The organism is Rhodococcus koreensis (assembly GCF_900105905.1).
Lineage (GTDB): Bacteria > Actinomycetota > Actinomycetes > Mycobacteriales > Mycobacteriaceae > Rhodococcus_F > Rhodococcus_F koreensis.
The window spans coordinates 56,099-515,964 of record NZ_FNSV01000005.1 but is presented as its reverse complement, the minus strand read 5'-3'; the positions used below and the strand labels follow the sequence as shown (position 1 = coordinate 515,964).

The window sequence follows — 459,866 nt, the reverse complement described above, 5'->3', positions numbered from 1 at the left end:
CGAAGCCGCCTACGTGGAAGTCGGTGACAACCGCTCCTGTCCCGCGGCTTCGTCGTTGTCGGACAGATCTTGCTGGTAGGTCTCCCGCATGGCGATCACGCAGACGACGGAGATGGCGCACATTGCGACCATGAACAGCGCGACGGCGCCGTAGGATCCGGTGCGATCCAGCAGGTACGTGGCGACGATTGGCGCGGGAGCGCTCGAGGCAAGGGTGCCGATCGTGTATCCGAAGGAGATTCCGGTGTAGCGGATGCGGGTGTCGAAGGCTTCGGCGAAGAAGGCTGCGAGCGGGCCGTAGGAGGTCGAGAAGGCGAGACAGAACGACACGAACCCGACCATCGCCAGCAGGAAGGATCCGCTGTTCACCAGCCAGAACCACGGAAAGGTGAACAGCAGCATTGCGACGACTCCTGCCAGGAACACCGGCTTCCTGCCGTAGGAGTCAGACAGTTTGCCGAAGAACGGCAGCGCGACGAACGTGACCGCCATGGCGACGAGGACGAGTGTCAGCATCTGGTTCCGCGTGTAGCCGACCTGCGCGACGCCGTAGCTGAGACCGAATACCGTGGTGCCGTAGAAGGTGACCCCGATGGCGAAGTAAGCACCACAGGTCAGGAGGACCTGCTTGGGGTAGTGGCGAAGGACCACCCCGATGGGCAGCTTCTCCAACTTTGCGTTCTTCTTGACGCGATCGAAGTTCGGGCTTTCGCCGACGTGCAGTCGGACGAAGAGGCCGATCGCGACGAACGCACCCCCGATCAGGAAGGGAATTCGCCAACCCCAGGATTCGAACGCTTCGGGGGAAAGTCCGGCCATAAACAGGAAGACTGTGTTGCCCAACATCAATCCCGCCGGCACCCCCATCTGCACCCAGCTGCCGTAGTAGCCGCGTTTGCCGGCGGGCGCGTGTTCGACGGCCATGAGAATCGCCCCGCCGATCTCGCCACCGAGCGCGAGGCCCTGCACGAAGCGCAGGGTCACGAGAATGATCGGCGCGGCGACGCCGATGGACTGGTAGCTCGGGAGCAGCCCGACTCCGAGGGTGGTGAAGCCCATGATGGTCAGGGTGATGACGAGCATCGACTTCCGTCCGATCCGGTCACCGAAGTGGCCGAACACCACTCCGCCGATCGGACGCGCAACGAAGGCGGCGGAGAACGTGGCGAAGGCGAGCAAAGTGCCGATCAGGGAGTCGAACTCGGGGAAGAAGATCTTGTTGAACACGAGTCCGGCCGCGGTGCCGTAGATGAAGAAGTCGTACCATTCGACTGTCGTACCGACACCGCTGGCAAATCCGACTTTCGAGGTTTGGGACATTGTGAACATGTATGGCCTCCGTTGCCACGATTGCGGAATGATTCCTGTGGCTCGAATGTATGGGTGATCCAGGACACACAACATCTCCAGGTGGAGAGGTGGGGATATGTTGCCTGGTGAACGAATTACGTTCAGAGCAAGCGAAGTTCGTGGGCACGCGCAATGGCTTCGACGCGATTGCGCGCGTTCAGTTTCTGCATGGCGCTCTGCAAATAGGTTTTTACGGTGTTCCGCGCAAGGGACAGTTCCTGAGCGATTTCGGGGTTGCTGTTACCCATTGCCGCGAAACGCAGCACCTCGTACTCGCGGCGAGTCAGGCCGGCCCGGTACAGAGCTTCGGATGTCACGACTCTTCGCGATCCGGCCAGTCTTGGGTCGACAACCCGGATTCCGCCGGACACGCGGTGAATGGCCGTGGCGAAGTCCTGCCCGCTGATGTCCTTGACGAGGCATCCGTCCGCACCCGCCTCCATCAACAGATCGATGGCGCCGTGATCGGCGAATGCGGTGAACAGCAGTATCCGCGCGTGCGGCGCGACCCGCCGTAGTCGCGGAATGAGTTCGGGTGCAGGGATATCGGGAAGTCGCAGATCGAGGAGGATGACGTCGACGGGGAGGGTGCGGGCCAGCTCGACCGCCGCGGCGCCGGTCAGTGCACCTCCTACGACTTCGAGGTTCTCGTCCTCTCGCGCGAGAAGTTCGACCCCCCGCGCACGATCGGATGATCGTCGACGACGAGGATGCGGATCGTCTTCGACGGCTCGGTCATGCACCCGACCCGTCGATTGCGTCTACCCAGCCGCGCACGGTGGTGCCGTTTTCGTCGTCGCTGACTACGGACATGCCGCCACCGAGCCGCTCGAGCCGTCCTGCGGCCAGCCCGAGCCCCAATTGGCTTCCTCTCGCCGGGTCGTCGGCCCCGTCCACGCCCCGGCCGTCGTCGCTGATGACGACCGTCACTCTGCCCGACCGAACCGACAGGCTGACCACCACGGTGGATGCGTCGGCGTGCTTTTCGACGTTGACGAGCGCCTCCCGGACCAGTCGCTGGAGGGCCTCGACGCGGCTCGCGTCGAGATCCGGAGATTCGGTCAGCGGTACGAAACGGGCCGGGATACCGGTCCGAAGCGCGAACGACTGGCAGTCCTCCTCGATGCCGACTGGGAGTTCCCGCTCGGGGGGTCGCGCGCTGAGGTCGGTCAGCGACCTGCGAATCGACGCATTGACGGCGTGTACCTGATCAGTGATCTCCTGCAGCCGATCGTGGATCGCCTGAGCGTCGCCCAGTGCACGCAGACTCTGCAGTTCGGCACCGATCCGGAAGAGGACCGGGCTCACGGAATCGTGCAGGGATTCGGCAAGCCGATTCCGTTCGGCCTCGATCGCGAGCTCCGTCTGGGCTGCGGCCCTCTGCGCGCTGACGAGAGTGACGGCGGCAGTCGCGGCGGTCGATTGGATCTCCGCGATGACTCGATCACCGAATGACGAATATTCGCGGGTGCCGACGTACACGGCACCGAGGACACGACCTTCGTACACCATGGGCACTGCGAGCATTCCTCGCAGTGACTCCTGCGCCACGAGCGCGTCGAAGTCGTGAGTGATTCCGGCGTCGGACAGGTAGTCCCGGACCCAAACAGGTTTCTGCAGCATGATGCTCTTTCCGCCGAGTCCGACCCCCTCCGGCACCACCAGTCGGTGCAGAGCGTTGCTCTGCGTCCCCTGCCAACTGCGGTGAACCATCGCGCCGTCGACCTCGATGCGCCCGACGAGCGACATGTCGAAGGCGTCGATCTCCCGGATGCGCTGACCTGCCGTGGTCATGGCCGATGCTTCGTCGGTCAGGACGAGCAGTTCGGCACGCGAGAGCGCGAGGTCGTCGAGGATGGACGTCCTGACGTCCGAGTGTTTGAACTCGTGAGCTGCGGTATGCGTACTTTCCGACACCGGCTTTCCTCGATCTTTCTTCCCCCCGGCGTTGGACAACCCGTTCATGTCGGCTGGGTCACAGTGTCAGAGTATCGGACCGGCCGTCCAGGCTGATCAGGCACTCGAGCAGGAAGTAGTCGCCCCAGATCAACTCGTTCCGGGTAGCGAAGTCCCGGCGTTTGTCGAAGCAACCGTCCATGAGGATCCCTGCCAGTCTGCTGTCGTGCGGTCCGGTCGGGGTGAGGTGGTCGAGGAGCGCATTCACGTGGGCGACGGCCCTGTCCCGGAAGTCGGTCCGGTCGGGAACCAGTCGGGCGAGCTTGAGCAGCGCGGCAGCGGCGATGGCAGTGGCGGACGTGTCGATCGGGACGTGCGGTCCGGTGCCGGCGTCGAAGTCCCATGACACGATTCCGGCAGTCGGCGTGCGGTCCAGCCACCAGTCGGCCAGCCGGACGGCGGTCGGCAGGAAGGACGGCGACGCCCACTGCGCGGCCTGGGCGTACGCCACCATCGCCCACGCCTGCGCCCGACCCCAGGTGGTGTCGTCGTTCATGCCCTTGTGGGTGTAGCGGCGCAAGAGTGCACCGTTGGTCGTGTCGAACAGTGCCGACTGACAGACCGAACCATCCGCCCGGATGCAGAGCTCGATGTGCCGCTCCGCGTGGCGGATCGCGGCGTCGAGGAACCGCGGGTCGCTGGTCTGCGCCGACGCCCACGACAGCAGGGCGACGGTGCCCGGGACGGCGTCGATGTTCGCGGCGCCCTCGCCGACCGCTTCCGCTTCCTCCGCTTCCGCGCCGAGCGGGATCACGCCCGCTCGATCGTTGAAGCTGGCGAGCAGCCCGCGGGCACCCGCCAGCGCGATCTCGGATGCGCTCGCGCTTCCGGTGACGAGGTGGTTGACCGCCGCGCCATACCAGAAGAGGAAGCCGCGGAAGGCGGTATCGGAGCTCTCCCGGGGCAGGACCTGCTCGGTGATCTCGTCGGCGAGTCGCGACAGGCGGTCCTCACCGGACGCCACGAAGCCGAGTGCGGCCAGTCCGCCCCAGAATCCGCCCGTCCAGTTTCCATCGGCAGTGGTGGTCCATTCGCCGGATTCAGGGTCACCGTAGTGCGGGAACTTGCCGCTGCTCTGCTTGGCGGTCGAGTCGATACGCTCGAGCATCGATTCGATGGCGGCGGTGTACCGGGAGCCGGTCACGACTGACCTCCGGTCACCAGAACCGACTTGAGCGAGCGCCCGTCCCGCATGTCACCCATAGCCTCTTCCGCCTTCCCGAGCGGGTACTCGGTGACCATCGAGGCGAGGTCGAACCGTGCTGCGAGTCGGGGTAGCGATTCGACGTATTCGAGGTGGTTGTGCGGGGAGAACGCCCAGCTTCCCAGCACCTGCAGCTGCTTCTTCGTGATGTAGTGGGGGTTGATCGGCGTGGTGCCGTGGTCCGTGTACTGGCCGACGACGAGGTACTTGCCGCCGCGCCGGGCGATGTCGATTCCCTCGGACACCGCCGTCGGTACACCGGCGGCCTCGATGACGACGTCGGCACCGCGCCCGCCCGTCGTTTCCGCGAGAATTCGATCCAGGCGGGCCGCTCGATCCGTCTCAGCGAAGATGTCGATGTGGATGTCGCCGATGCCGGCCGTCCGCGCGACCTCCAGACGGTTGGCCGGTCCGCCGACGATGATCACCTTCGCCGCCCCGGCGAGCGTGGCGTACATGGCGCACGCCAGTCCGACCGGTCCGCTGCCCTGTACCACGACGACATTGCCTGCGTCAGGCTTGGCGATCCTGTTCACCGCGTGGACGGCAGTCGGTCCGGCACAGCCGAGAGCGATCACCTGCTGCGGTGTCACCGAGGACGGGATGCGGACGATCGTCGAGCCGGGCTGGAGGTAGATCTGCTCGGACCACCCACCCGACAGGTGGGGCCAGTCAGCCGAAGACTGATTGATGCCGTACACCTTGCGGGTCTCACACAGTGACGGTTCCTGCTGATCCTCGCAGTAGTAGCAGTGCCCGCACGGGATGTTGGATGCCCACGACACCGCATCTCCGACGCGAAGCTCCTCGCCACGCGCGTCCGTCGTGACACCCTCGCCGAGGGCGTGCACTCGACCGACCGCCTCGTGCCCCAGGATGACCGGCACCGGAATGGCCAGGCGACCCTGTTGCAGGTGGATGTCCGTTCCACAGATTCCCGCGTGCGTCACGTCGACGACGACCGCGCCGGCGTCGGGATCCACGCGTGGGAACGTCCTCGGCGCCATGGCCCGCCCGAACCCTTCGAGCACCATCGCTGTGGCCGTGCCGGTGGTCCGGCTCGCCGGGTCCGTCTGCGTCGCATTACTCATCGGATCACTTCCTTGCTGCGCAATGTCTGGACACGTGACTCGGATACCCCGAGCTCGTGAAGGATTTCGTCGGAATGTTCACCCACCGAGGGCACCCCTCGGCGTACCTGTGCGGGCGTACGGGACAAAGTGACGGGACTGCCGATCAGGCGGGTCGTCCGCACACCCTCGACCTCGACGTCGACGAGCGTGCCGTTGTGGCGCGTCTGGGGATGATCGAGCGCCTCCTGCAGGGTGAGCAGCGGTGCGCACAGCAGGTCGACCCCGTCGAACTGTTCCGCCGCCCCGGTGGTGCTCAGCCGCGCGATCAGTGGACGCAGGACCGCGTTGGCGGCCTCCTTGTTCTCAGCCTGGAGCTGTGGCGACGCGAAGGACGGCTGGACGGACAGATCGTCGATGCCGAGTGCTTTGCACGCCAGCTGCAGGGGGTTGTCGCGGAACAGGCCGAGCACCAGCAGCAGACCATCCGTCGTCTCGAAGATGCCGCTGTACCAATCCGTCACCCAGTTGGTCTCACGCCGGTCCATGAGCAGCGAGGCACTTTCGAGGGTCTGCAGCGACAGTGCCGTATCGAAGAGGTTGACGCTGACCTTCTGGCCACGGCCGGAACGCTCGCGTTCGAACAGTGCGGCCAAAATCCCTTGCGCCAGAGCCATACCCGATGCATAATCGACCGTCGGTACCGGATGCACGTACGCCGAGATCGACGGGTCGCCGCACGACCTCGCCATCCCGCTGAGCGCCTGCGCGAGCATGTCCTGGCCGGCCTTGTGGGCATACGGTCCGGTTTCCCCGAATCCGGTCGCGGTACCGTAGACAAGCCTGGGGTAACGCTCCTGCAGGTCGTCGTATGTCAACCCGAGCCGTTCGACCGCCGCGGTCCGGTAGCTGTGGATGAGAACATCCGTCTCCGCGAGCAGCTGATGCAGAATATCTTTCCCCTCAGCAGATTTCAGATTGAGTGCGATGCTGCGCTTGTTGCGGTTGACCGCGGCGAAGTAGGCGCCTGGGCGACCTGCCTCGAGTGAATCGCGATCCAGGCCCCTCAGCATGTCTCCATTGACACCTCGCTCGACCTTGATCACTTCGGCGCCAAGGTCGCCGAGAACCTGTGCCGCAATGGGGGCCTGCATGATCTCGCCGAGATCGAGTACTCGGATGCCGCTCAGCGCTTGCTGTTGAATGTGTTGCACGACGCCCTACTTTCCGTAAACCGATTTGGCGATGAGAAGTCGCTGAATCTGATTGGTGCCCTCATAGATCTGAGTGATCTTGGCGTCGCGCATCATCCGCTCCACCGGATAGTCACGAACATAGCCGTAGCCGCCGTGCAGTTGTAGCGCATCGGTGGCCACCGACATGGCATTGTCGCTGCACAGCAGCTTCGCCATGGCCACCTTCGCACGCGCCGCCGGATCCCCGTCCTGAATGAGATGGACCGCGTCGTAAAGCAGCGAACGAGCCGACTCGATCTTGACGGCCATATCGGCGACCATGCCCCGCAGAAGCTGGAAGCGCGAAATGGGCTGGCCGAACTGGTCGCGGTTCGTCGTGTACGAGACGGCGGCATCGAAAGCGCCTTGCGCAATTCCGAGGGCCTGCGCCGCGATGAGTGCGCGGCTGACGTTCAGTTCCGCGGAGATGTACCGGAACCCCCTATAGGGATCATTGACGACACGAACGGCGGGGAGCCGACATCCGTCGAGGACGACATCGGCCGTCGGACTGCCGCGCATTCCCATCTTCTTCTCGGGCGCACCGAAGCTGACGCCGTCATCGTCCTTGTGCACGATGAAGACACCGAGCGACTTGTCGCCGGTCTTCGCCAGGACCGCGTACCAGTCGGCCCACGGCGCATTACTGATAAATCGCTTCTGCCCATTCAGAATCCAGTCGGAACCATCCTGTACTGCGGTCGTCGCGATGGCCGACAGGTCCGAACCCACGCGCGGCTCGGTCATGCACCACGCAGCGCCGGCGGAGCCCGACGCGACACCCGGTACCACCAGTTGCTTCAACTCGTTGGAGCCCTGACTCAGCACTGTGGACGTGCCCGCCCAGTTGACCAGCATCACCAGCGCCGAGCTTGCGCAGGATGCTGCGACTTCCTCCACTGCGATGACCTGGGAGAGGAGATCGGCTCCACTCCCACCGAGGCTCTCGGGATGTGCAAGTCCGGGAAGGTCGTTGCTGCACAGGGCCGCCCACGATTCCGACGGGAATCGCTCCTTGTCATCCACGTCGGCGGCATGCGGTGCGATCTTGGTCTGCGCGAGTTTGCGGACGCTCGCGCGGAACTCGCGGTGTTCGATACTCATGAATTGCTCCTGGTTTCTGCGGGGAATGTGATGATTCGGGGGTCGGCGGTCACAGTGGTGGCCAGCTCAGACCCGTCACGGAGGGTGGGACGCCGTCCGCGGCGGCACGGCCGGCGACATCTTCGGGAAGTCCGGCGCGGCGCAGGACTTCTTCGGTCTTGATGCGGGTGTCGGTGATGCGCCGTTTCGGTCCGCCGGAGAACACTGGGACCACCGGGACCGAATCCAGTGCGAATCCCGGATCCCTGGCCACGATCTGGTCGAACGTGGACAGCTCGTGCGGTTCGAGCACCGGTGTTACGCACGCATCCACGTCGGCGAACACCGCGGTCCACTCCACCATCGTCTTCTTCTCGAACTCGGCGGTCAGCGACTTCTCGATGAGGTCCCAGGTGGACTCGTCGAAATGATTCGGTACGGCTCCGAGGTTGAGGGTGGTCCACAACCGCTCGAAAAATGCCACCTCCAGGGCGCCGACCGCGACGTATCGACCGTCGGAACAGCGATAGCACCGATAGAACGGCATCGACCCGACCAGTACGCCACGTCCACGGCCGGGCAGCGTCGGCGTCTGCCAATCGACGAAGTTCATTCCCATCATCGACAGGACGCCGTCGACCATGGCGGAATCGATATACCGGCCCTTACCTGTTCGAGTCCTGTCGTACAACGCGCCCAGAATGCCGAAAGCCGACAGCAACCCACCCCCCGCGAAGTCGGCGACCAGGTTCAAAGGCGGGACCGGCGGCTGATCCGATGGGCCGAAGACCCCGAGGGCGCCTCCGATCGCGAGGTAGTTGATGTCGTGACCGGCGCGTTGCGCCATCGGTCCGCCCTGGCCGTAGCCCGTTACGCTGCAGTAGACGAGTCCCGGATTGAGGGCCGACAGTTCCGCGTAGCCGGCGCCCAGCCTGTCCGCAACACCGGGCCGGAATCCCTCCATGAAAACGTCAGCTTCCGAGACGAGCGTTCGCAGGGCCTGGCGGCCGTCCTCGGTCTTGAGATCCAGCGATATGAATTCCTTGCCTCGGGACAGTGCCGGCACCGGAAGCCCGGAACGACCACCACCGATCGCGATCACGTCTGCACCGAGATCCGCGAGCAGCATGCTCGCGTACGGTCCGGGTGCCAGACGTGTCATGTCCAGTACCCGAACCCCCGCAAGTGGGCCCGTCGTTGCGGTCATCGTCGTCCTCCAAAGTCATTCGGTACCTCGTGTGATGTCAATCCTGGCGTCGTGACTGCACTCACACCATCTCCATGTGGAGGTATGGCGTCACACCCGTTCTCCCGCACACTGAAGCCCACATCCTCAGCACGGGACGCTCCGAACTCGACAGGAATAGCAATGGAAACCACTGCGATAGAGACCCTTCCAGACACCACCACAGAGGATTACGAGCGGATTCTCTCGGCCGCGGAGACCGCCGCGACGTCACTCGCCCGAACGGACCCGAGCCGACGGGCACAGATTCTGCGGTCGATGGCCGACACACTCGACGCAAACGGCGCGGAATTGGTGCCGCTGGCGGCCGCCGACAGTTCGCTCCCCGAGGCTCGCCTTCGCGGCGAAGTCTCGCGAACCACGATGCAGCTTCGAATGTTCGCCGATGTCGTCGAAGAGGGCTCCTGGCTGGAGGCCATCATCGACACAGCCGATCCGGACGCGCATCCCGCTCCGCGCCCCGATCTGCGGCGGATGCTTGTACCCACCGGACCCGCCGCGGTGTTCGGTGCGAGTAACTTTCCGTTCGCGTTCGGGCTCGGGGGCGGAGATACCGCGTCCGCATTGGCCGCCGGCTGTCCCGTCGTCGCGAAAGCGCATCCCGCTCAGCCGCGATTGACCGCCGCCTACGCGCGGGCGATCGACGAGGGACTTCGTGCGGGCGGCGCCCCGGACGGCACGTTCGGGGTAGTGCAGGGCGCGGACGTCGGACGTCTGCTCGTTCAGGATCCGCGCATCACGGCCGTCGGATTCACCGGTTCGACATCGGGTGGCCGGGCTCTTGCAGACCTGGCAGCCGGTCGGCCGTACCCTATCCCGTTTTACGGCGAGCTCGGCAGTATCAACCCGGTGTTCGTGACACCTGCTGCGGCTGCGGAACGGTCGGGAAAGATTGCGGGCCAATTCCTCGAATCATTACTCCTCGGCGCCGGTCAGTTCTGTACCAAACCGGGGATTCTGTTCGTCCCCGACCAGAGTTCGATCGAGTGGCTCGTCCGAACTGCGGTCGCGGACGATTCTTTCCGTCTGCTGCACAGAGGAATTCGCCAATCGTTCCTCGATGTGTCCCGGGAGATCCTCGAGCACCCGGACGTCCGGCCGGTGTCATCGCCCGAGCAGAGCGATCTGGACGATCTGTCGGTCCGCCCGGTGATCGGCGTGACCGACGCTCGGGCGTTGCATCGAAACTCACAGGCCCTGATCAAAGAGTGCTTCGGTCCATTCGGATTGATCGTGACTTACACATCGGTCGCGGAACTTCACGCGACGATGGCTGTCCTGCCGGGCACGCTGACGGCGACCGTCCACGGCACCGACGATGACCACGATGCCGCAGCACTGCTCGACGCGCTTGCGCGCTACGCGGGGCGCGTCATCTGGAACGGATGGCCCACCGGTGTCGCCGTCAGTTGGGCCCAGCACCACGGTGGTCCGTACCCCGCCACCAACTCTGTTCACACGTCAGTCGGAGCTACCGCAATTCGGAGGTTCCTGCGGCCGGTCGCATACCAATCGGTGCACGAAGCGCATCTGCCTCCCGCACTCGTCGACGCGAACCCGTGGGGTATCCCACGCCGGGTGAACGGCCATCTGTCGTAGGGCCCACGGCCCGTGCATTTTCTGGGTGCACCAAGCTGCCCCCAAGAGAGAGCTCTGCCGATTCACCGCTGCCATCTGACGGCCCGGCCACGGCGAGGAAGCCCCTTCCGGAATGCGAGGATGCAGCGGCGGGGTGGTCAGGTCCGGGCGCGATGTCGGTGAGCCGCTGCTGGGGGACATGTCGTTCCCACTGCTCAACACGGGTAATGGTTGCAGTATTTCGAAGGTTCCAAAGTTGGAGCAGTGCGGCGCGCAGCTGGCGGAGACGATTTCGTGATCGGTGGTGACTCGGGGATTGGGGTGCGCGAGGTCGGCGAGCTGGTGCTCGGCGTCCGCAACGAAATCGGCTGTATGTCTGTTCGGGCTAGCCGGAGGTGGCCGAAGGTTCTGTGGGTATGGGGGATCGCGATGGCGTCTGAGTCCACGTCTGCCGGCGGGTAGACCCACGTTGTCGGCGGCGGTGTCAGGATCATCGGTGATGACCACGGCCTCATCGGCGATGGTCGAGCCGTGGGAAGCATTCGCGGAGCCGATGACCGACCGCTTACTGGTGGCGATCACGTCTGTGTGCAGGTTCGGCGACGATAGGACCCGGACACCGGCCTAGACATAGTACGCGAGCGCAATCGGCGAGGTCACGTGCGCGCACCGCGTCGCGGAAGGTGTACACGACGAGGGTGTCACCTGCACGCCTCGGCAGCAGAGTGGGTGCATCCTCGCCAGGTAGGTGATCGCGGCGTTCGGCCGTGGACCGCGGGTGCGTTGGCGCATCGTCGAGGCTTGCCGCAGCAGGGTCGCATTCCACACGCTGACGTCGTCCGGCATGCGCAGCGAGGTGCGGCGATCGAACGCATGGGCGGTGTCGATGTCGTTGCTGCCAGGATCGGGCGGTCCCGCTCCGCTGCGTCCCGATACCGGTCCGGGGAGACGAACGAGTTGGGGGCCGAAGCCAGCAAGAAGCTCGAGAACGTCACGGCCCAGGACATCATGAAGCGCGCGGGCGTGCTGCGTCCGGACGGAACACCGAAGACAGCGGTCGTCCGGGACTTGGGCGGAGTCATGTTCCGCAACACGCCGACGAGGGATATGACTACCGGGTCCGCACCTTGGATTTCGCGAAACTCGGACACACCGTCACCAGCGACGAGTCCCGCGAACTTGCCGCCGCGCTGGCTAACGACGATCACGCCCGAGTGCGCTGCAACCAACAATACGACGGCCTCCCTCGGGAGTCCTTCGTGTCGTTGGGAAGTGGGTATCAGTGTGTGGTGGTGTCGGGAGGTTCCGGTGCCGGGTCGGCGACCGTGATCCTTCCGCCGTCCTCGTCGACGAAGTACAGGACGACTGCGCCGATCATCGGTCCGACGGCGAGGGCGGAGAACGCCGCCAGGAACGAGCCGGTGGCGGAGAAGACCGCGCCGATCGCGAGAGGGACGAGAGTGCTGGCGATCTGCCAGAAGGCGTTGGAGGCGCCGGCGGCGGTACCGTGACCCCGCTCGAAACCAGACGCGGAATCATCGCGACGATCAGCGGCAGGTATCCGTATCCGACCAGGCCGAGGACGGGTGCCGCAATCAGGAGCGCCGGGACGTTGTCCAGGGTGCCGAAGAAGATCAGGATCACGGCGAACAGCGCGAGGATGACGATTGCGGGCTTTCGGGCGCTGCCGACTTTGTCGCCGAGCATTCCGATGAGGGGCTTGCTGAACACCGCCACGCCCGCGAAGATGGCCACGATGAATCCGGCGGTGGTGCTGGAGACTCCATGTCCTTTGATGAGGAGGGCGTCAGACCAGGTGACGAATCCGTATGTGCCCCAGAAGCCGCCGAACCCCGCGAGTGAGAGCAGCATCAGGTCACGGTTGGTGGTCAGTGTCTTCCAGGCGGAGGGGCGTTTGCCGTCACGGTTCGTGGCGCGTTGGTTGACGACCGGTCCCGGTCGGATGATTACATAGCAGGCGACTGCGGTCACGACCGAGATGGCACCGAAAAGATGGTAGGAGGCGTGCCAGCTGTAGTGGTTGATCATCCATGGGACGACGGTGTTGGCGATGACGGTGCCGAGTGAGGTGGCGGAGGTGAACAGTCCCATGACTTTGCCGAGTTATTTGGGCTTGAACCAACTTGCAAAATTGCCTGCTGACAGCGACCTCGCGCGGTCGATCGCGGTCCTCGCGCGCGCCGCCCAGGATGCGATCTGGCGGCGAACCAAGGCCACGCAGGAGCTGCGGGCACTCCTGCGCGAGTACTACCCGGGCTTCCTGGCGGCATTCGCCGGCAGCGGGCACACCAACCTCGCAACGCCCGACGCCCGCGCGATACTCGCCATCACACCGACCCCGGCGCAGGGCGCACGGTTGACCAAGGCCCGCATCGTCACCGCGCTGCGTCGGGCGGGCCGACGCCGTCGGCTCGACGACACCGCCACCCGCATCCTTCGGCGCGCTCCGCCGCCCGCAGTTGCGGCAACCGGCACTGGTCGAGCAGGCACTCGGCCGGCAGGCTCGGGCCCTGCTCGGCACCTTGAATACTGAATGCGCGAACGCCGACGACCTCAATGGGGCGGCGTCCGAGGCGTTTCGGCAAGAGCCGGACCACCGGGTCAGCACCAGCTTCCCGGGACTGGGGGAGGCGACCGGCGCCCGGGTACTGGCCGAGATCGGTGACGACCGCGGCCGGTTCGCCGATGCCCGTGGGCTCAAGGCCTTCGCCGGCTCTGCACCGGTGACCAGGGCGTCTGGGCGCAGCATCTGCGTGATTCACCGGCACGTGAAGAACAACAGGCTCGCTGCCGTGGGCTTCGTATGGGCTTTCGCTGCGATCCCGCGACCAGGCCCGATCAACGACCATTACGACCGACGCCGAACGCAGGGCGATCGGCACGCCGCCGCACTGCGCAATCTCTTCAACCGACTTCTGGGCCAGCTCTACCACTGTCTTCGAACCGGCCAAACTTACGAGGAATCGAAGGCGTTCCCCGGCTCGGCCCACCCAGTCGAACCCACCGCCGCTTGACTCCTACGCTGATCGGATCCCTATCAGCGGTCCATCGACGCCACCAGGTTCGGCGACACCACCCCCGGATCATTCGAGAGACAGGGGCAAGAAGTCATACGGAACATGGCGACCGCAGTCCCGCGGAACGGGACCACGAAGACGGTAACGGGTCGGACGTCCTCGGCGACGTCTGGTGGCAGTGTGCAGCCCCGGTGTACGAGGTCGGCGGTGTTCTCGACGAGCCGGACCGTTCGCATGAGGAGCGGTTTCGGCAGCCGGACGGTGGGGAGGTCGCCGTCGTGGTCTCGGGTCAGGACATCGAGGGTGGAGAACAGTGCCATCGCTGGTGCCGGCTTGTCGGGACCGTTGTTGGTGCCGGCGAGGGCGGCGATCGTCGCACCGAGGTGGGCAGGGGCATGGCGATGGTGCGGGGCAGGGTCAGCAGGTCGGCGCCGGGTGCCTCTTCCTTGATGCACAGGGCCAGTTCGCGGGCGAGGGTGCGCAGTGCGTGAGGATCGAAGTACCGGCGGGCGGTGCGTTCGGTGATGTGCATCTGCTCGGCTACGGCGGCGGCGACTCGGTCGGTGAGCAGGTCCTCGAGTCGGTCGGTGGGGACGGTCAGACCGATGCGTGCCAGCTCCTCACCGAGGGCGGAGGCCGTCGTCCTCACCCATGATGATGGTCGTGGCATCGGGGTCTCCTGATCCGAGCGTTCCGCCACACCTGGTTTTTCTACCTGGGCCCTCGGTGTGGCGGCGGCAGGCGGCTGGAAATGTCACGACCCGGAGCCGGGCACGCACATATCGTCCTGGATTTACGGGGGCGCCGTTGCAAGTGCCGCCAGTATCGAGCCTCATGTTCAGTTTCCGGCCTGAGCGTGTTCCGGCCTGAGCGTGCGCGCGACGGGCCGCCTCGATCAGAGCTTCTGCGGCACGCTCAGCGCGCTTCGATTCGGTACGGCTCGTCGGCGCGTATCGGCGTAACCGGATCGGGTCTTGAGCCCGCGCAGTGTCAGCACACTGAGGTGCTTCGCCGTGGCAACAGATGACCTCCGATGCTGCGATGCCCGCGTGCACCCATAACGTCACGATCGCATCATCCCCACCGTCCGGCTGGCCAGTGTGGGGTGTTCACGGGACTGGGGCATCGACCCATTCCCGGTAGAACGGCGGCATCTCGGATGCCTTTCCACGGAAGCTGGGTGGGCGCTTGTCGAGGAAGGCGCGCACGCCGTCGGCCCCGTCGGCGATGCTGGTGTAGAACATGGCCAGGGAATCGACGCGATGAGCTTCTACCGGGTGCGGCGCTGCGGAATTGCGCAGCATCATCTGGCGCATGAGTGCCACCGACACCGGCGACCGGTCGCGTGTCCACGCGTCCGCCAGCGCTCGTGCCGCACCGAGCAGCGCATCGGGTTCGTAAACGGCCTGCGCCAGCCCGACTGCGTGTGCGGCGTCGGCGTCGAGGATGTCGGCCCGGTACACCAGATCGAGTGCCGCGGGCATGCCGACGAGCCGGGGCAGAAACCACGTCGAGCACGCTTCCGGCACGATCCCGAGTTTGCCGAACACCAGCCCGAACCGCGCCCTGTTCGACAACAGGCGCGCGTCCATCGCCAACGTCATGGTCGCTCCGATCCCGACGGCCGCACCGTTGATCGCGGCGATCACCGGTTTCCGGCAGGCGTGGATCGCAAGAGTGACACGGCCACCGGTATCGCGGATTCGGTGCAGCCCCGGGTCGCCGAGATCGTGCATGTCGGCGAGGGACGGCGTCTTCGACTCGTCGAGACCGAACACGTTTCCTTCGCTCGACAGGTCCATGCCGGCGCAGAACGCGCGTCCCTCCCCGGTGACAATCACCGCTCGGACCTCGTCGTTATCGTTCACCGACACGAAGGTGTGCTCGAGTTCGTCGGCCATCTCGACGGTGAATGCGTTGAGGTGGTCGGAACGGTCGAGCACGACAGTGAGGATGCCGTCCTCGATCTCGTGGCGGATGGTGGTGTATTCCATGATTGTTCCTTGCCTACATGTCAGGTGAGGTCGGCGGCGATCCTGCGGATGGCGGCTTCGGCGTCGCTCACGATGTCCGAGATGATCGTCTTACAGGGCAGGACGGTCTCGATGAGGCCCTGGGACTGGCCAGCCCACCACATTCCGCCGTCCATGTCGCCGTTCTGCAACACCTCGGTGCGTCCGCGTACCCCGGATGCGAGGTGCGCGACATCGGCGAATTCTGCGCCCGGCCGGGCCGAAAGGGTTGCGATCTCCTCGGAAATCGAATTCCGGGCCACACGAGCGGTGTTGCGGAACTCCCGGAACACGAGGATGGTCTGGCGTTCGTCGTTGGCGACGATCTGGGCCTTGACGTTCGGATGCACGGGCGCTTCGTCGCTCGCGACGAACCGGGTGCCCATATTGATCGCGGAAGCCCCGAGGGCGAGTGCTGCTACGAGCCCGTCCCCGGTGGCGAACCCGCCGCTGGCGATGATCGGGATGTCGAGGACGCGGGCCGCGGCGGGGATGAGGATGAGCCCCGGGATGTCCTCGTTGCCGGGGTGGCCGGCGCACTCGAACCCGTCGATGCTCACCGCGTCGGCGCCCATTGATTGGGCCTTCACGGCGTGCCGAACTGCCACCGCCTTGTGGATGACCTTGATTCCTGCGGCCTTGAACGCGGCGACGTGCTCCTGGGGATTGCTGCCGGCGGTCTCGACGATAGTTATGCCGCTGTCGATAATTGCAGCGCGGTACTCGTCGTAGGGGACGGGATTGACCGTCGGGAGAAGAGTGAGGTTGACGCCGAACGACTTGTCGGTCATCTCGCGGCACCGGGCGATCTCGGCGGTGAGTGCTTCGGGTGTGGGTTGGGTCAATGCGGTGAGGAACCCGAGTCCGCCGGCCTCGGCGACGGCGGAGATCAGCTCCGCGGTGCCCACGCCGGTCATACCCCCGCACACAACGGGGTGTTCGACACCGAAAATCTCGGTGAAACGTGTATTCAGCATGGTCACGGCCTTCCTGCGTGCGGAACGTCGACGGTCGTCGAGAAGACCTTGGCCTCCCGTGCGGCACTGCGCTTGGCCTCGTCGAAATCCGGTGCGACGGAGAGGAACAGGGTTCGTCCGTCGTCTCCGCCGAGGGCGACCGCGAACACGCCGAGCGGTGCGGTGCTCACCTCGTCGAGGACGACTCCGCCCTCACCCAATCGGACCGCGCGTTGGTTGACGCAGTCGGCGATCCAGATAGCGCCCTCGGCGTCGAGGGCCTGGCCGTCGGGGGCGATCGTGCATGCCGCGAGCCGCTTCTCGACGTTCGGTTCGTCGCCGAGGTCTCCGAAGGAGGCGAAATCTTCTCGGTGGCCGAGTGTTCCGCCACTTGCGATGTCGAACCTGGAGATGCGGTTGCCGAACAGTTCGTTGACGTAGAGCGTCTTTCCGTCCGGGGAGATGCACATGCCGTTCGGGAAGGACAGCCCGTCGGCGGCCACGCGGGAGGTGCCGTCGGTGTCGACGAGGACGACGACGCCGTGCTCGTGGTCGGCGCCGCCCATGAGGTCGAACCCGAATTCGCCGACGTATGCCTGTCCGTTCGCGGCGACCACCATGTCGTTGGCGTAGCCGCGGCAGTGGACGGAGATGTCGGCGTGTTCGACGAGCGAGCCGTCGGGTTCTCTGCGGAGGATTTTGCGGTCCTTCATCGAGACGACGAGCATGCGTCCGTCGGGGAGCCAGCCGAGACCGGAGGGCTGGTGGTCGACGGTACAGACCCGTTCGATGGATCCGTCGGCGTTCACGACGTTGACCGAGTGGGTGTAGAAGTCCACGAACCACAGCCGGCCTCATGCCAGCGGGGTCCCTCGGTGTAGGTGAAGCCCGCCGCGATCTCGGTGAGCTGAGGATCGGACATGTCGGTACCTCTTTCCTGGGTTCTGCTCGTGCCACGTGCCGTGCCATCCGTCGAAGGTCGATTGACACGTACGGGTGGTGTGAGCCCAGTCTCGCGACGTGCGCTGTGGTGTGGGTGTCCCACAACGCAACAGTGCGTTGCAGAGCGGCGTGTGGATCCGGGTGCTGTCGCGAATTCGGACGGTCTGCAGGGCGGTTCGGCATGGACGCTGGTCGCACGCTCACCCACCGGATCCGGAGGAATACCGCCATGCTCGCCACGATGATGGATCGTCCACTGCTGATCAGCTCGCTGCTGTGGCACGCCGAGAACGTCTTCGCCGACCGGGTCGGGGTTTCATGCGACGCCGGCCGCGGCGACCGGGAGTTCACCTACCGCGATCTCGGCGCGGCCACCCGCCGGTTCGCCGGTGCGTTCGACGACCTGGGAATCGGGTTCGGGACGAGGGTTGCGACGCTGGCGTGGAACACCTTCGGACACCTGGTTGCCTACTATGCCGTTCCGGCGTCCGGGGCGATCCTGCACACTGTCAACCACCGGGTGTCGCCCGACCACATCGCCTATACGATGGACAAGGCCGAGGACGAGGTGGTCCTGATCGACGCCGACCTGCTGCCGGTGCTCACCGAAGTCCTCCCGCGCCTGCCGCGCATCCGGCACGTGGTCGTTTTCGGCACTCTCGACGGCATCGATCGCGCACTGTCTGCGACGGTGACGTGGTGGTCGTTTGATCGGCTCCTGCACGATGCCGAACCGATCGAGGAGTTTCCGGAGTTCGACGAGACCACCGCTGCGTCGATCTGCTTCACTTCCGGTACCACCGGGTTGCCCAAGGGAGTGGTGTACAGCCACCGCAGCACCGTGCTGCATGCCCTGGCGATCAGTGCGTCCGGTGGTGTCGCGATCGAGGGGTCACGCTCGTATCTGCTGGCCACGCAGATGTCCCACGTCCACAGCTGGGGTGTTCCACACGCGGGGGTGCTGCAGGGCGCCCGTCTCGTCCTTCCCGGGCCGCACCCCTCGCCGGCCGAGCTGCTGCGGATCACGACGGAGCAGACCCCGGACGTGGTCGTCGGTGCACCGGCCGTTGCCGCGCTCATGCGCGAGCGGTTCGACGCCGAGCCCGCCCGCTACGACCTCGGGAGCGTGCACACCCTGTGGCTGGGCGGTCAGGTACCGCCGTCGGGGCTGGTGAACTGGTGGGCCGCGCACGGAGTCTCGACCGTCAACGGGTGGGGTATGACCGAGACCTCGCCGATGGGGACCTTCAGTCACGTCCCGGCGAGCCAGGGGCGGCCCCTGCCGCTGTTCCAGGTGCGCATCGTCGACGAGGACGGGCGAAGTCTACCGTGGAACGGGTTCACCACCGGTGAGCTCGAAGCTCGCTCACCGTGGGTGACCGGCACGTACCTCGACGACGACCGTACCGGCGACGCGTTCGACGACGGTTGGTTGCGGACCGGCGACGTCGCGGTGATCCACCCCGACGGTCAGGTCGAGATCCGCGATCGGGTCAAGGACCTCATCAAGAGCGGCGGGGAGTGGATCTCCTCCGTCGAGTTGGAGAACACGCTGCTGCTGCACCCGGCCGTGCTCGAGGCCGCTGTCATCGCGGTGCCGCACGAGACGTGGCAGGAACGCCCCGTCGCGTGGGTCCGGCTGACCGACGACGTCTCCGACGACGGACTGCGGGCGCATCTGGCGGCGACCCTGCCGAAATTCTGGCTTCCGGACACGTTCGTGCGGGTGGACGAGGTCCCCAAGACGTCGGTGGGCAAGCTCGACAAGGCGCGGATGCGGCAGCGGTGGCGCGCGGGCGTCGAGGTGTAGCGTTCTGGGACACTCACAGCTGATGTGACCTCGGTTACATAATGGGGGTACTGGCTGCGATGTGTTCCGAGATGGTGATGTGTGGTGACCGACTGGATCCGCGCGCTGGTGGATGATCGTGACATCGACGCGCACGAGGGTGCTCCATTGGGGTTGCGGCCGGAGATCGAGCAGTCGTGGCGCCGGTGCCGTGCGATCGGGGCGGCGGCGGACGGCTCTCGGTTGCGGTTCGTCGACGACACGCGCACCGACTCGAAGCTCGTCCGTGCTGCACGCCCCGTGGTGGATCGGTTGGCCGAGCAGCTCGCGGATGTGCCGGTGACGATTCTGTTGGCCGATCAGGACGCCACCATCGTCGACCGGCGCACGGGGGGTGAGATCCCTGCTCGGGCGTCTCGACCGCGCCCAGGTCGCGCCGGGTTTCATGTTCTCCGAACAGTACGCGGGTACCAACGGCATCGGCACCGCGCTCGAGGAACGCAAAGCCTTCCGGGTGCGCGGCGACGAGCACATGCTCGAGTCCCTGCAGTCGCTAGTGTGCGTCGGCTCGCCGATCGTCGACCCGGTCTCACGCATGGTAACGGGCATCCTCGACATCACGTGCAACATCGACCAGGTCAGCGACCTGATGGCCCCGCTGATCCTCTCCGCTGTCCGGGACGTCGAAGAGCGGCTCTTCGCTCAGTCCGCGAGAAGCGAGCAGGTTCTGCTGCGCGAATACATGCGCAGCAAGCGCCGCGGCAACGCCGCGGTGGTGGCGATGGCCGCGACACCGTGATCGCGACTCCGACGGCGTCGCGGCTGATGAACTCGACCGACCAGATGATGATCTGGGACTGGATCAGCAGCCACCTGGGCACCAGGCAGGAATGGGAGGGCCCACTGCGCTTCGCTGAGGGCATCGACGTGCGGGTTCATGCCCGTCGGGTAGGCGAATCGGGAGATTCGCTCAGTGCGATTCTCGAACTGCGTCCGATGGCTTCCTCCGCGCACTTCCGCCCTCGGACGGCCGTAGCTCCCGCGTCGCATCGGGGTCCTTCCGTCGAGCCCGTGGGGCGGATCGTCGGCCGTAGTCTGGCCACGTACCGGCTGCAAAGCCGCATCGGCGAGATCGCGGGCACGGTGGGTCCGGTCCTGGTGACCGGCGAGTCCGGGGTCGGCAAGTCGCATGTCGCCCGGCACATCCAGCAGCGGTAGGGGCGCGGTGGCGATGTCTTCGTGATCGACGGTTCCACGTTGACTCCGACCGCTGTCGCGGACCTGCGCGCACGCCTGTCAAACAATGCCCCGTGGATCGTCGAGCACGTGGACGAGGTATCGGGCGACGCGGTCGCTCCCACGCGCCGGCTGCTGGACGCCGCCGCCGAGATGGCCGCGCCGCTGGTCGCGACTGCGACCGCGACCGCACCGGGCGGTGGCCACCAGCTCGACACCCACGTGCGCCGGAGCGTGTCCGTGCTGCCATTGCGGCAGCGGATCGAGGACCTCGACGACCTCGCGCGGGAGCTCCTCACCGCCCAGCTCCCAGAGCGTCCCACGCCGCAACTGCAGCCGGCCGCGCATCGAGCGCTGATCGCCCACCACTGGCCGGGCAACGTCCGCGAGCTCGATGCCGTGCTGTCGACGGCTGTCTCGAGGTCGATGGGGTTCGACATCAGACTCGAGCACCTCCCTGACGACTATCGCGCACTCGGGTCGGGTCGACAGCTCACCTCCCTCGAACGCAGCGAGCGGGAAACGATCGTGCGTGCCCTCGACGAAGCCGACGGCAACAAGTCCCTCGCCGCAGATCGGCTCGGGGTCGCGCGGTCGACGCTGTACCGCGAGATTCGCGCGCTCGGTCTGGAGAACGAACGCTTCGGATCCTGACCTCGGGAGCCCCTGTCGCATATCGGGACATCCCAGTCCGGCTCGGAGCGGACACGATGGGCGCAGGACGGGCGACCCTCGGTTACCCGGCTCCTCGCGCCACCTCATCAGGCGGTGACGTCGGACCGACCCGAAGGGATGATCAACGATGAAACGCACAGTCTACGGCGACGACCACGAGGCCTACCGGGACTCCGTCCGTCAGTTCCTGGTGCGGTATTTCGAACCGCGCGCCGAGCACATCCGGGCCGATAAAGCGCTGCCCCGGGACTTCTGGCTCGAAGCCGGCAAACACGATCTGCTCGGTCTCGAAGTCCCGGCCGAGTACACAGGTGGCGACGCGGGCGACTACCGCTTCAACGCGGTGCTCATCGAGGAGTTGGCCAAGGTCAACGCAGCTCTGGCGTCGAGTGTCAGTATCCACTGTGACGTCGTGGCGCCATATCTGGTGCAGCTGACCACCGACGAGCAGAAGGTTCGGTGGCTGCCGGGAGTGTGCTCGGGTGAGGTGCTCACTGCAATCGGCATGACCGAGCCCGCCGGAGGTTCGGACCTGGCTGCGCTCAAGACCACTGCAGTTCGCGACGGCGACGGCTGGTTGCTGTCGGGTGCGAAGACGTTCATCACCAATGGGTATTCGGCGGATCTGGTGGTGATCGCGGCGCGGACCTCGCCGGAGAAGAAGGCCAAGGGCATCACTCTCTTCGGCGTTGAGACGTCCCTGCCCGGATTCGAGCGTGGCCGTAAACTCGACAAGGTCGGCCAGGACGAAGCGGACACCGCAGAATTGTTCCTCGACAACGTGCGGGTCACCGACGCCCACGTGATCGGTGAGCTCGATCGCGGGTTCATTCACATGATGTCGTTCCTACCCCAGGAACGATTGGGATGTGCCGTCTCCAACCTCGCACATGCTGCGCAGATCCTCGTCGAGACCGTCGACTACTGCCGGGAGAGAACGGCGTTCGGCCAATCGATTGGAACCTTCCAGCACAACAAGTTCCTGATCGCCGACCTGGTGACGCAGATCGAGGTCACGCAGGCGTATGTCGATCAGTGCGTCGCGGCGCACGCGGCCGGTGAGCTCACCTCCGTCGATGCGGCGAAGGCGAAGTGGTGGACCGCCGACGTGCAGAACCGGGTGATTGACCACTGCGTGCAGCTGCACGGTGGCTATGGCTACATGAATGAGTACCGGGTGGCGCGGGCGTGGCGGGATGCGCGCGTCTCGAGGATCTGGGCGGGTTCGAACGAGATCATGAAGGAACTGATCGGCCGCGATCTCGGATTCTGAACCCGGATAACGTTCTGGCACTGAATATGTGGATGCAACCTGGCGTGTGTCCGTGATTCGATTTCGGACACTTCACATCACACGATCGCTTCTAACGTCTTAAGTGTCCGGGCGGGAATACACGTCCCGGGAAATCTCGAGGAGGAACGACATGACGGCATCCCAGGCCGACACGGCCACCCGCACCGGCAAACACTCGAACAACGACGTGCTCGACGTCCTGATCATCGGTGGAGGCTTCTCCGGCCTGTATGCGCTGGACCGGATTCGCGACCTCGGCTTCACCGCCAAGGTCTGGGACGCCGCTGGCGGACTCGGCGGAATCTGGTGGTGGAACTGCTATCCCGGCGCGCGCACCGACAGCACAGGGCAGATCTACCAGTTCTCGCACAAAGACCTGTGGAAGAAGTACGACTTCGCTGAACTGTATCCAGGGCACGACGGAGTCCGAAATTACTTCGAATATGTCGACTCACAACTGGATCTCACCCGCGACGTCGTGTTCGACACCTTCGCCGAGTCCTGCACATGGGACGAGGAGACCCGGCAGTGGACCGCGCGGTCCGCGGACGGCAAGGTGCAGAATGCGCGTCAGGTGATCGTCGCGACCGGATTCGGTGCCAAGCCGCTGTATCCGAACCTCGAGGGGCTCGACTTGTTCGCCGGCGACTGCTACCACACCGCTCGCTGGCCGCAGGAAGGCGTCGACATGACGGGCCGCAAGGTCGTCGTCATGGGCACCGGGTCCAGCGGCGTGCAGGTCGTCCAGGAAGCCGGTCACGTCGCCGAACACGTCACGGTGTTCCAACGCACCCCGAACCTGGCGATTCCTATGCAACAACGTGCACTCACGCACGACGACAACGAACAGTTCCGGAAGGGACTGCCCGAGCGGTTCGAGGCACGTTACAAGGCCTTTGCTGGATTCGACTTCGACTTTCTGCCGCAGAACGCCGCCGACCTGAGCATGGAGGAACGCGACGCGATCTACGAGAAGATGTGGGCGGAGGGTGGTTTCGAGATGTGGCTCGGAAACTTCCAGGACATCCTCGTCGACGAGGACGCCAACCGCACGTTCTACGACTTCTGGCGCAACAAGGTCCTCGAGCGGGTCACCGATCCGAAGAAGGCCGCGATCGTGGCGCCCGAGACACCGCCGCACCCCTACGGCGTCAAGCGCCCCTCCCTCGAGCAGGACTACTTCGACGTCATCAACCAGAGCAACGTCGAGGTAATCGACTCCAACCTGACCCCGATCCGCCGGGTGCTGCCCCACGGGATCGAGACCGACGACGGCGTCATCGAATGCGACCTGCTCGTACTGGCCACGGGCTTCGACAACAACAGCGGCGGCATCATGGCCATCGACATCACCGGCGTCGACGGATTGAGTATCCAGGACAAGTGGAAGTCCGGCGTCGACACCTGCATGGGCCTGTCCACCCGCGGGTTCCCGAACATGATGTTCCTCTACGGCCCCCAGAGTCCATCCGGCTTCTGCAACGGCCCGACCTCCGCCGAGTACCAAGGTGAGATCGTCGTCGAGTTCCTCCAGCACCTGCGCGACAACGGCATTACACGATTCGAGAACACCGAAGAATCGGAGAAGCAGTGGCGTGCACACGTCGACGAACTGTTCGTCAACTCGATGTTCACGAAAGCCCGCTCGTGGTACTGGGGCGCGAATGTGCCCGGTAAGCCTGCGCAGATGCTCAACTACTCGGGCGGTGTTCCCCAGTACTTCGCGCGGTGGGACAAGATCAAGGCCAACGGCTACGCCGCCTTCGAGACGAACTGACCGAAGTGTGGGCGCGTGGGTCACGGTGCATCTCCGTGGCTCACGCGGCGTCGTCCCGACCGTGCGTTGGGAGCGGCGGGTCGACGAGGATCGCCGCGGCCTCTGCCGGGTGTCGGACCGATGCCGAACCGGTCCGCTCCGGAAGATTCTGGGGATTGTCCCCGAAGGCGACCACACGATAGTCGAGCTGCCGGCCGTCGCGGACGGACGTGACCACGAGTCGACGATGGGGGACCGCCCTTGTCCACGGCGAGTAGGTAATGCGCATCGGAAGCGAGGGAGGTTGTCCAGGGCTCGGAAATCCAGGCCTGTTCTTCACCTTCGACGATGTCGAAGAACAGTTCGGCGATGTCGTGGAAGCGATCCAATTCCACTAGTTTGCCGGCAGGCCGGTTCGGGATGTAGCCGACCACATGCGGGACCCGGCGTGCCTTCCCAGTAGGACTTTGTTAGACGGTGGTGTGCCACAGGAATATCCGAGTGATCGCGGTGGGGAGAAAATCGGGTCAATGCGAACGCGGCCACTGACCCCGCGTCGGGTGGCGCGGACCAGTGCGCGAGGTCCGGTCTGCGGTTGCCGTGGCTGCGTTCGGTGGCGGTCAGGCCGCATTTCAGACGAAGCTTCCTGCCGCAGCACCCTTCATGGCAGGCCTACCGTGGGCAGCCTCCGGGTGAGGAATTGTCGGAAGTAGTCGACTTTCGGGGTGGTCACCAGCACCGGGAGCAGCAGATCCCACGCCATCGCCGTCCGCGTCGGCAGGGCGGCGGGGTTGTCGGTGGCCGTCGCCAGGAGGCGTGCCCCGGGCGAAGAGTTCCACCAGGAGCTGACCGACAGCGTCCGGATCAGTGTCCTCGCGCAGGTCACCCTCGTCGATTGCTCGGCGGGCCAGGAGTTGGTAGGTGGATATCCAGGTCGCGAAGGTGTCCGTCTCGGAACTGCGGTAGTCGCCCATTTCGGTGATGAGGCGGAAGGTTGCCCCCATCACCGCGTCGTTGAGGGCGGCGTCGACCGTGACGAAGGAGATCCCGAGCATGGCCTCGAATGCCGGCGTGGCGGAGTCGAGATACGGGGTGCACACGGCAGTGAACCGCCTCGTGCCTTCCTCGATGACGGCGCGGGCCAGTTCTTCCTTGGAGGCGTAGTGAAAGTACAGCGCCCCCTTGGTGGCCACGGCCTGGGTGAGGATCTCGCTCAGCTTCGTGTCTGCGTAGCCGTGGCGGGTGAACACCTCGGCCGCGGCGTACAGCAATGCGCGACGAGTGACTTCCGCCCGCTTCTGGGTGGCCATTCGCCTGCCCTTCGAGTACCGAGATCATCGACGGGACGGCTGTCGTGAACCGTCCTGAATGGGATTGAACGACGCCCTGCATATGCATACCCGATGTGGAGGTTCGTCGCATGATGTTCGGCGTGGCCCCCTCTGAGGCCGACTGGCCCCAGGACGTCGTCCCCAGCGCACCCCAGGAACGGGGGATTCAGGCGCAAGGTGTCGGCGCCCCGACATCGGAGGGCTCACCGATGACCCGCCCCGCTAGTTCCGGGAGACGCGAGGGCCGGGAGTGGGACTTCATCACACTGCTCGCCGACTACGACGAACACGACACCCTCGCCTTGACAGAGTTTGAGCAGTGGTCGCCCGACTCCCGATGGATTGATGAACGGGACTTCAGGTCTCGGCCGTTGCTGAGGGGTGGTTGTCAGTCGGCCCAACTGAAAACCGTTGTGTGCTCGGCGGGCGTGACAGTTCGACAGACCGCGCGCGTGTCCCGTACCCGTTCGAGCGCACAGGCCTGGTCGGCGTTCATCGACGGCGCGGCAACTGCTCCTGCGCGTTTCCGACGGCCGACATGAGGTCGCGACCCAGGCGCTGATAGGTGCGCAGCCACGCTGCGTCGACCGGCTCGTGTTGGAGGTGCGCCATCAGCGTTTCGCTGTTGTTGTCGGTTTCCAACCATCGGCGCATCTCGGTGGTGCGGTCCTGTACGGCGTGCAGCAACTGGTCTGGAACGGTCGAGTTCGTCATCGGGTTCCGTCCTCCCTTGCCGTTCACCTCAACGTTTTTCGTCGCTCATTGTGGGTGGGTGTGTTGGCTATCAGGCGTTCCATCGTCGGTTGTCGCCACCGTCAGGCGTATTCGAGTGAGTCGGCCTCGTCGAGCGAGTCCCAGGCGATCTCGTAGCGCTTGCGGGTCATGTCGTCGGCGTCGGTGAGGAGCGCCTCGAACAGCGACCGGGGGTCGGCGTGCCATGACCGGGCCAGGGCCTCGATCTCCTGCGGGGAGAAGAGGCCGGACTGGGCGGTGGCGGAAATCCAGTCGTCGAATTCGCGCTCTCGGATCCGTTCGACTGCGTCGAGGTCGACCTTCCCGTCGTCGAGGTCGAACGAGAACATTGCCGCGACAACGTCTCGGGGCGACTGGCTGGCGATATCGGCGGTGACCCGGCCCGTGACGATGGGGTTGCGGACCAGCTGTTCTGTGGTCATGGCGACCGCACCTCATCGAGTGGGCGCGGGTTCCGACTCACTCTGTGTGTCGATTCTTGGGGAAGCCTTATGGGGTGTGTGTTTCTCAGCAGGGTAAGGCATCTCCGCAACGCTAGCTGTGGCATACGTCACATTACTGGGCGGTAGTGATCGAACCCGCAGGATGGCCTCGTCGGATGCGCCAATGGTTGCACTGTTGGAGTGTTCCCGGATGGCATGCGACCCAGCGTAACTGGACGGTTGACCTAATAGCGTTTGCGCTCAATGTATTCCACACTGTCCCCGGAGCCGACCCGGTTCCGGGGTGCTCGGGTAGTGGTGTCGGCACGAATGTTCGGGCCGTGGAGGCAGGGCAGGGAGCGGCAGGATGCGGGCATATCGACAGATGAGGTGGGCGGCCGCGGGTGTCGGGTTGGCCGCGGGCCTTCTTTGGGCGCCGGTCGCGGCGGCGGAGGAGGTTCCGGACCTACCCGGGGCGAGCTCGGTATGGCAGGTCCCGGACCGAGCCGGTCCCGCCCAGAGCGAGCATCCCGATGCCGCCCGGTACGCGCGGCAGCACCCGGGATCGGTGCCGCCCGGCGTCAACGACTTCACCTGTATCCCCACCGACGACCATCCGAGGCCGGTGGTGCTGGTGCACGGCACGGACTCGAACGCGTACTCGGACTGGGCAGCTCTCGGTCCGCGACTGGCCGCCGCGGGGTACTGCGTGTTCGCGCTCAATTACGGCGGCGAGCCCGGGGGCGACAACTACGGAACCGAGGACATGACGGTCAGCGCCGGCCAGCTGGCACAGTTCGTGGCTGCCGTCCGCGCCGCGACCGCCGCCGCCGAGGTCAATATCGTCGGCTACTCGCAAGGAGCGACGGTGGCCCGCTATTACGTCAACCGGCTCGGTGGTGCAGCCATAGTCGATCAGTGGATCGGTCTCGCCTCACCGACATACGGGGGCACCCTGTTCGGTCTCGTTCCGGTCCTCGAGCAGACGCCCGGCGGCATGCACCGGGCGAGAAGGGCAATCCCCCCGGACTTGGTGTCGCCCGCGTTGGAGCAGCAGGCCCAGGGATCATCGTTCCTGGCCGACCTCAACGGCGGGGGTGACACCGTGCCGGGGACCCGGTACACGACGATCGGCTCGCGGCTCGACGAGGTCATTCAGCCGGCGACCAATATCGCGTTGCGCGACGGGTCGGCGACGAACATGATGATCGGGGACCTGTGCCCGTCCAATCAGTCCGGGCATTTCCGGATGCCCTACGACGAGTACACCCTGCAACTGGTGATGGGTGTGCTCGATCCCGCACAGGCGGCGACACCGCCGCCCTGCACCGTGGTCCCGGCGGGCACGGGGGTATTGGAGATGATCCTCACCGAGAAGTTCTGATGGGGACGGTGTCAGGGCTGACGGGTCGCCGCACCACGGCGACGCGGCTGGTGAGCGTTGGCATGAAGCGGGATGCGGAAACCTGCACGCGGGTGTTCGCTAGGCCCTGTCGCTGAGGTCGCCGCGGATCGAGCCGGTAACGGTGCGGGTGCCCGCGCGGATACAGTCACCGTGTCCTGACGAGGGGGCGCAGAGGGAGCAGGACGTGGTGCGGCGAGGTTTCAGGGTCTTGATGGCGGCGGTGCTCGGTGTCCTCTTCCTCGCAATGATGGTTCCGGTGCCGGCGAGCGCGGAACCGCTGTATCCGTGGCCGGACCCGGATCCGTTCTACCTCGCTCCCGCCGATCTCGGGGCCACGGCGCCGGGTGATGTGGTGCGGACGCGGCGGATCGACACCTGGATGTACGCCAACTCCGACGGGTGGCAGGTCGCGTTCCGGTCGACGAACTCGGCCGGCAACCCGATTCTGGCGGTCACCACGGTGCTCCTGCCCCGGGGTGTGGCGAATCCGCCGTTGGTGTCGTATCAGGCGATCGTGAACTCGTTGGGAACCAAGTGCGCGCCCTCGCGGGCGCTGTTCAACCTGGAGATGCAGGAATCGCCGGGAATGTTGCTGGGTCTGCAGCGGGGGTGGGCGGTCTCGGTGCCCGATCACCTCGGCCCGACCGGTGCGTACGGTGCCGCCAAGCTCGGCGGCATGATCACCCTGGACAGTGTCCGTGCGGTGCAGCGGGTGACCGAACTGGGCCTGACGAACAGTCCCGTCGCCCTGGCGGGTTACTCGGGTGGGGGAATGGCCAGTGCCTGGGCGGCGGCGCTCGCCCCGACCTACGCGCCGGAGCTGACGCTGGCGGCGGTGGTGCAGGGCGGAGTTCCGGCCGATCTCGAGCAGATGGCCGAGGGGCTGGGGTTCAACCCGCACCCGGGGTTCGGGCTGGCCTTCGCGGCGGCGATCGGCCTCGAGCGGGAGTACCCGGATCGGTTGCCGGTGTCCTCGCAACTCAACGAGACCGGTCTGTGGTTGCGGGACTGGATGAGCAACGAGTGCCGGCGGTTCCTGCTGTTCCACGGCGCGTTCCGCAACGCCGGGCAGTTGGCCGCGTCGAGGAGTCTGATGGCGAGTTCGGCGGCGCGTCAGGTGTTGCGGGAGAACAGCCTCCGCTATTTCGAGGGGGTGCCCACGGCGCCGGTGTACATGTGGCACGGCACGCTCGATGGGCTCACCCCGTTCGATTCGGTGGCGGAGGTGGCGCACCGGTACTGCGCGGCGGGTGCGAGGCTGACGTTCGTGCCGTACGACATCTCCGAGCACATGACCACCGCGGTGGTCGGTTTCCCGGATGCGTACGAGTTCATCGCGGCACGATTCCGGGGTGAGCCCGCCCCGACACGGTGCTGACCCCGATCCCGGCGCGGCCGAGTCCCCCTGTGAACGAATGTCGCTAGCAGCAAGGCGATTCCAGGTCTGATCCGGACCGTTCAGGTGAGGACCTCGTCGACGTCGATGCCCGCCTTCTCACACAGTGCCCGGAGTAGTTTGTTGTTCTGCTCGGCCAGGGCGTGAGTGGACAGGATGTGGCCGAACTGATCGTCCTTGCGGTCCGCCGGCACCGGGCGGCCTTCGAGACCGAGGTTGGTGACCTCCTTCCATAAGATCTCGGCGATGGCCTCTCGCAGATCGAGCTTGCGGCCGGATCCGTCGTAGAGGGCGACCGGGTGGTCGTCCCGGAACGCGGCGGCGACTTCGCGTGCACTCATGTGTTCGTCCTCCTCGATCGGTACTGCGGGTTGTACCTGTACCCGAAACTGCATGGCCCGGTACGGCCATCCGGATTCGGCCCATTCGGACACGATGATGTGAAAGTTGTCGAATGTGCTGTCCGGGTGCACGTATCCGCCGTACAGGCGGGCCACGACGTCCGGGCCGCCATTCCCCGACGGTCCCCTCACCGGCCGGAACGTGGGAGCGGTGTGCCAGTTGTCGGTGATCTGCCCGACGACGCGGATGGTGATGTTGTATTCGGCTTCATTGAAGTAGCTGAGCACCCAGTTGTTCTGCATTCGGCGCAGGCACAGCTCCCCGACCTTGGAGCCGACCGGCAGGATCGGGGTGGGTGGATTGCCCCATGCCCAGGCACCGTTGCGAAATCCCCAGGGCTCGTAGAAGTCTCGGTTCAGCAGCTGGTCCTCGGGGCAGCGGAATAGCAGCACGTTCTTGTCACGTTCGAGGCCGCCGGTGGTCATTACGTAGACGAACCCGTCCCCGCCGCGTTCCCAGGTCAGCATCCGGCGGTGACCGCCGAATTCCCATCCTTCCCACCGGGCCTTGGGTCCGCCGTGGGTCCAGGTCTCGCCGTTGTCGTCGGAGTATTGGATCTCGGTCCACCGCGTGTCGGGCAGGCCCCGGACCACGAGGACGTGCAGGTAGATCCGGGTGCCGATCACGATCGCGTCGGTGGGGAGCACGGTGCTGAACTCCGGGTTGTTGTGCGGGTAGTCCCAGAGCTGTTTCGCGGGGTTGCCCCCGGCGGCGCGGTGAAACCGCACCCCGTCATCGAGGTCGTGGGTGTGGCTGTAGAGCAGTACCGGGCTGCGCCAGCCGGGGCCGCCGACCCGGTTCTCGGCGAAGGTGTCACCGAAAAAGAATCCGATCTCTCCCGTGGGCACCCGGACCGGGATGCCCAGGTCGGTCCCGCCGACACCGAACTGCGGCACCGGAGTGAGATCCCTGATTTTCATGACCGCACCAGTGTCATCGGCCGAGAACCTCCCCGGCGATGTAGTCCCACAGCGCCGCGTCGTCGATCGGGAACGGTTCCGGAACCGAAGGCGGGGGCGGGGGGCTTTGCCCCAGGCCGAGCATCGCGTCGAGTTCGTCGGTACTCAGGTGGGTGTAGTTGAGGTCGCAGCGGCCGAACGGTGGGCACGGGCCGTTGTCGGTGTACTGGTGCGCGAAATAGCCGTCCGGCTTGATCTTCGGCGATCCGGGCTCCCGGCCGTAGCTGGGGGTGACCAACCGGAGACCTGGTGGGCGGGTGCGCCACAGGTCCGCGTTCGACACCGGGTTCCAGTAGCCGATCACCCGCCGCTCGCCGAGCCATTCGCGTGCCCGCCGGATCTCGTCGTTGACCTCCGCCGACTGGTCCCCGGTGATCGCCCCGGCCGCGTCCTCGACGTCGGCCATGACGACCATCCGCGGATGCGGCCCGCCCTGCTCGGTGACCATCTGCATCAGCAAGTCGATGTTCGCCTGACCGGGCCGGAAGAACCAGTACACGATGAAGAACCGCAGCCGGCCGTCCTGACACGCACGCACCGCCCAGTCGTGGTTCGCCGCGAACTTCGTATCCCGCATGTTCCCGCTGTTGGACCGGAAACAGAAGATGTCGTACGGGTACGCGTCGGTGACCGGGGTGATCTGATACTGCGACACATCCGCCCAGGTCTTGCCGCGCACCACCGGCGGTGTCGGCGGGGTGACCGGTCCGCCGAGATCCGGGCGTTGCCCGTGGCGGATCACGACATTCCATTCGCCCTCGAACACATAGCCGGTCACCGGCCATCCGTTCGCGATCTGCAGCGCCGTTGCCGCGCGGGCGGTGCCGGTGTCCCAGATTCCGGTTTCCGGTATGCCGCAGGTTTTCTGCCAGCGCCTGAGGCCGTCCTTCCAGGATTGCGGGTCGGTGGGGAACAGGCCGCTGATCGATTCGGCGGGTCCGTCGAGCGGGCCGTAGTAGTACCCCGCCGGGAGGGGGAACGCGTCCAGGTCGGGTGGCCCATACACCCAGAGGTAGCCGTTTTCGAGCCGGGTCGCGAAGGCATCCAGGCGGGTGTCACCCTCGGGGAGGTTGATCTGGGTGTGCATCGGGTCCTTGGTGGCCCAGTCCTCACCCCAAAATACCGTGCCCTCGAACTCGGTGAGCATCTGCCGGACCGCGGCGATCTTGTCGGCCGGCATGTTCACCGACGCCCGCACCTTCCAGGGCAACCGGGTGGCGTTGAGATCCACGGCCGTCCCGCTCAGGTGGTTGCTGTTGGCTATATCGTTGTCCCAGCTGAATCCCCAGTAGTCGCGGGGCCGGTAGCTGTCGATTCGCCAGACCCGCCGGTGCCAGAGCGCCGCCCAGGCAATCAGGATCGTCGCCGCCGCGCCCCGGCGCACCTCCGGCCGCACGTTGTCGGTGCCGGGCACCAGCGGCTTGACGATTTCGCCGGTATCGCAGATGCGCCAGCCGTTCTCGGAGATTGTGTTCCCCTTGTAGCTGCGAAATCCCATCGCGCTCACCCTCCGTCGTTACCACGGTCCTGGCTGCACTGCTTCCGCTTCCGCCGCGGCTGTGTGTCGCTTCGTGCATCCCGGACGATAGGACCACATACCGACACCAACGCCTCGCCCGGTTCTGCCGAGTTTCAGTGTGACGCCCGAGCCGGGAAAATTTGGCGAGGCGTGCCGTACGCGTTCCCCGGGGCCCGGTCGGAGTCGGTCGGCGCGTTGCCCCGGCGGGCCGAGCCGGATGACCGCGGTGCTGTGGAACGCCTCTGAGGGTCGGCGTAGCAGTGAGCAGGGGGGATCGAGATCGATGGGGACGGGACCCCGGCGCGGGGCTGCTCCGTGTTCCCCAATCGGTTACGACGGGGGATTGCGCGAGGAGAAGTAGTAGCCGATCGCGCTGCCGGTCAGGCCCACCATCGCGGTGAAGACCACCTGGAATGGGCTGCTGGCGCGATCCCACTTGTCGGCGCCGGCCCACAGCGGCACCAGCAGGTAGATCAGGCCGACGAGGAAGGTGGCCACGGACAGGCCGATCGCCAGGGCCTTACGGGTGTCCTCCTGGCGTTCGTCGAGGCGCCGGATGGTGACCTCGGGCTGTTCGGTCACCTGGGGGTCGGTGCTGCCGACGTTGACCTCGTCGACGGTCGTGGCGTCCCGGGCGGTGACATCGTCCTCAGCGGGCACGGTGGGCCCGTCGGGTTCGGTCACTTGAAGACGACCTCCCGTTTGGTGCCGTCGGGCTCTTCGATGAAGACCTTGGCACCGTTGGCGGCGGCCTCGTCGATGTAGGCGGTGGTGCGGATGGCCCGGACCAGGGCGCTGGTCTTGGTCGAGGCGTGCCGCTTGGCGATCTCGTCGAGCGTCTTGATGTCGTCGTTGGGCAGGTTCGCGGTGACCTTGGAAACGTCGTCCTTACTCATGATGTCCTCCTGAGGGTGATCTCGGCCCGTTCAGTCTACCTCGAAAGCCGTACCAGGTACGGCTCAGATACGCATCGGTCTCCGGGTAGGGCTGAGAACCGGTCAGGACGGGCGGCAACACGTCCGCACCCTCGATGCCGACTGCGATGGGCCCGCGCTCCGGACCGGCCGAGCCGCTGCGCGACCGGTAATCAGCGATGTACATCAGGTATGCACGAGTGTCCACCGATCACCAAGGCCTGACCGCACAGCACGCTCAGCTCGGGCTCGAGCTCGGGGTGTCACCGGAACGGATCTGCGTTGATCACGGCTGACCGGTACCGATCGTCAGCGGCCCGGTCTGCTGAACCCCTTGCAGCGTGCCGGAACTGGCGAATGGGCGTGAGATCAGGGTAAGGATGGTCCATCGTGGTCGTGGCCGGTCCCTGGCCTGGAAGCGTCGCGACACCGCCGTACGCCGGTTCGTCACCAGCCGTGCCGATACAGGGGGCACAGTTCCTCACGCGCACGGTTCCAGAACGGGAACAGTTCCGGACTGCCGGCGTCGGGGTGGGCGGGTTGGCTGACGTCGACGAATTCGAGGAACGTTCTTCCGGAGGTCCGAGCCAGCACACAGGCCCGCAGGGAGAGCTTCGCCGAGGCGGCGACTCCGATCCGGTCGGCGTACGGGCCCAAGTCCGCGGTGTGCACGAAACCCTCGAGTCGCCCGCCGACGTCGTTGTAGACGGTCTGGAGGTCGAAACCGCAGGCCTGGCCACCAGCCGACTGCAGGTGGTCATCGGCGCCCGATGACGAACACTCGGTCCTTGACGGGGCGGGGCGCCGACTCGGACGGGGTGTCGCGGGGAGGGGGAGTCGTTCGTCCTCGAGGTCCGCACGGGCGCCGGGCAGGTCGTCGATGCCCGACAGTTGCCTGCGCGGCAAAGCCGGGTGGCGCGGTCGGTGCTTCCCTGCTGGCCGGTGATCCCGGCGCCGCCCGGGGTGCACCTGAGTGCCCGCCGAACGTGAACCTGACTCCGAGGTGCGGGTCACCGCCCTCATCGAGGCGCTGACCTGGCCCAACTCGTTGGTCGACGCTCCCACCCCGGAGTTCCCCGATCCGCGACCGGAATAGGGTCCCCGATCCGTCATGGACTCGGGTTCGGGGTCGGGCTCTCGGGTATTCCGTTCAGTGGCTCTCTGATGTGTACAGCTTTTGAGTGAGACAGAGGGTTTCGGCGATGCCGCACAGCCTGCCCAACGTGGTTCCCTGTTCGCCACCCCGGTCCAGGCAGCGGTCCTGCTCATGGGTGCGGTGTTCCTGATGGTCGGGGTGCTCGGGTTCATCCCCGCGGTGACCACCGACCAGGACAGCTGCGCGAATTTTGTGCCGGTCAACACTGCGGACAACTGGCTGCACTTCGCCCTCGGGCTGGGGATGGTTGTCCTCGGCCTCCTGCTGCCGCGGCTGCGGGACGGGCCAGGAGCCGGGTCGAATCCGGTGGCCTTCTCGGCCTTCTCGTAGGCGCGCAGGGCGTCGATGGCCCTCTGGTCGAGCCGGGACACCGCCTCGTCGTCGGTGGGGATGACGACTTCGCCCCCGATGCCGGCGAAGGAGGCGGGACGCAGCACCGTGCCGCATTCTCGGGGAGGACTATTCGACCGACCGGCGCCTACCGCGGGCGAACGGCATGACACGGAAGGCACCTCGACCCGTGACCGGATCGGGGTGCCCTTTGGATGCGAAGGCGGTGTGCAACCGCTGTACGGTTCTGCTGATTCGGTTAGGGGATCGGCGCGCGTTCAGGGCACTGCCAGGGCGTGGTCACGATGTCGGTGTGGGCTTCGGCGATGTCCTTGAAATCGGTCGACCGGGACAGGCTGACGAGCGAGGAGTCGGCGGGAAGAATCACCGCGTATCCGTTGTCAGTTGACCACTTTGCTGGAACAAGGACCCACAGATCGCTTCGTGCAACGAGAGTTCGGAAACACTCATACCGGAAGAGAGGTGGTTGCCCTGGCGGGGTCTCGACCAGAGTCTCCGCGATCAGATTCGCTGGCACATCCAAGCGTTCTGCTCTGACGACGGAGACCACGGATTCCTTCGCCCAGAGGTTGTGGGCGATGGTCTGCGCGTCGTTGTCGCCGAGCCAGGACGCGAAGGAGTGCATGACGGAGAAGAGTGCCAGCACTATCACCGAAATCACGAGGACTTGGCTGACTCGTGCGGTCGGAGTGGTGTCGTGCGTGCTCGGTGTGGTGGTGGAGATGGTCAGTGCCCAGTAACCTCCCACCGCGAGAAGACCACCCACCCCGAGCGCGATCGGCGAGAACACCCAGGAGATGAGTGCGAGAGAGGCCGTGTATCCGGCCGCCACGACGCCGACGATCCCGGTGAGCATGAAAGCTGTCCCGACGGCGAGTGCGGTTCGTCCGATGGTGCGAACAAGGTGCGGCCGCTGTCCGGTTCTGATCGAGCGGCGCGCGTAGTCCCCGACCCAGACCGCCGCGAACCACCCGACGAGGAGAAAAAGGAGCGGCGCGTACAGCACAGTGACGCTGCCTCGCACGTAATCGCTGGAGGTGAATCCGAGAGCATCGCAGTCGACGCCGAAGAAGGCGAGCTTCTTGCGGGTGTAGATGTATCCGAAGTAGTAGCACAGCGCCGTGATCAGGGTGGTCGGGGCGAGAATCGTGGTGACGACACCGATCCAGGTGTGGATCGGTGTCGTTGGCGTCGAGTTCTCACTCATCGGGCGGTGTGCCGCCGTCGGTGGGCGGCGCGGTCGTCGGGACCGGAGGCGACGGTACGGGAGTATCGGTATCCGGGTTGGTACCGGGTGGTGGGCCGGGCAGCGTCGGTTGTGTTGGTGCGCTCGGAACACCGAGCTTGTTCTCCGGTGTCGTCGGTTGGGTCCCTACCGGCCGGGTGCGGTGCTGTTCGACGGTAGGGAAGAACATGCTCGTCGGGGCCGACGCAGTGGGTGTTGGAGCGGGCGCCGCAGGTGGGGCCGGTTGGCTCGGCGGGTGTGCGGGGTCGGATCTGCAGGCGCCGAGTGTTGCCACCGCCACGGCGAGCGCCGCGGCGATCGCAGCGAACGGAATCGGCCTTGCGGTTCCTGCCGGAACGTGACTTGTCGCTCGCATCGGAACTCCCAACCCCGGAACTCTCCGCTCATGTATCGCTCTTGTATTCCGACGCTGCCGCCGACGAGTCCCTCGATCACGCGTAGGCCACTACCTGTCTTCGGTTGTCGCGCTGTCTGTTGGCTCGCCCTTGCCGAGCACGTCGGGGCTCGGTCGGACCTCGCGCCGCGGCCCGATGGCCCGCTCGGCCTGAGCCCTGGAACCGCACGCGGTGCCCGCCGCTCGTAGTGAGGAATCGGCCGCGGTACGCCGGTGTCGGATTCCGAGGCTGCGGGTGCTTCGGATTCGCGGCCAAGGACACACCATGTCGGTGCGCCAGCTTCTGGGAGATGTCGTGACACGGGCGTGGGTCAGCGCGATCGGAGTACGTCGCGCAGGGCTTGTGCGACGGCGTGGTTGGCGACGTCGCCGTGGTCGGTGATCGTCGCGTCGGCCTTCAGGTTGAAGACCTTGCCGGGCACGAACGTGTACTGGTGGGTGGGGGTCACCTTCCGCAGGAGTTGTTCGGTGGGGTCGGTTTCGGGTGTGTGTTGGGCGCCGTTGCGGCCCATGCCGCCGTAGGGGTCGTTGTGGTCGCCGAGCGCGGCGGCGTTGTCGTGGGCGATGCGGGAGGCGAGGGGGTAGGCGACGCCGACGGCGAGGTCGTTCTTGGTGTGTGTGACGAGGACGGGCCCGTTGACGTGGTGTTCGGCGAGGACGGCACGGAACGCGCCGTCGTGTTGTCCGTCGAATCGTTGGGCGAGTCCGTTGTGGGAGAAGGCGGCCTGCAACAGGGCGAGGCTGAGAAGGTGTTTTGAAAGTGTCACGCTGCGCGGGTCGACTGCCAGGGTCGTCGTCCGCGTGCGGGGGCGACTCGTCGGGTCATCAATCCGATCATTGCCCATTTGATCATCGCTTCCGAGTGCGCCGGGAGGCGTTCGTAGTCGTGGTCGAGTCGACGGCAACGCACGATCCACGCCAGGGTCCGTTCGATCAGCCAGCGGTGTGGAAGTACACTGAATCCTTGTTGCCCCTTCGGTTTCCGAACGATATCGAGCGTCATCCGGCAATGCTCCGCGACCCACGCGACGAGGCGTCCGGCGTAGCCGCCGTCTGCCCACACCATCACCATCGACGGCATTTCTGTCTTCGCCCGGGACAACGCCAGGCGCCCGCCGTCGCGGTCTTGCACGCTCGCCGCGGTGACCAGCACGACCACCAACAGGCCCAGCGAGTCCGTGACCACGTGTCGCTTCCTGCCGTTGACCCGTTTCGCGCCGTCCCATCCGCGGGTTTCTGTGCCGACCGTGTCGGCGCCCTTGACCGCCTGCGCGTCGACCATCCCCGCTGACGCCATCGGATCCCGGCCGCTGCGGTCACGGAGCTTTGCCCGCAGCGCGTCGTGGATGCGGTCGGTTACCCCGGACTCGTTCCATCGTTGGAAGTACCCGAAAACGGTCTGCCAGGGCGGGAAGTCGTGCGGGAGCTGCCGCCACGAGCAACCGGTGCGGTTGACGTAGAGGATCGCTTCCACGATCCGCCGGCGATCGTGGATCGCCGGGCGACCGCCCGGCAGCGCCGTGGGCACCATCGGTGCGACCAACTCCCATTGGGCGTCGGTCAGATCGGATTGATATGGCGTCGGCTTGCGACGTTTCTTGCGAGCAACCACAAACCCATCATGCCGCCACCGGCCGGTCCGCCGCACCGAATCGAACACTTTCAAAACACTCTCTCAGCTTGACTTTTAACCTTTGCCGTCGCGTGGGGCAGTTGGTGATGATGTTGTTCGGCGTGTCGCCGCGGCATGGGGCGACGACCGCCTGATCATCTTGAGGTTCCTCTCACAGAACTTTCGAGACAAAGGCAAGCGGTGGTCGTGAGTGTCAGTGTGCCCTACACGCAGGTGGTCGGGGAAGGGTCGTACGCGGATGACCGGGTCGAGCTGGTGTCGTTCCGCGAAGAGTTCTACCGGTGTTTGTCGGCGCGCAGCGATGCGGTGTTCGAGCTGACCGATGCGTTGCTGTGTTCCGGGGACCCGGTCACCACACTGGTCGACTTGTCGCTGACCCCTGAGCATCGGCGCGGTCACGGCGCCTTGTACGACGGATTGAACTGCGGCCGGGTTGATATCGATCGACTGCGACGCGCAGTCGGAGCACTTCCCCTGCCGCGAAGCGGCGATGGCCGGATCGTCCTGGCCATCGATATCAGCCCGTGGCTGCGCCCGGATGCGCCAACCAGCTCCCAGCGAGCGTTCTGTCACGTCTACGGTCGCGGTAGGAATCAAGCACAGTTGATCCCCGGGTGGCCGTATTCCTTCGTCGCCGCGCTGGAGGTGGGACGCACGTCGTGGACGGCGGTACTCGATGCGGTGCGCCTGCGGCCCGACGACGACGAAACTACGGTCACCACGACACAAGTCCGCGAAGTAGTCGGGCGATTGCAATCGGCCGGGCACTGGAGAGACGGCGACCCGGACATCGTGCTCGTCTTCGATGCCGGGTACGAACTGGCACGGGTGGCGTTCCTACTCGCTGATCTACCGGTTCAGGTGTTGGGTCGGATGCGTTCGGATCGGGTGCTGCACTTCCCCGCGCCGCCGCCGGGTCGAACCGGGCGCCCGCCCCGGCACGGTGCCGAATTCAAATTCGCCGACCCCCTGACCTGGCCCGAACCCGACAGCGCCGCCGATACCGACACCGACCGCTACGGAACAGCCGTCACTGCGGCGTGGAATCGGTTGCACCCGAGGATCACTCACCGTGGATCGTGGGCGGACCACCCGGGTCCGCCGCCGATCGTCGAAGGCACGGTGATCCGACTGACGGTCGATCACCTGCCCGGCAACCGGCACCCCAAACCGGTGTGGCTCTGGTACTCGGACCCGGACGTCGGCGCCGACGACGTCGACCGATTGTGGCAGATGTTTCTGCGGCGCTTCGACATCGAGCACACGTTCCGGCTCTTCAAGCAGACGTTGGGTTGGACCGCCCCGAAGATCCGCAACCCCGAGGCGGCCGACCGATGGACGTGGATCGTCCTGATTGCGCACACCCAACTCCGACTCGCCCGGCCGCTCGCCGAAGACCTACGCCGACCGTGGGAACGACCCGCCCCACCGCGACGGTTGACGCCGGCCCGGGTCCGTCGGGGGTTTCGGCGCATCCGCGCGACCATGCCCAATCCGGCCGGCGCACCGAAACCCGTTCGACCCGGTCCCGGACGCCCACCCGGCACGAGGAACCGCCGCCCCGCCCAGCACCATCACGTCGGGAAACGCACCAAAATCGACATGACGGAGCCAGAAAGTGAAACCCAACCAGGTTAAACAACAAGCTCAGATGCTGGACATATCCCGCCCGACACTGATGAAGCTGATCGGCGAGGGGGAGATCCTCGCCTACAAAGTCGGCACCCACACCCGTTTGAAGAGTAGTGATGTGATTGTGTACCAAGAGCGGCTGCGTGCCGAACAGCGAGCAGCGTTCGACGACCTTCGCGCTTTCGAAGACGCAGAAGGCATGACGTACCGACCGGTGCTCGGAGTCCACAAGGACCCTGCGTCTTTCCTCGTCGGGTGAGCGCAGGGGTTCTGACGGACGCAAACATCCTCTATTCGAGGACACTTCGAGACTGGATATGCCTACTCGCCTTGCAGAAAGCGCACGGACTTCAGATTCCGGTGCCGCGCCGTAAGTCCGTGCCGACCGCGCCATGCTCGAGCCGCTGTCGGCGCCACAGTGGCGCCTGCCCGCGACCGGTTACCGTGCGGGCGTGGAACCTACCCCAGGTACCGGGCAGGTGTTGTGCCCGGCGTCGGTCACCTGAGCCCGAATCAGGTGGCGCTGCGTTCGGCGGATCCCACCGCATCGAGCACGGCGGCACGCGCCGAAGCGTCGGGGGTGAGGGCCTTCTCGACGGTTCCGATGTTGAGCAGTTGCCGCCAGCGGGCCTCGTTGAACGGCGATGGGCGCGTAGCGGACAGGAACTTCTCGACGGTGTGGACAAAGCGCATGGGGTCGTCCCGGAAGGGGAAGTGACCGGCGCCCTCGAAGATCTCCAGCCGCGAATCCGGCATTGCCGCGTGCGCGGTGTGGGCGTGGCTGACGGGGATGACCGTATCCCGATCTCCCCAGATGAGTTGAACAGGGAGACTTGCCGTCAGATAGCAGCGGTCGAGCATGGTCACCGTCTGTCCGCGCCAGTCGACCACCGCCCGCAGGGTGCGTAGGTAGGCCTCGTACGCGGTGGGCTCGGGAAGTTCGGTCAAGATCCGCACCAGATCCGGTGTGTCGTGCAGCGCCGCACCGGGGCGCAGGGCGGTGCCGTGCAGCCGAGTCAACACCGTTCCCACCCAGCGCACCGCGGGCACCGCTCCGGGCAGGCGCAGCAATTTCAGTGCCTCGTTGACGCTCGGTGTCGCCGCGAGGCGCAGGAGTGGGTGAACGTCGGTGGTGATACCGCCGGCGGAAACCAGGATGAGCCGATCCACCATCTGCGGGAACTGGTAGGCGAACTGCATCGCGATGCCGCCGCCGAGCGAATGTCCGATCACGGTGGCGTGGTCGATTCCCAGGGTCGAGAGTAGATCGCGCATGCCGTTGGCGTAGGCGGCGACGGAATAGTCGGCACGGGGTTTGTCGGAGCGACCGTGGCCGAGTAGATCGGGTGCGATCACCGTGTAGTTCTCGGCGAGGTGCGGGATGATCTCGGTCCATGTCGACGAGTTGTCGCCGATGCCGTGCAACAGCAGCAGCGCGGGGCCGTCACCGGCCATGCGGAAGGCGCGCCGGTACCCGTGGATGGTGCGAAACATCATCTGCGGCTCGGCGTCGGGCACCGGCCTGAGTTTGCGCATGCGACTGGGGTTCATCGCACCCTCCTCGACTGTCGCGTTCCTCGTCGATTCTTCGCTGCGCACCGTCGACACACGTGGCGACACGCCCCACCCGAGGGTGTCGACATCTGGAGGGTTGTTGCCTCCTCCCGTGCCCCGTAGTAGGTGCGAGAACGTTCGCTGGTTATTCGCGGTGGAGGCCGCGGCGTTACACCCCGGTCGGCGCGATTCGGGTCGAGTGTTGTTTGCTCCCAGACGGGGACCGGATCAGTCCTTGGCTGTGATATGGATTGGCTACCGTGGGGGTTTGTGGCAGCAGGTAGTGCGCGGCGTGCTCGCAAGATGACGCCCAGCCCCGAGGTTGCGCTCGACTTCGCTCGGGAATGGGTCGAGTTCCTCGATCCCGACAACGGCGAGCATCTCATCGCCGCGGACATGACGTGGCTGCTCTCGCACTGGACCTGCGTGTTCGGCACCCCGGCCTGCCAGGGCATCATCGCGGGCCGACCCGACGACGGCTGCTGCTCGCACGGTGCGTTCTTCACCGACGAGGAGGATGTGGAGAGGTTGCACGAGTCGGTCAAGCTGCTGACACCCGAGCACTGGCAGTTCAGGAAGCAGGGTCTCGGGAAAAAGGGGTACATCGAGGAGGACGAGCTCGACGGCGAGCCGGCGCTGCGGACCCGCCGCTACAAGGGCGCGTGCATCTTCCTCAACCGTCCCGGCTTCGAGGGTGGCATCGGGTGCGCGTTGCATTCGATGGCGCTGCGGCGTGGGATTGAGCCGCTCGAGGTGAAGCCGGACGTGTGCTGGCAGCTGCCGATCCGGCGCACCCAGGAATGGGTGGAGCGACCCGACGGCGAGCAGGTCCTGAGGACGACGATCACCGAGTACGACCGCCGTGGTTGGGGTGAGGGCGGCGCGGACCTGGACTGGTACTGCTCTGGCTCGCCGGATGCGCATGTCGGCGATAAGGCGGTGTGGCAGTCGTATGCCCCGGAGCTGACGGAGTTGCTCGGTGAGGCCGCGTATCGGGAGCTGGCGCGGTTGTGTAAGCGACGCGAAGGTCTCGGTCTGATCGCCGTGCATCCGGCGACCGCGGTCGCCGAGAAGAAGTCCCGGTGACGGAGCAGCGGTCCCTGAACGTCGACCCCGGTGACAGCGTTATGGGCGGTTACGGCGCCCGGGGGTGGTACGGAGGTAACGAGCTGACGCTCGCCGAGCGGTGGGAGCCACCGTTGGCGCAGGCGCGAGCAGCGGAGGTCGGTCGGTTCGTTGTCGATCGCCAGGCCCGGGCGGCGTCGAGGATGAGGTTTCGTCGGCGAGGTGCTTATGATCCGGGCGTGTAGCCGATCGGAAGGCGCAGACCGATGCCCGAGAAGAAGGATCACAGTCCGAGGCCTGAACCCGGTCCGCTCGGCGCGGGCGCGCGGGTGCTGGTGCGCCGGCCGTCCGAGCCGGCGCAGACCGGTCGGATCGTCGAGGATTACGCCGAGCTGACCGACCCCGGGGAGCGTGGGCATGCCTGGGCTCCGGTGCATCGGTGGGCTGTCGCCCTTGACTGCGGGCGGCTGGTGTTCGCCGACACCGACGACCTCACTGCCGACCCGAGCACGGAAGGATCCGCCGGGTAGACCGACCCTGGCCGGTGGGAGAACCAGTCAGGGGCCGCACCCCCGAGGGGCGACCAAGGTTGCAAGGTTCTCGCCATCGTGGCAGGACTGACCCGGTGTTGAACTGATCCGCCTCCTGACGGTACTGAGCCCAGGAGGGCGACGGGGGAGTTCGTCGCTGGTCCTGGGCGTATCGGGTTGCCGAGTCGGGGGGCGTGCACCCTGACACCGCCTGGGGAGAGTGTCGGCTTGTCGTCGAGTGCCGAATGGGCGGGCCACGGTCGCGGGCGGCGGCGACGGTCTCGTAGTGGGTTGTGTTGGGGGACAGCCAAGCGCAGCCCCCGCCAACGATGAATATCAGCTGGCAGGGGCGCTACACGGTCAACCTGCACGTAGTGACGAGCGGCGCATGAGTGATCTTCGTGAGCCGCGCCGGGGAAGTCCAGGGATTGCGATCCACACCATCACACTATTTTCGAACTCGGAGACAACGTGTGATGGGTTTGCCCCATTTCCCATGGCAGTGGTTTCCGTCCGAACGCGGTGGAGACCGCGGCTAAGCACATCGATTGAACTGCGACGATGACATGTCCCCGGAAGGGGGTCACGCGCCTCGCCGTAAAGGCCGTTCCGCCGCCGATGAGGGTGTGCCGGGCCTACCGTGAAAGGACAGGTCTGCGACCGGCGTGGGCTCACGCGGAGGAGGGGCGATGACTGCGAAGTTCGAGCTTTTCAAGGACGCGGCCGGCAAGTTCCGGTTTCACCTGAAGGCAGCCAACGGGGAGATCATCGCGGCCAGCCAGGGGTATACCTCGAAGGCGGCGGCCCAGAACGGGATTGTGTCGATCAAGGACAATGCCGCGTCCGCTCCCACCGAGGATTTGACCTGACCCGAGGTGCAGCCGGCGGGGTGGAATGCGGCTTCGGGGGCGTCTTCGTGGCGCAGGGGGTGGCCGCACGACAACCGTGATTGAAGTTGGAGATCCGAAAGGTCTTCGTTCGCAGGCATTCCCGTTTGTCTCCAGCTGACCTTGTGCGTCGAGTGGGGTTGGCGCCGTGGCGTCCGGCTTCTACGGCGGGGTCAGGCCGTGGCGGTGACGGTGATCTCGGCTCTGCCGTCGAGGCCAGGTAGGAGGTAGTGCGGGCAGGTGACCAGCTGCCGTGGCGCGGGTGTGGGCTGCCGGTCGGTGCCGAGGTAGAGCCGGTAGGCGAGTTGCCCGCGCCGGTGGGTGCCGGTGTTCGGGTCGATGGCGCCGAGGAAGTAGCCGTGTACGGCGCCGACGGTGGAGAAGATCGCCCGCGCCCACTCGGTGGGTTCGGCGGGCGCCAGATACCGGAGTCCGCCGGTCCCCGCGTCGACGGTGTGCACGAGGACCGTGACCACGAAGCCGGCCGCGGCAGGGAACCACTGTTCGGCGGCAACGTCGAACGGGGTGATGGAGGTGTGAATCCGCAGTTCGATGTCCGTTCCGGTGCGGGCCGCCGCCGCGAGGATGTGGGGAGCCGCTGAGGCATCGTCGGTGGCCAGGGACGGCAGCACGGCGTCGGTGCCGAGGTTGCTACCGGGACCGGCGGACATGGGGCACACAGTACGGGCCGCCGACACCCTGCCGGCAGGACGGCCGGTGATTCGTCCGGTCGAGGACTGGGGCATCTGACCGGCGGTGACGGCATGTCCCTTTGAATCGGAGTGTTGGCCGACGAAGGCCGTGCTGCCGGAGTTCTTCTCGGCGCCATCCGGGCTGCACGATTCTGATCGCAACGGTTCGGGGCAGGAGGGGTTCGTGAGCGAACGCACCGCAGCCGACCTCGAACGTGAACTCGCCATGCTCGCCGACGTGCGCGACCGCCTCCGGGCGTCAGAGATGTCGGCGGGTACCGCTCCGGTCACCAACCGGTCAGATTTCCCGCATTGGTGTTACAATTTGGGACACGAGTTCGGGAAAGGGGCAGGGTATGACCGTCACCGATACCAGAAGTGCTCTCGCTGCCAATTCCGCGCGAGAACACCTCCTGCGGCTGGACCGGCTGCGGCTGATCGACAGGGCGCAGAACGAGGGTTTCACGCTGCGCCAGATCGCTGATCTCCTGGAAATCTCGGCCACGCAGGTCCACCGGCTCGCGCAACGGGTCCTGCAGCAGCCCGGCGAACTCGAGCGAACCCCGCAGGAGGTGATTTACCAGCGTTCGGCCGGGGTGATCACCGATGACGAGATGATGGACACGCTGGTGCACTGGGACTACACCTACGGCTATGTACCCACCGAAGGCGACCAGCAGGTGGACGCGTACGCCAAGGGCAGTTGGGATGAGGTGCGGCGGGCGTATCGGCGGGGTTTGCTCACCGACGACGAGTGGGACATCCTGTTCGAGGGCACCCGCACCGCACGGCAGGCGCAGCGCGCTGCGGCCCGGCGGTGAGCGTGGCGGGAGAACCACTGCGCGAGGCAGTGTCTCGGCAATTGGTGCACCTGGGTCAACACGGGCAGCCGCTGCACCCGGACAGTGGCCGGAGCACCCTCGACCTGTACGCGAATGATCGTCGGCGAGACCGGACGCTGCAGGAGGTCATCGAGTGGTATCTCGACCTCGCCGAGCCCGATCGAGGGCGGGCACTGCGCCGCGATAATTTCTGCGGGGCCACCGGGGGCAGGCAAGTCGACGGCGCTGCGTGAGCGTCACCTGGTCGATACCAGCTACCGATATCTGGACGCGGACATCGTCAAGGACGAACTCCTGCGCCGCGCCATCGCGGACGGCCACTACGCGGACCTGCTGTCGACGACGCTCGCCGATGCGCACCCGATAGCCCCCCCGGGAACTCGCGGCCCTGGTCCACGCCGAATCCACCGAAGTCATCGACGACGTCCGCGAGGTGTGCCTGCAACGACGCGAGAACGTCGTCATCGAAGGCACCCTGCAATGGGGTCCGCAAGGTGGCATCCTCATGGCCCAGCTCAGTGCGCGCGACTACACCGACGTGCGCATCGTCGACGTCGAAGTACCGGCGTCGATCGCCCATGAGCAGGCGGTGCGCCGGTGGTGGGAGGGCCGGATCCGGGGGATCAGCGGGCAGGACCGGATGGGTGGCAGGTTCACACCGCCCGCGGCGGTCGCACGGCTCTATGAGCAGGGTTCGGTGAGCCGGTGTGCAGCCCACGCCCGCGCGGCGTTCGAAAGTACGCTCGCAGCGGCGATCACACAGGTCACCCTCATCCACGTCGACCGCAGACTCGGCGCCGAGCCGTTGGTCTCGCGGCGTGTCGACGGCAAACTGGTCGAAGGACGATAACCACCGGCCCACACCGCAAGGCCGGGCATGCGCCGAGGCGCCGAGCGCGCGCGAGGAAAGCCCAGGCACAGGCCGTTGCCGAGTGGTGGGGTGACGTCTCCGGTTCGGACTGCAGTCGTCGGTGTGGCCGACTCGCAGGGTCGTCGCGACGCCGCGGGATGGGTCTGATTCGCCGTGTGGGCTTCCGCGCGGGGATGGCTGACCCTGTGAGAGGCGATGACGCTTCCCTGGCGTTTCGGGAACGCTCAGACAGGCGTCGACGTACGTCGGTGACCAGCCGGGCATTCGGTTCAGTGCAGGGAAACCAGAACTACAACGGCTGCCACCACGACGGCGGTGAGTTCGATGGCACCAAGGATCAGAGCGGCAACGGCGAGACCGGATCCGGTTTCATCCTCGCGTCCGCCGGTCACGACGCCGCTCGATGCCGACGGACGGACCCGAGAGATGGTGCTCGCCTCGCTCCTTCACGATTTTCGATCTGACATTGGGATAACGCGGCGACGTACGGGCTGACGCCAACTGATCGGAGTGAGCACCCGCGGTTTCTCGCCCGGCCGCGCCCCACAGTCGTCGCGAGGGGGTGGCTGTCCCGGTGCCTGTTGCTCCTCGCGGTGGTGTGTCGAGTTGTCTCCACACGTGTGTACGGTGCCGCAGTCGGTTTCGGGTGAACCCTGTGTGAGTGCGGTGCGGAGGAGAATGATGCCGGCTGGGGGTGACCACACTCCGAATGCGGTCGCACGGCCACGACGGTGTTCTCCGGGCTGCCGGGAATGTGGCCGGCGCGCGGCCTTCGCGACGTAAAGGTTCGGAGCCGCTGTGACCCGAGTCCGGGAGAAGCTGCACCGCCGGAATTGCGGCACAGGATTCGGTGAGCAGGTGGTGGGCCGTCAGGCGCCCACCCTGCTCGGCACCGTGAACACCGAATTCGTCAATGTCAACCACTCGGATGCCGCAGCTGCCGAGACAATTTCGGGATTTCGGCGGAGAATAGTCCCTGTCGGGGTGCGTCGTGCTCGTCCTGCATGAAGCTCGGCGCGATGTGATATTGAGCTCGAAGAGGATCGTGTGTGGTCTGCCCACATGGACAATGTCTTAAAGACGTTGAATTGTTAGTTCGGTGAGCTCCTCATTTCCGGGACGAGCCTGCCGTTACTGTGTGCGTTCGACGATTGCCCTGACGTAGAAGGAGAGCACGATGGCGGTATCACCGAGGATATCCGAAGGTTCGGCGAAGGGGACGACCAAGGAGATCCGCGAGTGGGCGATCGGCGAGGGCCGCGAAGTGTCTCCCCGCGGCCGGATTTCGGCCGAAATCGTGCAAGCTTTCCATGACGCTCAGGCGACGAAGGTTCAGGCAAAAGCGGTGCCGGCGAAGAAGGCGGCCGCGAAGAAGACGGCCGCGAAGAAGTCTCCGGCGAAGACGACCGGGCCGAAGAAGGCGTCTGAGAAGAAGGCGTCTGAGAAGAAGGCGTCTGCGAGGAAGTCTCCGGCGAAAGCGGCAGGCGCGAAGTCGACGACTGCGGAGAAGATTGTCGCCACGAAGGTACCGGCGATGAGCAAGTCTCCGGCGAAGACGACGACCAAGGATATTCGAGAGTGGGCGATCGGAGAGGGTCGCGAAGTGTCTCCCCGCGGCCGGATTTCGGCCGAGATCGAGCAAGCTTTCCATGACGCTCAGGCGACGAAGACTCAGGCAAAAGCGGCGCCGGTGAAGAAGGCAGTCGCAGAGAAGATAGTCGGGGAGAAGGCTCCCGCGAAGAAGACGGCTGAGAAGAAGGCTCCGGCGAAGAAGACGGCTGAGAAGAAGGCTCCGGCGAAGAAGACGGCTGAGAAGAAGGCTCCGGCGAAGAAGACGGCTGAGAAGAAGGCGTCTGCGAGGAAGTCTCCGGCGAAAGCGGCAGGGGCGAAGTCGACGACTGCGGAGAAGATTGTCGCCACGAAGGTACCGGCGGTGAGCAAGTCTCCGGCGAAGACGACGACCAAGGATATTCGAGAGTGGGCGATCGGAGAGGGTCGCGAAGTGTCTCCCCGCGGCCAGATTTCGGCCGAGATCGTGCAAGCTTTCCATGACGCTCAGGCGACGAAGGTTCAGGCAAAAGCGGCGCCGGTGAAGAAGGCGGCCGCGAAGAAGGTAGTCGCGAAGAAGATAGTCGCGGGGAAGGCTCCCGCGAAGAAAACGGCCGCGAAGAAGTCTCCGGTGAAGACGACAGGGCCGAACAAGACGACTGCGAAGAAGACGGCCGTGGAGAAGGTCGTCGAGAAGGAGGCTCCGGTGGAGGGAGCGGCGGCGGGTACGGCTCCGGCGAAGAAGATGGCAGCGGGGAAGACAGCAGCGGGGAAGACTGCCGGGGAGATGAAGGCCGCGGAGAAGGTTGTCGAGAAGGAGGCTCCGGTGGAGGGAGCGGCGGCGGGCACGGCTCCGGCGAAGAAGACGGCCAAGGAGATTCGAGAGTGGGCGATCAAGGAGGGCCGTCAAGTGTCCTTGCGCGGTCGGATTTCGGCCGCAATCGTGCGTGCCTTCCATGACGCTGCGGCAAAGTTGCCGGCTGTGGGCGGCTGAACCGAGTGGTGTCCGCTCTTGAGCGTGACCCACTTGCCTGTCTCTTCGAAGCCAGACTCACCGGAGATGAGCGCGCCTGTGTCACAGCCATGAACGCGGGCGAACGGTCGGTGCGACTGGCACCGGAGTTCGCATTCACGAGCGCTGGTCGACAGTGTGCACCGAGGGGCCGATGGGAGTTCCGCTGGCACCTGCTGGGTGAGTGTCGGTGCCAAGAACTGTCGCCCCGTACCAAATGAGGTCCTGAGGGTTACGTCGATCTCACCGCACGATCTGCCGGGGTATTGCTGGGTCGCGTGCCGCACCGGACGTGTTTTGTGCTGTGGTGTTGTTCGGAACTGACGGTTTTCTGGCTTACCGTGTCCGGTATGGCAGGTGATGAGGCTCGCGTGGTCCGGGACTTCGCGGAATGGTTGTCATCTCAGGGCTGGGTAGTCCGGACCGATGAGGATGTCGTCGACATCGTCGCCGAGAAGGACTGCCACCTGCTCTACGTCGAGGTCAAGGCTGCGACCGTCGCGCCGGATTTGGATGTCGATACCGCCATCGGTCAGCTGGTGCGGCGGATGCCGAGCGAGGCGGATCAGTCGGTGTCGTTTGCGCTGGTCGTGAGGGACGAGCCGCGATCGGTGGACGCCGCGGTGCGGGCACCGCAGCGGATTCTGGATCTGTTGGGGATGGCGTTGTACGCGGTCGACGAGGACGGTGGGGTGCGGCAGCTCTTCGGGCGCGCGTGAAGCCCGTCCCCCGGGCATGAGCGGGACGGTCAGTGGTCTGGAGATACCATCGCCAGGTCCCGCGAGAGCGGGGTAATGCGGTGATGGCGCGGTAGCTCAGTCGGTGAGAGCCGTGGACTCGTAATCGGTTGGTCGCGGATACGAGCCCCGCCCGCCCCCCGACGTGTCGCCTCGGGCCCGCAGGGAGGCCCTTTGAAGGGCGAACTAGATCGTGGCGTCGGTATCGAGGGTGTGCGATGGCCGACCAATCCGAGGGCGGCCGCGCTTCTCGGTGGGTCCGAGGTGTTCAGGCGCAGTCGCGGCAGAGTTGTTGCCCAGCGTTGGCGAGGCGGCTGCGGTGGTGGACCAGGAAGCAACTGGTGCAGGTGAATTCGTCAACCTGCTTGGGGATGACGCGGACGGTGAGTTCTTCACCGGACAGGTCCGCGCCGGGCAGCTCGAATGATTCGGCGGTGTCGGTGTCTTCGACGTCGACGGCGGGGGACTGGGTGTCTTTGCGGCTGGCGGTCAGCTGTTCGAGGGAGGTGTCCGGCTCGTCGGATTCGGTGACTCGTGGTGCGTCGTAGTCGGTGGCCATGACTGATCTTTCCTTATGTTTCGGGTGTTCGGATCCGTCAGACTAGAGGAGCCGATGGCGGCTCACGCTTGCGGGGCGCCGCGTGCGGTGGACACAAGCTCCTGGCGCGGTGGGGATCGTGAGCACCCGCCGGGGTGGTCCGCGGTGACCGGGTAACCCATTAAACGGCGGCAGGTCAGCCGCACCCCAACGCGTCTCCGGTCCTGTCAGGTTGTGTCTGCTCGCCGGCTTTTGGCCGCCGATGTCCTTCGTGCACATGACAGTGGTGGGTCCCTACCGGGCGACAGCGCGGCGGTGGAGTGGGGTGGAGACGTGGCCGTCGCCAGCCCGGAGCAGGGCTGTGGGTGACTCGTTCGGCGATTTCGGGCTTGCGCTTTTCATTGCCTAGAGGTAAAACAAAATCTATATTCTTCGACACAGATAAACTCGTTGCGGCGAGTCAGGCACGCTAGGAGAACCGATGACCGACATTCCGCGGAACGCTCCCCACGACAACGAGGTCTTGGTTCTCGGTGCAGGCAGTGGCGGAGCCATCGCCGGCGGTTTGATCGTCACCCTGACCCTGAGCGCACTGACTGTTCTCTCCTCTCTGCCCACCTGACCGGCGGTGGCGCACACCGCCCTGTCATGCCGCCATGTTCGGCCCCGGCCCCGGCCCCGGCCGCGCCGGTCCCGGGTGGCGGTCCGGTAGACGTGGCTCACATTCACGGCCGCTCGGGATGGTTGCCGGCACCCCGGCACGTCCCGGTCGGTGCACGAGAGCAAAGGACGCATCACATGATCGAGGACACCGCAGCATCACCCCTGACCGCGGTTCCGGCCCCGACGCGCCTGGTTCCCCGCCGGCGCCCGGATGGTCGCGAACTTCTCGCGACCGCGAAGGGCATCCTGATGGCCGCCCGCGGTTGCAGCGACGCCCAGGCGTTCGACGAACTCCTCGACGTCTCCCGCCGTCATCACCTGACCGTGGTCGGGGCGGCCCGGAATCTGGTCGACCTCGCCGCCGGATCCCCGAACCGCCGGCGGACTCCGGACGCCGTGCGGTTCGATGAGTGGGCGCAGCTGCTCGCCCAGCTGCCGCGCCGACACGCGCACGCGAGCTGAAACGGACCGTGCAGACTCGGTCAGGGTGCCTGCTACCGGCGGGCCCGGTGAACTGTGCGGTGGTGGCGTGTGCGGCGCCGGTGCGGGGTACCCGCCGACCATGTCTTCGACTTCCGCCGCGCGTGTTCTTCCCCGAGTGCTGGGTGTCCTGACCGCCGCGTACAGTGCCGCGATCATCGTCTCCCTGAAGCTTCTGGCGAAGCCCTGCAAGCTCACCCGTGCCGATGGCGGTGTCCCACCCGAGGTTGCCACGGTGGTCCGGGCGGTGGGGGTGCGCGATGTGGCCAGTGGACTTGCCCTCGCCGCGGCGCCGTCCGGGGCGGCGCTGCGCGTCGCCGTCGCGGTCCGGGTGGTCTCCGATTTCGGTGACGCCGTGGTCTTCGGGATCGAGCTGCCTGATGCTGCGGCCAAGGCCAAGGTCGCCGGGTTCGCCGCAGGGTGGGGAGCGTTGTGCGCCTACAGCGGACGACACACCGGATAGCAGCAACGGGCACGACGCCAGGGACCGTCCGCCGACAGGGCGATGGGTGTACCGGCCGGGGTCTACTCGCAATGTGCCCGGCGAGTGCCACCTCGATGTGCCGGGTTACCCCTTGGCCTGCTCGCGACCAAGATCGGTCCACCCGTCACCACGACCGCGACGAGCGTCTTCATGCGCTGAAGCGTGCTGACCCGTCAACGTGCGCAGTGGACCTGCGACGCGTCTTGATCGGCGCGCGCGTAGGCACGCCCCTTCTCACGGCCTTGGCGTCGAGCGTTGAGTCTGATTGGTCTAACTGGCGTGCGGTCGGCGATTACTGGTGTGGGAGTTTCTCGATGCGGGTGGGCGCACCGGCCGGGTTCCCGGTTCCCGGGACCGGCGGAGGCTTTCGGACATCACCCGTTGCCACCACAGGTCCAACGGACTGGGATCGGGCCAGAGGATCGGATCGTGGTCGGATCCGAAATCGGCGCCCAGGGTGCTATCGGGGTCTTCGTCGGTACAAGGCACGATTCTGTCCACCCTCTCGGTCCGGCGCATCCGGTCGGATGCACCGCAATTCAATCTGTTGAGTCACTTCGACGTCGCCCCGCCGACATCGGTCACTCCGCGTTGTCATTCGCCGTCCGGTTACCCGAAACGGTGGTGCGCTACCCACATGTCAACGGACACGAGGAAGCCCGGGCCGACGGACATGAATCTCCGGATCTGTGGACGTCAACAGACCGGGATGTGGGGTCGTTGCAGACCGATGGCGGTCGGTGGCGGGTGTCCACGTCGCTGGTCGAGTCAGTGCACGCCCTTGTCAGCGAGGGCGTCGGCGAGGCGGTGTGAATCGCCCTCGATGGCGGTCGGGCACAATGACGGTGTCACGCACCGAAAAACACTGGGAGGGAACGATGTGGGAGTTGCCGATCGAGGGCGGCATACCGTGGCTGGTCTGGCTGTTGGATCTGGTGATCAACGGCTCCTGACACAGCTGTAGGTCGCCCACGTAGGTCGCCGACCCCGACGGGGTGCTCCGAGGGAGTTCCACTCCGTCCGTCGGGCTCAGGGGCGTCGGGCAATCCATACGGTCCGGCTGTCCCGCACCGTCAGATCCCCGCGGTGCAGAACTGTGCTCCTCGACGTCCACGAAACCGGCCCGGTCCACGAGATCCGTGGGTTCCGGGCTGGTGGGTGCCCGCCACCGTTGTTGCGCTCTACGACTCTGGTGCGACAGCCCGGGCCCCTTCCCGGTGCAGGCGTGGCGTCGGGATGTCTGGGGGGCCGGTGGCTAGGGTCGAGGAGGTGAGCGGACGCGAGCGGGTGGTGATGTTCGACCTCGACGGCGGTGTGGCGGACCTGTCGGCCTTCGCTCACCTGCTGACCGTCGGTGACTCGGGTCGAAGCCACCGACAAGCGTGGCAGCAATTCTTCGCCCATCTCGGGCAGGCGGCCGTCGTCGAACCGGGCCGGGACGTGGTGGAGGCGGTGGCCGGGTTGGGGTTCGTGGTGGTGTAATCGACGACCCGGCCGGTCTCCTATGCGGGGCAGACCCGGTTGTGGCTGAGCGCGAACGGTTTTCCGCTGGGCCGGGCGTTGCTGTGCGGAATCGCGGTGATCACCGTGCCGCCGCCGAGGTCAAGGCCGGTCACTGTCGGGCCGTCGGTGCGTGGTTGTCGGCGTTCGTCGACGTCGAATCCGAGGCCGTGGCCGTCCTGCGGTGCCGGGGTGTCCGCGCCTACTCCTTCGACGGGTTGTCCGGACTCGGCGTGCGAAAGTTGCGGGCGACCCTGACCGGAGGGGCGGGTGGTGGGGGTGGGGCGCACCGTTGTCTCGGTCACGGTCGGCGTGCGGCGCCCTCCCGCGGCCGTGGCACGGTGGCACACGGAGTGGGCCGAACCGGTCCGCCCACACAGCGGACCCCGCACCGGATAATGGTGACCGGACCGCATCCGGACCGTCACTGGGCGCGGAGTCTGCACCACGCCAAGCAGGTCCACGGCGGCCGCATCCAACCGGGTGGGGTCATGGGCCGAGGTTGACCATCTTGGTGCTCGGCGGAGTCGCTTCGCGACGAATCAGGTGGAATAACAGGCTGTCCGGGTTCGTGGGGTAGCGGAAGCACAGCCGGTGATCGTCGAACCAGGCGAACCAGTCCGCCCACGAGATGTGTTCGAAATAGTGACCCGATCGGGCGCCGATGAAGTCCACCAGGAGAACCTCGGCCGCGCTCGCCGTGGCCGGGTCCGGTTTCCGGGCGGGCGCACCGTGGTGGCGTTGGATCCACTGGCGGATCTCGTCGTGATCGATGGTGTCGTGCACCTGCAGACTCATCCTCGTGTGCCTTCGCATTCGGTCCCCGCAGGCCCGGTGAAGGTGATGCCGGTTCCCTGGGGAGTTGCTTTCGCCGATAGTGGTGGGGTGCCCCGCGCGACGAGCCGGAAACGTTCGTCCGCTGCCCGGGAAACGTCGGGTCCGCTGTGGTGGAACACGGCATCGCACCTGCGGTGGACTGATGGCTATGTCCCTGATCTCGGTCTGGTGAGTGCAGTGGGCCAGCAGTTGCCGGTGCTCATGCGCGATCGCCCGGGCACTGGAGTGGTCATCGGCGGGTGTCAGGTTGACTGCGGGGTCGGTGATTGCGGTGAACTCGTCGACGAAGTGGGCGAAGTCCAGATGGCGCCGGGAGGCGACGTCGAGCAGTTCGTCGAACGCCTGCTCCTCGGTGCAGCGGTGGGCGGTCATCACGACGCGTTGTGCTGCCTCGAGTCGTGCGCGAAACCTCGTCGCATCCGGAGGGCGGGTTGAGTGCTTCAGCGTCATCGTCGTCACCGTGTTCGGGTCCAGGAGTGCGGCCCCTTACCGGCCGTTTTCGTCCCGGAAGGGTGAGCGCCGGCGCCGGTTCCGGTGTCGTCGTGAACCGATCTGCCGCGGGCACCCGGCGGTACCACATTGGTTTTCGCGATCTCAGTGGTTGCGGAGTGCGTCGATCAACTCACCCTTCCTTTTGGATGAGTATCCGGACAGGCCGACCTCTTTCGCCTTCTTCTTCAGCTCGTCCACGGTCCAGTCCTCGTACGAGGACGACTTGCCGCCCTTGCGGCCGGTGCCGGATCGGCCGCGGTTGGCGGCCGAGTTCGCGATCCGTGCCGCTTTCTCCTTGGATGCACCATCCTTGCGCACCTCCTGGTACACCTTCTCGTCCTTGATCGACGCCCGGGGCATGATTCCTCCTCGCTTCACTGGTGTGTCTGCACATCGGGTACCCCGAAGTTGCCGGCCTGTACCCGCTGCGGGCCGGCGGAGCGCCGAAAAGCATTCACGTCTCGGCGAGGGTGGTCCGGCCGATCATGTCGATCAGGTCATGTGGGGTGCCGGTAGTGAGGGTGCGGCGTTGCTGGGTGGCGCCGTTGCCGCGGGCGAGGACCGTGTGCAGGGCTTGGTGCGCTTGTTGGTAATCGCCGGTGTGTTCGAGGGCGGGGCGGATGTGGTCGAGCAGTCGCAGGATCAGGTCGGGAGCGGGGACCAGGTGGCCGGTGACCGGGTCGATGCCGTGCCCGTCGAGTCCGTCGCGGGCGGCCCGCCAGTACGCCGCCCGCAGGCGGTGGGGGTCGACCGGGGTGACGGTGCGGACCTGGTGAACGGCGGTGTGGGCGGTGACGACCAGTGCGCGGATCAGTGCCGCGATCAGCACGGCGTCGTCGGCGGTGGCGGGCACGTCGGCGACCCGGATTTCGATGGTGGGCAGGTGCGCGGACAGGCGCACGTCCCAGTAGAGCATGGCGGTGTCGAGGATGGTTTCGTGGTCGAGCATCTCGGTCACGGTGGCGTCGTAGTGGGCGGCGGACCGCAAGTGTGGGGGCGGTCCGGCGCTGGGCCAGCGTGACCAGAGCATGTGTCGCCAGCTGGCGTAGCCGGTGTCGCGGCCGTCGGTGATGGGGGAGTTCGCGGCGAGGGCCAGCAGGGCGGGCAGCCACGGCCTCAGATGGTTGCAGACCGCGGCGGCGGTGTCGCGGTCGGGGATGCCGACGTGGACGTGGCATCCGCAGATCACTTGGTCGCCGAGCTGCCGGTAGTGCTCGGCCAGCCGCCGGTAGCGGGGCACGTCGGTGATGGACCGCGGTATCGGTCCGAGGGGTGGGACGCCGGTGGCCAGCAGGCGGGCACCGGCGGTGGTGGCGGCGGCGGCCGCGAGTCGGCGGGTGCGGAGCAGTTCGGTCCGCAGCTCGGAGGTGCTGGTGCAGGGCGGGGTCGCGGTCTCGATCTGGCAGGTCGACAGTTCCAGTTGCAGGTCGATGCCGAGCGTTTTCCCGACCTGGGCGACGGCGGTGTTGCCGGGAAACGGGGCACCGGTGGCCGGGTCGACGAGGACGAATTCCTCTTCGACGCCGACGCTGGGACACAGGTCACGGTCGTCGAGGCGAAAAGGTTCGGGATCACCGGGGTCGGTCGAGACCATGATCTCCTCCTCCCGCCGAGAACCACCCCAAGGACAGGGAGCGGGTGCTTGCCGTGTACCCCGAAGCAGACCGGTCGATGCAGACCGTGATCCGGACTCACTCAGCCCACCGACACCGAGCCTCCGGTACCCGTGCCGCGCACGCCGGCGTGAGTGAGGCGGACCGATCGCGGTTGCCGGCGCCGCCGCCTCCGGCCGCGTACCGCCCTGGTCGGCGCCGGGACAGGGTGGTCGCGCTCGCGGCGATCGCACCGATACGCCGCGATGCGCCCACACTCGGTGACGGTCTGCTCGGCCGCGCGCTGCCCCTCGTCGTCTTGTCCGCCGCCGCGGGGGCCGCCACTCTGGTTCTCGTCCTTCGTCGCAACTACGGCGTCGCGCGAACACCGTGGATCCTCGTCGACCAGGTTCTGATCGACGACGCCGCTGGGGCTCCGGCCACTCTCGTCGGGCTGCTCGTCGTCGTGGGCCTGGCCGCGGTCACGGTCGTACCCGCGCTGGCCTACCTGTACTGGCTGACACAAACCGAGACCTGGAGCCGCGACGACACCTCCCAGCCCTGACCTACCGATCACCGATACGGCCGAACCGCATGCCGGGTCGTTTGTGGCGTTTCAGGCTTGCTGGCCTACCCCGGTTGCGAACTCCCGCAACCGATTAGCGGTGGTGTCCGGGTGCAGGGGCGGTGTAGGTAACCCTGCTCCGTCATGAACTCCGAGCAGGAACTCGTCGAGGGTCTCCTGGGGTGAATGTCGAGGTGTCCAGCTCAACTCGTCGCGAGCTCGGGAGCAGTCCATCAATGGAATCTGCAGGACCGTCTCGAACAGTCCCGGCGAGGCGGGGATGAGGTGCAGGTGCCAGCCCACCGCCACGGCGGAGCGGACGATGAAGGGGGCGACCCGCACACCGCGGGCACCGAAGGCTTGTGCGAGGAACGCACCGTCCACGGGTGGCTCGGCGGCCAGATTGAACGCACCGTGTACCGGGTTCACCACCGCTGCCGCGTATGCGGCGGCTGCGTCCTCGGTGTGGAGCACCTGCACCCGAAGATCGTTCACGAAGGGCACCAGTGGGATTCGGTCCGGGCGTACGAGTCGGCGGGGGAGCAGCGGGCCGAGGAACAGTCGGCGTTGCGAGGTCGCTGATTCTCGTTTGAAGATGAATCCGGGGCGCATCCGCACGACGCGGATGCTCGGATGCCGGGTTTCGTACGTATCGAGCCACCGCTCGAGGTACGCCTTTTCCCGGGGGTAGGCGGCTGCGGGCCAGCCATGGGTCGGCCACTTTTCGTCGACCTTCCTATCCGAGGGGCCGGGGGAGTACGCGGCCACCGAGGATGCGTAGACGACGGCGGGGACCGACTCCGCCGCCGCTGCTTCGAAGACCCGGATCGCGCCGAGGACATTGTTGGTCCACGTGTGCTGCGGGCGGTGGGTGGGCTGGAACAACCACGCGAGATGGACCACGACATCCGCGCCGCGCACCACCTCGTTCATGTCGTCGTGTGCTGCGTCCGCGGTGAGGAACGTGGTGTGTGAGGGGTTCCAGTTGCTCGGGCGTCGCGCGACGCCGATGATCTCGGCGATCGCGGATTCGCGGCTGAGTGCGTCGATGACGCTGGTCCCCACATTGCCGGTCGCGCCGATCACCACGACCTTCAGGCCAGGAGAGCTGTTCATGTCGACCCGATTACCCTTCACGCAGGTAGGTAACCGTCACATTTTCGCCAGACCTTTCCCCGGGTCGAATCGGCCGCTGTTTCGGTGTGGCGCCTGTTTCGGTCGGGCGATCCGACGATTCGAATTGGGATTGGGTGTGTTCGATGCGGGGGTGTCGGGTAAGCGGGTTGTAATGAGCACAATCACCGAAGCCATCGATGTCGATGTTCCTATCCGGGTCGCGTACGACCAATGGACTCAGTTCGAGGCGTTTCCGCAGTTCATGGAGGGGGTTCGGGAGATCCGCCAACTCGACGACACGCATGTGCACTGGGTGATCGATGTGGCGGGCCAGGTCCGTGAGTTCGATGCAACCATCACCGAGCAGCATCCGGACGAACGGGTGGCCTGGACCTCGGATTCGGGCCCGAACCACGCCGGGGTCATCACCCTCCACCGTCTTGACGATGACAAGACCTGGGTGACCGCCCAGATGGATGTCGACCCGGAAGGGTTCGTGGAGAACGCTGCCGACAAGCTCGGCGTTCTCGGTCACCGAGTCAAGGCCGACATGAAGAAGTTCAAGGAGTTCATCGAGCACCGCGGGAACGAGACCGGCGGATGGCGCGGCGAAGTCGACCCACCCGCCCCGTGACTCGACCGGTGAGGTGGTGTGATTGCGGTACAGAAACTTCCGCCATCTCTGTAGTCCTGCCGCGGGGAGCTGAAGATGCAGCGTTCGACGTTTCCCGCTCGATGGAACGATTAGCAGCCGCGGCGGTAACCATGATAGAGCACCGAATCGGCGACCAACACTGAGTTGCGGATTGACGCCGCCTAAGAACAGCTGCCGATAGTTCGGGCAGTGGCGCGCACGGTAACCCGCCGGGTAGCGTTCCCGCTCAACGAGATCGTGGTTATCTCCCACGCGATCGACGACGTCCCACAGGTGAGCTCGGCGGCGCCGGTGGTGCGTCGGCCGCGATCTAGTGGTGTGTCTCGCAAATAATTCTTGATCGATTCGATAGAATCCGTACATGAGGAACCCGGTACCAGCTTTGGAGATTTCCGATGGGCAGCGCGTTGTACTCGAGTCGTTGGCGCGGTCGCAGACGGGTGCACACCGGGAGGTGGTGCGGGCCAAGGCGCTCTTGATGGCGTCCGAGGGCATGGCCAACACGGCCATCGCGCAGGCATTGTCGGTATCGCCGGGATCGGTGGCGAACTGGCGGGCGCGGTTCGCCGAGGACGGCATGGCGCGGTTGGGTGAGGTGCGCAAGGGTCGTGGTCGCAAGCCCTCGATCCCGCAGGAGAAGATCGATGAGATCGTGGACCTGACGCAGAACTACCGCCCGAAAGGCGAGACTCATTGGAGTTGCCGGACGATCGCAGAGTATGTCGGGGTCTCCAAGGACACCGTCCAGCGCGTGTGGTCCGCTCGCGGACTCAAGCCACACCGGGTCGAGACGTTCAAACTGTCGAATGATCCGCGATTCGAGGACAAGCTCGTCGACGTCGTCGGTCTGTATCTGAACCCGCCCGAGCGGGCGATCGTGTTGTGCGCGGACGAGAAGTCGTCGGTGCAAGCCCTCGACCGGACCCAGGCCTCGCTCCCGATGATCAAGGGCCGCGGCGAGACGATGACCCACGACTACAAGCGTCACGGCACCACCACCTTGTTTGCCGCGCTCGACGTCCTTACCGGCAAGGTGATCGGCCAGTGCCTGCCGCGCCACCGTCACCAGGAGTTCTTGAGATTTCTGCGCACCATCGACCGTGAGGTGCCCAAGGACTTGGAGATCCATCTGATCCTGGACAACTACGCCACCCACAAGCACGAGAAGGTCCGGGCTTGGCTCGATAAGCATCCACGGTTCCACCTGCACTTCACTCCCACCTCCTCCTCGTGGCTTAATCTCGTCGAACGTTGGTTCCGAGAGCTGACTGATAAAGCTCTGCGGCGCGGGGTCTTTCACTCCGTACCGCACCTCATCGCCTCCATTGAGGAATACCTCGATGCCCACAATGAAAGCCCCCGACCGTACGAATGGACCGCGACCGCCGAATCCATCCTCGCCAAGGTTGCGCGCGGCCGCGTCGCACTGGAAAAGATCAGCTAAATCAGAGACACACCACTAGATCTGGTGGGAATCCGATCGGTGAAGGCGGGCTTCGTCGCGTCAAATCCAAGCACCGACCGGTCGCTGGGCGGTCGCGTCCGCTTAGGATTCGTCCCGTGGGAGGCGAGTGGATTCAGATCGATCAGGATTGTGTGACGTGCGGTCAGGCCGCATTCCGGCACTACATCTATGCCAGCCTGGGCGGCGTGCTGATCGAGACCGACCTGTACGAGTGCGCCACCCCGGGTTGCCCCGGACCTGTTGCGATCGGCGAACCGATCAACGGCTGATCGCGTCTCCGTCGGCTTCGCCTGCCGTTGCTCGGGGTTACGCAGTAGCCTGCGGTCATGAAGTCCGCCGGTGTGATCGGTGTCGCCGCGGCCACGGTCGGTGCGGTGGTGTCCTGCAGCTCCGACACCCATCCCGACGCAACCACGGCCACCTCCGAGACCACCGGCGCCGTGGAGGAAATGGACCGGGCCGCGGTGATGGACCGCTACCATGCCGACCTCAACGCATCGTCGCCGTGTTGCGCGGCCGGTACCCGGACCTGGCGATTCATCGCAACGACGCGTTGATCAAACACATCGCCATCGAACCCTGCATCGACCTCGCCAACGGCGTCGACGAGCAGACCGTCATCGCGGCGATCGGAGAGCTGGCCGAGAACTGGGGCACCGCACCCAGACGCAGCAGATCTACACCCTGGTCGGACCCGTTTGTCCCTGATCCCTCGAGGACTGCGGTCACTCTGCGTGCTCGGCACCGTCGGAGACACTGCAGTCCTCGTTCTTCCGGCGGCGGTGGTAGTGGTCGACCAGCGAGGAGGGTCTTCTGCAGGCGGGAGAGGACGTGTCGGTGCGTCGCTGGGTGTGCTGTTCGGTGAAGACCTGCTGCTCCCAGGACCGGTACCGGACGTTGAAGAACCATGACAATCCGACGGCGGTCGACTATCCACTCCCGGGGTCCACACCCATGGTGCGTGAGCATCCCACCGCTGTCGCCCGGCTGGATCTCTCCCATCGGTGCGCGGTGGTGCGGTGTAGTTGCAGTTCGGAGTTCGGCGACGATCGAGAGGCGGGCACGCGGTTGCGGTGCATTCGGCGGTCCTGGCTGCCGGGTGTCACAGATACGCCTCGGTGAGGGTACGGACGGTCTCCCAGTGCGCGGGCCCGGGCCGGGTCAGGACCCGGGGAGGTCACGGTGAACGTGCGGGCCAGCCTGCCGACCAGGTCGGGAAAGCGGGCCTCGGTGTCGGAAGCGGGGGTTCGGTCGAGCGGGCGGTAGATGGCGAGTTGGGCGCCCGGATCGAGGTGTTGCCCGAGCCGGGTGAAGTGGGTGATGTTCTCCTCGAGTCCGCGGGTGATCGGGGAGGTCGCCGGAGGTGGATGATGTAGCGGCGGTGCCGGCGGCGCTGGACTGCCCGGTCAGCGGCAGCCGGTAGAGGTGGGTCAGGACGGCGTTGCAGAGGGGCAGGTCGCTGCCGTCGACGACGAGTCCGGCCGTCTCCGGGCACACGGTCTGGAAGGGGGCATCGTCATCACGGTCAACTAGTTCGTCCCGTCCGGCCCCCGACGCCGTCGACGGGCTCGCACGCCAACCGGGCCGGGGCGGCCGTCGTCGAAGACGACCGGCAGCACGGCCTCGTCGAGGAAGGACATCGGGGCCCGGACGATCTCGTACTGCACCCGCAACAGGGTGCGGGCGGCGCCGAGCACTCCCATCGGGTGTCCTCCCGATCCTCAGCCGCCGGGGTGGAACGGGACCGCGCGGCCGCGGCCGCGGCGTCGACCGGCGGGACGCGTGAGGGCAGCCTGGACGGCGGGTGTGCCGCCGATTCCGCCGGCGAGAACGAGCAGCAGCAGGGCGACGTTGGTGTTCACGAGAACAGGTTCCTCCTCGGGCTGCGGCCGGGTCGGTGGCCGGTACGGAAATGCTTGGTTTGTCGGTCAATTCGGGGTGCCGCGCATCGTCGGGGATCCCGGATCCGGATCGTCGGTGGGTTCGTCGGCGAACATGGCGGCGATCCGGGCCTTGATCTCGGCGGTGCTGAGGGCGGCGGTGCGGACACCGACGGTGGATGTTCGATGGGCGGTGACACTCATGACGGGTGTCCTACCTTCCTGGGTCCGGCGAATTGTTCTCGGTATCAGTGGTGTTCAGCTCGTGAGGGTGTTCAGATCATGAGGGCGGCGGCGGTGACCGCGGCGAGGGTGGCGGCGGCGATGACGGCGCCCGCGACGAGCGATCCGGTGACGATCCAGGCTGGGCCGGTCACACACGCCGCGGCGACGGCGCCGATTACCGCGCCGGCGCGCAGCCGCCCGGCCGGGCGCGTGCGGTCCAGGTCGGCGGTGCGGTGGCCGGTCAGGGTGGTGGTGGGGTGCATGGACGGTGTCCCTTCTCCCGGATCTGGTGCGGTGAATCGGTCGATCGGTGGTTCGTCGCCGCTGTAGTGCCGGGGTCAGAGGCCGACGACGGTGTCGAGGGCGTCGAGTTCGGTGTGTAGGTGGTCGAGCATCGGGTGCAGGTTCGGCACGGCCTTCCGGCAGCCGGTGAGGCCGAAGACGAGCTGGTCGTCGGTGCTGGTGCAGGTGATGTTGAGTGCTTGTCCGGTGACCGGGATGGACAGCGGATACAGGGCGTCGAGCCGGGCGCCGTTCCAGTACAGCGGGGTGGACGGTCCGGCGACGTTGGAGATCACCAGGTTGAACGGCGGCCGCTGCGGACCGCGGCGGCCGGTGAGCAGCTCCAATCCCATCGGGGCGGCGCCGAGGGCGCTCAGGGCCAGCACCTGGGCTTGGCTCATGCTTCGCAGCACCGCCTTGCCCTCGCGCATGCAGGCGCGGATGGTCTCGAGCCGGTGGGCGGGGTCGGGCAGGTGGGTGGCCAGGTTGCACATCAGCATCCCGACCCGGTTCCCGGCCCGATCCGCCCCGTCGCGGTCCGCCTCCGACGTCGGGCCGCGGAGGTTGACCGGGACCATCGCGATCAGCGGATCGGCCGGCAGCGCGCCCAGCCCGTCGAGGAAGCGGCGCAGCGCTCCGGCGCACAGGGCGAGGACGATGTCGTTGACGGTGGCGTCGGCGTGTTTGGCGAGCAGACGGACCCGTTCGAGCGGCCAGGAGCGGGCGGCGAAGTGCCGGGCCCCGCCGATCGGGACGTTGAGCACGGTGTGCGGGGCGTTCAGGGCCCATGGGCCGCCCTGGGTGCGGCGGGCCCGCTCCACTGCCGCTGCCACCGCTGGTGCCAGGCCGGCGATCTCGGCGGCCATGTCGCGGGCGGTCCGCAGCGCCTGTCGGGGCAGGGCCAGTGGATTCGGGATGGACGTCAGGGCGCCGGGCGCCGCGGGGTTTCCGGTGGCGGGGGTGCTCAGCCGGGCGCGGGCGTCCTCGCCGCGGGTGGGTTGCCAGGGGGCGGGCATGCCGCGGCGGTCCGGATCCTCACTCATGCTGCGTTGCAGCAGGGTCATCGCGGACGCGCCGTCGGCGAGGGCGTGGTGGATCTTGGTGTAGACCGCGTACCGGCCGTCGGCCAGGCCCTCGATCAGGTGCATCTCCCACAGCGGGCGGGACCGATCCAGCAGGGTCGCGTGCAGCCGGGAGACCAGGGTCAACAGCTCCTCGGTGCCCCCGGGGCGGGGCAGCGCGTCCCGGCGGACGTGATGACCGAGATCGACGTCCCCGGCGGTGTCCCATCCCCACTGACCCAGTGAGGTCAGCGACCGGCGGGCACGTTGGCGGAACAACGGTGCGACCTGCTCGTCGTCGACGGCGGCCTCGAACATCTCCCGCACCGTCCCGGCGTCGGCGCCCTCGGGCGGGGTGAACACCGCCAGCCCACCCACGTGCATCGGATGTTCGCGGGATTCCCCCAGCAGAAACAATGAATCGGTCGGCGACATCGGCAACAGCATCGGTGCGAAACCCTTTTCTCCCCGGTGCGGCCGTCGGCGGGGTCCGGGCCGGCGGTTGCACAACAAACGTCCGCGACACCACATCACAAAGATGTGTGAAATACATCACAGCAAGGTGTCGTTGGCATCATTTGTACAGCAGGTCGCCCGGGTTGTGCTATATGGACGTTCGTCCAGCACTGTTTTGACACCCGGTGTCACCAGCAGGAATGTCGAACCTGCGCCGCGCCGCGGGTGCTCGCGAACCGTTCGCCTGCTCGGCTCGTCGCGCAACTCGGACGGCGCGGTGCGCAACATCACATGCCCGGATTCGGCTGGTTTGTCCGATTCCGGCGGCACGTCGCGTGGGCTGCCGCACCCCCGCATCGGGGCAGAGTGGGCCGGACCCGGAGGGCCCGCCATACACCACCCGATCATGAGGAGGCAGGCACGGTATCGACTACGCCGCACGCTCTACCCGGGCCTGTTCGCGGCGCCCGAGAGGAAGCAGGTACAGCATCGACTACGACGTACCCCGCACCATCGGACCGGGCACGGTTCCTCGCGTATGACGTTGGGGCGCAGGTGTTGTGGCGGCACCGGATCGCGCCGATCGGCGGCCGACCCGGTGCGGAACCGGCCCACGGATGCGACCCGGATTCGATGCGCCGATGCCCCGGGAAAGGCGTGTGTACGCGGTGGGGATGGGTACACGACGCGCATGGGGTCCGATCTCGAGGGGCGTTTCCGCCCGGAGGCGGAGGTGGCCGGGCGCCTGCTCGCGCTGGCGTCCGAACACCGGTACGCGACGCTGGGCCGGGAACTGTCCTCGCTGGCGGCGCCGCCCGACATCGTCCCGGGGCCCGGGAGCTTTTACGGCGGTGTGCTGACCTGGCTGACGGGTGCGATCGCCGACGTGGCGGTGGCCCGGCTGGGCCGCGCCGCGGAGGGGGAGGCGTTCGTCCTCGAGGTCCGCACCGGCGGCGGGCAGGTCGTCGATGCCCGGCAGCTTCCCCCGCGGCAGGCCCGGGTGGCGCGGTCGGTGCTGGCCCTGCTGGCCGGTGACCCCGCCGCCGCCCGGGTGCACCTGGGCGCCGCCGCACGTGAACCCGACTCCGAGGTGCGGGTCACCGCCCTCATCGAGGCGCTGACCTGGCTCAACTCGTTGCTCGACGCTCCCACCCCGGCGTTGCCCGACCCACCGCCGGAATAGGGTCCCTCGGCTGGATGGTCGTCCTCGGACTGCTGCTCCCGCGGCTGCGCACCACCGGGACGACCACGGCGACACCGTAATCGAAGACCCTCAACCTCTACCGGCGGCCGGGCCAGGTGGTGCGGGGGTCGAATCCGGCGGCCTTCTCGGCCTTCTCGTAGGCGCGCAGGGCATCGATGGCCCTCTGGTTGAGCCCGGCGGGCACCGCCACCTGCACGGTCACCCGCAGATCGCCCGGCGCCCGGCCGCGGAGGGGGACGCCGCGACCTTGTAACCGGAAGGTCCGACCGGACGGGGTACCGGCGGGGATCTTCACGCTGACCCGACCGTCGAGGGTGGGCACCGAGATCGTGGTGCCGAGCGCGAGTTCGGCGAAGCCGACCGGCACGGTGACCGTGAGATCGTCGCCGTCGCGGCCGAAGACCGGATCCGGGTCCACCCCGACGGTGACGTACAGGTCCCCCGACGGGGCGCCGCGCAGCCCGGGCTCGCCGTGCGCGGGCAGCCGGATGCGTTGGCCGTCGGTCACTCCGGGTGGGATGCGGACGTTGATGGTGCGGGTGCGGTGCCCGACCCCGGTGCCCTGGCAGTCCGTGCAGGGGGAGTCGACGATCACCCCGGTGCCGCGGCAGTCGTCGCAGGATTCGCTGAACCCGAAGCCGCCCTGATTGCGGGTGAGGGTTCCGGCGCCGCCGCACGAGGGGCACCGCCGCGGCTGGGTTCCGGGCCGGGCGCCGCTACCGTGACAGCTGGTGCACACCGTGGGCCCGCTGACCTGCAGCGGCAACACCACCCCGGTGACGGCCTGCCGGAACGGGAGCCGGGTCTGCGCCTCGACGTCGCTGCCCCGCCGCGGGCGGGACGCGGTTGTGCGGGTGCCGCTGCGGCGGAACAGATCCCCGAACACGTCACCGAACCCGGCCTCGCCGGAGGTGAATGAGGAACTCTCGCCGCCGAACAGGTCGGAGAGGTCGAACCCGCCCATTCCGCCGGCCGGCCCGCCGCCGCCGGCGCCGGAGCGGGTGCCGGCCCGCCGGAACGCCCCGGACCGGTACAGCTGCCGGGTCCGGTCGTACTCGGCGCGGGTGGCCGGGTCCGAGAGCGCCGCGTGCGCCTCGCTGACCGCCTTGAATCGTTCCCCGGCCGCCTGGTCGTGCGGGTTGGCGTCCGGGTGCAGTTGCCGGGCCAGCTTGCGGTAGGCCCGTTTGATGTCCTCCGCCGACGCCGTCGACGGCACACCCAGGTCGGCGTAGAAGTCGCGTTCGATCCACTCCTGCTGCGTCACAGCGAATCTCCTCCCTCCCTCATCCGTGGTGCATCACCGTCCACCCCCATCCGGGCCAGGCCGGGCGGACCGATGGTGTGGAGCTGCGCCCGGTCTCGGTGGACCTCACCCGCAGCGGTAGGGGTTCGGGTCCGGACCCCGGTTCTCGGGCCCGGCGTCGCGGCCCCCATCCGCCGCGGCCTCCGACCAGGGGTCGGTGCCCGCCGGCGGGTTCGGGACGACCGGCGGGGCCGAACCGGTGTCCGGCGGTGAAGCTGAACCGGTGTCCGCCGGTGGCGGATCCGGGTCGGCCGGCGGTTCAGGGTCGGCCGAACTGGGGTCGGACCGGCTCGTGCCGGGTGCCTCCTGGGGTTCTGGTGGATCGTCGGGGTCGTTGTTCTCGTACTGGTCGCGGTCGATCACGGTGACCAACGCGGTCCGCAGCACCTTGTGCACACCGAAGGTGTAGCCGCGGCGCAGCACGGTGTCGACCACCAGGTCGGTGCCGTGGCCTTCGTGGCTGGCGGCCTCGTGCAGGGTGGGATCGAAGCGGTCCCCGGGTTCGCCGAACGCGGCCACCCCCATCCGGGCCAGGATGGTCCGGATCTTGCGGTACAGGCTGTGCAGGGGCTCGCGGGCGGTGTCGCCGTGCTTGCGGGCCCAGTCCAGGTCGTCGAGAACACCGAGGAACGCGGTGGCGACCGTCGCTTTCGCGTTCTCGGCGACCGCGGCCCGGTCCCGCTCGACCCGGTGGCGGTAGTTGGCGTACTCGGCCTGCAGACGCTGCAGATCGGCGGTCAGTTCCGCCACCCGGTCGGCGTCGGTCTGCCGGGACTCCGGCCGCGGGGCTCCCGGTACCCGGGGCGCGGTGCCCGCCTTCTCGCCCAGCGTCGGTTTCGCTCCTCGGTCCGTGTGCCGGGGCCGGGATCCGGGAGTGTCCTCGCGGACCCGGCCGGTGACCGGGTCGATACGGCGTCGGTCGGTGATCGCGATCGGTTCGCGGGGCGGCTGCCGCCCGTTTCCCCTGCCGCGACCGGCCTGTTCGGATCGTTGCTGCTCGTCGTGTGGTGTGTTCATCGGTGTCCCTCCCGGGGTTCGTCCACCACCTCGGCGTCGACGACCTCGTCGTCGGCGCCCTGCCCGTTCCCCGACGCACCCGCTCCGGCGGCCGCGCTGGCGCCGGCGCCGCCGTCGCCCCCGCCGCCGTCGCCCCCGCCCGTCCCGCCTTCCGAGGCGGCCTGGGCGGCATAGATGGCCTGGCCGAGGGCCTGGGACTCGGTGCCCAGTTTCTCCACTGCGGTCTTCACCGCGCCGATGTCGGTGCCGGCCAACGCGTCCTGGACGTTCTTGATCGCGGACTGGACCTTGTCCTTGACGTCGGCGGGCACCTTGTCCTCGTTGTCCTTGATGAACTTCTCGGTCTGGTACACCAGCGACTCGGCCTGGTTGCGGGTCTCGGCCTCCTCCCGGCGGCGGCTGTCCTCGGCGGCGTGCGCCTCGGCGTCGCGGATCATCCGGTCGATATCCTCCTTCGACAGCGCCGACCCTTCCTGGATCCGGATCGTGTTCTCCTTCCCGGTGCCCTTGTCCTTCGCGGTCACGTGCACGATGCCGTTGGCGTCGATGTCGAAGGTGACCTCGATCTGCGGCACCCCCCGCGGGGCCGGCGCGATCCCGGTCAGCTCGAACGAGCCGAGCAGCTTGTTGTGCGAGGCGATCTCACGCTCACCCTGATACACCTGGATCTGCACCGACGGCTGATTGTCGTCCGCGGTGGTGAAGGTCTCCGACCGCTTGGTCGGGATGGTGGTGTTGCGCTCGATCAGCTTGGTCATCACCCCACCCTTGGTCTCGATACCGAGCGAGAGCGGGGTGACGTCGAGGAGCAACACGTCCTTGACCTCACCGCCGAGGACACCGGCCTGCAGCGCGGCACCGACGGCGACGACCTCGTCCGGGTTGACACCCTTGTTCGGTTCCTTCCCGCCGGTCAACTCGCGCACCAGATTCGTCACCGCGGGCATCCGGGTGGAACCACCGACGAGCACCACGTGGTCGATGTCGCCCACGGAGATCTTCGCGTCCTTGATCACCGATTGGAACGGGGCCCGGGTGCGGTCCAACAGGTCGGAGGTGATCTTCTCGAACTCGCTGCGGGAGAGCTGCTCGTCGAGGAACAGCGGGTTCTTGTCCGCGTCGACGGTGATGTAGGGCAGGTTGATCGACGTGCTCTGCGAGGAGGACAGTTCGATCTTGGCCTTCTCCGCGGCCTCCCGCAGTCGCTGCATCGCCATCTTGTCCTTGGTCAGATCGAATCCGCTGCTCGCCTTGAATTTGTCGGCCAGCCACTTCACGATCCGGTCGTCCCAGTCGTCACCACCGAGGTGGTTGTCACCGGAGGTGGCCCGGACTTCGACGACGCCCTCGCCGATTTCGAGCAGCGAGACGTCGAAGGTGCCGCCACCGAGGTCGAAGACCAGGATGGTCTGTTCCTTTTCGCCCTTGTCGAGGCCGTAGGCCAGGGCGGCCGCGGTGGGCTCGTTGATGATCCGCAGCACGTTCAGCCCGGCGATCTGGCCGGCTTCTTTCGTGGCCTGACGCTGGGCGTCGTTGAAGTAGGCGGGGACGGTGATCACGGCGTCGGTGATGTCCTCACCCAGATACGATTCCGCGTCCCGCTTGAGTTTCATCAGCACCCGGGCGCTGATCTCCTGCGCGGTGTAGTTCTTGTCGTCGATCTTGACATGCCAGTCGGTGCCGATTTCCCGTTTCACCGACCGCACCGTCCGGTCGACGTTCGTCACCGCCTGGTTTTTGGCGGGCTGGCCGACCAGCACCTCCCCGTTCTTGGCGAATGCCACCACCGACGGGGTGGTGCGTGAGCCCTCGGAGTTGGCGACCACCACCGGGTCGCCGCCCTCGAGCACGCACACCACCGAGTTCGTGGTGCCCAGGTCGATTCCCACCGCCCGTGCCATGACGTTCCCTCCTCACACCCCGGGCGCACCGTCGGCGCACCCGCCGAGCCCTTCCGTTGACAGTTCAATTTTCTCTCCTTACAACAACCTAGGTCAAGAAAATATGCCGCAAACACAGTATGTTTTCTCCAGCAAATTCAGGGACCGGGGGAGCGTCTTGCCGGCGGTACCGTGTCAGGCGGTCGCGGCGGTGCGGGGGTGGCGGGCGGTGCGGGTGAGGAAGTCGTCGATCAGGGCGCCGGTGGCCTCGGGCCATTCGAACTGCGGCAGGTGCCCGCAGTCCGGCAGGGTCACCGACCGCACCTGCGGGGCGGTGGCGGTGAGGTGGTCGGCGAAGCGCGCCGGGACGAGGGGGTCGTCGGCGCCCCACACGCACAGGGTCGGCACCGCCAGCTGCGCCACTCGGTTCCACAGCCCCGGTCGCCGAACGGTTCGTCCAGGTAGAGGCCGAGGGTGGCCGACCACAGGGCCCGCCGGTGGCCGGTGTCGCGCAGGGTGAGCTCCCATTCGTCGGCGGCGGCGTCGAACCAGTGCCGGGGCACCCGGTCCGGGTCGGCGAACAGGGTCCGGTAGGCGCCTCGGGTGCCCTCGTGCAGCAGCCGGTGCGGAAACGCGATCGGCAGCCGGGCGAGATCGGCGGGGATCCGGCGGGCGAGTGCGGTGAGTTGCCGCCGCCGGAAGGCCAGCGCCGGGCACAGCAGCACCAGGGAACGGACCTTGTCGGGGTTGCGCAGGGCGAGTTCGAGGGCGAACCGGCCGCCGAGCGAGTGCCCGATCACCGCACTCGCGGGTGCGTCGACGGTGTCGAGGAACGCGCGCAGCCAGCGCTGCAACTGCACCGGGTCGTAGTCCCAGTTCGGTGCCGCCGACGACCCGAATCCGGGCAGGTCTGGGGCCAGTACCCGATGCTCGGTGGCCAGGTCGGCGAGCACCGGCAGCATTGACGCGTTGGTGGCACCCAGGCCGTGCAGCAGCACCACCGGCGGCCCGCCGGGGGGACCGGCGTCGAGGTAGCCGGTGCGCACCCCGAACACGGAGGTCTCCCGGACCCGGGCCCGGGTCGGCAGGTCCGCCGCTGGGGCCAGGACGCCGCCGAGGGCGAGCACCGTGCTCATGCTTCCCCGCACCCGCAGTGCCCCGGTCAGGAACGCGGACACCAGGCTGCACCGCCCGGCCAGCAGCGCCGTCACCGCGGCCGGGTCGGCGGTGATCGTGGCCGTCGGCCGCGCCGGAATTCTGGTGTCCACGCTGACCGTGCCGAACCGGGTGCGCACCACCCACCGGCCACGGCCGACGACGTCGAACACCACGCTCACCTGCCGGTATGCCAGCACACCGTCATGCACCGCGGTCGGCAGTGCCGCCGCCAGGGCCCGGCCCACCGCGTCATCCCACCGCTGCAGCGAACCTTGCGTCCGTGTCACCCCACCGGGTCATCTCCTCTCCTAAGTAAACGGTGATTTTCTCGTACAACAACGATCGGCACCGAAATCCTTCCCTCCCTGTGGGGCAAAAGTGGGTGCGGTAAGGCACTTTGGCGCCGATCTGATATCGCAGCTTCCCGACAAATGTGATCAGTGAATCCCACTGCATAGGTGCCCGTCCGGGCCGGCCGCATCGATGTCGTGGTGCACCCGCGTTCAGACCGGGAGCCGGCTGGTGGTGCCCGGTCCTGGCGGCCCACGGCAGCCGTCGAGTGCTCACCGCATGTGGCCGCGGGGCAGGCGGGTGCAGCCGAATCCGCGGACATTCTCCACCTACCTACTCGGAGGCAGCCGCTTCGATATGGTGAGATTTTCTCCTTCATTTGCGGTAGATCTAGTGGCATAATGGAACCGCCCTGGCAGGGTCGGGCGGACGGCGCCCGCACCACACGGAGTCGGGGGTGGTGGCGATGATGACGGACGAAACCCTGGTGGCACTGAAGAACTACGAATACCTGATCCTCGCGCACGGCTGTGAGAACGTCAGCCTGGTCTGGCACACCGATTCGGTGGTGTTCGGCGACGACGGGTGGGCGGACATCGACATGCTCACCCGGCCGGGATTCACCCCGGCCACCGAATGCTTCGCCCGCCGCGACGAGGACTGACCGTCCTCGCAGCGCATCCGGAACGACACAGGAGCGCCGCGGGTGTGGGCATCAGCATCTTGGCCGGGTGTGGCGGTTCCCGGTGTTCGAGGAACCGCCCAGGCCCGGTGCGCCCCCCCGGCTTGGGCGGGCGCCCTGGGGGCGCTCGCCCGGGATTTGCGGTGCTGCCACCGCCGGGGAACGGTGCGCTGGGACGGGGTGTGCTGGGAGCTGGCGATACACCAGGACGGGGTGCTCCTCGCGTGGGATCCCGCCCCACCCGGCAGCGCACGGCCCGGTGATCGGCTCGGCGAGATCGGCGGGGGTCGGCAGGTCCTCGGTCGCGGCCTGGCCCCGCAACTGCCGGCGGTCGAGGCGACCGTATGGGTGGCCAACACCGTGCAGGCGGCGCTGCTGCGGCAACTGCGGGTGCCTTGGCCCTGCCGCGACCAGGCCGCGGTGTGGGTGCCCCGGATCCGGGATCGCCACCCCTGCTGGGTCGATCCGCACACCGGTCGCACCGTCGCGGAAATCGGCGAACTCACCGCGGTCGGCACCGACACCCGCTGACGCCGGCGGTGTTTGCAGGCGGCAGCGGGTCTTCCTCGGCCTGTTCGCGGACCTGTCGATCACCGCGGACTCGGTCTGCACCCGGTCGCCGCGGACCCCACATCCCCGCCGCCGACACCGGACGGCCGGGGCCACCCCGGCCGTCCGAGCCTCCGCCGCCCGCCGAATTTCGCCACCGATAGGGCGGTTTCGGAGATCTGGGGTTCGGGTACCAATCATGGTGCAGCAGAACCACCCCCGGGCGGTCCATGCTCGCCGGGGGAGGAACAACACACAGCGGTAAGTGGGAGGTGTCGCGGCATGGCTGCACCTGCGAATCGCGGCGGTGGAGAGTCCGGGCGGTGGGACCCGGTCGCCGAACGTCCCTTGCGGGACTCGATGTCGGGAGCCCCGTTCGGCGGCGGGCAGACCTGGCGGCCGCTGGCGGATGTGTCCGAGACCGACGACGGCTACGTGGTGGAGGTGGAGGTGCCCGGCGTCGCACGCGAGGACCTCGACATCACCCTGTCGGCCAACGAACTCGAGATCAGCGGCGAGTTCGTGGAGAAGAAGAGGGCGGGGTGGTTGCGGACCCGCAGCCGCACCCGCCGCACCGGCAGCTTCGAATTCCGCACCCTGTTGGCCCGCGACGTCGATGCCGACAAGATCACTGCCACACTGGCCGACGGTGTTCTCACCGTCACCATCCCGAAGACCGCAAGCGTCCGATCGCGGCGCATCGAGGTCACCACCGACTGACCTTCCGCCGCCGTTCCCGTCGCCCACCCGGACACCGGGAACGGTGGCACCCCCGACACGGACCCTCCGGGGACGGCCGGTCGAGGGTGCCGAGGCGGTCGGCATCGCCCCGGGAGTGCTGTTCCTCCTGGCGCTGAGCCCGCCGGGCACCTCCGGCTGCGCGGCGCTGACCAACGGCCCCTGTCGGTGCGAGGAGGCGGCGGGGGTGGATCGGCCGACGTGCGAGCAGCACCTCGAGACCGAGACGAGAAGAACACACAAGAAGAACAAAGGAGAGCACAGAAAGGACACTGGTGATGGACGACACCGAATTCCTGTCACGGGTCCGCGAATACGGAGAATACGACAGCCTGGGGGAGGCCACTCGGGTGACGACGGTAGTGCTCCGGAAGCTCGGGGCGCGGCTGTCCCCCGGAAAGGTGCGAGCCCTGGGCGCGCAGCTTTCGCCCCTGGCGCGCGACGCGCTCGGCCCCATCGAGGACGGACGGGCCGCACCCGACTACGGGATCGAGGAGTTCCGGCACCGGATCGCCCAAGCCCTCGACGCCCACCCCACCACCGCCGAATGGGACACCAGCGCGGTGCTGGCCACGGTGGCCCAGGCCGTCGACGACAACTGCCTGCACACCGTCCTGGGGTCACTGCCCGAGGGTTTCGCGCCACTGTTCGGCCGCCCCCGAAACGGTGTGAGCACCCCACCACCCCCAGAGATGGGGTGAGCACCCGTCCCCGGGGGCGCTGGATGACCTCGGGCTCGTCCGGGTGACATCGTCACTCGGCGGGATCCCCTGTGCCTGTCACCACCGGGCAGGCTGGCGAGCCGAGGACGACCGTGCCCGTGGGGCGGGTGGGCTGGACTGGGTGAGCCGGGTCCCGAGCCAGTCGCGCCTGTCGCTCCGGGAGGTGACGTGCAGCCCGGCGAGGTCGGCGGCCTCGATCACCTCCGCCGGGTCCACGTGCTCGGCTCGGGCGGGCTTCGGTGTCATCAACCACACGAAACCGGTGCCGGACAACGCCGTGCGGGCGGTGATCAGCTCGTCGGTGAGGTCACCGTCGCCGCTGCGCCACCACAGCAGCACCGCGTCGACCCTCTCGCCGAAGTTGTCGTCGACCAATGCGCCCCCGAGGATGTCCTCGATGCGTCGACGCAGGTCCTCGTCGACGTCGTCGTCCCATCCCAGTTCCTGCACCATCATCTCCGCGGTCAGGCACAGGTCGGTGGACCGACCGCCGGCGTGCCCCGCCGTCGACATCGCCCAACTCCTTCATCTCGTGTGGTCGTCGACTCCCGGCGCACGCTTGCCGGGGTCGTGGTTGTCCCGGTGGGCTGGGTGGCCCATCAACCGGAGTGAGCGCCCTATCGGTCACTGCGACTGGTGGGCCCTACCGCGAATCACGATGTGTCCGAACGAACCCCGACGGCAGTGCCCGTAGAGTATCCGCCTACCCGATCACCGAAACCCGCGAGATGCGGATCCGGGGACCAGGTGGCCGAGCGCACAACTCCACACGGTGCTTCCCGGGGTTCAGGGCCGCAACAGTGCGCCCCATTCGGTCCGGGCTGCGCGGGCGGCGGCAGGCTGGGGTGCCTCGTTTCCGCTGGCGAGCGCGACCAGGGCCTCGGCGAGGGTGAAGACGGACACGCCGTGGCGGCGGGCGGCGCTCACCAGTTCGTCGAAGGCGTCCGCGGCCGGGATCCGGCGGATCCCGATCAGCACCCCCTCGGCGGTGTCGAGGGCGCGGGTACGCGATCCCGTGCCCCGGGGATGGGTGAGGGTGTGACTGTGCAATGCCGCCATCGAGGACACCTCCGTCGAAGTCTGGGAGCGGATGTGTGTGGGTCGTGCCCGATTGGGCCCGATCCCAAACATCGCCCTGCTCCCTCCACGGGCGGACCGAGGGCCTGCGGTCGTACGGTTTATCTGCCCTGACCAGTGTCGAGGGGTAGTTTCGAGCTCACCGTGGACGGGTACGTGTTCCGCGACGGAGGAAGTGTTCACGATAAGCAGCGGCGTCGGTGCCGGCGACAACCCCGACAGCAACGCGTACGTGTTCGCGGTCGCACGGGCATTGAACGCCGAGACGATCCGCAGGTGGGACGCGGTCACCTTCGATGCTGTGGTCGTGCTGTCGAAACAGTTCCGGTACTACAGCGGCCGCCACGTCCTGATCGCCTGGAACCGGTATTTCGGGTGGTCTTTGGGAATCGAGGGTCAGCGCGCCGATCGGGTCCTGATCATCGGCGGGCTCGGGATCGGCCGCCGCCCGGCACCGGAGGCCATCGCCGACCGCACCGACGAGCTCGTCGCGGACCTGCTGCACCTCGAATACCGTGACCGGGAGGCCTTTCCGGTCCCGGCACTCATCCACAGGCTCGACAGCGACACCGGACCAGTCGATCGCGGGGCGCCCGGTTGGTGACGAACGTATCCGGTCGCCGACGGTTCCCCAGACGATCGACGGCGATATCGCCGGGGCATGGGACGCAAAGAAGAGGAGGCTGGAAACATGACGACGATTCCGCCGCGTCCCGGCCCCGAGGCGGCGCTGGCGCTGCTCCGCCCTGGCCGACCGTGCGGCCCGCGACGAGTGCGCGGGCATCCTGAGCGCCTGGGAGCGATCCGGAACCACCGCCGACCACGACGAGCTGGTCCTCGAACGCGCTACCCGCGACCTCGACCGGACGGCGGGTGCCGGTGACCGTGCCGCGGCCCGGGTGCAGGCGGTGGTCGACGGCGCCGCGCACGGACGCTCCGACCCGGAGTGGCCGTAACCGGCCGCGACGGGTCATGGCCCGGACGTGGTCCTGTGGGACCAGCGCAGTGCCTGATGATCAGGGGTGCGGGGCTTGTTGTCCGGGTGCGGTGTCGTCGACGCCGGTCAGGTCCGCCGGTGCCAGCGAGCCGGTGGTGATGTGCTGGGCGAGGGCGCGTAGCGGGGTGTGGTGGGTGCTGGCGTGGTGTTCGAGCAGCGTCCGGGCCGCGGCCGGGGTGATGTGCAGGGTGCGGCGGTGAGTCCGACCGCCTGGTCGACGTGCACACGGTCGTGGATCAGGCCCAGGGTGCGTTCGGTGAGTTTGGCACGGCGGTGGGCGGCGTCGTCGCGGATCAGGTGCATCACGGCCGAGGCCGCGAGGACCGCGGCCAGTCGCCGGTCGTAGTCGGTGAACTCGCGGACGGTGGTGCGGAGCAGGTTGAGTCCCCCCGATGGCGTGGCCGTCGAGGAGCATCGGGATCGCCAGTACCGCACGGTAGCCCAGGGTGGTGGCGACGTCGGTGAAGTCGGGCCAGCGCCGGTGGGATTCGGACAGGTCCGGGACCTCGAGCGGGGTGCCGGCGGCGACGGCGTCCAGGCACGGGCCGTGCTCGCCCTGGGTTTGCAGCAGTTCCACGATCCGGGCGCGTTCGTCGGACGCGGCGACGACTGCGACACCGCCCCGGGGGTCGACGACCAGGACGCCGGCGGCGGCGAGCAGATCCGCGCTGGCCGCCGTGATGTCGGCGATGGCGGCGGCCGTGGGGTCGGTCGCGGTGTCGGCGAGGTGCGTCGTGATCGCGGACAGCACCTCGACCAGGTGGGCCTGGGTGTCCGGGATGTCCTCGATCATGCGTGATCTCCTTCTCCCCGCGGCGGGGTGGTCATTCGTTGAGCTCGTCGACGTCGATCCGGTCGGACAGAATGTCCCCGGCCAGGTCGAGGATCGGGCGACCCAGCCGGAAGGCGTGGGCGCGCAGCCGCAGGAGCGCCTCGTCGAGGCTGATCGACAGGCGGGCGGCGAGTATCCCGGTGGCCACGTTCACGTCCTGGTAGGAGCCAGTTTCCCGGATCCAGTCGATTCCGGTCCGCTCGGCGTGCTCGGCCTGCTCGACCAGGGCCAGGGTGATCAGGTCGACCAGCACGGTGGCATCGGCGACGGCGCGGGCGGCCAGGGAGCCGGTCCGCCGCCGGTAGAAGGTCATGGTGCCGAGCCGGATGGCGCCGATCCGCAGCGCGAATGCGAACACCGCCGCCGCCCCCACCGCATGAGCGGTGTCGGCGAATCCGGGCCACCGCTCCTCGTGGTGGCTCAGATCGTCGACCAGGATGGGGCTGCCGTCCTCGAACGCCTGCACCCCGGGGCCCTCGCCGAGGGTGTACTGCTGCTCGTCGAGCCGCCCGGCCCAGTCGTCGCTGGCGCCGAGCAGGTCCTGCGCCCGGCCGGTCGCGCGGAGGGTGAGCGCCGCGGCGTCGATACCGGCCAGTTCGGTCACGCACAGCCGGCACACCTGCTGCGCCCACCGGTGTTGTCCGGGCGTGCCCGCCTCGTCGGCGATCGCACGCCACAACGACTGCCGTCGCCGTTCCTCCACGACCACCCTCACCACCTCGACCGCTGTCACCTTTCACCCTAAATCCCGTCCGGTGACCGCGGAGCCGACGGGAGAACCGGCAATGGGCCGGGTGGGGTCAGGGGTGCCGGTCAGCGGGGGTATCCGGTTTCCCAGGGGGCCGGGATGGGGTAGTAGCGGTCGAGGAACTCGGTCACCGTCGCGGTGCGCACCGCAAGGTCGACCTCCGGGGTGCTGCCGTCGTTGAGGCAGAACATGTCCTTGTTCCGCTTCGCCAGCAGCGGACCGAGTGCGCGCAGGCCCGCAACGGTGGTGGTGTCGACGTAGCGGACCTTGGCGGCGGTATGCGGCACGGCGCGGCCGGTGAGCAGGGCGTAGTAGTGGTAGAGCGAGTTCGTCACCGAGATGTTCTCCGCTGCCCGGAACGGGCTGGCCGCGGTCGCGGCGAACTCGCGGGGGAACTGCTCTTCCATCTCGGCCATGACCGATCGGCGCAGCGGCACCGGGGTGTGTTCGAGATGACGGGTGATCGTCACCCCGAAACGTTGTTGCAGCAGCACCCGGTTGACGCGGGCGGCGTTTTCGAATCCGCTGCGCCGGGGACAGTTACGGCCGAGCCCGATGCGGGTGCCGGACTCGATGAACCGGCTCACCGAGCCGGCGGTGAAGAACAGCTGCGGGGCGACCGCCCGTCCGAAGAACATGTCGTCGTTGGCGTAGAGGAAGTGTTCGGCGAGACCGGGAATTCGGTGCAGCTGCGATTCGACGGCGTGGGAATTGTGGGTGGGCAGCACCGACGGATCGGTGAAGAATTCCTCACTGCGCACCACGATGACCCGAGTGTGGTCGGCCAGCCATGCCGGTCGCGGGGAATCGGTGGCGACGAAGATTCGCCGAATCCACGGCGCGTACATGTGCACCGACCGCAGCGCATACTTCAGTTCGTTGATCTGCCGGTACCTGGCCGGGGAGTCGTCCCCGTCGCCGACGACGTAATTGCGCATCCGCCGTGCCCGCTGCACCTGCCACCGGGTGTCGCTCCCGTCCACCCAGGAGAACACCAGGTCGATCGGAAACGGTACATCCGCCGGATGCAGGTCGAACATGCCGGCCACCGTCGGCCAACTCCGACCGTCCCGCTCGATCACCGCGGGGACGGCCTCCCGGCGCGCCATGACGGGGCGGGTCAGCGCGTTCGCGGCCGGCGCGGCGATCTCGTCGTCGGTATACGACCACAACTCGACCTGCACCGCCCCCTCGGCCCCGTACCGCAGCCCGCTGACCGGTTCGAGCCGCGGCCGGAACAGCCGCAGAATCCGCGCCGCCGGGGTGTGCGACAGGGTCCCGTCCGCGATCAACCCCGGCGCCCGGCCAGTCCCAACGGCCTTGACGTAAAACGGCTGATCCGCGCTGGCTGCCACCAGCGCCGTCCGCAGCGCCTGACGGTCGGCCCAGTTCACCGCCAGCACCGGGCGGGTGTGGTTGCCGCGGACGAGGAGGTAGCCGATTCCGGCGTCGTCGAGCACCGATCGGACGAACAGCAGATCCTCGGCCGTCGCCTCGTGCGGCGTGGTCGTCGAGATCCTCAGACCGTAGCGGCCGCCGAACTCCACCACCTCCGACCGGTTGTGCAGCCGGCAGGCCGCCGGCACCGCCGGCACCGGTGGCCCGGTCAGCTCCCCGCCGCGGCCGAGGAGCGTGTGAGTACCGGCCGGCCGGGTGTCCCCACCGCGCGGGCCGGGCGGGGTGTCGGCGGTGCCGGTGCGGGACGGTGATCGGGTCGGCGTGCTCATCGGACCGAACCGGCGGCGGTTCGGGCGCGCGGGACGAATTCGAACCAGGCACTGGTGCCGCCGCGAACATGCGGTTCGGGATAGCACAGGGCCAGACCCCGCTCGTCGAAGGCGGTGAACCACTCATTCCACTGCAGATGCTTCAGTTCCGTGGCGACACCGAGGAAGTCGATCCGCAATGCGCCGGACCCGTCCCGTGCCGGGGCGCCGTGATGCGCCTGAATCCATCGGCGGATCTCGTCGTGATCGGTGGTGATATGCGGTGACGTTGTCATCGACTTCGCCCCTTCCTCGCGTCCCGGGAACAAGTTGCCACGAAATACCCTCCGCTCCGGCACTGTGAGCGGCAACGCACACACCGAGATGCGGAAAAATCCGGCTGCCCAACGACTCCGGCCGGTCTTGCGGGTGTGCAGCGCCCGTGAGATGACCGATCGCCCGCGACTGCTCGGTGTCGGGGCGTGTTTCGGCGACCGCCGCGGCACGCAGGGCGCGTCGAGCCCGAGGCCGAGAATGTCGTCCCGGGTTCGACGCCGCTGAACGTGCACCGGCGGCGGGAAACATCCCGCGGTGGGTCCAGTTTTCGCGGCGCCGCCCTCGTCTTTTCGGGGACGGCAGAATCCGATCATAACGAGAACGGCGCTGCGCTGGCCAGGGCAGAAGGTCCTCGAACAGGCACTTCCGAGCGACCCGACCGCGCAGACGCCGAACTGCTCTCCGGCACCGTCGAACTCGCGGCAGGCACCCGATATCCTCGGGCAGGCAGGCGATGTCGGGAACCGGCTCGGTGTGCCACACCACCGTGTGCTGCGTTTCGAACCCGGTTGCGGCTGGGTACCCTACCCGGTATCGCCCCGGACCCCGGCGAGGATCCCGCTGGGTGCCCCGCCGCTCCGGGAAGGACGATTGGCTCCGGTCCGGATCCCACCCCACACCCCGTGCCCTACCCCGGGCGCTGCGCCGCGCTTGGTGCCCGAGTTGAGGAAGAACCGAGATGACTGTGCACAATCTGACCACCCGCACCGGGAGCATCGTGCTGCTGGGCGCCTTCACCGATCCCGCCGACCGGGACCGCTGGTCCACCGTCACCGGATGGGCCCGCGGGCACGACGTGGAACTGGTCGACACCTGCAGTGAGGACGCCCTGGTCGTCATCGCCACCGATGACGTCCTCGACGGCCTGTGCACCCCGGACGAGGCGCAGACCCTGCAGGAAGTGCGCCGCCGCGGGATCCCCTGCGTCGGCCTCGACGACGCCGCCCGGGAACTGTCCTGCCTGCACCGACCCACCCGATAGCGCAGTCGTCACCGCCCCAGATGCCTCGGCGCGGCTGTCAGGGCGCCGTCACAGGTTGTAGTCGAGCAGGTCGTCGAGCCAGAGCAGGGCATCGACGAGCATCCGGACCCGCTCCGGGGCGGCGGGGCTCTGCGGCGCCCACGGCGGCGGCGCGTGGTCCGCAGCGAGTGCGGCCAGCACCCGGATCCGGAGGCTGCGGGCCTGCGCGGACAGCGACGTCGGCTCGGACCACAGGTCGGCGCCGGTGAGCAACTCGAACACGAACGACTCCCCGTCGCCCTCGACTCCGACCCGGTCACGCAGCGGAACGCCGAGCTGGGCGATCAGCCAGAGCATCACCGGATGGAACAGGGCGGCGTGCCGGCCGTGCGGGCAGGCCACCGCGCAGATCTGGGTACGCGCCGCCGGAACGTTCCGTTCGCCGACCGCCTGCAGCAGCTGCCCGGCGATCCGGGATTGCGGGGTGGTGGCGTGGGCGTGGTCCGCGGTCACGGCCCTGTGGTGCCCGTCCCCGGACGCGGGCGTTCGGTCGCCGCAGGGGGAGGCCCAGAGGTGCGCAGGGCCGCGACGAGGGTACCGAGAATCCCCACCCCGGTCGGTGGGGACAGGGCGGGCGGTGCGGGGGTGGGCCGGTTCAGGTCGAACGAGAATGCGGTCGCAGGAAACCACATGACGAATTCTCCCAACACTGTTCGCAGGCTCAGGAATCCGGCTGCGCGGCGGCGGGTCTGGGGGACGGGCGACCGTCCCCGCGCGAGCACGGGCGAGTCGAGGTCGGGCGGTTCCGCGAGCTCGCTGTTGAACCCGCGGAACCTGAAAGCGGCACCGTACCGGTCCGCTGCCGCTCCTGACTTCGAGGTTGCCCGCCGGACCTGCCCGCAAACACCGCGCATGTTCCGGTATCCCAACGATTCTCAGGAGGATGGGGTGTCTCGAGGCAGGGTCAGCGGAACCGGGGCGGCGGTGTGCCCGGGGGTGCGGTGGTGTGCTCGAGGTAATGCTGCAGTGCGCGCGATGCGGCGAGCCCGGGGACGATCACCAGGATCAGCAGGGCGATGTTGGTCATCGATGGGTCCTCTCACGGGGTCGGGAATGGTAGGTGTCGTGGTCACGTCGGTGCGGGCGAGGATCGGCGCCTCTCACGGCGGCGGCCGCGGCGGCGGTGGCGGGTCCGATCGGCCTCGCTCATGCCACCCCAGATCCCGTAGGGCTCACCGGCGGTGAGCGCGTGATCGCGGCAGACGGTGCGCACCAGGCGCTGCGCGCACAGTTGCCGCGCCTGCTGTTCGCGGTGGACGCGAGCGGAGCTGCGTTCGCCGTCGCCGCGCCTGCTGTTCGCGGTGGACGCGAGCGGAGCTGCGCTCGCCGTCGGGGGAGAAGAACATCGCCGTGCCGGCGCCGTGGCAGGACCCGTGGCGCTGCCAGTCCCAGTCGGCGGGGCGGGGCCGGGTGTGACGGTGCGGGGAGGTCATGGATCCTTATCTGTGATGCGGACCCCCGTAAAGGTGGGATCCGTTGGTTATTTGGGGACGTTTCCGGTGTTTGCCCTCGCCGTCGCCCGTGCCTGGCCGCGGGGGACCGCAGCCGGGGATCAAGGTGGAGCGCCCGCAGCGCAGCGAGGACGAACGACCTTGATGTCGACTGAGATCCGCCGCATGCTGAGAGCCCGGGTCGACGAGGGCAAACACGTGTGGTTCAGGCCTTGGGCGCCTCCCGGTGTTCTGGTCGGGGATCCGCCGTGTGTGGTGGCGCGTGCCGGCGCCCAGCCTTATCTGGGTCCACGGGCGACGAGCCCGGTGACATGATGATCGATGGGGTGCCCGGCATGCCGGGCCGACAAGGGTGCGGCCGCTCATTCTTTCCGGGACGCCGCACCCCGGGCGGGGTGGCGTCAGGATCCTGGCGGGAGCCGACCGCAGGCATCAGGTGAATCATGGGCAGGGCACGCGCACAGGCCATGTCAGGCGACCTCCCGTTCGATGACCGGCGCCATCGCGACCTCGCCCAGCTCACGCAGGGTGTGGTAGCAGCGGCGCAGCAGTTTCCGTTCCACCGCCAACGCGGGCCGTTTGCCGTCCAGCACGGCGGCCACCTTGTGGTAGTAGGCGTAGTCGGGGGATCCGCGGCGGGCGGCACACCGGGCGGCCTCGAACGCCGCCCACCGCAGCTCCGGCGAGCCCTGCCGGGACAGGTGCCCGGGTGAGCGTTTGCCGTCCGAGGAGTACACGGTGATGTCGAGTCCGGCGAAGCGCACCACCTGGTCGGAACTGCGGAACCGGCGGGCGTCGCCGATCTCGGCCCAGATGATCACCGCGCAGAGCCACCCCACTCCGTAGTGGTCGGCCTGCAGCGCCCGGCAGCCCGGCTGACGGTGCGCGAACGCCATCAATTGTGTTCGCAGCGAGTCGATCTCGACGGTGAGCGAGTCGATCGTGCGTAGTGCGGTGTCCACGTACTGCCGGCCCGCGAACGACAACTCGGCCCGGGCGAGCCCGTCGCGGCCGGCCCCGGTCAACAGTCCGGTGATCGGCGGGCAGCCCTGATGGAACAGCTGCGCGTGGATGCGCTGCTGCCAGGCCCGGCGCTCGTCCATCAACGCGCAGTACAACCGGCCCAACGTCCGGGCCTCGAGGACCTGCTCGGGCGGGATCCACGACCGCGGCAACCGGTCCTCCAGCAGCAGCGTGCGCAGCAGCCGGGCGTCGGCGCGGTCGGTCTTCGCGCGTTTCTTCGGGCCGCGCAACCCCGCGGTCTCGGCCGGGTCGGCCAGCTGTGCCGTCGCCCCGGCGGCGGTCAGCTCCTCCACCACGTACCGCCACCCGGTGCAGCCCTCCACCGCGATCTCGGCGTCCCCGCCGGGGCAGTGCTCGGCCAGCCAGGCCCGCAGCGTGTGCCGCGTCGCCGGACGGATCTGCCCCCACCGCACCCGACCGGTGTCGGTGTCCACATAGTCGAAGGTGATCTGCTGCCGGTGCACGTCGAACCCGCCTACGATAGTCATTGGGACCTCCTCAAGCTCCCGAAAAACTCTGACGCCACTATCGTGCGTCCGAGCTGAGGGGGTCCTCATCACATGTCATCTTTCGGGTGCTCGGGTGCTCGGGTGCTCGGGTGCTCGAGTGCACGCGACGGCCGGTGCGCCGACTTGGGGTCGAAACGTGGTGTGCGAGGCGACCCCTCGACGCAGCGCACACCACGACATCGGTCGAGGTGTGCGTGTCGGGACAGCGAAAGAACACGCAGAGATCGATCCCCGAGTTCGGGGCGTCAGGGGGCGCGTGTCGCCGACTCACCAACCATGTGCGGCGGACGATGCCGGTGCGCCGACACCTGGCTCGAGTTCGGCGGGCATGGGACGACATCGCGGACGCGAAGGACGGCCCACACTCTCGGGGCCTGTTCCGCGTCGCTCGCCACCGGGGTCCGGGGTAACGAGGTTCCGTTCGTCACCGGGGTCCGGGGTAACGAGACGTGCTCCACATGATAACGACACGCTGGTCGGTTTCTCCAGACCCGAACCCGTATTCGTTCCCGGTGACCCCGGCGGACCTGGTTGAATCCGTGTCGGTGTGGGTATCTCGGGGACGAGAAGAGACGGACGATCTCGGCTTCGGTCCTGCGGTGGAGAAATGGGTGGGCAGACCGGGGAGGAGGTGGGGGCCGTGTATGAACCGGCAGCGTATGTGGCAGCCCTGAGCCGGATCTTGCAGATGCTCGAGGAGCCGTCGCCGATCGGGGCGATCGTCTCCGAGCTGACCGAATCGGTGCGGTCGGTGTTCGGTCTGGCCGGGGCCGCGGTGCTACTACCCACGGACGGCGAGTTGACCGTGACCGCGGCCGCGGCGCCGGTGCAGGGACTCGAACGTGCCCAGCAACGATCCCAGCGCGGCCCGGCCTGCGAGGCGCAGCGCCGGGGTGCGGTGGTGGCGGTGGCGGACCTGGCGCAGGCGCGGGGGCGGTGGCCCGAATTCGTCGCCGCCGCGCAGCGGATGGGGATCGCCGCCACCGCGGCGGTGCCGTTGCGGTGGGACCGGCAGACGCTGGGATGTGTGGATCTGCATGCGGTCACCCCACGCCCGTGGTGCCCCGGCGATTTGACCGCGGCCGCGGTCCTGGCCCGGGTGGTCGCCGGGCATCTGGCGACCGATGGGGGTTCCCCCTCGAGTGTGGACATCGTGAACACTGGATCGTGAAGGTCCAGAGGAAGAGATTCACTGATGGTCATGAAGGCGTACTCGGCTGAGTTCAAGGCCGATGCAGTCGCGTTGTACCTGTCCGATCCGAGCCACACGTTCGAGGGCATCGGCAACGACCTGGGAGTCAGCCGCGAGACCCTGCGCAACTGGGTGCGGGCCGAACGCAAACGCACCGGTACCTCCACGGCCGAGCTCCGGTCCAGCGGGGCGGAGCGGGCGGTATCGCCGGGCGAGGTATCGTCCGAGTCCGTGTTGGAGGAAGAGAACAGGCAGCTCAAGGCCCAAATCCGGAAGCTCGAAACCGAGCGGGAGATCCTGCGGAGGGCAGCAAAGTATTTCGCGGGCGAGACGTCTTGGTGAGCAGCCACTTCCAATTCGTCGACGACCACTGCGACACCTTTCCGGTGAAGTGGCTGTGCCAGATTCTCGAGGTCTCCCGCTCGGGTTTCTACCGGTGGCGGGCCTCCGCGCCGGCCCGGGCCGCCCGCGCCCACTCCGATCAGGAGCTGGCCGAGCGGATCCGCGCCATCCATGCCGAATCCGACGGCACCTACGGTGCCCCGCGGGTGACCGCTGAACTGCGCGATGCCGGGATCGAGGTCAATCACAAGCGGGTCGAGCGGGTGATGCGTGAGCACGGGATCGTCGGGGTGCATCTGCGCAAACCGGTCCGCACCACTATCCCCGCCCCGGATGCGGCCCCGGTTCCGGACCTGATCCGGCGGGATTTCACCGCGAGCGCCCCGAACACCAAGTACGTCGGCGACATCACCTACCTCCCGGTGGGTGACGGTGAATTTCTGTATCTGGCGACGGTGATGGACCTGGGCTCGCGCCGGTTGGCGGGGTGGTCGATCGCCGATCACATGCGTACCGAGTTGGTCACCGATGCGTTGCGGGCGGCGGCGGCCTGTCGCGGCGCCGCAGGGCTCGACGGGTCAATTTTCCACTCCGACAACGGATCTCAGTATGCATCGGCCGAGTTCGCCGACCTCTGTCGCGAGTTGGGGGTGACGACATCGCGGGGCGCGGTCGGAACGTCGGCGGACAACGCGGCTGCCGAGTCGCTGAACGCGACGCTGAAACGGGAGACGCTGCAGGGCCGGAAGCGCTGGAACAGTGCGGGTGAGGCACGCGCCGCGGTCTTCCGTTGGATCACGCGATACAACACCAGAAGGAGGCATTCGAGCCTGGGCCAAATCTGCCCGGTCGAGTTCGAACGGCGATCGGCTACGCTGGCCACCGCCGCATAAAAATGGGTGTCCACATCTCGGGGGGAACGCCCGATGCCACCCTGCGGAAGCGGCAACAGTTGACCGAGCAACTCGAGAATGCGCTGGCATCCCGGGTGGTGATCGAGCAGGCCAAGGGCATCATCGCCGCCGAGGGCGCCATCACCGTGGACGAGGCGTTCGACCGTCTACGCCGCCATGCCCGCCGGCACCGCACCAGCGTGCACGAGGTCGCGGGGGCGGTGGTCGACGGCCACCTGCACATGACGCCCGCGCCGCCGGGGCAGGCGCCTCGCTGACCCATCCCGCCGGCCGGCCGGTTTTCAGGTGCGACCTGGGTGAACGGTGCTGTCCACCGCCGCAGGTGCGGCGTATTCTCGACGGTGCTCCTCGAAAACCCTCCACCGAGTCCTGGGTTCGAGGAATTTCGGCCCCGACGTAACCCCCCGACGCCGGGGCCGGATCATGCAACCGTGATCCACCGGTGGGCACGGTCAGTGGTGGTCGCCGGTGGCGCGTTGTCGGGACGGGCCGTCCCGCAGTCGCGTTCGCTGCCCGGCGGCCGGACGCCGCCGGCGCCCGGGCCGGCCGGTCTCCGGTTGCGATGCCGCCTCACCGGTGGGGCCGGTGTTCGCGGTGTCGTCCTCGGCGCCGGATGCGGTGTTTTCGGCACGTAGTTGGGCGTTGTCCGCTTCCAGGCGGCGGTTGTCGCGCTCGAGGTCGCCGGTGCGGGTCTCGAGGTCGAGGACCCGGCCGATGCCGACGAGGTTGACGCCGGCCTCGATGAGTTCGGCGATGCGTTTGAGCCGGGCCAGGTCGTAGTCGCTGTAGCGGCGGGTGCCCCCGCCGGTGCGGCCCGGGGTGATCAGCCCGTACTCCTCGTACAGGCGCAGCGCCGCAACCCCGAACCCGGACAGCTCTGCGGCCACCGAAATGCCGTAAACACCACGCACCGACGGTGATTCGGCCTCGGGCTGCTCGGACTTCTCGGACATTTTCGTGCTCCGATCGGGAATTTTCTCGCACAGTCTCTTGTCATAGTCTACGACAGATGCTATAACGAACCTACAGCATCTGCTGGAAGTTTACCTGATGGGATGAAAGGATTTCTGGAGGTAGGTGGACATGATGTTGATGCGCACGGATCCGTTCCGCGACCTCGACCGTCTGACGCAGCAGATCCTCGGCACCGCGGCCCGACCGGCAGTGATGCCGATGGACGCCTGGCGCGAAGAGGACCGGTTCGTGGTGGAGTTCGATTTACCCGGTGTGAATGCCGACTCCCTGGATCTGGACGTCGACAAGAACACGCTGACGGTGCGCGCCGAACGGGCCGCACTCGACGAGAACCAGGAAATGGTCGCCGCCGAGCGCCCACGCGGGGTGTTCAGCCGGCAGCTGTTCCTCGGTGAGAATCTCGACGCGGACAAGATCGAGGCGAACTACGACGCCGGAGTGCTGCGGTTGACGATCCCGGTCGCGGAGAAGGCCAAGCCCCGCAAGATCGAGATCAGCAGCGGACATTCCGAGAGGAAGGCCGTCAACGCCTGACACGAGGTGAACAAGGTTCGGGAGGGGGTGAGCAGAAGATGACATCGGCGAACATGGTCGCAGAGGTGAACGCCACCGACACAGAACAGCGCCCCGAACGCGAGATGATCTGGCCGTGGCACGAACTCGAATACGCACAGCTCGTGGCCGATTCGGACCGCATCCTCGCCGACGCGCTGACGCCGCAGGCCGTCGTCCTGCTCCACCGGGTGGCCACCGCACCGGCCGGCCCGCCGCGCCCATCCCCTCCCACATCGCCGGGGTGGACGGTGACGGCCCCGCCGGCTCCCGGAATCCGGGCCACGCAGCGCTCACCTCCGAGACCGAGAAATCCGATTTGTCCACAGTCGAGCACAGTTGGTCGTCGAGCACGAAAGGGGTGATGAACTCAGACGAGTGCATCCGCTGACCGGGTTCGCCCGCCGCCTCTGTCACCTGTCATTGCCTTTCCGCGCGGCGCGGCGAACCCCGCTTTCGAGCACACCGCCCGGCCCCGCCGACCCGCCGAGTGAGAAACCGGACGGCGCCGACCGCCGATCCGGCAAACCCATGCTCGGGGTGTCGGATTCGACCGGGGCGCACCGCCATTGACTGGCAGACGGTAACCATCGGCCGTGCCGGGCGGGCAGTGCCCACCCGATAGGCGTGACAAGCGGGGGCGGGCCCTTCGTGCGGGTCGGGCCCGCCCCGCCTTGGTGGTTCCGGCATCCCGAGCCCGGGACCACCTTTCTCGTGCACCCGGCACTCGAAGGGGACGAGGGTGATGGCCACCGAGCAGGATCCGTATCGGGTGCTGGGACTGTCCTCTGCGGCGTCGCAGTCCGAGATCGCCAGCGCCTACCGGCGACTGCTGCGCGAACACCACCCCGACACCCGCCCCTGCGACCAGCCCGCCGACCCGGCCGCGGACGAGCAGCTCCAGCACATCCTGACCGCGTACGCCCTGCTGCGTGACCCGCAGGCCCGGGCCGCCCACGACCGGGAAGCGACCGACCGGGAAGCCGCCCGCCGGGCGGCGGCCGAGCGATTGGTCGCCGAACGATCGGCCGAGCGATTGGCAGCCGAGCGGGCGGCCGAACCCCGGGCCCGCCCCGGGCGAGCGCCGCGGGTCCCGGTCCCGCCGGGGATCCGCGTGATCGTTGTGGGCGATACCCCACCCCCGCCGCGGCCACCGGCGACCGGCCTGTGGATCGGACCGGTCCGGCGTCACCGCTGAGATCAGTTGATGCCGGCGACTTCCTGGGCGATGGCGGCCAGGCGGGTCTGGGCGGCGGAGACGACTCCGTGCCGGTTCTTGTGGGCTTCCTCGTACGCCACAGCGGCACGGATATCGGCGGGATCGGTCAGGTCCTTGACCGCGGCGACGGCCTGCGGGACGGTGAGGTCGTCGTAGTCGCCGATCGGCAGCTCACCCGGTTCGAAGACACCGGCGGTGGTGCGGGCGGAGTGGATCGCCTCGGCCACCGCGGTGGCGCCTTCGCGGCGGGTGATTTCTTCGGCGGTCTCGAGCGCGGCGTCGCGGGAGGCGGTTAGGGTTTTGACGGCGACGTCGCCGGCGTGCGCGCCCCGGCCGAGCAGTGCCTCGAGGCGGGGGCGGGCGGCACGGGCGGTGTCGATCGCCCGGTCCAGACCCCGGGTGGACCAGGACACCGGGGTGTTGATCCACCGGACCGCGGTGCCGGCCGCGGCCTGCATCGGGGTGCGCCGCAACGCCGCGGGACCGCCGAGGGCGTCCTCGGCGAGCACGATGGTCAGCCAGTCCACGGTGGCCGAATGCGCGGTGATCAGCCGGAACGCCAGGTTCTCGATCTCGGTGCGTTTGGTGGCGGCGGCGAGGGCCTTGAGGTACCGGGCCCGGTCGAGGAGCTGGTGTTCGAGCGCGAGGTCCCCGAGCAGGGCCTCGTCGAACGGCTGGGCCTGGTCGGTCACCGCCTTCACCGCCGCGGCCGCCCGCCCGACCAGCGGACCGACCACGTCGGGGAGCCCGCCGAGGTTGCGGATCGCCGCCTCGATCGCCACCGCCCGGGCGCGGGCGTTGTCGGCGTTCTCGGTCAGCTCGCGGCGCACCGCGTCGGTGCGGGCCTGGGCGATACGGGTCTCGGCGATCTGGATCTCGGTGTTGGTCAGCTCGTGGATCGCGCGCAGCTGCGCCAGCAGGGTGGCGGCGGTATTCGGGGTCGAAGCCATCAGGGCATCACTCCTTCACGAAGAATGGTTCGGATCGGGATCTTCGGTACGCGGTGCCCGCACTGGCACCGCTGGCAGGACTACCCCACCCGGCGCGGGTGTAACCCGCAGCAGGAGGAAGCGCGCGTGTAATGCGCCGGACACGTGCGGACACTGCGTGGCCGGGAAACTGCCACTCACCATCCGGGACGTGCAGCCGGCCCCGGATAACCGGAACCGATCATCCCCAAGATGGACGAAAGTCCTCGAACCGCAGCAACATTCGGACGGTGTGCGCCTCCACCAGGGTGGTGTAGAAGTCGACTCGACGGACCTGCTCGTCGGTCGCGGTGGCCAGATCCACCCCGAGGAACCTTGCGACGGCGTATCGCACGTGCCTGTTCACGGGTTCTCCGCCTCACCGTCGGTCGGCGGTGGCAGGTTATGCCGGCTGCTGGGTCGGCGCCACCAGGCCGGATCCGCCGACTTCGTCGATCGTTGTCCCTCCGGTACAACACCGGCGCGGGCGATGGTCTTCCACACCGGGCGGGCGGCGAGCACGGGAGGGGCGTGCGGATCCGGGTGGAGGTGGCCGGGGCGGCGAACCCGGTGCGACCATGGGATATGGCGCGGAACCGATGGCCCGGGATCGCCCCACCTGCCTCCGGTGGTATGGCGGTGCGCGGCCGCTGACCGGAGTGACCGCCTACCCGGCCGGGGTGGCACTGTGCCTGGTCCTGGTGGCCACCGGCATCCCCGCCGAACTCGCCCGCCACGAGACCCGCCCGCTGACCGACCCTCACGACCGGTCCGCGCACTGGTCGTATCTGCGGGTGCGGGTGAGGATGGACGATCAGCCCGGGGACGCCGACCCGTACGAACCGGCGTCGTGTACCTCGTCCCCCGGACCGCCGGACCAGTACCGCACCCTGCTACTGGATCCCCGGCTGCCCGCGCACCGGGGCCCTCACCCTGACCACCAGCTGGCACCAGATCGGACTGCCCGTCTCCGTCGACGTCCTCGACCTCGGGGTCAGCCCATTCTCCACCGAATCCGGCTGACCACCGAGACGAGGTAATCACCGAACACAACGGATGCGCACTGTGGGGCCGAGACGGCGACCGTCGCCGAAAAATTTGGATCTGTCGACTCCACACCGTTCCACAGTGCTCCTTTGATCGCACGGGAGTCGCCCTCTCACCTGCTGGTGAAACTGGTTGTGCACGCGGGCCGTCGCTGCGTCGCGCACCCTTGTCGCGGACGCCGGTTTTGCCGGACACCGGTCCGGGGTACGTGGGGACTGGGGTTTCTCGAGGTGGTGATTGCGGTGCCCGATTCCTACGCCGACGTCGTCGAGCGGTTGTGCGGCGAGTTCGACGGCCGGGTACCGCTGCCGATGGTCACGCAGATCGTGCGGCAGTGCTGCCGCGAAGCGAGCAGCGCCGACTCCCACTTCCCGGCCGATCCGACTCCGCGCGGACTCGAAGGCCTCGCGCGGCAACGTTTGCAGGCCGCGGCGACCCGCGGCGGGACGACCGGCAGCGGAGACGAAACCTCCTGAGGCACTCACTCCCCGCCGCGTCCTGGTTCGGCGGCACCGCCGCCACACCAGTCCCCGCTGATTCGGCGGTTCGCCTTCACCTACCGGCCCCCACCCCGAGTCCCCGAGTACATCAGCTACGTGAATCTGTGTCGCGGCTCGGTCCCACCGAACGGGCTCCTCACCCGCACTGGCGGTGGCCGGCCCACGACACCATCCCTGCGGCTGCTCACCGCGGTCGCGGTAGCGCGATCCTCGTGACCGGACCCAACTGGAACACCGCGATTACCCCGCACGTTCCGAATGTTCCTGCGCCCGTGCCGAACACTCGCGACGATCACCGGTACCACTGGAGGGGGCGGCAGGTCATGGTGACGCCAATCATCGTTGTCCCGGGGAGAACAGCCACTGCATTCGGGGAGAACATCCGGTGCCGTGTGCGGCTGGGCCGCACGGGCAGGAAGATCGGTCGATGATCGAGGCTCACCAGTGTCCGAGGTTTCCCTGCCACAGCGCCGAGATGACGGACAGGACGATGACCAGCGGATAGTACAAATTGAGCACCGTACTCACCTCCGGGAAAAGGGGGACGGACGAGCGGTTGTCGCCCTTGCCGGAGTGCGGGTACCCGCTGGGCCGACGAGTACGCGGGCCCGTGTCCGCGAATGAGTCGATGGCTCCACCGCCCGACAGGGTGACCGGTGACGGCGGAGCACGGCGGTGTCACCACCCCTTCGTTATCTTGCACAGAAGCAATAGATTTACTCCTCTGGTCGTCGTAGAATATGTCCAGAATTTCGTTGGATATCCGGGAGCGCAATGTCCCGGTTTCGAGCGGAAAGGGTGAGCGCCATGAACGATCCGTTGCACACCGTGCCCGAGGCCGATCGCCTCGAACAAGACCTGTCCGCCGATCCCGCCCTCGGTGCGGCCGGCCCCGCCGACTGGGAGGCAGACGCCACCTGGGATGCGCCGGAGGCCGACCGATTCGAGCAGACCCAACCGGTCAGCTCTGCCGAGGACCCGTGGCGTGCCGGGGGTCTCGAGACGGAATGGGATGTGCCCGAAGCCGACCGGCTCGAGCAGGCCACCACCGTCGCCTTCGACGACGAGGATCGAGACGAACCCGCCGGCGGGGCGGTGGGGTACGAGGTGGTGGAGGAATAGCTGTAACCACGCCGGCCCCGCCGGACGGCACCGGCCGGGCCGCGGAAAGGGGTGCGAGATGAGCGAGATCAGGACCGCGCCGCTGTCGCGGTCCGAGGCGGCGCACGCCCTCGACACCGTCACACAGGCACTGGCGGTGCTGCGGGACGAGACCGCCGCGCAGGAGCCGCTCGAGGAGGTGCTCGGGCGGCTGGCCCAAACGGCGGCCACCGCGGTGCCCGACGCGGACGCGGTCAGCGTCACCCATCTCGACGACGCCGGCCCGCGCACCGTGGCCCTGACCGACGACACCCTCGCCGCCATCGACGGGGACCAGTACGCCGCCGGCCGCGGACCGTGCCTGCAGGCCGCGACCTCACGGCACCCGGTGCGGGCGGTCGTCGGCGAACACGCCGACCGGTGGCCGGAATTCACCGCCGCCGCTCGGACCGCCGGAATCCGGGCGTATCTGTCGGTGCCGTTGATCGTCGACACCCCCGGCGAGGATCCGGGAGAGCTGGCGGGCTCGTTCAACGTCTACGCCCGCACCGCGGCGGCGTTCGACCCATTCGACGAGAAACTGATGCAGCTGCTGACCACCGCCGCCTCGGCCGCGATCAGCAACGCCCGCCGGTGGCGACGCGCGCAGAGGCAGGTCGAGCACCTCACCGAGGCGCTGACCTCCCGGGCGGACATCGACCAGGCCAAGGGGGTGATGATGGCAATGCACCGGATCGGCGCCGACGAGGCCTTCACCCGGCTGTCCGAGATCTCCCAACGCACCAACACCAAGGTCCATGCCGTCGCCCGCCACCTGATGGCCGAGTTCGCCAACCCCGAACACTCATCGCCGCTGTGAGATCCGGCAACGACTGCGTCGAGGCCACCGGGTGAGGGCGATCGCAGGATTGGGTGGTTCGGACCGAACGCCGAAGGCGCAGAGAGTTATTCGAAAGGGCAGCATCATGGCGGGGCGGGCACCGGATCCGGTGCGGTGGTGGCGGTTGCAGCCGTGCAGCCGTAACCCGTTGATGCGGGGCACCGATCGGGTCGAGGCGGTGGTGGTGACACTGGTGGTCACGGTGGTGTTGTTGCTGGTGCCGGTGTGCGCGGCGGTGGGGACAGAAACCTTCACCTCGCTGCAGCAGCAGAGCCGGGCGCTGGCGGCGCAGGCGCGGCCGGTCCCCGCGGTCCTGCTCGTCGACGCCGGTATCGATCCGCAGGCCGAACCGGCGGTGCGGATCATCGACACCGGCGCCTCGTCCTGGGCGCGGTGGACGGTGGACGGGCGTGAGCACACCGGACAGGTTCCGGCGCCACCGCAGGCGCGGGCCGGAGACACCGTCACCGTGCCGGTGGGACCGGACGGGGAACTCCTCGACCCGCGCGGTGGCACCGAGAATGCGGTGCTGGCGATCGCGGCGGCCTGCGGGTTGTGGGCGGCCCTCGCCGGCGCCGGCGGGCTGATGATCTGCGGGGTGCACCGGATGCTGGTCCGGTCCCGGCTGCGCGTGTGGGATCAAGCGTTAAAGAAGTTCGCGGAACCACCCCGCTGAGCTGCCGCTTCCCCGGTGTCCGGATACAGCCCCCAGGGGCTCACAAAGCCGTATCCGGACCGGATCGGAGAATGCACACCGACCCCACCTCCCGACGCTACGCCCCACCGTGTCGTGGCCGAACTCATCTCTCCCACCAGATGCGGTCATCCGACGGATGGGGTGGGCCGGCGCGCGCCGAACGGTCGGCGGCGCGGTGCGGCCGGACGGCCCGGCCTCGGCCGCACCAACTCCACCACGGACGCAGACCCGGTGTGGGCGGCGGTGAACGCGTCGGTGAGGGTGCCGAAGCACTGCACCGCATCGAGCCCGGCGTCGTCGAGGATGTGCCGCAGGGGTCCGAATGCGGCGACGGTCAGCCGGCTGCGTTGCTCACGGAGCCGGGTGCCGGCGTCGGCGAGGACGGCCAGTGCGGCGCAGCCGACGAACCCGGCGGGCAGCAGGTCGACGACGGCGCAGCGCCCGCGCAACACGACCTCGTCGAGGCAGGCGGCCAGAATCGGTGCGGTGACCGCGTCGAGGTCGCCGCTCACCCGGAGCACGATCGGGCCGCCGACGGGTTCGTCGACCTCGAGGGCGAAACCGCCTTCGTCGGGATCGGCCTGGTCGAAGAACGCGGTCTGCGACAGGGCAAGCCGCAGATGCTGCGGGCTGTCGATGACGGAACGAAGATAGACCATGGAAGGTGCTCCCCCGGGTGAGCGGGCGGGAGCGGAACCTGGTGGGGAGAGCTCCCCCCGCCGAGGTGGGCGGGCACCCGTCCGCGATGGTGGGTGGACTGCCGGGCTGGTGTCTGAACCTGCGCCCTTGACGGTAACCGGATCGGGGCGGTCACGAAACCCCCAACCGCAGCCTGATCGCACGAGCTGCTCCTGCGACGGACACGACCGCCCCGGTCTCCTCGTCAGTCCAGGGCGCTGCCGGCCTGCCACTGGGCCCCCGGCAGCGACCAGTCGCCGTTCTGCCACAGCTCGAGCGGTGCGCCGCCGGTGCCCCGGACCTCGACGACGTCGCCGGGGACGGAGAAGTCGTAGAACCAGCGGGCGTTGTCGGGGCTGAGGTTCAGGCAGCCGTGTGAGACGTTGGTGTTGCCCTGGGCCCAGATGGTGTCGGCGAGTTCGTGGAGGTAGATGCCGTCGTTGCTGATGCGGGTGGCGTAGTTGATCGTTTCCTTGTATCCGAGGCGGGAGTTCACCGGCAACCCGTAGGTTGAGGAATCCATGATGACCGGGTTGGCCTTGTCGATGACGGTGTAGATGCCGGGTTGGGTCCAGAACGAGAGGGTTTGACCGCCTACGACTTCGGTGCCGCCTCGGCCCATCGACGTCGGCATCGTGCGGACCACTTGGCCGTTGTCGGTGACGGTGACCTGTTTGGTGGTGTCGTCGGCGACGGAGATGTGGGCGTCGCCGATGGTGAACGAGGTCTGCGCATCCTCCTGGCCGAACAGGCCTTCGCCGAGCGCGAGGCCGTAGACGTCGGCACGAACGGTGACCTGGGTGCCGGGTGTCCAGTAGTTCTGGGGCCGCCAGTGCACGTTCTGGTCGTCGGCCCAGTACCAGGAGCCGGCGACCGGGGGTGTGGTCTCCACGTGCAGGGCTTTCTCGGCGGCGGCGCGGTCGGTGATCGGTTCGTCGAAGTGGGTGACGATGACGATGCCGACGCCGAAGGTGCCGCCGTCGGCGAGCAGGTTGCCGCCGGTGGTGACGAAGGACGGCATGGTTTGGTTGCCGGGGGTGACCGTCGAGAACGTGCTGGTCTTCTCGCTCCGGACGCCCTGGTCACCGACGGCGGTGACCGCGACGGTGTAGGTGCGGCCGTAGCCGAGGGGTACTCCCGGTTTCCAGGACAGGCGGTCGGGAGTGAAGATGCCCTCGACCACCCGGCCTTCGTCGTTGGTCATGGTGACCGTCGCGAGGGTGCCACCGATGGTGTTCACCGATACGGGTTCGAGCGGGTTGACCGCGGCGACGCCGTCGGCCGGTGACACGGTGATCTCCGGTCCCGGCGGCGGTGTGGCCGGTCCGGCGGGTTGGTCGGTGGAGGGTGCGCAGGCCGCGGCCACGACAGCGAGCAGTAGGACTGCGAGGACGTGGACGAGGTAACCGGGACGGCGACGGGCGGGCATGGCACTGATTCTCCCGTGCGGACGGGTCCGCGCGGGTGCAGTCGCACTGCGACGGCGGTCACCAGAGCAGCAACGGGGGCGTGCTCGCTGGTCGAACTGCACCGCGAGCATTGCGCCGAGGTGAGCACGGCGATCGAGGCTGCGGCGACCCCCGCATCCGGCCGCATCTGAAGGCGCAGCCCCCGCCGCTACACCGCCACCGGAAAGCCCATCACGTCTGTGCGGGCCGGAGGACGGGAGGCCCGGTCCCCGCTCCACCGCACCACCTCCGGGCTGCTCTGTGTCAGCGCCGACGACGTCATCGACACTGACCTCCGAGGTGTTTCTCGGCATCGGCCGCGACCACCCCGAAAGGGCGTCGTGTGCCGATGATTAAGCGCCTCTGGCTGGGGTACGCACGGCTTACGCACCCCCGGCGAGCACGGTCCACGACGCACCTCGCCGCCCGCCGACACACTGAGGTGCGCGGACGACAACTCGGCGACTGTGGGTGAGCGCGATGAAAACCAGAGGTCGATTGGTCGCGGCCGTCGGGGCGGGATATTTACTCAGGGGCTGGACCGCGAAGCTTGCCCGGTCCCCGGAGGTCGCCAAGCTCGGCGAGACCATTCGGGGCGAGCTGATGACCTCCGTGAAATCCGCGGCGGTCACCGCGGTCAGCTCGGGTATCGATTCGCTGCACAGCCGGCTCCTGCCCGGCGGCGAGAACCTCGCGGAGAGTGAGAGCAAGGAGGCCGGCACCACGCGGAGGTCGAGCGTGAACCGCGACCAACCCGTCGCCGCGGCGGACGAGCGCGAGGACGAGCCTGCCGGTGACGAGTCCACCGAAAACGAGAACGTGTCGGACGACGGAGAGCTACCGGAGGACGAAGGGGAGACGCAGGCCGCGGAGACCGGCGAGACCGATAAGCCCGAAACGACCGAGAAGTCCGGGAAGCCCGAGCAGGGGGAACGGCCACGGCGCCGTTCCGGTATCCGACGGCCCCGGGACGCAGGCACGGCCAAGGAAATCCGGGAATGGGCCCTCCAGCACGGCTACGACATCTCCTCGCGCGGCCGTATACCCGCGAACATCGAGCACGCCTTCCGGGACGCCCACTGACGACCGAGCCGTGGCCGACGAATGGCGCGCGGGCGCGGCGCCCTCCGCTGAGCGAAGAACGCCACCACCACAAGGCGACTCGGATTGACGTACAGGCGGCAGCCGGGAACACCGCCTCGGCGTCCCTTCACCACGGAAATCGCGGGAACGGCCGGGCACCGAGCATGCCCGCACTCCGCTGGCGGCCCCGCGAACGTGCCAGTCTGACACCGCATTCAGCGGCCTGGTCGGTGGTGGTCGCAGATCCGGGGTGAGGCCCTGGTGAACAGTTGCCGAACTCCCGCTGTTCCAGCGGCGTGGGCGGCTTACCGCACGGCGCGGCGGGGTAGTCGCGGAAGCGGTGCATGGTGCACCGACCCGATGCCGTCACATGCCGAAGGGGCGAAAATCCGTATGAGCACATCGAATACATCGACGACCATGACCTTGCTGGCGCAGCTGCGCACAGTCCTCGACCTGACCCACACCGAGATTCAGCTCGCCGAAACCCGCACCGTGCAGGCCCGGACCGAGGCCGTGCGCCGGGAGCTGTCCGAGAACGTCGACCACGCCCGGGCCCGCGCCGAGGCGATCGAGTCCGCCATCCGCGAACTCGGTGGCGTTCCGGAATTGGTCGGCCCGTTCCTCGGGCGGGCCGCCGCCGCGGTCAAGGCGATGGTCGAGCAGGCTCAGCCGTTCGACGAGGCCCTGCTCGGCGATCTCACGCTCGAACACCAACTCCTCGACCGCGCCCGCTATATCAAGGCCCTCGCCGTCGCGGCCCAGAAGAAGGATGTCGAGAACCTGGCGTTCCGGCTGATCGCCGCGCACTCGGCGACCGTGGACTGGCTGACCACCGTCCTCGCCGAGGATGCCTTGGGCGGGCCGGCGGCACTGCGCCGCACCCCGCTGCAGGCGGCCGCCGGGACCGCGGTGCGGCTGGTCAACGCGCCGGTCTCCTGGTCGGCGCGCGGCCTGGACCGGGCCCTCGACACCGTCCGCGCCACCCCACCGGCGCTCAGCGAGCTGCTCAGCCGGGGTGCGCAGGCGGGCGATGTCGCCGTGAAAACCCTGGCCGGGTCCCGCGACGCCGCCCTCGAGACCGCGGAGCAGGTCACCCGCCGCGAAGGGGCCGACGGGGTCGCGGACGTGCTGCATTCAGCCCGAACCGCGGCCGGGGTCCTCGAACCGGGGGAGCTGCCCATCGACGGGTACGACGACCTCACCGTCGCGGAGGCGGTCGCTGCAGTCAAGGAATTGGCCGAGCCGGCGGAGGTGCGCGCCATCGTTGCCTATGAGGAGGCGCACAAGAACCGGCAGGGTGTCGTCTCGGCCGCGCAGACTCGCCGGGCCGCGATCGCCCAGGAAGTCGCCGGCCTCAGCTGACCGGGGCCGTTGTCGTCGCCGGCCCGAGCAGGGGTCGCTCGCGTCGCGTGTGTCACCCACCGGATCTTCCCGGGGGATCCGGCAGCGGGCGACGATCAACGGCACCGTCCGCCGACGGTGAGCATCCGGCCAACGGTGAGCATCCGGCCAACGGTGAGCATCGCAATGGTGCGGTCGGCAAAGGGCAAGGGCAGAAGGGGGACGAGACTGCACCGGGCGACGTGGAACGGGTGGGCGTGGGCTGCGGTAACGGCACATCGGGGATCGCGAACGGGTTCAGGTTTCCGGCATGTGTTTCCGTGCGGCGGTAGTGCGAATGGGACCCCGACGGGGCGGTGCCAGCGGGGTGGGGACCCCGATTTCGGGTCTGGAGGCGGATTTCGGGTCTGGAGGTGGTGGGTACCCGCACCCGTATGGATCAGTCACATGCACCGTTGTTGGAGGCGCTGGCCGACTACCACCGCCGTGACCGGTACGGGTTCACCCCGCCCGGGCACCGGCAGGGCCGCAGCGCCGACGAACGGGTCACGGAGGTGCTCGGGATCGACCCGTTCCGCTCCGATGTGCTTGCCGCCTCCGGTCTGGATGACCGCACCTCGAGTAATCGCTATCTCGCCGACGCCGAAGACCTCATGGCCGAGGCGGTGGGCGCCGATCGGGCGTTCTTCTCGACCTGCGGAAGTTCGCTGTCGGTGAAAGCGGCGATGATGGCGGTGGCCGGTAACGATCCGGGCGGGCTGCTCGTGGGCCGTGATTCGCACAAGTCGATCGTCGCGGGCCTGATCTTCAGCAGGGTCACACCGCGGTGGATCACCCCGCGGTGGGACGAAGAGTTGCATTTCTCCCACGCGCCGTCCCCGGAGCAGGTGCGCGCCGCCTGGGAGGAGCATCCCGATGCCGCCGGTGCCATCGTCGTCAGTCCCAGCCCGTACGGCACCTGCGCCGACATCGCCGCGATCGCCGATGTGTGTCATCAGCGGGGCAAACCGTTGATCATCGACGAGGCCTGGGGAGCGCACCTGCCGTTCCACGACGACCTGCCGACCTGGGCGATGGACGCGGGCGCGGACGTCTGCGTCGTGAGCGTCCACAAGATGGGTGCCGGATTCGAGCAGGGATCGGTCTTCCACGTCCAAGGGAATCTCGTGGACGGTGCCCACCTGTCCGCGTGCGCCGACCTGCTGATGACCACCAGCCCCAATGTGATGATCTACTCCGCCCTGGACGGGTGGCGAAGGCAGATGGTCGAGCGCGGCGCGGAGCTGCTGGGATCTGCCCTGTCCCTAGCCCGCCGGACCCGCGGGCGCATCGACGACATCGATCGGCTCGACGTCCTCGAGGACCGCCTGTTGGGCAAGGAGGCCTGCCACGACCTGGACCGTCTGCAGATCCTGATCGACGTGAGCGCGACCGGTGCCACCGGCTACCAGTGCGGCGACTGGCTGCGCGCCCATTGCCGGGTGGACGTCGGCATGTCCGATCACCGGCGCATCCTCGCCACCATGTCCATGGCCGACGACGAGGACACCACCGACCGACTTATCCGCGCCCTCACGGAGATGAGTGCCGCTTCCGCCTCCTTCGAGCCGGCACCGCACATCGATCTGCCCCGCCCCGACGACCTGCAGCTCGAATCCGTCCTGGCGCCGGGTGATGCGTTCTTCGGGCCGTCGGAGATGATCGCCGCCGACGATGCGGCCGGGCGGATCGCCGCCGAACAACTCACCCCGTACCCGCCGGGGATCCCGGCGGTCGTGCCCGGCGAGCGACTCGACACCGCCGTCATCGACTATCTGCGCACAGGACACGCCGCGGGCATGGCCGTGCCGGACGCCACCGATTCGACCCTGAAGACGGTGAGGGTCGTCGCGCACCGGTGACATCGGGTACCGCGAAGACGGATGAGCCGTCAGCGGACTGGGGCATCGGCCTCTTGCCCGGCCGCGGGCTCCCCGATTTGCCTTCCGATGGGTCGGGTACCCGACCGGGTGACCGTTCACCGGATCGGAGAGGTGCATGAGCGAACACACCCCACACACCATCGACTACCCCGGTCGCACCTCGGAGATGGCCGAGGAACCGCAGGACGAGATGCGCGCGTACCGGGGCAACGACTTACTGAAGGGCAAACGGGCGCTGGTCACCGGCGGTGACTCGGGGATCGGCCGCGCCGTGGCGGTGGCGTTCGCGAAAGAGGGCGCCGACGTGGCCATCGCCTACCTCGAGGAGAGCGACGACGCGGCCCACACGGCCGAGTTGGTCGACAAGCAGGGGCGACGCTGCCGCACCTTCGCCGGCGATCTGGCCTCGCCGGAGCACTGCCGTGACGTGGTGGCCCGCACGGTCTCGGAACTGGGTGGGCTCGACATCGTCGTCAACAATGTCGCCTACCAACAGCCGGTCGACGACTTCCTGGAGCTGTCCGAGGAGCAGTGGCGGCGCACGTTCTCGGTGAACATCGACAGCTATTTCCACGTGAGCAAGGCGGCGGTGCCGCATCTCGGCCGGGGCTCGGCCATCATCAACACCGGCTCGGTCAACGGGTTGCGCGGGAACAAGTCGCTGATCGACTATTCCGCGACCAAGGGTGCGGTGACGGCATTGACGTACTCGTTGGCGCAGACCCTGCTCGGCCGCGGAATCCGTGTCAACTGTGTGGCACCCGGGCCGGTCTGGACCCCCTTGATCCCGGCGACCATGGACGAGGAGAAGGTCGCGGACTTCGGGAACCAGGCCCCCTATGGGCGGGCCGCCCAGCCCGACGAGATCGCCCCGTCCTACGTGTTCTTCGCGTCCGGTCTGCTGTCGTCGTACTACTCCGGGGAGGTGCTCGCCCCGTTGGGTGGGGAGACACTGCCGGGTTGATGTGGGGGACACTGCCGGGTTGACGCCAGTGGCAAAGGTGACGGCTTCGACGGACAGTTGGGCTAGTGCGTTGGCCATGAACGTTCACCGGTCAGGCCGCTGCTGTACACGCCCGTGGTCGGCCCCAGCGTTGTTGGCGTTCGCTGCGGACGCGGGCGCGTTCTTGGCGTTGTGCTGCGAGGATGTCAGGGTGGCGGGCGTTGACGTTGCGCCAGCGCAGGTAGTCCTGCAGGCGCCGGGCCAGAACGGTGTGGTTAGACATCCCAGGGCTGTAACTTGTCAAGCAGCCCGGATGGTGCGGTGGTCCCACCCGATGTGTTCGTCGTAGCGGGTGCGGTGTCGGAGGCAGCCGTGGAGGATGCCGACGAGGCGGTTGCCGAGGGCGCGGAGGGCTTGGTGGTGCAGGTCGCCGGCGTCGCGTCGCTGGTCGTAGAACTCGCGGGCGCCGGGACTGGACGACAGTGCGCAGAACGCCCATTGGTCGATGGCGTCGTAGAGACGCCGGTTGCGGACGTGGCGGGCGAGCACCGCGCGTTTCTTGCCGGACGCGACCGTCAAGGGTGAGGTTCCGGCGTAGTTTCTGCGAGACTTGGCGGTGGTGTAGCGGTCGGGGTCGTCCCCGAACTCACCGAGCACCCGGGCGCCGAGCACATAACCAAGTCCTGGCAGGGAGCGGTAGATGTCGGCGTCCGGGTGTGCCTCAAAATGTGTTGCCAGTTCGGCCTCGAGTTCGGTGATCTGCCGGTTCAACTCGACGATGAGACCGACCGCCGCCCTGGTGGTGGCGGCGAACGCGGCGACGACCGGCGCCGGCGCGGCGAGTTGCTCGACCCTCAGCCCGGCCTGGATTTCGCGGGCCCTGGTGTCGAGGTTGCGTTGCCGACCAGCTTTTTTGAGGGCGGATCGGATCGCCGGCAGGGTCAGGTGCGCGGCCTCGGCGGGTGTCGGGGCGCGACCGAGCACGGCAAGGGTGTCGCGGTCGTGCAGGTCGTCGAATACCTCCAGCGCGGCCGGGTAGTACTCGCGCAGCGCCGAGCGCAGCATGTTGGTCTGCCGGGTGCGGGCCCAGATCAGATTCTGGTGTCCGCGGGCGAGGACCTTGATCGCCTCCGCGTCCGGGCTGTCGCCCGCGATCGGGCGGTGGTTGTGCCGGTCCGTGCGCACCAGATCCGCGAGCAGTTTGGCGTCACCGGCGTCGGACTTCGCGCCCGAGACGTGGTGGCGGTCGCGGTAGCGGGCGGCCGCGAGGGGGTTGACCGGGTACACCTGGTACCCGGCGGCGGTCAGCGCCTGCACCCACAGGCCGCGGTCGGTTTCGATGCCGACCACGACCTGACCTGGGTCTGCGGCGTGCTCGGCTATCAGTTCGTGCAGCGCGCGGATGCCGGCCAGCCCTTCCGGTAGCCGACGCGCCGACAGCCGCCTTCCCGTGTCATCCATCAGGTGCACGTCGTGATGTTGTTCGGCCCAATCGTCTCCAACGAAGATCATCGATCGCCTCCTTCGGTTCACTTATTCTGGTGAAACCTGTTCGAGCCCAGAGGCACCCGGCGGCTACCTAATGGATCAGTGCTCGCGGCACGACACCCCATCAGCGCTATAGGTGACCTCACCGACCGGCCGGGGCACGATCTAACCCTAGGAATCGACCCTCACTCCCGGGTCTCGCGGTGCTCACCGGCCGGCGGCTCGGTGATCAGCTTCCCCTTCCGGATCCGTTACCTGTCGAAGGCTCGCTGATCGACTCCCATTAGCCACCTATCCTCCCGGGGACGCCTCGCAGGCGCGAAAATGGGATCGGGTCGCCTGCCGACGCCGACTTTCCCTTGAGCCTGAGCTCGTTCATTAGCCTGGCGCCGCGGCCCCGACCTGGAAGGGTCACGCATTGTTGCTCCGAGCACGCCGGTCAGAATTTCGGTTCCCTTGACCGAGGCCCCCAGGCGGCCCGCCGTTGTGTATGCGTGTGGGATGCGGAAGGAGGACAACAGAAGTGAATTCATTGCCGGAACAGATTCCCGATGCTGAGCACGAACTGGTGGTCGAGTGTGTGTGCGCCATCGACGTGGCCAAGGCCTCGGGCAAGGTGTGCACCCGGACACCGGATCCGAGACGACCAGGCCGGCGCGGCAGCACGGTGTGGGACGTCTCGGCCACGACTGCCGCGATTACGGATCTCGGCGAGCAGCTGGTGGCGGCGGGGATCGAGAGGATCACCGTTGAATCGACCTCGGACTACTGGCGGATCTGGTTCTATCTGCTCGAATCGGCCGGGTTGACGGTGCAGCTGGTCAACGCCCGCGATGTGAAGAACGTGCCGGGACGCCCGAAAACGGACAAGCTCGACGCCGTGTGGCTCGCCAAACTCACCGAGAAAGGTCTACTGCGGCCGAGTTTCGTCCCGCCGCAACCGATCCGGCAGTTGCGCGACTACACCCGGCTGCGGATCGATCTGACCCGTGATCGCACCCGCTATTGGCAACGACTCGAGAAACTGCTGGAGGACGCGCTGATCAAGGTGTCGTCGGTGGCTTCCAGTCTGGGTACCCTGTCGGTGCGCGACATGCTGGAGGCGCTGATCGCGGGCGAGCGTGACCCGCGGCGGCTCGCCGGTCTGGCCCGCGGCGCGATGAAAGCCAAGCACAACGCCCTCGTCGAGGCCCTCACCGGCCGGTTCGACGATCATCACGCCGAGCTGGCCCGGATGCTGCTCGACCAGATCGACACCCTCAACGCACAGATCGCGAGGCTCACCACCCGCATCGACGACCTGCTGGTCACCAGCATCGACGAGCCCGGTGACACGGTGCCGGCCGACGGCCACGACGCGGCGCGCGGCGGGTCTGGACTCACTGTGATCGAGCGGCTCGACGAAATTCCCGGCGTCGGGCGTGGCGCCGCGCAGATCATTCTCGCCGAAGTCGGACCGGACATGACAGTGTTTCCCACGGCTGCGCACCTGGTGTCGTGGGCGAAACTGTGCCCGCGCACCATCCAGTCCGGGCCGATCCAGCGCGGCGGTCGAACCGGCAAGGGCAATCCCTATCTCAAGGGAGTGCTCGGCGAGGCCGCCGCCGCAGCCGCCAAAACAAACACCTTCCTCGGCGAACGCTACCGGCGAATCGTCAAACGTCGCGGCAAGCTCAAAGCCCTCGTCGCCGTCGCCCGCTCCATCCTCGTCGTGGTCTGGCATCTGCTCATCGACACAAACGTCCGGTTCCACGACCTCGGCGCCGACTATCACACCCGCCACATCAACACCGAACGCAAGCTTCGCAGCCACCTCGCCCAGCTCGCCGCCCTCGGCTACCGGGTCACCGTCACGCCCGCTGCCTAACCCAAACACATACCTTCACAAACTGATCCGGCTCCGCAAGCTACGCCGGATGCTATCGCCTGCCACCCACCTTCGGCATTTTCCGGTCAGGGTGGTTCGAATCGCCCATCACGAATGTGCGCAACGGTCCGAACTGGGCCTCGATCGGGTTCGCCCAGGACGCGTTGGTCGGCGTGAAACACCGTTCGACGTTGTTTTCCGCCGCCCAAGAACGGATTTTGGGTGTCTTGTTCGCCGAAAGGTTGTCCAGGATCACATAAACCGGCTCGCCGTCGGGGCGCGCGGCCCTGATCGACTTGAACGCGGCCAGGCTGTGATCGCCGCCCTTGCGGCGGCGAGTCACACCCCACAGCTGGTCGTCACCGAGGCTGTAGCAGCCGTGGAAGTACCGGATTCCGTGGGTACGGCGGTAGGTTGCGGGCAGCCGATGCGGCTTGGACTGCGGTGCCCACGCCGATCCGTGGCAGGGCCGGATCGACAACGGACCGAACTGGTCGAACGCGAAAGCACCGGTCCGGGTGCTCGGTGGTGACCTGCTCGATCCGGTCCAGTTTCGCCTCCTTGTCCGGGTCGGTGGACTCTTTCCACGTGCGGGTGCGCTGGAACGTGATCCCACGCTCACGCAGGATCTGTCGCAGCCGCTCGCGCCCGATCCCAACGACCCGGGCCGGGTTGTCGGCCAGGTAGGCGGCGAGTTTGCGCAGGCTCCAGTGCGTGAACGGCTGTCCGAGCTTGGCCGGGCGCGTGGTGGCCGTCGTGACGACGAAGGCGATGTCGTCATCGGTGATCAGGCGGGGACGACCTCCCGCCCACCGAGGGTCCAGCGCGGCCAGGCCTTTGTCGTTGAACGCGTGGATCACATCCCGCACGGTGTCCTCAGCGGCGGCCACCAGCCGCGCGATTGCCGGCACCGGTGTCCCGGACGCCGATGCCATGATGATCATGGCCCGGCGCACCCGGATCGCCGACCCCTTGCCGCGACGCACAATCTGTTGCAGCCGCATGCCTTCCGCATCGGTCAATCGACGCGCTCGAACCGGTTCCGCCACAAACCACCCCACACTCTCGACAGCTACTACTGCCCTCGAGAGTGCAACAATCCCCGGACATACCGCCGGATTCTCAGCGGTGTGTCACCCACCCCGGCCAACGTTCGTGGTCAACGCACTAGTGATTGCGCAGTTCGTCGATGAGATCCTTTTTGTTCAGCTTCGAATAGCCTTCCAAGCCCAGTTCTTTCGCCCGTTTCTTCAGCTCGTTCACCGTCCAGTCCTCGTAGGATGGGGATTTCCCGCCCGTCTTTCCGACATTCTGCGGCCGCGATTGGCTGCCGCATTGGAGATGCGGGCCGCCTTCTCCTTGGAATCACCCTTCTTCCGCAATTCCTCGTACATGTCCTGGTCTTTGAGCTGGGGCTGCGAATCTTTGCGGGCCATCTGGTGTTCCTCCCATCGAATAGCCCGTGGCTACTTGTCCTGTTCGGCGCGCTCGCGTTGTTCGTGGACACCGGCCTCGGCGCGCGCCTTCTCGGCCGCTGCTTCCTTGTCCGCTGCCTCTCGTTGGGCGGCAGCCTTGTCCTGCTGTGCCTGTCCCTCCCGGGTCAGGTCGTCCTGGCCGGTGGCCGCGCCGGCGGCCTCCTTGGCTTTTCCCTTCACGTCTTCGACCACACCTTTGACGGCTTCGGCGGGACCGGACTTGTCGTCAACCATGGGTTTTGCCTCCTCGTCGGTGAGTAACGTGCCTTCGTTTCCGACGCCTACCCGCGTGCCCGGCACATCAAACGACGAAGTCACGGCACGACGTCGAGGACAGTGACCCGTTGCGCCGCGATCCGGGGTAACCCGTATGAAAGAACATTTCGAGGCGTGTCAGGTGGCCAGCCACAGACGTCGCCGCGCGACGGCCTTCATGCGCTCGAGCAGGTCGGGGCGCAGGGGAGCGGGCGGGGGACAGTTCCAGATACTCGGCCAGGTGCGAAGAAGAACGCGGCGGCGTCCATGCCGAAGTCGGCCCACCGCACCGGAGGATTGGTGCCGATACGCTCCGCGACGGTCGTCACCGGCAGCGGCCCGATGGTCGCGGTCGCCGACGTCGGCGCATGCGCCCTGTCGGTGGGTATCAAATACTGGTGAACCCGGGCTCGGCACCTTCCCTGCCCCGTAGAGCAGGTGAGGCATGTTCTATTCAGGCAGTCCGATCTCGCGAGCGACTCGGTCGATTATCGGGTCGTCGTCGGCTGCTTCTGCCACCTGCCGGTGGAATTCTTGGAAGCGTTCGTGACGCTCCTTTGGTTCACCGCTCTCTGCTGGGGGCGCGAAGTCCGGATTGGTCGGGTTGATCATCAGTTCTAACTGGGTGAGTACCTTCTGTTTCTTCGTTGCGCTCACAGTTGTCCTCCCTGTCCCGTGGATCTGAGGGTACCTGCGATGCAACCGCGCGACTGGTGTCGAAGGGTGGAGCGAGGGGGCGGGATTTTCAGTGGGTGATCAACCGTTTGCCCGAGTGCTGATCTCGCAGTGTGGGTGTGGTCGTCGTTCGGCCGCCCCCCACTTTCCATTCCGTCGCGCCCGAGCCAAGGATCGGAGGCCTGGCTGGGTTGGGACACCCCTGGTCGACTTCTGCGGAGATCGAGCAAGCCTTCCGTGCCGCTCATGACATGCCTCGTCTTCGTCTATTCACGGTACGCAGGTCATCATGCCTGATGAGGTCGGCCTGTTCCTCACGTGAGACGTGTGGGAGGGGTTCGTGAGGTTGCGGAAGGGCCGCACGCGGCCGGGGCGGGGTGGGCGAACACTCGGCCTCGGCGCGTACGACGTCGGGCGCCCCGCGGCCGAAGGGGTTAGCGACCGAAACCGGGGCTGGCTGCCCCGGTAGGTCTGGGCGAGCCCGGGACAACGTACTGTGCGGGTACCCAGATCTGGGTAGGCTACGCCGGATTCGCCGCAGGCCGCCGACGCGGCGAACCGGCTCGCGATCGGCAGCGAACCGGAGGGCCTGACCGACCTTGTCTCCGACGTCAAGGGCAGCGGCAGCACCAAATCCAAGACCACGGGTGTCCTCGAGGGCGAGTCACTCGGTGAGCTGCTCGGCGGCTCGGACAGCGAACGCGAACACGCACGCCGCCGGAAAGAGACATGACTCCCGCCGGCGACACGGCAGCGGCGAAGTGGGAGGCGGACACCCGCACCACCGTCGAGGCACTGTCCCCGCTGACCGACACCGTCACCGTCCGTGACCCACCCACGACGAGGGCGCCGTGCAGATCGCGGTCTTGCTCGAGGTGGCCCGGCAGGACGAACTCGAACAGGCCGTCGGGGGGGGGGGGGGGGGGGGGGGGGGGGGGGGGGGGCTGTTCGAACGCTGGGACAACCGGGTCACCCTGCGCCTCCTCGGGCCGATGGCGCCCGACGACTTCATCGTCGCCCGCACATAGCCTCCCGCCCGATCTACCAGACGTAGGTGCGTCACCCGGGTCCCTGTGCGCGATTGCGACCCCGATGCTCCCCGGTACCACGATCGGCACCGGCACACGCCCGTCGTCGCACGCAGGATCCACCGACCGGTCGGGTCGTTTCGCGGCCGAACTGCGGTGTTGCGTGGGGCGGCCGATTGAGTGGCCCCGCCCCGGGGTAGTCGGCGGAATGCGCCCCCCACCGCGCAGGATCCGCTCACAGACCGACGTCGGCGCCGAGGTGCACCACCACATCCACTCGACGAAGGGGTTGGGCGATGACAAGCAAGGGCCAGATGGTTATGGCCGTGGGTGCCGGGTACATGTTGGGCCGCACGCACAAGATGAAGCTGGCGCTGATGCTCGCCGGGTTCGGGGCCAGCAGACGGTTTCCCGGCGGGTCGCTGGGTGTTCTCAACGAGGGCCGCAAGCTGCTCGCCGATTCCCCCGAGGTCGCCAAGCTCGGTGCGACGGTCCGCAAGGAATTGATGAATGCCGCGAAGGCGGCCGCGGTGACCGCGGCCAGCCAGCGCATCGACTCGCTCAACACCCGGCTGCAGTCGGGTGAGGACGTCCTCGGCGGCCTCGGCGAGGCTGCGGGCGGGAAGAAGAAGTCGAAGCGGGCCCGGGACGAGGAACCCGAGTACGAGGACGACGAGGAGTACGCGGACGACGAGGAGTACGCGGACGACGAGGACGAGGGCGACGACGAGACCGGTGACGACGATTCCGAACAGACGTCCCGCGCCCGCAGGCGGCCGGCCCCGCGGCGCCGGTCCACGGGTAGCGGAAGTTCCCGGCCCACCCGATCCCGGTCGCGGTCGACGAAGGATGACGATGACGATGACGATGACGAGTTGTCCCGGGCCCGCAGGACGCGGGCGAAGGCGACGACCGATTCCATACCCGTACGACGACGCACCCGGAAGTGATCAGCGATGACCTCGAATCTCGACAGTGCAGCGAAGAAGCTGCGCCAGAACGTCTCCGGTGCGTCCGGTGAGGCCGCATCGGTGTCACCGCTGAAGAAGGCGGCGCAGGGCCTGCTCGGCACCGTGACCGACAAGGCGATGTCCACCGTGTCCGACAAGGTGCAGGGTGCCGCCGGCCGACTCACCGACTACGCCGAGGGCGGCGGCGGAAGCCTGCTGTCCGCGGTCACCGGCAAAGGCAACGGCAACGGCAACGGTGACGATGACGGTGACGGGGACGGGAAGGGCGACGGCAAGTCACTGTTCTCCGGGCTGACCGACAAGGTGAAGGAGACGGCGTCGGATGTGAAGGACGCGGTCACCGGCGGCGGTGGTGGCGGTAAGGGCAAGAAGCTCAAGTTGACCAACATCGTCGAAACGATCGATGTCGGTGTCCCGGTCCAACTTGCCTATAACCAGTGGACCCAGTTCGCCGACTTCCCCTCGTTCATGAAGAAGGTCGAACGAGTCGAGCAGGAAGCGGACGAAAAGCTGGAGTGGAAGGCGCAGATCTTCCTCTCGCACCGAACCTGGGAAGCGTCGATCATCGAGCAGGTCCCGGATGAACGGATCGTGTGGCGCTCGAAGGGTGCCAAGGGGTACATCGACGGTGCGGTGACGTTCCACGAGGTGACCCCGGATCTCACCCGCATCGTTCTGATTCTCGAGTATCACCCGAAGGGGTTGTTCGAGAGGACGGGAAACCTGTGGCGTGCGCAGGGTCGGCGAGCGCGCTTGGAGTTGAAGCACTTCGGTCGTCACGTCATGACGCAGTCCGTTCTCCATCCTGACGAGATAGAGGGGTGGCGCGGAGAGATTCGGGACGGCAAGGTTGTCGAACCCGAGGAGGCCGAGAACAACAACGAGGAACCGGCCGACGACGAAGAGCCGCAGGACCAGGACGACGAGACCGGCGAGTACGAGGAGGAAGAACCGGACGAAGAGCCGGAGGAAGAGACGGACGAGGAGCCGGAAGAGGAGACCGGCGAGTACGAGGACGAGGAGCCCGAGGAGGAGCCGGAGGACGAGTCCGGCGAGTACGAGGAGGAAGAACCCGAGGAGGAGCCGGAGGACGAGTCCGGCGAGTACGAGGAGGAAGAACCCGAGGAGGAGCCCGAGGACGAGTCCGGCGAGTACGAGGACGAGGAACCGGAGGAAGAGCCGGAGGACGAGTCCGGCGAATACGAGGAGGAACCCGAGGAAGAGACCGCTGAGGACGAGGCGGAGGAGGAGGAACCCGAGGAGGACACCGCTGAGGAGGAGACGGAGGAGGAAGAGCCTGAGAAGGAGGAGCCCAAGCCGCGCCGCCGTCGTCCCGAGCCGCGCCGGCGTCGTCCCCAGAAGACCGCTGCAAAGAAGACCCCCGCGAAGAAGGCCGCAGCAAAGAAGACCCCCGCGAAGAAGGCCCCCGCGAAGAAGGCCCCCGTGAAAAGGGCCGCAGCTAAGAAGACCCCCGCAAAGAAGGCCCCCGCGAAGAAAACTGCCGCGAAGAAGGCAACACCGCGGCGGAGGACAGGAGCACGCGCATGACCACGGCAGGTGGACCCAGCTCGAGCAGTCTCGCCGACGTCATCGACACCATCCTCGACAAGGGCCTCGTGATCGACGCGTACGTGCGGGTCTCGCTGGTCGGCATCGAATTGCTGACCATCGACGCCCGGGTCGTGGTCGCGAGCGTGGACACCTATCTGCGGTTCGCGGAGGCGGTGAACCGGCTCGAGATCGGCAGCGAACCGAAGGGGCTGTCCGAGATCGTCTCCGGCGCCACCGAGGGCGGTGCCAAGCACAAGACGAAGGGTGCGCTCGAATCGGCGGGCGACAAGCTCGGCGGCCTTTTCGGGGGCGGGGAGGAAGAGGAAGAACCGGAGCGGGAACGAGTCTCGCGCAAATCGACTCGAGGTGACCGGTGATGGCCACCTCGGAGCAGACGAAGCAGACGACCGGTGTGTATGTCTACGGCATCGTCCCGGCCGACGTCGAGGTCGCCGAGGATGCGACCGGGGTCGCGGACGGCACCGTGGAGGTGGTCACTCATGGTGACATTGCCGCCCTGGTGAGCGGACTGTCGGTGGACCGGGCGCTCGGCAAACCCGGGGACCTGCGGGCGCATGCGGACCTGCTGGACGGGGTGGCCGGGGTGGCGCCGGTGCTGCCCCTGCGGTTCGGCGCGGTGCTCAGCGACGCCGACGCCGTGCAGGAGGAACTGCTCTCGGCGCACGCGGACGAGTTCGGTACTGCTCTCGAGAAATTGGAGGGCAAGGCCCAGTACATCGTGAAGGGCCGGTACGTGGAGAAGGCGATCCTGCGGGAGATCCTCGACGAGGACGATCAGGCGTCGGCGCTGCGCGAGGAGATCCGCGACAAGTCGGAGGACGCGGGACGGCAGGCGCGGATGGCCTTGGGAGAACTGGTGAGCAACGCGATCGTCGCCAAGCGGGAACAGGACACCCGCAGGGTCGTTGAGGCGCTCGATGACCTCGCCGCTTCCGTGAACGTGCGCGAACCCACGCATGAGGAGGAGGCCGTGCAGGTGGCGATCCTCGCCGACGTCGAGCGGCAGGACGAGCTCGAACAGGTGCTCAGCGAGCTGGCCCAGGACTGGGACGGGCGGGTGGAGATGCGCCTGCTCGGACCGCAGGCGGCGTACGACTTCGTGGTCGCCCCGAAACCGGAGGGGCAGAGCTGAGGCATGGGTCTGCTCTCGTTCATCGTCACCTTGCCACTGCAACCGGTCAAAGGAATGTTCATCGCGCACCTCGGTGCGGACGCTTCCCCCGGCGGCGACTTACGGCTAGGGCGCAGCTGAGGAGCTGCGGTGCATCAGATTGGCGGCGTCGACGTTTCGTCGCGCTTGGCTCAACCAATCTGATGCACACGGAACGGCGTCCTGTTGTCGCAATCCTCCAGGTAAAGCAGCACGCGCCATCGGCGCCCTGATCCGGGAGCCCGCATCAGATTTGCTGCGTCGTGCATCAGATTGACCGCCGACGGCATCAGCTCCAACCGAGCGTATTGGATTCTGCGCGACGGGAACATCGACGTGTCGGCATATACGCGCCAATCGCGGGACCAACCAAGTGAGCGCATCGTTCTCGAGTACGTGGGCACTTACGCCCAGGAGGGAGCGCTCGGTCAACTCACACCAGCGTTCACACGCCAGTTGGCTGCGGTACTGAATGCCGCGGCCGACGCGGCCGAGACCAGCAAAATACCGACCGCATCAACGGATCCTGGCAAGTCACCGATGACGAGTGCGTCGGTGCAGGTCGGCCAAGTACGGGCCGACAACAATCCCCGCGTGAACGCACGGTGAAGGTCGAAGCTATCGACGGAGATAAGGCACTGTGCCGCGTCCTTGCCGCACCTTTGGACTATCCGGAGAGTAGAACGGGCCACACCACAAGGATTTCCGTTCGACGATTCAAGCCCACGAGTATCGGCTACCGCCTTATCCGCGACGCGGATGGGCCCCTTCTCGAGGAAGTGTGACGTTCCGGTGATTGGGATGTGTCCGGGCCGACGTAGCTCGATGCGCGGTTGCTCACCGCATGCGTGCTGACTTGGTGCGCCGCGGTGGCGTGCATCGAACGAACTGGCGGGAAGCGGCGCACGTGCTCGATTCGGCCGGCACGGTTTCGATCCTCCTCGGCCGGTGGCACGGCAGGGAGCGGTGCGCTGTCATCGGTCCACACGAAGCCGATCGAATCGAGTTGCGTAATGCGTTGCGGCGGTAGGGTGCCGAGCATGCGGGCCACTCGCAGGCGGTCCTGCCAGCGTCCCAGTCGGCCGCATTCGGTGACGTAGTCGGCGGGCATCACGATTGCGGGGTGACGGCGGTGAAACTCGGCGTAGAGCTGCAGAGGTGAGGCCGCGGACCGGTGTGCTCGCATCGAGATCACATCCTGAGGAATGCCGTCCCGTATTGCCCGGTAGTCGTGAAGTCAACTTATGCCCGCCTCTGTGACGATCTGTCACGGAAGTCGACGCGTGTTGGATGGCACCTTGTGCACAGGTCGTGACAACTGGTGGAACCAGAAGCTGATCGACAGCTCGAAGGACCATTCCGCGGTCGCGCACGCGCACCGGCCCGCCGGGATCGGTGGCTGCCCCCGGTGCAGGGAAGCGCCCGCCCCGTTCTGGTGTTGGCCTGATCACTCCAGCCTGTGCCCGCAGCGATCTCGGTGCGCCGTCGCCGCCGGGCGGTCATGTCGTAGTCACGGGGTCGAGCCGGGAATCGTGCGGATCGGGTCACAGGTTCCAGAGTCGGAGCCGCGCGGCCCGCAGGCTGGCGGAGACGATGCGGTGGTCGGTGCGCAGCCGGGGACCCGGGTGCTCGAGGTCGGCGAGCAGTACTTCCGCGTCGGTCACCGCGATCGGCTCCAGGTCGACTCGGGTCCGCAGGTGGTACGCGACCGCTGTGCGGGTGTGGGGATCGCGACCGGGTCGGAGTACACGACCGCGGGCGGGTGAAGCCATTTCGTTGTCGGCGGTGACCTGGAGCAGGACGTCGCCTTGCTGGAGCGACGGTATCCGACCGTCCGTCTCGTCGCTTAACCCTGCCCGTTCGTGGGCATTCGGACGGCATGGCTACCTATCGAGTACTCGATCCCACCGGCACCGTCGTCGAGATCAAGGACATCGAGAGCGCGGATCACGCGCATGCCTGGTTCGTCGACGTCCGTGCCGACAACAGTGAACTCGGCTGGCGGATGGAAGTGCAGCACACCGACGGGTGGTCGTTCTTTGACGACACCGAGGGCGCCTCCTAGCGTGATCGTCCTGCGGCAGAACAATTCCGGCGCTGCGGACGGTCCCGGCACCGGATGCCAGGGCCGCTGTCTTCGAGTGGCCCATGTGATTTCCTAACAGACCGAGAAAGGGTACGAGAATGGCCGACCAGTACGCGCGCCAGGATCCCACCACCCAGTACCCTGCTCCCGATCGTGAAAATCAGCCCGAATTGCAGCACCCGGGACTGACCTCCCAGATGGTGACCGTCCCGGATCACGGCGAGAAAACCTATCGAGGAAGCGGCCGCCTCGACTGCCGCCGGGCACTGATCACCGGCGCGGATTCGGGCATCGGACGTGCAGTGGCACTTGCGTTCGCGCGTGAGGGCGCCGATGTCGTCGTCAGTTGTCTCGACGCCGAGGAGCCGGATGCACAGCAGACGAAGCGATTGGTGGAAGCAGCCGGCCGGCGCGGCGTCGTCGTAACCGGGGACATCACCTCGGAGGAGCATTGCCAGACTCTCGTGGACCTGACGGTCCGTGAACTCGGCGGTCTGGACATCCTCGTGAACAACGCGGCCTTCCAAATGGTCCAGACGGGCGGCATCGCGGACATCACCACCGAGCAGTTCGACCGCGTCCTGCGCACGAACCTCTACGCGCTGTTCTGGTTGTGCAAGAAGTCCCTGGCGGTCATGGAGCCCGGATCGACCATCGTGAACACGTCGTCGATCCAGGGGATGAACCCTTCACCCGGCCTCCTCGACTACGCCACCACGAAGGCGGGGATCATCGATTTCACCAAGGGACTGGCCGCCGATGTCGCCAACCGCGGTATCAGGGTCAATGCCGTGGCGCCGGGGCCCATCTGGACGCCGTTGATTCCCGCGACCATGCCGGCCGACGGTTACCGGCACTTCGGGGACGACGTGCCGCTGGGAAGGCCCGGCCAGCCGGCGGAGCTCGCGTCCGCCTACGTCTTCCTCGCATCCAACGAATCCAGCTACATCACCGGAGAAGTGCTCGGCGTCACCGGAGGGACGCCCTTCACCTGAGGCCTGTGCACCGGACGGCCGAGACGAGATCGCCATCGGTACAGGCTGGGTAGAAGTAGGTCGTTCTCCGTCGCAATCGGTTTCCGGCCCCCGAGGTGAGCTGGCATTCGCGGTGGCGCTGAAAGTCTCGACCAGTCGATCCGGTGATCGACGTCGTTTCCTCGCGTCCCTCTGACCAGCCGAAGTCGTTCGTGGCGGGTCCTCGGACGCGGCCGGGACTCGACTTCGTCGGTGCGGCGAGCGGGGTGCCCGGCCTCGGTGGGCGTGGTCATCAGGCCGCGGGTGGCTCGCCTCACAATGTCGGCACCGTCGGTGCCCTTGGGCGGCGTCGAGGGAAAGTAGCCAGTCGATCGAGCGCTGGTCGCGGGCGCCCGATGCCGGGCACCGCACCACGCGGCGCCGCGAGTCCGGTGTCTCCGCCAGCATTTGTCGTAGCCCTTGGCTGCATGTACTTGCGCACGCAGATGGTGGCGGCGCCTCGGTGTTCCATCCACGCGTCCTGGTCGCCACCGGGCACATCGAGTTGCACACCTATGGTGGACTCGGGTGCCGGAGCGAACCCGTGCGAGGTGAGCATACGGAGGTGAGCATATGACGGTCGCCTTCGGTGGTGACCAGAGGAACCTCATGGGCATGGCAGACGTTGTCGGATTCGGGCCGATCGGTTCAACTTGCGTGCGGGGGGAGATCCCGATTCCGGGGGCGCTTGGTCTCGGGCGGAACCGGCGGCCGGGTCAGTGATTCCCGGGACCGGCGCAGGGTTTCGGACATCACTCGTTGCCACCACAGATCCAGCGGACTCGGATCCGGCCACCGGATCGGGTCGTCGTCGACTCCGATATCGGGGCCGCGGCCGTGGTCGGGGTCTTCGTTGATGTCAGGCACGCTCTGTATTTCCTCTCGGTCGGACGCATCCGGGTCGACTGCGCCGCGAATCTCACGCGGGCTCGACGTCGACCCCGGCTACTCTCGTCGTCCGCCCACGGTCGAGTACCCGAAGCAGCGTCCGATTACCCACCCCGTCGCGCAAAGGCCCGGTCGACGCCGCCCGGCGGCGTGTTAACCCCGACCACGGCAGAGATGCACGGTGCGACCCCCCGGGCCGGCGCGCGCGGTCTGGCCGGGGCGAGCATCTCGGTCTACGGGTGCAAATGCGTCTCGGGTGGGTGGTCGCGGACCGAGAGGTCTGTGCGGGAGCAGGTGGTCGCGGGTGGGCGGATCAGGTAGGGGAACGGGGGACTTGCTGTGGGTGACGAGGCGTGTGCGGTGGGGGTGCGGGCGGCGCGGAAGGCGTCGGTGACGGTGGAGTAGCACCCGATGGTGGCATCGACCCGGGTGCGATGGAGCAGGCGTCGGTGTGCTTCGTCGGCCGCGACGGTCAGGGCGCGGTGGTCTCGACAGAGCTCATTGGCGGCGGCGGTGAGGACGGCGAGGGCGGGGCAGCCGAGGAAGGGTACGTCGAACAAGTCCACCACGACTCCGGGGCCGGGGTGGTGGGTGGCTTGGTGCAGACAGGCGGCCAGTATCGGGGCGCTGACGATGTCGATGTCGCCGCACACGGTGAGCATTGCCGGGCCGTCGCCGGTCTCGTCGATCAGGATCTGCACATCCGCGTGGCGGTGCGCGACGTCTCCGTTGCCAGCTTCTGTCACCATCGTCTCACCGACAGCGCTTGTGGCGGAGGATGGTTCGGTTGTGGAAAGCGGGTGAGTGGTCATGGTGTCCTCCCGGGCTGGGGGCCGTCCGGGGGAACCGGTACTCGGGTGCGAGACGGGTGAGGGATGCGAGACCGAGTGGGGTTGTTGTCCCGGTGTTGGCTGGGGCCGGTGCTTTTTCCGGGGCTGCTAGCTCAACCTCTGCAAATGACGATAGCCCGGTTTGGTGAGAACGCAACCAGCCGCGGACGCCGATGGCAGGCCACCCCGCCACCTGCCACCCATTCCCTCCGGTTGCAGTCGGCAACGTCCGGGCCTGACGACGGGAAGGTGGTGTTACCTAGCCCGCGGGTGACGGCTACGACAAGATGCTGTCAGGTAGGTCCTCGTGTATGCATTGGCCGGACGCGGTTGCCGGGGCGAAAAGTGCTGATGCACTGACAGTTTGGTTCCGCACCGTCGGGGCGAAGTGCCTCGCGACACTGGGACTCTGCGGCGGCAAACGCGCGCCAGCGGGAGGAGGTGAGTGCGTGGCAGATCGCCTCGTGGCGGATCCGCCCGCCGACGGCCGCGACAATCGCAACGGCAGGAACGGGACGGCCGGTGACCGAACGCCGCTGTCGGAATGCGGGCCCCGCTCCCGAGGACCCTGGAGGCGTCCGAGGTACCCGGCGGGGTCCGGCATTCGGTCAGGCGCAGTCCCGGCAGATCAGCTGCGCGGGGTCGGCGAGGCGGCTGCGGTGGTGGACGAGGAAGCAACTGGTGCAGGTGAATTCGTCCGCCTGCTTCGGGAGGACGCGGACGGTCAGTTCTTCACCGGACAGGTCGGCGCCGGGCAGTTCGAAGGATTCGGCGGAGTCGGTATCCTCGACGTCCACGACGGGGGACTGGGTGTCGTTCCGGCTGGCGGTCAGCTGTTCGAGGGACGTGTCCGTCGACTCGTCGGATTCGGTGACTCTCGGGGCGTCGTAGTCGGTGGCCATGGCTGTGTCGTCCTCATGCTGGGGGTGTTCGGATCCGTCAGGTTAGAGGGTGCGGTGGGGCGACGCGCGTGCGGGTCGGGTGGCGGGTGCGTCGGGTGCGCCGGGTGTGGCGGGCGCGTTCGGTTTCGGACATGCCGCCCCAGATGCCGTAGGCCTCGGTGGTGGTGAAGGCGTGGTCGCGGCATTCGGCGAGGACGGGGCAGTTGTCGCAGATCTGTTTGGCGGCCTGCTCGCGTCGGGCGCGGACCCTCCCGCGTTCTCCTTCGGGGGAGAAGAAGATGTCGGTGTCGGCGCCGCGGCAGGAGGCGCGGTGCTGCCAGTCCTGGTCGATGGGGTGGTGCGAATGGTCGAGCATGGTGGAGTGGGTCGCTTTCGAAAGTCGAACGGGTGGCGATCTGCTCGGAAGGTGCGGGCAACCAATCGGGGCGGCGGTCGGGCGGACGGTCGCCAGTGGTACACGGCGCATCGATGAAATGGGCGGCCTGAGTTGGTGGAGCCTCCTGACAAGCGCAGGGAATGGTCGGTTTACACACCCCGCCTGCTGCGGTCCGCAAAAGTGCTGTGTGGCATGACCCCTCGACACATCGCGTGCACACTCGCACGGCCCGGGGACGTGGTCGCCGGTAGGAACAGCGACAGACCGGATCCGGGACTGCAGGACGGTGCGCCGCCGCGTCCACAGCAGTGGGCGTATGGGTGCGTTGATGCCTGGGCTCGACATCGGTGAGACCGGGAGTAACCCCGGATGCTCTACCCCCCCTATGTCGCCTGGAAAGGGCGGGTGCAGGGTGTGCTGTCAAGGGTAACGACGCGGCGCGTGTCGATGGAAGGAATCGCTGGAAAGTAATTGCGATCACATTCGGTGCTACGTCGTGTAGCGGCCGCTGTCGGCTTGCCGGTCTCCATGATGTGTGTCCGGATCGGGGATGAGTCGGCCTTCCCGTAGGTGGCGAACAGGCGGTGGAGGGCTTCGTCCCAGTGGCGTTGGCGGTGCCGGTCGAGTTTTCGGGCAGGCCTTGTTGCGGGAGGGTCGAGGAGGATGTCGGTCTGGGTGTGGTGGAGGGCCTCGCCGGAAAGTCGATGGTGTCGGTCCGGGGCCGCCGGAGATCGCCGAGGAGCGTGCGCCGTGGACAGCTCATCGACGCGGCCCGGGCGATCACCGCGCAACACAGTGCCGCCGCGCTGACCGTCCGGGGTGTGGCCGAGGCGGCCGGGATCTGCCTCAATCGAACCTCACGGCTGAGTGGTGAGTGCGCGTTGCCGGTTCGCGGCGTGGCGGAGCTGCAGGATCCGCACGCCACCGGCGAACGCGATGACGATCGCGCCGGCGATCGCGGCGAACAGCAACGCCACGCCCAGCGGCAGGGAGAAGTCCCACCCGAACAGCTCCAGGGTGATGCTGTCGAGGTTCTGCAGGATGAACACCAGTAGCAGCACCAGAATGAGCACCCCGACGACGAGGCCAGTCCACAGCGCGCCGGTCCGGGTGCGGGTGATGCCCTTGCGGCGGGCGAGGTCGGGATGGAGTTGCCCGGCCGCATCCGGGTCCGGTGTCGTGCCCGGGGGAACACCGCTGCGCCCCGGATCCGGCGAGGTGTCGGTGGTCGGGTCGGTGGGGTTCGTGGGTGACATGTGTGGTCGAGTACCCAGCCGCGGTTTCGGCTACCCGGGCAAGTCGGCTCGTGGCTCGCGGTCGTGCGGAGTCCCTCGAATCGCTGAGCCGGGTCACCCGTGGTCGGTGCGGTGGCCGTCGAGTGGGGAGGGCGCCTGCGGCGGCGCCGAGCCGATCCCGCGCAGCGGCGTCCGATCGGTCACTGGTGGCGCCGCGGGATGGTGGGGTGTCGACTTCCGCCGCGCGTGCCTTTCCCCGAGTGCTGGGTGTCTGACCGCCGCGTATAGCGACGCGACCCATCGTCTCACCGCGCATCCTCGCCAAACCCTGCAATTTCACCCGCGCCGACGGGGGTGTCCCGCCTGAGATTGCCGCGGTGATTCGGGCGGTGGGGTACCAGGGCGAGCGGACTCCTCCTCGCCCTGGCACCCCACGGAGCGGCTTTGCGCGGCGCCGTCGCGGTCCGGGTCGTGGCCGACCTCGGGATCGTCGCCGTCTTCGGCATCGCCCTGCCCGATCCCGGGACCAAGGCCAAGGTCGCGGTGTCGCCGCGGCGTGGGAATGCTGAGCGCCTACAGTGGTCGCCGCAGCGGGTAGCGGCCGCGTCACCTGCTCGGGGTCGGTCCCGAACCGTCGGATTGGCCTCCCGGGAACCACTTCCCGCGGCGGTGCTGGCATGCGGTACAACAGTTCCTGTCAGTACTTGCGGGTACAGATCGGCCGGAAGCGGACAGTGTCCGAGTAGGCGGGTGATCGGGACACCGTCGTTCTCCACCAGTCCGAGCCGCGACGCTCACCCCCTGGTCCAGCTGTCGGGTCCACCCTCCGCGCCGACTCTCGTGGTTGGAGACCTCGGGCCCGAATACCACAAATCCCGGATCAAAAAGCACCGCCGCGCCCGCGCCTCGCCGCCCAGCTCCAGACACTCACCAGCCAGCACATCGCCATCCGCGACGGAAAGCCCTCACTTCGGAGCAGCGCGGCCCGCAGGCTGGTGGAGACGATGGGGACTGTCAGAGTCTCGGTGGATCTAGCTCTAGCACAGCGGTTTAGCCCTTACTCGGGTGATTCGGTCTTCGAACGTGAGGGTAGACGCTCGCAGGACTGGGTTGTCAGTGGTGCTTGCCGGTCGGGATGGTCTCTGTTCCCGGTGGTCGGGTGTCGGCCCGGGCGAGTTCGGCTACCCGGTCGGCCAGCTCTGTGGTCAGTGTCGTGTCGGGTTCGGTGCTCGCCGCACCCGCGAGTGCGGTGATGACGGTGGCGGCGGCCGGGTCGGCGGTGCCGGTGGGCGTGGACTGCCCGCGCCGGTGTGTCGGTTCGATGTCTTCGAGGTGCTCGGCGAGCAAGTCGGTGTCGAGTTGCTGTGCCGCCTTCTGGCTCAGTTCGGTGTTTTCGACGTTCGCGGACCGGGGGACCTTTTCAACATCAGTGGCAGCGATACTCGATGCGGAGACATCGTTGTCCCTATCGCATGCCCTGCCGGAGGTTGGGGATATCCGGGGTGCGGTATCAGCGGCCCGGTGAGCGCGGTCCTGGTGGGCCAAAACGGTGCCAGCGACACTATCGAGCAGGCCGAGGCCGCCCCGATACAGCTGCCGGGCCGGTGAGACGGGGGCAAGGTGTGCGATCACGTGGTCGTCGATCAGGTGGAGGGGGTAGCGCACGATCGTGTATTGCACGCGCAGCATGGCCAGGGGTAGTGCGGTCAGGATGTTCATGAGGCCTCGATGTCGGGTGAAGTGTCAGGACTAGGGGTGTCGCGGCTGCGGGCTTCGGCGGCACGTCGGATCAGGTGGGCCTCGCGCGGCGCCACCCACCCGCCGACGGGTGGCCAGATCAATCCCGCTCCGCGAATCGCTTTCTCCCGCGTTTCTTGTACAGCACGAAGGCGATGACACCGACCAGAATGAGAATTCCGATGATTTCCACAGGAGGCGGATACCCGATCGGTGTGTTCTCCACGCGGCGCCACCGGCAGCAGCCGTGCGGCTTTCCCGTATCGTTTGTGAAGGTCTAACCCCGATCTATATCAGTGCTGGCGGAAGGTCGGTCAACCACACCGGTCGGCCCGCTGGGCAGTGAACTACCGCCTGAAGAGGTCGTCATGGACCGCCGGGGCCCTGATCGAGGGGCAGAAGCACTGGGCAACGTCGGCACCGACCTGCTCGCCGAGGACCCTGATATTCGCCCGGTCGGCGTCGTTGCCGGCCAGTAGGTCCCGATCCCCGCGCCGTCCGGAGCGGGTTTACCACCCGCCCCCGTCGGGCACCCGAACCACACATCGACCGACGAGAGGTTTGGTTCCCAGTGCGCGCAGTCACGTGGCAAGGCAAACGAAAGGTCAGCGTCGATACCGTCGCCGATCCGAAGATCGAACAACCGACGGACGCCGTCATCAAGGTGACCACGACGAACATTTGCGGGTCCGATCTCCACCTGTACGAAACTCTCGGCCCCTTCATGACAGAAGGAGATGTCCTCGGCCACGAACCGATGGGGATCGTCGAAGAAGTCGGCGCGGAGGCGGGAGACCTGAAGGTCGGTGACCGGGTGGTGATTCCGTTCCAAATCTCGTGTGGCGCCTGTTTCATGTGCAACATGCAGCTGTACACGCAGTGTGAGACGACGCAGGTCCGCGAGCAGGGGATGGGAGCGGCGTTGTTCGGTTTCTCTAAGCTCTACGGTCAGGTTCCGGGAGGACAGGCCGAGTACCTGCGCGTCCCCCAAGCCCAGTTCACCCACATGAAAGTCCCCGAGGGGCCGCCGGATTCCCGATTCGTCTATCTGTCCGATGTGCTGCCCACGGCATGGCAGTCGGTGGAGTACGCCGCACTCCCCGCGGGCGGGTCGGTCACCGTACTCGGCCTCGGCCCGATCGGAGACATGGCAGCGCGCATCGCTCATCACAAGGGCGCACGGGTCATCGCGGTCGACAACGTCCCCGAACGCCTTGCTCGCGCCAAGGCCCGGGGCATCGAAACCCTCGACCTGGACGAGCACGGCGGCGATCTCGCCGACGTGATCCGGGACGCGACCGACGGTCGGGGTACCGACTCGGTGATCGACGCGGTCGGTATGGAGGCGCACGGTTCACCGATCGGTAAGCTCGCCCAGCAGATCGTGGGGTACCTTCCGGACGCGGTTGCGGCGCCGCTCATGCAGAGGGCGGGTGTCGACCGTCTCGGTGCGTTGTACTCGGCGATCGACATCGTTCGCCGCGGAGGAACCATTTCCATCATCGGGGTCTACGGCGGCATGGCCGACCCGATCCCCATGCTCACCCTGTTCGACAAGCAGATTCAGCTGCGCATGGGCCAGGCCAACATCAAGAAGTGGGTGGACGACATCATGCCGCTCCTCGGCGACGACGACCCCCTCGGTGTCGACACCTTCGCCACTCACAAACTTCCCCTCGAACAGGCGCCCCACGCCTACGAGATTTTCCAGAAGAAGCAGGACGGGGCGGTCAAGATCCAGCTCACACCCTGAAAACGGACTCGCGCAGCCGAATCGGCCGCACAGAGGGCGGGTCGGTTCGGTCAAAATCTTCCAGTGCCGCAGCGCCGGGCACATCCTTTCGTCGGAGTGTTCGAGGTGACCATAGATGATGTCGGCTTGGTGACGGTGACGGTGTGCCGTCGGCACTGCGGCATCCCGGTGCCGGGCGGGGGATCGCAGGCCCAACCCGTCGAAGCGACCAGGCGCTGGCTCGACCGTGTCAGTGCTGCGCGCTGTAGTCGGCGGTGGTGGCACAGCCCGGGCACAAGGTGAGGTCGTTGATGGCCCAGCCGTTGATCCGTGCCGTACCGGTAGCTACGGCCCGATCGTCGGTAGCGGTGCGGTACCCGTGATCGCACCGATCGCAACGCACCTCCCACCCGGCCTCCGCGCGAATCATCACCGATCGTCCCTTTCTCGTCGACGTCGTTGGATGCGGGAATCTCCGGGGATCCTCGATCCGCGCACGCTGCTCACGCATAGCCGAATACCCCTTACCGACAACGGTAACCGTCACATCGACCGGCCCCGTTCTTCTCAGTCCGGTCCCCGACAGGTATGGGAACCACCACAGCGGTGCTTATTGGCGGCAGCGCCCGCCGAGGGGCAGTTGAGGTGGGCATCGGATGATCGAAACAGTCCTAGTCCCCGGTGTTCTTTGTGTCGGCTTATTCCCGGGTTGCGGGGGAGGTGCGTAAGAACGTAGTTCGCGGGGTAATCGTGTGATCAGCCCGGTTTGCCCTGCCCGGCGGCCGGGCGCGGCTCCACGGCCGGCGCTGGCCCGTGGAGCCGACCACTGTCACGAGAGCGGGGTTGCGCTGGCAGTGGCGTTGTGTGCCTGCCGATTCGGCGTGGGGCCCGGGCGTCGGACGCGGGCATGTCGGGTAAGCGGTGCCGAGGGCACCGTTTGCCGAGGGCACCGAGATCGATGTACCGCCCAGGGTGGCATACCGGGGCGCCGGGGCTTGGATGTACCACTCGGTGAAACGCGCGACGGCAGGAAACTGTGGTGGAGATCGGGAGCGGCGAACCACGGACCATTACTGCGCTGCGGGTCGAGCCGGTCCTGGAGCATGTGTCGATAATTCGGGCAGTGGCGCGGATGTTGGCCGACCGGTGTGGATTCGCGCTGGACGAGATTGCGGAGGTCACGGACGCCATCGACGAGGTGGGCGCGATGTTGATCGATGTGGCGTCGTTTGGATCCCCGCTGCACTGTTCGTTCGTCGAAATGGGATCCGCTCTCTTCGTGACGAGTACGGTGACGTCGCATCGAGGTATTGCTCGGCATCCCGGTGCGAGGTGGCGGGTGCTCGAGGCGCTGACCGATCGCCTGCTGATCACTGATCTGCTGGGGGAGTCGGAGGGCGAGCGCGAGGTCGTGGTGGGGTTCGTCAAACACCGCCATGGGTTCATCTGAGGCCGCAGCCCGCCAGCGCTACCATGTTTTCGACTGGCCGCTCACCCAGAGCAGTGGCCAGCCAGCCAGCCAGAAAGCAACCAGGGGCTTATAGTGTTCCGGCTCGGGGCGCGGTCGCTGCGGTGTTGCGGGAGAGCAGGAATCCGAGCGCCACCATGCCCACACCGAGCACGAAGTGCAGCCAGTTGTCGGCAGTGTTGACGGGCACGAAGTTCACGTCACTGGCCTGGTCGATGAGCAGACCGTAGATCCACAGCACGAGGTAGATGATCCCGCCGCCGATGAGGAACAGCTTCGCGGTGTCGGCGTGCCGGGACATCGCGATACCGGCGACACCGAACAACAGGTGCACGATGTTGTGCAGGATCGACACCGCGAATACGCCCAGCAGCATGGCCTGGGAGTGGTGGCCGGCGAAGGTGAGCATGTCGTAGTCGGTGGTGATACCGGGGATGAAGCCGAGGACGCCGACCAGGAGGAACACTGCCCCGACGATCAGGGCGGCGAGTTGCAGGGGTGAGCGCGTCGTCGGTGACGCGGCCGGTCGAGTCATGGGAGTGCCTTTCTCGACGGGAAGGAATTCGAATGTCTGTTCCCCAGTGGTACCCCGGCATCCCGCCGTGAAACAGCCACCGGCGCTGCGCGCCCGTCACGGTGCCGGGTCCGCTCGGCGCCGGGACAATCAGATGCCGAGCGGTGGCCGGTGTCGGTGGTAGGCACGAGAGCGACGCCGTAGGGCACTCGTGCGCGAGGACCCTCAACGTCGTCAACGTCGATATCTGCGCATCGAACTCGCAACCGCACGCCTCGCCGGGAATGACTCTGTGGCCGGTCGTCGTCATTGTTCGGTGACTCCCGAGATCAGCCATGCCGTGTTCAACCGGTCGACAGTCTTTCGGCGGTGCGCACCACGGTCTCGAGGTGTCTGTCGGCTGCGTTCAGGTCCAACCGGGCGTCGCTGAGGCTGTCGATCACCTCCGCGACCGTAGCGCCCTCGGTTCTGTGGTCGAGCAGGTCGAAGTCATCGGTCAATTCCTTGATCCGGTCTTCGAGCGCGTGCAGATCGGTTCGCACCTGAGCGGCGCGTGTGATGAGATCACCGACGTTCACAGCTGCCCCATTCGTCTCGCACTCACACTCGGCCCGAGACTGAGGCTCGCATGTTCGAGATCCATGCCGTGCCGTTTACGGCAGTTTCGTCTCGTGACGGGTCCCGAGGGGGTGAATATTCGCGGCCGCTGCCGGTGAGCGACCGCCGCGGACGGCACTCGTGCGGCGCCGGCGGTCCCATCTTTCTGTAGTGAGTCGAGAATCACCGATTCGGTGTGGTGGTATGGGCCCCAGCCCAGCTCGACGTCACGCAGCGAATGCCCGCTCGGTCTCGTCGAGACGTCTTTTCGACTCTGCGGGGAGCGTGCACTAATGGTCCACCGGTTAGCGCCATCGCCCTCGCGGGTATGCAAAAGCTCAGTAGTCCGCGGCGGCGACGAGGAGCATGTGTGTTGGAAGATCAGTCGGTTCCCATGATGCCCTCCATCCGGCCGAACGGCCATTCCTTCATCTCCCCGCCGGTGTCGGACGGCCCGTCTACGACTCCGTGCCGCAGCGAGGTGCTCGAGGCACTGTTCACGGTGCTACCGCAGCCGTTGTGTGTCTTCGACAGTCAGCGCCGGTTGCTGTTCGCCAACCCCGCGTCCGCCGACCTTCTCGGATATCGCGTGGAGCAGCTGGTCGGTCACTACGAGTGGTTGTTGTTGCCGTCCGACACTCCCCGATGGCGCCGCTTCCTGCGCGGCATTAGCGGCGGCGCGGCCTCTCGCACCACGTTCTTCCGGCTTCGGCACCGCGGCGGGGACTGGTTATGGGTCCATGCCGCGGCGTCGGTGTTCACCGTCGGCGGGGTGGATCTGATCGCGGTGATGTGGAATGACTGCGGTGGAGGACTCTGCGAGGACCCGCGGACGATCTCGGCCGATACCTGAGGGGTTCGCACGCCCGATCGTCACGGGTATTCGCCGGCGTTTGATCCCCGGGTCGGGTCCCGGCAGGAAGGCGATGTGTCTCAGGCGGGCTCGGCGAGCGGGAGCGCCGGCGCGACTGCCACGCACCTGCCGAGTGGGGTTCTCCGCGGATGCGGCGGACCCGTGTTAGTGATGGTGGTGAGTGGGTAAATCGTTGTGACGACGACCTGGCGCCGGCGATGCGCACGTCACCCCGAACCTAGTAGGAGGTACCCATGTCGACTGATGCGATCGTGCTCCTGAAGAGCGACCACAAACAGATCAGGAAGCTGTTCCGTGACTTCCGCGGTGCCGGATCGGACGCCGAGGTGGAGAAGGGCCGGATCGTGAACAAGATCATCGAGGCGCTGACGGTGCACACCTACATCGAGAACGAGGGCATGTACCCGAAGGTCCGTGAGCTCGCCCCGGACCTCGAGGACGACATCCTCGAATCCTACGAAGAGCACCATGTCGCGGACGTGCTGGTCGTCGAACTCGCCGCGATGACACCGGACGATGAACGCTTCGACGCGAAGACCACCGTCCTGATCGAGAACGTCGAGCACCACATCGACGAAGAAGAGCAGGAGTGGTTCCCCAAGGTGCGAGAAGAGCTGGGACGTAAGAAGCTTCAGGAGATCGGGGAGCGGTTGCTCGAATTGAAGGGGAAGGCGCCCACCTCGCCCGCCCAACCGTCGGCGCTGAAGAAGACGGTCGACGCCGTACTCGAGTAGGGATCGAGCGGATGGAACAGCGGGAAGGAACGCGAGCTGTGGAACTGGCAGAGCAGACCCGAAAGACGGTTCGGACGGTGCTGGTGGGTCTGCCGTTCCGGATCGCCGCCGCGGTACGCGGCGGCGCCCGGGTCTTCCACCCGCGCGGCCTGGTCGCCACCGGACACCTCGAGTTGCACACCCGGTGGTGGACGCTGCCGACGGGAACACCGATCAATGTGGTGGCGAGGCTGTCCGGGGGAGTGGGAACCCCGTCGCGAGTACCGGACGTGCTCGGGCTCGCGCTGAAGATTCCGCTCGACCCGGTCGAGACCGAGTGGGATCTGCTGCTGGCCAGCTCGGGCACCTCCGCGGCGACCCGGGTCCTCCCGCTCCCCGCGGCGAGTTGGGGCGCCGCCCGGTACAGCAGCCTGATGCCCTATTCGTCGAACGGTGCGGACACCAGGTGGGTGCTGGCCGTCCCGGTCGGCCCGCATCCGGCGTCGACGCCGCTGGACGCGCTGCGCGAATCGATCGCGGTAGCGCCACTGAGGTTTCGGCTCGAGCTCGTCTCGATGACCGGTTCGCCCGTCCCGGCCGGGCAGGTGACGCTGACACAGGTGCGGGAACTGCCGGACGACGAACAACCCACCTTCGACCCGGTACTGAACTGCCCACCGGGGTTGGCGATGCGCCCCGCCTGGCTCGCCGGGGTGCGGGTCGGCGCATACCGGGGAAGCCGCCGCGGCCGCGGTGACCCGTCACCGTAGACCCGTCGCCGGGAGCGTCTATGCGTGCTGACGGCCGCGGATCACCACAATCTCTTCGTTGCGCTGACCGGCGGTGATGATCCCGCGGGCTGCGAGCATGCGGCGACGTCCGGTCAGGACGGGGCCGAAGGGAATCTCCCGCCGGGCGACGACATCGACCTGCAAGCCCTGTTCTTCGAGCATCACCTGGGTCTTGCCCACGCCGCTCAGCGCCGACTGGGCGAGAAGCAGTGTTCCCCCCGGCGCGAGGACATCCGGTGCCTGCGCGCAGATCCGGTCGAGGAGCGCTCGCCCGTCGGTGCCGGCATCCCACGCGCGCGCCATGCCGATGCCGGGAATCCGGTCGTCCTCGGCGGGCACGTAGGGCACGTAGGGCGGGTTGGAGATCACCAGATCGAAGTGTTCCCCGCGGACGGGTGCAGTGAGGTTGCCCTGCAGCACCCGGATCGTGCATCCGCGTATGCGAGCGTTGAGCCGGGCGGTGAGCACGGCGCGGCGGGAGATGGCGATCGCGGTGACCGTGCCGGCCCCGAGTTCGGCCACCCGTAGGGCGAGCGCTCCGGTGCCGGTGCAGATGTCGAGGACCCGTGTGCGTGCATCGAAAGGCTGCTCGGCCAACGCGTCGGCGAGCAGCCGCGTATCGTCCTGTGGTGGATAGACACCCGGGATCCGTAGCAACATCGACCACTCCTCACGGCTTCCGAACCGACACCACTGCGCGCCCTACCGGCGGAGCGCGTCTTCGAGCAGGAACAGGGCATGGGCAGTGGTCGCCGCCACCACGTCGGCGGGTTCACCGTCGAAGTGCCGCAGTTCGGTGCGTACGACGCCGCCACTGAAGACCCCGAACCACACCGTGCCCGGTGGTTGTCCGTCCTGCGGCCCCGGTCCGCCGGCCCCGGTGACCGCCACCGCCAGATCCGCGCCGAGCAACTCCGCAACCGTCGTCGCCATCGCCCGCGCACTGGGTTCGCTGACCACCGGGCCGTCGGGAACTCGCAGCAGCCCATGTTTCACCGAACTGGCATAGGCGACGATGCTGCCCCGATACCACTCGGATGACGACGGTGCGGCACCGAGAACGGACGAGATTCTCCCGCCGGTCAGTGATTCCGCGGTAGCGAGGGTGAGTCGCCGACCGCGCGCTGTCGCCGAGATCCATTCCGCACGCTCGTCGCAGCCACTCATGCGTGGTCCTCTACGCTACCCCGGTCCTCTACGGTGCACTCCGGTACGCCTGGGGTGCACTCCGGCGACTGATACGGTGAAGCGCGGAGACACCCGCCATGCCTGCTGCGAGCACGATCACCAACAACACCACGTTGAGCATCTGTCCTCCACCATCTCTCCCGCGCAACATCTCTGGTGCGCTCCCTCGGACTGTAATAACCCTTGTGGCAGCCCCGCTGGTCTTCGGCTCAGACGCGCCGAGACCGTGCCTCCGGTACTGCGTGGGGCGGCCCCGCCGGCTATTGGCTGAACCGGGGGAGCCTCGCCGGTCACCGCGTCCGGACACGGGTGACGACGTGTATCCGAGGTACCCAGCTGCGACCGGAAACAATCCTGCGCGGCCGCAAGGCCGACCGGCGGCCGCGCCGCGGCTGTTTCACCGCAGCGGATCATCGGCGAGACGGCCATGTTCTGTGATCGGCGGCCAGGACCGCACATGCTGGTTGGTCAGCGTTGCCCGTTGGCTGCCGTCTCGGTGCGGCGCTTGGCCTTTTCCGCTTCGGCCAGTTTCTCCACCCGGTCGGCGCGAGCGCGTTTGTCGGCTGCCTCGTCCTGTTTGTTCGCGGCGTCCTTCAGCTGGGCCTTGGCCGGCGCTGCCGCCGCCTTCTCCGCTTCCCGGAGTGTGGTCTGCTCGGCGCGATGCTCGGCCTCCGCAGTTCGGGTGCGTTGGGCGGCAAGTTGATCGGCGTTCTTTTTCGCGACCTGTGTGCGTTGCTCGGCGTCCCGCTCGGCGGCTTGTTTGCGCTCGTCCTCACGCCGGTGGGCCTGTTCGACGTCGCGCTGCTTGGCCTCCCGCGCCGCCTCCTGCTCCTGGTGGACCTGCTTGCGCTTGGTCTCCAGCTCCGTGTCGGCCTCGGCCTCGGTACGCGCCGCCTCCTGTTCGAGTTCGGCCGCCCGGGCCAGTGCGTCGCTGCGCTCGGTGAGTGCCTCACCGCGCCGCTCGGTGTCACGGTCGCCGAGTGCACCACCGACGGCGCCGTCGAGTACGCCGAGGGTGCGTTCGTACATCAGCCGGGCCGGTGATTCGGTGGCCAGCCGGGACATCAACTGGTCTTCGACGAGTTGCAGAGGAATCCGCAGGATCGTGTACTGCAACCGCAAGATGGTGACGGGGACGGTGAGGATGTTCATGACAATCTCCGATGATTCGTGGGGAGTGGATCAGGACAGGCCGGCGTCGCCGGTGAGGCCCTCGGCGGCGCGCCGAACTCGTTCCGCCTCGTCGCGGGCGGCGTTCGCCTCACGGACAGCCCGCCGGTGTTCGTCGGTGGCGTCGACGGCTTCTTCGGCGGCGGCGGCCGTCTTCGCTCGTTCGGCGGTTTCCGCGCGGGCCGCCTCGTCGCGGGCGTCGGCCGCCGCGCGGGACTGCTCCTGCGCGACGTGGCGGTGCTGGTTCTGCTCCGCGGCCTGGTGCTCGGCGTGCTGCCGGTTGCGGGCAGCGTCTTCGGCGGCCGCCGTCTCCGCACCGATCGCAGCGCGTTCCTCGGCACTGGCGCGGCGCACCTGGCCGAGTTCCTCTGCGGCCTGCGAGGTTTCCGCGCGGGCCACGGCCTCGGCGCTGTTCGCCTCTTTGCGTTGCTGGGCCTGCGCCTGTTGCAGCTGCCCCTCGGTGGTCAGAGAGTCGTTGCCGGTCACGGCCCCGGCCACTTCCTTCACCTTGCCCTTGACCGAGTCGAGGAGGCCCTTGCGCGCTTGTCCGGACGTGTTCTGCTCATTCATGAGAATGTTCTCCTGGTATTCGGGCGGGCGACGGTTCCGCCACCCGCGTGTGGGGTGGCGCCAGACGGCCCTCATCGCGTCGACGCGGTTCGGCCTGCGGGCGCCCACGTCTGATCAGTTGATGCCGACGACTTCCTGCGCGATGGCGGCGAGGCGGGTCTGCGCTGCCGATACCACCCCGTGGCGGTTCTTGTTCGCCTCTTCGTGGGCGATGATGATGCGAATATCGCCAGGTACGGTGAGTTCCGTCACCGCGGCCACCGCACCGGAGACGTTGAGTTCGGTGTAGTCGGAGATCGGGAGCTCTTCGTCCTCGAGAGAACCATTGACGGTTCGGGCATTGCGGATGGCATCCGCGACACCGGATGCGCCTTCTCGGCGGGTCACCTCTTCGGCCGACTCGAGTGCCGCGTCGCGGCTGGCGACGAGCGTCTTGGTGGCCACGTCACCGGCGTGGGCGCCGCGGCTCAGAAGCGCACCGATCCGGTCCGGGGTGGCCCGGACGGTGTCGATGGCGCGATCGATTCCGCGCGCCGACCACGTCGCCGGGACGTTGATCAACCGGATCGCGGTCCCGATCGCGGCCTGCATCGGGGTGCGTCGCAATGCCGCCGGGCCCCCGAGGGCGTCCTCCGCCAGCACCGTCGTCAACCATTCGACCGTGGCGGTGTGGGCGGTGATCAATCGTGCGGCCAGTGTAATGACGCTGTTGTGCTGTGACGCGGTTCCCAGTGCGCGGAGGTAGCGCGCCCGGTCGAGGAGCTGGTGTTCGAGGATCAGATCACCGAGCAGGGCCTCGTCGAACGGTTGGGCTTGCTCGGCCATCGCCTTCACCATCGCGGTCGCGCGACCGAACAGCGGGCCCACGACGTCGGGAAGTCCACCGAGGTCCCGGATCGCTTCCTCCACGGCGCCGGCGCGCTCACGCGCATTGTCGGCATTCTGCGACAGCTCCTGGCGGACCGCTTCTGTTCGGGCTTGCGCGATCCGGGTCTCGGCGACCTGAATTTCGTTGTGCGTCAGGTCCAGTACGATTCGCAGCTGGTTGATCACTGTGGCGGTGTTGTCGCTCATGCATTACTCCTGAGGTCGAGTGAGTCGAGTGAGTCGAGTGAGTCGGGTGTGCGCCGGCCGGACGCGTGGTGGCGTCCTCGGCGCCGGCCCGGCGGCGGGCGAACCGCGAGATTCCGAGCAGCCCGCGCGATGCGGTGGTCGGTGTGCCGGCGCGGCGTTCGAGGTGGTGACCGAGTCGGGACAGTACGGCGGCCACCAGCGGGAGGGCGAGAACGATCATCTTCCATCGGCGGAGCGGACGGCTGACGAGAATCCACATGGGATGAACCTTTCTTATCGGTCAGTCAGGCTGCGGCGCAACGCAGCCCGGGCGCCGATCACGCAGAGCAGACCGAGGGTTGCAACTGTGAGCGACGTCGTGGCGGCCACGGCAACCGACAACATGGTGAGCGCCGCGAGGTCGAGGACACGCCGCACGCCGGGTAGTTCCACCAGGGACGGGTGCCCGGCGTGAGCGGTATCGATAGGCGACGGGGTTACACCGTCAATGAACAAGGGTGAGAACAATTCTGACAAGATTTTGATCCAACTGTCTGGGGCACGGATGCTCCTCGGACGAAGGGTGCCGCGGAGTCGATCGACCATCGACGTGACGCGGAGCCTGGCAAATGTGGCGCCGGTACCCCGCGCTACGAGAAGGATTAGACGCCGGTGTGCCGATCGGTGTCCGTGTAGTGCTCACGGCTTCCGGACTTCGCGATGCCCCGGCTGACGATGTAGGCGATCGTCAGAATGACGATGTAGAACCAGGCGCGGTCCGCCCGGAAATAGTCCTCGTGTGCGTCGGTCGTCTGCACCAGATACGAGGCGATGAGGACTGCGATGACTGCGGCGATGTAGACGAAGAACTCAGTGGTCTTGAACGCGGCCTTCGTCTCGGTGCTGCGGCGCGGATCGAGAGGAGCGCGCGGACCGGAAGCGACGGCTCCGGTGTTGGCGTGGGTGGCGGGATTGGTGGAGGTCATGAATGACTCCTTCAATGGGGTGCCCGACGTTTTGCAGATTCGGGTCACCACGTACGTCCCCTCGAATGAGGTGGACGTCGGTGAGCGCGACCCTCTGCTGGAGCGAACCCATACCCCGCAAGTATACCCACAAGTAACTACAGTGCAAGCGTACGCTGTAGTGAGGCCGCATAAGACGGATCCGGCGTGAACGCAGCTCTTACGGTCCGTCCCACATCAAGGAGGCAGCGATGGGTGCGCGCACGGACTCCGCCGAGTCGACTACCCCGAAGGGCCGTCCCCGGATTCGGACCCGTCTGACCCGGCTGAGCACCGAGCAGGTGCTGGCCGCCGCCCTCGAGATCGTCGACCGCGAGGGCGCCGACGCCCTGTCGATGCGCCGGTTGGCGCAGGCACTCGAGCGGGACGCGATGAGCCTGTACCGCTACGCGGAGAACAAGGCGGCGCTCCTCGACGGTGTCGTCGAACTGGTACTCGGGGAACTCGTCATCGACCCGGACGCGCGGGACTGGACGCAGGAACTGCGACTGCTCGCGCACCGCTACCGTGACCTCGCACTCGCGCACCCCAATGTCGTTCCGCTGTTGGTGACCCGCCCCCTCGCGACACCGCTGGGCCTACGACCCCCGGGCACGTTGCGCCCGCTCGAGGACTTCCTCGAACTGCTCATCCGGGCCGGCTTCTCCCCACCGAATGCGTTGCGCTCCTACCGGCTGTTCTTCGGGTTCCTGCAAGGGCACATTCTCGACGAACTCCAGGAACTGATCGAGGACCCCGACGAGTCGGAGGATGTCCTCCGCCTCGGGCTGGACCGCCTGCCGCGCAGTAAGTTTCCCCGGTTGCGCTCCCTCGCTGCCGAACTCGCAGACTACGACGGTGCGCAACTTCTCGACGAGGGCCTCGACATCACGATCGGCGGCCTCGAAGCCCGCTTCCAGACCACTGCCTCCCCAGCCAGGGCATGACCGGGCCCTCGCCGGTCCGTCCGCTCGCCCCGGTGCCGGGTAACCATCGGGGCGAGCGGGGGCTACTGCTCGACGCGCTTATCGTGCGAGCCCACGGGTCACGTCACATCTGGCGTTCCCAGACCCGGTGGGACTTCATCAGCGCGGTGATGCCGTCGAAGAGTGCGGATGCGTCGTCGGCGATCACGATGCCCGGGGCCTCGGCCGGGATTCCGGCCGTGGCGAGGAGGACACGCCCGGCGGCCCATGCCCCGATCGCCTTGCAGTGCCGGAATGCTTCCGTCAGCAGCACCTGCACGCGCGGGTCCGGCGCCGGTGCCGCGAGCAGGATGGCGTCGAACTCCACCGACCGCATGGTAAGGAACGTTCGGGACACCGGGACGGCGCCCTTGCCCGACCCCAGTTCGCCCCCGTGCGGCCCGATGACAAGCGGCACCATGGCGTTCTTACCGATCTTCTCGACGGCGTCGGCGACCTCGGACAGATCCGACTCGTCGTCGGCGATGATGCCGATGATCCGCCCGTCCAGCGGCCACTGGTCGCCGACCTGTGACAGTGCGGGGCTGGGTGTGGGAGCCAGGTCGTAGGCGACGGTCGGCTCCGGTGCCGGCAGGCCGAGGCCCGCGGCCACCTGCGCACACAGTTCGGGGTCGATGTTCGCGAGCACCCCGAGGGCGCGCTCCTTGATCGCCTGCTCGTAGCACTTGCCCAGCTCGAACGTGTAGGCCTGCGCGACGTGTGCCTGCTCGACCGGGCTGAGGCTGGCGTAGAACAACCGGGCCTGGGAGAAGTGGTCGTCGAAGCTCGCGGGGGCTCCGCGGCGTTTCGTCGACTCCGGCAGCGGCACCGGCACCTCGACGAACGCCGTGTCGGCGCCGGCCAGGAACGGGCACCCGGCGTCGAGGGAATTCGGCCGATACGGCGCGACACCGGGATGGACTCCCGTCTGGTGCATGCCGTCGCGCAGCATGTCGTTGACCTCGGCGTGGGGCCGATTGATCGGGATCTGCCCGAAGTTGGGGCCACCGAGCCGGCTGATCTGGGTGTCGAGGTAGGAGAACAGCCGTGCCTGCAGCAGCGGGTCGTCGGTGACGTCGATACCCGGGACGAGGTGCCCGGGATGGAACGCCACCTGTTCGGTCTCGGCGAAGAAGTTCGTCGGATTCGCGTCGAGCGTCATCAGCCCGATCGGCTGCACGGGGGCCAGTTCCTCGGGCACCATCTTGGTCGGGTCGAGCAGGTCGATGCCCTCGAACGTCTGGTCCGGGGTGTCCGGGAACGCCTGGATGCCCAGCTCCCATTCCGGATACGCGCCGGACTCGATCGCGTCGGCGAGGTCGCGGCGATGGTAGTCGGGGTCCATGCCGTTGACGATCTGCGCTTCTTCCCACACCAGGGAGTGCACACCGAGTTTCGGCTTCCAGTGAAACTTCACGAGCGAACTCTCGCCCGCGGCGTTGATCATCCGAAAGGTGTTGACGCCGAAGCCTTCCATCATCCGGTACGAACGGGGGATGCCGCGATCGGACATGTTCCACAACGTGTGCGCGGTGGCTTCGGTGTGCAGCGACACGAAGTCCCAGAAGGTGTCGTGCGCGCTCTGCGCCTGCGGAATCTCCCGATCGGGGTGCGGTTTGGCGGCATGGACGATGTCGGGAAACTTGATGCCGTCCTGGATGAAGAACACCGGAATGTTGTTTCCCACCAGGTCGAAGGTGCCTTCGCCGGTGTAGAACTTGGTCGCGAACCCTCGGGTGTCACGGACGGCGTCCGCGGACCCCCGGGAGCCGAGGACGGTGGAGAACCGGACGAACACCGGCGTCTCGACGTCCTTGCCCAGAAACGCGGCCTTGCTGATCGGGTCGGCGGACCCGTATCCGCGGAACACCCCGTGGGCGGCCGCGCCGCGCGCGTGCACCACCCGCTCCGGGATCCGCTCGTGATCGAAGTGCGTGATCTTCTCCCGGAGGTGGTGGTCCTGGAGCAGGGTCGGTCCCCGGGTTCCGGCCTTGAGCGAGTGGTCGGTGTCGTACAGCCGCGCACCCTGCGCGGTGGTGAGGTGCGCACCTCGCTGGCCGCGGGCGGTGTCCGGGCCCTCGACGGGGTGCCCGGTCGCGGTGCCCAGCGCGGGAGCCCGCTGATCGGGCTTCGGGGGCAACGGCTCGGTGGGTTCGGTGGGCTCGGCGACCGTCGGGGTACCGGAACCGGGCGTCCCGGGAATGGGCGGGTTCTTCTTCGACACAGCGTGACTCCTCGCTTGAAAACAGGTGGGAATGGGCGCCGCATCGTGGCTGAACGGTCCGCACTTGTCGGAGTGCCCAGACGGTCGCCCAACAAATCAGATGCGGAGCGTGACCCCACCCTGCTGCGATCGGAAGACCCGGTTCGCATTCGCGTCCCAGGACACAGATACAACAGATGAGCACCACAAAACGAGAAAAGAATCCGGAGGGGAACAACGCGAATCCCGTCGAGCTCACGCCGTTGCCGCAGGGATCCCGCCACTTCGACGGTGGGGCGGCCGCGCCGGCTCTCGGTTCTGAACCGGCGCAGCCTGAGCCCTCTGATGATCCGGAGCATCACAGCACCTGAATGCCGGATACCCGACGCCACACGGCTGAACCCGACATCGACCCGGCCCCCCGATGTGATCGAGCTGACCTGCAGGCGTGGTAATGATCGCTGGGGTAGCCGTCGAGATAGATTCTCAGACTTTCGACTCGACACCGCGCAGGCGAGCGGTCCACAGCTAGGTGATGAGGCTGTCTGCGACGGCTGATCGGGTGTCTGCAGCCAGATCACCGACCTCCGGCACGCGAGGTTTCTCGGTGCGCTCGTCGGAGCGGTCCGCGGTTCGGCCGGCGGTGCACAGTGTTCGACTGGCCTGTGTGGTGGTGCCCGGGGCCGGGCACTCGCGGGGTATGGGATCGAACGCAGGTCGCCCCACCAGCTCGTCGGCCGCGGTTTTCGGCGGTCGGCTGGTGCAACTGGCCGGTGACCGTGACGCCGCCTGGTTCTCGTGCGAAGTGTCCCGGCTGTGCGCCGAACGGCACTCCGCGGGAGGTCGGCCGGACTACGGCGATGTGCTTGCCTGGGTCGTTGATGCGATTGTCGGCGTGGTCATCGCGCGCCTGGGCGCCGCAGGTCCGGGGGAGAGGTTCATCCTCGACCTCCGCTTCACGGACGGGGGATCCGTGGACGTCGACGACTTGCCGGCGCCGGAGCGTTGGGTGCTGCGGACGGTGGCGGCTTACCTCGCCGAGGACCTTCCGGAGGTGAAGCGGTCGCTCACCGCCGCCGAACAATTCGACCTCACTATGCGGGCGGAGACCCTGGCTGACGCACTCATCTGGCTCGACTTTCTTCTCGATGTCGACCTTCCCGACCCGCCCGACGTCACCACCGCATAGTGTGGCCCCTGTCGGGGAAGCGGTTGGGTGGCGGAGCTTCGTGCTGCGGGGTCTGGGTCCAGATCCGGTGTTTGAGTTCCCCGCATGGGGCAGCCGGTCAGTCCGGTGTCCCCGACTGATCGTCGGGGTGCTCATGTGCGGTCAGGAGCAGGTGGTCGAACCGGGCGCGAGACGACGCGGGAAGGGCCGCCTCGGCGGCGAGGGTATCGACGAAGCGCTCGGCGAGGACGCGGAGCTTGGTGTTGGTCTGCTGCGAGCGCCAGGTGAGGATGCCGAAGGCCCGCTCGGAGGAGATGCCGTAGACGAGCATGAGCGCCCCCTTCGCCTGCTCGATCACCGCCCGCGATTTCTCGAGTTCGGCGACCGCCTCGGTGAGCGCCGCGTTGAATTCGCGGGGGTCGGTCTCCAATGTTTCGGTGACGTCGATGTAGTACCCGGAGGTGCCGATGACCTGGCCGTGGTCGTCGACCATTCGATCGCCGACCACGATGACGTGGTGGATGCGGCGATCGGTGTCGACGATGCGGTGTTTGCTGCTGAACGGTGCACCGGCGTGGATCATCTTGTCGAACAGTGCCGCGACCTGCGCGTGGTCGTCGGGGTGCTTGTGGGAGAGCAGAAGTTCGGTGGTGGGGGTGATCTCGCCCGGTCGGTAGCCGTGCATCCGCGCGACCGGGTCGGACCATTCCCAGCGCTGGCCGTCGAGGTAGAACCGGAAACTTCCGCCCTGTGGGGGTGCATTCGAGCCGAGGAGCTCATCACTGTCCACCGCTACACCCACTGCCCTCTGCACTTGGGCACCCTCGGCTCGGATGCCATTGCCACAGTATGCCGAGCACCCACACCGGAGTGGGCAGAAATAGTCCACACCGCCGTACCCGATGCCGCGGCCCAGGGCACAGGGCACAGGGCCGAATAGTCCCGCGGTCCTCGACCACGACCTCCTCGAATGGGTTCTGCCTGCTATCTATGCAGTCGGTGAGTTTGTGACTGTTGAGGCGAGGAGTGCACCGCCGAGGTAGGTGATGGCGTACTTGTCGTGGCGGGTTGTGACACCGCGCCAGTGCTCGAGTCGTTGACGTCACGCTCGACGGCTGCGGTGTCGGTAGAGCGCGGGATCGAAGGTCGATGGTCGCCCGCCTCGGGAGCTCTCCTGCTTCCGTGAGCCGTCTGCGAGATGCGTTGTGCAGTCGGCGACATCGGGCGAGTCCGGAGCGAAGATGACTGATCATCGTCAGTTTCTAGAGGGGGACGTAGCACGGTTACCCATGGGTTGCGACTGTCAGCCGGGGCTCTGCGGGAGACGTGAGGCAGCCCCCCGGCCTGTCCAGCGCGAGTAGGACAGGCCGGGGGCTGTGGATGAACAAGTGTCGTGAGGATGATGTGTCTGCCCGGCCAAATCACGGGCGACCGCCGCTGGGTGGCAGTGCGTGTGGGTGCCTATCGGGTGCCCGCGCAGAGAACGCGGAATAGGCGAGCCGGGGACGGCGCAGCACCTTCTCGGAGTTTTCGATCGTGCAACATCACCTGCCTTCCGTTGGATCGTCGTTCTCCCTCATCTCTGCGAGGTGGTGAGCGTTGGGTGGCAGCAACTTCCGGGTTCGAAAATCTGGGCCGCGCGGTAGGTACCGCCGCGTGCGTCGGGGCCCTCATGTTCTCGCCGGGGACGTCCGTGGTCACAGTCGGTGCCGACTCCGTGTGGAGGGGTGTGAGCGCGTCGGCGAAGATCAGGTCCACTTCGGCGGCCAGCAGCCGACACTCGAGGTCCCATACATACTCGACCTGCGGCAGTTCCGGTTCCACGGCCGGCGGGTCTGTCTGTGCGTACACCATCGTGTCCATCCCTCCCATCGCACTTCGGATCGCGTGGTCAGGCGCTGACGGCCTTTTGCTCCTCGCGGTGGCTGATCTCGATCTTCCGGGGCTTGGCGCGTTCGGCCACCGGGATCGTCAGCCGGAGCACCCCCGATTCGTAAGCGGCCGTGATCCGGTCGGTGTCGAGGGTGTCGCCGAGGAACAGCTGACGGCTGAACACACCCCGCGGCCGCTCGGCGGCCAGCATTTCCTGGTTGTCGGCGCGCGAAGGACGCTGCGCATGAACGGTCACCACATTGCGCTCGACATCGAGTTCGACCGAATCGGCGTCCACCCCGGGCAGATCGAACTCCACCACCAATTGTTCGCCGTCGCGCCACGCGTCCATCGGCATGGCCGCCGGCCGCGCCGTGGTGCCGAGGATCTGCTGCGTCAGACGGTCGAGATCGCGGAACGGATCGGTGCGCATCAACATTGTCTCCACCTCCAGAAACCCGAAACGTGATAGGTAACCTTCAGTAAATGCTGTAGATTCGTTGTAGCAAAAGCTGTAACTGCCCGCAAGAGGGGCGGCGGACTCGATTCTGCGAGGAGGACGCGCGATGTCGACCGACGACGAGTCGCGAGCGAAGCAGGGGGTCTACGGCATCACCGTGGCAGCCGAGCTCTCCGGATTCGGCACCCAGGCACTGCGTTTCTACGAGCAACACGGCCTGATCAACCCGGCGCGCACCACCGGTGGAACCCGCCGCTACAGCTCCCTTCGATGGCGGGGGCTGGTTGGCGGCGTTTGCGGCAGCAATGGCGCCAGCACTGAGCAGGGTGCCAAATCCGAATATCCAGAACATCACGATCGGCAGCGCGCCCAGCATGATCGAGAGATCGCTGCAGTAACGACCGAGAAGGCGAGGCGTCTTGGTGGGCCAAGGATGAGCGCGGCTTGCAGCTGTGGGGGTCGGTATTGCGGCACCTGCACGTGCGGACTCATATCGAACCCGGCCAGTGTCGGTAGGTGGCCGGTTCTCATTTGCGTTCAATGATCCGCTGTGCGATGACACTCAACCGGGTATTGCTTTCTTGGGACACTTTGGTGAGCAGCTCGAACGCACGGATCGCGTCAACATCGAATCGCTCCATCAGCATTCCCTTCGCCTGCCCGATGATGTCGCGTGAGGCGACTGCCGAGCGCAGCTGTTCTTCGGTGCGACTGCCGTAGCCGGGAGATCACCGACACCCTGGTGGAGCTGCTGAACTCGACGGTGCACCGGATCAATGCCCGCGCCGAGGTGCCGGGTCACGAACGAGCTGATCCGCGAGTTCAAGCGGGTCACCGGCAAAGAGAATCTGCTGTTCCGGGTCGCCGAGGCGACGGTGGATGCCGGGGACAAGCTGGTGCGCGACACCGTGTATCCGGTGGCGCCGCAGGCGATGCTGCGGGATCTGGTGGCCGAGTTCAAGTCGTCGGGCCGACATATCAGCGGACAGTGAAGGCCACGTTGCGCTCGTCCTACACCAACCACTACCGGGTCGGGCTGATCAAGCTGCTGTCGGTGCTGGAGTTCCGCTCCAACAACACCGTGCACCGGCCGGTGCTCGACGCGCTCACGCTGATCGACAAGTACGCCGGCGCGAACCTGCGCTATTACCCGCTCGACGGATCGGTCCCGGTGCATCGCGGTGTGTCCGGCGACTGGGCGGAGCTGGTGTATCAGGCCGACAAGCGCGGGCATCGGCGCGTGGTGCGGATGGTGTACGAGATCTGCACGTTCCAGGCGTTGCGGGATCAGTTGCGATGCAAGGAGATCTGGGTGGTTGGCGCCGAGAAGTGGCGCAACCCCGCCGAGGACCTGCCGCTCGACTTCGAAGACCGCCGCGTCGAGCATTATGGGGCGTTGCGCAAACCGCTCGATCCGACCGAGTTCATCGACGAGGTGCGCGAACAGATGCGCACCGAACTGGAAGCCCTGCACACCGCACTGCCCACATGCAGCTGGCTCGAAATCAAGGAACGACGCCAGGGCCCGATCAAGCTGACGCCGTTGCCGTCGGTCGCCGAGCCCCGCAACCTGCGCAAGCTGAAGAACCAGATCCAGACTCGCTGGGGTGTGGTGCTGTTGATCGACATCCTCAAGGAGACGGTGCTACGTACCGGCTGCCTGGGCGCGGTCACCTCGGTCGCCGACCGCGGCACCCTGCCGGAGAGGGTGCTGGCCGAACGCCTCCTGCTGGTGATCTACGCCTACGGCACCAACACCGGCATCGGAGCTGTGGCCGGCGGGGCGCACGGGCACAGCGAGGATGACATCCGCTACGCGCGCCGCCGCTACCTGAACGCGGAGGAGGCACGGCGGATCGCGATCGAGATCGCCAACGCCACCTTCGCCGCCCGCCGCACGACGATCTGGGGCGAGTCCTCGACCGCCATCGCGTCGGATTCGACGCATTTCGGGGCGTTCGATCAGAACATCTTCACCGAGTACCACTCCCGCTACGGACGCCGCGGCGTGCTGATCTACTGGAGCGTGGAGAAGGGCTCGGTGGTCGTCCACTCGCAGCGGCTCAACTGCTCGGCCTCCGAGGTGCACGCCATGGTCGACGGCGCCATCCACCACGGCACCGAAATGGCGGTGGAAGCCAATTACGTCGACACGCACGGCCAGTCGGAGATCGGGTTCGGCATCACGAGACTGCTCGGGTTCGATCTGCTGCCGCGGATCAAGCGCATCAACAAGGTGAAGCTGTACCGGCCGGCCGCCGGGGAGCCGGACCTGTGGCCGGGGCTGAAACCGGCGATGACCAGGCCGATCAGCTGGACCAAGATCGCCGAGCAGTACGACCAGATGCTCAAGTACGCGACCGCGATCCGCACCGGCACCGCGTCGACGGAGGCGATCCTGCGACGGTTCATGAAGGCCAACGCCGCCCACCCGACCTACCAGGCGATGATCGAACTGGGCCGGGCTCAGAAGACGGTGTTCCTGGCCCGCTACCTGCGCTCGCGCGGGTTGCAACGCGAGATCAACGACGGCCTGAACGTGATCGAGTCGTGGAATCGTGCCAACTCGATCATCTTCTACGGCAAGAACGCCGAGCTCGCGTCCAACCGTCGCGACGAGCAGGAAATGAGCGTGTTGTGCCTGCGGATCTGCCAGGCCGCCATGGTCTTTGTCAACGTCCTGATGATCCAGGACGTCCTTGCCGACCCGGACTGGGACGGTGTGCTCACCGCCGACGACGAGCGGGGCCTGACCCCGCTCTTCTGGTCGCACGTGCTCCCTTACGGCGAGGTCAAACTCAACATGAACACCCGACTGGCGTTGAGTGAGATTCCGCCGTCCGTTTGAGGATCCCTCATATACACGGTCTGTGATCCGGGACGGGTATCACAGCGCCTCGAAACCGCGGCGCCATGAGATCCTCGGATCGGCCCGAAGTCCGGGCCGATCCGAGGTTGGGTACTCAGCGCCTGGTCTCGTACCTGGTCAGGATCACGCCGTCAGGGAACGTCCGGGTCGCCACCAGGGTCAGGTAATCCCAGTTGCCCAGGGCCGCAAAGAACGGCGTGCCGCCACCAACCAGGACCGGATGAGTGACGATCACGTACTCGTCGATCAGCCCGTCACGCATGGCCACTGCGGCGAGTGTGGCGCCGCCGATATCCATGGGGCCGCCGTCCTCGCTCTTGAGCCGGGGTGATCTCGGTGACCGCGTCGCCGGTGACCAGCCGGGTGTTCCAGTCGACCGTGCTGATCGTCGAGGAGAACACCACCTTCGCAGAACGGCTACGCGTCGTACCGGTACCCCATCTGACCCGAGCCAACCCCGCTCGGTTTGTACCTGGTGACACGATCCTTACCGGCACCCCAACTAGCCGGAGGCGTCTTTTCGGGAGGGTGGTTTCGTCCCGGCGGGCGACCCGCCCCGAAAAGGCCTTTTGATCGGCCGTTTCGCAGCATCGAGAAAATACCTGTGCGCGGAGTCATTGGTCGAGAAATCGACCGCGCCCACTAGGCAGGCTCCGCGGGGCGCAGCAACCGTGTTCGGCCCGTGTCAGCATCGACGGTGTGCACGGTGGGCTTGCATCGTGTCCAATGCCTCGGTGAGCCATTCGGTCCAGAATGTTTCTAGGCCGACCCCGGCACGAAGTACAAGGTGTTGGAGTTTGGCCTCTGCAGTAGGGTCCTCAGCGAAGTCGCGTTGCTCGATTTCGAGGTACTCCAACAATTGCTGACGGTGCTGTTCGAGATGACGTTCGAGCTCGTTGGCAAGTCCGCCAACCCCTACCACTGCCGCGGCACGTACCCGAAGCAGCATCGGATCACGCACCGGTTTAGGGTCCTGTTGGACCGATACCCATCGTTCGAGTTCTGTACGCCCGGGCGGCAAGACTTCATAGGTCTTCCTCTGCCCCTGAGGGGTCACTACCTCGTCGCGCGCCTGGATGAGGCCGGCCTGTTCGAGCTTGTTTAGTTCGCGGTAGATCTGCTGGTGAGTTGCGGACCAGAAGTACCGAATCGATCTGTCGAAGCGCCGCGCTAACTCGAGTCCCGACGAGGGTTTCTCGAGCAGCGCAGTAAGGATGGCATGGGGTAACGACATTGCACGTCCTTCGTTCGCATGGGTTCGTCTCGCAGCTTACGTAAGTGCGCCGAGCGACCGCAGATTCTTATGCAACTAGTTGCAAAATAGGGATCTGGTGTTTAGCCTCCTTCTGTCACCTAGTGTCAGGAGAGACTCAATGTCCGACTACCCGCATTTGCTTTCTCCACTCGACCTCGGCTTCACCACCCTGAGGAACCGAGTCTTGATGGGGTCGATGCACCTCGGACTCGAAGAGGCCCCGGATGGTTTCGATCGAATGGCGGCGTTCTATGCAGAGCGAGCGCGTGGCGGTGTCGGGCTGATCGTCACCGGGGGAATCGCACCCAACGCGGAGGGGCGCCCCTGGGCCGAGGGCGCCAGCATGACGACACTCGAAGAAGCAGAACAGCATCGGGTGATCACTGAGGCCGTGCACCGCGAAGGTGCAAAAGTCGTGATGCAGATCTTGCATTTCGGCCGATACGCGACGCACCCCCAACTGGTGGCGCCGAGCGCGATCCAGGCGCCGATCTGTCCGTTCGTCCCGCGAGAGTTGAATTCCCGGCAAGTAGAACAGACAATCGACGACTTTGTCAGCGCAGCCGAACTCGCACTCGAAGCAGGCTACGACGGCGTCGAGATCATGGGGTCCGAGGGGTACCTCATCAACGAGTTCCTAGCCTGCCGGACGAACCAGCGAACCGATGGGTGGGGAGGCGACTTCCGTCGTCGTATGCGATTTCCGATTGAGATTGTCCGTCGCACACGCGAGCGCCTCGGTATGCGCTTCATCATCAGTTTCCGACTTTCGTTGCTGGACCTCGTCCCCGGCGGATCGACCATCGAGGAAACACTCGAACTCGCCAAGGAACTCGAAGCGGCAGGTGCTTCGATCATCACCACGGGGATTGGATGGCACGAATCACGAGTGCCGACTATCGCCACACCCGTTCCGCGCGCGGCCTTTGCCGGTGTCACTGCGCGACTGAAGAACTCGATCTCTATCCCGGTAGTGGCGAGTAACCGCATTAACACGCCCGAGGTTGCGGAGGCTCTGCTGTCTGCAGGCTCGGCCGACATGGTCTCGCTTGCCCGGCCCCTACTCGCCGATCCGGAGTTCGTAGTGAAGTCCGCCCGCGGCCGCGCAGATCGAATCAACACTTGCATTGCGTGTAATCAGGCCTGCATCGACCACACGTTGAGTGGACGCATCACTAGCTGTCTGGTCAATCCTCGCGCATGCCATGAGACGCTACTGCAGGTGACTGTCCCACCCCGTAGGCGACGGATCGCCGTCGTCGGCTCCGGCCCAGCAGGAATGGCGTTCTCGGCATTCGCCGCGCGTCGAGGACACGCTGTAACGCTATATGATTCGGCGCCAACCATCGGTGGACAATTCGAGATCGCCCGACGCATCCCCGGCAAAGCCGAGTTCGCCGAGACGCTGCGCTACTTTTCCACGGAGCTGGCGGACAGCGACGTCCAAGTCAGACTCGCCACTACCGCAACCGCTCGCGGCCTGACCGACGAAGGGTTTGACGACATTGTCGTCGCCACCGGAATCGTTCCGCGTACCCCCAATATCGACGGAATAGACCATCCCACAGTGTTGAGCTACCTTGACGTCCTCAGCGGCGGTCGTCCCGTTGGACGGCGCGTCGCAATCCTCGGGGCCGGTGGGATCGGTTTCGACGTCGCGGAGTATATCACTCACGACCATTCGTCCTCGAACGAGGATCTCGCGGCGTTCTACGGCAAGTGGGGAATCGATACACAGTACTCGGGTGACGGTGGTCTGACCGAGCCCGTACCGCCGTCAACCGATCGCATAGTCCACCTACTGCAACGAAAAACGACGAAGGTGGGCGCGGGTCTCGGTGTGACGACCGGCTGGATCCACCGCGCCGAACTCACACAGCGAGGCGTGAACATGATTTCAGGGGTGAATTACCGCCGGATTGACGACGATGGCCTCCACATCATAGTCAACGGTGCCCACCGGACACTCGAGGTCGACACTGTCATTGTGTGCGCCGGACAGGACTCGCGGCGTGACCTCTACGACGAACTAGTCGCTCTAGGAGCGAATCCGCACCTCATCGGCGGCGCCGACGGCGCTGCTGAACTCGATGCCAAGCGAGCGATCCGCCAAGGAGTCGAGCTCGCCGCCACTATCTGATAATTTTGGAATTCCAGACGACAACTGTGACGCTCGAACGCGATCTCGTCGATTCGGAACGCGAAGCATACCGGCAGACTGGGCGGAAGTTTCTCGGGAAGGAAAAAGCTCTCCGCACCACGAACTGTCGGAACCGATCGGCCCGTCGACCATTGGCTTTCGAGGCAGCCGGGCGCTCGGGATACCGAGGATGCCAAGCACGTGGGTTGGGCTGCGTACAGAGCCTGCGAGGGCGTTCCCGACGTCGCCGCTTACCTGGATCGGGTGGGCGAGTGTGCCCGTTGTTGAGGAGCCGTCCGGGTCCTGCACCCACACGGTTGCGCCCTCGGCCGCGAGGAGACACTGCCCAGCCAGACCGTGCATCGGTGCGATTCTCTCTCATAGCCTGGGCGTCGAATCGGGCGAGCGCTGAGGGGTGGTCGAGCCAGGATCGCAGTTGTTCGGGGACCTGGACCGATTGCGGTTGACCGAGCAAGGCGAGTTGTTCGACTGCCGAGACCAACTGATGTGCGGGCATCCCGGGGAGCGGAACAACGTCGTCTACGACTGTCACTGCTCTCCTCCGCGTCCGCGGTGCTGTTACGCGGCAATAGGTGTTCGAGGGGTTCGCCGAAGAGAGGAATACTCTAGACGGGGGCGGTAAAGCCATGTGGGCAGTGGCGAATCCCTTGCGTGCGTGTCGCTTGCTGCCGTTGATCATGTCGTTGAACCTGCCTGCGGTCCATGTCGCGCGCAGTCCGAGCCTCCCCATGATTATCGGGACCGCGTGGCCGAATTTCGGTTCGTCGACCCAGATGGTGCGCAGATCGTCCGGGGTGATGCCGGTGGCGATCCGATCGGCGATGAGGGTCCCGACGTAGGTGGCCTGGGCGAGTCCGTGGCCGTTGCAGGCCAGGGAGTAGTAGACGTCGTCGCCGATCGTGCCGGCCACCGGTAGCCAGGTCGAGGTGATCCCGATCCAGCCGCCCCAGGCGCGGTCGATCGCGACGTCCGCCAGCGGCGGGAAGCGTCGTGCGAACGCCTTCGCGAGGTCGGCGACCACCGCCGGGTCGGGATGGCGTTCGGGCAGCGGATAGCCTGCGCCACATTCGATTTGGCGGACGCCGAACACGATGGTGTTGCGTGCGGTGAGTCGGTAGTTCTCCATGATGTTGTGCTGGGTGATGAGCCCGGATCGGCTGGTCCAACCGAGCGCGGCGAGACGCTGCGGGGAGATCGGCTCGGTTTCGACCTCGGTCACCCACATCGGTGACGATAGGCGTTTCGGCGTGATGTCCCACTCGCCCGCATAGGCGTTCGTGGCCAGCACCACTTTCTGCGCCAGGATCACGCCGCGGGGCGTCTCGACAGTGACGCCGTCGGTGCCGCGAACGATGTCGCCGACCTTTGATTGTTCGAAGACCTGCACGGTCGAGGCGAGCACCGCGCTGCGAAGGCCGCGCAGGAGCTTGCCGGGGTTCATGATTCCGCCCTTGATTTCGCGCATGCCGCCGAGGAAGCCGGGCGGGATGCCCAGTTCGCGTGCCGTGCCCTCCTCGACGTGGGCCTCGGCACGGCGGAGGATCTTCGCGATGCGGCGTGTGCGTCCTAGCTGCCCGCGCGAGACGGCCGCGAAGACGTTGCCGACGGCTTCGTAGTCGCAGTCGATGCCGAGCTTCTCGATCATGCTCTCGACGTGGCCGGCGGCGTTCTCGGTGAGGCGGATGATCGCCGGCATGCGTCTGCGGTAGAGCAGATTCAGCAGCTGAATGTCGCCTCCGGGCGCGCTCGCGAGTTGGCCGGCGTTGCGTGAGCCCGCACCGTGCCCGCAGAAGTCCGACTCCAGCAGTACGGCGTCGACGCCGCGCTCTGCGAGGCGCAGTGCGGTCGCCATGCCCGCGAGCCCGCCGCCGATGACCGCGACGGAGCAGGTGAAGTTCTCCGTCAGCGGTGGTCGGATGTCGGTGGGAGGATCGACCGACCCGGTGAAGGTGGTATAGGTCGTGTTCGCCGTGGCGCTCATGCGATATCAGCCCCCCAGGCGGGGGAGGGGGCGGCCGGATCGAGGTGTGCGTCGTCCCGCTTGTTGTGGGCAGCGAAGGCCGAATACGCCCGGTAGATGACGAGCATCGCCAGGCCCCAGGTGAACAGCGCGAGGGTGTAGAAGAGGGTGTGGTTGGCGTCGTCGCCCGGAATTCGCCAGAAGTCGTAGATCGAGGCGACGACCACGTTCAGCGCGGTGGCGCCGACTACCCACCCGGCGTGGGCGAGCTCGCCGAGTTCCCAGAGGCGCCACGCGAAGTAGCACAGGAAGCCGGAGGTCGCGAGCGCAGTGATCAGGAAGAACACCTTGCCCGGTGTGCCGATCTCCTCGGCGAACTCGGACAGGAAGAACCCGAGGATCGCGGCCAGGGTGAACGCGCCCACCTCGACGCCGAGCGTGGGCTTGTACCTGTGCGTGACGACCAGCAACCCGAGGACAAGGATCAGCGTGAACCCGATCGAGCGCGAGAACGCGTCCAGAAAGAAGGCGATGCGGTGCATCGGGGAATCGGTGCCGGCCTGGGTCACCCCGTAGATCAGGAAATTCGTCCCCGATATGCCCATGATGATCCATTCGAGACCGATCAAATAGTTGTGATGGCCCCGAATGAACTTCACGCCGCAGATGAGTCCGACGACGATCATCCAGATGTCCGCCGCGGCGAAAAGAATGTCGCGCATGGCAGCGCCTCCTCGAGTGTGACCGTGATCTCGTGTGTCGGCTTCCACAGTGGCGCGCCCATGAGGACGCCCGCTACGCCGACGTGCAACCACGTGTAGCGCCAGCCGCAACACACTGCACCACGAGACCGTGTGATCGGCATCTCACAGGCGCGGACAGTGCACTGTGCACCACGTCACGGTGAAGGAGGGGGCACCGCGGCGTAGAGCGTGGGCCGCCGTGGGGGTCACCGTGGAATCACACACCGACGTGACCACCACCGAAAGGCCCCACGATGATCGCATCGAAGCAGCGACCCGAGGAATTCGACATCGTCATCATCGGTGCCGGCATCTCCGGCATCGGCGCCGCGCGCTACATCGTCGAGGCGTTTCCCGGCAAACGCGTCGTCGTGCTCGAAGGGCGCGACAATATCGGCGGCACCTGGGATCTGTTCAAGTACCCGGGCATCCGATCCGATTCCGACCTGCACACCTTCGGCTACGAATTCAAGCCGTGGAAGGACCGCGCCGCCATTGCGGAAGGCCCCAAGATCCTCAACTACCTGTGTGAGACGGTCGAGGAGAACAACCTGGGCGGGCTCATCCGCCTCGGGCACAGCGTGCAGCGCGCGGAATGGTCGAGCGCCGACGCGCGCTGGACGATCGACGTGCACACCGCCGACGGCGACAAGACCTTCACCGCCAACTGGATCTTCGCGGGCACCGGGTACTACCGCTACGACGAGGGCTTTACACCGCATTTCGAGGGTGGCGAGGACTTCGCCGGCGACATCATCCACCCGCAGCACTGGCCCGAGGGCTATGACTACGCGGGCAAGAAGGTCGTCGTGATCGGCAGCGGCGCGACCGCGGTGACGCTGATCCCGTCGATGCTGACCGGTGCGCGCGCCGCCGCCCATGTGACCATGCTCCAGCGCACCCCCACCTATGTGATGCCCTGGCCGAAGGTCGATTCCCTCGCGCTCCTGTTCAACCGGCTCTTCGGCGAACGACGCGGCTACGCGATCACCCGGTTCAACAACATCTGGATCGATCGGGGCGTGGTCAAGTCGCTACGCACATTCCCCCGCCTGGGTCGCGCGCTGATCCGGCGCATCAACAAGAAGTTGCTGCCCGAGGACTATGACGTGGACACCCACTTCAACCCGCCCTACGACCCATGGGATCAGCGCCTGTGTCTGTCGCCCGACGGCGACTTCTTCGCCGCACTGCGCGACGGCGGCGCCTCGATCGTCACCGACCGGATCTCGCGTTTCACCGAGTCGGGGATCCAGCTCGAATCGGGCGAGCACCTCGACGCCGACGTGATCATCACCGCGACCGGCCTCAACGTGCGCCTGCTCGGCGGCATCGACCTGGCGGTCGACGGCGTGCCGGTGAACCTCGCCGACTCCGTCGTCTACCGCGGCACCCTGCTCTCGGGGATCCCCAACCTGGCCATCGCCATTGGCTACACGACCTCGTCGTGGACGCTGAAGGTCGGCATCCTGTGCCGCTACTTCTGCAACCTGGTCAAGCACATGGACGCCTTCGGCTACGACCGCGTCGTCGTCGAGGCCGATCCCGGCATGGAGACGCGCCCGGTCATGGACCTCAGCGCGGGCTACGCGCAACGGGCCCGAGAGAGCACCCCGAAGCAGGGCACCGGCATGTGGCAGATGTCGATGTCGTACCCGCAGGACGCCAAGCTGCTCCGCGGCCCCCTGCTCGACGACGCGCTGCGGTTCAGCTCCACCACCGACGACAGTGCACGCTCGACCGGAAGGGAGACGATCCGTGCGTGACGACGCCCAGGACCGCCTCGTCACCCTTGCGGGCGGCACGCGTGTCTGCTACCGAATCGACGGCGACCCCGACGACCCGCCGGTCCTGCTCCTCGCCGGCCTCGGCGAGGACTTGACGATGTGGTCCGAGCGGTTCGTCTCCGCGCTCGTCGCGACCGCTTTCCAGGTGATCCGGATGGACAACCGGGACTGCGGCCGCTCGACCTACGCGATCACCCCGCCGCCGAGCACGCTACGGCAACTGCTCGCCCGGCCCCGTCCGGACGCGTACACGCTGGCCGACATGGCCGCCGATGCCGCGCAGCTCATCGAGCACCTCGGTCGGGGACCGGCGCACCTCATCGGGCGCTCGATGGGCGGGATGATCGCGCAGACCGTCGCGGCGCGCTACCCCGCACTCACCACGTCGCTGACCTCGTTGTACTCCACCACGGGCGATCCGAAGGTGGGGCAGGCGGCCGCGTCGACCATCGCGCTGCTCGCCGCTCCGCCGCCGCGGAACCGGGTGCAGGCCGTGCGTGCGCACCTTCGCATGACAGCACATCTCGCGGGCACCGGGTTCCCGATCGACGAGGTCGAAGAAGCGGCCCACGCCGTGCAGACGTGGGACCGCACGGCCGGCGACGCTACGGCAGGGACCGCCCGGCAGGTCCAGGCCATCCAGGCCGCGGGCGACCGAACGGCGGAGATCGCCCGCATCACGGCTCCCACCCTGGTGATCAACGGCGATCGCGACCCCATCGTCGCGCCGTCCGGGGGCGACGCCACTGCAGCCGCGATTCCGCATGCGCGGCACGTGGTGATTCCCGGAATGGGGCACCACCTGCCCGACGCGCTCGCGCTGCTCGTCGCCGACCACGTCGTCGCACACCTCGAAAGGGCATCAGTATGTCCGAGCTGAGCACCACGGATGTCGTCGTCATCGGTGCCGGGGTCTCCGGGTTGACCGCGGCGCGGCGGCTGGCACAGGCCGGGCGGTCGGTCGTGGTGATCGAGGCCGGTGACCGGGTCGGCGGCCGCACGATGAACCTCGACGTCGCAGACGGCGTGATCACCGAAGGCGGCGGCCAATGGGTCGGACCGGGCCAGGACCGGGTCCTCTCACTGGTCGACGAGCTGGGACTGGAAACCTTCAAGACCCACGTCGAAGGCAAGTCGATCTACCACCGGCGAGGCCGCTCGAAGCGGTACGCCGGCCTCATCCCGCCGCTGAGTCCGCTCGCGCTGGCCGACTTCGCCCAGTTGCAGCTGCGGCTGGAACGGATGGCGAGAACCGTACCGGTCGACGCCCCATGGACCGCCCGCCGCGCCGCCTCCTGGGACGCCACGACCTTCGGACGCTGGCTCGACGCGAACGCGGTGACCGCGGAGGCCAAGGAGATGTTCACGGTCGGCTTCTCGGTGACCAACGCCGAGGACCCGCACGCCACGTCGCTGCTGGTGCAGCTGTCGCGGATCCGGGGCTCCGGCGGAATCGACCACGCCCTCAACATCACCGACGGGGCGCAGGAGTCGCGGGTAGTCGGTGGCACGGTCCGGATCGCGGAGCGCCTGGCCGAGGATCTCGGGGGCGCCGTGGTGCTCGACTCGCCCGTCGTCGAGATCGCCCACGACACCGACGGAGTCCTGGTCCGGTCGGCGCGGGTCGATGTCCGCGCGGACCGGGTGATCGTGGCGATGTCCCCGGCGGACGCCGCCCGGATCCACGTCACGCCCGACCTGCCCACCCGCCGTGTGATGCTGCAACGTCGCTGGAGCAGCGGCGCGGAGAGCAAGCTCTTCGCCGTCTACGACCGCCCGTTCTGGCGGGAGGAGGGACTGAGCGGCCAAGCGGTCTCGGACCTGCCGGTGGCCAAATACGTCATCGACAACTCACCGCCGGACGCCGGCGTCGGGATCCTGTTGACCTTCCTCGGCACCACCGGGAGCAGCCGCGGCCCGGACACGATCCTCGACGACCCCGCAGCGCGGCGCTCCGCCTTCCTCGACGATCTCACCGTGCTGTTCGGGGCGCAGGCGGCAAGCCCCACCGCATACCTCGAGAAGGACTGGACACACGAGCGGTGGATCAGCGGCTGCGTCGGTTCGCGCCCCCCGGGCTCACTGATCGAGTACACCGATGCGGATCGCCGGCCGGTCGGGCGGATCCACTGGGCAGGCACCGAGACCGCGACGATCAACCAGGGCTACCTCGACGGTGCGGTCCGTGCGGGAGAGCGCGCCGCCCAGGAGGCGCTGAACTGCGGGGTAGTCACAGTTCGCAGTCGCCGGGCCGGATTGCCGTGAAGTCGACTATCCGATCATCGTCCGTCGAGGCCTCGCGGCGGTCGGGACGTGCGCGCACCGCCCCAAGGCCGATCCCGAGCAATCCGTGCGAGGTCGACGCGCCGTCGCACAGGCCGACGATCTCGGTGTGACCGGGCTCCCCGCCGCGAGGACGCGGATCTCGCCCGTCGGCAACCAGGGCCCTCGCCTGCGAACACCGCGACCACGCTGACCGATCCAGGCGTCGGCGTCCGTCAACCGCGCCCAACGATCATTCGTTTCCGTTCCACAGAATTCGCAGGTGGCTATCTTTCGCTGCCTGAATTGCATACCAGCCGGTCGGTAGATGCCGGTGATTCAGGTCGCGCAGAGCGCCACAGAATGGAGTGATTGTCATGAGTCAGCGCGAAGACCGGGCCCAGGAGGTCCCGGTCGGCCTGGACCGGACACTCGGCGTCCCGCAGATCGTCTTCATGGTGGTGGCGATGGCCGCGCCCCTGACGGTGTTCGCCGGGCTCATCCCGTTGATGCTCGGCTCGGGGAACGGCATCGGAACACCGGTCGACTTCGTGCTCGTCGGAATCGTGCTCGTGCTGTTCACCGTCGGGTACTCGGCGATGACTCCCGAAGTACGCAACGCGGGCGCCTTCTACTCCTACGTCCAGCGCGGCCTCGGCACCGGTGCCGGGCTGGGCGCCGCAGCGCTCGCCCTGGTCACCTATGCGCTGCTCATCGTCGCCGTCTCGGCCTACCTCGGGGCTGCCGCGCGCAATGTGCTCGTGACCTTCTCCGGCGTGTCGGTGCCGTGGTGGTGCCTCGCGGCCGCCGGGCTCGCGGCCATCGGGTACCTGGGCTACCGCAACGTCGAGGTCAGCGCGCGGGTGCTCGGCGCGTTGCTCATCGCGGAGGTCGCGATCGTCGCCCTCGTCGACCTCGCCATCGTGCTGCGCGGCGGCGACAACGGCCTGTCGGCGCAGCCGCTGACCTGGGACGCGTTCACCACCGGCGCCGCCGGCACCGGGATCATGTTCGCCGTCTTCGGCTTCGTCGGTTTCGAGACCACCGCCGTCTTCCGGTCCGAGGCCAAGGACCCCGACCGCACGATCCCGAAGGCCACCTACATCGCGGTCGTCCTGATCGCGCTGATCTACGCCTTCTCGTCCTGGGCCATGATCAACGGTCTCGGTGTCGCGCGTGCCGTCGACCTCGCTGCCGACGACCCCGAAGGACTCGCACCCGGGCTCGCCACCCGCTACCTGTCGCAGGCCGCCCACGATGTCATGCAGGTGCTGCTCGTCACCAGCTTCTTCGCCTGCGTGCTCACCGCCCACAACGTGGTGGCCCGCTACCTGTTCGCCCTCGGCCGCCAGGGTGCTCTGCCGGTCTCGCTCGGCTCGGCACACCCCACGCACCGGTCGCCGCACGTGGCCTCGCTGCTGACCTCCGGGGTGATCGGCACGCTGCTCGCGGCCACGGCGATCGCCGGGCTCGACCCCGTCGTCGAGATCTACGCCTGGTTCGGCGGCGCCGGAACCCTCGGGCTGATCGTGCTGCTGGCCCTGACCTCCGCGGCGATCGTCGTGCACTTCCGCAAGGCCGGCACGGCTACGGCGTGGACGGGCACCGTCGCCCCCGTCCTGTCGCTCGCCGCACTCGGGGCGATCCTCGTGCTCGTCATCGGCAACTTCGAGCTCCTGATCGGGTCTCGCACCGGGGCTTACGTCTTCCTCGCAATCATCGCCGGGGCGTTCGCCTGCGGCCTCGCATGGGCGCCGCTCCTGCGCCGGCGTCGGCCGCAGACCTACGCCGCCCTCGAATGACGGCCGCACCCGCAGCCCCGACAGCACCGCACCCGCCACCGAAGAAAGGTATGACAATGACCGAAACCCCGACGATCGCGCCGGGCCCGGCGGCGCAGCGCGCGCCGGCCCGGATCGAGATCGACGACGACGCCACTCCCATCGTCCGGCTGCTCGGCCGGACTCTGCGCGACGCGGTCCGGCTCGGCCATCTGCCCGAGGTATTCGATCGCGGCATCGGGACGGTCGCCGTCCGCTCGCACAACACCCCGCAGGCCGCCATCGTCACGCTGTGCGACGGCGCCGTCACCGTGACCGGCGGCGTCTTCGCGCCGGCCGACGCGACGCTGGTCGTCGACCTCGAAGCCCGTTTCGCGCTCAGCAAGGACCCCGACGGTGATGCGGAACTGGCCGAGGGGGTACTGCGCGCCCTACAGCACCCACTGCCCTCGTGGCAGGAGGCCGCCGAGCGCTTCTGGGAGGTGACCCGCGGCATCAGCGGCATCCCCGACGTCCTCGTCGCGGTCGCACAGGGGCCGGACGGCCCCCAGCAGGCCCGGTTCGGCGCGGGCCCGACGACCTACCGCATGGTCGGCACGCCCGACGCGCTCGCAGGGGTGTTCACGGGCGCCGACTATCTCCTCACCTCCCTGGACTCCGGCCTGCGGGTCCAAGGGACGCTCTCGCAGGTGTCGGTCATGACGGCCGCCTCGTGGAAGGTTCGTTTCGATGTCTGAGCTCACCCGGTCGGAATCCATCAGCTCCGCGCGGAAAGCACCGACGAAGGCGATACGCCTCGAGGCCACCGGTCACGACGGGAGCTTCCTGGGAAAGACCATCACGCCGGCGAAGTTCGCGTCCGGCAAGGAGGCGGGCTTCGCCTTCGCCGACATCCTGTTCGCGATCGACCTGGGCGACGAGTTCGTGTTCGGCGACGCCTTTCCGGACTGGCGCGGCAACCTCTACGACATCTCGATGATCCCCGACATGGACACGCTGGTGGAGTGGAAGCCCGGCCTCGGCGCCGTCATCGGTGACTACTGGCTCCGGGACGGGCGGCCGGTACCGATCTGTCCGCGGAATATGGTCCGCAGGCTGACCGAGCGCCTGCGGACGCTCGGCTACACCGCCACGGTCGCGGTGGAGATCGAAACGACGCTGTTCGAGGAGTCCGTCCAGCAGGCGCGGGCCCGCGGTTACCGCGATCTCACCCCGCTCGGCGGGGACACCGGTGCCACATACCACCTGGCGAGGTCGAAGGACTGGGTCGACTACATGGAGGCCGTCACCGACCGGCTCGACGAGCTCGGCATCACCTGGGAGGCGTGGACCGACGAGGCGGCCGCAGGCCAGACCGAGCTGAATCTCGCACCCACCGATCCGGTGGCGCTCGGCGACTGCTGGGTGCGCACCAAGCAGGTGATGCGGGAAGTCGCGTTCGAGCAGGACCGGACGGTGACGTTCATGGCCAAGCCGACCGCAGGCTTCGGGCAGGGCGCGCACATCAACCTCTCGCTGCACCGGGACGGTGAGAACCAGTTTTTCGCACCCGACGGACCGTCCGAGGTGATGCTGCAGGCCGTCGGTGGGCTGCTGGCAACGATGGCGGGAAACACCCTGCTGTCGCTGCCACAGATCACCTCGTACCGGCGCCTCGTCGACATCAGCGGCCCCCCGACGACCATCTCCTGGGGCGTCAACAACAAGACCGCGGCGGTGCGGGCCATCGTCGGGCACCCCAAATACTCGCGGCTCGAGTACCGGCTGCCGGGCTCGGACGTCAACCCGTACTACGCCCTGGCCGGTGTGCTGGCCGGGGTTGTGGCAGGCATCGAACGGAGGATGCAGGCCCCGCCGCAGGTCGACGACATGGCGTGGTGCCTGCCCGACGACACCGGGGTCGAGCGGATCCCGGACTCGATCACCAAGGCCATCGCGGCGCTGGACGGCGACGAGGTGCTCCGCGAGTACCTGGGTGACGAGTTCGTCGACTTCTGGGTGGCCTCGCGCCGGTGGGAATGGATGGAGTTCCACACCAAGGGCGGCGACCCGTACGCCGAACTCTCCGCGTGGGAGTCCCGTCGCTACTTCGAGTTCCCATGACGGGCAAGCCACTGGTCGGGATCACCGGCCGCCGCGTCCAGCTGAGTCTGATCGCCGGAACGGACGACCGCTACGCCACGGCGTGCGTCGACGCGTTCGTGGCCGCCTTCGCCACCCGCGTCGCGAAAGCGGGCGGCGTGCCCGTGCACCTGCCCTACGACGCCGATCCGCTCGACGCCTGCGAGTGGTTGTCCGGCGTGGTGATCACCGGCGGGCAGGACGTGCACCCGGCCCGGTGGGGCGGCGACACTTCCGTTGTCCGCGACGTCGACCCACGGCTCGATCCCCACGCGCACGACCCCGAACGCGACGAATACGAGTTCACCCTGGCCCGCGCCGCCATCGACCGCGGCCTGCCTGTGCTCGGGGTGTGCCGGGGAATGCAGCTGCTCAACGTCGCACTGGGCGGAACGCTCATCGCGGACCTGCCGCCCGGCCCGGTGCCGCACTTGTCGCCGCTGGCCGCGCCCACCGACGGCGACGCCGAGCACCGCGTGAGCTTCGAACCCGACTCCAGGGCCGCGCGGATCTTCGGCGACAGCGTCGTCACCAACTCGTGGCACCACCAGGCCGTCGACCGGTGCGGCGCGGGCCTTGTCGTCACGGGTCGCACGCCCGACGGGGTCGCGGAGGCCGTGGAGGTGCCCGGCGCGCCGATCCTCGGTGTGCAGTGGCACCCCGAGTGGATGGAACGCGACGACCCGGCCATGGCCTGGATCGTCGATGAATCGAGAAAACGGCAGGAGATCGAGTATGTCCACTGACACGACAACCGCGACAACAACCAGGGACGAAACACCGCGGCGCGCCGCCGTCACCCACGACCAGATGGGGGCGACGCCCCGGGTGCGCACGGTCACCGGCCTGCTGTCAGACGGCGCCGCTCGCACCCCCGGCGCCGAGCTGCTGCGCTTCGGCGACGCGTCGTGGACCTACGCGCAGGCCGACGTATCGTCGTCGCGGCTGGCACACCGCCTGATCGAGGCCGATGGCGTGGCCCCGGGCGACCGCGTCGCGATCATGCTGCCCAACGTCGCGCAGTGGCCGCTCACCTGGTTCGCGGTGCTCAAGGCCGGCGCTGTCGTCGTGCCCGTCAACTCGGCCTACCGCGCGGCCGATCTGGCGTTCGTGCTGTGCGACTCCGGCGCGCGGGTCATCGTCACCGACGCCGAGCACCTCCCGCTGGTACGTGAGGTGGTCTCCCGAGACGCCGCGCTCGCGGGCATCCGCATCCTCGACGTGGCCGACGCGGCCGAGGCGAGTTTCCCGGCCACCGCCCCCGATGTCGCGATCACCCCGGACACGCTGGCCAACCTGCAGTACACCTCGGGCACCACCGGATTCCCGAAGGCGTGCATGCTGACCCACGACTACTGGACCCGCATCGCGTGGGGCTGCGCCGGGGCGGCCGGCCTCGGTGGCGATGACGTGCTGCTCACGGCGCAGCCCTTCTCGTACATGGATCCGCAGTGGAACACGGTGCTCGCCCTGACCGCGGGCGCGCCGCTGGTGGTGCTGCCGCGGTTCTCCGCGTCGGGGTTCATGGCCGACGTGCGGCGCCACCGGGTGACCTTTTGCTACGTCCTCGGATCGATGCCCACGCTGCTGTTCAAGCAGCCGCCCGCCGCCGACGACCGGGACAACCATCTGCGCGCGGTGTTCTGCTCGGCGATCCCCGCGGCGCTGCACGCCCAGCTCGAGGACCGCTGGGGCGCGCCGTGGCGAGAGCTCTTCGGCATGACCGAGAGCGGGATCGACCTGATCAGCCCACTCGACGACGTCGCGGCCGTCGGCAGCGGCAGCATCGGACGGCCCATGCCGACCAAGCGCGTCAGGATCGTGGACACCGACGGCGCCGAGGTCCCCGCGGGTACCTCGGGCGAGCTGACCGTGTCCGGCGCGCCGATGATGCTCGGCTACTGGAACCGGCCCGAGGAGACCGCGCGGACGCTCCGGGACGGATGGTTGCACACCGGCGACCTCGCCGTCGCCGACGAGCGGGGCGAGATCCGCCTGGTCGGCCGCATCAAGGACATGGTGCGGCGCGGCGGCGAGAACGTGGCAAGCGCCGAGGTGGAGGCAGTGCTCGAAACCGACGACCGCGTCGTCGCGGCCGCGGTCGTGGCCGAGCCCGACGAGGTGCTCGGCGAGGAGGTCAAGGCCTTCGTCCAACTCGCGGCGGGCGGCACCGGCGACCGGGCGACGGCCGAGGCGGTCATCGCCCGGGTCGCGGAGCGGCTCGCGCGGTTCAAAGTGCCGCGCTATGTCGAATTCGTCGCAGCCTTCCCCCGAACCCCGTCGGAGCGGGTGTCGAAGCCCGCGCTCAAGGCCAGGGCGGCCGAAGCTCCCGGCATCACCTTCGACCTGCGCGACCGGACCACTTCGGGCGCCTCCGCATCGCCGGACGCATCGCCGTCGGACCTGGCGGCCGAACACGTGCTCGTCGAGGTGATCCGCGATACCGCCGTGATCACGCTACGGCGCCCGGCGAAGCTCAACGCGCTGACCGTCGAGATGCGCCTGCGCCTCGCCGCGCTCATCCGCGAATACGGCACCGGCGAGGGCGCACGGGGAATCGTGATCACGGGCACGGGCCGCGCGTTCAGCGCGGGCGAGGACCTCGGCGCGCCGCCGACCACGTTCGCCGAGATGCGTGAGACCTTCGAGACCTTCCATGACGTCACCCGCGCGGTGATCGAGACCACAGTGCCCGTGGTCGCGGCGATCAACGGGATCGCGGTGGGCGGCGCCTCGGAGATCACGCTGTGCTGCGACGCGCGCCTCGGCACCCCGCGGACCGAGTACTTCCAGCCGGAGAACGCCCGCGGCCTCACGATCTCCAACGCGTCGAGCGTGCTCCTCACCCGGATCGCGGGCAATCACGCAATGCGGATGGTACTGGGCTCCGAGCGCATCGGCGCCGAGGAAGCGCTGCGGATCGGTCTGCTCGATCAGATCGTCGAGCCGGACGACCTGCTGGACCGCGCGATCGACCTCGTCCGCGCCTGGACGCCGGAGGGCGGCAACAACACCGCCCTGCACCTGGCGCTGCTGCGGCCCACGTCCGAGGAGATCGAGCGTGCCTTCGTGCTGGAGGACGCCGCGGCCGACGCGTCGTGGAACAGCGGCGCGTTCACCGCGGGGATCGAGGGTTTCTGGAGCGCCAAGAAGCCCGCCACCTCGACCGGAGAGAACCGATGATCACCACCCGCGCGGCCGTGCTCACGACGGTGGGCGGACCCCTGCACCTGACCGACATCAACGTCGACGATCCCGAGCCGCACGAGGTGCGGATCGCCGTCACCCACGTCGGGCTGTGCCACAGCGACCTGCACTACATCACCGGCACCGTCGCCACCGAGCTGCCGGTGGTAGTCGGGCACGAGGTGGCGGGCATCGTCGAATCCGTCGGCTCGGCCGTCACGAACCTGCGTCCGGGTGATCACGTCACCGGCGCGCTGACCCCGGCGTGCGGCGAGTGCGCGAACTGCAACGCGGCCCGTTCGACCCAGTGCCAGCGGCTCGACGAGATCCGGCGCCGTCCGCGGCCCGCGTATTCCCTGCCCGACGGGACACCGGTCGCCCGGCTCGGCGACCTGGGCGCGTTCTCCGAGCACATGCTGCTGCGCGCGAACGCGGCCGTGAAGCTGCCCGACGGCGTGTCCACCCGGGTCGGCTGCCTGCTGTCGTGCTGCGTCGTCACCGGTGTCGGCGCGGTGTTCCGCGGGGCGCGGGTGCGGCCGGGCTCCACGGTGGCCGTGATCGGTTGCGGTGGCGTCGGCTCGGCCATCATCCAGGGCGCGCGGCTCGCCGGCGCGTCCGCGATCGTCGCGATCGACCTCGACGAGCAGCGGCTGCGTGCCGCCCGCGGCTACGGCGCGACCCACACCCTGAACGGCGCCACCGACGACCTCCCCGCCGCGGTGGTTGCCCTGCTGGGCGACGGCGTCGACTACTCCTTCGAGGCCGTCGGATCCGCCCGCACCGCGGCAGCCGCCCTCGACGTGGTGCGCCCCACCGGCACGGCCTGCCTCGTCGGCATCGCTGCCGAGGGCACCGAGCTGACCCTGCCCGCGTCCGACTTCTTCTTCAGCGAGAAGCGCCTGATCGGCTCGTACATGGGGTCGGGGCAAGCGCGCGAGGACATCGCCCAGTTCGCCCGCCTGTACCAGCACGGCCGGTTGCTGCTCGACGAGATGGTCACCGAGGTCATCGACTTCGGCCAGATCAACGAGGGCTTCGAGGCGATGAAGTCCGGCGAGGTGACCCGCATCGTCGTCGCCATGCCGATCTGTTCCGACAACCCCACCGCGGAGGCCCGATGAAGACCACGACGCCGACAACGTCACTCGCGCAGCCGGTGAGCTACATCGCCGGCGAGTGGGTGTCCTGCCAGACGCTCGACCGATCGAACGTCGACCCGAACACGGGCGAGCCGGTCCACCGCATGGTGACCACATCGCCCGCCGACCTGGAGCGCGCGCTGCAGCACGCCCAGCGTGCCTACGAAGCGCTCAACTGGGCCGATGACGAGTTCCGGCTCGAGCGGGCCGAGGTGCTCGAACGGGCCGCGGCCAACGTCGAGGAGCGGCTCGAGGACATCGCACGCACCGACGCGATCACCAGCGGCACGACGATCACCGCCACCCGCAAACTCGCCGCGTTCCTCCCGGCCCGAATCCGCGGGGCCGCCGCCGAGGCCCGCGGGATCGCTCGTGTCACCGCGCTCCCCGCGGGCGGGCGAGACGTCCGGCTACACCGGGTGCCCTGGGGGCCCGCAGCGATCCTGACGCCGTGGAACGGCCCGAGCTTCATCCCGGCGGCGAAGATGGCCAGCGCGGTGGCGTCGGGGTGCCCGGTGCTGCTCAAGCCATCCGAGCACGCTCCCGCCAGCGCGCAAGTGATCGTCGAGTGCTTCGTCGACGCCGGCCTGCCCGAGGGCGCCTTGCAGCTCGTCCACGGCACGGGCGGCATCGGCGCCGCGCTCACGGGCGACCGCCGGGTCAAGGTGGTGTCCTTCACCGGCGGCCCAGGCGCCGGTCGGGCCATCGCCCGCGCCGCGGCCGAGGACTTCAAGGTTCTGCAGCTCGAGCTCGGCGGCAACAACCCCGTGCTCGTGCTCGATGACGCCGACCTCGACGTGACCGCCAACGGGATCCTCGCCGGCATGACGACCCTCAACGGCCAGTGGTGCGAGGGGCCGGGCAAGGTCCTGGCACCGCACCGGCTGGTGCAGCCGCTGCGCGAGGCCCTCGGTGAGCGCATCGCGCGGCTACGGATCGGGCACTCGCTCGACGAGGAATCCGACATCGGCCCGATCTCCAACGAGCCGCACTTCCGGAACCTGATCGAGCGGATCGAGAGCCTACGCGGGCTCGGCGCCAAGATCGATCAGCTCGGGGAGCTGCCGGGCCTGGCGGGCTTCTTCCTGTCGCCGACGGTAGCCACCGGGTCCGACCCGGACCGCACGACGGCAGAGCTGTTCGGGCCGGTCGTCTCCTTGCACGGCGTGGATTCCGACGAGGACGCCCTGCGCGCCGCCAACGCGCACCCGTCGGGCCTGGACGCCTATGTGTTCGGCGCCGACACCGACCGCGCGATCGCGATCGGTGCCCAGGTCATGTCCGGCGAGGTGCGGGTCAACGGCGCGAAGCTCGCCGATCTCGGCGACGACTCCGCCCAAAGTTTCTGGGGCCCGTCCGGCATCGGCGGGCACGGTCCGGCGGAATCGGTGCGGGTGTTCTGCGGAGATCGGGTCGTCGGAGTCGACTCGCCTGATCTGCCGATGTAGGCGGGGGAAACGAGGGATGCCTGCGGCGGACAACGTGCTGTCGAGGCATCCCCCTTCGAAGAGGGGGAGAAGAGCATCCGCCATCGAGGAGAGGGAAAAGTGATGGACAAGACCACCTCGCATGACGTCACAGTGCTCGGCTGTGGCCTGATGGGGTCGGCGCTCGCGCGGGCGCTCGCCGGCGGTGGCAAGACCGTCGCCGTCTGGAACCGCACGCACCACCGGGCAGCCGCACTGGCCGACAACACGCTTACGCCCATGCGGGAGATCGGCGACGCCATCGCTGCCGCACCGCTTGTCCTGGCGTGCTTCGCTACCTACGACGCCGCCCTCGCGGCCCTCGAACCCGTGCCGGATTTGACCGGCACCACGCTCGTCAATGTGGGCACCGGCGCTCCCTCGGAAGTCGAATCCTTCGGGCTCTGGGCCGGCGAACGCGGCGCCGCGTACTTGGACGGGTCGATCCTCGGGTATCCCGAGGAGATCGGCACCGAGGGGGCGGCGGTCCTCTATTCCGGATCCGAAACGGCCTGGGCCGAGCACGGCGAGAGCCTGACCTTGCTGACTCCGGTGTCCGTCTGGGTGTCACCAGACGTCAAAATCGCAAGCGTTCTGAACGTAGGACTTGTCGGTATGTTCCTGGTCCCGGCGGTCAGTGCCTATGTGGAGGCATCGACCTTCATGCTCGGGCAGGGAGTTGATCAGGCCCTCCTCGACGCCGTGACGCCTGCCGCCTTCGCCTCCGTCCAGAGTGAGACGGCGAGGGTCGCAACCGCCATTGCCAGCGGCGATTTCACCACAGATCAAGCAACCATCGTCACGTACGCCCAAGGCTTGGACGGGGCCATCGACGTCATGAAGGAAGCCGGGCTGAACCCCCGGGTGTTCGCCGCCACGATCGAGAATCTCACCGCGGCTGTCGATGCCGGACTGGGTGACCTCGGCTTCGCAGCCCAGACGAAAATCATCACCACCGGGTGAGCGGTCTCGCCCGATCGAGCGAACTCGGGCAGCGGCGCCTGCCGCCGACTCGGGCCGGCAAGTGCCCGACAGCGGCGCTCGGAAGGCCGCGGCGGGCGCGCTGTCCGTCAGTCGCGCAACTGCACGAGCATGAGCGCCGCGACCACGCTCGCGGCGTTGTCGGCCAGCGGCACCGGCAGCAGCTGATCGGCGCGAGCAAGCCGTCGCTCGATCGTGTTGCGGTGGGTGAACATCCGCTCCGCGGCGGCGGAGCCGTTGAACCGTTCCCGGACGTAGGTCAGCACCGTCTCCCGCAGCACCGGGTCGGCGGTCGCGAGGTCGCCCAGGGTGTCGGTGACGAACTGATCGGCTTGCGCCATGTCGGCCGTGAGCACCGACACCAACGCCACGTCCTCATACCGCACGACGGGGCGCGCCGAACCCATCCGCGTCAGTAATCGCTGCGCGGCGGCGGCGTCCAGGTGGCTACGGCGAAATCCGTCGAGATCCCGGCCGCAACGTCCGAACGCGACATGAATCCCCGGGTAGGCCGCCAGGGCGTCCTCCGCCATCTCGGCAGGCGGGACCGTGTCCGCCGGCACCCACACCCACAGCGCGGTCGCGCTCGCGTTCAGGGTGAACCGCCGCGGGGCCGCGCATATCCTCATCACCGCCTCGGCGGCCGCGTCGAGACTCGCCGCCTGATCGGCGGAGTCGCTCCAGATGATCGCGGCGACGTGGCTGCCCGTCAGCGCGTACCCGAGGCGCGATTCGGCCAGCGCCCGGCCGATCGGGGCACCTTCGAGCAAGAGCTGGACGGTGGAGTGCCGCTCGGCGTTGGCGCCCCGCGCGAGGTCGGCGCGTTCCTGTTCGACGTACTCGTCGAGCGCCGCGATCGAATCGTCGATGAAGGTCACCATCGACCGCTCGGACACCTTCATCAGGTCGCGGAGCTCCTCGACGTCGGCGGTCGCGGTGAAACAGGCGTCGACCCACAGCTCCCACGCGCCGTGCTGAGCACCCCGCCACGAGCCGAGGTCGTGCATGTCCAGGCCGCGTCGCACCAGGTCGCGGGCGAACTGCAGGACCTCCGGGTCGACGCACGGCGCGACTGGCGCTCCAGGTTTCTGCAGGGTGGCCGACAGCCAGTGCCTGAAGTAAGCCTTGCTCATATGACGGTCGGCCGCCGCGAGCTGCGGGTCCTCCACCAGCGCGCGGTACTCGGCGCCCTGGTGGGCAGCGGCCACCACTTCGTCGACCGCCGCGCTCGTCGAGGCCAGCAGGCGCTCGGCGATGTCGCGCATCAGCTCGGCGACGCGTCGGCTCGGTCGCGGCCGTAGTGAGTCCACTGTCGCACTGTAGCGCTACGCGACGCACCACTTATCCAGCTCGGTCAGGACGGTCGAGGAGGCAGTCGACAGGCCGCGAACGTTTCTGCATCTACACCAGTGATACCGAACCCCGCTGTCACAGCGGTGATTCGGGTGCATTCGCGACTTCTGATCCCCGCTGAGGATCGGGGTCGGATCCTCAGCGCACCTCGAGACTGCCGAGGATGATGTCGGCCGCGCGTTCGATGTGCTGCTGTCTGCGCTCGTCGACGACACCCTGGATGTCCAGCGCCCAGTGCGCTTCGAACAGGCACGCCAGCGCGTAGGCCGTGGCCGAGACATCCTCGGCGGACACGGCGGGATGGCGGTCGGCCAGGACTGCCTCCAGATCGGGCAGCCATCGCCCGGTCCACAGCTTGTGCAGCCGCTCGCGCACCGCCTGGTCACGAGCGCTCAGCGCCACCAGTTCGGCCCATACCACCATGTCGTCGCGGGTGCGGTACGCGCCGGGAGCGTAGGCCGCCGCCACGCGCTGGGGCAGCGGCAGATCGTCATGGTGATGCACGATCGCGGTGCCCATCGCGCCGACGACGTGGTCGATGAAGGCGCCGATCAACTCGTCGCGAGACCCGAAGTAGTGCAACACCAGCGTGCGCTGCAGCCCTGCCGCTTCGGCGACCTTCGAGAAGGTGACACCGGCGAGGCCTTCGCGCACGACGACAGCGAACGTGGCTTCGAGTATTTCGGGAATCCGCTCGTTGGCCTTGCTTGGACGCCCAGCTTGATTTACTGTCATGACAGTTAATTTATCACGTGCAACTGTCCGCGCGCAGACTTTCCACACAGCGTCACCCATGCCGTCGGGCTCCCGACGCCGACGGTCGATGCGTCGCCGATGACTGCGTGGCACACAGCAATCCCCTGCGGCCCATGCCGTTCGGCGATATCGCCGGGCACGGGGACTACGTCGGCGGTAGTACCATTTCCGCCCGCCCGACCGCGGCGGGCCCGATCGAGAGGTGAGGGACCGATGGGCCATTACAAGAGCAACGTCCGCGATCTCGAGTTCAACCTGTTCGAGGTCTACGGCCTGGATGCCGTGCTCGATTCCGGGGCGTTCGGCGACCTGGACCGCGACACTGTGCGGACGATGCTGGCCGAAGCCGCGCGGCTGGCCGAGGGTCCGGTAGCGGAGCCGTATGCCGACACCGATCGCAACCCGCCGGTCTTCGACACGGAATCGCACTCGGTACGAATCCCGGAGCCGTTCAAGCGAGCGGTGCGGGCGTGGCAGGACGCGCAGTGGTGGCGGATCGCCAAGAGCGAGTTGGTCGGCGGTGTGCCCGCGCCGTCGATGCTGAACTGGGCGATCAGCGAACAGGTTCTCGGTGCGCAACCGGCCGCCTACATGTATCTGAGCGGCCCGTTGATGGCGAATGTCCTCGTCGACATCGGCACCGAACAGCAGCGACGATGGGCGGCGCAGGCGGTCGAGCGCAACTGGGGCGCGACCATGGTCCTGACCGAACCGGACGCCGGTTCCGACGTCGGGGCCGGCCGCACCACGGCGATCGAACAGGCCGACGGCTCTTGGCATCTCGAAGGCGTCAAGCGCTTCATCACCTCCGCCGACTCCGACGACCTTTTCGAGAACATCATGCATCTGGTGCTGGCCCGCCCTCGCGGTGCCGCCTCCGGCACCAAGGGGCTGAGCCTGTTCATCGTCCCCAAATTCCACTTCGCCCACGACACCTGTGAACCCGGCGAACGCAACGGCGTCTTCGTCACCAACGTCGAGCACAAAATGGGACTGAAGGCCTCGGCCACCTGCGAACTGACCTTCGGCGGGCACGGCATCCCCGCCGTCGGGTACCTGGTCGGTGACGTCCACAGCGGCATCGTCCAGATGTTCAAGATCATCGAAGAGGCCCGGATGATGGTCGGCACCAAAGCCATCGCGACCTTGTCCACCGGCTATCTCAACGCGCTCAACTACGCGAAGACCAGAGTCCAGGGCAGCGATGCGGCCCGGGCCTCGGACAAGACGGCACCGAAGGTGAGCATCATCCACCACGCCGATGTGCGCCGTTCGCTGATGATGCAAAAGGCATACGCCGAAGGGCTGCGATCGATCTACCTCTACACCGCCGGTCATCAGGATCCCGTCGTCGCCCGGCACATCTCCGGCGCCGGCGCCGATGTCGCCGCCCGCGTCAACGACCTGCTGTTGCCCATCGTCAAAGGCGTCGGCTCCGAACGCGCCTACCAGTACCTCACCGAATCCCTGCAAACCTTCGGTGGTTCCGGCTTCCTGCAGGACTATCCCGTCGAGCAGTACATCCGCGACGCCAAGATCGACTCACTCTACGAGGGCACCACCGCGATCCAGGCTCAGGACTTCTTCTTCCGCAAGATCGCTCGCGACAACGGCGTGGCCCTGACGCACCTGCTCGGACAAGTCCGCGTCACCGCCCAGTCCGATGCCGGCGGGGGGCGGCTGAAGAACGAGAAGCTATTGCTCTCCCACGCACTCGAGGATGTGCAGGAGGTTGTCGGCAGACTCACCACCCATCTGCTGAACGCTGCGAAGGAGCCGCGGGAGCTGTACTACATCGGCCTGAACGCCGTCCGGTTCCTGCTTCTCCTGGGCGACCTGCTAGTGGCATGGCGCCTCATCGTCGCCGCCGAAACCGCGCTCACCGCACTCGATGCCGGGCGTGAGAGCGAATTCTATACCGGGAAGGTAGCGGTGGCCTCGTTCTTCGCCAACTCCGTGTTGCCTCATGTCACCGCCGAACTGGCAGTGGTCTCGGCTACGGATCTGACCGTGATGGACCTCGACGAGGGCGGATTCTGACGCAGCGATTTCGCCCCTTTCCATTATTCCTGAAACGACAGTGAGGAACAGCAATGACAAAGCCCGAGGCGCAGGAAACCTCCGTACCGGCTGAGGAGACCACCGAGGTGGTCGTCATCGGCGCCGGAATGTCGGGGTTGATGGCAGCGACAACGCTGCTACGCGACGCCGACGTTGTGGTGCTCGAATCCACCGATCGCACAGGTGGACGCGTCGACAGCGTTCGCCAGGGCGACTACTGGATCAACGTCGGCACGCAATTCACCGAGGGCACCGGCCCGCTCTTCGATGCACTCCAGCGGCACAACATCGAGATGGGTTCGCTCGCGGGCAAGGGTGTCGGGCTGTATTTGAACGGCGGATTGGTCGACACCTCCAACCCCGTGGAGCTGATGTTCGGTTCGCGGATGACAATCATGGACCGGATCGGCATGGCCATCGTCGGTGCGCGCATCCTCGCTGTTACGCCGTTCCTGCAGTCGCAGAGCCGGACCGCGAGACGGGTTCGCGCCAGCCTCGACACCAAGCTCGCGTCCTACCTGCTCAAGGGAGTGCGTTCGGAACTGGCCACCGCGATCGTGCGCGCGTGGTCGGCCCAATGGATGGGATGCGAGGTCGAGGAAACCGCTGCCACCCAGTTCGTCACCTCGGTGGGCCTGGCACTGTCCGACCCGGCCAAGGTCCCGAACTTCTCCCTGCCGGTGGGCGGCAATCAAACCTTGACCGACGTGTTGACCGAGGATCTCGGCAGCCGGGTTCGGCTGAACTCGCCGGTGCAATCGGTGCGGCGCGATGGTGACGGTGTGGTCGTCGACTACCTCGACGGAGACCGTCCGGCACGCCTGCGCGCCAAGCGCGCGGTCGTGACCGCCCCCGCCGACATCGCCAAGCGGATCCTCCCGGATCTGCCGCAGCAGCACTGGAACGCGTTGAACGACATCACCTACGGGCGGTACGTGATCGTCGGATTCTTCACCGAAGAAACCGGAGCGCAGCGCTGGGACGACTTCATCGCAGTGTCGACCCCGCAGCTGTCGTTCCAGGCAATGTTCAACCATGCCGCGGCACAGCGCCGTGGTGATGACCGCAAACCAGGCGGCGCCGTTGCCTGTTTCGCCGGCGGCGCACAGGCCGACAAACTGTTCGACCTGTCCGACGAAGAGATCGTCGCGGGCTTTTCCGAGGACTTGCTCACGGTGTTCCCTGAGCTCGCAGGAAAACTGGGCACCAGCATCATCCGCCGTCACCGCCGTGTCGTGCCTTTCTGGGCACCCGGGCGCCGGCACTCGCTTCCGACGCTGCATGATCCGCTCGACACGGTCTATTTCGCCGGTGACTACCAAGGCGATCTGCCGACGCTTGCCGACGCCGCCACCTCAGGCGAGCACGCGGCCAAGGCAGTGCTGGCAAGCCTTGGCCGACAGTAGTGAACAAATCTCCCGACGAGGAGGCAGCTGTGAGACGAAGGATGCCCCGCAAGACCAGCGCAACCCGCGCCCGCTGACCAGGTCGAGTTCCTCACCCGCACCGGGGACCCGGCTCGATCGACCCACCCCCCTGCGGTCTCCCATGCTGCAGGTGGGTGTGGAGGAATGGACTAGGGCCTTTCCGCTACTGAACAGACCGGCAACCGCCCGGGCAGTCGAGGCGCAGTCACAGAAACTTGCCGACCAGATTGGGCGATCTCGGCGACCCGGGTGGACGTGGCGCGATGCCAACCACTGGAAATCGGCAGACCGGGCCGCGAACCGATTCTCTAGCGAACCGCCCACCATCAATTGACATTACAACCGTTGTGTAAATGTTGTCCTGGGGCTACAGTGATCCTCGTCTGCGAGTCAGCAAGAACGACACAGGATTCACCACGAGCGAACAGGCGAGCGCGTAGCAATCGCACTCTGGAGTTGTCGATGCGCGGCGGTCATCGTGTCCGCCACGGCTCGCCGATCGACCCAGGTGGCCCACGGTTCATACGAGGAGAACGAAAGATGAGATACATGCCGGAAGGTGCGGTGGAGGTCGAGCTCCGGTGGACGGACATCGACGCGTACCGACACGTATCGCACATGGCCCTCGTCACGATCGCCGACCAGGGCCGTGGTCGCTGGCTCGACAGCTTGGGAGATCTGCCGGACGACTGGTCCTACGTCGTCGCCCGACTCGAGTTGGACTTCCGCTCGCCTGCCGTCCTCGATGACCGAAAGTTGCTCTGCTCGTTCGTGGTCGACCACGTTGGAACGTCTAGCATTCGGCTTCATGAGCAGGTCGCCACTCCCACCGGAACCGTCGTGCTGGAGGCGGTGAGCGTGATCGTCGCGTGGAACACGGATCTCGCTCAGAGCCGGGCGCTGACCGAGGAGGAGAAATCGCTCCTCAAGGTGGCGAGCACTCAACCGTGAGCACAAACTGTGCTACGCGACTCCCCATCCGCCCCCGGCCGGTGCGGCTGCGGTGGCAACACCTCTCACGCGCGCAAACCGGTTTCTCCCGGCCCCGTGGGTGTTGCCGGTCGCGTTGAGGAAAGGGGCCGCCGCACATGCCCACCGGCAGAGGCCCGTATGCGCGGACGCCACAGTTCTTCGAGTCGTTCTGCGAAGCGACTCGGTGTCATCCCGAATTCGACGAGAATGTCGGCAGCGGGTGGACCGCCGAACGGTGCCCAACGTCGTGCGAATTCCAAAAGTTCCCGGTCGTGCGGGTTCATGTGATCGTGCTCCATGTGTCTGGGATGCGTGCGCTCATCGGGACCGAGATCCCGCTTCTCGCGGAAGAGATGGGGCCGCCGCGATTGAGGAGGCGTCCGGACTCGGCAGGCAGGGGTAGCACCGGTCGTGGCCGCCGTGGGCGACCACGATGCGAGGACCCGCCGTAGCAGCACAGTGCTGAAGGACAATGCGGCGGTGCGCAGGCGCTGTTGCGGCTCGGGCAAATCGGGGTCCCAACCAGGCCTGGAGGCCTGGAGCGAACTCCGCCTTCCTCGACGCCCACGTCGATGACCGCGACATCACAACTGATGTCCTCGTCGAGCGGGCAGCGCATCGCTCGGGCGATCGAGCAACCGGTGTATGGGAACATGCGGCGCGGCCACCGTATGTCGTTGCCGGAATGGGTATATCAGTCATGTTCGAACTCCCGGCGGTGGCATGAACAGGAAGTCGCGGCGATGTCACAACGCCATCGCGGCGGAGCCACTGGCTGTGCTCCGCCGCGGTCCTGCGGTGCTACGTGTTCGCGCTGAGCTCCTCGGCGGCCACACCTTCGAGTGAACGGTTGGTGGTCCGAGGTCCGAACATGACGACGATGAGGGAGAACGCGATGTAGCAGGCCGCGGCGGTGATCATCACACCGCCGAGGCCCCACCCGCCGTAGAGTGCCGCACCCAGAACGCCCGAGACGGCGCCGCCGAACCGTCCGACGCCGATGATGATCCCGCTGCCCAGGCCGCGGGCCCCGGTGGGGATCGCTTCCGGGATGTAGGCGTAGAACACGGTGAGCACGAGCCCAGTCGTGATGGCGACGGCGCCGCCCGCCGCCATCACGACCGGGCTGCTGGTCGAGACCCCCAGCAACACGAACGGAACCGCGCTGACCAGGGAGGTGATGAGGATGAGGGTCTTGCGTTCCACCTTGTCCATGACCACGAGGGCAATGAGGGGGGTGACGCAGTAGACGACGTTCCAGATCAGCTGGACCTCGTATGCGTGGGTTTCGGAGTAGCCGAGGCCGTTGACGATCGCGTACAGAGCCCAGTTACCGAACAGGTAGTAGCCCAGGGTGGCACCGAAATAGCCCAGGGATACGACGGTGATGACGCGCAGCACCCGCCGGTTCCCGAGGACCTGGCGGAGCGACTGCTGCTCGGTGTCGGTGCCGGTGACCACCGGCAGATCGCTGAGCGGTCCGCGGCGCAGCGCACGGGCCTCGAGCTTTTCGACGATCTGCTCAGCCCTGTCGAACTGGCCGCGGGAGATGTGCCAGCGGACCGATTCCGGCAGGACGAGTCGCACCAGGGGTGCGATCAGCAATCCGACACTGCCGATGATGAACAGGTGCCGCCATGTGTCGGGCCCGCCGCCCGGGATCGTGACCAGAGCGAGCAACGCGACGAGCGGGGCGACGACCACGAATCCCATGGTCAGAATCGATACGAACCGGCCGCGTGTCTTGCTCGGGAACATTTCGGCGACGTACACCAGCAGGACCGATGTCGCTGCCTGCACACCGACGCCGGTGACGAAGCGGGCAAGGATCATTGCCTCGAAGTTCGGTGCGAATGCGGTGGCCAGCGCCCCCAGTGAATAGAGGAGCGTCGACCACACGAGGACCTGCCGCCGGCCGAACCGGTCGGACAGCCACCCGCCGGCCAGCGCGCCCGCCACCATCCCGACGAAGAAGGCGCTGCTGACCGTTCCGAGCTGTCCCAGGCTCAGGCCGGTGCTGTCCGCGATTGCCGGCATCGTGTAGGCGAACAGTGCGTTGTCGTAGTACTCCAGCGCCAGATTGATGGCCAGGATCGAAATCCAGACGATGTGCGGCGCCATGACCGGAAGGCGGTCGAGCCGGGCAGGGATGTCCGCCGACTTCCTCATTCGGACAGTGTTGTCCGCGGTATCCAACAAATCCATTGCTCTGCCTTTCATGCGACAGCAGTTCGTCCTTGCGGGCGAGGAGAAGGGGGAGTGGCACATGTGCGCCTCGAGGCTGGGAATGCGTCGTATCCGATCGACTCGATCGAAGCGTCCAGGTTGAGGTGACGTGGATCACTGTAGCCTCGGACAGGGCTTTGCACAACAGTTGTTGTGTCAATGTTTAGGTTCCCTCACGGAGGATTGAGCAACGGCGAAACCACGGCCTGAGGGCAGCAGGGGAACCCCTTGGCGGACAACCGTACGAGGGTCGGGGGACGGGGCAATTCGCCCGTGGGTCCGGCCGATCGACGGGCGTCACGGGTGCGCGTCGACGATGCAGCGGGGCACCCTCCGGGACGACATTCCCGCAGATCTGCTCGCCGAGCAATTCCAGGGGTCAGGGCGCTGGCCGCGCCGCTGTTATTCCTCCACCAACTGGAGGGTTTCACCCCAAAGCCGGGTCAAGAGTGCTCGTCGACTCCGCCTGTGATGCCCGGGTTCCGGCATGTGGCGCAGGCCGGCCGCCGGCCCGGCGTGTAGTCCACGCACGCGGGGCCTGGGTGGTGCTGTGATCGGTCGAGCCGGCTGGAAGGCCAGGCACTGCTCCCTGTGTCGACAGGGATGGGCCCTGCTCAGCGGTGTGCGTCGGCCAGCGCCCGGGCGATCTCGCGAGCCGCCCTAGTGCCGGTCTCGATGGCGCCGTCGATACCACCGATACCGATCTCGGCGATGTCACCGCCGGCGAAGTGGATGCGGCCGTGGGGCTCCCGCATCCGCGGCACCGATTGCGTGAGGTTCCCCGGCCGGTGATGAACCCACGCGCCCTGCGAGAACTCGTCGGTCACCCAGTCGTGGCAGGCGGTATCGACCACCTCGATGTCGGGAACGAACAGCCGGAGCGCGCGTTGCACCGACTCGCGATTCTCGCCGTCGATCGCCGAGGCGTCGGAGCAGAAGCACACAACCAGCGTGTCACCGTCGTGGCGGTATTCCACCCTGACCGTGTTGAGTGGATGCTGTCCGGCTGGGGCCATCGCGGCGAACGCCTCGATCTCACCCCGGACCCGAGCCCAGATCTTCACGGTCTTCATCGGGTGTTTCTCTTCGACCATCGTGCGGACCGGCTCGGCGAGTGCAGGGGTGATGGTCACATCGCCGAGTGTGTTGAGCGGAACCGCGGCGACGACGTACCGGGCGCGAAGGGCCTCGCCCGCACGCGTGGTCAGCACGGTCCCGCGTCCGTCGTCTTCGATCGCCGTTACCGGTGTGGACAGGCGCAGCTCGGCCGTCGACTCACCGGTGATCGCGTCGAGCAGCCGCTTGGTCCCGCCGGCGATCGGCCAGTGGCCGGCTCCTTCCTTGAAGGCGTCCCAGTGGCCGCAATTGATCGAGGCCCACAGCAGGAACTGCGCAATGCCTTGCTCGCTCTCGGAGTGGATCAGCGACGCCATCGCGCCGCCGAGCACGTCTCGGTCGTGGGTGGACAGGTTCAACGAGTCGATCCGGTCCGCCAGCGTCTGCTTCTCGATCACACCGGTTTCCGCGGCGGAAATATTGGTCGGCTGGGGAAACCACTCCCGCGAATCCGCCAGGCACCGGGCAGTCAGCGGACCGGCGATGCCGGCGTACTCGGCCGGGGTTCCCGAGTGCACGACTCCGCCGGCGAGCCAGTAGATCTTCTCGAGCTCCAAGGGTGTGGCCAGGCCGAGGCCGTAGCGTTTGAGCTCGTGCCAGACATGCGCCTGCGTCCAGTGCACATACGTGCCGCCGAACTCCACCGACCGGCCGAATGCGTCACCGAGGAAGGTTCGGCCACCGATCCTGTCGCGCGCCTCGAGTAGTACCACCGAGTGGCCCGCGAGGCTGAGATCGCGGGCCGCGGTCACACCGGCAAAACCGGCACCGATTACTGCAACGTCGAACGTTTCCATCACGAGAAGCCCCTCACGGGTGTCAGTTGTATGAATGAAAGATGTGGTGGCACTCCACCACTTGCAACACAAGCGTGCCAAAGTTCGAGAACGAAATAAGCTTCATGGCAGGGTATTTCGGGAACCACCCGATGAACATGGCCGGTCCTGTCGCCTCAACCCTGCCGGAGTGTCTGCTCTTCCGACCTGCGCGGTTGCCCATTGCTCATCCCCGTCTGGGCATGCCCAGGCCGGTGTCATCGGTGACGCGTTCGAGGCCACGCCACGCCCGGTGAAACGTGCTGAGCGGTGAGGGGTACGCCTCCACGGGGAGGTATCCTTCGGCGCCACCGGTCACCTCCGCCCGGGTAAACCCGCCGTTAAGGGTAAGTGGACGTCTTCTGCAGGTCGGTGCGGTCGATGTCGCGCTTGAGGATCTTTCCGGTCGAACCTTTCGGGAGCTGGTCCACGAAACGGATGATGCGAGGAATCTTGTACGCGGACAGACTGTTCCGACACCAGGAGGTGACCTGTTCTTCGGTGAGGTCGGAGTCGGGCTGACGGACGACCACCGCGGCGACCTCCTCGCCGTAGTGGTCGTCGGGTACCCCGATGATCGCGGCCTCGACGATGCCGGGGTGCTGGTAGAGGACCTCCTCGACCTCGCCGGGGTAGACGTTGTAACCGCCCCGGATGATCATGTCCTTGAGCCGGTCCACGATGCGCAGGTCGTGCTCGGCGTCGAACTCACCGAGGTCGCCGGTGCGGAACCAGCCGCCAGGGTCGAGGACCGCGGCGGTGGCGTCAGGACGGTTCCAGTAGCCCTTCATCACCGTCTCGCCCCTGATGAACACCTCGCCGATCACGCCGTCCGGGCAGGGACGTCCGCTGGAATCGCGGACCTCGACTTCGAGGCGCGGCACCGCGGCACCAACGGAACCAATCTTGCCGCCGCGGTCCACATCGTTGAACGCACCGAGCGCGGTGGTCTCGGTCAGGCCATATCCCTCGAGGATGTTGCAATCGAAACGGGATTCGAAGATCCGGGCGATCTCGCCGGGCAGTGACGCACCACCGGATACCGCGACCCGCAGGTGTGAGAAGTCTGCCTCGGCGTCGCCGGCGACGTGCAACATCGCGTTCCACATCGTCGGCACCCCGACCATGATTGTGAGGTCGTCACGCCGAAGCATGTCGAGCATGCTGTCCGGGGTGAACGGGCTGAGTAGGGACAGGGAGCCGCCGCCGGTGAAGCTGGCCATCATCACCGATGCCTGACCGAACACGTGGAACAGCGGCAACCCGGTACCGGTGCGATCGGCCGCGGTGCTCCGGCAGATGATGGCCGCGACTTCACCCGCGGACAACAGGTTCCCCACGGTGAGCTGGGCGCCCTTCGGTCTTCCGGTGGTGCCAGAGGTGTAGAGGATCGCGGCCGTGTCGTCGCTCGCGCGGTCGACCGAGCCGCGGATCGGGTCGGCATCGACAAGGGCATCCGGTTCCAGTGTCCAGACCGGAACTCCGACTATTGCGGCGGCCTCGGAGACCGCAGGGCCGAGGCCGTGCCAACCGATGGCCAGACGCGCACCCGAATCCGTGAGGTAGTACTCGATCTCCGCGGTAGTGCACATTGTGTTGACGGTGACCGCGACTGCGCCGAGCGCCTGAATTCCCATGTAGGCCACGACGAACTCGGGAACGGACGGCGCAGCAAGGAGGATCCGATCGCCGGCGTTGACACCGGCGTCGCGCAGGTCCCCCGCGTACCGCAGGCTCGCGTCGCGCAGGCCCGCATATGTCCAGGGCGCGGTCGCGGTGCGCAGTGCGATGCCGGTGGGTGATACGGCCGCGTGACGGGCAATGGGGTCGAGCAGGTTGGGCATCGAAGAGACCTTTCCGAGGAGTGCGCAGGTTGTCTGGTACCGGGTACGAGGCGACGAGCAGGCCCCGTGCTTTCGTGTCGGCGACAGCGGGGAACCGCTCACCACGCCCGACGCTCGGGGCCGACGTGGTCGACGAGCAGGCAGCGCTGGTCCGTGGAGGCGGAAACGTCAGGCGCGCGTACATAGAGGAAACGACTCAGGTGGAGAGGTACGCGATGCCCTAAACCCGTCGGCGGTGCGAATCCTCACTCGTTGTGCAAGCGGTGCGGCTGCGGCGAGGAGGTCAGGCGTCGCCGCTGCCGACGGCCGCGACGACGCGGATCTCGACCAACAGTTCCGGGCGTGCCAGCTGGGTGACACCGAACGCGGTCCACGAGAGATAACGATCCGGGAGGTGTTCGTCCTTGACGTCAACGAATTCGGCGATGTCGCCGCGGAGGTCGGTGTGAAACGTCGTCATGGGATCCCCACCTGCCCTGACACCCAGATCAGGTCGCCGACCCGGGTGGCCCGGGAGAAGTTCAGTCGGTCGTATGTCGCCTCGGTGGGAGCGGGTTGATCAGTTGGCGTTTCATGAGCGGGTCTGCCTTCCTGCGGGGTCGGGTCAGAGAAGCTGACGGAAGATGTGGGAGCGGAAGGGCTCACCCTGGTTCAGCTTCGCCATCTCGTCGGCGAAGAGGACTCCGTTGCGGGCGTAGTTCGGGTTCGCGTCCGGGAGCGTACGGAAGGTGGCGTCGTCGCCGAAGAAGCGCAGCACCAGTGTGTGGCGGTCCGGGGTGGCTGCGTCGACGGGGGCGCCGCCGTGGAGTGAGCGGGGATGCAGGACAAGGACATCGCCGGGGTCGATGGCCCAGGAGAGCACGTCGTAGGCGTCGGGGTCGACCGCACGTTCGGCTTCGATGTCCGGCAGGCGAGGGTAGGTGCCGTCGCCGTAGAGCGGTTCGGTCGGATCGTCGGGGTTCAAGAAGCTGGCCCCGTCGTACTGGATGCCGCGGTGGGAGCCGCGGACGATCTCGAGCGAATTCTGCTTGGGGAGAGACTGAAAGGAGATCCACGCGTTACCCCAGTGCCGGCCGGCCCACGGCAGATTGGCGGTGTCCTGATGCCACGGCCCGCGGCCACTCGTCCCACCCTGTTTGAGGAAGATCTCCTCGGCGAAGTACCAGACGTGTTTCGAGCCCCACAGGTCGGCGAACAGTTTCCCGAACGGCAGCGACGACACCAACTCGTCGAGTCGATCCTTGGCGAGGGGGTTGGCATTGTCGATGTGGGTCCGCAGTTCGGTCCCGTCGAGGGGACGGAAGACATGGGGGCCTGGATTGTCGACGGCCCACAGGAACGCGTCATGGCACTGCGCCAACTGCGTTTCGTCGAGGCAGCCCTCGATCAGGACGGCTCCGTCGTTCCGAAATGCCTGGCGCACTGACTCATCCATCATGGGTCCCTTCTTTCTTGAGGGCGGTGGTTTCTTGCCGGAGGTGGCACAGGTCACTCTAACGAGGAACGACACTTTGCACAACGATCGTTCTGTAAAATCTGTGACACAATCAGAGAGTGCTGAAGAAGCAGACCCGACAAGCGAGCGGCGGCGAGGCCGAGGTGGCGGTGCGTCGGGGTCGCCCGCCGGGCGACCCCGAGGCGAAGCGTGCGGAGTTGCTGAAGGCGGCGACGTCGGTGATCGCGCAGGAGGGTTACGCCAACGCGTCGTTGCGCAAGGTGGCCCAACGGGCGGGATATACCACCGGGGCAGTGACGTACTACTTCGCCAACAAGGAGGAGCTGGTCCTCGCGTTGGTCGAGAGCCGGTTCGACCGCTACGACGCGATGATCGAGGACATCCAAGCGGAAACCGCTATCGAGGCGCTGTTCGAACGCTGGCTGCGCCTGACCACCAGCGACCCCGAATTCTGGCCCGTGATGTCCGAACTACTCGCCCACGCACGGCATGACCCGGCCCTCGCCGCGGTTTACAAGCAGCGCTACGCGCGGTTCCGCGAGGTGTATACCTCGATCCTCGCGGCCGGGCAGGTGAGGGGCACCGTTCGGGACGACATTTCCGCGGATCTGCTCGCCGACCAACTGAGCGCCATGGCCGACGGTTGGGCGTTGCTGTTCCCCCTCGAACCGGAGAGGTTCACCCCGGACCGGGCTCGGAAACTTGTCGACGCCGCCGTCGCCTTGATTGCCCCGGTCCCGGGCGCGCGGCACTAGTCGGCTGCCAGGCCGGCGGGGACCACACACGCGTGGCCTGGGTGGGGCGGCGATCGGTCCACACCGTCCGGAAACCCGGGCCCCGGCGCCCGGTGTCGACGGGGATGGTCCCTGATCAGCGGGCATGCCTCGGCCAGCGCGCACGATCGCGCGAGCTGCGTGGGTGCCGATCTCGATGGCGCCCTCGATGCCACCGATACGGACCTCGACGATGTCACCGCCGGCGAAGTGGATGCGGCCGTGGGGCTCGCGTCCAAGGTTCGGTCGCGGTGCGCAATGCGATGCCGATGGGTGATACGGCCGCGGTCATGGGGTCGAGCAGGTTGGGCACCAAAGGCCTTTCGGAGGAGTGACGACGTCTGGCTCAAAATAACCGCAGTAGGCATCGAGGCGTCCGCCGTAGCAGATCCTCGCCGCCGGACGAGCGCCGCAGACCTCTACGACGATCCGGCCCTTGGTCATTCGTGGTGGAACGCACCGACACCTCGACGTCGTCACTGCAGGACTGACCTTGCCCCGCAGTGCGGGCGTGGGTACGCCGACCAGCACCCGGGACCACAAGCCCTCGGGTCTGCGGTTCGACGATCTTCGGGTCCAGCCCGCGCTGTCACCGGTATCTGCCCCCGCGAGCCTGGGCCGACCGGATTGCCCGGTCGGTGTCGAGCAGGCTCGGCTCTGGATGGGAGGGCTCAGCCGCGACGGTCGGTGAGCCGGTCCGCGAGCCATGCCAGCTTGAGTGTTTGCGGATTGACGAGTCCGGGCGCGAACTTCGGCTTTTCCCGCCACACGGCCTTCAGGTGGTCGTGCATGCCCTTGCCACAGATGTAGTCCGCGACGAGACTTCCGAGATATGGTGCTTGAGCCAGACCGTGGCCGTTGCACGCGCTGTTGTAGATGACGCGAGGAGACGCATATCCGGCCACCGGCAAGACCGACGGCGTCATGCCGATCCATCCGGCCCACGCCTTCGCTGGCTGAACATCGTGCAATGTGGGAAAGCGTGTGCGGAATGCCCGTATCAGATCGGCGACGATCGCCTGGTCGGGCTGACGATCAATGATCTTTCCACGCGGCATCTGGAGTTTGCGGGTGGTGACGACAATCGTGCCGCGCGGTGTCGTTCGGTAGCTTTCCATCACGATGTGCCTGGTCACCATCGGGGTGCGGCTCGTCCAGCCGGCCGCATCGAGAAGGCCGGGTGCCACCTGCTCGGTCTCGATGGCGGTCACCTGAACAGGGGTGGAGAGCCATCGGGGTGTGATCGACAGTTCTTTCGCATGAGCGTTGTTCGTCAGCACCACCTGGTTGGCGTGGACACGACCACTGGACGTGTCGAGTGTGACCGAGCCACCCGTGTCTTTGACGTCGAGGACCCGACTTTGCTCGAATGTCGTGATAGCCGAGGCCAGGACGGCATCGCGGAGACCGAGAGCGAATTTGCCCGGATTCAAGATCCCACCGATGCGTGCGTAGATTCCGCCCAGGAACGCATCCGGAACACCCATGTCACGGCCGTCGACGATCTCCGAGTCGATGCCGGCGTCGATGAGTATCTGGGCGCCGGCTTTCACCGCCTCGAGCTGGGACAGTGTCACGGCAGAAGCGAGAATACCGGTTTGCTCGTAGTCGCAGTCGATCGAATGATGGTCCATCAGGTCTTCGGTGAAGTGAACCGCCGAGTCGGCAAAGCGCACCAAGCCATGGAAACGACCCGCGTAGTATCTCGCGAGAATGTGCGGGTCGCTTCCCACGGTGCTCGATAGGTAGCCCGCATTGCGTGCGCTCGCGCCCCAACCACAGAGGTCGGATTCGAGCAGGGTGACATCGCGGCCGTTCTCGGCCAGGCGCAGCGCCGCGAGCATGCCGCCCACGCCGCCGCCGACCACGGCGATGTCACAGTGGTGCTCGCCCTGAACGGGCGCCTCGAGATGCGTGGGACGGTCGACCCAGCCCGTGCTCGGGTAGTACTGCATCGGCGATGAAAGGGTTTTCATGGGTTCCTTGCGTTTTGGCCAATTCGTGCTGCTGCCGGGAGTGGCGACAGCACGAATTGCGATGACATAGTTGCGCTTGTCGGCTGAGGCGGTCCGGGGTTCAGTCTCCCGCGACCGCGACGACGCGAATCTCGACGACGAACTCCGGCCGCGCGAGCTGAGTGACGCCGACTCCGGTCCACGACGGGTACGGCTCGCCGATGTACTGATCCTTCACTGCGCCGAAGCCCGGACCGTCACCTTGCAGATCGGTGTGGAAGGTCGTCAACTCAACGATGTTTTCCAGGGACGAACCCGCTTCTTCGAGGACCTGTTTGACTCCTTCGAATGCCAGTCGCGCCTGAGCCTGCGGATCTTCGGGAATCTCTCCAGTGGCACGGTCGATACCCACTTGCCCGGACACCCAGATGAGGTTCTCGGCCCGGGTCGCTTGTGAAAAATGCAGTCGCTCGTAGGTGGCCCGGGTGATGTCGAGGTTGATGGTTTCGCGCTTCATGGCCTTCTCGTTGTCGTGTGTTCGTGGGTGGGTCATCGGAGCTGGCGGAAGATCGGTGAGCGGAACGGGTCACCGTCATTGAGCTTGGCCATCTCCTCCGTGAACAGGAACCCGTTGCGGGCGTAGCGCGGGTTCGATTCGGGCAGAACACGGAAAGTGGCGTCGTCACCGAAGAATCGGAGCACCAGGGTGTGTCGCGTCGGGGTCTCCTGATCTACCCCCGCACCACCGTGCAGCGACGAGGGGTGCAATGCGACGATGTCGCCGGGCTCGACCGCCCACGACATGACATCCCAAGAATTGGGATCCTGGGCGAGGTCGCGGTCGATGTGCGGCAGGCGGGGCAGCGTGCCGTCGCCGAAGGCTGGGTCGGTCGGGTCGTCGGCGTTCGAGAAGCTGGCGCCGTCGTACCTGACTCCGTGGTGGCTGGCGCGAATGATCTCCAGGGAGTTCTTTTTGGGAAGGCTGTGGAAGCTGATCCAGGCGTTGCCCCAATGTTCTCCGGCCAGCGGCATCACCGAGGTGTCCTGGTGCCAGGGACCGCGGCCGCTGGCCCCGCCATCCTTGACGAACACCTCTTCTGCGTAGTACCAAACGTGTTCGGAACCCCAGAGTTCGGCGTAAAGGTCCGCGAAGGGCATCTGGGCGACGAGGTCGTCGAACTTGTCCTTGGCGTGCGGGTTCGCGTTGTCGATGTGCGTCTGCAGCTCGGTACCGTCAAGCCGGTTGAACACGTGCGGACCAGGGTTGGCGACGCTCCAGAGAAATGCCTCGTGGATCTCGTCCATCTGCTGCGGATTCAGCCAGCCCTTGATCAGCGCCGCCCCCTCTTCGCGGAACTGCTGTTTGGTTGCCCCGTCGATCACGGCCCTTCTCCAATCCTTGGTTGATGTGTCGATCGTCACGGTAAGCGATCAACAGGATATACACAACGACTGTTGTGATAATTGCTCAGATTTTCGTAACGATCGTTGCCTGAAAGACTCCGGGTCGTAGGTTGAAGTACGCAGGTCAGATCGGGGGGCGCCCGCAGGTCGGGCACGGTGGGCATCCGTGTGGTCATGCCCTCGACCCACGGTGTCGCATTCGTTCAGGTCAGGCCCGCGTTCCTATGCCGAAGCGGAGTGGGAAACGCCGGGCAAATCGGTATGTCCCGGCCGAGAGCGAACCCCTGATCGCTCAGAAGAGCGCACGTACATCGGCACATCACGGAGGTGAAGGGGCCTCGGTGTCGCACTTGCTGTCCATTGGAGGATTGACGCACGATTTCTCGTGTCACTCTCGGATCCTGACTTCCCGACGACCCGGCACAGGCCGCATCCGGGCAGTGAAGTTGGCACGCGATCTCCTCCGGGAGACCGATCGCCCCACCGCGGACGACTGAAGCCGCCGCGGACACCCCCGTCGCTACCGGATCGCGGCGACTGTCGCGGTAACCTGTAGACGGCCACTCACGCGAGTAACGAGTTCGCACAAGGGGCGGGATGCGATGCGGAAGGCCCTATGGGTGCTGGAGTCGGTTCTCGCGGTTCTCGGTGTCACGTGGCTGGTGCTGTTCCTTCGTGCCGGACAGGTCGCGTTACCGCTTCTTGCCTGGAACACGGCCGCGGTCGCGTACATGATCGCCGGGTGGGTGGTCATCCGGCGGGAACTGCCAACGGAATCCTCGGAGGACATGCCTGAACTGGTCGGACCGCGATGGTACACCCAGTTCTTCGCGGTGCTGATCAACTGTATCGGACTGGCCGGCGGACTCATCGTCAGCGCGAACCGCAACGACGTGAACGCCGATGCCGTCGTGCAGGCGCTGGCGGCGGCAGCGATTCTGCTGTCCTGGCTCCTGCTTCACACCGCCTTCGCGCAGATCTACGCACGAGAGCACGCCGGTGAGGGTGGCCTGGACTACCCGAACTGCCCCGTGCCTCAACTCACTGAATTTCTCTATTTCGCTACGACAATTGGAACCTCGTTCGCCGTGTCCGACGTCACCGTCACGACCCGCTCCATGCGGCGACGGGTCCTGGTGCACAGCATCGTCAGCTTCTCTTTCAACGCCGCACTCATCGCGATCGCAATCGATTGGATCAAGAGCTGACTCGAGTAAGCCGTGTGGCCCGGCAACGGGCTCTATGCCTTCGACGCGTCCGGAGGCCCTGACGCTGAGGAGTGTTGCGCTGAGACCGTAACCCTTGCAGGCCTGCTCGGGCGCCACACCCACCGCTGCTGTCCGTTCCGGGTTGAGTTGGCATGAGTGACCTCGCGATATGCCAACAATTCTCGGACACGGCCGCGATATCCAGTCCGGATGAAGATGGCATTTCCGTAGAGCTGGACACACTGCAGGGAGGCACTGGATGGCCGCACGCACCAAGTATTCGGCCGCCGAATTGCCACCTTGAACCGGACAGGTGACGCCGCGCCGCACGATGCCAGGTTCAACCGGAAAGCTGCCAACAAAGTAGGCGTCCCGTGGAGTGGTGGGGTTTGGGGCTGAGCGGCGCGGCTCCGACGTAGAGAGGGCCATCGGCGGGATCTTCGGTGTGTACGGCCAAGCACGCATCGAAGAAAGAGGTCCACCGATGGCCCTGTCCCAGTCTGCCCTGTCCGAGCTACTCGACGCATTCCGTACCGGAGATGGAGTGAATCTGATCCGTGAATCGGTCCGGATGGTTATGCAAGAACTGATCGAAACCGAAGCGACCGAACAGATCGGCGCCGGCCGCTATGAACGCACCGAGGCCCGCACGACCGAACGCAACGGAGCCCGGTCCCGGCTGGTGGCCACCCAAGCCGGCGACGTCCAATTGCGGATCCCGAAACTGCGCAAGGGCTCGTTCTACCCCTCGATCCTCGAACCCCGCCGACGGATCGACCAGGCACTGTACGCGGTGGTGATGGAGGCCTACGTACACGGAGTTTCCACCCGCAGCGTGGACGACCTCGTAGCGGCTCTGGGAATCGATTCGGGAATTTCCAAGTCCGAGGTGTCGCGGATCTGCGCCGGCCTCGACGAGGTCGTCGGCGCATTTCGCACCCGCTCGCTCGACCACACCGCGTTTCCTTACGTCTACCTCGACGCGACCTACCTGCACGTACGCAACTCCTCTTCGCAGGTGACATCGATGGCGGTCGTGGTCGCCACGGGGATCACCGCCGAGGGTGCGCGTGAGGTCCTCGGCCTCGATGTCGGGGACAGTGAAGACGAGGTGTTCTGGCGCGGCTTCCTCGCTTCACTGAAGAAACGCGGCCTGTCCGGTGTCCGACTGGTCATCAGCGATCAGCATGCCGGCCTGGTCGCGGCCTTGCGGCGCTCGTTCCAGGGCTCGGGGCACCAGCGGTGTCGAGTGCATTTCGCGCGAAACCTGTTGGCGCACGTCCCCAAGTCGCACTCCGACATGGTCGCCGCCGTGTTTCGCACGATCTTCGCCCAGCCCGATCCCGCCACCGCGGCCTCCACGTGGGACGAGGTCCGCGATCAGTTGGCCGGCCGGTTCCCCAAGATCGGTCCCTTGATGGACCAGGCGAAGGCGGAGGTCTTGGCGTTCAGCACATTTCCGCGGGCACATTGGTCGAAGATCTGGTCGACCAATCCGTTGGAGCGGGTAAACAAGGAGATCAAGCGCAGAGCCCGTGTCGTGGGCATCTTCCCGAACGAGGCGGCCGTGATCCGACTCGTCGGTGCGGTCCTGGCCGACATGCACGATGAGTGGCAGTCCGGCGAGCGCCGCTACCTCTCCGAGGGGTCGATGGCGTTGCTAGATCCCAGCGGCGATACTGGGACCATCGCCGCGATCAACCGTGGCGAGTAGGCACCGAGGATTCGACCTCAAAGCCCACCACCCCACGGGGCTCTATCCCAACAAAACCCGGACCGGACAGTTACCACGAGTGGTCGTATTCGAAGGACATGCGAATAGCCAACTTACTAGTTGACGTAAGGTTGATTATCGGCATTTTTAAAAGTGTTACTGTCCAGTGTATTTGACGACTGTCGGCCCGGACTGCGGGCAAGCTCTTCGTACCGGGTGCGCGGCAGCCGGTCGCGGTGAAGGTTCCTGGGCGTCGCCGGTTTGTTCGGCGCCACGGCACGGTGATGCGCGATAGTGGCAGGGTTCGGACTCGATCCGCCCGATGAAGGAGGTCTTCTGGTGTCACTGTCGCTGGCCGCGTTGGCGGACCTGGCCGAGGAAGAGGGCCGCGACACCGTCGAGCTGTTTGCGCCCCGGGTGCAGTTCCGGAGCGTCGGTCACAGCGACCTCGACGCGTGCCTGGACTGGTTCGCCGAACTGGTGATGACGGTCGACATCGACGACGCCGACGACGTGATCGTCGGCTCACTCGACTTCACGGTGATCCGTCTCGGCACCGCGGATCCGATCGCGTTGTGCCTGGATCAATTCGATGGCGATCACGAGATACTGGCCGGGTTGTTCGACGGCAACCAACTCACCGAGCAGGTCGAGGAACAGTTCGAGACTTTGACCGTCGTCACCGAGGCGGTCCTGATCCCGAACATCGCGTTCGTCACCGAACCGCTGCGGGGCCACGATCTGGGCCTGTGGCTGGTGGCCGAGACGATTCATCGGATGCTGCCCACCGGGATGGTGCTGACCTGGCCCTACCCGGCGGACTGCACCGGCCCCGACCCAGGGCCCGATTCAGATCCCGACGCGGACTCCGCACAGATCACCGCGCTCGACAGTGCCATCGGCCGGCTGGCGGACCACTTCGGGCGGTGTGGGCTGACCCCGGTGGAATCGGCGCCGTGGGCGCTGGGCATGTCGACCACCTTCGAGGCGCTCCCGGTGGCGCGGTCCCGCCTCGGTGCGGTCCGCAGCACCGCGGTGTCGCTGACACTCGAGCAGCTCCGGGCCGCGTCCGAACCCCCGGCCCCGGACGAATAACGGACCCACGCGACATCGCCCGCCCCGGGGAGAACACCGACCCGCACCTTCGTCCTTCTGGAACGGTTCGGGTGCGTCACCGCGGTCGCGATCGGCGCCGAGGAGACAACGCCGCCGCGGTCGTCGCTTGACGCGGAAGTGTCCCCGACCCGATACTTGACGTGCCCACGACATAGCGTTCGCGGGAAGTGGACCCGGGAGCTCTCCGGACGGTGAGTCGCCCGGGTTTTGCGTATCTACGGCAGGGTATGCACTTCAACCAGGTCGGCCACGGCCTTGCGGTGATGTCCACCCTTCCCCCAGGCCCAGGCAATCACGTCAGGAACCCACAGCATCGGCTCGCTCGTCGGAAGCGCGTGCCGGAAGGGGAAACCCGGTCCACTCGAGGCCATCAGCGCCGCCCGGATGACGTGCCGGTCCTGTCGATCCTGATCGCAGGACTCGAGCCAGAGTTGACGGACGCCCATGGTGTCGAGGTCGGTGACCATCGCGGCCAGGGCCTCGTCGCGGGCACGGCGCTCCGACCGGCCGTGCAGTCGCGCGACATACAGGTGCGCCCGCACGTCGAGCGCAACGACCCCACGGATGATTTCGTGCGCTCTGCGACTGTCGTGTGACATGTGGATCCGTGCAGCCTTCGGGGCCCGCAGCGCCTTGAGCGCCTTACGGGCGTCGGTCAGGTCGGCGGGAGCGATCGTCGCCGCGCAGACAAGGTAGTCACCGCGACGTGACTCGTCCGCGAACGCGTGCATCGCTCACCTGCCTCTCGAAGCTCGGTGACGGCAACCCAATCACGTGGGCGTGCAGCGTTCAAACCCGCCTCGTGATGGTCCTGTGGAGAAAGCATCGTCGGCGGCTTTCCTCTGCCTTCTACAGGTCCTCGACCCGGACCGATGCGGGGTCGATATCGAGGCGTGTGCCCTTGTACGAGGGAGCCCATCCGGGGTGAGCTCGCCGTTTCCGGTGACGTCGATGATGTACGTCTTCCGCAGCGGGGCCGCATCCCGATGTCGTGGCGCTCGTCGAGCCGTGCGGGCAGGGTGCTCGTCGACAAGCCACGGCGCGGCGTCCGGCGTAGTTGCCGCCGGATCTGCCGGCGCATCGGCTTCGGTGATCTTGCTGCCCTGGGCGTCGGCCGGTGGCCGGTAGTGGGCAATGTCGCCGTTCGGTGGGCCGGGTGCGTGACCGTCAGTGGGCGGCGTGGAACGCCTGTTCGACCTCGGTGGGGATACGTCCGCGGGCGGAGAGTTCGTATCCCTGCTCGAGCGCCCAGGCACGGATCTTCAGCGTTTCGCCCCGGCGCTGCTTCCCGGCAGTGGCGTTGGCGGGCCGGTCGGCGCGGTGCTTGCGGCCGCCGACCCGGGTGGAGTGGGCGATGTAGTACTCGAAGGTCTCGCGGAGTTCTTTCGTGTGCTCGTCCTTCAGGTCGATCACGTACTCGACGCCGTCGACGGCATAGCGGATGCTCTCGCCGTCCTCTCCGATGGCGGTGCCGTCGATGTCGTCGACCATCTCCACTACGACCTTGCGTGCCACAGATTCCACTCCTCGTTTTCCGGTACCGACCGGATCGACATTACTGGCGGCATCAGCGCTGCGACACGCCCGACGTGTGGTCGTCTTTGTTAGGCTCAGCGATGCCGCGGAAGCATCGCTGCTGGTCAAGGCAAGCAAAAACCTTCTGTCGGGACTTTCGAGGTTTGGCTACCGTTCGTGGTCATGGATGAACTTTCCCGCTCCCTTGGCGTGGCACGTGATGATTCTCGGTGCGATCGCCGCCGCAATCGGGTACGTCTCGTCCACCGGTGTCATCTCCCCGGATGAGGGTCAGCACTGGAGTTCCCGGTGCTGTTCAGCCGGCCTGGGGGTCGTCGTCCTCGGGTTCATGACCTGGCTGGGAACTACACCTAGCGCTCCCACAGAGACTGAGGTTGCGCCGAGTGCAATTCCGCGCACGTGATGCACGAGAGAGTATCTCTACCCATCGAAACCCAAAGGGGGGTCATGCGTCTCAAAGACGAGCACCCGGGACTGTTCGTCAACTCCATCCGACCCGCAATGTCGGGGTCGATCTGGATGCGATCTCGAACTCGTCCCACGAGATGCTGTGGTGGCGATGCCCTGTCGGTCACGAGTGGCGCGAGACCCCGCTGCAACGGCGATCGCCCGCAACGTGGAAGAAGGGCGATCTCTACGCCTGCCTGTACTGCATCGCCCCTGGCGCCGTCGTGCACAGTTGCGGTCACCGCAGACTCCGGCCCTCCGAAACCACCTTCCGTGTGCTCGCCCACCCGTGCGAGAGGTGCGAGGTCACAGAGCACACCCACCTGATCCTCGACGCGCTCGACGGCTCGGCCGCCGCCGCGGTCCGCCTCCTCGACGACAGCCCCCTCTACGCCCTGTTCTGCTCCGCGGCGGCCGACACCGTCGAGTGGTGGGACGAGGTCTTCCCACTGGTGGAGGCATATTTCGTGCGGATGGTCAGCGTGTACGTCGCGATCGCGACCGTCGAGCACCGCCCCACGTTGAGCTACCCGACCTCGAGCCTGCTCGGCGCGTGCATGCTGCGCATCCTCGACGCACTGCCGCCCGGCTGCCGCGAGGAGATGCAGGCGGCCGTGCCGGACGACGCCGGGCACTTTCGTGACAAGTATTTACCCGGCTGGCATGCCAGCGAGATCGGATGGGCGCTGAAGAAGCTCGGCTTCGACATCCTCGACACACCCCTGGCCGGTGATATCGAGCGGCGGGTGCAGTTCTGCGAGCAACAACGCTTCACCGCGACCGGGGAGCTGCCCCTGGTCGACCTCGCCGACACCACAGTCTCGGAGAATCCTCGGACCTGAACAGGAGGACACGTCCCGCGGCGGGTCGCGTGGCCGCTCCTCCGAAGATCGGATCGGCTCTGAGCTCTGCTGTTCTCTGGCGCGCGCAGCGGTCGGCCGTGGAGTCGGGTGAGGTGGACGGATTTCGCCGAGGTGTGGGGGTGTTCGGCGAGTTGGCGTCGGAGGCGGTCGTACATCTCGTGCGCGCTGATGGCGGTGAGGTCGGTGAGGATTCGGGTGCCGGTGCAGGTGGTGTCGGCGAGGAGGGCAAGCAGGAGGTGTTCGGTGTCGATGATGTCGTGGCCGAGGAGAGCGGCTTCTCGCAGGCTTTGTCCGACGGCCTTTTCCGGGGGTGGGGTGAAGGGGGCCCGGCGCATTCGGTGTCGGTGTTCGGGTAGGCGGGGATCTCGTCGAGGGCGCTGTCGAGGTGGGGGCCGGTGATTCCCCAGGAGGTGAGGGTGGCGCCGGTGGGGCCGCCGGCGGCGTGGATGCCGGTGAGGAGGTGTCCGGTGCCGAGGTGGTTGTGATGGTGGGTGCGGGCGTTGTCGGAGGCGAGGACGTGCCGGGCCCGATCGCTGAATTTGTCGAACACCGCTGATCACTCCCTCGGCGGACCCTGCGAGTGGAGCCGGTTGCCACTTCCAGTATCCCCGTGTAGGGGGCGCTGAGCCTGCGAGGAGGAGAAGTCCCGGGGCGGTGGGCGATGGTGCCTGGTCCGCCACCTCGAAGACGGTGTCGGTGCCGGCCCGGGCTTCCTTGTGTCCGTTGACAGCGATCACACCGATGGTGAGGTCGAGGGCGGCGGGTGGGGGTCACCGCGGTTCGGGTCCGGGGCGGCGGTGGGGTGTGCGGGTGCGGCGGTGGTGGCGGGTGCGGTCTCGTTCGGTCAGTCCGCCCCAGATGCCGTGGGACTCGCCGGTGGTGAGGGCGTGGTCGCGGCATGCGGTGAGCACTGGACACTGCTGGCAGATCTGCTTCGCCGCCCGTTCTCGTCGGGCGCGGGCTCCGGTGCGTTCGCCCTCGGGGGAGTAGAACACGGTCGTCTCGGTGCCGCGGCAGGCTCCGTGGTGCTGCCAGTCCGACTGGGTGTGCGGGTGTGGGCGAAGGTGTTCGGGGGTGTTCATGCACTTCTTCCGGTACCGGGGTGGGTGACAGCGAGGAAAGGGGTGGGAAGGTGGTGCGTGGTGTCAGTACGCCCGTTCGGAGGGGGTGCCGCAGGGTTCGGGTCCGTCGTGCTCCGGACGGGGTGGGGTGTCGTGTTCGGCGAACATGGCCGCGAGGTGGGCTTTGATGGTGGCGGTATTCATCGCGTCGCCGGGTGCTTCGTTGCGGGGGTGGGCGGGGAGGGGCATGGTGTGTTCTTCCGGTGGGGCGGCGGATGGGCGATGCGGGATGGTGGCGGGCGCGGGGAAGCGGAGCGGGGCGGTGCGCGTGGACGAGGGTGCGCGGGTCAGGGGTGGACACCGGTCGCGGACCCGATGATGTTGTGCGACAGGACCCCTCGTCCTGTCGCACGATTGACGGGTTTCGCTGCGGCGAGCGGGCGCGGGTGAGTACGGGCGGTACCGATCAGGGGTATCGGCGGCCGGTGCGCCCCACGCGCTCGGGGTGGGGTGCTGATGCCTGGGCTCGACATCGAGGGACACGACGGAGGCGGCGGTCTCGGGGGTGCCTCCACACCCTCGTCGTTGACCGAACTATGGGTCTGACGAGGTGTTATGCCTAGGGTAGCGAGGGTCTGATTGACGTCTGGATGAAATCGGAAAGGAGTAGTCGGCGTCACATGCCCGCGGCGACGGTTTCGGGGGGACGGCGGGAGAGCGGGCGCTCAGCCTGTCGGTGACGGGAGGTCCTCGGTCGGCGGGCACGGTCGGCGATGGCACGGTCACCGGGTCTGTCGCCGCGGCGTGGACGGGAGGTCGGTCGTCGGGTCCGGCGGCTGCCCGCCGGCCAACTGGGGCCCGCCGTGGGCGGCGGTGAAGGCGTGCGCGAGGCTGTCGAAGGTGGGCACCGTGTCCATACCGACCCGTGCGATGATGCGGCGCAGAGGGTGAGGTGCGGCGACGGTCAGGTGGCCGCGTTGCTCGCGGATCCGGGGGCCGGCCTCGGCGAGTACGGACAGGGCCGCGGATCCGACGAAGCTGGTGCCGAGCAGGTCGACGACGGCGCTGCGGCCGTGCAGCACGACTTCGTCGAGGCAGGCGGTGAGTATCGGGGCGGTGACCGCGTCGACGTCGCCGCTCAGGCGCAGCACGATCGGACCGCCGGTGGGTTCGTCGATCTTGAGGGTGAAAGGGCAGTGGTCGGTGCCGGCTCGGTCCCAGCCGGCGGTCTCGGACAGGGACAGGCGTAGGCGTTGTGGGCTTTCGATGACCGATCGCAGGTAGGTCATGGTCGCTCCCGGGTGGGGGCGGTCGGGGAGCGGGCACCCTGCCGGTGGGGGCGGGGGTCGGTGCACGCACAGCGGCCGCAGTGGATGAAGTTCGGCGGCTGCTGTCTTAACCTGTGACGACGACGGTAATCGGGCTGCAGCCGGAATGAAACCCCAGCATCGGCACAGCACCCGCCGGTGTGGCGCCCACACCCACCTCACCCGGCCGCGTCGCGGCTCGGCGGGATGCCTGCCCTTCTCGCGCGGACGCTCTCCGACGAGGACATACCTGGGGGTCGCGCCCGGTCAGTGGTGCCAGTGCACCGGGCCGATCCGCACGGTGACGCCGAACACGCGGCGGGCCGCGGGACGCGGCACGATCCGCACGCGAATCCGGGGTGGCGGAGCACGCCTCTGCTGCCGGTCGGGCTCGGCGCCCCGGGGGGCGGTGTGGTCGCGGGCGCGGACCGGGTCGCGCAGCAGGGTGTAGGCGGCGAGGATTTGTTGCAGGTGTTCGTCAGCACCGGGGTCGGCGGGCCCCGGTCCGCGGGTGTCGGGGTGGTGTCGGCGGAGCAGACGTCGGTAGGCGCGGGCGATCTCGGACTGAGAGGCCGCAGGGGTCACTCCCAGCACCCGGTACGGATCTCGGTCGACGCTCATCGTCACACTTCCTCGTCCCGCTTCGCCCCCGCATCCGTGTGGTCTCCGCGCTCCGACGCGTGGTGACCGCGCCCGCAGTGTTCGACACGACCTTGTCGTTTCGCGCCGCAAGACCGCGTGCGTTGCGGCGGCCCCGGCCGCCCGTTCGGGTACGCGTCCGGGTCACCGGGTGCGTCGGCTTCGTCCGCACCGCGAGCCCGCCTGCGGCACTGCTTAACTCTGCCGGTTCCCCGCGTGCGGTGGTTCGACGCGGGTGTGGTTTTTCGTGTGCGTGGCGGGTGGCCGGATCCGGGGCGGACGACGTCGAATTCGAAAAGGGTGCCATAGTCAATGGCGTTGCGCCCGAACACCATCGCTGTGGTGTGGTGGCGCCGGTGTGTCTCGTCGGTGGGTCGGCGGCCCCGGATCGGTGCTGTGTACCAGGGGTTCGCCGTGCCGTGTCCGCGCAGTGGACAGGTGACGGAGGCGCGGCGGCGGTCGAACCCCTTTCGTGCATCTCGTTGCGGGTACGCACACGTGCATTTCGCTGTGGTGCTTTCTCACCCCCTTTCTTCTTCGTCGCGATCGTTTCCGGTGTTGTTCTCGATCCCGGCGTCTCACCGCGGGTGTTCGAGTTCGCATCCCAGCCACCGCCCCGGTGGGCTCGTATCGCCCGGTGGTGAGCGCTGGGTGGCCCGGATCTGCGGGGCCGGGGGAGCGGTCACCGGCCACCCCGACCACCGGGGACGCGGTGGGTGCCACGGGCCGGACCGTGCGGTGGCCATCGCCGCGAGCAGGATCGCGGCCTGCGGGGTGAGCGCGTCGGCGAGGATGCGGTCCGAATCGGCGACGACAACTCGTAGTCGAGCTCGTGCCACGGCCGCACCGCCGCGCGTGCGAGGCGCTCCGGTGAGCCGGTGCCGGGTGCTGCGGTGACCATGATCGCCGAGGTCATCGACGTTCACCCCCTCCTGGAGGGCTGTCACGGTGTGGGTCAGGCGGTGACGGCCCTGCGCTCGGAATGGTTGCTGATCTCGATCTTGCGGGGCTTGGCCTTCTCCGCGATCGGGATCGTCAACCGCAGCACCCCGGCGTCGTAGGACGCCTCGATCTTGTCCGCATCGAGGTTCTCGCCGAGGAACAGCTGCCGGCTGAACACCCCACGCGGACGCTCGGAGGCCACCATCTCCTGCTTGTCGTCGAGTCCGGGCCGCTGCGCCCGCACGGTCACGGTGTCGCGTTCGACGTCCAGATCAATCGATTCCACCTGCACGCCGGGCAGGTCGAACTCCACCACGAACCGGTCATCCTCGCGCCAGGCGTCCATCGGCATCACCGCCGGCCGCGCCGCGGTGCCGAGGATCTGCTGCGTCAGACGGTCGAGGTCGCGGAACGGATCGGTGCGCATCAACATCGTCTCCACCTCCAGAAACCCTCTCATCTCAACAATTAAGCTCCAGCAGATGCTGTAGATTTGGTATAGCATCTGTCGTAGACTATGGCAAGAGTGTGGGCGAGATATTTTCCGATCGGAGCACGGCATGACCCCAGAATCCGAGCGCGACACCGAGATCCGCTCCCGGCGCGGGGTGTACGGCATCTCGGTGGCCGCCGAACTGTCCGGATTCGGGATCGCGGCGCTGCGGTTGTACGAGGAGTACGGGCTGCTCACTCCGGCCCGCACCGGGGGTGGTACCCGTCGCTACAGCGACGACGACCTGGTCCGGCTCCGGCGGATCGCCGAACTCATCGACGCCGGCGTCAACCTGGTCGGTATCGGCCACGTCCTCGACCTCGAGCGCCGTACCGGGGAACTCGAAGCCGACAACGCCCGTCTGGAAACCGACAACGCCCAGCTGCGCGCGCAACGACCACCGCCGCCGTGACGGGCCGCGCTAGGAGGCTGCTGAATTATCGGCGCGCCTACCGGGTTTATCGTCCTGAACTGGGAAAATAGGTTAATGCAGGGTGTGGAGCGGGAGGATCGGGAACTTCTGGACGCGCAGGCGCTGGTCGGTCACCTGGTACCGGAGGGCGGCATGTTCGCGTTCCTCGCCGCCCACCGCCATGACGTGTTCTCCGACGAGGAGTTCGAGGACCTGTTCCCCTCGGGGCGGGGGCGCCCCTCGATCCCGGCGTCGGTGATGGCCTCGATCCTGGTGCTGCAGACCCTGCACGACCTGTCCGACCGGGAGACCGCCGAAGCCGCCCGATGCGACCTACGGTGGAAGGTCGCGACGGGGATGGCATTGGACCACAAAGGTTTCGACCCTTCCACACTGGTGTACTGGCGTAAGCGGCTGGCCAAGTCCACCCGGCCGCACCGGATCAACGACGCGGTGCGGCGGGTCGTCGAAGAGACCGGCATCCTGCGGGGCCGCCGCAAACGCGCGGTGGATTCGACGATCCTCGCGGACGCGGTCGCCACCCAGGACACCATCACCCAGCTGATCTCGGCGATCCGCCGGGTCGGCCGGGTGGTGCCCGGCGCCGCCGAGCAGATCGCGGCGGTGTGCACCGGACACGACTACGACGTTCCGGGTAAACCGGTGATCGACTGGGACGAGCCCGGTGCGAAGGAGACCCTGGTCTCGGCGCTGGTCAACGACGCGAATGCGCTGCTCGAGGCATACTCCGGCGTCGATGACGACGAGTGGGACGAGCCGGCGCGGGCGGCGTTGGCGCTGCTGGCGTTGGTTGCCGGGCAGGATGTCGAGCCCGCCGAGGGGTCCGACGGCACCGATGGGCGGTGGCGCATCGCCCGCAGGGTCGCCCCCGATCGGGTGATCTCCACGGTGGACCCCGAAGCGCGGCACACCCGCAAGTCACCCGAGGCCCGCCGAGACGGGTATCGGGCGCATGTGGCGGCCGAACCGGAGACCGGGATCATCACCGACGAGGCACTCACCAAGGCCACCGGGACGGAGAACTCCGATCCGGGTGTCGCCGAGAAATTCCTGGCCGCGGACGCCGAGGCCGGTGCGGATGGGGCCGGCGCACGAGAGTGGTACGGCGATTCCGCCTACGGCACAGGGTATCTGCGCGGTGCGATGCACGACGCCGGGCACGACGCGGTGATCAAGCCCAAGCCGCTGCACGCCGCGGTGGAGGGCGGATTCACTGTCGACGACTTCACCGTCGACGAGCCGGCGGGGACGGTGACCTGCCCGGCCGGCAACACCCGCCCGATCACCAAGGCCCGCCACGTGATCTTCGGCGCGCTCTGCCGCGACTGCCCGCTCTCCGCGCGCTGCACCACCTCCAAATCCGGTCGCACCCTCGATCTGCACGAACGCGATGCTCTGCTCCGCCGGGCCCGCGCCGACTGGGCCGCGAAACCCGAACTGCGGGAGAAGTACCGGCAGAACCGACCCAACGTGGAACGCGTGGTCTCCCACATCGCCAGCCGCGGCGGCCGCCGCCTCAAACTCCGCTACCGGGGCACCGAGAAGAACCACGCCTGGCTCACCCGCCGCACCGCCGGGCTCAACCTGCGCACCCTCGTCGGCCGCGGCCTCGTCCGAACCGCAGGAATCTGGGCCCTGACACCGCAGACCACCTGAAACGGCGGTCCCACCGGTGCCTACCGACGACATCACCGGCCCCACCGACCACCGCTACCCGCCTGTCACGGTCCGGCGAGCCCTACACAACCACGATCCGGCGTTCACATGCGCACGCCCTCGAGAATTCCGCCTGTCGCCGGGTCCCCCGAGAACCGTCTTGTTCAGCGGCCTCCTAGGCCTCGTCGAGTGAGCGATCCCCGACCGTTCGACTGGTGAATCATGGTCTCTACGGCGCCGGTCGGACGGCGACGTCCTTGTGCGCGCACACGCGTGAGTTGTCAGAAATGGGGTAGCGCGCAGACCAGAAAAATCAGACCTGCCGCGATGCCGAACACTCCGGCGAGCACGCCGAGAAGCACTTCCAGGGATGTGGATTTGTCGTCGGTGACGTCCGGGCGCCGGAGGCTCAATGCGCCGGTGACGAGGGCGGCCCCACCGAGGATGATGCCGAACCCGAACATCCAGAACATCACGATGGACAGGGCACCGAACATGATCGCCGCATCGGACAGGCACGTCCCGAGGCGCGGGGTGGGAGCAGTGGGGGAGGAATTGCGCGCGGGTTCGGAGGCGAACGGACGGGCGGCGGTGGTCATGATCCTCCTTCATCGGACCGGGGAACGGCGACTCTGTCGACACGGCGGCGGCCGGGCGAGACGGGAGCTCGGCGAGTCTGCGGGCGACGCCGCGAATACGTATCTGGGTTATTTTCCAGCCATCGCAAATCTCGAAACCGGGCCGGAATCTCGCGTCGAGGAGACAGAGCAAAACGTCTCTGCGCCAGCAAAGCCCGATTCGAGAGCGCGTGGGGTGCCATCGACATGAGCACTCGCAATCATTGCTTATCAATTTCCGCATGCATGCGCAACTGGATGGCAATGATGGCGCTGGGGAGGGTCGAGTGCTAATTTCTGGTGTGCACAGTGACTGCGCTCGTCGGGTGACGGGTGCCGGAGTCGAGGGGAGGTGTGCTGCTGTGCGCCACGACGATCGACATCAGCAGCAACAGTTCGGTGATCCCACGGTCGAGGCCCCGCTGGTGCTGGGTGAATCGGTGCGCTGGCCGGAGCCGAGCCCGCTGGCGAACTGGTGGCAGCAGATACTGTTCGGTGAACGGGAGGCGATGTGAGAACCATGCGCCCGCCGCACACCGTTTTCTCTTGCAGCCGTTGCGATCACGTGTACCGGTCGCGGGAGGTAGAGCGGTCCTTCGCCGCTGCGATGGCCCGGTTGAACGGGTGGGAGATCGGTGACGGTGTCCTGTGTCCCGGCTGCGCCTCGATCGGCGCGGTCACGGCCTGACGGGTCGTCTTCGAGAGGCCAGGAGCCTGCACCTGCGGTGAACCGGCACCCAAAGTCGTCAGCGGTGGTCACCGGTGGGGCGGAGCAGGGTGGTGCGGTGGCCGCTGAGCGAGGCGATGTCGATGAGGAGGTAACAATCGTCGGCAGACCCGCTCCACGGGGAGCGGGTGGGATCGTCGAATCCGTCGAGACCGTCCGTGCCGGCGAACAGTCGGGCGCGGCCGATCGTGAGCACCGACCAGCCCGTGCGCGTCGACGCGGTGATGTTTCCGGTTTCGAAGGCGAGGACGGTGCCCTCGAGCGGGTGAGCCACGGATTGTCTCCGGTCGGGATGACGATCTGCCCGTCCGGGCAGGCGAAGGTCACCGGCCGCACCGCGGGCAGGGCGTTCTCCCCGCGCCCCCTCGATTTGCTCATTGAGGTCGAACACCGCTCCGCCAGCGACAGGTCGGCCTGGACGAGGGCATCTGTAGCAACTCCTATGGCCTCACCGGCCAAGTGGCACATCAGCGCCAATCGGTCTGTCAGGACGTCGAGTTGGTCGTGAAACTTCGTCCGCATGCGCATCATCATCGTGCACTCCGCCGGGCGCCGGGGTTTCAGGCTCCTCCCGAGCGCTTCGCGTCGGGCCCGGGCCTGACCGCGTTCCCCGTCCGCTGGAAGGTAGTGAGCTGGTGCTCGCCGAGCGAGCAATGGGAACCGCCGTTGGCTAAGGCGCAACCACCGGAGTCCGGTCGGATCGTTGTCGGTCGCTAGGCCCTGGAGGCGCCTCGTATGAGGTTTCGTCGGAGAGGTGCTTACGATCCGGAGGTAGGCCGAGCGGAAGGCGCAGACCGATGCCCGAGAAGAAGGATCACAGTCCGAGACCCGAACCCGGTCCACTCGGTGCGGGCGCGCGGATGCTGGTGCGCCGGCGGTCCGAACCGGCGCAGACCGGTCGGATCATCGAGGACTACGCCGAGCTGACCGACACCGAGGAGCGCGGGCACGCCTGGGCTCCGGTGCACCGGTGGGCGGTCGCCCTCGACGACGGGCGCCTGGTCTTCGCCGACACCGACGACCTCACTGCCGACCCGAGCACGCCAGACTCCGCCGGGTAGGCCGGCCCTGGCCGGTGGACGAACCAGTCAGAGACCGTGCCTCCGGCGACCGACCGAGTTGGGTTACGTCACCGCCACGCTGCCGGTGAAGAAGAACGGCGCCGCGGCGCCGAAGCAGAATACGGTCGCGTTTCCCTTCGCGAAACCGCTGAGCTTGCCCGCAACCCCGGGTCCGAACGCACCGGTCTTGAAGTTGAAGCCCGAGTCGAATCCGAAGCAGGTCCAGTTCTCGCCGGCGGGTACCGTCACCACCACCTCGCCGGATGCCCCGGCGCTCAGTGCCGGTACCGCGGCGGCGGTGCCGCCCGCGAAGATCATCGCGGGCGCGATGACTGCCGACGCGATGGCTGTGCGGACCGCGATCTTCTTCTTCATGATGCTCACCTCGTTCTGAGAGTCCCCGACTCTTGCAGCGAACGGGTAGCGAAACTGCCCTACGCTGGGCGCCGATTCGGGCACCCGTTCTTGTGAACATGTCACGATTGCCCCGATAAACAGCAGGTGAAACGGCGGAATGGGCCGAATGTAGTCGGCCAGGACCGACAGCATCCCGAACATGGCGCGGCCCTCGGCGGCACTGCAGCCGTGAGCACGCAAGCGGACGCTGCGACCAGTCCCCTAAATGCGTTGTTGCGCAACGGTATAAAATTTCCGATAGTTTGTCTGCCTCGGTGCCCGTCGCGAATCAGGATCGGTCATTGGGGGTCGACGGTGGGCCGGTGTTGCCGGTCGCGGAACCGGGCCCGGTGACCGTCGAGCACCGCGTCGGTGGCGAGGTTCCGCCGCCGCTGTCGAGCGGCGGCGTAACGGACGGTAGCGCTGCGCCGGTGGAGCATCTCGGCGTGCGCGGCCGCGGAGTCGTCGTCGAGCAGAAACGCCACCGCCCGATCGCACTCGATGAGCGCCCGCTGGTACACCAACCGGCTTAGGGCACCGTCATCGAAGATCAACCGCATCACGGTGGTATCGATGAGGTCGAACGGGAGCCGCATCAGCCGGTACTGAAAACGGGCGAGCGCTCGCGCCTCGCCGCCGATTCCCATGGTCAGAGGGTAGTGGCGCGGCCGGGTGCGCCGACACGGTTTCCTCGGTCTCACCGGCACATCGGGCATGTGTGAGGACCCGCCCACGGCGAGCTCTGCGGCATCGACGACCGGAGCGACGTGTGTGTGGCAGTGGTTCGTGAGGTTATGGGAGGGCCGCACGCGGCCGGGGCGGGGTGGGCGAACACTCGGCCTCGGCGCGTGCGACGTTGGGCGCCCCGCGGCCGAAGGGGTTGGCGACCGAGCCGGGGCTGGCTGCCCCGGCGGGTCTGGCGCGAGCCCCGGGACAACGTAGTGAGCGGGTACCCGGATCCGGGCGGGCTACGCCGGATTCCCGCAGGCCCCCGGAATGCGTGGCAGCTCGGTGGCCTCGGTGTGCTTAGTGGAAGTCGTCGTCCGCAGGATCCACCGACCGGTCGGGTCGTTTCGCGGCCGAACTGCGGTGTTGCGGTGGGCGGCCGATTGAGTGGCCCCGCCGCGGGGTAGTCGGCGGAATGCGCCCCCCACCGCGCAGGATCCGCTCACAGACCGACGTCGGCGCCGAGGTGCACCACCACATCCACTCGACGAAGGGGTTGGGCGATGACAAGCAAGGGCCAGATGGCCATGGCCGTGGGTGCCGGTTACATGTTGGGCCGCACGCACAAGATGAAGCTGGCGCTGATGCTCGCCGGGTTCGGAGCCAGCAGACGGTTTCCCGGCGGGTCGCTGGGTGTTCTCAACGAGGGCCGCAAGCTGCTCGCCGATTCCCCCGAGGTCGCCAAGCTCGGTGCGACGGTCCGCAAGGAATTGATGAATGCCGCGAAGGCGGCCGCGGTGACCGCGGCCAGCCAGCGCATCGACTCGCTCAACACCCGGCTGCAGTCGGGTGAGAACCTCCTCGGCGGCCTCGGCGAGGCAGCGGGCGGGAAGAGGAAGTCGAAGCGGGCCCGTGACGAGGAACCCGACGACGAGTACGAGGACGACGAGTACGAGGACGACGAGGACGAGGGCGCCGACGAGCCCGGTGACGACGATTCCGAACAGACGCCCCGCGCCCGCAGGCGGCCGACCCCGCGCCGCCGGTCCTCCGCGGGCGGTGGTTCCCGGCCCACCCGGTCCCGGTCGCGGTCGCCGTCGAAGGATGACGACGAGGACGAGGACGAGCTGTCCCGAGCCCGCAGGACACGCGCGAAGGCGACGACCGATTCCATACCCGTACGACGCACCCGGAAGTGATCAGTGATGACCTCGAATCTTGACAGCGCGGCGAAGAAGCTGCGTAAGAACGTCTCCGGTGCGTCCGGTGAGGCCGCATCGATCTCACCCCTGCAGAAGGCGGCGCAGGGCCTGCTCGGCACCGTGACCGACAAGGCGATGTCCACCGTGTCCGACAAGGTGCAGGGTGCGGCCGGCCGGCTGACCGACTACGCCGAGGGCGGCGGTGGCAGCCTGCTGTCCGCGGTCACCGGCAAAGGCAACGGCAACGGCAACGGCAACGGCAACGGCAACGGTGACGGCAAGTCGCTGTTCTCCGGGCTGACCGACAAGGTGAAGGAGACGGCGTCGGATGTGAAGGACGCGGTCACCGGCGGCGGCGGTGGCGGTAAGGGCAAGAAGCTCAAGTTGACCAATATCGTCGAAACGATCGATGTCGGTGTCCCGGTCCAACTTGCCTATAACCAGTGGACCCAGTTCGCCGACTTTCCGTCGTTCATGAAGAAGGTCGAACGGGTCGAGCAGGAAGCGGACGAAAAGCTCGAGTGGAAAGCGCAGATCTTCCTGTCGCATCGCACCTGGGAAGCGTCGATCCTCGAGCAGGTCCCGGATGAGCGGATCGTGTGGCGGTCGAAGGGTGCCAAGGGTTTCATCGACGGTGCGGTGACGTTCCACGAGGTGACCCCCGATCTCACCCGCATCGTTCTGATCCTCGAGTATCACCCGAAGGGCTTGTTCGAGAGGACCGGAAACCTGTGGCGGGCACAGGGTCGGCGAGCGCGACTGGAGTTGAAGCACTTCGGGCGTCACGTCATGACCCAGTCCGTTCTCCATCCCGACGAGGTAGAGGGGTGGCGCGGAGAAATTCGGGACGGCAAAGTCGTCGAACCCGAGGAATCCGAGGACAACAACGAGGAACCGGCCGACGACGAAGAGCCGCAGGACCAAGACGAGTCCGGCGAATACGAGGAGGAAGAACCGGAGGAGGAGCCGGAGGACGAGTCCGGCGAATACGAAGACGAAGAACCCGAGGAGGCGCCGGAGGACGAGTCCGGCGAGTACGAAGACGAAGAACCCGAGGAGGCGCCGGAGGACGAGTCCGGCGAGTACGAGGAGGAAGAACCGGAGCAGGAGCCGGAGGACGAGTCCGTCGAGTACGAGGAGGAAGAACCGGAGCAGGAGCCGGAGGACGAGTCCGGCGAGTACGAGGAGGAAGAACCGGAGGAGGAGCCGGAGGACGAGTCCGGCGAGTACGAGGAGGAAGAACCGGAGGAGGAGCCGGAGGACGAGTCCGGCGAGTACGAGGACGAAGAACCCGAGGACGAGACCGCTGAGGAGGAGACGGAGGAGGAAGAGCCTGAGGAGGAGCCCAAGCCGCGTCGGCGTCGTCCCGAGCCGCGCCGGCGTCGTCCCCAAGAGGCCGCTGCGAAGAAGGCTCCCGCGAAGAAGGCCCCCGCGAAGAAGGCTCCCGTGAAAAGGGCCGCAGCTAAGAAGACCCCTGCGAAGGCCCCCGCGAAGAAGGCTCCCGTGAAAAGGGCCGCAGCTAAGAAGACCCCTGCGAAGAAGACCCCTGCGAAGAAGGCCCCCGCGAAGAAGGCTGCCGCGAAGAAGGCAACACCGCGGCGGAGGACGGGAGCACGCGCATGACCACGGCAGGTGGACCGAGCTCGAGTAGTCTCGCCGACGTCATCGACACCATCCTCGACAAGGGCCTCGTGATCGACGCGTACGTGCGGGTCTCGCTGGTCGGCATCGAACTGCTGACCATCGACGCCCGCGTCGTCGTCGCGAGCGTCGACACCTATCTGCGGTTCGCGGAGGCGGTGAACCGGCTCGAGATCGGCAGCGAACCGAAGGGGCTGTCCGAGATCGTCTCCGGCGCCACCGAGGGCGCTGCCAAGCACAAGACGAAGGGTGCGCTCGAATCGGCCGGGGACAAGCTCGGCGGCCTTTTCGGGGGTGGGGAGGAAGAGGAAGAACCGGAGCGGGAACGAGTGTCGCGCAAATCGACGCGGGGTGACCGGTGATGGCCACCTCGGAGCAGACGAAGCAGACGACCGGGGTGTATGTCTACGGCATCGTCCCGGCCGGCGTCGAGGTCGCCGACGATGCGACCGGGGTCGCGGACGGCACCGTCGAGGTGGTCACGCAGGGTGACATTGCCGCCCTGGTGAGCGGGCTGTCGGTGGACCGGGCGCTCGGTAAACCTGGGGACCTGCGGGCGCATGCGGACCTGCTGGACGGGGTGGCCGGGGTGGCGCCGGTGCTGCCCCTGCGGTTCGGTGCGGTGCTCAGCGACGCCGACGCCGTGCGGGAGGAACTGCTCTCTGCGCACGCGGGCGAGTTCGGTGCTGCTCTCGAGAAATTGGAGGGCAAGGCCCAGTACATCGTGAAGGGCCGGTACGTGGAGCAGGCGATCCTGCGGGAGATCCTCGACGAGGACGATCGGGCGGCGGCGCTGCGTGAGGAGATCCGCGACAAGTCGGAGGACGCCAGTCGCGATGCACGGATGGCCTTGGGGGAGCTGGTGAGCAACGCGATCGCCGCCAAGCGGGAACGGGACACCCGCAGGGTCGTCGAGGCGCTCGACGACCTCGCCGCTTCGGTGAACGTGCGCGAACCCACGCATGAGGAGGAGGCCGTGCAGGTGGCGATCCTCGCCGACGTCGAGCGTCAGGACGAGCTCGAACGGGTGCTCGGCGAGCTGGCCCAGGACTGGGACGGGCGGGTGGAGATGCGCCTGCTCGGACCGCAGGCGGCGTACGACTTCGTGGTCGCCCCGAAGCCGGAGGGGCAGGGCTGAAGGGATGGGTCTGTTCTCGTTCATCGTCACCTTGCCGCTGCAACCGGTCAAGGGGGTGATCTCGCTGGCGGAGTTGATCCAGCGGCAGGTCGAGCAGGAGTTGCACGATCCGGCGCGCGCCCGCCGGGCGCTCGAGGAACTCGAGGAGGCCCGGGAACGCGGTGAGATCACCGAGGAGGAGGAAATGCAGGCACAGCAGGCGATCCTCGACCAGATGACGGGCGGTGGCGGAGCCATCCCCTGAGCGAGTCCGGCACACGCCAGAGCCGGACCTTGCCCGGCCGCACCGGTCGGGGACTCGGGTGGAGAGGCGGGTGTATCCGGCCCCACCCCACAGCGCCGCGCTGCCGCTGCAACCGGCGCAGATCGAGGGGTCGCGGGTACGTCACCGATGTCGGGGTCCGAACGTATGGGTTCCGGGAGTGCCCCGGACAGGGGTTCGGCCGGGAATGCTCTCGCATTCTCGGCCGGATCTCTGCTTCTCGAGCTCTTCACCGCAATCCGATTACTCTCTCGATCCGCACCGTCGACGCTACGCGCGTACCGCCTCCGCAACAATGACCGAGCGGCCGCTCAACAGGTGGTCAGCGGGGTGTGACGGGCGTAGTTGCGAGGATCGGAACCGGGGCGTCGAGCGTGTACCGGGTGACCTGATCGACGGGGGTGCGGAACTGCCTGTGCCCGCGCACAGCCTGGGCGCTGCACGGGGCTATCGCTCAGTTCTCCAGGACGAGGTGAAAGATCCGTGTTCAGTGGTCGCCGGCGTCGGCTGTCGCGTCACGGATCGTCGACTCCGCAGGGGTGGCCGACCGCTGCACGCCGACCGTGGTGCTCGCCGACTCGTCCTGGCGTGGAGTCGATTTCGCGTCGAAGTAGTCACCGCCCTTGCGTGGGGCATTGTAGGTTCCCCGGCAGCGGTGCCGGGGCGCCGGAACCATGCGGGGAATGTGCTTGCGGCAGTGGATGTACGCCTCCTGCACCGTGATCACCACCCACCGTTCGGACAGACGGCCACCGCCGTGATCGGCGGGCAGGTCGGGCACCGCGGCCCGCAGGTCCTCGTCCTCCACGATCCGAGCGGAACCGTTGATGTGCAGGCCGACGAGGTCACGAACGAAGTCCACGAGGAGGATCCCGACGTGCGGGTTTTGGGCGATGTTGCCGAGGCTCGCCATCACCCCGTTTCCGCGGTACTCCGGATACGCCAGCGTTCGCGGGTCGATAACGTGCATGAATCCTTGTTCGCCGGTGCGCAGGCTGTTGTCGCACTCGCCGTCGGCGTCGGCGGTCGCCACGAACGCGATCTCCTGACGGCCCACGAACTCGATCATCGCCGGATTGAGGTGATCGAGCACCTGGTCGGAGTAGAACCGGGTGGCGCGCTCCTGTGTTCCGAACTTCCACTGGAGAATTCGTTCGCCGACGCTGCCGATCGGGGGGCGGGCACTCATGACGCTCCTGACGGGAATCGAGGGCAACTCGGTCGGCGCTCACCCTACGTGACTGTTCAGTAACTTCCGCAGTGCCCGATCCACCTCTCAGTACAAGGGATCGTGGCAGATGTCGGCGGAATCGACGCCCGCGGCCATCAGCTGGTACTTCGTGGCGCGAACCATGGACGGTGAGCCGACGACCTGGATGTCGTGATCGGTCCAGTCCCCGTACGTGGCGACGACGCGTCCGAGCTGGCCGGTGAGCAGATCGTGCATCCCGGCCGGATTCTGGGTGTTTCCCGAGACCCACCACGGGTTGTCGCTGTTTTCGATGACCGGGACGACGGTGAGCCACGGGCAGGTCCGAGACAGCCCCCACAGGATATCGAGGTCGTAGAGGTCGCACGGGTAGGTCCCGCCGACGAACACATGGGTCCGGGGAGTGTCGTCCAGTCGGGGCATATCCAGCAATTGCGCCCGCAGCGGCGCGATTCCGGTCCCTTCGGCGATCATCAGGCGACGTCGACCCGGCCGCCGTGACACGCCGAGGCCGCCGAGCGGGGAGCCGATCAGCCAGGTGTCGCCGATGCGGGTGTCTGTTGTGATCGCGGGGCTCACCCAGCCACCGGAGACGCGGCGGACATGGAATTCGACGATCCGGTCGGGGCGGGGAGGGGTGGCGAAGGAGAGGTAACGCCACATCCGGGGGCGAGTGGGTACCTGCACACTCACATACTGACCGGGGACATACGGCATGGTCTGGTCGAGTTGGAGACGAACGATGGCAAGGTCGTCGAGGACTCGGTGGTGGTTGATCACGGTGCCGACCCAGGTGGGCGGCCCCTGCTCGGCGTTCGCCGCGTCGGTCATGGTGGCGACGATCAGGGCGATCGCGTCGCGCCATGCGCGCTCGGTCTCGTCGGTCCACAGTTCGGTCCCGGTCAGGTTGGCCAGCGCCGTGATGAGTGCGTCTGCGACGGCGTTGTAGTGGTCATCGGTGACGCCGTACTTGCGGTGATCACGTCCGAGTTGCGCGAGCAACGGCAGGACCTCGCCGGGTGTGTCCAGCTGGTCGATGACGTATCCGATGGCGTGCATGAGTCGGTCGCGCTGGTCGTCCATGGCGGCCGGAAAGTGTTGGCGGATCTCGGGGTTGGAGGCGAACAGGACGGCATAGAAGGCTCGCGCGAAGGCGTTCTCGCCCCCTGGGGACGCTCCGACGGATTTGAAGCTTGATCTGACCAATGAAGTCGTCAGAGAGTCCACGACAATCGCCGCCTTTGATAGTGGGAGAACGGGTCGGTGGGTTCGCCGAGGTGGTGCTGGTCGAGTTGGTGGTCGCGGATGAGTTCGTCGATGAGATCGCCGCGGATCTCGTCGGTGCGGGTCCGGGACAGCACCGTGGCGGTGGACCGGCCCAGCACCGTGATGGTGAGTCCGGAGCCGGCGAGGTCGAGGAGGACACCGGTCCTGTGGTCTCCGAGTACACCGGTCTCCTCGAGCAGCCGCAGCGCCGCCGTCTCCGCGGGTACCACCTGCACGTGGTGGAGTTGGTGCCGGGCCGCCGCCGCCCGCACCACGCCGGCCTGCTGGTGATCCTGGTGGGCGACGGCCGGCGGGTGGTCGTCGCCGGAATGCTCGGCGAGCAGGGTGCCGACCGTTTCCGCGGCGAGTTCCTCCGGGTGGGATCCGTCGGTGCCGACGGCCCGCGAGCGGGACTTCGCTGCGCCGGTGCTCTCTTCGTCCGGGTACGCGCCGCACCGCACTCGCTCCGATGGACACCCTGAGATTCGAACTCATAACCAAATTATAACGTTTCGGTCACAGGAGCATGAAGGTGGGGCGGAAGCGGTACGCCTGCAATGCAACGCGACGCTACCCCGTTGTGACGGCTGACTACACGACGCTCGAGCGCTGTAACGCATGGCCCGCAAGGGATTCCGCTGCTCGAGCGTGCTTGTTCCATTCGGCGTCGAGTTCTGCGGACAAGCAAGGACGACTCCGCGGCCTCTTGCGCGGGCACGCCGTCGCCGGTCGATCGGGAGGTCACCGACCGGTTGGTGACCAGGGGTGCCTGGAAGTCGGCATTCTCGAACCCGGGGGCCCTGCTGGCGAAGGCCAGGCGCCGCCTCGACGAGGTCTCCGCCGAGAGATCGACTCCCTCCAGGAACATCGACGGTCACACCCCCCAAAGCTCGGACCTCGCCGCCCAGACCAACCTCGACACTGACGATGACGTCTCCGCCGCCGACCCGGCTCGGGGGGATACCGCGTGGGGGTGCACACCTGGCAGGTGTCCCGCCCAACGAAGCTCCGACAGCAACGGAGCTACCGCGCGGGCACCGCTCCCGGACCCGCCGCCCGCGGGGCCGGAATCCCATGAGCCCTTTCCGGCACCGGTGCTACGAAAACGATTGATCCACAACGCTTCGCGCTCTTCGCGGTCGTGATGCGCTGATGTCGCGTTTCCCGCGTGCCCGGACACCGCGCGGTTGCGAACCCGGGGCCCTTCGGTCACCGACGGGAGACCCTCCGGCGGGGACCGCTTCCGGGTGCCCAGCCGCCGCGGCGGGGCCGGGTTGATCGGTGCCGGTGTGGTCAGGAGCCTGCCCACAGCCGTCGGCGAGCAACGGCCTTCATCGTCTCGACCAATTTCGGTTGCAGTGGCGTCGGCGGGTCGAGTTCGAGGTTGGTGTGCAGTTCCCGGAAGAATTCGGTGGGGCTCATCCCGAAGTCCGCCAGGATCGTCTCTTCCGGGCCGCCGCCGTGGCTGTACCAGCGCAGTTCGAAGGACACCATCCGGCTCATCGGTGCAGCACTCATCTGGCCACCCCTTTCCCGTCTCGTCGTTCGTGTGCTCGTGTGCTCATGTGCTTTGGTGGGGAGCTGTGATGCGCCCGGGGTTCAGTGACGTGCCGCGCTTGCCGCGAAGCCCGCGAATTGTGCCCCGCATCTCATTTCCGACCACCTCGAATAGTGTCACCCTCGCAATTCAGGTAATGAGCGCTCAGGCGGTAGAAATTTCGGCTCCACGCGAATATTTCGGCGCCGCGCGAACAATTTTCTCGGACCCGTCCCGGACGTGTGCGACCGTCCGGATCAGCGCTCCGAACCGTCGACGGAAACCGGGCCTCGCACCAGCATGAACCGCTCGGGCCGGTCCGACCGCTCCCCGACGGGTGGTTCGACACCGGCGTGCCGCCGGGCCTGGCAGACATTGCAGTTTGCGCAGTTCAGCGTGGTGCTCGGCTCACCTGTTGGCGAGCCGAGCACCACCGCTTCCCGTCCTACGGTGCGGTGTTCCGGGCGCTGCGGGCGGTCAGCCGATGCCGCCGCCGATGCCGAAGCTCAACTGAAGCCAATGGAGGAACGCCTCGAGAGCGACGTTGAAATCAATTCCTGCAGAACCCATGCAGATTTCACTCCTTCTGCTGTGGTCGGGTATCCACGCGAACGTTGTTTCGCGCTTATTTCTTTTATCGGACGGACCAGTCGGCCGCGTTTCACATAAATCCGGATTTCCCAGTCTGTGAAATTAAACAACCGACCAGATTAATTCGCCCACGAGGGATTCACACTCACCGGCGCCCGCGTGACCTGCGGATGCGGCCGAGGTCGGCGGTGGAGGATGCGTGTACCGCACCCTCGACCACCGGCCGGACCGTCGGGGTCGTCCGGCCGATGCCGCCGACGCGGTGCGATCCGTGGCCGGGCGACCACCCGACGAGCGCCTCGCCCGCCTTGATCCGCGTCCGGCGGACACGCATCCAGAGGTTCCCTTCTGGTGGGTCACCACGCCCGCATGTATCACCGTGGAAGGCCATTGCGGCGTCGTGCCGCGGACACGGCGGTTCAGGTCGCTGGTGCGAGGAACCTCAGCTGGACCCGGAGTGGGGAATGCTCTCGGGCTGTCCACCAAGGACTCGATGAGGGCATGACCATCCTCGACGGAGATGATTGCACCGGTGACACCATGAACCCCGCGCCGACCCCGATCGCCGAGCCTGTCGGAGGTGTCCGCAATACTTGCGTGCACCATCAGTCACACAGGTAACAGGAGAACAGTCGCATGCGCGCACGCCCCCGGACCGCCCTGCTCGCGTTGGGTGCGGTCACCGTGCTCGGTCTGACCGGGTGCTCGGCGATCGCCGACGCGGACCCGGGCGCCGGGTCGCTCGGGGGAGCACCGGTGTTCGATGCGGCGCCGGCGTTGGCGAAGCTCGACACCCTCGCGGTCAAGGGCCGTGCTCCGCCGGGTACACCCGGGAGCAGTTCGGCCCGTCCTGGTCCGACGACAACGGTGTCGAGGGCGGCCACAACGGCTGCGACACCCGCAACGACATCCTCCGCCGGGACCTGGTCGATCTGACCTACAAGACCAGCACCCGGGACTGTGTGGTGGCGACCGGCACCCTGCACGACACCTACACCGGCACCACCATCGCGTTCGTCCGCGGGCAGGACACCTCCACCGCTGTCCAGATCGACCACGTCGTCGCCCTGTCCGATGCGTGGCAGAAGGGGGCCCAGCAGCTCAGCCCGGAGCAGCGCCGCGACCTGGCCAACGACCCCCGCAACCTGCAGGCCGTCGACGGACCCACCAACTCGCAGAAGTCCGATTCGGACGCTGCATCGTGGTTGCCGCCGAACAAGGCCTACCGGTGCACCTACGTTGCCCGGCAGGTCGACGTCAAAGCCCTCTACCGGTTGTGGGTGACCCAGGCGGAGAAGGACGCGATGAGCCAGGTCCTGCACTCCTGCTGAGCACCGCTGTGCCAGCCGAGATCAGCGTGGACGCGCACCGCCATGCGCGATCGGGGGACGCCATCCGTTCGACCCACCGTCCACGGACGTTGCGTACCGATGATTAGGCGTCCCGGCCCCGGGTAAGCACCCGTATACGCACCCCGCGCCGGGCACGGCTCCAACACACACCCTTCCCGCCCGCCAACCGAGGTACGCGGACGACAGCTCGGCATTTGCGGGGTGACGACGATGAAAACCAGCGGCCAGGTGGTAGTGGCCCTCGGGGCGGGCTACCTGCTGGGGCGAGGGACCGCGACGCTCACCAGTTCCCCGGAGGTCGCCAAGCTCTGCGAGACCGTTCGGGGAGAGCTGATGAACTCCGCGAAAGCCGCGGCGATCACTGCGGTCACCTCACACATCGATTCGCTGACCAGCCGGCTCCACTCCGGCGGTGAGAGCCTGGCGGGGCATGTGGGCACTGGAGCCGGCGCACTGGGCAGGTCCGGCGATATCCGCCGGTTGCACCTCGTCGAGCCGGACGAGGGCGAGACCAAGGACCGTGAGGGGGAGGGGTCCGCGGCGAACGAACGGGGCCGCACAGACGGAAAGCGAGCGGGTAAGGGAAAAGGGGAGCCGGGCAAGGAGACGGACGAGACCGACGAGAGCCCCGCGACCGAGCAGCCCGTGCAGGAACAACGGCCGAGACACCGACCCCGACGAAACCGGAGCACAAGCACCGCCAAGGAAATCCGCCAGTGGGCTGTCCAGCACGGGTACGAGATCTCCTCCCGCGGACGCATACCCGCGGACATCGAGCAGGCTTTCGCCGACGCCCACTGACAACCGGAGCGGTGCCGGTCGCCCACGCACAGCAGCGTCACCCGGGAGACTCGACCCGAACCCGAGTTCGGCGCTGCCTCCTGTCCTACTCCTGATGCCGCCGGGTCCTGCCCACCCCTGTCCGCGGGCACAGACGGTGTCCACCGCATCCGTTCGTGCGCCCGACCATGATGAACGGCCGGTGCGCCCCGCCGCCGGGGTGACGCCCTGGGAACTTGGTGTCGAGGTCGGGAAGTGGCACTGGGCGGGAGATTCAGCCGAACACGATCTGGCACGCCGCCGATCGGCTCATCTCCAAACCCGAACTGCGCGGCGCGCTCCCGGACACCAGCACTGTCTCCGGACACCTGCACATGTCCACGGTCCCAAGGCCCCCGGGTCAGCCCGCCGCCGCGGCCGAGTCAGAGTGAGGCGGCGAGCACCCTGCCCCGGGCCTCGACGTATCTCCACAGCAATGCGGTCGTCGTGGCGTCCGGGTGCGCCAGCTCGGGTAGGTCCTTGGCCCCCACGATCTGATCATCAACGGCCGCGACCTTGCGCAAGCACTCATCGATCATCTCGGGGGTCAACGGGACGGCGTCGAGGCGTTCGGTGAGGTAGCCGATCGAGTCCTCCAACCGAAGGTCCGAGGTGGGTGCGCCGGCGCACCGATTGGCGGCACGTTGCGCCCAGTCGTCGAGTTCTGCGACAGTGGCAGGGTTTTCGACGGCGACGCGTACCGCCCGGTTGACAGCTTCCGGGTCGGTGATGTCACCGTCGAGGAAGCCTCCCCGTTGCAGAATCTGCTCCAAGTGATGATTGGCGAGACCGTCGAATCTGCTCCACCTCCAGATCACACTGCCCATGACCCTGATGCGCGGGTCATCCCCCTGCCCCATGTCCGCCCTCCCCGTTGATGAAACATGCAGATCGGTATGTTTCCATATCTGTGGGTCAACGGGGCAATCCGAGCAACGGCTGCCAGGTGTCAGATCTCCGCGGCGCGAAGGGCGATGAGCCGCCGACTGGCAGTGCGGCGTTCGCGGCCGATGGCGAGGAGGTGCTCGAAGAGCTGATCGTCGGGCAGTTCGGCCGCCGCTTGGGCCATCGATTGCGCGGCCTCGTGGTAGCCGCGCCGGTAGGCGCGGGTGACGACGGCTTTGGCGTAGTAGCCGAGAGAGACCGGATCAGCTCCCGCGGTGGCGATGTCGGTGAGGGCACGGGCGATGCGGATGCCGTGGTGGCCGGCGAGTTCGCCGTCGCGCTCGAGGGCGGTGGCAACCATGGCGGCGCCGTGAGGTGCTCCCTCTCGCACGAGTGCGGCGATGACACCATAGAGCTCGGCGTGGAGGGGGCGGTGGAAGTCGGTGGTTTCGACGATGGCGACCGCCCGTGCGGCGGTGTCGGCCGGTGCCCAGAGCAGGGCGCACAGACACAGGGCTTCGATGTCCTCGCGGAGGTCGGCGTCCACGTCGCCGGGGCGGAGCACGTCGACGGGTTCCTCGACGCTCGCCTGGTCGCTGGTGCTCATCGTCGTCGCCTCCTCCGGGGTGTCGTGGTGGACAGGCTGCAGATCGGTGGGGGTGACACGGTCGGGCGTCGTGGAATCATGTACTCGGCGGCCCGGTTTCGCGCGGCGTGACGGAAGCGGCAGGGCACCACTGGGTGACCTCGAGGGAGCCGAGATTGTTTCCGGTGGGGACCGTGAAGGTGCATGCTGCCAGCCAGGAGCCGCGGGAGGTGCGCGCCCAGGCATGCAGCACGCCGGGCACTTGGATGTCGAGGTTGAGTCCTTCGGCGCGGACCCGGAGCGGAAGATCGTGGGCGAGGCGGCCTCCGTCGTGGGCGATCGCCGTGGCCAGATCGACCGTCACCGGCTGGGGTGGGGTGATCGTGCGCCACGGCTTGGGGTCATAGGTGGGTCGCCAGTGCCGGAACTTCTCATCGAACATACATTCGATTATGTGTTATGGTGACGCTTCGGCGCCAGCGGCGGGGTAGGGAAGACCCCACTGGTGGCGCCGCCCACCCGAGGCGTACGGCTGATCGATCGTGAGTGGCAAGAACGCTGCGGGCCGCCGTGTTGCGCGAAGTCCCGACCGCCGATCATCGCTGGCGGGTCCTGGTGCAGAGCAAGGGGCGGGTTCGATGCCCGGCGATCCGCCCTCGGATGAGACCGGTGGGCCGGAGCGCAGCAGAGTCGGGGTTCGGCACGAACCCAGCGCCGAGCGGGTTCTGCTCCTCAGGCGTCGCCACCGTGCGGCCCCGAATCGGCTGTGGGCCGATGTCCTCTGCCGTCTCGTCGCGTCGGCGTGTGGCCTGCGGGATCGCAGCGAAGCGCGGCGGAGTCGCCCACGGGTGTCCGACTCGGATTCGTCTCCGTCGTCGCTCGACCTTGGCGTCCGTCGTGCGCATGATTGTGCCCCGGCATCGGGGGGATGACGCCGGGGCACGGGGGGGTGTCCAGCAGAACAAAATTGGGGGGATGCGCTGCTGGAACAGCACTCATCCTAACGGTGTCTCGGACATGCTCACGCGTGGGGTGACCGTCTCCGCTATCGACGCGGGCCCGTCAGCATGATTCCGGGCGACGGGCCCCTGGCGTCGTCAGGAGGACCACTGGTGCCACCACTCGGCGGCGCTGGATTCGATTTCGTGGGCGCGTGTGGGCCAGGCGGAATCGGCGGTCAGCGATCGGATGGTTGCCGCCATTTGTATTGCGCTGCCATCGATGTCAAGTCTGGTCAGGAGGCGGGCGATGCGGGTCTGGTTCTCCGGCCAGCGGCCGCCGGTCGTTTCGACGAGCACCGCGACGAGGGTGGCGCACTCGTGGTCGGTGATCGGGGGAGGGGTGCGGGTCATTCCGCGCAGTCCCCGGCTGCCCCGGGTGAGCCATCGGTCGCCGGCTTCTCGCTGGATCCGCCGCCAATACACGGGGCCACGGTTGCTGAGGAGAGAATGCACCGTCGGACGGTAGCAACCCACGGTCGATCAGGCGGATGCGGTGGTGCCGGCCGCCGCAGGGGTGCCCAGCATCATCGCTTTCGGGGTCACCGACGTCGGGTTTCCGCGGCCGTGTCGGAGGGGCGGTCTACGGTGACCTGTGCGACGAGCAGCAGGTCGCCACTCACTGCCCAGACCGGTGATCCCATCACGGTCCTGATCTGCGGGGTTCCGCGGATTGGTAGGCGGGTGGCGGCCTGTTTCTCGGTGAAATCTCAGGACCAGCGGTGATGCCGCCCTCTTTTCGTCCCGGTCGACAAGGGCGCAAGCAGTGACCATGGCCGAGTCGTGATCGCCGATGTCTGGTTCGGGCGAGGTCGCCGACTGTCCCAGATTCTCGATCATGCCGTGGGAGACCCGCGCGGGATGTCAGAGGAAAGCCGCCGACGCCTTCCCCGGTGTCAGCGGCTCCTCACCCGCCCGGGAACGCTACGCAGTGCAGGTCTTACCCGGTCACGGGGTGATGGTGACGCCATATCGCCTCTCGGCAAGTGGTCGCTCGCGGCGACTGTTCTGGTGTGGTACCCGGGGTATGCGCGCCACCGTCAGCCTTCTCAACAGCGGACCCTCCATCGGTATTCCGACGCGAGTACGTCCACGGCTGAGGCGCCCGGGCCGGCACCGGGCCGGACCCGTGGTCAGTGGGCATCGCCGGTGGTGATCGGCTTCACCAGGTCCTCGCCGTTGTTGCGGACGTTGTTCACGGCCTTGGACACGGGGTAGGTGTCCAGGCTCCCCGGTGCCGGGGGTGCCATCAGGGATCGGGCGTAATCGACGTCGGTGTTGGTCGGGTCGAGCCAGTCCGCCCAATTCGCTTCGGCCACGCTCATCGGCATCCGGTCGTGGATGTGCCCCACGTCGTCGGTGGAATTGGTGGTGATCACCGAGAAAGTGACCAGCCAGGCGTCCGGATCGTCCTCGGGGACGTCGGGGTTGCGCCAGAAGTCGAAGATCCCGGCCAACGGCAGAATGTCACCGCCGGCGGGGTGGATGTAGTACGGCTGTTTGAGCGGTTTCCCAGTTTTGCCGACCTCCTCGGTCGGGAACCACTCGTAGAACCCGGACACCGGAATGATCGCCCGCCGGGACTTGAAGGACTGCCGATAGGCCGGCTTTTCGTGCACCGTCTCGGCGCGGGCGTTGATCATCCGGGAGCCGATCTTCGGATCCTTCGCCCAGAACGGTGTCAAACCCCACTTGAGGTTGCGGAGCTGCCGCTGCGGCTGCTTATCGTCGGTGTCCTTCGGTGTGCGGGCGATCACCACCGGCGAGGTTTTCGTGGGTGCGACGTTGTAGTCCGGCGGAACCTCGGGGTCGGCCCGGTCGGGGTCGATCTCGAAGGTCTCGAGCAACGACCCCCGGCTCGTCGTCGAGGCGTAGCGACCACACATACCGATAGCGTGCCACGACGCACCGACGTGGCGGGTGAGGTCGCATCAGTGGGCGTCGCGGAAGGCCTGCTCGATCTCGGCGGGGATACGGCCCCGGGAGGAGAGTTCGTATCCCTGCTTGAGCGCCCAGGCGCGGATCTTCTTCGTTTCCTCCCGCGGCCGCTTGCCGACAGTGGCGTTGCCCGGCCGGTCCGAGCGGTGTTTGCGGCCGCCGACCCGGGTGGAGTGCGTGATGTAGTAGTCGAAGGTCTCGCGGAGTTCCTTCGCGTGTTCGTCCTTCAGGTCGATCACGTACTCGATGCCGTCGACGGCATAGTGGATGCTCTCGCCGTCTTCGCCGAAGGCGGTGCGGTCGATGTCGTCGACCATCTCCACTACGACCTTGCGTGCCACGGATCCACTCCTCGCGTTCTTGGGTACGGACCAGACGACAGTACTGGGGGGCACCCCACGAAATGCGGGGCTCAGCGCGGACCGTGGACGTTCAGGCGACGACGAGAACGGCGCCCCGCCCACCGCGGTCGTCGTTGCAGGACGGAAACGACTTCCGTGCAACCACTCTCATGGCACACCCGGAGTCGGGCAGTCGAAGGTGGCCGGTCCCGAGATGAGAATGAGCGCCTCTGGGTGGCTGTGGCCCTGCCATGGATTGGCGAGGCCACAGCCACCCGGCGCAGCGGTGCCTGGCGTGTCCGGGCCGGGGGTTACTCGGCGTTCTGGTCGGCGTGCTCGAGGATCAGGTACTGCGCGGAGATCTGCTGATCGACGTCCTTCTTGTTGTCGGTGCCGCTGGCTTCGCCGACGTAGCGGCCGTTGGCGACCATGCAGTAGTCCTGGGTGCCGTTGACGGTGTCCTTGGTGGCGCATTTGGCGTCGGGCAGACCCTGTGGGGTGGGGGCGGCGGTGAACCCTTCGGCGAGCAGGTCGTTGTAGAACTCGGTGAGGATCGTCTCGGCGCCGGCGTCGTCTTTCGCCCGGTAGACGGTGGTCTTGTAGACGGCGTTGTGGTCGGATCCGGCGTCGGTGAGGACCTTGTAGGTCAGCGGCGGGTTGGTGGAGCGGTGCGCCATGCCGCGGGGCCCGTAGGCGGCCATGTCGTCGCCGAGTTGGGCTTGGGCGTCGTCTTCGGGGATCGCGTAGATCAGGACCTTGTCCTGGTCGATCATCGGTAGCTCCGCGGACTGGCCACCGTTCTGCGCGCGGGTCGGGGTGGCCGGGAACCGGTCGATCAGCGGTTCTTGCAGTTGCAGGGCCGTCGCGACGGCCTTCGCGGTCCAGTCCTTGTCGGCGGCGGGGGCTTTCGCCCAGGTGTAGAGCAGGTAGTCGCCGTGCGGGGTGAACGCATTCACCGACACCTCGGGTCCGGCATTGAAGTTCGTCTGTCCGGTCGAGACCAGGGTGTGGGGCAGGATGTCGATGCTTTCGGCGGTCTCGAGGCCGGTGCCGTCGTCGACGGTGAGCAGATTCTGGTGGATGTCGCGGGCGGTGGCGGCGGCGTCGTCGGGGTTGTTGAACCGCATCACCGCCTGGACGACGGACCGGGACGGGTCGGTGGTTTTCGTGGTGGGGGTGGTCGCGGTCGAGACGTAGCCGTAGAGCATCTGGTGGCTGTGGGCGATGTCCCCGGCGGCGTCGCTGAGGACGACACCGAGGTTCTTGCCGCTGCGCATCACCATCGTGGGCATCTTCACCGCCGTCAGTTCCGGGTCGATTTCGAAGGGGACGACGGTGAACTCGGCGAGCCGCTGCCCGTCGACGTCGAGGATGGTCTCCTGGGTGGCCCGCCCGAACTCCGGGGCCGGGCTGGTCGGGTAGCTGCCGGTGTCGAGGGCGGCGGGATCGACACTCGCGGTCGTGGCCTGGTCTCCGCCGGATTTGCCGACCGGTTCGGCGGTGGTGTCGGTGCCGGTGCAGCCGGCCAACAGCACCGCGGCGGCGAGCACGGCCGCCGCCGGCATCCACGTGGTGGTCCTCATGCTCATGTCGGTCCCTTCCCTGTTCCGCCCCCGCGAGTGTCGGCGTCGCCGGGCGGGAGCGTGTGGTCGTGGTAGTTGGAGGCCGCGACCGCCTGGAAGGTTCCCACACCGCTGCGGTGGCCTCCGTCACACCCACCGGTGATGCGGGGTGGTCGGCTGGCGGTGCAGGCCCTGGGCCGGTCGCGCTAGGGTTCGACGGCGCCCACCACCCGGGCGCACACAGGACCGCGGCGGAAAGGGGAGAGGGGCGTGGACACCGCAGCCCAGACCGGGCAACCGGCCACTGTTGCCTCCCCGGCCGCCGAGGTGCCGCCGCGTGAGCGCGCCGAGGTGCTGCTCTCCTCGATCACCGGCAAGATCCTGCGCCCCTTCGGGTACGACGCGATCAGCGATCTCGCCGAGCAGCGGGCCCGAACCGTGGAGCAGACCCGGTCGGTGGTCGTGGTCGGCGAGGTCAAACGGGGGAAGAGTTCGTTGGTCAATGCGCTGGTGGGGTGGCGCGGCGCCTCCCCGGTGGGGGTGGACGTGACGACGTCGACGACGATCAGCTTCGGGGAGGCGACCGCCGAGCACCCCGGGGGGACGGCGCAGATCCTGTTCCCCGGCCGCACCGAGCAGATCCGGCATGCCGAGTTGGCGGACTGGGTCTCGTGCGAGGGCGCCCATGTCACCGACAGCCGGGTCGCGGAACTGCCCACCCGCGCGATCGTCCCCGTGACCGGCAGCCGCCTCGGGAATGTCACCGTGATCGACACCCCCGGCGTCGGCGGGCTGGATCCGTCCTACGCGGTCCTGGCGGAAGCGTCGGCGTCGCAGGCCTGCGTGCTGGTGATCGTGTGCGATGCCACCACCCCGCTGACGGCACCGGAGATGGCGTTCATCGACAAGACCGGGTCCGCGGTGGAATCGCTGATCGTGGTGGTCACCAAGACCGACAAGAACATCCGCCGCTGGCGGCCGATCGTCGACGAAAACCGGGAACTATTGCTGCGGCACCTGGGCCGGCAGGTCCCGGTGCTGGGGGTGTCGAGTCTGCGGGCGGTGATCGCCGCCGAGATGGCACCCGGCCCGGGGCGCGACCACGCGGAGGCGCGGTCCGGGATTGCCGAGCTGCGCGAGCTGATCGGTGCGAAACTCGCCATCGCCGAACACCTTCCGACGATCACCGGGCTGCGGACCGCGGTCGAGGGGCTGCGCACGTTGGCGACGGACATGCACACCCAGATCGGGGCGATCACCCGCAGCGGTGAGGTCATCCCGGATCTGACCGCGCAGCTGACCGAACTGCAGGGCCTCAAGGACCACTCGACGCAGTGGGAGCAATACCTGCAGCGGGATCTGACGTTGATCCGCCAGCACGCCACCGACGACCTCGACCGCCGCCTCGACGGGATCCGGCAGAAGTGGACCACCCGGATCAACAAGAACGGGATGGCGGTGTTGCGGCGGAACCCGCAGCATTTCACCGCCGAGATGGAACGCGACTTCCAGGCGGCGATGGCCGGATCGGTCAACCTGTTCCTCGAGCAGCTCTACACCCAGATCGTGCACCCGCGATTCGCCTCCGAGGTCATCTGGCACGAGATCTCCGAGCAGGTCCTCGCGACGTTGTCGAACCGCACCCTGGAAACCCACCAGGTCGCCGGGAAACGGCAGGGCCTGCTCGACCCGTCGATGATCACCATGGGCGTGATGGGCTCGTCGATGCTCGGCGGCCTGATCGGGGTCTCGGCGATGATGGGCGTCGGGGCGGTCGTCGGCGTCGCCTGGGTCGGATTCAACCTCGGGTTCAAGGCGATGCGCGCCGGGAAGACGAACCTGCTGTCCTGGTTGCGGGAGACGATCGCGACCACCAAGACCACCACCGCCCGGATGCTCGAATCCACCCTCGCCCTTGCCCGCCCGGAGATCGTGATCCGCTACCGCGAACACGTCAAAGCCTCGATCGAGACCCTGCAGGGGCAGATCAAAGACGCCGAGGACACCGCCCGGGCGGACAAGGCCACCCGGGAGAAGAAACTGACCCGCCTGCAGAACAACCTGCGGGTGGTCGAGAACAACATCACCCGCGCCGAAGCCCTGATCGCCGAACTGTCCACCCACCCCACACCCGCCGCCGACCCGGAAGGCGGGGATCCCCGGTGACCGCCACCCCCACCGCACCGGCCGTCGATCCGGTGCGCGCCGGCGTGGACCGGGCATTGCACGCGCTCGCCGCCCTGGCCCCCGACCTGGCCGCCCACGCCAACCGGATTGGTCAGGTCCTCTGGTCCCCGCCGCGGATCGTGATCGTCGGCCGCCTCAAGGCCGGGAAATCAACCCTGGTCAACGCCCTGATCGGGGCGCCGGTCGCCGAAACCGCCGCCCTCGAGGCCACCAGCATCGTCGCCGTCTACCAGGACGGCGCCCCCTCCCGCGCCGAGGTGGTCCTGCTGGACGGCTCCCGCCGCCCGCTGCACCTGTCCCGCGGCCACACCGCCGACCTCGGGGTCGACCCCGCGCAGGTCGCCTACCTGCACCGGTGGCTGCCCTCGGCGGCGATCCGCGACTTCACCCTGGTCGACACCCCCGGCCTGGCCACCCTGACCGCCGAGAACGAGGCCCGCACCCGCCGGGTCCTCATCGACGGGTACGAGCAGACCCGCACCGCATCCGTCGACGCCGACGCCGCGGTGTTCCTGTTCGACTCCGCCCCCCGCGCCGACGAGATCTCCTTCCTCAAACAACTCGGCTTCACCCCACTGAACACCCTCGGCGTCCTCTCCCGCGCCGACGGGTTCGGGGAAGGCGCACTGGGGCAGCGCAATCCGCTCGAGCACGCGATCGCCCACGCCCGGGTCCTGGCGGACCGGCTCGCCGACACCGTCATGACGGTGATGCCGATCGCCGGGCTGCTCGCCGAAACCGCCCACACCGGGGCGCTCACCGAGGCCGACGCCCGCGCACTGGCGTCGCTGACCGGATACGGGCCGCTCGAGGTGCTCGATCTCCTCGACACCGACACCCCCACCGTGGTGCCCGCGGCGGTGCGTGATCGGCTCCTCGATCTGCTCGGCGAATACGGCATCGCCGCGGGCCGCGACGTCGCCGCCCACGGGGCCGCCACCCTCAACGACTGGCTGACCGCGCACTCGGGGATCCCCCAGTTGCGGGGGGTGCTCTCGCAGCATCTGGGCCGGTTCGCCGCCGTGCACCGGGCCAGCCGGATCATCCGCGAACTCGACCAACTCGCGTTCACCCACCCCGCCCGGGACCAGATCCGCGGCGTCGTGGACCAGCTGCGCCGCGACCCCGCACTGAACACCGTGGTGCTGTTCGAACACCTCAAGGCCATGCTCGAGGCCGATCCCCGCTCCCCGGTCACCACCGAACTGCGCCGGCTCCTCGAACACCCCACCCCGGCCGGGCAGCTCGGCCTCCCCGCCGGTGTGGGCCCGGACCAGGTGCGGGCGACCGCGCAGCAGAAGCTGAGCTGGGCGCACACCCAGGCGCTGTCGACGCTGACCGCGGCCGAGGACGCCGCCCTGATCGTGCTGCAACGCACCTACGCCGCCCTCGCCGCCACCTGAGACCCAAACCCAGGCGGGCCGGGTCGGTGGGGGTGTGTGCTCGTCGGCGGGAACCTTTCGCCCGCGGCGCGCATCCAACCATCACCCGCCGAGAACGCTTTGTGGAAGGACCGACCCGTGATGTTCCACCGACCGCCGCAGCCACCGCCGCCACGTCGGCGTGACATGATGCCCGGGCGCGACCGCGCCGCACCGGCCGCCGCGCGCATTCAGTGGGGTTCGAGCACGAGGGGGATCAATGTCTAGGCCGGACTGGCTGCTGGGGATCGACTTCGGCACCTCCAACACCGCCGCCGCACACACCGGCGCGGTCAGCGGCGCGGTGGAAGCGCTGCAGCTCAGCCACAACCGCACCACCATGTCCTCGGCGGTGTTCGTCGAAACCCCCCACCAGATCGCGGTCGGTGACGTCGCCACCAACCGCGCCGAAACCAACCCCGCCGCCTACCTGCCCTCCCCGAAGCGGGTGATCGGGCAGGGCGTGGTCACCGTCAACGGCTACACGATCCCCTCGTCGGTGCCGGTCGCCGCGGTCCTCGACTCGGTGATGGCCCGGGCCCGCGCCGCGCACGCCGGGCAGGCCCCCGCCCAGCTGGTGCTCACCCACCCCGAGGCATGGTCCCCCCGCGAGATCCAGGTACTCCTCGACGCCGCCGCCCAACTCGGGCTCGACCCCTCCCAGGTCACCACGGTCTCCGAACCGCGGGCGGCGGCGCACTACTATTCGCGGTCGAACACCCTGCCCCCGGGCGCGAAGATCGCGGTCTTCGACTTCGGCGGCGGCACCCTCGACATCGCCGTGCTGGCCGCCAACGACCACGGCACCTTCGACGTGGTGGCCGCGCGCGGCGACAACGGCCTCGGCGGGAAGAACTTCGACGCCTACATCCGCCGGTGGGTCGACGAACAACTCGACGCCCGCAACCCCGAACTCGGTGACTACCTGCGGTCGGCGCCGATCGATATCCGGCACGCCCTCGACGACTCGATCCGCCGCGCCAAGGAACTGCTCTCGGAGGCACCGTCGGCGACCATCACCGTCGCCGGCGGCGGGCACACCGAAAAGTTCCAGATCACCCGGGAGGAGTTCGAGGAACTCATCACCCCGGCCTTGGAGAAGGCGGTCACCCTCACCCGCGCCACCCTCGCCGACGCCCACGTCACCGACCCCACCGGGCTGCACGCGCTGTATCTGACCGGAGGGTCCTCCCGGATCCCGATCGTCCAAGACCACCTCAAGGCACTCGGGCCGATCGCCACCCTCGACGACCCGAAGACCGTCGTCGCGCAGGGCGCCATCGCGGCCGCCGCCCCGATCGTCCGCGGCCTCACCACCACCGCCGCAGCCAGCGGCGGCGGGACCCGGTACACCCACCCCACCCCGCCGACATCTGCCCCCGAACGCCCCGGCGGGCCGGCGGCGACCGCACCCCTCCCGGACCGGCCGGCCACGGCCTGGCACCCCACCCCCACCCCCACCCCCACACCGGCGGCGGACACGGGTGCGGGCCGTAAGAAGTGGGCGGTGATCGGCGCCGCGGCCGCCGCCGCGGTCATCGCCGCCGGGGTGATCGGGGCGATCACCCTCACCGGCGACGACCACAGCGCCGCCGATCAGCCCGCTGTCACCGACACCGCCGCGGCCGGGGACACCGCCGACGCGGAACAGGTCGGCGCCTCCGGCACCGGAAACACGCAGGTTCCGACCACGAAAGACGCTGTGCTGGCCGCGCTTCCGGCAGCATTGCGGTCAGATCTGGAGAACTGCAAGACCAGCGGCGAAACCGAGAACGGTGGACTGGAAATGCAATGCACCCTGAAAGAGGGCGCCGCGCTCACCGCCGGCATCTCCGACCAGGACTACCAGTCGATCATTCTCAGCGTCGACGCCGCCGAGGCGAAGAAACGGGTCCTCGGGATCCGGCAGGGCTTCCAGAACGACACCACCTCGACCGACAACGAGATCGTGGAGAACATCCCGCGGACCGCGGCCGCCCACATCGACGGTCCGGGCTACGCCGGCACCTACTCGATCTGGTACGCCAACGGCTCGACCGGGGTGATGGCCAGCTTCAGCGACGTCCAGGGCCTCGACGGCGCGAAGACGTTCCTCTCCCGCGCCGGACTGATCAACTAACCATCCCGCCACCGCACGAACTCGCTGCGCCCGCCCCACTTTTGGGGCGGGCGCAGCCGTCTGTACAGGGCCCCTTCATGCTCGGTCGCGACCGGCGCAAAAATTGTTTTGTGCGCCCGGGAACCTTTCGGGGCACTCACCGCATCCAACTCTCGACAACACCGGGAACACCACTTCCCGGCCGGAAACCCTTCGACGGACAAGGATTCGAGATGAGCAACCCCCGCGCCGCCCAGAACACCCAGACCACCACCGGCGCCGAGACCGCCTCGCCCAGCCCCAACCTGACCGGAGACCCGCGCGAGGCCACCTACACCACCGCCCCCATCGCGGGCGGCCAGCAGCCGACCGCCGCAGCCGACCCGGGCCCCGCCGGCACCGCAACCGCGCCGGACCTCACCACCACCACCACCACCACCACCGACCTCGGGGCCGCCGGCGACACCGACCCGACCGCCGGCGCCGGCGGGGAGTACTACTCGCCGCGGGACGTCGACGGCGACGGAGATGTCGACCTGATCCACACCCGCATCGAGGGCATCGACACCATCACCCACATCGACGAAGACGGCTCCATCACCCTCGTCGAACAGGACACCGACGGCAACGGCACCTACGAAACCGGCATCGCCCCCACCGCCACCGGGATCCGCCTCGCCGAGGACCTCGACGACGACGGAACCGTCGACCTCGCCACCCACCTCGACCCCGCCACCGGCGCACCCATCCGCCAGGACGTCATCGAGGACGGCCGGATCACCGACACCCGGCTCGACACCACCGCCGACGGCAACCCGGACGTGCACCTGATCGACAGCAACGGCGACGGCCGCTTCGACACCGCCCTCCTCGACACCGACCTCGACGGCGTCACCAACGACACCCTGGTCGACACCAACGGTGACGGCACCTTCGACCTGCGCACCGCCGACACCGACAACGACGGCACCCAGGAATCCTTCGACACCGCCACCGACGGGCACCTCGGATCGATCGAGCAGTTCGAAGCCCTCATCCCCGCCGAGGACCACTACCACGAGCAGGCCGGAACCTACCCGGCCGAGACGCCGGCCGACCCGAGCGCCACCGACCTGGCCTGACCCACACCCACCGGGCGCGGAGGGCGTCGGCGCCCACCCGCCTGCCGCCGGGGCGACTGGGTGCAGGACACCCGCCGCCCACGATTCATGTTGCGGCATTCATGTTGCGGCCGAACCACACCGGGAGAGCACCGAATGGACGACATCGCCGCGGATCTGGCTGCAGCAGCCTGGTCCGCCGCCCCACCCGACGACGACACCTACCTCGGCGACCCGGGCCCGATCGACGAGATCATCGACGCGATCTGCGCACCGGTCGACGACGACCCGTTCGCCGTCATCGCCGACGGGCCGGGACCGGTGGATCTGTCCGCCATCGACCTGAGCACACTCGACCCGGATCCCACCGAACCCCCGACGCTCTCCCCGCCGCAGGACGCGCCCGCACCGGCAGCCGAACAGGGCAGCATCACCCCGGGGTCCCCGGTCGACGGCACCGGCGGGGACGGCGTGTACGGGGACCCGGTGGAATGGTCGGTGAACTGGTTCTTCCAACAGGTCGACGGCTACTGCGGGCCGTCGAGCGCCGCGCAGGTGATCGCCCAATACACCGGCGTCGTCATCGACGACCCCCAACAGTTGGTGGACCGGGCCCTTGAACTCGGACTCATGCAGGACGGCGACCCCGCGCAGGGCATGACCCTGCCGAACCTCGAGATCCTCCTCGAAGACCAAGGGGTGCCCTGCACCGTCCAGGACGGCACGATCGACGACCTGAAAACCACGCTCGAGGCCGGCCACGGGGTGATCGCCATGGTCGACTCCGGGGAGATCCGGAACCCGGACCAAGAAGCGGGGGAAGACGACACGGCCGACCACTTCCTTATCGTCGCCGGCATCGACGACACCCGCGGCGTGGTGATCCTCTCCGACCCCGGCGCCCCGAACGGCAACCAACTCGAGGTGCCCATCGACCAGTTCGAGGACGCCTGGGCGGACTCGGGCCACAAAATGCTGGTCGCCGACGCCCCGGATCCCGACCTGGCCGACCACCCGCACCCGGTCGCGGCGTCGGTGGCCGCACCCGATCGCCGATGGGCGATGATCGACCTGTCGCGGTAGCCGCTACCAGCCGACCGCACCTGGGGCGTGCACACTGGAGAGGCCACACCGACCACGGTGACGGTGATCGGAACGATGCCGGCGATCGGCGGGAACCTTTCGCCGCACCGGTGCATCCAACCAGTGTGGGTGTCGGTGGCGGCGCCGACCTACTCGAGGAAACGAGGTGAGAGCAGCAGTGGACGACGACTCCGTCCTTGCCGCACTGGGGGTATCGGGTGCGCTGCCACCCGTGCCCGACGAGGTGTGGGCCCGCGCCCTCGAGGTCGCCCTCGACCCCACCACCGCACCCGTCGACGCCGACCTCGTCCCCGACATGGACGACGTCCCGGTCGTGCCCGAGGACGACGAGATCATCCTGCTCGACGACGACGACGAGGCCGACGCGGACGACCTCGACACCGACGCTGGCACCCTCCCCGGCCTGGACCTCGAACCCGACGAGGACGAGGCCACGGATCTGCACCGACCCGCCGGGCAGGATCTCGATCTCGGCGACGACAGCGTCGACCCGTCCACCCTCGGTGTCGACGACGGAGCCGATCCCGGCATCGACCTCGGTGGGCACCACGACATCGACCCGCTCTGACCAACCAGCACGCCCCCACCACCCCGGGTCCCGGTCTGGGACCGCATTCCTGGCTCGGGCGGCTGTATGTGACGGCGGGTACGATTCCCTCGGCGCCCGGGGGCGGCAACGACAGTGATCACGGCACGGGGGGACCAGACATGGACGACGCGGACCTGATCGCCGCGTGCCGCGCCGGCGATCACCACGCCTTCGCCGAACTCGTCGGCCGCTACCGCACCAACGCCTGGCACGTGTGCCTGCAGATCACCGGCAACACCCACGACGCCGAAGACGCCCTGCAGGACACCCTCACCGCCGCCTGGCAGAACCTCCCCAAGTTCCGCGGCGACGCCCGCTTCAACACCTGGCTGCACCGCATCGCCGCCAACGCCGCCCTCGCCGTTGTCCGACGCCGCAAGAACACCGACAGCCTCGACGACACCGACGGCGACTACGGCATCGTGCTCGAAGACCCCGCCCCCCGATTCGACGAGCAGATCACCACCGTCGACGCGGTCCGCCGCGCCCTGGCCCAACTCCCCGAAGACTTCCGCGTCGCCATCGTGCTTGCCGAATTCGCCTCCCTGCCCTACGCCGACATCGCCGAACACCAAGGCGTCACCGTCGCGACCGTGAAAACCCGGATCCACCGCGCCCGCAAACAACTGGCCACACTCCTCACCCCCGCGATCGACCCGTAAAGCCGCCTGGGGGAGCCTCTCGTATGGGTCCGGATCGAATGCGCCCCCGCGGTCGTGTCCCCGGCGTACGGGAGGATGGGCGGGTGAGCGATTCTCCACTGCTGCCCGACGACTACCGCGACTTCCTCGACCACCTCAAAACCCAGGTCCGCCAAGCCCGGATCCGCGCCACCCGGGTGGTCAACACCGAGTTGCTGCTGCTGTACTGGGACCTCGGCCGCGCCATCCTGGACCGCCAGGCCGCCGAGGGGTGGGGAAGCAAGATCATCGACCGACTCGCCGCCGACCTGCGTACGGAGTTCCCCGAGATGCGCGGATTCTCCCGCAGCAACCTGCACTACATGCGGAAAATCGCCTCGGCATGGCCCCGGAGCGCATTCGTCCAACAAGCTGTTGGACAAATCCCGTGGGGGCACGTGACCGTGCTGATCGACCGCCTCGACGACCAGGACTCCCGCGACTGGTACGCCGCCGCCGCGTTCGAGCGGGGCTGGTCCCGCAACGTCCTCACCCATCAGATCCGGAACCGACTCGACCAGCGGATCGGGGCAGCACCCTCGAACTTCACCGACCACCTGCCCACCGGTGACTCCGACCTGGCGCAGCAACTGGTCCGCGACCCGTACGTCTTCGACTTCCTGGACCTGACCGATAGGGTCGCCGAGCGTGAGCTCGAGGCGGCGCTGATGGCCCGGTTGGAGCGGTTGCTGCTCGAACTCGGGCACGGCTTCGCGTTCGTCGGCCGGCAGTACCACTTCGACGTCGACGGTGACGACTTCTACATCGACCTGCTGTTCTTCAACTGGATCCAGGCCCGCTTCGTCGTGGTCGAGCTGAAGGTCGGCCGGTTCGAACCCGAGTACGTCGGCAAGCTCGGCTTCTACGTGTCCTGGATCGACGACAACCTGCGCGACCACAACAAGCACGCACCGACCATCGGGATCCTGCTGTGCGCCGGACGGAACGACAACGTCGTCCGCTACTCCCTGGCCGGGACCACCGCACCGTTGGCGGTCGCCGACTACACCTACGACACCCTGCCGGCACCGGTGAGGGAACTCGTCCCCACCGACGATGAACTCGCCTCCGCAGTGGGGGAGACCCTCACCCACCTGGCGGAGACCCCGACCGCACGCGCCGACACCGATCAGTGACCCCCTGACATCGGTCAGCCCCGGACCGATTCGAAATCAATTACCCCGCAGGCAATCTGCGGCGCACGATGACTGAGTGACGAGAAGTGTATCGGGCACCATGCTCTGCCCATTGTCGCCGCACAACCAACGGCCAGCCGTCTTGAGCGGCGCCGCGCGATCGATCAGACGCCCAGCGCCGCACCGAAGATCCACTCCCTCGGATACCGGGGCACTACACCTCGCAGCGACAGGCCCACCCGGCTCACGATGACCGCGGCAGCGCGCAGCGCGGTCAATGCCGTGGGGTGCGAATCGACGTCCCCGCCAGTACCGGAACAATGACCGGTGATGAGCGAGACGAACATGGGCCGCATACCGGTGGGGGAGCCGATCCCGCTCCGGTTCGATACGACCACCAAACAACGCCTCGAGGAGTACGCCGCCGGCATCGGGCCCCGCCGCTTCGGGGCACTGGTGCGGGTGGCCGCCCGGCGACTTCTCGCCGACCCCGACCGGGTGCCGCAGGCCCTGACCCAGGCCCGCCGGGCGTCCGCTGACGCCCGCCGCATCCCGTGGGCGGAGCGACCTCTCGACCTCGACCCCGCCACCGGCACACGCCTCAATGAACTCGCTCACGAGTTTCACACCGACCGAAGCGCGATCGTCCGTGTCGCTCTGCACCGCTTCCTCGCCGCGGCGGGACGGTTCCGGCACCCGGTGCTCCGTGAAGACGCTCGCACCGATCTCACGTCCAGCACTCGCGTGTACCTCAACCGCTCCACCCTTGACCGACTCGACCGGCTCATCGGCCGCAACGGCGACGCCCTTACCGCCGCGGCGATCCGGGTGGCGGTGCGCCGTCTCCTCGACGATCCGGGCGATCTCGCCGCCGACCTGGGCACGATCGGGGCCGCCCGCGACCTGAAACCGGAGACCCTCGGCCCGCGTACGAACGTGCACTTCGACGACGACCTGCGCGATCAACTCGACGCCCTCGCCGAACGGCTCGACTCGAACCGCGCCGAACTGATGCGCCTGGCCGCCCGCCAGCTGCTGGCGAACCCGCGGGACCTCGAGAAGGCGGTGACCGAGGAGATCTACCGCGGGGACGCCAACCGGGACCTGCTGATCGCCCGCGACACCCGCCGCCGGCAGACAGTTGACCAGACCACCGCCGCGTCCGCCGTCCGCAAGGCACCGAGCCCGCAGGGGAACCCGTTCGGGAAACGGCATGTCTTCCGGTTCGACGAGGACACCAAACGCCGCCTGGAGGAGCTGGCGGACGAGTACGGTCCCCGCCGGCTCTCCGCGCTGCTCCGCGTCGGGATTCGCCGACTCATCGGGTCCCCCCACGCCGATGGCGATCTCGCGCAGGCCCGCCGGGTCGCCGCCGCGGCCCGGGCGCTGCCGCACGACCCGGTCACCCTGAGACTGGACTCGCCGACGGCGGCCCGCTTCGCCGCCCTCGCCGCCCGATACGAGGCGTCGCCGCGGGACCTGGTCGCGGTCGCGGTGCACCGCTTCCTCACCGCCCCCGGCGACTTTCGGCCGGCGCTGATCGACGAGGCCGGCGCATCGAGGCTCGACGAGAAGTTCAAGGTGTCGCTCCGCCCCTCCGCCCGCCGCGGCATCGAGCGGCTCGCCGACCGGCACGGCACCCGGTTGGCGTCGGCGTTGGTGCGTGTCGCGGTGCGCCGGCTCCTCGACGACCCCGGGGACCTCGCGGGCGACCTGGAGACCGTTGCGCCGGTGCACGACCTGCGTCCCGCACCGCGAACGGCCCGGGTCGACGTCGCCCTCGACGACGAACTCCTCGTCCACCTCGACGCCCTCGCCGACCGGCTCGGCTCGGACCGCCAGGAACTGGTGTATCTCGCGGCCAAACGCATCCTCCGCTTCCATCACAACATCGACAACCGGATGCTCGACGAGATGTTCCGCGCCCCGACCAGCCGAAAACACCTACTGGCCAAACATGCCCGCCGCGAGAAAACTCGTCGGACAGACCGCGGCAGCGACACCTGACCCGCGAGAATTGTACGTGGGTCGCCCACACCACCGGAGGACCCTTGTCTCGGTTTCTGCGTCTCGCCCTCGTCGCGTCCACGGCAGCTGCCGCACTGTCCCGGACCACGGCGCCCGCACACGCCGCACCGACTGCTCCGGACGGGTGCGACATACAGTTCGTCGCGGTCGGTGCCATGTCGACCTGCGCACCCGGATCGGTGGACACCCACCAATTGGAACTGGTGTGCTGGATCTTTCGGACTTCCAGCCAACGTGTACGCCTGGGGCCGGAGGTCCCCACCTTCCTGCCTTCCATCGCACTGTGTCCGATCCTGGGGTACGCCGCCCCGAACGCGGCGAACACCCGGTGCACACCCGAAAGGACTAGACCCGGCTGCTCTCGCCCCGTCCAACCGGCAAGTGACCTGCGGAAGTGACACGTCCCCTGGGTCGGTCCCCCCGATCGGCTGTCCCCGCCAGCAGGTTCTGCCTGCTGACGACAAAAGACGTGAGAGATCGGGGAACTGTGGCGCGCAAGGTAGTTGTCGAACTCGTCGACGACATCGACGGAACCATCTTCGGCGAGGACGGGGCAAACATCACCTTCTCCGTCAACGGGGTGAACTACGAAATCGATCTGAAAGACAAGCATGCCAGCAAGTTTCACAAGACGATCGGATTTTTCTCGAACACGCCATCCGGGTCGGTGTCCGCAAACGCCGATCGGATTGTCCGGCAGCCCCGAAGGCTCCGGCGCGGCGACGCGGCGACGCGGGACGTCAAGGAAATCCGCACTTGGGTGGCCGAACGGGGCTACGAAATCTCCTCACGCGGACGCATTCCAGCCGAGGTCGAGCAGGCGTATCAAGATGCGCACTGACGCGACTGCGCGTGCACTTCGACTCTGACCCGCACGCACCTGCACCTGCTGCCGCGTAGGTGAAGGCATCTGATGAGCAACGTTGGCGCGTTCGATTGTCGCGCACTAGTCATGATTGCGCAACGCTAGTGCCGAATGTGACCAACACTGCGCAGGAGTGCCGCCCTCTAGCTACGCAATGCTTCATCTGTGTGCGAGCTCGGGAAGATGGGTGTGGATCACCCACTCCGGTATGCGTAGCGAATACACTCATGAGGTGCGCAAAATGACGGTCACCGGTAATGAGGAGTCCTCGCCCGTGCTGCAGGGGCCGGAGGGGCTCGACGATGTCGACCGCGGGATTCTGCGGATGCTGCAGGAGGACGGCCGGGTGCCGTACCGGCAGATCGCACGGGAGCTCGGTGTCTCCGAGGGTACGATTCGGATCAGGCTGGGCCGGATGCAGGACTCGGGTGTGCTGAATGTGGTCGCGATCGCCGATCCCTTCCGGCTGGGTTACCGGGTGTTGGCGTTTTTGCTGCTCCGGGTCGAACCCGGCCAGCAGGATCATGTGGTCGAGGCGCTCACAGGCTGGCGGGAGGCCACCTACGTGTCCTCCTGCATCGGCCGCGCCGACATCTACGTCCAGCTCGTGTGCCGTGACAACGACCACCTGCACGAACTACTGCACCAACGCCTCCCCGACATCGGCGGCGTCCGGGAGTACGAGACCTTCATGGAACTGAAGATGCACAAGGTCTCCTACGAATACTCGCCCGCCTGACCCACACCGTGGACGCTCCGCATACGGTCCCGGTGACGCAGAACCTCAGTATCTGAGCCTTCGAAGTGACGCCTCCGACCTTGGATGTCGCGACTTGAAGGCCTTCGGAGGGGATTCGCAGCCACTGGGCGGCATCGTCCGGTATTGCTCGATACCTCTCTGCACGCCGTCGGGTAGCTCGATGAGAATGTTGGCAACTTCCGGCTCCACCGGGGGTGATGCCCAGATCAGCGAGCGATGCTCTGTTGGGGTGGATAGTGAAGGCGAGCGTTCCGGCCGTTGGGGGTTGTTTGAGCTGCGATGCGCAGCTGATGTGCCCATAGTCGCAATCTGCGATGAATTCGGTCCCTGAAGCACCTCAACGTCAGCGGGCGTTCCCATGCCATCCCGTTACGCGCCGAACGCCACGGCCAACTCGAGTTGATGCGTTCACGGTCACCGTCGCCGCCGAATGGTCGGTCACGTCTGACGTCGACACAAACGTCAAGGTGATCCCGCGGCCGTACCGGACTCGCCTCTGGCGGTATCGCCCAGCCGAGTGCAGCAGTTCATGCGCCAGCGGATAATCGATTGCGTCGCACGGCGTGTGAACCGGATCCTCCCCGCAGCCGGCATACCCTCGCCGCGACTCAGGTCTCGAAACCCTGCCCACATGGGAACGCTACCTGTCGCGGAGGATTCCACTGCACTGCACTGCACTGCACTGCACTGCGGTGCGTTCGAGTCATTGCAGTACTGCGCGCAGGCTGATGGTCCGAGCGGTCTCGTGGAGGAAGCGGCGGCTGGTCGCGTCGGACCGAGGCTGCCGAGCCGACCTCGGGATCTCCGAGCACGCTACTTGCATTGTGTACCAACTCTTGTCGCTGTGACTGCGTCCGCTCAACGTGTCGCACCGCCCGGCTGACCGCGCTCGCTGCAGCACGGGTCGTGCATCACCGGTGAGGAATGCGCTTCGATGCCTGGCCTGCTGTCGGCGGCCTCCGTCTCGCTGGGGTGGACCGCCAACGAGACTCTGCAAAATTGCTGTTTGCGTAATGATCATCCATCTGTACTTGACTTTGCGTAATCGGTAACACATGCTGTTACGCAAGCTCGTGTGATCGGGGTTACATGAGGATTCGAGTCAGTTGAAGGGAACGGGATCCAATGCTGCAGATGGCTGACGTGCGGAAGCGGTACGCACTGCCGACGGAAAAGGAGATCCTCGCCGGCCTCGACGAGGGGGCGACGCTGCCGGCGGAGTTCTATTACGCGCCGGAGGTATACGCGCTCGAACAGGAGAAGATCTTCGCCAAGTCCTGGCAGTACGCATGCCACGAGTCCGCGGTTGCCAAGCCTGGTGACTACGCGGTCACCAAGGCCGGATCCACACCCATCATCGTCACGCACGGAAAAGACGGCGAGCTACGGGGTTTCGTGAACGTGTGTCGGCATCGCCTGCACTCGATCGCGGAGGAGAATGGAAGCAAGCCACTGTTGCAGTGCCCGTATCACGGCTGGACCTACGGCCTCGACGGAAAACTCAAGACCGCGCCCCGCTCGCAGCGTGAGGCCAACTTCGACTGCGCGACCATTTCGCTCGAACCGGTGGCCGTCGAACGGTGGGATCAGTGGGTTTTCGTCAATCCCGATCCGGCAGCCCCTCCGCTGGCGACCGTGACGGCAGACATGCGCGGATTCACCGATGACATCAACGCCGAACTCCGAGAGTACGAGTTCCAGGTCCGCTACGAGTACGACATGACCTGCAACTGGAAGGTGTGGGCCGAGAACGCAGTTGAGTGCTACCACTGCCCGACCCTGCACCAGTCGAGCTTCGGGAAGACGTACCACACCAACCCCGACGACTACGCTGTCAGATCCGGGGACAACACGATCTGGCACGACGGGCCGATCAAGTGGCTACCCGGCAATGTCGACCCCGCCGGACTGCGCGGCTTCCGATTCGCGTTCACGTTCCCCTCGTCCTTCTTCGCGCTCGACGACTACGTCGGATTCATCGGAAGCGTGCAACCCGTTGGACCGGAAAAGTGCTGGGCATTCGTCGACATGTACGCAAAGCCGGGTGCGGATCCGGTCGTGGTCAAGGAATGGCTCGAAATGTGGGACCAGACACTGATCGAGGACAAGCGTGCGACCGACATCCAGCAGATCGGATACCGCTCCGGGCGCATTCCGACCGGACGTCTGATGCTCGACAGCGAAAGCCCCCTGCAGGCATTCATGAAGACGACGCTCTCCGCGCTGTCGTTGTGAGGACCCTCCCCACTGCACGAAAGACTGGACGATGGTAAAAATCTCCGTTGACCTGGACAAATGTCAGGGTTATGCCAACTGTGTCGTTGCGTCCCCCGATGTCTTCGACCTCTCGGACGACGGCAAGGTCGACCTACTGCAGACCCGAATCGCGGACCGCGACGTGGCCGAGGTCGAGGAAGCCGTACGCTCATGCCCCGCTGCAGCGCTGTCGATGACCGAGGAAGACTGATGCGCACCGTAGCCGTTGTCGGCGCAGCGCTAGCCGGTGTTCGAGTCGTGAAAGGACTGCGGAGTAACGGCTTCGGCGGCGCCATCACCCTTATCGGCGACGAACCGCACCTGCCGTACGACCGGCCACCGCTGTCGAAGGGTGTGCTCGCCGACAACACCGGAATCGACACACTCGCCTATCACGCCCGCACCTGGTTCGACGACAACGCTATCGACCTGCGATTAGGGGAGAGCGCAACACATCTCGATGTCGATGCGCGCCTGCTCACCACCGATGCCGGGACCGTACAATTCGATGACATCGTCATCGCCTCCGGGGCCCGCGCTCGGAACCCATTCCTCGACGCCCCGCCCGGGGTCTTCACACTCCGGACCTTCGACGATGCCGTACGAATCCGTGACGCCTTCAACAGCGCGGAACACGTCGTCATCATCGGCGGCGGATTCATCGGACTCGAGGTTGCCTCCGCGGCGCGCACGCGCGGCACCCGGGTCACGGTCGTCGAACTCGCGAAGATTCCACTCTCCCGCAACGTCGGCGAGGATGTCGCGCCCACGCTCGGGGAACTCGCCCGCAGTCATGGCGTCGACCTCATCTGCGAGCGAGTCGTCTCGGCCATCGAGGGCGGCTCCAGGGTCGAACGCGTCGTCCTCGACGACGGAACCGCGATCGCATGCGATGCCGTCATCGTCGGCGTCGGCGCCATACCGAACACCGAGTGGCTGAAGAACTCGGGACTCGACGTCGGACCGGCCGGAGTCCTCTGCGACTCCACCGGACGCGCGGGCCCCCATGTGTGGGCGGCGGGTGACGTATCGGTCTGGCGCGACAGCGCCGGGGAGCCGCATCGCCACGAGCACTGGACCTCGGCAACCGAGCAGGCGCGGGTGGTCGCCCACAATATCGTCGACAACGGCAACCGTACCGTCGATTCCGCCTCCTTCGTGTGGTCGGATCAGTTCGGCAAGCGCATCAGCATCGTCGGCGACACCACCGGCCACGACACGGTTCGCCTGCTTTCCGCCGGCACCGACGACCTGGCGGCACTCTATGCCCGCGACGGAATCCTCATCGGCGCATGCGTTGTCGACCAACTCCGATTGGTGCTGCGGTCCCGTAAATGGGTCGGCGCAGCAACCCTCACCTCCGAAATCCCCGAGTGGGACCTGGCTGACGCCTGACGGCGTTCAGTCGACCCGCAGAAGTCCCAAGGACAACCTCCATGAGTTCAGCGGAAAACCCTGGAACACCCCAACACCACGGCGCCCACGGCGAGTCCATGGTGCGGGCCCTCACCTGGCGCGACGGCTTCGTCTTCGCACTCAATATGCCCATCGGTCTGTTTCTGACTCTCGGGTACACGGTCGGCGCGATCGGCGGTTGGACGGCGATCGCCATCTGGGGCGTTGCCTGCGCGCTGGCATTGCTCCAGAACAACCTGTTTGCCGAGATGGCGGCCATGTTCCCCAACCGATCCGGCGGCATCTCGGTCTACGCCTACGAAGGATGGAAACGACACTTCGCACCGCTGGGCGCGATCGCCGCATTCGGGTACTGGATGGGCTGGTCACTGTCCCTGTCCGTCGAAGGCGTCGTCCTCGGCACCCTGATCGAACAGGCCTTCTTCCCCGACTCGCGCATCGCCCTGCAGCTGCCGATCGGGCACGAACTGGGCCTGCCCTATCTGATCGCGATCGGGGCAATCTTCACCGCCTGGGCACTGAACTACTTCGGCGTCAAGATCGCCGCCGGCGTCGCCAAAATCACCGGAACACTCCTGGTGGTGGGACTACTGGTCCTGATCATCGGGCCCTTCCTGACGCACGGCGACTTCGATGCCAGTCGACTCAGCTGGTCCGGTGCCAGCTCGCCGTTCGGGTGGAAAGAAATCGTGGTGTGGTTCTACATCACGGCATGGACCACCTACGGCACCGAAGTGTGCGCCAGCTTCACCGCGGAGTACAAGGATCCGGTCAAAGACACCTCGAGGGCCCTTCGCCGCTCCGCTGCCTTCATCCTCGGACTCTACATTCTCGTCCCCTACGTCGTCGTCGGCGCGCTCGGTGAGGCCACGATCGGGCTGAACCCGGTCAATTACATCGGGCTTGCGTTCGATCAGATTCTCGGCGACTACTCCTGGCTCGGCCAACTCCCCGTTATGGCAGCCTTCGTCATCGCCATGATGACCGCGACAGCGGACGGCGGACGCTCCCTCTACGGCATCTCACGCACCGGCGGCACCGTCAGGCAGCTCGGGGTGCTCAACAGATACGGAGTCCCCGGCCGGGCACTGACCACCGACATGCTGATCAACATCACTGTGCTCATCGTGCTCGGTGAGCCGATCGCCATCCTCCTGGCCAGCAACCTCGGCTACCTCACCGCAGTCACCCTGGCCGTCGGCGCGTTCGTCCTTCTCCGCCGAGACCAACCACACCTTCCCCGACCGATTCGACTCGGCCGACACTGGATTCCCATCGCCTGCATACTCTTCGCGATCAACGTCTTCGCCATCGTCATCGGCATCTCCAATCCCAGCCTGACCGGATACGGCGGCCTCACCGAGACCGTCGCCGGCATCGGAATCCTGCTCTTCGCCTGCGTGCTCTGGTACTACCGCCAACGATTCCAGGACCGACAACGCATCGAGTGGCGTGTCACAGGCGAACCACCCGCACCCGCGAAGCGGGGGCTGACCACCGCGACATCTGATGCCGTTGATCCCGAACGTATTTGACCGAAACTGCAACACGATAAGGACTGCTCATGAAAGCGATTCGCGTCCACGCGTACGACAGGAAACCGTCCCTCGACGACGTCCCTGAGCCGGTGATCAAGAACCCGCTCGACGTGATCGTCAAGGTTCGCGGCGCCGGAGTGTGCCGCACCGACCTGCACATCATCGAGGGCCAGTGGCAGGACAAGAGCGGCGTCGCCCTGCCCTACACCATCGGCCACGAGAACGCGGGAACCGTCACCGAAATCGGCTCGGCGGTCACGAACGTCTCCGTCGGCGACTCGGTGATCTTGCACCCGCTCGCCACCTGCGGCCTGTGCCTCGCCTGCCGCAACGGCGACGACGTGCACTGCACCGCCTCCGACTTCCCGGGCATCGACGTCGAAGGAGGAATGGCCGAATACCTGCGAACCTCGGCGCGCAGCGTCGTCAAACTCGACCCCTCCCTCGAACCGGCCGACGTCGCGGCCCTCGCCGACGCGGGACTGACCGCCTACCACGCCGCACGCAAGGCCGCCGAACACCTGCGCCCTGGGCACACCGTGGTCGTGATCGGCGCCGGCGGACTCGGCCACATCGGCGTCCAGGTCCTGAAAGCACTGGCCTCGGCACGCATCATCGTCGTCGACCAATCCGCAGCCGCACTTGAACTCGCCAAGGACATCGGCGCCGACATCACCGTGGTGGCCGATGGTACGGAGGCGCAGCGGGTGCTCGCTCTCACCGGCGGAGCCGGCGCCGAAGCAGTCCTCGACTTCGTCGGCGAAGGCTCCGCTCTGGCGTCCGGTGTCGCGATGCTCCGCCGTGCCGGCACCTACTACGTCATCGGCTACGGCGGCACGCTGAAAGTGCCGACCATCGACATCATCAGCACCGAAATCAACTTTGTCGGTAACCTCGTCGGCACCTACAACGACCTCGTGGAGTTGATGGCGCTTGCAGCGGAGGGTCGGGTGCACCTGCACACGGTGAAGTACCGTTTCACCGACTTCCAGCAGGCGCTCGACGATCTGCACCACGGTGCCGTCCGCGGCCGTGCGGTGCTGGTCCCCGACGACGAGTTCATCGCCGCGTCTCACTGAACCCGGCGGCGTGGGTGCGGGTGAGGATCACCCATTCCGGTGTTGTGCGTGCAATCGGGTGAGGTGCCACCGGTAACGCGGATTCCTCGCCCGTGGTGCAGGGGACGGAGGAGTACGGCCGGGTGCTGTACCGGCAGATCGCGGGAGCTGGCCGACCACATCCTTGGACAGCAACTGCTCGGTTTCTCCGAGGGCACGATTGAGATCAGGCTGGGCAGAATGCAGGACTCCGGTTGCTGAATGTGGTCGCGATCTCCGACCCGTTCCGGCTGGGTTACCGGGTACCGGCTCACAGGCTGGCAGGAGGCCACGTACGTGTCCTCCTGCACCTGCCGCGCCGACATCTCCGTCCAGGCCGTGATAACGAGCTTCTCCACGAACGTCTCCCCGACATCGGCGACGTCCGGGAGTAGGAGTCCTCATGGAGCTGAACGTACAAGGCGCCTGTCAATACTCGCCCGCCTCACCCAATAGTCCCGCCTCACCCAATAGTTAGAAGCACACTCATCCGAACCGCCAACTCGGCGGAATCCCACGCGCCCACATCGACGCTCCAACGCCGCCACGCCAGCGTTACGCATCGTCACACCACGCCCGAAAAAGGAGCAGAAGAATGATCTTCATCGTCGTCAAGTTCAAGGTCCTTCCCGACTACAAGAACACCTGGCTGTCCATCACCCGCGAGTTCTCGACCAACACCCGCGCAGAGGAAGGCAATCTCTGGTACCAGTGGTCGCGCAGCGTCGACCATGACGACGAATACTTCCTCGTCGAAGCATTCCGCGATTCTCAGGCAGGCGAGGTCCACGTCGCCTCCGAACACTTCCGGAAGGGGTTGGAGGCGATGCGCCCCGGCCTGGCCGAAACCCCGCACATCATCCACACCGAGATCCCCGGGACGGACTGGTCGCGTATGTCCGAGCTCGCCATCGAGGCAACCTCGCGCTGACACGCCTGCGCGAGTCGAATTGACCTGCATCACAACATATTGGATCGGAGAATCATGACAGGACGAGTAGCCGGCAAGGTCGCCTACGTCACCGGCGCCGCCCGGGGTCAGGGCCGCAGCCACGCTGAACGGCTGGCTGAAGAAGGCGCTGACATCATCGCCGTCGACATCTGCCGAAGCGTTGGACGCACATCCGACTTCTACCCGGCCGCAACCGAGGACGATCTCGCCGAGACCGTCAGGCTCGTCGAAAAGCATGGACGGCGCATCATCGCCTACACCGCGGATGTTCGCGACTACACAGCCCTCGAAGCCGGGCTGTCCTCGGCGGTCGCCGAACTGGGCCGACTGGACATCGTGGCCGCCAACGCCGGCATCTTCCAGTTCGGTGACGAGGTTCCCGACATCGGAGTCGACGACTGGCGCGATGTCATCGACGTCAACCTCACCGGTGTCTTCAATACCTGCAAAGCTGCCGTGCCGCATCTTGTCGGCGGCGGCCAAGGTGGATCCATCGTCATCACCTCGTCCGACGCCGGCGTCAAGGGCTTTGCCCGTTTCGGCCACTACGTGGCGTCAAAGCACGGTGTCATCGGACTCATGCGCACCCTCACCATGGAATTGGCACCACACTCGATCCGGGTAAATGTCGTCGCTCCGACGAACTGCAACACCGACATGATCCAAAACGTTGCCGTCTGGCGACTCTTCCGACCGGACCGCGAGAACCCCACATTCGAGGAATTCGCGGAGGCCTCCTCCACACTGCTCGCCCTGCCACAGCCGTGGGTCGAGCCAGTCGACGTCTCCAACGCGCTGGTCTTCCTGTCCTCCGACGAAGCGCGCTACATCACCGGTGTCACGCTCCCAGTCGACGGAGGGTCCGCCGCGATCTGACACGCCGGCGTCCCCGCGTGACATATGCACATGGTCAGCGCGCAGTCAGAGGACGACTTCGTCGCTGGAGGAGGCCATGACGGTCTTCGGGGACTTCCTCGGTGATCTGCACCATCTGGCCGACGTGATGGGCGTCGACTGGGACGAAGCGCAGCGAAGGGGAGCGGTCCACTGGACCGCCGAACTGTACGGCGCGGACTGACGAAACTGGCGGCTGGAGGGGGCCGGACGGACCTGTTCAGCCGGGTACTTCCCGATTCCCATTTGGTCGACGCGTATCCCTGAGCGCGCGATTATGTGGGTCGATGTGCGTGAAATGGTGTGTGTTGATGTGCGTGAAACTGTGCGAATTAATATGCGTGAACTTGTGCGTGGCGGCAGGCGTGCCGGCACACGAGTGCAGATGCGTGTGGTTCAGCTCGAAGTGGCCCACATGGTTCTGCACGGGGCCACCAGCAAACACGTAGTTCTCCCTGTGCCGAGCCGGACGAGCTCTTCAGCCACCGGTTCCGTTTCGTCTTCGTTGTCGGTTCTCGTTTGTTCTGGCGAGGTTGATGCCGGTTGACCTGGGGCTCGCCAGTTGGGGGTGGTGTTGTCATTGGCATCGTTTCTCACTTGAAGTGGCGGATTGTCGGGAGGATGGCGTTGCTGTAGTAGGGGTCATAGGGGCGGTGGGTGTGGACTCGTTTCCAATGCTTCTCGCGGAATGTTTGGAATAGCTTGCGATGCTCGATGACCCAGCTCTTGAGTGGTTCGATCCAGGTGGAGTAGGACAGCCGGTCGCCGAATCGCTCGGGTTGTCCGAGGCGCCGGCCTACGTGGTGATAGAACGGGGCCACGTCGTGGTCATCGTCGGCCATGGCGACATGGCGTCTCCATTCGAGATCGCAAAGGATCTCGGCGAGCGTGACGATTTCGGGTATGACCACGAGTGTGGTTGTGATCCGGGATCGGGGCAGGGTGGCTGCCCGTTTGTCCCATCGGGTGTGCAGGTTTCTGAAGGTGTAGTAGCTGGGGCTGAAAGGCGCGCGGGCGAGGTGCCAGTCCAGGACGATCCAGCTCGCGTGCCTGAGCTGTTGACGAACCCAGGCATGGTCATCGACAGTCGAGCGCAGTCGGCTGAGCCGGCGGTGGGCGGTGATGATCTCGATGTTTGCCGACAGGTCGATCTGGTCGGGGAAATAACTTGTGGTTTCGATCCAGCGGCGATGTCGTCGGCAGATGGACGGTGCGTCGCGGTCGTGAACGCGGACCTGCGGACGACCGGGGATTCGATCGATGCAGGCGTGGCAGTGGTCGCGGATGGCCGCGCTGCGGAAGACGCGGATCGTCGGGCCGGTGTGGGACAGTGGGTCGGCTCTGGGATTCGACAGGCTGGGCAGTGCCTTGCGCAGTTGGTCGGCGGGCAAGCCGGTAAAGGTTTCCAGCCGGGCCAGTGCGGGCGCGTTGAGCGTGACGTCGCGGTTGTGGATCATCGGCGCGCAGGGGCGGCCGTTGATGGGTTCGCCGAGGGCGCGCAGCAGGGTGGTCGGCCGGGCCAGCGCGTTCGCGGCGGCGAGTCGGAAGACGTAGGACACCACGGTTTCCGCGCCGATCGGACGGACTCGGACGGGCAGAAGTTGGGCGGGTTGCTGCCAAAGCGTCATCGGGGGCTCCCTGGCCGGTGCTGCTGGAACTGGGCGACGGCGGCGCCGTCGAGCAGCACGGCGTCGAGGTGGGCCTTGGTGATCTTTTCGGCGCCGTCGGTGATGGCGTCGTTGGCGGCTTCGTAGATGAGCTGGTCGAGACTGCCGATCATGCCGCCGGTGCGGGCGTGCAGATAGTCGGCCCGCTCGATGAGGGTTCCGGCTTGGTGCTTGTGCAGCCGCAGGGTCTGCTCCATGCTGGCGACGAGCTTGACCCAGTCCTGTTTGTCCTGGTCGGTGCGGTAGGCAAACGGTCCTGTCTTGATGGGGACGAATCGGCCGAGGATCTGACGACCGCGCATCCCGGACAGCAGGTTGGACTCCTCGAGGTCCAGGCCTGAGTAGATGAACGTGGCCGAGATCGTGTCGAAGAAGTATTTCAGCTGGTCGGAGGCGTCTTGTCCTTTCCTGGTGGTGAGGTCGAGCCGGTGGATCTCGTCGACGAGGACCATGCCGGTGCCGACCCGGCGCATCACCTCGGCGACGGTGTGGGCGATCGACTGGGGGTTTTCTCTCCTGCCGGTCGGTAACCCGAGGAAGGCTGCCATCTCCCGGGCCAACGATCGTGGATCCGCGTCCGGTGGGACGACGATGTAGACGACCGGGATTCGCTCGGGGTTGGGCGGGTAGCGGCGTTGCAGGTCGATCTGGAACTTCCTGCCCAACTGGGTGATCGAGGTCGACTTGCCGGTGCCGCTGGCGCCCGACACCAGTAGCCCGCGGCGGCCGAGCTGCTTGCCGCGGTTGTTGGCCACCAGCTTTGATCCGTAGTGGATGACTCTGCGGATGTCGGGGGTCGCGATCAGCAGCAATGTCGAGTGGTAGTCCTGGCGGGCCTCGTTGTAGAGCTCGCGTTCGAACCCGTCCAGGCGCTTCCAGTCTTCCCTGGGCAGCAGGCGCGGCGGCTCGGGGTTGGGTTGGCCGGCGAATGAGGCCCACCCCTGCTTGGTCGACAACGGGTGGCGGATCTCGGGTTCTGTTCGTGTGCTGGTCACCGGCGCACCTCCGGGTCGTCGGTGAACGGGTCGTCGGCGAACGGGTCGAACATCCCGAACGGCACCACATCACCGACCACCGCCTCCACCGCGCCGGACTCCTCACCGCCGCCCTCGTCATCGGCCGCGGTCCCGGCGGGCAACGCCGGGACCGCAGCCGCCGACGGCGGGACGGTTAGTTCGGCGGGAAGGTGGTTGGTCATATCGTGGGCAGTTCGGGTGCGCGCCAACACCCGATCGGCGCCGGGGCCGGTGTCCGCGCGCCGCAGCAGCGCCGCGAGGATCACCGCGACGGCCATCTCGTTCGTGTCGTCGACGCCGCGCTGCGCGGCGATCTTGCGGGAGGCCCGCCATGTGAAGTCGGCGAACGGCTGGCCCACCACCGTGTGATGGGTCCATGGCGCGGTGATCCAGCCGTGGCCGTGGTGGTTGCGGACCCAGACCCGCGACACGTCGTAGGGGTCGTAGTGAACTTCCCATCTGCCGCCCTTGGCGGTGACGCCGGAGCTCTGTCCGGCCCATTGCCGCAACTCCGCGCTGTTGTAGGTGCGGTACTCGATCTGGATGCCGGTGTCGGTGATCGCCCGCCAGTCCGCGGGTAGCAGTTCGATGTAGTCCTCGCCGGTCAACGCGACCGGGACGTAGCCGGCGGCCGCGACCAGTGCCGCGTAGGCGTCGTTGGGTGAGGTCGCCTGATCGGGGTTGAACGGGTGGCGCAGGCCGTCGTGCGGACGGGTTTGCCATCCGCAGATGACCCACTCGTCGAACAGCTCCTGCAGTTCGGGCAGCGACCAGACGGCCCGCTCGGCGACGTCGACGCCCCGGCGGGTGACGTCTCGGCCGGTGTAGCCGGCGACGTGCTGGCAGAACAGGGTGTTGATCGAGGCGAAGGTGCGCTCGACGATCGACTTGTCGGTGGCCGTCTGCTGGTGGGCCGGCTGCACCGAGATGCCCAGGGTGTCCGCCGCCCGCAGGAACACCTCCGACAAGAACACCTTGCCGTGGTCGATGACCACGGTGTCGGGCACGATCACCGGCTTGGCGGCCGCCATCGCCATCCGCGCGTCCAACGCGACCAAACGCTGATGCGGAATGCGGGAGGCGGCCATCGCCAAGCTCTGGTCCCACCCCGGTCGCATCGGTTCAGGGACCGTGGACCGTGCCAGTAGCAGCGCGGCGTCGACCGCCTTCGCCCCGACCGGCCGCAACACACCCGAACAGATCGTGCGGGTCGCGATGTCGATCGACAAGACGAGCTCCGCGCGTCCGATCACCCCGTCGTCCATCACCGCCATCACGTCCAGCGGAGTGGCATCGAGCTGCACCTGCTCACCGGGCCGCGCCGCCGTCGTCGCGGTGTAGGGGCGGGGCGGCTTGTTTGCGGTCTGGCGACGCGTCACCGCCGACCCGAACGTGTGCCGCCCCTTCGACAACACCTCGAGCAGCCGGTAACACGTTGCCTGCGACGGCAGCTCCACCACACCCGGACCGTGCTCGTCGTCGAGCAGTTCACGGATCTGACGGATCGCCCGCGACCTGGTGCCCGTCGAGGTCCCGATCTGCGCAGCGACCACCGTGGCCGCCGCCGCGACCACCCGCTCGTCGACATGCCCGGTCGGCTTTGCGGCCCGAGCGGAGCGGGTGTCGACCAGCCCCCACAGTCCCTGGTCGCGGTAGCGGGCGCGCATCCGCTGCACGGTGCGGACGCCGATCTTGGACCCCGCCGCGGTCAACTCGGCGGCCTTGGCCTTCTCCCGTGCCGCCATCGTCTGAGTCATCGGGTTGTATTCCGGGCGTGGCTGCGCATCCGCCGCCGCGTCCGGCGGCAACCCGGTCTCGAGCTCGACCAGATGCCGTTCCCACTCCCGCGCCGCCGCCACCACATGCTCAGGCATCGCCTCAAGCAACGCGACGGACTCCACCCTCGGCGCCGGGGCCCCGCCGATCAGCTCGAAATCCTCGGCCGCAAGAAGATACGACAACGCGACCACCGTGGTCTCGCCCACATCCGACAACAACCGCATCGTCGTGCCCGAGAACGCGACCACCGTATGGGCTTGCCCGGCAAAGATCACCCGGTCTTCGACCCGCAGCGCGCTCGGCCGGATCACGACCGACCACCCGCCGCCAACTCGTCCGCCAGATTCGCCACTCGCGCCAGATTCGCCACCGGGGGCGCACAACGCACGACGGTGCGGTGCGACAGCACCACCGACAGATCCGCGACCAGCAGCTGCCTCCACATCAGGTGATAGAGCACCGGCAACGTGCCTAGCGGGTCGCCCACCAACTCGGCGCCCTCCACCAACGGCCGCGGCAGCTGAAACACCTCCAGCAGCCGCGCCGCCACCGGCTCGTCGAAACACCGCGGATGCCGGTACCCCGCCAACCACCTCTGGTTGTTCACCACCACGCCGTCCAGCCGGTCCCACACCGCATACCGCCAGCCCAGTGCCGCGCACGCCCGGCCCGCCGTCTCTAACGCCTCGCGGTCCCTCTCGCCGATCAGCTCGCATCGACGCGAGTCCAGCACCAGCACACCCCCATCGGCCGACGACACCAGAAAGTCGGGAGCGTGCCGCCGCTGCTTGCCACCGTGCGGCCACAGCAGCCAGAACGGCTGGGACACGATCCTCACCACCGAGGCGTCGAAATCCAACGTCACCAGGTGATCTCGCTCCACCCACGACTCGAACCCGATCCGGCGGCCCATCGTGCTCGACCAATACCAGCCCGGAAATTTCCGCTGACCTCGATACGACGGGAACGATCGCGCCGGCCGTCCCAGCTCACCTATCACCTCAGGCAGCCACTCCCACGGCACCCGCCGCTCCACGCCACTCTCGGTGACGAACACGGCCTCGAAGTCCCCGGCAGACCCCGCCTGCCCTACCTGTCCATCCAGCACCGGGACATCATCCTCGCCACATTCGATGAGAACTCGCCACCACGCCGACAGATCGCCTGAGAACTCGCCATATCGGCTGAGAACCGACATCGTGTTCGTCGCCGAACACGACGCATATTTTCACGGTTCGTCGATTTTGGTGGGGAGTGGGGGAGTGGCAGCATAGTAGCAGTTCAAATAGGCTAAACAAGTTGTCGATGAGTGGGGAGCGGGGTATCAGAAGCGGTACTGAATCGGGTTCAAAGACACTCGATCAGGCGGGTAGCGCCCATGTCTGCGATGCCGGTCAGTCGTCATCGGCACCGCAGTGTGGACACTCCCCTGACACATCGGCCCGGAAATCGCGCATCCGCGCTCGTCTCGACCGGCTACCCGGGGACCTGCTCTCGCCCGAACCGCGGTGTGGTGTCCCTGCGTCATTCTGTTTTCGGACCGAAGAGCGTCGGGATGTCGATGCTCCGATCGATCGTCGGCGCTTTTGTCCGGGCCGCCACGAGAGTGCCGTCCCCGTTTCGGTCGCGCGCCTCAGGCGTCTCAGGCGGCTATCCGCCTGAGACTGACGGCGCGGTTCAGTGGCCTCGGCGCCCGACTGGTGTTGCCGCGGTAGACACAAGACCGCGCGGCGCTATCACTGCCGGGCGAAGAGTGCCTCGATGAGCGCGGCCGCGGATGCGGTCTTCGCCGCGGTTTTCGTGGTCGCGTCGGCGGTGGCGGTGTGGCCGGCGAGGTGCACGGTGGCGGTGAAGTGGGGTGCGTGCGCGGGTCCGTCGGTGCGAATCTCCCACTCGGGTGGGGCTTGATGGTTGTTCTGGGCCAGGCTCATCAGCCACGCGGTGGGGTTGGACAGGGCCTTGGACTTCTTCGCCTCATCCAGGTTGAACGCGGTCAGCGTGGTCGTATCGTGCGGCGGCCGGGGGATGACCGGACCAGGGTCCTCGGACGCGGGCGGGGCAGGTGCCTGCGGGTTCTGCGGTGCCGCAGGCCATTCGGGTTCCGGGTCGGGGTGGTCGGTACCAAGCAGCTGCGCGCGTAGTGCCGCCCAGTGGGCGGCCTGTTCGGCCGGCTTCTTCGCAGCGGCGGTGGTCCAGGGTCCGCGAATGCTGCGGTGGGTGGCGCGGGCGGCGAACAGTGGGTGGTGGTCGGCGCCGTTGCGCCGAGTCTCGAGCTCCGGTGGGGATTGGTCGGGGTGGGTTTGCCGCCACACCGACACCACGCTCGGCCCCATCTCCGGGTGGGTGTCGGCGAGGGTGTCGAGGACGCGGAGTTGGATCGGGCGCCAGGTGGGGTCGGCGGCGTCGATCAGGACCGCGACGTCCGGGGCGGTCAGCAGGTCGGCGTCGACGCGGCGGGCGAGTTCGGCGGCGATCTCGTCGCGGAGTGGTGCGGTGGCTGCGGTTTTGAGGACCTTGTGGAAGGTGCGGGCATCGAGCATGGTGAGGTCGCGTGCCGCCTCTTGGGTGACGATGCGGTGGTCGGCGTGTTTGAAGTGGTTCTTCTTTGCTTCCCGGGCGGCGCGGGTGCGCCGGTTGAGGTCGGTGCCGAGGGCGGCGAGCTGGTCCGGGGTGTAGGGGGTGGGGGAGTGGTCGAGGTGGGCGAGGATGATCCGTTGGTTGATCAGGTCGGCCACCCGGCGCAGCGGGGAGGTGACGTGGCTGTAGGCGCTGAGCCGTAATCCGTAGTGTCCGTGGACCGTCGGGTCGTAGGTTGCGGCCCGCAGCGTGGACAGCAGCCGTCCGCGGAGTTTCGCGAACAGGTCGGGGTCGCCGGCCGCGGCGGCGATCTCGGTCATCAGTTCGTCGGTGGGGCCGGCGACGGGGTTGGGTCGGTGGTTGCGGAAGAGGATCGGTAACCCCTGCTCCACACACCAGAGGGCGACGGCTTCGTTGGTGGCGATCATCAGTTCCTGGACGATGACGTAGGCGACGGTCCGCAGTTCGGCGGCGATCGCGACGATGGCGCCGTCTTCGTTGGTCGCCCAGCCGCGGGTGAGGTCGTAGAACGCCAGGGCGCCGCCGTCGCGGCGGGCGCCGAGCAGGATCTGCGCGGCCGCATCCGCCGCGGCTAGTTGGGGGTGCAGCGGATGTGCCGGGTCGGTCAGGATGCCGGGCACCTGCGCGTGATCGATGGCCACGCACCGGCCCGACGGGATCTGTCCACGCCCGACGGCGGTGTCGACCAGCCGGCCGTCGGTCGTGATGGTGCCGGTGACCCGCAGACTGGTCCGCGCGGCTTCGGTGGTCAGGGTGGCGGCCTGTTCGGCCGTGTCGCCGAGCATCGGAATGGTGCGGCTGCGCAGGTATCGGGTCTCGGCCCGCAGGAACGCCTGCTTGTCGGCGACCGACCCCAGTTCTACGACGTCGGCGACGCCGGCGATGTGAACCTCGACCGCCCACCCGCGGCCGTCGGGGAGGGGGATGACGGCGAAGGCGTCGTCCCGGTCCCGCGCAGACGTCGAGTCGATCATCAGCAGCGTCGATACGTCGGTGACTGTCGAAGATGTCATGGTCGCCGCTCCCCCTTGTTTCTACGCAGGTCCGACGATAACCAATCTCCCCAGGCACCGTCAGCGACGCGCCTGGTGAACATCACCTACGAGGCCTTGAAACCGGCCCCGGGCACGACTTGTTCACCGCGGTGAACAAGCGGCAAAACGGACAGGCTTCTGTCGCGGGTGCGCGTGTTGACCCATCCGGGTGGCGTGCCGTATCGAATGAAACGGTGTGCGTCCAGCGGCAAGCGCTGCGGCTCGAGAAGGTGAGATCGGTATGATCTCTATTCCTGCCCCCACGCCCCAACCCGGTGAATCATGCACGTCAGCCAGTATGAATTCGAGCCGTGATGCATGTGACCTTCCGCCCTCGACCGGGTCTATCGGACGGCGGCGGGGCGGGAGAGGGTGCCCGGTCCTTGGCGGACGAGTTGGAAGTTGAAGGCGCTGGCGAGGTGGTACTCGATCGAGTACGAGACGGGGCGTTCGTCGAGGTCGTAGTCGATTTGCTTGATCATCAGGCATAGCTCGCCGGCATCGACTCCGAAGATTTTCGCTTGCTCTTCGTCAATGAGTGTGGGTTCGAGGTTCGCGACGCCGAATTTCACTTCGACATCGCAGACTGTAGAGAGAAAGTTGTAGAGCGAGGGGCCTAGGCTCAGTGGTTGCTGGTCCGGGAGAAGGGCGGCGGCGAAGTAGTCGTGCGAGATCGTGACGGGGGTCTCGTCTGCGGTGCGTACACGGTAGAGGTGGATGACCGATGTCGTGACGTCGATGGCGAGGCGTTCGGCGACCTCGTCGTCGGCGGCTTCCTGCTTCCAGGACATCTCCGAGATGCCCGGTACGTGTCCTCGGGACTTGATGAGCTCGGCCGAGCCCACGTTCAGGTGCAGGCTGCGCACCAGCGGCCGCACTGAATTGACGTATGTGCCGGACCCGTGCCGCCGATCCACCAGACCCTCACTCTCGAGCTGCGCGAGTGCTGCGCGGACGCTGACCCTGCTGACGCCCAGCTCTTTGGCGAGGGCGGGCTCGGAGGGCAGGCGGTCACCGGCCGACCAGGATTCCTGCGACAGTCGCAGCCGCAGTGACTGGACTGCCCGTGCGGTAGCGCTGACGCGCGGCGGGGCGTCTGCGGTCACTCGTCTTCGAGTGCGCACCTCGGTCTCGACCTCTGCCTTCATGTCCCACATCGTACGCAGAGGTAGCACAACTGAATAGGCAGTATCGCCAGTTGACATTAGTGATGCAGATCACTTACAGTCGTCATTGTGGGAAGTTGTAGGACAACTCGGTGGTATTTGGTGAGATTTCTTAACTTCGGGTAAGTGGCCCTCGAAGCAACGACGGAGAATTTCGGAAACTCACGGAGGCTATCTCGCCACACGGTCCACCGCCGATCTTCGAACTTTGAGGCGAACTCAAGTGAAGCCGCAGATCATCGTGATGCTCACGCCCGACGTCGCCGCTTCGTCCGCCTGCGACTGCTTCCGCGATGGTTTGCGTGCTCAGTGTGGGGGTTGCAAGGGCGTTGGGGCGGTCTGGACGTGGTGTTGGAGGTGGTGCGTTCCGGCGGGGAGGGGCTGCTCGACGCCGCTGGGCTCGGTGGTGAGTGCCCTTTTCGCTGCGCTGTGAGCCTGGTTATGCCGGTATTACTCATCCCGATCGACAGGAAAGTCCATTGTCATCTGTGAAGAACACAACTGCCGGTCGGGGCGACGGCTCAGCGGCGGGTAAGCGTCGTTTCATGATCAGGATGGTCACGGTCCTGATTGGGGGCATGTTCCTGGATGGTTACATCCTCGGCATCATCGGACCGGTCTCGGCCACGATGGCCGAGGATTTGCAGATCTCGGCGCTGTGGGAGGGGATGATCGCCGCGGCCGCCCTGATCGGTGTGCTGCTGGGTTCTCCGATTGGTGGCTGGGCTGCCGACAGGTGGGGTCGCAAGCCGTTGTTCACCTTCGACATCGCTTTGTTCACCGTTGCCTCGGGGATGCAGGTGTTCATCGATTCGCCGATGTGGCTGCTGGTGGTGCGGGTGCTGATGGGGATCGCGATCGGTATCGAGTACTCGGTCGGCTGGCCCCTGATGAGTGAATTCTCGCCCACGCATCTGCGGGGGCGACTGCTCGGTGCGATGCAGATCGCCTGGTACGGCGGCTTCATGACAGCGTTTCTGATCGGGTATCTGCTCAACGAATACACCAGTTTGAGTTGGCATTTGATCCTGGCGACCAGCACGATCTTGTCGGTGGTCCTTTTCCTCGGCCGGCTCGGTCTGCCCGAATCGCCGCGCTGGTTGTGGAGTAGGGGCCGTAAGGACGAAGCCCGCGCTCTCGCTCGCAAGTATTTGGCGAGTGATGTGCTCGCCGATGTCGAGCACGAGGACGTGGCCAAGGGCACTTTCTCGATGCTGTTCAACAAGCAGCACTGGCGGTCTACCCTGTTCATTTCCGGGTTCTGGTTCTGTGCTGTCACCCCGTACTTCGCCATCGCCACCTTCGCCGACAGTGTGCTGCACCAGTATGGGCTCGGCGGTGGTCTCGCCGGTGGCGTCGGACTCTCCGCGGTCGCGCTCACTGGAGTGGTGCTCACGTTTTTCCTGATCGACAGGGTCGGTCGGCGTGTCCTGACCGTGCCGCCGCAGTGGCTGTGTGCCGTCGTCCTTGCGGTGATCGGTCTGTGGACGGGTGCCCCGGCCGCCGTGGTGCTGGCGTTGTTCCTGGTTTTCTCGTTCTTCAACGCGATGTACAACGCTCTGACCGGGGTGTATCCGCCCGAGGTGCTCCCGACCGAGATCCGGGGTATCGGAACCGGTTTCGCGACGTCCGTCAGCCGTGTCGGTGCCGGAATCGGCACGTTTTTGATGCCGGTGTCGATGAGTGGTCTCGGTGCCGGTCCGACGATGTTGATCGCGGCGGTGGTGGCGGTCGCCGGTGCCGGGTTGTCGCAGTGGCTGGCGCCGGAGACGAAGGGGATGAGTCTCACCGAGGCCGCGGCCGAGCTTACCCACTAACCCGGCCACGTTCAGCCGAGGTACGAGCCCACCGCTGGCCGCAGGGACAACGTTCCCCGCGGCCAGCGACACGCGCAACCGCACCGACACCCATCAGTGCTTATGACTCGGCTAGCGAAAGGATCTCGACCTTCGCCCGATGATCAGAGATAGCTTTTCACAGGCATGGAGGAGTTCAGCTTGATCAGCGAACCATTGAGGTTAGGCCGGCCCTAACTCGAGGACTCTATCTCCGCGTGAGACGCAAGGGAGGAGCCATTTTGCCTGCTCCTCCTCAGTCAATAGTGCATCTCGATGGTCCGCATCGCCCCCGATGAGTGACACCTTGCACGTTCCGCAAGTCCCCGCGTTGCAGGAACTCGGCCAGTCGATGCCGACGGACCGCATCGCTGCCAATAGTGTCTTATCAGTCGGGACGGGAATCATCTCGCCCGTGGGAACCCATATTGCCGAAAAGGGCCCACTGAACTCATCCAAGGGAGAGACACCGGAGAATGTTTCAAAATGGATCCGGGATGGACGCCAGTGCATGGTGAGTGCCCGCACCTGGGTCATGAGGGCGGGCGGTCCACAGCAAAACAAATCTCGTTCGCCCGGGCGTTCTAGGATCTTCCACAGATCGAACCGTCCATCATGCTCATCCCGGATATAGAGCGTGGACTGGGGGTCTTCAGTGAACTCGGTCGCATACGCCGCCTCCGGCCTGGACCCTGCAAGGTATACGAGCTCATACGGCTTTCCTTCTCGCCGAGCTGCGTGGTACATGGATCGAATGGGCGTAATCCCGATACCGCCCGCGATGAACAGGGCGCTATTGGACATCTTGAGCGGGAAATTAGTTGTCGGCGGTCGCACGTTCATAATGTCCCCTGTCGTTGCCTGCATATGCATGCTGGCCGAACCGCCGCTACCTGCAGGGTCCAGTGCGATGCCGACCGTCCACCCTCCGCCTGACCCGTGGGGGCCTGCGGTTGTCGAGTAGCGCCTCGGCAGTCCTGACGGCGTAAGTATCTCGATGTGATCGCCTGGTGCGGGAGAGGAAAGGGAGGACCCGTCGATAGCCTCGAAGTGAAACTCGATCACGTTGGCCGCAACGCGACGCTTCGCCGCCAGTCGAACTTGTACGTACTCGTGGCTCATCGATGAATTATCCCTTCAGGGTGAGCGGATAGTGCGACCGGCATTCCTGGCTGTATACGTCCCCCCTTGGTAATAGCTGCATAGATCCCGAAATCCGTGTGTCCGTAGAAACGCTTGATCAGCCTCGGTATGGGTATGTCCTTCACTGCGCTGACGCGGTTTACCTCGGTCGCAGCGCAGCGAGCAGCTCGTTTGAATGGTCCTACCCCGACGTCGTCCCCGATGGTCAGTTCCCCGCCTATCCATTCAAACTCCACCCAAGGGTCGTCCGTATCTATGTATAGGTTGGCCCTGAATCGTAAAGGATCTATCTCGACTCCGGCACGTTCGGATAGATCACGGACGGAAGCCAGGTTGACGATGTGGCATGAAGAACTGTCCAGGTACGAGTAGTTATGGCATTGAGCATGAACAAGTTTCGGCGCCTTATCATCGGGCAGGTCCAGAACAGCCGCAAAAAACTTTTCGAACTGCGAACGGCCTGATTCACTCAAGATATCGCAGCAGAGAACGAGGTGCTCTTGGACGTAGGCTTCGAAGTGTCCGGTTTCCGGATCGCAGTGAGTTCGTACACCCGCCAGCCGGGAATTATGAGTGAGAACGTGAAAGCCGGATATTAGCCGTTCAGAGGGCTCTCGGCGGAAATCGCGATCGGGGTGTGCCAAAGCAAAAATGCGGTCGAAAGGGAACCCGTGCTTGGGGCTTACACACACGGAGTCGAGTCGCTGTGCGCTCAGGGTTTTGACGGGATATATATGTAAACTCGATACTTTTCCAATATTCACGCTACGTGTGTCTCCTTGCCAATGGGAAGCGATTGCACCTTGACATCCCGCATACGTTTGAACATCGGCACGGGATGTCAGGGCGGGTGCCTGTCTGGTGGGTCCGGATCGGAGAGGGCGTGGCGTCTTGAAAAGGGAACTACAGGCCAGCGAACATTTGTTCTGACGCGGCACCCAGAAAATCGATGGCGGTTAGTATTGGGTTGGAACTCATTGTCGAAATGAATACTCTTCGGCCTCTTCCTTTGCCGGTCACAAAGTTCTGTGCCGGAATTCGGCTTCGACGATGACCCTTGTCCATAAACAACGGTTCCGGGGACATCACGGGCGAAACGCATCTCGTGTACGGCGGTAAGCACTGTGAGACCGTAGAGGACCAAGGACCGCAGGAGTTCGATCAGTTCGCCAACCAGCTCTTTGGCCTGCGCCGCCGGTCTTAGTGCGAGTACCCCGCCGCCGCCTCGGTGAGGGTCTTTCCTGTTGTTTCCGGAGCCAGCCACTGGCACAGGCCTGCGCCTGCGAAGGCGACAGTGGCTGCGATCAGCATGGTAGGACCGGCACCGAGAGTCTCCATCGACACCGGCATAAGGAAGATGCCGATGCCTGCCCCGATCCGGCTGAAAGCAACAGCGAAGCCTGTTCCGATCCCCCGGATCTCGGTCGGCAGGACCTCGCTGGGGTATACGCCCGTCAGTGCTGTGTACATCGCGTTGAAGAACGAGAAGAGCAGGAACAGGATGAGCACCACGATGGCGGGCGCACCGGCCCAGAGACCGATGAGGGCGAGGACGATGCCGCAGACCCATTGCGGCGGAACGGTCAGCACGCGCCGACCGACCTTGTCGATCAAGAAGAACATGAGGACGACCCCGGCCAGTGCTACAGCGGAGAGCCCGACCCCACCAGCGAGCCCGCCGGCGAGTCCGTACTGATTCAACACGCTGTCGGCGAAGGTGGCGATGGCAAAGTACGGTGTCACGGCGCAGAAAAAGAAACCCGAGATGAACAGTGTGGAGCGCCAGTGCTGCTTAGAGAACAGCATCCCGAAGCTGCCTGTTCGAACGTCCTCGTGCTGGACGTCGTCGAGAGCGTCGTCGGCCATGTATTTGTAGGCGAGAATTCGCGCCTCGTCCTTGCGTCCTACGCTCCACAGCCAGCGTGGCGACTCCGGCAAGCCTAGCCGAGCGAGGAACAGTGCCACCGCGACGAAAGTACTCGTGCCAAGGATGAAATGCCAACCCGCTTCGGTGTACTCACTGAGCAGATGACCGATCAGGAACGCGATCATGAAGCCGCCGTACCAGGCGATCTGCATTGCGCCAAGTAACCGCCCCCGCAGATGGGTGGGCGCGAACTCACCCATTAGGGGCCATCCAACAGCGTATTCGGCGCCGATCGCCAAGCCCATGAGCAGTCGCACTACGATGAGCCACACTGGTGAGTCAATGAAAAACTGCATGCCCGACGCGACGGCGAACAGACCGATGTCGAACATGAAAATTGACTTCCTGCCCCACTTGTCGGCGGCCCAGCCACCTAGCGGTGCGCCGAAAAGGATCCCGACCAGAGCGGCCGCGGCTATTAGACCCTGCGAAACTGCTGTGAGCTGCAGGTCCTCAGCCATCCTGCCTGAGACCGGTCCGAGGATGCCTAGGACGTAACCGTCCAGGAACATTCCGCCGATCAGGACAATTACCATTCGCGCCAAGAACCGACTCTTGAATGCAGTTGTTGTGGCTTCGCCCGGACGGGCAGTTGCATTGCCTATGGCTGTCACTGGTCACTCCTGACGATTGGGACGGGGCTTCGTGTAGTGCTGGGTGCGTGTGCTGAGACGTTCACTCGTCCTGTTCTACGATGAATGTCGGGGATGTGATGGTCACTGAATGCTTCCCTGGTTGCATCGAGCCTTTCGACCTTGCTCTGAATTGCTTCACGCCGCCCTCCAGCGTGTGAAAGGTTCGGAGGTCTGCCTCGAATCACTGTCTAGATGACCGAGGTAACGCCGAGTGCGGTGCGAGTGAGCAGGGTGGTTGCACGGGTCCTCCTCGTCGAGGCTCCCAGGGGGCAGCCGCACCAGTGATTCTCAGCCGGAGGCTCGCGGAAGCGATTGGTTCAGTGTCGACCGAGTTGTCCTACAACACATAACGTCCTGAAAGTAATCACCATCACACTCGGTGTCAATATCCCTGACCAACGAAAGTCACCTCTGGTCGGGAGCCGCTCTTGCCTCCGGTGTTCGTTGAAGGGGCGGATGACAACTGCCGGCCCAAAATTGCCCATTTGTCCGGCGGTGCGCGGGGAGTACTCGGGGCAAAGTGCCGGCTGAGCATGGGGGTGCTACTCGGGCGCAGCGAGATGCACTTGCTATGCGTAGTAACGCGTTCGGGCAACGCGCTGCTGCGACGTACAATCGGGCACAACCGAAGGCGCGATATGCGGGGACGCAACATCCACAGCCCACTAACGACATCCATGCGCACTGGGAATCGCCGCCGGAACCGAGATGTCAGCAGAGCGCCAATGCTGCCTGTGCGAGATCCGATGCGTGATTTGGCGGGATGGTGGATTCTCTGGATGATGAGTTGCCCGGCTTCGGGTCGCCGTCGATTCGTCCAAGGCCTTACTCAACACGGTATGTTGTCCGACATCTCGCCCGTGTCGCCAGTTTGTAGCATGAGGTGGCTGGTTGTGCTCTGGGAACCTTAAGCGGAACCGGCGAATGCCCTCCGTACGTGCGTGGCGGATTCTGGTCCGCGGCGGCCGGGCGTTGTAGCGAGCGAGTCCGGCTGCGTCGACGGGCCGCCGCCCCGACGTCGGGGCCCGATCAACAGAATGCGATGCCGTCACCGGCAACCACGCTGTCGCGGCTGCTGAGCGCATGGATCTCGGCGACCGCTGCGTCGGACTACCACGCGACGGTCAAGGAAACGGAGTATCGCCTGACCGATGAAACGGGCCCGGAAAGTATGTGCTCCCGTGACAACGCCGCACGGTCGGAAACCAGTGCGGCGGCTCCCGGGGATCCCGGCGGCACCACTGGCGTAGTCGGCGCCTCTTGCAGGATTCCGCCGTCGAAACTCTCCGCCGCAACGCAGGCGTCCGCTCCCAACAGCGTGGATGAAACATATGACACGAACACATCGCGGGATAACGCCGTGGCACGGGCGGTCGAACTCGGCACGTAACGACGCTACATTCACCGGGAATTCAGGCGCCGAACGGCTTTGAGGCGAATGGTCAGCGTGCCGTCATGCATTCAGGCCCTTGGGTAAGAACATCTATTCTGTCCAGTAGGCAGGTGCTGGTCCGAATTCGTAGTGTTGTTCGGGGGCTTCTGCCGGGAGTAGTTCGGTGTCGCTGTCGTGGTAGATCACCAGGAAGTGTTCCTGATCCTGCGCGGTAGTTGTGGCGAGGATCTGGGCCCATTGGCCTGTTCGATGTCCGCAGGGGTTGTGCCGCCGGACGAAGGGTCCTGGGCATGCGGAGTTCATCGTGCTCATATTCATCGAAGTCCTTGGGGCTTTTGTCTGTCCGAATAGCGGGCGAACTTGAAGTCTGTGTTCAAGTCGGCGAGTGCGGGTTCGGAGGGCAGTCGATCGCCGCCACCAAGATGTGCTGAGCCAACCCCATGTCGCAACGACTGAACAGCTCGTGCGGTGGAGCTGAGACACTGTGGGGTTGCAGCGGTCCACTTGCGTGCTCGCCCTCCGGTCTCGGGCCTTGTTTCATGTCACACATCATACATAGAGGTATGACAACTAGATGGGAGCGGAGTTCGTGTTGACACCAGTGAAGCAGCTCACCTACAGTCAAACTTGAGTCAAGTTGTAGGACAACTAGGGTGCCTGAGATTCTCGATTCGAGCGTGGATCGTAATGGAAACACGGCGGTGTCGAAGCCTGCGGAGGCTCCATTCGTGACCGCAACAACTCGCTGTCTCGTCGGTCCACCACCAACACGAACTTTGGAAAGCGAACTCAAGTGAAGCCACAGATCGTCGTCATGCTCACCCACAATGACGTCACCGTTACCAACGCCCGCGACTGCTTCCGTGATGCGGCGGATCTGCCTGTGCAGTACTGGGGCTTCAAGGACGTTGGGCTCGACACCCCCGAGATGGAGAAGCTGGTCGGCGACTTCAAGGAGGCGGGCAAAACCCCGGTGCTTGAGGTCGTCAACTTCGAGGAGAATGGTTTGCTCGAGGCCGCCGCGCTCGCCGTCACCTGCGGTGTCGAGTACTTTACGGGTGGGCTGTTCTCGCAGGCCGTCATGGAGCGGGTGCAGGCTGCGGGAATGAAATACTTCCCGTTCTGCGGTGACGTCAGCGGTTCGCCGATCGCGCTCGCCGGGTCTCCGGAAGACGTGCTGGGCGATGCCGCCCGGCTGCGTGACCTCGGCGTCGATGGTGTCGACCTGGTGGCGTACCGGTATGCCAACGGGGATCCGATCGAGCTGGCGAAGCTGGTGAAGCACCAGCTGGGCGGGGAGAATTTGATCATTGCGGGCAGCATCAACTCCGTTGATCGGATTCAGCGTATGCACGAGATCGAACCGTTCGGCTACACCATGGGAGGGGCATTGTTCGGGGGCGCCTTCGTCCCGGGTGGGTCCTTCCGCGACAACCTTGAGTACGTGGTGAACATCGATGCCACGGTAAGTGGGGGAGTCTGATAAGCGCCTTACCTGTTGGGCACGGGCGTCCGCACGACTGCCGTCAAGAAGGCCGCCTTATGACAGCCGACGCTTCCTCGTTACCGTACTAATCGACTGCCCCCCGCGCTTTGGAGGTGGATCATCACCGCAATCGTCCCTCACGAATCTGTTCACCACCAGCGCTCGTCACGCGCGTCCCATGCCTCTATGGCCCTGGGGGCGGTGTCACTCGCGACGTTTTGGGTATTCGGGCTCGGATTTTCAATGGGGATTGCCGCGGTCGTCTGCGGCATGCTGACCATCTCCCGGTCGGCCCTCGCCGAGGACGAGGTCGCATCGTTGTGGGCGCTGTTGGGGGTCATCGCCGGGGTGGTAGGCGGAACTGCCTCCGCAATCGTCGCCCTGCTTCCCCTGGCAATACACCTTTAGTGCTCAATCCCCTGATGTGCATCAACGGTAGCGCGTAATTGGCGGAGACACTCTGCGAATCTAGACGCCGGCAATCGAATGTGCCTGAACCGACAATTCATCACACTTCGGTCGCCGGAAACAGCGTGCCGTCCGCCGCCGAATATGACGCAAATCGGCGGACGGCACGCAACCTCAATAACGGAACCGGGTCATGCCAGTGAACGCCTGCAACACCGATCGCAGCGTTCACGCTGGTCCTGCACATGCGCCAGCCAGGAGCATCCCAAGCGTTTGTCGCCAAATTCATTGCGCAGCTGCAGCAGTAAGACCTGCTTCACAACTGGAATTGGAATTCACATGGATGAAGCCCTCTCGACCATCAGCGGTCTGATATGGAACCCGATGGCGTATTTCGTTCTCGGACTCGGTGGTGTCTTCACCATCCTCACCATGGGTGTCCAGTTCCGTCGTCTGCCCGACATGGTCAGGCAGCTTCGCCATGGCGAGGGCGGCAACGGGGGCCTGTCCTCGTTCCAAGCTCTCGCTCTCACGCTGTCCAGTCGAGTCGGAGTCGGTAGCATCGCCGGCGTCGCAACAGCCGTAGGCGCGGGTGGGCCCGGCGCGATTATGTGGATGGCGATCACCGGGTTGGTCGGATCCACGGTTGCCTACGCCGAAGCTGTACTCGCTCAGGTCTTCAAGCAACGCTTTAACGGCGAAGACCGCGGCGGCATGCCCTACTACATCAAGTATGGACTCAAAGCTCCGCGATTCGCTGTAGTCGTGGCATCGATCGGTATGATCGGTTACGGCTTCGTCTTCCCCGGTATCCAGGCCAACAATATCGCCTCAAGCGCGAAACAAGCTTTCGGCATAGACACCTGGATTACAGGCGCGGTGGTCACTGCAGTTCTTGCAATCGTCATTGTTGGCGGAACCAAGAGAATCGTCCAGGTCGCGCAGGCTGTGGTCCCGTTTATGGCCGGCGGGTATCTGCTGGCAGCATTCCTGATTATCGGGTTGAATTACGAGAAAGTGCCCGAGGCGATTGCACTAATCGTTTCGTCCGCGTTCGGTATCAATCAGGTATTCGGCGGCATAGTTGGCTTCGCGGTCTCGTGGGGTGTGCGTCGAGCAGTCTTCGCCTCGGCAACCGGAGACGGTGAAGGTACCTTCGCGGCTGCAGCCGCGCGAACCTCGCACCCCGGTAAGCAGGGCATCGTCCAGGCCTTCAGTATCTACATCGACGTGCTGCTTATCTGCATGGCCACTGGGTTGATGATCGTTATCCCTGGAACGTATAACGTCGAGAACAGCTCGGGTGGCTACATCGTTAACAACCTTCCGGGCATATCGGCTGGGCCCGCATTTGTCCAAGAATCCATCGATTCCGTCCTTTCGGGCTGGGGTTCGGGCTTCGTTGCCCTTGCGGTCCTGCTTTTTGCCTTCACCTCCCAAGTCTTCTATTTCTACGTGGCAACGACCAACATGGCGTTCCTGTTCGGGGATCGAAATACCCGTGCAATCGAGGTGGTCCTGAAGTGCGGAGCGGTCGTGATCTCATTCTTCGGCTCAGTGGTCAACGCCAAAACAATGTGGGCTGCCGGCGATATCGGCTTCGGTATACTCGGTTGGTTGAATATGGCCTGCCTGCTACTCATGTCCCCGATCGTCTACAAGATCTGCCGCGACTACGAGCGCCAAAGACGGCTAGGGCTCGATCCCACGTTCGATCCCAAAGCTCTCAATATTCATGGAGCGGTCTACTGGGAGGCATCTGACAAACCCGCCGAACTCGTCAAGGACTGACGCGCTGCCGCCCCATCCGAAAGGGTGTCGGGCGTGCCTACGTGACCGGACGGGGAGTCACCACTGGGCCGTTTGGTGCATTTTGACCCTTCCCCTTCCAGCGGTGCCGTCCTTTGCGACCTGAACGAGTCACATCCACCATGACCCATTCACGCCACACGAAGTAGCACATCCGCAAGTACGCCGCAGTCGGGCGTCCTGCTGCCGACAAGACGGGACGCCGAGTGAGTTCGATTGCCCGGGACCTGGTCAGCGCCCGGGTGCGTGAGATTCAATGTGGCGGCGGGAGGTTCGACTCTGATCCGAGTCCCCTCGGCAGTGATGTCGGAACGGTGTCAGTGGTGGCAGGGAATCCTGCAGGTGCGGTTCAAGGCGGTTGATACACATGCCGCCGCTCTCAACGCGCCAGAGCAGGGTGCGGGGTCGACGACCGTCGGACTCAGTATTCTGCGATCATAGTGGCCGGCGCCGTAACGCAGCACCGAGGTCGACCGGGGAACATATCTGGCCTGTGCTCGCTGCCGACACGAAAATTGGACAACCGACACGAATCCATCAGCGCACCCGGGTCTACTGCGATCGCAGGCCTCGACTCCTGGAGTTTCAGCGGCCACCTCGTTGAAGGAGTCGTGCCCCTCGCAGGTTCCGCGAATCCTTCGTCCTCTGCCACTGATGTATGGCATTGCCAGGGCATCAGACGCCAAGTACGGGGATTCTGCCATCAAGTTGAGTCAGGGACCGCCTATTTCGCTGTTACAGCGATGGTCTTCAGCGCCCGGCGTCCACTTCCCTGATCAACGTCGCAGGAACTTCGCTGGGTCGCGCTGCCCTCGGGGAACGCACCGACCGGTCGGACAGGAGCGCCGATGACGCACCAATGATGTCGACTGCCCCAGATCAACCGCTTCTTCGGTGAACTGCGTCGGTTGGGTACTATCTCCCCCCCGTCGATGGCTGAACGGCACGGCCGGCACGCGTGCTGAGCTGGTCAAGCACATCCGCGCGTACCTGAATCTCTGTGAGCGGCAACATTCGTGGTGTTCCTGGAGGGCGAACGCCAAGGGTGCTCAATCGAACTACGTGAGCGTCGGCCCTCGCGACGAAGTCGTTTTGCAACTTGCTCGCGTCGAGTGCCAGGATGAACATGCCGACCCCCGGGTGCTCCGATCCCGAGTCGAAGGACGGAGCATCGATGGACCAGTTGGCTCCCGACATTCCGGCAAGCAGCTCGACCATCCACGCGATGTTGGCGCCCTTGTAACCGCCGAATGGCAGCATCGCGCCCTCGAGTGCAGCTTCGGAGTCGACGGTGGGCTCACCCGCTGCGTCGACGGCCCACCCTTCAGGAATCTGCTCGCCCCTGGCGGCGGCATCACGGACGTTCACGTACGCCGCTGCACTCGACGACTGGTCGACCGTCATGACCTGCTGCTCCATCCGAGGAAACGAATACGACATCGGGTTGGTGCCCAGGACGCGACCGGTACCCGGCGCAGTGGCAAGGAGCGCATTGGAGTTGATGGCGCCCAACGCCACCAGCCCGTGCGTCGAGAGACGCTCGGTGAACCACCCGAGCTGCCCGCCGGCGAATGCACCCGACTGCACGAACACCGCGACACCCAGTGACTGAGCAGCGGTCACGAGCTCGTCGAAGGCCGCGTCGAACCCCGCATGAAATGTCCCGCCCTGGGCATCGCAGGAGATGAAGCCCGGCGCGACCCGTTCCCACCGAGGAACGGCGTTCCCATCCAGTCGGCCCGCGTCGATGGCGTGCAGGTAATCGAGGAGATGCGCGACGCCGACGCCGCGCATGCCCCGGTCCTCGGCGAACAGCGCCGCATCGACGAGCAGATCGGCGACCGCGGTCGACGCGCCGGACAGTTGCAGCGCAGTCCGGGCAATACGCGCAATCTCCTCGCGCGGGACCGCTACCTCAGACAAGGGGCTCATGAATCGTGTCTCCGTGGGTCGTTTGGGGATTCCGGGGCACTTCCGGAACCTTCGGGTGGATTCGAGTACAGCGTGTCGCATCGTGCTTTGACGAGTTCGAGTGTCTCTGCGACGAGCGGATGACGTGCGGCGCCTTTGCGAGTGGCGGCGACGATCTTGCGAACGGGGACAGGTTCACCTGACAACCGGATCCGGGTGACTGCCCACTCCGAACTCAGTAGCCACAGCCGTGGCACGAGCATGACCCCCATGTCCTGAGAAACTATCGCCGCCCCGGTCTCCCACTCGTCGGCCTGGTGAGCGATATTGGGTGTGAATCCAGCTGCGACACAGGCTGTCACGGTGAGTTGATGGTATGCCCCACCGGGGGTCCCGACCACCCACGGCTCGTCGGCGGCGTCGGCGAGCGTGACTCGTCGACGGGATGCCAACCGATGATTCGCGGGTACGACCAGATCCAACGGGTCGTCCACCAAGAACTGTTGGTCAAAGCGGAGGTCGTCCAGGGGAGGGGAGTCCGCGGTCACCATCACCAGGGCGAGGTCCGCCTCCTCCATTTGGAGCAGCCTGAAGCATTCGGCGGGATCGGCCTGAACCAGGTGCACGCGTAGGCGGGGATGGCGATCGCGTAAAGTCTTGCCGGCGTACGGCAGCAATTGTGTTGACGCCGTGGAAAACCCACACAGGGTGTACGGGCCGGACAGCTCGTCTACCGCTTCTGCGAGTTCGCTCTGGGCTCTCTCCCACTGAGCCTGCATGATGGCGGCGTGCCGTAACACGGTGCGTGCCGCCGGCGTGAGTTTGATTCCGCGGCCCGAGGGCTCGATCAATTCGACCCCAAGCATCTCCGACAACTGGCGCAGTTGGTAGGAGATCGCCGATGGAGTGTAGGACAGCGCAGTTGCAGCGGCTGTGACAGTTCCGTAAAACTCGACTGCCTGCAGGACCTTGAGTCTGGGGTCAAGCATCGGACCGTCCGAACTCGAATAGTGCCTTCATCCGATCAACAATAAATGCAGTATCACCTGCGCCGGGCACAGGGCGATTGTAGGTTTCGGCAACTGTCGAAGCCTACAATCGCCCCTGAGCAGGTCAGGACTTCGAGGTGGCGAACTCCATGCCGTCCTTGAGGTGCGGGTACACCTTCACGAACCAATCGTTCTTGTACTTGCCGCAGGTGTAGGGGGCGGGGTCGGCGGGATGTTCGTCGTCGACGCAGGTCGGAACGGTCTCCACCAGGGCGTCGTAGTCGAGGTCGATGAAGAAGGCGACCGAGTAGCGCTCGGCGCCGCTTTCGTTCACCACGCGGTGGACCGTCGACGAGTACTTCCCGTTCGTCATCTTCTGCACCAGGTCGCCGATGTTGATGACGAAGGCGTCCTCGATCGGCGGTGCTGTGATCCACTCCCCGTCCTTGTTCTGCACCTGCAATCCGCCGACGCTGTCCTGCGACAGGATCGTCAGGACGCCCTTGTCGGTGTGGGCGCCGATGCCGATCGCGTTGCCATCGGAGTTGAGGTCCTGCGGGGGGTAATGCAACAAACGCTGGATGGTGATCGGGTTGGTCTGCATGCGCGCGAAGTAGTCGGGCTCGAGCCCCAGGCTGATCGCGAACGCGCCGACCAGCTTGCCGGCCAGCGTGCGCATCGCGGCGTAGTACTCGTCGCAGGTCGCTTCGAACTCGGGGAGTTCTTCGGGCATCAGGTTCGGCCCGAAGAACGGGGACACCGTCTCCTGCTTCGCCCCGTAATCGAAGGCCTCTTTGAGGTCGGTGGTCTTATTCGGGTCCGCGTTCTCGGCAGACGGGGAGATGTATCCGCGAGCCGTCGGACCGGACTTCTCGACGCGAATTTTTGCCTTTGCCTCATCGGGAAGGTCGAAGAGCTCCTCGGTGGCCGCGTACATGCGCTTGACGAGCTCGGCGGGAACGCCATGGTTCTTCACGTAGAAGAAACCGACCTGCTCGCAGGATTCTCCGATCTGACGCGCGACACCCTCGACGTCGCTTCCGTCGACAAGGGCTGCGACGTCGATGACGGGGATCTCGTGGAAGGCGACTTGCTTGCTGGCAAACCGGTTGACAGATGCGTCGGACATAGGGTTCCTCCTGGGGGTCTTTCCGATGAGCCAAAGATGTGATGTGTCGCGGTTACCGCCGAGCGGGTTCTGAAGGCGACACAAGAATGGTCGCGCAGATCACAGCCACAGTAAAGCGCATAAATTCGCACCTGACCGTGAAAAATTCTTTCACGTTCGACCGGTCAGAGTCTTTCGTCCCTCGCCCACCAGGTTCACCGGGCCTCATCGGACCAGATGAACTCGAACGCGTTCATGCGGTGGTGATCAACTGCGTATGAGACAGACTCTCGATCTACCGGATGGCCATTGCAGAGCTCGTCCGGACCCTGAAGGCGGGGGCGAACCCGAGGTCCATCCAGCCGGGTCCTCGACCTGCGACCCGAACACCACATCGATGCCGCAGTTCTCAATACTGGGTAACTCAATTCCAGTGCGGCCACGATCGGCCTGCTACCAGTACGGCGCCGCAACATAGTTCGCCACCAGTGACGAACGACAAGCTAGTTGCTGCGAGTCGCCGCTCATGATCGGGCCGTCGCGTACAGCTTTCTGTCCTTGCCCGAACTCCGAACGCTGCAAATCCATTGGAGATGGGTTGTCCACCTCGGCGACAATTTGTGGTATCCAACGGTGGCCTCACTGGTGAGGATCCTGACGCCCTTCGACGGTATTAGGGTTTGGTGGGAGGCATTGAAATGCTGACCGGGCGACGTTGCTGGTTACCGACCCATTGGATCCGACCGTGCTTTCCGACGGCGCACCTGTCTGCCTGTCCCGCGCCAGCAGGACTAATCTGACAGCATGTTCGGCGTTTGGGGGAAGCGACGAGAGGCCTTTTTCGCGATGTTGGGATTGGCTCGTTTCAGTTCGGTGGTGGCGAACCGGTGACGGTTGGGAATCGGCACCACATACTGCTTCCGGGTAAGAGCGAGAGCGGCTATCGCGCTCCGATGTGTCGATTCAGGAGTTCCAGTGGGCGGGCACCGGGCCGAATTCGTAGTGTTGTCCGGGCGCTTCGGCCGGAAGTAGTTCGGTTTCGCTGTCGTGGTAGATGACGAGGAAGTGTTCCTGGTCATGTGCGATTGATGTGGTGAGTATCTGGGCCCATTGGCCGGTGCGATGTCCGCACGGGTTAAGCCTTCGGATGAAGGATCCAGGACGAGCAGGGGAAGTGGTGCTGATGTTCACGGATGGTCCTTTGAGGTTTGGGCCGCCGATTCTTAGTAGCCGAGTTCGAGTTCGTTCGAGGTTCCGAGGGGGCGGACGCGCCTCGAGCGTTCAGATTCGGGCATTGAACAAGTTCCTGTTGGCTTTGGGATCGTAACGGCTGGGGGAGATGGGTTGTCTGTGGTGCCTATCTGTAGATGGACAACCAGTGTCGTGATGTCGATGGCGAGGCTTGCCGGTCAGCCGTGAGTGTCGGCTTCCGCCCGCTGTGTTGGTGATGCGACATGAACGAGGTCGTTTTTCCGTCATCACGCAGGAACTAAGTCGCTCCGTCTGATTCCATTGCTTAAGGAGGAATAGACAATTCGATAGAACCTTGTCTGATGCATGCTAACAGACCCTCCGATCTGGATGACATTTTCCGCGTCGGAGAATGCAGCACTCAAGCATGAGCCTCGAACATCTGGGCGCTCACACCCATCGACGGGTGTGAGCGCGGGGAACTTTGCTAGGTCCATTGACAGATGTGATACGCGCAACGTATGTTCTAACCGTTGCGTAGTTGTAGGACAACTATAGTCCAGTAACTGTGTCAGTACCCCAGTAACCATCGAGGAGCACGATCATGACGACCGAGACGCCGTACATCATTCGGCAGGATGACGCTGAGGTCTTCTACGAGGGCCCCGAGCTGTGTCGTGAGTATTTCCGCAACGACGCGATGTGGTTTGGTACTTCCACGGTTCAGCCGGGCGATACCGGTGACGTGGATCAGGGTCACGCAGGTACCTGGGAGGTCTTCTTCTGTGTCTCCGGCGAGGGGTACCTCGACGACGGCTCGAATGAGTATTTCCTCAAGGCAGGTGACGCGTGGGCCGTGCCGCCCACAGTTCCTCACCGCATCCACAACCGCAGTGCGGCCCCGGTTGTCATGGCCTGGGCTGGTGGCCCGACTCTGCCATCGGAGAAGTGATTCAATTCCTCGGGAATCCTGAACGAAAGGATCGCCGTGGCTCTCGAACGAGTGCGACGGTGATCGTTTCTGTTTGGGACTGACTGCTACCCCACCGCGCGTCGAGGACATTGGCGAGGAGGAGATTTTTGGATAGGCGGCTCCACCCGTGAAGTGGCCGGCGTGCTGATGCGCTGCGCGCCGACGCGGAACACGTGCACATCCGCTCTGGAGGCGAAGTCGTGTGAAGCTTGCTACGTCGATCGCCAGTATGAACATCCGATCCCGGGCTTCGGCGAGCCTGAGTCAAGGGATGGAGCGCCAGTTCCCCCACGCACCCGTTTCGGGCGCCTAGCCACAGGCAAGGGTCGTCGGTTGCCGGCGGCGTCGCTCGTCTGCCATCTGGGTGAACTAGTACGGATATCGGTTCCCAGTAAGCGGACGCTGCCGGGCGCAGCGGTGAGAAGCGCGGGGGAGTTGGTAGCGCCGAGCGCCGCACGACCGTGTGTCGAGAGACGTTCGGTGAGCCACCAGAGGTGGCCACCGGCGAGGCATTTCGAATGCGGGAACATCGTGACCCCTCGGACCGTGCTGCTGCGACGAGATCGTCGATCGCCGAATCGAACCCCGTGCGGAACCTGCCCGTCGGTCCACTGCCGGTATTGCAGCCGCCTCCAGCCGTCCGTCGTCGAGGGCGCGAAGATAGTCGAGAAGATGAGCGACCGACTTCGCGCACGCCTCGGTCCTCGGCGAATCCAGCGGCGTCTGCGAGTAGTTTGGCCTCCCCGATCCGATACCGCGGGCGTTCCATTGCGTTCTCGGCGAGTCGCGCGATTTCCTCTCAAGGAACCGTAGCTCGAGCAACGCCGGCATGTGTGGTGTCCTTCGCGGTCTGTGGTCTGTCTTGTGGCCGCGCTGATTCCGCCGGATAGCTCCGAATACTTTCGTTAGCATCTGGATCGGACCAAAGCCGGGGTCGTCCGCGACGATCGGGTGGATCGAAGCGCCGTCTCGTGGGGCGGCGACGATTCGGCGCGCGGGCACGGGCTCACCCGACAACCGGGTGTGGGGTGACTGCCTATTCTGAGTCAAGTCACCCAGCCGCGGCACGAGCGTCACACCCAGCTCCTGCGACGCCATCGCGGCACTGGCCTCCCACTCATTTGCTTGGCGAACCAGCTTTGGTGTGAAACCCGCAGCGGCACAGGCGGCGAGGGCGATGATGGGAGCGCTCCGGCCTGCTGGTGATCCACGATTCCGCGGCGGACTGGTCGAGGGTGACGCGCTCGGCGAGGCGAGTGGACGGTTCGTCGGGACGACGAGGTCTAGGGGATCGTCCACGAGCAGCTGTTGATCCAAGAGGCGATCGTGCGGGGGAGGGAGTCCGCGGTCGCCATGACCAGCGCAGGATCGGCCGCCGACATCTTGAGTAGTCGGAGCAGTCGGCGGGCCCTGCGTCAGTCGAACCGAGTCAGGGGTGGCGAGCGCTCAGGCCGCCGCCGCGTACGGCACTAGTTGGTGCAGAATCCGCAAAGGGTGAGCGCCCGAGGGTTCGTCCGAGGTGGCCGCGAGCTCGCTGTGTGCCCACTCCTGCTGAATCTGCATGATGGGCTTGTGGCGCAAGATGAGTCCCGTGCCGCCTGTGTGAGTTTGATGCCGCGGCGAGACGGATCGAGCAGTGTGACTCCGAGCAGCTCTGCCAGTGGACGCAGTTGATAGCAGATCGCCGACGATGCGGCGTTTGCCACAGGCGTGACGTGTCCGTACTGGTCCACCGCCTGGATGAACATGAGCCTCGGGTCACGCACCGCGGTTGGTTTCACGGCTGGACGGTGGCGGCAGTGTTCGACGATCCACGATTTTCGGAGGAAGCGACAGCAGTGGGCTTCGGTTTCTGCCGAAGCCCACTGCTGGGTGCCTGTCAGGCGTGGGCGGTCAGGATCTCGGGCTGGTCCCGCAGGTGCGGGTACACGTGCGTGAACCACTGGGTCTTGTATTCGCCGCAGGTGAACGGGTTCGGGTCGGCAGGGTGATCGGCATCGACGCAGGTCGGCAGTGTCTCGACCGGTGCGTCGAAATCGAGGTCGATGAAGAACGCGACGGAGTAGCGCTCGGCGCCGCTTTCGTTCACCACGCGGTGGACTGTCGACGAGTACTTTCCGTTCGTCATCTTGGCGACTAGGTCACCGATGTTGATGACGAAGGCGTCCTCGACGGGCGGGGCGCTGATCCATTCCCCGTCCTTGTTCTGCACCTGCAGTCCGCCGACGCTGTCCTGGGAGAGGATCGTGAGAATGCCCTTGTCGGTGTGGGCGCCGATGCCGATCGCCTGGTCGTCGTCCGGGTTCTGCGGCGGGTAGTGCAGGAGGCGCTGGATGGTGATCGGGTTGGTCTGCATACGCTCGAAGTAGTCGGGCTCCAGGCCGAGGCTGATCGCGAACCCACTGACCAGCTTGCGGGCCAGGGTTCGCATGGCGGTGTAGTACTCGTCGCAGGTGGCCTCGAACTCGGGGAATTCTGCCGGCATCAGGTTCGGTCCGAAGAACGGCGCCACCGCCTCCTGCTTTGCGCCGTAGTCGAAGGCCTCCTTGAGATCTGCGGTCTTCTTGTCCTGGTCCGCATTCTCGGCGGACGGCGGGATGTATCCGCGGACCGTCGGGCCGGACTTCGCGACGTGCACGTTGTCCTTGACCTCCTCGGGCAGGGCGAAAAACTCCTCGGTGACCGCGTACATGCGCTTGACCAGCTCGGAGGGAACTCCGTGGTTCTTCACATAGAAGAACCCGACCTTCTCGCACGAGTCCCCGATCTGACGTGCGACACCCTCGACGTCGCTTCCGTCGACAAGGGCCGCAATGTCGATGATGGGGATCTCGTGGAAGGCGGTTTGCTTGCTGGCGAACCGGTTGACAGATGCGTCGGACATGCGGTTACTCCTGAGGTCTGTTTATCGATGAGCCGATGTGTCGGGCTGACCGCCGGGGCGGTCGCTGCAAAGGCGACACGTGAATGGTTACGCAGATCACAGCCACAGTAAAGCGCATAAATCTCGACGAAACCGTGCGAAAAATTTTCACGGTTTGAGAGGTGGTGTCTATTGCTGGTTTCGTCACGAAGTGACCCAGAAATAATTAACGCTGGAGGGCGACAGGTCGTCTGGTCGTAGGTCGTGTGCGATATGAATACATTGGACGAAACAGTCCTGACCACTAGTTCAGTGCCGTCGGTCGTTGCCACCCCTCGATCGCGCGAGCGACCCTCACTTATGACTCATCCTGGACAATCTCGGAAGCGAGCCTAGCGGGTGCCGACCTTCGCGCACACACTCAACTGTGAGCGGTCCGCCCCTGCGCCGCATCCTTGCTGCCAGTCCGGTGAAGGTTCGAGACATGACCGATTCGTTGTTCACCCCGTTCTTCATCACGTGGCTCGCCCCGCACAAGCCGATCGTGAACCCAACCCACCGTTTGCCCGAGTCTCCGGCTGTGTGTGATCACCTATTCGATCTGATTGCCCGGCCCGGCAGCCTCATTCGGAGAGTCGGGTGGTGTTGTTCAGTCGCCAGCCGGGCGCGCGGGGCCTCGTCGGATCAGCTGAAAATCAAAGGCGCTCGCCAAGTGGTACTCGACCGAGTAAGAAACCGGTTGCTCCGCCTCCGTGTAATCGGTTTGCCGGATGACCATGCACAGCTCGTCAGGGTCGACTCCGAAGACTGCGCCGTACTCGGATCCCGCTCGTGCGGGCTCCAGGTCGGCAACTCCGAACACGACCTCGGCGCCACAGATGTCGGACAGGAACGAATAGAGGGAGGGCCCCATGGTGATCGGGCCGGGAGGGACGAGATCTGCGGAGAAGTAGTCGTGCTCGATGGTAACCGGCGTTTCGTCGGATGTTCGTACGCGGTACAGATCCACGATCGGTGCTCCCACCTTCAGCCCCAGGCAGCCCGCCACCTTGGTGTCGGCCTTGATTTTCCGCCAAGACATCTCCGCGATCCCTGGAGTGTGCCCCTTCGACCTGATGAGTTGGTCGGCGCCGATGTTGTTGTGCAGGCTGCGCACCAGCGGGCGCACCGAATTGACGTAGGTTCCGGAACCGTGTCGGCGGGTGATCAGCCCCTCGGTCTCGAGCTGCGCAAGCGCGGCGCGAAGACTGACCCTGCTCACCTCGAGTTGTTTTGCGAGCACGGGTTCCGACGGAAGTCGATCCCCCGCGGTCCAGAATTCATCAGACAACCGGCGCCGCAGCATGAGTGCTGCTCGAGCCGAGGCGCTGATCTTGGTTGACTCGCCAGCAGAGCCCATTTCAGATGCCGCCGTCGAGTCCCCCGAGTACGCGCGCTCCATGCGCTCAGCATGCCCGTAACTCCAACGTCGATCAAGCATTGACAGGGTCTGTGACCCTCGTTACGGTTCTTAGCAAAGATGTAAGACAACTACATCAGATATAGAACCAATCGACGCCGTCGAGTCGATGACAATCAAGTGAAGTAGGAGAACATGAAGCCAGAGATCATCGTCATGCTGACCCACAACGACGTGACGGTGCCGAACGCCCGCGCAGTGTTCGACGAAGCGGCCGATCTACCGGTGACGTTCTGGGGGTTCAAGGACGTCGGGCTATCGGCAACGGAGTCGGAGCGGCTGGTCGCAGACTTCCGCGAGGCCGGCAAGACCGCAGTGCTCGAGGCCGTCAACTTCAGCGAGGCCGAAATGTTGGAGGCGGTGGCGTTCGCTGCGGACTGCGGCATCGAATACGTCACCGGCGGCCAATTCACCGAGACGGTCCGTGACCGAGTGCGGGAAGCCGGTATGAAGTACTTCCCGTTCTGCGGCGAGACGAGCGGCCCGCCGATCAGCCTGGCCGGATCGATCGAGGACATCGAACGAGACGCGGCACGACTGCTGGATCTCGGCGTGGACGGCGTCGATCTGGTTGCGTACCGCTCGACCGGAGCCGACCCGGTCGAACTGGCGCGACGTCTCGTGACGGTGGTCGGGGGCGAGCGGATCATCGTCGCGGGCAGCATCAATTCCGTCGACCGGATCCGGCTGATGCACGAGATCGGTCCGATGGGCTTCACCATCGGCGGTGCACTCTTCGAAGGCGCCCTGCTGCCCGGCCAGTCCTTCCGGGACAACCTCCTGGCCGTCGTGGAGGTCGGAGAGAACGTCAGCGAGGCGCTGCGATGAGCTGGTATGTCCTGGGTGTCGATGTGGGCACCACTGCAATCAAAGCGGCACTCTTCGACGAGGACGGCGCCGAGATCGCCGAGCACACCGAGGAATACGACCTGCTGACTCCGCGGGCCGGCTATGTCGAACTGGAACCGGGCACCTACACCGAAACCTTCACCGCGGCCGTTGCTTCACTGCTGCGAGAATCCTCGGTGGACGTGCAACAGATCCGCGCCCTGGGTCTGTCGGCTCAGGGCGAGACGATGCTGTGTCTGGATTCCGCCGACCGGCCGCTGGGCCGCGCGATCGTCTGGATGGATAACCGCGCTTCGACGGAGTCCGACGAGCTCGAGGCACACTTCGGTCGGCCCACCATCCACGCCGTCACCGGACAGCCTGCGATGGATCCGATCTGGCCGGCTGCGAAGATCCTCTGGCTCAAGCGGAACGACCCCGATCGGTTCGCCGCGACCGCGCGGTTCGCCCTGCTCAAGGACTTCCTCGTGCAACGGCTCACCGGCCGTCTGGTCAGCGAGGATTCGCTGCTGTGCTCGACCCTGGTCTGGGACATCAACACCCGGAAGTACTGGCCGGAGATGCTCGACTACCTCGGCATCGACAGTGAGAAGCTGCCCGAAATCGCGGACCAGGGCGCGATAGTCGGCGCGCTCACCGAGTCAGCGGCAACCGAGCTCGGCCTGCCCGCGGGGCTGCCGGTCTCGGTGGGCGCGCTGGATCAAGCGTGCGGTGCGCTCGGCCTCGGGAACGCCGTGCCGGGCATCTTCAGCGAGAGCACCGGGTCGGCCCTGACCACCGTCACCGTCGTCGACGAGCTTCGACTCGATGCGGCTGGGCGGGTACCGTGCTTCGCGGCGGCCCTGCCCGGCCAGTACATGCTGCACACGTTCTCCACCGGCGGGATGGTGATGCGCTGGTTCCGCGACGAGTTCTGTTCCAGCGAGCGCCGGATCGAGCAGCTGTGCGGGATCAACGCCTATCAGTTGATCGACGAGGAGGTGCGTCGGGTCGATCCCGGCTCCGACGGCCTCGTGGTACTCCCGCACCTACAGGGCTCCGGTCCTCCCGACCTCGACCCGCACGCCCGAGGTGCGTTCTTCGGTCTGACGCTGTCGCACACAAAGCAGCATCTCTCGCGTGGAATCATGGAGGGTGTGGCCATGGTGCTGCGCCGCATGATCGAGTCGACCGAGGACCTCGGCGTGGAGATCGCGGAGATCATCTCGCTGAGCGGCGGCGCGAAGAGCGCGGCGTGGTGCCAGATCAAGGCGGACGCCACGGGCCGGCCCGTGCATACGGTCAAGGGCGCCGGCAGCGCAGCCTGCCGCGGCGCCGCGATCATCGCGGGCGTTGCCGCCGAACTGTGGCCGTCGGCGGTCGACATCGCACGCGCTGGGTTGGAGTTCAGTAGCACATACAAGCCCAATGCCGCGAACGCCGTCATTTACGACGACCTGTACACCCGCTTCCTCGCCCTGCAGGAAGCGACGAAGTTGCTCCCCCGACCCGCGTCCACCGCGAGCTGAACGAACGGAACGAAACAATGAAAGACGTAGTGATCATCGGCGGCGGGCTCGCCGGACTCTCGGCAGCGTGGCGGCTGCGGCACTGGGACCTGCAGGTTCTCGAAGCCGACAGCAAGCGGGTCGGCGGCCGGATCCGATCCGAGCAGCACGGCCAGTACGTGATGAACTGGGGCGGGCACATGTTTGCCGGCGCCGGCAGCTCGAGTGCAGAGCTGGTTGCCGAGACCGGCACACGGTGGGCAGCGATCCCGGGCTCGCTGCAGGGCATGGCCATGAACGGGAAGTTCCTGAGTACCGGCCTGATCCAGACATACCCGTTCCGGATCCCGATGACGACCAAGGATCGGGTGTCTCTGCTCAAGGTGGGCGCGCGGCTCGGTGTCGACGTCCTGCGGTACAAGCAGGCCGCGCGGCGGCGCAGCGGCGAAACGCCGGAGGTCCGGCAGCAGCGCATCTTCAACTTCGAGGACGAGCGCACCTTCGCCGACTACATCGGCGAGGCCACCGACACCGCGAAGGACTTCTACTGCTCGGTGGCGATGCGGTCCGCCGCAGACCCCGACGTACTGTCCGCAGGCGCCGGCATCGGCTACTTCAACCTGATCTGGAACATCGGCCAGGGACTGGGTAACTACATCGTCGGCGGCGCCGCGACTCTCACCGAGACGATCGCACAGTCGATCCGCGACCGGGTCGAACTCGGCGCGGTCGTGAACGAGGTCGTCCAGAACCGCGACCACGTCGTCGTCCACTACACCCAGGACGGGACCGACCACGAGGTCAAGGCCCGCACCGCGGTGCTCGCCACCCCGGCGTCGATCACCCAAAAGGTCGCCGTGAACCTGCGCCCCGAACTGCGCGACGCGCTCGGGCAGATCAAATACGGGCCGCACGTAGCCGGCGCGTTCCTCACCAACGAGCAGCAACCGATGCCCTACGACGGCACCTACGGCATCGCAACCCCCAACAGGTCTTTCACCGTTGCGCTGAACCAGGGCAACCTGACCCGCGGCCGCGAGACGACCCGCCAGCCGGGCGGCAGCATGATGACCTTCTCACCGGCAAGCCTCGGCTACAAGCTGTGGGACCTGCCCGAGAAAGAGATCGTCGACATCTACCTGAACGATCTCGACCAGATCTTCCCGGGATTCGCGGACATCGTCACCGACGCGCGGGTGGAGAAGTTCGAATTCGGTTCCCCGTTCTGTTTCCCGGGCCGGCACAAGCTCCAGCCGGAGCTCACCCGCCCCTCGGAGCGAGTCTTCCTGGCGGGCGACTTCCTCGGCACCTTCTACACCGACACCGCTGTGAGTTCAGGTTTCACCGCGGCGCAGGGGGCGGCCAGCGTCCTGGCCACCGCACGACAGACCGCCGGCGCCTGACCTGCCCACGCCAACCCCAAGACACCAGAAGGAGGCCGCCATGGCCAAGGAACTCCGCGGCGTACTGACCGCACTTCCCACCCCGTTCACCGCCGACGACCAGATCGACGCCGGGCTCATGCAGAAGGTCGTCGACCGCAACATCGACGCCGGCGTCGACGCACTCGTCGTCGGTGGCGGCACGGGTGAGTACACCTCGCTGACGAACGCCGAGCGCCGTCAGATCTTCGAGATCGTCGTCGAGCACACCGCCGGTCGCGTCCCTGTGGTCGCGCACACCGGATCACTCACAACCCGCGAGGCGGTGGACCTATCCCGCGCGGCAGAAGCCACCGGCGCCGATGCCCTCATGCTCATCACCCCGTTCTACGAGCCCCTCACCGAGACCGAAATCAACCGGTACGTCGAGACCGTTGCGGGTTCGGTCAGTGTGCCGATCATGCTCTACAACAACCCCGGCGTGACCGGTGTGAATCTCGGCGCCGAGGGCATCGCGCGGTTCGGGCGCGAGATCGACAACATCGAATACGTCAAGGACTCGAGCCACGACTGGGAGCAGGCCCTGCGCCTGATCCACCACCACCGCGACGACATCAAGCTGATCATGGGCTGGGACAGCTTCAGCTTCGGCGCCCTCACCGAGGGAGCGGCCGGCATCATGGCCGGCGCGGCGAACGTCGTTCCCAACGAGATCGTTGCGGTTGTCCGGGCAATCCGCGAAGGCGATCTGAACCGTGCCCTCGAAAACTGGCTGCGGGTGTTCCCGGCCATCGACGCGATGATGGCGGTCCCGTTCACCCAGGCGGTGAAGGCAGGACTCCGCCTCCAGGGCCTGGACATCGGGAGCCCTCGGTCGCCCCTCGCTGATCTCGAGCCCGACGCCGAGGCCAGTCTCAAGGCAGCCCTGGACCGCCTGAACCACTAATTGACGAACCGCGGCCCGACCCCGTTCTCGGGGCCGGGCCGCGGTTCCATCTTCTCCCACCGCGCGGCCGCACCATTCATGTGGTCGCGTTCGCGCATTCTTGGGGAACAACGATCCCATTCCGGCCGGTGACGGCCGACAGGGGCCCATATCCGGGCGGAAGGTGGCCGGTATGGCGCGCAGGCACGGGCAGCATCGACGACATGGCTGAGGTCCAGTTCATGCGACTACGGATCGAGTCGCCTGCCGCGCCTCACGACCTTCCGTAGGCCCCTGTTTCTTGCGAGGTCTTTGGCTGCCCGGGCCGCGCGCATCGGGTCGCCTGATCGACGACTGGAATCGCTTGCCCGCTCGCCTCCGGGACCTGGAAGCTCGCTGGGCGGGGGCATCGCGGGACGTGGACGGACGAGTTGGTCGGCCGGCAGCATATGGGCGACGCGATCCATGCGGCGTTGGATTGCCGAGACCTCACGGACGGTCCGTTCGACGACGCTGCGGTCGATCGGTGAGATCTCGTCGCGAGCGAGGATGTCGTCGGGCACTTCTCCGGCCTCAGCCTGCCGGAGCTGGTGTTCGAGGCGCAGTAGCTGCAAGACCTCGAATGCCTCGATGAGACGGTCGGCATCGCGTTCGGGAAGCAGTGCCGAGCCGGAGGCCGCCCGTAGTCGTCCAATGGTCTGCAGTTCGGCGGAGCCGACCCCGAGCGCCACCCAGCGGGCAATGTTGATGATCGGTGCGAGCCCGCGGGCCTTGACGTCGAAGGCGTCGCCGCGGCCGGCGAGCTTGTCGCGCATGGTGGTCAGCTTGGCCCGGCGGGCGAGCGACTCGTACAGCAGCATTTCCACGGCGGCCGGATGGCTGTTGAAGTCGGCGAACACGCGCGCCGGTTCGGGCAGACTCGGGTCACCGAAGATCGGCCGCGCGTCGACGAGTATCGACGCCATGATCGTGCCCTGATTCTCCCGCGGCCGGGCGAGCCACCCTCTCGCCGCTGCCCGCCACTGCGAGTGGGTACGGGAGAAGCCTTCGTGTGAGGGGAAGGCGCGGTGGGCGTCGACGCTGATCCCGCATCGGGTGAGCACTTCGCCGACCACAGCGAACGCCTCGCGGTAGCGCGGTATTTCGTCGGCGTACTCGTCGTCGAAGGTCACGGCGGCATCGACATCCGAGGAGAGCACCGCCTCGCGGCGACCGTTGCTGCCGAGTGAGAGCCAGGTGAACGCCTCCATGGTGAGGGCCGCGTGGTCCTCGAAGACCAGGGCGACCGCGCGCCGGATGATGGCGTCGACGATGGTCGAGTTCACTGCGATAACACGGTCCGCGGCGAGCCCCCGCTCGAGGAGATCGCCCAGCACTGCGGGGACCCGGAGGGCGCGGACGACGAGATCGTCGACGGTGCGCGCCTTGCGGATCTGCTCTTTGATGCTGACACCGGCTGTGGTGGACGAGGACATGAAGTCCCGCTCGCCCACCACACCGGTCAGCGCGCCATCTTCGCTCGTGACGAGCAGGAATTGAACCTCGTTATCGAGCATCTCGATCAGTGCGTCGGCCGATGACGTGCCCAGCGAGGTGGTCGTGGCTGGGTATGTCATCACAGCGTGCGCGGGCGAGTCCACGGGTAGCCCCTCGGCGAGGATTCGTCGGCGCAACCCCTCGTCGGTGACGAGGCCGTATCGACCTTCCCCGACGTCGACAGCGGCGCAGGGAAGGCCACGCCTGGTCATGTCGCGGGCGATGTCGATCGCAGGGGCATCGGCCGCGACGATCAGTGGTGCCTGGCGCACCAGATCCGCCATCACGGTGTAGGTCGGGGGGCCGGATGCCAACCGCCGCGCGTGGGAGATGTGTTCGGCGAGGAACCGAGCCCCGCCCCGGGAGGCGAAGGCAGGAATGACCACATCGGCGGGGAATCGAGCAATCTTTGCCGCCGACCTGGCGACGACCCGAGGCCCTATCGCCCTTTCGGTCAAAGCCGCGGAGAACCCGAGAGCTTCGCCACGACCGAAGCTGTCGCCCGGTGGCTCTCCGATTCGGTCGGGATCGAGCCACAGATCGACTTCGCCCGAAACGACCACGAAGATGTCCGCGGGCACTTCCCCGAACGCGTCCACCACGAGGTCGCCGGCCGCGAAATCCTGCACGTCCGCGGACGCGACTGCGCTGGCCCGGCCGTCGGGCGTCAGCGAGTCGAACGGACGGCAGCTCGTCAGGAGCGCCAACAGATCGGTGGTTTCGGCGCGCTGCGCTGACTCGTCCACAGACAAGAGTCGTCCTCTACGTTCGGGTCGGTCCGAATGCACGGTGGCATTCTGGACTTTGGAGGCCGGGGCATCTTGTGAGAGAAAACCCCCGGTCATGGGGTTACGCGGTGGCCCTGTGTTCGTATGCGATTCGTGGGGGCTCGGTTGCCGTCAGTACAAGAGACCGCCAGTTCTGCTGCGGATCGGCGCGATGGCCCGGGTCGATGCCGATGATCCGGCCGCCTTCCAGCAGCGTCACCTCATGACGCTGCCGGGCATCATAGAACGTCCTCTCGTCGGCGCAGTCGCCGTGGGAGCCGCTGTGGCCATGCACCTGGCTGAAGGGCATTGGGCGATTGCGCCATCCCGGAAGCAGTTCGAGCTCGCGGTCGGCCCAGATGGGGCCTACCTGAGGGTTCGGTGGGCCGCCTCCGAGGATGCACCCGCCGTCGAACAGTGCAGTGTCTTCGTCCCGGGCTGTGGCGTTGAGCCTGACGGCCGACTCGGCGGCAGAGTCGGTGCTGTCGAGCCGATGGCGCCAGAATGGTTCGGTGACTCCGGCGTGAGTGATGAGGAACTCTTCGTCCGCCGTGTGGACCGCGACGGCGGCGTGGGCGATGCCGTCGCGCCACCATCGGCGGATGGTCCGCCGGGAGCCGAAGCCCAGGCGTTCATTCCAGTCGAAGACCGGGGGTCGAAGGTAGTGGGCTTCGTGATTGCCGATCAGTTGAATCCACCGTTCGGGCTGTTTGCGTAGATATCGATCGACGAGACGGACGACGCCGTCGGAGTCAGGGCCGCGGTGGATGAGGTCACCCACCTGAACGACGACGAGGTCCTCGGGCAGCCGGCCGTTCTCGTCGGCGCCGAGGCGGCGGAGTTCTCTTGCGAGTTCCTCACGATGCCCACCGATATCGCCGATCACGGCGACACGAATACTCAAGTCGCGGCCCCTTTCCAATCTGGTCGCCCGGGCATCCGTGGAGTGTCCGCTGATGCCCGGGCGATCTCGTAGAAGTCTCGTCAGTGGCTGACGTTCTCAGCTAGTTCACTCAGAGGCTTTCCGCCGGTCTCGGGTGCCAGCCACTGTGACAGCGCCGCTCCGACGAACGTGATCGCCGCGGCGATCAGGATAGTGGTGGGAACACCCAGATTCTCGATCGACATCGGAATGAGGAAGAGTCCGGCCGCCGCTCCTACCCGGCTTCCTGCTGCCGCGAACCCGGTGCCAAGCCCTCGAACTTCGGTGGGGAACACCTCACTCGGGTAGATGGCGGTCATCGCGGTGTATCCGGCATTCAGGAAGGAGAAGAGGAGGAACAGTGCGAGCATGATCATCGGCGGCGCACCCGCCCACAGCCCGGCGATCACAAGCACGATCGCCGCGATCCATTGCGGCGGTACCGTGAGCGTTCGCCGCTTGACCCTGTCGACGACCAGGATGGTTGCGGTTACTCCCAACACTGCGAACACCGACAGGCTCACACCTCCCAGGAGGCCGGTGAGTCCGAAATCCTTAAGAAGGTTGTCTGCAAAGGTCGCGATCGCGAAATACGGGGTGACAGCGCATGCCCAGAACCCCGCCGTGAACAGTGTGGATCGCCAGACCGAAGGCGAGAACAACATGGCGATCGAGCCGGCCGGTCCGCCACTCTTGGCCTTGACCATATCGGTCATGTAGTCGGTGTCCAGATACTTGCCGACGATCCCCTTGGCCTGTTCTTCCTTACCCTTACTCCACAACCATAGCGGTGATTCAGGCAGGCCGATGCGACCGATCAGGATGGCGACAGCGATCGGAGTGCTCGTCGCCAGCACGATATTCCAGCTCACCCCGGCGCTATCGAGGTAGTACCCGACGATGTACGCAACGCAGAATCCGGCGTACCACGCGATGACGGTGCCCCCCAGCAACCGGCCGCGCAGGTGTGTGGGTGCGAACTCCGCCAGCAGGGGCCAGCCGACCGCGTACTCGATGCCGACGGCAAGGCCCATCACCAGCCGGACGAGGAACAGCTCGAGCGGCCCGTCGACGAAGAGTTGCGCGGCCGATGCGACGGCGAACAGGATGATGTCCCAGAACAGGAGCGGCTTGCGGCCCAGCTTGTCGGCGAGCCACCCCCCGATCGGAGATCCGATCATGATGCCGATCAGAGCCGAAGCCGCCTCCAACCCGATCCAGGCCGTGGTCATGCCGACGACACTCGTCTCGATCGTATGGGTGACTGGGCCGATGATGCCGAGAATGTAGCCGTCGAGGAACATACCGCCGACCAGGACGGCGATCAGTCGGATCTGGAACTTCTTTCGAAAGGCCTCGGAAGTGGTGGCGCTTGCGCCCGAATCGGCTGTGGCGCTTCCTGTCAATGGCATCGGAATCTCCTGAACGCGCACCGGGTATCGGACTGTGACATATGGAGATCTCCTTGCTGCGTCAGCGGATCAATCAGCGCCCGGTTCGGCGCTTGATGGCGGCCCGGCGGACCTTGCGAAGCAGTTGCTGCAGCGCCGTTCGGGCGGAGCTCACAACTGGCCATGCGTGAGCCCTCGCCTGTCGGCGCGAGCGTTGCGACTCGACGCACCGACAACAGTGGCGGGCATCACATTGGGGCTGCATGAAAGGATGCGGCAGAGGAAGCCGCTCAGGGGAGAGGTGCAGCCGAACCACGCTTCCGTGAGTGAAAAGTAGGTACTATTCGGGTGTGAGAAGCGGTCCCCTGCAGCTGACCGTCGCTCAGCGTGCCGAGTTGAGTCGCATGGCGACATCCCGCCGAACGACGCAAGCTCAGGCCGCTCGCGCGAGGATCGTGTTGGGCTGCGCGGAAATGGGCGCGGCAGAGGTGGCACGCCGGAGCGACGTCACGGTTCGTACTGTCGCGAAATGGCGCAGGCGGTACGTCGAGTACGGCATCGACGGCTTGGCCGACGCGCCTCGATCGGGCCGTCCGAGTGCTACCGACGATGCGGTATACCGCACTCTGACGTGCGTGCTCGAGTCTCCTCAGGAAGGTCGTTGGACCACCCGAAGCATCGCCGAACACACAGGGGTGAGCCAGTCCACGGTGTCTCGGATCCGGCGCGAACACTATCCGGCGGCCGGTCCCGCTGCAGATCCTGACCTGCCGCTCAATGCGGTTCTGGCGTACGTGCACCTGGAGCCCGGAAGTAGTGTGCTCGTGTTTCACAGTGGGCCGACGAAGTCAGGACGGACGCATCGAAGTACGTCGACGTCTCGCGAGATTTCCGATGCGGTCGAGGTTCTGTTGTGCGGAACCATCTGCGCTGAGGACGTGCCGCGAGGAATGTCGATCGGTTCGGGTGAACGTTTACGCCACGCACTTCAGTACGCGCCTCGGGATCGCGCGGTGACGGTGATACTCGACTTCGAACCGGATAAGGCAACCGCGGGGTGGGTGCGCCGGACCCGCAGCATCCGGACGGTGACCGTGGACAGGGGCCGATGGTTGGAATTGCTGGCTCCCGCGGCATCCGCGATCGACGCACGTCAGCTTCCCGAGCTGATCGAGCTGCAACGGGCCGTCCGCAGGTGGTACCAGGGTTCGCGAGGCGAGTTTCAATGGACTCGGTGGGATCGAACTTCTGACTCAGTGGCCAAAGTTGCAGCGGCAGCGGCAGAGGCACGACGGGAGACGGACGCGGCGATAGTGGTGGCGGGACTGTGTGAGGCGATTGCAGAGGGTGCCCTGCATGCCGGCCGGGTGATCAATGCGCGGAACATGAGTTCACGCACGGGGCTGTCGGCAGGGACACTCGCCGATGCACTGCGACACCTCGTGGAGGACGGTCTGGTCGACCAGGACCGCGCCGGCAACTTCTATGTGCCGACACCCGCCGAACGCGACGTCCTGGAGTCCTACACGGCTCGCGGCCTGCTCGGCACTGCCCTCGTGCGTCGTCTGGCGGCACGCGGCGGCGGAGTTCCAGACGCCGTCGACGCCCTGTACCAACGCATCGGACGCAGCGCTCTGGAGGACGAGCCACTGGTCACCGGGTCGCTGGATCTGGACCTCCAGGACGAACTGGCGCGCGCGGCGGACATGCCGCGAATCGAAGCGATGTTCACTCGTCTCACCCTGCAGATCCGCCTGTTCGCGGCCGCACTGGGGGTCACGTATCAGCATCCCGTGGAGGGGATCATCACAGATGACGGTCGCGTCCTGGAGGCGATCGGAAGTTCCGATCAGGATGGCGCGATAGCGGCGTGGCGCGAGAAGATCGACAACTGCATCAGATACATGGTGCCGCATCTCGGCCAACACAGGCGCTGACCTGTCCTGGTCTCGCACGGCGAGGTCGGGGCGACGGCACGATGTCCGTGGAGGAGGAGTGCGACCCTCCGCGGCACTGAGGCCGAAATGTGGATCTATGACGGCGCTCCCGAGACCGAAAGTCACGTGGTTCTCCCCGTCGCGGCGCACCTGGCCCAGGTCGGCGTCGGCCGGACCGGGATGCGACGGGGACGCGCGGGGATCAAAGCTCTGCCGGAACTCCGCCTTGGATGGGCCGTGCGGGAGAGCTCACGCGTGGCAGCGGGTACTCGTTCTCGACTGTCGATCGCGGATCGAGAACAACTTTTCGACAGAAGCGCCTGTTGACATGAGTGATTCAGGCCACTTACAGTCTCTACTATGCACAGTTGTAGGACAACTTGTTCGACGGGTGATCACTCGGATCGCGTAAGCGGAACACGGCGCAACGGTGGTTCCGCGATGCGGGCTTGCGCGCCCATAGAGGGTGTTGGAGGTGGTGCGTTCCGGCGGGGAGGGGCTGCTCGACGCCGCTGGGCTCGGTGGTGAGTGCCCTTTTCGCTGCGCTGTGAGCCTGGTTATGCCGGTATTACTCATCCCGATCGACAGGAAAGTCCATTGTCATCTGTGAAGAACACAACTGCCGGTCGGGGCGACGGCTCAGCGGCGGGTAAGCGTCGTTTCATGATCAGGATGGTCACGGTCCTGATTGGGGGCATGTTCCTGGATGGTTACATCCTCGGCATCATCGGACCGGTCTCGGCCACGATGGCCGAGGATTTGCAGATCTCGGCGCTGTGGGAGGGGATGATCGCCGCGGCCGCCCTGATCGGTGTGCTGCTGGGTTCTCCGATTGGTGGCTGGGCTGCCGACAGGTGGGGTCGCAAGCCGTTGTTCACCTTCGACATCGCTTTGTTCACCGTTGCCTCGGGGATGCAGGTGTTCATCGATTCGCCGATGTGGCTGCTGGTGGTGCGGGTGCTGATGGGGATCGCGATCGGTATCGAGTACTCGGTCGGCTGGCCCCTGATGAGTGAATTCTCGCCCACGCATCTGCGGGGGCGACTGCTCGGTGCGATGCAGATCGCCTGGTACGGCGGCTTCATGACAGCGTTTCTGATCGGGTATCTGCTCAACGAATACACCAGTTTGAGTTGGCATTTGATCCTGGCGACCAGCACGATCTTGTCGGTGGTCCTTTTCCTCGGCCGGCTCGGTCTGCCCGAATCGCCGCGCTGGTTGTGGAGTAGGGGCCGTAAGGACGAAGCCCGCGCTCTCGCTCGCAAGTATTTGGCGAGTGATGTGCTCGCCGATGTCGAGCACGAGGACGTGGCCAAGGGCACTTTCTCGATGCTGTTCAACAAGCAGCACTGGCGGTCTACCCTGTTCATTTCCGGGTTCTGGTTCTGTGCTGTCACCCCGTACTTCGCCATCGCCACCTTCGCCGACAGTGTGCTGCACCAGTATGGGCTCGGCGGTGGTCTCGCCGGTGGCGTCGGACTCTCCGCGGTCGCGCTCACTGGAGTGGTGCTCACGTTTTTCCTGATCGACAGGGTCGGTCGGCGTGTCCTGACCGTGCCGCCGCAGTGGCTGTGTGCCGTCGTCCTTGCGGTGATCGGTCTGTGGACGGGTGCCCCGGCCGCCGTGGTGCTGGCGTTGTTCCTGGTTTTCTCGTTCTTCAACGCGATGTACAACGCTCTGACCGGGGTGTATCCGCCCGAGGTGCTCCCGACCGAGATCCGGGGTATCGGAACCGGTTTCGCGACGTCCGTCAGCCGTGTCGGTGCCGGAATCGGCACGTTTTTGATGCCGGTGTCGATGAGTGGTCTCGGTGCCGGTCCGACGATGTTGATCGCGGCGGTGGTGGCGGTCGCCGGTGCCGGGTTGTCGCAGTGGCTGGCGCCGGAGACGAAGGGGATGAGTCTCACCGAGGCCGCGGCCGAGCTTACCCACTAACCCGGCCACGTTCAGCCGAGGTACGAGCCCACCGCTGGCCGCAGGGACAACGTTCCCCGCGGCCAGCGACACGCGCAACCGCACCCTGATATCTCGTTCGAAACGCCTCCGTATTCGGCTCGTCAGGTGTGCGCGGAGTCCAGAATTCTTTGTGCCCGCTTTGCGACGGGGAGGTCCACGAACTCACCTCCGGGTAGTCGTATTGCGGCGCCGCCGGCGTTCTCAAATGCTTCGTTGACTTTGAGCCCAGTCGATGTCGTCCTGTCGTGGACTGAATGCGGCTTGAATGGCGGGCAACTGCGCGGGGTGAATCGCGGATTTGCCGAAGAGTCCGAGTTCGCGGTTGTGGGTGGCCTGCCTGATGAGTCCGTCGGGGTCGTCGAGGTGCGGGTAGACGCTGTCGATCGGTGGGGCGATCCCGACGGCACGGGCGGTGACGACGAGGTGGGAGCGCACGTACTGCAGGGGTGCGTCGCCGTTGCCGGTGCCGAGGTCTTTCCGTAGGTCGATGCCGCCGAGCGCGATGTGCGTGACCGCGGGGTGCTCGGCGATTGCGAAGGCGTTGGCGACGCCTTTCGCGGTTTCGATGGCGCAGATCAGGGGCTTTCCGGGAGCTCGTTCGGTGACCCAGCGGATGTCGTCGGGTGTTTCGACCTTGGGGATGCGAATGCCGTGCGCCGATTCGCCGACGGCATCGAGGTCGGCTTCCGCGAGTTCGGTGCCGGGTGCGTTGATCCGCACCCATGCGGTGTGGGTGGTGAGGGCCGATGCGACATTGTGCCCCCTTGCCGTCGCCGTCCGGGCCGTTGCGGCGCAGCAGCGCGGTCACCACGCCGAAGGCGCCGGCGAGTCCGGCGACACCGTCGGCGAGACCGAACGGTGGCAGCGTCGGCGGACCGGTGGTGTCGGAGCGGCACCGCCTGGCCGACCGCGACTCGATCAGGATCGCCGAACTGCGCGACGAGGCCTGGGTGGTCCGCGCCGATGATCACCCCGTCGCGCAGACCATCGAAAAACTCTGTCAGCGAGGCGGTTTCACACCACGGACAAGCGTCTTCGCGCACGATTACGGTGAGGTGCAGGCGATGGTCGCCGTCGAACTCGGTGTGGCCATCGCACCGCGGCTGGCCGTGCTCAATCTCCGGCCCGATGTCCGGTCGATTCCCCTCGCCACCCGCCCGCCGCAACGGCGGATCCTGGTCGCGCATCTGACCGAGCGGCGCCTGAGTCCGGCGGCGCAAGAGGGGATCGCGGTGTGCGCTGCCGCCGCCCACCAACTGCAGGAGGGATTCGAGGCCGGATAGTGCCCGAGCCGGTCGTCGGTCAGATTCGGGAGATGCCGAACGCGTCGGCGAGGTGGATGATCTTCTCGGCCCGGCCGAGCCGGGGCAGGTCGCTGCCGTCGCGGACAACCCGGCCGCGGGCGTCGAAATCGTCGAGGAATTCCCGCGCCCAGGTCACGTCCGAGGGCGTGGGGCTGATGGCCTCGTTGATCACCGGCAGTTGATCGGTGTCCAGGCACAGCTTTCCGGTCAAGCCGAGGGACACGGATACCGCGGACTGTTCGCGCAGCACGGTGTGGCTGTTGCTGACGGTGGGCCCGTCGATCGGCCCCGGCAGATCGCCGATTCGGCTGGCGACCACCAGCCGGGAGCGGGGATAGGCCATGGCGAGGTCGTCCGCGCTGGTGCCGGTATCACGGCGATAGTCGCCGCTGCCGAAGGCTAGCCGGAACACACCGCGGGCGCAGGCAATATCACCGGCCCGGTCGATGCCGAGGGCGGATTCGACCAACGCGAGCACCGGGGTGGCCCCGCCGAGCCGGTCGAAGGTTTCGGTGACATGTTCGGCGGCTTCGGCTTTCGCGAGCATCACCCCCGCCAGTCCGGGAAGCCCGGCGAGGCGATCGACGTCATCGCTCCAGTACACCGAGGACCGGTCGTTGATCCGCACCCAGGCCGAGGCGTGCTCGAGCCAGGCGGCGACCTCCTCCCGTGCGTCGGACTTGAGTTGGGCATCGACGGCGTCCTCGATGTCGAGGACGATCTGGTCCGCGCAGGAGCGGTCGGCCGGATCGAACAGGTCGGTGCGGGTGCCGTTGACCAGGAGCCAGGATCGGGCGATCCGCGTGTCGACCGGCCGGGGCGCGATTGCGATCTTCTCGGGCATCAGGTGTCCTCACCCATCACGGGGCCGGGGCGGTGCGGAGTCCTCACCGCGCGGAGCCGACCAGTACCGGAGCCGGCGCCGGGGCGGTGACGAACAGTTCCGCCGACGCGATGCGGCGGGCCGCCCGGTGTAGGGTGACCGATTCGAGAACCCCGTCGAGGGAAACGGAGAGGTCGACATCGAGTACCCCGGCGGGTGTTCCCACTCGGAGGGATCCCGGCCACTGGACCTGCGTGTTGTCGGTGACGACACCTCCGGTCACGGTGGACGCCGCGGCGACGGCGACCGCGGACGTCAGCCCGATCGCCGGGTGCGGGGCGAGCATCGACAGCATCCGGACCGAGATGTCGTAGTCCTCGGCGCGGATGTCGACGCCGCCGCTGGTGCGGTAATTCCTCGGCGGGCCCACGACACCAACTTTCGGAATCGCATGGGAGACGGGATCTCCCGGCTTGCTCAGTCCCATCCGCAACGACGCTTCCTGTCGCAGCCGGAGCAGCAGCGGCAGGTGTTCGGCGATCGTCTGGTTGTCCTCCGCGCCAGTCAGCCCGAGGTCGGCGGCGTCGAACAACGCCGCCGGGGCGCCGGCGACGACCATCGTGGCTCGGTACGTATGGTCGGCAATCGAGATCCGGTCGGCGGCGGCGCCGGTGGGCAGCAGGGTGGCCGCACCGGCGGCGAGACCGGTGAAGGTGAGACCCACCGGAACCCCCAACGCGCTGGTACCGGGCACGGCCGCGTCGCCCTCGGTGGGGATCATCCCGCCCGGGGTGGCGATCTCGGCATGCAGGACCGCGCCGGTGTTCTGGTTCCGCATCCGCACGGTCGTCACCGCGGAGTCGACCGGAACGAACCCGGACTGCAGCGCGTACAACCCGATCGCGGTGGCGCAGTTGCCGCAGTTGCTGCCCCATTCGACCCGGCGGTCACCGATCGCGACCTGCGCGAAGAGGTAGTCGACGTCGATTCCGGGTTCGCTGGAGCGGCGCACGATCGCCGCCTTCGAGGTGGTCGAGCTGCCCCCGCCGACACCGTCGAGCTGACGCGGATCACCGGAGCCGAACGCGGAGGTCAAGATGGCATCCAGGCCGCCGGCCTGGGCAATGAGCGGATCGACGTCGAATGCGTTGAACAGCCAGCATTTGCTGGTGCCTCCCCGCATCCAGGTTCCATGAAGTGTGAACACGGTCCGGCCCACCTTTCGGGTTTTGAAGAGTCTGTGAGGCACTGCTGGAGGCTCTGATTGGATGGGGAGCGTGCTTCCCAGCGGTGTCCCACTACCCACCCTGACTGACATCAGGGTGGAGAACAATGGCGAATAAGTCGATGAGGGTTAACTTCAGCTAAACCCTCGCGGGCTGTCGACGCGTTAGACCAGCGTCGGGACGACCACCAGCACCAGCCAGCACAGAGCCGGCGCGATCGTGACCACGATGCCCGCGTTGAGGAGCAGCTGGCGGTAGAACCGGGGACGCTCGATGTTCTGGGCATTGGCGAGGACGAGTGCGCCGTTGGTCGAGAACGGGGAGACGTCGACCACGGTGGCGGAGATGGCGAGGGCGGCCACGAGTCCGACGACCGGCAGTGCTCCGGTTTGCAGCAGTGGAAGCGCGAGCGGGATGACCGCGGTGAGAAGCGCTGTCGACGATGCGAACGCCGAGGTGACGCCGATGACGTAGCAGAGGACGACGGCGACCAGCAGCGGTGCGCCGATGGTGATCGCCATCTCGGCGAGGTGATCGATCGTGCCGATCTCTTCCATGAGCGAGATGTAGGTGACCATGCCGGCGACGAGCAGGACCGTGGACCAGCTGATACCGGCGATGGCCTCACTCTGCTTGGACAGGTCGGTGAAGGCGAGGATTGCACCGGCCGCGATGGCGACGAAGCTGATCGGCATGTGCAGGACCAGGACCAGCACCAACACCGCGGCGATCAGGGCGAGGGTGAGTTTCTGGACGCCGGTGACCGGCTGCACGTCGTGATCGGTGACGGTCTCGGTGCGCGGTGTCCGGATGAGTACCTGGGTACCGCCTCCACCGGACGATCCGCCCGGGGTTCCCCCGGGTCCCGAGGTGGGGGTGCGCAGTGCGCTCCCGCCGCCGTCGGGGTCGATGCCAGGGCTCGAGCCGGTAGCGGTGAATTCGAGGTCGTTTCGTACCCGGGCGAGGATGCCGTAGCCGACCACGGTCAGGACCGAGAGCAGCAGGTTGATGCCGTAGCTGGCGAAGAACAGGGTCCAGGGGGCGATCGTCAGGCCGCTCGACTCGACGATGTCACGGACGAGGACGCCGGAGACCGAGATCGGCGAGAACGCGCCGGCGTGCGCACCGTTGATCGTCATGATGCCCATCACCAGCGGGCTCATCCGGGTTCGGGCGGCGAACGACATCGCGGCCGGGGAGATCAATGCGACGGCGGCCGGGCTGAACGTTCCCAGGGCGGTGAGCACCGAGGCGCAGAAGAAGAACACCCACGGAACGACCGTCACCCGTCCGCGGACACCACGTATACAGGCATTGACGAGCAGGTCGATGGTCCCGTTCTTCTTCGCCATGCCGAAGAAGTAGGTGACGCCGATGATCGTCAGCACGATCGAACTGGGGAACTCGGCGAGGATTTCCTTGTCGTCGTAGCCGAGGAGGAAGTACCCCACGACGAACGCGCCGATGAACCCCAGGATGCCGATGTTGATGGGGAAGAAGGTGGCTATCACGAACATTGCCACCAACGCGATCAGTGGCAGTATCTCGATGGAAGTCATGGGCGTACTTTCGGTTCGCTGCGGGGCCGGTCGAACGGCGCCTGGTCGGCGGCCGGTCGCGGCGGACAGATGTGGCGGAGCGGCCAGCGAAGCGGATCGGGAACTGCCGAGAACAGCACCTCATCGCCGCCGCCCGGTGTGAAGGCCAATGCGCGCACCCGGCGGCTTTGCGTGCCGTTCCCGCCGGCTAGGGGATTAGCGACCGTCCGCATGTCACACCCTTCGTTTGATCATTACCCACATCACACTATGAGCGACCAGTGTTTATGACAATGTCGGATTGCTACGATGGGCTTTAGCCAAACTGAAGGATCCGCTGTGGAGGTGTGATGCGTAACCCGTTCGATGTGGTGACCCTGTTCCTGCTCCTCGACATCGCCGAGGCCGGATCCCTCACCGGCGGCGCCGAACGCGCCAACGTCACGCCATCCGCCGCGTCGCAACGCATCGCTAAACTCGAACAGGACATCCGGCAGCCAGTGCTGACCCGCCTGCCTCGCGGCGTCCGGTTGACGGAGGCCGGTGAAATTCTCGTCACGCGTGCGCGGCTGTTTCGCCAGGAAATGCGCGCCGCCCGTGGTGATCTCGAAGCCCTGCGAGGGCTGGAGCGCGGCACTGTGCGACTCGGGTCCTTCCCGACTGTCAGTGCATCCTTGCTCTCGGACGCGTTGAAGGACTATCACGCACGCTGGCCCGGCGTCGACGTGCGCGTCAGATCTGCGGTTCGCCCGCGGCTGCTGGAAATGCTCACCTCCAGCGAAGTCGAGATGGCGTTGCTCTGGAGTTACGACTGGACCGAGGAGACCGAGAAATCGCTCACCCTCGTGCCCCTCATGGAAGACGAGACCGTTCTACTCGTCCCACTCGATGGGCGCTGTACGGGCAATGTCGCCGTGGCCTCGTTGAACTCGGCGAGATGGATTATTCGGAACGCCGACCACCCAGCGGCGGAGGTTCTCTACCGAAGCTGTGATGCCGCAGGATTTACGCCGAATGTCGTCTACGAAGCACACGACTACCAGGAGATCGAAGCGATGGTCGCCGCGGGTGTCGGCATCGCCATGGTTCCGCGCCTGGCGGCAGCACATCACCGCCCCGACGTACAGATGGTTCGATTCCGTCCCACTGATCGAGTCCCCACACGCTCGATCTATCTTGCTTCGCTCGCGCGCCGGCAATACACGCCAAGCATGCACGCTGTCTCTCAGGCACTCCACGATGCCTGCGACGCCATCACTGCGCGACGTTGAAACAGTTGGGAACGCGCTCGCCGGCCGGAGGCACCCACAGTCGGCGAGCGCGAGATCGCGCGGGAGTCATCTCGCTAGGTCTGGTTCGTCGTGCAGAATCCCGCTAGCGAGTCGTGAAATTCACGCACCCGCAGTGAAACTGGCGGCCAACGGCCTACGTCGTAGCGGCACACCATTGGCTTCGAATTCCTCGCGATTCGGCCTGATCAATGCCGGCGTTGTGGTTGTGCGAATCTATCGCTCGCCGGTCACCCGTAGTGCGCTTCGGAGGCGCTCAGCGTATTGGGCAGGTGACAATCCGAAATGGATGAAGATCTCATCAGCCGGAGCTCCGCCGAAGGTCGCCCACCGTCGGGCGAACCGAACGATCTCGTAGGCCTCCCCGTCCAGTCTCGGCTGACCGGTTCGAGTCCGGCTTGCTTCTCGCCGTCGATCGCACCACTGGCGGTATGTTCTGATATCCATTCGGTCGGACGGTTGTTTGCATTGCGTGGAAACGTGTTCCCTCACATCTTGACTCGCAGCGTTCTGATTCACTGTCTTCTCCACTCGGGCCTTCTGATCGCATACGTGTGGGTGGGCGACGGTGGCCTCGTTCTACGCTTGCCGAGGTGGGTGTTCCGGTGAACGCTGAGTCGAAAGGCTTTGCGAAGTTCTTTCAGCGCAGGTGCCGGGACCCATGTCGAAGTTGCCCTCGTGCGACAGCGACGTGCGTTGGCGAGGCTCAGTGCCCAATTCAGGGGGAACGCGATTGGTAAATGTGTGGTGCCCAATCTGCTGTCACGGCGTGCGCAATCGTCGGTCGATTCTCGCGAAGGTGGCTCCCGCACAGCATACTTGAGCTCCTTGCCGAAAGGTCTGGACAATCACCGATCTCGGTCCTGAACTTAATTTGTAACCTAGTTCTAGACTGTGGCACAGATCGCATGATTGAGCAAGGTCCGATTCGGATGGGCGTCGACCGATCTTGCAACCTCGGGGAGTGTGGGCGAGAGGCTGCCCATCGGCGTTCACCTGATCGGCGGTGCGAACAAGCGCTTCGTGGTGTCTACTGCTTTGGAAACTGTTGCAGGAGAAAAATGTCGGCTACCGAAGTTCCCATCCGTGGGTTGCTGCACCCTGGGACTCCTGGTCGTCCCCGCGGGATGTCCGTGTCATCGCGGTTCTGCAGTCGAATCGGGAAGTGTCAGCGACGGTGAACTCCCGTCGTCTCGTTCGTCGGGATGTGTGACCGACGGAGAACACAGCAAGACGGCGGGATGCCGTTGACAACGAAAACGAGCATATGTAATCTCGATCACTGAAACCGTGTTCTAAATGCGGTTACGGAGTGTTTGTGGTGGTCACGCCAAGCCCCCGAGGCCCTCCAGAACGGCATCAGGTCTCGGCCTCTCGCTGCGGTTGTGCGCAATTGCGACAGGGGCACCTACTAGGAGAATCCATGGCTGAGAGAGAACCCGCTCGCCACCGTGTCGAGGTGAACGCAACCCGGCGCGGCGAGCTGCTCACGGAAGCGCTTAGCGAAATCAAGTCGTGCCCCACCAAGAATTCCAGGTTGGTGTCAAAGTGAATTCAGTACCCACAATCGCGCAAGATTGTCGAAAGTTGGTCATTGTCGGAGCCTCGCTCGCTGGACTCCGTGCCGTCGAGGCAGCGCGGACCGAAGGGTTTACGGGTGAGATCGCGCTCATCGGTGACGAGCAGCATTTGCCGTACGACCGGCCACCGCTGTCGAAGGCCTTCCTGGAAGGTCGAACCCAGGACACAACCTTCCGTGACGTCGCCACGCTCACCGACGAACTAGGTGTGCAGCTACACCTCGGTTCCCCGGCAACGGGTCTCGACCTCGAGCACCGAAAGGTCATCGCCGGCGGATCGGAGATCGAGTACGACCGCCTGATAATCGCGACCGGTTCCACTGCCCGAACGATTGATGGCGGGTCAGCACTTCGCGGCGTTCATGTTCTCCGGACCAAGGATGACGCGGTCGCGATCCGGGAAGCGGTCACCCCGGGTGCCCGTGTCATCGTCGTCGGTGGGGGTTTCATCGGTTCAGAGGTGGCGTCTTCCTGTCTCAAGCTCGGTGCCCGTGCCACCATCGTCGAGGCCGCACCGGTGCCGCTGACTCGTGCGGTGGGATCCCTGGGTGCGGCGCTGACCACCCTGCACGGGATGAACGGTGTGGAGGTACGGACCGGACTTGCCGTGGACGAACTCCTCGGCGAAAACCGCATCACCGCCGTCCGGCTGTCGGACGGCTCGATTCTCGAGGCCGATCTGCTCATCGTCGGCATCGGCTCGTCGCCGGCCACGTCGTGGCTCGAGCACTCCGGGCTCGCCCTCCACCCCATCGACAGGGGAGTGCTGTGTGACGAAAACCTGGCAACGAACTCTGACGGAGTCTATGCGGCTGGAGACGTGGCCTACTGGGACAATACAACCTTCGGTCGAAGAATGCGGTTGGAGAATTGGACGAGTGCCGCCCAGCAAGGCGGGCACGCCGCCCGCAACGCACTTCGATCCGATCCGGCTTCCTACGGAACAGTGCCCTACTACTGGAGTGACTGGTACGGCAAGAGAATTCAGTTCGTCGGCCTGCCGGACGCAGAAGAAGTCCGAATCTGTTCCGGCAGTGTCGAAGAAGGCCGTCTAGTTGCCTTGTACCGATCGAAGAATCGAGTTATCGGGGCACTGACGATCAGTCAACCTCGCCACATCATGAAGCTGCGAGCTCAGATAGAAGCTCAGGCGTCGTGGGAGTCGGCAGTCGATTTGGTAGCAGCCACCGAGGCGCTTGTCCGATAACCATGTACCTCGCAGATACACCTACGGGGTCGAGCGGTCTCGTGGAGACCGCGGCCCAACAGCCCCGCGTATCCGCGGATCAACGTGCGCGAGATTCGCATCCCGATAGAGGTGTCGGATCCGGGCATGAAAGGAATACAGATGCGCATCGCGTACGGATTGCACTCAGGTCTGCTCAACGTCGGCGTAGAAGCGGCCCGAGCACACAGCCTCGGTTTCGACACTCTCGCAACCGCTGAGGTCGCCCACGACCCGTTTCTTCCTCTGGTCGCGGCCGCACCATCTGCGGAAGGAATGACGCTGCAGACCCGAATCGCAGTCGCATTCGCGCGGAGTCCGATGATCTTGGCCGGCCTTGCACGCGATCTCAACGTCTTGTGCGGCGGACGCTTCGTTCTCGGATTGGGAACCCAGACGAAGGCACACATCACCCGGCGGTTCGACATGTCGTGGAGTGGACGTCCCGCCACACAAATGCGCGACTACATCTCGGCGATGCGCGCGATCTGGGCGGATTGGGAGGGTGGAGGTACCCTGGCCTACGACAGCGACCACTACCGTTTCTCGCTCATGACGGACACCTTCCGCCCTGGTCCCAGCAATCTACCCGCCCCGGCTGTGCACCTCGCTGCAGTCGGACCAGCGATGACACGCTTGGCAGGTGAGATCTGCGATGGTCTTATTCCGCACAGCTTCAGCACGCCTGCGTGGTTTCACGAAGTGACGATGCCGGCGCTTCGCGATGGACTGGACCGAGGTAGTCGTGACCGCACGTCAATTTCGGTCCACTGTCCAGGTTTCGTTGTCGTGACGGGAGCCGACGGCCCGACACAGAAGGATCTTCGCGCGGTACGCCAGCAGGTGGCCTTCTACGGGTCGACACCTGCCTACGGGGATGTATTGCGTTTCCACGGATGGGCCGCACTTCACGAACAACTGCATCAATTGTCCCGCACGTCAGACACTGACCGGTGGAAACGGATGGCTGACCTAATCGATGACGAAGTACTTGCAGCGTTCGGTGTCATCGGCTCTCTGCCCGAGGTGTGCACCCAGTTGGTCGAGCGTTTTGGTTCCGAGATCGACGCGGTTCAGTTCAATCCGCCCTCCGACGTCACGGCAGCGGAAATGTGGACGGCTCGAGAGATTCTCGAAACCAACACCTGCGTGGAGTCGGTCCAACGTGCGGACGGTGCGTTCACCTCATGACTGCATATGAAACGCTTTTGACGGAAGTCGCGGATGGGGTGGCCACCATCTGGCTCAACCGCCCCGAACAGCGCAATGCCTTCAATCTGGTGATGCTGGAGGAGCTGCATCGGGCGTTCGCCGTCTTCGAAGCTGACGACAACGTGCGCGCCATCGTAGTGACAGGCGCGGGTGGATTCTTCTCGGTTGGATCCGATCTCGGTGGTGGGAAACAGACTCTGTCGAAGACGAGCAATCGCACCGACAAGCACTCCGACGAAGCGCTCGAGCCGTGGATCAAACCGTGGGACATGAGGACTCCGATCATCGCGGCAATCAACGGGTCGGCAGTCGGAGTGGGATTGACCCTGCCGATGACCTGGGACATACGAATTGCGGCTATAGACGCCAGATGCGGATTCGTGTTCAACCGCCGCGGAGTCATTCCCGAGTGGGGTTCACTGTGGCTGGTTCCGCGTTTAGTCGGACTCGCGGGGTGTTTCGACCTGATTCTCAGCGGACGACTGTTCGATGGGCAACAGGCGTTGGCGCGTGGACTGGTGACCGAATCTCTAGCTGCGGAGGACGTCTTACCAGCGGCTCAGAGCCTGGCGCGTGAAATCGCCGTTACAACCTCGCCCATCTCGGTCGGAGTGACCAAACGGGCCGTCTACCAGTTCCTCACAGAGCCTGATCGAGACGTCGCGTACGAGCGTGAACTGAAAATGTTCATGTGGATGACACAACAGCCGGACGCAGTCGAGGGGGTGCAGGCCTTCTTGGAAAAGCGCGCACCTGTGTGGAGTTCCTCGAAGTCCGGCGAACACCCTCCAGGTATTTGTTCGTGAGAACGATCGAAGAATGATGAGCGACATATAGGCGGGGTCGAGTCTGTCACGGCCGGAGGCGCGAAGTGGCGTCCGTCGGATCTCCGTGCCACGGTGCAGGTCTCGCCACAACCAGAAAGCGGTGGAATGTAAATGGGTGGTCGAGTATTCGGCAAGGTGGCGTTGGTCACCGGTGCCGCGCGGGGGCAGGGCCGTGCCGATGCGGTGAGGCTGGCCGAAGAAGGCGCCGACGTGATCGTCGTGGATATCTGTGATCGGCTGCCGAGCGTGCCCTACGAATCCCCGACTCCAGCAGACCTGGAAGAGACAGTGCGGCTGGTAACGAAGACGGGGCGCGAGGTGGTGTCGAGCATCGTTGACGTCCGGAATCTCGACGAGCTCCGCTCGGCCGTGGACTCGGGGGTCGAGCAACTCGGCGGCCTGGATATCGTTGTGGCAAACGCCGGTATCTGTGTGCCGAAGCCGTGGGATCAGGTGACCCCGCAGATCTTCGAGGACGTCATCAGCACCAACGTCGCCGGTGTCTGGAATACCGTTATGGTCGGTGCACCTCATCTGGTCCGTGCGGGAGGGGGTTCGATCATTCTGATCAGCTCCGCGGCAGGTCTCAAGGTGCAGCCATTCATGGTTCCGTACACCACGAGTAAGTTCGCCGTGCGTGGCATGGCGAAGGCATTCGCGGCAGAACTGAGTCAGCACAACATTCGAGTCAACAGCGTGCACCCGAGCGGCGTGAATACGCCGATGGGCACCGGCGGGATGCAGGCGGAGATTCAGAAGGCGATCGCCGGTTATGAGCGACTCGGCGCGATGTTCACGAATATGCTTCCGGTGGATGTGACGGAGCCCGAGGACATTGCCGACACCGTCCTCTTTCTGGCCTCGGACGAGTCGAAGTTCATCACTGCGCACGAGATCGCTCCCGACGCAGGCATCACCGAATTCTGACGAAGCGTGCACCCCGTTCGTGGCCCCTGAACCGGGGCCTCGGACGGGGTGCACGCTTGTCGCCGCGGAGTCCGTCCCGGCTGCCGGGTGAGGCATTCTCGCGCGCCGCCGACCCTAGTCGGTGACGCCTTCTGCGCGAGCAGCGGCGACGACTGCCTCCGCGACAGCGGGGGCGACGCGAGGATCGAGCGGGCTGGGAACGATCTTGTCTACAGCCAGCTCGTCACCGACGACCGAGAGGATTGCCTCGGCGGCGGCGAGCTTCATACCTTCGGTGATCCGGCGGGCACCGGCATCGAGCGCACCACGGAACACACCGGGGAAGGCCAGCACATTGTTGATCTGATTCGGGAAATCTGAGCGCCCGGTGGCCACGATCGCCGCATGCTTACGGGCGACGTCCGGGTGGATCTCCGGGTCCGGGTTCGACAACGCGAACACGATCGAACCCTCCGCCATCGTCGCGATCAGCTCCTCCGGCACGGTGCCGGCGGACACCCCGAGGAACACATCCGCCCCGTCGAGGGCTTCGACGATGCCGCCGCGGCGGCCGGCCGGGTTGGTGCGTGCGGCCAGATCCACCTTGACCTCGTTCAGGTCCTGCCGATCCTTGGAGACGATGCCCTTCGAGTCGAGCACCGTCACGTCGGCGATCCCGGCGGCGAGCAGGATGTTCGCGCAGGCCACACCGGCGGCGCCGGCACCGGAGATGACCACCCGCAGCTGGTGGATGTCGCGGTCCTGGACCTTGACCGCACCCTTGAGGGCGGCCAGGACGACGATGGCGGTGCCGTGCTGGTCGTCGTGCATGACCGGGCAGTCCAGGGCCTCGATGACCCGCTTTTCGATCTCGAAGCAGCGCGGCGCGGAGATGTCCTCCAAGTTGACCGCACCGAAGCTCGGGCGCAGCCGGATCAGGGTTTCGACGATCTCGTCGGGGTCCTTGGTGTCGAGGACCAGCGGGATCGAGTTCAGGCCCGCGAAGTTCTTGAACAGGGCGGACTTGCCCTCCATCACGGGAAGGGAGGCGCGGGGGCCGATGTCGCCGAGGCCGAGTACCGCGGAGCCGTCGGAGACGACGACCACCAGGCGGCTGGTCCAGGTGTAGCGGTCGGCGAGGGTTTCGTCGGCGGCGATGGCGCGGGAGACCTGCGCGACGCCGGGCGTGTAGGCGATGGACAGGGCGCGCTGCGTATCGAGGGCGGTCGTGGTCTCAACCGAGAGCTTTCCCCCGATGTGGCCGGCGAAGATCTCCTCGTCGGTCAGCTCGACCTTCTGCGGTGTAGTGCATTCGGATACCGGCGACATGTGGACCTCCTGATGATTGATGCGTCTGCTGTGACGTAATCGGGCTACAAGACAGGGAAAATGCGGTCGTCCTTGCGCGGCATCATGCGTGGGGCGTGGCCGCCCTCCGCGTGCCGTGACAAGCGGAGGGCGACCAGGGCGACTCGGTTCAAGGCCAAATAGGCGCCGGTCCAGCGTCGCGGATGAAATGCTTGGCGATCTCGGCCTCCCCTTCGGCCGTGAGCACTGTTCCCACATTCCTCTGACGATCCTCCGACAGTCGCCTCAGCATGACGTACTGCGCAGAGCCGTCGGGGTTCTTGGTGATCCGGTATTGAGTGCGCGGGTCGACGTAGACCTGCTTGATGAATGCGACTGGTTCCCCCAGGCGGGTGCCGCCCTTCAGAATGTCGCTGGGCTTCAACATCTCATGGTTGGGATCGCCGTCGATGTGGTAGACGGTGTACGGTGCCCACTCCTCGTCGCCGAATCGGCATGTGTATTTCATGTACGTTGTGAGGTCGTCGGTGATGTCGATTCGAATTCGGTAGTCCATCACGTCGCCGTCAGTGCGGATCTCCAGCAACTGTCCCTTCAGCACTTCGGGCACCCACTCGCCGGTGATCGGATCCTTGATCTTCGAGTCGGGCAGGTACATCCGCCACACACCATCGAATCCGTTCGGATCGAAATCGGATTCCACTAGGTTCTCCTTCTCAGTTGATGGTCAGGTCTGGTTGTCGCAGACGAGGCCTGCTCTCGGCACGTGGAGAGCCGGCACTCAGTTGATCGGTAGTGCGCCTTCGCTATAGCGTTGCCGCAGTTCCTTCTTGTCGATTTTGCCGACGCTCGTTTTCGGAATGAGGTCGACCACCGACCATCGCTCGGGAATCCACCATTTCGCTACGCGTCCGACAAGCCACGATCGGATCTCCTCGATCTCAATGGACGAACCGGGTTTCGGCACGATAACCGCACACGGTCGCTCGTCCCATCGTGGATCCGGAACACCGATTACCGCTGCGTCGAGCAGATTCGGGTGCCCGATCAGGCAGTTCTCGAGATCGACCGAGGAGATCCACTCCCCGCCCGACTTTATGATGTCCTTGCTCCGGTCTGTGAGGCGCACGTACCCGTGACTGTCCACGGTCCCGATATCGCCAGTGCGCAACCACCCATCATGGAACTTGTCTTCCCCGTGCCCACCGAGATACGAGCTGGTCACCCAGGGGCCGCGCAGTTCGATCTCACCGACCGATGTGCCGTCCGCCGGTACAGGATGGCCTGATTCTGAATCGCGGAGTCTCAGCTCGACCCCCGCAACGACCCGGCCTTGGCTGAGACTCTGCGATCGCTGGTCTTCCGGTGACGCGTTCGCGAGCGGTCGTGCGACCGACACCAGAGGAGAAGTCTCAGTCATGCCCCAACCCTGGATGAAGGAGATACCGAGTTTGTCGAACGAGTCGAAAAGTGTGGCAGGAAGGGCGGCGCCGCCGACGATGACACGTTCGAGAGAAGAGATGTCCCACGAGGGATTGGATTCCAATTCCTGGAGAACACTGTTCCAGATCGTTGGTACCCCGTTCGCAAAGTTGACTCTCTCGTCCTGTATCAACCTCAGCAGAGATGAGGCGTCCAGGTGCCGCGAGGGGAGCACCAGGTCTGCGCCGAACCAGTAAGCCGCGTACGGGTATCCCCAGGCGGTGGCGTGGAACATCGGCACAACGATCAGCGCGCGATCATCCGCCCCGATCCGCAGGGCATTCGTGGTCGCTGACGACATGCACTGAAGAACGATCGACCGGTGGCTGTACGCGACACCCTTGGGGTCGCCCGTGGTGCCGGTGGTGAAGCACAACGCTGCCGCGGCATTCTCATCCACTTCCGGCCACTCGAAGACATCGTTCTCCGCGGAGGTAAGGGCCTCATACGTAAGCACGGCGATGCCGGCGGCTCCGGACAGGCTTTCCGGGACGGACGGGCCGTTCACCACGACGGTTCGAACTGAGGTCAGCCGGGGCAGTATGTCTACGAGTTGATCCACTAGATCAGGGTCGACGATGATCACTTCGTCCTGCGCCTCGTTGATCGTGTAGGCGAGCTGATCGGGAAACAGTCTCAGATTCGCGCTGTGGATGACTGCACCCATCGCCGGTACCGCGAGGTAGGCGACGAGGTGCGTTCGGTTGTTCCACAACAGCGTCCCGACCCTGGCATCACCATCGATGCCGATCGACCTCAGCCCGTTTGCCAGCCGAGACGCTTCCGCGCCGATATCGGCGAAGGTTGATCGCTGCGTCGCGCCTTCCAGCGCGCTGACGACTTCGCGCCCCGAGTGCCACGTCGCGCCGTGTCGAAGGATCTGGCCGATGGTCAGCGATCCGATACCCATCGTGCTTCTCACTGTTTGCCTCCAGGACTGCTTGCTATAGGAATTCGCTCAGGCATGCCGCGAACGGGTCGAACTGGTGCGATCCGGGGCACCGCCCAGGCCTCGACAGATTGCACCGGGCCCGGTCTGCCGCCCGCTCGTGCATACAGACGTCACGATTCGCGGACGAATACCTTCGCGATCGTTGCGACGCCGTTTGTGTCCAGGACGTAGCCGGTGTTGGTCCTGCCATCCGCCGACAGTCGGCGCAGCATGACGTACTGCGCCGTTCCGTCTGGGTTCTTGGTGATGCGGTACTGCGTTCGAGGATCGACGTACACCTGCTTGACGTATGCGCTTGCCTCACCCAACTTCATTCCTGATTTGGGCAGATCGTTGGGAGTCAGCTTCTCGTGGTTTGCATCTCCGTCGATGGACTCAACCATGTATGGCGCCCACTTCGAATCACCGAACCTGCAGGTATAGGTGGAATGTACTGTCAGGTCGCTGCTGATCCCAACTGAGATCTTGTAGTACATGACGTCACCTTCGGTGCGAATTTCGAGGCGCTGATCGGCCAAGACCTCGGGCGCCCATTCGCCACGAGCGGCATCCCAGATCTTCGATCGATCCAGGTCCATCCTCCATTTGCCGTTGAACCCGGACGCGTCTATGTCCTCGGGCATTCGCGCAACCTTTCTTCTGAAACCTAGTTATGAACTATGTTCTAATTTGGAACCTACACGTGGCACAGATCACTGTCAATGGCGGCCGCGTCGGCAAATTACCGCGGCGGGCGGGCCTTGTGGATTCCACGCGGGCCCGAGGAGTCGTGGCGAACCGCGTCGACCCTTCTTCCTCGATCGAAGGCGAGGAGATCAGTGCCACCGCCCAGGTTTTCGCGGCCCCGGGGGTGATCGAGCCGGCAGCGCGGACTTCTGGGTTTCCGGTGTGCGTACGCCCGCGGGTACGGACTCGGGACCTTGCCAACCCGCTATTCCTGGTGTCACCGTCCTCGTGCTACATGCTGGCGACGCGCTCGCTCTGGACGGCGGCCTCACCGCAACCTTCTGACCGGACTCGGAGCCCGGCCGTGAGCGGGGACAGAGAGGACGTCCAGAGCTCACAGCCATCGTCAGTGGAGACCGTTCGCCGGATACCTTTCGAGGTCGTGGCCGAGCTGGTACTCCAACATGCCGTAACCCTGCTCCCCGGTCTCCGACAATGTGAACAGTCCGGGCTGATCGGCACCGTAATCCGCCAAGTACTGACCCAACACTTTCGGATCATCGGAGGTCACGTCGTACTTGTCTCCCTCGGTGAGGTCCCCGAGCGGCTTGCCTTGCGACCCGAAGTAGCCTCCGCCGAGCAGGTAGAGGCCCGGCAGTGCAGCTTGCGTATGCAATTCGTGTACATGCCCCGCGTCGTCGGTGAGTCGGAAAGTTCCCTCCCGATGGATTCGGATGCCGTCCCGCAGTTTCAGGTCGTGTTCCAGTGCAACGAACCGGCGCCCGTCGTACTTGCCGCCCCGGATTCCCCCTTCGATCAACAGTGGCTCACCCGAATTGGTCTCCATGTAGAGTACGAAATAGGACGAATCCACAAACTGGGGATTCAGCCAATAGTGTGCTCCGTGAGGAACTTTCGCACCCGCGGGAAGTGGCACGCCCCCGACGGGTCGTAGCCCGAAGGACCGGTCGCGGCATCCTGAAAAGTCGTCGCTCTCGAAGACTCGATCGCCGATCCGGATCTGGCCGCTGTAGGTGGTTGCCTGGACGAAGGTCGCGTAGTCCCAGACCAGCACCCCCTCATGGATTGCACGCAAGCGGGTGTCCCACGGATCGAATCGCGCATGCATCTCCAGTTCGAACTCGATATTGTATGGGTTTGGACCCATCCGCAACCGCCATCGGCTCATCGGCTCGACTACGTCGAGGCGTAGCGCGCCGACCTCGAGACGGGCGGGATCGCCATGGAGCTCACGAAAGAAGCGCGCATTGTGCTGCTGGGTATCTGACTTGGTGACCCCGACTGCGAAACCGTCCATGGTATTCAGGTTCGGGTACGAGCCGAGGCCAATGCACAGCGAGAAGTCTCCCTGCTGGTCGTGCACGTTGAAGTAGCAACGCTCGAAGAACCGTGGGTCTGTCGTGGCGGGTTGCGCTAGCGGCAATTGTGACTGATGCACAAACAGATCGTCGTGCTCCGTGAGCAAGGAAGTCTTCACCTTTTACCTTTCGTTTTTCCTCTGCGACGCAACGTGACTCGCGAGTGCGTTTCCGGCGGTGGGGCTAGCGCGAGTGGCCGGAAGCGAGCGGACGCTTCGCACACAAGTCGTCGCGACCCCTTTGCGTCCGAACAACTCGATGGAAACCAAAGCGGGTATTGAAACATTGTTACTAACGGGGTTACAGTGATGTAGATTACAGTCCTGCGCGAGAAACTGTCAACGGCGGAGAGCGGGAAGCGTCGGCGAGCACAACCGTTCGTTCGCTGCAGATCCGTGGTAGCTGTCAGATCGCGCTTGGGGCTGATCCGTCTTTGTGGGATTGGGCTCTCCGCCTACTGTGGCGCCGAACCGGGGGCGCTGGGCACTCGGTCTTGTCGCTGTGGCAATCGTGTCGACCGGGTGTGCAGGCGCGGGTTTCCCGCGCGCCGTGGCGTGCGCTGCACCCTCTAGTGGCAAAACAACACAACACGAAACCGAAAGAATGGTGAGGAATGATTCCCGTTCAGCGTGATCTGGTCCAGGCGCGAGAAGTATTGCAGCGATGGATGGAGATTGCTTACCCTGCAGGTCAAAGTTTGAGAGTAGGTGATCTGCAGGGGTTCCCGCAGGGATTCTCGGCCGAACTGCTCACGTTCGACCTGACGTACGAGAAGGATGGCGCGGAGCGCACCGAGGGCATGGTGGTTCGGATCGAGCCCAACGAGAAGTACCAACTGTTCTTGGATACCAATTTTGAAGAGCAGTACCGGGTGATGGAAGCGCTTGGACGACACACCGCGACGCCCGTGCCCCGGACCGTGGGTTTCGAATCGAATCGTGAGTTTCTCGGCGCCCGCTTCTATGTCATGGAGAAGGCTTGTGGTGAGACGGGTCAGATCGGGCTGGAGTGGGTAAGTGCCATCGGTGAAGAGGGTCGGGAAATGTTGTGGTGGAATGGACTGGCCGCAATGGCCGAAATGCACCGTGCGGACCCGGAGCGGCTCCGCCTCGACTTCCTCGAGCAGCCCGAGCGAGGGTCCGATCCAATCGATCAACAGTTGCACTACTACTGGGAGTATTACAACTGGGTTCGAGGTGGCGAATCGTATCCGATCATCGAGGTCGCCCTCGAGTGGCTGCAGCGGAGCAAGCCGCTGGTGCTTCCACCGAAAGGGATTGTCTGGGGTGACGCCCGGCGGGGCAATCAGTTGTTTACCAGCGATTTCGCTTGCAGCGCGATTCTCGATTTCGAGCAGGTCTGTCTGGGCCCTGCCGAGGTGGATCTGGCGTGGTGGCTGGAAGGGGAACATCAAACGTCCGAGTGGATGGGGATGAGCGCGCCGACGGTCGAGGAAACGACCTCACGCTACGCAAAGCTCCTTGGTCGGGAGATCGCGGACATCGGCTATTACATGGTCTTTGCTTCTCTCCGACTCGCTGTGCTTCGAATCAAACTGTCAATTCTTCGGGAAGGGCAGCCGGATCGCGCAGAGCCCGACGCCGGCATCCCGAGACTGGCCAACGTCCTTGCAAGGTATGCCGGGATCGAAGCCCGCATAGACCGCTGAGGGGGTGGCCGGCGGCGGTGAGGCTATAAGGAGCGCGCTGCGCGGTGTCCGTCCGCAGATCTGGCTGAAGCGTTGACAACTCGCCGCGGAGAACTGTAACTTACATCACTGTAACCGAGTTCTAAATTAAGTTCCTTGTCTGGACCGCTCGGAGTACACCGTCACCGCGACGATCAGTGCAACACATGAAACGACTGACTCTCGGACCGCAGACCACAGCCTTGGCTCGGACCGTCACCCAGACGACTCGACCTCTCATTCACAGAACATCTCAGCTGAGGAAGCCCGACCATGACACAGCCCGCAATCGCACCTTCCACCCGTCCGTTCCACGACATCGACATCTCGTCGTGGGATTTCTGGGGCCAGTCGTTCGACGAACGTGACGCAACGTTCGCCAAACTCCGCCGCGAGCCTACGATCTCGTGGCATCCTCCGATGGATCCCGGCTATCCGCACGGCGAGAAAGGTTTCTGGGCGACTACACGTATCGAGGACATCTCGTACGTGAGCAAGCATCCGGAAATCTTCTCATCGGCAGTGACGGGCAACGTGTCGGTCGAACCCATCCCAACAAACCTGGATGACCAGACCAGCTTGTTTCTGGTGATGGATCCGCCGCGTCACACGCTCTACCGGAGAATTATCAGCTCGGCATTCACGCCGAAGCATCTCGCGCGGCTCAAAGACAAGATCGAGGCAGATGCTCGGGACATCGTGGGAAGTCTCGTCGGTTCCGGCGAGGTCGACTTCGTAGCCGCGTGCTCGTCCCAGCTTCCTATGCGCACCGTCTCCGATCTCATCGGGATCCCCGAGTCCGAAAGAGAACCGGTCGCGAAGGCCGCAGAGGCAATGTTCGCTGCTACCGACCCTTCCGAACTGGTGGGGGTCGACGATCTGGGCGCCTTCATCGGGGAGCAGGTCAAGCTCTTGCATGCGGCTGCGATCGAGGTGGCGAGGGATCGTCGGAAGCACCCGAAGGATGATCTCATCACCCTCATCGTCGAGGCCGAGGTCGATGGACATCGAATGACCGATCAGGAGATCGGGGCCTTCATGGTCCTCCTGTCGACAGCGGGCAACGACACGACAAAGCAGACCACTTCACATTCGATGCTCGCACTGTCCCGGTTCCCCGAACAGCGCCAGTGGTTGCTCGAGGACTACGATGGACGTATCAACGGTGCTATCGAGGAATTCGTCCGATATGCCACACCCGTGCAGTGCTTTGCTCGTATTGCACTCATTGACACCGAGATTCGTGGAGCAAAGATCACTGCTGGCGACAAGGTGGCCATGTTCTACAGTTCCGGGAATCGGGACGAGACGGTCTTCGAACGACCCTCGGAATTCATTCTCTCGCGCAACCCCAACCCCCACGTCGGGTTCGGCGGCGGCGGAATTCACTACTGCCTCGGCAACCAGATCGCGAAGATGCAGCTCCGCGCCCTGTTCCGTGAACTCCTGGTGCAAGCCCCCCACATTGAGGTGGGTGAGCCGCAGTACCTGAAGAGCCGGTTCCTCAACGCCATCAAGCGTCTCCCCGTCCGGGTGTAGCGGTCAGTAGTAACCTGGCGTCCAATGAGGTTCGCCCGCACCCGAAGCCTGCCCGCCGGGTGCGGGCCGCCACCCGCAGGGACGGGCGCCAGGGTTGCATCGGTGATCGCCCAAGCGTTGAGCGACGCAACGGTCTGGTTGATCCCGCAACTTCGTCTCCGGACGCCGACAGTTCGGTGCGTGTGGGGGCCTGGTGGTCGAGGACTTCACTCCGCCGGACCCCGCACATCAGATCCATTACTTTTGGAATCGCCTGGCACTACAGCAAGATTCAGGATCTCGGTGCCGCCGATGCTGCCGGCGAGGTGCAGCGGTGCATGGAGAATTGACAAACTATTGGCTCGCTACGGGGGGACGCTGGCGCGGTCTTGCCTGATCGTCGCGGGAGCCCTCGTTGTGAAGGTCTGTGGCGCCGGCCCCGCGAGGTTGCCGGGAGCGGCTGCCTGTGTGTGCTCACGGCGAAGTCGAGGTACGGATCAGCACTCCGACAACTCGGCGGAGTTGCTCGCGTACGTCCGAAAGCTCGACCTGGCCGAAGGACCACCGAACGGTTCCAGCGTAGAAGGTGTGGTCAAGGAGGTCGGTCGCCAGCCTCGCGTTCTCGGGCCCCAGCAAGGCCAGGCTGGGGCTTGCCGTTGCCCAGTCCCATGTGACCCGTTTGCGTGCTTCGACGACGGCTGGGTCACTCGACAGCGTCGACTTCACGAACGCCTCGAGAAGTCCGGGCTGTTCCAGGAAAAGATCAACTCCCCGGATGATCTCGCCCTCCAACTGTTCGATTCCTCGCGAGCTCACCCCGTTAGAGGCGCCGGAGGCTCTCTCGGCGACAGCGACGTTCCAGGCTCCGACGGCGCAGTGCAGCAAATTATCACGGGACTGAAAGTAAGTGTAGACAGTGCCGAGGGCAACGCCCGACCTCTCCGCGACGGCTCTCATCTGAACCGCGTCGGAACCTCCCTGGGCGAGTTCGATGGTCGCCTGCAGTATTCGCTCGTAGCGTGCCTGCTGAGTGCGGCGCGGAGCAATCCACGGCGGTAGCGACGCGGAATGTCGAGCGCTGGCGTCGATCGACGACATGACATACCCCCATGCAGAGTTGAAGTGAGGTTCAGAACCGTGTTCTATCCAGAGTAGACTGCGCTATCCCGTCATTCAAGCGGCGTGCCTTGGTGTACCTGCTTCCGGGCCCTGGAGGAGTGTGTGCGATGTGGTCATTGACAGTGCTCTGGGTCACAAGTAGCGTTGATAGAACGTAGTTACAAACATGGTTACATATCTGCAACGCGGTTAATGATGTTGCACACCAGAATTTTTAAGCAACGCGGAGAAAGTCGTGGAACTCCACTTGTCTCTACGCGGCGCACCGACCACCTCAGTGACAGGAATCGACATGAAGAGTTTCTCGATGACTATCGACGGCGAACTGTATTCAGGATCCACGACATTCGACGTTTCAAACCCTGCTACCGGCCTCGCCTTCGCGCAGGCACCAGCCTGCTCGGAGGGCGAACTGGAGCGGGCAATCAAGGCCGCGACATCGGCGTACCGCACGTGGCGCACCGACGAGGGCGCCCGTCGGGAATGCCTCCTCAAGGCGGCCGATCGACTCGAGGCTTCGACCTCGGAACTGAGCGAACTACTGACCATGGAGCAGGGCAAACCCCTTTCGGATGCGGTCATGGAGATCGAGACTGCAGTGGGCTGGTTGCGTTACTACGCCGCACTGGAGACGCCGCCGGAACTGTTGCAGGACGATGACTTCGCACGAGTCGAGGTCTATCGCCAATCGCTAGGTCCGGTCGCTGCGATCACTCCGTGGAACGTCCCGATCGCGCTCGCGTTCTGGAAGGTGGCCCCAGCGTTGCGGGCAGGCAACACGGTGGTACTCAAGCCGTCACCGTATACGCCGCTGACAACGTTGCGCGTGGGTGAAATGCTCGCTGGCGTTCTACCCGCCGGCGTGCTGAATGTGGTGAGTGGACTGGATCCACTCGGTGCTCAGCTGACCGCGCACCCGGCAATCCGCAAGATCACCTTCACCGGGTCAACCCAGACCGGCAAGCACGTCGCGGCCGCTGCTGCGGCCGATCTGAAACGCGTCACTCTCGAACTGGGTGGAAACGACCCCGCTATCGTCCTCGACGACGCCGAGCCCGCCTCGGTTGCTGCAGGAATCTACGCCAGCTCGATGGCCAACGCTGGGCAGGTCTGTGTTGCGGTCAAGAGGGCATACGTTCCGCGGAAGATGTATTCCGATGTCGTTGATGCCCTTGCGGCGCACGCCGCAGCTGCGGCAGTCGGAAATGGCCTCGACGCGGGCGTGACCATGGGACCGTTGAATAACCTCCCGCAACGAAGCCGGGTCGCTGAGCTTGTCGCCGACGCCGTCGCCAATGGCGCGGTCGCGGTGGCGGGCGGCCGAGTGACAGACTCTCCAGGCTATTTTTACGCGCCGACCATCCTGGCCAATGTCGATGAGGGGATGTCGATCGTGGCAGAGGAACAGTTCGGCCCGGCACTGCCCGTTCTGCCCTACGACGACGTGGCTGACGCCGTCGCGCGTGCCAACGACTCCCACTTCGGGCTGGGCTCGTCGGTCTGGACAAGCGATCTGGACCGCGGAGCCACAGTGGGGCGTGAGATCATCGCTGGAACGACATGGATCAACACGCATTGCATCCTCATGCCATCCAACCCTTTCGGCGGAGTCAAGTGGAGCGGCATCGGTGTCGAGAACGGGGTTGCGGGTTTGCACGAGTTCACCGATGTGCACGTGCTGTTCCAAAATCGCTACGACGGTATGTACGCCAATGTGCCCAAGGCCGTCTAGGGCCAGTGGTGGGTCACCGGGCTCATCGACCGCCCTGTCAGGGACGTTTGTCGGTGAGGTTTTTCTCGTCGTTGGCGCGGAAGGATCGGCGGTTGCAGGTCGATCGTGCCCGCTGGATTGGTCGTTGTTCGTGCCCGAGCGTTGAGACTAACGGCGCGCCGACGACGAGGACGGGGAAGCCGAGATCACCACCTTGCGGCGACGGTCCGTGATCCCCGACAACGAGTGGCACCGCCGGGTTGCTCGCTGAATGGCCTACCGGTGCCGACGAGCCGAGCGAATATTGCTCGCCACACTCCCCGAGGACACCGCGCTGCCCAAACTGGTCCGGTTGACCAAGGTCGGCTTGCGGATCGAGACGACTACCGGGGTAGCTGAAAACCGATCTCGGACTAGTCCATTTCGAAGGGCGCTCCTGGCTGGGTTGGCACCACCACGCCCCCTCGTCACTGCCGCACATTTTGTCTCTCACCACCTTGCGTATGACTCACCCGAAAGCCGCTGGCCAGGACTGACGCTCTGCACAGTCCTGGAACTCGATGCGTTGTCGGTGTTGTAGGCGCTGTCGGTCAGGGAGAACACGAACGCGCTGCGACTGCGGTCGTGTCGATAGGCCAGAACCCCGGCCATGGACATGCGTTTGCAGGAGAATCGATGATGCAGCACCGGTGTCACGCCTTTCGGCGCCCAGGTTGCTTGGGCCACCGGGAGCAGCGACACACCGCTTTCGTCCTGGAAGCAGATCCATGCACCTCGGCGCCGCGCTATTTCTTTATCCGCGGCCACTCGGTTTCGCGCCAGGCGACGATGGCGTCCTCGTCGCGTTCGACTGCCCGCCGTGCGGGACGCTGGCGACTCCAGCCCAGCCTGGTCCGCAGGATCGTCCAGGTCTGGGTGTGAGCCGCTCGATCGCGATCGCGACCCTGCCCAACGTCCACACCCCGGTCGCGAAGCCGTGAGCTTGGGGTCCTTTGAGTAATTCCTCTCGGATCACGACGATCTGGGCGTCATCGAGCCGGGGCGCGGCGCCCCGCACGACCGGCACCTTGCAGTGCCTCGTTGCTTCCTTCGATCCACTGTCGATGCCAGCGTGAGGCGGTCTGCTGGGAGACCGCCAACTCGACTGCGACATCCACCTGCCGCCGCCCTGCGGCGAACATCTCCGCGGCCCACATCCGGCGGTCACGCAACGAGTCGAGATCACGGCGACCGCCGTCGCTTGACGTTTCGGGCGTCGGACCCCAGGCCGGAACCGGTTTCCCTCCCTGCCATTCATCAATGATCAAGCACCGAAACAACGTTAAGCCGACCGATGGTCGGCAATTGCTTCTGCCAGTTCGGGCAGCTCGTGGGGTAGTGTTCCGCCGTGAGAGTTGCATCTTCGCGTTGGCTGAGGACCAGTGGAGGGTGTTGTAGACGCTAGACCTTGCACGAGCTGTTGTTTCTCCCGAACACTGTCAACGCATTTCGAACTGGCATCATGGCGCCCACGGGGACTACGACGAGCCCCAAGAGCTCCATTCGTGGGTCGAACTCAGCGGACCGGGTTGCGAGGATCCCGGGACGCAGGGATAGTGCTAACGGGTGCCACGTGGCACCCGTTAGCGGCGCATCAGATCTCGTAGTGAAGGCGGAGGCCCGGCCATGGCCACTGTGCCTTGTAAAGTTTTCCGCGCGATCCTGACGTGACGTATAGCGTGCGACGATCAGGCCCTCCGAATGCGGCGCAGGTCACCATGATGTCCGGCTCCGGTGTTCTGACCAGACCCAGGTCCTTGCCATCCGGACTGATCACGCGGACAGCGGACTCCATGAGGTCGGCGACGATCACGTTTCCCTGGCTGTCGACCGTGAGACCGTCGAAGAAGTAGCCCTCGCCGCCTGAGGCGGGATGGGTGAAGAGATCCGCCGTCTCGACGAGCTTGCCCGGACCGGTCACATCGAAGACGCGGATGCGTCCGGTGAACGTCTCGGAGATGTACAGCTGGGTGCCGTCGGGTGACAGCCCTGCGCCATTGGGTGTGACGACCTGATCGGTGGCGATATGAATCTCCCCACGGCCGGGTACCGCATAGTGGATTCGGCTGTCCGGCAAAGTGTCAGCCACATAGCAGCCGCCGCCGGCGTCGAAGACGACGTCGTTGAGCGAGCCCAGTGGCCGGCCATCGCTGTGGGTGAAGAGTTCGGTGACCTCGCCGGTGTGCGGTTCGACCCGGTGGATCGTGCCGTGGGTCCAGGCATCGACGAATCCGGCGGGCACTCGAGAACCGTCCTCCATCGTCAGCCAGTTGAAGCCACCGTTGCTGGCGACGTAGACGGCACCGTCGGGACCGATTGCCGCGCCGTTGGCTCCTCCTCCACCCACATCGGCGACCAGGGTTCGCACTCCGTCGGGCGAGATACGCACAAGCGCACCGCTTTCCACCTCCACTGCGAGCACCGCTCCGCCGGACTCGGCGATCGGGCCCTCGGGGAACGCAAGACCCGTACCGGCCAGCTGCAGTTCTACTTCGTCAAGCACGAGTGGCTCCCTTCGGGGTCAAGACCTGCTCGAGCCCGCCGTTAGCCCACCAATCAGCGAGTAGCTGCCGGAAGGCGGTGGGACCGGCAGTATAGGCTTCCGCGCGACTCGGCTTTCCTTCTTCGTTGGTGTAGCTCGGTGTGCACTCTGCTTGGAACTCGAGACCCGCGGTGTCCTGGCCGTGGATGACTGCAACCCATTCGTTCTCGGCCTCCTCAGTCGGCTCGATCAGGACGTCACCTCGATGCTCGGACTCGGCCAGGACGGCACCGATGTGTTCCGCCTGATCCTCGAGGACATGCGTGAAGTTGAACGAGAAGGCGTTCTGCAACAAGCCCATCTGCAGTAGGTTCGGAAACTCGCGAGCAACCCAACCATGCAGTGTGCGCATGCCGTCACTCCAGCGTTCGGTGAGCGAGACCCCACCGCGACCACGGATGTCGACTCCGGCACGGGTCGCGGCATCGAAGTTCAGTTCGTAGCCGGTCGCGAAGATGATCACGTCGACCTGGTGCTCGACCCCGTCGACCACGAAGCCTTCGGGGGTAAACGAGTCGATGCCCCGGCCATCGGTGTCGACCAGAGAAACATTGGGCTGGTTGAACACCTGTAGGTAGTGGTCACTGAAACCGGGGCGCTTGCACATCTGTCGATACCACGGCTGCAGTGCTGCGGCTGTCTCCGAATCGTCGACCAGATCAACCACTCGCTGACGCAACTCCTCCATCTTCTCGTAGTCAGCCAGTTCCATCGTAAGCGCCGGATCGCTGGCGAAACCCGTTTCCACGAGGCGACGCATCCCGCGGACGGTCGCGAGGTCGGTCCATGCGCCCCCGACTATGTTCTCGTCAGCGCCCATGCCATGCACGAAGTCGATCCAGTTGTCGCGGCGCCGCCGCTGCCAGCCGGGCTTGAGGGAGTTCCACCACTCATCGTCGGTCGGTGCGTCGCCGCGGACGTCGATCGCCGACGGCGTGCGCTGGACAACGAACAGCTCCTTTGCATACTTGGCGACCTCGGGCACCACCTGCAGGCCGGTCGCCCCGGTGCCGACCACCGCTACACGCTTGTCGGCGAGCCCGTCGAGTCCGCCCGTGTGATCACCGCCCGTGTAGGCGTAGTCCCAGCGGCTGGTGTGGAACGCGTGACCCTCGAAAGACTCGATACCCGGGATTCGTGGCAACTTGGGACGTTGGAATGGTCCGCTGGAGATCAACACGTAGCGGGAGGCAAAGGAGTCGTCCCGCGAGGTCTCGACCTCCCAACGCTCCTCGTCGTCATTCCACCTCAGCGATGTCACCTCGGTCTGGAACAAGGTGTCGCGACGAAGGTCGAACCTCTCGGCGATCGCGAGCGCATGCTGACGGATCTCCTCACCGGGCGCAAACTTGCGGCTTGGTTTCGTACCGATTTCCTCGAGCATCGGCAGGTAGAGGTAGGACTCTACGTCGCAGGTGAGCCCGGGGTAGCGATTCCAGTACCAGGTCCCTCCGAAATCGCCTGCCACATCGATGTAGCGGATCTTCTCGATCCCGGCTTTGCGAGCGAACGCTCCGGCGAGCAGCCCCCCGAATCCTGCCCCGATGATCGTCAGGTCGACCACGTCGTGTCGGGCTGGGCGCTCCGCCACCTCCGGCGTCCACGGGTCAGCGCCGTAGCGGGAGAGCTTCCCTTCAGTGACGAATGCATACTGCTCAGTTCCGTCTGGCCGGATCCGCTTGTCGCGCTCGGCTCGGTAACGCGCGCGCACTGCCTCGAGAGCGACAGCCGTATCAGAGAGCGGCTCGTGGGTCTGTGTCATCAGTTCCTCGTTAGGTTCGGGGCGAAATTCGGATCAACGGTGCGTCAACATGTCTCGTTCGCGGTAGAACTCGACAGCCTTGCGGATGTGATCGTGGATCGGCGTCGGGTGCCAACCGAGTTCGCGCTCGGCCTTGCTGTGGTCGAGTTGGCCGGGAAGGGTGAGCAGACGGATACAGAGACTGCAGAGGCGAACGTCCTTGTGGGTCAGCAAACGCACTCCGTCGCCGGCCAGGCCGAGAACTCGGAAGACCGCCATCGGTACTCCCCGCGGTGCTGCGGCCCCGGCGACGTCGGCTGCAGTCTGGTAGAGCTCGTGCTGGGATAGATAGCGCTCCGAGATGATGTATCGATCGCCAACCGTGCCCCGCTCGGCAGCCAGGAGCATGGCGGCGGCAGCGTCCTCGACGCCTACCACCTCAGCGCTGAGCCCGAATGGGTAGATTGGCCGGCGACCGGCAGCGGCGTCGATGAGCAGCGCGCCATGCATAGTGGGGGCGTAGTCGCCGGGACCGAATGTGTTGGACACGCACATCGCCACGGCGGGCAGGTCGTGCTCGCGCACGTACTTGAACACCAGCTCCTCGGCCATGACTCGCGAGCGGATGTACTCGCCACCCTCCTTTGCCCAGTTGAACGAGCTCTCCTCCGTCGCGACCGAGCCGTCGGCTTCGACGCCGATGGTTCCGATGGTGCTGGTAAACACGAACTTGTCGAGATCGGCTTCGAGCGCCGCGTCCAGTACGTTGCGCAGGCCGTCGACATTGGTCGCGAAGAGTTCGTCCGGGCGGTACAGGAATGCCCGCACGTCGACCACACAGTGATACACGACTTTGCAGTCGACCATCGCCTTGCGGAGGGCTTCGATATCCGCGACGTCGCCGCGGTGTATCTCGACGTTGAGATCGTCGAACGCCTCGGTCGAGCTGGAGTGCCGCACCAAGACCCGGACCTGGTCGCCACGGTCCGCGAGCTGCCGAGTCACGTGCGACCCGAGGAACCCGCTCGCTCCGATGACCAGCGTGGTCGACCCCGCCATGTTGTTCCTCTCATACAGAATCGTTGCGTAGGTCACACAACCTACGACGTGTGAGGAAACTTACAATATGCACATTACGATGGCAAGTGAAACTTGGTGCCCAAAGCTTCAGTGCTCGCAGCCGCATTGAGACATCGAATCCGGACGGTTTCGGCGCACGCGCCGGTGCTTATCGCCAACCGATACTCGTCAGTCCGTCCTGCCGCGTGGCGCGCTTGCTGCGGATACCGACGGGTCTTGCGCCAGAACTGGGCTGGCGGTTCGGTTTAAGCAGCCACTGGTCATGCGACCAAAGAGGTTTCCATCACAATTGGCATTGACGCGGTGCGTGTTCACGATTTGAAATCGAGCTGTGAACCAAATAACACAACGTAAGCAAGTTTGCTATCTGTTCTATTGAGCTACCGCTGTCTTGTTCTTCCTTGAGCGTCTGTTGCAGGCCGTGTGAAGCCGCTGAATCTACTGTGCCGTTCCCGTTTCGAGTCCAGGAGGACTACATGTCAGTTTCGATGACCATCGACGGTCGGCTGGTAGGAGGGGACGGCACGTTCCCGGTGGACGACCCCGCCGTCGGCACTCCGTTCGCCGAGGCACCGGACTGCACCGACGAGCAGTTGGAAGCCGCCGTGCGCGCGGCCCAGTCGGCTTTCGCCCAGTGGCGCCTCGACGACGGCACTCGGCGCGCTGCTCTTCTCGTGGCGGCGCAGCGGATAGAAAATTCGATCGACGAACTGGCGCCCCTGTTCGTGCAGGAACAGGGCAAACCGTTGAAAGAAGCCGCCGGGGAGGTGGCTTCCGCAATCCAGTGGCTGCGGTACTACGCGGACCTGGACCTCTCCGACGAGGTTCTGCAAAAGGACGACTACTCCCGCGTCGATTTGATCCGCGAGCCGATCGGCGTAGTCGCGGCGATCACCCCGTGGAACTCGCCGATCGGCCTCGCGTTCTGGAAGCTCGCCCCGGCACTGCGTGCCGGAAACACCATCGTCCTCAAGCCCTCGCCCTATACGCCGATCACGACGCTCCGCGTCGGTGAACTACTCGCCGACATCCTGCCCCGGGCGTCCTCAACGTCGTTTCGGGCCGAGATCCTCTCGGCGCCAAGCTGAGCGCGCACCCGGCTGTCCGCAAGATCAGTTTCACCGGCTCGACTGCGAGCGGCCGAAAGTCGCGCTCGCGGCGGCCGACGACCTCAAGCGCGTCACCCTCGAGCTCGGCGGGAACGATCCCGCGATCATCCTCGACGACGCCGATATCGAGACCGCTGCAGCAGGCATCTTCGGCAGTTCGATGATGAACGTCGGACAGATCTGCGTCGCCGTGAAGCGGGTCTACGCGCCTCGCTCCATGTATGCCGATTTGGTGTCGGCGCTGACCGAGCGTGCGAAGAGGGTCGTCCTGGGCAGCGGACTCGACAGCACGACGACGCACGGACCGGTCAACAATCAGGCGCAACTCGATCGGGTGAAGGGCCTGGTCGAGAACGCCGTCGCTGGTGGCGCCACCGTTGCGGCCGGCGGAGGTCCCGTCGACGGACCCGGCTTCTTTTACACGCCGACCATCCTCACCGACGTGACCGACGACATGCCGATCGTCACAGAAGAGCAGTTCGGACCGGCCCTGCCGATCCTGCCGTACGACGACCTCGACGAGGCCGTCGCGCGAGCGAACTCGACCGACTTCGGCCTCGGTTCGTCGGTGTGGACGGGCGACGTGGAGAAGGGAGCCTCCGTGGCTCGTCGCATCGCCGCCGGAACCACCTGGGTGAACTGCCACCTCTACCTGATGCCGCACCTTCCGTTCAGCGGCGTCAAGCAAAGTGGCATCGGCATCGAGAACGGGCCGTGGGGACTCCACGAGTTCACTACTCCGCACGTCGTGTATCGCAACCTCCTGCCCGGCACGCCATGGTCTTGAACATGGGCGGTGGCGATCGGCGAGCGGGATCTACCACGATTCGCCACGAGTAGGCGCCGTCCGTGGATTGGACAACGGCGTGCTGTCGGAGCTCAAAGGCAGGAAATCAGCGCTGTTCGGCGCCGAGCAGCGCGCCGGCCCGGGGCGGACTATGACCAACCGTTCGCAAGCGCGGCAACGGCGGACTGTTGGTCGCGTGAGCTGCTCGGATTGGCCAAGAACAGCGGCTTCCTACTCGAACTGTTGCGCGATCCGATGCGCAAAAGTGCGCGAACGAATGCTGCACGACCCCTACTGGACGAAGGCGGACGCAGACCGATGACGGACTATGAGGACCTGATCTACGAGGTGACCGATCCGGTCGCTTTGATTACCATCAACCGGCCGAAGCAGCGGAATGCGTTCCGCGGGCAGACGATGCATGAGCTGCGGCATGCCGTCGAGTCCGCTGTCGCCGATGAACGAGTAGTCGGCATCGTGGCCACGGGGGCCGGTGAAGGCTTCTGCGTTGGACTGGACGCCGCGAACCTGGTTCAAGCGGTCAAGAACGGCCCGCGCAGCACGAGCGAGGCGACGGTTGGGTCGGAGGCGCCCGCGTTGTTCTCCTATCTTCGCGACGTCCCGAAACCAGTGATCGCTGCGGTCAACGGGACATGCGCAGGCGGAGGATTCGTGCTGGCGATAATGGCAGATCTCCGTTTCGTCGCGAAGTCAGCCGCTTTCCATACCGTGTTCTCCAAGCGGGGCCTCATCGCCGAGCACGGCACTAGTTGGCTGCTGCCGAGGCTCATTGGGGTGGGCCGTGCGCTAGACCTCCTGTGGAGCTCACGGCGGGTGGACGCGGCCGAGGCGGCGTCGATCGGCTTAGCCGATCGGGTCGTTGATGACGACGACCTGGTCGATACGGCCGTCTCGTACATCCGCGACCTCGCCAAGTCCGCCTCGCCGCGGTCGTTGAGTGTCTCGAAAGAACTCGTGTACAACCACCTCGACCGCGAGTGGCACGAGGCGGCGGTAGACGCCGACGTCGCGATGCAGAACAGCGTTCGGAGCGCGGACTTCGCCGAGTGCGTCGCCTCCTTCGTTGAACATCGACCGCCGAGATTCTTCCGGATTGGGGATCCTGGACGCGACGGCGCCGTGGTTGGAGACGCCGAGATGCTGTAGATGTTCGTCTGCTCGGTCCGACGGCGGATCCGCAAGACTGGTGTGCGATGTTCGTTGTCGACGGTGCGTGTCGCCGGTTGTGCCGTTAACCGAGACGTTGCCCCATCCGCATCTCCGAGACCGCGACGCAGACGTGACGCCGGACGGTGTCCGCAGCCCCCACCAGTTTCCCCTGATGGCGGCGATGCCCGGTCAGGTGCAACGACCGAAGGCGGCGGCAACGCACACTGCGAAAGTGTTGACGGAGTGGGGCGTCGATCATGAACCGTCGGCCGATCTGGGTCGCCCACCTTGTGACGAAAGATCACTAAACTCGACCATCGCAGGAGATTTCAATGAGATTGCAGGACAAAGTTTTCGCGGTTACCGGCGGGGCCGCGGGTATCGGTGCGGCCGTTCGCGAACGACTGCTCGCGGAGGGCGCCGACGTTGTCGTTCTCGACCGCGTCGATCCACAAGACCCGCGCGTCACCTTCATCGAAGTCGATCTCGCCGATCCGTCGTCCATCGCTGCCGCGGTCGATCAGCTGCCTGCGAAGGTGGATGGGCTCGCAAACGTTGCTGGCGTCCCCGGCACCAAGTCGGCCGATGCGGTCATGCGCGTCAATTACCTCGGCCTCCGAGCGCTGTCAGAGGCGGTGGAGGCCAATATTCAGCAAGGCGGATCGATCGTGAATGTCGCCTCTGCTGCGGGCGCGAGCTGGCAGTTCCATCGCGCGGAACTGGACGAGTTCATCGCGCTGAACGACTACGACGCGCAACTCGCGTGGTCGACACAGAACGCGCCCCAGGATGGTCCAACCGCCTACGGCTTCTCGAAGGAGGCCGTCATCTTCTACTCGAAGCAGCGCTCGCACGTGCTCTGGACCCAGGGCGTCCGAATCAATTGCGTATGCCCGGGCGCGACCGCCACCGGCATCCTTACGGATTTCAAGGAGTCGATGCCGCCCGGCGCCATCGACTGGTCCGAGCAACTCCTCGGTCGGCACGCGGCACCGGAGGACGTCGCATCGGTCGTCGTTTTTCTGCTCGGCCCAGACTCGGGATTCGTCAACGGGGCCGACATTCCGGTGGACGGCGGTCTCATCGCCGGTGCGTCGACCGGCGGCATTTCAGTGCAGGCGGACGCGTGACGACGTCGATGGCGGTTCGACTTACGCAGTTCAAGGATCTCGGCATCGCAGCTACCCAGCTCCGCATCGGATCGTCGCCGCCGGGTTGTCGGCGCGCTGACGGTCCTACGAAATATATGGAGCCGCTCGCACTCATCGACGCGCTCACGGTTACGTGACCTGGACTCGTACTCATGCGTGACCACGTTCCGACGGCCACAGGTGTCGTCCATTCACCTCCAACCCAGCCCACGATTGTCCTAGTCATCACGAAAGAAGACCGATCATGATCGACGACGTCATCACCACCCCCGTCCGCTCGTACAGCGACATCGATATCTCGTCCTGGGACTTTTGGTCGAAGCCATTCGCCGCGCGCGACGAGACCTTTTCATCGTTGCGACGCGCGGGCGAGGTGTCGTGGCACGAGCCGATGGACTCCGGGTATCCGCACGGCGAGACTGGTTTCTGGGCGCCGACGCGAGCCGAGGACGTAGCTTTTGTGAGCAAGCATCCGGAGATCTTTTCGTCGGCCGTGACCGGCAATGTGATGGTCGAACCGGTTCCGCCGACGGTTGGGGAGGAGCGCATGAGCCTGTTCATCGTGATGGATCCGCCGAGGCACACGACATACCGACGCATCATCTCCGCGGCGTTCACCCCGCGCCACATCGCTCGGCTGAGGGACAAGATCGAAGCCGACGCGAAGGAGATCGTCTCGGATATGGTCGGTTCCGGCGACGTCGACTTCGTGCAGCGCTGTTCGGCGCAGCTTCCGATGCGCACCGTGTCGGACCTGATCGGCATTGCGCAGTCTGATCGCGGGGCCGTCACTGCGGCAGCTGAAGCGATGTTCCTTGCCAGCGATCCGGCCGAAGTCGCAGGCGTCACGGACCTTCGCAAGTACATCGAAGAGCAGGTCGACATCCTGCACGCTGCAGCGATCGAGGTGGCCCGAGACCGCCGTAAGCACCCGAAAGACGACTTGATCACCATGATTGTCGAAGCCGAGGTGGACGGTCATCGGATGACCGACCGCGAGATTGGTGCGTTCATGGTCCTGCTTTCGACCGCGGGTAACGACACGACCAAGCAGACCACGTCGCACACGGTGCACGCGCTGGCCCGGCATCCAGAACAGCGACAATGGCTCGCAGGCGACTTCGACGGCCGCATTACCGCGGCGATCGAGGAGTTCGTCCGTTGGGCGACGCCGGTAATGCACTTCTCCCGTATCGCAGTGGAAGATACTGAAATTCGCGGGACGACAATCAAGGCGGGCGAAAAGGTTGGGTTGTTCTATTGTTCCGGCAACCGTGACGAGTCGGTGTTTGAGCGTCCGATGGAGTTCGACCTCGCCCGCACACCCAACCGGCATGTCGCGTTCGGCGGCGGCGGAATTCACTACTGCCTGGGCAATCAGATCGCGAAGATGCAACTTCGAGCGATGTTCAACGAACTGCTGACGCAGGCACCGCATATCGAGGTGGGCGAGCCGCAGTATCTGTCGAGTCGATTTCTTCATGCGATCAAAAAGCTGCCCGTCCACGTGTGATGAAAGGTGAAAGCGGTAACACTGTTCCGCAGATTCCGTAGCTGATCAACGCCGCTTCCGTACAGACAGACGAGGCGAACTCGCAGCCGAGAACCATCACGTGTACGTCTCGTCGTGCACGGTCACGCGGTCGACGACTTCCGGCGTCCAGGGATCGGTGCCGAAGCCCTTGAACTTGCCGTTGGCGACGTATCTGGCCAATTCCCTTGGGCCGGATCGCGAGTAGATCAGAAAGGCCTGCATGTCGACCGCGCAATGGAAGACGACGTCGCAGCCGTCCATCGCCGAGCGAAATAATCGCCCGAGCAAACCGACTCCGGCCTGACTGATAGATCGCCGTAGCAGAGCTCGACGTCGCGATCGTCGTGCGCAGGAGGACGCGCGTACCTTCTCGCCTCACTCCACGACCTGTCTCGTCACAAGTGAGCCGAAAAACCGCTCCCGCCGATCACCAGTGTCGTCGTGCCCAAGGGTTCAAGCTCTGGCGCGAACGCCAGACTTACCGGTTACGGATCAGGAACCCTCGCAACGCATCACTCGCAAAATTCACCAAGCACATTGGTGAACCGCATGCCACTTTATTTACCCATTGACACAATCTTTTCCACGTGATTATCTGGCTGCGGTGACTAAGGCCACACCTCGACCGGGTCACCGGAATCCCGGCCACGAGACCACACCCCTTCCGTCCCCGCCGCATCGATTTCCCATACGCGCCGGGCTCATCACTGATTCAAGGAGCGCTGAGGGCATGTCCACCGACGTTGCAGCAGATGAACCCGGCGACGCGATCAACAAGCACATGTCCTCGAAGGAGCTGTCATGACCACCACTCCGATCGAGCGGGGGCTACGTCCGCCGGCACCTTCCAGCGTCAGCCCAGAGGCCAAGTACTACCTCACGCTGATCCAAGACGTTGCCCCCCTGCTCTACCCGGAGGCTGCCGACGAGGCGGCGTGGGACAAATGGATTGCGCTGCAGGAGAACGCTCTCCACACAAAATTCACGGCGGCGCTGCCACCGGATGACCACTACCGGCATGCGCGCTCGATCGTAGCCGGTGTTCCGGTGCACGTCGTGACTCCAGCCTCGGTGCCGAACGGGGACGAGACCCCGCTGTTTCTTCAGCTTCACGGCGGGGCGATGGTGATGGGTGGTGGTGACCTGGCATGGATGGAGTCGGCGACCCTTGCGTCCCGTCGGCCCGGCGTGACCTGGGTTCCCGATTATCGGATGCTGCCCAGGCATCCCTATCCGGCGGCCTTGGACGACGCCATCGCTGTCTACCGTGCCGCGCTCAAGACGCGCGCTCCGCAGCGAATTGTCGTCGTCGGCGCGTCGGCTGGCGGCAATCTCGCCGCCGCACTTCTCATGCGCGCCCGTGACGAGGGTCTGCCCCTGCCGGCGGCGCTGGTCTTGCAGACGCCCGAGGTGGACCTGACCGAGTCCGGGGACACCTTTCGCACTAACGTCGGGATCGACATTCTCGGTTCGCTGATGCCCCTAAATATGCTCTACGCTGGCGGCCACCAACTCACACATCCCTACCTTTCCCCCCTCTTCGGGGACTTGGCCGGACTACCGCCGACCTTCCTGCAGAGCGGCACCCGAGACCTGTTCCTGTCGAATACGGTCCGAATGCACCGACGGCTCCTGGCGTTCGGCGTCGAGGCGGAGCTGCACATTTTCGAGGGAATGCCGCACGCCGGTTTCACCGGGAATGCACCCGAGGACCTCGAACTCATCGCTGAGGTGCGCCGGTTCGAAGACCGCCACCTGGGGCCGTCGGTGGCTTAAGTTCTAGTTCGCAGGATTGACGCTGTAGTTCAAATCAACACCCCGTTAGGCGTGTTGAGAGATGTGAACAAGTTGCCCATGCTGTTCGCCGTCGCCTCGGGTATCGATGCACGCACCACCGCCGAAACGTCTTCGGCCACGAGTCGGGAGAATTGATGACGATTAAATCCCTGCAGATCGAACGTTCCGAATCGCGCCGCCACGTCCTATTCGTGGTCGTTCTGATCGCGATCGAGCTCTTTGCGGTCATTGAGACCGCGATGGCGTTCGCGGCCATGCCCACGTTCATGCGAGTTTTCGAGGCCGATGCCACCGCCGTCGGCTGGACGAGCACGGCCTACCTGCTCGTAGGCGCCGGCTCTGCCGCCACCTCCGGTCGTCTCGGCGATATCTTCGGGCGACAGAAGGTACTGACCCTGGTACTGGTGGGTGCGGTCATCGGCTCGATCGTGAGTGCGCTGGCCGTCGATCTGTGGATGATCGTTCTCGGCCGCGGGTTGCAGGGCCTGTCCGCCGGCGCCATTGCGATCTCCACCGGCCTGATACGGGAATTGTTGCCCGAACGGCGGGTACCGGTGGCGGTGGCCCTGCTCGGCGGTATCATCCCGATTGCCTCTGGAATCGGCGCATTGGTCGCCGGGGTCCTGCTCGATCAGAGCGGTTGGCGCCTGATGTTCGCCGCCGCGGTCGTTCTGGGTACGGCGGCTGCACTACTCTCGCAATTCTGTATACCCGCGACGCCCGGCATCACGCCGCGCCCGTCCGTCGATCTGGTGGGGGCGATCATGCTCGTCCCCGCGACCGCGGGCGTTCTGTTCGGCATCACCAAAGGCGGCCAGTGGGGCTGGCTCGACTGGAGAGTGCTATCGCCGATCCTGCTCGGATTGGTGGCACTCGCGGCGTGGATCTGGTGGGAGCGGCGCGTCCCGGAACCCATCGTCGATATGCGGCAGTTTCGAAATCGCAAGGTATCGCTGACAACGTTGGCCACCATTGTGGTGGGCGTGGGCCCGCTCGGCCTGCTGACGCTGCTGAGCCCGATGATCATGCAATTGCCCAAGGAGACCTCGATAGGCCACGGGTTGTCACCCACCGCGGCCGGAGCGATACAACTCCTCATCTGCATCGTGTGCTACGGCGGGGCGTGGTGGAGTGGGCGAATCTCTACTCGGGTCGGTGCGCGCTGGTCGCTTGTCGCGGCATGTGTCCTGTACATCGGCGGCGCTGGTGCGTGGTTCCTCGTGTCGGAAAGCCTTATAGGGACCGTGATTGCCCTGGGTGCCGTGCTTATGGGACACAACCTGAGCCTTCCGGCCGTGATGAACCTCATCGTCGAAGCGGTGCCGGCGGATCAGACCGGTGCGGCCACAGGGATGAACCGGGTGATCATGAATGTCGCGGTCGCTGCAGGCACTGCGTTCGGCTCGGTAATACTCGGGATATTCACGGTATCGGGTTCGAACCTGCCGTCGGAGTCGGCGCTGACCGTCGGTTTCGTGGCTATTATCGCGACCTCTGTGGTGGCACTGGCACTGGCGCTCCTGATCGGCGATCGCCGATCTGCTGATCGAAATGCGCCGATGAACGCCGAGCGCGGTGCCGCGAAGGCTGCGGTATGAGTACGAGTGTCACACGCAGAGCCGGGTCCCCGTCGCCGCAACGGTCATTCGCGGAGAACATGGTGCTCGGAAAGTCCTTGGGAGACGACTGGCGTTTCGGTCCACGGCTATCCATTTGAGCAGATCGCGGGAGGGGAAGCTCCGTAGCGGTGACCCTCCCGCGCGACGCCGTGCTCGCCGGGAGAATCTTCGATAGCCCGGCGGCATTACCGCGTATTCCTCACTGACGCACGGGCATGCACGAATCGCTCGACGTGCCGGCGGCCGGGGCGCGAACCGGGCTACCCGGGTTAAGTCGACTCGCAACGCATCATTCAAAAAGGGTTCATCAAGCACACAGATGAACTATACGTGAATTTATTTACCGGTTGACACAATCTTTGCCGCGTGATTATCTGACTGTAGTGGCGAAGGCCACACCTCGACCGGATCACCGGAATCCCGGCCACGAGATCACACCCCTTCCGTCCCCGCCGCATCGGTTTCCCACACGCGCCGGGGCGCATCACTGATTCAAGGAGCGCAGAAGGCATGTCAACCGACGTTGTAGCAGACCAGACCGGCGATGTGAACATCAACCTGGCGGCCTTCGACGGTGTCTGGCGGCTCGCGAAAGACGAGTCGACCGTCCTGGACGAGCAGTCGGGCGAGCACGTGAAGGAGAGCCTGACGGATCAGAAGGTCGAGATCCGGACGGGCGCCGACGGCGTGCAGACGCACGACACCTACGTTCAGATCACACCCGAATTGCGCATCCACGAGCAGTTCGTGATTGAGCTGAATGACGACAAGTGGGTTCCGTACACCCTGCTCGAGGTGGATGGTGACCCCAGCCACCCCCGGCTGCAGGGGGGCGGCGGACAGCTCCTCAAGGCCGGCTTGAAGCTCGGCGAGCCGAGTGCGTGGCTGAAGATGACCTACATAGATGAGCGCACTACAGTCCGCGTCACCAAGAACCTCGACGGTTCGGCGCAGTACGTCTTGATCAGCCGACTCTCAGAGGATGGCAACAAGGTCTCCGGCTACCTGATGACCCCGGACGGGAAGTTCGTGATCAACAAGCACTTGGTCCGCGAATCCGCCTGATCGGACCCGACGAACTCCGGAGAGTCCTATGTCAGAAGAATCAAGGAACCGTTTCAACCGAGCCGAAGACGTCGAGGCGATCTTCGCACTGCAGGACCACGCCCAGACGGCGGCGAGCGGCGACGACGCGATGCACGTCCAGGCGCGAGAGGTCGTCATGGCGGATCTGTTCTCCTGGAACAGCCCGGAGGGCTGGTACCAGGGCTGGGAAGAACAGTGGGCCAACATGAACGCGCAATTCGAACACACCGTGCCCGACCTGATCGCAGACATGCAGGACATGACGTACGTGTCGAACGGCCAGATCGCATGTCTGAGCATGCACGTGCACGCGACGGCGGAGTCGAGCGGGACGAATATCACTTTCCGCGAGCTCGACACCTTCCGCAAGACCAAGGGCGGCAAATGGCTGCTGACCACTTCGCACGTGTCGTTTCCCGTCGACCGGGAGACCGGCCGAGGCAATGACAAGCACGAACTGCCACAGCGGGGCGCTGTTGAGTGGTCGGCCGACCCGCTGCCCGGTCCCGCGACGACGGTGGAGAAGGCTCAACGCGAACTACGCCAATGGTTCGAGTCGCGGATCGTGGCACAGACGGCAGACGAAGCGGTCACGCACTTCGCCGCTGGTGAGGATGTGGTCTACTTCGGCCCGTTCACGCCGGGCGTGTGCCGCGGACTCGACGAGGTCCGCACCAGCCTCACGGAGTTGTTCGCCGGCGTCAGCCGGGTCGACGCAGAGATCACCGACTTCATCGCGCACTCTGACGGCGAACTCGGGTCGGTTCTCGCACGGGTGCACCTGACGGTCGAGACGACAGACGGATCGACGCAGACGTGGTCGTTGCGACACAGCGACTGCCTGCGTCGCAACGGCGACCACTGGGAGACCCTCATGGAGGAGATGTCCTTCGTGGTGGACGTCAAAAGTCGTGCCGCTCTCACCGATCTCCGCGCAGGCGCACTCGCCTGACGGCTTCGATTCATTTACATCACAACGATGTGTCCCCGCAGCAGGAGCGCGTCTAGGCATTTCGTCGACAGTCCCGCTTCGACATCAGTGATAGAGAGACGCAATTGAGAACATGAGTACATCCGAAGTGATATCCACACGATTCACAAGAGATTTCGGCTTACCGCCAACGAGATCGACGCCCTGCTGGCCGCGCCCGACCGCAGGACCGGGATCGGGCGCCGCGACCACGCGTTGCTGCTGCTCGCCTGCCAAACCGGGCTACGCCTGAGCGAGCTGACCGGCCTCACTATCGGCGACATCGAACTCGGAACAGGGGCGCACGTCCGCTGCCACGGCAAAGGCCGCAAGGACCGCGCCACACCCCTGACCAAACAAACCGTTGCCACACTACGGGTTTGGCTCACCGAACGTGACGGACAATCGAGCGAACCATTGTTCGTGACCCGAGTCGGTCGGCGGCTCTCCTCGGACGCGGTCGAGAAACTGGTCACCAAACACGCCGTCCGAGCCGCGGAGAACTGCCCAACACTGACCGGCAAGAACGTCACCCCGCACACGCTGCGTCACTCGGCGGCGATGGCTTTGCTGCACGCAGGTGTGGACACCTCGGTGATCGCGCTCTGGCTCGGCCACGAAGACCTCGCTTCCACCCAGCCCTACCTGCACGCCGACATGACCATCAAGGAGCAAGCCCTCGCACGCGTCCAGCCCCACAACACAAGTCCCGGTCGATACCGAGCACCCGACGCGCTACTCGCTTTCCTCGACGGACTTTGACCCCCGAAACTGATCCCGGATTATGCCGACCACACCACCGGCTCAAACTCGCTGGCCAGCACCGTCACGCCGGGGTCGGCATAATCCCGTGGTCGGCATAAGCGGACGATTTCGTCGTGCTCGTGTTCGGTAGCTGCGACGATGTGAACGACTTGCGCGAAGAGATCGCTGATGTGATCGCGCCGTTGGGGCTTCGGTTCTCCGAATCCAAGACCCGAGTTTTGCACATGGGCGAGGGGTTTGACTTTCTCGGGTTCCGCATCCAGTGGAAACGCAAGAAAGGGACGGACAAGTGGTACGTCTACGTGTTCATCGCCGACCGGCCCCTCCGGTCGCTGAAGGACAAGATTCGTGCCGTGACGAGCAGGCTGTCGCAGCAGCCACCCAGGGACGTGCTGATCCGCCTCAACCGGATCATGCACGGCTGGTCCAATTACTTTCGGTACGCGGTAGCCAAGAGTGTCCTGCAATCCCTCGCCATCTTCGTGTGGCACAGGATTGCTCGCTGGTGGATACGGCTGCATCGGTGGAGTTGGACCGATCTTCGACGGCACCTCATCGGCCCTCACTGGACGTGGAGGATGCCGTCGGCGGACGGGGTCGAACTGTTCAATCTCGGCCGGGTACCGACTGCACGATATCGATACCGCGGCAGTAAGATCCCGAATCCCTGGGCAGTGGCTAACCACGCTTGTTGGCAGAGACCGTGGAGAGCCCGGTGCGTGGAAACGCGCACGCCAGGTTCGGCGAGCGGCTCGCAGAAACGGGCCGGTGGCGACACCGGTACCGCGCTGCGGGCCGACTCAACCACTCCGGTGCACAACTGCGCTTCACCGACCGTGACGGGCTGCGGTTGACCGCGTTCACCCGCCAACAACGAAGGTGGACGGATCTGGAACTGCGGCACGGCCGCCGGGCACGCTGCGAAGACCGGATCCGCATCCTGAAAGACACCGGCCTCGATAACCTTCCGCTGCACGGTTTCGATCAGCATCGGATTGGTTCGCCCTCGCCCTCGCCCTCGCCGTCGAGGTCACCGCATGGATGCAGATGCTCGCGTTCGCCGATGACCCAGCCAGTCGGTGGGAGCCGAAACGGCTACGCCTGTTCGCGACCGCCGGCCGCATCGCCCGTCACTCACGAAAAGTGCACCTGCGGCTGTCCGCCCACGCACCCTGGATCGACTTGCTGATCACCGCATTGGCCCGTCTCAACGCAATCCCCGACCCCCTCTGAACAGCACCAATCCGACGATCGAGACGAAAGGGAATCGACTTTCGGGGCCCTGGACCTCGACGACCACCCGACCGCGTCGGGCGAACGCGCGTTGCCGCGCACCGAATCCACGCCCGAAATACCCAACCTGAAACTGATCAGAGCGACACATCAGACGCAGGCAAGATCGAGGCTAGGGTGGGCGCCTTCAGATGTTCGAATTGGGTGGAACTCGTCGCAGGTCGACTCAGCTGGACGCGTTGACACGTTCGGCAGCGCGTGCGCCGTAGCGTGTCGTTTCGGCAAGGTCGGCCGCGCGCATCATAAGATCCAAAACCATTGGCCCGAAGGCCTGCAACCGTTCGTTGTCACCAGCCCGCTGATAGCTCTGTTCCAGCACCACTGCCAGCTTCCACAACGCAAGGATAAGATAGAAATCGAGGTCCTCGACTTGCCGGCCGGAGACATCTGCGTACCGCCCTGCCAAGGCATCGCGGGTGGGCATGCCGTAGAAGTTGCCCTCGACACCGCCAGTCTGAGTCGGATCGAGCGGGTCGGCAGGTAGGAAGCTGAGCGCCCATCCGAGGTCGAGTTTGGGGTCGCCGATCGTCGTCATCTCCCAGTCGATGATGGCCGCCAGTCGCGGGGGCGAGCCGTGCCCGAACATCACGTTGGCGAAACCGTAGTCGCCGTGCATGAGACCGGGAACAAAATCGATAGGTTTGTGCCGCGTGAGCCAGTGTGCTGCTTCCGCGAATCCGGGAATCTCGCGTCCCTTAATGCGCGCGAGGAAGGCCGTCCATCGCTGTACCTGACGCTCGTGGAACCCGTCGGGGCGACCGAAATCCTGCAACCCCTTCGCTTGCCAGTCGACGTTGCCGAGGAGCGCGATGCCCTCGACGAGTTGAAAGGCGAGATCGCGACGGGCCGAGAGATCTTTGTCGAACGGTGTGGGCCAATCGCCGCCGAGGCTCCAGCCGTCCACATACGTCATGAGGTAGAACGGTCGACCTAGGACTGTCGGGTCCGCACACATTGCGAGCGGTGTGGTGTGGGGTACGTCGGTTCCCTCGAGGGCTTCGAGGATGCGCCATTCGCGAGCGATGCCCTTGTCCCGTTCCGCAGGCGCAGAGGGCGGGGGAATACGCACTACACCATGGAGTTCACTCCGTTTGAGCTCGACGACCGCGTTCTGCGAGCCTCCCGAGAGGTCTCGGACCTCCAGAGGCTCGCCCCGTCCCGGCAGGTCTGTGCTGTCCAGCCACGTCGCCAGGCGACTCGAATCGATCATTGGTTCCACCTTATTTCTGGCGCAGCGTCAGCTGTGCCGATTCTGTGCCAGTCGGGTGCATCGTGCCGGCGAAGTCGAACCGGTCCCGCGCAGTCGCCGACCGATATCTCGTGCCGGTATCCGACTCACTTCGTGATCAGCTTGAGCGCTTCTGTCGGGCAGGACGTGACCGCGTTACGTACATCGGCAATGTCCTCGTCCGAGACCGGCTCGCCGTCAACCGTTACGCTGCCGTCGTCTTGCACCTCGAAGTGTTTGGGCGCCAGTGCCTCACAGATTCCCAGGCTGGTGCACCGGCTCGTGTCCAAGTCAATGAAGAGAGCTTCGTTCTCGGCCATGGCAAATCCTTGTCTGTGTGGGAGTCGGTCGGCGGTCGACGCCGAGTGATTGTTCGGCAAGCCCCGAAGTGGGCGGTCGACACGCCTGTCACTGCTGTTCGTGCGGGCGTCGGCGTACAACGAGCTTCGCCCAGAACGCCACGCACTCCGGTTTTCGTAACGTGATTCGAAACCCGGTTACAGTGATTCAAGTTACATTCTCGGGAGCTCGGTGTCAACGATCGGCACGCGGGGTGACGTCCGGGTCCCAGGCGGGCGCTACGCGCGCCGCCAGTCAGGTTTGTGAACGGTGCGTGAAAGCGCTTTGCGTGGAGAGCTTCTCGTTGACACCGTGATCGGCGAGCCGTAGTCTGCCCTCAAATAGTGAACAAGGTTTCAAACAAGGTATCCGAGTGAACGTCCCGTGGGGCAGTTGCTCGGAGACGGTGTGCCCCGGACAGGGGCGTTTCACCCCGGCGTGGCTCCCCGGACCGGGGCCGCGAACGCCACGGCGGGCCAACTGACACGAGCGACGGAGAACTGCCGAGATGACTGGTGAATTCGGGGGAGCGCTCCCCGCAGCTGTCGAGGAGGGCGTCGGCGGATTCCGCACGACGATCGAGAACACGACCGAGCGAGGGGGTGTCAACTACGGCGAGTTCATCGAGGAAGTGCGGACGTTCATGGACCGCGCGCGTGCGGCATGTCCGACTACTGAACTCAATGACGACATTCTGTCGCGGTTGAGGGCGATCAACGACCTATTGAAGGGCGTGACGATCGACGAATGGTATGCGCCCTCGGGCACACGTACCGACCTGCCCGCTCGGGGAAACATAATGTTGCCGCCCTACACGTTCTTGGATCAGGGAGCGGACGGTGTGGTCGCGACCCTGCGGTTCCGCCGCTTCCATCTGGGAGGAAACTCTGCCGTACACGGGGGATATGTCGGCCTCGCCGTCGACGAGGTGATGGGTCTCGCGGCCGGATTGGCTCGCGGGATCACCCGGACCGCCTATTTGACGATCAACTACCGCTCCGTCACGCCGCTCGACACCGATCTGGAACTCAAAGCCTGGGTCGATCGGACCGAGGGGCGGAAGACGTTCCTCAGAGCGACGTTGAGCGACGGCGACCGGGTGTGCGCGGACGCGGAGGCGCTCTTCATCCTTCTCAATCCTGGGCAGAGGTGACACGGGTGCCGGGATCGACGATCCCGGCACCGGACGCCGCGGCAAACTGGCCGCCCGGCACTGATTCGTGCCTGATCGTCGGAGTGACGCGGCCGTCAGGCGCGCGACGCACGAATCAGGAGCCTAATCGTGGCACGGAGCTGCTCGCGGATCTCTGCGAGTTCCACCTGACCGAACGCCCACCGCACAGTCCCGCTATAGAAGACGTCGGTCAGCAGGGTGGCTGCGATCTCGGCTATCTCGGGACCGAGCGCTGACGGACTCGGCGAGATGTCCGTCCACCATTCCCACGTGACGTTCCTCCGCTCGGCTGCGACGACCGGATCGCTCGACAACGTTGCCCGTACGTACGCGTCGAGCAGGCCGGGGTCGTCGAGAAACAGGTCGATCACCTCGATGAAGTGGTCCTCCAAACCGTCGATTCCCGTGTGGTCCGCCGCAGCTGCACGCTTCGCTGCTTGCTCGGCGATGCTGATGTTCCATGCCACGGTTGCGCGATACAGCAGGAGATCTCGCGACTGGAAGTAGGTATATACAGTGCCGAGGGCAACTCCCGAACGCTCGGCAACGGCCCGCATCTGGACGGCGTCGTATCCGCCTTCGTGCGCCAGGTCGATCGTGGCCTGAAGGACCTTCTCGTACCGTTCCTGTTGTGACGGGCGAGGCGCTGTCCACGGCGAGTCCGCCGCCGGCTGGTCAGCTGCCCGCTTATATCCTGCGACCACGTCGCCTCCGCTGATTGTCGATACCGGCACGATCCGGGTGGTGCGCCTGCCGTCCCGTAGCTGAACATCCTGCTTCGGAGGCAGGCGGGTCTGCGTCGGCGCAGCAGGCAATTGTTTCAAACTGCGTTCTAAACCTATTGGTGTGCCGGGAGCGCTGTCAACGTTTCCTTCATGCGGCGGAACTGCCTCGAAATCCGTCGGTTCCCCCACACATCTCATTGACAGTGACGTAGGCCACGTGTAGCTTTCGAATAGAACGAGGTTCATAACAGGGTTCTGGCGCTCGCCGGTCGGATGCCCGGCACCGCCGGAAGGAACTCGGGTGCGTGGTGGACCGGGCGCCAGGTTTCGTCGGCGCGGTGGACAAGCGACCTCGCTTCGTGATCGGCCCGGAGCGCAGTGAGCCTCGGAGTCGCCGGAATGAGTTCGTGCAGTTTCAAAGACTTTCAATTGAGCATCAGGAGGATCGGTGTCCAACTACTCGATGACGATCGGCGGTGAGTTGATCTCGGGATCGGCCACTTTCGCGGTCGAGGACCCTGCTCTCGGCGCTGCTTTTGCAGTGGCGCCGAACTGCACGGATAGCGAGCTCGACAAAGCCGTCGCCGCTGCCGAGGCCGCCTTTCCGCGGTGGCGGAGCGACGACACCGCCCGGCGCAGTGCGCTCCTTGCCGCGGCCGGCCGCGTGGAGGAACGCGTCGACGAACTAGGCGCGCTTCTGACGCGTGAGCAGGGCCGACCGCTCGCCGAAGCAATCGGCGAGATCCGGTCCGCGGTGGACTGGCTGCGGTACTACGCCGGCCTGGAGGTGTCGGTCGAGGTCCTACAGGACAACGAATACGCTCGGGTCGAACTCCTCCGGGAGCCGATCGGGCCGGTCGCCGCGATCACGCCCTGGAACGCACCGGTCGGTCTGGCTTTCTGGAAGGTCGCGCCTGCGCTTCGGGCCGGAAACACGGTTGTGGTGAAACCGTCGCCCTACACTCCTCTGACCACTCTTCGGATCGGTGAGTTGCTCGCGGACGTATTCCCTCCGGGGGTCCTGAACGTCATCTCGGGCCTCGACCCCCTTGGCGCCAAGCTCAGCGCACACCACGCGATTCGCAAAATCAGCTTCACCGGCTCCACCTCGAGCGGGCGCAAAGTTGCCGCAGCCGCAGCCGAGGGACTCAAGCGCGTGACCCTGGAACTCGGAGGAAACGATCCGGCAATCGTGCTCGACGACGCGGACGTCGAGACCGCCGCGGCCGGCATCTTCGGCAGTTCGATGATCAACGTGGGCCAGATCTGCGTAGCGGTCAAACGAACCTACGTGCCCCGTCGCCTATACGGAGACATGGTCTCCGCGCTGGTCGAACGGGCGAAGGCCGTTCGAATCGGCAACGGTCTCGAGGAAGGAACCACACATGGCCCCCTCAACAACCAGTTGCAGCTCGAACGGGTCGAGGGTCTGGTGCGCAATGCGGTCGACGCGGGTGCGACTGTCGCCGCGGGAGGGAGCAGGATCGACGGTCCGGGTTTCTTCTATGCCCCCACAATTCTTACCGACGTGACCGATTCCATGCCCGTCGTAGCGGAGGAGCAGTTCGGGCCCGCTCTCCCGGTCCTGCCGTACGACGACCTCGACGATGCCATTGCTCGGGCAAACGCAACGCATTTCGGTCTCGGCTCGTCCATCTGGACCAGCGACGCTGATCGCGGTGCGCAGTTGGCGCGCAGAATCGCGGCAGGGACGACTTGGGTGAACTGCCACCTCTACCTCTTGCCTCATCTGCCGTTCGGCGGGGTCAAGTCAAGCGGTCTCGGCGTCGAGAACGGTCCGTGGGGGCTGCACGAGTTCACCGACATGCATGTTGTGTACAAGAACCTCGTCCCCGGCACCCCGTGGTCGTGAGCGTAAAGGTGGCTGTACTCGCATGAGCGTCATCTTCCTGGTCCGGCACGGCCAGGCTTCCCTGGGAGCCGCAGACTACGACCAGCTGTCCCCGAAAGGCTTCCATCAGTCCGCGCTCGTCGGCGCCGCACTACGGGAACGCGGCGCAACTCCGACCAGCGTCGTCAGTGGTGACCTGCGGAGGCACGTTCAGACGGTGTCGTGGGCGGGGCTCGCCGACGCAGCAGTGGATCCACGGTGGAACGAATTCGACCACAAGCCGATCCTCGAAGCGGCGTGCGGACCGATCGGCACCCTCGGCGATCTCGGAGCCGAGGGTTGGCTCGACGCGAAGCGGCGGTGGACGAGCGGGAAGCACGATACCCAGTACCCAGAGACGTTCGCGGGGTTCACAGACCGGGTACATACAGCCCTGAAGGACACCGCCCACGCAGCCGGGCGGGGCGGGTGTGCCGTGGTCGTCACGAGTGCCGGGGTGATCGCGTCTATCGCGACGGCGCTTCTCGGAGGAGGACCCGAGTTGTGGCACCGACTACAGACAGTGGCCGTCAACACCGGGATCACCAAAGTGATCGCAGGATCGCGAGGCCTGACGCTCGTGTCCTTCAACGACCACTCGCACCTTGAGCCGAACCAATTGACCTACGGATGACCAGCGCGTCGGATGACCGCAAAGCAACCGATTGAACAGCGGAAACATAGCGAAAATCGAACTAAGGAGTGCACTATGGCATGGGATTTCGAGACAGACCCCGAGTATCAGGCAAAGCTGGACTGGGCAGCCGACTTCGTGCGTGACGAGGTCGAACCACTCGACTTCGCCGTCGACGGGCTGGACATCCACAACCCGCTGTGGCAGGAGTTGGTTCTGCCTCTGCAGGAGAAGGTGAAGGCGCAGGGTCTGTGGGCGACACACCTGGGACCGGAACTCGGCGGCCCCGGCCACGGCCAGGTGAAGCTGGCACTCCTGAATGAGATTCTCGGCCGTGGCGGGCTTGGTCCGATCGTGTTCGGTTGCGCTGCACCCGATACGGGAAACATGGAGATCCTCGCCCATTACGGGACTCCGGAGCAGAAGGAGAAGTGGATGAATCCGCTTCTCGCCGGAAAAATTCTTTCCGCGTATGCGATGACCGAACCTCAGGGCGGTGCCGACCCGACCGCACTGCAGACCACGGCAGTCGTCGACGGTGAAGATTGGGTCATCAACGGCGAGAAGTGGTTCATCTCCAACGCAGCCGAGGCCGACTTCCTGATCATGTTCGTCGTGACCGACCCCGACAACCCGCCCCACAAGCGGGCGTCGATGTTGATTGTGCCCACGGACACCCCCGGCCTCGAAACGGTACGGAACATCGGCATGCGGTTACGCGGCAACCGTGATGCGTCGGAGTCATACCTGCGCTTGACGAATGCTCGCGTTCCTCGCGCAAACCTCCTCGGCGACCGCGGGCAGGCCTTCGCCATCGCGCAGACCCGGCTCGGAGGCGGTCGTGTTCACCACGCCATGCGAACCCTCGGCAACGTGAGTCGCGCCTTCGACATGCTCTGCGAGCGGGCGATCTCACGAACCACGAAGGGCGAGCTCTTGGCCGACAAACAGATGATTCAGTCGATGATCTCGGAGTCGTGGATCGAGATGGAGCAGTTCCGGCTTCTCGTGCTGCGCACAGCCTGGCGGATCGATCGCTATCAGGACTACAAGCGTGTGCGTGGCGACATCGCTGCGGTGAAGGTCGCGATGCCCAAGGTCCTGAACAACATCGCCTCACGGGCTCTGCAGATCCACGGATCGCTGGGTGTTACGACCGAGATGCCGTTCATCGACATGATTGTGAGTTCGTACACGATGGGTCTCGCCGACGGTCCTACCGAGGTGCACAAGGTGACGCTGGCGAAGAAGATCCTCAGGGACTACGAGCCGAGCGACGACCTCTTCCCGACTCGGCACATTCCCAAACTACGCGAAAAGGCTCACGCACGATACGCGGACGTGTTTGCGCGGCACGGAATCGACGCCCCAGTCTACTGAGAAGACCGACGGGCAAGACAACTCATCCGATCAGCGCTCTCAGAACAGGCAAACCATGAGTCAGACAACCGATTCACTCTTCGACCTCACCGGAAAGGTCGCACTCGTCACCGGCGGCAGCCGCGGAATGGGCTATCAGATGGTCCGGGCGTTCGCCGAGCGGGGGGCGGACGTGATCGTCGCGAGCCGGAAGCTCGATCGCTGCGAGGAGGTGGCGGCCGAGGTAACGGCCATGGGCAGAAAGGGACTCGCGGTCAGTGTTCATGCGGGGCAATGGGAGTCGATTGACTCACTTATCGAAACCGCCTACGGCTGGGCCGGCCGGCTGGACATACTGGTGAACAACGCGGGAATGGGCCCAGCGGTGCCGAGCCACGATGTCAGCGAGAAGCTGTTCGACAGCGTTGTAAATCTGAACTTCAAGGGGCCTTTCCGCCTGGCTTCGCAGGTGGCGAAGCGGATGTACGACGGCGAGGGCGGTTCCATCATCAACATCTCGTCCTCCGGTTCGCTCCAACCGCTGCCCGGTGTCGTTCCCTACGGCAGTGCCAAGGCTGCACTCAACGCGATGACAAGGTCACTCGCCGCCGAGTACGGGCCGAAGGTGCGCGTCAACGCCATATCTCCGGGTCCGTTCTTGACGGACATCGCCGACTCCTGGCCGGAGGAAGCGCGGACCACTGCTCCGAATGCACTGGGACGACCCGCAGCACCCAACGAAATAGTCGGTGCCGCAGTATTTCTCGCTAGTAATGCATCATCATTCGTCACCGACGCCCTCGTGCGCGTCGACGGCGGCCTGTCGGTCTCGTAGACCGAACCCATCCCACCGTTCGGGCGGCGCTCGCGAGCCTGCTGTGGGCCGGAGACGACAACTGTTAGAAAGGACACCTCAATGACTCACGTCGGATTCTGGAGTGCAGCGAAAGCCCACCCGGATCGGATCGCCGTCGTAGACCCCGAGGGCGGCACGCTCACGTTCCGGGAACTGCAGGAGCGAGCGAATCAGCTGGTACACGCACTCCGTGAGATGGGGCTTCAGCGGGGCGATGGAATTGCGATCCTGCTGCCCAACTGTGCCGAGTTCATCGTGTCCGTCCTGGCGGCGGGGCAAGCAGGGCTCTACTACACGCCGTTGAATCACAACCTCATTGCGTCCGAGATCGCCTACATACTGGATAATTCCGACGCGAAGGCGTTCATCGCGCACGAGCGATTCGGCGACAAGGCCAATGCTGCAGTCGAGGAAGCGAATCTGCCGGCCCTCAACACCCTCGCCGTCGGTGAGATCGACGGTTTCGCTGACTTCACGAGCGTGATCGATTGTCAGCCCACAACCGCGCCCGAGGATCGAGCGGCCGGTTCGATGATGTCCTATACGTCAGGCACCACGGGTCGCCCTAAGGGTGTCCGGCGTACGCTCTCGGGGATGTCGCCGGAGTGCCAGGACAAACTCACCGCTCCGATGAACATGCTGGCGGTGTTCGGGCTCGGACAGGCGGGGAGAAACGCGCACCTCTGCGTCTCCCCGCTATACCACAACGCCCCGGGCGGGTACGCGATGTTCGCTTTACAGCTTGGACACACGTTGATCTTGACTGCCAAGTTCGACGCAGAACAGTTTTTGGCGCTGGTCGAGAAGCACCGCATCACCAGCACCCAAATGGTGCCGATTCAGTTCTACCGACTGCTCAAGCTCCCCGAATCGACGCGCAAGAAGTACGACGTGTCCTCGCTACGCGTGATTTCGCACGCCGGCGCACCCTGTCCCGCAGATGTGAAGCGGCGCATGATGGACTGGTTCGGCCCGGTGGTCTATGAGTACTACTCCTCGGGCGAGGGTGTCGGCGGCACCCTGGTGACCCCGTCGGAGGCGCTCGAGCGACCAGGAACGGTCGGCAGGCCCTTCCTGCCTGGTGCCGTCATCAAGGTCCTCGACGAAGCGGGCAACGAAGTCCCGCGCGGCGAGGTGGGAGCGGTGTACTCCACCCTTCCTGGTGGAGGGTCCTCCTTCAAGTATCACAAGGACGAGTCGAAATCTGCCTCCGCGCGACGCGGCGACCTCTTCACCGCTGGTGACTATGGACGGATGGACGAGGACGGCTACCTCTATCTCGTTTCCCGGCGAACAGACCTCATTTTGTCGGGCGGGGTCAACATCTACCCAGCAGAAGTCGAGACCGTACTCCTCGAGCACCAGGGCATCGCAGATGCTGCCGTGTTCGGCATACCCAACGAGGAATGGGGTGAAGAGGTCAAGGCTGTCGTCCAGCTCGGTGTCGGAGTGACCGCGAGTCCCGATCTTGCGGACGAGATCCAGAAGTTCTGCCGCGAGCGTCTCGCTGCCTTCAAGGTTCCGAAATCCGTCGATTTCATGGACGAGTTGCCGCGGGATCCCAACGGAAAAATGTACAAGCGCCACCTCCGCGACCCGTACTGGGTGAAGGCAACGGCGGGTGCGAGATGACCGAGGTATACGAGGATCTCGTCTACGAGGTGACGGACCCGGTTGCCCTGATCACGGTGAACCGGCCAGACAAGCTGAATGCTTTCCGCACGCAGACGATGCACGAGCTGAGGGACGCGGTGAACCGCGCCGTGGCCGACGACCGGGTCGTCGGGATCGTGATCACCGGCGCTGGACGCGCGTTCTGCGTCGGGCTCGACGCCGCCGACCTCGCGGCGGCTGTTGACCAGCCGCCCCGCAGCACGAGCGAGGGCACCGAGGGATCGGAACCTCCGGCGCTGTTCTCCTATCTGCTCGACGTTCCGAAGCCGGTTATCGCAGCGGTAAACGGGACGTGTGCGGGCGGCGGGTTCGTCCTGGCGATGATGTGCGATCTGCGATTCGCATCAGACGGCGCCGCGTTTCACACTGTGTTCTCCAAGCGTGGACTTATCGCAGAACACGGAACCAGTTGGCTGTTACCGCGGTTGATCGGCGTCAGCAGGACACTCGACCTGCTGTGGAGTTCACGACGAGTGGAAGCCGAAGAAGCGCAGTCGCTCGGATTCGTCGATCGGGTGACGACTTCCGACCTTCTGGTGTCGTCGGCGGTTGAATACGTTGTGGCGCTCGCGGAGAACACATCACCTCGATCACTGCAGGTCATCAAGGAGCTGGTTCATCGGCACTTGGACCTGCCGTGGCCGGCGGCTGCGGTCGAGGCCGATGAGGCCATGCAGCGCAGCGTCCGATCCGATGATTTTCGCGAAGGAGTTGCTTCGTTCATGGAGAAGCGCCCCCCTCGCTTCGAGCGCATCGCGATAGAGGTATCGCGAGATCGATCGCCCACGGTAATGACGGGGGGCCCCCGGTGACCGGGCCGCTGTCCGGCGTTCGAGTAGTGGAGGTCGCCGCCATCGGACCGACCCCCTTCGCAGGAATGCTCCTGTCCGACATGGGTGCAGACGTTGTCAGGATCGACCGTCCAGGGAGTAGGCCCTACCTCACGCCAATCGACCGTGGGCGTCGGTCGATCACCGCCGACCTGAAGGATCCGACGGGCTCTCGACTCGCACTCGACCTGATCGCCCGCGCGGACATCGTGCTGGAGGGCTTTCGCCCCGGTGTCATGGAGCGCCTCGGGCTCGGTCCAGACGAGTGCCTCATCCGAAACCCGGCCTTGGTGTACGGGCGGATGACCGGCTTCGGCCAATCGGGAGACCTGTCGACGCTCGCAGGTCACGACATCAACTATGTAGCCCTTTCCGGAGCGCTCGAACTGCTCGGCACTGCTGACGGTCCGCCGCTTCCGCCACTCAATCTGCTCGGCGATTTCGGCGGCGGAGGAATGCTTCTCGCTCTCGGCGTCACCTCAGCGCTGCACCACGCGCGGACCACAGGAGAAGGCCAGGTCGTCGACGCCGCGATGACCGACGGCGTCAGCCTCCTGACCGCAATGTACTTCGGGCTGCAATCGACCGGAACACTCGGACCTCGCGGAAGCAACGGGCTCGACGGCGGTGCACCCTACTACCGCGCATACGAGACGGCCGATGCCAAGTGGATGGCAGTCGGGGCAATCGAGCCACACTTCTACGACGGACTGCTTCGCGGTCTCGACCTCGACCCCGGGGAACTGCCTGACCGCAACGACCGAAGCCAGTGGCCGTCCTTGCACGAGACGTTCGAGCGTGCCTTCCAAAGGAAGAGTCGCGATGAGTGGAGCAGCGTGTTCACCGCAGTCGACGCGTGCGTCACGCCGGTGCTGTCGCTGTCGGAGGTCGACACGCACCTCCACCACGTTCACAGGAACGCGTACGAGGACGTGGACGGGGTCACCCAGCCCGCGCCTGCACCACGGTTCGCTGTGACACCTGGTCGGGTCCAGGGGCCGCCACCGCTACCGGGGCAGCACACCGATCAGGTACTCGCCGACTGGGGTATTTCACCCGGCGACGTACTGGTTCACGACCGTTCGATCACAAGAAACTGACGGAGGAAAAACGAATGTCCCTGAAAGGCAAAACAGTTGCGCTGACCGGAGGCGCCGCTGGTATCGGAGCTGCGGTTCGCGAGACCCTGCTGACCTGGGGTGCGGAGGTAGTCGTGCTGGACCGTACGGATCCCCAGGACGAGCGCGTGAAGTTCATCGCGGTCGATCTGTCGGATCCGGACTCGATCGAGAACGCAATCGCGCAGCTGCCTACGGAACTCGACGGCCTCGCGAACGTCGCCGGCGTGCCCGGCACGCAGTCACCGGAGCTTGTCATGCGCGTCAACTACCTCGGACTGCGTGCCTTGACGGAGCACGTCATCGACAGGATCAGGTCGGGAGGCGCGGTGGTCAACGTCGCCTCGATCGCGGGCGCGAGCTGGATGCTGCATCTCGAGAAACTGGCAGAGCTGGTGACCATCGAGGACTACGACACCGCCCTGAAATGGTCGGTGGCGAACGCGCCCGCCCGCGGCGCGGACGCTTACGAGTTTTCCAAGGAAGCGGTCCTCTACTACACCAAATGGCGTTCGCATTCCGCATGGCAAAAGGGTGTCCGAATGAACGCGGTGTGCCCCGGCGCGACGGCGACCGGCATCCTCGAGGATTTCAAGGAGTCCATGGCCCCCGGTGCGATCGATTGGTCCGAGCAGCTGCTCGGACGCCACGGTAAGCCGGAGGACGTAGCGCCGATCGTCGTATTCCTGCTCGACTCGGTGTCCGGATTCATCAACGGTGCCGACATTCCGGTGGACGGCGGACTGGTGGCCGGACTGACCGTCGGCGCCATCTCGCAGGGTTGAGCAGCCATCCCACAGGTCACCGAAGTCCCGGACCGGTGTGGACGATTTCTGAGGAACAGAACTCGCTAAGGAGCGCAGGCGTGGAGATAAACGCGCGATTGACGCAGGTCGCAACGTTGGTCGGCGATCTGGACAAGGCGGACGCCCAAGTCCGCGACCTCTTCGGATTCGAGGAGGGATATCACGAGTCCGGAATGGCCATGTTCGGCCTGGAGAACACCGTCCAACCGATCGGGGAACGTCAGTACCTCGAGGTGTGCGGGCAGTTGCGTGAGGGCGAATCCCAACGACCCGTCGGTGGTCGCCGTGGAAACGGCGGGTACATGGCGATCGTCGAGGTTTCCCGACGCGAGGACATCGCGCTTTGTCGACAGCGGCTCGCGGCACAGGGGCTGCGTGTCGTTCACGAGATCGTGCAGGACGAGTACGAATCGATCCACGTGCACCCGCGAGATCTCGGGACGATCGTCTCGTTCGACTGGAACGGTGGACCGTGGCCCGGGATCGCGGCCGACTGGCAAGGTCCGATCCGAACTGATGTCATCACGGCCATTGCGGGAATCGAGCTGCGGTCCGCGTCCCCGGACGAGTATGCGAAGAGGTGGGCCACCGTGCTCGGACTCGACGTCGAGAACGGCGTGGTGACACTTCCCGGCGACGGATCGACAGTGCGATTCGCCGGCGGTAGGAGCGACGATGAGGCAGGCCTCGATGTCATCGACTTCGTTGCAACCGCGCGAACCAGGGCTGGAGAATCACACGATATAGGGGGAACCGAGTTCAGGCTCGTATAGACACACCTACTCCGCTCTGAACGGCGAAGGTCTCTGGCCGTGAAGTGATTCTGTTTCGACAGTCGCTTCACCGCCGGAGACCTTTGTGGTTCCGCACCCTACTGCCGACCGCAGGCAGGGTCGACGCGCCGTGTGATGAGAGTCGGCGTGCGCATTGACAGTGATGTGAGACACAGGTAGCTTCCTCCTGAACCTAATTTGTAACTGAGTTTTAAGCGGGGCGCACTGCTCGGTCACCGGGTGAGGTCGGTGGAGGCTGCTCGGGCACGCGCAACGCTGTCCGCACGCACGCTTCCCGCTTCAGTTCCGCTGCGAACGACTTCCCCGTATTCCGGAACGGTGAACAGCTTCGATCCCGAGGCTTGACCGACCGACGGGCACCACCCACGAGCACCTCTCCCCATCGTCGCCTCGACAGTGAGTTCACGGAAGGCAAGGCACAGATATGAGACTCGACGAATCCACGGACACGGGTGTGGCGCACAGCCGAAATTGGCTCGCCGTCGTGTTCGTTCTCATGCTCATCGAAGTCGCAGGGTACTTCGAGCATGCGATGGTATTGGGGGGAATACCCTTCTTCGCCAACCTGTTCGGAATCGACTACGCCGCCGCATCATGGATCATCACGATCTTCATGCTCACGGGTGCGGCATCGGCAATTGTCGGCGGCAAGCTCGGCGACATGTACGGGCGCAAACGCATGGTCCTCATCTTGCTGACGATCTCGATCATCGGCTCGCTGATCACCATCGCCTTCGCCAGCTTCCCCGCGCTTCTGGTGGGACGCGCCCTGCAGGGCACGAGCGCGGGCATCCTCCCGCTCCTCATCGGCATTGCACGCCAGGTGCTCCCGGCGAAGCGTGTCCCGGTGGTCATCGCAATGATGACCGCAGTCGCGACCATCACCGGCGGTGTCGGCCTGTTCATCGCCGGCATGTTCATCGATGCGGGCGCGTGGCGCCTCATGTTTGCCGCATCGGCGACGTTCTGCCTACTTGCGTTGCTCGCTGCATGGTGGGTCCTGCCGCGGGTCCAGGCGTTCCAGACCGGGACGATCGACTGGGTGGGGGCAACGCTCCTGGCTCCGTCGCTCATTGTCCTTCTCTACGGCTTGTCTACCGCATCCAAGAGCGGTTTCGACAATCCGCTCAATGTGGTCTGCATCGTTGTCGGAGTGGCAATGCTGGCGGTCTGGACCTGGTGGGAACTGCGGGCCACGTCGCCACTGGTGGACATTCGCCTCCTGATCAGTCCCCGGACGGGCAAGACGATGCTGGCGACGCTCTTGGCCGGTTTGGCGCCGCTCAGTGCGTACACGGTCTACTCGCCGCTGATTGCACTCAGTCCCGCCGAACTGCCCATCGGGCTCGGCATGACGTCGACGATGTTCGGATTGATCGCAATGGTGGGGTCCGGTGTGACGCTGGCGATGTCGCCTCTTGCAGGGGTTCTCGCGAGAAAGCGCGGGGCAGCGGTGGCCCTTATCGTCGGCGTTGGAATGATGATCGTGCACTTTGCGGGATTGATGCTGCCGTTGCTCCACAAGAGCATTCCCGCCTATATCGTGTTGTCCGTGCTCGCGACCGTCGGCACCGCGTTCATCATGTCGTCGGTGTACAACCTGATCATCGAATCCGTCCCCGCGGAAAGTACGAGCGAGTACGTAGGCATCGCCCAGGTCATCAGAAACGCGACGACGGCCATCACGACGGTTATCGTCTCCGCAATGCTCTCGTCGTCGGTCGTCCCGGGAACCACCGCTCCGACGACCACCGCGTGGAACATGACGATGCTCTACGTCATCACGGTCTCTGTTCTCGTCATACTGGTGGCCCTACTCATCCAAACTCGGCGCAGACAGTCCCGTTTCGATGGGACGTCCGAGTCCGACCAGGTCGCAGTTTCGGCGCACTGACCCCGACCTCCGAGATCGACGTGCCCGGTGGAGCCGGTTATCGGAAAACACGTCGATCTCGGCAGGTCTGGCGGCACCGCGCAGGGCTGGACACTCGGCCCCGGTCGGGCTCCATCGAATCCACGAGCGAGGCGGGTGGTCTTGGAACTCGTCCTTGCTGCAGATCACTCTCTCCACTGTTGAACCCTGCTCGACAGCATCGACATCTGTTGCATGCGAAATGCGGTGCGCAAATATTCGCGCAGGTCGTTGACAGGAGATCGCCCTTCGCTCCACATTTGCAGGGCCACCCGCAGCGTCGCAAGGGCATTGGACAAGACCAGGCGTTCGTAGAGGCCAACGCGATGTCCGCGTTGAGCGAGAACTTCCTCGAACCGCTCGTGTGGTTCAGCGACGTCGCCGCGTCGCTTCCGTTGCATTAGAGGCTGCCCGCACTCGATCAATTGGATCAGGGTTGCAACCTGTCTTGGGGTAGCTTCGGTGGCGCACGCGACCTCGATCAGGGCGTGTTCGACAGCGTCACGAAGCGACTCGTCTGCCGGACGCGCACGAATGACTTCGGCCACGTGGTGATGCATGACGTCGATCAGGTAGATGAGAGCATCTTCCTTGCACGTAAAGTAGTTGTGGAACGTACGGGGCGATACGCCCACTTCCGCTGCGATGGTTTCTACCGTGGCAGATTCGCGGCCAGGGTCGGTCAAGTGGCGAAGCACCGCGGTCGCGAGTGCCAGGCGCGTCGCTGCCTTCTTCACACCGCGTAACCCACCTTGCTTCACGAGGCTTACTGCCTGCCAGGTGAGGAGGTGATGAATCCCGCATCGGGGTCCGTGCCCAACGGGTCGACGGTGTGCAACCTGAACGCGGGTGACGCCGGCCTCCAGACCGACGCGTGCCCTGGCTGTGGAAGATGCCGAATCCAGCCGGTATGCGCGTGTAGGAGATGCTCGGTGGCGGCGGTCATCACTCTCGACCAGAAATCGCCTGCGTGTGAGGGTAATTCTTGAGGCAGGTAGCCTGGTGTCCGGTCCCTCACGAATCGTCCTTCGCTAATCGTTTCGATAGGACGCGGTCCCTCTCGCCACGCGCCCTGTATCGGATCGGTGCCCTTCTGCGCCACCGCGAGGCCGCCGTGCGGTCCGCTCGGGAGAGCGAGGGTGGATAATCGGAAGGACTCGTGAGCGATATTGTATCAGCGTATCAAACACGGTTCTAATACTGCGGTTCTCCGGCGGAAACCGACTGAGCCGAGCTTCGGCCTCGGGGTCGCCGCGTTCCACGCCGGACACAGAGTCCGCTACCTCACCGCCGCAGACCTCGTCGCCACCCTCTACCGGGTCCTGGCCGATACTCCACCGAGCACTGCGTGCGGGGCGGTACCCCCACCGTCGGCAAGATCATCGTGGCCCTGCTATGGGCGGATCTGTTCGTCCTCGACGAGGTCGGCTTCGCGCTCCTGGACGACACCGGCACCCAACTGCTTTTTCGCCTCGTCGCCGGCGCCTACGAACGCCGATCCCTTGCGATCGCCTCACCCTGGCCGTTCGGGCAAGGGGCCACTTCCTGCCGAACACATGAGGTGAACGGCCCTGAACTGCCAGGCCTACATTTTCAGCATGGTCGCTGCGGGAATGGTGTTCATTCTTCAGAAGCTCTCCGCGACCGTACATGTCGGAATTGCGGGTCTGTCGCCAGCGGCGAGCCATGCTGCTCGAATCATGGCGAGGAACCCAAAGAGATCACGTCGCTGTGAGGGTTTCGATGCCGGCCCGGTGCGTGTTTTCCCGGGAGCGAGAATGGCAGCTTCGCTGAGCCTGAATGTCTCGCTCTGGGGAGATGCCCTCAGTCAGGGCTCCAGGGGCGTGCCCAGAGCAGCCGATATTAATGGTTCTGATCTACCACCCACGCTGCGATCTGTGCGCGCGAGGTGAACCCGAGTTTGGCGAGTACATGTTCGACGTGACCCTGCGCTGTTCGGGGCGAGATAACCAGACGAGTCGCGATCGCCCTGTTGGTCAACCCTTCAGCGACCAGCGCGGCGACTTCGCGCTCTCGTTTGGTCAGTTGCGCCGAGGGACCGGCAGCTGCCACGGGCGGCGTGCCGGGGACGCCCTCATCGAGGGCGTACGAGGCGGCACCGGCGAAGTCCAGGGACTTGCCCTCTTGATAGGCGGCGTCGAAACCGTGCATACCGAGAGCCTGACGCGTCGCGCGTATGCAATCATCATGAAATTCGCGGAGATGGGTAAAGAGAACCTTTGAGCTGCCCACCGATTCCCGCAATGATTCCGCGGCCCCCATGAGGACGACCGCGCCTTTCGGATCGCGGTCCTCACCCGCGACCCACGCCATCGCCTCGAGGCACAAAGCAGCGGTAAGTGGATCATCGACCTGCCGCGTCAGTTGCAGGGCCTGCTCGAGCAGTCGGAGGGAGCGGGCGCGATCGCCCTGTTTCCAGACTGCGACGGCCATCGCCCGCAGCGCGTATGACCGGTACACGGAATCTCCAAGTGCTTCCGTAGTCACCAACAGCTGGCTGTGGCATGCGATGGCCTTGTCCCACCTACCCAGTTGCTCGTATGCCAAACCGAGCTCATCGAGAATGCCGATCTGCAGCGCGTGGTCACCCAGCCGACTGAACAACTCGAGGGCTTTCTCGAGGCGAAGGCATGCGTCTGTGAGGGCACCACTGAAGAGCGCCAGGAGGCCTTCGGCATGCACTATGAGTGCATTTGCTACCGGGTTTGCAGACTGGTTGGCGAGAGTTCGTGCTTCTGCGACACGTGCCGCCCCCGTCTCCAGGTCGTGCTGGATCTCGGCGAGGACGCTGTCCGCGCACAGTGCCCTGATCCGCTCGATGGTCGGGTGACCGGAATCGCGGGACAGGAGTTGATCGAGCCAGCGCCGTCCCTCGCCCAACAAGCCGCGAGAATTCCAGAACAGGAACAGTGCCGCAGACATGCGCAGCCCTTTGATCGGATCGTCGACGAGGCAGAAGTCCAGCGCCTCCCGAAGATTCGGCTGTTCCCGCTGAAGCCTGGCGATCCACTCCAGTTGCCGTGGACTGATCCACTCGGTCTCAGCGTCGAGCGCCAACTGCAGGTACCAGTCTCGATGCCGCCGTAGAAGTTCCGATCGATCGCTGTGCTGCTCTGCCTTCTCGGCGGCGTACTCACGCAGGGTGTCGAGTAGCCGGAATCGCACAACCGTGCCATGTTCCTCCCGGATCAGTATCGATTTGTCCACCAGTGAGGCCAATGCGTCCAGGAGTTCGTCCGGTGCCAGGTCGATACCGCATATCTGTTCGGCCGCGTCCAGTTCGAAGCTGCCGGCGAAAACGGACAGCCGTGCCCACACCAGCTGCTCCTGGGGTGTGCATAAGTCGTGACTCCAGTCGATGCACCACCGCAGTGTCTGTTGCCGCATCGGTGCACTCCTGTTGCCACGGGTGAGGAGGGCGTAGCGGTCGGTCAGCCGGTGCAGAATTTGCTCGGCGGACATCGCGCGTAATCGCGCGGCCGCCAACTCGATCGGCAACGGCAACCCATCGAGTCGTTGGCAGATCAGGGCCACAGTGGTCTTGTTGTCATCGGTCAGTGTGAAGGTAGGAACTGTTGCGGTGGCCCGTTCAGTGAACAATGACACCGAGTCGTACTGGGGTAAGCCCCGCAGTGAGGGCTGGTCGGGGTCGGGCACGACGAGCGGCGGTACTCGCAGCGTCATTTCGCCACCGATGCCGAGGGACTCGCGGCTCGTGGCGAGAATCCGCAGTCCAGGACTGCTGCGCAGCAGTCTCTCAGCGAGGCTCGCTACCGCGTTCACCAGTCGCTCACAGTTGTCGAGGACCAGCAGCAGTTCGCGCGGGGCAAGGAACTCCAGTAGCACCTCGTCCATCGGCCTCGACGACTGTTCCCGTAAACCCAGCGCCACCGCCACCACGTCGATCAACAACGTCTCGTCAGAGAGATCGCCCAACTCGACCAGCCATACACCGTCAGCAAAGCCGCGTTGCACGGTGGTGGCGGTCCTCAGCGCGAGCCGCGTCTTGCCCACACCACCAATTCCGGTCAACGTCACCAAATGGGATTCCGAGAGCCGTTTTTTTGCCTCGGCCAGCTCTTTTCTGCGACCGATGAAGCTGGTGAGTTCCACGGGAAGGTTTCCTCTTGAACCCTTCTTGAGCGGTAGTGCGAAGGGTTTTCGACCAACTGGAGTACCCCCAGTGGGGCCAGGATTCGCGTAGTCATTGTTCGGCTCCGCGAGCGCCTCACCAGGCGCTGACTGGAGAACCATCGCGTCGACTGCGAACCCGAGCCGGGCTTGGATTTCTCGAAGCTCGTTGCCGATCGCCGCGGCGGAGGTCTGCCTGTTCTGCGGACTGTCGGACATGGCACGTTCGACGATCGCGGCAAGGTCGTCGGGTATGCGCTGGGTGCGCAGGTCCGGGACGGGTTCAGCGGTGAAGCGTAAGAATTGCGCAATGATGTGCTCGCCGCTGCGGCGTTCGAACGCCGCATGGCCGGTGAGAGCGCAGAACAGTGTCGCACCGACGCTATAGAGGTCCGAGGAAGGGGTCGGTGGGTCGCCCTTGAGTACCTCCGGCGCCGTGTATGCCGGTGACCCGGTCACCGTGCCTGTGGCGGTCACGAATCCGCCGGAAATGTGGGCGATGCCGAAGTCTGTCAGCGCGGGTTCACCGTAGTCGGTGAGCAGAATGTTCGCGGGTTTGATGTCGCGATGCAAGATCCCGAGCCGATGGGTGGTGTCGAGGCCGCCGGCCATTTTCACGCCGACCCGCAGGGCTTCTTGGAGCGGCAACGCCCCGTGTCGGCGGATCTGCATGTCCAGCGAACCTCGGGGGTAGTACTGCATGACGATGAAGGGGCGACCGCTGGCGGTGGCACCGACCTGGAGGACATTGACAATGTTGGGGTGTCCGGTCAACCGGCCCATCGAACGCTGCTCGCGGAAGAAGCGTGCCAGATTCTCCTCGTCGAGGTCGGCCGTGAGGATTTTGACGGCCACAGTGCGATCCAGGGCCTCCTGTCTGCACCGATAGACAACGCCGAACCCACCCCGCCCGATCTCGTGGGCGTCGTCCAACCCGGCGGCTTCCAACTCTGCGGTGACCGTGGCGACCGCGTAGCGCTGTGTCGGGGGAGGATCGTTCTCGGCCATCAGCTTCGATTCCGCACGCCCCGCACTTACGTTGACGTTAAGCGGCCATGAGCGCTGCCGGGGGGCGGGTTGCGACGAGCGCACCATGTGGTCTGGAACGTCCTGAGCACATCACGTCCAATCATCATCTCGATGATGCGCTCTCAGGATATCGCTGTCAGGTGCGAGCGGCGGGCATTCGCCTCGCCGCGCGAGGATGAGAGATCGCTCCGGCGGGCGAGCCTCGGGCCGTTTCAGTGGCTCGACGGGTGCGCTGCGTCGTTCGACCGCAGCTGGGACAGTTTTGACGGAACAGTGTTTCTGCGAGGACAGTTCGCTAATGTGCACTCTGTGTATCAATTAGCAGAGAGTGGTTTCATGAACGAAGAGCAAGCGGGCGGAATCGCCCTGGGGCACCGTATTCTTCGGCTCTCCCACGTCGTGGTGAATGTGAGCGACGCGGAGCGATCTCGGGAGTTCTATGAGGCAACCACCCCGCTCCGCACTGTCTCGCGACTCAGAGCTCCCTCCCAGCGGTTCGCTGCTTTGGGCATCGACAGTGGCGAATTCGAGGGATACGTCCTGGATGACGGCACTGCCGGTCGCCCCGGTCAGGTTCACCTCGTCGAGTGGAAGACTCCTCGCCCCGTGGGCAAGCCCTATCCGGTGTTCTGGCACGTTGGGATCGCGAAGCTCGGGTTCGGGACCAAAGTTCCCGCCGAGAAGCGGGTCGCGCAGTTGGCAGCGATGGGCGTCGAGCTGACGAACGAGAAGATCGTCCGCGACTACGTCACATTCACCGATCCCGACGGGATGGTGCTGTCCTTCTATCCGGATCCGGTGAAATCGGCTCGCTATGACCACTGGGTGCACGTCAACGCAGTGGCGACGGACGGCGACCGTTCGACGACGTTCTATCGTGATTACCTGGGCCTTGACCACCACCTTGACGTCTTCACAGACAGACCGTTACCTGCCTCGCAGGGCCCTGGTTCCGACCGGGCGCAGTGGTCGAGTCACATGTTTGCTGCACGTGGTGACAATCGGCTGAGCATCGACATGACACAACCGCTCTTCCCTCCGCCGTCGCCGGAGACATCGACGGTCTATGAAGAGGCTCACCACCTCGGAATCTCGCGCATCGGCTTCGAGGTCGACGACATCGATGCAGTCCACGCGTTGTTGCAAACCGTGCCGGCGATCGGCCAAGCCCCCGGGATTGCGGGGCCACCCGAGGTGTGGAACTTCGGTCCTGACTACGGCGAGCGCAAGGTCCTGTCTCTGCGTGATCCGGACGGAATCCGTCTCGAGTTTGTTGAGAAGCCTCCGCGGGCGGAGTCCAGCTACCTGAGATTCGCGCCGCCGCAGGAATGACTGCCGGGACTCGTCACGATGTTCCGTTAGGCAACTTTTTTACGCAATGCAAAGTTCTGTATTGCCAAGCACCAAACTATCAGCAACGATGATCCGAGTTACGGATCAACTCAACACGCGGGAGGTTTCATGAACGGGCTGGTCGATAAGCGGATCGCCGTGGCAGGCGGGGCTACCGGGATCGGTGCAGAAACCGCCCACCGACTGGCCGCAGCCGGTGCAACGGTAGCCATCGGTGACGTCAACCTCGAGCGCGCAAAGGAGACCGTCAAGGACATCGAATCGAACGGCGGCCGGGCGACTGCGATCCAGTTCGACCTCTCTGACGACGACTCGGTCAACTCGTTCATCAAGCAGTCGGCCGAGTTCATGGGCGGTGTGGACGGGTTGTTCAACGTCGGGGCCGAGATGACCCCTTCGGTCTTCGAGAACGACCTCACCGTCCTCGACACTGACATGGATGTCTGGAAGCGCGTGCTCGACGTCAACCTGTTCGGCTACGCCCGCACCACAAAGGCCGTAATTCCCTACATGCTGGAGGCGGGTTCCGGTGCCATCGTGAACACCTCCTCGGGTGCGGCCTTCTTCGGGTTGCCGAATCGCGTCGCCTATTCGGCGTCCAAGGGTGGCGTCAACACCCTGACGCGCCACGTCGCAACCGTATGGGGTAAGCAGGGCATCCGCTGCAACAGCGTCTCGCCGGGGATGGTGATGGGCGAGACCCAGAAGCGGATGGGCCACACTGCCGTCCACAAGGAGGTTCTCAGCCTGATCCGGCACACCCGTCTGGGAGAACCCGCCGACATTGCCGCTGCGGTGACCTTCCTGCTCTCGAGCGACGGAGAGTGGGTCAACGGCCAGTGCTGGAACGTAGACGGCGGCCTCAACCTGCGGGACTGACGGGTCAAACAGAGAGACACCACGCATGGGTCACCAGTCGTACGACGATGATGGCATGCTGGACGCCGCGATCGCACGCTCCCTCGAACTGGGGGAACGAGGGATCCAGGTTGCGGTAATGGTCGGCAACAACCTGGTGGCCGAGGCGTGGGGTGGTGTCGCCGACGACACCGGCCGGCCTGTTGACGAGCGAACGATCTTCCCGGTGTTCTCGGTCACCAAGGCGGCCACGGCGCTTGCAGCCCACGTCCAGATCGAACGTGGTCTCATCGATCCCGATGCGCCAATGGCGACGTACTGGCCAGAGTTCGGTCGTCACGGCAAAGACACCATCACCCTGGCCCACGTGCTCGCTCATCAGTCGGGAATCCCGCAGATGCCAGCGAACGTCACGCCTGAGTTGATGTGCGACTGGGATTGGATGATCCGCGAGATCCAGGAGTTCAAGCCCTACTACCCGCCCGGCACAGCCAACACCTACCAAGCGATCGTCTTCGGCTGGCTGGTCGGCGAGGCAGTACGCCGTACCGACCCACAGCACCGACCCTTCGCCGATTTCGTCCGCGAGGAAGTCATGGAACCGGTGGGCATCATGGACTTCTGGCTCGGGGTCCGCTCAGAGGACCTCGCGCGAGTGGGGGTGCTGGTCTCCGACCTCGCCGGCCCGGGCGGTGTCCTCATCGAGGGCGCCACCGAGGCCAGTTTGGCCGCCAAGCCCGACGCGGTGGCGCTCGACGCCCCTGTCCACAACCGGCACGATGTCTGGCAGGCCTGTCTGCCCGGAACCGGCGGCATCGCGTCGGCACGAAGCGTTGCGCGCCTCTTTGCCGTTCTCGCGAACGACGGTGAACTCGACGACCATCGTCTCTTGTCGCCGGAACGAGTACGCGCGATGCTCGAGCCGCGCGCCATGAGCAATATCCCGGACATGGTTCTCGTCGGGGGAAACCGCTGGTCGCCACCCATGGGTGCCGGGGGACTTTGGCATGGTGGGACCTTGCTGGGCGACGGGCCGGGCGTCCTGTGTCACGCTGGGCTGGGCAACTCCATCGGCTTTGCCGACGTGGACAAGGGCTACTCGGTCGGAATCACCCACAACCGCCTCTTCACCGACGACACGGTCACTGGTGAGCACCCCTTCGCGGCAATCGCCGAGGCAGTGAGCGAGATTCTTGCCCGAATTCAGGGGCGATGAGCAGGCTCACCTTCTCGATTCTCGCCACCGGGGCTGCGGCGTTCGCGATGCTGCAATCGGCTGTCGTGCCGACGCTCCCGCGGATCGCTGCGGAGGTCGGGACCGATCAGCACTCGGTAACCTGGGTCCTGACTGCGTTCCTGCTCTGTGCCACGGTTTCCACGCCGATCGTGGGACGGCTCGGCGACATTTACGGCAAGAACCGGTTGCTCGTCATGTCGCTGGGCCTGTTGGCCATCGGCTCGATCGCGTCGGCCATTGCGCCCAACCTCTCCGTGATGATCGCGGCACGAGTGATCGCTGCGGCGGGTGCGGGCGTCGTGCCCCTGTCCTTCGGGATACTGCGCGACGAGTGCTCCCCTGAGCGGATGGCAAGCGCGACAGCAACATTGTCGGCTTTGCTCGCTGGCGGGGCAGGCCTCGGGATGGTCGTGGCAGGTCCGCTGGTGGACTGTCTCGGCTATCTGTGGCTGTTCCTGCTTCCGGGCCTCGTCCTCGGAGTGGCGGCGATCGGTGCGGCCCTCACTGTTCCTTCCTCTCCGGTCCGTTCGCCGGGGCAGTTGCCCATTCTGCCGGCCGTACTGCTCACGGCGTGGCTCGTCCCGTTCCTGATCGCGGCCAGCCGGGCGCCCAACTGGGGTTGGGGCTCCGTTCGCGTCGTCGGGCTGTGCGGCACCAGCGTGGTCGTGTTCGGGGTCTGGTGGGTGTGTGAGAGCCGTGCTGCGCAGCCACTCGTCGATACCGCGTTGGTGCGTTCGCGCGGGATGTGGCAGACGAACCTCATCGGGCTCACCGCCGGCGCCGCCCTTTACGGAGGCTTCGCATTCCTGCCGCAATTCCTGCAGGCGCCCCCCTCGTCGGTGGGCTCAGGGTTCGGAGTTGGAGCGACAGGGGCGAGTCTGCTTATCCTCGCGCACCCGGTGATGTCATTCGTGGGGGGATTCGTCGCAGGTGAACTGGCACGCAGCGTCGGCGCCAAGGCGCTCGTCGTGGCCGGATGCCTCGCTGCGTCGGGCTCGATGGCGCTCATGGCGTTCAACCACGCATCGAGAGTGGACGTCATCGTGGCAAACGGACTCATGGGCGCCGGAATGGGGTTCATGTTCGCCTGCCTCACGCCCTTGATCTTTGCCGCTGTTCCCGCGGAGCAGAGCGGGGTTGCCGTGGGTATCAACACGACCTTGCGCGCCCTCGGCGGCGCGATCGGGGCGGCTGTCGTCCCGGCAATCATCGCGTCTCAGGCCGTGGTGGCCGGCTATCCCGCGGAACAGGCGTACGTCCTGGGATTTCTTGTCATTGCTGGGCTCATGCTGTGCGCGACTATATGCGCTCTTCTCATTCCCTGCGTTAGACCTGGGACCCAACCGAGTGTTGATAAATGAGCTGTTTACAAGAAAATTAGCAATCTGTACACTTCGTGAATACTGAGACTGACGCCGCCTACCCTGCAGCGGGTAGCGCTGGCGCACCGAAGTCCAATCACAAGGAGACACAGGCATGATTGCCACGGACTTGCGAAGCATCGACGCATCGATCATGGAACCGGCTTGGTATTCGAACCTGGACTTCCTGGAGGGCTTTCGGCAACTCCGTGATGAGGACCCGGTCCGTCTCGTCGAAGCGCCCAACTACCCCCGACCGTTCTGGGCCGTCACGCGGCACGAGGATGTGAAGTGGTGCTTCCAGAACGCCCAGCTGCTGAGTAGTCGGGAGGGCGCACGCATGCCGCGCGCAGCTACTCGGACGACGGCTGAGCGTCGGATCGAGCTGGGCCTCGACACCCGCCTCGACTACCTGGATGATCCGGTCCACGCGATGTACCGTCGGCCGCTGAACAAGCACTTCAGTGTCCCTGCGGTCAAGAGACTTGGCTCTGACATTGCCCGCTACGTCAACGAGATCGTCGACGACATCGCCGAGAACTCCGAATTCGAGTTCATGGAGGATGTCGCGGCCAAGCTGCCGACCATGGTGATCGGTACCCTCCTGGGCATTCCGCGGGAAGAGTGGTCCTACCTGCAAAACGTCACGATGCGTATCACCGCTTTCAACGACCCCAGGTTCACCGTCGACAACGACCCACTCAAGACGTTCTCCGATGCGTACGCCGAACTCCTGGACTACGCCGGGAATCTCGCGATGGATCGCCGAAAGAATCCGCGTGATGACTTCGCGACGATCATGGGCCAGATGAAGGTGGACCATGAACTCCTCAGCCCCCGCGAGGTCCGTTCACCGGTGGTGGGGATGATCCTGGGCGGTTTCGACACGACCCGGCTTGCGCTCGGTGTCGGCGCGTGGCAATTGGTGGAGAACTCGGAGCAGCGGCGAGCCATGCTCGATGACCCGGCTCTTGTGCTCGGGGCGGTCGACGAGACGGTCCGCTTCGCCAGTCCCGCGCGCAGCACGGTCCGTGTGGCCAACGAGGACTTCGAACTACAGGGCAAGCTGATCCGCACCGGAGACTGGGTCTCTCTCGTGATCATGTCAGCGAACCGCGACGAGCGCGTGTTCGAGAACCCGCTGGAGTTCGACATCCGCCGCGCGCCGAATGACTACCTGTCCTTCGGTGAGGGCATCCACAAGTGCCTGGGTCGCAACCTGATCCGCCTCGAGCTGTCACAGTTCTACTCGATATTTTTCTCCCGCTTGCCCGACCTCGAGATCGTTGAGCGGCCGACATGGGTCGTGGATACGGCGGCTTCCGGTTTGTCGGGCCTCACGGTGCGCACCGGCAAGGTACTGCCCGCACAGTCGGCCAACTGAGGCCAGGAGGAATGACGATGGTCAATGTTCGATTCAAGGTCAATGGTGAGGTCGTCGCGGCCAAGGGGGAGCCGGGCGACAGCATCATGCAGGTGGCGGTGCGGCAGCAATTGCCCAGCATCGAGGGTGAGTGCGGAGGCGAGTTGTCCTGCGCCACCTGCCATGTCTATGCCGACACTCAGGGCTTCCGCCCGCTCTCGGAGGAGGAGGGCGAGCTGCTCGAGCTCGTGGAGGAGCGAGCGGACAACAGCAGACTCAGTTGCCAACTCATCCTGCGCGAAGAGATGACCGACATCGAGGTCACCATCCCGTGACGATCCGCACTTTTGATGTCCTTGTCGTCGGGGGTGGCCATGCCGGGGCGGCCGTCGCGCATGAGCTGGTGTCTCGCGGCTACGAGGGACGTGTCGGGATCATCGGCGCCGAACGACACCTGCCCTATGAACGTCCGCCGCTGAGCAAGGCGTACCTCAAGGGTGAGGCGACCGCTGAGAGCCTGTTGATTCGTGACGCACAGTTCTGGAGTGATTCGCAGATCGAACTGATACTTGACGACGCCGTCGTGTCGGTCGATGCCGGTGCACACACCGTCACCACGAGCAGTGGGGACTTCCTGAGGTATGGGTCACTCGTGTGGGCGACCGGCGGCTCGGCCCGGCGGTTGGGGGCCGCTGGCGAGGACCTGTCAGGTGTTTTGACCCTTCGGACGCTCGATGATGCCGCGGCTGTGAAGGAGTGCTTGACCTCAGCGCAACGATTCGTGATCGTCGGTGGCGGCTTCGTCGGACTCGAAGCCGCGTCCGTACTGCGAGGTTTCGGAATCGAAGTCACGGTGCTCGAGGCTCAGGAGCGGCTGCTGCAACGTGTGACCAGCCCGGTGGTGTCGGATTACTTCCTGCGCCGGCATGTCGCCGAGGGTGTCGACGTCCGACTCGAGGCTATGGTCACCGAGATCGAGGGCCGCGATGGACACGTCACCGGCGTCCGCCTCACCGACGGATCCAGCATCCCCGCCGATCGGGTGCTTGTGGCGGTTGGTCTCGTGCCTGCAGTCGAACCACTATTGGAAGCAGGCGCGGAAGGTGCCAATTGTATCGTCGTCGACGAATACGGACGTGCCAGTTTGCCGGACGTCTATGCCGCCGGTGACTGTGCTTCGTTCCCCCACGCGGCCCACCCATCGGGTCGGGCACGCATCGAATCTATCCAGAATGCGACGGAGCAGGGCAAACTCGTGGCCGCGTCCATCATGGGTGAGGCGAGTCCCTATGATCCGCAGCCCTGGTTCTGGTCGAACCAGTTCGATATCAAGTTCAAGACTGTCGGCTTGGTGATCGGATACGACGCCACCCTGATCCGCGGAGATGAGGATTCGGATTCGTTCTCGGTGGTCTATCTCAATGGTGACGTAGTGGTGGCCGTCGACACGGTGAACCACATGCGTGACTATGTCGGCGCCCGCGCAGCGGTCGGTCGCCGTGTCGACCTGAGCCGCATCGGCAACGGGGCCGAGCCGCTCAAGGCCGTCGTGGTAAGTGGCGAAGCCGTCCCGCAGCAGACGTGATGGAGGCCGTACGTGCGATGGATGCAGGGGCCGGCCTGCACTGGGCATTTCGCGAGTCCTTCCGGGAGTATGTGACGGCGATCGATGACGGTCGCATCGATCGCCGTCAAGTGGACCTGGATGCCATGGGCAGGTTTGTATTCCGGCGGTCGGGACGATCATCCCGGTCTCTCTGGGTCTTCGAGGGGCGGGTCGACTTCTGGGCGCATTTCGGCGTGCTCAACTTCAGCCTGTATGACGTATGCATCGAATTCGGACCACGACCGTGTATTTCCGTCGGTCCGCAGACGCGAGAGAAGGAACGTGTCGTGCTCGCGGAGCTCGAAGAGGTTGCGGCACAGGTTCCCGGAACCCATGAGTTCACGGCAATGCTGACTGCGGACGGCGCTCGCGTGCTCGGGGGCGTCTATTCCGTCGGAGATCCGCTCGAGCGGCTGACCGTGTCGCCCGTCGGTTGCTCGCTGAGCCGCGACTAACAACTGTGAAAAAGTTTTCATTGTGAAATTTTGTAAACAAAAGGTTGGATTCTTATCGCAACGCGAGTCCTAGTGCAGCATGTCATATGACGTAACTCACCGCGCCGACGGTGCAAGCGCGCCACAAAGGAGTTCCAATGGCCGGGACCGGTTCGATCGAACTCGTCATCGGGGCAAGCGGATACCTGGGCTCGCATGTGACGCGGCAACTGGTGGCACGCGGCGATCGGGTCCGCGTACTCGCGCGAAAGTCAAGCTCCCCTGCGGCTTTCGACGACCTCGATGTGGAGATCCGCTACGGGGATCTCGCCGACCGGGAAGCTCTGCGCAGCGCCATGTGCGGGCCGGCCAAGGACGAGGTCGCGGATGAGAACTTCGAGTTCAACTGGGCGAAAGAGGGCGACGAATATGTCAGGACCCGTGTCGAAGCCGAGAACCTGGTGCTCGACTACGCGCGCAATCGGGGCCTGCCTGCGGTGGCGATGTGCGTTGCCAACACCTGCGGTTCCGGCGACTATGCACGCACCGGTCAGGGACAGTTGGTGATCGATGCCGCCAGCGCAAACCACCTGCGGTGGGCCGACCTCTACGACACGGCCGCCGAGACAGCGAAGGCACCCGCGCCGCGAGGAGTGCCGCTGGCGGTGTTCACCGGCTTCGGCCTCGTTGGACCACGGCAAGGCAGAGCGTGAGCTCGGCTGGAAGCTGTCACCGGTTAACGAGTCGATTCGTGCGGCCGTGGACTTCTATACGGCCCAAGGAATGGTTCCGCAGCGGTCCGTCGCCGCACTTGATGCCTGATCGCGCGATCATGCCCGGTACGAAACAGCGCATCTCGAATACATGAGCCAGCTCAAACATGGACCTACGACAGATCGGATCGGAAGACACATGCAAACCGATGACCACATCACGGCTCTCGAAGCGGTACGCGCGAAATATCGTGCCGAGCGCGACAAGCGGATCCGGCCCGATGGAAACCATCAGTACGGGTACATCGGCACCGGCAAGTTCGAAGATTATGGCGCCGATCCGTGGACTCCTGAAGTCGAGCAGCGCGCCACGGTTCACGACGACGTCGATCTGACGATCCTCGGCGGTGGCTTCGGTGGCTTGGTTGCCGGAGCCTTCGCGCGTAAGACCGGCATCGATAAGATCCGATTCATCGACACTGCCGGGGATTTCGGAGGTACGTGGTATTGGAACCGCTACCCCGGGCTCGCTTGCGACGTGGAGTCCTACATCTACCTTCCCCTGCTGGAAGAAGTCGGAAGGATGCCGAGCCGCAAGTACGTCTCCGGAGAGGAGATCCGGCAGCACGCGCTCGCCATAGTCGACCATTTCGAACTCCGACGCGACGCCCTCTTCCAGACCAAGATCGAGACCTTGCACTGGAACGATGACCTCGAACGTTGGACGGTCACCACCTCGCGCGGCGACGAGTTCAACTCTCGGTACGTCCTTGTGTCCGGTGGCGTTCTGCAACGTCCCAAGCTACCCAACCTGCCCGGTGTGGACGACTTCGCCGGACATGCCTTCCACACCAGCCGCTGGGACTACGACTACACAGGTGGTGACCACACGGGTGGGCTCCACAAGCTGGTCGACAAGCGAGTTGCCATCGTAGGTACTGGCGCGACGGCACTCCAGGTCGTGCCCCGGCTCGCCGAATATGCCAAGGAGCTACTTGTCGTCCAGCGCACGCCGTCCACCGTTGATGTGCGCGCCGACGCCGAGACGGATCCGCAGTGGTGGGAGTCGCTGGAACCGGGCTGGCAGAACGAACGCCGCAAAAACTTCATCGACATCGTTCACGGTCAGGGCGCTGAGCAGAACCTGGTCGGTGACTCCTGGACCGATATCGGCCCGGCCCGGGGCATGCGGCGACTGATCGCCAGCGGTTTCACCGAAGACCCCGCTGTTTCGTTCGAGATGGCTGACTACGAGAAGATGGAAGAACTCCGCCGTCGCGTAGCGGACACCGTCGAGGACGGGGACACGGCTTCGAGGCTGCAGCCGTGGTACATGCACATGTGCAAGCGACCCGGCTTCAGCGATCTTTACCTCGATACGTTCAACAAGCCGCACGTCAATCTGGTCGACACCGAAGGCCAGGGGATCGAGCGTTTCACAGAGAAGGGATTCGTGGCGAACGGTGTCGAGCACGAGGTCGACCTGGTCATCTTCGCGACCGGGTATGAGGTGAGCTTCGATCCGTCGACCCGCGCGGGCGTGGACATCCGCGGACGCCGGGGAGTGCCTCTCCCCGAGTACTGGGCCGAGGGCATGCGGACACTCCACGGTTGGGTCACCCGCGGCTATCCCAACCTTTTCCACATGGGAGTGTTACAAAACGCCCACTCCGTCAACTACACCCACATTCTCGAGCAGCAGGCCGCACACATCATGACGGCAGTGTACGAAGCCGAACTGCGTGGCAACGTCCTGGTCGAACCGAGCGAAGAGTCGGAGAACGAGTGGGTGTCCACCATTCGAGCGCAGGGGCCGGCCCAGGACCAGTTCCTTGCCGAGTGCACGCCGGGGTACTACAACTCCGAGGGCAAACCCCCGCGGTCGGAGACCTTCGCCGCCGGGCCGAACGAGTTCGATCAGGTGCTCAATGCGTGGCTGGCGACCGGTGGCCTCGAGCAGGTCATGGAGCCGAAGTCGCACGCCTGATCAGGTTCGCGTCGATTTGCCCCTACATTCGGGTCAACAGTCTCAGAAGCGGAGAGAGCCAAGATGTTTGGGGAGTCCAATTTTCGTCTGGTGGGGTCGGGACTGAGTTGTCCCGAAGGACCGGTCGTCGAGGACGACGGATCGGTCCTGGTCTGCGAAGTCCGGGGCGCTGCGCTGGTGCGCGTGAGTCCAGGGGGATCCCGGACAGTGGTGGCCAACCTGCCCTCGGGGGCGAACGGAGCTGCCATTGGTCCTGACGGCGCTGCCTACGTTGCCACCAACGGCAGCTTCACCTTTGCCGACGTCGAGGGCATCACCCACATCACCGGGTTGATCGAGGACTGGGTGGGTGGCGCGCTCTACCGTGTCGACCGCACCACAGGTGAGGTCCGAGAACTCTTCACAGAGAGCGAGGGACAGCATCTCGGGTCCCTCAACGACGTTGTATTCGATGCCGACGGTGGGGCCTATATAGCGGACACTACCTCGGGTCTGCTGCACTATGCGGTCCCTGCAGAACGCCGGATCGGCGTGGCTGTGTCGGACGTGGTGACTCCAAACGGTGTCGGCCTCTCGCCCGACGGCAGCCGTCTCTATGTCTCGGAAACGTTCACTGGCCGGTTGCGCACCTTCGAGGTGGTGGGCCCGGGCAAGTTGCTGCCTCTCCCTGATGTCTTCCAGCACCCTGCGGCTGCTCAGGACGACACTGAGGGGATCGACCTGCAACAGAGCAAGCAGTTCTGGGACGGTCTCGCCGTTGATGGAGAAGGCAACCTCGTCGTGGCCGACTTGGCGAGTTCCGGCGTGCGTGTCGTTAGTCCGCTCGGTGCGGAACTGGCCTTCTTCGAAACTCCGGAGCGGGATCCCTACGTGACCTGCGTGGCTTTCGGTGGACCGGACGGCCGCACTGCGTACGTCACCTCCGGTGGCCGTGGTCGACTGTATGCTATCGACAACTGGCCCTTCGAGGGCGGACGCGTCAACTTCCAGCCCTGAGCCGCGGCCAACGCAACCACGCAGAGAGCCCGAGCCATCCCACGATGGCTCGGGCTCTCTGCGTAAGTCGAAGGCACAGGCAGGGTTCAGGTGAGCAGGTAGCGCTCTTCCACGAGATCGCGGGTCGTCACCTGTCCCGCTGCAGGCGGGACGCTGTCGCCCATCTTCCGGGCGATATGACTTTGCTTGGTCAGGTAGTTGAACGTGATCCGCTGCTTCGCGATGAGCCAATCGCCGTCGACTCGACGCATGCGGTGCACGTAGGTGCCGCCGCAGGACAACAGCTTGTCCTGGTGGGTCATCACGGCGGAGAACCAGAAGGCGTTGAGCGTCGCGTGGTCGGGGTCGTCCTCGTCGAGGGTCACGACCACGTTGGTCCCGTGGTGGATGGCGAACTTTTGTCCGTCGGTTAACCATCGGTAGCTCTCGCGGAGTTCGTCGTGCCCCTGATACGTTCCCCGGGCGTTGATCTGGATGGCATCGTCGGTGTAGCAGGACAGGATCGCCTCGATGTCGCCCGCGTCATAGCAGGCGTGATAGCGGCGGAAGGTCAGCTCGATGTCGCGCTCGTCCTCGAGTCGCTGCAACCGACGGAGGATGCCTTCCGGGGAATCGTCGCGGGGTGCCCCGGTGCGTCTCTTGAGGTCGAAGGCCTGATCGACGAATGGCTTCCACATCGATCTGGCCCAGGCGAACTGGTTGGTGTCGTTCAGCGGTTCGGTCATATAACCCACCTGCGTCTCTCTTCACGTCGTGAGGCCAGGTCGACCGATCAACGTCAACTCTGACTGCTTTGCAAAGATACTTACACAGTGCAAGTTTTAGATCAAGAAGTCAGAGGGGATCAACTAATAGCCTCGCCGGTCGTGGAGTTTTCCTTGATGTACTCCAGGTGGGTTGCCATCTCGCGAGAGGCCGCCTCGGGATCGCCGGCTTCGATGGCGCGCAGGATTGCGACGTGCTGCTTCACCGTCTCGCGCCCGACTTTTTCGCTGAGCTGGAGGAAGGAGACCGGCTGGGAAGTGCTGTGCACCGACTTCACGAGGGCTCCCAGGAGGCGATTGCCGGATGCCTGGGCAATGGTCGAATGAAACTGGTGGTCCAGGGCCGGCACGGCCGGATCGCTGGTGTCGGCCTTCCGCTGCTGGTCCACGACGCTGTTGAGGATCTCTAGGTGGTAGTCATCCCGATTGGTCGCTGCCCGAGATGCTGCTGGAATCTCCAAGATCTCCCTGACCTCGGTCAGCTCGGCGATGGTGAGCGTGCCGAGGCGAAGGGTGGTGGAAAGGGACTCTGAGAGGAGGGTGAAGAGCCCCTCATGAGTGACGGAGTTGACGAAGCTCCCCCCCGAGATTCCGGGAACCCTTCGAATGAGTCCACTCTCGGCGAGCCCTTCGAGCGCCTGGTGCACGGTCGGTCGACTCACCTCGAACAGGTTGGCCAACTGCGACTCGGGCGGCAACTTCTCGCCATGTGCGAATTGTCCCGAAAGGATGGCCTTGGCGATCTGGTCCTCCACCTGCTTGCGTGGACGCTTCACAGGCTTGGGCGCGAAGGTGTCGACAGCGTTGTTTGCTTTGGATCCGCGTGCGGCCATGTCCTGCACCTTTCGTGTATGTGGCTGCACACTCACCGGCAACCCGATCGTCTAGAACACAGCATAGATGTTCACCCCTTCGTCGTTGTGAGCCCGGATGCTCATTAGCTGCGTCTTGTCGCGCTCGTGGCTTGGCGACAAACACTTGCATCTGCACAACAGCATAAAGTATGCAAAGTGTTAGTTCTAGTGACAATGAACAGTTATTGAGCCTATTGCTAAATGCAGATGCCGAAGTTAACGTTTGTGCCGCGGGTCACGTGACGTCGGTCATGTTCCCCAAGTCCGATCGAGGCCGTTAGAGGTCGTTGCCTGCTGAAGGAGAGTGTCCGTGGTTGGACCAGTGCAAGGGTTGGCGCGTTGATCACCGACGTGGAGTTGTTGACTGAGGGAGGCGAATGAACTGATGGACACCCTGATCTCAGCCATTTCGTCAGGCCTCAGCCAAGGCAGTATTGCTGTGGTGGCGGCAGTCGGACTCGTCGTGATCATCAAGGCCACGGGTATCATCAACTTCGCCCACGGTGACGTCCTGACCATGGGGGCCTACGTAGCCATGGTGCTGATCTCGGTGCACTCGCTACCGATCTGGCTGGCCTACCTGCTCGCCATCGTTGCGGGCGGCGCGCTGGGTCTCGCCACGGAGCGTCTCGTATACCGGCCGATTCGCAACCGTTCGATGCTTAGCATCATGGTCATCCTCTTTGCCGTCGGACTCCTGGTTCGAGAGTCCCTGATCCTCTGGCGCGGCTCGGGGACGCATCCGCTGGAATCGTTTGTCGGAACCGGAGTGCTTCGCATCGGTGAGGCCGCGGTTCCCTATCAGAGCATCCTGATCGTGGTCGTAATGCTTGTCGTCGTCACCGCACTGGTGCTGATATTTGAGAAGACCCAGTTGGGGCGACAGTTCCGCGCACTCGCTGCAGATCGGGAGACGGCCTTCCTGGTCGGCATCCGCGCAGGGTGGCTATCCAGCTTGGCCTTCATCGTCGCGGGCATGCTCGCCGCGCTCGGCGGTGTGCTCCTTGCGCCGCTGCTTTCGGTCAGTCCGACCCTCGGCTTCGGAGTGCTGCTGACGGCATTCGCCGCCACCGTACTCGGAGGTACCGATCGCTTGGTTGGCGTCACGGTGGCAGGCTTGGGGCTGGGCTTGATCCAAGCATTTGCCACAACGTATATCTCCTCGGCCTACTCGTCGGTCTATCCGTTTGTGGTCTTCATTCTTGTCCTTGCAGTGCGGCCTGAAGGACTCTTCCAGAGCAAGGTGAAGGTGAGGTACTGATGACTACGACACAGGAGAGCCCAGCCGCCCCGTCCCGAGATCGTGAAGCGGCCGCCGCTGTGGCAGTGCCACGGGGCCGGGTCCGGATGCATCTGTCTGTCTTCGTCGCGTTGATTGTCGCGATTGCGGTCTCGCCCCTGTGGGTTACCAACACTGATCAGTGGGGATTGCTCAATCAGGCCCTCGTCTACACAGTGCTCGCGATCGGGTTCTACTTCGTCTTCGGCTTGAGCGGACAGTTCAACTTCGCTCATGGCGGATTCTTTGCCATCGGCGCTGTGGTGTCCGGCAACGTGGCCGGCGCTGACAACTTCTGGCTCGGCTTCGTAGCCGGCATTGTGGTTTCCACGGTGATCGGCGTGGCTTTCCGTGCAGCGTTGGCGCGCGTGAGCGCCATCTACTTTGCGATCGCAACCTTCGCGCTGAGCGGCATCATCCTTCTCGTCGTCCAGAACTGGGAGTGGTTGGCAGGCGGGTTCACGGGAATGAGCGGCCTCGCGGCACCGACGTTCTTCGGTAAGGACCTCTTCCTGCCTGAAGACATGTACTGGCTCTACGGCGGGATCACGATCGTGGCCGTGGGGCTTGGCATCCTGCTCGAGCAGTCGCCCTTGCGTCGCTACGTCCTGGTCGCTCGTGACTCCCGCGGAATTCTTCCGACGGTCGGGGTGAATCCGCGAAAGATTGAACTCACGATGTTCGGCGTGGGTTGTGCCTACGCCGGGGCTGCGGGTTCGATGTATGCGCACATGCTCGGCTTCGTCGGGGGCTTCTCTTTCTCGGACTCCATCTCACTGAACGTATTCCTGATGGTCTTCCTGGGCGGCGTGTCCGTTATGTGGGGTGCCGTCATCGGGGCGGTCGTGCTCACCTGGTTGCCGGAGGTCCTCCGCGAGGTCACCGAGCATGCCCAGTTCCTCTATGCCGTCATCCTGGTCCTCGTCCTGATGCTGTTGCCGAAGGGCCTTGTGGGTGTCACCGAACGAGTTTGGAAGGCCATTCGTCGTGCTTAGTGTCGAGAACTTGACAGTCCGCTTCGGGCAGGTCGTTGCCGTCGACAACGTCACCTTGAGCGTCGCTCCCGGTGAGACAGTCGGCATCGTCGGACCGAACGGCTCCGGCAAGTCGACGTTCCTGAACGCCGTCAATCGCCTGGTTCCCTCCACCGGCACCATCAAGATCGGTAACCGAGCGGGGCCGGGCAGGATAGGACGAACCTTTCAGACGCCGCAAGTGCACCCGGAACTGACGTGTCTGGAGAATGTCATGTTGGGATCGCCCGACCGCACCGGGACGGGGCTCTTCGGAGCCTGGCTCGGCCGACCGGGAGCGGGGCGCGCGGAGCGAGAGCGGCGCGAGAAGGCTGCTGAGTACCTCGTTACCGCCAACGTGCCGACCAGCGTGTTCCATGAGCAGTGCGATTCACAGCCGCTATCGGTGGCCCGAGGTGTGGAGATCGCGCGAGCGTTGGCACGTGAACCGCAGATCATCTTCCTCGACGAGCCGGCCGCGGGACTCAATGACGACGAGACATCAGATCTGGTCGACGTCATTCGCGCCATTCGCAGCCCCGACCGGTGCACGGTGGTCATCGAGCACAAAATCGACTTCATCGACCGCGCCACCGATCGTGTCGTGGTATTCGAAGCAGGCAAACTCATTGCCACGGGCCCGCCTCGAGAGATTTGGTCCCATTCCCGAGTGGTCGAAGCCTATCTGGGAGTTGTCGATGTTGAAGATTGAGAATGTCCGCGTCTCCTACAACGGGATCGATGCCGTCCACGGAGTGAGTTTGGAGGTGTCCGAGGGCGAGGCAGTTGCGCTTCTGGGGCCGAACGGAGCTGGCAAGAGTTCGACACTCAAGGCGATTGTCGGTGCTGTTGCGTCGACCGGCCGTATCGAGTTCGACGGAGGCGTCTATCGTCGCCAGCCCGATGCCTTGGCGCGCGCGGGGCTGATGCTCGTTCCCGAAGGGCGGCACCTGTTCAAGTCGATGACGGCCCACGAGAACATCCAGGTTGGCGAGAGCGCCCGCCGTGGCCGGTCCGGGCCATCCGTTGACGACATCTACGAGTTGTTCCCCGCATTGGTTCCCTTGCGGGACAGGGCGTCTTGGGCGTTGTCCGGTGGTGAGCAGCAGATGGTGGCAGTCGGTAGAGCGTTGGCCGGCGGACCCCGAATGCTCCTGTTGGACGAGCCGTCCATGGGGCTGGCACCGCTGGTGATCTCCGACATGTACAAGTCCTTGGCCCAAATTCGTGATTCAGTCACGATCCTGTGCGTCGAGCAGAACACGCAGGCAGCGCTGAAGCTCTGCCAGCGCGCCTATGTGATGGCCAACGGTGAAATCCAGCTCGAGGCCACGGCGGCCGAGCTCGCCGGACAGAAGCGCCTGATGGACTCCTATATGGGCCGCAAGGACGTCGGGGGAGCAGTCGAGGACAAGGCCGAGACGACCGCCTCGTAGCCCTCATACAGGCGCTGGCAGCACTCTGAACTCCCATGCAGGCCTCGCGGTGGCTGATGCTGCCGAGAGGCCTGCCCCTGTCCGGGCCTGTACCTGGTCGTCGTGACGTCATGCCTGGCAAAGCCGGCGCCGCACCCGGGCACCGGATATGCCAGCTCCTCACTGCCGGTGCCTACTCCATTCCCTCTCGGCCCCGCTCTCCACCGACCTTGGTTGTCGCGCGGCCGACGACCCGACCGTCACGTCGGCACACAACACCGCGTCTTTCTCCTCGTCGGTTCAGCACAGCCTGCGCACGATGTCCTTTGCGGACTACCGCTTCCTTCCTGCCATGTTTCCGTCGTCCCCTGAAAGCGCGTCCGAGAACTCCGGGAACGTCACGCCGAGCGGGCGAGCCGGCGTGACAAGGTGGCGATCACGGCGATGTACACCATCGCTTCGTGATGGTCGGGCCGCGTCTCGTAGTCACGGACACAGCGCCGGTGTTTACAGATCCAGGCGAAGGTTCGCTCGACTGCCCAACGCAGGGGAAGAACCTTTGAACCCACTGACATCGTCTGTTCGTGAGACGACCTAAACCGTCAGTGAGGCAACCCGTTTCGGTCCGGTCGGTCAGGCGTCCGGCATACTCGCCGTCGCCCACACCAGGATAATCGGCGGGAATCGGGCACGCAACGCGGCCGGCAGCCGGATGGCACCGTCGCGGTCGAAGAATCCCGGGCATGGTTACCACGACCACCAGTAGCAGCCGTTGGTGCCGCCGACCGCAATGGACCCGCGCCCGATCACGTCACGCGTCGAGAATCCCATGCCATACTCCCGGGCGGACCGTGTTTGTCGGGTCGGCCACCGCTGCCGGTGGTGTTGCCGGGTGGAGATAGTACTGACCTCCCAGGAGTTCACCCATTCCTCACCAGTCACACGCCGATCACCCCGAGTTCCAGATGCGCTCTGGGGTGCGATGAAGGCCGTTACCGAAGATGCATTCTGTGCGCGCCGATTCCGGCACACTGAAGATTCGCGTTCGATGACGAGTTTGGACGGCGTGCCGCGCCGGACCTTGGTGACGGCCCCGGTGGGGACCGGAATGTGGTGGTCAGAGGGCCTGGAGGATGTTCTCGACTCGGTCCTTGGCGTCGCCGAACAGCATCGCGGAGTTCTGGCGGTAGAACAGCGGGTTCTGCACTCCGGCGTAGCCGGAGGCCATGGAACGCTTGAACACGATGACGTTGTCTGCCTCCCACACAGTGAGGACCGGCATGCCCGCGATCGGGCTTCCCGGATCCTCGGCCGCGGCCGGGTTGACGGTGTCGTTGGCGCCGATGACCAGGACGACGGAGGTGTTGTCGAAGTCGTCGTTGATCTCGTCCATCTCCAGCACGATGTCGTAGGGCACCTTGGCCTCCGCCAGTAGCACGTTCATATGGCCGGGGAGGCGGCCTGCGACGGGGTGGATCCCGAACCGGACATTGACACCGCGCTCGCGGAGCTTGCGGGTGAGCTCGGCGACACCGTGCTGGGCCTGGGCGACGGCCATGCCGTATCCGGGGGTGATGATCACCGAATCGGCTGAGCCGAGAAGTTCGGCGACACTCTCGGCGGTGATTTCGCGATGCTCACCGTAGTCTTTGTCGGAGGCGGGGGCAGCCTCGATGCCGAAGCCGCCGGCGATGACGGAGATGAAGGATCGGTTCATCGCCTTGCACATGATGTAGGACAGGTACGCACCGGATGAACCGACCAAGGCACCGGTGACGATGAGTAGGTCGTTGCCGAGGAGGAAGCCGGATGCGGCGGCCGCCCAGCCGGAGTAGCTGTTGAGCATGGACACAACGACCGGCATGTCGCCGCCGCCGATGGAGGCGACCAAATGCCAGCCCAGCAGGAGCGCGAGTGCGGTGATTGCAACGAGCAGCCACAGGGCCGGGTCGGCGACGAACCACACGGTGAGCGCGAAGAAGAGCACCAGCGCACCAACATTGAGAATATTCTTGCCCGGCAGCATCAGTGGGGTGGACTTCATCCGTGCCGAGAGCTTGAGATTGGCGACGATCGAGCCGGTGAAGGTGACCGCTCCGATGAAGACGCCTATTGCGACCTCGGCCGAGTGGATGCCGAGCAGGCCCGCCCCGTGGAGGAGGTCGGCCTCGACACCATTCGGGTGCCACTCCACATGTAGGTAGCCGTTCCAGCCGACCAAGACGGCGGCCAGACCCACGAAAGAATGTAATAGCGCGATCAATTCGGGCATGCCGGTCATCTTCACGACGCGGGCACGCCACAGGCCGATCGCGGCACCCACCGCCGTCGCACCGATCAGCAGTGCCAGTCCCAGCGGTTCGATATCTCGGTCGATCGCGAGCGCGATGGTTGCGACCAAGGCCACGGCCATGCCGGTGACGCCGAAGGTGTTCCCGGCTTTGGACGTCTCGTGCTTGGACAGCCCGGCCAGCGCCAGGATGAATAGCAATGCCGCGACGATGTACGCCGACGAGGCGGCGGTTTCTATGGAAATCATGGGATCCACTCCGAAGTCGTGCGCAGGGTCAGCTGCGGGAGAACATGGCAAGCATGCGGCGGGTCACCGCGAAGCCACCGACAATGTTGATGCTGGCCAGCAGAATCGCCGCGAACGACAACACCGTGATCACGGAGTCGCCCTGTCCGATTTGAAGCAGTGCACCGACCACGATGATTCCGGAGATCGCGTTGGTCACCGACATCAACGGGGTGTGCAGCGCGTGGTGCACGTGGCCGATGACGTAGTAGCCGATCACGATTGCCAGCGCGAAGACTGTCAGATGTATCTGCAACGCGGTCGGCGCGATCGCAATCAGGGCGAACAGTGCCGTCGCCGCGGCGAATACGGTGCCCAGCCGGCGACCGGCCGACATCGGCTGCTTCGCGGGCGACTCCCGAACCGGGGCGGCGGTGGACTGAGACGCGACCGGCGCGGCAGAGACCGAAACCGGTGGGGGAGGCCAAGTGATATCGCCGTCGTGGACAACGGTAATGGAGCGCTGGACGACGTCGTCGAAGTCCAAGACGAATTGCCCGTCGGTCCCTGGCGTCATCAACTTGAGCAGATTGACCAGATTGGTGCCATACAGCTGGGACGCCTGTGCTGGTAGGCGGCCGGGCAGGTCGGTGTAGCCGATGACAGTCACACCGTTCGCTGTCACGACCGCTTCGCCTTTGACCGTGCCTTCGACGTTGCCGCCGTTCTGCGCCGCCATGTCGACGATCACACTGCCCGGCTTCATCGACGCGACCATCTCCGCGGTGATGATCCGCGGTGCCGGACGGCCCGGGATCAGGGCGGTGGTGATGATGATGTCGACATCTTTGCACTGCTCGACGTACAGCTGCGCCTCGCGGGTCTTGTAGTCGTCGCCCATTTCCTTGGCGTATCCAGTAGCCGACACCTCCGTTTCGGAGGAGTCGATCGACAGATACTCTCCTCCAAGGGATTTGACCTGATCCGCGACCTCGGGCCGGGGGTCGGTCGCGCGTACGATGGCGCCGAGGCTGCCGGCCGCACCAATTGCCGCCAAACCGGCGACTCCCGCACCGACGACGAGTACCTTGGCCGGCGGAACCTTGCCGGCCGCGGTTACCTGGCCGGTGAAGAATCGGCCGAAGGCGTGTGCGGCCTCGACCACCGCGCGGTAGCCGGCGATGTTGGCCATTGACGAGAGCACATCGAGCGATTGGGCCCGCGAGATACGCGGCACCGCGTCCATCGCCAATGCGGTGATCGGGCGCCTGCCGAGGTCGGTCACCAGATCCGGGTCGAAGGCGGGTGCCAGGAGGCTGATGAGCGTCGCCCCGGGGTTCAGCGCATCGAGTTGGTGGTTCGACGGGGCATTCACCCCAAGAACGATGTCCGTGGTGAGGGCGTCTCCGATGAAGGCACCCGCCTCGCGGTATGCATCGTCGGAGAAGGACGACGGGGTACCGGCTCCGGGGTCGACGATTACGTCGTAACCGAGCTTGAGTAACTGGGCAACTGTAGCTGGTGTTGCCGCGACGCGGGTTTCGTCGGGCCGCGCCTCTCGAAGGACGCCGATCTTCATGGTGGTGCTCCTCGCAGGTGCATGTGGTGAATTCGTGGCTGTCTAGTCAGGTTCACCAGCTCGGCGGACCGAGCGGTGCAGGTACGGGACGCCGAGGACCTTCGGCTGTGGCGTGCTCGAGTGGAGGTGCGCTGGAATCCTTCGGGTCATTCCGATGCCGGCCCGGCGCGGTGCGGGCCGACCGTGCGTGTGCGTGCCTCCGGTCTATCGGCGAACCGCAGGGTGCGGGTGCTGACCTGCGGCGACCAGCGAAGGCCTGAGAAACGCCCTTCGCGCCGGGCTTTCGAGTTGTCTCGTCAAAGATCCACTGCTGGCTGGTGGGAATGCAGATCAGCGCGGTGCCATGCGGATGGCGCCGTCGAGACGGATGGTCTCACCGTTGAGCATGGGGTTTGACACGATGTGCGCGGCGAGGGCGCCGTACTCGGACGGGTCGCCGAGACGTGAGGGGTGCGGCACCTGGCCGCCGAGGGACTGCTGCGCGGCTTCCGGAAGGGCGGCGAGCAGCGGGGTCTTGAAAAGGCCCGGCGCGATGGTGTTGACGCGGATCAGCAGCGACGCGAGGTCGCGGGCGATCGGCAGGGTCATTCCGACGACGCCGCCCTTGGATGCGGAGTACGCGGCCTGACCGATCTGGCCCTCGTAGGCGGCGACGGAGGCGGTGTTGATGATGACACCGCGCTCGCCGTCGATCGGCCCGTTTTTCGAGATCCGCTCGGCGGCAAGGCGGATCACGTTGAACGTGCCGATCAGGTTGACGGTGACGGTCTTGGTGAACTCGGCCAGCGGGAACGCGCCGTTCTTGCCGAGGGTCTTGATGGCGGTGCCGATGCCGGCGCAGTTGACGACCACCCGCAGCGGGCCGAGGGACTCCGCGATGTCGAGTGCGGCGGACACGTCGGCCTCGCTGGTGACGTCGCCGGCGGCGAAGCGCACGCGGTCGCCGAGTTCCTTGGCGACGGTCTCACCGTTGGAGGAGGGCAGGTCGATGATGACGACGCTGGCGCCGTCGGCGAGCAGGGCCTTGGTGGTGGCGAGTCCGAGGCCGGAGGCGCCGCCGGTGACCAGAGCAACGCTGTCGTTGACGATCATGTTGTGCCTTTCGAAATGCAGGGGTTATCGGAAACGGTGATCAGGCCAGCGTCCACCGGCAAACGCGATCCGTCCTCACGGCAATCGCGTCAGGCGGCGCGAGTCAGCTTCCCGTCTGCGGCGGACATGACGAAGGCGTTCTCGGGCGCGCCCAGATAGTGCGAGTCATTGGACTTGTACTTGCCGCAGGCCCCGTCATAATCCAAGGACGAGTCGATGTACTCGATCCGTTCCTCAGCCGAATCTGCGCTGGATACGATCTGGGCAGCGACGTTGACGGCGTCGTAGAACCGCGGCGCCAGGGGGCTCTGGACGAGGTCGTCGCCGAACTCCTTCGAGAACGCTTCCAGATACGCCTTCGCCTTCTCGTTGTCCTGACTCTCGACCGGGACGGAAGCCGCACAGATGGAGTTGATGTAGACATTGTCGAGCTGATCAGCCGGCGTCAGCTGGCTGGTGACCTGGAAGATCCCGCCCAGGGACAGGATGATCGGAATGTCGATCGCATTCTGAGTCATGGTTCGGATCGTGATCGTGTCGATTGAGGGCACGGTGGTCTGAAGAATGACATCGACATCCTTCATGTTTCGAACCTGTGGGGTGATGTCCGTGGCGGTTGGTGCCACGTCCTGATCGACTGTGATCGGGAGATCAGCCTTCTTGGCGGCATCGAGGATGTCCTGAGCGTTGGACAAGCTGCCCTCGTCGCTGGTCGTGAGGGCTGCCGCGTCCTCGGCCTTCAAGACGTCCTGGGCGAATTTCACCGTCGCTTCGGCCGAAGCCGTCTGGGGGGGATTGAGATTGTAGGCGGTGTCACCTCCGACGTTAGCCAGGTGCAGGTGAGGGATCTTCGCTCGCGCGATGATCGGTTCGATCGCCTTGAGCTGGGAGGTGGTGATGCCGCCCACCACGATGTCGACCTGATCGGAAACGGCCCGGTTCGCAGCGTTCAGGGCCGTTTGAGGTTCGCTGCCTGCGTCATACACGGTGACCTCCACCTCCTTGCCGTCGACACCGCCATCGGCGTCGATCAGTTTTTCTGCCAGTTCGATCGCCTTCGGATTGGCATCGGCGGCATACCCTCCCGTGAGTGGGGCAAGCACGGCGATTTGAATCTTGGAGTCGTCGGCTCCCGAACTACCGCCGCATGCTGTCAGGCCGGCCGTCAACAGGACCGCCGTAGATGCCTGGGCCACGCGTTTGGCGAAGGTATTCGCCCGTCCATACCTTGAGCACCGGTCAGCCATGGCACATCTCCCTCGAAGTTTGTTACACACCGCACGCTCATCACGTCAGGGATGAGTTTATGATCAGTCGATCAGGTCATTTTGATCAGGCTGTGCCGAATCTGTCAACTGTGCGGAAAGTTGCATAGGTTAGCGCAGCCGGGCCATTGACTGCAGATGCGCCGGGGATGGTCCGCCCTATTGGTCGACCTTCAGGTCTGAGTGTCGCGTGCAGGGCACGGTCTCGCCGGAGCCCTTCACAATATGTGGCAGAGTGTTAAGATTTGTACCAATAGTAAAGTTGCGTGGCGGAGGTATGACATGGTGTTGGCGCAGATCGAGGGCACGGACTTGCCCCTGACGATTCCCGCCGCGGTGGCTGGCGCTGCTGCGGCGTGGCCGGAAGGTTTCTGGCTGGGTAGGCCGGGGGAAGAGGCCACCTTCGGGGAACTCGCGGATCGGGTCGAGGTCACTGCACGTGCGCTTGCGGCGCTGGGAGTCGAGCCGGGGGCGCGGGTCGGGCTCTTCATGGGCAATTGTGCCCTGTGGTTGGAGATCGAGTACGCCGTGACCTCGCTCGGGGCCGTTCTGGTTCCGTTGAACACGATGCTGACTGCCCCGGAGTTGACCAACCTCCTGAACCACTCGCAGGTCTCGACGCTGATCTGGGCGGACACGGTGGTGGGTCGCAGCACGATCGAGAAGCTCGAGCAGATACTGCCATCGGTCCGGATCGAGCGTCTGGTCGGCGTCGGCGACAGCCCGTGGCCGCCCGATACTCGCACTTGGGACTCGGTACTCGAGGCCGCTGACACGATGGACGCGGAAGAGGTGGCCCGTCAGGTGGCGGCAGTCGAACCCGACGACGTCGCGTTGGTGATCTACACATCTGGCACGACTGGGGCACCCAAGGGCGTCATGCAGACCCACCGCGCAATTGTCACCGCAGGGCGACGATTCGCCCGGCATCTCGAGCTCGGGCCCGGAGATCGCTCCATCTTCTGGGCGCCCCTCTACTGGATCTACGGATGCTGGTTGCAGGCGATGGTCCCGCTCGCTGCGGGCTCCGGAGTTCTTCTCGAGGAGCGTTTCAAGGCGCCTGCGGTCCTGGACCGGATGCGACAGCAGGGTTGCACCCACTTGTGGGGGGTCGCTGCCCAGCAGGAGCAACTCGTCGACGAACTCGCGGGTGACACCATGCCCCAGGTGCGCATCATCGGATTCGGTGGCACGACGAGTTCACCCGAGTTTCCCCATCGTCTGGTAGCAGCGTTCCCTGAGGCACGCCTAATGGCTGGATATGGGTTGAGCGAGTCCGGAACTTCTGCCTACACCCCTCTCGGTGCGACATTGGAAGATGTTTCGACGACCGTCGGTCGAATTCATGAGGGTGGTGGCGCCAAGGTCGTGGACATCGGGGACCCGATGGAGACCGTGCCGCACGGCACCGTGGGAGAACTGCTCATCCGGACCGACTGCATGACCGTCGGATACCTCGATGATCCCGAAGCGACAGACAAGGCATTCATCGACGGGTGGCTGCGCACGGGTGATCTGGCGCGCATGGACGATCGTGAGTACATCACGATCCTCGGTCGCAACCAGGACTCCTACAAGCGATCCGGTGCCACCGTCTACACGATCGACGCCGAGAATGTGCTCGTGTCGCATCCCGCGGTCCAGACCGCTGCGGTGATCGGAGTCGCAGACGTGGGCGTCGGCCAAGTCGGAATCGCCTACGTCGAGCTGGTGGCAGGGGCGAGCGCCACGGGTGACGAGCTCATTGCACACTGTGCAGGACGGCTGGCTGCCTACAAGGTTCCTTCCGAAATCTTTGTGGTCGACGAACTGCCACGAACTGCTTCAGGCAAGGTGCGGAAGAACCAACTCAAGGACGCCTACGCGCCGTCCGTCGCGAGCGCCTGACCCGTCCCGATAGATCCGCTGAATCTTTCCCAGAATGGAAGGCATCTGAACATGGCCATGCCCACCGACATCGGGGTCATCGACACACTCATCGGCTTCCCCTCGGACTTTGGTGAAACCGATGATCCCGACAACTTCCACGAGCACATCCGCTACATGTTCAAGGACATCCCCGACGAGCAGGACGAACCCACCGCCGAGGACCTGCTGCGGCGCATGGACGAGCACGGGGTGGAAGTGGGACTCATCCCGGTCCATCCGGGCAACGCGCTGGAAGAGCAGGCCATCCTGAAGTACCCCGATCGGCTGGTCGGCGCCTTCGAGGTGGACCCAAATGACGGGATGCAGTCGGTGCGGGCCCTCCAGGACGCCCACGAGCGCCTGGGCATCGTCGCTGCCCAGTTCATGCCCGCCATCCTGAATCCACCGCGCCCCATCAACGACAAGCGGTGCTACCCAATCTATGCCAAGTGCATCGAGCTCGACATTCCCATCTTCGTCAACGGTGGTGTGCCCGGACCACGGGTGCCGTTCGACGTCCAGCACCCAGGACTTGTCGACGAGGTCTGCCTACACTTTCCGGAGCTGAAGTTCGTCTTCAGACACTGCTGCGAGCCGTGGGTCGACCTGACGATCAAGCTACTTCTCAAGTACCCCAACCTCTACTACTCCACCAGTGGTTTTGCGCCCAAGTACTATCCGAAGGAAATCTTGGCGTACGCGAACAGCCGCGGCGCGGACAAGGTCATGTACGGCGGATACCACCCTTACGGCCTCGATATCAGCCGGATCTTTGCCGAGCTTCCCGACCTACCTCTCAAGGACGAAGTCTGGCCGAAGTTTCTGCGCGAGAACGCCGCCCGTGTCCTGAAACTTGGCTGAACGCGTTTCAGGGACCCGATCAACGGGTCCCTGAAACGCGTGGTGAGGTCAGCGCTGGTTCACGCCTGAGCGGTCACGCCGCTGCTCACGAGTTGCTCGATCTCATCGAGGCTGTAGCCGGCCTCCTCCAGGATTCGGCGAGAGTCGCTCCCGACTGCCCGATGAGCCTGTGGTGTGGGTGACGGTGCGCCGCCGAAGCGAGGAGCGGGACGCGGCTCGGGAAACCCGCGGTTCTCATAGCTACGTGCGCCGATGCCGCCATGTTCTTCCAGGACGTCCCACGGGGCGATGACAGGCGTGACACAGGCATCGACGCCCTTGAAGGTATCGACCCACTCGGCCTGGCTGCAACTCTTGAACCGGTCGGCGACGATGACCTTGGCCGGCTCCCAGTTGGCGGTCACGTACTGCTCGCCCGCGGGAAGTGCCTCGTCCAGTTCCAGGGTGTGCACCAGGCGCTCGTAGAACTTCGGTTCAACCGCCCCGACCGCCATCCACTGCCCGTCAGAAGTCTCGTAGCACCGGTAGAACGGAGCTCCCCCGTCGAAGAGGTTGGTGCCGCGGCGTTCCGACCAGTCGCCTGAGTTCCGCATAGCGTGAAGCATGGCGGTCTGTAGTGCGACCCCGTCGACGATGGCCGCGTCGACGACGCGCCCGACCCCGGTGGTCCGGGCCTCGAGCAGACCTGCCAGCAGCCCCAAGGCAAGGAGCATTCCACCGCCGCCGAAGTCGCCGAGCATATTCAACGGCGGACTCGGCGCCTGCTCGACGCCGATCAGGGGATGGAGGGCACCGGACACCGCAAGGTAATTGATGTCGTGGCCGGCGACGTGGGCCATGGGGCCTTCCTGCCCCCAGCCTGTCATCCGCCCGTAGACCACCCGAGAGTTTCGTGCATGGATGTCCTCCGGGCCTATACCGAGGCGCTCGGCGACTCCGGGCCGGAACCCCTCGAATACTGCGTTGCTCGCGGCACTGAGCCGCAGTGCGACCTCTACGCCCTCGGGCTTCTTGAGGTCCAGGGCCAGCGAACGCCGGCCGCGCAGCAGCACCTGGTGCGACAGCATGTCCTGCGACCCATCGGAGCCCGGTCGGTCGAGCCGGATGACCTCGGCACCGAGGTCTGCCAGCATCATCCCGGTGAACGGTCCCGGTCCGATTCCGCCGAGTTCGATGACGCGCACGCCTGTGAGTGGAAGGGATGGCTGGGCCGGGTGCCCCGTTGGCGGGAGGCTCTCGCTGCTCATGACCAGCCTCCGTCGGCGCGCAGCAAGGAGCCTGTGGTGTAGGACGAGTCATCCGTTGCGAGATAAATTGCGGCGCCTACGATCTCCGCGGGATCGGCGCATCGGCCGAGACTCGTACGCCGATCGAGGCCTGCCTTGAACTCGGGGCTCCAGGCTCGTGAGATATCGGTGAGGAACGGGCCGGGCTGCAGGGTGTTGACCCGTACCTGCGGAGCGAGCGCCCGGGCCAGGCCCTCGGTGAGCGCGTGCACCCCGGACTTCGCCATCGCGTACGGCAGCGCCTCCGGCTGCGGGCTCATCGCTTCGATCGATCCGACGTTAACGATCTTGCCGCCACCGTCACGCCGCATGCGTTCCCCGAACAGGACAGCCAGCCGGAAGGGACCCTTGAGGTTGACGTCCACGACCTTGTCGAAGAGCTCTTCCGTGACGGACGTGAGGTCGTCATAGAGCGGCGACATGCCTGCGTTGTTCACCAGAACGTCGACCTTGTCGAACCGTGCGTAGACGGCCTCGACGAGTTTGTCGCACTGGTCCCACTTACTCACGTTTACGTCGATGGCGAGGGTCTCGACGCCGTACTCCTCGCGGACACTCTCCGCGAGGACCGCGCACGGTTCGAGCTTGCGGCTGGCGATCACGACATTGGCGCCTTCGGCAGCGAAGGCGCGCACCATCATCTCGCCCAGTCCACGGCTCCCTCCCGTGACGACGGCGACGTGGCCGTCCATCTTCTTCGTCACGAGTTCTGCTCCTGTCGCAGGTGGTGGGCGAGAGTCGGGCGTTCGCCGTCCAGGGCGGACTGGAGGCGCTTGATCTCGGTGCGGGCCACCGCGCGTCGGTGGACCTCGTCGGGACCATCCGCGAAGCGGACCGTGCGCGCTTCGACCCACAGTCGGGCCAAGGGGAAGTCCTGGCTCAGGCCGGCAGCGCCGCATGCCTGGATGGCGCGGTCGATAACCCGGGTGGCCATGGAAGGTACTACCACCTTGATGCCTGAGATCTCGCTGGCGGCTGCCTTGTTCCCGACCGTGTCCATCAGGTGCGCGGCGTGCATGGTGTAGTGCCGCGCCTGGTCGATCTCCACGCGCGAGTCAGCGATCCACTCGCGGATCACGCCTTGATCGACGAGGGGTACGCCGAAGGCGACGCGGGACGAAGTCCTGTGGACCATGATCTCCAGAGCGCGTTCAGCCATGCCGATCAGACGCATGCAGTGGTGGATCCGCCCGGGCCCGAGCCGGGCTTGGGCCATGGCGAAGCCCTGGCCGGGCCTCCCGAGAAGGCTGGAGGCGGGAACCCGGACGTTGTCGAAATTGATCTCCATGTGACTGTCGTGGGGGTGGTATCCCATAACAGTCAGCTCGCGCTCCAGGGTAATGCCCGGCGTGTCCTTGGGGACCAGGACGACCGAGTGGCGTGCGTGCCTGGAGCCTTCGGGCTCCGAGAGACCGAGGACGATCAGCAGGGTGCACTCAGGGCGGCCTGCGCCCGAAATCCACCACTTCTTGCCATTGAGCACGAGCTCGTCGCCGTCTCGTTCGATGGTGAACGAGATGTTGGACGCGTCCGCGGAGGCCACTTCTGGTTCCGTCATGACATACGAGGACCGGATCTTTCCATCGAGCAGGGGAGCGAGCCATCGCTCCTTCTGTTCGGGGCTGGCGAAGAGTGAGAGCAACTCCATGTTCCCGGTGTCGGGAGCCGAGCAGTTCATGGCCTCCGGGGCCAAATGCAAGCTGCGTCCCGCGATCTCGGCAATCGGTGCGTATTCGACGTTGGACAGGGGGGTGTGGCCGGGCTCGGCATGCGGGAGGAAGAGGTTCCACAACCCCCTTCGGCGCGCTTCCGCCTTGAGTTCCTCCATCACGGGAGGTTGAGCATGGGGATCGCCCAGCTCCTCGAGCTGGCGCGCGTACACCGCCTCCGCGGGATAGACCGACGAGATCATGAAGTCGGTCATCGTCTCGGTCAGTTGCGGGACCTGCATCAGAGGTTCCTTTCCTGGGCCTGCCATCGCAGGGCTCGGTCGAACAGCGCGCGGGCGTAGCCGTGCAACTGTGCTGTCTTGGGGTCGACGTGGCCGGACTGAAGCGCGGCGGCGTAGCCGCCTTCTAGGACGACGGCGAACTTGAGTGCCGCCATGACCCGGAACCAGGGCAGGGCGGATAGATCGATCCCGCTGTGGGTTTCGTATTCGCGTGCAACAGCGGTTGCTGACGGCAGGTGCGGGCGCCGTCCCAGGGCAGACCCGAACAGATCGGCTTCCTCTGGCCTCTCGGGCCAGATCGACAGCATCCAGCCGAGATCCACTCGGGGGTCGCCCACGGTGGCCATCTCCCAGTCGACGATGGCGGTCGGTGCGCCGGCGGTGGGGTGGAAGAGGACGTTTGCGACCTGGTAGTCACCATGGATCAGGCTGGGCTGCAAGGGATCTGGAAGGTGGTCCTCGAGCCACGAAATGATCGGCTCTACTTCCACCGGGCTGATCCCGTCCCATCCGGACGTGCGCGCATGGTCTTCGATGGCGCTCAACCACCGGTGGGGCTGACGAGCCAGGAAGCCATCAGGCCGTCCCAGGCCTTGCAAGGGCCCGTTCTCCACCCCGACCTTTGTGAGACTGGCCAGGGCCGAGGCCATCCCGAATGCCATGGCGTCCGTAACGGCTGCGTCCGCAGACCGCAGTTCGGTCACCATCAGATTCACGCCTTCGACGTACTCGACGAGGTAGAAGGTCGGACCGACTGTCTCGTCTCCATCCACGGCGGACGCGACCAGGCGGGCGTGGGGTACGGCGCTCCCGGACAGTGCTGAGAGCACCCGGATTTCGCGCTGCAGGACCCTGGCCTCTGACGACCCTGCCTCCGCAGCTTGGCGCAGGACGTAGCGCTCACAGCCTCGTTCGAATCCGATCATGAGGTGTTGTGTGCCACCGGTCAGGACCTTAGCCCGATTTATGGGTCCGGACCCGACACCGGCCCTGTCCATCCATTCGGCGAGGCCCAGGGGGAGTGGATTGGTTGTCTGGTCGGCATTCGACATCACAGGATCACCGACTGGTCCAGCCGCCGTCGACGAACAGCGTGGTGCCGGTGATGTAGCTGCCGGCTCGGCTGGCCAGGAGGAGCAGGGCGCCGTCGAGTTCTCCAGCTTCTCCGCCGCGCGCCAGCGCCGTGTTGCGCTTGAGATAGGCGAGCGTCGAGGGCTCGCTCCACATCGGTGCGGTCAGCTCGCTCTTGAAGTATCCAGGTGCAAGAGCGTTGACACGGACGCCGCGTCGTCCCCATTGACCGGCGAGTTCGCGGGTGAGGCCGATCAGCCCGGCCTTCGATGCGTTGTAGCTTGCTTGGTTGATCGGCGCAGAGGAAACCGCCCCGTGGATCGACGACACGTTCACGATTGAACCGCCATGGTCGAGCATGCTGCGGCCAAGGTGCTGGCTCATGCTGAATGCCGAGACGAGGTTCAAGCCGAGGACGGACTCGAAGTCGCTCACGGTTTCGTCTTCGGCCGGAACGATGTTGCTGATTCCGACGTTGTTCACCAGGACGTCCACCGCTGGAAAGAGTTCGAGGGCTCGGCTGGATGTGGCTGCGCGGTCTTCCTCGCGCGACAGGTCGGCCGTGAATGCGGTGACATTGGCGTTCTCCTCGGCCAGCGTGGCGAGCAGGTCTTCGCGTCGTGCCACTGCCAGGACCTGTGCGCCTGCTGCGGCGAGTACCTGGGTGAAGCGGCGGCCGAGGCCTGACGAGGCTCCAGTGACGACGGCGTGCTGCCCTGACAGGTCGAAGAGGTCGGAGGGCGGGGTGATAGGTGCAGTCATGGTGCCTGACGATAGCAAGAATTGAGACCTTTGTGATCGGACGATCATATAATTTTCTCGGTTTTGTAGTGGTGTTCGTCATATCATCGGAGACGGTGATCATGAACTGTCCGGGATCTGAGTGATCCAGGGGCACGTACACTCACTTCTCGTCGGTCGAAAACGCAAAGCAGGTGGGTTATGGCAGAGGGTCGAGCGAATGCGCCCGTGGCGAGACGCAGCAACGTCCGCGGCGAGGCAACCAGGGCTCGGTTGCTCGCTGCCGCCCTGGACACCTTCGCGGTACAGGGGTACCACGGGACCGGCACGCGTGACATCGCCGACGAGGCCGGGATCAGCCAGGCCGCAATGTTTGTCCACTACTCGACAAAGGAAGACCTACTCTTCCAATTGGCGGTCGATGGGCACCGGACGATCGTCGAGATCGTCCGGGAAGCTGCGGCACGCAAGGGCACTGCCGCAGAGAAATTGAGTGCCGTCGTGCGAGACCACTCCCGCTACCACGCGCAGTTCCAGAAGCAGGCTCGAGTCGTCAACTTCGAGATCGGTGCTCTGACGCGCGAGCACCGCGAGGAGATCTCGCGCTACCGGCGTGAACTGGAGTCGATCGTCCGCGGCATCCTGATCGAGGGGGTCCAGTCGGGGGACTTCCGCGTCGTCGATCTGCCGATGACGGCGCTCGCACTGCTGTCTCTCGGGTTCGACGTGTGTCGTTGGTACCGCGAGGACGGGATCTGGACCATCGAGGAGATCGGCGATCGCTATCAGGAGATGGCACTCCGTATCGTCGGCTGCTCCTGATACGAAACATCCCGAAATACGATCGATTGACCACATTTGGATCGGGCGTAGTACGCCGACACAGTTCCGGTGCGTCACGGGGGGGTGGTTTCGACGACTTCGGTGGCCGCGAACGCGCGCAGCATCCCGGACCTGGAGTCCCGGCCACCATCGTTTCGGGCTTGCTGTCCGGCGACCTGAGGGCCCGCACCCGCTATCGCGGCCGAGGCACAGCGACGCCGGTTTAATCGCCGGACGATCCCCCGCTACCAGCGTGAAGGTGGCGTCACGCGTGAGGCGTTCGGCGATGCTCGCGCGGCGAGGAGCGACGAGCTGTCCTACACGCGCGCCTGTCCCCGTGCCTGCGTGTCTTCCTGTACTGCCGAAATATTCACACCTTTACGCGCTGTGAACTATGGTGCAGAAAACTTCCGCTTGTAAAGAGTTGACGTACGTGTGCACAAATGGATAGCTTGAGAGTGTGACAGCTGAAGCGAATGCGGGGCCACTGGCCGGGGTGACAGTCGTTGACATGTCGACGTCCTACGCCGGACCGACTACCTCGATGTACCTCGCCGATCTTGGGGCGACTGTAATCAAGCTCGAGCGAGTGGCGGGTGATGAAGCCCGAGGATGGGGTCCACCGTTCGTCGACGGCAAGTCTGCCTGGTTCGCAGCGGCCAACCGGAACAAACGCTCGGTGGCGTTGAACCTGAAATCGGAGGACGGACGTGAAGTCCTCTTCCGCATACTGGCTGACGCCGACGTGTTCGTGGAGAGCATGAATCCCGTGAAGCTGACGTCTCTGGGAATCGACCCCGAAACCCTTTGCGCGCGTTTCCCGCAGTTGGTCTATTGCGCGCTGTCGGGGTTCGGTTCCGACGGGCCGCACCGGGATCGCCCCGGATACGATCTCGTTGCGCAGGCGCGCTCGGGGCTGATGTCGGTCACCGGCGCACGGGGAGGTGCGCCGCAACGAGTCTCGACCGCGCTGTCCGACATTGCGACGGCGATGTCCGCCGCAATGGCGATCAATGCGGCCTTGGTGAGGCGCTTCCGCGAAGGCATCGGTGATGTGGTCGACGTGTCGTTGTTCGAGACCGACCTGGCCCTCATGGCGCCCCGGATCGCCTCCTTTCATGCCGGGGAAGTGGAGCCGACGCCGAGTGGTGGAACCGATTCGGTCCTGGCCGTCTACCAACCATTCGAAACAGCTGATCGCTCGATCGTGGTTGCCATCGGCAATGACGACATGTGGAAGCGTTTCGCGTACGAAATAGGACTCGACGCGTTGGCCAATGACCCAGAACTGGCGACGAACGCCCACCGTCAGCTGGGACGTGAACGAATTCGACAACACGTTGCCCGGGTGTTGGCGACGGAGCCGGCCAGTGTCTGGATCGAGCGGCTGACGCGCGTGAATGTACCCGTCTCGGCGGTGCAGACCCTTTCCGAGGTGGTGCAGGATTCCCAGGTGCAATTCCGTGGGTCGTTGCTCTCGGTTCCGGGCAGCGAGGGATCGATGGTAACCGTCCGGAGTCCGTTCCGACTGGGGTCGGTTCCGGAGCCCAGGAATGAGCGCTTCCCGGAACTGGGCGCGCACACGTATGACGTGATGTGTGAACTCGGATTTGCCGACGCCGACATCGAACGGATGGCGAGCGACGGATCCATCTATGTGTCGAATCAGACCACGCCAGTGCGGGCACTGTCATGACGGCGACCGTGACGGACGCCGTGACCAGTCCTGCGCACGTGGGCGTGCTCGGTGGCGGGCGGATGGGTAGTGGGATCGCCCACGCCTGGCTCGTTTCCGGCGCGCACGTCACGGTGGTCGAGAAGGACGCCGAGTCTGCGAACCTGACCCGCGACCGCATCGTCGCAAGCGTCACGAAGGCGGTCGACAAGAATCCCGGAATCGGCGACCGTGCAACACTCATCGATTCGTTGCAGGTCGTGAACGAGATTGCCGCAGTACATCAAGCGCAATTGGTCATCGAGTCCGTTCCGGAGTCGGTGCCCCTGAAGAGGGACGTGCTCCAGCGCATCGAGAAGGCAGCGCCACAAGCCGTTCTCGCGACGAACACCAGCGCGATCTCCATCGATGTCCTTGCCAGGGGGCTCACACGGCCCCAGAACTTCCTTGGACTTCACTTCTTCAACCCGGTACCGAGCAGCGCACTGATCGAGATCGTCGTCGGGAGCCAGACGGACAGCGTGCTCGTGGAACAAGTCCGGGGTTGGTCCGAAGGGTTGGGCAAGACTGCCATTGTGGTCAAGGACTCCCCGGGTTTCGCCTCGTCGAGGCTTGGCGTGTTGTTGGCACTCGAGGCGATGAGAATGGTCGAGGACGGCGTTGCTTCGGTTGAAGATGTCGACCTGGCGATGACACTGGGCTATCGGCACCCGATCGGACCCCTGAAGACGACGGACATCGTCGGTCTCGACGTCAGGCTCGCGATCGCGGAGACCCTCGAGAAAGAAGTGGGGGAGCACTTCAAGCCCCCAGCCATCCTCCGGCGATTGGTCGACGAGGGCAAACTTGGCCGCAAAACGGGAAGCGGCTTCTATGATTGGGCGCGCTCATGACCGTTTCGGACCGGTGGACGCCGGATGGCGGTCATCGGACATGAGGGACATGTCATCGCAGGAATTCGGGCGGATGCCACAATTTCCCGGCACGATGATGGACGAACCGCTCTTGCTGAGCGCCATCGTCACTCGTGCAGAGCAGCTCTTCCGGAACCAGGTCATCGTATCCTACGGCGCCGACGGGCACAGCTCGGAGATCGACTGTGCAACTCTGATGAGACGCGTGCGCAAGCTTGCCTCCGCCCTCTCGACGCTGGGCATCAAGGAAGGCGATCGGGTTGCCACCTTCGCGTGGAACACCCAGGAGCACTTGGAGCTCTACCTTGCGGCCCCGTGCATCGGGGCAGTCATTCACCCGCTCAATATCAGGCTGCACGCGGACGAGTTGGCCTTCATCATCAATGACGCCGAGGACAGCGTCGTCGTTGTCGAATCCGACCTCAGCGACAGGCTGCCCGCACTTCCCGACGGCGTGCGTCGGATCGTAATCGGAAGGTCGGCAACAGCACTCGAAGCCGACGACCTGGACTATGAAACCTTCGTCGACTCGGGCGACGAGGACTTCGAGTTCCCGCGGTTCCCCGAGTCAGCGGCTTGCACGATGTGTTACACCGGCGGTACCACTGGACGACCCAAAGGGGTTGTCTACACGCACCGGTCGACGATGCTGCACACGGTGCTCGAAAGCCTGCCGGATTTCTACGGAATCTGCGAGAGCGACGTCGTCGTTCCCTTTGTCCCCATGTTCCACGCGAATGCCTGGGGGCTTCCCTACGCAACCCTGCTGGCCGGTGGACGCCTAGTCCTACCCGGCCCGCTTACCGCGCCGGAAGCGATGGCAGCGGTCTTGTCGGAGCAACGCGCGACCGTCTCTGCCGGTGTCCCGACAATCTGGCATGGGATGGGCGAGCTCGACCAACTGCCGGACCTGTCATCGCTGAGGATGGTGGTGGCCGGTGGCGCACCACTGACCGCCGCGCTCCTCAAACGGTTCGACGAACTGGACATCCCCATGGTCCAAGGATTCGGAATGACGGAGGCCAACCCGTTGGTCGCAGTCGGTCGCGTCCCTCATCGCAGCACTGCCTCCGGACAGGCTCTGATGGACCTCCGCCTGAGCCAGGGCCGGCCGATGCCACTCGTCGACGTACGCGTCGACGACAGTATGGGCGGAGAACTGCAGGTGCGGGGATCGACCATCACGGGTGAGTACTTCCGACGCCCGCCTGGCACCGAGTCCCAGTTCACAGAGGACGGATGGCTGCGGACCGGTGATGTCGCGGAGATCAGCGACGAAGGCGTCATCCGCATCGTGGACCGGACCAAGGACATGATCAAGTCCGGTGGTGAGTGGATCCCATCGGCCGAACTGGAGAACGCGATCGGCGAGCACCCGCTGGTCCGTGAAGTGACCGTGATCGCCAGGCCTGACGACCGTTGGGGAGAACGCCCGGTTGCCTACGTGACGGCGACGTCGTCTGCGCCGGTATCTGTCAATGAAATCGCAGACTATCTCGCTGATCGCGTCCCGCGCTGGTGGATCCCCGAGGACGTGGTCGTGATCGACACGATCCCCCGGACAAGTGTGGGCAAGTTCGACAAGAAGCGCCTGCGCGATGAACACAACGATCGATGACGGAGTGAGGAACCATGACTGACCGACGACCGATGTGGGCACCGGACGTGCTCGATGGTGTGACCGCGATCGTCACAGGTGCCAGCCGAGGCATCGGACGAGCGATCACGGCGGCGTACGTCGATGCCGGTGCGCGAGTGGTGCTCGTCTCGCGTTCCCAGTCGTCGCTGGACGAGGCGTGTGCGGCAATCGACCCGACAGGGAAGCGTGTGCTCGCGGTCAGCGCTGACATTGGCGAGGACGGCGCGGGCGGCCATGTCCTGACGCGGGCGATCGAACGATTCGGGGAAGTCACCACCCTGGTCAACAACGCAGGCATCCACTACCCGACACCATTCCTCGAAACCAAGAGTAGTGACTGGGAGAATATCGTCCACACCAACGTAATTGGGTTGGCCGACATGACGCGAGCCGTCGGTGCCCACCTGGTCGAGCGTGGCAGTGGAACGGTGATCAACGTGTCATCCTCCTGGGCAGTGCGAGCGGTCCCCGGCCACACCGCCTACGTCACCTCGAAGGCAGCAGTGGCGCACTTTACACGCACCTTGGCTCGTGAATGGGCCTCGCGCGGTGTAACGGTCAACGCGATCGCGCCGGGATACTTCAACACCGAGATCACGGCCGAAGGCATGAAAGACCCCGCCATGCTCAAGCAGATGCTGCGGAACGTGCCGCTGAAGTGGATCGCGGAACCCGAGGAGCTCGGCCCGCTGGCGGTCTTCCTTGCTTCTCGCGCAGCGGCATACGTGACCGGTTCCTCCTTCACCATCGACGGGGGGATGGAACTTGTCTAGCTCTGGCCGACCGGGCAGCTCGGGGTACCGATCGGCATGGATGGAGGCGGACGAGGTCCGCGATGTGGCTTCACTGGCCAGGACGTTCTTCACCCAGTCGGTGCTTCCCCACCAGGAACGCTTCGCAGAGCAGCATCGCGTCGACGCGTTTACATGGCAGGAGGCGGGACGCCTGGGCCTGCTCCTGCCCAGCGTGCCGGAGGACCTGGGGGGAGGCGGAGGCACCTTTGCCCACGAGGCCGCCGTGCTCTGGGAGCAGGGCCGTACTGGTGACGACTCGCTGGCGTATGCCATTCACAGCACGATCGTCCCGCACTACCTGGTGCAATTCGGCACTCCCGAACAACAGCGACTCCTGCCGCAGTTGGCGGCGGGAGAACTCGTCGGCGCGATCGCCATGACCGAGCCTGATGCGGGCTCGGATCTGAAGATGATCCGCACCACCGCCCGCAAGGCAGAAGACGGCTGGGTCCTGAACGGGTCGAAGACGTTCATCACCAACGGCTCGATGGCTGGAGTAATCCTCGTCGTGGCGAGGACTGGCGGCCCCGGATCGAAGGGGTTGTCCCTGTTTGCCGTGGAGACAAAGGATCTGGAGGGCTTCTCGTACGGGAAGCCGCTGCGCAAGATTGGGCAGCAGGGGCAGGACACGCGAGAGTTGTTCTTCGACGACGTGTCCCTTCCTGTAGGCGCGCTGGTCGGGGACGAAGGCGCTGCGTTCGCGTATCTGATGCAGCAGTTGCCACAAGAACGCCTTGCCATCGCAATCGGGGCCGTGGCCCAGGCCGAACTCGCCGTCGAACTGGCGATCGAACGCGCCCGTCAAAGAGAAGCATTCGGCGCAACGTTGTGGGACCTCCCATCGGTGCGTCACGAGGTGGCGGCCTGTGCGACCGATGTCCTGCGGACGCGGACCTTCCTCGACCACTGCATCGAAGAGCACGGGGAGGGACGGCTCGACTCGCCGCTCGCCGCCCAGATCAAGCTGGCGTCCACCGAGATGCTGTCTTCGGTCGCGGATCGATGCCTCCAGGTCTTTGGAGGCTACGGCTACATCCTCGACTACCCGATCGCGCGCATCTTTGCTGGAGCCCGGGTCCAGCGCATCTACGGGGGCGCCAACGAAGTCATGAAGGAAGTCATCGCGCGAGCGATGTAGGACCAGGAGAGAGCATTGAGCGACGTGGCCGCGAAGCGGCGGATAGCACTGGTAACCGGTGGCACGGGCGGTGTGGGCCGAGGCGTGTGCCTCCGCCTGGCTGCGCAGGGCTACCGGATCGGTTTCACCTACAACAGCAACAAGACCGGTGCGGCCGAGCTGGGCAAGGAGATCGAAGCCCTCGGCGGTGCGGCGCTCTTCGACAATCCAGACATCAGCGACCCCGAACAGGCCGACGGGTTCGTGGCGCGCGTGATCGAGGAGTTCGGGCGGCTGGATGCCGTCGTGAACGCCGCGGGTCCCTACGCCCACCAGCGATTCATCAGCACGTTCACCTCGGACCAGTTCGCGCACCACGTGCGATATGAACTCGTGGCCTTCTTCGAGCTGGTGCGCGCGACCCTGCCGCACTTGCGTGAGTCCAGCGGATCGCTGACGGCGGTCTCGTCGATGGCGCTACGCCGCTATCCCGCTCGCGACGCGCTGTCCTCGGTTCCCAAGGGTGGAATCGAGGCGCTGATCCACGCGGTAGCCGTCGAGGAGGGCCGATTCGGGGTGCGGGCGAACGCGGTCGGACCCGGCGTGCTCGAAGACGGAATGGGAGTCAACCTCGCTGCCACTGGTGACGTACCGCCGAAGATGCGAGACGCCGTCATCAGGCAGGTGCCACTGGGTCGACTGGGCCTGGGGGACGAGGTGGCCGCCATGGTCTGCTTCCTCGTCTCCGACGAAGCGGCCTACGTGACCGGGCAGAAGATCGACGTCGATGGTGGATACGGACTGTGACCGACGACGCGGGCGACAGGATTTCCGAGATATGGATCGAGGCTGAGAATGACTGAATGGGACCACCGCACTGACTTCCTCGTCATCGGCAGCGGCGCGGGTGCCGTCGGGGCCCTCCGCGCGAATGCTTTGGGAAAGAGTGCGCTCGTTGTGGAGAAGACCGACCTGTGGGGCGGGTCGACCGCCATGTCGGGTGGCGTCATCTGGATGCCCAACAATCCGCTCATGCAGCGCGAGGGCGTGTCAGATTCTCACGACAGTGCGCTGGACTACCTGGACTCGCTCGTGGGCGATGTCGGTCCGGCGTCTTCACCCGAGCGTCGCGAGGCATACCTCACAGAGGGCAACGAGATGATCTACTTCCTCGAATCCGAGGGCGTGCAATTCATTCGGTGTCCGAAGATGAGTGACTACTACGCCGGGATTCGAGGCTATCGCAGCGGGTCCCTGGCCGGCCGGTCCGTGGAACCGAAGGTGTTCAACAGGAAGAAGCTCGGGAAGTGGAGCAAGCGCATCCGTCCCGGGTTCTCACCCGTGCTCAACATCTACACCGGTGAAGGCTCTGCTCTACAGACCCCGAAGAGTTCCGGCGGTCCCTCCACGGTCTTGCGGGTCGCGTTCCGTACGGCGTGGGGTGTGGCCAGCGGAAAGAAGTACGTCACCAATGGTGAAGCGCTGATGACGCGAATCCTCCATGCCCTGTTGCGACGCAACGTGCCGGTCTGGCTCAACTCACCGGTCGTGGAACTCATTGTCGAGGACAACCGCGTAATCGGGGCCGTCGTGGAGAGGGACGGCGTGAGACTCCGCGTGCAAGCCCGCGACGGCGTACTCATTGCTTCGGGGGGGTTCTCCCGCAACCTGGCCATGCGAGAAAAGTACGCAGGACACTTGGGCCCGATGAGCGACGAATGGACCTCCGCCAACCCGGGTGACACCGGCGAGGTCATCGAGATGGCCACCGGCCTCGGTGCAGCCACGGCCATGGTGGACGAAGCGTGGTGGATGCCAACTTGGATGGACGGTGGCAAGCCGGCCATGGCCATGACGGTCGGCGCCAAGCCGCATGCGATCACTGTGGACGCCAACGGGCATCGGTTCTACGACGAATCGATCAGCTACCAGGAAGCCGGCCAGCGCATTTACGCGCATCACCAATCGACCGGCGCTGCGATTCCGGCGTGGCTGATCATCGACAGCACCCACAGACAGAAATACACCTTCGGGATGATGCTGCCTGGGATCGGCCATCAGAAGTGGATCGATGCCGGCGACTGGAAGACGGCAGACACACTCGAGGGCCTCGCGGAAGCGTGCGGGATTGATGCGGATGGATTGACCAAAACGGTCGAACGGTTCAACGGGTTCGCCCACACCGGTATCGATGAGGACTTCCACCGGGGTGAGGGCGGATGGCAGCAGTTCTACGGCGATCCCGACCACGGGCCGAACAAGTGCCTCGGCGCTGTCGAGACCGGCCCGTTCTATGCCATCCCGATCTACCCCGGTGACATCGGAACGAGTGGAGGGCTCATGACCGACGAGCACGGGCGTGTACTGCGCGCTGACGCAACCCCGATCGCGGGGCTGTTCGCGACGGGCAACTGCACGGCCTCCGTCTTCGGGCGAGGCTACCCGGGGGCAGGCGCCACGATCGGTGCCTCCGCCGTGTTCGCCTACACGGCCGCCAACTTCGTCGGCAAGTCAGTTTCCGGCAAGGCGCTCGATCATGGGTGATTTGAACGTATCCCGCGACGGAGCGGTGCAGGTCCTGGAGATTAACCGCCCCCAGGCGATGAACGCCCTGAACGGTCGACTCATCTGCGATTTGCGCGACGAGGTGTGTCGGGCCGAAGCCGATTCGAGCGTGCGCGTTGTAGTGATTACCGGCGCCGGGACCAAAGCCTTCTCGGCTGGGGCGGACCTCGACGAACTCGATGGTCTCGACGTGGCCTCGGCTCGACGGGTCATGCAGGAAGGGCAGCACGCCTTCCGCGACATCGCGTCATCCGACCTACCGGTGATCGCGGCCGTCAATGGGCTCGCGCTCGGCGGGGGGTTCGAACTCGTCCTGGCCTCTACGTTCGCGATGACCTCCGAGCTGGCCAGCTTCGGATTGCCCGAATCACGGTTGGGCCTGATTCCCGGCTACGGAGGCACGCAGCGACTCGCGCCGCTCATCGGGGCAGCTTCGGCAGCACACCTTATGCTCACCGGTGATCGGCTGACGGCCCAACGCGCCTATGAGCTGGGTCTGACCCTCCTCCCGCCGGTCTCACCCGAGCTCCTGATGCCGGAAGCGATGAACGTCGCGCACGCTGTCGCCGGGAACGGTCCGGCGGCGGTCCGATCGATCCTGCGCCTGCTTCGTCAAGCGCCCGGGTCGTGGGACGAGAAGCTTGCGGCCGAGACCGACGCCGCTGTCGACGCGATCGTCGGCGCGGAGTCCACGGAAGGAATTCAGGCATTCCGGGGACGTCGCACGGCCAGCTTCCCAGACTTAATGGCGACCGGGGTCGGGGGGACGCAGTGATCACGCTGGCTCCCCTGGAAGAGTCGCTCGACGACTACTCGAGCCTGCATCAGTCGCTGGACGAGCCCGCGATCGATGCCCAGCTCACCACTCGTGAGCTGGAGGTTCGGCGCCTGACGCGTGAGGTTGTTGCGCGCGAGGTGGCGCCCAAGGCTCGTCTGGCCGACGAAGGCGGCGGGTTCGTCGGTGAGGAGGTTCGTGCCCTCGCCGACGCCGGGTTGATGGGATTGGTGTTTCCCCGTGAACTGGGTGGCAGTGGCGACTCGAACGTCGCCTACGCCACGGCGATGGAGGAGATCTCCGCTGCTTGCGGTTCCACCAGCCTGGTATTCATGACCCAAATGCACGTCGCCTATCCGATCATGACCTTCGGCAGTGAAAGCCTGGCGAAACAGTGGGTCCCGGGCCTCCTGGACGGGTCCATTCTCGGGTCGCTCGCCATCACCGAACCCGGCGCCGGTAGCGACGTCTCCGGGCTGCGGACCAGGGCCGTCTATGACGCCGCTGCAGACGGATATCGGCTCAGCGGCTCCAAGACCTTCATCACCACCGGTGACCGGTCGGGCGTGATCGTGTGTTTCGCGACTACGGACCGGGCGAAGGGACGAGACGGCATCGGGGCATTCGTTGTCGATGGCAGTCAGGCGGAAGTGCGACGCGGAACCCCATTCGCCAAGCTCGGAATGCGCGCGTCGAGCACGGCCGAGGTGTTCTTCGACGACGCCTTTGTTCCGGCAGATGCCCTGCTGGGCGGCGTGGGTGGCGGATGGCGGGTCGTCATGCAATCGGTCGTCAAGTCCCGGATCAGTGCAGCAGCACAAGGAGTCGGGCTGGCTCGAGCCGCCTACGCACGCACCCTTCACGCGTTGCGGTGCGTGTCGCCCGGGCGGTTGGCCGACGAACACCTGTTTGCACTGGCAACCCTTCGTGGACGGATCGTTCAGGGGCGACTTCTCTTGATCGCCGTGGCGCGCCACGTGGACGACAATCCGGATGTCCCAACCGGCCTGATCGGGATGATGAAACAATCCTGCACCGACCTGGGTTGGGATGTTGCGGCAGAGTGCGCACGAATCCTCGGGCCGCTCGGCGACCTGGCCGACGTCGGAGTCGAACGCTGCCTCCGGGACGTCAAGGTCACTCAAATCTATGACGGCACCAACGAGGTCCAACGACTCCTCATCGGCCGGGAGATCAATCGCACTGCGACCGCCAAGGTTCCGGGAAGCCGTGGCGTCACGCAGAAACAGGAGGTAAGTGCATGAGCGAGGGTGCTCGCAAGACCGTCGCCGTTCTGGGCGCGGGAACCATGGGATCGGGCATCGCCGTGGTGATGGTCCGTGCCGGACATCCGACGTTGCTTTACGACATCAGTGAATCGGGCCTCGCGCGAGGAATCGACACCGTCCGTGGCTTCTTCGAGACGGGGGTCCGCAAGGGCAAGATCACCCAGGCGGACGCCGATGCAGCCACCGCGCGCCTTCGAGGTACCACACAGATCTCCGATCTGGCTCTCGCAGACGTCGTCGTGGAAGCAGTGTTCGAGGATCTCACATTGAAGAAGGACCTATTCGGCCAACTCGACGAAATCGTCTCTGACCGAACTCTTTTCCACACCAACACCTCCACCCTTTCGGTGACCGGCATCGCTTCCGGCTCCCGGCACCCCGAGCGAGTCGTAGGCACGCACTACTGCAACCCAGCTCCCCTGATGAGCCTCGTGGAAGTGGCCGACGGCAGGCACACCGCCTCATGGGCCCACGACGCCACCGTGAGCTTCCTGGAAGGGCTGGACAAGACCTCGGTGGTCACCAAGGACCGGCCAGGGTTCATCGTGAACCGCTTCCTCATTCCGTGGGAGAACCGGTGCATCGATGCGCTCGAATCGGGCCTGGGAACGCGCGATGGAATCGACGCCGCGGTCAAGTCACGCCTCGGTCACCCCATGGGGCCCTTCCAATTGCTGGACATCGTCGGCATGGACATCCACCAGCAAGTGGCCACCCGACTCTACGAGCAACTGCGAGAACCTCGGTTCTTCCCCCCGCCGATGGTGGAACGGATGGTCGCTGCCAACGACCTCGGTCGCAAGACCGGCAGAGGCTTCTACGAGTACGACAACACCCGGCTGTTCGGATCATGAAGGGACGACTGGTGACTACCACACAATCGGTTGCAGTGATCGGCGATGCTCACCGGGCGACCGGTCTCGCCGACCTGTTCGCCCGCTACGGGTTCGATGTACAGGTGATCTCGCCCTCGGAGGACGAATTGCCGGCGCTCGCAGTTGATCTGCTCATCGAAGTGGTGGCGGAGGAGGACAAGTCCGACGTGCTGCGAGCCATGTCCAAAGCTGCTCTCGCGGAGTCGATCCTGGTAACGACCACATCCACCCAGTCCGTGACCGAGCTTGCGACAGCGGTCTCCGATCCTGCCCAACTGGTCGGTCTCCATTGGGGGCACGAGGGTATTGCCGCCGCACTCGTGGAGGTGGTCGCCGCCGAGCAGACCGACACGGCCCTCGTCGAGGAAGTCGGCAAGGTTGCTGAGCGACTCGAACGGGGCTCGGTGGTCGTGAAGGACAACCCGGGATTCCTCGTGGACTGGCTGTTCCTGCCCTATCTGAACGACGTCGTCCAGGCGTACGACGACGAACTGGCCACGGCAGACGACATCGACATCGCCGTCAAGCTCGGGCTCGGCTATCGCAAGGGACCGTTCCAGATGCTGGAGGAAATCGGTGTTCAGCGTCATCTAGCCGCAACCACGGCGGCCTACGAGGCGACGCACGACGGCCGGTTCGCACCGCCCCCGCTCCTGTGCCGCCTGGGCACGGGCCAACCTGCACCACGGCACGCCAGCACCCCTGATCCAGCTGAGAAGGAAGGCAACAAGGCATGACTGACTACCAAGACATCGTCGTAGACGTCGAAGGCCCCGTCGTCACGATCACCATCAACCGCGAAGAGGCAGGCAACAAGCTCCGTGCAGAAACCTGCCTGGAACTCAGCGACGCCCTGCAACGGTTCCGGATCAATCCCGAACTGCGGGTCGCCATCCTCACTGGCTCCGGCAGCAAGTTCTTCTGCATCGGCGGAGAGCACGACGAAATGAAGTCGCTCGACCAATCCCAGGTGCTCCCGATCATCGACGTCTATCAGGCCATCGACACCATCGCCAAGCCCGTGATTGCTGCTGTGAACGGCTTTGCGGTCGGCGGCGGCAACGTCCTGCACACCGTCTGCGACCTCACCATTGCGGCCGAGCACGCAGTGTTCCGCCAGGTCGGACCAATGGTCGGCAGCTTCGACGCCGGCTACGGCACGTGGTACCTCGAGGACACAATCGGCCGCAAGCGCGCGAAACAGATGTGGTACCTCAACCAGAAGTTCACGGCGGCACAGGCCCTGGAGATGGGACTGGCCAACGAGGTCGTGGCGGGAGACGAACTTCTGACACGGGCCGGTGAGATCGCTCGGGAGATCGCAACCCGCAGCCCGATGGCTCTGGCAGGCCTGAAGGGTGCCTTCTCCGCGCGGCACAACGGAGTCTCGGGTCAGGCGCGCATGGCGCACGACCAGATGCTGACCCTGTATCTGTCCACCCAGGAGGCGCACGAGCTCAGCGATGCGTTCGCCGGGCGCCGTGAGCCCGACGCAGGCCGGTTCTGGTCATGACCTGGCGGGGGCCCCGCCTGCGCGCCGAGGAGGAGGCGATCGTCGATCTGTTCGCTCGGCTTGCCGGTGACAGAGGCCAGATCAATGACGGCCAGCCGGCTGTGGCCGATGCGCTCCGCGCCGAACTCGGCGGACTCGGGCTCTGGATGATCGATGATGCCGAGGACGACGGGAACCCCCAGCGGGTCTCCCAACTCGTGCTCAGTCTCATCGGTCGGAGCTGGCCGGCACTCGGCTGGGCGTGCGCCCAGACCCGTGCCGCATTGACGGCACTGGACGCGGGCCCCACGGAGGCTCGCGAGCACGCCGAGGCTGTCCGGTCAGGGAGCCAGGTCGTGGTGGCCGTCGATGCAGCCGCGATGTCTGTCCGATTGGACCGCAACGACACGTCGTACGTCGGAACGATCCACCGCGTTGATCCTGCGAGTGCACTCGACTCGATCGTGCTTCTCGACGGCGACGAGGCAGTGTGGCTCGCGTCCCCCACGATCCAGCAGAGCTCACCGGTACGGCGATCCGGACTGGACGGAGCAAGGACGGTCAGCGTTGGTATCAACGGTGCGGGCATCTCCCTGGGCAACCTCGCCGACGAAGTTCGGAGTAGTGCTTGGCTCGGTGCTGCGGCCGTGGCGACAGGCATCGCAAGCGCCGCGGTGGATCAGGCCGTGGACTACGCCCGTCATCGGGAACAGTTCGGTGGGCCGCTGACCGACTTGCCGGTCATCCGCGCCACGCTGCAACGACAGGCCGCGCTGGTTGCGAGCTCAGTGGCGGCTGCCCTCGAGGCGGATGCCTCCGACGTTTCGCAAGCGGCAGGCGTTCTTGCGACCGCTTGCGATGCGGCGGTGGAGGTGAGCGCGGCGGCGCTTCAGGTACACGGCGGTTATGGCTACCTCACCGAGTATCCCGCGGAGCAGTGGGTCCGGGACTCGCTCTCCCTCCGCGCCGCAGCAGATGCCATGCAAGCAGGAATCCGGGCCGGTCGCGTTCTGGCACAGACGAACTACCAGGAGGTTCCAGCATGACTATCCAGCGACTGACGGTCCTGGCGAAGGCTCGCTCGGGAAGGCTCGACGAGTTCGAGCGGTGGTACGACGAGGTTCACATTCCGGAGATCCTCGAACGTTATCCGGAGGTCAGCTCGGTGGTGCGTTATCGGTTGAGTGCTTCACTGACCCACGGTGTCGATGACCTGCACGACTCTGCGGCTGTCTACGAGGTTCAGGGTAGTGCCGCGGAGCTGTGGGACCGCCTCGCGGCGGACAGGTCCATGACCGTCGGACAGGGATTCGACTACAAGCGAACTGTGACCACATTCTCGCTTTGAGACCGGGCAGATGCTGCATATTGCAGGTGTATTACGGATTGCTCATCTTATGACACAGTGATAAGTTCAATCAGCCGCTCGGTTGTCGAGCCGAGAACCCCACCCGTCACCGGCCTCTGGCGGTGACCGTCCCCGTTTGGACGCGATGATCTTGAGTACTGATGATTTGATTAAGGCCGCCGTCGAGAAGGCGGACGCGAACGCACTGCGCCTGGCGCTCTACCAGGCCACAGGTGACGCAGAACTCGCGGAGATGCGGGTCGAGTGGGTTGCCCTCCGCGGTGGTGTATTCCAGTGGCCGTCCTTGTCCGACGAGGACCTCGTCACGGTCCGGGCAAAGGCGTTCGCGTTCCTCTCCGATAACGAAAACCATGGTCCCCGCATCGACGTCCCCAGCGACTCCGAGATGCGGCGCCTCATGGAACTGTTCCAGGGCGGCCCACTGACCGACAAGGAGTTCCAGGCCTATCGGGGAGAACTGGGCCTGGAGGAGTTCCCGCGCGACCCACGCTGGAGTACCCCTGAGGCACCGGAATCGCTCGACGACTTCAACGTCCTCATCATCGGCGCCGGCGCCAGCGGCATCGCCATGTCCATCAAGCTCAGCCGTCTCGGCATCAATCACACGATTCTCGAACGCCTCGACGACCTGAGCGGGACCTGGCATCGCCACCGTTATCCCAATGTGCGGGTGGACACGAACTTCCTCGTCTACCAATACAAGTTCGAAAAGCGCTACGTTTTCGACGAGTATTTCCCAACTCAGGCGGCGATCAAGGACTACATGGACTCCGTCGCCCGCAAACACGGGGTGGACGAGCGCATCGTCTTCGACCAGGAGGTCGTCGATGCGACGTGGGACGGCGCTGCCTCCACCTGGCGCGTCACGGCGAGCAACTCCGCCGGCGAGACCAGCGAGTACTCAGCCAACGTGCTCATCACCGCAACCGGACTCTTCGCCACCCCCAAGATGCCCAACTTCCCCGGCCTGGAGAGCTTCGCCGGCAACGTGGTGCATACCGCGAACTGGGACCCGTCGCTGGAGTTGAGCGGCAAGCGCATTGCGGTCATCGGGACCGGCTCCACGGGCACCCAGATCCTCCCGAAGATCGCCGAGACAGCCAAGCACGTCACGGCCTTCCAGCGGACCCCGAGCTGGATCGTCGAGACTCCGGGACTCAAACGCAAAGTCAAGGAACACACCCGCTGGCTGTTGGAGAACATGCCCTACTACTGGAACTGGGCGACGTACAGCCAGTTCATCGCCACGCTCTCGATGCAGGACGTGCAGGTCACCGACCCCTACTGGCAGGCCAGCGGTGGGGTGATCAGCGAGAAGAACGACGTCCTGCGCAAGCTGCTCTCGGACTACGTCGCCGAGAAGGTCAGAAATGACCCTGAACTAGTAGCCAAGCTGGTACCGACTTACGCACCCCTTGCCCGGCGGATCGTGGTCGACAGCGGGTGGTACGACGCACTCATGCGCGACAATGTCGACCTGAACACGAACGGAATTCGGGAGATCGTCCCGGACGGCATCGTCACCAATGCGGGAGAACTCGTCGAACTCGATCTGATCGTCGCCGCTGCCGGGTTCGAGGTGTCGCGCTACTTCTACCCGGCGGAGTTCCATGGTCGGGGCGGGACGAGTTTCGATGACCTGTGGAGCAAGGACGGCGCCCGCGCATACCTGGGCATGACCATTCCCGGGTTCCCCAACTTCTACTCGGTATACGGGCCGAATTCCCAGGGCCGAGGCGGTGGTGGCTTCCTCATGTATGTCGACCTGTGGACCCAGTACGTCTCCGAGATGCTGATTGCCCAGATCGAGGGTGGTTTCCGCGAGGTCGAGGTCAAAAGGTCCGCCTACGATGCCTATAACGAAGAGATCGACGACGCCGTGCACGGGCTGATCTATGAGTCCGAAGGCAAGGGCGGATACTTCGTCAACGAGCACGGCAGGTCGGGAGTCCAGATGCCATGGACCGTCGACGAGTACTACGCACGCCTCCTGCCCGCGGACATCTCGGACTACGACGTGAGGAAGTGATCTCGCAGAAGCGGATCCCGATGAGCACCCTGGGTAAAGGAGCGCACCGTGGCCTCTGACGACGTCGTACGAGCAGTCAAGGAGCTCAACAATTCACTCGACTTCGGATCGAGGCCGTCAATCGGCGAGATCCGGGCAAAGGTCGACGCAATGTGGCCCGAACCGGGTCCGGACATCCTGGTGAAGCCCGCCACCGTCGGCGGGATCCCGGGACGATGGGTAACTGCTCCGGGAGCTCCGAGCGCCATGGTGATCCACCTGCACGGAGGTGGATTTGCCAACGGATCCTCGGTAAGCCACAGGGACCTTGCGGCACGGATCAGTCGGGCATCAGGCACTCGTGTTTTTCTTCCTGACTTCTCGTTGAGCCCAGAGCATGCCGTCGGTCGGGCCCTCGAGGAGGTGGTCGGGGTCTTTCACGCACTGACCGCCGGGGATGCTGGTCCGGTCTTCCTCTCGGGTGACTCTGCCGGTGGTGGGCTTGCCATTTCGGCGGCGCTGCGGTTGCGCGACGAGATGCGCGAGGGACAATACGAACGGCGATGCGTCCCGGCGGGGGTCATCGCGATGTCGCCGTGGGCGGACCTCACCTTCGACTCCGAGAGCTTCAGGCGCAATGCCGACATCGACCCCATGGGCAAACCCGCTGCCTATGCGTCACTGGCGCGGGGCTACCTTCAGGGGCATGATGCGCGGGATCCGCTCGCCTCTCCCTGCTTTGCCGACTTTGCGGGATTTCCCCCGCTGTTGGTGCAGGCGGGAAGCAGCGAATTGATCGTGGACGATGCCATCCGGGTCGCGTCTGCTGCGCGTCGTGCTGGGTGCGAGGTGGACCTGCAGATCGCCTATCAGATGTGCCACGCCTACCAGTTGTTCGCTGACTTTCCGGAGACTGAACACGCGCTCGATGAGGTAGGCAAGTTTGTCCGCCGATGGGCGGTGCGCTGACCATTGCGCAGCTTGTCAAAATTTGTACTCGTTGACAATTTTAAGGCAAAAACGTTAACGTTGCTGGGCTGCGCAATGTCGTAGCCGACGCAGTGTTCGCGCGCACGCCCCGGGATTTCGGGGTCTGCGACGACGTGAGCCGCCGCAGATGCAGGAGATGACAACAATGACATCGCAGGAGACCTTCACCCCGTCGCCGTACCCCGCCACGGGCCTTGCCACCGCCGAGCGGATCAAGCTCCCGGCGTTTCCCTCCAGCTGGTACCGCGTAGCGGCGTCGAACGACATTGCTCCCGGTGCGTTGCACAGGATGCGTTGGTTCGGACAGGAACTCGTCTGCTGGCGTCCCGCGAACGGTGGTGAGGCCCGGGTCTTCGACGCGTACTGCGCGCACATGGGCGCAAATATCGGTCAGGGCGGTTTCGTGGAGGACGACCGGCTGGTTTGCCCGTTCCACCACTGGAAGTACGACTGCGACGGTCGCAACGTGGAGGTTCCCTACCGGGACAAGCCGCAGCGCGGTGCCCGCCAGAAGGTGTGGACCTCGGCCGAGCGCAACGGCCAGATCTTCGTCTGGTACGACGCCGAAGGTCGTGAACCCGACTGGTTCCCGCCGCAGCTGCCCGAGGCCGACGATCCCGAGTTCATCTGTGTCGTGTCCGAGCAGAGTTGGACGATCCGCACCCACGTGCAGGAGATCCTCGAGAACGCGGTCGATGTCTCGCACTTCCAATTCGTGCACGGTGTGCCGGGCTTCGGTGCCGTCGAGCTCGTGGAGGACGGTCCGATGTTCCGGGCCACGGCGGCAGTCACGATGGAGACCGGACGAGGAAGCGTCGAGGGCGCGGTCGAGTCCGTGCTGTGGGGCCTGGGCATCAGCCTGGTGCGGCTCGTCGGAGCGGGTGGAGCTCGAACCCTCTTCGCCGTAACGCCGATCGACGACGAGACGCTCTTTGCCCGCCACGTCTTCTTCGTGCCGGGCGACGAGTCCGGTCCCTCGCGCTACGGACAGTCTTTCATGAAGGAGTTCAGCAGTCAGATCGTAGAGGACATCCCGATCTGGGAGACCAAGCTCTACCGTCCGAAGCCGCGGCTCGCAACGGGGGAGAGCGCAGTGCTCGACTTCCGTCGGTGGGCAAGCCAGTTCTATCCGGAAGGCGATAACTGATGCAGGCGACGTTGCCCCAGCGAGAAGGAGCATTTCGATGGACCTGCGCCTGACGGAGGACGAGGAAGCCGTTCGAAGCGCCTTTGCCACGCTCTTCGAGAAGGAAGCCGAGCGCCGCGGTTCGACGAGCGGCGCCGAGGAGGCGTTCGACAAGAAACTCTGGCAGCTGCTTGTCTCACTGGACTCACTCGGCATCGCCAACCAGGCCGAGGACGGGAGCATCGTCTGCCTGGCGCTCCTGGCACGAGAGGCAGGTCGACACCTCGCCCCCGTCCCGATCATCGAAGGGGCAGTTGCCTTGCGGGCTCTCGCAGCAGCGCCCCAAGCCAGCGACCTCGCGGCCGATGTGACTGCCGGCCGCGTCATCGCCACCGTCGCGCTCGAGCCGGTTCGCGATGGGATCGCCCGTCACGTGGTTGCCGGCGGGATCGCAGACGTCGTACTCGCGCTCGACGGTGACGACTTCGTCGCCCTCCAGTCAGAACCACGGCGAGGAGAGACCGGCGACCTCGGATTCCTGGCGATGGCCGACCGCGCCGTCGATGCCGGCTCGCGGACGGTCCTCGCGACGGGTGAGGTCGCGCGACAGATCTTCGAAGATGTTCGGGGGTGGTGGCGCGTCGCCACCGCTGCCGGACTGGTCGGTCTCGGTGACCAAGCCATCCGCATCGGGGTCGACTACGCGAAGGTTCGACACCAGTTCGGCGTGCCGATCGGAACGTTCCAGGCGGTGCAGCACGGTCTGGCCGATGCGGCAACGGACGTCGAGGGCGCGGAACTGCTTCTTATGGAGGCTGCATGGGAAGCCGATCAGGGCAGCCCGACATGGCAGGCGCGCGCCGCCATGGCATATGCGCAGGCAGGTGAAGCGGCCCAGACGGCTGCATCGGTGAGCCTGCACTACCACGGTGGGTACGGCGTCGCCCTGGAATACGCGATCCACCGTTATGTCCGACGCGCCAAGGGGTGGACCCTGGCGGGCGGCGACCCGGACACCCTCTGGGAACGCATCGGCCGGCAGTTTCTTGAGACAGCGGGAGGTCAGTAGCCCATGGACTTCACCCCCAGCCCGCGGACCGAGGAGGTCCGGGCACAGGTCCGCGCCATCATCCGTGAGCACTTCACGGACGAGGAGCGGCGTAAGGTCGCCGAATCAGGCACCCTCCACAGCCAGGCCTTCCATCGAGGCCTGGCAGCCGCTGGCATCCTCGGCGCAGCGTGGCCCGTAGACGAAGGTGGGCAGGACTTCAGCCCCCACGAAATGGATGTCGTCACAGAGGAGGCTGCGCGGGCTGGTGCCCCGCTGGCGGCGTACTCGACGACGATGCTCGTGGCCGAGACGATTCGGCGGATGGGTTCCCGAGAGCTACGCGACCGCGTGCTCCCGGGCGTGCTGGCCGGAGAGACGATCATCGCATTGGGCTACACGGAGCCGGGCGTAGGATCCGACGTCGCCGCGGTGCGCACGCGTGCCACCAGGCGCGAGGATGGCAAGTGGGTCATCAACGGCGAGAAGGCCTTTACCACCTCTGCCGAGGTTGCGACCTATGTCTTCGTTCTTGCCCGGACTAACCCGGATGTGCCGCGCCACCGCGGGCTGAGCCTGTTCCTCGTCCCGACGTCGACCCCAGGTATCTCGTTCTCGCCGGTCCACACCCTCGGGGGCGAGAAGTCCAACATGTCGGTCTTCGACAACGTCGTCGTGGGCGACGACGCATTGGTCGGTGAAGTCGACGGTGGTTGGCAAACCATGATTGTGGCGCTGGACTTCGAGCGTGGCGGCGAGTTCGCCGCCGAGGTGCAGCGCCTCCTCGACCTCGTCGTCGACTGGGCAGGCGAGAACCCGGAAGAGATCACCCCTCACATGCTTCGCCGGCTCGGCCGGGCGGCAACCGCCACGGAAGTCTCCCGTCTTCTAGGGATCCGAACGACGGGGCTGCGTGCAGAAGGCCGCCCGGCCAACCTCGAAGGCACCATGGCCAAGCTGTATGGGACAGAGACGCTGTTGAAGCACTCTTCCCAACTTCTGGATTCGCTCGGCGCTCGTGGTGCAGCCCGTGCGCGGGATCTGGACCGGGAGATCGAGCACGTCTATCGACATTCGTTCGTCACGACCATATACGGCGGCACCAGCGAGGTGCTTCGCGGAGTGCTGGCCGAACGCCGCCTCGGACTGCCAAGGGCCGGCTCGAAGTCGTGACCGGCGATCCGCACATCGACCCCGACCCGGAGACCGACGGTGAATCCTTGGTCTGGTCCAACGTCTATCTGTCGTTCCCACTGACGCGACGTGAGCGGGCGGTCCTGGATGCCTACCTGCGTTCCCAGGAATCCTCGCTCAGCATGCGACTGCGGGTAGCGCTCGTCGAAACATTCCGTGAGGCCGGAGTCGATCTCCCCCAGATCGGGTGACCACTCAAATTACGCAAGGCAGGATGCCCATGTCTGACAGCACGACTCACGATCTGGTCCTCTTGGGAAGCAAGCTCGAGGTCGCCGCGGTGTGTCGTGAGACTGCCGACGCGGTGTCCATCACCTTCGAGGTTCCCTCCGATCTGCACGCTGCGTTCGACCATCGTGCGGGACAGTTCATCACGGTGGCCGTGCCCTCCGAGCGGGTTCCACACGTGGCCCGCTGCTATTCCCTTTCGAGCCCGCCCGGACGCGGTACGACGATCACGGTCAAGCGAATCGAAGGCGGATACGCCTCCGAATGGCTTACCCGAAACGCGGAGCAGGGTGTCTGGCTTCAAGTGCTGCCACCCAGTGGCAGTTTCACCGTGCCCGACCCCGGCGCCGATGTTCTGCTTGCTGCAGCGGGCAGCGGCATCACCCCCGTCATGTCGATTTTGCGGTGGATGATGGAGTCGGGGGATGGTCGAGTCGCCCTGTTCTATGCCAATCGTGACCGCGAGTCGACGATCTTCGCGGCCGAACTCGAACGCATGGCACGGGAACATCCAGATCGGTTCTCTGTATTCCATTGGTTCGAGGAAGAAAGAGGATTGCCGAGCGCAGAGGCGATCTCGCAATGGGCCGACGAGCTTCACGAGGGTGACGTCTGGACGTGCGGTCCGGCACCGTTCATGGATGTCGTTGCCGCGGCGGTCATCCCGAACCGTCATCTTCACCGCGAGGAGTACCGCTCCCTCACCAATGACCCCTTCGAGCCGGAACCACCTGTCTCCGGGACCGATACTCCCGGAGACGAGGATGCTGCGAACGTCGAGGTTGAACTCGACGGCAAGACGCACCGGCTCGCCTGGCCACGCAAGAAGAATCTCGTCGAGGTGCTGCTCGAGCACGGAATCGAGGCGCCCCATGCCTGCCGGGAGGGCTGGTGCGGGTCCTGCACCGTTCATGTCGACAAGGGCGAAGTAACCATGGCCGCGACCGAAGGGCTCGATCCCGACGACCAATCCGATGGCTACGTCCTCGGATGCCAGGCGCTGCCCACGACTGACGACCTCAAGGTCACCTTCGACTAATCCACACCATTGCGATGCACTCCGAGCCGGATCCACGTCGACTCGGGGTCGACCGAACCCCCTTAGTCAGCGCGCAATCCCCGACTTCGAACACAACGGAGGCACAACGGATGCAGGTTCAGGGCAAGCCACCACTCGTGTCCGAGGGAGCCCGCGGCCTCATGGCCGCCATCATCGGCAGCCCGATTCTCGAGGGGGACACGATCCGTCTCGACGGTGCGATCCAGATGGCGCCGCGATGACGGAGGACGCCGTTCTCTATTCCGTCGACGACGGGATTGCCCGCGTGACGCTGAACCGGCCGGCCCGACGCAATGCGATCGACCTCGCGACGATGAAACTCCTGAGCGACCGAATCGAGCAAGCAGCGTCAGACACTTCGGTTGGATGCATCGTTCTCGGTGGCACGGGAGACAGCTTCTGCGCCGGCGGAGACCTGGGTGCGGGCATGGACGAAATCGTCGGTGCCGCCGACACGATGCTGAGGACCGCGGCACGCGCGGTATCAGGGCTGGTGCGCGCCCCACAGCCGGTGATCGCTGCCATCGACGGCCCCGCCGTCGGTGTGGGGGCATCATTGGCCCTTGCCAGCGATCTCGTGGTCGCGACCGTGCGGTCGCACTTCGTCCTCCCTTTCGCTGGATTGGGACTGATCCCGGACGGGGGCGTCACGGCGACCCTGGCTGCCTCCGTTGGGCGCATGAGAGCTATGCGGATTCTGCTGCGGCGCGAGCGCGTGACCGCTGACGACGCGCTGGCGGCGGGGCTTATTTCCGCGGTCTGCGAGCAGGCCGAGCTCGAGGCGACCGTCGCCGAGTGGTCGGTCGACCTCGCTGCCGGCCACCGGACCGCCATCACCCGGACGAAGGCCTTGCTCAACGAGTACGCCCTCACCGGCCTCGACAGCGCACTCCAGCGGGAGGCGAAGGAGCAGGCGGTCCGGCTCGCCTCGTCGGACTTCCGCGAAGCAGTGGAGGCGTTCACCGGGCGTAGTGTCGGCGCCGCGGGAACGGAGAATTCCTGATCAACCGCCACGTAAACCTTCGGTTTCAGCACCCGCCGCGTTCGGCCGCAGGACCGAAGACTGATTTAGATAACCCACCGAATTAGGGAGTCCGGCATGACCAGAGCCGTCATCGTCGACATCGTCCGCACCGCCTCGGGCAAAGGGAAGCCGGGAGGTGGGCTATCAGAAGTTCACCCGGTCGACTTGCTCTCCACCGTTCTCACCGCCCTCGTCGCCCGCACCGGAATCGATCCCGCGCTGGTCGACGACGTGATCGCGGGCTGCGTCAGTCAAACCCGTGACCAGGCCCTCAACATTGCCCGCACCGGCCTCCTCGTCGCCGGCTTCCCCGAATCCGTGCCCGGCACGTCGCTGGACCGCCAGTGCGGCTCCAGCCAGCAAGCCGTGCACTTCGCGGCACAGGGCGTCATCGCGGGTGCATACGACGTCGCCATCGCCTGCGGTGTGGAGTCGATGAGCAGGGTGCCGATGGGCGCAACGTCGGCTGGCGGTGAACCGTTCGGCCCGCTCGCGAAGCGGTTCCCGAGCCTGCCGAACCAGGGCATCGGCGCCGAGTTGATTGCATCGCGATGGAAGTTCGACCGCGAGAAGCTCGATGAGTTCGCTGCCCGTTCGCACCGCCTTTCCACCGAGCAGGCGGCCTCCGGCGGATTCGACAACGAGATCGTCCCGGTCGCGCTCCCGAACGGTGGCCAGCACACGGTTGACGAGACCGTGCGCGCGAACACGACCGCTGAGGGCCTCGCTGGACTCCGGCCGGCCTTCGAGGATCCGGCCATGGGCGAGCGCTACCCGGAGATCGACTGGGTGATCACACCCGGCAACTCCTCGCCGCTCACCGACGGCGCATCGGCAGCTTTGATCATGAGTGAGGAGAAGGCCAGCGCACTGGGCCTGACTCCCCGGGCTCGCCTGCACTCCTTTGCCGTCGTCGGCTCTGATCCGGAGATAATGCTGACCGGACCGATTCCGGCGACCGAGAAGGTGCTGGCCCGCACGGGCCTGTCAATCGACGACATCGATGCCTATGAGGTCAACGAGGCCTTCGCGCCCGTGCCCCTCGCCTGGGCCGCCGACCTCCACGCCGATCCTGCCAAGTTGAACCCGAGAGGTGGCGCGATCGCACTCGGCCACCCCCTGGGCGGTTCCGGCACCCGCCTCATGGCGACTCTCCTGAACCACCTCGAGGCGACCGGTGGCCGTTATGGCCTCCAAACCATGTGCGAGGGCGGCGGCATGGCAAACGCGACGATTATCGAGAGGATCTGAAAGAAATGACGCAGGTATACGGTGACTTGGGCCAACTCGAAATTACGAACGAGAACGGCATCTTCACCATTGAGATCGGGGGCCTCGACGGTCCCACACACGCGGCCTTGGGCAAAGTCTTCCGAATCGCCCACGAGTCGGACGCCAACGTCGTGGTCGTCACCGGCAAGGACCGGACGTTCCTCAACCCGAAGATGTACGACCAGGAGTGGCTGCACAGCCACGCAGGAAACATCGAGCGGAGTCTCCTCACCCTCAAGGAAACCGACGACCTCAACCGTGACCTCATTGCATGCGAGAAGGTGACGATCGCAAAGGTCTACGCCCCAGGCGCGCACAGCCTGGGCGCAGCGATCGCCCTCGGCTGCGACTTCGTCGTGGCTGCGGATGATGCGACCTTCAGCGACCCGCACATGGCGAAGTGGGGTAGCCCCCCTGGCGACGGCGGATCGGTGGTCTGGCCACTGCGAATCGGACTGGGGCGCGCTCGCGAGTTCCTCCTACTGGACCGGGTGTGCACCGCCAAGGAAGGCGTGGAGATGGGTCTCATCGACCGAGCCGTGCCAGCCGACCAGGTGGAGGCCGAAGTCGACACCATGGTGCAGAAGTTGCTGTCCTACAACCAGTTCAGCCTGCGGTCCGCGAAGAAGTGGTTGAACAACTATGTGCTGCACGCCCAAATGATGGTCGGAACTGGGGCACTGTTCGCCGAAGGCATGGCGGGCCGTGTGCAGTCCGCGCAGAACATCACCCAGAACTTCGACGAATACGGCAAGGAGCTGAAGGAGCGCAACTACGGCGCATGACCGCGTTCCGCAACGGCGCGAGCCCCGGGTGAAGGTTGGGTGTGGACCCGCCTCCTTCGTCCCGGGGCTCGTTCCTTTGGTCCGGGTTGCTGCCCGGGAACGGCCTCGTCAGTAGACAGTCGTACCGCCGTCGACAGCCATCGCGAGCCCGGTCGTCCACGTGGACTCGTCCGAGACGAGGTAGAGGATCGCGTTGGAGATCTCGAGGGGATCCATGAATGCGGGGTTGCCCTTCTTCCAATTGCTGTACATAGCGAGAAGCCCCGGGTTCTCTGCATCGAGTTCCTGGATGCCGCCGCCGGCTCGGTTTCCCAGCGGGGTGTCGACCGGGCCCGGGTGGATGGAGTTGGCCCGGATGCCGTGGTCTGCCAACTCCATGGCAAAAGTCTTTGCGAGAGCGGTGACGCCCGCCTTCGACGCGTTGTAGGGAGCTGCGAAGGGGCCCGCCTTCATGCCGTTGGTCGAGCTGACCAGGACGATCGAGCCACCGTTGCCTGCGTCAACCATCGCAGGAGCAGAGGCACGCACCGTATTCCAGACCCCCGTGAGATTGATGTCGATAGTGACTTGCCACTCGTCTTGGGAGTAGCCGTGCCAGTGATTGCCAATGGCAATTCCAGCATTGGCGATGATGGCGTCCAGCCGCCCGCCCAGCGTCGCTACGCCCTGCTTAACAACCTGTTCGAGTCGAGCAATGTCTCGCACGTCGGCCTTCTCGGCAACGATTCGACGGCCGGTTTTCTCCACTAGCTTGACCGTCTCGGCCAGGTCGTCCTCGGTGGTGCCTGGGTAGTAGCCCTCGAGCTGCGGGATCGTCTCGCAGATGTCCACAGCGATGATGTCGGCCCCCTCCTCGGCCAGGCGCACCGCGTGACTGCGGCCCTGTCCTCGAGCTGCGCCGGTGATGAAGGCAACTTTGCCTTCCATGCGTCCTGCCATCTTGACTCCTTTGTCGTGGCTGATGCTTCTCGACCTACAGAAGCATCGCTGACCGCCACTACACGCCACGGTCACGGTGATTTATTCATACAGATATTACCTATTCATACAGCATGTTCTTATCTGAACAAAGCGCAGAAATTTTTGCTGGTCCGCTTGGGGCGCTTGGGTAACCTCGGCTGCCGCGCTTGGCTCCCATCGGACCTGGATGGTTGGTCTACCTTTCGGTGGATGGGTCCGCAATCTCTAGCGTGCGGTTGATGCGGACACCCCTTGCTCCCCGCCGGCCGCGCCTAGCGATGCCGAACTGCTCACCTTGAGGTCGGGACAGCGCTGGTCGATGAGGGACACGCGCACGATGCTGCAACCATTGGTGGCAGCGATTCCGAACACTCTCGCCCGGTGCACGTCGTAGAAACAGACTCGGACGCTCCCCGGCCCGCTGCGCTCCCCATCCCGCACCCAGGCACATGGGTGCTCGCCCCGGTCGCGCCCAAGACTCGATGCGACGGAGACGGTGTGTGGGCGGGTCGCGATCGATCGATGCCTCGTTCGCGCAGCCGCCGTCGGTACCGGCAGCGATCCTGGACGCGGCAAGCGTGCGGACGAAAAGGTTTGGCTTACTGACGGATCCGAGCTGGTCGACCGCGGTAAGAAGGGTCGGCGAAGTGTTCGCCGTGGCGCTCGTAGCGGATGGTCATGCGCCGGTCGCCGGTGAGCCGGGCGCATGGTGCGTTCGATCGTCCCTCGGTACCGGCCGAGGCGATCGTTTCGCTCGATGCCGCGGCGGGTGATCCGCGACAACTCATCTATGACGCGTCTCCGCTACGAAAGGCATGACAATCGGGCACCATCACAAACATACCGACGCCCCCGGAATCAACGAAGAGCTCGCTGCGCTGGAAATTGCAGGAAGGGACCGGACCAGATGGCCGCAAATGGCCACGATCAACACCCGATTCCGCAGCAACTACTAAGGCTCGGTCATTCCACACGAATATACGCAATGATCATCGCGAGACCCTTGGTCGCAAACCGTCGATGAGGAGGTCGAGAAGCCGCAGTGCGTGAACGGAATCATCTGCTGCGTAAGAGATGCCACCGATTACCCGCAACACGTCCAGTGCATCGACGTCGGCGCGCAGGGCCCCAGCGGCATTGCCTTCCCGAAGTAAGGCCTCCAGTGCATCGGTCAACCGTTGTCGAGTCTCCACTCGAAAATCGTCGTCGGCTGACCATACTGATTGCAATGCCTCGGCCATCCCGCGTTTGCTCACCAGAAATTCGACCAGCTGGCCCGCCCAAGCCCTGAACGCTTCCACGGGAGATTCCATAGATTCGACCAAATTAGTTGCTGTATAGCATATTTCGGTCACTGTACTTCGGTACACCGCTTCAACTAGCTGCTCGCGGGTCGGAAAGCGACGATAGAGAGTACCGATTCCGACTCCGGCCTCCTCGGCGATGGCCTTGAGTGACGCGTCGGTGCCGTGTAGGGAGAACATCCGACCGGCGGCGGCGACTAGTCGATCGTAGTTTTCCTGCGCGTCTGCCCGCAGCCGCGTTTCCGCGCCTCGTTGTTCGACTGCCATCGCTGCCGCCTCCTTTTCATGCGACGAGTGCATCCGCGCGTTGCAAGCGGAGCCTACTCCGGTTATCCTAGTTTATGCGGAGCAGGCTCCGGATATATTAAGAACTGATGTTCCCGACCCCCGCCGCCTGCTGCCTTCTCTCCACGGCGCTAGGAAGCTCGTAGAGGAACGAATCAGGTTCTGCCCACGCACGCTGCACCTAACAAGAACGGGGCGGTGCACATCGGAACACAGTTGATTCACTCCCATCCATTCATCCATCCAATCGGAGATGTCGTGTCAACCCTTCCTGTCGATACTGAATCAACAAAACCTCCGGCGACCAGCGCGATAGTGGCTACGCTGGCTCTCGCGGGCATTGTCGTCGCGCTAATGCAGACCCTGGTCATCCCGATCATTCCGCACCTACCCGAGTACCTCGACGCCTCAGCATCCGATACCGCATGGGCCGTGACCGCGACCTTGCTTGCCGCGGCTGTAGCCACGCCGGTGATGGGCCGACTCGGTGACATGTTCGGGAAGCGGCGAATGTTGCTGCTCAGCCTGGTACTGCTGGTCATAGGCTCGATCGTCGGGGCGTTGAGTTCGAGTTTGATTCCACTCATCGTCGGCCGCACCCTGCAAGGCCTGGCCTCCGGCGTCATCCCCCTCGGAATCAGTGTCATGCGTGACGTAGTGCCGAAGGAGAAACTAGCCGGCGCTGTCGCAGTCATGAGTGCTTCCCTCGGAGTTGGCGGTGCCTTCGGCCTTCCGATCGCCGCACTGATCGCCGAGTACGCCGACTGGCACTTCCTGTTCTGGACATCAGCAGTCCTCGGTGTTTTCGCGACAGCCCTAGTTACTCTCGTGATTCCAGAATCGCCGATCCGTACAGGCGGCACCTTCGATTACGTCGGAGCCGCAACCCTGTCAACCGCACTGATTACCTTGCTCCTGGCCATCTCGAAAGGCTCTGCGTGGGGTTGGTCCAGTGCTCTGATCCTTGCGCTGATCACTGTCACGATCCTGGCACTCGCGGCATGGGGATGGTGGGAGCTACGTACCACCCAACCGCTGGTAGATCTGCGCGTCTCGATGCGACGCCAGGTCCTACTTACTAACCTCGCGTCCATCGTCTTCGGCTTCGCCATGTTCGCTGCCACCATGGTCATGCCGCAGATCGTTCAGTTGCCCGAAGCCACCGGGTATGGCCTCGGCGGCTCCATGCTTACCGCCGGACTGGTCATGGCGCCGTTCGGCATGGTACTGCTCGTCGCAGCCCCGGTCTCCTCTCACCTCACCAACAGCTACGGCCCAAAGATCACCCTGATGATCGGGGCCGTCGTCGTCGCAGTTGGCTACGGAGTTGGCATCTTCATGCTGCACTCGATCTGGCAGCTGGTCGTGACTGGAGTGGTCATCGGTATCGGTACAGGCTTGGCCTACGGCGCGATGCCCGCGCTCATCATGGCGGCGGTCCCGGCCTCTCAGACTGGGGCGGCCAATAGCTTCAATACCCTTATGCGTGCTCTGGGCACGTCCTTCGCCAGCGCCATCGCTGGTGTCGTACTCGCGCAGATGACGACCATCATGGGCAACACCGCCATCCCAACCGAGAGCGCATTCCGCGTCATCATGGCCGTCGCTGCCGGATCGGCGATCGCAGCACTCGCGGTGGCTGTCTTCCTGCCCCGGCATCACCATGCACTTATAAGCAGCGCAACATCTGAGAGCACCATGGCAACGCATTGAGGCACGCGTCGAAATCCGCCGTACACTCGCTGTGTTCCTGCGGGTATACAGCAACGATTGATCGTGGATCAAAGACCAATTCGCCGACCGTAGCGATCGATGCTGCGCAGAGACGGTTAACGGGCAAACGCACCAATGTGCAGCCGAGCTATCATGCTGCCGCACATATCCACGGGCCCGTATGGTCAGCCGCCCTTCCGACCCGCAAGACCTAAGCGAAGCCATCCATGACGAAGCTCACTTTGTCGCCGATGAATCTGAGCGTGCTAGTAGGAAACCATGACTGCGGTTGCTACCGTGTGAACGGGATGACCGGTGTTGGGCGTCATGCAATGTAGTCGAGGTGCGTGTGTCACCGGCGGACATCCGCACGAGCACGATGCGATCGCGGAGTTTGCCGGCGTCACCGCTCGGGGAGCGCTGGTGTTTACCCGAATAGCTCGACGGCACGGTCAAGGGTGCCCGAGACAGCACGGCTCACGCGGGTCAGGCTGACCACGATCCTTGTTTTCTCGATGGACTTTTCGACTCGGTGCGTTACGCCGCTGGTCGGGCATGCCGATCCAGCCCTAGCCGCGGCGCCGAGGCCTATTGCTGTCACCTCGGTCTCTGAATGAACGCTTGCTCTCAGCAACAAAGGCTTCCAGCGCGTCTAGGACCGAAGGTACTAGCTCTAGTCACAAGCGATAGAGCGTGTGGAGGCGCCCATCGGGTTGTCTGCGGCTCCGAGAAGTACAGCTTGGCCGAGACCCTCACGCAGGATGACCTCGCCTAGCATGGCGCTCGAGGTACCCTGGCCGTCTCGTTCACCCGCCGCACCGCGGTGTGCTGGTTTCCTACGGTGTCTGTTTCCCGAGTCGGTGCGCCGCTCGGCACCGTCGGTGCACACTGAATTCAGCCCCGCGGCCCGGATCGGTGCTCTTACCGGAACGGCGGTGGCGGTGCAGGAGGACCGGATGTTCCACCGCGGCGAGCACGCCGTCACCGAAGCCCACACGCTCGACGAGGACCTGCTCGTCGAGCCCGTGGTCCGCTGCCGCCCGTGGGTCGAATTCTTCGCGTCGACGCCCGGGCGGCTGACCGTGCTGGGGATCGCGCTCATCGCCGCGGTCATCGCCGCGGGCGCCATCACCTCGGCGGCGGTCGGCGCGCGCCAACAGCGAGTCGAGACACTGCGCACCCACACCGAGCCCCTCGCAAACGCGGCCCAGGCGCTCTACAGCTCGCTGTCGATCGCCGACGCCGCCGCGACCACGTCCTTCGTCTCGGGTGGGGGTGGTGCCGAGTCGACGAGCGGCGCGGAGCAGTTCACCCAGGCGATCGGAGACGCGTCGAACGCGCTGGTCACAGCGACCAATGGAGTGTCGTCGCAGGACGCCGAATCGCTGGCACTGCTGTCGGATGTCGTGCGCAACCTCGCCGAGTACTTCAACCTCGTCGCAACGGCTCAGGCGAACGACCGGGCCGGGAACCCGGTCGGGGTGGCGTATCTGGCCGACGCGTCCGCGCTCATGCAGGCCACCATCCTTCCGTTGGCGGAGCGACTGTATGTCCACCAGGCCGAGGCGGTCGCCGAGACCCAGACGCACACGGCCCAGCTGCCCGCGGCCGCCTTCACGGTGACCGCGGCCGCACTTTTCGCCCTCGCCCTCGCCCAGCTGTACCTCATCCGGAAGAGCAAGCGGCGGTTCAACCCCGGTCTCGCTGTCGCCACCCTGCTCATGGCCGGACTGATGCTCTGGCTGATCGGCGGAAGCCTGGTGTCGACGTCGGCAAGCGAACACGCGAGAACCGAAGGTACGCAACCGATCAACGCGGTTGTCCGCGCTCGCATCCTGGCGCAGCAGGCCCGCGCCGACGAAACGCTCGCCATCCTGCAACGCGGGTCCGACACCCAGTCGGAAATCGACTACGCGCGGCGCTCCCAGGCATTGTCCGACGAACTCACCCGACAGCTGGAGAGCTCGCACGGTCGCGCCGCGGAGGAACATCTCCGCGAGGCCGTGACAGCCCGCGACGGCTGGCAGGCCGCGCACCGGGATATCGAGATCGCCCTCGAGCGTGGCGACTACTCGACCGCCGCGGCGATCGCCGCCGGATCCGGCTCGGGCACGTCGTCGGCGCAGTTCGCCGCCTTGGACGAGTCTCTCCGGGATGCGATCGGCCGACTCCGCGACGACGAGGCCGACGCCGTGACGGACGTCTACCGGTCGATGTCGTCGCTGGCGGTCGGTAGCATGGTTATCGGCGTGTCCTGCGGATTCGCCGTCGGCGGGGGTATTTGGCCGCGACTGAACGAGTACCACTGATGACACAGGTGAGGCTTCCGAGGCCGGGGGCGAGACCGCGTGCCCGGCACCTCGTCGGCGTGCTCGCCGTCGCCGTGCTCGCCGGCTGCGCCGCACCCGACCCTCTCACCCCGATGGTGTCGGGTACGTACACGACACGTCCGATGACGGACGGTGCGCAGATCATCTCGCCCACGGACAGTCCGCCGCCCGAGCCGCCGCCACTCGAATCCTGCGGGGGGCTTGCGAGCCTGCGTCCCGGTCCGCAGCCCCCGCCGGGGCAGATGCCGCCTGGCGGGTCACTTGCCGAGATCGCAGGGCGGGGCCGGTTGATCGTCGGCGTCGACCAGAACACCAATCTGTTCAGCTTCCGAGATCCGACCACGGGCACCCTGCAGGGGTTCGACATCGACATGGCGAAGGAGATCGCGCGGGACATCTTCGGCGATCCGACGAAAGTCGAGTTCCGGCTGCTCACCTCCGCCGGCCGGTTCTCCGCACTCGAGAACAACGACGTCGATGTCGTCGTCCATGCCACCGCGATCACGTGTGAACGCGCGCGACGCGTCGGCTTCTCCACCGAATACTTCCGTGCCTTCCAACGCATTCTGGTTCCTAAGGGTTCCGACATCACCGGCCCGGCAGACCTGGCAGGAAAACGGGTCTGCACTTTCATCGACACCACGTCGCTCGACACCGTCCAACGGGTGGCGCCCGACGCTACGATCGTCGCCGTCCGCGATTGGGACGACTGCCTCGTCATCATGCAGAAGAAGCAGGCCGACGCGACCAGCACCTCCGACACGCTCCTGGCCGCGCTCGTGTCCCAGGACCCGCATTTTCAGATCGTGGGACCACCGATGGAGGGCGAAGAGCACTGGGGAATCGGCGTCAACAAGTTCAAGGACGACCTCGTCCGGTTCGTCAACGGCACCCTCGAACGCATACGTGCCGACGGCACCTGGATGCGCATGTACGACCGATGGATAGCCGCCCCGCTCGGACCCGTCGCGGGCCCACCCCCGGCTACCTATGGAGATTGACGAGTAGACCTCAAGAGATTAGGTCCCGAACGTGTTGGGTGAGGTCGTGTGGGTAAACGCTGCGAAGGTGAGGATCAAGGTGCGCTCCGGCGGCGCATCCGACTATTGACCTCTGCCAGACAAACGTACGCCGCCTCCGTTCTCGAGCACCGGCACACAATACCGGGAGACCTTCGAGCGGGTCACTCGGCGCCTTGCCGATAACAAGCGATTCGCCTCTCGTAACAGTAGAATTCCCTCGCTGCTCCAAGGCCTGGCCGCGTGCTCGAACTGCGGATACGGCTACTACCGGACATCGACCCGCACCACGAACAGGAAGATCTACTACTACCGGTGCCTGGGTTCGGACGACTATCGATGCGAGGGCGGGCGGGTCTGCACCAACAAGCCGGTTCGCGCCAACTACCTCGACGACACCGTGCCTGGGACCACATCACCGGAATGCTCGCCGACTCCCAGCTGATCCGCACCGAGATCGACATTCGCCGAGGTAGCGAAACCCTCCGATCCCGCACTTGCGCAACGTAAACGGCTAGAATCAGCGCTGACCTAAGCCTGGTGTGGGATCGCCGCCATGATCGAGGCGTTCGGCGAGCACCTGGTCACCATCGACGAACTGCGTGCCCGCAGGCCCGACCTCCGCACCCGAGAAACCAACCTGCGTAACCAGATAGATGCGCTCGACGGCCAGCTCGCCGACCGCGACGCCTTCCTCGCGCTCGCCGCCGACCTCGAAGGATTCCTCACCCCGCTCCGCGACAAAGCCGAGGTCTCCACCGTCGAAGAACGCCAACGCGTGCTGCGGCTGCTGTTCAAGGACGTCCTGGTCGGACCAGACAAGGTCACCATCCGCCACCGCATCCCCATCCGCGAACGCACCGGCACGGAGACCGAACACACACAAGGCGGTTCCCACGTTCACCAGGTGATCGATCGGTCAGGGAGGTACCCAGCTGTACTCCGGCAGCATAACCACGGCTACGCCGCAGACCTTCGGCGCGGCCTCCTCGCCGGTCGAGACATAGGGCTTCGGAGTCGAAACCCGGGCCAAACAGCCCAGATTCCGTGCGCTGCATACCGGCCCGATATCCACCAGGTTTGAGCCGGCTTCGCTGTTGCGGAGCGTCCACCACTGGTTCGCTCAACGCTGTACCTTCCGACATTTCTCAGCGAGCCCGCACCGTCTGGTAGTCGCGGTACGAATTCACCTTCGTCGGGGCCGCTTGCCACCCTTGACCGTCGTTCCCCGGCAAGGGCTGCCCCCATCGTCTATCAGGCCGTTGCGACGACCCGAGGGAGATGGTCTCTCAGCACCTCTCGGCCAACCAAGGCCAGCCCGTTTGCGTTCGGCGCGCACCCAATTTGCGTAGGGTCTCAGAGCTGATTCCCAGGTCCCTGCCGGTGCACCCGGAGGTGTGACTCGGCTCGGACAGATACAGCGTGACGGCATCAGCCTTGAACTTCGCCAAGTACGCCTTCATGACCATCAGTGACATCACTTTCTCTGGAGCCTTCACGTCCCAGTGTTCATGATGTCTACGCTCAAGTGGGAACGCCCGCCCATCGTGTGCGTGCAGTCGCGATGCCAGCCAAGCGCGAGTGCGATGGCTGGGCTTGCCCAGGTACGATCCGGTTCTGTGGGGCACTAAGTGGTTGGGTTCATTTATTCGTCGGGGGTCATGCCGCTTGTCGGGTTCGGTCGTGGTGGTCGAGTCGTTCGAGGTGCCGGTGCAGGTCCGCGGTGGTGTAGCGCCACTTGAACGGCACAGCGGTGGCGTTGTACCGGTCCTCGAAGTCGAGCAGGCGCCGTTCGACATCATCGAGGTCTTCGAAATCGTTGGGCGAGAGGACCTTGCGTTGAATGATCGAGAAGTAGATCTCCACCTGGTTCAGCCAGGAGGCGTGCTTCGGGGTATGGACCATCACCGCGTTCGGATACCTCGCGGCCAACCGATCGATCGCGGCCCGCCCACGATGCGAAGACCCGTTGTCGACAACCCAGAACACCCGCTCCGCAGAGGCGTATGGCTCCTGGCTCATGACCTGGTCGACGAGGGCGGTGAACGGGGCGATGCCGGTTGTGGTTTCACATCGGCCGAACACCCGCGCGTGGTGGACGTCGTAGGCCGCCAGATATGCCAGTGCCCCACCGCGGCGGTAGTCGTGATTGACGCGCATCGGCCGGCCTGGGCCGGCCGGCTGCGTGGGATGGCAGCGCCGGCGGGCCTGGATGGACGGCTTCTCGTCCGCGGAGATCACGTACTCGTCCGCCCCCAGCTCGACGCCGTCGTACCTGCGGGCATAGAGATCGAGGACGACGGCCGCCTTGGTCTCGAACTGCTGGTCCCGGACAAAGATCCACGACTGGTACCGCCAGGGTTTGAGGACGTCCTGCGCGAGCCAGCGTCGGACCGTCGAGACCGAGGCGCTGATGCCGTCGATCAACAACTGCCGGGCCAACTCCGGGGCGCTCCACCGCGACAGGGGCAGCTCATGCTCGGTGGGAAGTTGACAGGCCCATGCCTTCACTGCGGTGACCTGCGACGGTGAATACCTCGGCGGGCGTCCCGAACGGGGCGCGTCGGTGAGTCCTTCGATCCCTCGGTGATAGAACCGGGCCCGCCACTTGCGGGCCGTGTCCACACAGACACCGAGTTCGGCCGCGATGTGAGCGTTCGAGTTGCCGTCGGCGGCCATCAGCACGATCAACGCCCGCAGCACCGTCCTCTGCGGTGTGCTCCCGGCCCGCACCCAACCATCGAGCACCTCGCGGTCGGTGCTCGTCAACACCACCCGGTACGGGCTCGCCATCACCATGATGCACCATCCGCCGGAAAACGACTTAGATCACTCACGGCACATACACCACACCGGCCACAGCAATCCCCGAGGCAACGACACGCCGGCCAGCACGAAAGTCACGCCGATCGGGCACCATCACACACATGCCGACGCCACCGGAATCGACGAAAAGCTCACTGCGCTGGAAATTGCTGGATCGGGCCCGGACCAGGTGGCCGCAACTGTCCACGATCAACACCCGATTCCGCAGCAACTTCGCCTACGTCGACGGCGTGCTGACCGACGGGACAGTGATCCCGCTGATGCGACTGCGGTACGGCGGATCCGCCAGCGTGTGGGGATTCGCGATCTACCTCGGCAGCAGCGGCAAGTACCAGGACTCGGTCCTGCCCAACGGAAACTTCGTCGGCAGTGTCGAGGACGCACTCGACTGCGCCTGTGGCCTGTACCTCGGCGACCCGACCGCCTGGCAACATCCCCCGACGAACTTATGAATCAGACCACTAAGCGCCCGGCGGACCCACGGCGTACGGAGGCATGGTGACCGGCAATCGGACGAGTGTGCTGCACTCGAATGCCGACGACGACGGCGGGGCGACGGGACTCAGCCCCCGCGAGCTGAGGAAACAACAGCGCATCGCCCTCTCCCGCGAGCAGATCTTGGACACCGCGGAGGAACTCTTCGCCGAGTATGGCTATCACGAGACCGGACTGAAGGATCTCGCGGCACGATGCGAGTTCTCGGTCGGGTCAATCTATGCGCCGAGGAGGTCTTATTGCGGTATGTGCGGGCTCAGACACTGGAGGCAGAGCGGAGCGCGCCGCAGTCGATGCCTGCGGACGACCGCCTCATTGCGCTCGCCGAAATGCAGATGGAGCACATGCATCGACACCCCACTTGGAGCGCCGTGAACGCCGATGCTCTGCGCATCGCGATGATCAGGGGCGCTGTGCTTCCCGAAGGTTTTAAATTCAGCAGCCCGGGCGGCCGCGAAACATCTGATGCGTGGTCGTCCGCTTCGCGTTCCCCACAGCGCGAATCGAAGGAGTGCGGTCATGATTACATCAGTGGCGTCCCACCTGTCAGGTCGGGAGTCTGCAAACCTTGGCGTACCTCGTCGACGGAGGCCTGCGCGTCGGCTGAGGGCCGGAATGTCGACCCTGGGAGTCACCGCCGCGGCAATGATCCTGGTGGCTCCACCGGCCGCCGCTGCGACCATCGACACCACCACGATGGTCTCGATCCAGGGTATGGCTGCGACAACGTGTCCAGTCACCTTGACCGCACAGGTGTCACCCGCTTTCACCGGTGGGACGGTCCTTTTCAAGGAGGGCAATGCCACGCTCGGCACCGCTGCGGCGGTGACGAACGGAACCGCCAGTGTCCAGCACACCTTCAGCACGACGGGTGCGCATGTGGTGGTGGCAACTTTTAGCGGAGCAAGGGTTGGTGCGGACGATTTCAGGGCCTCCACGTCCGGAGCGCTGACCGTCACCGTCGCGACGGGACTGAATCTGGGCTCGATTTGCCTTCCCATCGGATGAATCGGGGTCGTCTGGGCCACTTTCTGCATGTCAGCGGTGGTACGGCGAGATGGTCGTGGCCTCGCAATCGCTGGACGCTTCCTGGCCAGAGGTGGGGGCGTCTCGCCCTTTCGCGGAGAGTTCAGACGGAGTACTGGCCCAGTCGCAACCCGATCGGTGTCGAGGAGGGGTTCTCCTTTCCCGATTCCGAACCGCGAGATCGTGCCTGCGCAATCGTTGTCGCCGAGACCCCGGTGTGCGCAGGAGACCCCAACCGGGTCGGGAACTGCGTGACCCGACGCCGTCGATTTCGATCACGTCCCTTCACATTGCTCGCATAGTCAACGGTGGCGGAAACCGGGACGCCAGCCGATCCACCAGGCTGTGCCCCGGGTGAGTCTATGTGCGCGGTGTCTGTGCGGCGGCCGCATCCTTCGCCCTCACCACGATCGACGGGTCCGCGGCCCCTGGCCCGTGTCTCGGCAGTGCGGGGTGCGGTCGCTCCGGAAGTCGATCTCGGCGAGCCGCAGCGCGACACCGGGGACGCACGGTGCTTGGTTCGTCACCTGATGGAGATCGGGCGCATACGATCCGGGGATGCCGAGGCTTCCCGCTGATGTGCGCCGTGGACAGCTCATCGACGCGGCGCGGGAGATCACCGCGCAACACGGTGTGGCCGCACTGACCATCCGCGGGGTGGCCGAAGCGGCCGGGGTGTCGCTCGGGGTGGTGCACTACCACTTCGAGGACAAGGAGGAGTTGCTCACCGAGATGGGGAAGAGTCTGATCCTCGAGGTCAGTGAGGCGATGCGGATGGCGTTCAGCCAACTCGTCGGACCCCTGAAAAAGCGCGGTGTCCCGGGACTGCGGGAACTCCTGTGCGCCGGAATCCGCGGCCTGTGGCCGATCATCGAGGCCACCCCCGATCAACAGTTGCTGACCTACGAGATCACCGCGCAATCCCTGCGGCAACGCGGCGCCGGCAACGACTCGGCGGGGGCGACCGCGGCCCGCCAGTACCGCACCATGGACACCGAGGCGGTCGCGTTCTTGAACCTGTGTGCACACCGGGCCGGTGTCACCTGGCGCACTCCGGTCGATCAGGTAGCGCGCTTCGCGCTGGCGGTGCTCGACGGGGCGGTGCTGCGCTGGCTCGTCGACCGGGACAGCGACGCCGCCCGCACCGCACTCGACGACCTGGTCCAGATCATCGCCGCCAAGGCACTCGAAGGGGAGGGCTCATGGTAGCCCCGAGCCGGGGGACGCACCGAAGTCCCTGTTACGGCGACCGGGTGGGGGGTTGCGGGCGGAGCCCCCTCCCGGCGACACGCCCAGGTTGTATTGCGCGACGCAAAACGAGGCAGTACCTTTCGGCGTCGCTGCGCAAGTCCGGGGAGCGAGACCCGAGGTGCGAGAGACCGTGACCAGCCCAACCGAGGTCGCGGCGGTGATGGCGGGCCTGATCGGCCGCCATCACCGGGTCACCGGCTACGAGGCCGGGCGGGAGAAGATCCGCGAATATGCCCGGGCCGTGCAGGATTCGCATCCCGCCCACTTCCGCGAAGACGCCGCCCACGAGCTGGGATACCACGGGCTGATCGCACCGGTCACGTTCGTCAGCATCCTCGGATCGCTCGCGGTCGAGGAGCTGTTCGTGCGGGTGCTGGTCGGTTACGACCTGAGCCAGATGATGCACACCGTTCAGCAGCTGGTTCTGCATCGGCCGGTGCGGGTCGGGGACCGGCTGGACTGCGATATCTGTCTGGAGTCGTTCCGGCAGATGGGCGGCACCGCCATCATTGCGACCAGGAACCTGATCACCGGCCAGCATGATGATCCGGTGGCCACCACTCGCACCACATTCGTCGCCCGCACCGGCGGGGTGGCCGATCCGGATCTGGCCCGGGCGGTCGCGGCGGTGATGATGCACAAGGCACCCGCGTCCCCGGCCCAGTAGTGGATTCAGGGAGGTTCCCTGTGGCCGGGTGCGCGGCATTCTGTGCCGCCGATGTGGGTCGCGCTCAGCTGGGTTCCTGCCGAACGGATGTCGATTGAACGGCGCGCGAAGTCGACGTTGACCGTGGACTGTGCGACGAACTGTTGCCGACGGGGCGCCGCGCGCCCTTCCGTGGCGGTGTCGCGGAAACGGTCCTGGATCGAGTAGAGGCTGTTGATCTAACAAGGACAATGTTGGTCGTGCCTGCACCGAAGAAATACGACACCTAGGCCCAGGAACGAGCCGTTCGGATGCATCGGGACCGGCTCGACGAGCGCGGCGGCTCGAAGGTCGCCGCCCGCCGCCACGTCGGCGAGCTGCTCGGCATCGCGCCGACGCTGCTGTGGAACTGGATCGAGCGGGACGAAGCCGCCGCGCCCGGGGCCGTGTCTCCGGAACCGGACACGGTGGCCTCATCCAACATTCGCTTTTTGAGAATGCACTCCGCTACGGTCAACAAACGGTTGAGCAGGGTGTCTCGTGGGTCTACTGAAACGGGGCGCGATGGTGCATGAACTGCCCCTTCTGTGTAACGCTCAGGAGCGCAAGGCACTCCGACGCTACTTATGAACCCCTATAGTACCGAGATGCCGAGTTCCCGGCCAGTCGACACTGGGCCTGGTGATTCCCGCGTGGTCGTCGCCATCACACTTGTTCCGATGTCGAATCGACCGTCTGGTCTTCATTCAGCTGTCCAAGCAGCCATTACATCCGCCAGTGCTTGCGCGCCTATGTTGCAGTCCGACTGGTCTGCATGCTCGTCGGGGGAATGCGACACCCCGGTGGGGTTGCGTACGAAGAGCATTGCGGTCGGGACCTTGGCCGACAGAATCCCAGCGTCGTGGCCCGCAGCGGTCGGTAGGACCGGAACCTCTCCCAGATGTGCGAGTGCCCGAGCCAGCTTTTCCCGAGGCTCCGATGGAAACTCTACGATCGGGGTGATGGACTCCGCAAAGACTGCAAGGTCGATTCCATCCGAGGCAGCATGGCTGCGTGCCTCGGTCTCGATTTGCGCCACCAGGGAGGCAAGCGTTTCCTCGTCTGCAGCCCGTGCGTCGAGCCACGCTTTGATTTCCGACGGGATTGCGTTTGCGCCGTTGGGCAGGACCTGTAGCTTTCCGAAGGTGGCGACGGCTTCGTGGATGGTCGCTGCAGCGCGGGCACTGTGCACCGAGGATGCGAAGGCAAGCATCGGATCGCGTCGATCCACGAGTCGGGTTGCCCCTGCGTGGTTCGCCTCGCCTGTGAATTTGAACTCCCATCGGCCGTGTGGCCAGATCGACGACGCGACAGCGACCGGTTTGTCGACGAGGTCGAGAGCGCGTCCCTGTTCGACGTGCAGTTCGACGTAGACGCCGACGCGGATCACCAGTGTCGGGTCGGCGCCGATGTGTTCGGGTGCTCGTCCTGCCTTCGTCATTGCTTCGGACAGGGTGATGCCGTCGGTGTCTCGCAGAGCGAGTGCACGTTCCGGGGCGAGGGCACCGGTCGTCAACTGGCTCCCCACACACGCGACTCCGAATCGGGCGCCTTCCTCGTCAGAGAATGCGGTCACGGCGATGGGTATCGCGGGCTCCACGCCCCGGTCGCGAAGAATGTCGATGGCGGCGAAGGCCGATACGACTCCGAGCGGGCCGTCAAAGGCGCCACCGTCGGGGACCGAGTCGAGGTGTGACCCGGTGACGAATGCGCCGGTTGGTTCGCCTACCCAACCCGCGGGCATCCACCACGCCCACAGGTTGCCGTTGCGGTCCTCCTCGACGTCCATGCTTCGCTTCTGCGCCTCGCCGCGGAACCACTCGCGCAGCATCAGATCGGCGTAGCCCCAGGCGAATCGGCGATAGCCACGCGTGCTGTGGTGCTGGCCGACATCGAGAATGGAGTTCCAGAGGGAGTCGAAGGAAGTCATGAACGTGCGCGTCCTCTCGGGTGGATCAAGGAAAGTTCAGCTGGTACTGCGGTGGTCGTGCAGGGGGCGTGGCCTGAGCCATCGTTGCCGGTTGCGTTCTCGGGCGGACAGTCCGCCCCAAATTCCGTGCGGTTCGCCTGCATCGATCGCGTATTCGCGGCATTGCTCGAGCACAGGACACTGTGCGCACACGGCTCTCGCCTTCGCGGACTGTGCCGCGTCGTCCTCGCGATCGAAGAATATGCTCACGTCGTGTGTTCGGCAGTCGGCGCGCAACTGCCAGTCCCATTCGGATGCAACCGGTGCCGGTAGTACGACTGGTCTTTCGTGTCTCACTGCTCGGCCTTACTCGACGTGGTTGTCCGGGTACGCAGTGACTGCGAGAAATCGGATGGGGAGTTCGGTGAGGCTTTTCGGTCCGTGCAGGCCTTCGCCGTCGAGTAGTAGCGAGTCGCCAGGGCTGAGTCGGTAGTCCGAGCTATCGTGGGTATAGACCATGTCGCCTTCGAGCATGAACAACAGTTCGGTACCAGGGTGCGCGAACCTCGGCGAGATGGTCGACTCCTGTTCGAGAGTGACTAGCACCGCCTCTAGTCGTCGGTGCCGCCCACGGAGTGCTCCGAGCATCTCGTAGTGGTGGCCGGCGCGGGTTCCACGGCCGACGATGTGGGCGCCATGGCCTGCGGGGGTATAGACGGACTCGCGCTGGGTTCCTGCTCCGCGAAACAGTGTGCTGACCGGGACGTCGAGGCCCATCGAGAGCCTCGACAACGTGGCGAGGCTGCAGGAGGTCTGCGCGTTCTCGATCTTCGACAGCATCGCCTTCGAGATGCCGACTCGGGTTGCCATGTCGCTCAGCGACAGGCCGGCGTTGATCCGCAGGGTGCGTACCTGCACGCCGATGACGGCTTCCAACGACCCAGCGTCGGTGTTACCCGGCGCGACTTCGCGTGGTTCGGTGTCGTGGACGGTGCCGGGAGTGGTGATGTTCTCGACCGTGTGCGCTGCTGTCATGGCATGCCCCATCTCTCGCGCGTTCCGAACCCGTGTGTGGGTAGTAAAAATTACGACCTATTGCCCACACACGGGCAGCTGCGTTAATAGCGGCCGGGAATCCAGTTGGTTCCGGCGAGGGGCACTCGGGCCATCGCCGACGCCTCGATGGTGAGGGCGACGAGGTCCTCGGGTTCGAGGTTGCGCAGGTGCGACTTGCCGCAGGCGCGGGCGAGGGTCTGCGCCTCCATGGTGAGCACCCGCAGGTAGTTCGCGAGCCGCCGTCCGCCCTCGACGGGGTCGAGGTTCTTCGACAGTTCCGGGTCCTGGGTGGTGATGCCGGCGGGATCCTTGCCGGCCTGGAAGTCGTCGTAGAACCCGGCGGCCGAGCCGAGCTCCTCGTACTGCTTCGCGTAGCGGGGGCTGTTGTCGCCCAGCGCGATCAGGGCTGCGGTGCCGATGGCGACGGCGTCCGCCCCGAGGGCCATCGCCTTCGCGACGTCGGCGCCGCTGCGGATGCCACCGGACACGATGAGGTGCACCTTCCTGTGCACACCCAGTTCCTGCAGCGCCTGGACCGCCTGCGGGATCGCGGCCAGGGTGGGGATGCCGACGTGCTCGATGAACACGTCCTGGGTGGCGGCAGTGCCACCCTGCATGCCGTCGACCACGACGACGTCGGCGCCGGCCTTCACGGCGAGTTTCACGTCGTAGTAGGTGCGGGTGGCCCCGACCTTGATGTAAATCGGCTTCTCCCAGTTGGTGATCTCGCGGAGTTCGATGATCTTGATGGCGAGGTCGTCGGGGCCGGTCCAGTCGGGGTGCCTGCACGCCGACCGCTGATCCACACCCATCGGGAGGGTGCGCATCCCGGCGACACGTTCGGTGATCTTCTGCCCCAGCAGCATTCCGCCGCCGCCGGGCTTGGCGCCCTGCCCGAGGACGATCTCGATGGCGTCGGCCTTGCGCAGATCGTCCGGGTTCATCCCGTACCGCGACGGCAGGTACTGGTAGACGAGGTTCTTCGACTGCCCCCGTTCCTCGGGCGTCATGCCGCCGTCGCCGGTGGTGGTGGACGTGCCGACCTCGCTGGCGCCGCGGCCGAGCGCTTCCTTCGCCTGCCCGGACAGCGCACCGAAGCTCATGCCGGCGATGGTGATCGGGATGTCCAGGTGCAGCGGGAACTTCGCGTTGCGGTCGCCGAGCACGACGTCGGTGTCGCACTTCTCGCGGTAGCCCTCGAGCGGGTACCGCGACATCGACGCACCGAGGAACAGCAGATCGTCGAAGTGCGGCAGCTTGCGCTTGGCACCCCAGCCGCGGATGTCGTAGATGCCGGTCTCGGCGGCCCGCTGGATCTCGGAGATGACGCCGCGGTCGAACGTCGCCGATTCGCGCAGGGCCGGGTTCGGGGTAGTCATGACGGTTCTCCTAGTACGCGCTGGCGTTGTCGACGTGGAAGTTGTAGAGCTTGCGGGCGGAGCCGTAGCGGGTGAACTCGGACGGGTCGGCGTCGAAACCGGCCTGATCGAGCAGCTCCCGCAGTTCCGTCAGGTGCTCCTCGCGCATCTCCTTCTTGATGCAGTCGGCGCCGAGGGAGGCGACGGTGCCACGCACATAGATGCGGGCCTCGTACAGCGAGTCGCCGAGGGCCTCACCGGCGTCGCCCAGGACGACGAGCCGCCCCGCCTGACCCATGAACGCGGACATGTGGCCGATGTTGCCGCCGACGACGATGTCGACGCCCTTCATCGAGATTCCGCAGCGGGCGGCGGCATTGCCGTCGATCACGAGCAGGCCGCCGTGGGCGGTGGCGCCCGCGGACTGCGACGCGTCACCCTTGACGTGCACCGTCCCCGACATCATGTTCTCGGCGACCCCCACCCCGGAGTTGCCGGTGACGGTCACCGTCGCGTGCTGGTTCATGCCGGCGCAGTAGTAGCCGACGTGTCCGTCGATGGTGACGTCGATGTCGGAGTCGAGGCCGCAGGCCAGTGCGTGCGCGCCCTGCGGGCCGGTGACGGTGACCTTCTTCGGGGCCTCCGGCGAGGTGAGCCGCTCGTTGATGGCACGGGTACTGGACGTCTCGAGGTTCAGGACAGTCGCTTCGGTGGTGGCTACCGGTGCCATACGTACACCTCTTCCGGTTCGGGCTCGAAGATTCGGGCGTTGTCGACGCCGGGCAGGTTCGCCAGGGCGCGGAATACGGACGCCATCGCGACCCACTGGTCGGTCTCGGCGATGACGGCGGGTTTGCAGGAGATGGCGTCCCGGACCACGGCGAACGAGTCGGCCGTCGAGACGAGCAGGGTGTAGAAACCGTCGAACGTCTCGTTCAGCATCAGCAGCGCCTTCTCCAAGTCGACGCCCTCGGCGAGCTGCCTGGCGACGAACCGCGCCCCGACCTCGGTGTCGTTGGCGCTGTCGAACACGACGCCGTCACGTTCGAGCTGATGCTTGATGCTCATGTGGTTGGAGAACGAGCCGTTGTGGACGAGGCACTGGTCGGGGCCGACGGAGAACGGGTGCGACCCCTCGGCGGTCACCGCGGATTCGGTGGCCATGCGGGTGTGCGCGACACCCTGCCAGCCGCTCGCCGACGGCAGCCCGAACCGGTTCGCCAGGTCGATGGGGTTTCCGACCCCCTTGAGGACGGTCAGGTCGTCACCGAATCCGATGATGCGAGCCGCGGGTGCAATGGCGCGCACTGCCGCGGTGATGGCATCCGCGGCCGCAGGTGCGTGCAATACGATGGTCGGGTCGAGATCGTGCCCGGCGACCGTGACTCCCAAGACTGCACCGACCTTGTCGGCGAGTTCGCCGGCGGGAATGGGCGAATCCAGCAACGAAACAGTGGCTTCGCCTGCAGGCGACCAGGTCGGATCGCCGTAGATGGCCATGCCCGCAGAGTCGGGTCCGCGGTCGCACATCGCGTCGAGCATGTCGGTCAACAATGCACCGAGTTGTGGGTAGAGCGTGGCGTCACGCAGGTGAAGCCCGACTATTCCGCACATGAAGGTTCCTTTCCGAGTACGGGAGTTCTAGAAGGCGGTAAGGTAGTGGTCGATTTCCCAGGAGCTGACCGTGTTGTGCCAGGCGAAAAACTCCTCGCGCTTGAGTTTCGCGAAGTACTCCGCGACCCCGGGGCCTGCGACGTCCAGGGCGCCCGTGACGACCGGATCCGATTCCAGGGCGTCCATCGCGTGCAGCAGCGTCATCGGCAGCATGTCGCTGGGGGAGTCTCCGCTGCCGGGCTTGCCAGGGTGCAGGTTGCGTCGCACACCGTCGAGGCCTGCCGCAATCGCACCGGCGGCAGCAAGATAGGGATTGGCCGAACCGTCGCCACCGCGTAGCTCGACACGGTTCTTGTCGGGGATCCGCAGGTAATGGGTGCGGTCGTTGCCACCGTAGGTCGCGTAGCGCGGGGACCATGTCGCGCCGCTGGCGGTGGCCGTTGCTCCGGTTCGCTTGTAGGAGTTCACGGTCGGTGCGATCAGCCCTTGCAGCGCGCAGGCGTGATCGAGAATACCGGCGACGAAGGCGTAGGCGGTCGAAGAGATGCCGAGGCCCTGCTCGTCGTCGGCGTCGGGGAAGACGGCCCCTGCTTCGTTCCAGAGCGAAAGATGCATGTGCAGGCCGGTGCCGGTGCGGGTGGTGAACGGCTTGGGCATGAACGTTGCTTGCATGCCGCGCTTCTCGGCGATGACCGACAGTAGGTAGCGCAGCGTGATGACGCGATCGGCCGTGGTCATGGCGTCGGCGTAGTCGAAGTTCTGCTCGAACTGGCCGTTACCGTCCTCGTGGTCATTCGCGTAGTTCCCCCAGCCGAGTGCGTTCATCGCGTCGGACACCTCGGTGAGGTGGTCGTACATGCGGGTGACGTCGCGGGCGTCGTAGCAGGGATTGGTGCTGGTGTCACTGCGGTCGGCGGTGACGAGTTCGCCGTCGACCCGGTTGACGAGGAAGTACTCGATCTCGGCGCCGACGTTGACCGTCATGCCGAGGTCGGCGGCTTTACGAAGCTGTTCCTTGAGGATGATCCGCGGCGCGAACGGCCATGGTTTGCCGTCGACGTGGGGGTCGCAGTGGACGATCGCGAGGCCTGGCTTGATGAACGGGAGCGGGGTGAAGGAGCTGACGTCCGGGATCGCGATGAGGTCGGAGTCCTTGGGTTCCTGTCCCATGTGGCCTGCGGCGTATCCGGCGAATCCGACGCCGTCCTCCTCGAGCTGCTTGACGGCCTGGATGGGGACGAGCTTGGCACACGGCTTCCCGGACAGGGTCACGAAGAGTGCGAGTATGAACGTCGTCCCACTGGCGTGGACGACCTCGGACAGCGTCGGTGTGTGGTTGACCGACGATTCGGTGAAAAGTGAGGCCTCTGCTGTATCGACAGCCATGAAAGTGTCTTTCTCGATTCGGGTTTCGGCGAGGGTCATCGCATTTCTCCTGCACCCTCATAGGGGTTGAGACTGAAGAGCGGGTCCCCTTCGGCGAACCGGGAGTACCGGAAATCATGAGGATCGACATTGGGTAGCGAGGTCTCACCGTCGATCAGCAAGTCGGCCACCATCTTCCCGACGGCCGGTGAGATCTTGAATCCGTGGCCGGAGAAGCCGGTGGCAAGGAACAGCCCGTCGACGGGGGAGGGCCCGATGATTGGGTTGTAGTCGGGGGTCACGTCGTATGCCCCCACATACGAGCTGGTAATGCGAGGGTCTGGCATGTCGGGGAGCCGATTGCCGAGTTTCATGATGTTCTTCTCGATCGCGGCGTCGTCGGCGCGGTTGACGTACTTGTCCGGGTCGATGTATTCCGGCGTCTGGTGGTCGGAGTTGCCGACGAGGAGTTCCCCGTTCGGCTCGCGGCAGATGTATTGCAGGCCGGCGAGATCGGACAGAACAGGTACCTCAGGGGTCGGGACTCCCTGGTCGATCAGGACCAGCTGTGCGCGTTGCGCTTTCACGTCGAGGTCGACGCCCACACCGGCAGCGAGCCCCGGTGCCCACGGGCCGGTGGCGAGGATGACGTGGTCGGCATGCACCTCCGATCCGTCCTTCAGTGTGACGCCGTAGACCGTGTCGGAATCGTTCTTCAGCAGAGAGACCACCGGGGTGCTCTGGCGGATCTTGACCCCCATCTTCCGCGCGGTCGCGGCGAACGCCATGCCCGCCATGTACGCCTCGCCGCGCCCACCGAGTGGCTCGTAGGCGAACAGTGCGAAGTCGTCGAGATGCAGTCCCGGCCAGAGTTCGGCCATCTTGTCGTGTGCGATGAATTCGGTTGCGATTCCTAGACCCTGCATCATCGCGATGTTCGCCTCGAGGGGCTTGACGTTGTTCTCGGCGACGCCGACGACGTAGCCGCACTGACGGAACGCCATGTCGTCGCCGAAGAGTTCGGTTGCCCGCGTGAAGATGTCGACGCCGTACCAGGACATCGCTGCCAGCGACGGGGTGCCGTAGTGGCAGCGAACGACACCGCTGGACTTACCTGTCATACCCGAGCACAAGGTGTCTCGTTCGAGGACGAGGACGTCGGTTTCCCCGCGCTCGGCGAGCGAGTAGGCGATGGCCAGACCTTCGAGGCCGCCGCCGATGATCAAGAACTTGGTGGTATTGCTCACGTGTCGATCCTTTACGGTGGCAGGAGTCCTGCGGGTTGTCGGGCGCTGTGTGTCGTGCCCACTCAGGGTTTCAGTTAATGAATCGCTGTTATCCACCATGAAACAGTCGCTACATGTCGATTGCGTTACGTATGCGTCAGCGGCATGTGACGGTTTCACGGCGGTGGATTCTGTTTCACAGATGCGGATAGACCATTGGCGCTCGCACACCTCGGACGCTGCTATGGGGACGGCGGCGTGCCGGTCCGGGTGTCGGCGGCGGCCGCCGAGCTGGGCGTGACGGGCCGGCAGGTCACTCGTCTCGCGCGGGCAGGGGAATTGGTGGTGACGCGGGAGGTGGGGAAGGCGTTGTTATTGGATGCAGGGTCGGTGCACCGTGTGGCGCAGGTTCACCGTCATCGGGGGCGGCCGTGGAACGGGGAGGTGGCGTGGGCGGCGTTGGCGATGCTGTCCGGGGTGGGGGTGGACTGGATTTCGCCGTCGCAGGCGAGTCGTTGAGGAATCGGCTGCGCCGGGCGAACGCGGACGAGGTGGCGTTTCTTGCCCGTCGGCGTGCGCGGGTGTACCGGATGCGCGGATGGGGTGATGAGCTGAGCACTCTGGTCACCGGTGAGTATGTGGCGGCCACCGGGGCCAGCGCCCTGACCCACGTTGGGGGAGAGGCGGGCCGGTTCGGCTTGTCAGGGTCCGGTGGTGGTGCGGTGGACGGGTATGTGCGCGGCGACGACCTCGCCGACGTGATCGATACGTTCGGTTTGATGGCGGACGGTGAGGGGGAGGTGACGTTGCGGGTGGTCACGGCCCTGGATCCGTTTTTCACGACGATGACGTTGCCGGTGGCGGTGGATCTGATGGAGTCGCTCGACACCCGGGAGCGCAGCGCCGGGACGCGGGTGCTGGGGGAGTTGCTCGATGACATCCGGTGAGCGGACGGGGTGGACGGTGCAGGCGCCGGTCGGTGGGTGGGGCCGCCGCGGCTGCAGGCCGCCGAGATCGCTCGGGTGATTCCCGCCGAGCTGTGGACACTGATCGGTGGGTTGATGGTGTAGCTGCATGCGGTCCGCGCGGTGTGCCGCTGACCCAGGCGACGGTCGATGTCGCATGATTTTGCATGTCGGCCTTCACCCAGTGGGTCAGGACACCAAACTTGTCGGCGACGTTCTCCACCACCCCGTCCGGGTCGATATCCATCTGAGCGGTGACCCGGGTGTGGGTGTCGTCGAGCCGGTGAAAGGTGACCACCCCGGCGTGGTCGGGGCTAACGTCGGACTTCCACGCCACCCGCTCATCGGGGTGCTGCTTGGTGATCGTGGCGCTGAATTCCCCTCTCTGCCCGACAATGTCAAACACCCAATGAGTGGTGGTGGCATCGATAGTTGACGGCGTGTTGCGCGTTCTTCCCGATGTGCCGGGGGTGTCGGGGCAATCGTTCGAGCACATATGCCCGGGTGGTGGGGTCCATGCTCTGCTGAACCTCCTTCACCCCCTCCATGACGCTTACCCGCCCCTCGCCTCCCACACGCAGTCACCTACCTATCGACAGTGGCACCCAATGCTTGCGCCCACACGAAATGCGAGTTTCGTAGACGGCGGTGATCCCCGGGCACGGTTCGGTGGCGCACGCGCACCGCGATGTGGTGGCGTGCCGGGCAGCCGAGTCAGGTGAGCGGTGCGACGACGACAAAGCCCGGACCGCTGGTTCTCATGATCGAGCGCACCCATGGTGCGCGTCAGGGCAGGCTCACACCGAAGGTGCCGTGGCGAGGCGTGGTCACTGCCGGCTTGAAGGGGCGTCGTCACAGTCGTAATTCATCGATAGGACGTGCAGATGATCGCTGATCCAGATCGTGGCGTAGCGCCGAGGTGTGCCCGGCGAGCTGCTCGTGTGCCCGCTTCGGTGCGAGATCGCCAGCGGCCCGTCGGGGCGCTGCGCTCGAATGCTCGCGAGCTCGTCCGGGCAAGCGTCGAGCCAACCACGGAACGCGTCGTTGAAGGTTGTTGCGCATAGTGGACGTCAGAATCGCCTATTCGCTCGCCTCGCCTCGCGACGTGAAAGTATGAACGGCCCGGCGGTAGGGGCTGTTCGCGCGGCGATCCGCGCCGAGGTCGACGAGCGAAAGTCGGGATTGATTCCGCCAGCCGAAGGCGTTGAGGCCTGATATGTCAAGGGACATTGGTTTCTGCCCACGGGCGGACACGAAACCTGCCCGTAGGCGGACACGGGTTTCTGCCCACGGGCGGACACGAAACTGCCCACGGTGTGGTGTTGTGGTCAGGTGAGTGGGTCGACGCCGGTGCCGGCGAGGGCTTGGCTCATCCGGATCGATTTGCCGCTGGTCTGACACAGGTGGGCGTGATGCATGAGCCGATCGACGGTGGCGGTGGCCAGGGTCTTGGGCATCAGCTCGTCGAATCCAGCCGGATGAAGATTCGACGACAGCGCCAGGGCGCGTTTCTCATACGCGGCATCCACCAGCCGGTAGAGGCCTTCGGCGGCGTCGGCGGCCACCGCCAACAGGCCGATGTCGTCGATGACCACGAGATCGGCGCGCAGCAGCTTGGTGAGGGCCCCCGAGACCGAGTCGTCGGCGCGGTGCCGGCGGATCAGGGCGCCGAGGTCTTCGAGGGTGAACCACAGCACCTTTCGTCCCTGTTCGACGGCGTGCTGACCGAGGGCCTCGAGGAAGAATGTCTTCCCGGTTCCCGAGGGGCCGCAGACGACGAGGTTCTCGCGCCGGTCGATCCATTCGAGGGTGCGCAGCGCCTGCTGGGTCGGCGCCGGGATGGACGACAGTTCCGGTTTCCAGGCGTCGAAAGTTTTGCCGGTGGGAAACGCGGCGGCGGCGCGGCGGGTGGCCAGCGCCGAGCGTTCCCGTCCGGCGGCCTCCTCGGCGAGCAGCGCCTTGAGGACCTCGGCGGGTTCCCAGCGTTGGGCGCGGGGCGGTGGCCAGCACGTCGGGGGCGGCGCGGCGGATGTGCGGCAGCCGCAGCCGGTGCAGCAGGGTTTCCAGGTCGGTCGGCAGCGGTGGCGCCGACGGTGGTGCAGTGCTCACGAGGGTCTCCTTCGGGTGCCGGTTGAAATCGGACTGTGAACTCGATTAGTCTGCGGTGCAGAGTTTTTCGCATCAGCGTGGGCGGTGTTCCTAGAGTTCGGCTGCACCGTCGACGGGAACCTCGCCACCGAGGGCGGCCCAGCCGCTGGTGCCTTGGGCCAGGGACCGGGATTCGTCGGCCCGGTGGGTGCGATCCGAGGCGACGCCGGCGGGGTGGGCGTCGAGGATCGCCATGAGGTCGCCCTCGGCGAAGCGCCCGTACGCGGCGGCGTGCCCGAGCGCCCAGTCGACCCGTTCGGCGCCGAGCAGCTTCGCCAGCGACACCGCGTGGTCCATCTTCACGCGGATCTTCCCGGTGCCGGCCTCGGCGGCCTCACACAACCACAGCCGGGCACCGGCACCGATGCCGCAGAAGGCGCGTTCGGCGTCGGTCCGCGGGATCGGCTGACGGGCCAGCACCCCGGCCGGGGGCGGTGGGAAGTGCTCGTCGCAGATCTGCGGGGAGCCGGGGCGGGCCCGCCGGTGGCGGGCGACCTCGACCGGGCCACCCTCGCCGTGGTGGACGACGACGATCCGCTCGGACGCCCCGGCGCCGTGCGCGCGGACGAACACCGTCTGCCCGCGCAGGGTGTGCGGCACCGAGTACTGGCCGTTCTCGAACGCGATCATCGGTGTGTTGTCCGGGGACCGTGCGGGTCACACCGCAGGTCACGGTGTGTGCGGCGGCCGGGACGGGGTGCAGGTGGAGGCGTTCTTCGGCGAGCATCTCCGCCGGGATGCGGCGGGTGGTGCGGTGGATGCGGGTGTTGACCTCGTCGCAGAACGCGGTGCAGGCGGCCTCGAGGTCATCGAAGCTGTCATAGTGGGCGGCGAGGCCCAAGGTCGGTGGGCACCAGGTCGGCCTTGGCCAGCTTGACGGTGTTCTCCACCCCGCCCTTGGTGGCGGGGTCCGCGGGCAGACAGGTCTTCACGACCAGGCCGTAGAACCGGGCGAACGAGACCACACCGGGGTTGCGGACGGCGACCGAGGCGATGTGTTCGGTGGTGACCATCTTCTCGTTGTCGGTGAGCAGATAGGTCGGGACACCACCGATCCGCCGGAAGATCCGGTCCAGGCCCGCGTAGACGGAGGGAGCGGTGCGGTCGCGCAACGGGATCACCACCCGGTGCCGGCACCAGGCCAGCCACGCGCACAGCAACACGGTCTTGGTGCCGTCGACGACCGGGGCGTCGCCGAAGTCGTATTGCAGCCACAGCCCGGATTCGGTGATCCTCCCCCACTCCGGGGGAGGTGCCCCCAGGCCTGTGCACCCGGGTGTGTCCGAGCCGGTAGGCGCGTTTGACCCGGGCCACGGCACGGCGGGTGGTGCGTTCGGTGCCGGTGAATCCGAGGGCCAGCAGTTTGTCGTGGGCGACGTCGGCGCGGACCCGTCCCTTCGAATGTTCCACCCATTCTTCGATTTTCGGTAGATATTCGTCGATCAGCATCGGTCTCTTCTCCCGTGGTGGGGTCGGGACATCGGCGGTGTCGCGTTCGGCGACGAGACGGGCGACGGTGTGATGCGAGCACCCCGCCAGCGCGGCGGCGGCGCGATAGGACTTCGTCAGGTCGTAGGCGGCAAGAATTTCCATGAATATGTAGGTGATCCAGCCGGCTCGACCCGGCGCCGACTCTGACCCTGACGAGGAGTAGCACGATGCAGTGGGATCCCTGCTTGGTTCGATCGTCCGAGGACGCTGGTGTGTCGCTCGGCCACCCCGACGTTGACGACTACCTGCGGTTCGTGGCGACCCGGGCGCGGCGCAACACCCTGTTGGCCACCGCGTTCGACCTGAAGGTGTTCTTCGCCGTGGTGGCGAAGGACCCGAACGCGGTGACCCGCCGCGACGTGCTCGCCTTCATCGAGGCGCAGCGCGCCCCGCGGCGCGGACCTGGCGTCGTCCGCCTGGAGGACGGCGAGGCCGGACTGTCGGCGCGAACTGTGAAGCGGCGATTGACGTCGGTATCGGGATTGTTCGAGTACTTGATCGTGCGCGGCGACGCCGGGATCGCGCAGAACCCGGTGCCGCGCGGGTTGTCCACCCGCCGGGCGGGAACGCGCACCCGCACGGTGCCGTTGCTGCGCACCCCGCGCACATTGCCGCGGGTGCTGAGCCCCAGCGACGTCGATGCGGTCACGGCGGTACTGCGCACCCACCGCGACACCGCGATGATCGAGGCAATGCTGCTGGGTGCGCTGCGTCGCAGCGAGGTGCTCGGTCTCACCCTCGACGACATTCGGGTCGGCGAGAAACGCGTGTTCATAGCCGACGGGAAGGGTGGTCACCAGCGCATCGTGCCGGTCTCCGAACGGTTCTTCCAGACCCTGGCCCGCTACCTCGATGAGGAGCGCCCCGACACCGACACGAATCGAGTGTTCCTGGTGCTCAAAGGGCCGCGACGCGGCAAGCCGCTGTCGGCAGCCGGGCTGGAGGAGATCATCCGCGGCCTGCGGCGCCGGTCGGGTGTCGCATTCACCTGCCATCAACTGCGGCACACCTGCCTGACCAGGCTGCGCGAGGCCGGGATGGCCCTCGAAGCGGTCCAGGCGCAGGCCGGACACCGATCCATCGAATCGACGCGCATCTACCTCCATCTGGCCAGCGGCTGGCTCGACGAGGAGTACCGGCGCGCGCTGACAGCGCTGGACATCCCGACCGCCGAGGGCACGCGGTGACCGCCCGCGAACTCCTCGGCGAGCCCGACCTCGTTGCGGAATTCACCAGCAGCAAAACGGATTCCAGTGCAACCAAGCGGCGCAGGCAGGCCCGCGCATTCTTCGCCCGCTTCGGCGACCCGGCGGGCTGGCAGCGGGCATCGCTGGTCGATCAGCTCGCCGCCGAGCCGGAGTGCGGCCGGTTCGTCGCGTGGCTCATCGTCACCGGCCGGGTCCGGCCGAGCCCGGACTACCTGCTCGGGTGCCGCGGCAATCTCGCCTCGGTCGGTGACCGTGTGCACGCCGCACTGTCCGTCGAATTCACGAACATGAGCAAGGAATTGGGCTATCCGGTCGTGCTGGCCCGGCGGCAGTGGAGCGCGCTACTGCACATCGCAGCACTGACCGCGACCGCAGCCAACCGCGTCGGTGATGCGCAGATCGACGATGCGGTGCAGCAGTTGCGATCGGCGGCCGACCGAGCCGGCAACCGCAGCCTGCGCAACCTGACCGCCAACGTGTTCGGCATGCAGGCAGTCCTGTTCCACCTCGGGCTCATCGACCGGCTGCCCACCCGCAGCAACGGCCGCGCCGGTCGACGCGACGCACAATGGCACCACATCACCGAACACGCGCCCCTGCTCGCGATGACCCTGCGCGACTATCTCGACCAGATGGGGGTCCGGCTCCGACCCAATTCGATTGCCAGTGTTGAGAAGTCGTTACGCATCTTCGCCGGCTACCTGATCGAGCACCACCCCGACGTCCGCTGCGTCGCCGACGTCCGCCGCAACCACGTCCAGGCCTACAAGACCTGGCTGGCCGGCCGGACCGGCAACCGCGGACCCTCGCTGGCCAACCAGACCGTTCGCACCCGCCTGGGAACGCTCGCAGCGTTCTTCGCTCGACTCGACGAACTCGACATCGCAGACCGACCACCCCGCGTCCCGGTCCTGCGGTCCGACCTGCCGATCAAGGACGACCCGCTACCCAGGTTCATCGACGACGCCGCCTCGGCGAAACTACTCACCGCTGTCCGCGCCCACCCGGATCCGTTCACCCGCACCGCGATAGAACTGCTCGCCCGCACCGGCATGCGACAAAGCGAACTGCTCGCCCTCACCACCGACGCCGTCGTGCAGATCGGATCGTCCTACTGGCTGCGCGTCCCACTCGGCAAACTGCACACCGACCGCTACATCCCGCTGCACCCGCACCTGAAGACGTTGCTCGACGACTGGATGACCCAACGCGGCGACATCGCCCGCTCGAAGCTGCTGTTCCTCGAACGCGGCCGACGCATCCGACCATCCCGACTCGCCACCGCACTGAACTCGGTCGCCGCCGAGGCCGGCATCGGGCACGTCACCCCTCATCAACTCCGGCACATTGTCTCTGCTTAGTTCCCGTGTTGCATTAGACCCGAAGGTGAGGGCGACCTGGGGGTTTGGTTGTTGCGCCGAGCCGTGTGGTGTTTCTACTGTCAGCGCCCATGATCTTGAGCTACTTCTCGTCGCTGGACTGGCGGTCCTGGGACCTTGAGCATCGTCCCGTGATCCCGGAGGGGATGGCGTTCCTCATCGATGACGATCTGTTGTTCGAGGACGGCCCGGCCGCGCCGCGGCAGGCGTCCGTGGTGAACCGGTGGCTGCGGGAGCTTCCGGCCAGCGGGGCTCCGGCGCCGAGTTCGTGGGAGAACTACGCGCGGGCGGTCAAGGAATGGGCGGAGTTCCTCGCCGAACACGGCGTGGGGTTGTTCGATACCCGGGAACGGTTGAAAGCTGGGCTGAGTCGCTATGCGGAGCACCGCGCAGCGGGGCCGGCGCGGTCGCGGTTCGCGGCGACCACATGGGGCCAGCACATGAGCATCCTGTCGCTGTTCTACCGGTGGGCGATGGAGGAAGGGTTCGCGTCTGCCGAACCGTTCACCTACCGGTCGGCGCGGGCGGTCTTCGCCGGGACCGGCCGGGAGGTGCGGGTGAATCTGGCGGTGCGCCGCACCCCGAAACCGCATGTGACCATCAAGTATCTGGAGCCGGACTTCACCGACCTGTTCCGGAAAGGGTTGCGGGGGCTGGCGCCGGACGGCAACCGCGACACCGGGTTCGCGGGCCGGGAGATGACCCGCAACGCCGCGATCGGTGATCTCGCGCTGGCGACCGGGTTGCGGTTGGGCGAGTTCACGCATTTGCTGCCGTGGGAGATCCCGGCACTGCCGCCGGCGCGGACGGCGATCCCGATCCCATTTCCGGTGCCGGCGGGAATCACCAAGGGCCGCAAGTTCCGCACCACCTGGATCTCCTACGACGCCCTGGCCGGGCTGCACGACTACCTGCAGCTCGATCGCGCAGCCGTCACCGTCGAATCGAGCTGGCGGCCACCACGACGGTGGGGCGAGCCGATGCACGTGAGCGAACCGGACGCCCGCGGCGGCCGGATCAACGGCATCCGCCGGTCGTGGGAGTCATTGACCCCGCCGGAGCGGCGGCGGCTCGTGGCACCGGAGGGCGGGTCGTGCCTGCTGGCGGTCAAGGCCGACGGTGGACCGTTCACGGCGTGGGCGACGGTGTTCGAGCGCACCGCCGACCGGATCCGGGCCCGGTTCGAGCCGCGGTTCCCGCACGTTCACCCGCACCGGCTTCGTCACTGCTTCTCGATGCAGACTTTGGAATATCTGGTGACCGGCTACTACCGGCAGGCAGCGAAGCTGGTGCGCCACACCGATGCCGACGCGGCGCTGATCTTTTACCTGACCAAGGCCGATCCGCTGCTGGTGCTGCGAGATTTGCTCGGGCATTCGACCGTGTTGACCACCGAGAAATACCTGAAGCGTCTTGATACCACACGGATTTACCGGCAGGCCTACGAAACCGAGGGCGCGGCAGCCGGACTCATCGATGCTACCGCAGCCCAGTGGGAAGCCGACGCCGAATTCGACCATGACACCGACGGGGATCTGTGATGCCGACGAGAGTGACCGACGAACCGCTTGGCTTGAGCTGTGTGTTCAGCGACGGCAGCCGGGCGGAGTTCGACCTGGCGGGGTTGCCGAACCCTCGGTTGGCGCGTGATCTGGCAGTCGGGCTCCTGGAGCTGATTCATCCGCACGGCAGCGCGAACTCGGCCGGAACGGTCGATGCCTACGCGGGTGCACTCCGAGCAATGGTTCGCGCGCTCGCCGAGCAGGGTTTCACCGGCGGCGCGAGTGGGCTGCGCCGCGGACAGCTTGCGCAGTTCTGGATGGCGGGACCCAGACGGTTGGAGGCATACACCCGCGCCATGGTGGAGGGATATGCCCGATCCGGCGGCGGCCTCGGCGACGGGGTGCTGGAGCTGGCGGCGGGCCGACACTTCAATATCCAGCCCAACCGTCGACCCCTGCCGCCCTATCCCGAAGTCGAATGGCAGGGTCTGATCACCGCATGCCGCACGGTCGTCGAGGAGTCGTATGCGACGCACCGCCGCGCACTGGCCGCGATCGGGCAGGGCCGTCATCCCACCCAGCACGGATGGACATGGGAGAACTTCTGCTGGCTGCTGGCACGGCTCGGCCCGGTCAGCACTCCCGTGTTCGCCCACACGATCGGCGTGACGCACAGCGTGTTCCACAATCGCCGACCACCAGCGTTCTATGACGCCCTGAGGGCGGTGTTCCCGCACCTGGACGCCGTCATCGCCTACCGCCTGCTGTTCGGCGTCTACTCCGGCATCGTCCCCGACGGCATCGCCGACCTGGGGATCGACGACATCGAATGGGCCGGGGACTCGACCATTCTGCTGTCCTACGTCAAACGCCGCACCGCGGCGGAGACCCTGAACCTGCCGCGTCCGGCGGTGCGTCTGCTCGAGCAGTGGCTGACGCACTCGTCGCTGCTGCGCAGCCTGGTCGCACCAAGCGACCGCGACCGGCTGTGGTTGGGCCTGAGTTACGTGGGCAAACCCGTCCTGATCCGCGAGATCAATCGGGTCAGCATCCAGCGATGGGTGAACCGCCACGGCGTGCTCGGGGCCGACGGTCGGCCGTTGAAGATCCATCGAGCACGCATCCGCACCACTCACCATGCGATGCGCGAGAGGAAGACCTGGACAGGCAACGCCCGCGCCACGATCGACCCCAATCACACGCCCGCTGTCGAAGGCGACCACTACCTGTCGGTGACGACCCCGGGCCAACGGCACGCGGTCGAGGCGGTCATCGAGGATGCCCAGCACGATCTGTTGCGCCGCGCGCAGCCGCCCACCGTGATCGCCGAGGAGGACGCCGCCGCGCTGGCCGACGGCTACCCGCAACTGATGGCGGCGATGAATCTCGACGACCACGCGATCGCCGATTTGGTCGGCGGCGCGCGCGATGTGTTCACCGCAGCATGCGGTGATCAGCTGGCCGGCCTGCACGGTCCGGTCGGCAAGCCGTGTCCGGCCAGGCCGTGGGTCTGCCTGCTCTGCCCGCTGGCGGTGTTCGCGCCGCGGCACGCGGTGAACCTGCTGCGGCTCAAGGCGTTCTTCTCCCGCCAATGGCAGCAGCTGCCCGCCGCGCAGTTCATGGCGGTGTTCGGGCCTTACGCGACTCGGATCGATCAGATCCTGGGCCGGTTCGACCCCGCCGAACTCACGGCCGCGGCTTCCCGGGTCACCGACACCGACGACGAAATCCCCCTTCGCCCAGAGGAACGCACCGCATGACGACCTTCGCCACCAACAGCGCCCGCGAACACCGGACATCAGTCTTCACCGGCGCCGATGTCTGTCTGCAGGCGGGTCTGACACTGCCCGACGACGTTCGCCGCCCCCTGTTCGACGACGACTTATGGGACTTCACCGAGGTCGTCGGGTTGGCAGTCAACATCCCGTTGGCGAACCGCCGCTTCGACTTCGCCGTGATCGGCGACCCGCGATGGCGCATGGTCGCCAAGGAGCTGATCATCGCCGCCCTCGCCCCGCGGCATCCCGCCGTCGCCGAATTGCCCAGGGCATACCGCACACCGCTGCATCTGCGCAGCTGCATCGGACGGCTGGGCGAGCTGACGCGACTGTTCCGCTGGCTCGACCGGCGACACGTCACCACGCTGGCCGAAATCGACACCCACACCTGCGAGGCCTACCTGGCATTCCGGCGCTACATCCTCGACGAGGACGGCAATGTTGTCGGTGAACAGAGCCCCGCGGTTCGACGCGCTGCGGCGCAGATCATCGTCGACCTGGTCAACCACCGAGACCTGTTCACCGCCGACCGCGTCCGCGCCGATCTTCGCCCCTGGGGCGGCGCATCGGCTTCCGCCGTCGCCGAAATGCGTTCCGGCCGTGACGGAAACACCACGCCCGCCGTTCCCGACGAGATCCTGCAGCCGATGCTCGCGGCGGCGCTGCACCTGATGCAGGTCCTCGGCCCGCACGCGGTCGCATTGAACCAGCAGGTCCGCGAACACGACCGCGTCCATTCGGTCAGGATCGGACAGCGGCGTCAAACCACCACCTCTGCGGTCGACGACATCGTGACCGTGTTGGCCGACTACACCAGGACAGGGACGCCGCTGCCCCGACACGAAGACCATGAGATCACCAAACGGCTGGCCGCCGGATGGTCAGCCGACGACCTACTGCTGCCCGTCGCCACCGGGATTCTCGCCAGGCAGGCCGGACGCCGCAATATCGACTCCCGTTGGTTGCCGCGACTGCGCGGACCGCTCACCAACGCAGTCGCCGCGGTCGGGGTCGAGAAGGTATTCGCTCGCGACGCCGAACAGGCGCCGACCGCCGACGGCGCGACACGGCCCTGGAGCCTGCCGCTGCACCGATCGCAGGCCGTCGCCGTGGTCGGGATCGTCCGAACAGCCGCGATCATCGTGCTCTCGGCATCATCAGGGATGCGCAGCAGCGAGTTGATGGAACTACGTGTTGGCTGCCGCCGCCCGATCGAGGAACCCATACCCGGGCTCATGCGCTACCGCATCGCCAGCAAGATCGTCAAAGGCCAGCCGCTCGGCGGCACCGACGACGAATGGGTCGTCATCGAACCGGTCCACCGAGCTGTCGAACTCATCGAACAACTGCACGACGATCCACGCGATGATGCTCTTCTGTTGTCCCGGTTCAGCTTCCGGGTCCGTTACATCTGGTTCCGCAACTGGGTCAACTCTTCGGCAGGAGAACGCCTGGGCCTGGCCCCAATTCCCGAGGGACCGGTCTCACTGCGGATGCTCAGAAGAACGATCGCGCTGGAATTGGCCTATCGCCCCGGCGGGGTTCTCGCAGCAAAACTGCAGCTCAAGCATATCGCAACCGCAACAACCGAAGGCTATGCGGCCCGGCCGGGTGGCGCTCAAGCCGAGTTACTGGCCGAGGTCAACAAGCATGAAGCCGACCGCAACCTTCAGCTGATACTGGCCGAGTTCCACAACTACCGCAACGGCATCCTGCCCTCCGGCCCCGGCGCCCGAAACCTCACCGAGTTCTTCGCCACTGTCGACGCCGACGTGAACGCGGAATCGGCTGCGGCACCGAAGGTGCAGCGCAACGATCGCGACATCCTCAACCTGCTGTCCAAACGAGCCAAGGTCCTGCACCTGGGCCCGGCGAACTACTGCTGGTTCGTCGACCCGTCCCGCGCCCTCTGCCTCAAGCTGGCCGGCACCCCGACCGCGACGCGGCCGATGATCGGCATGTGTGACTCGGCGCGTTGCCCGCAGGCCACCCACCACGATGTCCATCGCTCCGTCTGGGCCGAGCACGCCGAACGCACCAAGATCTTCCTCGGCCAACTCGGCAAGACTCGCGCCACCGAGCGCACCCGCCTGCAAGCCGACCACGACCGCGCCGTCCGGGTCATCGCCGATATCGACACGGCCACAACCACCGCGAGCGGGGACCTGCCATGAGAATCAGTGCCGACCAACGCACCCAGAACGAGAACCGCATTCGCGCCGCCATCGACCGACTGCTGCGCGGCGAGATCCCACCCGGCGGAGGCTGCGACATCAAGACCCTCGCCGCGGCGGCCGGCGTCGATCGCACCGCCTTCTACGGCAGCAGGCCCTACGCGCACCTACGCGCCGAGTTCGAACACCGGCTTGCGCAGCTACAGAACAACGGCGAAACCCCCGACCCGAAGACTGCGCAGATCGAACGACTGAAAACAGAGATAGACAACCTCAAAGACCGCCTGAATCAGGCCTATTCGACCATCGAGGAGCTCACCGACTTCCGCAGCCGGGCACTCGCACGGCTGGCCGCACAACACGAAGAAATCCTCCGCCTCCGCGCCGCCACAGACCCGAACGCCAACGTCACCCAGCTACCGACGACACGCCAGAAAATCATCGGGCCATGCTGACGCAGAATCGAGCGGTGATGTCAGTCACAAACACACAGGTCTTATCGCTACACACGCGGCCACCAGCGTCGCGAACTCCGCGCCGGGAATCGTCCACTTCAAACGCAACACGAACCCGACCGCACACGGCCTCTGCGGACACAAGGCATACCCTGGCGACCCAGGCCATCAACCGCGGCATGTCGCTGGAAGCCATCGCAGCCCTGCTCGGACACAAATCCATGTCCATGACCCTCGTCTATGCCCGCATCGCCGACCGCACCGTCGCCGACGAATACTTCGCGGTCACACAGAAGGTCGAAGCACTCTACAACCAGGACCGACAGTTGCCCGCGGACGCCGAGGGGAGCGAAATGGCCAAGCTCCGACGCGAAGCCCACCGTCGCATGCTCGGCAACGGCTACTGCGCACGCCCGGTCGAACTGGACTGCCACTTCGAGTCGATCTGCGAGTCCTGCGCCTTCTTCGTCACCACCATCGAGTTCCGGCCGACGCTGCAACGCCAGCGCGACGACGCCGCCGCCAAGGGGCAGGTCGGACGGAAGAAGATCTTCGACGGCCTACTCGACCGCCTCGACGGGGACGCGGCCTCTTGACGATCACCCGCATAACCATGACTTCCTTGGCAGACTTCACGACGGCCTCTCCTCGAGGTTTCGCGGGACGTGGTAGCACCGTCGAGCGAACCCGAGGAGGGGCCCCGACCCGGGGAGGCGATCGGGTCGAAGATCGAACGTGTCGTACAGCTGAGACACCCGCGTGGGCAGTTTCGTGTCCGCCGGTGGGCAGAAACCCTTGTCCGTCAGTGGGCAGTTTCGTGGCCGCTACCGGGCACTTTCGTGACCGCCTATGGGCAGCTTTTCATGTCCGCCGACACGCGCTCGAGGACATCGAGAAAGTCCCGCAGCGTCAGAGACAACGAATGAGCAGTATCAGTGAAGCAATCGAAAAGTGCTCTGTCAGAGGGCATAGCATTGTCCAACACGCGCGTCGCACGCTGGATCCGCTCCCTGCCAGCTGCCGTGATCGACACGATGGTCGAACGTCGATCTTGCGGGTTTCGATACCACTCGACAAGGCCGGAGCATTCGAGCCCTTGAAGCATCGTCCGAGTTGTCGTGCTGTGCCGATCGAGTGCGTGGTCGAGTACGACCTTGTCGATCGTCCCGTCAGCTGTCCCCGCGACCAGATTGAGCAGTTCGTAGCGCGGATAGCTCAATCCGTGTGGTTGCAGGAGCGCTCCCAGTAGATGCTTCAATGCGCGTTGAGCATGCAGCAAATCGCTCAGCGCCACTGACAGAGTCATGGTGGAACGACCACTTTCCTCAGGCGTGTTGTCCACTTGCTTCATGAGTGAAGATCTATCCTGCGCTCGTCTGAAAGGCTCTTCTTGCTCGACCAGCACTCACAACCCTCGGACGCGGAATGATCCTGCGCACCGCGGGCTAGCTGGAAGTGCCGATCCTCACTGGACCGGTTCGAATACCGTCGGATCTGGAGCCTCGCGGGAAGACGAGGGGGCGGTGAGTCGGGCACACCCCGAATACGAGTCGATGTCGCTCGACTCGTCAAGCCAGTTCTCGATCGCGACCGTATGCTCCCCCAGGGCCGGCGGAGCGTGGTGTCGAGACCTGAGCAGCGAGCTGCCATCTGCCGTTTCCATCCGCAGTGAGGGGCCCGGCAACTTGACCGGCCCCACGACGGAGTGATCGACCTCGATCAACAGGCCCTGGCTAAGGGTCTGATCCCAGGTGTACACCTCGTCGATCGTGCGGATAGCCCCGGCAGGGACCCCGGCAGTGTTGAGCTTGCGAAGAACATCAGCGCGGGACTGAGTGACGAATGCATCTTCGATCGTGGCGACCAGATCAGAGTGGTTCTTGACCCGGTCCGGATTCAACGCGAACCGCGGATCCGCCGGTGCAACACCAGCGACCGGGGCGAACTTCTGCCAGATCGCCTCGCTACCCACTGCCACCTGCACAAATCCGTCCGCGCACCGGAAGCTACCGTACGGTGCGATTTGGGGGTGGTGATTGCCCGTGGGTTGCGCCACTTGCGAGCCCACCGTCCACTTCGTCCCCTGGAACGTGTGTGCGCTGATCGCGGCGGCCAGCAGAGATGTGCGTACCACCGAGCCGCGCCCAGAACGCGCACGTCCCGCGAGTGCGGCGGACACACCCGTTGCTCCGTGAACACCGGCAAGTACGTCAGCAATCGGAACTCCGATGCGCGTGGGGCCAGTTTCCGGACTGCCGGTGACCGACATCAGGCCGGCCTCGCCCTGTGCGATCTGATCGTATCCGGCACGCGCGCCTTCGGGACCGTCATGTCCGAACCCCGTAATCGAGAGCAGCACAAGCCGGGGGTTCAACCGCTCGAGTTCCTCAGCGGAGAATCCAAGTCGGTCGAATGCGCCGGGTCGGAGGTTTTCGATCAGCACGTCGGCGCGGCGAATCAACTTCCGCAATACCTCTTTGCCACGCTCGGACTTGAGGTCGAGCTGGATGGACTCTTTGTTCCGGTTCGCCGACATGAAGTAGGACGACTGGGGATCTTCGTCGGGGCCGACGAAGGGCGGCCCCCAAGTCCGCGAATCGTCACCGCTCCCGGGTGACTCCACTTTGATAACGCGGGCACCGAGATCACCCAGCATCATCGCCGCAATCGGCCCGGCGAGAGCCCGTGACAGGTCCAACACCAAAATATCGTTCAGTGGGCCTTCGGTCATGTTGATCATCCGTTCTCTGGAACATGCACCGGCCCAATCGATCAACGGGGCAAGACCTGCATTGATGCCGTGACCGCCGTGCAGTTGCGTGATGAGTGAAATCGGGACGTACCGGGGTGGTGGAGGCGGGAGGACTCGCCGACATGGACGCCGTTGTCCGTCTGGCGAGCCCTCCCGAACTTGGCGCGGGATCGATCCCGTGTGGAAGGAGGCTATCGAGAACGAAGCCGCACGTTGACCTGCTTGGTCTGCGTGAACCCGGCGATCATTCCTTCCAGAGCCACTTCACGCCCGAGTCCGCTCTGCTTGTATCCGCCATAGGACTGACCGACCATCTGGCCGCCACCTTGGTTAACCTGGACCCAACCTGTTTCGAGTGCGTGTGCAGTCGTCAGTGCGCGATCAATGTCGCGGGTCCAGACGTACGCCGCGAGGCCGTAGTGCGAGTCATTCGCCATCTTGATGACTTCAGCTTCGTCGCGCCAAGGGATGGCAACCAGGACAGGACCGAAAATCTCCTCGCGCGACAGACGCCACGCGTTGTCGGCGCCAGAAAACACGGTCGGACCCATGTAGTAACCGGCGCCGTCGGGCGCCGCAGTAGAGCCGTTCAGCGCAACCGAAATACCGGACGTACTCAACCCGTCATCGACGAAACTGGACACCGAATTGAACTGAGTCTCATTGATGATGGCGCCCATGTCGGTAGCCTCGTCCAGCGGATTGCCGACGACCTGGCCGCCGAGGACGCTCACAAGTCGATCGAGAACGTCATCGTAGATGTCCTCATGCAGGAACAGGCGAGATCCGGCAGTGCAACTTTGTCCCTGCCGATGCACACGGGACGAGAGCAACAGGTTTCCGATCAGATCATCGTCGCTGGCAGCGTCGGGAAAGACAATGGACGGGTTCTTGCCGCCAAGCTCGAGCGATACGTGCGCCAGGCGGCCCATCGCCTCGCGTGCAACATGCTTGCCGACCGATGTGGAGCCGGTAAAGGAGACCTTGTCGACGCCCTGGTGCTGGACGAGAGCTTCTCCCGCCTCTCGCCCCGACCCGGTGAGGACGTTCAACACGCCTGCCGGCAGGAACTCGGCGCAGATCTCGGCAAGCAGAAGCAGGCTCAGGGGAGCGGCCTCCGCGGCCTTCGCCACGACGGTGTTCCCGGCGGCCAGTGCCGCCGGGAACTTGAACCCGGCGATCATCAGCGGCGAATTCCAGGGCAGGATACAAGCAACCACACCCAACGGCTCCTGCCGCGTGTACTGGAGTTGGTCGTCGCCGGCCGGAAGGACGGTGCCCTTCACTTCTCCTGCTACGCCAGCGAAGTAGCGGAACAAACTTGCGGTTGCTGCAACTTCCGGTCGCGCCTGCGTTCGGATCGCGTTTCCTGTATCGAGCGCCGTGAGTTTCGCCAGTTCTTCGCCGCGCTCTTCAATAGCGTCAGCGATCTGACCGAGGGCCCGCTGTCGAGCAGAGAAGTGCAGGCTCTTCCAACCCGGGAAGGCAGCACGCGCAGCATTAACCGCCCGATCGACGTCCTCGCTCGATGCGGCTGGAATGCGGCCGATGACATGGCCACGAAGAATCGGAGTCGTCACGTCGCGCCACTCGGAGTTGGCCGACTCCACCCATTCACCATTGATCATCATCGGGTAGTCCCGCGGCGCAGGGATACCTAGGCTCTCGGGCGCGATCTGAGTAGATGTCATGTTGGAACTCCTTTGAGGTGTTTTCATTCGCGGCACAACGGAAATCAAGAAGAAAGCCGCTGGGGGATTACGGTGAGGGGCGGTGGCGACTGCGCGGCGCGCCAGACCGGTTCCACAAGTACTGTGTGACAATAACTTTGCTCTATTAGGGTGAGAACGTCAAATGGCTGTTCTACACGCTACTCATGCAAATCGCACGGCATGTGCGCGGCCTACGGCACTGAACCTTTGGGTATCAGAATTGCTGTCGCACATTCCTCACCCGCCGAGAATCGTATTTTCCGATTTCTTTGTTGGACCGTCAGTCCCCTGGACCGCTGGATCGGTGGTGGCGTGGGTATGCGCAGACTAACTTGTGTATCTCGTCGAGGGGACAAGTCGATTCAGAGATGACCTGCCACAGTCGTTCGACGAACCGTTGTGCTGTCATTCCAAAGTGCACATAGATTTCCTCGTCGGTGGGGCCCCCGAATGGTGCCCACATGCTGGCGAACTCGATAAGGTGCTCCGCCTCGGTGTCCGGATGGATGCGTTTGCGATTGGCTGAGATCGAAGCGGCGCTGCGTCTCTGGCGCAACTGGCGATACTGACGAGAGTTCATGGGAATTCACACACCTGACCGGAACTGCGGAGGCGTTGGATTACGGGGGTCGTCACCGCAGCGAGGGAGACATGGGTGCCAGTCGCTCTCGCCCTGACCATCATCACACGCGGCGTGCGGGCGCTCCCGAGAGTCAGCGCGGGTCTATGATGCCAACGGTCTCGGTCGGAGCGATGGATGACTCGTCATCGGCGGGCGCTCCGTGGGCTGGGCTTCGGTGGCGATTGAGGTAGACGCCGACCGCGATCACACCCGCTGCGAGTCCCAATGAGAGAAACATCTGGCTTCGCGTACCAGGCAGGACCACCATTCCGATGCACAGTCCGACGATCGCGACGATTGTCAGCCATGTCAGGTAGGGGAACAGCCACATCTTCAACTCGAGTCGCGTGCCGCTTGCTTCGAGGCGTCGGCGCATTCGCAGCTGGGACACCGAAATGACCAGCCAGACGAAGAGAACGATAGCGCCCGAGGAGTTCACGAGGAACAGGAAGACGGTGTCAGGGTAGAGGTAGTTCAGGCCCACAGTCACGAAGCCGACGATCGTGGATATGAGGACCGCTCGGCGCGGCACACCGGAAGCGCTGATCGACGACAGGGATGCCGGTGCGTCGCCGCGTCGTGAGAGCGAGAAGAGCATGCGACTCGCGGTGTAGAGCCCGGAATTGAGGCAGGACAGGACCGAGGTCAGGACGATGACGTCCATGATGTTGCCGGCGGCAGGAATACCGAGGTTGTCGATGACAGCGACGTATGGGCTCAGGGCGACCGAAGCGTCATCCCACGGAAGGAGCGTGACGACGATGGCAATCGAGCCGATGTAGAACACGAGGATACGCCACACCACCGACTTCACCGCGCTACTGACTGCCGCGGTCGGGTTGGCGGACTCACCGGCCGCAATGGTGGCGATCTCGGCGCCGAAGAAAGAGAACACCACGACAAGGATGGTCGCGAAGACCGCACCACCCCCGTTGGGGAAAAAACCGCCGTGACCTGTGAGGTTGGTCAGGCCAGGTGCGTCGACTCCGGGCATTGCACCGCAGATCGCAAGCACGCCGACCACGAGAAAGATGACGATGGCCGCAACCTTGAACGAGGCGAACCAGAACTCGAACTCGCCGAAGGACTTCACGGAGACAATGTTGGTCAGGGTCAGCACAACCATCAAGATCAGCGCCCAACCCCACTGTGGTACGCCGGGTATCCATCGGTTCATGATCACCGCGCCCGCGGTTGCCTCGATACCGAGGACGATGATCCAAAACCATGCGTACAGCCATCCGACGGTGAATCCCGCCCAGCGGCCGATCGCCCGGTCCGCGTACGCGGAGAACGAACCGGTCTCAGGGTGGGCGGCTGCCATCTCACCGAGCATGCGCATCACCAACACGACCACGAGGCCGGCTGCAGCGTAGGACACCAGGACACCGGGGCCGGTCTCCTGGATCGCGGCACCGGACCCGACGAACAGGCCGGCTCCGATCACTCCCGCGATGGCGATCATGGACAGATGGCGCTTTTTCAGCGTGTGTTGCAACTGAGGATCGGTTACACCGGACATTTGGGGGGCCTCTCGATGACCAGACTGACCTGACGCGATGGGTGGCGGGTCGATCTGTGTGGTGAATCACGGCGTCGATGTGTGCGAAAACACTGAATTCGACTTGCAGTCTATTGAATTCGTAGCTAGCGAAGTTGTCAATAGTTGATGTGAACAGCTGCAAGACTCTGAAAATGCAGCGACGCTCGACGGTGCGGCTGTGGTCGAAACTCTCAGCACAACAACACCGTCGAGCGTCACATTCATTGGGGAATGCCTAGTCAGCGTGCAGCGTTTTCGTTGCGCGCGAACGCCGGTAGCTGAATATCAGTGGTGATCATGTTTCGGATCTGCAAAGCTGCGACCGACAATCGTGTGACCGATAGCTCGCCGTCCGCGAAGATGGCGGCAAGCGTCCGACGCCCTCGACCGACCTGCGTGCCATTGGACTGCTCCCATGCTTCGACTCTCTCCTCGGGACTCCAGTCTGGGGATGTACTCCCGAGAACGTCACGCGTGAGCATCTTCAGTGACCGGTACAGATCGTCTCGCAAAGCCATGCGCGCGAGCGCATTCCATCGGTCATCGCGGGGCAGTGAGGACACAGCGGCGAGCGTGCGATCGATCTCCAGACGATCTGACAGAGCGAAATACAGATCAGCGGCGTGGTCGAGATAGCTGCCCGCTGCAGAGGCGACATCGACGATATCCAGCAGGCAGTACCGATACAGCAGCTCGCTGATCTCAACCGCCAGGTCCTCCGGTGTGCCTTGCTCGACCCAGCGGTCCACACTCGTCTTCACGAATTCGGCTTCCCCACGCTTGAGGCGGTCGGAAATTTTGGGGGAGAGTTGAGCAACCGGAAGGAGGAAGTGGTCGATGGTTGCCGTGATATCAAGCGGCTGGGGGCGGTTGGTGAGCAACCACCGTGCGGCGCGGTCGAGTAGTCGGCGTGCCTCGAGGGCGAGGGTCGACCCAAGCGGTTTGGGAATGTCCGATTGGCGAATCCTCTCCCAGAGCTTGTCCATGCCGAAGATCGTGGTTGCGGCCACATGTGCACGCACGACGTCGACTGAACTCGCACCGGTCTCCTCGCCGAGCCTGAATGCGAACGTGATACCCCCGGTGTCGACCATCCGGTTGACGGTCTGGGTTGCAATGATCTCCCGCCGCAGCGGGTGGTCGTTGACAGCGTCCGGAAAGGCTTCGGTGACCTGGTGTGGAAAGTACCCGGTCAACGTATCCCTGAAGATGTCGAGGTCGGGCACCTCGCTGCTGAGGACGTCATCTTTGATAGCCAGCTTCACATGAGCCAGCAAGGTTCCGAGCTCCGGGGATGTCAACCCATTCCCTTGTGCGACCCGAGTGGCGATCTCGCGGTGGTTCGGAAGGGCCTCGAGTTCTACGTCGAGCCCACGAGTGGCTTGCAAGTGCGAGATGAGGCGGCCGTCCGTCTGGGCGCGGTCGGAAGCGTGGGCCCGACTCTCACCGAGGACGGCGTTGTGGCTCGCGTTCTCGCTGAGAACCAACCGTGCGATATCGGCCGACATGCTCTCGAGGAACTCGGCGCGCCTGGCACCTACGAGCTGCTGATCCCCTCTGAGCGAGTTGAGCAGGATCTTGAGGTTGACCTCGTGGTCAGAGCAACTGACGCCGGCGGAGTTGTCGATGGCGTCGGTATTGATTCGGCCGCCGGACTTGGCGTACTCGATCCGTCCCTGCGCGGTGAGGCCGAGGTTTCCACCTTCGACGACAACCCGGCATCGAAGTGTCCGACCGTCGACGCGCAACGAATCGTTCGCCTTGTCGCCGACCGAGTGAGTGTCCTCGTCGCTTGCTTTGACGTAGGTGCCGATACCGCCATTCCACAGAAGATCGACCGGCGCGCACAGAATTGCCTGGATGAGTTCAGGTGGGCTCATCCGTGAGTGCTCGGAGTCGAGCCCGAGTGCCTGCCGGGCCTGCCGGGACAGTGGGATCGACTTGCGGGTGCGATCCCATACGCCACCGCCCTCGCTGATCAGCGAGGTGTCATAGTCTTGCCACGAAGATTGGGTGAGCGAGAACATGCGCTTCCGCTCAGCGAAGGAGATGGAGGGGTCGGGATCCGGGTCGATGAAGATATGTCGATGGTCGAACGCAGCGACCAGCTTGATCCGATCGCTGAGCAGCATGCCGTTTCCGAAGACATCCCCGCTCATGTCTCCGATCCCGACAACGGTGAACTCATCGCAATCGGGATCGAGGTCGAGTTCACCGAAGTGCTGGCGAACACTTTCCCAGGCACCTCGCGCCGTGATGCCCATGGCCTTGTGGTCGTACCCGACGGATCCGCCGGAAGCAAATGCGTCTCCGAGCCAGAAGCCGTACTGAGCAGCGACCTCATTGGCGATGTCGGAGAAGCTGGCCGTTCCCTTGTCCGCGGCCACGACGAGGTAGGTGTCCGTGTCGTCGTGGCAGACGACGTTGTCGGGATGATGAACGGTCCCCAGGTCGTGCGAGAGGTTGTCGGTGATGTCCAGAAGACCGGAGATGAAGGTGCGGTACCCGGAAATCCCCTCCTCCCGGGTTATCTCATTGGTTCCAACGCGGTCATCGTTTGTGGCGAATGGCTGCTTCACGACGAAGCCTCCCTTTGCGCCGACCGGTACGATGACCGCGTTCTTGACGGCCTGCGCCTTGACCAGACCCAAGACTTCCGTCCGGTAGTCTTCGCTTCGGCTTGACCAGCGAAGTCCTCCACGAGCCACTGAGCCAAATCGCAAGTGGACGCCCTCCACGGTCGGCGAGTAGACGAAAGTCTCGATCTCTGGTCGGGGGAGGGGCAGTTCGTCGATGTCGCGCGGATGCAATTTCAGGGACAGGCACGGGCCGGCACTCGACGGGGACTTCGCGATGTAGAAGTTGGTTCGCTGGGTCGCACGGATGAGCGTCAGATATGCGCGCAGGATCCGGTCGGCGTCCATGCTGACGACATGGTTGATCCGGACAAGGACGGCGTCGACCGCATCGTCGAGCACGGGCGACGAGTCAGCGGTGCGTAACGCCGGGTCGAAGCGTGCTTCGAACAAGGACACGAGTGCTCGTGTGGTTCGCGGGTTGTCCACCAGGACGCTCGCGATACGCTCCGGGCTGTATGGGAAGCGGGCCTGTTTGAGGTACTTTCCGTACGCGCGCAACGCGGTCGCTTGCCGCCAATCGAGACCGGCGTGGACAACGAGCGCATTGAATCGATCTGAATCGGCGCGAGAGGTCCACGCAGCACGAAACGTATCGAGGAAACGGGTGCGGAAGTCTTCCTCGCCGAACAGTGTCGTCAGACCGTCGCGCGGCGCACCTGAGACGTGCAACCCGAAGTCATACACCAGGCAGCGCAATCCGTCGTCTCGGACCAGGGCGGTAGTGCGTTCGTCGACGACTTCCACATCCATTCCGCGAAGAATCTGCAGAACACGACTCAGTGACACTCCTCCGTCACCGGTGTAGAGCACCATCCGAACTGCATCATCGGCGGTTGCGCCCGGGCGTACGGAGAGCTCGAGATCGCCCTTCGCGAGATCACGAAGAATGCCCCAATCGACGTTGCGTGCCGAGTAGTCGGGATCGACTTCGAATCCCTCGGGCACGGCGTCGGATACCGCCTGCGTCTCCGCGTGGTAGAACATGTAGCTTCTCCGATTCAGATGTTGTAGTGCTGTGGGACAGCGAGTTTCCTAGCCGGAGCAGTGGGATTCGATCCTGGATATGCGTAGGATGCCCTGACGGACGGTGCCACTATCTCTGATCTCCGTGTCAGGTCCGAGAGCCGCATCGCAGTGATGGATACGTACTTCCCTTCCGGCCTCACCGGACCCATCTGTTGAGTCGGCAGGAGAGGCGCCGGAGTGGCGCTGTGGCTGGTACGCGACCGGCCAGCGTCCGGGCGTCAGCCTTCGCTGATGGGAGCGACCTCGATGAGCAGCTTGCCGGCGAGCGACCGGGAAGTCAGGTCCTGCTGTGCCTTCGCGGTGTCCTTCAGGGAGTACCGGCCCGCGATGGCAGTCGAGATCACGCCATCTCGCGCCCAGCCGAATACCTCGTCGGCACGCCAGGACAGCTCGCCCGGACGCGCGGTGAAGTGCGCCACCGACGGGCGGATTACCGACAGCGACTTGACAGCAAGGGCGCTGAATTCGATTGCCGGCGGCGGGCCACTCGCAGCGCCGATCACCACGAGGGTGCCACGCACGGCCAAGCTCTTCAGCCCCGCCTCGACGGTGTCGCGGCCGATGCCGTCGTACACCACATCGACGCCATGGCCGTCGGTGATCTGCTGGACCGCGTCGGCGAAGCTGTCGTAGCCGATGGCATGGTCCGCGCCGGCCTCGAGAGCGATGTTCCGCTTCTCTTCCGTCGACGCTGTTGCGATGACGGCGGCACCGAGATGATGGGCGATCTGGGTCAGCAGCCGTCCCACCCCGCCCGCGGCGGCGTGCACCAGCACAGTGGAGTCCTTGCCGACGGCGAACGCGCTGGTGGCGAGGTAGTGGGCCGTAATGCCCTGCATGAGCAGCGCGACGGCGTCCTCATTGGTGACGTCGTCGGGAATCGCGACTGCCTTTGCCTCGTCGAGCACGACGGTCTCCGCGAAGCTGCCCGACGCACCGAGCCACCCCACGCGACGGCCGACCAAGTTCGCGTCGACGCCCGATCCCACCTTGGTCACGCGGCCGACACCCTCGACACCGCCGACGAAGGGGGCCGGCGCGGCTCCCTGTCGCTGGTAGATGTCGAGGTAGTTCACGCCGGCGGTTGCGACGGCGACCTGAAGCTGGCCGGCGCCGGGTTCCGGAGTGTCGATCTCGGAAAGCGTGACCTTCTCCGATCCGCCATTTTCATTGACAACGATGGCTTTCATCTATGCCCTTCTCTCTAGCGTCCCGGGAGTAGGGAAGCGTCCCCAGGGAGGTAGTTGTACTGGTGGGCCGTTCGATATTTGCAAGACGGCCCGTGACTTGTCGTCGAGATCGACAATGGAACATCCCGCGCGGGCGCCGTTGACCGCGCGTCAGTTCGGATCTGTCAGGAGCCGACGTGCGAATCGGCAATGTCGAGTACCGAGTCGAGAATCGCCAGACCTTCGCGGACCTCGGCCTCGGTGACGGTGCACGGCGGCACCGCGTGAATGCGGTTGAAGTTAGCCATCGGCAGCAAACCTCCTGCCTTGCAGGCGGCGATAATTTCGTTCATCGCCGGACTGGAACTGCCGTACGGGGCCAGCGGTTCCTTCGTGGCACGGTCGATGACCAGCTCGATCGCCCATAGCACACCGAGTCCGCGGACTTCCCCGATCGACGGGTGCCGGTCAGCAAGTCCTCGCAGCCCCGGACCGAGGATTTCGCTGCCGATGCGAGCAGCGTTCTCGACGATCCGTTCGTCTTCCATCACGTTGATCGTCGCGACGGCGGCCGCGGTGGCGAGCGGGTGTCCGGAGTAGGTGAGCCCGCCGGGGAACGGGCGGTTGGCGAAGGTCGCCGCGATCTTCTCGCTGATCGCAATACCGCCAAGCGGGACGTATCCGGAGTTGACGCCCTTCGCGAACGTGATGAGGTCGGGCACGACGTTGAAATGTTCGACCGCGAACCACTTTCCGGTGCGGCCGAATCCGGCCATCACCTCGTCGGCGATATACACGATCCCGTACCGGTCGCAGATCTCCCGAACGCCGGCCAGGTACCCCGGCGTGGGCACCATGACGCCGGCAGTGCCGGGAACGGACTCGAGAATGATCGCGGCGAACGAGTCCGGCCCCTCGAATCGGATCAGCTGGTCGAGATGCGCCAGAGCACGCTCGGTTTCTTGCTGCTCGTTCTCCGCGTGGAACTGCGAGCGGTACAGGAATGGCCCATGGAAGTGCACGACTCCGCTGTTGCCGTAGTCGTTGGGCCACCTCCGCGGGTCTCCGGTCAGGTTGATCGCGGTGTCGGTGCCGCCATGGTACGAGCGGTAACGGGAGAGCACCTTGTACCGGCGCGTGTGGTGGCGGGCCATCCGGATCGCGTGCTCGTTGGCGTCGGCGCCGCCGTTGGTGAAGAACACCTTGTTCAGGTCACCCGGGGTCCGCTCGGCGATCAGCCGCGCAGCCTCGGAGCGAGCGTCATTCGCGTACTGCGGAGCGATGGTGCACAGCTTCGCCGCCTGATCCTGAATGGCCGCAATGACTTTCGGATGCTGGTGTCCGATGTTGATGTTGACGAGTTGGGACGCGAAATCCAGCAGACGGTTGCCGGTCCCGTCCCATACGTATGAACCCTCGGAGGCGAGGATCGGCCTCGGATCGATCTGACTCTGAGCGGACCACGAGTGAAACACGTGCGCGCGGTCGAGTTCATACGCGCGCTCACCCTCGGCGCGGGCGTCTTCCAGGCTCTGACCGGTCGGTAGGAGGTCGAGATCCTGCGGGACAATTGTCGTCATGAGTGATGTAGTCCTTCCCTGCTCAGTTGTGTGTCATGGGGAAGCCGATGTTTGGCGCCACCGTGGATGAGATCGACTGTTTGCAGCCACTACGGCGGGGCCGCAGTGTGCGGCGCGGGCCGCGACGTCAGAGGGGAAGAATCTGTTACGTCACTGTCGTGTCGTGGCTGAAGATCATCGACGTTGTCCTTCGTGGAGGAAGTGCGCGGCATTCACCGGGTCTGCTCTCTACTTTGAGGCCGAAAACCACCTACTGACCAAATCAAGTTGTATCTGTGTGATGTCAGTGTTTTACAATCTGTAAATGCAGCTCTCGATCGCGGACATCCTGGCCCTCCCCGTGATCCAAGAGGGGAAACCTGAGGTCATCGGTGGAGGCGCACACCTAGATCGCACAGTGCGATGGGTTCACATCGCCGAGGTCGACGACATGTCCAACATGCTGCAAGGCGATGAACTGGTCCTCACGACCGGGCCGGCGCTCGCAGTCGAATCCAGGGGTATGTCGTACCTCGAACACCTGGCTGAAGCTGGGGCCGCAGGCGTCATCGTCGAACTCGGTACGTATATCGACGCCATTCCGCCTGAAGTTGCGCGGGCCGCCGACGAGATCGAGCTGCCCGTGATCGCGCTGCACCGGACCATTCGGTTCGTCGATGTCACCGAGCGAGTACACCGGGCGATCGTTGCCGACCAATACGAAGAAGTTGCCTTCGCGCGCACTGCCCACGAGATCTTCACGGACCTCAGCATGAAACGTGCCCCTCTGAGCGACATCGTGGAAGCTGCGGCGGAGATGATCGGCGGTTCGCTCGTACTCGAGGATCTCAACCGGAAGGTTCTCACGTTCTCCGCACAAGGACAGCGTCTCGCGGACCTACTCGCAGACTGGGAACGACGTTCGCGCCTGACGCCGATATCGAATCGCACGTCCGTGGACGGTCCCGAACCGTGGATGACCACTCCCGTCGGTCCGGATCGGCAGGGGTGGGGCCGCCTCGTTGCACCGATCCCGGTCGACACCTCGGCGCGTACCCGGATGGTAATCGAACGCGCAGCTCAGGCACTCGCGCTGACCCGAATGGTCGAACACGACCGCTCAGCATTCGAGCAACAAGCGCAAAGCGGACTAGTCGACGAACTGGCGCGCGGACGCATCGATGACGAGGCAGACGCCGCCGCCCGCGCGCACGCCCTGGGACTGCGGTCCGCGTCGAAGTACGTGCCGATCACGGTACGCGTGACAGATAGTGCGCCCCTGGAAGAGAGCACAGCGCATCGCCGCCAACTCCATATGCTCGACCAGGTGCGCCACAGTGTGCGCTCGGCGCATCAATCGGCGTTGACGGCAAACCGTAGGACCGGGCAGGTCGATCTGCTCCTCGCCTGTCCGCAGACGGGCCCGGCGGAAGACGCGATTGTTGCGGTGTGCAGTGAGATTCGATCCGCACTGAGGCGAGTCGACGGCATTCTGCGGTGCACAATCGGCGTCGGTCCGGAATCGTCCCGGCTGCTCGATTCTGCGCTCGGGCTCGCAGACTCCGCGCACATCGCCGATGTTGCTCAGTCTCTGCCCCAGGACGGCATGCCATACCATCGTGCCAAGGACATCCGACTGCGCGGGCTGCTTGCACTGATCCGCACCGATCCGAGAGTCCAAGCGTTCGCCGAGAGCGAGCTGCGCGGTCTCCTGGACCACCTCGCCCGACACGGCGGTGACGAGCTGGACATTCTCCGTGCGTTTCTCGAGTCCGACCTCAACAAATCTGACCTCGCCAAACGGCTGCACCTCTCGCGGCCGACTTTGTACACGAAGCTGTCAGCGATCGAACGCATGCTCGGCGTAGACCTCTATGACGCGGAATCGCGAACCTCGCTACACACCGCGATCCTAATCTTGGACACCCGTCAGCAGACCTGAATTCACCCCGACTGCCCGACGCCGAGCTCAATGCTCGAGCAAACCCTCATAGCGGCCAGCCAGGAGAGGAAACCGTGCTCAGTTTCTCGTGGTCGCGGGGCATGTCCGCGAGCTGAAGAGAGTCGATGCGATACCCAACGGTGAACTGCCGATTCGCAACGAACGTCTGCCGAGCCAAGCCGGACCAAGGTGTAAAACATGTCCTCCATGAGTGGCGAGTGGCACGGAATTCACCTGTCTTCGATTGCCAGGTCGACGTCAGATCGAAGGGCTCAGGCAGGAGCTCGCCGGTCAATCCGACGTAGCAGAAAAGATGCGCACGACGATCAGGTGTGGCGCACGATGTCCGGGACCCGCGCCGTATGTGGGATCAATTTCCGCAGTTGATTGCCGCAGTTGAGGCTGACCCGCAGGTAAAGGTTCCGATCATCCGCGGGGGCGATCACTTTTCGGCCGCGACATTCGAATCGGCACACCCGAAACCATCATGGCGATCATGCCCGCCAAGCTAGGCCTCGTGTTAGCTATCGCTCCACCAAAGCCCTTGTACGATTGGTCGGTCCTGCGTGGGCCAAACAGATGCTGTTTACCGGCGACCATCTCTCAGCCGACCAAGCACAGCGTATCGGTCTGCTCAACGAGATTGTCGGCACCGACGACCTCGACGCCCGCGTGAGAGGACTCGCAACTACCATTAGCAGCCGCGCCCAGAACACCGTGCGCAGTAGCAAAGTGATAATCGACAAGATTCTCGACAATACCGGGGAAGACGACACAGTCATTGGGCTCTATGCGGACGGGTACGCCAGCGACGACTACGCCGAAGGCGTCGCGGCCTTCTTGGCGAAACGTCAACCTCAGTTCGAGTGAGACCCCACCCGACACTGGTGAGTCATTACGAAATCGTCTGACTGACCATACGATTCAGATTCTCAGCTCCACTACGCAGAAGACACCACACCCGGGTGTGGGCATCAATTCCACCGAAGATCGCCTACCCGATGACCGGACGCGGCGCGTCACTACAGATCAATGAACTCCTCGAAATGTTACTACTCACGTTTCATAGTGCGATCGCGTGCGTCACTATGACAACACGCCGTCGACCAGATCGATCCAGCGAATCCTGACGAGTCCCGCCATCGCACCAGTCCATGCGAGATGGTTTAGCCATGGTAGCCAGTGCGACACAGAAGTCCGCCAGTAAGTAACAAGTGACCGCCGACGCACGCGAGCTTTCCGGCACCCACCGCCGGGATCGGCTCGCCGACCTCGGTACAACACCCCAACTGCTGACCGCCGGCGCGCAGCAGGTAGCCCGACAGTCGCACGTAGCACTCGGTTGAAGCGAATCAACCCGTCACGAAGAGACCCAGGAGAAATCGATGTCCGCGCACCGAAATCAATACAACCAACCCATCGGAGAACCAGTCCACGATTGGACCGCCCGTCGCTGCCGCGACCACGCTCGACGGCACGTACTGCCGGCTCGAACCACTCGACCCGGAACAGCACGCCGACGACCTTTACGCGGCCTACCGCGTGGCGCCGGACCACCGCGACTGGACCTACATGGCTGCCGACCCCTTTACCGACGCCGTCGACTACCGCCGCTATGTCCGGGAGGTCGCCCAGTACCCCGACCGCCAGGACTACGCAGTAATCGACCGTGATGCAGACAAGGCGGTAGGCACACTGTCTTTGATGCGGCAGGACCCGAACAACGGTGTCATCGAGGTCGGCAACGTGATGTTCTCGCCCCTCCTGAAGCGGACTCCCATCTCCACAGAAGCACAATTCCGGATAATGGCCTACCTTTTCGATGACCTCGGGTACCGGCGGTACGAATGGAAGTGCGATAGCCTCAACGCCCCCTCGCGTAATGCGGCCCAACGGCTAGGGTTCAGATTCGAAGGAATCTTCCGTCAGGCCATGATTTACAAAGGACGTAGCCGTGGCACGGCCTGGTATTCAATCATTGACGCGGACTGGCCGACGCTCCGACAAGCCTTCCAGGAATGGCTGGCGCCGGACAACTTCACCATCGACGGTCGGCAGCGGCGTGCATTATCCGAGATACGCGCGCAGGTTGATCGCCACCGGCGCGCAAGTAGGACTACAGGGTTGGCTATGCCTAGCTGCTTCCGATGTAGCGCGACCCTCATACGGCGCACTTAGGCCCGAGACCTTCATCGGCTTGTGGTAGACCCGGCGGAAGGGGAGAAGCCTGGCTGCGTTGCAGCGTCAGCCCGACGGCCACGGCCGGTATCGACACCCACAACCGGAGAGGTTGGGCAGGTCCTCACAACGCTAATGCCCGCACCGGCCGCACGGCCACACCGGCCGCACCGGTCGGTCGGGGCGCCAGACGGTGGAGCGGTGCCTGAGGATCGGGTTGCCTCGTATTCGGGGAGCCACGAGACTCGTCTACGCAAGAGTATCTATCTATACGCCTGACCAGTTGGCGCGTTCCCCACGCAGGAATGCGGACACTCCTGACCGAAATCGGCGCTGCCGTGTACCGTCCGGACCGGTTCGGTGTGGTCCGGGAGCGCCCGAGGTGCGGATTCGACGCAGAGCCTGCCGCGCCGACCGCACCGTCAGCGGTGCAGCTGCAAGCAACTCGTCAACTTCCTGGTCTGTGTTCACTTTGGCGTGGGCTTGTCCGAGTGCCTCTTACATGCCGGGGGTCATCGCATTGAGCTCTCGGCGATTACATGCGACCGTCATGATCGCATCTGCCTTTTCGGCGATGACCCGATGTCATGCGGTACCAGCGTCTGCCGCCCGTGATGTTGTGCGCGTGACGGTCATCGGATCCTCATCTCGTGGAGCGTCGGTCCTTAGTGGTCTGATTCGTTAATTCGTCGGGGGTCATGCCGCTTGCAGGGTTCGGTCGTGGAGGTCGAGTCGTTCGAGGTGTCGGTGCAGGTCGATGGTGGTGTACCGCCACTTGAACGGCACGGAGGTGGCGTTGTACCGTTCCTCGAAGGCGAGCAGGCGCCGTTCGACAGCATCGAGTTCTTCGAAATCGTTGGGCGAGAGCACTTTGCGTTGGACTATGGAGAAGAAGATCTCGACCTGATTGAGCCACGACGCGTGCACCGGGGTGTGCACCATCACCGCGTTCGGATACCTCGCGGACAGCCGATCGATCGCGGCCCGGCCCCGGTGCGAGGATCCGTTGTCGACGATCCAAAACACCCGCTCCGCAGAGGCGTAGGGCTCGCAGGTCATGACCTGACCGACCAGGTCGGTGAACGGCACTATGCCGGTGGACTGTTCGCATCGACCGAACACTCGGGCATGGTGGACGTCGTAGGCCGCCAGATACGCCAACGCCCCACCGCGGCGGTAGTCGTGATTGACGCGCATCGGACGTCCCTTACCGGCCGGCTGGGTGGGATGGCAGCGGCGGCGGGCCTGGATGGAGGGTTTTTCGTCCGCGGAGATCACGTACTCGTCCGCGCCCAGCGCGATGCCGTCGTACCTGCGGGCGTAAAGGTCCAACACCACCGCCGCCTTGGCCTCGAACCGTGGATCCCGGATGAAGATCCACGACTGGTACTGCCAGGGTTTGAGGGCGTCCTGGGCGAGCCAGCGGCGGACCGTCGACACCGAGGCGCCGATCCCGTCGGTCAGTAGCTGGCGGGCCAGTTCCGGGGCGCTCCACCGAGACAGGGGCAGCTGGTGTTCGGCCGGCAACTCGCACGCCCACGCCTTGACCCGGGCCACGTCCGTGGGGGTGTACACCGGTGGGCGCCCCGAGCGGGGCGCGTCGACCAGTGCCTTGATACCCTTGGCGCAGAACCGGGCCCGCCACTTGCGGGCGGTATCGACGCAGATGCCGAGTTCGTCGGCGATGGCCGCGTTCGAGGCGCCGTCGGCGGCCAGCAACACGATCACCGCGCGCAGCACCACCTTCTGCGGGGTGTTGCCCGCCCGCACCCGCCGTTCGAGCTCGACGCGGTCGACGTCGTCCAACGCGACCTGGAACGGACTGACCATCACCACAGCAGCACCATCAGGTCACATTCATCACACATGCCACAACCTTCGCGTGCGACACCCCCGAGATAGGTGACCGACACGGGTGGTCATCGGGCACGATGAACCCTGTGCCGACACCACCGGAATCGACGAAGAACTCGCTGCGCCTTCGGTTGTTCGACCATGCCCGCGCCCGCTGGCCGCAACTGCGTGACGTCGACGCCCGATTTCGAGGATCCTTCGCCTACGTCGACGCGACACTGCCGGACGGCACCGTCCTACCGCTGATGCGGCTGCGTTACGGAGGATCGGCCCGCTCGTGGGGATTCGCGATCCACCTCGCCAGCACCGGCAAGTACCAGGACTCGATCCTGCCCAGCGGCGCCTTCGCCGGCACCCCCGAGGACGCACTCGACTGCGCCTGCGGGCTCTACCTCGCCGACCCCACCGCCTGGCAACAACCCCCGACGAACTAACGAATCAGACCACTTAGTCGACGGAGGAACTGAATGTGCCTGTCAAGCGCCGCCTCAGACACTACCCACAGCAGTAACGCGGCGAAAAATGTTGCAAATTAATACTTGTGCGAGTCATCCTTGCTGATATTGACGACATTTCAGGTGCCACGGCGCGCCCGAGTTCCAGCGACGACAGAGACGTGCGGTTGTTGTCGCCAAACGTGGTCCAGGCGCGCTAGCGGAGTCGAAAAGCCGTTGACCTGGCAATTCCTCGGGGTTTTACACAGGTCGGTGTAACCTGGTATAAATATCTCATGCCGATCGCAGACACCGACGCGCCAGTCACGTTGACGCGGCAAGCGCAGACCGTGCTGGATACCGCGTCGCAGTTATTCTATGCGCACGGTATCCACGCGGTAGGGGTGGATCGCATCGCCTCGGAGTCGGGCGTGACCAAAAAGACCCTCTACAATCGTTTCGGGTCGAAAGAGAACCTTGTTCTGGCCTACCTTCAGCAACGTGAGAATCAGTGGCGGACAATTCTTCACGATCACGTGCAGCGGCACCCTGAACCAGGCATTGATCGAATACTTGCGGTTTTCGATGCGGCGAATTCGTGGTATCCCGGTCGATCGACCAAAGGCTGCAGCGCTGTCAACGCTCGAGCGGAAGAAGGGCCTGATCCGATTGGGCACCTGATTCCGCAGGAGGTCACAGAGCAAAAGATCTGGATGCGTGCTCGGTTCAGCGAACTTTGCGCGGAAGCGGGTTTTACCGACCCTGGTCGGGTTGCATGCCAACTTCAGTTGCTGCTCGAGGGGGCTCTGGTAACGCTCGGCACCAGAGCTTTTGATTCCCCAGTCGCCCTCGCACGCGAGACCGCTGCGTTGATTCTTCGGAATAGCCCCTCTGCAAGCAACTAACCGCTCGGAATAAAAGGTACCGCAACCGGATTCGGTAGTGCGGTGATTCTACGTCGCTGCAGTCAGCCCAATATTGGTATGGCATTGCATCAATAGCTATCGCTCTTTGACGGAACAAAGCTGATCGGAAGGAACGGAAAATGACCACCACCACTGCCGTGACTGTGGATTTCGACCTGGAGGAGGCTCGACGCGCCTACACACCGAAGGCCGAACTTCCTGAAGTCGAAAGCAACTTCGAGTACGACCGCGACAGGTTCTTGAGGCACTCGAGCACAAGGGACATCAACCCCGACCCCGTTGCATTGGCGTCGTTCCTCACATCTGCCTATCACAGCCTCGAAAAGGGGCTGGCCATGGAGGTACCTCGGGCGGGATTCGGAGTGCGCAAGATTCCATCGATTCTGGCCGCGGTCCGGGAACTAGAGGCGACCGGCAACGCAAGTGTTGCAACACGAGGCGCTCGCGGATCCGTCCGATCCTACGTTCGCTTCCACGATGAGCGCGGACTCGCTATGCCGGCTCACCTCGAGGAGGAGCTGCGCGCATTTGCCGCGGAGTCGGGAGATGAACCTCTCCCCGGCGGAGCGGTCACCCTGACCCGGGAAAAGATCAAAGAGGCGACCGACTTCGACTACGACAGGTTCATCAAAACCCGTTACAGCGTACGGCACTTCACCGGAGAAGGTGTCACGCCCTCCGACGTGCGAACAGTTGTGGGACAAGCCTTGAAATCCCCGCGGGTGTGCAACCGGGAGTCGCGTCGCGTATATGCGGCCTATGAACCGGAGTTGCGCAACAATCTGCTCAGCTATCATCACGGCAATTCGGGATTTGGTCACAGACTCGGTGCTGTGCTGGTGATTGCCGTGGATATCCGCGAGTTCGACATGATCGGTGAGCGCAACCAGCCATGGATCGACGGCGGACTGTTCGCGATGTCCTTGGTCTACGGATTCCATGCAGCGGGATTGGGGACGTGTGTTTTGAACTGGTCGGAAGACCGCGAGCACGACCAGGTCCTCCGCAACGCCTTCCACATTCCCGACAACGAGGTCGTCATTACCCTCATCGGTGTCGGACACCTTCCCGAGCAGTTCGACGTCGCCGCATCGCCGGCGCCGGCGATTGACGACGTTCTCTCCGTAATCTCGCCGCGATGACAACGACCCGAGCACCGTTGCTCGCGTAGATCCGCTCGAAGAATGGTGCTCTCACCTGCTGAAGTGCATAGGCTGGCTAGATTTACCTGTGAATGGACAGAGTCTGCAGCGATGCTGGCGGTTCTCCGTCAGCCGCAGACGTAGCTCATCTTGGAATCGCATCGCGGGCATAGACAACCTCTGCTGTGCACCGGAACTCACCAATGCCCGAGGCCCACGCAACACGGCGAGGCGAGACCGTCGGGGTCCGATGTCGCCACCACAGGGGTCAAGCTACGACGTCGTCCCCACCGCAACTTCGTCCTGGAAGGCACGTTCAGCTGGCCCGGGCTCAGTCGCGGCTGCTGACGGATATTGCGTACGCGGACTATGAGAAGTTCACGATCCTCGATGTCGAAGCACAGGGGCACATCACCCGGGCCCGCGCGTCGACCCGCGGGTGGAGGTGACGGCAGGAAGCGCTGCGAGGCGGCGACAGTCTGGGTGGCCGGTTCACTCCCGCGCACCGAGGCGAGGTCCTCGGGGTCGACCGAACGGGGCCGCAACAACGGTGTCGGGGATATCCCCAACGCGGCCCGGTGAGCCAGCTGTTGACGGTCGGTGGTGGTCCTTCGAGTTGGAGGTTCATCGCCGTCATGCAACGCACCCTCGTCGACGCGTCGTCGGCGATCAGCGGCGGCGTCTCGTCGGTGTCCTTCTCGGCCCGGCGGCGCGAGGGGCTGTCGCGGGCGTGTCGGCCGACATCGACGACGGCCGCTACGACGCCCCCGAAGCCCCCGGACTGGACTCGGTGCTGCGCGGGCTGTCGTTGACCGGCACCGACGATCAGACACTGGCGGTGGCGACCCCCATCTTCGACGGGCTCTACGAATTCCATCGCCAACGTGTCCTGTCCGGCCGCGAACCGTCCTGACCCCGAGTGCGGCCCGACCACCCTGCCCCGCTCTGACTTTCATGTTTCGGAGACCGACGTGAGCAGTAGCGAACCCACCATGTCGACGGCTCACGGGGGATCCGGTAGGCGAGCATCACCCACTCGTCGAGACGCTGCTCGGGTGCCGGTATCCGTTCCACCCCCGTGATGTAACCACGGTTCAGATCAGTGTCCATCCGGTCTGGCCGCCCCGTGACCGTCGTTATTCGGCGCCCCACGCCACGTCCCCGAGACCTCTGGGAGTCGTGTCGGGTCAGTGGAAGATCGTCCACACCGCGGCGGCGGCGAGCGCCACCACGACCACGCACATCACGACGGTGAGGACGAGTTCGTTGTCCGCGAGAAGTTGGTGCATCGGAGGAGTGTGCGGTTCCGGCGCCGGTCAGGGCGAATCGACGAGCACGAGCACGAGCACCGACAAACGCGATCGCGAGCACGCACAACCCGGGCGCTGATCGAGCCGCACCGGGCCGCCCACGGGTGAGAACGCGCGAGATGGAACGCCGGGTTTGCGACACCGGCGAGCACGGCGGCGGCGACCAGCACCGACGGCGACGAGGCCGGCGGCGGTCGCCGCGAGCCATCACGACGGCCGCAGGTCATGAGCGTGCAGGACGGAATCATTGTCCATCGCGCCGCTCCGAGGCACTCGAGTCCAGAGCTGTGGACGATGGAAATGTCCGTATTCGACGCTCGCTGACCCGCCTGGCCGACCTGCCTCGACGCCGCGCTGTTCACCGGTGACCG

General features: G+C 65.5%; 418 protein-coding genes and 30 pseudogenes. 242 read left to right on the top strand and 206 right to left on the bottom strand.

Features of this window, described 5'->3' with window-relative positions; translation table 11 throughout:
- Window positions 1-9: 9 nt before the first annotated feature.
- The 8 genes from BLV94_RS06730 to BLV94_RS06695 form a co-directional block, all read right to left on the bottom strand.
- Window positions 10-1,329 (bottom strand): MFS transporter, encoded by a 1,320-nt coding sequence (locus BLV94_RS06730; protein ID WP_016885007.1) that lies wholly within the window; start codon window positions 1,327-1,329, stop codon window positions 10-12.
- A gap of 122 nt (window positions 1,330-1,451) precedes the next feature.
- The gene (locus tag BLV94_RS06725; RefSeq protein WP_244163530.1) at window positions 1,452-2,093 is read right to left on the bottom strand and encodes a LuxR C-terminal-related transcriptional regulator; all 642 of its coding nucleotides are present in this window, start codon (window positions 2,091-2,093) and stop codon (window positions 1,452-1,454) included.
- Window positions 2,086-3,267: a GAF domain-containing sensor histidine kinase gene (locus tag BLV94_RS06720; RefSeq protein ID WP_016885008.1), complete on the bottom strand. Its 1,182-nt coding sequence runs from the start codon at window positions 3,265-3,267 to the stop codon at window positions 2,086-2,088. Before BLV94_RS06720 ends, BLV94_RS06725 begins: the two co-directional genes overlap by 8 nt.
- A 58-nt stretch (window positions 3,268-3,325) precedes the next feature.
- On the bottom strand, window positions 3,326-4,450 hold the full coding sequence (locus BLV94_RS06715; protein WP_011599094.1) for a glycoside hydrolase family 88 protein: 1,125 nt from the start codon (window positions 4,448-4,450) through the stop codon (window positions 3,326-3,328).
- A complete protein-coding gene (locus BLV94_RS06710; RefSeq protein WP_011599093.1) occupies window positions 4,447-5,601 on the bottom strand; it encodes a zinc-binding dehydrogenase in 1,155 nt (384 codons plus the stop codon). Before BLV94_RS06710 ends, BLV94_RS06715 begins: the two co-directional genes overlap by 4 nt.
- Entirely contained in the window at window positions 5,598-6,794 is a 1,197-nt protein-coding gene (locus tag BLV94_RS06705) for a CaiB/BaiF CoA transferase family protein (RefSeq protein WP_011599092.1), read from the bottom strand. Before BLV94_RS06705 ends, BLV94_RS06710 begins: the two co-directional genes overlap by 4 nt.
- A 6-nt stretch (window positions 6,795-6,800) precedes the next feature.
- Window positions 6,801-7,919 (bottom strand): acyl-CoA dehydrogenase family protein, encoded by a 1,119-nt coding sequence (locus tag BLV94_RS06700; protein ID WP_011599091.1) that lies wholly within the window; start codon window positions 7,917-7,919, stop codon window positions 6,801-6,803.
- 49 nt (window positions 7,920-7,968) lie between these two features.
- Window positions 7,969-9,105: a CaiB/BaiF CoA transferase family protein gene (locus BLV94_RS06695; protein ID WP_011599090.1), complete on the bottom strand. Its 1,137-nt coding sequence runs from the start codon at window positions 9,103-9,105 to the stop codon at window positions 7,969-7,971.
- A gap of 162 nt (window positions 9,106-9,267) precedes the next feature.
- On the opposite strand from BLV94_RS06695, the gene BLV94_RS06690 reads away from it, so the two are divergent.
- On the top strand, window positions 9,268-10,743 hold the full coding sequence (locus tag BLV94_RS06690) for an aldehyde dehydrogenase (NADP(+)) (RefSeq protein ID WP_011599089.1): 1,476 nt from the start codon (window positions 9,268-9,270) through the stop codon (window positions 10,741-10,743).
- A 223-nt stretch (window positions 10,744-10,966) separates the two neighbouring features.
- Here BLV94_RS06690 and BLV94_RS50605 read toward each other — a convergent pair.
- Window positions 10,967-11,514 (bottom strand): annotated as a pseudogene (locus BLV94_RS50605) (hypothetical protein); the annotation flags it as partial.
- Between the two features lie 9 nt (window positions 11,515-11,523).
- On the opposite strand from BLV94_RS50605, the pseudogene BLV94_RS50600 reads away from it, so the two are divergent.
- Window positions 11,524-11,939, top strand: a pseudogene (locus BLV94_RS50600) (hypothetical protein); the annotation flags it as partial.
- A 157-nt stretch (window positions 11,940-12,096) separates the two neighbouring features.
- Here the strand turns inward: BLV94_RS50600 and BLV94_RS06675 are convergent.
- Window positions 12,097-12,834 (bottom strand): MFS transporter, encoded by a 738-nt coding sequence (locus BLV94_RS06675; RefSeq protein ID WP_011599087.1) that lies wholly within the window; start codon window positions 12,832-12,834, stop codon window positions 12,097-12,099.
- 40 nt (window positions 12,835-12,874) lie between these two features.
- Here BLV94_RS06675 and BLV94_RS50595 point away from each other — a divergent pair, with 40 nt between their 5' ends.
- Together BLV94_RS50595 and BLV94_RS50590 are read left to right on the top strand one after the other, a co-directional pair.
- A complete protein-coding gene (locus BLV94_RS50595; protein WP_237724236.1) occupies window positions 12,875-13,276 on the top strand; it encodes an IS110 family transposase in 402 nt (133 codons plus the stop codon).
- Window positions 13,266-13,757 (top strand): IS110 family transposase, encoded by a 492-nt coding sequence (locus BLV94_RS50590; protein ID WP_011599085.1) that lies wholly within the window; start codon window positions 13,266-13,268, stop codon window positions 13,755-13,757. The genes BLV94_RS50595 and BLV94_RS50590 overlap by 11 nt, the downstream gene beginning before the upstream one ends.
- Window positions 13,758-13,780: 23 nt before the next feature.
- Here BLV94_RS50590 and BLV94_RS50585 read toward each other — a convergent pair whose 3' ends face one another.
- The 5 genes and pseudogenes from BLV94_RS50585 to BLV94_RS06650 form a co-directional block, all read right to left on the bottom strand.
- Window positions 13,781-14,080, bottom strand: a complete 300-nt coding sequence (locus tag BLV94_RS50585; protein WP_016885011.1) for a hypothetical protein — start codon at window positions 14,078-14,080, stop codon at window positions 13,781-13,783.
- Window positions 14,050-14,409, bottom strand: a complete 360-nt coding sequence (locus BLV94_RS06665) for a hypothetical protein (protein WP_237727046.1) — start codon at window positions 14,407-14,409, stop codon at window positions 14,050-14,052. Before BLV94_RS06665 ends, BLV94_RS50585 begins: the two co-directional genes overlap by 31 nt.
- Window positions 14,410-14,869: 460 nt before the next feature.
- Entirely contained in the window at window positions 14,870-15,754 is an 885-nt protein-coding gene (locus BLV94_RS06660) for a crotonase/enoyl-CoA hydratase family protein (protein ID WP_007298971.1), read from the bottom strand.
- 20 nt (window positions 15,755-15,774) lie between these two features.
- Window positions 15,775-16,749: an NAD(P)H-dependent flavin oxidoreductase gene (locus tag BLV94_RS06655; RefSeq protein ID WP_174705516.1), complete on the bottom strand. Its 975-nt coding sequence runs from the start codon at window positions 16,747-16,749 to the stop codon at window positions 15,775-15,777.
- A gap of 2 nt (window positions 16,750-16,751) precedes the next feature.
- A pseudogene (locus BLV94_RS06650) lies at window positions 16,752-17,650 on the bottom strand (SMP-30/gluconolactonase/LRE family protein).
- Window positions 17,651-17,851: 201 nt separating this feature from the next.
- Between BLV94_RS06650 and BLV94_RS06645 the strand changes: the two are divergent.
- The 6 genes from BLV94_RS06645 to BLV94_RS06630 all read left to right on the top strand — a co-directional run bounded on the left by BLV94_RS06645 (window position 17,852) and on the right by BLV94_RS06630 (window position 24,441).
- A complete protein-coding gene (locus tag BLV94_RS06645) occupies window positions 17,852-19,480 on the top strand; it encodes a long-chain fatty acid--CoA ligase (RefSeq protein ID WP_011599080.1) in 1,629 nt (542 codons plus the stop codon).
- Between the two features lie 373 nt (window positions 19,481-19,853).
- Entirely contained in the window at window positions 19,854-20,258 is a 405-nt protein-coding gene (locus BLV94_RS47795; protein WP_083395506.1) for a sigma-54-dependent transcriptional regulator family protein, read from the top strand.
- A 26-nt stretch (window positions 20,259-20,284) separates the two neighbouring features.
- Entirely contained in the window at window positions 20,285-20,677 is a 393-nt protein-coding gene (locus BLV94_RS47790; RefSeq protein ID WP_143051356.1) for a sigma 54-interacting transcriptional regulator, read from the top strand.
- Between the two features lie 39 nt (window positions 20,678-20,716).
- Window positions 20,717-21,349, top strand: a complete 633-nt coding sequence (locus BLV94_RS47785; protein ID WP_143051355.1) for an AAA-type ATPase lid domain-containing protein — start codon at window positions 20,717-20,719, stop codon at window positions 21,347-21,349.
- Between the two features lie 148 nt (window positions 21,350-21,497).
- Complete coding sequence (locus BLV94_RS06635) at window positions 21,498-22,643, top strand: acyl-CoA dehydrogenase family protein (RefSeq protein ID WP_011599079.1); 1,146 nt, start codon at window positions 21,498-21,500, stop codon at window positions 22,641-22,643.
- A gap of 151 nt (window positions 22,644-22,794) precedes the next feature.
- Window positions 22,795-24,441 (top strand): flavin-containing monooxygenase, encoded by a 1,647-nt coding sequence (locus tag BLV94_RS06630; protein WP_011599078.1) that lies wholly within the window; start codon window positions 22,795-22,797, stop codon window positions 24,439-24,441.
- A gap of 40 nt (window positions 24,442-24,481) precedes the next feature.
- Here BLV94_RS06630 and BLV94_RS49390 read toward each other — a convergent pair whose 3' ends face one another.
- From BLV94_RS49390 to BLV94_RS06605, 4 genes and pseudogenes are all read right to left on the bottom strand, one after another.
- On the bottom strand, window positions 24,482-24,658 hold the full coding sequence (locus BLV94_RS49390; RefSeq protein WP_157234286.1) for a hypothetical protein: 177 nt from the start codon (window positions 24,656-24,658) through the stop codon (window positions 24,482-24,484).
- A gap of 423 nt (window positions 24,659-25,081) precedes the next feature.
- Window positions 25,082-25,730 (bottom strand): annotated as a pseudogene (locus BLV94_RS06620) (ScbR family autoregulator-binding transcription factor).
- 513 nt (window positions 25,731-26,243) lie between these two features.
- The gene (locus BLV94_RS06610) at window positions 26,244-26,465 is read right to left on the bottom strand and encodes a hypothetical protein (RefSeq protein WP_029537070.1); all 222 of its coding nucleotides are present in this window, start codon (window positions 26,463-26,465) and stop codon (window positions 26,244-26,246) included.
- A 101-nt stretch (window positions 26,466-26,566) separates the two neighbouring features.
- Window positions 26,567-26,926, bottom strand: a complete 360-nt coding sequence (locus tag BLV94_RS06605) for a hypothetical protein (RefSeq protein WP_011599074.1) — start codon at window positions 26,924-26,926, stop codon at window positions 26,567-26,569.
- A gap of 367 nt (window positions 26,927-27,293) precedes the next feature.
- On the opposite strand from BLV94_RS06605, the gene BLV94_RS06600 reads away from it, so the two are divergent.
- Window positions 27,294-28,310, top strand: a complete 1,017-nt coding sequence (locus BLV94_RS06600) for an esterase/lipase family protein (protein WP_072943889.1) — start codon at window positions 27,294-27,296, stop codon at window positions 28,308-28,310.
- A 232-nt stretch (window positions 28,311-28,542) separates the two neighbouring features.
- Complete coding sequence (locus BLV94_RS06595) at window positions 28,543-29,709, top strand: alpha/beta fold hydrolase (RefSeq protein WP_011599072.1); 1,167 nt, start codon at window positions 28,543-28,545, stop codon at window positions 29,707-29,709.
- Between the two features lie 80 nt (window positions 29,710-29,789).
- On the opposite strand, the gene BLV94_RS06590 is transcribed toward BLV94_RS06595, so the two are convergent.
- From BLV94_RS06590 to BLV94_RS49385, 5 genes are all read right to left on the bottom strand, one after another.
- Window positions 29,790-31,049: a DUF4185 domain-containing protein gene (locus BLV94_RS06590; RefSeq protein ID WP_011599071.1), complete on the bottom strand. Its 1,260-nt coding sequence runs from the start codon at window positions 31,047-31,049 to the stop codon at window positions 29,790-29,792.
- 13 nt (window positions 31,050-31,062) lie between these two features.
- On the bottom strand, window positions 31,063-32,586 hold the full coding sequence (locus BLV94_RS06585) for a M15 family metallopeptidase (RefSeq protein WP_016879885.1): 1,524 nt from the start codon (window positions 32,584-32,586) through the stop codon (window positions 31,063-31,065).
- A 351-nt stretch (window positions 32,587-32,937) separates the two neighbouring features.
- Window positions 32,938-33,291: a hypothetical protein gene (locus BLV94_RS06575; protein ID WP_011599068.1), complete on the bottom strand. Its 354-nt coding sequence runs from the start codon at window positions 33,289-33,291 to the stop codon at window positions 32,938-32,940.
- Window positions 33,288-33,503: a hypothetical protein gene (locus BLV94_RS06570; protein WP_007298551.1), complete on the bottom strand. Its 216-nt coding sequence runs from the start codon at window positions 33,501-33,503 to the stop codon at window positions 33,288-33,290. Before BLV94_RS06570 ends, BLV94_RS06575 begins: the two co-directional genes overlap by 4 nt.
- A 465-nt stretch (window positions 33,504-33,968) precedes the next feature.
- Window positions 33,969-34,427, bottom strand: coding sequence for a hypothetical protein (locus BLV94_RS49385; protein WP_016879884.1), 459 nt, complete (start codon window positions 34,425-34,427; stop codon window positions 33,969-33,971).
- Window positions 34,428-34,494: 67 nt separating this feature from the next.
- Between BLV94_RS49385 and BLV94_RS51490 the strand changes: the two genes are divergently transcribed.
- On the top strand, window positions 34,495-34,617 hold the full coding sequence (locus BLV94_RS51490) for a hypothetical protein (protein WP_016879883.1): 123 nt from the start codon (window positions 34,495-34,497) through the stop codon (window positions 34,615-34,617).
- A gap of 171 nt (window positions 34,618-34,788) precedes the next feature.
- Window positions 34,789-35,007: a DUF4383 domain-containing protein gene (locus BLV94_RS06555; protein WP_081437581.1), complete on the top strand. Its 219-nt coding sequence runs from the start codon at window positions 34,789-34,791 to the stop codon at window positions 35,005-35,007.
- A 259-nt stretch (window positions 35,008-35,266) separates the two neighbouring features.
- Here the strand turns inward: BLV94_RS06555 and BLV94_RS06550 are convergent, their stop codons facing one another.
- The 3 genes from BLV94_RS06550 to BLV94_RS06540 all read right to left on the bottom strand — a co-directional run bounded on the left by BLV94_RS06550 (window position 35,267) and on the right by BLV94_RS06540 (window position 38,280).
- Window positions 35,267-36,235, bottom strand: a complete 969-nt coding sequence (locus BLV94_RS06550; protein ID WP_244163529.1) for a hypothetical protein — start codon at window positions 36,233-36,235, stop codon at window positions 35,267-35,269.
- Between the two features lie 744 nt (window positions 36,236-36,979).
- On the bottom strand, window positions 36,980-37,435 hold the full coding sequence (locus BLV94_RS06545) for a hypothetical protein (RefSeq protein WP_016879880.1): 456 nt from the start codon (window positions 37,433-37,435) through the stop codon (window positions 36,980-36,982).
- A complete protein-coding gene (locus tag BLV94_RS06540; protein ID WP_029537058.1) occupies window positions 37,432-38,280 on the bottom strand; it encodes an IS5 family transposase in 849 nt (282 codons plus the stop codon). The genes BLV94_RS06545 and BLV94_RS06540 overlap by 4 nt, the downstream gene beginning before the upstream one ends.
- 207 nt (window positions 38,281-38,487) lie before the next feature.
- Between BLV94_RS06540 and BLV94_RS06535 the strand changes: the two genes are divergently transcribed.
- Both BLV94_RS06535 and BLV94_RS06530 read left to right on the top strand, forming a co-directional pair.
- Window positions 38,488-39,939, top strand: a complete 1,452-nt coding sequence (locus tag BLV94_RS06535; RefSeq protein WP_244163528.1) for an NF041680 family putative transposase — start codon at window positions 38,488-38,490, stop codon at window positions 39,937-39,939.
- 7 nt (window positions 39,940-39,946) lie between these two features.
- A pseudogene (locus tag BLV94_RS06530) lies at window positions 39,947-40,192 on the top strand (helix-turn-helix domain-containing protein); the annotation flags it as partial.
- A gap of 254 nt (window positions 40,193-40,446) precedes the next feature.
- Here the strand turns inward: BLV94_RS06530 and BLV94_RS06525 are convergent.
- Window positions 40,447-41,484, bottom strand: a complete 1,038-nt coding sequence (locus BLV94_RS06525) for an alpha/beta fold hydrolase (RefSeq protein WP_072943914.1) — start codon at window positions 41,482-41,484, stop codon at window positions 40,447-40,449.
- Window positions 41,485-41,790: 306 nt separating this feature from the next.
- Here BLV94_RS06525 and BLV94_RS06520 point away from each other — a divergent pair, with 306 nt between their 5' ends.
- The 3 genes from BLV94_RS06520 to BLV94_RS06505 all read left to right on the top strand — a co-directional run bounded on the left by BLV94_RS06520 (window position 41,791) and on the right by BLV94_RS06505 (window position 43,951).
- Window positions 41,791-42,573, top strand: coding sequence for a DUF3109 family protein (locus BLV94_RS06520; protein WP_072943883.1), 783 nt, complete (start codon window positions 41,791-41,793; stop codon window positions 42,571-42,573).
- Window positions 42,574-42,818: 245 nt separating this feature from the next.
- On the top strand, window positions 42,819-43,082 hold the full coding sequence (locus BLV94_RS06510) for a hypothetical protein (RefSeq protein ID WP_016881860.1): 264 nt from the start codon (window positions 42,819-42,821) through the stop codon (window positions 43,080-43,082).
- Between the two features lie 689 nt (window positions 43,083-43,771).
- A complete protein-coding gene (locus tag BLV94_RS06505; RefSeq protein WP_016881859.1) occupies window positions 43,772-43,951 on the top strand; it encodes a YegP family protein in 180 nt (59 codons plus the stop codon).
- Window positions 43,952-44,142: 191 nt separating this feature from the next.
- Here BLV94_RS06505 and BLV94_RS06500 read toward each other — a convergent pair whose 3' ends face one another.
- Window positions 44,143-44,640 (bottom strand): hypothetical protein, encoded by a 498-nt coding sequence (locus BLV94_RS06500; RefSeq protein ID WP_016881858.1) that lies wholly within the window; start codon window positions 44,638-44,640, stop codon window positions 44,143-44,145.
- A gap of 377 nt (window positions 44,641-45,017) precedes the next feature.
- Here BLV94_RS06500 and BLV94_RS50580 point away from each other — a divergent pair, with 377 nt between their 5' ends.
- The 4 genes and pseudogenes from BLV94_RS50580 (at window position 45,018) to BLV94_RS06470 (ending at window position 49,653) form a co-directional block, all read left to right on the top strand.
- On the top strand, window positions 45,018-45,482 hold the full coding sequence (locus BLV94_RS50580) for a MerR family DNA-binding protein (protein ID WP_072943880.1): 465 nt from the start codon (window positions 45,018-45,020) through the stop codon (window positions 45,480-45,482).
- Window positions 45,483-45,888: 406 nt separating this feature from the next.
- Window positions 45,889-46,353 (top strand): annotated as a pseudogene (locus BLV94_RS06485) (zeta toxin family protein); the annotation flags it as partial.
- 1,198 nt (window positions 46,354-47,551) lie between these two features.
- Window positions 47,552-48,916, top strand: coding sequence for an Lsr2 family DNA-binding protein (locus tag BLV94_RS51735; protein WP_074933651.1), 1,365 nt, complete (start codon window positions 47,552-47,554; stop codon window positions 48,914-48,916).
- A gap of 389 nt (window positions 48,917-49,305) precedes the next feature.
- A complete protein-coding gene (locus BLV94_RS06470; RefSeq protein ID WP_072943873.1) occupies window positions 49,306-49,653 on the top strand; it encodes a hypothetical protein in 348 nt (115 codons plus the stop codon).
- Window positions 49,654-49,939: 286 nt separating this feature from the next.
- On the opposite strand, the gene BLV94_RS06465 is transcribed toward BLV94_RS06470, so the two are convergent.
- The gene (locus tag BLV94_RS06465; RefSeq protein WP_016881848.1) at window positions 49,940-50,230 is read right to left on the bottom strand and encodes a DUF4193 domain-containing protein; all 291 of its coding nucleotides are present in this window, start codon (window positions 50,228-50,230) and stop codon (window positions 49,940-49,942) included.
- Between the two features lie 460 nt (window positions 50,231-50,690).
- Between BLV94_RS06465 and BLV94_RS49375 the strand changes: the two genes are divergently transcribed.
- The 4 genes from BLV94_RS49375 (at window position 50,691) to BLV94_RS50565 (ending at window position 53,318) form a co-directional block, all read left to right on the top strand.
- Window positions 50,691-50,831, top strand: a complete 141-nt coding sequence (locus BLV94_RS49375; RefSeq protein WP_016881847.1) for a hypothetical protein — start codon at window positions 50,691-50,693, stop codon at window positions 50,829-50,831.
- 176 nt (window positions 50,832-51,007) lie between these two features.
- Window positions 51,008-51,334: an ANTAR domain-containing protein gene (locus BLV94_RS06460; RefSeq protein WP_016881846.1), complete on the top strand. Its 327-nt coding sequence runs from the start codon at window positions 51,008-51,010 to the stop codon at window positions 51,332-51,334.
- 100 nt (window positions 51,335-51,434) lie between these two features.
- The gene (locus BLV94_RS06455) at window positions 51,435-51,815 is read left to right on the top strand and encodes a hypothetical protein (RefSeq protein ID WP_051004153.1); all 381 of its coding nucleotides are present in this window, start codon (window positions 51,435-51,437) and stop codon (window positions 51,813-51,815) included.
- Window positions 51,816-53,105: 1,290 nt separating this feature from the next.
- Window positions 53,106-53,318: a hypothetical protein gene (locus BLV94_RS50565; RefSeq protein ID WP_016881842.1), complete on the top strand. Its 213-nt coding sequence runs from the start codon at window positions 53,106-53,108 to the stop codon at window positions 53,316-53,318.
- A 20-nt stretch (window positions 53,319-53,338) separates the two neighbouring features.
- On the opposite strand, the gene BLV94_RS50560 is transcribed toward BLV94_RS50565, so the two are convergent.
- Both BLV94_RS50560 and BLV94_RS50555 read right to left on the bottom strand, forming a co-directional pair.
- Window positions 53,339-53,641, bottom strand: coding sequence for a hypothetical protein (locus BLV94_RS50560; protein WP_237724027.1), 303 nt, complete (start codon window positions 53,639-53,641; stop codon window positions 53,339-53,341).
- Between the two features lie 184 nt (window positions 53,642-53,825).
- Window positions 53,826-54,134 carry a hypothetical protein gene (locus BLV94_RS50555; protein ID WP_037196677.1) on the bottom strand — a complete coding sequence of 103 codons (309 nt, stop codon included), beginning with the start codon at window positions 54,132-54,134 and terminating at the stop codon, window positions 53,826-53,828.
- A 207-nt stretch (window positions 54,135-54,341) separates the two neighbouring features.
- On the opposite strand from BLV94_RS50555, the gene BLV94_RS50550 reads away from it, so the two are divergent.
- Window positions 54,342-54,608 carry a hypothetical protein gene (locus BLV94_RS50550; RefSeq protein ID WP_237724026.1) on the top strand — a complete coding sequence of 89 codons (267 nt, stop codon included), beginning with the start codon at window positions 54,342-54,344 and terminating at the stop codon, window positions 54,606-54,608.
- Between the two features lie 159 nt (window positions 54,609-54,767).
- On the opposite strand, the gene BLV94_RS06430 is transcribed toward BLV94_RS50550, so the two are convergent.
- On the bottom strand, window positions 54,768-55,025 hold the full coding sequence (locus tag BLV94_RS06430) for a DUF7218 family protein (protein ID WP_016881839.1): 258 nt from the start codon (window positions 55,023-55,025) through the stop codon (window positions 54,768-54,770).
- 94 nt (window positions 55,026-55,119) lie between these two features.
- Window positions 55,120-56,259: a carboxylate-amine ligase gene (locus BLV94_RS06425; RefSeq protein WP_016881838.1), complete on the bottom strand. Its 1,140-nt coding sequence runs from the start codon at window positions 56,257-56,259 to the stop codon at window positions 55,120-55,122.
- Window positions 56,260-56,408: 149 nt separating this feature from the next.
- Between BLV94_RS06425 and BLV94_RS48470 the strand changes: the two genes are divergently transcribed.
- Window positions 56,409-56,822 carry a hypothetical protein gene (locus tag BLV94_RS48470; protein WP_143051353.1) on the top strand — a complete coding sequence of 138 codons (414 nt, stop codon included), beginning with the start codon at window positions 56,409-56,411 and terminating at the stop codon, window positions 56,820-56,822.
- A 51-nt stretch (window positions 56,823-56,873) separates the two neighbouring features.
- Here the strand turns inward: BLV94_RS48470 and BLV94_RS06415 are convergent, their stop codons facing one another.
- The gene (locus tag BLV94_RS06415) at window positions 56,874-57,938 is read right to left on the bottom strand and encodes an NAD-dependent epimerase/dehydratase family protein (RefSeq protein ID WP_072943869.1); all 1,065 of its coding nucleotides are present in this window, start codon (window positions 57,936-57,938) and stop codon (window positions 56,874-56,876) included.
- Window positions 57,939-58,110: 172 nt separating this feature from the next.
- On the opposite strand from BLV94_RS06415, the gene BLV94_RS06410 reads away from it, so the two are divergent.
- The 4 genes from BLV94_RS06410 (at window position 58,111) to BLV94_RS50545 (ending at window position 60,615) form a co-directional block, all read left to right on the top strand.
- Window positions 58,111-58,572, top strand: coding sequence for an SRPBCC family protein (locus tag BLV94_RS06410; protein WP_072943867.1), 462 nt, complete (start codon window positions 58,111-58,113; stop codon window positions 58,570-58,572).
- A gap of 382 nt (window positions 58,573-58,954) precedes the next feature.
- On the top strand, window positions 58,955-60,037 hold the full coding sequence (locus tag BLV94_RS06405; protein WP_072943866.1) for an IS630 family transposase: 1,083 nt from the start codon (window positions 58,955-58,957) through the stop codon (window positions 60,035-60,037).
- A gap of 116 nt (window positions 60,038-60,153) precedes the next feature.
- Complete coding sequence (locus BLV94_RS49370) at window positions 60,154-60,327, top strand: hypothetical protein (protein ID WP_016881833.1); 174 nt, start codon at window positions 60,154-60,156, stop codon at window positions 60,325-60,327.
- Between the two features lie 57 nt (window positions 60,328-60,384).
- Complete coding sequence (locus BLV94_RS50545; RefSeq protein ID WP_016881832.1) at window positions 60,385-60,615, top strand: hypothetical protein; 231 nt, start codon at window positions 60,385-60,387, stop codon at window positions 60,613-60,615.
- Window positions 60,616-60,783: 168 nt separating this feature from the next.
- Here BLV94_RS50545 and BLV94_RS06395 read toward each other — a convergent pair whose 3' ends face one another.
- From BLV94_RS06395 to BLV94_RS06380, 7 genes are all read right to left on the bottom strand, one after another.
- Window positions 60,784-60,972, bottom strand: a complete 189-nt coding sequence (locus BLV94_RS06395; RefSeq protein ID WP_016881831.1) for a hypothetical protein — start codon at window positions 60,970-60,972, stop codon at window positions 60,784-60,786.
- A 15-nt stretch (window positions 60,973-60,987) separates the two neighbouring features.
- Window positions 60,988-61,404 carry a hypothetical protein gene (locus BLV94_RS50540; RefSeq protein ID WP_342341939.1) on the bottom strand — a complete coding sequence of 139 codons (417 nt, stop codon included), beginning with the start codon at window positions 61,402-61,404 and terminating at the stop codon, window positions 60,988-60,990.
- A gap of 183 nt (window positions 61,405-61,587) precedes the next feature.
- Window positions 61,588-61,761 (bottom strand): hypothetical protein, encoded by a 174-nt coding sequence (locus BLV94_RS49365; RefSeq protein WP_016881829.1) that lies wholly within the window; start codon window positions 61,759-61,761, stop codon window positions 61,588-61,590.
- 18 nt (window positions 61,762-61,779) lie between these two features.
- Complete coding sequence (locus tag BLV94_RS49360; RefSeq protein ID WP_016881828.1) at window positions 61,780-61,920, bottom strand: hypothetical protein; 141 nt, start codon at window positions 61,918-61,920, stop codon at window positions 61,780-61,782.
- A gap of 66 nt (window positions 61,921-61,986) precedes the next feature.
- Window positions 61,987-62,142, bottom strand: a complete 156-nt coding sequence (locus BLV94_RS49355) for a hypothetical protein (RefSeq protein ID WP_016881827.1) — start codon at window positions 62,140-62,142, stop codon at window positions 61,987-61,989.
- A 71-nt stretch (window positions 62,143-62,213) separates the two neighbouring features.
- The gene (locus tag BLV94_RS06385; protein ID WP_016881826.1) at window positions 62,214-62,426 is read right to left on the bottom strand and encodes a hypothetical protein; all 213 of its coding nucleotides are present in this window, start codon (window positions 62,424-62,426) and stop codon (window positions 62,214-62,216) included.
- Window positions 62,427-62,501: 75 nt separating this feature from the next.
- Complete coding sequence (locus tag BLV94_RS06380) at window positions 62,502-63,953, bottom strand: WS/DGAT/MGAT family O-acyltransferase (RefSeq protein ID WP_016881825.1); 1,452 nt, start codon at window positions 63,951-63,953, stop codon at window positions 62,502-62,504.
- 700 nt (window positions 63,954-64,653) lie between these two features.
- Between BLV94_RS06380 and BLV94_RS06375 the strand changes: the two genes are divergently transcribed.
- Complete coding sequence (locus tag BLV94_RS06375; RefSeq protein WP_050787562.1) at window positions 64,654-65,145, top strand: hypothetical protein; 492 nt, start codon at window positions 64,654-64,656, stop codon at window positions 65,143-65,145.
- Between the two features lie 97 nt (window positions 65,146-65,242).
- Here BLV94_RS06375 and dnaJ read toward each other — a convergent pair whose 3' ends face one another.
- The 5 genes and pseudogenes from dnaJ to BLV94_RS06355 form a co-directional block, all read right to left on the bottom strand.
- Window positions 65,243-66,430 carry a molecular chaperone DnaJ gene (gene dnaJ / locus BLV94_RS06370; RefSeq protein ID WP_016881822.1) on the bottom strand — a complete coding sequence of 396 codons (1,188 nt, stop codon included), beginning with the start codon at window positions 66,428-66,430 and terminating at the stop codon, window positions 65,243-65,245.
- Between the two features lie 279 nt (window positions 66,431-66,709).
- Window positions 66,710-67,486, bottom strand: a pseudogene (gene grpE / locus BLV94_RS06365) (nucleotide exchange factor GrpE); the annotation flags it as partial.
- A complete protein-coding gene (gene dnaK / locus BLV94_RS06360; RefSeq protein ID WP_072943865.1) occupies window positions 67,483-69,387 on the bottom strand; it encodes a molecular chaperone DnaK in 1,905 nt (634 codons plus the stop codon). The gene dnaK and the pseudogene grpE, both read right to left, overlap by 4 nt.
- A 174-nt stretch (window positions 69,388-69,561) precedes the next feature.
- Complete coding sequence (locus BLV94_RS51730) at window positions 69,562-69,759, bottom strand: alpha/beta fold hydrolase (protein WP_337464691.1); 198 nt, start codon at window positions 69,757-69,759, stop codon at window positions 69,562-69,564.
- A complete protein-coding gene (locus tag BLV94_RS06355; RefSeq protein ID WP_237724023.1) occupies window positions 69,678-70,811 on the bottom strand; it encodes an alpha/beta fold hydrolase in 1,134 nt (377 codons plus the stop codon). The genes BLV94_RS51730 and BLV94_RS06355 overlap by 82 nt, the downstream gene beginning before the upstream one ends.
- Before the next feature lie 470 nt (window positions 70,812-71,281).
- Between BLV94_RS06355 and BLV94_RS06350 the strand changes: the two genes are divergently transcribed.
- The 4 genes from BLV94_RS06350 (at window position 71,282) to BLV94_RS06335 (ending at window position 73,485) form a co-directional block, all read left to right on the top strand.
- A complete protein-coding gene (locus tag BLV94_RS06350) occupies window positions 71,282-71,479 on the top strand; it encodes a hypothetical protein (protein WP_237720423.1) in 198 nt (65 codons plus the stop codon).
- A 42-nt stretch (window positions 71,480-71,521) separates the two neighbouring features.
- Complete coding sequence (locus BLV94_RS06345; RefSeq protein WP_237724022.1) at window positions 71,522-72,028, top strand: hypothetical protein; 507 nt, start codon at window positions 71,522-71,524, stop codon at window positions 72,026-72,028.
- A 300-nt stretch (window positions 72,029-72,328) separates the two neighbouring features.
- A complete protein-coding gene (locus BLV94_RS06340) occupies window positions 72,329-72,766 on the top strand; it encodes an Hsp20/alpha crystallin family protein (protein ID WP_007297531.1) in 438 nt (145 codons plus the stop codon).
- Between the two features lie 296 nt (window positions 72,767-73,062).
- Window positions 73,063-73,485, top strand: a complete 423-nt coding sequence (locus BLV94_RS06335) for a DUF2267 domain-containing protein (protein WP_016881819.1) — start codon at window positions 73,063-73,065, stop codon at window positions 73,483-73,485.
- Window positions 73,486-73,563: 78 nt separating this feature from the next.
- Here BLV94_RS06335 and BLV94_RS06330 read toward each other — a convergent pair whose 3' ends face one another.
- On the bottom strand, window positions 73,564-74,019 hold the full coding sequence (locus tag BLV94_RS06330) for a DUF3052 domain-containing protein (protein WP_016881818.1): 456 nt from the start codon (window positions 74,017-74,019) through the stop codon (window positions 73,564-73,566).
- A gap of 273 nt (window positions 74,020-74,292) precedes the next feature.
- Window positions 74,293-74,565, bottom strand: coding sequence for an ANTAR domain-containing protein (locus BLV94_RS49350; RefSeq protein ID WP_016881817.1), 273 nt, complete (start codon window positions 74,563-74,565; stop codon window positions 74,293-74,295).
- A 193-nt stretch (window positions 74,566-74,758) separates the two neighbouring features.
- On the opposite strand from BLV94_RS49350, the gene BLV94_RS06320 reads away from it, so the two are divergent.
- Window positions 74,759-75,187 carry a DUF6292 family protein gene (locus BLV94_RS06320; RefSeq protein ID WP_072943864.1) on the top strand — a complete coding sequence of 143 codons (429 nt, stop codon included), beginning with the start codon at window positions 74,759-74,761 and terminating at the stop codon, window positions 75,185-75,187.
- A gap of 412 nt (window positions 75,188-75,599) precedes the next feature.
- Here the strand turns inward: BLV94_RS06320 and BLV94_RS06315 are convergent, their stop codons facing one another.
- From BLV94_RS06315 to BLV94_RS06300, 4 genes are all read right to left on the bottom strand, one after another.
- On the bottom strand, window positions 75,600-76,373 hold the full coding sequence (locus BLV94_RS06315; protein WP_051004150.1) for a GAF domain-containing protein: 774 nt from the start codon (window positions 76,371-76,373) through the stop codon (window positions 75,600-75,602).
- Window positions 76,374-76,404: 31 nt separating this feature from the next.
- Window positions 76,405-77,145 (bottom strand): ANTAR domain-containing protein, encoded by a 741-nt coding sequence (locus BLV94_RS06310; RefSeq protein WP_237724021.1) that lies wholly within the window; start codon window positions 77,143-77,145, stop codon window positions 76,405-76,407.
- An 80-nt stretch (window positions 77,146-77,225) separates the two neighbouring features.
- A complete protein-coding gene (locus BLV94_RS06305; protein ID WP_016881814.1) occupies window positions 77,226-78,887 on the bottom strand; it encodes a stealth family protein in 1,662 nt (553 codons plus the stop codon).
- Window positions 78,884-79,162: a hypothetical protein gene (locus tag BLV94_RS06300; protein WP_016881813.1), complete on the bottom strand. Its 279-nt coding sequence runs from the start codon at window positions 79,160-79,162 to the stop codon at window positions 78,884-78,886. Before BLV94_RS06300 ends, BLV94_RS06305 begins: the two co-directional genes overlap by 4 nt.
- Before the next feature lie 719 nt (window positions 79,163-79,881).
- Here BLV94_RS06300 and BLV94_RS06290 point away from each other — a divergent pair.
- Window positions 79,882-80,184 carry a hypothetical protein gene (locus tag BLV94_RS06290; protein ID WP_016881812.1) on the top strand — a complete coding sequence of 101 codons (303 nt, stop codon included), beginning with the start codon at window positions 79,882-79,884 and terminating at the stop codon, window positions 80,182-80,184.
- A gap of 48 nt (window positions 80,185-80,232) precedes the next feature.
- Here BLV94_RS06290 and BLV94_RS06285 read toward each other — a convergent pair whose 3' ends face one another.
- The 4 genes and pseudogenes from BLV94_RS06285 to BLV94_RS06270 all read right to left on the bottom strand — a co-directional run bounded on the left by BLV94_RS06285 (window position 80,233) and on the right by BLV94_RS06270 (window position 83,185).
- Window positions 80,233-80,676: a hypothetical protein gene (locus tag BLV94_RS06285; RefSeq protein ID WP_016881811.1), complete on the bottom strand. Its 444-nt coding sequence runs from the start codon at window positions 80,674-80,676 to the stop codon at window positions 80,233-80,235.
- Between the two features lie 451 nt (window positions 80,677-81,127).
- Entirely contained in the window at window positions 81,128-81,250 is a 123-nt protein-coding gene (locus tag BLV94_RS51485; RefSeq protein ID WP_016881809.1) for a hypothetical protein, read from the bottom strand.
- Between the two features lie 42 nt (window positions 81,251-81,292).
- Window positions 81,293-81,656: pseudogene (locus tag BLV94_RS52050) on the bottom strand (WhiB family transcriptional regulator).
- A gap of 488 nt (window positions 81,657-82,144) precedes the next feature.
- On the bottom strand, window positions 82,145-83,185 hold the full coding sequence (locus tag BLV94_RS06270; RefSeq protein ID WP_016881807.1) for an IS110 family RNA-guided transposase: 1,041 nt from the start codon (window positions 83,183-83,185) through the stop codon (window positions 82,145-82,147).
- Window positions 83,186-83,846: 661 nt separating this feature from the next.
- Between BLV94_RS06270 and BLV94_RS06265 the strand changes: the two genes are divergently transcribed.
- The 3 genes from BLV94_RS06265 (at window position 83,847) to BLV94_RS06250 (ending at window position 85,911) form a co-directional block, all read left to right on the top strand.
- Window positions 83,847-84,377: a GAF domain-containing protein gene (locus BLV94_RS06265; RefSeq protein ID WP_167372138.1), complete on the top strand. Its 531-nt coding sequence runs from the start codon at window positions 83,847-83,849 to the stop codon at window positions 84,375-84,377.
- 24 nt (window positions 84,378-84,401) lie between these two features.
- Window positions 84,402-85,633 (top strand): IS3 family transposase gene (locus tag BLV94_RS06255; protein ID WP_143051352.1). Its coding sequence is split into 2 segments (ribosomal slippage): window positions 84,402-84,720 and window positions 84,720-85,633, totalling 1,233 coding nucleotides; the frame shifts between segments, so codons are not numbered across the junction.
- Between the two features lie 2 nt (window positions 85,634-85,635).
- Complete coding sequence (locus BLV94_RS06250) at window positions 85,636-85,911, top strand: ANTAR domain-containing protein (protein WP_072951091.1); 276 nt, start codon at window positions 85,636-85,638, stop codon at window positions 85,909-85,911.
- A gap of 195 nt (window positions 85,912-86,106) precedes the next feature.
- Here the strand turns inward: BLV94_RS06250 and BLV94_RS06245 are convergent, their stop codons facing one another.
- A complete protein-coding gene (locus BLV94_RS06245) occupies window positions 86,107-86,607 on the bottom strand; it encodes a MerR family transcriptional regulator (RefSeq protein ID WP_016881805.1) in 501 nt (166 codons plus the stop codon).
- A gap of 133 nt (window positions 86,608-86,740) precedes the next feature.
- Between BLV94_RS06245 and BLV94_RS06240 the strand changes: the two genes are divergently transcribed.
- The 3 genes from BLV94_RS06240 (at window position 86,741) to BLV94_RS06230 (ending at window position 88,379) form a co-directional block, all read left to right on the top strand.
- Window positions 86,741-87,163: an Hsp20/alpha crystallin family protein gene (locus BLV94_RS06240; protein WP_029538863.1), complete on the top strand. Its 423-nt coding sequence runs from the start codon at window positions 86,741-86,743 to the stop codon at window positions 87,161-87,163.
- 38 nt (window positions 87,164-87,201) lie between these two features.
- On the top strand, window positions 87,202-87,546 hold the full coding sequence (locus BLV94_RS06235; RefSeq protein ID WP_016881803.1) for a hypothetical protein: 345 nt from the start codon (window positions 87,202-87,204) through the stop codon (window positions 87,544-87,546).
- Window positions 87,547-87,926: 380 nt separating this feature from the next.
- Window positions 87,927-88,379 carry a J domain-containing protein gene (locus BLV94_RS06230; RefSeq protein WP_016881802.1) on the top strand — a complete coding sequence of 151 codons (453 nt, stop codon included), beginning with the start codon at window positions 87,927-87,929 and terminating at the stop codon, window positions 88,377-88,379.
- Between the two features lie 2 nt (window positions 88,380-88,381).
- Here the strand turns inward: BLV94_RS06230 and BLV94_RS06225 are convergent, their stop codons facing one another.
- A complete protein-coding gene (locus tag BLV94_RS06225) occupies window positions 88,382-89,350 on the bottom strand; it encodes a hypothetical protein (RefSeq protein WP_016881801.1) in 969 nt (322 codons plus the stop codon).
- 220 nt (window positions 89,351-89,570) lie between these two features.
- Window positions 89,571-89,735, bottom strand: a complete 165-nt coding sequence (locus BLV94_RS49340; protein WP_016881800.1) for a hypothetical protein — start codon at window positions 89,733-89,735, stop codon at window positions 89,571-89,573.
- 211 nt (window positions 89,736-89,946) lie between these two features.
- Here BLV94_RS49340 and BLV94_RS06220 point away from each other — a divergent pair, with 211 nt between their 5' ends.
- The 5 genes from BLV94_RS06220 (at window position 89,947) to BLV94_RS06200 (ending at window position 93,572) form a co-directional block, all read left to right on the top strand.
- Entirely contained in the window at window positions 89,947-90,408 is a 462-nt protein-coding gene (locus BLV94_RS06220) for a hypothetical protein (protein ID WP_371851622.1), read from the top strand.
- A 249-nt stretch (window positions 90,409-90,657) separates the two neighbouring features.
- Complete coding sequence (locus tag BLV94_RS06215; protein ID WP_237724020.1) at window positions 90,658-90,891, top strand: hypothetical protein; 234 nt, start codon at window positions 90,658-90,660, stop codon at window positions 90,889-90,891.
- Window positions 90,892-91,722: 831 nt separating this feature from the next.
- On the top strand, window positions 91,723-92,037 hold the full coding sequence (locus BLV94_RS06210; RefSeq protein WP_016881798.1) for a hypothetical protein: 315 nt from the start codon (window positions 91,723-91,725) through the stop codon (window positions 92,035-92,037).
- Between the two features lie 58 nt (window positions 92,038-92,095).
- Window positions 92,096-92,875, top strand: coding sequence for a GAF and ANTAR domain-containing protein (locus BLV94_RS06205; protein WP_016881797.1), 780 nt, complete (start codon window positions 92,096-92,098; stop codon window positions 92,873-92,875).
- A 106-nt stretch (window positions 92,876-92,981) separates the two neighbouring features.
- A complete protein-coding gene (locus tag BLV94_RS06200) occupies window positions 92,982-93,572 on the top strand; it encodes an Rv1733c family protein (protein ID WP_016881796.1) in 591 nt (196 codons plus the stop codon).
- A 146-nt stretch (window positions 93,573-93,718) separates the two neighbouring features.
- Here BLV94_RS06200 and BLV94_RS06195 read toward each other — a convergent pair whose 3' ends face one another.
- Both BLV94_RS06195 and BLV94_RS06190 read right to left on the bottom strand, forming a co-directional pair.
- Window positions 93,719-94,252: an STAS domain-containing protein gene (locus tag BLV94_RS06195; protein WP_016881795.1), complete on the bottom strand. Its 534-nt coding sequence runs from the start codon at window positions 94,250-94,252 to the stop codon at window positions 93,719-93,721.
- Between the two features lie 224 nt (window positions 94,253-94,476).
- The gene (locus BLV94_RS06190) at window positions 94,477-95,700 is read right to left on the bottom strand and encodes a L,D-transpeptidase (protein ID WP_072951092.1); all 1,224 of its coding nucleotides are present in this window, start codon (window positions 95,698-95,700) and stop codon (window positions 94,477-94,479) included.
- 499 nt (window positions 95,701-96,199) lie between these two features.
- On the opposite strand from BLV94_RS06190, the gene BLV94_RS06185 reads away from it, so the two are divergent.
- From BLV94_RS06185 to BLV94_RS06170, 4 genes are all read left to right on the top strand, one after another.
- Window positions 96,200-96,802, top strand: a complete 603-nt coding sequence (locus tag BLV94_RS06185; RefSeq protein ID WP_072951093.1) for an Lsr2 family DNA-binding protein — start codon at window positions 96,200-96,202, stop codon at window positions 96,800-96,802.
- A gap of 393 nt (window positions 96,803-97,195) precedes the next feature.
- A complete protein-coding gene (locus BLV94_RS06180) occupies window positions 97,196-98,167 on the top strand; it encodes a DUF8129 domain-containing protein (RefSeq protein ID WP_072951095.1) in 972 nt (323 codons plus the stop codon).
- 413 nt (window positions 98,168-98,580) lie between these two features.
- Window positions 98,581-100,047 carry an aminotransferase class I/II-fold pyridoxal phosphate-dependent enzyme gene (locus BLV94_RS06175; RefSeq protein ID WP_072951097.1) on the top strand — a complete coding sequence of 489 codons (1,467 nt, stop codon included), beginning with the start codon at window positions 98,581-98,583 and terminating at the stop codon, window positions 100,045-100,047.
- A 136-nt stretch (window positions 100,048-100,183) separates the two neighbouring features.
- Window positions 100,184-101,032, top strand: a complete 849-nt coding sequence (locus tag BLV94_RS06170) for an SDR family oxidoreductase (RefSeq protein WP_072951099.1) — start codon at window positions 100,184-100,186, stop codon at window positions 101,030-101,032.
- A 91-nt stretch (window positions 101,033-101,123) separates the two neighbouring features.
- On the opposite strand, the gene BLV94_RS06165 is transcribed toward BLV94_RS06170, so the two are convergent.
- Window positions 101,124-101,294, bottom strand: a complete 171-nt coding sequence (locus BLV94_RS06165; RefSeq protein ID WP_208613696.1) for a hypothetical protein — start codon at window positions 101,292-101,294, stop codon at window positions 101,124-101,126.
- A gap of 17 nt (window positions 101,295-101,311) precedes the next feature.
- Complete coding sequence (locus BLV94_RS06160; RefSeq protein WP_072951102.1) at window positions 101,312-102,523, bottom strand: IS110 family RNA-guided transposase; 1,212 nt, start codon at window positions 102,521-102,523, stop codon at window positions 101,312-101,314.
- Between the two features lie 508 nt (window positions 102,524-103,031).
- On the opposite strand from BLV94_RS06160, the gene BLV94_RS06155 reads away from it, so the two are divergent.
- Window positions 103,032-104,366, top strand: a complete 1,335-nt coding sequence (locus BLV94_RS06155) for an IS110 family RNA-guided transposase (protein WP_371851629.1) — start codon at window positions 103,032-103,034, stop codon at window positions 104,364-104,366.
- 52 nt (window positions 104,367-104,418) lie between these two features.
- On the opposite strand, the gene BLV94_RS49925 is transcribed toward BLV94_RS06155, so the two are convergent.
- The 5 genes and pseudogenes from BLV94_RS49925 to BLV94_RS48465 all read right to left on the bottom strand — a co-directional run bounded on the left by BLV94_RS49925 (window position 104,419) and on the right by BLV94_RS48465 (window position 106,753).
- Window positions 104,419-104,841: a transposase gene (locus BLV94_RS49925; RefSeq protein ID WP_244163830.1), complete on the bottom strand. Its 423-nt coding sequence runs from the start codon at window positions 104,839-104,841 to the stop codon at window positions 104,419-104,421.
- Entirely contained in the window at window positions 104,726-105,370 is a 645-nt protein-coding gene (locus BLV94_RS06150; protein ID WP_208613694.1) for a helix-turn-helix domain-containing protein, read from the bottom strand. Before BLV94_RS06150 ends, BLV94_RS49925 begins: the two co-directional genes overlap by 116 nt.
- Before the next feature lie 163 nt (window positions 105,371-105,533).
- Window positions 105,534-105,802: pseudogene (locus BLV94_RS06145) on the bottom strand (DUF7218 family protein).
- A gap of 30 nt (window positions 105,803-105,832) precedes the next feature.
- Window positions 105,833-106,075 (bottom strand): microaggregate-binding protein 1, encoded by a 243-nt coding sequence (gene mbp1, locus BLV94_RS06140; protein WP_072951729.1) that lies wholly within the window; start codon window positions 106,073-106,075, stop codon window positions 105,833-105,835.
- 471 nt (window positions 106,076-106,546) lie between these two features.
- Window positions 106,547-106,753 carry a hypothetical protein gene (locus tag BLV94_RS48465; RefSeq protein ID WP_143051351.1) on the bottom strand — a complete coding sequence of 69 codons (207 nt, stop codon included), beginning with the start codon at window positions 106,751-106,753 and terminating at the stop codon, window positions 106,547-106,549.
- A gap of 562 nt (window positions 106,754-107,315) precedes the next feature.
- Between BLV94_RS48465 and BLV94_RS50535 the strand changes: the two are divergent.
- From BLV94_RS50535 to BLV94_RS06100, 7 genes and pseudogenes are all read left to right on the top strand, one after another.
- A pseudogene (locus BLV94_RS50535) lies at window positions 107,316-107,504 on the top strand (gas vesicle protein); the annotation flags it as partial.
- A gap of 8 nt (window positions 107,505-107,512) precedes the next feature.
- Window positions 107,513-107,799, top strand: a pseudogene (locus tag BLV94_RS50530) (GvpL/GvpF family gas vesicle protein); the annotation flags it as partial.
- 296 nt (window positions 107,800-108,095) lie between these two features.
- On the top strand, window positions 108,096-108,749 hold the full coding sequence (locus BLV94_RS49335; RefSeq protein ID WP_072948539.1) for a hypothetical protein: 654 nt from the start codon (window positions 108,096-108,098) through the stop codon (window positions 108,747-108,749).
- Window positions 108,750-108,755: 6 nt separating this feature from the next.
- Window positions 108,756-110,318 (top strand): SRPBCC family protein, encoded by a 1,563-nt coding sequence (locus BLV94_RS06115; protein ID WP_072948541.1) that lies wholly within the window; start codon window positions 108,756-108,758, stop codon window positions 110,316-110,318.
- The gene (gvpJ, locus tag BLV94_RS06110; protein ID WP_072948542.1) at window positions 110,315-110,698 is read left to right on the top strand and encodes a gas vesicle protein GvpJ; all 384 of its coding nucleotides are present in this window, start codon (window positions 110,315-110,317) and stop codon (window positions 110,696-110,698) included. Before BLV94_RS06115 ends, gvpJ (BLV94_RS06110) begins: the two co-directional genes overlap by 4 nt.
- Window positions 110,698-111,474 (top strand): GvpL/GvpF family gas vesicle protein, encoded by a 777-nt coding sequence (locus BLV94_RS06105; RefSeq protein WP_072948544.1) that lies wholly within the window; start codon window positions 110,698-110,700, stop codon window positions 111,472-111,474. Before gvpJ (BLV94_RS06110) ends, BLV94_RS06105 begins: the two co-directional genes overlap by 1 nt.
- Before the next feature lie 291 nt (window positions 111,475-111,765).
- Window positions 111,766-112,101, top strand: coding sequence for a hypothetical protein (locus BLV94_RS06100; protein WP_072948551.1), 336 nt, complete (start codon window positions 111,766-111,768; stop codon window positions 112,099-112,101).
- A 316-nt stretch (window positions 112,102-112,417) separates the two neighbouring features.
- Here the strand turns inward: BLV94_RS06100 and BLV94_RS50525 are convergent.
- Window positions 112,418-112,678, bottom strand: a pseudogene (locus tag BLV94_RS50525) (helicase associated domain-containing protein); the annotation flags it as partial.
- Window positions 112,679-113,036: 358 nt separating this feature from the next.
- A pseudogene (locus tag BLV94_RS06085) lies at window positions 113,037-113,309 on the bottom strand (hypothetical protein); the annotation flags it as partial.
- A 62-nt stretch (window positions 113,310-113,371) separates the two neighbouring features.
- Between BLV94_RS06085 and BLV94_RS06080 the strand changes: the two are divergent.
- Both BLV94_RS06080 and BLV94_RS06075 read left to right on the top strand, forming a co-directional pair.
- Window positions 113,372-113,557, top strand: a complete 186-nt coding sequence (locus BLV94_RS06080; protein WP_072948554.1) for a hypothetical protein — start codon at window positions 113,372-113,374, stop codon at window positions 113,555-113,557.
- 119 nt (window positions 113,558-113,676) lie between these two features.
- On the top strand, window positions 113,677-114,573 hold the full coding sequence (locus BLV94_RS06075) for a glucose 1-dehydrogenase (RefSeq protein ID WP_072948555.1): 897 nt from the start codon (window positions 113,677-113,679) through the stop codon (window positions 114,571-114,573).
- A gap of 666 nt (window positions 114,574-115,239) precedes the next feature.
- Here BLV94_RS06075 and BLV94_RS06070 read toward each other — a convergent pair.
- The 6 genes from BLV94_RS06070 to BLV94_RS06040 all read right to left on the bottom strand — a co-directional run bounded on the left by BLV94_RS06070 (window position 115,240) and on the right by BLV94_RS06040 (window position 120,541).
- Window positions 115,240-115,458 carry a hypothetical protein gene (locus tag BLV94_RS06070; RefSeq protein ID WP_072948557.1) on the bottom strand — a complete coding sequence of 73 codons (219 nt, stop codon included), beginning with the start codon at window positions 115,456-115,458 and terminating at the stop codon, window positions 115,240-115,242.
- 254 nt (window positions 115,459-115,712) lie between these two features.
- On the bottom strand, window positions 115,713-116,228 hold the full coding sequence (locus BLV94_RS06065; protein WP_072948559.1) for an STAS domain-containing protein: 516 nt from the start codon (window positions 116,226-116,228) through the stop codon (window positions 115,713-115,715).
- 689 nt (window positions 116,229-116,917) lie between these two features.
- Entirely contained in the window at window positions 116,918-117,211 is a 294-nt protein-coding gene (locus tag BLV94_RS06060; RefSeq protein WP_072948561.1) for a DUF4193 domain-containing protein, read from the bottom strand.
- 37 nt (window positions 117,212-117,248) lie between these two features.
- Window positions 117,249-117,566: a WhiB family transcriptional regulator gene (locus BLV94_RS06055; protein WP_072948562.1), complete on the bottom strand. Its 318-nt coding sequence runs from the start codon at window positions 117,564-117,566 to the stop codon at window positions 117,249-117,251.
- A gap of 878 nt (window positions 117,567-118,444) precedes the next feature.
- Window positions 118,445-118,843 (bottom strand): lipopolysaccharide assembly protein LapA domain-containing protein, encoded by a 399-nt coding sequence (locus BLV94_RS06050; RefSeq protein ID WP_072948564.1) that lies wholly within the window; start codon window positions 118,841-118,843, stop codon window positions 118,445-118,447.
- 1,092 nt (window positions 118,844-119,935) lie between these two features.
- Window positions 119,936-120,541, bottom strand: a complete 606-nt coding sequence (locus BLV94_RS06040; protein WP_072948566.1) for a hypothetical protein — start codon at window positions 120,539-120,541, stop codon at window positions 119,936-119,938.
- A 589-nt stretch (window positions 120,542-121,130) separates the two neighbouring features.
- Between BLV94_RS06040 and BLV94_RS06035 the strand changes: the two genes are divergently transcribed.
- A complete protein-coding gene (locus BLV94_RS06035) occupies window positions 121,131-122,312 on the top strand; it encodes a zinc-dependent alcohol dehydrogenase (RefSeq protein ID WP_072948568.1) in 1,182 nt (393 codons plus the stop codon).
- Between the two features lie 229 nt (window positions 122,313-122,541).
- Here the strand turns inward: BLV94_RS06035 and BLV94_RS06030 are convergent, their stop codons facing one another.
- Window positions 122,542-122,724, bottom strand: coding sequence for a hypothetical protein (locus tag BLV94_RS06030; protein WP_072948569.1), 183 nt, complete (start codon window positions 122,722-122,724; stop codon window positions 122,542-122,544).
- Between the two features lie 690 nt (window positions 122,725-123,414).
- Between BLV94_RS06030 and BLV94_RS06025 the strand changes: the two genes are divergently transcribed.
- Window positions 123,415-123,741 (top strand): anti-sigma factor, encoded by a 327-nt coding sequence (locus BLV94_RS06025; RefSeq protein ID WP_244163526.1) that lies wholly within the window; start codon window positions 123,415-123,417, stop codon window positions 123,739-123,741.
- A gap of 88 nt (window positions 123,742-123,829) precedes the next feature.
- Here BLV94_RS06025 and BLV94_RS06020 read toward each other — a convergent pair whose 3' ends face one another.
- Window positions 123,830-124,294 (bottom strand): DUF4383 domain-containing protein, encoded by a 465-nt coding sequence (locus tag BLV94_RS06020; protein WP_072948573.1) that lies wholly within the window; start codon window positions 124,292-124,294, stop codon window positions 123,830-123,832.
- Window positions 124,295-124,617: 323 nt separating this feature from the next.
- Window positions 124,618-124,851, bottom strand: coding sequence for a hypothetical protein (locus BLV94_RS06015; protein WP_072948575.1), 234 nt, complete (start codon window positions 124,849-124,851; stop codon window positions 124,618-124,620).
- A 389-nt stretch (window positions 124,852-125,240) separates the two neighbouring features.
- Between BLV94_RS06015 and BLV94_RS47755 the strand changes: the two genes are divergently transcribed.
- From BLV94_RS47755 to BLV94_RS06000, 3 genes are all read left to right on the top strand, one after another.
- Window positions 125,241-125,723, top strand: coding sequence for a PAS domain S-box protein (locus BLV94_RS47755; RefSeq protein ID WP_167372137.1), 483 nt, complete (start codon window positions 125,241-125,243; stop codon window positions 125,721-125,723).
- 254 nt (window positions 125,724-125,977) lie between these two features.
- Entirely contained in the window at window positions 125,978-126,478 is a 501-nt protein-coding gene (locus BLV94_RS06005) for a hemerythrin domain-containing protein (protein ID WP_072948578.1), read from the top strand.
- Between the two features lie 38 nt (window positions 126,479-126,516).
- Window positions 126,517-127,227, top strand: a complete 711-nt coding sequence (locus BLV94_RS06000; RefSeq protein ID WP_244163525.1) for a hypothetical protein — start codon at window positions 126,517-126,519, stop codon at window positions 127,225-127,227.
- 18 nt (window positions 127,228-127,245) lie between these two features.
- On the opposite strand, the gene BLV94_RS05995 is transcribed toward BLV94_RS06000, so the two are convergent.
- The 7 genes from BLV94_RS05995 to BLV94_RS05965 all read right to left on the bottom strand — a co-directional run bounded on the left by BLV94_RS05995 (window position 127,246) and on the right by BLV94_RS05965 (window position 132,215).
- The gene (locus BLV94_RS05995; protein ID WP_072948580.1) at window positions 127,246-127,908 is read right to left on the bottom strand and encodes a HemK2/MTQ2 family protein methyltransferase; all 663 of its coding nucleotides are present in this window, start codon (window positions 127,906-127,908) and stop codon (window positions 127,246-127,248) included.
- A gap of 42 nt (window positions 127,909-127,950) precedes the next feature.
- Window positions 127,951-128,415, bottom strand: a complete 465-nt coding sequence (locus BLV94_RS05990; RefSeq protein WP_072948582.1) for a CinA family protein — start codon at window positions 128,413-128,415, stop codon at window positions 127,951-127,953.
- Between the two features lie 489 nt (window positions 128,416-128,904).
- On the bottom strand, window positions 128,905-129,588 hold the full coding sequence (locus tag BLV94_RS05985; RefSeq protein WP_072948584.1) for an IF2 family translation initiation factor: 684 nt from the start codon (window positions 129,586-129,588) through the stop codon (window positions 128,905-128,907).
- A 30-nt stretch (window positions 129,589-129,618) separates the two neighbouring features.
- Window positions 129,619-130,176 (bottom strand): CsbD family protein, encoded by a 558-nt coding sequence (locus BLV94_RS05980; protein WP_072948646.1) that lies wholly within the window; start codon window positions 130,174-130,176, stop codon window positions 129,619-129,621.
- Window positions 130,177-130,290: 114 nt separating this feature from the next.
- Window positions 130,291-131,250: a hypothetical protein gene (locus tag BLV94_RS05975; RefSeq protein ID WP_072948585.1), complete on the bottom strand. Its 960-nt coding sequence runs from the start codon at window positions 131,248-131,250 to the stop codon at window positions 130,291-130,293.
- Between the two features lie 273 nt (window positions 131,251-131,523).
- Window positions 131,524-131,682 carry a hypothetical protein gene (locus BLV94_RS49330; protein WP_167372136.1) on the bottom strand — a complete coding sequence of 53 codons (159 nt, stop codon included), beginning with the start codon at window positions 131,680-131,682 and terminating at the stop codon, window positions 131,524-131,526.
- 209 nt (window positions 131,683-131,891) lie between these two features.
- Complete coding sequence (locus tag BLV94_RS05965) at window positions 131,892-132,215, bottom strand: hypothetical protein (RefSeq protein ID WP_072948587.1); 324 nt, start codon at window positions 132,213-132,215, stop codon at window positions 131,892-131,894.
- A gap of 230 nt (window positions 132,216-132,445) precedes the next feature.
- Between BLV94_RS05965 and BLV94_RS05960 the strand changes: the two genes are divergently transcribed.
- Complete coding sequence (locus BLV94_RS05960; RefSeq protein WP_072948588.1) at window positions 132,446-133,180, top strand: TetR/AcrR family transcriptional regulator C-terminal domain-containing protein; 735 nt, start codon at window positions 132,446-132,448, stop codon at window positions 133,178-133,180.
- A 103-nt stretch (window positions 133,181-133,283) separates the two neighbouring features.
- Here the strand turns inward: BLV94_RS05960 and BLV94_RS05955 are convergent, their stop codons facing one another.
- Window positions 133,284-135,422: a catalase gene (locus BLV94_RS05955; RefSeq protein ID WP_072948590.1), complete on the bottom strand. Its 2,139-nt coding sequence runs from the start codon at window positions 135,420-135,422 to the stop codon at window positions 133,284-133,286.
- A 679-nt stretch (window positions 135,423-136,101) separates the two neighbouring features.
- On the opposite strand from BLV94_RS05955, the gene BLV94_RS05945 reads away from it, so the two are divergent.
- Window positions 136,102-136,590, top strand: a complete 489-nt coding sequence (locus tag BLV94_RS05945; protein WP_072948593.1) for a hypothetical protein — start codon at window positions 136,102-136,104, stop codon at window positions 136,588-136,590.
- Between the two features lie 97 nt (window positions 136,591-136,687).
- On the opposite strand, the gene BLV94_RS05940 is transcribed toward BLV94_RS05945, so the two are convergent.
- Entirely contained in the window at window positions 136,688-137,371 is a 684-nt protein-coding gene (locus tag BLV94_RS05940; protein ID WP_072948595.1) for a PAS and ANTAR domain-containing protein, read from the bottom strand.
- A gap of 1,089 nt (window positions 137,372-138,460) precedes the next feature.
- A complete protein-coding gene (locus tag BLV94_RS05930) occupies window positions 138,461-138,880 on the bottom strand; it encodes an Hsp20/alpha crystallin family protein (protein ID WP_072948597.1) in 420 nt (139 codons plus the stop codon).
- A 127-nt stretch (window positions 138,881-139,007) separates the two neighbouring features.
- On the opposite strand from BLV94_RS05930, the gene BLV94_RS50520 reads away from it, so the two are divergent.
- Complete coding sequence (locus tag BLV94_RS50520; protein ID WP_244163524.1) at window positions 139,008-139,445, top strand: MerR family DNA-binding transcriptional regulator; 438 nt, start codon at window positions 139,008-139,010, stop codon at window positions 139,443-139,445.
- Here BLV94_RS50520 and BLV94_RS05920 read toward each other — a convergent pair.
- Window positions 139,429-139,611 (bottom strand): annotated as a pseudogene (locus BLV94_RS05920) (ANTAR domain-containing protein); the annotation flags it as partial. The gene BLV94_RS50520 and the pseudogene BLV94_RS05920 overlap by 17 nt on opposite strands.
- 66 nt (window positions 139,612-139,677) lie before the next feature.
- Between BLV94_RS05920 and BLV94_RS50515 the strand changes: the two are divergent.
- Window positions 139,678-139,893 (top strand): hypothetical protein, encoded by a 216-nt coding sequence (locus BLV94_RS50515; RefSeq protein ID WP_244163523.1) that lies wholly within the window; start codon window positions 139,678-139,680, stop codon window positions 139,891-139,893.
- Window positions 139,890-141,749 carry a Tn3 family transposase gene (locus BLV94_RS05915; protein ID WP_244163522.1) on the top strand — a complete coding sequence of 620 codons (1,860 nt, stop codon included), beginning with the start codon at window positions 139,890-139,892 and terminating at the stop codon, window positions 141,747-141,749. The genes BLV94_RS50515 and BLV94_RS05915 overlap by 4 nt, the downstream gene beginning before the upstream one ends.
- A 115-nt stretch (window positions 141,750-141,864) precedes the next feature.
- Here BLV94_RS05915 and BLV94_RS50510 read toward each other — a convergent pair.
- Both BLV94_RS50510 and BLV94_RS05905 read right to left on the bottom strand, forming a co-directional pair.
- Window positions 141,865-142,177 (bottom strand): annotated as a pseudogene (locus BLV94_RS50510) (dihydrofolate reductase family protein); the annotation flags it as partial.
- A gap of 278 nt (window positions 142,178-142,455) precedes the next feature.
- A complete protein-coding gene (locus BLV94_RS05905) occupies window positions 142,456-143,004 on the bottom strand; it encodes a PadR family transcriptional regulator (protein ID WP_072948599.1) in 549 nt (182 codons plus the stop codon).
- A gap of 139 nt (window positions 143,005-143,143) precedes the next feature.
- On the opposite strand from BLV94_RS05905, the gene BLV94_RS05900 reads away from it, so the two are divergent.
- Window positions 143,144-145,165 (top strand): NADPH-dependent 2,4-dienoyl-CoA reductase, encoded by a 2,022-nt coding sequence (locus BLV94_RS05900; RefSeq protein WP_072948600.1) that lies wholly within the window; start codon window positions 143,144-143,146, stop codon window positions 145,163-145,165.
- Here the strand turns inward: BLV94_RS05900 and BLV94_RS05895 are convergent.
- Window positions 145,158-147,167: an NAD(P)/FAD-dependent oxidoreductase gene (locus BLV94_RS05895; protein WP_083395498.1), complete on the bottom strand. Its 2,010-nt coding sequence runs from the start codon at window positions 147,165-147,167 to the stop codon at window positions 145,158-145,160. The two genes, BLV94_RS05900 and BLV94_RS05895, sit on opposite strands and share 8 nt — an antisense overlap.
- Complete coding sequence (locus tag BLV94_RS05890; protein WP_072948601.1) at window positions 147,164-147,868, bottom strand: transporter; 705 nt, start codon at window positions 147,866-147,868, stop codon at window positions 147,164-147,166. Before BLV94_RS05890 ends, BLV94_RS05895 begins: the two co-directional genes overlap by 4 nt.
- A 275-nt stretch (window positions 147,869-148,143) precedes the next feature.
- Here BLV94_RS05890 and BLV94_RS05885 point away from each other — a divergent pair, with 275 nt between their 5' ends.
- The 11 genes from BLV94_RS05885 to BLV94_RS05830 all read left to right on the top strand — a co-directional run bounded on the left by BLV94_RS05885 (window position 148,144) and on the right by BLV94_RS05830 (window position 162,594).
- Entirely contained in the window at window positions 148,144-149,655 is a 1,512-nt protein-coding gene (locus tag BLV94_RS05885; protein ID WP_072948602.1) for a flavin-containing monooxygenase, read from the top strand.
- Window positions 149,648-150,556 carry an alpha/beta fold hydrolase gene (locus tag BLV94_RS05880; protein WP_072948603.1) on the top strand — a complete coding sequence of 303 codons (909 nt, stop codon included), beginning with the start codon at window positions 149,648-149,650 and terminating at the stop codon, window positions 150,554-150,556. Before BLV94_RS05885 ends, BLV94_RS05880 begins: the two co-directional genes overlap by 8 nt.
- Complete coding sequence (locus BLV94_RS05875) at window positions 150,544-151,941, top strand: flavin monoamine oxidase family protein (RefSeq protein WP_072948604.1); 1,398 nt, start codon at window positions 150,544-150,546, stop codon at window positions 151,939-151,941. The genes BLV94_RS05880 and BLV94_RS05875 overlap by 13 nt, the downstream gene beginning before the upstream one ends.
- 374 nt (window positions 151,942-152,315) lie before the next feature.
- Window positions 152,316-153,740, top strand: coding sequence for an APC family permease (locus tag BLV94_RS05865; RefSeq protein ID WP_072948605.1), 1,425 nt, complete (start codon window positions 152,316-152,318; stop codon window positions 153,738-153,740).
- A 56-nt stretch (window positions 153,741-153,796) separates the two neighbouring features.
- Window positions 153,797-154,456, top strand: a complete 660-nt coding sequence (locus BLV94_RS05860; RefSeq protein WP_072948606.1) for a hypothetical protein — start codon at window positions 153,797-153,799, stop codon at window positions 154,454-154,456.
- A complete protein-coding gene (locus BLV94_RS05855) occupies window positions 154,449-155,822 on the top strand; it encodes a glutamine synthetase family protein (protein WP_072948607.1) in 1,374 nt (457 codons plus the stop codon). The genes BLV94_RS05860 and BLV94_RS05855 overlap by 8 nt, the downstream gene beginning before the upstream one ends.
- Entirely contained in the window at window positions 155,819-156,586 is a 768-nt protein-coding gene (locus BLV94_RS05850; RefSeq protein WP_072948608.1) for a gamma-glutamyl-gamma-aminobutyrate hydrolase family protein, read from the top strand. Before BLV94_RS05855 ends, BLV94_RS05850 begins: the two co-directional genes overlap by 4 nt.
- Window positions 156,576-159,023: an AMP-binding protein gene (locus tag BLV94_RS05845; protein ID WP_371851606.1), complete on the top strand. Its 2,448-nt coding sequence runs from the start codon at window positions 156,576-156,578 to the stop codon at window positions 159,021-159,023. Before BLV94_RS05850 ends, BLV94_RS05845 begins: the two co-directional genes overlap by 11 nt.
- A complete protein-coding gene (locus BLV94_RS05840; protein ID WP_072948610.1) occupies window positions 159,020-160,147 on the top strand; it encodes a Zn-dependent alcohol dehydrogenase in 1,128 nt (375 codons plus the stop codon). The genes BLV94_RS05845 and BLV94_RS05840 overlap by 4 nt, the downstream gene beginning before the upstream one ends.
- Entirely contained in the window at window positions 160,144-161,613 is a 1,470-nt protein-coding gene (locus BLV94_RS05835) for an aldehyde dehydrogenase family protein (RefSeq protein ID WP_072948612.1), read from the top strand. The genes BLV94_RS05840 and BLV94_RS05835 overlap by 4 nt, the downstream gene beginning before the upstream one ends.
- 102 nt (window positions 161,614-161,715) lie before the next feature.
- The gene (locus BLV94_RS05830; RefSeq protein WP_074933636.1) at window positions 161,716-162,594 is read left to right on the top strand and encodes an NAD(P)-binding domain-containing protein; all 879 of its coding nucleotides are present in this window, start codon (window positions 161,716-161,718) and stop codon (window positions 162,592-162,594) included.
- A 107-nt stretch (window positions 162,595-162,701) separates the two neighbouring features.
- On the opposite strand, the gene BLV94_RS05825 is transcribed toward BLV94_RS05830, so the two are convergent.
- On the bottom strand, window positions 162,702-163,922 hold the full coding sequence (locus BLV94_RS05825; RefSeq protein WP_072948615.1) for a helix-turn-helix domain-containing protein: 1,221 nt from the start codon (window positions 163,920-163,922) through the stop codon (window positions 162,702-162,704).
- Window positions 163,923-164,103: 181 nt separating this feature from the next.
- Window positions 164,104-164,700 carry a TetR/AcrR family transcriptional regulator gene (locus tag BLV94_RS05820; RefSeq protein ID WP_072948616.1) on the bottom strand — a complete coding sequence of 199 codons (597 nt, stop codon included), beginning with the start codon at window positions 164,698-164,700 and terminating at the stop codon, window positions 164,104-164,106.
- A 234-nt stretch (window positions 164,701-164,934) separates the two neighbouring features.
- Here BLV94_RS05820 and BLV94_RS05815 point away from each other — a divergent pair, with 234 nt between their 5' ends.
- From BLV94_RS05815 to BLV94_RS05805, 3 genes are all read left to right on the top strand, one after another.
- Window positions 164,935-166,761 (top strand): acyl-CoA dehydrogenase, encoded by a 1,827-nt coding sequence (locus BLV94_RS05815; RefSeq protein ID WP_072948618.1) that lies wholly within the window; start codon window positions 164,935-164,937, stop codon window positions 166,759-166,761.
- Between the two features lie 53 nt (window positions 166,762-166,814).
- Window positions 166,815-168,188: a flavin monoamine oxidase family protein gene (locus BLV94_RS05810; protein ID WP_072948620.1), complete on the top strand. Its 1,374-nt coding sequence runs from the start codon at window positions 166,815-166,817 to the stop codon at window positions 168,186-168,188.
- 561 nt (window positions 168,189-168,749) lie between these two features.
- The gene (locus tag BLV94_RS05805; RefSeq protein WP_244163521.1) at window positions 168,750-169,160 is read left to right on the top strand and encodes an acyl-CoA thioesterase; all 411 of its coding nucleotides are present in this window, start codon (window positions 168,750-168,752) and stop codon (window positions 169,158-169,160) included.
- A gap of 822 nt (window positions 169,161-169,982) precedes the next feature.
- On the opposite strand, the gene BLV94_RS05800 is transcribed toward BLV94_RS05805, so the two are convergent.
- The 5 genes from BLV94_RS05800 to BLV94_RS05775 all read right to left on the bottom strand — a co-directional run bounded on the left by BLV94_RS05800 (window position 169,983) and on the right by BLV94_RS05775 (window position 176,620).
- On the bottom strand, window positions 169,983-171,386 hold the full coding sequence (locus BLV94_RS05800) for an MFS transporter (RefSeq protein ID WP_072948623.1): 1,404 nt from the start codon (window positions 171,384-171,386) through the stop codon (window positions 169,983-169,985).
- A 635-nt stretch (window positions 171,387-172,021) separates the two neighbouring features.
- On the bottom strand, window positions 172,022-173,320 hold the full coding sequence (locus BLV94_RS05795; protein ID WP_072948624.1) for a flavin monoamine oxidase family protein: 1,299 nt from the start codon (window positions 173,318-173,320) through the stop codon (window positions 172,022-172,024).
- 359 nt (window positions 173,321-173,679) lie between these two features.
- Window positions 173,680-175,182, bottom strand: coding sequence for an AMP-binding protein (locus tag BLV94_RS05790; RefSeq protein WP_072948626.1), 1,503 nt, complete (start codon window positions 175,180-175,182; stop codon window positions 173,680-173,682).
- Between the two features lie 283 nt (window positions 175,183-175,465).
- A complete protein-coding gene (locus BLV94_RS50505; RefSeq protein WP_244163520.1) occupies window positions 175,466-175,642 on the bottom strand; it encodes a RidA family protein in 177 nt (58 codons plus the stop codon).
- A gap of 144 nt (window positions 175,643-175,786) precedes the next feature.
- Window positions 175,787-176,620 (bottom strand): phytanoyl-CoA dioxygenase family protein, encoded by an 834-nt coding sequence (locus BLV94_RS05775; RefSeq protein ID WP_072948630.1) that lies wholly within the window; start codon window positions 176,618-176,620, stop codon window positions 175,787-175,789.
- Between the two features lie 116 nt (window positions 176,621-176,736).
- On the opposite strand from BLV94_RS05775, the gene BLV94_RS05770 reads away from it, so the two are divergent.
- Window positions 176,737-177,393 carry a TetR/AcrR family transcriptional regulator gene (locus BLV94_RS05770; protein WP_072948632.1) on the top strand — a complete coding sequence of 219 codons (657 nt, stop codon included), beginning with the start codon at window positions 176,737-176,739 and terminating at the stop codon, window positions 177,391-177,393.
- 689 nt (window positions 177,394-178,082) lie between these two features.
- Here BLV94_RS05770 and BLV94_RS05765 read toward each other — a convergent pair.
- From BLV94_RS05765 to BLV94_RS05755, 3 genes are all read right to left on the bottom strand, one after another.
- The gene (locus tag BLV94_RS05765) at window positions 178,083-179,279 is read right to left on the bottom strand and encodes an NAD(P)/FAD-dependent oxidoreductase (protein WP_244163519.1); all 1,197 of its coding nucleotides are present in this window, start codon (window positions 179,277-179,279) and stop codon (window positions 178,083-178,085) included.
- Window positions 179,280-179,487: 208 nt separating this feature from the next.
- On the bottom strand, window positions 179,488-179,883 hold the full coding sequence (locus tag BLV94_RS05760) for a RidA family protein (protein ID WP_072948647.1): 396 nt from the start codon (window positions 179,881-179,883) through the stop codon (window positions 179,488-179,490).
- A gap of 32 nt (window positions 179,884-179,915) precedes the next feature.
- Window positions 179,916-180,788: a phytanoyl-CoA dioxygenase family protein gene (locus BLV94_RS05755; protein WP_244163518.1), complete on the bottom strand. Its 873-nt coding sequence runs from the start codon at window positions 180,786-180,788 to the stop codon at window positions 179,916-179,918.
- Window positions 180,789-181,372: 584 nt separating this feature from the next.
- Between BLV94_RS05755 and BLV94_RS05750 the strand changes: the two genes are divergently transcribed.
- The 3 genes from BLV94_RS05750 (at window position 181,373) to BLV94_RS05740 (ending at window position 184,787) form a co-directional block, all read left to right on the top strand.
- Window positions 181,373-181,978, top strand: coding sequence for a DUF1345 domain-containing protein (locus tag BLV94_RS05750; protein WP_072948637.1), 606 nt, complete (start codon window positions 181,373-181,375; stop codon window positions 181,976-181,978).
- Between the two features lie 484 nt (window positions 181,979-182,462).
- Complete coding sequence (locus tag BLV94_RS05745; protein WP_016880606.1) at window positions 182,463-183,692, top strand: IS256 family transposase; 1,230 nt, start codon at window positions 182,463-182,465, stop codon at window positions 183,690-183,692.
- Window positions 183,693-184,031: 339 nt separating this feature from the next.
- Window positions 184,032-184,787: a hypothetical protein gene (locus BLV94_RS05740; protein ID WP_072948639.1), complete on the top strand. Its 756-nt coding sequence runs from the start codon at window positions 184,032-184,034 to the stop codon at window positions 184,785-184,787.
- 236 nt (window positions 184,788-185,023) lie between these two features.
- Here BLV94_RS05740 and BLV94_RS05735 read toward each other — a convergent pair whose 3' ends face one another.
- Entirely contained in the window at window positions 185,024-185,539 is a 516-nt protein-coding gene (locus tag BLV94_RS05735; RefSeq protein WP_072948641.1) for a hypothetical protein, read from the bottom strand.
- A gap of 436 nt (window positions 185,540-185,975) precedes the next feature.
- A complete protein-coding gene (locus tag BLV94_RS05730) occupies window positions 185,976-186,323 on the bottom strand; it encodes a histone-like nucleoid-structuring protein Lsr2 (protein WP_072948643.1) in 348 nt (115 codons plus the stop codon).
- Between the two features lie 404 nt (window positions 186,324-186,727).
- On the opposite strand from BLV94_RS05730, the pseudogene BLV94_RS50500 reads away from it, so the two are divergent.
- Window positions 186,728-186,937 (top strand): annotated as a pseudogene (locus tag BLV94_RS50500) (zinc-ribbon domain-containing protein); the annotation flags it as partial.
- A 380-nt stretch (window positions 186,938-187,317) separates the two neighbouring features.
- Here the strand turns inward: BLV94_RS50500 and BLV94_RS50495 are convergent.
- The 7 genes from BLV94_RS50495 to BLV94_RS05695 all read right to left on the bottom strand — a co-directional run bounded on the left by BLV94_RS50495 (window position 187,318) and on the right by BLV94_RS05695 (window position 192,036).
- On the bottom strand, window positions 187,318-187,989 hold the full coding sequence (locus BLV94_RS50495; protein WP_244163829.1) for a Clp protease N-terminal domain-containing protein: 672 nt from the start codon (window positions 187,987-187,989) through the stop codon (window positions 187,318-187,320).
- Between the two features lie 435 nt (window positions 187,990-188,424).
- The gene (locus BLV94_RS05715; protein WP_072949065.1) at window positions 188,425-188,736 is read right to left on the bottom strand and encodes a WhiB family transcriptional regulator; all 312 of its coding nucleotides are present in this window, start codon (window positions 188,734-188,736) and stop codon (window positions 188,425-188,427) included.
- Window positions 188,737-188,799: 63 nt separating this feature from the next.
- Window positions 188,800-188,964: a hypothetical protein gene (locus BLV94_RS49325; protein ID WP_167372108.1), complete on the bottom strand. Its 165-nt coding sequence runs from the start codon at window positions 188,962-188,964 to the stop codon at window positions 188,800-188,802.
- Window positions 188,965-189,497: 533 nt separating this feature from the next.
- Complete coding sequence (locus BLV94_RS05710; protein WP_072949063.1) at window positions 189,498-190,004, bottom strand: STAS domain-containing protein; 507 nt, start codon at window positions 190,002-190,004, stop codon at window positions 189,498-189,500.
- Window positions 190,005-190,289: 285 nt separating this feature from the next.
- Window positions 190,290-190,643 carry a J domain-containing protein gene (locus BLV94_RS05705; protein WP_072949062.1) on the bottom strand — a complete coding sequence of 118 codons (354 nt, stop codon included), beginning with the start codon at window positions 190,641-190,643 and terminating at the stop codon, window positions 190,290-190,292.
- 596 nt (window positions 190,644-191,239) lie between these two features.
- The gene (locus BLV94_RS05700; protein ID WP_244163465.1) at window positions 191,240-191,587 is read right to left on the bottom strand and encodes a hypothetical protein; all 348 of its coding nucleotides are present in this window, start codon (window positions 191,585-191,587) and stop codon (window positions 191,240-191,242) included.
- Between the two features lie 29 nt (window positions 191,588-191,616).
- Window positions 191,617-192,036, bottom strand: a complete 420-nt coding sequence (locus BLV94_RS05695) for an Hsp20/alpha crystallin family protein (RefSeq protein ID WP_072949069.1) — start codon at window positions 192,034-192,036, stop codon at window positions 191,617-191,619.
- A gap of 127 nt (window positions 192,037-192,163) precedes the next feature.
- Here BLV94_RS05695 and BLV94_RS05690 point away from each other — a divergent pair.
- Together BLV94_RS05690 and BLV94_RS05685 are read left to right on the top strand one after the other, a co-directional pair.
- A pseudogene (locus tag BLV94_RS05690) lies at window positions 192,164-192,499 on the top strand (MerR family transcriptional regulator); the annotation flags it as partial.
- Between the two features lie 84 nt (window positions 192,500-192,583).
- A complete protein-coding gene (locus tag BLV94_RS05685; protein WP_072943151.1) occupies window positions 192,584-194,185 on the top strand; it encodes an IS1182 family transposase in 1,602 nt (533 codons plus the stop codon).
- A gap of 281 nt (window positions 194,186-194,466) precedes the next feature.
- Here the strand turns inward: BLV94_RS05685 and BLV94_RS50490 are convergent, their stop codons facing one another.
- Window positions 194,467-194,784, bottom strand: a complete 318-nt coding sequence (locus BLV94_RS50490; RefSeq protein ID WP_072951724.1) for a hypothetical protein — start codon at window positions 194,782-194,784, stop codon at window positions 194,467-194,469.
- Window positions 194,785-195,164: 380 nt separating this feature from the next.
- On the opposite strand from BLV94_RS50490, the gene BLV94_RS49320 reads away from it, so the two are divergent.
- Window positions 195,165-195,317, top strand: a complete 153-nt coding sequence (locus BLV94_RS49320; RefSeq protein WP_167372109.1) for a hypothetical protein — start codon at window positions 195,165-195,167, stop codon at window positions 195,315-195,317.
- Window positions 195,318-195,548: 231 nt separating this feature from the next.
- Here BLV94_RS49320 and BLV94_RS05675 read toward each other — a convergent pair whose 3' ends face one another.
- Complete coding sequence (locus BLV94_RS05675) at window positions 195,549-195,803, bottom strand: hypothetical protein (protein ID WP_244163490.1); 255 nt, start codon at window positions 195,801-195,803, stop codon at window positions 195,549-195,551.
- A 523-nt stretch (window positions 195,804-196,326) separates the two neighbouring features.
- Between BLV94_RS05675 and BLV94_RS05670 the strand changes: the two genes are divergently transcribed.
- The gene (locus tag BLV94_RS05670) at window positions 196,327-196,590 is read left to right on the top strand and encodes a hypothetical protein (RefSeq protein ID WP_072951722.1); all 264 of its coding nucleotides are present in this window, start codon (window positions 196,327-196,329) and stop codon (window positions 196,588-196,590) included.
- A gap of 63 nt (window positions 196,591-196,653) precedes the next feature.
- Here BLV94_RS05670 and BLV94_RS05665 read toward each other — a convergent pair whose 3' ends face one another.
- Window positions 196,654-196,965: a hypothetical protein gene (locus BLV94_RS05665; RefSeq protein ID WP_072951727.1), complete on the bottom strand. Its 312-nt coding sequence runs from the start codon at window positions 196,963-196,965 to the stop codon at window positions 196,654-196,656.
- Between the two features lie 320 nt (window positions 196,966-197,285).
- Window positions 197,286-197,633: a hypothetical protein gene (locus BLV94_RS05660; RefSeq protein WP_072951720.1), complete on the bottom strand. Its 348-nt coding sequence runs from the start codon at window positions 197,631-197,633 to the stop codon at window positions 197,286-197,288.
- A 582-nt stretch (window positions 197,634-198,215) separates the two neighbouring features.
- On the opposite strand from BLV94_RS05660, the gene BLV94_RS05655 reads away from it, so the two are divergent.
- Genes BLV94_RS05655 through BLV94_RS05635 form a run of 5 tightly spaced genes read left to right on the top strand, consistent with a single transcriptional unit; the run spans window position 198,216 to window position 201,877 of the window.
- A complete protein-coding gene (locus BLV94_RS05655; RefSeq protein ID WP_074933633.1) occupies window positions 198,216-198,851 on the top strand; it encodes a hypothetical protein in 636 nt (211 codons plus the stop codon).
- A gap of 6 nt (window positions 198,852-198,857) precedes the next feature.
- Complete coding sequence (locus BLV94_RS05650) at window positions 198,858-200,477, top strand: SRPBCC family protein (RefSeq protein WP_074933631.1); 1,620 nt, start codon at window positions 198,858-198,860, stop codon at window positions 200,475-200,477.
- Window positions 200,474-200,857 (top strand): gas vesicle protein GvpJ, encoded by a 384-nt coding sequence (gene gvpJ, locus BLV94_RS05645; protein ID WP_072951758.1) that lies wholly within the window; start codon window positions 200,474-200,476, stop codon window positions 200,855-200,857. The genes BLV94_RS05650 and gvpJ (BLV94_RS05645) overlap by 4 nt, the downstream gene beginning before the upstream one ends.
- A complete protein-coding gene (locus BLV94_RS05640) occupies window positions 200,857-201,633 on the top strand; it encodes a GvpL/GvpF family gas vesicle protein (protein WP_074933628.1) in 777 nt (258 codons plus the stop codon). The genes gvpJ (BLV94_RS05645) and BLV94_RS05640 overlap by 1 nt, the downstream gene beginning before the upstream one ends.
- 4 nt (window positions 201,634-201,637) lie before the next feature.
- A complete protein-coding gene (locus tag BLV94_RS05635; RefSeq protein ID WP_074933626.1) occupies window positions 201,638-201,877 on the top strand; it encodes a gas vesicle protein GvpG in 240 nt (79 codons plus the stop codon).
- Between the two features lie 505 nt (window positions 201,878-202,382).
- Here BLV94_RS05635 and BLV94_RS05630 read toward each other — a convergent pair.
- From BLV94_RS05630 to BLV94_RS05610, 5 genes are all read right to left on the bottom strand, one after another.
- Window positions 202,383-203,084: a pyridoxamine 5'-phosphate oxidase family protein gene (locus BLV94_RS05630; RefSeq protein WP_074933623.1), complete on the bottom strand. Its 702-nt coding sequence runs from the start codon at window positions 203,082-203,084 to the stop codon at window positions 202,383-202,385.
- 87 nt (window positions 203,085-203,171) lie between these two features.
- Window positions 203,172-204,332 carry a globin domain-containing protein gene (locus BLV94_RS05625; RefSeq protein WP_074933620.1) on the bottom strand — a complete coding sequence of 387 codons (1,161 nt, stop codon included), beginning with the start codon at window positions 204,330-204,332 and terminating at the stop codon, window positions 203,172-203,174.
- On the bottom strand, window positions 204,320-204,832 hold the full coding sequence (locus tag BLV94_RS05620; protein WP_074933617.1) for an acetate and sugar kinases/Hsc70/actin family protein: 513 nt from the start codon (window positions 204,830-204,832) through the stop codon (window positions 204,320-204,322). The genes BLV94_RS05625 and BLV94_RS05620 overlap by 13 nt, the downstream gene beginning before the upstream one ends.
- Window positions 204,833-205,664: 832 nt before the next feature.
- Entirely contained in the window at window positions 205,665-205,889 is a 225-nt protein-coding gene (locus BLV94_RS05615) for a DUF3263 domain-containing protein (protein WP_072951848.1), read from the bottom strand.
- Window positions 205,890-206,644: 755 nt separating this feature from the next.
- Window positions 206,645-206,833 (bottom strand): hypothetical protein, encoded by a 189-nt coding sequence (locus BLV94_RS05610; RefSeq protein ID WP_074933614.1) that lies wholly within the window; start codon window positions 206,831-206,833, stop codon window positions 206,645-206,647.
- 302 nt (window positions 206,834-207,135) lie between these two features.
- Between BLV94_RS05610 and BLV94_RS51725 the strand changes: the two genes are divergently transcribed.
- The 3 genes from BLV94_RS51725 to BLV94_RS05600 all read left to right on the top strand — a co-directional run bounded on the left by BLV94_RS51725 (window position 207,136) and on the right by BLV94_RS05600 (window position 208,652).
- Entirely contained in the window at window positions 207,136-207,435 is a 300-nt protein-coding gene (locus BLV94_RS51725; protein ID WP_307718337.1) for a hypothetical protein, read from the top strand.
- Window positions 207,408-207,830: an HNH endonuclease family protein gene (locus tag BLV94_RS05605; protein WP_307718336.1), complete on the top strand. Its 423-nt coding sequence runs from the start codon at window positions 207,408-207,410 to the stop codon at window positions 207,828-207,830. Before BLV94_RS51725 ends, BLV94_RS05605 begins: the two co-directional genes overlap by 28 nt.
- 231 nt (window positions 207,831-208,061) lie before the next feature.
- Window positions 208,062-208,652 (top strand): Lsr2 family DNA-binding protein, encoded by a 591-nt coding sequence (locus tag BLV94_RS05600; protein ID WP_072951686.1) that lies wholly within the window; start codon window positions 208,062-208,064, stop codon window positions 208,650-208,652.
- 401 nt (window positions 208,653-209,053) lie between these two features.
- On the opposite strand, the gene BLV94_RS05595 is transcribed toward BLV94_RS05600, so the two are convergent.
- The 7 genes from BLV94_RS05595 to BLV94_RS05565 form a co-directional block, all read right to left on the bottom strand.
- On the bottom strand, window positions 209,054-209,530 hold the full coding sequence (locus tag BLV94_RS05595; RefSeq protein WP_072951680.1) for a hypothetical protein: 477 nt from the start codon (window positions 209,528-209,530) through the stop codon (window positions 209,054-209,056).
- 89 nt (window positions 209,531-209,619) lie between these two features.
- Complete coding sequence (locus tag BLV94_RS05590; protein ID WP_072951678.1) at window positions 209,620-210,162, bottom strand: DnaB-like helicase N-terminal domain-containing protein; 543 nt, start codon at window positions 210,160-210,162, stop codon at window positions 209,620-209,622.
- Between the two features lie 76 nt (window positions 210,163-210,238).
- Complete coding sequence (locus tag BLV94_RS05585) at window positions 210,239-210,583, bottom strand: hypothetical protein (RefSeq protein WP_083395493.1); 345 nt, start codon at window positions 210,581-210,583, stop codon at window positions 210,239-210,241.
- 655 nt (window positions 210,584-211,238) lie between these two features.
- Entirely contained in the window at window positions 211,239-211,595 is a 357-nt protein-coding gene (locus tag BLV94_RS05580; RefSeq protein WP_244163517.1) for a hypothetical protein, read from the bottom strand.
- Window positions 211,596-212,272: 677 nt separating this feature from the next.
- Window positions 212,273-213,025: an SOS response-associated peptidase gene (locus BLV94_RS05575; RefSeq protein ID WP_072951608.1), complete on the bottom strand. Its 753-nt coding sequence runs from the start codon at window positions 213,023-213,025 to the stop codon at window positions 212,273-212,275.
- Between the two features lie 45 nt (window positions 213,026-213,070).
- Complete coding sequence (locus BLV94_RS05570; protein WP_072951605.1) at window positions 213,071-213,418, bottom strand: histone-like nucleoid-structuring protein Lsr2; 348 nt, start codon at window positions 213,416-213,418, stop codon at window positions 213,071-213,073.
- 311 nt (window positions 213,419-213,729) lie between these two features.
- Window positions 213,730-215,007, bottom strand: coding sequence for a DUF7373 family lipoprotein (locus BLV94_RS05565; protein WP_244163516.1), 1,278 nt, complete (start codon window positions 215,005-215,007; stop codon window positions 213,730-213,732).
- 243 nt (window positions 215,008-215,250) lie between these two features.
- On the opposite strand from BLV94_RS05565, the gene BLV94_RS05560 reads away from it, so the two are divergent.
- The 8 genes from BLV94_RS05560 (at window position 215,251) to BLV94_RS05525 (ending at window position 225,295) form a co-directional block, all read left to right on the top strand.
- Window positions 215,251-217,146 carry a dynamin family protein gene (locus BLV94_RS05560; RefSeq protein ID WP_072951602.1) on the top strand — a complete coding sequence of 632 codons (1,896 nt, stop codon included), beginning with the start codon at window positions 215,251-215,253 and terminating at the stop codon, window positions 217,144-217,146.
- Complete coding sequence (locus BLV94_RS05555; protein WP_072951599.1) at window positions 217,143-218,570, top strand: GTPase; 1,428 nt, start codon at window positions 217,143-217,145, stop codon at window positions 218,568-218,570. The genes BLV94_RS05560 and BLV94_RS05555 overlap by 4 nt, the downstream gene beginning before the upstream one ends.
- 238 nt (window positions 218,571-218,808) lie before the next feature.
- A complete protein-coding gene (locus BLV94_RS05550) occupies window positions 218,809-220,707 on the top strand; it encodes an Hsp70 family protein (protein ID WP_074933612.1) in 1,899 nt (632 codons plus the stop codon).
- A 212-nt stretch (window positions 220,708-220,919) separates the two neighbouring features.
- On the top strand, window positions 220,920-221,807 hold the full coding sequence (locus BLV94_RS05545; protein ID WP_072950747.1) for a hypothetical protein: 888 nt from the start codon (window positions 220,920-220,922) through the stop codon (window positions 221,805-221,807).
- Window positions 221,808-221,942: 135 nt separating this feature from the next.
- Window positions 221,943-222,869: a C39 family peptidase gene (locus BLV94_RS05540; protein ID WP_072950745.1), complete on the top strand. Its 927-nt coding sequence runs from the start codon at window positions 221,943-221,945 to the stop codon at window positions 222,867-222,869.
- Window positions 222,870-223,035: 166 nt separating this feature from the next.
- Window positions 223,036-223,458, top strand: a complete 423-nt coding sequence (locus tag BLV94_RS05535; RefSeq protein ID WP_244163515.1) for a hypothetical protein — start codon at window positions 223,036-223,038, stop codon at window positions 223,456-223,458.
- A 140-nt stretch (window positions 223,459-223,598) separates the two neighbouring features.
- A complete protein-coding gene (locus BLV94_RS05530; RefSeq protein ID WP_072950740.1) occupies window positions 223,599-224,141 on the top strand; it encodes an RNA polymerase sigma factor in 543 nt (180 codons plus the stop codon).
- 83 nt (window positions 224,142-224,224) lie between these two features.
- Window positions 224,225-225,295: a PDDEXK nuclease domain-containing protein gene (locus BLV94_RS05525; protein WP_072950737.1), complete on the top strand. Its 1,071-nt coding sequence runs from the start codon at window positions 224,225-224,227 to the stop codon at window positions 225,293-225,295.
- A 164-nt stretch (window positions 225,296-225,459) separates the two neighbouring features.
- Here the strand turns inward: BLV94_RS05525 and BLV94_RS48445 are convergent, their stop codons facing one another.
- On the bottom strand, window positions 225,460-225,642 hold the full coding sequence (locus BLV94_RS48445; RefSeq protein WP_143051348.1) for a hypothetical protein: 183 nt from the start codon (window positions 225,640-225,642) through the stop codon (window positions 225,460-225,462).
- Between BLV94_RS48445 and BLV94_RS05520 the strand changes: the two genes are divergently transcribed.
- The 11 genes from BLV94_RS05520 to BLV94_RS51480 all read left to right on the top strand — a co-directional run bounded on the left by BLV94_RS05520 (window position 225,626) and on the right by BLV94_RS51480 (window position 237,285).
- Entirely contained in the window at window positions 225,626-227,302 is a 1,677-nt protein-coding gene (locus tag BLV94_RS05520) for a ribbon-helix-helix domain-containing protein (protein ID WP_072950734.1), read from the top strand. The two genes, BLV94_RS48445 and BLV94_RS05520, sit on opposite strands and share 17 nt — an antisense overlap.
- A gap of 508 nt (window positions 227,303-227,810) precedes the next feature.
- Window positions 227,811-228,164 (top strand): histone-like nucleoid-structuring protein Lsr2, encoded by a 354-nt coding sequence (locus BLV94_RS05510; RefSeq protein WP_072950731.1) that lies wholly within the window; start codon window positions 227,811-227,813, stop codon window positions 228,162-228,164.
- A 265-nt stretch (window positions 228,165-228,429) separates the two neighbouring features.
- Window positions 228,430-228,927, top strand: a complete 498-nt coding sequence (locus BLV94_RS05505) for an Lrp/AsnC family transcriptional regulator (protein WP_072950728.1) — start codon at window positions 228,430-228,432, stop codon at window positions 228,925-228,927.
- A 1,155-nt stretch (window positions 228,928-230,082) separates the two neighbouring features.
- A complete protein-coding gene (locus BLV94_RS05500; protein WP_244163514.1) occupies window positions 230,083-231,183 on the top strand; it encodes an aromatic ring-hydroxylating oxygenase subunit alpha in 1,101 nt (366 codons plus the stop codon).
- A 31-nt stretch (window positions 231,184-231,214) separates the two neighbouring features.
- Window positions 231,215-231,415, top strand: coding sequence for a ferredoxin (locus BLV94_RS05495; protein ID WP_072950723.1), 201 nt, complete (start codon window positions 231,215-231,217; stop codon window positions 231,413-231,415).
- Window positions 231,415-232,599: an NAD(P)/FAD-dependent oxidoreductase gene (locus tag BLV94_RS05490; protein ID WP_072950721.1), complete on the top strand. Its 1,185-nt coding sequence runs from the start codon at window positions 231,415-231,417 to the stop codon at window positions 232,597-232,599. The genes BLV94_RS05495 and BLV94_RS05490 overlap by 1 nt, the downstream gene beginning before the upstream one ends.
- A 41-nt stretch (window positions 232,600-232,640) precedes the next feature.
- Entirely contained in the window at window positions 232,641-234,155 is a 1,515-nt protein-coding gene (locus tag BLV94_RS05485; protein WP_083395492.1) for an APC family permease, read from the top strand.
- Window positions 234,156-234,184: 29 nt separating this feature from the next.
- Window positions 234,185-235,237, top strand: coding sequence for an NAD(P)-dependent alcohol dehydrogenase (locus tag BLV94_RS05480; RefSeq protein ID WP_072950716.1), 1,053 nt, complete (start codon window positions 234,185-234,187; stop codon window positions 235,235-235,237).
- 613 nt (window positions 235,238-235,850) lie between these two features.
- The gene (locus BLV94_RS05475; RefSeq protein ID WP_072950713.1) at window positions 235,851-236,186 is read left to right on the top strand and encodes a putative quinol monooxygenase; all 336 of its coding nucleotides are present in this window, start codon (window positions 235,851-235,853) and stop codon (window positions 236,184-236,186) included.
- 54 nt (window positions 236,187-236,240) lie between these two features.
- Window positions 236,241-237,083 carry a mycofactocin-coupled SDR family oxidoreductase gene (locus BLV94_RS05470; protein ID WP_072950712.1) on the top strand — a complete coding sequence of 281 codons (843 nt, stop codon included), beginning with the start codon at window positions 236,241-236,243 and terminating at the stop codon, window positions 237,081-237,083.
- 76 nt (window positions 237,084-237,159) lie between these two features.
- A complete protein-coding gene (locus BLV94_RS51480; protein ID WP_255315062.1) occupies window positions 237,160-237,285 on the top strand; it encodes a hypothetical protein in 126 nt (41 codons plus the stop codon).
- 409 nt (window positions 237,286-237,694) lie between these two features.
- Here BLV94_RS51480 and BLV94_RS05465 read toward each other — a convergent pair whose 3' ends face one another.
- The 6 genes from BLV94_RS05465 to BLV94_RS05440 all read right to left on the bottom strand — a co-directional run bounded on the left by BLV94_RS05465 (window position 237,695) and on the right by BLV94_RS05440 (window position 246,343).
- Window positions 237,695-238,729 (bottom strand): TniQ family protein, encoded by a 1,035-nt coding sequence (locus BLV94_RS05465; protein ID WP_072950710.1) that lies wholly within the window; start codon window positions 238,727-238,729, stop codon window positions 237,695-237,697.
- Window positions 238,726-239,763 (bottom strand): TniB family NTP-binding protein, encoded by a 1,038-nt coding sequence (locus BLV94_RS05460; protein WP_072950707.1) that lies wholly within the window; start codon window positions 239,761-239,763, stop codon window positions 238,726-238,728. Before BLV94_RS05460 ends, BLV94_RS05465 begins: the two co-directional genes overlap by 4 nt.
- Entirely contained in the window at window positions 239,760-241,874 is a 2,115-nt protein-coding gene (locus BLV94_RS05455; RefSeq protein WP_208613692.1) for a Mu transposase C-terminal domain-containing protein, read from the bottom strand. The genes BLV94_RS05460 and BLV94_RS05455 overlap by 4 nt, the downstream gene beginning before the upstream one ends.
- Entirely contained in the window at window positions 241,871-242,671 is an 801-nt protein-coding gene (locus tag BLV94_RS05450; RefSeq protein WP_167372135.1) for a TnsA-like heteromeric transposase endonuclease subunit, read from the bottom strand. The genes BLV94_RS05455 and BLV94_RS05450 overlap by 4 nt, the downstream gene beginning before the upstream one ends.
- A 628-nt stretch (window positions 242,672-243,299) precedes the next feature.
- Entirely contained in the window at window positions 243,300-245,174 is a 1,875-nt protein-coding gene (locus tag BLV94_RS05445) for an RNB domain-containing ribonuclease (RefSeq protein ID WP_072950705.1), read from the bottom strand.
- 365 nt (window positions 245,175-245,539) lie between these two features.
- The gene (locus BLV94_RS05440; RefSeq protein WP_072950703.1) at window positions 245,540-246,343 is read right to left on the bottom strand and encodes a GntR family transcriptional regulator; all 804 of its coding nucleotides are present in this window, start codon (window positions 246,341-246,343) and stop codon (window positions 245,540-245,542) included.
- Window positions 246,344-246,906: 563 nt separating this feature from the next.
- Here BLV94_RS05440 and BLV94_RS05435 point away from each other — a divergent pair.
- A complete protein-coding gene (locus BLV94_RS05435) occupies window positions 246,907-248,178 on the top strand; it encodes an MFS transporter (RefSeq protein ID WP_244163511.1) in 1,272 nt (423 codons plus the stop codon).
- 201 nt (window positions 248,179-248,379) lie between these two features.
- On the opposite strand, the gene BLV94_RS52045 is transcribed toward BLV94_RS05435, so the two are convergent.
- The 3 genes from BLV94_RS52045 to BLV94_RS05420 all read right to left on the bottom strand — a co-directional run bounded on the left by BLV94_RS52045 (window position 248,380) and on the right by BLV94_RS05420 (window position 251,880).
- Complete coding sequence (locus BLV94_RS52045; protein WP_425272513.1) at window positions 248,380-248,604, bottom strand: 2Fe-2S iron-sulfur cluster-binding protein; 225 nt, start codon at window positions 248,602-248,604, stop codon at window positions 248,380-248,382.
- A gap of 710 nt (window positions 248,605-249,314) precedes the next feature.
- Window positions 249,315-250,103 carry an MOSC domain-containing protein gene (locus BLV94_RS05425; RefSeq protein ID WP_072950423.1) on the bottom strand — a complete coding sequence of 263 codons (789 nt, stop codon included), beginning with the start codon at window positions 250,101-250,103 and terminating at the stop codon, window positions 249,315-249,317.
- Between the two features lie 436 nt (window positions 250,104-250,539).
- Window positions 250,540-251,880, bottom strand: coding sequence for an MFS transporter (locus BLV94_RS05420; protein ID WP_072950426.1), 1,341 nt, complete (start codon window positions 251,878-251,880; stop codon window positions 250,540-250,542).
- Window positions 251,881-254,177: 2,297 nt separating this feature from the next.
- Here BLV94_RS05420 and BLV94_RS05405 point away from each other — a divergent pair.
- The 3 genes from BLV94_RS05405 (at window position 254,178) to BLV94_RS05395 (ending at window position 256,979) form a co-directional block, all read left to right on the top strand.
- The gene (locus BLV94_RS05405; protein WP_167372134.1) at window positions 254,178-254,777 is read left to right on the top strand and encodes a hypothetical protein; all 600 of its coding nucleotides are present in this window, start codon (window positions 254,178-254,180) and stop codon (window positions 254,775-254,777) included.
- Between the two features lie 246 nt (window positions 254,778-255,023).
- The gene (locus tag BLV94_RS05400; RefSeq protein WP_244163513.1) at window positions 255,024-255,188 is read left to right on the top strand and encodes a hypothetical protein; all 165 of its coding nucleotides are present in this window, start codon (window positions 255,024-255,026) and stop codon (window positions 255,186-255,188) included.
- Between the two features lie 339 nt (window positions 255,189-255,527).
- Window positions 255,528-256,979 (top strand): alanine/glycine:cation symporter family protein, encoded by a 1,452-nt coding sequence (locus BLV94_RS05395; RefSeq protein WP_072950438.1) that lies wholly within the window; start codon window positions 255,528-255,530, stop codon window positions 256,977-256,979.
- 933 nt (window positions 256,980-257,912) lie between these two features.
- Here BLV94_RS05395 and BLV94_RS05390 read toward each other — a convergent pair.
- The 4 genes from BLV94_RS05390 to BLV94_RS48435 form a co-directional block, all read right to left on the bottom strand.
- The gene (locus tag BLV94_RS05390; protein ID WP_072950441.1) at window positions 257,913-258,929 is read right to left on the bottom strand and encodes an Ldh family oxidoreductase; all 1,017 of its coding nucleotides are present in this window, start codon (window positions 258,927-258,929) and stop codon (window positions 257,913-257,915) included.
- On the bottom strand, window positions 258,926-259,897 hold the full coding sequence (locus tag BLV94_RS05385) for a LysR family transcriptional regulator (protein ID WP_072950443.1): 972 nt from the start codon (window positions 259,895-259,897) through the stop codon (window positions 258,926-258,928). The genes BLV94_RS05390 and BLV94_RS05385 overlap by 4 nt, the downstream gene beginning before the upstream one ends.
- 124 nt (window positions 259,898-260,021) lie before the next feature.
- Entirely contained in the window at window positions 260,022-261,026 is a 1,005-nt protein-coding gene (locus BLV94_RS05380) for an isopenicillin N synthase family dioxygenase (protein ID WP_072950446.1), read from the bottom strand.
- A gap of 942 nt (window positions 261,027-261,968) precedes the next feature.
- Window positions 261,969-262,196, bottom strand: a complete 228-nt coding sequence (locus BLV94_RS48435; RefSeq protein ID WP_143051347.1) for a hypothetical protein — start codon at window positions 262,194-262,196, stop codon at window positions 261,969-261,971.
- Window positions 262,197-262,800: 604 nt separating this feature from the next.
- Here BLV94_RS48435 and BLV94_RS05370 point away from each other — a divergent pair.
- Window positions 262,801-263,148, top strand: coding sequence for a cupin domain-containing protein (locus BLV94_RS05370; RefSeq protein ID WP_072950448.1), 348 nt, complete (start codon window positions 262,801-262,803; stop codon window positions 263,146-263,148).
- A 390-nt stretch (window positions 263,149-263,538) separates the two neighbouring features.
- Here the strand turns inward: BLV94_RS05370 and BLV94_RS52040 are convergent, their stop codons facing one another.
- From BLV94_RS52040 to BLV94_RS05355, 3 genes are all read right to left on the bottom strand, one after another.
- Window positions 263,539-264,588, bottom strand: a complete 1,050-nt coding sequence (locus BLV94_RS52040) for a LysR substrate-binding domain-containing protein (RefSeq protein WP_083395486.1) — start codon at window positions 264,586-264,588, stop codon at window positions 263,539-263,541.
- Between the two features lie 460 nt (window positions 264,589-265,048).
- Window positions 265,049-266,053 (bottom strand): isopenicillin N synthase family dioxygenase, encoded by a 1,005-nt coding sequence (locus tag BLV94_RS05360; RefSeq protein WP_072950454.1) that lies wholly within the window; start codon window positions 266,051-266,053, stop codon window positions 265,049-265,051.
- A gap of 628 nt (window positions 266,054-266,681) precedes the next feature.
- The gene (locus BLV94_RS05355) at window positions 266,682-267,473 is read right to left on the bottom strand and encodes a GntR family transcriptional regulator (protein ID WP_167372133.1); all 792 of its coding nucleotides are present in this window, start codon (window positions 267,471-267,473) and stop codon (window positions 266,682-266,684) included.
- A gap of 153 nt (window positions 267,474-267,626) precedes the next feature.
- Between BLV94_RS05355 and BLV94_RS05350 the strand changes: the two genes are divergently transcribed.
- Genes BLV94_RS05350 through BLV94_RS05335 form a run of 4 tightly spaced genes read left to right on the top strand, consistent with a single transcriptional unit; the run spans window position 267,627 to window position 272,155 of the window.
- The gene (locus tag BLV94_RS05350; RefSeq protein WP_072950495.1) at window positions 267,627-268,319 is read left to right on the top strand and encodes a beta/alpha barrel domain-containing protein; all 693 of its coding nucleotides are present in this window, start codon (window positions 267,627-267,629) and stop codon (window positions 268,317-268,319) included.
- Complete coding sequence (locus tag BLV94_RS05345; RefSeq protein WP_072950497.1) at window positions 268,316-269,848, top strand: xylulokinase; 1,533 nt, start codon at window positions 268,316-268,318, stop codon at window positions 269,846-269,848. Before BLV94_RS05350 ends, BLV94_RS05345 begins: the two co-directional genes overlap by 4 nt.
- Before the next feature lie 17 nt (window positions 269,849-269,865).
- Window positions 269,866-271,230, top strand: a complete 1,365-nt coding sequence (locus BLV94_RS05340) for a flavin monoamine oxidase family protein (RefSeq protein WP_072950500.1) — start codon at window positions 269,866-269,868, stop codon at window positions 271,228-271,230.
- A gap of 40 nt (window positions 271,231-271,270) precedes the next feature.
- Entirely contained in the window at window positions 271,271-272,155 is an 885-nt protein-coding gene (locus BLV94_RS05335) for a dihydrodipicolinate synthase family protein (protein ID WP_072950502.1), read from the top strand.
- Between the two features lie 227 nt (window positions 272,156-272,382).
- On the opposite strand, the gene BLV94_RS05330 is transcribed toward BLV94_RS05335, so the two are convergent.
- The 3 genes from BLV94_RS05330 to BLV94_RS05320 form a co-directional block, all read right to left on the bottom strand.
- Complete coding sequence (locus BLV94_RS05330) at window positions 272,383-274,416, bottom strand: putative nucleotidyltransferase substrate binding domain-containing protein (RefSeq protein WP_072950505.1); 2,034 nt, start codon at window positions 274,414-274,416, stop codon at window positions 272,383-272,385.
- A gap of 103 nt (window positions 274,417-274,519) precedes the next feature.
- Window positions 274,520-275,341 carry a metallophosphoesterase gene (locus tag BLV94_RS05325; RefSeq protein ID WP_072950508.1) on the bottom strand — a complete coding sequence of 274 codons (822 nt, stop codon included), beginning with the start codon at window positions 275,339-275,341 and terminating at the stop codon, window positions 274,520-274,522.
- A gap of 80 nt (window positions 275,342-275,421) precedes the next feature.
- Window positions 275,422-276,771, bottom strand: coding sequence for an MFS transporter (locus BLV94_RS05320; RefSeq protein WP_072950519.1), 1,350 nt, complete (start codon window positions 276,769-276,771; stop codon window positions 275,422-275,424).
- A 383-nt stretch (window positions 276,772-277,154) separates the two neighbouring features.
- Here BLV94_RS05320 and BLV94_RS52035 point away from each other — a divergent pair.
- From BLV94_RS52035 to BLV94_RS05310, 3 genes and pseudogenes are all read left to right on the top strand, one after another.
- Window positions 277,155-277,460, top strand: a pseudogene (locus BLV94_RS52035) (helix-turn-helix domain-containing protein); the annotation flags it as partial.
- Window positions 277,461-278,006: 546 nt separating this feature from the next.
- Complete coding sequence (locus BLV94_RS50480; RefSeq protein ID WP_244163512.1) at window positions 278,007-278,687, top strand: GntR family transcriptional regulator; 681 nt, start codon at window positions 278,007-278,009, stop codon at window positions 278,685-278,687.
- A 663-nt stretch (window positions 278,688-279,350) separates the two neighbouring features.
- Entirely contained in the window at window positions 279,351-280,622 is a 1,272-nt protein-coding gene (locus BLV94_RS05310) for an MFS transporter (RefSeq protein WP_244163511.1), read from the top strand.
- Between the two features lie 122 nt (window positions 280,623-280,744).
- Here BLV94_RS05310 and BLV94_RS05305 read toward each other — a convergent pair.
- A pseudogene (locus BLV94_RS05305) lies at window positions 280,745-281,423 on the bottom strand (HpcH/HpaI aldolase/citrate lyase family protein); the annotation flags it as partial.
- 98 nt (window positions 281,424-281,521) lie between these two features.
- Between BLV94_RS05305 and BLV94_RS05300 the strand changes: the two are divergent.
- Window positions 281,522-281,926 (top strand): annotated as a pseudogene (locus BLV94_RS05300) (LysR substrate-binding domain-containing protein); the annotation flags it as partial.
- Between the two features lie 19 nt (window positions 281,927-281,945).
- On the opposite strand, the gene BLV94_RS05295 reads toward BLV94_RS05300, so the two are convergent.
- The 3 genes from BLV94_RS05295 to BLV94_RS05285 form a co-directional block, all read right to left on the bottom strand.
- On the bottom strand, window positions 281,946-282,791 hold the full coding sequence (locus BLV94_RS05295; RefSeq protein WP_072946426.1) for an HpcH/HpaI aldolase/citrate lyase family protein: 846 nt from the start codon (window positions 282,789-282,791) through the stop codon (window positions 281,946-281,948).
- Window positions 282,792-282,834: 43 nt separating this feature from the next.
- On the bottom strand, window positions 282,835-283,953 hold the full coding sequence (locus BLV94_RS05290; protein ID WP_083395895.1) for a PrpF domain-containing protein: 1,119 nt from the start codon (window positions 283,951-283,953) through the stop codon (window positions 282,835-282,837).
- A gap of 207 nt (window positions 283,954-284,160) precedes the next feature.
- Window positions 284,161-285,555 (bottom strand): SLC13 family permease, encoded by a 1,395-nt coding sequence (locus BLV94_RS05285; RefSeq protein ID WP_072946427.1) that lies wholly within the window; start codon window positions 285,553-285,555, stop codon window positions 284,161-284,163.
- A 329-nt stretch (window positions 285,556-285,884) separates the two neighbouring features.
- Between BLV94_RS05285 and BLV94_RS05275 the strand changes: the two genes are divergently transcribed.
- The 5 genes from BLV94_RS05275 to BLV94_RS05255 all read left to right on the top strand — a co-directional run bounded on the left by BLV94_RS05275 (window position 285,885) and on the right by BLV94_RS05255 (window position 292,594).
- Window positions 285,885-286,805 (top strand): LysR family transcriptional regulator, encoded by a 921-nt coding sequence (locus tag BLV94_RS05275; RefSeq protein ID WP_072946429.1) that lies wholly within the window; start codon window positions 285,885-285,887, stop codon window positions 286,803-286,805.
- Between the two features lie 1,605 nt (window positions 286,806-288,410).
- Window positions 288,411-289,610, top strand: a complete 1,200-nt coding sequence (locus tag BLV94_RS05270) for an NAD(P)/FAD-dependent oxidoreductase (protein WP_244163509.1) — start codon at window positions 288,411-288,413, stop codon at window positions 289,608-289,610.
- 84 nt (window positions 289,611-289,694) lie between these two features.
- Window positions 289,695-290,819: a TIGR03617 family F420-dependent LLM class oxidoreductase gene (locus BLV94_RS05265; RefSeq protein ID WP_143051345.1), complete on the top strand. Its 1,125-nt coding sequence runs from the start codon at window positions 289,695-289,697 to the stop codon at window positions 290,817-290,819.
- Window positions 290,816-291,646, top strand: coding sequence for an enoyl-CoA hydratase-related protein (locus tag BLV94_RS05260; RefSeq protein WP_072946430.1), 831 nt, complete (start codon window positions 290,816-290,818; stop codon window positions 291,644-291,646). The genes BLV94_RS05265 and BLV94_RS05260 overlap by 4 nt, the downstream gene beginning before the upstream one ends.
- Before the next feature lie 132 nt (window positions 291,647-291,778).
- The gene (locus BLV94_RS05255) at window positions 291,779-292,594 is read left to right on the top strand and encodes a mycofactocin-coupled SDR family oxidoreductase (protein ID WP_072946431.1); all 816 of its coding nucleotides are present in this window, start codon (window positions 291,779-291,781) and stop codon (window positions 292,592-292,594) included.
- Between the two features lie 114 nt (window positions 292,595-292,708).
- Here BLV94_RS05255 and BLV94_RS05250 read toward each other — a convergent pair whose 3' ends face one another.
- The 5 genes from BLV94_RS05250 to BLV94_RS05230 all read right to left on the bottom strand — a co-directional run bounded on the left by BLV94_RS05250 (window position 292,709) and on the right by BLV94_RS05230 (window position 298,479).
- On the bottom strand, window positions 292,709-293,902 hold the full coding sequence (locus BLV94_RS05250; RefSeq protein WP_072946432.1) for an NAD(P)-dependent malic enzyme: 1,194 nt from the start codon (window positions 293,900-293,902) through the stop codon (window positions 292,709-292,711).
- A 148-nt stretch (window positions 293,903-294,050) separates the two neighbouring features.
- Window positions 294,051-294,584 carry a hypothetical protein gene (locus tag BLV94_RS05245; protein WP_072946433.1) on the bottom strand — a complete coding sequence of 178 codons (534 nt, stop codon included), beginning with the start codon at window positions 294,582-294,584 and terminating at the stop codon, window positions 294,051-294,053.
- Between the two features lie 78 nt (window positions 294,585-294,662).
- Complete coding sequence (locus BLV94_RS05240) at window positions 294,663-296,285, bottom strand: long-chain fatty acid--CoA ligase (protein ID WP_072946434.1); 1,623 nt, start codon at window positions 296,283-296,285, stop codon at window positions 294,663-294,665.
- Between the two features lie 140 nt (window positions 296,286-296,425).
- Window positions 296,426-296,938 carry a hypothetical protein gene (locus BLV94_RS05235; RefSeq protein WP_143051344.1) on the bottom strand — a complete coding sequence of 171 codons (513 nt, stop codon included), beginning with the start codon at window positions 296,936-296,938 and terminating at the stop codon, window positions 296,426-296,428.
- Between the two features lie 449 nt (window positions 296,939-297,387).
- A complete protein-coding gene (locus BLV94_RS05230) occupies window positions 297,388-298,479 on the bottom strand; it encodes an Rv3169 family protein (RefSeq protein WP_072946436.1) in 1,092 nt (363 codons plus the stop codon).
- 494 nt (window positions 298,480-298,973) lie between these two features.
- On the opposite strand from BLV94_RS05230, the gene BLV94_RS05225 reads away from it, so the two are divergent.
- On the top strand, window positions 298,974-300,029 hold the full coding sequence (locus tag BLV94_RS05225; protein ID WP_072946437.1) for a phosphotransferase family protein: 1,056 nt from the start codon (window positions 298,974-298,976) through the stop codon (window positions 300,027-300,029).
- 291 nt (window positions 300,030-300,320) lie between these two features.
- Window positions 300,321-301,586: a cytochrome P450 gene (locus BLV94_RS05220; RefSeq protein ID WP_072946438.1), complete on the top strand. Its 1,266-nt coding sequence runs from the start codon at window positions 300,321-300,323 to the stop codon at window positions 301,584-301,586.
- Between the two features lie 453 nt (window positions 301,587-302,039).
- Here BLV94_RS05220 and BLV94_RS05215 read toward each other — a convergent pair whose 3' ends face one another.
- On the bottom strand, window positions 302,040-302,663 hold the full coding sequence (locus tag BLV94_RS05215) for a TetR/AcrR family transcriptional regulator (RefSeq protein ID WP_072946439.1): 624 nt from the start codon (window positions 302,661-302,663) through the stop codon (window positions 302,040-302,042).
- Between the two features lie 313 nt (window positions 302,664-302,976).
- Between BLV94_RS05215 and BLV94_RS05210 the strand changes: the two genes are divergently transcribed.
- Window positions 302,977-304,416: an aldehyde dehydrogenase family protein gene (locus tag BLV94_RS05210; protein WP_072946440.1), complete on the top strand. Its 1,440-nt coding sequence runs from the start codon at window positions 302,977-302,979 to the stop codon at window positions 304,414-304,416.
- A 239-nt stretch (window positions 304,417-304,655) separates the two neighbouring features.
- Window positions 304,656-304,876 (top strand): annotated as a pseudogene (locus BLV94_RS52030) (IS701 family transposase); the annotation flags it as partial.
- Between the two features lie 304 nt (window positions 304,877-305,180).
- Here BLV94_RS52030 and BLV94_RS52025 read toward each other — a convergent pair.
- The 4 genes from BLV94_RS52025 to BLV94_RS05185 all read right to left on the bottom strand — a co-directional run bounded on the left by BLV94_RS52025 (window position 305,181) and on the right by BLV94_RS05185 (window position 309,776).
- The gene (locus tag BLV94_RS52025; protein WP_167372132.1) at window positions 305,181-305,354 is read right to left on the bottom strand and encodes a winged helix-turn-helix domain-containing protein; all 174 of its coding nucleotides are present in this window, start codon (window positions 305,352-305,354) and stop codon (window positions 305,181-305,183) included.
- A gap of 674 nt (window positions 305,355-306,028) precedes the next feature.
- Entirely contained in the window at window positions 306,029-306,937 is a 909-nt protein-coding gene (locus BLV94_RS05195; RefSeq protein ID WP_083395482.1) for an SMP-30/gluconolactonase/LRE family protein, read from the bottom strand.
- Window positions 306,930-308,738: a flavin-containing monooxygenase gene (locus BLV94_RS05190; protein WP_072946441.1), complete on the bottom strand. Its 1,809-nt coding sequence runs from the start codon at window positions 308,736-308,738 to the stop codon at window positions 306,930-306,932. The genes BLV94_RS05195 and BLV94_RS05190 overlap by 8 nt, the downstream gene beginning before the upstream one ends.
- A gap of 33 nt (window positions 308,739-308,771) precedes the next feature.
- Window positions 308,772-309,776, bottom strand: a complete 1,005-nt coding sequence (locus BLV94_RS05185) for an NAD-dependent epimerase/dehydratase family protein (protein WP_072946442.1) — start codon at window positions 309,774-309,776, stop codon at window positions 308,772-308,774.
- Window positions 309,777-310,273: 497 nt separating this feature from the next.
- On the opposite strand from BLV94_RS05185, the gene BLV94_RS51475 reads away from it, so the two are divergent.
- The 5 genes and pseudogenes from BLV94_RS51475 (at window position 310,274) to BLV94_RS05165 (ending at window position 315,527) form a co-directional block, all read left to right on the top strand.
- Complete coding sequence (locus tag BLV94_RS51475; RefSeq protein WP_255315004.1) at window positions 310,274-310,885, top strand: aldehyde dehydrogenase family protein; 612 nt, start codon at window positions 310,274-310,276, stop codon at window positions 310,883-310,885.
- Window positions 310,882-311,693, top strand: a pseudogene (locus BLV94_RS51470) (aldehyde dehydrogenase family protein). Before BLV94_RS51475 ends, BLV94_RS51470 begins: the two are co-directional and overlap by 4 nt.
- A 210-nt stretch (window positions 311,694-311,903) precedes the next feature.
- On the top strand, window positions 311,904-312,860 hold the full coding sequence (locus BLV94_RS05175) for an enoyl-CoA hydratase-related protein (protein ID WP_143051343.1): 957 nt from the start codon (window positions 311,904-311,906) through the stop codon (window positions 312,858-312,860).
- 335 nt (window positions 312,861-313,195) lie between these two features.
- Complete coding sequence (locus BLV94_RS05170; protein ID WP_072946444.1) at window positions 313,196-313,993, top strand: coniferyl-alcohol dehydrogenase; 798 nt, start codon at window positions 313,196-313,198, stop codon at window positions 313,991-313,993.
- Between the two features lie 265 nt (window positions 313,994-314,258).
- Window positions 314,259-315,527 (top strand): cytochrome P450, encoded by a 1,269-nt coding sequence (locus BLV94_RS05165; RefSeq protein WP_072946445.1) that lies wholly within the window; start codon window positions 314,259-314,261, stop codon window positions 315,525-315,527.
- A gap of 96 nt (window positions 315,528-315,623) precedes the next feature.
- Here BLV94_RS05165 and BLV94_RS05160 read toward each other — a convergent pair whose 3' ends face one another.
- The gene (locus tag BLV94_RS05160) at window positions 315,624-315,809 is read right to left on the bottom strand and encodes a hypothetical protein (protein WP_072946446.1); all 186 of its coding nucleotides are present in this window, start codon (window positions 315,807-315,809) and stop codon (window positions 315,624-315,626) included.
- A gap of 540 nt (window positions 315,810-316,349) precedes the next feature.
- Between BLV94_RS05160 and BLV94_RS05155 the strand changes: the two genes are divergently transcribed.
- The 7 genes and pseudogenes from BLV94_RS05155 to BLV94_RS50470 form a co-directional block, all read left to right on the top strand.
- Window positions 316,350-317,324, top strand: a complete 975-nt coding sequence (locus BLV94_RS05155; protein WP_072946447.1) for an alpha/beta hydrolase — start codon at window positions 316,350-316,352, stop codon at window positions 317,322-317,324.
- A 155-nt stretch (window positions 317,325-317,479) separates the two neighbouring features.
- Window positions 317,480-318,943 carry an MFS transporter gene (locus BLV94_RS05150; protein WP_072946448.1) on the top strand — a complete coding sequence of 488 codons (1,464 nt, stop codon included), beginning with the start codon at window positions 317,480-317,482 and terminating at the stop codon, window positions 318,941-318,943.
- Between the two features lie 531 nt (window positions 318,944-319,474).
- Window positions 319,475-320,029, top strand: coding sequence for a hypothetical protein (locus BLV94_RS05145; protein ID WP_072946449.1), 555 nt, complete (start codon window positions 319,475-319,477; stop codon window positions 320,027-320,029).
- Between the two features lie 28 nt (window positions 320,030-320,057).
- Window positions 320,058-321,002 (top strand): YybH family protein, encoded by a 945-nt coding sequence (locus BLV94_RS05140; RefSeq protein ID WP_072946450.1) that lies wholly within the window; start codon window positions 320,058-320,060, stop codon window positions 321,000-321,002.
- Between the two features lie 120 nt (window positions 321,003-321,122).
- Window positions 321,123-321,782, top strand: coding sequence for a tyrosine-type recombinase/integrase (locus tag BLV94_RS05135; protein ID WP_083395481.1), 660 nt, complete (start codon window positions 321,123-321,125; stop codon window positions 321,780-321,782).
- 227 nt (window positions 321,783-322,009) lie between these two features.
- On the top strand, window positions 322,010-322,639 hold the full coding sequence (locus tag BLV94_RS05130) for a group II intron maturase-specific domain-containing protein (protein WP_244163827.1): 630 nt from the start codon (window positions 322,010-322,012) through the stop codon (window positions 322,637-322,639).
- Window positions 322,591-323,018, top strand: a pseudogene (locus BLV94_RS50470) (transposase); the annotation flags it as partial. The gene BLV94_RS05130 and the pseudogene BLV94_RS50470, both read left to right, overlap by 49 nt.
- Before the next feature lie 226 nt (window positions 323,019-323,244).
- Here BLV94_RS50470 and BLV94_RS05120 read toward each other — a convergent pair.
- Window positions 323,245-324,288: a phosphotransferase family protein gene (locus tag BLV94_RS05120; RefSeq protein WP_072946452.1), complete on the bottom strand. Its 1,044-nt coding sequence runs from the start codon at window positions 324,286-324,288 to the stop codon at window positions 323,245-323,247.
- 125 nt (window positions 324,289-324,413) lie between these two features.
- The gene (locus tag BLV94_RS05115) at window positions 324,414-324,626 is read right to left on the bottom strand and encodes a ferredoxin (RefSeq protein ID WP_072946453.1); all 213 of its coding nucleotides are present in this window, start codon (window positions 324,624-324,626) and stop codon (window positions 324,414-324,416) included.
- Window positions 324,627-325,153: 527 nt separating this feature from the next.
- On the opposite strand from BLV94_RS05115, the gene BLV94_RS05110 reads away from it, so the two are divergent.
- Window positions 325,154-325,798 (top strand): PaaI family thioesterase, encoded by a 645-nt coding sequence (locus tag BLV94_RS05110; RefSeq protein ID WP_072946454.1) that lies wholly within the window; start codon window positions 325,154-325,156, stop codon window positions 325,796-325,798.
- A 95-nt stretch (window positions 325,799-325,893) separates the two neighbouring features.
- Here BLV94_RS05110 and BLV94_RS49315 read toward each other — a convergent pair whose 3' ends face one another.
- Window positions 325,894-326,523, bottom strand: a complete 630-nt coding sequence (locus tag BLV94_RS49315) for a TetR/AcrR family transcriptional regulator (protein WP_072946455.1) — start codon at window positions 326,521-326,523, stop codon at window positions 325,894-325,896.
- 469 nt (window positions 326,524-326,992) lie between these two features.
- On the opposite strand from BLV94_RS49315, the gene BLV94_RS05100 reads away from it, so the two are divergent.
- From BLV94_RS05100 to BLV94_RS05055, 10 genes are all read left to right on the top strand, one after another.
- Entirely contained in the window at window positions 326,993-328,417 is a 1,425-nt protein-coding gene (locus BLV94_RS05100) for an aldehyde dehydrogenase family protein (RefSeq protein WP_072946456.1), read from the top strand.
- A gap of 22 nt (window positions 328,418-328,439) precedes the next feature.
- Entirely contained in the window at window positions 328,440-329,069 is a 630-nt protein-coding gene (locus BLV94_RS05095; RefSeq protein WP_072946457.1) for a histidine phosphatase family protein, read from the top strand.
- Window positions 329,070-329,144: 75 nt separating this feature from the next.
- Complete coding sequence (locus BLV94_RS05090) at window positions 329,145-330,449, top strand: acyl-CoA dehydrogenase family protein (protein ID WP_072946458.1); 1,305 nt, start codon at window positions 329,145-329,147, stop codon at window positions 330,447-330,449.
- A gap of 55 nt (window positions 330,450-330,504) precedes the next feature.
- The gene (locus BLV94_RS05085; RefSeq protein ID WP_072946459.1) at window positions 330,505-331,263 is read left to right on the top strand and encodes an SDR family NAD(P)-dependent oxidoreductase; all 759 of its coding nucleotides are present in this window, start codon (window positions 330,505-330,507) and stop codon (window positions 331,261-331,263) included.
- 81 nt (window positions 331,264-331,344) lie between these two features.
- Window positions 331,345-332,916 carry an acyl-CoA synthetase gene (locus BLV94_RS05080; protein ID WP_072946460.1) on the top strand — a complete coding sequence of 524 codons (1,572 nt, stop codon included), beginning with the start codon at window positions 331,345-331,347 and terminating at the stop codon, window positions 332,914-332,916.
- A 29-nt stretch (window positions 332,917-332,945) separates the two neighbouring features.
- The gene (locus tag BLV94_RS05075; protein ID WP_208613691.1) at window positions 332,946-333,770 is read left to right on the top strand and encodes an enoyl-CoA hydratase-related protein; all 825 of its coding nucleotides are present in this window, start codon (window positions 332,946-332,948) and stop codon (window positions 333,768-333,770) included.
- Window positions 333,767-334,888 carry a CaiB/BaiF CoA transferase family protein gene (locus tag BLV94_RS05070; protein ID WP_167372131.1) on the top strand — a complete coding sequence of 374 codons (1,122 nt, stop codon included), beginning with the start codon at window positions 333,767-333,769 and terminating at the stop codon, window positions 334,886-334,888. Before BLV94_RS05075 ends, BLV94_RS05070 begins: the two co-directional genes overlap by 4 nt.
- Window positions 334,889-334,902: 14 nt before the next feature.
- Window positions 334,903-335,691: a coniferyl-alcohol dehydrogenase gene (locus BLV94_RS05065; protein ID WP_072946463.1), complete on the top strand. Its 789-nt coding sequence runs from the start codon at window positions 334,903-334,905 to the stop codon at window positions 335,689-335,691.
- Window positions 335,692-335,771: 80 nt separating this feature from the next.
- Window positions 335,772-336,485 (top strand): VOC family protein, encoded by a 714-nt coding sequence (locus tag BLV94_RS05060; protein ID WP_167372130.1) that lies wholly within the window; start codon window positions 335,772-335,774, stop codon window positions 336,483-336,485.
- A gap of 517 nt (window positions 336,486-337,002) precedes the next feature.
- Entirely contained in the window at window positions 337,003-338,400 is a 1,398-nt protein-coding gene (locus tag BLV94_RS05055; protein WP_167372129.1) for an MFS transporter, read from the top strand.
- A gap of 164 nt (window positions 338,401-338,564) precedes the next feature.
- Here the strand turns inward: BLV94_RS05055 and BLV94_RS05050 are convergent, their stop codons facing one another.
- Window positions 338,565-339,155 carry a TetR/AcrR family transcriptional regulator gene (locus tag BLV94_RS05050; RefSeq protein ID WP_072946466.1) on the bottom strand — a complete coding sequence of 197 codons (591 nt, stop codon included), beginning with the start codon at window positions 339,153-339,155 and terminating at the stop codon, window positions 338,565-338,567.
- 501 nt (window positions 339,156-339,656) lie between these two features.
- On the opposite strand from BLV94_RS05050, the pseudogene BLV94_RS50465 reads away from it, so the two are divergent.
- Window positions 339,657-339,952, top strand: a pseudogene (locus BLV94_RS50465) (ATP-binding protein); the annotation flags it as partial.
- 329 nt (window positions 339,953-340,281) lie between these two features.
- Here BLV94_RS50465 and BLV94_RS05040 read toward each other — a convergent pair.
- Window positions 340,282-343,578: a protein kinase domain-containing protein gene (locus BLV94_RS05040; RefSeq protein WP_072946467.1), complete on the bottom strand. Its 3,297-nt coding sequence runs from the start codon at window positions 343,576-343,578 to the stop codon at window positions 340,282-340,284.
- A 357-nt stretch (window positions 343,579-343,935) separates the two neighbouring features.
- On the opposite strand from BLV94_RS05040, the gene BLV94_RS05035 reads away from it, so the two are divergent.
- The 11 genes from BLV94_RS05035 (at window position 343,936) to BLV94_RS04985 (ending at window position 355,507) form a co-directional block, all read left to right on the top strand.
- Window positions 343,936-344,931 (top strand): VOC family protein, encoded by a 996-nt coding sequence (locus tag BLV94_RS05035; RefSeq protein ID WP_167372128.1) that lies wholly within the window; start codon window positions 343,936-343,938, stop codon window positions 344,929-344,931.
- Window positions 344,932-345,060: 129 nt separating this feature from the next.
- A complete protein-coding gene (locus BLV94_RS05030; RefSeq protein ID WP_072946469.1) occupies window positions 345,061-345,831 on the top strand; it encodes an SDR family NAD(P)-dependent oxidoreductase in 771 nt (256 codons plus the stop codon).
- A gap of 55 nt (window positions 345,832-345,886) precedes the next feature.
- Window positions 345,887-347,026 carry a serine hydrolase domain-containing protein gene (locus BLV94_RS05025; RefSeq protein ID WP_170063579.1) on the top strand — a complete coding sequence of 380 codons (1,140 nt, stop codon included), beginning with the start codon at window positions 345,887-345,889 and terminating at the stop codon, window positions 347,024-347,026.
- On the top strand, window positions 347,023-348,408 hold the full coding sequence (locus BLV94_RS05020; protein WP_072946471.1) for an MFS transporter: 1,386 nt from the start codon (window positions 347,023-347,025) through the stop codon (window positions 348,406-348,408). Before BLV94_RS05025 ends, BLV94_RS05020 begins: the two co-directional genes overlap by 4 nt.
- A 115-nt stretch (window positions 348,409-348,523) precedes the next feature.
- Entirely contained in the window at window positions 348,524-349,792 is a 1,269-nt protein-coding gene (locus BLV94_RS05015) for a cytochrome P450 (protein ID WP_072946472.1), read from the top strand.
- Between the two features lie 11 nt (window positions 349,793-349,803).
- Window positions 349,804-350,106 carry a 2Fe-2S iron-sulfur cluster-binding protein gene (locus tag BLV94_RS05010; RefSeq protein WP_307718322.1) on the top strand — a complete coding sequence of 101 codons (303 nt, stop codon included), beginning with the start codon at window positions 349,804-349,806 and terminating at the stop codon, window positions 350,104-350,106.
- Window positions 350,103-351,356, top strand: coding sequence for an NAD(P)/FAD-dependent oxidoreductase (locus BLV94_RS05005; RefSeq protein ID WP_072946473.1), 1,254 nt, complete (start codon window positions 350,103-350,105; stop codon window positions 351,354-351,356). Before BLV94_RS05010 ends, BLV94_RS05005 begins: the two co-directional genes overlap by 4 nt.
- Entirely contained in the window at window positions 351,356-351,832 is a 477-nt protein-coding gene (locus BLV94_RS05000) for an HtaA domain-containing protein (protein WP_074933605.1), read from the top strand. Before BLV94_RS05005 ends, BLV94_RS05000 begins: the two co-directional genes overlap by 1 nt.
- Window positions 351,833-351,969: 137 nt before the next feature.
- A complete protein-coding gene (locus BLV94_RS04995; protein ID WP_072946475.1) occupies window positions 351,970-352,524 on the top strand; it encodes an NAD-dependent epimerase/dehydratase family protein in 555 nt (184 codons plus the stop codon).
- Between the two features lie 199 nt (window positions 352,525-352,723).
- Window positions 352,724-354,511, top strand: a complete 1,788-nt coding sequence (locus BLV94_RS04990; RefSeq protein ID WP_072946476.1) for a flavin-containing monooxygenase — start codon at window positions 352,724-352,726, stop codon at window positions 354,509-354,511.
- Between the two features lie 63 nt (window positions 354,512-354,574).
- Window positions 354,575-355,507, top strand: a complete 933-nt coding sequence (locus BLV94_RS04985) for an SMP-30/gluconolactonase/LRE family protein (RefSeq protein WP_072946477.1) — start codon at window positions 354,575-354,577, stop codon at window positions 355,505-355,507.
- Between the two features lie 86 nt (window positions 355,508-355,593).
- On the opposite strand, the gene BLV94_RS04980 is transcribed toward BLV94_RS04985, so the two are convergent.
- The gene (locus BLV94_RS04980) at window positions 355,594-356,232 is read right to left on the bottom strand and encodes a nuclear transport factor 2 family protein (protein ID WP_072946478.1); all 639 of its coding nucleotides are present in this window, start codon (window positions 356,230-356,232) and stop codon (window positions 355,594-355,596) included.
- 119 nt (window positions 356,233-356,351) lie between these two features.
- Complete coding sequence (locus tag BLV94_RS04975; protein ID WP_072946526.1) at window positions 356,352-357,104, bottom strand: FadR/GntR family transcriptional regulator; 753 nt, start codon at window positions 357,102-357,104, stop codon at window positions 356,352-356,354.
- A gap of 406 nt (window positions 357,105-357,510) precedes the next feature.
- Here BLV94_RS04975 and BLV94_RS04970 point away from each other — a divergent pair, with 406 nt between their 5' ends.
- Genes BLV94_RS04970 through BLV94_RS04955 form a run of 4 tightly spaced genes read left to right on the top strand, consistent with a single transcriptional unit; the run spans window position 357,511 to window position 360,853 of the window.
- Window positions 357,511-358,386, top strand: coding sequence for a branched-chain amino acid ABC transporter permease (locus BLV94_RS04970; RefSeq protein WP_072946479.1), 876 nt, complete (start codon window positions 357,511-357,513; stop codon window positions 358,384-358,386).
- The gene (locus BLV94_RS04965; protein WP_072946480.1) at window positions 358,386-359,399 is read left to right on the top strand and encodes a branched-chain amino acid ABC transporter permease; all 1,014 of its coding nucleotides are present in this window, start codon (window positions 358,386-358,388) and stop codon (window positions 359,397-359,399) included. The genes BLV94_RS04970 and BLV94_RS04965 overlap by 1 nt, the downstream gene beginning before the upstream one ends.
- Before the next feature lie 10 nt (window positions 359,400-359,409).
- A complete protein-coding gene (locus tag BLV94_RS04960) occupies window positions 359,410-360,129 on the top strand; it encodes an ABC transporter ATP-binding protein (RefSeq protein WP_167372127.1) in 720 nt (239 codons plus the stop codon).
- Window positions 360,116-360,853 (top strand): ABC transporter ATP-binding protein, encoded by a 738-nt coding sequence (locus BLV94_RS04955; RefSeq protein WP_072946527.1) that lies wholly within the window; start codon window positions 360,116-360,118, stop codon window positions 360,851-360,853. The genes BLV94_RS04960 and BLV94_RS04955 overlap by 14 nt, the downstream gene beginning before the upstream one ends.
- A gap of 1,096 nt (window positions 360,854-361,949) precedes the next feature.
- Here the strand turns inward: BLV94_RS04955 and pntB are convergent.
- The 4 genes from pntB to BLV94_RS04930 form a co-directional block, all read right to left on the bottom strand.
- Window positions 361,950-363,371 carry a Re/Si-specific NAD(P)(+) transhydrogenase subunit beta gene (gene pntB, locus BLV94_RS04945; RefSeq protein WP_072946482.1) on the bottom strand — a complete coding sequence of 474 codons (1,422 nt, stop codon included), beginning with the start codon at window positions 363,369-363,371 and terminating at the stop codon, window positions 361,950-361,952.
- Window positions 363,372-363,399: 28 nt separating this feature from the next.
- A complete protein-coding gene (locus tag BLV94_RS04940; RefSeq protein WP_072946483.1) occupies window positions 363,400-364,929 on the bottom strand; it encodes a Re/Si-specific NAD(P)(+) transhydrogenase subunit alpha in 1,530 nt (509 codons plus the stop codon).
- 330 nt (window positions 364,930-365,259) lie between these two features.
- Window positions 365,260-366,021 carry a 3-hydroxyacyl-CoA dehydrogenase gene (locus BLV94_RS04935; protein ID WP_072946484.1) on the bottom strand — a complete coding sequence of 254 codons (762 nt, stop codon included), beginning with the start codon at window positions 366,019-366,021 and terminating at the stop codon, window positions 365,260-365,262.
- 89 nt (window positions 366,022-366,110) lie between these two features.
- The gene (locus tag BLV94_RS04930; RefSeq protein ID WP_072946485.1) at window positions 366,111-367,217 is read right to left on the bottom strand and encodes an ABC transporter substrate-binding protein; all 1,107 of its coding nucleotides are present in this window, start codon (window positions 367,215-367,217) and stop codon (window positions 366,111-366,113) included.
- A 351-nt stretch (window positions 367,218-367,568) separates the two neighbouring features.
- Between BLV94_RS04930 and BLV94_RS04925 the strand changes: the two genes are divergently transcribed.
- Window positions 367,569-369,173: a class I adenylate-forming enzyme family protein gene (locus BLV94_RS04925; RefSeq protein ID WP_072946486.1), complete on the top strand. Its 1,605-nt coding sequence runs from the start codon at window positions 367,569-367,571 to the stop codon at window positions 369,171-369,173.
- 51 nt (window positions 369,174-369,224) lie between these two features.
- Window positions 369,225-370,055, top strand: a complete 831-nt coding sequence (locus BLV94_RS04920; RefSeq protein WP_072946487.1) for an amidohydrolase family protein — start codon at window positions 369,225-369,227, stop codon at window positions 370,053-370,055.
- 59 nt (window positions 370,056-370,114) lie between these two features.
- Here BLV94_RS04920 and BLV94_RS04915 read toward each other — a convergent pair whose 3' ends face one another.
- The 5 genes from BLV94_RS04915 to BLV94_RS04895 are packed head-to-tail and all read right to left on the bottom strand — an operon-like array spanning window position 370,115 to window position 375,125.
- On the bottom strand, window positions 370,115-371,239 hold the full coding sequence (locus BLV94_RS04915) for a CaiB/BaiF CoA transferase family protein (RefSeq protein ID WP_244163508.1): 1,125 nt from the start codon (window positions 371,237-371,239) through the stop codon (window positions 370,115-370,117).
- 59 nt (window positions 371,240-371,298) lie between these two features.
- The gene (locus BLV94_RS04910; RefSeq protein ID WP_307718323.1) at window positions 371,299-372,045 is read right to left on the bottom strand and encodes an SDR family NAD(P)-dependent oxidoreductase; all 747 of its coding nucleotides are present in this window, start codon (window positions 372,043-372,045) and stop codon (window positions 371,299-371,301) included.
- Window positions 372,042-373,292 carry an acyl-CoA dehydrogenase family protein gene (locus tag BLV94_RS04905; RefSeq protein WP_072946489.1) on the bottom strand — a complete coding sequence of 417 codons (1,251 nt, stop codon included), beginning with the start codon at window positions 373,290-373,292 and terminating at the stop codon, window positions 372,042-372,044. Before BLV94_RS04905 ends, BLV94_RS04910 begins: the two co-directional genes overlap by 4 nt.
- Window positions 373,292-374,344 (bottom strand): phosphotransferase family protein, encoded by a 1,053-nt coding sequence (locus BLV94_RS04900; protein ID WP_072946529.1) that lies wholly within the window; start codon window positions 374,342-374,344, stop codon window positions 373,292-373,294. Before BLV94_RS04900 ends, BLV94_RS04905 begins: the two co-directional genes overlap by 1 nt.
- Before the next feature lie 7 nt (window positions 374,345-374,351).
- A complete protein-coding gene (locus tag BLV94_RS04895) occupies window positions 374,352-375,125 on the bottom strand; it encodes an SDR family NAD(P)-dependent oxidoreductase (RefSeq protein WP_072946490.1) in 774 nt (257 codons plus the stop codon).
- Window positions 375,126-375,332: 207 nt separating this feature from the next.
- Here BLV94_RS04895 and BLV94_RS04890 point away from each other — a divergent pair, with 207 nt between their 5' ends.
- From BLV94_RS04890 to BLV94_RS04770, 26 genes are all read left to right on the top strand, one after another.
- On the top strand, window positions 375,333-375,926 hold the full coding sequence (locus BLV94_RS04890) for a TetR/AcrR family transcriptional regulator (protein WP_208613690.1): 594 nt from the start codon (window positions 375,333-375,335) through the stop codon (window positions 375,924-375,926).
- Window positions 375,927-376,386: 460 nt separating this feature from the next.
- Window positions 376,387-377,622, top strand: a complete 1,236-nt coding sequence (locus BLV94_RS04885; protein WP_072946492.1) for a CaiB/BaiF CoA transferase family protein — start codon at window positions 376,387-376,389, stop codon at window positions 377,620-377,622.
- Window positions 377,619-378,494, top strand: coding sequence for a 3-hydroxyacyl-CoA dehydrogenase family protein (locus BLV94_RS04880; protein ID WP_174705537.1), 876 nt, complete (start codon window positions 377,619-377,621; stop codon window positions 378,492-378,494). Before BLV94_RS04885 ends, BLV94_RS04880 begins: the two co-directional genes overlap by 4 nt.
- A 49-nt stretch (window positions 378,495-378,543) precedes the next feature.
- Window positions 378,544-380,133 (top strand): long-chain-fatty-acid--CoA ligase, encoded by a 1,590-nt coding sequence (locus tag BLV94_RS04875; protein ID WP_167372125.1) that lies wholly within the window; start codon window positions 378,544-378,546, stop codon window positions 380,131-380,133.
- 32 nt (window positions 380,134-380,165) lie between these two features.
- Window positions 380,166-380,927 (top strand): SDR family NAD(P)-dependent oxidoreductase, encoded by a 762-nt coding sequence (locus BLV94_RS04870; RefSeq protein ID WP_167372124.1) that lies wholly within the window; start codon window positions 380,166-380,168, stop codon window positions 380,925-380,927.
- Window positions 380,928-380,967: 40 nt separating this feature from the next.
- The gene (locus BLV94_RS04865; protein ID WP_072946494.1) at window positions 380,968-382,086 is read left to right on the top strand and encodes an acyl-CoA dehydrogenase family protein; all 1,119 of its coding nucleotides are present in this window, start codon (window positions 380,968-380,970) and stop codon (window positions 382,084-382,086) included.
- Between the two features lie 24 nt (window positions 382,087-382,110).
- Window positions 382,111-382,872 carry an SDR family NAD(P)-dependent oxidoreductase gene (locus BLV94_RS04860; protein WP_244163826.1) on the top strand — a complete coding sequence of 254 codons (762 nt, stop codon included), beginning with the start codon at window positions 382,111-382,113 and terminating at the stop codon, window positions 382,870-382,872.
- Between the two features lie 48 nt (window positions 382,873-382,920).
- Window positions 382,921-384,609, top strand: coding sequence for an FAD-binding protein (locus BLV94_RS04855; protein WP_072946496.1), 1,689 nt, complete (start codon window positions 382,921-382,923; stop codon window positions 384,607-384,609).
- Complete coding sequence (locus BLV94_RS04850; RefSeq protein WP_072946497.1) at window positions 384,602-385,405, top strand: enoyl-CoA hydratase/isomerase family protein; 804 nt, start codon at window positions 384,602-384,604, stop codon at window positions 385,403-385,405. The genes BLV94_RS04855 and BLV94_RS04850 overlap by 8 nt, the downstream gene beginning before the upstream one ends.
- Window positions 385,402-386,670 (top strand): acyl-CoA dehydrogenase family protein, encoded by a 1,269-nt coding sequence (locus tag BLV94_RS04845; protein ID WP_244163507.1) that lies wholly within the window; start codon window positions 385,402-385,404, stop codon window positions 386,668-386,670. Before BLV94_RS04850 ends, BLV94_RS04845 begins: the two co-directional genes overlap by 4 nt.
- Window positions 386,667-387,548, top strand: coding sequence for a 3-hydroxyacyl-CoA dehydrogenase family protein (locus tag BLV94_RS04840; protein WP_072946498.1), 882 nt, complete (start codon window positions 386,667-386,669; stop codon window positions 387,546-387,548). The genes BLV94_RS04845 and BLV94_RS04840 overlap by 4 nt, the downstream gene beginning before the upstream one ends.
- Before the next feature lie 11 nt (window positions 387,549-387,559).
- A complete protein-coding gene (locus BLV94_RS04835; protein WP_167372123.1) occupies window positions 387,560-388,306 on the top strand; it encodes a 3-hydroxyacyl-CoA dehydrogenase NAD-binding domain-containing protein in 747 nt (248 codons plus the stop codon).
- Window positions 388,303-389,082: an enoyl-CoA hydratase-related protein gene (locus tag BLV94_RS04830; RefSeq protein WP_072946500.1), complete on the top strand. Its 780-nt coding sequence runs from the start codon at window positions 388,303-388,305 to the stop codon at window positions 389,080-389,082. The genes BLV94_RS04835 and BLV94_RS04830 overlap by 4 nt, the downstream gene beginning before the upstream one ends.
- Window positions 389,079-390,107: an acyl-CoA dehydrogenase family protein gene (locus BLV94_RS04825; RefSeq protein ID WP_072946501.1), complete on the top strand. Its 1,029-nt coding sequence runs from the start codon at window positions 389,079-389,081 to the stop codon at window positions 390,105-390,107. The genes BLV94_RS04830 and BLV94_RS04825 overlap by 4 nt, the downstream gene beginning before the upstream one ends.
- Window positions 390,104-390,409: a hypothetical protein gene (locus tag BLV94_RS04820; RefSeq protein ID WP_072946502.1), complete on the top strand. Its 306-nt coding sequence runs from the start codon at window positions 390,104-390,106 to the stop codon at window positions 390,407-390,409. Before BLV94_RS04825 ends, BLV94_RS04820 begins: the two co-directional genes overlap by 4 nt.
- A gap of 151 nt (window positions 390,410-390,560) precedes the next feature.
- Window positions 390,561-392,459 carry a flavin-containing monooxygenase gene (locus tag BLV94_RS04815; RefSeq protein WP_167372122.1) on the top strand — a complete coding sequence of 633 codons (1,899 nt, stop codon included), beginning with the start codon at window positions 390,561-390,563 and terminating at the stop codon, window positions 392,457-392,459.
- 48 nt (window positions 392,460-392,507) lie between these two features.
- The gene (locus tag BLV94_RS04810; RefSeq protein WP_072946504.1) at window positions 392,508-393,407 is read left to right on the top strand and encodes an alpha/beta hydrolase fold domain-containing protein; all 900 of its coding nucleotides are present in this window, start codon (window positions 392,508-392,510) and stop codon (window positions 393,405-393,407) included.
- 166 nt (window positions 393,408-393,573) lie between these two features.
- Window positions 393,574-394,575, top strand: coding sequence for a Rieske 2Fe-2S domain-containing protein (locus BLV94_RS04805; RefSeq protein WP_072946505.1), 1,002 nt, complete (start codon window positions 393,574-393,576; stop codon window positions 394,573-394,575).
- 37 nt (window positions 394,576-394,612) lie between these two features.
- Window positions 394,613-395,623: an acyl-CoA dehydrogenase family protein gene (locus BLV94_RS04800; RefSeq protein WP_072946506.1), complete on the top strand. Its 1,011-nt coding sequence runs from the start codon at window positions 394,613-394,615 to the stop codon at window positions 395,621-395,623.
- Between the two features lie 3 nt (window positions 395,624-395,626).
- Window positions 395,627-396,775 carry an acyl-CoA dehydrogenase family protein gene (locus tag BLV94_RS04795; RefSeq protein WP_072946507.1) on the top strand — a complete coding sequence of 383 codons (1,149 nt, stop codon included), beginning with the start codon at window positions 395,627-395,629 and terminating at the stop codon, window positions 396,773-396,775.
- Window positions 396,772-396,987: a hypothetical protein gene (locus BLV94_RS04790; RefSeq protein WP_072946508.1), complete on the top strand. Its 216-nt coding sequence runs from the start codon at window positions 396,772-396,774 to the stop codon at window positions 396,985-396,987. Before BLV94_RS04795 ends, BLV94_RS04790 begins: the two co-directional genes overlap by 4 nt.
- Before the next feature lie 29 nt (window positions 396,988-397,016).
- On the top strand, window positions 397,017-398,063 hold the full coding sequence (locus BLV94_RS04785; protein ID WP_072946509.1) for a ferredoxin--NADP reductase: 1,047 nt from the start codon (window positions 397,017-397,019) through the stop codon (window positions 398,061-398,063).
- 110 nt (window positions 398,064-398,173) lie between these two features.
- The gene (locus BLV94_RS51465; RefSeq protein WP_255315006.1) at window positions 398,174-398,305 is read left to right on the top strand and encodes a hypothetical protein; all 132 of its coding nucleotides are present in this window, start codon (window positions 398,174-398,176) and stop codon (window positions 398,303-398,305) included.
- On the top strand, window positions 398,302-399,087 hold the full coding sequence (locus tag BLV94_RS04780; RefSeq protein WP_072946510.1) for an enoyl-CoA hydratase/isomerase family protein: 786 nt from the start codon (window positions 398,302-398,304) through the stop codon (window positions 399,085-399,087). The genes BLV94_RS51465 and BLV94_RS04780 overlap by 4 nt, the downstream gene beginning before the upstream one ends.
- A gap of 96 nt (window positions 399,088-399,183) precedes the next feature.
- Window positions 399,184-400,359 (top strand): thiolase family protein, encoded by a 1,176-nt coding sequence (locus BLV94_RS04775; RefSeq protein WP_072946511.1) that lies wholly within the window; start codon window positions 399,184-399,186, stop codon window positions 400,357-400,359.
- Between the two features lie 5 nt (window positions 400,360-400,364).
- Window positions 400,365-401,165 (top strand): enoyl-CoA hydratase/isomerase family protein, encoded by an 801-nt coding sequence (locus BLV94_RS04770; RefSeq protein WP_072946512.1) that lies wholly within the window; start codon window positions 400,365-400,367, stop codon window positions 401,163-401,165.
- A gap of 108 nt (window positions 401,166-401,273) precedes the next feature.
- On the opposite strand, the gene BLV94_RS04765 is transcribed toward BLV94_RS04770, so the two are convergent.
- Window positions 401,274-402,104 (bottom strand): mycofactocin-coupled SDR family oxidoreductase, encoded by an 831-nt coding sequence (locus BLV94_RS04765; RefSeq protein ID WP_072946513.1) that lies wholly within the window; start codon window positions 402,102-402,104, stop codon window positions 401,274-401,276.
- A 575-nt stretch (window positions 402,105-402,679) separates the two neighbouring features.
- On the opposite strand from BLV94_RS04765, the pseudogene BLV94_RS52020 reads away from it, so the two are divergent.
- Window positions 402,680-402,771: pseudogene (locus tag BLV94_RS52020) on the top strand (IS5/IS1182 family transposase); the annotation flags it as partial.
- 44 nt (window positions 402,772-402,815) lie between these two features.
- Here BLV94_RS52020 and BLV94_RS52015 read toward each other — a convergent pair.
- Window positions 402,816-402,902, bottom strand: a pseudogene (locus BLV94_RS52015) (IS5/IS1182 family transposase); the annotation flags it as partial.
- A 212-nt stretch (window positions 402,903-403,114) separates the two neighbouring features.
- A complete protein-coding gene (locus BLV94_RS04755) occupies window positions 403,115-403,696 on the bottom strand; it encodes a TetR/AcrR family transcriptional regulator (RefSeq protein WP_072946533.1) in 582 nt (193 codons plus the stop codon).
- A gap of 276 nt (window positions 403,697-403,972) precedes the next feature.
- Here BLV94_RS04755 and BLV94_RS04750 point away from each other — a divergent pair, with 276 nt between their 5' ends.
- From BLV94_RS04750 to BLV94_RS52010, 4 genes are all read left to right on the top strand, one after another.
- Window positions 403,973-405,427, top strand: coding sequence for an MFS transporter (locus BLV94_RS04750; RefSeq protein ID WP_255315007.1), 1,455 nt, complete (start codon window positions 403,973-403,975; stop codon window positions 405,425-405,427).
- An 860-nt stretch (window positions 405,428-406,287) separates the two neighbouring features.
- The gene (locus BLV94_RS04745; RefSeq protein ID WP_072946514.1) at window positions 406,288-407,736 is read left to right on the top strand and encodes a hypothetical protein; all 1,449 of its coding nucleotides are present in this window, start codon (window positions 406,288-406,290) and stop codon (window positions 407,734-407,736) included.
- Entirely contained in the window at window positions 407,736-408,758 is a 1,023-nt protein-coding gene (locus tag BLV94_RS04740) for a glutamate ABC transporter substrate-binding protein (protein WP_072946515.1), read from the top strand. Before BLV94_RS04745 ends, BLV94_RS04740 begins: the two co-directional genes overlap by 1 nt.
- Window positions 408,759-408,870: 112 nt before the next feature.
- Window positions 408,871-409,221 carry a recombinase zinc ribbon domain-containing protein gene (locus tag BLV94_RS52010; RefSeq protein WP_208613733.1) on the top strand — a complete coding sequence of 117 codons (351 nt, stop codon included), beginning with the start codon at window positions 408,871-408,873 and terminating at the stop codon, window positions 409,219-409,221.
- A 75-nt stretch (window positions 409,222-409,296) separates the two neighbouring features.
- On the opposite strand, the gene BLV94_RS49900 is transcribed toward BLV94_RS52010, so the two are convergent.
- From BLV94_RS49900 to BLV94_RS04720, 3 genes and pseudogenes are all read right to left on the bottom strand, one after another.
- Entirely contained in the window at window positions 409,297-409,680 is a 384-nt protein-coding gene (locus BLV94_RS49900) for a hypothetical protein (protein ID WP_208613689.1), read from the bottom strand.
- 375 nt (window positions 409,681-410,055) lie between these two features.
- A pseudogene (locus BLV94_RS04725) lies at window positions 410,056-410,245 on the bottom strand (transposase); the annotation flags it as partial.
- A 190-nt stretch (window positions 410,246-410,435) separates the two neighbouring features.
- Window positions 410,436-411,575, bottom strand: coding sequence for an IS630 family transposase (locus BLV94_RS04720; RefSeq protein WP_244163506.1), 1,140 nt, complete (start codon window positions 411,573-411,575; stop codon window positions 410,436-410,438).
- Window positions 411,576-411,703: 128 nt separating this feature from the next.
- Between BLV94_RS04720 and BLV94_RS04715 the strand changes: the two genes are divergently transcribed.
- From BLV94_RS04715 to BLV94_RS04690, 6 genes are all read left to right on the top strand, one after another.
- Window positions 411,704-412,054, top strand: coding sequence for a hypothetical protein (locus BLV94_RS04715; protein ID WP_072946518.1), 351 nt, complete (start codon window positions 411,704-411,706; stop codon window positions 412,052-412,054).
- 43 nt (window positions 412,055-412,097) lie between these two features.
- Complete coding sequence (locus BLV94_RS04710) at window positions 412,098-412,472, top strand: TetR/AcrR family transcriptional regulator (RefSeq protein WP_072946519.1); 375 nt, start codon at window positions 412,098-412,100, stop codon at window positions 412,470-412,472.
- Between the two features lie 240 nt (window positions 412,473-412,712).
- Window positions 412,713-413,105: an Ig-like domain-containing protein gene (locus BLV94_RS04705; protein ID WP_244163505.1), complete on the top strand. Its 393-nt coding sequence runs from the start codon at window positions 412,713-412,715 to the stop codon at window positions 413,103-413,105.
- A 576-nt stretch (window positions 413,106-413,681) separates the two neighbouring features.
- Complete coding sequence (locus BLV94_RS04700; protein WP_074933598.1) at window positions 413,682-414,332, top strand: TetR/AcrR family transcriptional regulator; 651 nt, start codon at window positions 413,682-413,684, stop codon at window positions 414,330-414,332.
- A 202-nt stretch (window positions 414,333-414,534) separates the two neighbouring features.
- Entirely contained in the window at window positions 414,535-415,041 is a 507-nt protein-coding gene (gene hadA, locus BLV94_RS04695) for a (3R)-hydroxyacyl-ACP dehydratase subunit HadA (protein ID WP_174705540.1), read from the top strand.
- 290 nt (window positions 415,042-415,331) lie between these two features.
- Entirely contained in the window at window positions 415,332-415,595 is a 264-nt protein-coding gene (locus tag BLV94_RS04690; RefSeq protein WP_072946538.1) for a hypothetical protein, read from the top strand.
- Window positions 415,596-415,762: 167 nt separating this feature from the next.
- On the opposite strand, the gene BLV94_RS04685 is transcribed toward BLV94_RS04690, so the two are convergent.
- The 8 genes from BLV94_RS04685 to BLV94_RS04650 form a co-directional block, all read right to left on the bottom strand.
- A complete protein-coding gene (locus BLV94_RS04685) occupies window positions 415,763-416,989 on the bottom strand; it encodes an allantoate amidohydrolase (protein ID WP_072946539.1) in 1,227 nt (408 codons plus the stop codon).
- A gap of 36 nt (window positions 416,990-417,025) precedes the next feature.
- Entirely contained in the window at window positions 417,026-417,325 is a 300-nt protein-coding gene (locus BLV94_RS04680) for a WhiB family transcriptional regulator (RefSeq protein ID WP_072946540.1), read from the bottom strand.
- Window positions 417,326-417,334: 9 nt separating this feature from the next.
- Complete coding sequence (locus tag BLV94_RS04675; RefSeq protein ID WP_072946541.1) at window positions 417,335-418,003, bottom strand: helix-turn-helix domain-containing protein; 669 nt, start codon at window positions 418,001-418,003, stop codon at window positions 417,335-417,337.
- A gap of 83 nt (window positions 418,004-418,086) precedes the next feature.
- Window positions 418,087-419,403 (bottom strand): FMN-binding glutamate synthase family protein, encoded by a 1,317-nt coding sequence (locus BLV94_RS04670; RefSeq protein ID WP_072946542.1) that lies wholly within the window; start codon window positions 419,401-419,403, stop codon window positions 418,087-418,089.
- 10 nt (window positions 419,404-419,413) lie between these two features.
- Complete coding sequence (locus tag BLV94_RS04665; protein ID WP_011595513.1) at window positions 419,414-420,112, bottom strand: GltB/FmdC/FwdC-like GXGXG domain-containing protein; 699 nt, start codon at window positions 420,110-420,112, stop codon at window positions 419,414-419,416.
- The gene (locus tag BLV94_RS04660; RefSeq protein ID WP_072946543.1) at window positions 420,100-420,996 is read right to left on the bottom strand and encodes a class II glutamine amidotransferase; all 897 of its coding nucleotides are present in this window, start codon (window positions 420,994-420,996) and stop codon (window positions 420,100-420,102) included. The genes BLV94_RS04665 and BLV94_RS04660 overlap by 13 nt, the downstream gene beginning before the upstream one ends.
- A gap of 27 nt (window positions 420,997-421,023) precedes the next feature.
- Window positions 421,024-422,382, bottom strand: a complete 1,359-nt coding sequence (glnT, locus tag BLV94_RS04655; RefSeq protein WP_072946545.1) for a type III glutamate--ammonia ligase — start codon at window positions 422,380-422,382, stop codon at window positions 421,024-421,026.
- A 35-nt stretch (window positions 422,383-422,417) separates the two neighbouring features.
- The gene (locus BLV94_RS04650) at window positions 422,418-423,608 is read right to left on the bottom strand and encodes an NAD(P)/FAD-dependent oxidoreductase (protein ID WP_072946544.1); all 1,191 of its coding nucleotides are present in this window, start codon (window positions 423,606-423,608) and stop codon (window positions 422,418-422,420) included.
- Between the two features lie 195 nt (window positions 423,609-423,803).
- On the opposite strand from BLV94_RS04650, the gene BLV94_RS50460 reads away from it, so the two are divergent.
- Window positions 423,804-424,106, top strand: coding sequence for a helix-turn-helix domain-containing protein (locus tag BLV94_RS50460; protein WP_244163503.1), 303 nt, complete (start codon window positions 423,804-423,806; stop codon window positions 424,104-424,106).
- Window positions 424,103-424,534, top strand: coding sequence for a hypothetical protein (locus tag BLV94_RS50455; protein WP_244163502.1), 432 nt, complete (start codon window positions 424,103-424,105; stop codon window positions 424,532-424,534). The genes BLV94_RS50460 and BLV94_RS50455 overlap by 4 nt, the downstream gene beginning before the upstream one ends.
- A 181-nt stretch (window positions 424,535-424,715) precedes the next feature.
- Here the strand turns inward: BLV94_RS50455 and BLV94_RS50450 are convergent.
- The 3 pseudogenes from BLV94_RS50450 to istA form a co-directional block, all read right to left on the bottom strand.
- Window positions 424,716-424,982, bottom strand: a pseudogene (locus tag BLV94_RS50450) (SRPBCC family protein); the annotation flags it as partial.
- Window positions 424,983-425,880: 898 nt separating this feature from the next.
- Window positions 425,881-426,661, bottom strand: a pseudogene (istB, locus tag BLV94_RS04635) (IS21-like element helper ATPase IstB).
- Window positions 426,662-426,751: 90 nt separating this feature from the next.
- Window positions 426,752-428,293 (bottom strand): annotated as a pseudogene (gene istA / locus BLV94_RS04630) (IS21 family transposase).
- 65 nt (window positions 428,294-428,358) lie between these two features.
- On the opposite strand from istA, the gene BLV94_RS04625 reads away from it, so the two are divergent.
- From BLV94_RS04625 to BLV94_RS47730, 7 genes are all read left to right on the top strand, one after another.
- The gene (locus BLV94_RS04625; protein ID WP_072946546.1) at window positions 428,359-429,378 is read left to right on the top strand and encodes a tyrosine-type recombinase/integrase; all 1,020 of its coding nucleotides are present in this window, start codon (window positions 428,359-428,361) and stop codon (window positions 429,376-429,378) included.
- Window positions 429,375-430,760: a tyrosine-type recombinase/integrase gene (locus BLV94_RS04620; RefSeq protein WP_074933595.1), complete on the top strand. Its 1,386-nt coding sequence runs from the start codon at window positions 429,375-429,377 to the stop codon at window positions 430,758-430,760. The genes BLV94_RS04625 and BLV94_RS04620 overlap by 4 nt, the downstream gene beginning before the upstream one ends.
- 89 nt (window positions 430,761-430,849) lie before the next feature.
- Window positions 430,850-432,319, top strand: a complete 1,470-nt coding sequence (locus tag BLV94_RS04615; protein WP_072951791.1) for a tyrosine-type recombinase/integrase — start codon at window positions 430,850-430,852, stop codon at window positions 432,317-432,319.
- Window positions 432,319-434,040 (top strand): hypothetical protein, encoded by a 1,722-nt coding sequence (locus BLV94_RS04610; protein ID WP_074933526.1) that lies wholly within the window; start codon window positions 432,319-432,321, stop codon window positions 434,038-434,040. Before BLV94_RS04615 ends, BLV94_RS04610 begins: the two co-directional genes overlap by 1 nt.
- A complete protein-coding gene (locus BLV94_RS04605; RefSeq protein WP_074933529.1) occupies window positions 434,037-436,232 on the top strand; it encodes a site-specific integrase in 2,196 nt (731 codons plus the stop codon). Before BLV94_RS04610 ends, BLV94_RS04605 begins: the two co-directional genes overlap by 4 nt.
- Window positions 436,229-436,687, top strand: coding sequence for a hypothetical protein (locus tag BLV94_RS04600; protein WP_072948145.1), 459 nt, complete (start codon window positions 436,229-436,231; stop codon window positions 436,685-436,687). Before BLV94_RS04605 ends, BLV94_RS04600 begins: the two co-directional genes overlap by 4 nt.
- Window positions 436,681-437,283, top strand: coding sequence for a tyrosine-type recombinase/integrase (locus tag BLV94_RS47730; protein ID WP_083395468.1), 603 nt, complete (start codon window positions 436,681-436,683; stop codon window positions 437,281-437,283). The genes BLV94_RS04600 and BLV94_RS47730 overlap by 7 nt, the downstream gene beginning before the upstream one ends.
- Window positions 437,284-437,534: 251 nt before the next feature.
- Here the strand turns inward: BLV94_RS47730 and BLV94_RS04585 are convergent, their stop codons facing one another.
- The 7 genes from BLV94_RS04585 to BLV94_RS04550 all read right to left on the bottom strand — a co-directional run bounded on the left by BLV94_RS04585 (window position 437,535) and on the right by BLV94_RS04550 (window position 449,730).
- Entirely contained in the window at window positions 437,535-438,038 is a 504-nt protein-coding gene (locus tag BLV94_RS04585; protein ID WP_072948147.1) for a MarR family winged helix-turn-helix transcriptional regulator, read from the bottom strand.
- A 114-nt stretch (window positions 438,039-438,152) separates the two neighbouring features.
- Entirely contained in the window at window positions 438,153-439,418 is a 1,266-nt protein-coding gene (locus BLV94_RS04580; protein WP_083395892.1) for a CaiB/BaiF CoA transferase family protein, read from the bottom strand.
- 212 nt (window positions 439,419-439,630) lie between these two features.
- Window positions 439,631-441,130 carry an aldehyde dehydrogenase family protein gene (locus BLV94_RS04575; RefSeq protein ID WP_072948149.1) on the bottom strand — a complete coding sequence of 500 codons (1,500 nt, stop codon included), beginning with the start codon at window positions 441,128-441,130 and terminating at the stop codon, window positions 439,631-439,633.
- Between the two features lie 734 nt (window positions 441,131-441,864).
- Window positions 441,865-443,295, bottom strand: a complete 1,431-nt coding sequence (locus BLV94_RS04565; RefSeq protein ID WP_072948154.1) for an amino acid permease — start codon at window positions 443,293-443,295, stop codon at window positions 441,865-441,867.
- A gap of 260 nt (window positions 443,296-443,555) precedes the next feature.
- Window positions 443,556-446,939: an NAD-glutamate dehydrogenase domain-containing protein gene (locus BLV94_RS04560; protein WP_072948157.1), complete on the bottom strand. Its 3,384-nt coding sequence runs from the start codon at window positions 446,937-446,939 to the stop codon at window positions 443,556-443,558.
- A gap of 260 nt (window positions 446,940-447,199) precedes the next feature.
- Entirely contained in the window at window positions 447,200-448,171 is a 972-nt protein-coding gene (locus BLV94_RS04555) for a quinone oxidoreductase family protein (RefSeq protein WP_072948159.1), read from the bottom strand.
- Window positions 448,172-448,335: 164 nt separating this feature from the next.
- Complete coding sequence (locus BLV94_RS04550; RefSeq protein WP_072948162.1) at window positions 448,336-449,730, bottom strand: aspartate aminotransferase family protein; 1,395 nt, start codon at window positions 449,728-449,730, stop codon at window positions 448,336-448,338.
- A gap of 304 nt (window positions 449,731-450,034) precedes the next feature.
- Here BLV94_RS04550 and BLV94_RS04545 point away from each other — a divergent pair, with 304 nt between their 5' ends.
- The 3 genes from BLV94_RS04545 (at window position 450,035) to BLV94_RS04535 (ending at window position 453,829) form a co-directional block, all read left to right on the top strand.
- On the top strand, window positions 450,035-451,651 hold the full coding sequence (locus BLV94_RS04545) for a PucR family transcriptional regulator (protein WP_072948165.1): 1,617 nt from the start codon (window positions 450,035-450,037) through the stop codon (window positions 451,649-451,651).
- A gap of 441 nt (window positions 451,652-452,092) precedes the next feature.
- Window positions 452,093-452,521, top strand: a complete 429-nt coding sequence (locus tag BLV94_RS04540; protein WP_255315032.1) for an enoyl-CoA hydratase/isomerase family protein — start codon at window positions 452,093-452,095, stop codon at window positions 452,519-452,521.
- A gap of 672 nt (window positions 452,522-453,193) precedes the next feature.
- Window positions 453,194-453,829, top strand: a complete 636-nt coding sequence (locus tag BLV94_RS04535) for a GNAT family N-acetyltransferase (protein ID WP_072948170.1) — start codon at window positions 453,194-453,196, stop codon at window positions 453,827-453,829.
- A gap of 696 nt (window positions 453,830-454,525) precedes the next feature.
- Here the strand turns inward: BLV94_RS04535 and BLV94_RS04530 are convergent.
- Window positions 454,526-455,659, bottom strand: a complete 1,134-nt coding sequence (locus BLV94_RS04530) for an IS630 family transposase (RefSeq protein ID WP_072948269.1) — start codon at window positions 455,657-455,659, stop codon at window positions 454,526-454,528.
- A 110-nt stretch (window positions 455,660-455,769) separates the two neighbouring features.
- On the opposite strand from BLV94_RS04530, the gene BLV94_RS04525 reads away from it, so the two are divergent.
- The 4 genes from BLV94_RS04525 (at window position 455,770) to BLV94_RS04510 (ending at window position 459,098) form a co-directional block, all read left to right on the top strand.
- Window positions 455,770-456,117, top strand: a complete 348-nt coding sequence (locus tag BLV94_RS04525; protein WP_244163500.1) for a hypothetical protein — start codon at window positions 455,770-455,772, stop codon at window positions 456,115-456,117.
- Between the two features lie 296 nt (window positions 456,118-456,413).
- Window positions 456,414-457,022 (top strand): TetR/AcrR family transcriptional regulator, encoded by a 609-nt coding sequence (locus BLV94_RS04520; RefSeq protein WP_072948176.1) that lies wholly within the window; start codon window positions 456,414-456,416, stop codon window positions 457,020-457,022.
- 140 nt (window positions 457,023-457,162) lie between these two features.
- Window positions 457,163-458,185 carry a nitroreductase family protein gene (locus BLV94_RS47725; protein ID WP_083395467.1) on the top strand — a complete coding sequence of 341 codons (1,023 nt, stop codon included), beginning with the start codon at window positions 457,163-457,165 and terminating at the stop codon, window positions 458,183-458,185.
- A 730-nt stretch (window positions 458,186-458,915) separates the two neighbouring features.
- Window positions 458,916-459,098, top strand: a complete 183-nt coding sequence (locus tag BLV94_RS04510) for a chromate resistance protein ChrB domain-containing protein (protein WP_244163499.1) — start codon at window positions 458,916-458,918, stop codon at window positions 459,096-459,098.
- Window positions 459,099-459,866 lie beyond the last annotated feature (768 nt).

Bases quoted from the DNA above. Each gene is read 5' to 3' on its own strand.
- BLV94_RS05360 (WP_072950454.1), bottom strand. From the start codon at position 266,053: ATGTCCGACGCATCTGTCAACCGGTTCGCCAGCAAGCAAACCGCCTTC.
- BLV94_RS04985 (WP_072946477.1), top strand. From the start codon at position 354,575: ATGTTTGGGGAGTCCAATTTTCGTCTGGTGGGGTCGGGACTGAGTTGT.
- mbp1 (WP_072951729.1), bottom strand. From the start codon at position 106,075: ATGGTTGACGACAAGTCCGGTCCCGCCGAAGCCGTCAAAGGTGTGGTC.
- BLV94_RS05335 (WP_072950502.1), top strand. From the start codon at position 271,271: ATGGCCAAGGAACTCCGCGGCGTACTGACCGCACTTCCCACCCCGTTC.
- BLV94_RS06465 (WP_016881848.1), bottom strand. From the start codon at position 50,230: ATGGCCACCGACTACGACGCACCACGAGTCACCGAATCCGACGAGCCG.
- BLV94_RS05085 (WP_072946459.1), top strand. From the start codon at position 330,505: ATGAGTCAGACAACCGATTCACTCTTCGACCTCACCGGAAAGGTCGCA.
- BLV94_RS05565 (WP_244163516.1), bottom strand. From the start codon at position 215,007: ATGAGCATGAGGACCACCACGTGGATGCCGGCGGCGGCCGTGCTCGCC.
- BLV94_RS06555 (WP_081437581.1), top strand. From the start codon at position 34,789: ATGGGTGCGGTGTTCCTGATGGTCGGGGTGCTCGGGTTCATCCCCGCG.
- BLV94_RS04805 (WP_072946505.1), top strand. From the start codon at position 393,574: ATGACATCGCAGGAGACCTTCACCCCGTCGCCGTACCCCGCCACGGGC.
- BLV94_RS06425 (WP_016881838.1), bottom strand. From the start codon at position 56,259: ATGGTCTCGACCGACCCCGGTGATCCCGAACCTTTTCGCCTCGACGAC.
- BLV94_RS04865 (WP_072946494.1), top strand. From the start codon at position 380,968: ATGGAGGCGGACGAGGTCCGCGATGTGGCTTCACTGGCCAGGACGTTC.
- BLV94_RS05295 (WP_072946426.1), bottom strand. From the start codon at position 282,791: ATGCCCGAGAAGATCGCAATCGCGCCCCGGCCGGTCGACACGCGGATC.
- BLV94_RS05500 (WP_244163514.1), top strand. From the start codon at position 230,083: ATGGCTGACGTGCGGAAGCGGTACGCACTGCCGACGGAAAAGGAGATC.
- BLV94_RS05710 (WP_072949063.1), bottom strand. From the start codon at position 190,004: ATGACCTACCTGCGATCGGTCATCGAAAGCCCACAACGCCTACGCCTG.
- BLV94_RS50520 (WP_244163524.1), top strand. From the start codon at position 139,008: ATGTCGACCGACGACGAGTCGCGAGCGAAGCAGGGGGTCTACGGCATC.
- BLV94_RS50545 (WP_016881832.1), top strand. From the start codon at position 60,385: ATGAAGTCCGCCGGTGTGATCGGTGTCGCCGCGGCCACGGTCGGTGCG.
- BLV94_RS04775 (WP_072946511.1), top strand. From the start codon at position 399,184: ATGACCAGAGCCGTCATCGTCGACATCGTCCGCACCGCCTCGGGCAAA.
- BLV94_RS05370 (WP_072950448.1), top strand. From the start codon at position 262,801: ATGACGACCGAGACGCCGTACATCATTCGGCAGGATGACGCTGAGGTC.
- BLV94_RS05440 (WP_072950703.1), bottom strand. From the start codon at position 246,343: ATGAAGGCAGAGGTCGAGACCGAGGTGCGCACTCGAAGACGAGTGACC.
- BLV94_RS04755 (WP_072946533.1), bottom strand. From the start codon at position 403,696: ATGGCAGTCGAACAACGAGGCGCGGAAACGCGGCTGCGGGCAGACGCG.
- BLV94_RS04820 (WP_072946502.1), top strand. From the start codon at position 390,104: ATGACTATCCAGCGACTGACGGTCCTGGCGAAGGCTCGCTCGGGAAGG.
- BLV94_RS06080 (WP_072948554.1), top strand. From the start codon at position 113,372: ATGGCTACCTATCGAGTACTCGATCCCACCGGCACCGTCGTCGAGATC.
- BLV94_RS05285 (WP_072946427.1), bottom strand. From the start codon at position 285,555: ATGACTTCCATCGAGATACTGCCACTGATCGCGTTGGTGGCAATGTTC.
- BLV94_RS04600 (WP_072948145.1), top strand. From the start codon at position 436,229: ATGAGAATCAGTGCCGACCAACGCACCCAGAACGAGAACCGCATTCGC.
- BLV94_RS06410 (WP_072943867.1), top strand. From the start codon at position 58,111: ATGAGCACAATCACCGAAGCCATCGATGTCGATGTTCCTATCCGGGTC.
- BLV94_RS50580 (WP_072943880.1), top strand. From the start codon at position 45,018: ATGACCGTCACCGATACCAGAAGTGCTCTCGCTGCCAATTCCGCGCGA.
- BLV94_RS06660 (WP_007298971.1), bottom strand. From the start codon at position 15,754: ATGGAATACACCACCATCCGCCACGAGATCGAGGACGGCATCCTCACT.
- BLV94_RS05975 (WP_072948585.1), bottom strand. From the start codon at position 131,250: ATGAGCGACAACACCGCCACAGTGATCAACCAGCTGCGAATCGTACTG.
- BLV94_RS05800 (WP_072948623.1), bottom strand. From the start codon at position 171,386: ATGGATTTGTTGGATACCGCGGACAACACTGTCCGAATGAGGAAGTCG.
- BLV94_RS05255 (WP_072946431.1), top strand. From the start codon at position 291,779: ATGGGTGGTCGAGTATTCGGCAAGGTGGCGTTGGTCACCGGTGCCGCG.
- BLV94_RS06230 (WP_016881802.1), top strand. From the start codon at position 87,927: ATGGCCACCGAGCAGGATCCGTATCGGGTGCTGGGACTGTCCTCTGCG.
- BLV94_RS06060 (WP_072948561.1), bottom strand. From the start codon at position 117,211: ATGGCCACCGACTACGACGCCCCGAGAGTCACCGAATCCGACGAGTCG.
- BLV94_RS05875 (WP_072948604.1), top strand. From the start codon at position 150,544: ATGTCCGAGCTGAGCACCACGGATGTCGTCGTCATCGGTGCCGGGGTC.
- BLV94_RS05465 (WP_072950710.1), bottom strand. From the start codon at position 238,729: ATGACGCTTTGGCAGCAACCCGCCCAACTTCTGCCCGTCCGAGTCCGT.
- BLV94_RS06460 (WP_016881846.1), top strand. From the start codon at position 51,008: ATGATCGAGGACACCGCAGCATCACCCCTGACCGCGGTTCCGGCCCCG.
- BLV94_RS05855 (WP_072948607.1), top strand. From the start codon at position 154,449: ATGTCTGAGCTCACCCGGTCGGAATCCATCAGCTCCGCGCGGAAAGCA.
- BLV94_RS05390 (WP_072950441.1), bottom strand. From the start codon at position 258,929: ATGAGCCCCTTGTCTGAGGTAGCGGTCCCGCGCGAGGAGATTGCGCGT.
- BLV94_RS04980 (WP_072946478.1), bottom strand. From the start codon at position 356,232: ATGACCGAACCGCTGAACGACACCAACCAGTTCGCCTGGGCCAGATCG.
- BLV94_RS05320 (WP_072950519.1), bottom strand. From the start codon at position 276,771: ATGCCATTGACAGGAAGCGCCACAGCCGATTCGGGCGCAAGCGCCACC.
- BLV94_RS06220 (WP_371851622.1), top strand. From the start codon at position 89,947: ATGGGATATGGCGCGGAACCGATGGCCCGGGATCGCCCCACCTGCCTC.
- BLV94_RS05140 (WP_072946450.1), top strand. From the start codon at position 320,058: ATGTCAGAAGAATCAAGGAACCGTTTCAACCGAGCCGAAGACGTCGAG.
- BLV94_RS04970 (WP_072946479.1), top strand. From the start codon at position 357,511: ATGGACACCCTGATCTCAGCCATTTCGTCAGGCCTCAGCCAAGGCAGT.
- BLV94_RS05340 (WP_072950500.1), top strand. From the start codon at position 269,866: ATGAAAGACGTAGTGATCATCGGCGGCGGGCTCGCCGGACTCTCGGCA.
- BLV94_RS51475 (WP_255315004.1), top strand. From the start codon at position 310,274: ATGTCAGTTTCGATGACCATCGACGGTCGGCTGGTAGGAGGGGACGGC.
- BLV94_RS05760 (WP_072948647.1), bottom strand. From the start codon at position 179,883: ATGAAGCGCGAAACCATCAACCTCGACATCACCCGGGCCACCTACGAG.
- BLV94_RS05965 (WP_072948587.1), bottom strand. From the start codon at position 132,215: ATGACCTCCACCAATCCCGCCACCCACGCCAACACCGGAGCCGTCGCT.
- BLV94_RS04625 (WP_072946546.1), top strand. From the start codon at position 428,359: ATGCAGTGGGATCCCTGCTTGGTTCGATCGTCCGAGGACGCTGGTGTG.
- BLV94_RS04555 (WP_072948159.1), bottom strand. From the start codon at position 448,171: ATGAAAGCCATCGTTGTCAATGAAAATGGCGGATCGGAGAAGGTCACG.
- BLV94_RS05035 (WP_167372128.1), top strand. From the start codon at position 343,936: ATGAACGAAGAGCAAGCGGGCGGAATCGCCCTGGGGCACCGTATTCTT.
- BLV94_RS05025 (WP_170063579.1), top strand. From the start codon at position 345,887: ATGCTGGACGCCGCGATCGCACGCTCCCTCGAACTGGGGGAACGAGGG.
- BLV94_RS04850 (WP_072946497.1), top strand. From the start codon at position 384,602: ATGGGTGATTTGAACGTATCCCGCGACGGAGCGGTGCAGGTCCTGGAG.
- BLV94_RS06550 (WP_244163529.1), bottom strand. From the start codon at position 36,235: ATGAGTGAGAACTCGACGCCAACGACACCGATCCACACCTGGATCGGT.
- BLV94_RS04825 (WP_072946501.1), top strand. From the start codon at position 389,079: ATGACCTGGCGGGGGCCCCGCCTGCGCGCCGAGGAGGAGGCGATCGTC.
- BLV94_RS05980 (WP_072948646.1), bottom strand. From the start codon at position 130,176: ATGAATGAGCAGAACACGTCCGGACAAGCGCGCAAGGGCCTCCTCGAC.
- BLV94_RS05435 (WP_244163511.1), top strand. From the start codon at position 246,907: ATGATCAGGATGGTCACGGTCCTGATTGGGGGCATGTTCCTGGATGGT.
- gvpJ (WP_072951758.1), top strand. From the start codon at position 200,474: ATGACCACGGCAGGTGGACCGAGCTCGAGTAGTCTCGCCGACGTCATC.
- BLV94_RS05985 (WP_072948584.1), bottom strand. From the start codon at position 129,588: ATGAACATCCTCACCGTCCCCGTCACCATCTTGCGGTTGCAGTACACG.
- BLV94_RS04895 (WP_072946490.1), bottom strand. From the start codon at position 375,125: ATGACTGCACCTATCACCCCGCCCTCCGACCTCTTCGACCTGTCAGGG.
- BLV94_RS04520 (WP_072948176.1), top strand. From the start codon at position 456,414: ATGCCGATCGCAGACACCGACGCGCCAGTCACGTTGACGCGGCAAGCG.
- BLV94_RS05385 (WP_072950443.1), bottom strand. From the start codon at position 259,897: ATGCTTGACCCCAGACTCAAGGTCCTGCAGGCAGTCGAGTTTTACGGA.
- BLV94_RS05470 (WP_072950712.1), top strand. From the start codon at position 236,241: ATGACAGGACGAGTAGCCGGCAAGGTCGCCTACGTCACCGGCGCCGCC.
- BLV94_RS06690 (WP_011599089.1), top strand. From the start codon at position 9,268: ATGGAAACCACTGCGATAGAGACCCTTCCAGACACCACCACAGAGGAT.
- BLV94_RS04615 (WP_072951791.1), top strand. From the start codon at position 430,850: ATGATCTTGAGCTACTTCTCGTCGCTGGACTGGCGGTCCTGGGACCTT.
- BLV94_RS05790 (WP_072948626.1), bottom strand. From the start codon at position 175,182: ATGCCCAACCTGCTCGACCCCATTGCCCGTCACGCGGCCGTATCACCC.
- BLV94_RS05905 (WP_072948599.1), bottom strand. From the start codon at position 143,004: ATGTCGTTACCCCATGCCATCCTTACTGCGCTGCTCGAGAAACCCTCG.
- BLV94_RS06185 (WP_072951093.1), top strand. From the start codon at position 96,200: ATGAAAACCAGAGGTCGATTGGTCGCGGCCGTCGGGGCGGGATATTTA.
- glnT (WP_072946545.1), bottom strand. From the start codon at position 422,382: ATGGCTGTCGATACAGCAGAGGCCTCACTTTTCACCGAATCGTCGGTC.
- BLV94_RS06050 (WP_072948564.1), bottom strand. From the start codon at position 118,843: ATGTCACCCACGAACCCCACCGACCCGACCACCGACACCTCGCCGGAT.
- BLV94_RS06600 (WP_072943889.1), top strand. From the start codon at position 27,294: ATGCGGGCATATCGACAGATGAGGTGGGCGGCCGCGGGTGTCGGGTTG.
- BLV94_RS04530 (WP_072948269.1), bottom strand. From the start codon at position 455,659: ATGGTCAGTCCGTTCCAGGTCGCGTTGGACGACGTCGACCGCGTCGAG.
- BLV94_RS05685 (WP_072943151.1), top strand. From the start codon at position 192,584: ATGCAGGGTGTGGAGCGGGAGGATCGGGAACTTCTGGACGCGCAGGCG.
- BLV94_RS47790 (WP_143051356.1), top strand. From the start codon at position 20,285: ATGAACTCGACCGACCAGATGATGATCTGGGACTGGATCAGCAGCCAC.
- BLV94_RS06340 (WP_007297531.1), top strand. From the start codon at position 72,329: ATGGCTGCACCTGCGAATCGCGGCGGTGGAGAGTCCGGGCGGTGGGAC.
- BLV94_RS06430 (WP_016881839.1), bottom strand. From the start codon at position 55,025: ATGCCCCGGGCGTCGATCAAGGACGAGAAGGTGTACCAGGAGGTGCGC.
- BLV94_RS05015 (WP_072946472.1), top strand. From the start codon at position 348,524: ATGATTGCCACGGACTTGCGAAGCATCGACGCATCGATCATGGAACCG.
- BLV94_RS06415 (WP_072943869.1), bottom strand. From the start codon at position 57,938: ATGAACAGCTCTCCTGGCCTGAAGGTCGTGGTGATCGGCGCGACCGGC.
- BLV94_RS04550 (WP_072948162.1), bottom strand. From the start codon at position 449,730: ATGACGACAATTGTCCCGCAGGATCTCGACCTCCTACCGACCGGTCAG.
- BLV94_RS05615 (WP_072951848.1), bottom strand. From the start codon at position 205,889: ATGAGTGCTGCACCGATGAGCCGGATGGTGTCCTTCGAACTGCGCTGG.
- BLV94_RS05475 (WP_072950713.1), top strand. From the start codon at position 235,851: ATGATCTTCATCGTCGTCAAGTTCAAGGTCCTTCCCGACTACAAGAAC.
- BLV94_RS06005 (WP_072948578.1), top strand. From the start codon at position 125,978: ATGTCGACTGATGCGATCGTGCTCCTGAAGAGCGACCACAAACAGATC.
- BLV94_RS06455 (WP_051004153.1), top strand. From the start codon at position 51,435: ATGTCTTCGACTTCCGCCGCGCGTGTTCTTCCCCGAGTGCTGGGTGTC.
- dnaK (WP_072943865.1), bottom strand. From the start codon at position 69,387: ATGGCACGGGCGGTGGGAATCGACCTGGGCACCACGAACTCGGTGGTG.
- BLV94_RS05885 (WP_072948602.1), top strand. From the start codon at position 148,144: ATGATCGCATCGAAGCAGCGACCCGAGGAATTCGACATCGTCATCATC.
- BLV94_RS05480 (WP_072950716.1), top strand. From the start codon at position 234,185: ATGAAAGCGATTCGCGTCCACGCGTACGACAGGAAACCGTCCCTCGAC.
- BLV94_RS05010 (WP_307718322.1), top strand. From the start codon at position 349,804: ATGACGATGGTCAATGTTCGATTCAAGGTCAATGGTGAGGTCGTCGCG.
- BLV94_RS05745 (WP_016880606.1), top strand. From the start codon at position 182,463: ATGGCCCTGTCCCAGTCTGCCCTGTCCGAGCTACTCGACGCATTCCGT.
- BLV94_RS05380 (WP_072950446.1), bottom strand. From the start codon at position 261,026: ATGTCCGACGCATCTGTCAACCGGTTTGCCAGCAAGCAAGTCGCCTTC.
- BLV94_RS05945 (WP_072948593.1), top strand. From the start codon at position 136,102: ATGGGATCGAACGCAGGTCGCCCCACCAGCTCGTCGGCCGCGGTTTTC.
- BLV94_RS05355 (WP_167372133.1), bottom strand. From the start codon at position 267,473: ATGGAGCGCGCGTACTCGGGGGACTCGACGGCGGCATCTGAAATGGGC.
- BLV94_RS05275 (WP_072946429.1), top strand. From the start codon at position 285,885: ATGCGTAACCCGTTCGATGTGGTGACCCTGTTCCTGCTCCTCGACATC.
- BLV94_RS04710 (WP_072946519.1), top strand. From the start codon at position 412,098: ATGGTGACCGGCAATCGGACGAGTGTGCTGCACTCGAATGCCGACGAC.
- BLV94_RS06675 (WP_011599087.1), bottom strand. From the start codon at position 12,834: ATGGGACTGTTCACCTCCGCCACCTCACTCGGCACCGTCATCGCCAAC.
- BLV94_RS04840 (WP_072946498.1), top strand. From the start codon at position 386,667: ATGAGCGAGGGTGCTCGCAAGACCGTCGCCGTTCTGGGCGCGGGAACC.
- BLV94_RS51725 (WP_307718337.1), top strand. From the start codon at position 207,136: ATGCGCGCACGCCCCCGGACCGCCCTGCTCGCGTTGGGTGCGGTCACC.
- BLV94_RS05505 (WP_072950728.1), top strand. From the start codon at position 228,430: ATGACGGTCACCGGTAATGAGGAGTCCTCGCCCGTGCTGCAGGGGCCG.
- BLV94_RS05155 (WP_072946447.1), top strand. From the start codon at position 316,350: ATGACCACCACTCCGATCGAGCGGGGGCTACGTCCGCCGGCACCTTCC.
- gvpJ (WP_072948542.1), top strand. From the start codon at position 110,315: ATGACCACGGCAGGTGGACCCAGCTCGAGCAGTCTCGCCGACGTCATC.
- BLV94_RS06205 (WP_016881797.1), top strand. From the start codon at position 92,096: ATGAGCGAGATCAGGACCGCGCCGCTGTCGCGGTCCGAGGCGGCGCAC.
- BLV94_RS05165 (WP_072946445.1), top strand. From the start codon at position 314,259: ATGATCGACGACGTCATCACCACCCCCGTCCGCTCGTACAGCGACATC.
- BLV94_RS04715 (WP_072946518.1), top strand. From the start codon at position 411,704: ATGCCGACGCCACCGGAATCGACGAAAAGCTCACTGCGCTGGAAATTG.
- BLV94_RS06590 (WP_011599071.1), bottom strand. From the start codon at position 31,049: ATGAAAATCAGGGATCTCACTCCGGTGCCGCAGTTCGGTGTCGGCGGG.
- BLV94_RS05310 (WP_244163511.1), top strand. From the start codon at position 279,351: ATGATCAGGATGGTCACGGTCCTGATTGGGGGCATGTTCCTGGATGGT.
- BLV94_RS06375 (WP_050787562.1), top strand. From the start codon at position 64,654: ATGGGGTCCGATCTCGAGGGGCGTTTCCGCCCGGAGGCGGAGGTGGCC.
- BLV94_RS04780 (WP_072946510.1), top strand. From the start codon at position 398,302: ATGACGGAGGACGCCGTTCTCTATTCCGTCGACGACGGGATTGCCCGC.
- BLV94_RS06655 (WP_174705516.1), bottom strand. From the start codon at position 16,749: ATGCTGAATACACGTTTCACCGAGATTTTCGGTGTCGAACACCCCGTT.
- BLV94_RS04605 (WP_074933529.1), top strand. From the start codon at position 434,037: ATGACGACCTTCGCCACCAACAGCGCCCGCGAACACCGGACATCAGTC.
- BLV94_RS51480 (WP_255315062.1), top strand. From the start codon at position 237,160: ATGACGGTCTTCGGGGACTTCCTCGGTGATCTGCACCATCTGGCCGAC.
- BLV94_RS04925 (WP_072946486.1), top strand. From the start codon at position 367,569: ATGGTGTTGGCGCAGATCGAGGGCACGGACTTGCCCCTGACGATTCCC.
- BLV94_RS05250 (WP_072946432.1), bottom strand. From the start codon at position 293,902: ATGTCGCCGGTATCCGAATGCACTACACCGCAGAAGGTCGAGCTGACC.
- BLV94_RS05120 (WP_072946452.1), bottom strand. From the start codon at position 324,288: ATGATCGATTCGAGTCGCCTGGCGACGTGGCTGGACAGCACAGACCTG.
- BLV94_RS05895 (WP_083395498.1), bottom strand. From the start codon at position 147,167: ATGAGCGCCACGGCGAACACGACCTATACCACCTTCACCGGGTCGGTC.
- BLV94_RS06315 (WP_051004150.1), bottom strand. From the start codon at position 76,373: ATGATCGAGGACATCCCGGACACCCAGGCCCACCTGGTCGAGGTGCTG.
- BLV94_RS04800 (WP_072946506.1), top strand. From the start codon at position 394,613: ATGGACCTGCGCCTGACGGAGGACGAGGAAGCCGTTCGAAGCGCCTTT.
- BLV94_RS05290 (WP_083395895.1), bottom strand. From the start codon at position 283,953: ATGCGGGGAGGCACCAGCAAATGCTGGCTGTTCAACGCATTCGACGTC.
- BLV94_RS06200 (WP_016881796.1), top strand. From the start codon at position 92,982: ATGGCGGGGCGGGCACCGGATCCGGTGCGGTGGTGGCGGTTGCAGCCG.
- BLV94_RS05215 (WP_072946439.1), bottom strand. From the start codon at position 302,663: ATGTCGTCGATCGACGCCAGCGCTCGACATTCCGCGTCGCTACCGCCG.
- BLV94_RS04705 (WP_244163505.1), top strand. From the start codon at position 412,713: ATGTCGACCCTGGGAGTCACCGCCGCGGCAATGATCCTGGTGGCTCCA.
- BLV94_RS06175 (WP_072951097.1), top strand. From the start codon at position 98,581: ATGGATCAGTCACATGCACCGTTGTTGGAGGCGCTGGCCGACTACCAC.
- BLV94_RS06570 (WP_007298551.1), bottom strand. From the start codon at position 33,503: ATGAGTAAGGACGACGTTTCCAAGGTCACCGCGAACCTGCCCAACGAC.
- BLV94_RS04580 (WP_083395892.1), bottom strand. From the start codon at position 439,418: ATGACCGAAGGCCCACTGAACGATATTTTGGTGTTGGACCTGTCACGG.
- BLV94_RS04990 (WP_072946476.1), top strand. From the start codon at position 352,724: ATGCAAACCGATGACCACATCACGGCTCTCGAAGCGGTACGCGCGAAA.
- BLV94_RS05235 (WP_143051344.1), bottom strand. From the start codon at position 296,938: ATGCCCGAGGACATAGACGCGTCCGGGTTCAACGGCAAATGGAGGATG.
- BLV94_RS06165 (WP_208613696.1), bottom strand. From the start codon at position 101,294: ATGTCTAACCACACCGTTCTGGCCCGGCGCCTGCAGGACTACCTGCGC.
- BLV94_RS06385 (WP_016881826.1), bottom strand. From the start codon at position 62,426: ATGCACCCCACCACCACCCTGACCGGCCACCGCACCGCCGACCTGGAC.
- BLV94_RS50585 (WP_016885011.1), bottom strand. From the start codon at position 14,080: ATGGCACTGTTCTCCACCCTCGATGTCCTGACCCGAGACCACGACGGC.
- BLV94_RS05960 (WP_072948588.1), top strand. From the start codon at position 132,446: ATGGGTGCGCGCACGGACTCCGCCGAGTCGACTACCCCGAAGGGCCGT.
- BLV94_RS05660 (WP_072951720.1), bottom strand. From the start codon at position 197,633: ATGGGAATCGGCGGCGAGGCGCGAGCGCTCGCCCGTTTTCAGTACCGG.
- pntB (WP_072946482.1), bottom strand. From the start codon at position 363,371: ATGATTTCCATAGAAACCGCCGCCTCGTCGGCGTACATCGTCGCGGCA.
- BLV94_RS05750 (WP_072948637.1), top strand. From the start codon at position 181,373: ATGCGGAAGGCCCTATGGGTGCTGGAGTCGGTTCTCGCGGTTCTCGGT.
- BLV94_RS05575 (WP_072951608.1), bottom strand. From the start codon at position 213,025: ATGTGTGGTCGCTACGCCTCGACGACGAGCCGGGGGTCGTTGCTCGAG.
- BLV94_RS06020 (WP_072948573.1), bottom strand. From the start codon at position 124,294: ATGACTCGACCGGCCGCGTCACCGACGACGCGCTCACCCCTGCAACTC.
- BLV94_RS05000 (WP_074933605.1), top strand. From the start codon at position 351,356: ATGGAGGCCGTACGTGCGATGGATGCAGGGGCCGGCCTGCACTGGGCA.
- BLV94_RS04585 (WP_072948147.1), bottom strand. From the start codon at position 438,038: ATGAAGCAAGTGGACAACACGCCTGAGGAAAGTGGTCGTTCCACCATG.
- BLV94_RS06115 (WP_072948541.1), top strand. From the start codon at position 108,756: ATGACCTCGAATCTCGACAGTGCAGCGAAGAAGCTGCGCCAGAACGTC.
- BLV94_RS06585 (WP_016879885.1), bottom strand. From the start codon at position 32,586: ATGGGATTTCGCAGCTACAAGGGGAACACAATCTCCGAGAACGGCTGG.
- BLV94_RS06595 (WP_011599072.1), top strand. From the start codon at position 28,543: ATGGCGGCGGTGCTCGGTGTCCTCTTCCTCGCAATGATGGTTCCGGTG.
- BLV94_RS04830 (WP_072946500.1), top strand. From the start codon at position 388,303: ATGACTGACTACCAAGACATCGTCGTAGACGTCGAAGGCCCCGTCGTC.
- BLV94_RS05715 (WP_072949065.1), bottom strand. From the start codon at position 188,736: ATGAACACCCCCGAACACCTTCGCCCACACCCGCACACCCAGTCGGAC.
- BLV94_RS51735 (WP_074933651.1), top strand. From the start codon at position 47,552: ATGGCGGTATCACCGAGGATATCCGAAGGTTCGGCGAAGGGGACGACC.
- BLV94_RS51465 (WP_255315006.1), top strand. From the start codon at position 398,174: ATGCAGGTTCAGGGCAAGCCACCACTCGTGTCCGAGGGAGCCCGCGGC.
- BLV94_RS05705 (WP_072949062.1), bottom strand. From the start codon at position 190,643: ATGAGCGTCGACCGAGATCCGTACCGGGTGCTGGGAGTGACCCCTGCG.
- BLV94_RS06505 (WP_016881859.1), top strand. From the start codon at position 43,772: ATGACTGCGAAGTTCGAGCTTTTCAAGGACGCGGCCGGCAAGTTCCGG.
- BLV94_RS05115 (WP_072946453.1), bottom strand. From the start codon at position 324,626: ATGGCCGAGAACGAAGCTCTCTTCATTGACTTGGACACGAGCCGGTGC.
- BLV94_RS06290 (WP_016881812.1), top strand. From the start codon at position 79,882: ATGACTGTGCACAATCTGACCACCCGCACCGGGAGCATCGTGCTGCTG.
- BLV94_RS05830 (WP_074933636.1), top strand. From the start codon at position 161,716: ATGGACAAGACCACCTCGCATGACGTCACAGTGCTCGGCTGTGGCCTG.
- BLV94_RS06695 (WP_011599090.1), bottom strand. From the start codon at position 9,105: ATGACCGCAACGACGGGCCCACTTGCGGGGGTTCGGGTACTGGACATG.
- BLV94_RS05130 (WP_244163827.1), top strand. From the start codon at position 322,010: ATGGGCGAGGGGTTTGACTTTCTCGGGTTCCGCATCCAGTGGAAACGC.
- BLV94_RS06520 (WP_072943883.1), top strand. From the start codon at position 41,791: ATGACGCCCAGCCCCGAGGTTGCGCTCGACTTCGCTCGGGAATGGGTC.
- BLV94_RS05610 (WP_074933614.1), bottom strand. From the start codon at position 206,833: ATGCGTGTCCGCCGGACGCGGATCAAGGCGGGCGAGGCGCTCGTCGGG.
- BLV94_RS06170 (WP_072951099.1), top strand. From the start codon at position 100,184: ATGAGCGAACACACCCCACACACCATCGACTACCCCGGTCGCACCTCG.
- BLV94_RS05670 (WP_072951722.1), top strand. From the start codon at position 196,327: ATGCCCGAGAAGAAGGATCACAGTCCGAGACCCGAACCCGGTCCACTC.
- BLV94_RS05040 (WP_072946467.1), bottom strand. From the start codon at position 343,578: ATGGCCGAGAACGATCCTCCCCCGACACAGCGCTACGCGGTCGCCACG.
- BLV94_RS05815 (WP_072948618.1), top strand. From the start codon at position 164,935: ATGGGCCATTACAAGAGCAACGTCCGCGATCTCGAGTTCAACCTGTTC.
- BLV94_RS05530 (WP_072950740.1), top strand. From the start codon at position 223,599: ATGGACGACGCGGACCTGATCGCCGCGTGCCGCGCCGGCGATCACCAC.
- BLV94_RS06210 (WP_016881798.1), top strand. From the start codon at position 91,723: ATGAACGATCCGTTGCACACCGTGCCCGAGGCCGATCGCCTCGAACAA.
- BLV94_RS06380 (WP_016881825.1), bottom strand. From the start codon at position 63,953: ATGCTGTTGCCGATGTCGCCGACCGATTCATTGTTTCTGCTGGGGGAA.
- BLV94_RS05995 (WP_072948580.1), bottom strand. From the start codon at position 127,908: ATGTTGCTACGGATCCCGGGTGTCTATCCACCACAGGACGATACGCGG.
- BLV94_RS06405 (WP_072943866.1), top strand. From the start codon at position 58,955: ATGAGGAACCCGGTACCAGCTTTGGAGATTTCCGATGGGCAGCGCGTT.
- BLV94_RS49350 (WP_016881817.1), bottom strand. From the start codon at position 74,565: ATGGCGGCATTGCACAGTCACACCCTCACCCATCCCCGGGGCACGGGA.
- BLV94_RS04880 (WP_174705537.1), top strand. From the start codon at position 377,619: ATGACGGCGACCGTGACGGACGCCGTGACCAGTCCTGCGCACGTGGGC.
- BLV94_RS04685 (WP_072946539.1), bottom strand. From the start codon at position 416,989: ATGACTTCCTTCGACTCCCTCTGGAACTCCATTCTCGATGTCGGCCAG.
- BLV94_RS47730 (WP_083395468.1), top strand. From the start codon at position 436,681: ATGCTGACGCAGAATCGAGCGGTGATGTCAGTCACAAACACACAGGTC.
- BLV94_RS49375 (WP_016881847.1), top strand. From the start codon at position 50,691: ATGACCGACATTCCGCGGAACGCTCCCCACGACAACGAGGTCTTGGTT.
- BLV94_RS05210 (WP_072946440.1), top strand. From the start codon at position 302,977: ATGAAGAGTTTCTCGATGACTATCGACGGCGAACTGTATTCAGGATCC.
- BLV94_RS04770 (WP_072946512.1), top strand. From the start codon at position 400,365: ATGACGCAGGTATACGGTGACTTGGGCCAACTCGAAATTACGAACGAG.
- BLV94_RS05845 (WP_371851606.1), top strand. From the start codon at position 156,576: ATGTCCACTGACACGACAACCGCGACAACAACCAGGGACGAAACACCG.
- BLV94_RS06630 (WP_011599078.1), top strand. From the start codon at position 22,795: ATGACGGCATCCCAGGCCGACACGGCCACCCGCACCGGCAAACACTCG.
- BLV94_RS06335 (WP_016881819.1), top strand. From the start codon at position 73,063: ATGGACGACACCGAATTCCTGTCACGGGTCCGCGAATACGGAGAATAC.
- BLV94_RS06225 (WP_016881801.1), bottom strand. From the start codon at position 89,350: ATGGCTTCGACCCCGAATACCGCCGCCACCCTGCTGGCGCAGCTGCGC.
- BLV94_RS04665 (WP_011595513.1), bottom strand. From the start codon at position 420,112: ATGGCACCGGTAGCCACCACCGAAGCGACTGTCCTGAACCTCGAGACG.
- BLV94_RS05145 (WP_072946449.1), top strand. From the start codon at position 319,475: ATGTCAACCGACGTTGTAGCAGACCAGACCGGCGATGTGAACATCAAC.
- BLV94_RS06040 (WP_072948566.1), bottom strand. From the start codon at position 120,541: ATGAACATCCTGACCGCACTACCCCTGGCCATGCTGCGCGTGCAATAC.
- BLV94_RS04740 (WP_072946515.1), top strand. From the start codon at position 407,736: ATGACACAGGTGAGGCTTCCGAGGCCGGGGGCGAGACCGCGTGCCCGG.
- BLV94_RS05350 (WP_072950495.1), top strand. From the start codon at position 267,627: ATGAAGCCAGAGATCATCGTCATGCTGACCCACAACGACGTGACGGTG.
- BLV94_RS04905 (WP_072946489.1), bottom strand. From the start codon at position 373,292: ATGCAGGTCCCGCAACTGACCGAGACGATGACCGACTTCATGATCTCG.
- BLV94_RS05485 (WP_083395492.1), top strand. From the start codon at position 232,641: ATGAGTTCAGCGGAAAACCCTGGAACACCCCAACACCACGGCGCCCAC.
- BLV94_RS05055 (WP_167372129.1), top strand. From the start codon at position 337,003: ATGCTCATCGAAGTCGCAGGGTACTTCGAGCATGCGATGGTATTGGGG.
- BLV94_RS50495 (WP_244163829.1), bottom strand. From the start codon at position 187,989: ATGCGCCGGGCCCCCTTCACCCCACCCCCGGAAAAGGCCGTCGGACAA.
- BLV94_RS05160 (WP_072946446.1), bottom strand. From the start codon at position 315,809: ATGGACGGCTGCGACGTCGTCTTCCATTGCGCGGTCGACATGCAGGCC.
- BLV94_RS05860 (WP_072948606.1), top strand. From the start codon at position 153,797: ATGACCGAAACCCCGACGATCGCGCCGGGCCCGGCGGCGCAGCGCGCG.
- BLV94_RS49325 (WP_167372108.1), bottom strand. From the start codon at position 188,964: ATGCCCCTCCCCGCCCACCCCCGCAACGAAGCACCCGGCGACGCGATG.
- BLV94_RS06500 (WP_016881858.1), bottom strand. From the start codon at position 44,640: ATGTCCGCCGGTCCCGGTAGCAACCTCGGCACCGACGCCGTGCTGCCG.
- BLV94_RS05640 (WP_074933628.1), top strand. From the start codon at position 200,857: ATGGCCACCTCGGAGCAGACGAAGCAGACGACCGGGGTGTATGTCTAC.
- BLV94_RS04855 (WP_072946496.1), top strand. From the start codon at position 382,921: ATGACTGAATGGGACCACCGCACTGACTTCCTCGTCATCGGCAGCGGC.
- BLV94_RS05395 (WP_072950438.1), top strand. From the start codon at position 255,528: ATGGATGAAGCCCTCTCGACCATCAGCGGTCTGATATGGAACCCGATG.
- BLV94_RS05490 (WP_072950721.1), top strand. From the start codon at position 231,415: ATGCGCACCGTAGCCGTTGTCGGCGCAGCGCTAGCCGGTGTTCGAGTC.
- BLV94_RS05170 (WP_072946444.1), top strand. From the start codon at position 313,196: ATGAGATTGCAGGACAAAGTTTTCGCGGTTACCGGCGGGGCCGCGGGT.
- BLV94_RS05030 (WP_072946469.1), top strand. From the start codon at position 345,061: ATGAACGGGCTGGTCGATAAGCGGATCGCCGTGGCAGGCGGGGCTACC.
- BLV94_RS05865 (WP_072948605.1), top strand. From the start codon at position 152,316: ATGAGTCAGCGCGAAGACCGGGCCCAGGAGGTCCCGGTCGGCCTGGAC.
- BLV94_RS49335 (WP_072948539.1), top strand. From the start codon at position 108,096: ATGACAAGCAAGGGCCAGATGGTTATGGCCGTGGGTGCCGGGTACATG.
- BLV94_RS05090 (WP_072946458.1), top strand. From the start codon at position 329,145: ATGGCATGGGATTTCGAGACAGACCCCGAGTATCAGGCAAAGCTGGAC.
- BLV94_RS05805 (WP_244163521.1), top strand. From the start codon at position 168,750: ATGAGATACATGCCGGAAGGTGCGGTGGAGGTCGAGCTCCGGTGGACG.
- BLV94_RS05550 (WP_074933612.1), top strand. From the start codon at position 218,809: ATGTCTAGGCCGGACTGGCTGCTGGGGATCGACTTCGGCACCTCCAAC.
- BLV94_RS05630 (WP_074933623.1), bottom strand. From the start codon at position 203,084: ATGAGTGCCCGCCCCCCGATCGGCAGCGTCGGCGAACGAATTCTCCAG.
- BLV94_RS04720 (WP_244163506.1), bottom strand. From the start codon at position 411,575: ATGGTGATGGCGAGCCCGTACCGGGTGGTGTTGACGAGCACCGACCGC.
- BLV94_RS06235 (WP_016881803.1), top strand. From the start codon at position 87,202: ATGACATCGGCGAACATGGTCGCAGAGGTGAACGCCACCGACACAGAA.
- BLV94_RS04935 (WP_072946484.1), bottom strand. From the start codon at position 366,021: ATGATCGTCAACGACAGCGTTGCTCTGGTCACCGGCGGCGCCTCCGGC.
- BLV94_RS04660 (WP_072946543.1), bottom strand. From the start codon at position 420,996: ATGTGCGGAATAGTCGGGCTTCACCTGCGTGACGCCACGCTCTACCCA.
- BLV94_RS05495 (WP_072950723.1), top strand. From the start codon at position 231,215: ATGGTAAAAATCTCCGTTGACCTGGACAAATGTCAGGGTTATGCCAAC.
- BLV94_RS06700 (WP_011599091.1), bottom strand. From the start codon at position 7,919: ATGAGTATCGAACACCGCGAGTTCCGCGCGAGCGTCCGCAAACTCGCG.
- BLV94_RS05655 (WP_074933633.1), top strand. From the start codon at position 198,216: ATGACAAGCAAGGGCCAGATGGCCATGGCCGTGGGTGCCGGTTACATG.
- BLV94_RS04675 (WP_072946541.1), bottom strand. From the start codon at position 418,003: ATGACAGCAGCGCACACGGTCGAGAACATCACCACTCCCGGCACCGTC.
- BLV94_RS05695 (WP_072949069.1), bottom strand. From the start codon at position 192,036: ATGTTGATGCGCACCGATCCGTTCCGCGACCTCGACCGTCTGACGCAG.
- BLV94_RS04870 (WP_167372124.1), top strand. From the start codon at position 380,166: ATGTGGGCACCGGACGTGCTCGATGGTGTGACCGCGATCGTCACAGGT.
- BLV94_RS05065 (WP_072946463.1), top strand. From the start codon at position 334,903: ATGTCCCTGAAAGGCAAAACAGTTGCGCTGACCGGAGGCGCCGCTGGT.
- BLV94_RS04785 (WP_072946509.1), top strand. From the start codon at position 397,017: ATGTCTGACAGCACGACTCACGATCTGGTCCTCTTGGGAAGCAAGCTC.
- BLV94_RS05600 (WP_072951686.1), top strand. From the start codon at position 208,062: ATGAAAACCAGCGGCCAGGTGGTAGTGGCCCTCGGGGCGGGCTACCTG.
- BLV94_RS06065 (WP_072948559.1), bottom strand. From the start codon at position 116,228: ATGGTGACAGAAGCTGGCAACGGAGACGTCGCGCACCGCCACGCGGAT.
- BLV94_RS06240 (WP_029538863.1), top strand. From the start codon at position 86,741: ATGTTGATGCGCACGGATCCGTTCCGCGACCTCGACCGTCTGACGCAG.
- BLV94_RS05225 (WP_072946437.1), top strand. From the start codon at position 298,974: ATGATTCCCGTTCAGCGTGATCTGGTCCAGGCGCGAGAAGTATTGCAG.
- BLV94_RS06250 (WP_072951091.1), top strand. From the start codon at position 85,636: ATGGGTGTCCACATCTCGGGGGGAACGCCCGATGCCACCCTGCGGAAG.
- BLV94_RS06105 (WP_072948544.1), top strand. From the start codon at position 110,698: ATGGCCACCTCGGAGCAGACGAAGCAGACGACCGGTGTGTATGTCTAC.
- BLV94_RS04545 (WP_072948165.1), top strand. From the start codon at position 450,035: ATGCAGCTCTCGATCGCGGACATCCTGGCCCTCCCCGTGATCCAAGAG.
- BLV94_RS05650 (WP_074933631.1), top strand. From the start codon at position 198,858: ATGACCTCGAATCTTGACAGCGCGGCGAAGAAGCTGCGTAAGAACGTC.
- BLV94_RS04995 (WP_072946475.1), top strand. From the start codon at position 351,970: ATGGCCGGGACCGGTTCGATCGAACTCGTCATCGGGGCAAGCGGATAC.
- BLV94_RS04700 (WP_074933598.1), top strand. From the start codon at position 413,682: ATGCCGAGGCTTCCCGCTGATGTGCGCCGTGGACAGCTCATCGACGCG.
- BLV94_RS05520 (WP_072950734.1), top strand. From the start codon at position 225,626: ATGAGCGAGACGAACATGGGCCGCATACCGGTGGGGGAGCCGATCCCG.
- BLV94_RS05635 (WP_074933626.1), top strand. From the start codon at position 201,638: ATGGGTCTGTTCTCGTTCATCGTCACCTTGCCGCTGCAACCGGTCAAG.
- BLV94_RS05020 (WP_072946471.1), top strand. From the start codon at position 347,023: ATGAGCAGGCTCACCTTCTCGATTCTCGCCACCGGGGCTGCGGCGTTC.
- BLV94_RS05110 (WP_072946454.1), top strand. From the start codon at position 325,154: ATGACTGGTGAATTCGGGGGAGCGCTCCCCGCAGCTGTCGAGGAGGGC.
- BLV94_RS05820 (WP_072948616.1), bottom strand. From the start codon at position 164,700: ATGACAGTAAATCAAGCTGGGCGTCCAAGCAAGGCCAACGAGCGGATT.
- BLV94_RS04565 (WP_072948154.1), bottom strand. From the start codon at position 443,295: ATGTCCGGTGTAACCGATCCTCAGTTGCAACACACGCTGAAAAAGCGC.
- BLV94_RS05595 (WP_072951680.1), bottom strand. From the start codon at position 209,530: ATGGGGCAGGGGGATGACCCGCGCATCAGGGTCATGGGCAGTGTGATC.
- BLV94_RS05540 (WP_072950745.1), top strand. From the start codon at position 221,943: ATGGACGACATCGCCGCGGATCTGGCTGCAGCAGCCTGGTCCGCCGCC.
- BLV94_RS05795 (WP_072948624.1), bottom strand. From the start codon at position 173,320: ATGGAAACGTTCGACGTTGCAGTAATCGGTGCCGGTTTTGCCGGTGTG.
- BLV94_RS04965 (WP_072946480.1), top strand. From the start codon at position 358,386: ATGACTACGACACAGGAGAGCCCAGCCGCCCCGTCCCGAGATCGTGAA.
- BLV94_RS48445 (WP_143051348.1), bottom strand. From the start codon at position 225,642: ATGTTCGTCTCGCTCATCACCGGTCATTGTTCCGGTACTGGCGGGGAC.
- BLV94_RS06075 (WP_072948555.1), top strand. From the start codon at position 113,677: ATGGCCGACCAGTACGCGCGCCAGGATCCCACCACCCAGTACCCTGCT.
- BLV94_RS06270 (WP_016881807.1), bottom strand. From the start codon at position 83,185: ATGACTATCGTAGGCGGGTTCGACGTGCACCGGCAGCAGATCACCTTC.
- BLV94_RS04560 (WP_072948157.1), bottom strand. From the start codon at position 446,939: ATGTTCTACCACGCGGAGACGCAGGCGGTATCCGACGCCGTGCCCGAG.
- BLV94_RS05260 (WP_072946430.1), top strand. From the start codon at position 290,816: ATGACTGCATATGAAACGCTTTTGACGGAAGTCGCGGATGGGGTGGCC.
- BLV94_RS05585 (WP_083395493.1), bottom strand. From the start codon at position 210,583: ATGTTCGATGAGAAGTTCCGGCACTGGCGACCCACCTATGACCCCAAG.
- BLV94_RS50555 (WP_037196677.1), bottom strand. From the start codon at position 54,134: ATGAGTCTGCAGGTGCACGACACCATCGATCACGACGAGATCCGCCAG.
- BLV94_RS52045 (WP_425272513.1), bottom strand. From the start codon at position 248,604: ATGATTCCCGTCCCGACTGATAAGACACTATTGGCAGCGATGCGGTCC.
- BLV94_RS49355 (WP_016881827.1), bottom strand. From the start codon at position 62,142: ATGAGTGTCACCGCCCATCGAACATCCACCGTCGGTGTCCGCACCGCC.
- BLV94_RS50490 (WP_072951724.1), bottom strand. From the start codon at position 194,784: ATGACCACCGCCGCCCGTCCGTTCGCCTCCGAACCCGCGCGCAATTCC.
- BLV94_RS05345 (WP_072950497.1), top strand. From the start codon at position 268,316: ATGAGCTGGTATGTCCTGGGTGTCGATGTGGGCACCACTGCAATCAAA.
- BLV94_RS06605 (WP_011599074.1), bottom strand. From the start codon at position 26,926: ATGACCACAGAACAGCTGGTCCGCAACCCCATCGTCACGGGCCGGGTC.
- BLV94_RS05400 (WP_244163513.1), top strand. From the start codon at position 255,024: ATGGGGATTGCCGCGGTCGTCTGCGGCATGCTGACCATCTCCCGGTCG.
- BLV94_RS06710 (WP_011599093.1), bottom strand. From the start codon at position 5,601: ATGAGTAATGCGACGCAGACGGACCCGGCGAGCCGGACCACCGGCACG.
- BLV94_RS06150 (WP_208613694.1), bottom strand. From the start codon at position 105,370: ATGCGGCTGCAACAGATTGTGCGTCGCGGCAAGGGGTCGGCGATCCGG.
- BLV94_RS05890 (WP_072948601.1), bottom strand. From the start codon at position 147,868: ATGCGCGACATTCTTTTCGCCGCGGCGGACATCTGGATGATCGTCGTC.
- BLV94_RS05095 (WP_072946457.1), top strand. From the start codon at position 328,440: ATGAGCGTCATCTTCCTGGTCCGGCACGGCCAGGCTTCCCTGGGAGCC.
- BLV94_RS04900 (WP_072946529.1), bottom strand. From the start codon at position 374,344: ATGTCGAATGCCGACCAGACAACCAATCCACTCCCCCTGGGCCTCGCC.
- BLV94_RS06300 (WP_016881813.1), bottom strand. From the start codon at position 79,162: ATGACAACGTCACCGCATATCACCACCGATCACGACGAGATCCGCCGA.
- BLV94_RS04690 (WP_072946538.1), top strand. From the start codon at position 415,332: ATGCATCGGGACCGGCTCGACGAGCGCGGCGGCTCGAAGGTCGCCGCC.
- BLV94_RS04975 (WP_072946526.1), bottom strand. From the start codon at position 357,104: ATGGCCGCACGCGGATCCAAAGCAAACAACGCTGTCGACACCTTCGCG.
- BLV94_RS04955 (WP_072946527.1), top strand. From the start codon at position 360,116: ATGTTGAAGATTGAGAATGTCCGCGTCTCCTACAACGGGATCGATGCC.
- BLV94_RS05220 (WP_072946438.1), top strand. From the start codon at position 300,321: ATGACACAGCCCGCAATCGCACCTTCCACCCGTCCGTTCCACGACATC.
- BLV94_RS05850 (WP_072948608.1), top strand. From the start codon at position 155,819: ATGACGGGCAAGCCACTGGTCGGGATCACCGGCCGCCGCGTCCAGCTG.
- BLV94_RS04795 (WP_072946507.1), top strand. From the start codon at position 395,627: ATGGACTTCACCCCCAGCCCGCGGACCGAGGAGGTCCGGGCACAGGTC.
- BLV94_RS04670 (WP_072946542.1), bottom strand. From the start codon at position 419,403: ATGACTACCCCGAACCCGGCCCTGCGCGAATCGGCGACGTTCGACCGC.
- BLV94_RS05835 (WP_072948612.1), top strand. From the start codon at position 160,144: ATGAAGACCACGACGCCGACAACGTCACTCGCGCAGCCGGTGAGCTAC.
- BLV94_RS05190 (WP_072946441.1), bottom strand. From the start codon at position 308,738: ATGACACAGACCCACGAGCCGCTCTCTGATACGGCTGTCGCTCTCGAG.
- BLV94_RS05080 (WP_072946460.1), top strand. From the start codon at position 331,345: ATGACTCACGTCGGATTCTGGAGTGCAGCGAAAGCCCACCCGGATCGG.
- BLV94_RS49365 (WP_016881829.1), bottom strand. From the start codon at position 61,761: ATGGGAGTGCTCGGCGCCGCCCGCACCCTGTTGCGGGTGCAGTACGAG.
- BLV94_RS04765 (WP_072946513.1), bottom strand. From the start codon at position 402,104: ATGGCAGGACGCATGGAAGGCAAAGTTGCCTTCATCACCGGCGCAGCT.
- BLV94_RS05735 (WP_072948641.1), bottom strand. From the start codon at position 185,539: ATGCACGCGTTCGCGGACGAGTCACGTCGCGGTGACTACCTTGTCTGC.
- BLV94_RS06160 (WP_072951102.1), bottom strand. From the start codon at position 102,523: ATGATCTTCGTTGGAGACGATTGGGCCGAACAACATCACGACGTGCAC.
- BLV94_RS05900 (WP_072948600.1), top strand. From the start codon at position 143,144: ATGTCCGACTACCCGCATTTGCTTTCTCCACTCGACCTCGGCTTCACC.
- BLV94_RS50505 (WP_244163520.1), bottom strand. From the start codon at position 175,642: ATGACGACGTTTCACACCGACCTCCGCGGCGACATCGCCGAATTCGTT.
- BLV94_RS05990 (WP_072948582.1), bottom strand. From the start codon at position 128,415: ATGAGTGGCTGCGACGAGCGTGCGGAATGGATCTCGGCGACAGCGCGC.
- BLV94_RS05590 (WP_072951678.1), bottom strand. From the start codon at position 210,162: ATGAGCACCAGCGACCAGGCGAGCGTCGAGGAACCCGTCGACGTGCTC.
- BLV94_RS06245 (WP_016881805.1), bottom strand. From the start codon at position 86,607: ATGTCCGAGAAGTCCGAGCAGCCCGAGGCCGAATCACCGTCGGTGCGT.
- BLV94_RS06330 (WP_016881818.1), bottom strand. From the start codon at position 74,019: ATGTCGACGGCGGGGCACGCCGGCGGTCGGTCCACCGACCTGTGCCTG.
- BLV94_RS06645 (WP_011599080.1), top strand. From the start codon at position 17,852: ATGGACGCTGGTCGCACGCTCACCCACCGGATCCGGAGGAATACCGCC.
- BLV94_RS05185 (WP_072946442.1), bottom strand. From the start codon at position 309,776: ATGGCGGGGTCGACCACGCTGGTCATCGGAGCGAGCGGGTTCCTCGGG.
- BLV94_RS05545 (WP_072950747.1), top strand. From the start codon at position 220,920: ATGAGCAACCCCCGCGCCGCCCAGAACACCCAGACCACCACCGGCGCC.
- BLV94_RS05810 (WP_072948620.1), top strand. From the start codon at position 166,815: ATGACAAAGCCCGAGGCGCAGGAAACCTCCGTACCGGCTGAGGAGACC.
- BLV94_RS06610 (WP_029537070.1), bottom strand. From the start codon at position 26,465: ATGACGAACTCGACCGTTCCAGACCAGTTGCTGCACGCCGTACAGGAC.
- BLV94_RS06305 (WP_016881814.1), bottom strand. From the start codon at position 78,887: ATGAGCACGCCGACCCGATCACCGTCCCGCACCGGCACCGCCGACACC.
- BLV94_RS05930 (WP_072948597.1), bottom strand. From the start codon at position 138,880: ATGTTGATGCGCACCGATCCGTTCCGCGATCTCGACCGTCTGACGCAG.
- BLV94_RS06510 (WP_016881860.1), top strand. From the start codon at position 42,819: ATGCCCGAGAAGAAGGATCACAGTCCGAGGCCTGAACCCGGTCCGCTC.
- BLV94_RS06180 (WP_072951095.1), top strand. From the start codon at position 97,196: ATGAGCACATCGAATACATCGACGACCATGACCTTGCTGGCGCAGCTG.
- BLV94_RS50515 (WP_244163523.1), top strand. From the start codon at position 139,678: ATGCCCGCGCCGAGGTGCCGGGTCACGAACGAGCTGATCCGCGAGTTC.
- BLV94_RS06190 (WP_072951092.1), bottom strand. From the start codon at position 95,700: ATGCCCGCCCGTCGCCGTCCCGGTTACCTCGTCCACGTCCTCGCAGTC.
- BLV94_RS05775 (WP_072948630.1), bottom strand. From the start codon at position 176,620: ATGATGGATGAGTCAGTGCGCCAGGCATTTCGGAACGACGGAGCCGTC.
- BLV94_RS05445 (WP_072950705.1), bottom strand. From the start codon at position 245,174: ATGACATCTTCGACAGTCACCGACGTATCGACGCTGCTGATGATCGAC.
- BLV94_RS06525 (WP_072943914.1), bottom strand. From the start codon at position 41,484: ATGAACCCCAGTCGCATGCGCAAACTCAGGCCGGTGCCCGACGCCGAG.
- BLV94_RS51485 (WP_016881809.1), bottom strand. From the start codon at position 81,250: ATGACCAACATCGCCCTGCTGATCCTGGTGATCGTCCCCGGGCTCGCC.
- hadA (WP_174705540.1), top strand. From the start codon at position 414,535: ATGGCGGGCCTGATCGGCCGCCATCACCGGGTCACCGGCTACGAGGCC.
- BLV94_RS04940 (WP_072946483.1), bottom strand. From the start codon at position 364,929: ATGAAGATCGGCGTCCTTCGAGAGGCGCGGCCCGACGAAACCCGCGTC.
- BLV94_RS05150 (WP_072946448.1), top strand. From the start codon at position 317,480: ATGACGATTAAATCCCTGCAGATCGAACGTTCCGAATCGCGCCGCCAC.
- BLV94_RS05665 (WP_072951727.1), bottom strand. From the start codon at position 196,965: ATGAAGAAGAAGATCGCGGTCCGCACAGCCATCGCGTCGGCAGTCATC.
- BLV94_RS04610 (WP_074933526.1), top strand. From the start codon at position 432,319: ATGCCGACGAGAGTGACCGACGAACCGCTTGGCTTGAGCTGTGTGTTC.
- BLV94_RS06195 (WP_016881795.1), bottom strand. From the start codon at position 94,252: ATGGTCTATCTTCGTTCCGTCATCGACAGCCCGCAGCATCTGCGGCTT.
- BLV94_RS06730 (WP_016885007.1), bottom strand. From the start codon at position 1,329: ATGTTCACAATGTCCCAAACCTCGAAAGTCGGATTTGCCAGCGGTGTC.
- BLV94_RS05840 (WP_072948610.1), top strand. From the start codon at position 159,020: ATGATCACCACCCGCGCGGCCGTGCTCACGACGGTGGGCGGACCCCTG.
- BLV94_RS06635 (WP_011599079.1), top strand. From the start codon at position 21,498: ATGAAACGCACAGTCTACGGCGACGACCACGAGGCCTACCGGGACTCC.
- BLV94_RS04575 (WP_072948149.1), bottom strand. From the start codon at position 441,130: ATGACATCTACTCAGATCGCGCCCGAGAGCCTAGGTATCCCTGCGCCG.
- BLV94_RS04875 (WP_167372125.1), top strand. From the start codon at position 378,544: ATGTCATCGCAGGAATTCGGGCGGATGCCACAATTTCCCGGCACGATG.
- BLV94_RS47725 (WP_083395467.1), top strand. From the start codon at position 457,163: ATGACCACCACCACTGCCGTGACTGTGGATTTCGACCTGGAGGAGGCT.
- BLV94_RS04920 (WP_072946487.1), top strand. From the start codon at position 369,225: ATGGCCATGCCCACCGACATCGGGGTCATCGACACACTCATCGGCTTC.
- BLV94_RS06350 (WP_237720423.1), top strand. From the start codon at position 71,282: ATGATGACGGACGAAACCCTGGTGGCACTGAAGAACTACGAATACCTG.
- BLV94_RS06055 (WP_072948562.1), bottom strand. From the start codon at position 117,566: ATGCTCGACCATTCGCACCACCCCATCGACCAGGACTGGCAGCACCGC.